Genomic DNA, 461373 nt, shown 5'->3' on the forward strand with positions numbered 1-461373 from the left:
CGGCTCCAATGGCGGTACCTTCACGCTGAACGCGGATGGTTCCTACAGCTTCGATCCGGGCTCGGCGTTCGATCGTCTGGGCGCAGGGCAAACGGATACTACCCAGATCGGCTACACAGTCAGCGATGGTCAGGGAGGCACGGCTACCTCGACGCTGACCGTCACAGTGACCGGCACCAACAATGCCCCGGTGGCAGTCGCTGATACCGGCAGCACGGGCGAGAATGACACCCTCAATGTCGCCGCCGCCCAGGGTGTCCTGGCCAACGACAGCGATGTCGACGGCGGCACGCTGAGTGTCAGCGCGGTCAATNNTGGGCACCGCCATCGCCGGCTCCAACGGCGGTACCTTCACGCTGAACGCGGATGGTTCCTACAGCTTCAATCCGGGAACGGCGTTCGATCACCTGGCCGCGGATCAGCAAGACACCACCCAAGTCAGCTACACCGTCAGCGATGGTCAGGGAGGCTCCGATACTGCCACCTTGACCGTGACAGTCACCGGTACCAACGATGCCCCGGTGGCACGGCCGGATGCTGCTGAGGTCACGGCCAAGCCGGACTTTGTCTATATCGCGACCGCAGAGGGTACGCTCGAAACCTGGAACTTGACCACGGGCAGCCAGACCAGCGTCGCGATCAGGGATGACGCCGGCAGTGCTATCCGCAATCTGGGGGATATTTCCAGCAGCGGCACGCCGGGTACGTTGTACGGTGTGGCTTTCACCGACTCGTCGAACGCTTCGACTCTCTACAGCATTCATGCCACGACGGGAGTGGCAACCGCGTTGGGATCCGTGTCAGGTCTCTCTCAGATCAACTCGCTGGCATCCATGCCGGATGGCAAGCTGGTTGCCGCCAGCGCTGTCACACCAGGGCTGTTCTCGATCGATCCGACAACGATGACCGCTACCAAGATTGCCGCGACCGGCTTCACCGCGGGCGGCGATCTTCAATATATCGGTAGTGACCACCTCTATGTCTCCGACTCGAGCGGACGGGTGCTCGAGGTGGCGCTGAACGCTGATGGCAGCATTCAGACCGATGTACAAGGCAATGCTTCCACGACCGTGGTGGCAAGCATGGGTAGCGATGTCTATGGGTTGGCACAGGGCGCCAGCGGTGACTTGCTGATCGTGACGACCGATGGTCGTGCCACTCCCATGAACGTGGAAACACATGCGCTCGGCACGCCGACCACACTCACGGCACTGAATGGCGGCACTATCTACGGCAGTGCCAGTGTCATCGATCCCGGTTCGACGTTGGCCAGCGGTAACGTTCTGGCCAACGACAGCGATCCGGAGAGCGATCCGCTGACGGTGACCAGCGTTGCCAATACGCAAGCGGGCACACAGTCCAGCGTTGCCAGTGGCGAGAGTGTGACCCTTCAGGGCGTCTATGGCACGCTCACGCTCGAGGCGGACGGTAGCTACAGTTATGCTCTGGATGCCAACCGTCAGGCGACCCGCGGGCTGCCTGAAGATGGCCGGAGCAGTGACGAGTTCACCTACACCATCAGCGATGGCCAGGGCGGTACCGACACATCCACCCTGACCGTGACGGTCATCGGCACCAACGATGCACCGGTCATCTCTGGGGTCGACACCGGCTCGGTGATTGAAGACACCAACGTCAACGCCGCGGGCAATCTGACGACCAAGGGCTCCTTGGCGGTCAGCGACGCTGACGATGGTCAGAGTGCCTTCGTGCCGGGCAATGCCAGTGCCGCCGCCGGCACACTGGGTACGCTTGCCATCACGGCCGGTGGCAACTGGAGTTACAGCGTTGCCAATAGCGCCGTGCAGTATCTGAAGGCCGGTGAGACCAAGGTCGAGAACTTCACCGTGACCACCCTCGATGGCACCGCGAAGACGATCTCGGTGACCATCGCGGGTACCAACGAGCTGCCTGAGGCAAGGGATGTCAGTGTCACCGGTACCGAAGATCCCTCCCCGCTGATTGCTGTCGACCTGTCCGGTACGGACGTGGATGGTTCGATCGCGAGCTTCCAGATCACATCGCTCGGGTCCAATGGCAAGTTCTACAGCGATGCAGCCGGCACTCAGCTGTTGACGACCGGAGCGACTCTCGCAGCCAGTGACAATGGGGCGACGGTCTACTTCAAGCCCGATGGCAACTGGTCGGGTACCACCTCGCTCAAGTACACGGCGACCGACGACCAGGGTGGCCAGGATTCGACGCCGGCGACGGCCACGATCAATGTCACGGCAGTGGCCGATGCGCCCTCGCTGACGCTGAGCGGCAACAGCGCCAACGGTAGCGGGTTGCTCAAGGAGACCTTTACCGGTCTACCCTTGGGCACCAGCGGCGACGGCGCCAATCCGGCGACACTACAGTCGACGATCGACGCGGCCGACACGCCGGCGACCAGTGGTAACACCACTGACGCCGCCAATGGCGATGTGCCCGTGGGAACCGCGACTCATATCTCCGGCCTGATGTATCTGGAGGCGGGCAAGACCTACACCTTCAGTGGAGTCGGCGATGACAGTATTCGTCTGCTGGTCGGCGGCAACGTGGTCGCCCAGGCGACCTGGGGGGAAACCAATGGCACTGGTGAGCCCAAGGGCGCTTACTCGGGCTCCTTCGTGCCAAGCGTGAACGGTTACTACACGCTCGATCTCTACCAGCACAATCAGAATGGTCCGGGGCACTACAGCCTCAATGTCGGTGTCGACGGCGGCGCGCCGGTACCGCTCAATACCACCAACTATGTGCTGATGCAGGATGTCAGCGCACTCGACGCCGCCAACGTCAACCACTCCGGGTTGCTCGGCAGCGATGGCCATGGCAACGGCTACTACCAGCTCTACGCCATGAACGAAGGCGATGAGGACTCGGTCATCCACCTGTCCAAGATCGCCGCGGCGTTGACCGATACCGACGGCTCGGAGACGCTTGGCGCTGTCACGCTGAGCGGGATTCCGGCAGGTGCCACCCTGAGCGATGGCAGCCATACCTTCGTCGGCAGCAGCGGCAGTGCCAGCGTGGATCTGAGCGGCTGGAACCTCGATACGCTGACGCTCAAGCCGGCGGCCAACTACAACGGCACGATCGATCTGACGGCTGCGGTCACCTCGACCGAGAAAAGCAACGATGACAGCGCCACGACCAGCGTGGCGATTCCGGTCACCGTGCATGCGATCAACGACGCCCCGGTAATCGTGGATCAAGGCTACAGTGCCACCGTTTCCGAAGAGGGCCTGCCGGGTGGTGTACCCGATACACAGGGCACCTCCGATACCACGGATTCCGCGACCGCCAGCGGTCGCGTGGTCGCCACCGATGTCGATGGCGACACGCTGACCTATACGCTGACGGCGCCCACCACGGCATTGACCTCGGGGGGCACCGCGATCACCTGGAGTGGCAGCGACAGCGGCACGCTCATCGGGTCGGCCGGCGGCAAGGAGGTGATTCGCGCCACCATCGATGCCAATGGCCAGTATCAGGTCACGCTGAAAGCCGGGGTCGACCATCCACAGAGCGGCGAAGATACCCTGAGCTTCGACCTCGGGGTCAAGGTCAGCGATGGCAGCCTGAGTGCCAATAGCCGTATCGGCGTCACCGTGGAAGACGACTCGCCGGTCGCAAAAACGATCCCGATTGACATCTCTCAGGGGGTAATCAACACCAACGTACTGCTGGTGGTGGATACCTCGTCCAGCATGAACGACAGGGTCGTGGTGGATGGCGTCGAGCAGACGCGGCTACAGGTTCTGCAGCAGTCGATTCGAGAGATGCTCGGTCGTTACGACGACATTGGCAACGTCAAGGTGGCGCTGGCGCCGTTCTCGGACCAGCTCGACAGCTCACCCAAGCAGTGGATGACGGTCGCCGATGCCCTCAAGGTGGTCGATGCGCTGCAGGCCAATGGCGGCACCAACTACGACTATGCGCTGAGCAATGCCCAGCATGCCTGGAACGGCAGTGGCAAGCTGACCGGTGATGTGCAGAACGTGTCGTACTTTTTCTCCGACGGTGCGCCGACGCTCTCCAGTCAGTACCCGACCAACTATACGCCGGTCGGCAATGATCACTACGTCTACAACGACGGCTCAACGACGGACGTTGGGCTCGGCGATGGTATCGATGCCAATGAAGAGGCGGCCTGGAAGGCGTTCCTGGGCAACAATTCCATCGACTCGCTGGCGCTGGGGATCGGCGGTGACGTCAGTCAGACCTATCTCAATCCCGTGGCCTACGATGGCCGCACCGGTGACGACACCAACGCGGTGATCATCCGAGACCTCAATGGGCTCGACGATGTCGTCGCGGGGACGGTGCAGATGCCGCTGCTGCAGGACGGGCTGCTGAGCGGTAGTGCGCACGGGCTGTCGCTGATGGGCGGGGATGGTGGCTTCGTCAAGAGCTTGGCGGTCGATGGTGTGATCTTCACCTTCGACAAGAGCAGCGGCGCCGTCACTGCCTCGTCGAGCGCTGCCACCTATACCTACGACAGCAGTTCGCACAAGCTTGGCGTCACCACGGAGCTGGGTGGCAAGCTGGTCATGGACATGGACGATGGCAGCTACCGCTACACAGCGAAGCTGGGCAGCTACGGTACCGACGCCATTCGCTATACCCTGAGCGATGCCGATGGCGACACCGCCAGCGGGGTGATGAACATCAACGTCAAGAACGGCGTGACCTCGGCGCAGGACGATCACATCATCACCAATATCCTGAGCCCGAGCCTGAGCATCGGCGCCGATGTGCTGCTCGCCAATGACGCCATCGCGGCGGGTACCACGGCGACCACCGACGGGTTGACGCTGACCACCGGCTGGAAGGATCGTGCATCCGATTTCACTGCGACCAGCGTACAGACCCAGGACAAGCGCAGCGTCGATGCTTTCTCACTGGATCGCAGTAGCTTCTCGACAGTGGGGCAGGCGGCCAACACCGCGGCAACCGTGGTGCGTGGGTACTTGGCGGGGGCTGGCCTGCTCGGCTTTGGCAGCAACGCCAACGATCTCATGACGTTGACCCTGCGCGCCGGTGAATCCCTGACCCTGGCGACCAATGTCGCCGGCAGTGTGGAACTGGCCTACAAGGGCTCGAATGACCATTACTTCACTGGGCTGGCCAATGGCGGCACTTTCACCAACACGAGCGGTGCCGACAAGAGCTATACCGTTGCGGTCATGAACGTGAAGGATAGTGGCTCCGGGGTGCTGGACGGTTATGGCGCGGAGACCTACGACCTGTCGATGAAGGTCGGTTATGCCAACGCCGCTGACATGACCACGACGCTGAGGACTGACTACACGCTCACCGATAGCGATGGCACTACCGACACGGCGGCGGTGACTGTCGACTACCATCGCGGGCAGACGCTGACCGGCACCGACGGCAACGACACGCTGATGGCCAACGACAGTGGCACGACGCTCCAGGGTGGCAAGGGTGACGATGTGCTGGTCGGCGGCAAGGGCAACGACACCCTCGTCGGTGGCGAAGGCAACGACGTTCTCATGGGGGGCGATGGCAACGACATCCTCACTGGTGGCGACGGCAATGACATCCTGCGCGGCGGCGAGGGCAACGACACCCTGAGCGGCGGTGCCGGGCGTGATACCTTGATCGGGGGTGCCGGCAACGACATCCTCGATGGCGGCCCGGGGGCCGATCGCCTCGAGGGAGGCAAGGGCAACGATATCCTCACTGGGGGCGACGGCAGCGATACCTTCGCCTGGATGCGTGGTGACCAGGGCTCTTCGAGTACCCCGGCGGTCGATCGCATCACCGACTTCAAGGGCGGTGACGGCGGTGACCGGATCGACCTCTCCGACATGCTCGACATCGGCAGTTCGAGTCTCTCCAACGCCGATCTTGCCTCATTGGCGGCGCAGCAACTGCACTTCGTCAAGGGCGAGGCCGGCGGTGCGCCGGGCAACGCCACCAGTGGCGGCTCGACGCTGGAGATCAAGACAGGTGGCCCGGAAGGGGCCGTGACCCAGAAGATCGTCTTCAGCAATGTCGACATGACCAGCCTGGGCGGCTCCGATACCGAGATCATCAAGACGCTGCTGGATCACGGCAACCTGAAGACGAACATGGACGGTTGAGGGGCGACAGCTTGAGACGCACCAGAATGAATAGCCACGACCATGGCATGGCAGGAGAGCACAGGTTTGGTTGATGAACCGACACCCCTTCGTCCCGATCCGCTAGGCGAGAAGGAGAGCGACCCGCTACTGGGGTCGCTCGTGTTCCTGTCGCGCCATCATGGCGTCCCGCGCTCGGGCGACGTGATCAGCGATGGATTGCCGCTGGACGAAGGGCGTCTGACGCTCGCCCTGGTGCCGCGCGCCGCACATCGTGCCGGGCTATCGGCCAAGCTCGTCAGCCAGCGTCCCGATCGGGTCGCCGACATCCTGCTGCCGTGTATCGTCGTGCTCCAGGGGCGCCGTGCTGCCGTGTTGCTCGAGCGCGATGCCGAGCGCCAGCAGGCGACGGTCTATCTCCCCGAGGCGGATGGCACCCAGGAGGTCGATATGGCCTCGCTGTGCGAACAGGCCACCGGGCAGATCATCTATGTGCGCCGCGAGCATCGCTTCGATGCGCGCGCGCCGGAGACGGTCAAGCTGGCCGACGGCCACTGGTTCTGGTCGACGCTCAAGCTCTCCACGCCGATCTATCGCGATGTCCTGATCGCGTCGCTGCTGGTCAATCTGTTCGCCCTGGCCGCGCCGCTGTTCACCATGAACGTCTATGACAAGGTGGTGCCCAACCTGGCCTTCGACACCCTCTGGGTGCTGGCGACCGGGATGGGCATCATCGTCGGTTTCGACCTGTTGATGCGCCAGGTACGCGCCTGGTTTCTGGACACCGCGGGCAAGAAGTCGGAAGTGCTGCTGTCTTCCAAGATATTTGCCAAGGTAATGAATCTGCGCATGGATGCCCGTCCGGTCTCCGTGGGGGCTTTCGTCAAGCACCTGCAGGAGTTCGACTCGGTGCGCGACTTCTTCACCTCGATGACCATGACGACCCTGGTGGACCTGCCATTCGCGCTGCTGTTCCTGCTGGTGGTATGGATCATCGGAGGCCCCCTGGTCCTGGTGCCGCTGGTCGCGCTGATCATTCTGATCGGCTACTCGATCGCCATTCAGTGGCCGCTGAAGCGCTCGATCGAGCTGGGCTCGCGCCTGGCCACCGAGAAGCACGCGCGGCTGGTCGAGAGCGTGGCCGGGCTGGAGAGCATCAAGCTCGCCAACGCCCAGGGCGAAACCCAGCGACGCTACGAGCGCGCCGTCGGCGAGATCGCCAAGTGGGGCGTCAAGAGTCGCAACCTCTCGACCTCGGTCTCGTCGTTGACCACCACGATCAACCAGCTCTCTACGGTGTGTCTGGTGGTGCTCGGGGTCTACTTGATCGGTGAAGGCAAGCTCTCGATGGGCGGTCTGATCGCTGGCGTCATGCTCACCGGGCGCGCGCTGCAGCCGCTGGCGCAGATGGCGCTGCTGATCACCCGTTTCGGTCAGACCCGCAGCGCCATGGCGGCGATCGACCAGATCATGCAGTTGCCCGACGAGGTCGAAGCGGACAAGAACTATGTCCATCGTGACCGCCTCAACATGCGGATCGAGTTCGATCATGTCGGCTTTCGCTACGGCGACGACTCCCCCGAGGTGCTCAGCGACGTCTCGTTCACCATCGAGCCGGGAGAGCGAGTCGCGATCATCGGCCGCATGGGCGCGGGCAAGAGTACCGTGCAGCGGCTGATGAGCGGCCTCTACCGCGCCTCCGAAGGCAGCGTGCGTATCGATGGTCTCGATATCAATCAGGTCCATCCGGCGGACATACGCCGGCATATCGGTTTCGCCGGTCAGGACAGCACGCTGTTCTTCGGCTCGATCCGCGACAACCTCATTCTCGGCCAGCCTTATGCCAGTGATGAAGCCATCCATCGCGCGGCTGACATCAGCGGGGTGTCCGATTTCACCCGGCGCGATCCGGACGGGCTCGACCGTCAGGTGGGTGAGGGCGGGCGGCTGCTGTCGAGCGGCCAGCGCCAGTCGGTGCTGCTGGCCCGGGCCATCCTCAGCAATCCGGCGCTGCTGCTGCTGGACGAGCCCGGCTCGTACATGGACAACCGCGCCGAAGCGCTGCTGCGGCGCACACTGCGGGAGCTACCGCGCAGCCAGACCCTGGTGCTGGTGACGCACAAGAGTGCGATGCTCGAGGTCGCCGAGCGCATCATCGTGCTCGACAGCGGCCGCGTGATCGCCGACGGGCCCAAGCCGACGGTGCTCAAGGCGCTCAACGAGGGACGTGTGCAGGCGCCATCCGAGGCGGCCTCGGCGCGGACGTCGGAGGCCAAGCATGGCGGGTAAGGTGCTCAAGTGGCCGCGGCCGACGGCCAAGGAGCTGGAGCTGGCCGACGACGCCAGCGCTGCGACCCTGCTGGCCACGCCCTGGCGTTCACGCATCCTGATCTGGGTGCTGCTGGCGTTCTTCGTCGCCTTCCTGGTGTGGGCGGGGCTCTCGAGTATCGAGGTGGTGACCCGCGGCATGGGGCAGGTAGTGCCCTCGTCGCGGCTGCAGACGATCCAGAACCTCGAGGGCGGCATCGTACGCGATATCTACGTGCAGGAAGGGGATCTCGTCGATGCCGGTCAGCCGCTGGCGCGCATCGACCCGACCCGGGCCAGCTCCGATCTCGCCGAGCGCGAGTCGACCCTGTCCGGGCTGCAGGCGACGGTGGCGCAGTATCAGGCCGAGATGGCGTCGGTGACGGTGAAGCCCAAGGCCGAAGACTGGCGCGATCAGGTTGCGGTGTCGACCCAACCGCTGCCGGTCAGCGACACCTTCCGGAAGACCAACCCGGACATCTACTCCGCCGCCGAGAATGCTTACAGCGCACGCCTCAGCAGTCTGCGCTCCCAGCTCGACCAGGCCTCGGCGCAGATCGAACAGCGTCAGCAGGAGTTGCAGGAGTTGCGCTCCAAGGCGCAGTCGCTCTCGCGCAGCTACCAGCTCTCGCGCCAGCAGCTCGGCATTACGGCACCACTGGTCAAGGAGGGCGTGGTGTCGCGGGTGGACCTGCTCAATCTGCAGCGCCAGGTCAACGACCAGCGTGGCGATCTGGAGTCTGCGCAGCTTTCCATTCCGGCCAAGCAGTCGGAGTTGCAGGAGGCGATCAGCAAGCGGCGCGACGTGGCGCAGCAGTTCCGCTCACGCAGTGCCGACGCCCTGAGCGAGGCGCGCGGCAAGCTGGACAGTCTGCAGCAGGGGCGCGCCAGCTTGCAGGATCGGGTCGACCGCACCCTGATCACCTCACCGGTGCGTGGCAAGGTGCAGTCGATCAACGTCAACACCATCGGCGGTGTGGTCGAGCCCGGCGCGAGCCTGATGCAGATCGTGCCGATCGAGGACAAGCTGTTGGTGGAGGCCAAGGTGGCACCGCGGGATATCGGCTTCATCCAGCCGGGGCAGCCGGCCACGGTCAAGCTCTCGGCCTACGACTTCACCATCTACGGTGGGCTCAAGGGCAAGGTGCTGCGGATCAGCCCGGACACCGAAGAGGACGACAAGGGCAACATCTACTACGTGGTCACCGTGCGTACCGACAGCAACCATCTCGGCAAGAACAGCGACGACCTACCGATCATTCCCGGCATGCAGGCCACGGTGGACATCATCACCGGCCGCCAGACCATCCTGCAGTATCTGCTCAAGCCGATTCTGCGGGCCCAGCAGAGCGCGATGCGTGAACGCTGAGGGGCCAGGAAGGGAACATTACAACGGAGAGACATGATTACCATGAGGCAATGGATCCTAGGCATCGGGGTGGCCGCGCTGGCGGGCAGCGTGCAGGCGCAGAGCCTGACTGAGGCCGTGACCCAAGCGGTCATGCAGTACCCCACCACGCGTACCGAGATGGCGCGTTACCAGCAGAATCTGGAGGACGCGCGGGCGCAGCGTGGGGCCTATCTGCCGTCGCTGAGTCTCGAGGGACGTGTCGGTTACGGTGCCAACGAGAGCGAGAGCAGTGGCGTCTCCCGCGATAGTGACGCGCACAGCTATCGGCGTGCGCAGCTGACGCTGTCGCAACTGATCTGGGATGGCAACACCACCGTCGAGCGGATTCGCCAGGCCGACGAAGAGAGCAACTACCAGCGCTGGCAGGTGGCGGCGGTGGCCAATCAGGTCGGGCTGACCACGATCCAGGCCTATCTTGATGTGCTGCGCAGCCAGCGGCTGGTGGAGCTGGCCCAGCGAAATGTCGATACGCACCAGCGCATCGCCGCCGATATCCGCCGCCGCTCCGAGCTGGGCGCGGGCACGGCCGCCGACACCATCCAGGTGGACGGCCGCATGTCTCAGGCGCAGGCGAGCCTGATCGCTGCCCGCAACAACCTCGACGATGCGACCTCGGCTTTCCTGCGCTACGTCGGTGAGACGCCGCGTAACCTGATGCTGCCGCCAGCGGTCGACATGAGCCGGGTACCGCAGTCCTTTGATGCCGCCATGGCCATGGCCACGGCGCAGAATCCACTGGTCGTCGCGGCCTCTCACTCGATCGCCGCCGCCCATCATGAAGTGGCCGCCAAACGCGGGGATTTCCTGCCCACCTTCCGCGCCGAGGCGAGCCGCCTGGCCAGCCGCGATTATGATTTCAAGGGCGACAGTGCCGACGACTGGAACGCCGATCTGGTGATGTCGTGGAATCTCTATCGCGGCGGTATCGACCTGGCCCAGTTGCACTCCCGGGAGGATGCCCTGCGCGCAGTGCGTTACGACAGCGACCGCTCGCTGCGCGAGGTTCGCGACGAGCTGCGACTGGCCTGGAACGCGCGCGACTACGTCTCCAGTCAGTTGCCATTTCTGAGCCGCTACGTCGAAGCCAGCCAGCAGACTCGGATCAACTACCGCAAGCAGTTCGATATCGGCCGGCGCACGCTGCTCGATCTGCTCGACAGCGAAACCGAACTCTACGACGCCGAGCGCTCCCAGGTAGATGCCGAATTCTCGCTGCGCCGCGCCAACTATCGGCTGCTCGCCGCCACGGGTCAGCTGCTCGATACGCTCCAGGTGGATGTCGGCCTGATCGCCGATGCCGGGGAAAGCTATCCGAGCACCACCCCGCCGGGGCCCCAGGGTTGAACAAGGAGAGGATGCTATGAGCCTGTTTCGGCGCTCGGTTGCCATCATGGTGGGGTTGCTGCTGCTGTTCTCGGCGGGCATTTTCGCCATCGAGGTCCGTCAGACCCGCGCCTCGCTGGCCGAGCGCCAGCAGGCCGATGTCGACAATATGGCCCAGGCGCTGAGTCTGTCGCTGGTACCGTTCGTCGAGATCGGTGACTGGACCAGTGCAGAAACCCTGATGCGCGCCGCCGCCGATGGCGGCGCGATGCGCCTGTTGCGACTGGAGGCGGTGGGGCGTGATCAGCCGCTGGTGATCTCCACCGATCGGGTCAGCAACACGCCGGCGTGGTTCCAGCGGGCGGTGTCGCTGCCCAACGCGGTCAGCGAGCGGGAGATCAGCGGCGGCTGGTCGGCGCTGGGCAGTATCCGGGTGGTCTCCGACAGCGCTGGCGCCTATGACCAGTTATGGTCGCTGGCGTTGAGCCTGCTCAGCTGGTTGGCGGTCGGCATGCTCGTGGTGGTGGTGCTCTGCGTGATCGGTGTCAAACGGCTGCTGGGTCCGCTCAACCGACTCTCGCGGCGCATCTCCGACATGCAGATCGACGGTTTCGACGAGCCGCTGCCGCCGAGCCGTGTCCATGAATTGCGGGGGATCACCGAGGCGGTCAATCGGCTCGGGGAGCGTCTCAATCAGCAGTTCGATCAGCAGGCCGATCAGGTCGTACGGCTACAGCGCATGACCGAGCAGGATGCGGTCTCGCAGCTCGGCAATCGCGCCTATCTGACCCGGGTTCTCGATGAGTGGCTGTCGGCCCCCGAGGGCGGTGCCCTGGTGATTCTGCGCATCGACCATCTCCAGGAGCTCTATCGGCGCGACGGTTTCGAGGCGCGCGACCAGGCGATCCGGGCGATCGGTCACGGTCTCAGGGGCGCGCAGCTGGGCGGGCGCGAGGTTCAGGCAGCGCGGCTCTCGGCCGAGGAGTTTGCGCTGGTGCTCCCCGACTGCGGTGACGATGTGCGCGAGCGTTGGCTGGCGGACACGCTCGACCGGGTGGACGATCTGGTCGATGCCAATCCGCTTTCCGAGACGCAGCAACACTATACGCGTGCCGGGGTGGTGTTGCGCGACGCGGGCATGAACCGCGAGGGTGTGCTGGCACGGGCCGACAGTGCCCTGCGCGATGCGATCGAGCTGGGCCAGCGCTGGGTGGTGGTGCGCCCGGAGAACACCCTCGCCGCGCGTGGGCGTCAAGAGTGGCGGCAGGTGATCGAGCGCGCGCTGGTGGAGCGCGACTTGAGCCTGGTGGCACAGCCGGTACTGCTGGCCGATGGCAGCGAGCTGCATCGGGAAGTGTTCGTGCGCCTCAACGAGGGCGACAAGCAGCACCCCGCTTACGTCTTCCTGCCGGTGCTCAATCATTTCCGCCTGGGCGCACGGCTCGACCGCAGCGTGCTCGACACCCTCGATGGCCTGGTCGGCAAGATCGCGGGGCGCCTGGCGGTCAACCTTACCGCGGATTCGCTGGCCGACCCCGAGGCGTATCGCGCCCTGGTCGCCTGGCTCGAAATGCACCCGCGGGTTGTTGCCATGCTCGATCTGGAGGTCAGTGAGGAGATCGCCCTGGAGCATCTCGACGTGGTACAGCAGCTGTTCCGCCTCGCCCACCGGCTGGGTGCCCGGTGCGGGGTCGACCGCTTCGCGCGCAACCTCCAGGCGATGGCCTATCTGTCGCGGCTGCGGCCCGACTACGTCAAGATCGACCAGGGATTCTTCGTGCGAGACGAGGTCGATACCGAGTTCCTGCGCAGTCTGTGCATGGCGGCGCATCAGGTGGAGTCGCGGGTCATCGTGACTCGTGTCGAATCCGACGAGCAGCGTCAGCGGGTCAGCGAGGTGGGGGCCGACGGCTATCAGGGATACCTGGCGCCGACCGCTCCGCTCGCACTGGACTGAGCCGTGGTCACAAGGTGGGCGGTTTGGCGCCATCGGCGCAGTGAGCGGCGAAGCCGGGGCATGGCGTGCGCGCCCCGCCGGTCCGGTAGCGTGGCCGCCTGGCTGGTTCTGGCGTGCCTGGTGGCGCTGCTCGGCGGCCAGACCGCGGTCGAGGCGTTGCCGCGACTGCCGCCGAAGTCGGAGGTCGTCAGGCTCTACGGCGCGGCGGGCTGGCAGCGGATCCAGCAGTGGCCGGTGCTGATCGATCGGCTGCAGGGGCGGTCGGTCGGTACCCAGCTCAAGGGCGTCAACGACTTCTTCAATCAGCTGCGTTTCCTCGATGACATCGACGTCTGGCACGTCAAGGACTACTGGGCCACGCCGTTCGAATTCCTGGGAGTCGGTGCCGGCGACTGCGAAGACTTCGCCATGGCCAAGTACCTGACGCTGCGCGAGCTGGGGGTGCCGGAAGACCAACTGCGGTTGCACTACGTCAAATATATTCCCTACGACCAGTTCCATATGGTCGTGACCTGGGCACCGACACCGACCACGCCGCCGGTGGTGCTCGACAATATCGACAAACGGATCGAGCCGGCGTCGCAGCGCAACGATCTGCTGCCGATCTACAGCTTCAACGGTAGTCATCTGTGGATCAGCAAACTCAACGGCAGCGGGCGCCAGGTCGGTGACGCCAGCCGCCTGAGCCTGTGGCAGAACTGGCAGCAGCGCCTGGAGCAGGGCACGCTGCGCGATCCGCGGCATTGACCCCCGCCTGGTGCTGGAGCCAACGCATGTTTTTAGGGAGAAAACGATGAACAAGGGAACGAATCGGTCTTGCTGGGCCAGCCTGGCGCTGGTCTCTGCCGGGGGCCTGCTGAGCGCCTGTGCCGCGCCGCAGGTCGGCCACGATGTCGTGGTCGAACGTCCGTCGGTGCAGGGGCCGGTGATGGTCAGTGCCGATCAGCTGTTCGATGCCGCGGATCATGATGGCAACGGCTATCTGACCCCGCTCGACGTCGAGCCGCTGGGGCTCGGCGGCAACTGGCATACACTGGATCTCAATGGTGATGGTCGCCTCTCACGCCAGGAGTTTCGGGCTCAATTCGCCACGCCACTCGTGCAGTCGGCGCTGACGCTGCCCAATGACTTGCGCACCACCCGGCCGGTGGTGGATGACAGTTACCGCCTGCCCCCGCAGCCGTCGTCCGAGCGTTATCAGCCCGCGTCGAGCGATGCGCCACCGCCGGCGACCATCAGCGTGCCGGACAATGCACCCATCGACTTGCCGGTGCTGATCGACAACGACTCGGCAGCGGGCGGTCTGGATGGCGCTGGCATGGATGATGGCGCTGGGATGGATGAGGGCGCTGGGATGGATGAGGGCGCCACCAGCGGCAGTGCCAACTGATCCCGAGCCGGGTCCGTTGGCCAGTGGCGTGCTATAGGGCTGTCGTAGACGGGCGGTCAGCGGCTACGCTATCGCAGGACGGCGACAAGATGCCGGTCAGCGATGGGACAAAAGATGTTCGAATGGATCAGGAGGCGGCTGCAACCCATGTCTGCGACGATAACACGCTCGGCAGAAGACCAGGCGGCGGTGGACGAGGCCGCGGCGCAACTGGCGCTCTACCACTTCCAGCGCTGCCCTTTCTGTGTGCGCGTGCGTCACCAGATCGAACGCCTGGGCGTGCCGATCGAGCTGCGCGATATTCAGCGCGACCCCGACCATCGACGCGACCTGATCGCCGGCGGCGGGCGCGGTATGGTGCCGTGTCTGCGCATCGTCCACGATGACGGCCAGGTCGAGTGGATGTACGAGTCAGCGGATATCAATCGTTACCTCGAGCAGCGTTTCGGTGGCTGAGAGGGTGCTTACAAAATGCCTGCGCTCGGCAATACTGCGTTGAAATCGACCTCAAAGTACTCATTTACCCCGTGTAAACTCCGTCTTTTCGGCCGATTTCGACTTGCCTTGCCTTAGCTCGCCGAATTTGTAAACACCCTCTGAGTGCGCAATCTGGCGGTGACGCGGCGCCTCGGCTTTCCGTAAAATGAGCGATCTTCATTCATCGTCTCAGGAGTGACCGCATGGCACAGGCCAGCGCCCGCCACATTCTCGTCGACAGCGAGCAGCAGTGTCTCGAGCTCAAGCAGCAGATCGAAGCCGGTAGCGACTTCGCGGAAGTCGCACGCCAGCACTCCAAGTGCCCCTCTGGCCGCCAGGGTGGTGAGCTGGGTACTTTCGGCCGTGGCCAGATGGTCAAGGAGTTCGATGAGGTCGTCTTCAACGGCGCCCTCAATGAAGTGCATGGCCCGGTGAAGACCCAGTTCGGCTATCACCTGCTGGAAGTCACCTCGCGCGGCTGATCACGGCGCGTTCCGCCGGGTGAGGTGCCTCTCCCGGCGGCGATGTGGCGGCGATGAGCGGCACAAAACGTTACGCGTATTTCCCCTTGATGACGGCCAGACCGGACTATCTTCAGAGAACGTGAGGCAGCGAGCGAGTCGCGGCCCGCGGGGTGAAAGGGAAGTCCCACGTCAGCGAGGTGAATGTCATGACACAGCGTTCGAAAGCCGACAAGGCGGAAGGTACCGTCGATAAGGTCGCCGGCAAGGTCAAGGAAGTGGCAGGCAAGGCCACCAAGGATCGCGAGCTGGAGGGCAAGGGCAAGGCCCAGCAGTCCAAGGGGCATCTCAAGTCCGCCAAGGGCGATCTCAAGGACGCCGCCAAACCGCGTCACTGATCCGCCCCAGCATCAGCACGGCCCCGACATCTGTCGGGGCCGTTGCGTTTCTGGAAGGTGTTCGTGAAAGGTCTATGTGACAGGCAGGCGTTGCGCCGGGTGCCCGCGCGTCAGAGACGGTTGTCGCTGTTGTAGATGGCCAGGTCCAGCTCCTTTTCGCTCTTGCCGACCAGCGTGGTGACCATCAGGTCGCCGGCCACGTTGACGCTGGTGCGCGCCATGTCGAGGATACGGTCGACCCCGGCGACCACGCCGATCGCTTCCAGCGGCAGGCCGATCTGGGCCAGCACGATGGAGAGCATGATCAGTCCCGCGCCGGGTACCCCGGCGGTACCGATCGAGGCCAGGGTGCCGGTGAGGATGATCATGCCGTAATCGGTCATCGATAGATCGACCCCCACCAACTGGGCGACGAACAGCGCCGCGACCCCCTGATAGATGGCGGTGCCGTCCATGTTGATGGTGGCGCCCACCGGCAGCACGAAGCTGGAGACCCCTTCGGAGACGCCGAGATTCTTCTGCGCGCAGCGGATCGAGACCGGCAGGGTGCCCGACGACGAGGCCGAGGAGAACGCCACCACCAGTGCATCGACGATCCCGCGCAGGTAGCGGCTCGGGTTGAGCCGGCCGAGCAGCGCGATCATGCCGCTGTAGACCACCAGCACGTGCACCACGCAGGCCAGATAGACCACACCGATCACCTTGGCCAGCGGCAGCAGCACGTCCAGCCCGTACTGCCCCGAGACATTGGCGATCAGGCCGAACACGCCGAACGGCGCGAACGCCATGACGATCGCGGTCAGCTTGTACATCGCTTCGGCGAAGCTCTCGAACACCCGCACCACTGGCTCGCCCTTGTCGCCGATCAGCATCAGCGAGATGCCCAGGCCGATGGCGAAGACGATGATCTGCAGGATGTTGCCTTCGATCATCGCCTGCAGCGGGTTCTTGGGTACCAGACCGACCAGGATATCGATCAGCGAGGGCGCTTCACCCGCCTGCGGTGCTGCGCTCATCGAGGCGTCGGCGCCGACACCGGGCTGGAACAGGGTCGCCGCGACCAGGCCGATGGCGATGGCGAAGGCGGTGGTGATCAGATAGAGGGCGATGGTGCGGGCACCCACGCGGCCCATCTTCTGCGGGTCGCGCATGCCGGTGATCCCCACCACCAGGGTGGAGAACACCAGCGGCACGATCAGCATCTTGATACCGTTGATGAAGATGTCGCCGAGGGGCTTGAACAGACTGGCGTCCTTGCCCATCAGGGCGCCGGCGAGGATACCCAGCAGCAGACCGGCGATGATCTTCTGCCATAGCGGAGTACGTCGCCACAGGTTGGGGCGAGACGGGGTCGTTGTCATTTACGTGTTCCTTGCGCAGGCCAGATTGTCGGAGGCAAAAGCGCGCATTCTACCCATCCCGCAGGCGTTTGCGATCCGACCATTCACAACCGGGATGAGGTATAACACGATTACGACCAAAGTCGCGTATGGCGCCCGCTGCCGCCACGCGGCGCCTGGCGGCAGCGGCGTCTTCACACCTCGCGGTAGAGCTCGCCGCCTTCCCGCTGGAATCGCTCCGCCTGCTGCTGCAAGCCGGCCTGCCGCTCGGCGGCTGATGCCTGGTCACCGAAGCGTTCGCGCACCTCCTGGGTGATCTTCATCGAGCAGAACTTGGGCCCGCACATGGAGCAGAAGTGCGCCACCTTGGCGGATGCCTTGGGCAGGGTCTCGTCGTGGAAGGCCCGCGCCGTGTCCGGGTCTAGGCCGAGATTGAACTGATCCTCCCAGCGGAACTCGAAGCGCGCCTTGGAGAGGGCGTTGTCGCGGCGCTGCGCGCCGGGATGACCCTTGGCCAGGTCGGCGGCGTGGGCGGCGATCTTGTAGGTGATGATGCCGGTCTTGACGTCATCCTTGTTGGGCAGGCCCAGGTGCTCCTTGGGGGTGACATAGCAGAGCATGGCGCAGCCGTACCAGCCGATCTGTGCCGCACCGATGCCGGAGGTGATGTGGTCGTAGCCCGGGGCGATATCGGTGGTCAGCGGGCCCAGGGTGTAGAACGGCGCCTCGTCGCAGCAGGCGAGCTGCTTGTCCATGTTCTCCTTGATCAGTTGCATCGGCACGTGGCCGGGGCCTTCGATCATCACCTGGACATCATGCTGCCAGGCGATCCGGGTGAGCTCGCCCAGGGTCTCCAGCTCGGCGAACTGGGCGGCGTCGTTGGCATCGGCGATCGACCCCGGACGCAGGCCATCGCCCAGCGAGAAGGCGACGTCGTACGCCTGCATGATCGCGCAGATCTCTTCGAAGTGGGTATAGAGAAAGCTCTCCTGATGGTGGTGCAGGCACCACTTGGCCATGATCGAACCGCCGCGGGAGACGATGCCGGTGACGCGCCTGGCGGTCAGCGGCACGTGGTGCAGGCGCACCCCGGCGTGAATGGTGAAGTAGTCCACGCCCTGTTCCGCCTGCTCGATCAGGGTGTCGCGGAAGATCTCCCAGGTCAGGTTCTCGGCCACGCCATCGACCTTCTCCAGCGCCTGGTAGATGGGCACGGTGCCGATCGGTACCGGCGAGTTGCGCAGGATCCACTCGCGGGTCTCGTGGATGTTCTGTCCGGTGGAGAGGTCCATGATGGTGTCCGCCCCCCAGCGGATGCCCCAGGTCATCTTGTCGACCTCCTCCTCGATCGACGAGGTCACCGCCGAGTTGCCCAGGTTGCCGTTGATCTTCACCAGGAAGTTTCGCCCGATGATCATCGGCTCGCTCTCCGGGTGGTTGATGTTGGCAGGGATGATGGCGCGCCCGGAGGCCACCTCCTGGCGTACGAACTCCGGGGTGATCTCCGCCGGCAGATGGGCGCCGAACGCCTCGCCGGGGTGCTGGTGATCCAGGCCGGGGTCGGCGGTCGTGCCCTGGCTTTCGCGCCGGCGCTGGTTCTCGCGAATGGCGATGAACTCCATCTCCGGGGTGACGATGCCGCGGCGAGCGTAGTGGAGCTGGGTCACGTTGGCACCCGGGCGGGCGCGGCGCGGGGTGCGTGCGAGCTGAAAACGCAGGGTCGAGAGTCGCGGATCCTCGGCGCGGCGTTTTCCGTAGGCGGAGCTGGGGCCGTCGAGCCACTCGGTATCGCCGCGCTCGTCGATCCAGGCACGGCGTACCTCCGGCAGCCCGCGACGAATATCGATCGGGATCTCCGGATCGGTATAGGGGCCGGAGGTATCGTAGACCGCGAGCGGGGCATTGGGCTCGAAGCCATCGCGGGTCGGCGTCGGTGACAGCGCGATCTCGCGCATCGGCACGCGAATGTCCGGGCGTGAGCCGGCGACGTAGATCTTGGTCGAGGCGGGCAGCGGGGCGATGGCGGCGCTGTCGACCCTGGCCGTATCCGAGAGGAACTGGGGAGATTTCATGTCGAGCGTGCTCCAGTGCATGACTCAAGTCAGGCCGGCGCACAGCGTAGGCGGGGGGAGGTTGGGTGGAGCGCGAGCACGGACCGAGGACACCGACCTCCGCTTGATCCCTACGCCGGTACTAGCCGGATCAGGTTCGTCGGGATCCGCCGTGGCGCAAGGCCCGGGAGGGCACTGCGCAGGACGATCTCAGCCGGTTCCACCGGCACCCCGTCAAGCGTCGATGCTGCCGCCCGGCGACTGGCCGGACGCAGACATCTCGGCCAGTCTGGGGTAGCGCAGAGGGTGGGTCAAGCTGGCGCGTTGGCCCGCGCCAGCCTGCCACCGGGCTGTGGCGCAGCCACGCCGGTGGTGAGCGGAAAGCTTAGCGGCAGGCCGCGCAGCGAGCGCATGGCCAGGTAGGCGAAACACTCGGCCTCGATTGCGTCCCCGCGCCAGCCGACGGTATCGGCAAGCTGCACCTCGGCACCGGTGCGGTGGGCGAGTTCGCGCATCAGCGTGGGGTTGCGGCGCCCGCCGCCGCACACCACGATCCGTTCGGGCCGTTGCGGCAGCAGGGATATCGCCCGGTCCACGGCAGCGGCGGTGAAGGCGGTCAGGGTGGCGGCGCCATCTTCCAGCGCCAGCCCCGCGGCCATCTCCGCCTGGAAGTCGAAGCGATCCAGTGATTTGGGGTAGGGCGCGGCGAGATAGGGGTGCTCGAGCAGCGCCTGAAGCCGCGGCTCATCCACCTGCCCGCGGGCGGCGATGAGACCGTCGCGATCCATCGCCGCGCCGGTATGCTGGCGCACCCAGTCATCGATCGGCGCGTTGGCGGGGCCGGTATCGAAGGCGATCAGACGCCCCTGGTCGGACGGCTCACCATCCCACCAGGAGAGATTGGCGACGCCGCCGAGGTTGAGCACCAGGCTGTCGGCACCGGCGCCCAGGCGCTCGAGCAGTGCCCGGTGATAGACCGCCGACAGCGGTGCCCCCTGGCCGCCACTCTCGACGTCCGCGCTGCGAAAGTCATAGACCACGTCGCTGCCCACCAGGCGCGCCATCAGCTCGCCATCGCCCAACTGGCGGGTGGCGCCACGGCGGCCGGCGACCGGGGGCCGGTGGAGTACGGTCTGACCGTGGAAACCGACCGCACCGAGCTGTTCGGGGCGGAAACCATGGCGGGCCAGGAAGTCGAGCACGGCAACGGATTGCGCTTCGGTCAGCGCGGCCTCGGCGCGGCGGAAGATCGCCGGCTCGGGGCCCTCGAAGTTCCATGCCCGGGCGGCCTCCAGGGCCTCGGCCAGCAGCGGGCGGATATCCTGGGCGTAGGGCACCAGCTCGTAGGGACCGAACTCATCGATGGTCTCGCCATCGCTGCGCAGCATGGCGATATCGATGTTGCCATCGAGCACGGTGCCGGTCATGAGACCGAGGCTCCAGCCGGATTCCATGTCGGCGTCTCCTGTGGGTATGAAGAGGGTCTGACCAGGGTGTGGCGATCACGTGACGTCTGGACGGCGTGGCGCCAGCGGGTCTGGCGCAGACTCTACCGGTTGCGGCCGGTGGCGCAAAGCACCGGGGAGGCGAGCGCCCTGGCTCAGTCGGCGATGGCCTCGCGCACGAGCTGAATGAAGTGCTGCGCCTGCGGCGTCAGAGGGTGGCGTGCATGGGTCAGCCATACCTCGGAGCGCGCATCGGCATCACTGATCGGACGGTAGCGCACGTTGTCGATGTGGATATGGCGAAACGACTCGGGCAGCAGCGAGACACCCAGCCCGCTGGCGACCAGGCTGATGATGGTATTGGGGCCGCCGACCTCCTGGACCAGACGCGGCGTCAGCCCGCGCTGGGCGAACAGCACGTTGAACTGATCGAGCAGACCGGTACCGGCGGCGGGCGAGAAGTAGACGAAGGGCTGGGTGGCCAGTTCGGCCAGACTCAGCGGGGTATCGCTCGCGCCCAGCTCGCTCTGGGCATTGACCACCGCCACCAGCGGTTCGCGGATCAGGGTGAAGGCGGAAAGCTCCGGTGGCAGCGTGGCTCGGCGCATGATGCCGATATCCAGATCACCCTCCAGCAGCGGTGTGATCTGGCGCTGGCTGTTGAGCTCGTGCATGCGCAGGTCGACATCGGGATAGCGCTGGCGATAGTGCATCAGCGTGCGTGGCAGCAGCGAGGTCAGCGGTACCGAGGTGGTGAAGCCGATACGCAGCTGGCCGCTCTCGCCGCGGCCGAGGCGAGAGACCAGGCGTGAGGCACGCTCGGCGCGGGCGAGCACCTCCCGCGCCTCGTCGAGGAACAGCGTGCCTGCGGCGGTCAGCGCCACGCGACGGTTGGTGCGCACCAGCAGTCGGCCGCCCAGTTCCTCCTCCAGCGCTTTGATCTGTTGACTCAGCGGCGGCTGGGAGATGCCCAGGCGGGCTGCGGCACGGCTGAAGTGCAGCTCCTCGGCCACCGCCACGAAGTAGCGCAGGGTTCGCAGTTCCATGGTGTCGTCCGTCGTAATGATATGCATAGCGTATCAAAAACTACGAATCATATATTCGAAATAAGGCCAAGGCCGGCTTATGCTGAGGCCTGCACCGGCGCGCGGCAGGAACCGCGCGGCCGCTTTCATCAGGAGTCTCGACTTGCCCCGCCACCGCACCACCGCGCCGCTGCGCGATGCCACTACCGATCTCACTAGCGATGCCACCCGTGACGCCAACCGTGACGCCAACCGGACACTGAACGACAGCGCCGAGCACCTTGAGGCGGAGTCGGCCGAGCGCGCCTTCATCGAGCGCGGCCGGCGCGGCTATCGACCCACCATGCTGGCGCTGTTCCTGGGCGCCTTCTCGACCTTCGTGCTGCTCTACTGTGTGCAGCCGATCATGCCCATTCTCTCCGAGGCCTTCGGTATCGACGCTGCCACCAGCAGTCTGTCGCTCTCGGTGGCCACCGGCATGCTGGCGATCGGCCTGCTGATCACCGGGCCGATCTCGGATGCGGTGGGGCGCAAGTCGATCATGTCGGTGGCGCTGCTGGCGGCCTCGACCTTCACGCTGCTGGCGGCGGTGATGCCGAGCTGGTCCGGGGTGCTGGTGATGCGGGCGCTGGCGGGGCTGTCGCTGTCGGGGCTCTGCGCGGTGGCGATGACCTATCTCAACGAGGAGATCCATCCACGCTATGTGGGGCTGTCGATGGGACTCTACATCAGCGGCAACAGCATCGGCGGGATGAGCGGACGCCTGATCAGCGGCGTGATGGTGGACTGGGTGCCGTGGCGCTGGACGCTGGCGATCATCGGCCTGGTCGCGCTGCTCGCCGCGCTTTTGTTCATGCGTTGGTTACCGCCGTCGCGGCACTTCACGCCGCGGCCGTTCAACGCCCGCAGCGTGCTCTCCGGCTTTACGGTGCACTTCAAGGACCGCGGGCTGCCGCTGCTGTTTCTCGAAGCCTTTCTGCTCATGGGCGGCTTCGTCACCCTCTACAACTACATCGCCTACCGCCTGCTGGCGGAGCCCTATCAGGTCAGCCAGGCGCTGGTCGGGCTACTCTCCATCGCCTATCTCTCGGGTACCTACAGCTCGGCCTGGGCGGGTTCGCTGGCCGACCGCCTGGGGCGTCAGCGCATCTTCTGGCTGTTCATCGTGATGATGCTGGTGGGGCTGGCGATCACCCTGTTCGAGCCGATCAGTCTGATTCTGGTCGGCATCCTGATCTTTACCTTCGGGTTCTTCGCTGCCCATTCGCTGGCCAGTGGCTGGGTCGGGCAGCGTGCCCGGCAGGCCAAGGGGCAGGCGTCATCGCTCTATCTCTTCAGCTACTACCTGGGTTCCAGCGTCGCCGGCACCCTGGGCGGCGCCTTCTGGTACTGGGGCGGCTGGCACGGCGTGGCGCTGTTCATCGGGGGACTGCTGCTCGTGGCGCTAATGATCGGTGTGTTCGCGCTGCGTCATCTGGAAGCGCCTAGCGCGACCGGGTGATATCCACGCCGAGCGCCGATCGATGACCGGCGCTCGGTTGTCTGGGTTGGTTGTCTGGATTAGATGCCTGGATTGGCTGTCTGGCTTGGGTGGTCACCGATGCGGAGCGCTCTCGGTGAAGCTCAGGCGCCGAAACTCACTCTTCGACGTTCATTTGGCGAACAGCTGGCTCATGTCCTTGAAGGCCTTGAACTCGAGCGCGTTGCCGCAGGGGTCGAGCAGGAACATGGTGGCCTGTTCGCCGACCTGCCCCTTGAAGCGCACATAGGGCTCGATCACGAACTCGGTACCGAAGCCCTTCAGACGCTCGGCCAGGGCTTCCCACTCCGGCCAGCTCAGCACGATGCCGAAGTGCGGCACCGGTACGTCGTGGCCGTCGACCGGGTTGGTGTGTGCCGCCTGCTGAGAAGGCGTCTGCGGATGCTCGTGGATCACCAACTGGTGGCCGTAGAAGTCGAAATCCACCCACTGCTCGCTGGAACGACCTTCGCTCAGGCCGAAGGTCTCGCCGTAGAACTTGCGCGCGGCGGGCAGGTCGTGAACCGGAATGGCGAGGTGGAAGGGGGACAGTGCCATGGTGTGCGCTCCTCGTGTTGTGTGTCGCCACAGTTTGATGGCGAAAAAAATCGATGGAAAGCGGATAATATTGCAGTCTGATATCGATAATTTTGGATTCATGGCGACATCATGCTGCGCGAACTCAAGACCTTTCTGGCGGTCGTGCGCCACGGCACCTTTTCGGCCGCCGGCGGTGCGGTGGGGCTGACCCAGTCCGCGGTGAGCGCGCAGATCCGCAACCTGGAGGCGGACATCGGCGAGCCGTTGTTCGAACGTACCGGGCGCGCTGTGCGCCTCAACGCAGCAGGTCGGCGCCTGCTGCCACAGGCCGAAAGCATGCTCGAACTGGCCGCGCGCATTCGCGCTTCCAGCGGCGACGAGTTGAGCGGCGACTGGCATCTCGGCGCCATCGCCAGCGTCCAGAGCGGGCGTCTGCCGGCGATTCTCGCGACACTGGCAGCACGTGCCCCGGGGGTGATGACGCGGGTGGTGCCCGGGGTGTCGCTGGCGCTGCTCGATCAGGTCGACAAGGGCGATCTGGACATGGCGCTGATCGTCAACCCGCCGTTCGCCCTGCCGCGGGACCTTCACGCCTGCGTCATCGCCCGCGAACCCTTCGTGTTGATCGCCCCACTGACCAGTCAGGAGACGACCCTGGAGGACCTGCTGACGCGGCACCCTCTGGTGCTCTACGACCGCGGCTCGTTCGGCGGGCGTCAGGTGGTGCGTTTTCTCGAGCGTCAGGGGCTGCGCCCGGAGATCCGTCTCGAGCTCGACGAGATCGACGCCATCGCGCGCCTGGTGGCCTGTGGCCTGGGCGTGGCGCTGATTCCGCGCACCGGCATGTGGTGTTTGCAGTCGCCGCTGCCGGTGCGCGTGCTGCCGCTGGGCGAACGTGGCTTTCACCGCGAGCTGGTGATGGTGTCGCGCCTGCCGCCGGAGCAGTCCGCGCTGGTGGCGCTGATCGAAGAGGCACTGCTGGGGGAGGCCGCGCATGCGGTTGTCGACGACCCTATGCAATGATTGGGCTGAAATCATTCGCTTTTTTCGCGGCATGTGTGGCCTAGACTCCCTTCTAACATCAGTCAGGAGCCTCTCATGCCTACCACCACACCACGCGGCGTCATCGCTCAGCACCCGGCCATACGCGACGATATCGGCGATCTGACGACTCGGCGCCCACTGCCGGGGCCGCACCTGTCGCAGCTCGATCCCTTCCTGTTTCTCAATCATCACGGCCCGCAGGTCTATCCGGCCAACAATCGGGGCCTGCCGTTCGGCCCGCATCCGCATCGCGGCTTCGAGACGGTGACCTTCATCCTCGAAGGCTCGCTGGCCCACGCCGACAGCGCCGATCATCAGAGCGTGATCCACGCCGGCGGCGTGCAGTGGATGACCGCCGGCAGCGGCATCGTCCATGCCGAGATCTCCCCTCCCGAGTTCCTGCGTGACGGTGGGCCGCTGGAGATTCTGCAGCTGTGGATCAACCTGCCGGCTCATCTGAAGATGAGCGAGCCGCGTTATATCGGTCTGCAGCAAGCATCGATTCCGGCGATTGACCTGGCCGGTGGCGGGGAGCTCAACCTGATAGCCGGTGAGTTCGAGGGCCAACGCGGGCCTGTCGAGAGCCTGACCGATGTGTTCATGTCGACGCTGACGCTAACGGCAGGCGCTTCCCCTACGTTGCCGGTTCCGACAGGGCGACAGGTCTTTCTCTATCTGGTGGACGGCGAAGCCAGCGTCGGCGGCGAAGACGTCAAAGCGCAGCACCTGATCGAGCTGGAGACGCAGGGCGATCGCGTCGAGTTGACGGCAACCACCGGGGCGCGGCTGATTTTCGGCCATGCTGCGGTGATCGATGAGCCCGTCGTCTCCCATGGCCCGTTCGTGATGAACACCCGAGAGGAGATCGTGGCGGCCATCGATGACTACCAGGCCGGGCGCTTCGGCGGGCTGGCGTGATCGGCATGGCGGGCGACCCGCGGGCTGTCTAGGCTCGAAGAAGGGTAAGACCGAGGGTCGGCATCGCTTGCCGATCCTGCGTCAGGTTGCGGTCGAGTGCCGGGTTTCGGTCGCAGGCCAGCTTCAAGCGTCTATCGCGCTTCAATCCGTTTCAGGAGACAGCAATGAAAGTGGGTTTTGTGGGTCTAGGGGCCATGGGCCAGGGGATGGCAGCGCAACTGCTCAAGGCCGGCCACACGGTGACGGTGTGGAATCGCTCTCCCGCGCCGGTGGAGACGCTGGTGGCAGAGGGGGCCACGGCGGCCAAGTCGGCTCGGGCGCTGGCCGCCAAGTGCGACGTGCTGATCAGCATGCTGCCCGACGATCACAGCGTGCACGAGGTGCTGGTGGCATCCAAGGCGCTCGAGGCGCTGCCCAAGGACAGCGTGCACATCAACATGGCCACGGTCTCTCCGGGCCTGGCACGGGCACTGGGGGCGCTGCACGACGGTCTCGGCTCCCACTATGTCTCGGCACCGGTGCTGGGGCGTCCGGATGTGGCCGCCGCGGGCAAGCTCAACATCATCGTGTCCGGCGCACCGGCGGTGCAGGAGCGAGTGACGCCGGTACTGGAGGCACTGGGGCAGCGGCTGTGGCCGGTGGGCGATGCGCCAGAGCGCGCCTGCGTGGTCAAGATCGCGGCCAACTTCATGCTGGCCACGGCGATCGAGTCGATGGGCGAGGCCTCGGCGCTGACGCGTGCCTACGGTATCGATGCCGATACCTTTCTGGAGATCGTCACCAGCACGCTGTTCGCCGCGCCGGCTTATCAGGGCTACGGCAAGATGATTCGCGAGGCGCGCTACACCCCCGCGGGCATGAAGATGGCGTGGGGCTTCAAGGATGTGAGTCTGGCGCTGGCGGCGTCGCAGGAGCGCCAGGTGCCGTTACCGTTCGCCGGCGTGCTGCGTGACAGCCTGCTCGATGCCATGGCCCATGGTGACGCCGACAAGGACTGGGCGGCGCTGGCCGAGACCGCAGCGCGCCGCGGTAATCTGGACGCGCGCTAGGTACGGGCTGAAAAGCGCGGGGCTCGCCCATGCCCCCGGCGGAGCCCAGGCCAGGAACGACGCGTCAGTGCTTGCGATAGAGCCGAAAGCGGCGGTAGCCGGGCACGTTCTGCTCCTCCTCGGGGGTCTTCTTCCAGCGCTTGTATTCCCACTGATACTGCACCGGGTCGAGGCCGATGGCGGCCTCGACGCAGGCGTTGACGCCGGTCGCCGAGATCGTCTCGTCGCTGGCGTAGACGCGCTCGTCGGCGGCCAGAAAATGGATCGCGAACCCTCGCCCTCCCGGCAGCCTCCGCGCCACCCCGGTGACCACCCGCGCCTGGGTGCGGGCCACCAGCTTGGGCAGCAGGGTCGCGGTGTAGGCCTGGCGGCCGAAGAAGTCGGCGAAGACGCCACTGCCCCAGTTCGGCTCCTGGTCCGGCAGAATGCCGATCGCTTCAGCGCGTTTCAGCGCCTTGAGCAGGGCAGCCACGCCGCGCGGGTTGGTGGGTACCAGCTCGGCACCCATACGCTCGCGGCCGTGACGAATCACCGGGTCGAGATCGGCGATCTTGGGCGGTTCGTACATGGCGGTGAACGGGAAGTGGCTGGAGAGCCAGAAGTTGAGCACCTCCCAGTTACCGAAGTGGGGCGCCAGCACGATCACGCCGCGGTTCTCCGCCCGCGCGTCATCGAGCAGTTCGCGCCCGTGTACCTCGATGATCGCCTCATCGACGCGGCGTGGCGCGCCGATCCAGGCAAAGCCGAGTTCGAGCATGGTGGCCGCCGAGTGGTGCAGGCTCTGCCGTACGCGCTGGCGGCGATCGGCCTGGGTCGCGTCGGGGAAGGCGACCTCCAGGTTGCGCCGCGAGACGTGGCGCTCGCGCCGCGAAACGGCGTAAAGCACCCGGCTGGCGATGCCCGCCAGGCGCCACAGCGTGGCCAGGCGCCAGCCCGACAGCAGACGCCAGAGCCCATGAATGGCCGTGGCCTTGAACGATCTCTTCATCCGGATAGCAGTCGATCTTCTCGGCGAGTGTCGCCGTGCATTTTGCCTGTGGCATCGCCTGGGTTCTAGGGCCTGGAGAGAATACCCACGTGAGCCGCAACGCAAAAACCCCAGCCGGCGGCTGCCGGCTGGGTGGTCTGGGCGGGCTGTGTGAGCCGGGCTCAGTACTGGGTGACGTTGGCCACGTTGCCGACACCGTTCTGCATGGTCTGGGCGAAGTTCTGCCAGCCGCCGGACTGGGTGTGGTTGACGCGGTTGGAGAAGCCATCCTGGCTGACGTAGGAGTCGTGGCCGTAACCGGACTGCGACACGACTGCCTGGTTGAAGCCGCCATCCTGCAGGATATCGCTATCCAGCTGGTCGCCCTGCTGGTTCACGTTTGCCCGGTTCGCCCAGCCTTCCTGAAGGATGTAGCTGTCGTTGAGATCACCGTTCTGCATCACGTGAGCGCCGTTGTAGGCGTGCCCCCAGTGACCTTCCTGGCTGACGATCGAGTCATTGCGATAGCCAGCCTGGCTGACCTTGGCCAGGTTGCCGTCGTCCTGCTGGCTGATGACCGATTCGTTATCGGTGCCGCTCTGCTGACGCACGCGGGCCAGGTTGCCATCGTCCTGCTGGGTGACGCGCGACCACTGGTTACCGCTCTGCACGACGTTGGCGTTGTTGCTGTCGCCGGTCTGGTCGATGAACGACTCGGCGGCGTTGCTGGCATTGCCGTTGAAGCCGGCCATGGCGTCGATTGCGTCACGCGAGGACTGGAAGGTGCTGGACGGGTTGGTGTTGCCGCCCGGGCTCTGCTGCGTTGCGTCTGCCATCACGGCTGCGCTCATGGCCATGGCGATGGAAGCTGCGAGTACCGACATTTTAATTTTCATGATTTTCCCCTGGTTCTCTGAGTACTGCCTTGCGTTCCCCTGTACGACTGCCGAGGCAGCCATCAGTAGGTCACTATGGTGGCCGTTGCGCCGCTACCCGACCGGGACAGCTGGTCGACGGTGATGGCTCGGTGGCCTGTTCCCGACTGTTGAATATTCACGGCGCCGTTGGCGCCGCGCTGAGTGATCTTGGCGTCGTAGCCGCTGCCCCGCTGCAGCAGCTTGGCATCGAGCGAGTGCCCGGTCTGATCGATGGCGCCGTCGTTGAAGCCGCCGCGCTGGTCGATGAGCGCATCGTTGGCGTAGCCGGACTGGCGGATGCTGGCCATATTGGCCGCTTCTCGACGGGCATTCTGCTGCACGATGCGGGCGCGATTGTCGCTGCCGAATTGCACCACCGAGGCACGATTGGTACCGATCGAAGCGCTGGCGTCGCTACGCGATTCTTGCTGGAAGAGAATGTGTTTCTCGTAACGATCGCGGGACGAATCGCCGTCGACTTCACTCGCCTCGGATGCCAGCGAGATCGCCGGTGCTGCGGTCAGTATCAGCAAGGCAGAAGCGCTGAGAAGGGGGCGAATGATAGAGGCTGGAGAACGCATGGTGACACCCTCGGTCGACTTGCTTTCCCGTACGAATTGGCGTGAACCTGTAGGGGTAATATTGCCGCAAGTCGGCAAGCGATACATCGGGATGCGGAGGGATTCAGCGGTATGATAATCCTGATGCCAACGATGGCGGTGATTGGGGGCAATTTATGGTTAATGATAATAAAAAAGCCGCCAGGTGGCGGCTGTCAATGCTGTGTCATAAAAAAAGATAGCAGAAGGGAGGTTGAGGACTTTCATGATGCATTATAGGTGTCGATTTTCTTGGTGAGCCCTGTTGCTGACGCTTGGTGATGAGTCGCAGCAGATGCCTGTCCTGATTTACATCATAGGCACGCTCTCGTTCAGGTAGTCGGCGAGTACGGTCTTCTCCATTGGTACGCCGTCGGCGAGATTCCAGAGCCGGTCTTGCACGCCTTCGGCAATCAGATGGATGACCGCGGACTCGATCGCCGACATCACCGCCATCTGCACCGGTTCGTTGGTGGTCAATCCGGCCTCCGCCTCGAGCAGACGGCGGAAATCGATGAAGCGAAAGACGCCGGCGCGGATCTCCTTGGAGTAGATGGTCTTGGTGGTGGTGACATTGGCCAGCACCTCACCGCTGGAGATCTCCACCGCGCGCAGATTGATCGTCACCTGATCGACCTGATACTGCCCCGAAGCGCCGATGCCGAAGTACTCGGCGCCCAGCCCGCCGGTACGCACGTTGGATTCGTAGGCGATGATTCCGCCCTCCAGTAGCACCGAGGCGGAGCGTAGCGAGGGCAGGTTGTCCGGTTGGTTGAAGCGCTCCTGCTCGGCGCGGATGATGCGCCGCTCGGTCAGCAGGTTCTGCAGGCCGACCCGCTCCAGCGGCGTGAACCAGCCCGAATCGGCCAGCGCACCGGTCAGCATCGCGGCGGCGCCCTGGGTGACGGCGGTAGAGAAGGTGCTGGCGGGGGCTGGCCGGTACTGCCCGGTCTGATCGCGAAAATCGTAGACCGCGGCGAGAATCTTGCCGGAGGGGCGGGGTAGCGCCTTGAGATCCTGCCAGGTGGCCCCGCGGGGCGTCAGTGTGGGCGGTTTGCCCTCGAGACCGTCGACATTGGCGACCATACCGGCGCAGCCGGAGAGCATGGCGGCAGTCGCCACCGCAGCGATGAGCTTGTACATGTTGTGGTTCCCCTGCGTCGTGTCGCGATGGCTCAGAATCCGCCAGCCGACAGCCCGCCCACGTTGATATTGGTAATGTCCCCGGTGGCCTTGTCAGTGACCGTGATCACCAGTTGCCCACCTTCGTCGCTGACCACGACCCCGAAATCGTTGCTGTCATAGGAGCCGGTGCTGACGTCACCCGAGCTCACATCCGAGAGCAGCTGCGAGATCAGCCGGCTCTGCAGGCTCTGCACCAGACGGTCGGTGGGCGACAGGCTCCCGAAGTCGTCGAGGCTGGGGTCCTTGTGGGTATCCTGGGCCTGAGCCTTGCCGAGCAGATAGCTGCCGTTGAACGGGTCGCCGCCGAATGACGGGTTGATCGGGCGATAGATCAGCTCGCCGGCACTGCTCGTCGAGGTGACCGAGAGTGCGCCCAGCGCCAGGGCGAGAGAGAGCGGAACGAGGTTGCGCATGTCACAACTCCTCATCTGAGAGGTCGAGGCTGGGTTGGAGCGATTGCGCGATGCGACGGCGCAGTATCGCCTCCTGGACGACACGCACCGCGTCGTCGGCGTAGCGATCCGCTTCGCTGATCCGTGGCGAAAGCTGGGTGCTGAAATAGGTCTGATTACGCTCGGATATCCAGAGCTGGCTGCCCCAGCGCGGGTCCGGGCGCTCGGTGACGGTGAGTTCGGCGCTGGCGACGATCGGGTCGCGCATGGCCGCCTGGGAAAAGCTGCGGTAGAAGGTGCGACCCGCCATGGTCAGGGTGCGATCGATGATGATCCCGGAGAGCTCCGGGCGCTGCAGGTTGAACTGCTTGTCGAGCGCACGTTGCGGGTTCTTCTCATCGATGTTGACGGTGGGGGTATCGGGAGCCTTGGCGGCGTCCGGTTCGACCCCATCCTGGGCCATACCATCAGTGCTCAGCGCGAGCAGCACCAGCAGGCCCAGGAGACGAGCTCCGGGAGCGTGACGATAGGCGTTCATGGCGCCGGCTCAATGCTTGGTTCGCGGGCGTGACAGGTTGGGCAGCGCGCCCAGATGATCGCGCGCCCAGCACACCACCTGGACCCGGTTCTGTGCGCCGATCTTCTTGAAGATATTGTAGATGTGCGTCTTGACCGTGTGCTCGCTCAGAAACAGCTTCTCGGCGATCTGCGCGTTGGTGGCACCCAGTCCGACCAGCCCCACCACCTGGCGCTCGCGGTGGGTCAGATACCCCTCCATGCGGTAGGCATCCACGCTTTGGCGGCGCAGCTTGTCGATCAGCAGGCTCATCAGGTTGCGCGAGAGCCAGATCTGCCCCTGTAGAATCTGCTTCAGGCCCTTGGCCATCAGCTCCGGCGTATCCTGCTGGAAGAACACGCCACGGATATGTGACAGCGAGACGGCGTCCAGCGCATGGGTGTCGTTCTTGGCGTTGAAGGCGCAGATCTGCACCTCGCCGTCACCCTGGTCGGCCAGGCTCTCTTCCCACTTCTGGAACAGGATCGGATCGACCTGGCTCAGATCGATCAGGACGATGTCGAAGCTAGCGCCAGAGACCTTGTGCGGCTCCTGCGGGCCCGCCAGTCGATAGCTCATTCCGGTATGGGACGAGAGACTCATCGCGAGCAGGGTCGATTGCGCCGTCTCGCTGGTCACGATCAGCATCGAGGCTTCTGGGTTTGACATGATATTCCCCTGGCGTACGTCGCCTAGACGGTAAATATTCTGGTTATTGTACGAGGCTGACTTTTTGTGTTTCGAATTGTTGCACCGGCTTTCAGGAATATAAAGTTCTGCCGATTAGTATTTTTCTAGTACTTTTCGGTCTAAGTAAACTTTTTATCCTTGAGATACAGCCGCTTGAGATTTTCCTGAAGTAAATTAAGGCAACCGCACAGGGTCGACCTTGGTCGAAATTTGAGGTTTCCCTCCGTTAGCATTTCGTTACCAGTACAAATTAAGCGCCTAACTGTTTCAATGCGTATCAAGCTGGCGCGCCAGCGTGACTCGCTGGGGCGGGGTAGGAGGGGGTTCCGCCATGTCCAAGCCACGCCCCAAGCCATGTCCCGGACTAGAGCGGCGAGCTGAGCGGATGAGGCGGCAGCTGATCAGTCGATACGCGTGACACGCGAGCAATGGCCAAGCGCGGCGTCATCGTCGCGTGACCGTGATAGCCGCCGTGCTGGGGTGATGGAGGGCTTGGGGAAAGCAGGGGCGGGGTCGGGGGCGGTCGGCCTGACGCGGTTTTCCAGGCGGCCGGCTTCCGCCAGCGCGGGGATGCGCTGGCGGGCCGAGGGGCGCGACGGTCGTGCTGTCAGTCGATCAGCAGGTCGTCCGCGGCATGCCGGTCGGGGTGTTCGATACGCGGCTCGCGGCCGCCACGCAGGATCGAGTTGCCTTCGTAGAGCGTGCGCTGGTCGATTCCGGGTGGATCGAGCCAGTCGGACTCGTGCATCTGCCCGCTCTTGCCGTAGACGCACAGGGCGTTGGCATAGGTGACCTGGCGCACCACCTGCTCGTCGATACCGCTGGCGAGCGCCAGGCGAGCGGTCTTGGCGACCCCGAGACAGTCGGAGATCCCCCAGTCGCAGGCGCTGTCGACGATGATCCGATCGCCGCCGTAGTAGCGCAGCAGTTCGACCATGCGCGCATTTCCCATCTTGGTCGAGGGATAGATCGAGAAGCCGGCCCAGTAGCCTCGGTCCAGCGTCTCGCGTACGGTCTCTTCGTTGTTGTGGTCGATCACCACCCAACTGGGGTCCAGGCCCATCTCCTCGCACACATCCATGGAGCGCGAGGTACCGCGCTTCTTGTCACGATGCGGCGTATGCACCATCACCGGCAGTGCTAGTTCCTTGGCCAGGGCGAGCTGGGCGCGGAAATACTTCTCTTCCAGTGGCGTCTGCTCGTCGTAACCGATCTCGCCGATCGCCACCACGCCCTCCTTCATGGCAAAGCGCGGCAGCCACTCCATCACGCCCTCCGCCAGCGCTTCGTTGTTGGCCTCCTTCGAGTTCAATCCGATGGTGCAGTAGTGGCGGATGCCGAACTGTCCGGCGCGGAAGCGCTCCCAGCCCACCAGTGACGACAGGTAGTCGACATAGGTACCGACGAAGGTGCGCGGCTGGCCGACCCAGAATGCCGGTTCGATCAGGGCGACCACGCCGGCGGCGGCCATCGCTTCGTAATCGTCGGTGGTGCGCGAGATCATGTGCGCATGCGGGTCGATATACATCGTTCAGATTGCCTCGTAGTGGTGGAAGTTGCCCCAGCCGACCCGGCCGGTATCGATGAGGGCGGCGGTCTCGGGGGCGGAGGCCAGCAGATGACGGGCCGATGGCGTATCGGTCTGGGAGAGCGCCAGCCCCGCGGCCAGCCGCTCGGCCGGTGATCCTGCCATGGCGCGCTGCAGCGCGGCGTAGGCGCCGAGTGCATCGACACAGGGGCCGACACAGCGCCACAGCTCGGGGGTGACCGCGCGACCGGCGGCCCAGCGCTCGTCGGCGTAGTCGAGCAGAATGCGCGCCAGCTCCGGGTTGTTGCGTTGGTCGATGCCGACGATCGGTGCCAGCCGGCTACCGATGAACAGCGCCTTGAGCACCATGTGGTTCCAGCGGTGAAGGTCGAAATGGTCGCGGGGATAGGGGTTGCCGTGGGCGATCGCTTCGAAGACGGCGCGTATGTTGGAGCGCAGCCCGGCCCCGACCTGAGCGCTCAAGGCGGCCGGCTCGGGGTAGAACGAGAGGCCACGATAGAGGGTGATCAGCTCACGGGCGTCGGCGGTGCGCACGAGATCTTCGAACAGCGCCGCGAACGGGCGCGGACCGTGAAATGTCAGCAGCCCGGCGATCCGCGCCGCGCCATCCAGGCTCCAGTCGAGCGGCGACCAGCCCGGCAGCAGGGCGTGCGCCGCCGTCAGGTCCTGGGGGGTCAACTCGAGATCCGCCTTGCCCAGGCGCCGTGGCACCTGTCCCAGGAAAAGGTGCAGCGTGCGCTCGTCGGCGCTCGTCTGCAGGTGGTCGAGCGCGGTGATAAACCAGGTCTCCTGCGCCGCAGCCTGGCGCACGACCCAGCGGCACAGCAGGGCAGTGGCCGAAAGCGATGACGCTGCCGTCGCTCGGCCGGGGAGGGTCTCGGTCATGGGCATCCTGTTGACTCTGGTTTGTGACTATGGCGTAGGTGAAGGCGGGCAGTCGTACATCGTTTCACGTCGATGTCGACAATCACTTTATCGATTGTCGCGGCGAGCCCCTACCTCAATTATCTGGCGAATTGGTGCCGAAAGGAGGCAGCCGCTGACCATGTTTTTTGGCTAATGATGTGAGTCGAGAGGGCCGTCTTGGCATGCCTTTCTTCATCCCGAAGACCCAATTTCGCTCGCCTAGGCGGTTGTCGATTGAGCCCGGGTCGATGGGCTGATATGCAGTCTCGATCGCGGCCTTGCCGAGCGCACTGACAGGTGAGTGAGCGCTCGCAGGCAGTATCGGCATATCGGGTGTTGCCGCCATCGACAGGCACGAATATCGGACCATGGCAGCGGTGGGGATGCCCTCGAGAGAGAGTGAAGATGCACAAGACACTGGTCATATTGGTCGTCGGTCTTAGCCCCCATCTGGTAGGCGAACACACGCCCCATCTGCAGCGCCTGGCGCGACGGGGCGGCCTGCGCCCGCTGGAGACGGTCACCCCGGCGGTCACTTGCAGCGTGCAGGCCACACTGCTCACGGGGCTGGCGCCGGCAGCGCATGGCGCGGTCGCCAACGGCTGGTATTTTCGCGATCTCGCCGAGGTCTGGCTGTGGCGGCAATCCAACCGTCTGGTGGCGGGGGAGAAGGTGTGGGAGGCGGGGCGGCGGCGCCATGCCGACTTCACCTGCGCCAAGCTGTTCTGGTGGTACAACATGTACGCTTTGGTGGACTGGAGCGCGACTCCGCGGCCGCGCTATCCCGCCGACGGGCGCAAGCTGCCGGATCACTACACCTATCCCCCCGAACTGCACGATGAGCTCGACGCCAAGTTGGGCACCTTTCCGCTGTTCTCCTTCTGGGGGCCGCTGGCCAACATCGACTCCAGCCGCTGGATCAGCGATGCGACCCGTCATGTGATGGCAACGCGCAACCCCACGCTGACGCTGACCTATCTGCCGCATCTCGACTACAACCTGCAGCGCCTCGGGCCGGATCTCGATCACCCCGATCTGCAGCGCGACCTGCGCCAGGTCGATGCCCTGTGCGGCGAGCTGATCGCAGAGGCCGAGCGCGATGGACGCCGCGTGATCGTGGTCTCCGAGTACGGTATTACCCCGGTGAAGGAAGCCGTCCACATCAATCGGGCCCTGCGCCAGGCCGGCTACCTCGCGGTGAGGCGCGAGGGCGAGCAGGAGCAGCTAGACCCCGGCGCCTCGCGCGCTTTTGCGGTCGCCGATCATCAGGTGGCTCACGTCTATGTGCGCGACCCGCAGGATCTGCCCCAGGTCAGGGCGCTGCTCGAAGGGCTGGAGGGTGTCGACGCGGTGTGGGGCGACAGCGAGAAGCGTCGGGAGGGGCTCGATCACCCTAATGCGGGCGAGCTGGTGGTGATCAGCCAGCCCGACCGCTGGTTCAGCTACTACTTCTGGCTCGACGAGGCGCGGGCGCCGGACTATGCACGCACCGTCGATATTCACCGCAAGCCGGGCTATGACCCGGTAGAGCTGTTCTTCGATCCGGCGCTGCGCGCGCCCAAGCTGGCGGCGGGCTGGCGGGTGTTCAAACGCAAGCTGGGAATGCGTCAGCTACTGGACGTGATCTCGTCGACGCAGACGACGCTGGTCAAGGGCTCCCACGGCCGGGTGACCGACGACCCAGGGATGGGGCCGCTGGTGATCTCCTCCGAGGCCGAGCTGCTGCCGGCGGGGGCGGTCAAGGCGAGCGAGTTCAAGGCGCTGATGCTGGCGCATGTGTTCGGCGCCGATGCCAGCCTTGCGGATGAGCGCGAGTCGGCGGCGACCACGACCTGAGCCCGGCGCCGTGCGCCGGTAGAGGAGATGGTCAGCGCTTCGGCCAGGGGCGGCTCGGGCCGGGCGCGGTGAGCCACCGCGCCCGGCTCAAGTGCCGGCGGAGAGTCGCTGCAACTGCAGTGTGGCGGCCCAGGCGCTCGCTGCGAGCAGGGCCAGCAGCGGATGACCCAGGGCGGCGATCAGCACCGCATCGAACAGTGAGATCGCGGCAATCAGGCCGACCACTGCTCGCGGTACGTCGCCGGGTGAGCGCCGGCGCAGCCAGGCGAGGCAACGCACCCCCCAGGCGAGATAGCCGAGCCAGAGCAAACCGGCCAGCAGCGTGGGGCCCGGCAGCAGCAGCACTGCCGCCAGCGTGAGCAGCAGCGGTACCGCCAGCACCCCCAGGGGCCATAGCGCGCCCAGACGATCGTAAGCCTCCTGCCGTGCCGCATAGGTCAGGCCGACGACATGGCAGGCCAGCCCCAGCGCCCCCAGCCATACCAGTGCGCCGAGCTGGCCCCCCAGCGCGAGCGCCGCGACCAGGTAGCAGAGCAGGCGACAGCTACCCATGACCAGCGGGCTCCAGCCCACGCCCTTGTGCCGCAGGTCGTAGAGCAGCACCGCCGCGGCCAGCGCCAGGCCCGCCTTGCCGGCCGCGGCGCCGGTGGTGAACAGCAGCAGCACGGCCGTGGCCAGCAGCGCCAGGCCAATCAGCGCGACCGGGGTGCGCCCGACCTCGCCACTGGGGATGGGGCGGCTGCTCCGCTCCCGGGCGTCAAGGGGGGCGTCGCAGGCGTCGTTGAGATACATGCCACCGAGATAGCACAGTGTCAGCGCCGTCAGCACCACCAGGCCGGCCTCGAACGATCCGCTCGCCCCGGCCAGCAGCGCGCCGGCCAGGGCATTGCTCCATACCGTGGGCAGGTTGGAGACGCGGCCCAGCCTCAGCCAGACGTCAGCGCGTCGGCGTCGATGGTGACGCCCAACTGCTGGCGAACCCACTCGAGCTCCTTCACCACCGCCACTTCCAGCCGCTGGCGGCGCACTGCTTCGGGTAGTACCTGCCACGTGTAGGTCTCCACTTCCAGGTGCGCCGAGATCGGCTGACGGCGATGCAGGGCCAGGATCTCGGCGAGAAAGTCACGGGTGGTCGAGAAGGGGGGAATGTCGGCGACGAAGATCGGCACGTGAAAGTGCACGCGCCACTCCTCGCCATCGGCCCGCTGAGGATCCGCGAGCGCCTCGGGGAGATCGCTGTAGCGAGACAGCCCCGTCGCGCTGCGCGCCACCACCTGGTGCAGATAGGTCGGTTCGCAGAAGGTCGTCAGCCCCTCGCGGGTGGCCGAGTCGAGCGCCCGCACGCGCAGTGCGGCACTCAACTGCAGCTTGTGGATGGGGATACCCGCGTCGCGCAGGGCCGCGACGCTGGCCGTGGGATCCTCGAACTCGACCGCCGCATGGCAGACGTCGTAGCACACTCCAAGGTGGCGCGGCAGCGCCGCCCGGGCCTGGGCCAGGGAGAGCCCGCTCAACTCGGCCAGGCGGGCGGCGGCGCTGTCGCAGAACAGAGAGTCACGGAAGAACGCCAGTGTCCCCTCGATGGTCTCGAGGAAGCAGCAGGGCTCCGGCTCCAGGGCGATGGCCACGCTGACGCCGGTACGCTTGAGCAACCCCACGCAGTGCGCCACGCACTTGAGCAGGTTGTCGGCCATGGCCGCCTCGGCGCCTGCGGCCAGCGGCCCATAGGTGCCGGGAACGGTGCTCAGGCTGAGGCTATCGCCGGGCTGGGCCAGCTCCGTCATCAGGTCGGCGAGCCAGCAGGTGTAGTCGAGCCGCGCCCGCTGTTTCCAGTCCGGCTGGTAGACCGCGGCCTTCACCGGCACCCCGTGGAAGGGGCCGAAGGGGAAGCCGTTCATGGTGACCAGACGGTAGTCATGGCGCGCCAGGATCGCCTTGAGCTCGGCGCGGGCGTCCGGTGCGCGAAGCTCCTCCAGCGCCTGGGCGGAGAGGCGCAGACCGAGCCCGAAGGAGACATCCGGCGCCAGCGTGCGGCGCACATAGGCCACCGGGCCCTCGAGTGCGCGGCGCACCTCATCCCAGGTCTGGGTCGGATGCACGTTGAGGCAGTAGGTCAACTGACCCAGGTCGTCAGGCAGCTGCATGGTGGGCGGCCTCCGTGTGTAGCCACTCGATCGCTGAGACGACCAGGGCGTGATCCATCGAATGGACGTCGACAGCGCGTCCGACCGCGGCCAGCAGGGTGACGGTCAACTCACCTCCCAGGTGCTCCTGGAACTCGCGCAGACCGGCGAGCAGGGCCGGCTGGCCGAGGGCGTCGAGCTCCAGCAGTTGCGGGTGATAGCGCGGCAGACCGAGGCGCTCGAGCAGCTGCATCACCCGTCGTTCGCCGCTCGCCGGGAGATGTCCGGCGAGCACGGAGTAGCGGGTGTCGAGGGCGATGCCGATCGCCACCGCCTCGCCGTGGCTGACGCCGTGATGGGTCAGCGCTTCCAGTTTGTGGGCCGACCAATGGCCGAAATCCAGCGGGCGTGACGAGCCCTGTTCGAAAGGGTCGCCAGCATGGCCGATCTGGTGCAGGTGCAGCTCGGCGCTGCGCTGGATCATGTAGGCCTCGGCGCGGGGATCGAAGGTCGCCAGCGCCTCGGCATTGGCCTCGAGCCAGTCGAAGAAGGCGGCGTCACGGATCAGGGCCACCTTGATCGCTTCGGCGATCCCGGCCAGGCGCTGGCGGCGCGGCAGCGTGGCCAGGAAGTCGAGATCGTTGAGTACCGCCCAGGGCGGGGCAAAGGTGCCGGTGAAGTTCTTGGTGCCGCGGAAGTTGACCGCATTCTTCACCCCGACGCCGCTGTCGTTCTGCGCCAGCACCGTGGTCGGCAGACGAATCAGGCGCACGCCGCGATGGGCCACGGCGGCGGCCAGGCCCACCGCGTCGAGTACGGCACCGCCGCCGATGGCGATGACATAGGCGTGGCGATCGACAGCGTGCTGGCGCAGCTCGTCCAGCCGGCTCTCCACCGTCGCCAGACTCGCCTTGATCGCTTCCCCCGCGGCCACCGTGATCGGTGGGGCGATCAGCGTCATGCGTGCGGCGTGGGCCTCGAAGTAGCGCGCCAGACGCCTGGCCAGATCCGGCCAGGCGGCGGCCACGCCGGCATCCACATAGACCAGGCAGCGGTGGCGCTGTTCCGGCTCCCGGCGTGCAACCACCTCCGCCAGGAGCGGATTGTCGGGGGAGAGCAGTTCGCGGGTGAAGGCCACCGGGTAGTCGTAGGTAACCTGGAAGTGCTGCCAGTGGATCACACTGGCCTCGACGCCGCGATCGGTGAAGCGTGAAGCGTCGCTCGGCGGCAGCGACGAGGCATCGATGGCGCTGCCGCCACCGGGAGAGAGGGAGACTGCGGGGCGGTTCATGGGGCGGTGCCTGCGTAGAGGGTCGACACGACATCGGCGGGCCGTCTAGTCCTCAAGGGCGGCCTCGCCGGGTTCGCGCCTAGCTTCCGCGCTCGACCCGAGGCGGGACAAGAATGGTTCTTCTGCTACGCAGGATGAGCCGCGCATGGTGCCACGGCATGAGAGGGCGCCAGCGAGCGCCCGCCGAGTCAGCCGCGCTTGGCCGGTGCGGTGGGCGAGGGCTCGACCTTGGACTCCTCGACATCATCGAGCCGGTCGGCGCGACGCAGCACCGGGAAGGCCCACATCCACAGCCCGACGATCCCCAGGGTACCGACAGCGCCGATCACCGCCGCCGGCACGGTGCCGAACCAGGCCGCGGTGACCCCGGATTCGAACTCGCCCAGCTCGTTGGAGGCGCCGATAAACAGCATGTTGACCGCATTGACCCGGCCGCGCATCTCGTCCGGGGTGGCCAGCTGCAGCAGCGTCAGGCGCACGTAGACGCTGATCATGTCTGCGGCGCCGGCGATCAGCAGGGCGCCGAACGAGAGCCAGAACCAGTGCGACAGTGCGAACACCAGGTTGGCCAGGCCGAACACCGCCACCGCCGCGAACATCGTCAGCCCCGCATGGCGGTTGATGGCGCGCACTCCCAGATAGAGCCCCATCAGCAGGGCGCCGATGGCGATGGCACTGCGCAGGGCGCCCAGCCCCTCGGGGCCGACGTGCAGGATCTCGTGGGCGTAGACCGGCAGCAGTGCCACGATGCCGCCGAACAGCACCGCGAACAGATCCAGCGAGATCACCCCGAGGATCACCGGCTTGCTGCGGATATAGCGGATGCCGGCGGTGAAGCGCTGCCAGGCGGTGTCATCCCGCGGCTGGCGTTCGGTGGCGTAGCGCACCGGCACCCCGAACAGGCCGAGCTGGGCGATCACGAAACACGCCAGCACCACGCTGTAGGTGAGCGCCGCGCCGAAGGTATAGAGCAGCCCGCCGAGCAGCGGGCCGCCGATCACCCCGATCTTCATGATCGAGGAGTTGAGTGCGATCGCCTTGCCCAACTGCGTCCGGGGCACGATCTGCGGCAGCAGGCTCTGCAGGGTGGGGCCGGTGAAGGCCCGCGCTGCGCCGAACAGCACCAGCACCGCGTAGAAGGGCAGCGCGCTCTCCGGGCGCTGCAGCGAGAGCGCGATCAGACAGGCGCTGCACACCCCCTGAGCCAGCCAGCTGAGCTGCAGGATGCGCTTGCGGTCGAAGCGGTCGACCACATCGCCCGCCGGCAGCAGCAGGACCACCATGGGCAGGAACTGGGCCAGGCCGACATAGCCCAGTGTCAGCGGGTCGCGGGTGATGTCGTAGACCTGCCACGCCACCACGATGGCCTGGATCTGCATCGCGAAAACCGCCGCCAGGCGCGAGACCAGAAAGGCGGCGAACCCGGGCTGACGGTAGACCGCGGCGTCCGTCTCCGGGTGGTCATCATCGGCAGTGGGGCGATCGATGCGTGACGGGTCGGCTGAGGATGAGGCGGGAGTGTCGGCGGTGGGCATGGTGTCCTTGGCGGTCGAGGCTAGGCACTGTCTGAAAAGTCCTGCGCTCGCCCATGCGGCGTTGACCATCGGCTCACTGAGCAACGTTCAGAACGTCCGCAGGACGGCCCGGAGGGTGAGCGGAGCGAGTAACCGGCGCATTGACACCCCGTAGACGGGAGCGTCAGCCCGGTCCGTTGTCGCCGATTTTGCCTTCGCTCGTCGACTTTTCAGACAGCACCGAGGAAGAGATCGATCTAGCTAGCGCGCTAACAGAGTAGTATACGCAGATTCTTCTCGACGTGCGCCGACGTTCGCTTGGTGAGGGGGGAGGATAATCCTGGCTAATGCCAGCGCCAACATGTCGGCGAGCTCCCGCCATACGTGGATTTTTCACCGCTATTCGGCTTTTTCGGCTGCCGGGTGCGGCGTATAGTGCGCTCGCCCGGGCAATGCCCGTAGGCGCGCTTTCCAAGGCTTTTTCTTCCTAGGCTTCTTCTGTCGCCGGTGGCGTACCCACGCCACCGGACCGGAACCGGTTGCGAGGTGGTTTGGTCGATGTCTCCGCAGTTGCTCTCCATGGCGCTGGCGCCGCTTCTGGGTCTGTTCATTCTGGGTATCGGCAACGGCTTTCTCGCCTCGCTGATCACCCTGCGCCTGGACGCCGCCGGCGAGTCGGTGACCACCATCGGCTGGGTGTCGGCGGCCTACTACATCGGCCTGGCGATCGGGGCGCTGTTCAACGACCGCCTGCTGCTGCGCATCGGTCATATTCGTGCCTACGCCTGCTTTGCGTCGCTGGTGGCGGTGACCGTGCTGCTGCAGGGGCTGTGGCTCAATGCGGGGCTGTGGTTCACCCTGCGCATGATCGGTGGCTGGGCCACCCTGGGCGTCTATCTGGTGATCGAGAGCTGGCTGCTGACGGCGGCGGATACCCGCGTGCGCGGGCGCCTCCTGGCGCTCTACATGATCTCGCTCTACGGCGCCGGGGTGATCGGCCAGCTGCTGCTCGGCGTGGCTGACAGCGCCGGTGCCAGTCAGCCGTTCATGATCATTGCCATCCTGGCGTCGCTGTCGGTGTTGCCGCTGGGCATGATCCCGCGGGTATCGCCGCTGATCGAGCACGCCGAGCCGCTCTCGCCGTGGCGTCTGATCACGGTCACGCCCACCGGCGTGATGGGGTGTTTCGGCTCGGGGCTGGCGATCTCGGCGATCTACAGCCTGCTGCCGCTCTATCTGCAGCGCAGCGGCCTCGATGTGCAGAAGATCGGCCAGATGATGGCAGTACTGATTCTCGGTGGCATGTTGCTGCAGTACCCCATCGGACGCTGGTCGGATCGCCACGACCGTCAGATCGTGCTGATCCTGATCGGTGTGGCGATGACCGCGCTGTGTCTGGGTATGCTGCTGCTGCCGTCGCTACCGTGGCTGCTGGCGGCGGCGCTGTTTCTGCTCGGGGGCGGGGTATTCGCACTCTACCCGGTGGCGGTGAGCCACGCCGCCGACCGCGCCCCGGCCGGCGCGCTGGTGCGCATGAGCCAGGGTCTGCTGCTGATCAACGCTCTCGGTGCCACCCTCAGCCCGCCGCTGATCACGCCGCTGATGACGCATGTCGGCGATGCCGGGCTGTTCGTCGCGCTGCTCGGTCTGGGGAGCTGTCTGGTCGTGTTCTTCGTGTGGCGGCGCAGCCGTCGCCCGGCGCCGGCGCCGGTGGCACCGTTCACCTCCAATCCGCCGCAATCGGTGGTGGGGGCCGAGCTTGCGGTGACCGCGGCGCTGGTGCAGGGGGCGACCGAACACGAGCAGCAGGAGGACCTGTCCCAGGTGGTGCCTGAGGTGGAGACCGCAGTACCTGAAGTGGAAACGGCGAGACCGGAGGCGGGATCGGCTGACGCGGAGACCGCAACGCGGCGCTGAGGACGCCAGCTCCGCATCCTGAGGGCTGAGCGAAAAATCAGCGCGCCGGGTCGACCCGCCCGCCGAGCGAGGCGTTTCGCCGGAACCAGCCGGCGATGCTGGTGCGTGGCAGGCGGGTCGGCAGCACCTCGTGGGGTATGCGGTCGGAGAGGAAACAGACGAAGGTGCCGGCGCGGGGGACCACCCGAGCGACTTCGCGCTCGCTGTCGTGCTCGTCGTAGAGCGCCATCTCGCCGCCGCCATCGCTGGGCCAGTCGGGATTGAGATAGAGCACGGTGGAGACGATTCGGTTGGCGCGTCCACGAAAGCTGTCGTAGTGCTTGCGATAGAAGGCGCCGGGCGGGTACTGGGCGAAGTGCGCCTCGAACTCGAACAGCCCCAGATAGAGGGCGATATTGATCTGCTGCTGCAGTTCTGCCATCAGCGCCAGATAGCGGCGCTGGGCGAGACTCTCGCGATCGAGCCAGTGAATGGCGTCACCGCGGATGTCGCGGCGCAGGGTGCGCTCGTCACCGCGGCCGATGGCGGCTTCCTGGAGCTGCTGACGCGCCTCGAGCCGGGTGAGTTCGGCGTGCAGGTCCTGGCACAGACCGACGTCCAGAAACGTCTCCCCGGCGTACCAGCCGCGCGCGACCAGAGCATCGATCAGCGGGGTCAGCTGCTGCTCGTCCCAGTAGGCGTGGTGAGTCTGGGTTTGGGACATCTCGGGGCCTCCGATGGCGGGTAACGCGTGGCTGGGAACCCGTGCCTGCGACAGCGCAACGGGAGATGGCTGCCGGGGCGGCGTGGGCCAGCGCTCAGCGGGTGGTGCGGCGCCCGCGCTGCGGATGATAGCGCAGCTCACCGCCCGCTGGCGGCTGTTCTAGCGAGACCGGGCTGGCGAAGCCCACCGTCAGCAGCTCCACCAGCATCATCGCCGAGAGTCCCCAGATGATGCGCCCATCGACCTCGTAGCTCGGCACGTACCACTCGCGGTCGTCGACCGGGATGACGTCGGTATGAGTGCGCCGGTCGTCGAGGAAATGCGCCAAGGGTACCTCGAAGATCGCCGCGATCTCGCCGGGTTCCGGGGTCAGCGTCAGATCCGGGGGGATGATGCCGACATACGGTGTGACCCGCAGGCCGTGCAGCGAGAGCAGGTCTCCTAGGCGGCCGACGATCTCCACCTCGGCCGGCGCCAGGGCGATCTCCTCCTGGCTCTCGCGCAGCGCCGTGGCCAGCAGGTCGCGATCCTCGGGCTCGCGCTTGCCGCCGGGAAAGGCGACCTGGCCGGCGTGGGAGGAGAGATGATCGGTACGCTGGGTGAACAGCAGCGTCGGCTCGCGGCGGTCCACCAGCGGCAGCAGTACGGCGGCCTGGGGGAAGGCCGCGTCGAGCTGGCGGGGGCGGTGCGCTTGCAGGCGCTCGCGAAGTGTCTCTAACATGCGGTGCTGATCCTACAGGGCCTGCTCCGGGTCAGCGCAGCGTCGAGTCGCGCTGAACGGGCATGGGCAGGGCTCGATGAATGCATTGCGAGGCGTCGATGAATTACTGCAGTCAGTGTGGCAACCCGGTGCGTTTCGCGATCCCCGAGGGGGACGATCGCCCGCGCTTTCAGTGCGACGCCTGCGGCACCATCCATTATCAGAATCCCCGCATCGTAGCCGGTACGCTGCCGGTCTCGGGCTCGCGGGTGCTGCTGTGTCGCCGCGCGATCGCCCCGCGTAAAGGTTTCTGGACCCTGCCGGCCGGTTTCATGGAGAACGGCGAGACGGTCGAGCAGGCCGCGCTGCGCGAGACCCGCGAGGAGGCGAGCGCGGTGGTCGATGCGCCCTCACTTTACACGCTGATCAGTCTGCCGCACATCGATCAGGTCTACATGATCTTCCGCGGCGAGCTCGACGGTGGCTACGCCGCCGGGCCCGAGAGCCTCGAGGTGGCGCTGTTCGAGGAGAGCGAGATTCCCTGGGGCGAACTCGCCTTTCCCACCATCGAGCGTACCCTGCGCCACTTCTTCAGCGATCGGGTGCACGGTCATTTCCCGCTGCACTCGGGCCAGATCGGCCTCGAGGAGCGCGAGCGTTTCTTCGGCTCGGCCTGACGCACCCTTCCACGCGTACGGCTTCAGCGGTGCTCTAGTCTCCCGGCCCACCTCAGTCTTCCGGCCCACCTCGCGCNNGCGCGAGGTGGGCCGCCTGGAGCGATGATGGCATAATGGCCGCCGCGCCGGCGACGCCCTTGGCGGGCTGTCGCCCTGCGTTCATGTCACCTTGGTCGAGCGGGAAGCGTTTGCGATGTGGAAATGGGTCATCCTGGTCTTGGTCGTCATGCTCGGACTGTTGCAGTACCGGCTCTGGTTCGGTGAAGGCGGGATTCGCGAGTTCAATGATATCCAGGCGCGTGCCGATGTCCTCGATGGCACGACCCAGACCCTGAAGGCGCGCAACGACCGTCTGGCGGCCGAGGTGGTCGACCTCAAGACCGGTCTCGACGCGATCGAGGAGCGTGCCCGCAGCGATATCGGCATGGTGCGCAAGGACGAGCAGTTCTTCTGGGTGCCCAACGTCGACGGCAGCCATGGCCCGGCCGCCGAGACGGGGGTGATCACGCCATGACGCTGTGGTTGATCGTTCCCGCCGCCGGTCGCGGCAGTCGCATGCAGGCCGACCGACCCAAGCAGTATCTGCCGCTACACGGACGCAGCGTGCTCGCGCGCACGCTGGCGCGGCTGCATCAGGCCTTCCCCGAGGCGGCACTGCGCCTGTGTCTCGATCCCGATGATGCCTACTTCGATCCAGATGACGTGCCCTTCAGCGAGTGGCAGCGTGTCGAGGGCGGCAGCGAGCGCGTCGACAGCGTGCGCCGCGCGCTCTCGACCCTCGCCGGCAAGGCCGCCGACGATGACTGGGTGCTGGTCCACGACGCCGCACGCCCGTGTGTACGGCGGGAGGATCTCGCCGCGCTCTCCCAAGCGCTGGAGCATGAAGCCATCGGGGCATTGCTCGCCGCACCGGTGGCGGACACCATGAAGCGCGCCGACGCCCGCGGCCGGGTCAGCCACACCGAGCCCCGCGATGGCCTGTGGCACGCGCTGACGCCCCAGGCGTTTCGCTACGACCTGCTGCGCCAGGCGCTGGATGCGGCTTTGGCCACCGGCACCGCGGTCACCGACGAGGCCTCGGCGATCGAGGCCATGGGGCTGTCGCCGCTGCTGGTGCCCGGCGGCCGCGACAATCTCAAGATCACGCGCCCGGAGGATCTGATCCTGGCGGCGCGCATTCTTTCGCTGCAGAGCGAGACCGACAGCGCATCACAGGGAGTCGAGGCATGACGCTCAGAATTGGCCACGGGTTCGACGTGCACCGCTTCGGCGAGGGCGATCATCTGATGATCGGCGGGGTACGCATTCCCTTCGACCACGGCTTTGTCGCCCACTCCGACGGCGACGTGCTGCTGCACGCGATCAGCGATGCACTGCTGGGTGCCTGCGCCCTGGGCGATATCGGCCACCATTTTCCCGATACCGATCCGGCCTGGGCGGGCGCCGACAGCCGCGAGCTGCTGCGCCAGGTGGTGGCACTGATCCGCGCGCGTGGCTACCGGGTGGGCAATCTCGATGCCACCATCCTCGCCCAGGCACCGAAGATGGCGCCCTGGATCGAGCCCATGCGCGCGGCGATCGCCGCCGACCTGGAGACCGCGGCGGATAGCGTCAACGTCAAGGCGACCACCACCGAGCGTCTGGGGTTCACCGGCCGCGGCGAGGGCATCGTGGCAGAAGCGGTGGTACTGCTGCTGGCTGCGTCGACGTGAGCCCTGCCGTGCCGGTCTGGCCGCCAGGCTGGGCCCATGTCGAGACGGCGCCGAGCGTCGAGGGCAGCTATCGTGACAGCGCCGAGGCGTTTCAGGTCGAGGAGGTGCTCGACTTCACGCCGGAAGGGGAGGGCGAGCATCTCTGGGTGTGGATCGAGAAGCGTGGCGTGACCACGCCCGATGCTGCCCGCAGCCTGGCCCGGCAGGCCCAGATCGCGGTGCGGGACGTCGGCTTCAGCGGGCTCAAGGATCGCGACGCGGTGACCCGGCAGTGGCTGTCGCTGGCGCTGCCGGGGCGCACCCTGGCTCCGGGTTGGGAGGCTCCGCTGGCCGAGCGCGGTATCCATGTGCTGCGTGCGGTGCGCCATCCGCGCAAGCTCAAGCGCGGCGTACATCGCGCCAACCGTTTCCGCCTGCGCGTGAGTGGGCCGGCGGCGAGTTCGGACGACGTGCGCCAGCGCTGGGAGCGGCTGGTCGCCCAGGGTGTGCCCAACTACTTTGGCCCCCAGCGCTTCGGCCCGGAAGGGCGCAATCTGCAGCGCGCCCTGGCGCTGTTCGCCCGCGGCTGGCGCAAGCGTGAGGACCCGCAGGGGCTGCTGCTCTCCACCGCGCGCAGCTATCTTTTCAATCAGGTGCTGGCGGCGCGGGTGGCCGACGGCAGCTGGTGCCGGCCGCTGGCCGGCGATGTGCTCAACCTGGAAGGCAGCGCCAGCCGCTTTCTGGCCGAGGCAGCCGAGCCCGAACTCGAGGCGCGTGCGGTGGCCGGCGATCTGCACCCCACCGGCCCGCTATGGGGGCAGGGCGAGCCGCACAGTCGTGGCGAGGTGGCCTTGCTCGAGCAGCGCGAGGCGGCGGCGTGCGCAGCGCTTCGCGATGGCCTGGCGGCGGCCGGCGCGCGGCATGAGCGGCGCGCGCTGCGGATACTGCCGGCGGCGGCGAGCTGGAGCGCGGCCGAGGCGGAGCGCGCGGCCTGGCTCGAGTTCAGCCTGCCGCGGGGGGCCTTTGCCACCGCCGTGCTGCGCGAGTTGATGCGTCATCCGACCCTCGTCTGAGGCGCTGCATGGCGAACCCGACGAGTCGAATCCGACAAGCCCGATCCGAGAGGAGTGAGCGAGATGCGTAGACTGTTGCTATCCAATGACGATGGCGTGCACGCGCCGGGGCTCAAGGCGCTCTATGAGGCACTCGGCGGGCATGCGCGGCTGCGCGTGGTGGCGCCGGATCGCGACCGCAGCGGCGCCAGCAACTCGCTGACGCTGACGCGACCGCTGGCGCTCGAAGCGCTCGACGGCGGCTTCTACAGCGTCGACGGCACCCCCGCGGACTGTGTCTATCTAGGGGTCAACGGCGTGTGGGAGGAGAAGCCCGATCTGGTCATCTCGGGGATCAACCACGGCGCCAACCTGGGCGACGACGTGCTCTACTCGGGCACCGTCGCTGCCGCCATGGAGGGGCGCAACCTGGGGATGCCGGCGATCGCCATTTCGCTCTGCGGCCAGCGCCACTTCGACACTGCGGGGCGCATCGCGGCGAGCCTGATCGGCGGCGCGGAGTCACTGTCACTGCCGCCGCGCAGCCTGCTCAACGTCAACGTGCCGGATCTGCCGTGGGAAGAGATCCGCGGCTTTCGCGTCACGCGCCTTGGCTATCGTGGACCGGCGTCCAACCCGATCCACATGAAGGATCCGCGCGGGCGTGATCGCTACTGGATCGCGGCGGTCTCGGAGAATGCCGACGACGGCCCCGATACCGATTTCGCCGCGATCGAGGGTGGCTTCGTCTCGATCACTCCGCTGCAGACCGATCTCACGCGTCACTCGACGCTGGACGATGTACAGGGCTGGCTGGATGGACTGTCACACGCCTGAAGAACTCAGCGGCGTGGGCATGACGTCGCAACGAACCCGCAATCGCATGGTCGAACGTCTGATGGCCGCCGGCATTCGTCAGCCGCGGGTGCTGGAGGCGCTGGCCGAGGCGCCGCGCCACCTGTTTCTCGACGAAGCGCTGGCCCACCGCGCCTACGAGGACACCTCGCTGCCGCTGGGGCTGGGGCAGACCCTGTCGCAGCCCTGGGTGGTGGCGCGGATGAGCGAACTGATCGTGCAGGCCGCACCCGAGCGGGTGCTCGAGATCGGTACCGGTTCGGGCTACCAGACGCTGATTCTGGCGCGGCTGGTGGCACGGGTGTGGAGCGTCGAGCGCATCGCTGCATTGCAGAATCGGGCGCGCCAGCGCCTGGCGCGGCTCGGCGCGGGCAATGTGCGTCTGCGCCATGCCGATGGCGGGCTGGGCTGGCCGCAGGCGGCGCCGTTCGATGCCATTCTACTCACCGCCTGCGCCAGCCAATTGCCGCAGGCGCTGCTCGAACAACTGAAGGATGGCGGCGTGCTGATCGCGCCGCTGGCGGATAGCGATGGGCGTCAATGGCTGACACGGGTACGCCGTCGCGGCCAGGCGTTCGATCATCAACGTCTCGAGGAGGTGCGTTTCGTGCCACTGCTGGAAGGAGTCATCCGTTGAAACGCAGCGTGACGACGGTCTTGAAAGGAATGGGGATGGGTGCCGCGGACGCGGTGCCCGGGGTGTCGGGTGGCACCATCGCGCTGATCGTGGGCATCTACGAAGAGCTGATCGAGACCATCCGGCGCTTCGGGCCGGGCGCCCTGGGCGTCTGGCGCGAGGGTGGTCTGGGCGCGCTGATCGGCTATCTCAACCTGCGCTTCCTGCTGCCGCTGGTGTTGGGTATCGGGATCAGTCTGGTGACCATTGCGCATCTGGTCACCTGGCTGATGGCACACCATGCGCTGCTGCTCAATGCCTTCTTCTTCGGCCTGGTGCTGGCCTCGGCCTGGGTGGTGATGCGCCAGGCCGGCGCCTGGCACTGGCGTTATCTACTGCCGCTGCTGATGGGGCTGGTGGTCGCCGTTTATCTGCCGCAGCTGCTGCCGGACATGAGCCAGGCGGGCAACTTCACGCTGTTCTGCGCCGGTGCGATCGCCATCAGCGCGATGCTGCTTCCCGGGGTCTCCGGCAGCTTCCTGCTGCTGGTGATGGGGCTCTACGGCACCGTGATGAGCGGGGTGAAGAGCTTCGATCTGGGGCTGATCGGTATCTTCGGTGCCGGCTGCCTGGTCGGGCTGCTGACCTTCTCGCGCCTGCTCTCCTGGTTGCTGCGCCACTATCACGGCATGACCATGATGACCATCGTCGGCTTCATTCTCGGCTCGCTGCCACAGCTGTGGCCGTGGCGCCAGATGATGAGCTATCGCCTTGCCGCCGACGGCCAGCAGGTCGCGCTGAGCTACCGCTACCTGATGCCCGCCGATTTCACCGCGGTGACCGGTGAGCCCTCGCAGTGGCTCGCGGCGTCGGCATTGATCGTGCTGGGTGTGGTGGTGGTAATGTGCTTGGGAGAGCGCAAACCTTCCGACCCGCACGCACCGTCAGGAAAAAAGGGATTTTCTTCATGAACAAGCGTCGCATCGCGCTACTTCTGGGACTGCTGCCGGCGGTTGCCGTCGGGGTCGTGGGCTGTACTACTTCGAGTGGACGCCCCCAGGTCCAGGATCTGTCGGTCAGCCGCAACAGCCAGCCGAGTTCCACCTATACCGTCAAGGCCGGCGATACCATCTACGGTATCGCCTGGCAGAACCGGGTCGACTTCCGCGATCTGGCCCAGATGAACGGCATCTCGCCCCCTTACCGACTGCAGCCCGGCCAGCAGTTACGGCTGAAGCCGAATGCCAGCGTCGATGCCAGCCAGGGCCAGAGTCTGGCCTCTTCCCAAGGCGCGGCCACCGCCACGCCTCTGGGCGGCAAGGCGCAGGCGAGTGCCGCTGGTGCCGGCGACAACCCCTCCTGGCTGCTGCCGGCGGGCGGTGGCGCTAGCGCTGGACAGCAGGCCGGGGCGAGCGGTTCGGCCTCGGCACCGGGCCCGGTGATCGACCAGCGCGCCGCCAGCGCCGGCCAAAGCGTTGCCGCCAATGCTGGCCAGAGCCGCGCGTCGCAGGGTGGTTCTGGCTCAGACTCTGGCTCCGCCGCGACGCCGGCGCGTCAGTCCGCGACGGGGTCGGCTGCGGCTGACACGGCTTCGTCATCTTCTTCTGCTTCCATGCAGCGGAAGGATACCCGCACAGCGGCCGGCAACGATGCCGGTACCGAGGTGGCGGGTGAGCCCAGCGGGGCGCCGGACCGTTCGGATCGGACCTACAAGCCGGTCGAGAATGTGGCCTGGCAGTGGCCCGCCGAGGGCCGTCTGGTCGGCCGTTTCGATGATGATTCCAGTATCACCCCCGGCATTGATATTGCCGGTCAAAAGGGGCAACCTGTTAAGGCAGCCGGGCCAGGGATTGTGGTGTATGCCGGCGATGGCGTGAGGGGATATGGCAATCTCATCATCCTCAAGCACAACGACCGCTTCTTGAGTGCCTACGCACATAACGACACGTTGCGCGTGAAAGAGAACGATGTCGTCAAGGCCGGAGAAACGATAGCCACCATGGGGCAGACGGATGCTGACCAGGTCGAGCTACATTTCGAGATTCGCGTCAACGGCCAGCCTCAAGACCCGCTTAAATACCTACCCAAACGCTGAACGGGCGTCAGCGCGACATATCGCTGCAACGGCCAACGTTGCCAAGCTGGAAGACTCTTCGGTCACCGCCGCCAGACTGACCGCCCCTTGCCGGGGCGCGGTCGGCGGCGGCGACGCACCGCCGGGCCGGCCGGCAGCAGCGTGGCCCGCTCGAGCAATAACGCAGTAAGCAGAAGTCGTAATCAAGGACGTAAAAGTAGAGCAAGGATTGCGCGGTCGCCTGGGGCGGCTAGACCCCATGGCGAAGGTACTCAGGAAGCCCAGATTGGGGGTAGTGACATGAGCATGCTTGAACGGGATATTCAGGATGTTGAGCTCGACGGTGCCGGCCAGCAGGCCGATACCGATGACACGGATGGCAAGGACGACGAAAGCGCGTTCGAGAAGGCGCTCAGTCGCGAGGAGAACAACTACCACCATAGTCTCGATGCGACCCAGATCTATCTCAATGAGATCGGGTTCTCGCCGCTGCTGACACCGGAAGAGGAAGTGCACTTCGGGCGCCTGGCGCAGAAGGGGGATCCGGCTGGTCGTCAGCGCATGATCGAGTCCAACCTGCGCCTGGTGGTGAAGATCGCCAGACGCTATCTCAACCGCGGACTGTCGCTGCTCGATCTGATCGAGGAGGGCAATCTCGGTCTGATCCGAGCGGTCGAGAAGTTCGATCCGGAGCGCGGTTTCCGCTTCTCGACCTACGCGACCTGGTGGATTCGCCAGACCATCGAGCGTGCGCTGATGAACCAGACGCGCACCATCCGTCTGCCCATCCACGTGGTCAAGGAGCTCAACATCTACCTGCGCGCCGCGCGCGAGCTGACGCAGAAACTCGACCACGAGGCCACTGCCGAGGAGATTGCGGAGTTCCTCGACAAGCCGGTGGCCACGGTCAAGAAGATGCTGGGGCTCAACGAGCGTGTCTCTTCGGTCGACTACCCGATGGGCGGCGAGAGCGACAAGCCGCTGATCGATACCCTGGCCGACGAGAACGAAGTGGGTCCGGAGTCCAATCTGGTCGATGACGACGTCAAGGCGCACGTCGATGAGTGGCTCGCCGAGCTCAGCGACAAGCAGCGCGAGGTCGTGGTGCGTCGCTTCGGGCTGCGCGGGCACGAAGCGGCGACCCTCGAAGAGGTCGGCGAGGAGATCGGGCTGACCCGCGAGCGAGTGCGTCAGATCCAGGTCGAGGCGCTGAAGAAACTGCGCCGGATGCTCGAGAAGCAGGGATTGTCGATGGACTCCATCTTCGAGTGATGCGCCGGCCGGGGAGAAACGCGCAAAAGCGCGTCATCTCCGGTCGAACGCTTGATCCCCATGCATACATGCGGCATTGTATGTAAACCTCGCGACGAGGCGCCGGCAGGATGACCGGCGCCTCGTCGTTCGTCAGAACGATTGCTGACGCCGGCGCGCCCGCGCCGTGCAGTGGCAACCGGCTCGCACCAGTCAATACCGGGTGTCTGGGCCGTCTTGGGGCGTGGTGCCGGGCCCAGTCGCCCGCCGCCGTTCCCTGATTCCCGCCAGCGCTCAACGATAGGAACCGTCTCGATGTCGCCCTCTGCTCCGTCGTCATCCCGTTTATCCCTGCGCCATGCGCTGCCGCTGCTGCTGGCCGCTTCGTTCGCACCGTCGGTACAGGCGGCCGATCTGCTCACCATCACCCAGGATGCCCTGGCCAACTCCTCGAGCCTGAACGCTTCGCGCTCCACCTTCCGCAGCACGGAAGCGGGGCAGGACGTGCAGCGGGGCGATCTGCTGCCGCAGATCAGCGCCACCGGCAGTCTCTACCGTAGCGACTCGCTCGAGAGCCAGCATGCCGCCGGCGGTGCGGGTGGTGGCGCGGCGGCGGGCGGCTCTACCTCGGGCCAGGACTACAACGGCAGCAGCCTCGGGGTCAACGTGACCCAGGTGCTGTTCGATGCCTCCAACTGGTACCAGTACCAGCAGAGCAAGAAGCAGGTGGGGCAGCAGGCGCTGCAGCTCGAGATCGACCAGCAGCAGCTGCTCTATGATGTCTCCAGTGCCTACTTCGAGATTCTGCGCGCCAAGGAGGTGCTCGACTCGCGCGAAGCACAGTCCAAGGCGATCGGGCGCCAGCTGGAGCAGGCCAAGGAGCAGTTCAACGTCGGCCTGGTGGCGATCACCGACGTCAATGAGGCCAAGGCTGCCTACGACTCGGCGCGTGCCCAGTTGATCTCCGCACGCAGCGACCTGCAGGTGAGCTTCGAGGCGCTGGAGCGCCTGACCGGCAAGCAGTACGACAGCATCGACGGCCTCGCCGACGATCTGCCCATCGCCTCGCCCAAGCCCGCTACCCGCGACGACTGGGTCAACCTGGCGATGACCAGCAGCCCGTCGATCCGCTACGCCGAGGCCGGGGTCGACGTCGCCAAGTCGAGCGTGGACATCGCCCGCGCCGGCCATCTGCCGACGCTGAACGCCTATGCCGATTACGCTTATTCGGACAACGACATCGATGCCCTGCGTGGGCACAACGAGAACGTCGAGGTGGGCGTGCAGGCGAAGCTGCCGATCTACTCCGGCGGCTCGACCAGCGCCTCGGTAAGACAGAACACCTACTCGCTGGAGTCGACCCAGTACGACTTCGAGGATCAGCGCCGCTACACCACCCAGCAGGTGCGCTCGTTGTTCACGCAGGTGGTGAACGACGTCGAGTCGGTCGATGCCCAGCGTGAAGCGATCGTATCCAGCCGCAGCGCACTGGAAGCCACCCGTGCCGGTTACGACGTGGGTACGCGCAATATCGTCGACGTACTCAACGCCGAGCAGTCGCTGTATGAGTCGATCTCCAACTACGCCGATGCGCGCTACACCTACGTCACCGATCTGCTCCAGCTGCGTCAGCAGGCCGGGGTGTTGAGCCTCGATGTGATCCGCGGTACCAACCAGTGGCTGCGCGACAGCAAGCGGGTTTCGCTCAAGCTGGCCGATACGCCGAGTACCGGCTCGCCGACCGACGATATCGGTGCCCGGCCGACACCGCCGGCGCCCTGATCGCAGCGATTACGCCGCCGACGCCGCTACTCGTTAGCGGCGTTTGTGTTTATGCCGCCGGCGTCCCGCGTTGGTGCCAAACGCGCTACCATGGCGGTTGCCGGCCGTACGCTGCCGGTGTCGTATCACCTTTTGGGAGAAGGACGAAGCCACCATGGCAAGACCCCTGCGCGCCGAGATCGATCTCGCGGCGCTCTGTCGCAACTATCGGGCGGCGAGCGCCCTGGCCCCACAGAGTCGGTCGATGGCGGTGCTCAAGGCGGATGCCTATGGTCACGGCGCGCTCGCCTGCGCCCGTGCGCTGACCGGGTTGGCGCCTGCCTTTGCGGTGGCGACGATCGAGGAGGCGGTGGCGCTGCGTGACGGTGGCATCGAGACCCCGATCCTGCTGCTCGAGGGCATCTTCGAAACGGCCGAGCTGGCCACGGTCGAGGCGCTCTCGCTGTGGCAGGTGGTGCACAGCGAGTGGCAGCTGGAAGCGGTGCTGGCCTATCGGCCGCGCCGGCCGCTACCGGTATGGCTCAAGTTCGATGCCGGCATGCATCGCCTGGGGTTCTCGGCGGACGAGCTTCGTCGCCACTGGGCGCGCCTGCGCCAGGCCCCTGAGCGGGTCACCGACCTGCATCTGATCAGCCACTTCTCCAGTGCCGATCTCGCCGACGACAGCGCCTTCCAGAACCAGCACGCCCAGGTCCGGGCCCTGGGCGAGGCGCTGGGTGCGCCGCTGTGTCTGGCCAACTCACCGGCCACGCTGCAGCATCCGCGGGCGCATGGTGCCTGGAACCGGCCGGGGGTCATGCTCTACGGCAGCAACCCGCTGGAGGGAGCACTGCCGGCGCAGGTGAACCTCGAGCCGGTGATGACGCTGCGCTCGCGCCTGATCGCCGTGCGTACCCTGGAGGCGGGCGAGGTGGTGGGCTATGGCGGGCGCTTTCGTACCCGCCGACGCAGCCGGATCGGCGTGGTCGCCGCCGGCTATGGCGACGGCTACGATCGCCACGCCCGCGATGGTACCCCGGTGCTGGTGAACGGCCAGCGCTGCCCCATCGCCGGGCGGGTGTCGATGGACATGCTCACCGTCGACATCACCGAGGTCGCCGCTGCCGACGTCGGCAGCGAGGTGGTGCTGTGGGGGCGAGGGCTCGATGTCGACGAGGTAGCTGGGCACTGCGATACCATCGCCTACACCCTGCTCACCGGGGTCCTGCCACGGGTGCCGCGCGTCTATCTGCCGGCGACAGCTGCGGCGCAGGCGAGCTGAGCGACGGCCTTCGGCCTGGGCGGCCAGCGCGCCGTCCGTTATCACTGTGAATCTGGAAGCGTTATGGCCAAGAAAGTCTATCCCGCCAATCATGCCCATCCCCGCTATTGGGGGACCTGGCTCGCCATCGCGCTGATGAAGGCGAGCGCCTTCCTGCCGTGGCGGCTCAAGCTGGCCGTGGGTCGTGGCATTGGTCTGTTGAGCTGGCGCCTGGCCAAGCGGCGCCGGCACATCACCGATACCAATCTGGCGCTCTGTTTCCCCGAGTGGGACAGCGACAAGCGCGAGGAGATGGTCAAGCGCACCTTCGTGGCCAATGGTATCGGCATCCTCGAGACTGCCACCGGCTGGTGTCGCAATCCCGAACACCTGCGCCAGCGCATCGCCTTCCGTGGCATCGAGCACATGGAACGGGCGCGCGCCCAGGGCAAGGGGGTACTGGTGATCGGTATCCACTTCTCGACCCTCGATCTGGGCGGGGCGCTGCACTCGCTGTTCTTTCCCGCGGACGTGGTCTATCGCCCCCATGACAACCCGGTATTCGAGAACTTCATGACTCGGGCGCGGCGAGATATCTTCGGCGCCGCGATCGATCGCCACGATCTGCGCGGCGTGGTGCGCCGGATCAAGTCGGGCCACGTGGTGTGGTACTCGCCGGACCAGGACTTCGGCCGTGATGCCAGTGTGTTCGCGCCCTTCTTCGGGGTCGAGGCGGCGACGCTCAAGCTCACCGCCAAGATTGCGCGCATGACCGGCGCCCCGGTGATGCCGTTCATGTTCCACCGCAATCCCGATGACCGCACCTACACCCTGGAGTACCTGCCGGCATTCGAGAACTTTCCCAGCGACGATGAAATCGCCGATGCGACTCTGGTCAACGCCTTCATCGAGCAGGCGATCCGGCGTCATCCGGAGCAGTACCTGTGGCTGCATCGACGTTTCAAGACGCGCCCACCGGGGGAACCCTCGGTCTACTAGGTGCGGTCTGAAAGGTCGACGAGCCCTTCGGGCCGTCCTGCGGACGTTCTGAACGTTGTTCAGGGAGCCGATGTTTAACGCCGCATGGGCGAGCGCACTACCTTTCAGGCGGTGCCTAGGAAGCTGGTTGCAAACCGATACCCCTCCCACCTTGACGAAAAGCGCTTCACCAACAAGGCTTAAGGCACCCTCAAGGATTGCGAGGGGCAGGGCGTCGCGGGGCATGCTGCCGCGCGGCACTTATCAGGCCAGCACAGGAAGTAAAGCCATGCTCAGTTATGCCGTGATTTTTCTCATCGTCGCCATCATTGCCGGCGTTCTCGGCTTCGGCGGGGTCGCCGGGATCGCGGCGACGATTGCCAAGGTGCTATTCGTCATTTTCCTGATTCTGTTCGTGGTGTCGCTGATTCGCGGCCGAGGCCGCTAGACGCCAACCCGACGACACGACACGCGCAGACGCAAACGCCCGCCNNGCGGGCGTTTGCGTTGCTGAGGGAGTGCGAATTCGCCCGCCCCGTTCGGGCGGGCGATGCGCGCATCAGGCGTCGATGCGCTTGTACTTCATGCGCTTGGGCGTATCGCTGCCGACCCGCTTCTGATGGTCGGCCTCGTAGTCGGTGTAGTTGCCCTCGAAGAACACCACGCTGGAGTCGCCCTCGTAGGCGAGGATGTGGGTGGCGATACGGTCGAGGAACCAACGGTCGTGGGAGATCACCAGGGCACAGCCGGGGAAGGCTAGCAATGCTTCCTCGAGGGCGCGCAGGGTCTCGATATCGAGATCGTTGGAGGGTTCGTCGAGCAGCAGCAGGTTGGCACCCTGCTTGAGCGTCTGCGCCAGCTGCAGGCGACCGCGCTCACCGCCGGAGAGCTCGCTTAGCCGCTTCTGCTGGTCGGTGCCCTTGAAGTTGAAGCGCCCCACGTAGGCCCGCGACGAGACTTCATAGCCGTTGATGCTGAGCATGTCATGCCCATCGGAGACGGCCTGCCACACGGTCTGGGTGTTGTCGAAGTGGTCGCGCAGCTGCTCGACATAGGCGATATCGACGGTCTCGCCCACCACCACCTCGCCGCTGTCCGGCTGCTCCTTGCCGGAGATCAACTTGAACAGGGTCGACTTGCCGGCACCGTTGCCGCCGACGATTCCCACGATCGCCCCCGCCGGGATCTGGAACGACAGGTTGTCGAACAGCAGCTTGTCGTCGAAGCGCTTGGCGACGTCGTGGAACTCGATGACCTTGTCGCCCAGGCGCGGACCGGGCGGAATGTAGATCTCGTTGGTCTCGTTGCGCTTCTGGTAGTCGCCGGACTGCAGTTCGTCGAAACGGTTGAGACGCGCCTTGCTCTTGGCCTGACGCCCTTTGGGGTTCTGCCGTACCCACTCCAGCTCCTGCTTGATCGCGCGCTGGCGACCCGCCTCGGCCTTGGCCTCCTGCTCGAGCCGCTTCTCCTTGGACTCGAGCCACTGGGAGTAGTTGCCCTCGAACGGGATGCCGTGGCCACGGTCGAGTTCGAGAATCCAGCCGGCGACGTTATCGAGGAAGTAGCGGTCGTGGGTGATCGCCACCACGGTACCGGGGTAGTCGTGGAGGAAGCGCTCCAGCCACGCCACCGATTCGGCGTCGAGGTGGTTGGTCGGCTCGTCGAGCAGCAGCATGTCCGGGCTCGACAGCAGCAGCCGGCACAGTGCCACGCGGCGGCGTTCCCCCCCGGAGAGATGACCTACGCGGGCATCCCAGGGCGGCAGACGCAGCGCCTCGGCGGCGACCTCGAGCTTGCGCTCGATGTTGTGCGCATCGGCGGCCTCGATGATGTTCTCCAGGCGTGCCTGCTCGGCGGCCAGGGCATCGAAGTCGGCATCCGGCTCGGCGTAGGCGGCGTAGACGCCCTCCAGCTTCTCCTGCGCAGCCTTGACCTCGCCCAGCGCCTCTTCGACCGTCTCGCGCACGCTCTTGGTGTCGTCGAGCTCGGGCTCCTGCGGCAGGTAGCCGATATTGATGCCCGGCATCGGCCGCGCTTCGCCGTTGTACTCGGTATCGACGCCGGCCATGATGCGCAGCAGCGTCGACTTGCCGGCGCCGTTGAGGCCGAGTACGCCGATCTTGGCACCGGGGAAGAAGGAGAGCGAGATATCCTTGAGGATCTCGCGTTTCGGGGGGACGACCTTGCCCACCCGGTTCATGGTGAAAACGTATTGCGCCATGGGAATCCGGTTCGGTTGAGTATCGCGGTCAATGAGATCGGGTCATGGTCGCTGGCAGCCCCGGGTCGGTGGGCATCGCGGGGTCACGCGCGTCTGGGTGCGCAACCGGCGGCACCGGCCTGCGGGGTGGCGACACGGACAGAGCAGGGTATATGACTAGCGGCGCGATTGCGACCGCTGGTCGATAACGCGAACGGACGCCTGGGCGCCCGTCGTTACGGCTCCGAGGATGAGTGATGCGCTCACTCTTCCTCTTCTTCGTCGTCGAAATCAGCGTACCAGTCGTCCTCGATCGCGCGTTTCAGGCGGCGCTCTTCCAGCAGCGCCTCGACCTGGCGGCGTGCCTTCAGGGTATCGGCCTTGCTGCTGCGGGGACGCTCGAATTGCTCGTCGTTGACGGCGTCGTAAAGCTCCTGATCCTCGGCGTAATCTTCACGGCTCATCGTTTGACCCTCCGATGTGACGGCATCTTGATGATGCTCGAGGGCTATATATCCCCGAATGCGCCGCAAGACAAGCCTTTGGCCGTTTGAAAAAACCTATCGCTGCAGTGGGTCAAGATAGTCGGCCGGGATCGCGCCGCAGGACCGCCTCGGCTCAGGCCGGATCGCGCTCGGCCTTGAGCGCTTCCAGCTCCTGCAGCGCCTCGACCAGCCCGGTCACGTCCTTCTGCACCCCCACGAAGTAGGTCAGCTGATCCTCCTCGTCGTAGACCGGCGTGATCGACAGCTCGTTCCAGAACTGGGAGCCGTCCTTGCGGTAGTTGCGCAGCACCTCGCGGCAAGGGCGGCCCTCGCGAAGCGCCGTGCGCACGCGGTCGATCGCGGGCTGGTCGCGATCGCCATTCTGCAGGAAACGGCAGTCGCGATAGAGAATCTCGTCGATGCTGTAGCCGGTGAGGCGCTCGAAGCCCTCGTTGACGTAGATCAGGATATTCTCGTCACCCTCCTGCTCGGCGACGACGATCCCATCGTCCGAGGCGTTGACGATGCGCTCGAGCAGGGCCGGGCTGATCATGGGGGGACGTTTGGGGTTACTGGCCATCCTTGTCTCCAGGCTGGACATGCGACGGTTTGTAGGGACGATACAAGCGGTCATGATGCCATGGCGCCGTTGGATTACAACGCTTTGACATCGGCCGACGCGGGCGCGTCACGGCGCTTCACGCCTCGACTTCGGCCAGCGCATGAGCGCTGCCGGCGGCGGCCAGTGCCAGCAGGGCAAGCAGCAGCAGCAGCGGGGCACTGCCGAGCCACTGGGCGAGCACCCCGAGCAGCAGGCCGACGATCAGCATCAGCACCCCGGTGAAGGTATTGGAGAAGGCGACGTAGAGCGCCCGGGTGTCACTGTCGGAGAGGTCCACCACATAGGTCTTGCGCCCCAGGCGAATACCCGCATGGGCGATCATCAGCAGCCCGTACACCACGGCATAGGGCCACACGCTGGTGCGTGCGGCCTCCGGCAGCAGCACGCAGGCGGCGCCGGCGACACAGCACAGCGCGGCGCCGATGGCAGCGTTGCGCATCACGCGCCGGCTGGAGCGATCGGCCAGGCGGCCCCAGATCGGCCCGCCGATCATGCCGGCGACCCCTGAGGTGAGTACCAGGATGCCCAGGCTGGCCAGGTCGGTGCCGCTGTTCTGCTGGCCCAGCAAGGCCAGGTAGGGCAGCGCCAGGGCGCTCGACAGCAGCAGGGCACGGGACAGGTTGAAATGCAGGAAGCGGCGGTCGCGGCGCAGCAGCGAGACCCCCTGCTTGACGCTGTCCCAGGCGTTGGCACCGCCTTCGGTGGCCCCGGGCGCCTCGCGGATCGCCGCCGCGCACAGGGCGTTGAGCGCCCAGCCCAGGGCGGCGGCGAACAGCAGCACTGCCAGCGCCCAGGTGCCGGGGCGGTCGCCCATCAGCATCAGCCCGATACCCACGAGCAGCGTCAGTGCGCCGGCAGCGCTGGCGCTCCAGCCCATCAGTGTGCCGCGACGCTGCTTGGCGATGGTCTTGCCCATCACATCCTTGGTCGCCACCGAGGAGAGCCCACGCCCCAGCGAGAGCCCGGTCAGTGCGATCAGCACCAGCGCGCCACCCCAGCTGCCGTGGCCGAACAGTGCCAGCAGTCCGAGCAGCACCGCGCCCACGGCCTGGGCCACGCCGCCGGCCACCCACACCCATTTGCGAATCTCGCGCAGGCGAATATAGCCCGCGATCAGCAGTTGCGGCAGCAGGGCTCCGGCCTCGCGGATCGGCACCAGCAGGCCGACCATCCACACCGGCGCGCCGATCGCTCCCATCAGCCAGGGCAGAATCAGGCGCGCGTTGGAGAGCTCGTCGGCGAGCTTGTTGCCCAGCGCTGCCACCAGGTGGCGGAAGAAGTTGCCCGGCTGTTCACGGCAGGCGGCATCGGAGATATCGCGACACATGCGGCTGTCGTCATCGCCGGTGACGCTTTCGAAGAGGCGGGTGAGGCTGTCGTTGTCGCCACCGCGAGTGCTTGAATCTCTTGCCGTCATGGAAAACGTCCTTGTTTCCGGTTGGGTGATAGGGTGGGGCCAGCTTGCCTGTCCAGGCGGCGGCTCGTTGGCCAGGTGACTTGAGTCCGGCGCGGCGATCCGCGCATCATGCGCGCCAGTGCAACCGCCGCCGAGGAGAGTCGCATGGCCCGCATCCGCATTCATTATTGTACCCAATGCCAGTGGCTGCTACGTGCCGGCTGGTACGCCCAGGAGCTGTTGCAGACCTTCGGCGAAGATCTCGAACAGGTGGCGCTGGCCCCCAGCCACGGCGGCCACTTCGAGGTGCTCTACGATGAGCAGACACTCTGGGAGCGCAAGCGCGACGGTGGCTTCCCTGAGATCAAGGAGCTCAAGCGCCGGGTTCGCGATCGGCTCGACCCGCAGCGCGATCTGGGACACACCGACCGCGCCAGCNNCTGGCGCGGTCGGCCTACCACCAGTGCTTGCGCTTGAGCAGCCACATCACACCACCACCGACCACGGCGGTGATCGCGACGAAGACCGCAAAGCCGTAGTGGCTGTTGGCGCCGGGGATACCGCCGACGTTGATCCCCAGCAGGCCAGTCAAAAAGCTCAGCGGCAGGAACACCGTGGTGACGATCGCCAGCATGTACATGCGCTGGTTGAGCCGCTCGTTGTGCTCGTTGAGCAGCTGCTCCTGCAGGATCAGCGCGCGCTCCTGCATGGCGTGGAAGTCCTCGACGTAGCGCGATAGCTGGTTGGCGCTTTCGCGTATCGAGACCCGGGTATCCTCATCGAAGCTGTCCGAGCCGTGGGCGATCTGTTCGAGGCAGTCGCGCTGCGGTCCCATGAAACGGCGCAGGGTGATCAGCGATCGGCGCAGTTGCGACAGGTCGTCGGGATCGACCTCGCTGTCGCTCAGTTGATCCTCTTCCAGCTTGCCCAGGCGGTCGTCGAGCTGGTGGGCCACGTCACCGACGTTGTCGACCAGGGTCTCCGTCAGCCAGGCGAGCAGGTCGGGCACCGACAGCGCGCCCTCGCCGCGATCGATGCGATCACGTACCTCGCTGACCGATTTCAGCGGACGCCGGCGCAGCGTGATCAGGCGGTTGGCGGAGATCCAGATGCGCAGCGAGATCAGATCCTCCGGGGCGGCGCCGGGGTTGAGGTTGATCCCGCGCAGCGTACTCACGGCACCGTAGCGGAACTTGGCGACCCGGGGGCGGGTGTCCTCCTCGAGCAGCGCCTCGATCGCCGCCTCGTCGAGCCCGGCGATCTCCTCGAGATAGGTGCCCACATCGGCATGGCGAAAGTCGAGATGCATCCACAGTGGCCGTTCCGGCGACTGCCAGGCCTCGCGCAGCTGCCGCACGCTGAGCAGCGAGCCGCCGCCGTTGCCGTTCAATTCATAGGCTGCGACCAGCGCCGTATCGCCTTCCATCTGCATCTTGTTGGCCTCTCGTTGGGGCGCCCGGTGCCTCCTCGGGCTTGGATCGCGTGTGACTGACAAGGTGTCGGCATGCTCGAAGCCACTGACTGACTGGCTAGGCTAGCACGCCGCTGGCGGCGCGCCAGGCGACAGACTGCGCTCAACGCTGGCTATCGGCGTCTTCCGTGAGCATCGGCTCGAGCTTGGTCCAGACATTGGCCAGGATGATCGGTTGGGCCTCGGCGGTGGGATGGATGCCATCCGCCTGCAGCATGTTGTCGAGATCGACGCCTTCGAGCAGGAATGGCACCAGCGGTAGCCCATATTCGTCGGCGAGCTGGGTGAAGACGTTGCGGAAGGCGTTGGTATAGGCGGGCCCGTAGTTGGGCGGCACCTCGATGCCCAGCAGCAGCACGCGGGCGCCCTCGGCCCGGCTGCGCTCGATCATCTTGGCCAGATTGACCTTCATCTGCTGGGGCGAGAGGCCGCGCAGGCCGTCGTTGCCGCCGAGTTCGATCAGGACGATATCCGGGCGATGCTGGGTGAGCAGATCGGGCAGCCGCGCCGCGCCGCCGGAGGTGGTCTCACCGGAGATACTGGCGTTGACGACCGGATAGCCCTTGCCCAACTTGCGTTCGAGCAGGTTGACCCAGCCTGCCTGCGGGTCGATGCCATAGGCCGCGCTGAGACTGTCGCCCATCACCAGCAGCGTATGCGCCTGCGCGGCGCCGGGCAGTAGTGTCAGCGCCATGGTCAGCGCCAGCAGTAGGCCCAGTGCGCGCTGCATGAGCGCGCGCAGCCACGCCCGTGTCGAACCGGGCATCCAGAAACCAGGCAACATGTCTCACTCCTTGGGAGAATCGGCGACAGCGGATTTTACCCGACCACGAGCTCGGCAAAACGACGATAAGCGGCCTCACGATCCGGGCGCCATGGCGCGGGCCAGGCGTCGAGCGGTGAGGGAGCGATCGAGATCGCCATGTTGCCGTTGCAACCACGACTCCGGCAAGCGTCACGATCACGATGGCACCAGGCATCACAACCCGGATGTCGGCAAGCGCTGTGAAGAGAGGGGCAAGGCATTCCAGGGTCGGCGGGTGCACCTGGCCGGCTCGGGGGAAGCGTGCCAGAGTGGAGGGCATCGGCGGCCACGCCGCGGCACGCCGTTACCGCCCAGCAGGACGCGCCACTACACAGGAAATCCCGTTCCATGTCCGACACCCGCGAGACGCACGCCGCCCCGGCATCCGCGACCCCGACGCTCGAGGCCCGCGGCCTCGGCAAGCAGGTCGCCAGTGGCGACCGCCAGTTGACCATCCTCGACCATCTCGACCTGTGCGTCATGCCCGGCGAGAGCGTGGCTATCCTGGGGAGTTCCGGGGCGGGTAAATCGACCCTGCTGGCGCTGCTGGCGGGTCTGGACACCCCCAGCCATGGTGAACTCGAGCTGTTCGGTACCGCACTGCCGGCGCTCGACGAGGATGGCCGCGCCGCCCTGCGTGCCGGTCGTGTGGGCTTCGTGTTCCAGAACTTCCAGCTTCTGCCCACCCTGACCGCGCTGGAGAACGTGATGCTGCCGCTGGAGCTGACCCCCGGCCGCGGGCTGGAGTCGCGGGCCCGCGACTGGCTGGGGCGGGTCGGGCTCGGCGAGCGTCTCCATCATCTGCCCAAGCAGCTCTCCGGTGGCGAGCAGCAGCGGGTCGCCGTGGCGCGCGCCTTCGTCACCCAGCCCGAGCTGGTATTCGCCGACGAGCCCACCGGGAATCTCGACCGCGATACCGGGAGTGCGATCATCGAGTCGCTGTTCGCGCTCAACCGCGAGGCCGGTACCACGCTGGTGCTGGTCACCCATGACCCCCATCTGGCGCGGCGCTGCCAGCGCTGCCTGCGTCTCGACGGCGGCCGTCTGGTGGCCCTCGAGCGTGACGAGGTCCTGGCATGAGCGCTGCCGGCTCGCTGCTGGGACTGTCGCTCAAGGGGCTTCGGCGCGATCTGCGTGCCGGCGATGTTCGCGCGCTGTTCGTCGCCCTGGTACTGGCCGTGGCCACCACGACCATGATCGGCTTCTTTCTCGACCGCCTGGATCGCGGCCTGACCCGCCAGGCCGGGCAACTGATGGGCGGCGACATCAAGCTCGAACAGAGCGACCCTTTCGCTGATGACCTGCGCACGACGCTGCGTGGGGCAGGGCTGACGCTCTCCGACCAGGTCGACACCGTCTCCATGGTCAGCCGCGGCGACGCCTTTCAACTGGCCAGTCTCAAGGTGGTCGACGCTGCCTATCCGCTCTACGGCAAGCTGCGCGTCGATCTCGGTGAGGGTATCGTCGAGCGCGCCGCGGGGCCGGCGCCGGGCAGCGTATGGATCGCGCCGCGACTCGCTCAGTTGCTCGGCGTGGCGATCGGCGAGCAGGTACAGGTGGGCCAGCGTGAGCTGACGGTGTCCGGGTTGATCGACCGCGAGCCGGATCAGTCGGCGGGGTTCGCCAGCCTCAGCCCGCGGCTGATGATGCGTCTGGCCGATCTCGATGCCACCGGGCTGGTCCGCCCGGGCTCGCGGATCGAGTACGAACTGCTGGCCAAGGGCCCGCCAGCGGCGGTGGCGGCGGTGGGCGATCTACTCACGCGGCTGCGTCAGCAGGGCGTGGAGATCGAGGACGTGCGTGACGATCGGCCACAGCTCGGCAGTGCCCTGACCCGGGCGCAGAAGTACCTGAGTCTTTCCGGGCTGGCGGCGGTGCTGCTCGCCGGGGTAGCGGTGGCCATGGCCACCCGACGCTATGTCGACCGCCATCTGGATACCGCCGCGCTGCTGCGCTGCTTCGGTGCCAGCCAGCGCCAGCTGGCGCAGCTGTTCGCCTGGCAGTTGACCTGGCTGGCGCTGGCGGCCTCGGTGGTCGGCGCGCTGCTGGGCCTGGCAGGCCAGGCGGTGCTGTTGGCACTGCTGGCGCGCTTTCTGCCGCTGACGCTGCCGGCCCCGGGCATGCTACCGCTGCTGCTGGGCGTGTTGACCGCACTGGCGGTGCTGGTGGGGTTCGCCGGGCCGACACTGCTGCGCCTGCAGCGGGTCAGTGCGCTCAAGGTGCTGCGCCGCGAGCTCGATCCGCTGCCCGCCTCGGCGTGGCTGGTGGTCGCGGTGGCCAGTCTGGTGTTCGGTGCGCTGCTATGGCTCTACTCCGGCGATCTCGGGCTCGCCGCGGCGCTGCTGGTGGGCGGGCTCCTCGCGCTGGTCGTGCTATGGGGGCTGGGCTGGCTGCTGCTGGCGCTGGTGCTGCGCCTGGCCGCTAACCTTGGCACGCGCGGGGGCGATCTCAGCCGCGCCCTGCGCCTGGGGGCGAGCCAGCTGGCGCGGCGGCGTCAGGCGAGCCTCGGCCAGTTGCTGGCGTTCGCTGTCACCTTCGCGGCAATGGCGATCATCACCCTGGTCCGCGGCGATCTGCTGAGCGCCTGGCAGACCCAGTTACCGGCAGATACGCCCAACTACTTCGCGATCAATATTCAGCCCGGCGAACGCGAGGGCTTCAGCGCCATCCTCGATCAGGTCGCCGATACCCGCAGCGCGCTCTACCCGATGGTTCGCGGGCGCCTGACTGCCATCGACGGCCGCCCCGCGCGCGAAGCGGTGCCCGAGGCGCATCGCGACGACAACGCGCTCAAGCGCGAGCTCAACTTGACCTGGCGCGCGGCGCTGCCCGAGAGCAATCGGTTGGTCGCTGGGCGCTGGTTCGACGCCGGCACCCCGGTGGCCGCAGGCAGCGTGCCGATCTCCGTCGAGCGCGGCCTCGCCGAACGGCTCGGCGTGGGGCTGGGCGACAGCCTGACCTTCACCATCGGCAGCGACAGTGTCACCGGCGAGGTCACCAGCCTGCGCGATCTCGACTGGGACAGCTTCCGTCCCAACTTCTTCGTGATCTTTCCGCCCGGCGTACTCGAACGCTACGGGCACAGCTACATCACCGCCTTCCACCTGGATGCCGCCGCCCACGGCGACGTGCTGGGGCGGCTGGTCGCGGCCTATCCCGGGGTCTCGCTGCTCAATGTGGATGCCATTCTCGCGCGGGTGCGCGAGCTGCTGGCCCAGGTCACCCGGGCGGTGGAACTGGTGCTGGGCTTCGTCCTGCTCGCCGGGATCAGCGTGCTCTATGCCGCGCTCACCGCCAGCCAGTCCCTGCGCGCACATGAGAGCGGCTTGTTGCGAGTGTTCGGCGCCGGACAGCGTCTTCTCTCGCGGGTTCAGGGGGTGGAGTTCGCGCTGCTCGGCTTCACCAGCGGGCTGATGGCGGCGCTGCTGGCCGAGGGCGCTGCACTGGGTGTCTACGCCGGCTGGCTCGATCTCGCCCCGCGGCTGCATCTATGGCTGTGGCTGGTGCTGCCGTTCGGCGGCGCGCTGATCATCGGCGTGATCGGCCATCTGCTGTCGCGCGGGGTACGCCGGCAGGCGCCGGTGCAGAGCCTGGGACTGCTGGGCGAGGGTTGAGCGCCAGAGAGACGGGGAGAGGCGTGCCGGCGGGCGCGCCGCGGCGAGATGCCGAGCGGCGTATGCTCGGCGCAGAGACGTCGTGCAGTGGATGCCCCCGGAGAAGTGGGGGCCTGTCGATACGAAATACGAGTGAGAGACCTGGGTGATAACCCTGAGCGATGACCTGATCGAGAGAGACGAGCGATGAGCAATGCACTGAGCGATGCAATGACCCATGCCGACTGGCAGCGTCTGGCCAGCGAGCTGAGGATCGAGACCCGCGCCTTCATCGACGATGCCTTCGTCGACGCGCAGAGCGGCGAGACCTTCGCCAGCATCAATCCGGCCACCGGCGACACCCTCGCCGAGGTCGCCAGCTGCGATGCCGCCGACGCCGAGAAAGCAGTGGCCCGGGCGCGGCGTGCCTTCGACGAGGGGGCGTGGTCGCGGCGCTCGCCCGGGGCGCGCAAGGCGGTGCTGCTGCGCTTCGCCGAGCTGATGCAGACGCACAAGCAGGAGCTGGCGCTGCTCGATACCCTCGACATGGGCAAGCCGATCGGCAGCTCTCTGGGGGACATGGGGGGCGCCATTGCCTGTCTGCGCCATCATGCCGAGTCGATCGACAAGCTCTACGGCGAAGTCGCCCCCACCGGCGACGATGCGCTGGGGCTGGTGCTGCGCGAGCCGCTCGGTGTCGTCGCCTCGATCGTGCCGTGGAACTTCCCGCTGATGATGACCGCGTGGAAGATCGCGCCGGCCTTGGCCGCCGGCAACAGCGTGATCCTCAAGCCCTCGGAGAAGTCGCCGCTCTCCGCGCTGCGTCTGGCGGCGCTGGCACGCGAGGCCGGACTGCCCGCCGGGGTCTTCCAGGTACTCCCCGGTTTCGGCCACACCGTGGGCAAGGCGCTGGCGCTGTCGATGGGGGTCGACTGTCTCGCCTTCACCGGCTCCACCGCGGTGGGCAAGCAGCTGATGCAGTACGCCGGTCAATCCAATCTCAAGCGCGTCTATCTCGAGTGCGGCGGCAAGAGCCCCAACCTGGTCTTCGCCGACTGCAAGGATCTCGACGCGGTGGCTCGCCACGCCGCCGAGGCGATCTTCCACAACCAGGGCGAGGTGTGCATTGCCGCCTCCCGGCTGCTGGTCGACAACCGCATCCGCGAGACCTTCGTCGACAAGCTGCTGGCGGCGGCCGAGCACATGCAGCCCGGCGACCCGCTCGATCCGGCGAGCTTCATGGGCGCCATGGTCGATCGCACCCAGTATCAGCGCGTGCTCGACTACATCCGCCGCGGCATCGACGAGGGGGCCACCCTGCGCAGCGGCGGGAGTGCGTCGGAGGGGCCGGGGCTGTTCATCCCGCCGACGATCTTCGACGGCGTCACGCCGAGCATGGCGATCGGCCGTGAGGAGATCTTCGGTCCGGTGCTGTCGGTCTTCGGCTTCGACACCGAGGAGGAGGCGGTCGCGCTGGCCAACGACAGCGACTACGGCCTGGCGGCGGGGGTCTGGAGCCAGGATATCGACCGCATCATGCGGGTCTCGCGGCGACTGCAGTCGGGGCAGGTCTACGTCAACAACTGGGCCGGCATGGACCAGACCGTTCCCTTCGGTGGCGTCAAGCAGTCGGGCAACGGCCGTGACAAGTCCCACCACTCGCTGGAGGAGTACTCCGACCTCAAGACCGTCTGGATCTCGTTGACCCCCTGAGGCGTGGTGCTGGTCGTGCGTTCCGCTGGCGGCGCAGCGCGTCGTCAGCGGCCACCCGCGATGTGCGACACGCGCTGGCACCAGGGCGGCGCCGGGCGCGCATGGTGTAGGCAAACTCCAGCGTGCCAGAGGGCCGTGCTTCACCTGGAGAAGACGGTAGGCCGACAGCGGATGTCGTATCCGGTGACGTTTTACCCAGGCTAAAGCCAAGGTGAGAAATTATGCGCGCGCGCATGACGGACTTTCATAGGAAAGGCCGCCGGCGCTGGGGTATCATCGCGCCACGTTTTCATGATCGGAGTCCGCCGAGCGCGGTTCCGATCGTCCCCTCCCCGAGCCGAGGATACCCGCCGATGTTCACACGAGACATGCAGATTGCCGGATTCGACGACGCCCTGTGGAAAGCGATGCAGCAGGAGGTCGCGCGTCAGGAAGCACACATCGAACTGATCGCTTCCGAGAACTACGCCAGCCCGCGCGTGATGCAGGCCCAGGGCGCGCAGCTGACCAACAAGTACGCGGAAGGCTATCCCGGCAAGCGTTACTACGGTGGCTGCGAGCATGTCGACGTGATCGAGCAGATGGCGATCGACTATGCCAAGGAGCTGTTCGGCGCCAGCTACGCCAACGTCCAGCCGCACTCCGGCTCCCAGGCCAACGGCGCCGTATTCCAGGCGCTGGTCAAGCCGGGCGACACCATTCTCGGCATGAGCCTCGACGCCGGCGGCCACCTCACCCATGGCGCCAAGCCGAGCTTCTCCGGCAAGCACTACAACGCCGTGCAGTACGGTATCGATGAGAGCGGCCGGATCGATTATGACGAAGTCGCCAAGCTGGCCAAGGAACATCAGCCGAAGATGATCATCGCCGGCTTCTCGGCCTACTCCCAGATCATCGACTGGGCCAAGTTCCGCGAGATCGCCGACAGCGTGGGTGCCTACCTGCTGGTCGACATGGCGCACGTCGCCGGCCTGGTCGCCGCTGGTGTCTACCCGAGCCCGCTGGCCCATGCCCACGTGGTCACCACCACCACGCACAAGACCCTGCGTGGCCCGCGCGGCGGCCTGATCCTCTCCGCCGAGAACGATGCCGAGATCGAGAAGAAGCTGCAGGCTGCGGTCTTCCCCGGTGGCCAGGGTGGCCCGCTGATGCACGTCATCGCGGCCAAGGCCGTCTGCTTCAAGGAGGCCATGGACCCCGAGTTCAAGAGCTACCAGCAGCAGGTGGTCAAGAACGCCCAGGCGATGGCCGGCGTGTTCATCGAGCGCGGCTATGAAGTCGTCTCCGGTGGCACCGAAGACCATCTGTTCCTCCTCTCGCTGGTCAAGCAGGGCCTGACCGGCAAGGACGCGGATGCGGCGCTGGGGCGTGCGCACATCACCGTCAACAAGAATGCCGTACCGAACGATCCGCAGAGTCCGTTCGTCACCTCTGGCCTGCGTATCGGTACCCCGGCGGTGACCACCCGAGGCTTCGGGGAGCGCGAGTGCAGCGATCTCGCCGGCTGGATCTGCGATATCCTCGACGCCATGCAGCAGGGCGACTCGAGCGAGGTCGAGAACGCGGTCAAGGGCCAGGTCGAAGCCGTCTGCGGCCGGTTGCCGGTCTATCGCTGAGCCCAAGCGATACGCTTTACGACGCCCCTCCTTCGAGGGGCGTTTTCGTTTGGCGGTCACTCGTCGACGGTGTCGCCCGCCGTCGTTTCAGTCGTCCCTTCCTACAACTTTGGTCTTGTTCATGACCATGGTCTAAGAGCATTATCCCGTGGCATGTCTGAGGCTATGTCGGACATAGTCTCCAATGAGTTGAACATCCATGCCGACAGACGCGCAAACCGCCGTAGCCGCCGCGGCTCGAGAGCCCCGTGCCGATATCGCCGACGCGCTGGCGGCGTCGATCTTCGGCGGTGAGTACGCCAGCGGCGAGATGATTCCGCGCGAGGTCGATCTCTGCGCACGCTTCGGGGTCAGCCGCAGCACCGTGCGCAGCGCGCTGCAGAAACTGGTGAATGCCGGTCTGGTCACGCGTATCTCGGGGCAGGGTACGCGGGTGCGTGAGCTGGCCGCCTGGCATCTGCTCGATCCTCAGGTGAGTGCCTGGATGGCGCGCTATGCGCGGCCCAACCCCGAACTGCAGCGTGAGGTCTTCGCCTTTCGCGTGGCGGTGGAGCCGTTCGTCGCCGGATTGGCAGCGACCCATGCGACCGCCGCCGATCTGCTGGCGATCGAAAGCGCCCATGCGGGCATGCTGGCCGCGCTGGAGGCGCCGGATCTGTGCTGGCAGGGGATGAGTCACGACGACTACGATGTCGCCTTCCACGAGGCGGTGTTCGCCGCGTCGCACAATCTCATCTGGGCGCAGATTTCGCACGTGCTCAAGCCCGCCATTGCCATGATCGTCGCCCGCTCCAATCACAGTGCCGACGAGCTCGACGACAGCATGGCACGCCACGCCCGCGTGCTGGAAGCGATCCGCCTGCGTCAGCCCGAAGAGGCCGTCGAGGCGGCGCGGGCGGTGCTCGAGCGAACCGGCCGCGATCTCGGCATGGAGGAGCTGGTGCAACATCCCCGCGTGATCGGCCTGCCGCAGGCGTCCTCTTGACGCTCGTGGGGCAGCCGCACACGTGTATCTGTGGTGCCGAGTGCCTCGGTGCCGCTGCAGTGACCGCCCATGGCGCAAGACTCCGTGCGCACAACTCTCATTACGCATGTGCATCTCATTGCGGATGCATATCTCATTACACAGACTTGGCGAATAGGTGAGCCGTGAAGATTACCCGTTTGAAGACCTGGCAGGTGCCGCCGCGCTGGCTGTTTCTCAAGATCGAGACCGACGAAGGCTGCTATGGCTGGGGTGAGCCGGTGGTCGAGGGGCGTGCCGCGACCGTCGAGGCGGCGGTCCACGAACTTGCCGACTACCTGGTCGGTCAGGACCCGCACCGTATCGAGCACCTGTGGAACACCCTGTACCGTGCCGGGTTCTACCGCGGCGGCCCGATCCTGATGAGCGCCATCGCCGGTATCGACCAGGCGCTGTGGGATCTGAAGGGGCGCGACCTCGGCGTGCCCGTGCATCAGCTGCTCGGCGGCAAGGTGCGCGATCGCATGCGCATGTACGCCTGGACCGGTGGTGACAAGCCGAGTGATGTCGGTGCCGGCGCCAAGGCGCTGGTCGAGAAGGGGTTCACCGCGTTCAAGATGAACGGCACCGCCGAGATGGCGATCGTCGATTCACATGCCAAGGTCGATGAGGCGGTGGCCCGGGTGGCCGAAGCGCGCGATGCCGTCGGCCCCGATGTGGGCATCGGCATCGACTTCCACGGGCGTGTCCATCGGCCCATGGCCAAGGCGCTGCTGCGCGAACTCGAGCCCTATCACCCGATGTTCGTCGAAGAGCCGGTGCTGCCCGAGCACCTGCCCAGCCTCAAGCATATCGCCGGCGGCCTGGGCTATCCGCTCGCCACCGGTGAACGCCTGCACACCCGCTATCAGTTCCGCGATCTGCTCGCCGAGGGCATGGTCGATATCGTGCAGCCGGATCTCTCCCACTGCGGCGGGATCAGTGAAGGCATGAAGATCGCCACCCTGGCCTCCTGCTTCGACGTCGCCCTGGCCCCGCACTGCCCGCTGGGGCCGCTGACCCTGGCGGCTTCACTGCATGTGGACGCGGTCAATCACAATGCGTTCATCCAGGAGCAGAGCATGGGCATTCACTATAACCAGGGCAACGATGTGCTCGACTACCTGGTGGACAAGTCCGCGCTATCGATTCACGACGGCTTCTGTGCGATCCCCGACGGCCCGGGGCTGGGGGTGGAGATCGACGAGACGTTCGTCGAGGAGCGCGCCAAGATCGGGCATCGCTGGCGCAATCCGGTGTGGACGCACGAGGATGGCTCCATCGCCGAGTGGTGACGGAGCGCCGTGTAGACGGCGCTCCCGGTCTTCCGTCTGCCCGGCAGGCGGTCCGCGGTGGATCGGCGTTTCGCCAGGGGTGTCAGCTGGTGGCGGCCCGGTTCTCCTTGCGCTCGACGTTGACCAGCGGATGGCGCTCGAGGTGGGGCAGGGCCAGGCCGTCCTCCGCGAACAGGTGCGCGCGGGTGGGGGCGAAGCCGAAACGCACGCTGTCGCGCACGCGATGGGAGACCTCGCCGTCGGTGACCAGAATCCACTCTTCGCCGAAGCACTGCACGTAGAGCGAGGTGACCCCGCCGAGACGCTCGATGACCACGATCTCGCCCGTCAGCGGGCCGTTGTCATCCAGAACCAGGTGTTCAGGGCGGATGCCCAGAGTGGCAATGTCGCCGGCCTGGCAGCCATTGCCGTCCACCGGTATACGTGATTCGCCACCGCCGGGCAGGCGCACCAGGACGCCCTGGGGGGCGACGTCGTGTACCTCGACGTCGGTGAAGTTCATCTTCGGCGAGCCGATGAAGCCGGCGACGAAGCGGTTGCGCGGATGATGATAGAGCGCCATCGGCGAGCCTACCTGCTCGACGATGCCGCCCTGCAGCACCACGATCTTGTCGGCCATGGTCATGGCCTCGATCTGATCGTGGGTGACGTAGATCATGGTGGCATCGAGCTCTTCATGCAGGCGCGCCAGCTCGATGCGCATCTGCACCCGCAGGGCGGCGTCGAGGTTCGACAGCGGCTCGTCGAACAGGAAGATGCTGGGGTTGCGCACGATCGCGCGGCCGATCGCCACGCGCTGACGCTGGCCGCCGGAGAGCGCCTTGGGCTTGCGCTCGAGCAGGTTCTCGAGCTGCAGGATGCGCGCCGCTTCGAGCACTTTCTGACGGCGTTGCTCCTTGTCCACGCCGGCCAGGCGCAGGCTGAAGCCCATGTTGTCCTCGACGGTCATGTGCGGGTAGAGCGCATAGCTCTGGAACACCATCGCCAGGCCGCGTTCGGCCGGGCCGACCTCGTTCATGCGCTGGCCGTCGATCAAAATGTCGCCGCTGGAGACGCTCTCCAGCCCGGCGATCATGCGCAACAGGGTCGACTTGCCGCAGCCCGAGGGGCCGACGAAGACCACGAACTCGCGATCCTTGACCTCCAGGTCGACGCCCTTGATGACCTGCGTGCCGGCGAAGTCCTTGACGATGTCGTTGAGTTGTAGCGTTGCCATGGTGGTTTCCTGATGGCCATGGGCGCCGTCACGAGTGACGGCTACCAGAGGGTGTAGCCGCCATCCACCACGACGATGGAGCCGGTCATGAAGCTCGAGGCGTTGCTGGCCATGTAGACGATGGTGGGGCCGAGCTCTGCCGGTGTGGCAGCACGCTGCATGGGCGCATCGTCGATCCAGCGCGGCTTGAAGCGTGGGTCGTCGACTGGCGCCATCGCGGTCTTGACGTAACCGGGGGCCAGCGCGTTGACGCGGATGCCGTAGGGCGCCCACTCGGCGGCCAACGACTTGGTCAATTGGTGCACGGCGGCCTTGGAGGCGTTGTAGGCGGGCTGCATCTGCGGGCGATTGACGATCATCGCCGAGATCGAGCCGATGTTGATGATCACGCCACCGCGCGACTGCATTCTCCGGCCGGCGGCCTGGGCGCAGTACCACAGGCCGTGGACATTGATATCGAAGATATCGCGCCAGCGCTCGGGGGTGACCTCCAGCGCCGGGGCATGCTGGCAGGCGCCGGCGTTGTTGAGGAAGATATCGACCGGGCCGAGGCCGGCTTCCACCTCGTCGAGCAGCGCATCCGCCGCCTCGGGTTGGGTAATGTCGACCTCCACGGCCATGGCATGGTGGCCGGCATCGGTCAGCGCCCTGACCACTTCCAGGCTGCGCTCATGTCCACGGGCGGCGATGGCGACCTTCGCGCCGGCCTCGGCCAGCGCCTGGGCGAACGCCTCGCCGAGCCCGCCGTTGCCGCCGGTGACCACGGCGACCTTGCCGCTCAGATCGAACTGCGACATCACATTCATGCGTCTCTCCCTGTGGGGTGTCGGAGTGGCTGGGACTTCTGCCGTCGCGGCCCCTTGGATGGTGCTCATTTGACGGCGCCCAGGGTCAGCCCCTTGACCAGCCAGCGCTTGACCAGCAGCCCGGCGATCGCCATCGGGCAGACCACGATGGTGCCGATCGCCAGCAGCTTGCCCCAGTCGATGCCGGTCTGGGTCAGCAACTGCGCCGCGGCGATGGGGATGGTCTGGGTGCCGGGGCCGGAGAAGGTCTGGGCGAAGGCGTAGTCGTTCCAGGCGAAGATGAAACAGAGGATGGCGGTGGTCACCAGCCCCGGGGTCATCAGTGGCAGCACCACGAGTCGAAATGCCTGGAACTTGGTGGCGCCGTCGATCATCGCCGCCTCTTCGAGATCGGGCGGCAGGTCGTCGAAGAACGCGGTCATCAGCCAGATGGCGAAGGGCAGATTGAAGCTCAGATAAGCGACGATCAGGCCGATGTGGGTGTCCAGCAGGTAGAGATAACGAAACAGCAGATACAGCGGCACGATGACGGCGGCGATCGGCGCCATGCGCGTGCTGATGATCCAGAACGCCAGGTGCTGCTTGCCCTTGATCCGGATCCGCGACAGCCCGAAGCCGGCCATGCAGCCGAGGACCACGGCGATCAACGTCGAGGTTCCGGCGATCAGCAGGCTGTTCGTCAGATAGGGCCAGAGGCTGTTGCCACCGCTGAACAGCGTGGCGTAGTGCTCGAGGGTCGGGGTGAACAACAGCCGTGGCGTATTGGCGGTGATGATGCTGTTGGGCTTGAACGAAGAGAGCACCATCCACAGGATCGGGACCAGCGTCCACAGCAGCAGTAGCGTCAGCAGGGCGATCTTCAAGGTGAAGGGGAGCCAGCGCTTGGCGGGGGTCATGAGGCATTCTCCCGGCGTTTGAGCAGCTTCGTGAACGCATTGGCGACCAGAATCGAGAACACCAGCATGGTAATGCCGACGGCGGCGGCGTAGCCCAGGTCGAAGAAGCGGAAAGCAATGTCGTAGAGCCTGATGGGAATGATCTTGGTGGAGTCCGCAGGCCCGCCGTTGGTGGTGATGAAGATGATCGCGAAGAAGCGAATCGCATCCATGGCGCGGATCAGCAGGGCCACCAGCAGGATGTTGGAGATCGACGGCAGGATGATATAGAGCAGTTTCTGGCGATAATTGGCGCCGTCCATCTCGGCCGCTTCCAGGGTGTCTTCCGGTACCGAGGTGAGCCCGGCCAGCACGATCAGCGCCACCAGCGGCGTCCACTCCCACACATCCATCAGAATCACCGCGGCCATCGCCGAGCCGACGCTGCCGAGGATATTGCCGTCGAACAGGCCGGTTTCATTGAGTATCCAGGCATACAGGCCGTGGCTGGGGTCGAGCATGAAGCGTCCGAGCAGACCGACGATCACCGGGGCGATGAACATCGGAATCAGCAGCAGCGAGATGATGATGTTGCTGCCTCGCCTCAGGCTGTAGACCAGCAGCGCCATCACCGTGCCGATGAGCATCTCCAGGCCCACCGTGGCCAGGAAGTAGACCAGACTGATCAGCCAGCTGGCGCGGATGTCCGGGTCGGTGAACACCCGCTGCCAGTTGTCGAGGCCAGAAAACGTCATGCTCAGCCCGCCCATCAGGCTGACGTCGTTGAAGCTCATCCAGATGATCGAGAAGAACGGCACCAGCGTGATCAAGGCGAGCAGGACGAGCGCTGGCGACATCATCGCCAGCTCGAACCTCTGCCGCCGTGGTGCGGGCCTTGCGGTCACCAGCGCCATGCGTCACGCCCCCACGATGCGATCGATGCGTTGCTTGGCGCTCTGCATGGTTTCCTCGGGAGACATCTGCCCTGCGAGCATCTTGGAGAGCTCGGTGAAGATCACCGTGTCGACCTCGTTCCACTGGGGAATCTTGGGTCGCAGGCCGATGTGATCGTCTTGCCAGGCGATCAGCATGGTATCCGCGGTGAGCATGTTGGGCATGTCGGTGGGCGGTTTGCTGGCCGCCTTGACCTCGGGCATGTCGTAGACCGACTGACGTGTCGGCGTGCCGCCGCCGACCTTGCTCTTCAGCCCCATCAACTGGGTCTGCGGCGAGGTCGCCCAGACCAGGAACAGCCACGCTGCCTTCTGCTTCTCGGGCGAGGCGTTGGCGTTGATGCCGATCCCGGTGCCGCCCCACAGATTGGCACTGCGTGCGGGGCCCTTGGGCAGCGGGGCATAGCCGATCTTGCCCTTGAGATCCGAGCTCTCCAACGAGCCGGCGAACTCGTGCCACTCCGGCATCATCGCGAACTCGCCGTTCTGGAAGGCGTTGGCAACGCCGGTCCAGTCCCAGCTGGTGCTGCCGGGGTGGGCGACCTTCAACAGCTTCTGGTAGAAGCGCGCTGCTTCGAGCGAGGCATCGCTGGTCAACTGGCAGGCGCCGGGCGAGTCGGTGCCGTAAAGGCCGATCTGCTGGCCGTTGGCGAAGTAGCTACCGCCGTAGGCGAACAGCACGTTGGAGAAGTCGCACATCAGCGAATCGTACTGCTGAGCCTGGTGACCGGTGCCGTACTTGACCTCGCTGGCGTTGCCGTCACTGAACCACGCGGCGATCTGATAGTACTGTTCCCAGGTGGTGTCGTCCGTGGGCATCGGGTCGAAGCCGAGATCCTGCTGCATCTGGTCGCGGTACTTCTCGAACAGATCGCGGCGGTAGATCCAGATCATCGTCGGGCAATCGTAGGGCAGGGCGTACAGGGACTCGTCGTTCTCGAAACGGCCGGCGGCGGTCAGCTGCGAGGGAATGAAGTCCTCGATGCCCTTGGGGACGACCGGTTGCTGGCCATCCTTGATGAACGTATTGAGATCCACCAGACCACGATGATAGGGCGCCAGCACCTGATAGGGGTCGGCATAGATCACATCGTAGGCGCTGCGTCCGGCGCCGAAGTCCAGCGCGACCTTCTGTACCAGCGCTCCCAGCTGCATCTCGGTGATGTTGACGGTGATTCCGGTGAGCGCCTTGAAGGCGTCCAGGTTGGCGGCGATCGCCGTCGTCGGCGGGGTGTTCTCGGAGATGAACTGGATGGTGGTGCCGCTGGCCTGTTTCCAGGCTTCATCGCTGGCCATCCCCTGGGCAAGGGCCGTGCGCAGCGCGCCGGCGCCCATCAGCGACAGGCCGGCGAGCCCGCCCATTCCCTTCAATATGTCGCGACGCTTGAACTGGGTCATTGTTGTTTGCCTCTGGTGGATTGCGTGCTGGTATTAGGTGTCATTCAGGTATCGAGCGTGATCTGCAGCTTGACGTCCTGGGGTCGAGCGCTGGCGGCGCGTTCGAAGGCTTCGATGCTCTGCTCGAAATCGAAGGTCTCGCTGATCAGCGGCTTGAGATCGACCTTGCCCGAGGCGATCAGGTCGATCGCCCGGTCATAGACATTGGCGTAGCGGAATACCGTCTCGATGCGCAGCTCCTTGGCCTGGGCCGAGACGATATCGAAGGTGACCGGCTCCACCGGCATGCCGACCAGCACGATCGTGCCGGCGGGTCGGGCACAGGCCAGCACGTCGTCATAGACCCGGGGGCTGCCACTGGCTTCGAACACCACGTCGGCGCCCCAGTCCTGGCCGCAGCGCTCGGCGACCGCGTCACGCAGCGACTCGCGTGAGACGTTGACGGGGGTAATGCCGGCGTAGCGCCCGGCGATCGCCAGCTTCTCCTCGACCAGATCGGAGACCAGTACCTCGCTGGCCCCGCCCGCCAGTGCCGCCAGCGCGACCATCAGGCCGATCGGCCCGGCGCCGGTGACGACGCAGACGTCCCCCGGCTGCATGCGCGCCTTGATCACTGCCTGCATGCCGATGGCGAACGGCTCGATCATCGCCCCTTCCGCGAAGGAGACCGCGTCGGGCAGGGCGAAGGTGAAGGCTGCCGGATGAATGACCTCCGGGGTCAGGCAGCCGTGCACCGGCGGGGTGGCCCAGAAGCGTACGCTGGGGTCGACGTTGTAGATGCCCAGCTTGGAGGCGCGCGAGGTGGGATCGGGAATGCCGGGTTCCATGCATACCCGTTCACCGACCTGAAGATGGTGGACGTTACTACCGACCGCGGTGACCACTCCGGATGCCTCATGGCCGAGCACCATGGGCGCATCCACCACGAACGGGCCGATACGGCCATGGGTATAGTAGTGGACGTCGCTGCCGCAGATGCCCACGGTATGTATCTGTACGCGTACGTCATCGGGGCCGAGCTGATCCGGCAGTTCGATCTCACGCAGCGACAGCTCGCGTTTTTTCTCCAGCACCAGGGCTCTGGCTTTCATGGCGCGCTTCTCAGGTCGTAGGGAAAACGGGCGAGAACCGACCTTCTATCGGCCCGGTTCGACTCGCCACCGGCTTGGCAGTGACGCTACGCGTTAGGCGGGAAAAGCGGCTAGGCTGTAATTTTCGAGGGGCTGATACTTTTTTGCAGGGCTTGCTGTGGTATCTTCTATTTTATTGTTTTTAAAGGATTTGAAGGGCTGATTCGGTGAGTGGGCGGTCGCTGTTGAACGGGCGATCGTGACCAAAGTATAAAAGTCTGCCGCTCCCATTCCTTTCAGGATAGGCAGGGGGCGACAGAGGCGCCGCTAGCGGCCCATGGGGCGGGCGCCTATCGCCAGTCGAGCGATATGACCGGCTGTCTGCTGTGGGTCATTCATCGATGGACGTCATGCACCGTATTGGCTGACCGAGGCACTGATACCGATGATCGCTGCGCCGCTCAATGATGCTCCGCTGGGTGCCCCTGTCTTCGAAAGCATCAGCCAGGATCCGAAATTCAGCTTCTATTGGCACTGCCACGACTTCCCCGCGCCGCTCGCACGCTGGAATTATCATCCCGAATACGAACTGCATCTCATCCGCTATTCGCAGGGGCACTGTTTCGTCGGCGACTATATCGGTCGCTTCGCGCCGGGCAATCTGGTGCTGGTCGGGCCCAATATTCCGCATGCCTGGTTCAGCGACCCCGATGAAGCCCGGCCGCTGATCGAAGGGCGCGACGTCGTGCTGCAGTTCAAGGGCGAGTGGCTTGAGCACATGATGGTGCTCTGTCCCGAGCTCAATTGCCTGTCGCCGCTGATCGAGGACTCGGCACGGGGCGTGGAGTTCAGCGGTGAGGAAGCGGCCCGCTGCAGTGAATTGCTGATCAAGATGGGGGAGCAGGACAATGCCGGCAGGCTGCTCAGCATGCTGGCGATTCTGCGCAGCCTGTCGCAGAGCGATTATCGGACACTCTCCGGGCGTGGCTATGGCCCCGGGGCCAGCAGTGTCTCCTCGGCGCAGGTCGACGCCGTCCTGCGCTACATCCACGATCACTTCCACGAAGCGCTGCGCATGTCGACGCTGGCCGCCCGGCATGGCATGTCTCCCTCGGGCTTTTCGCGCTTCTTCAAGCAGGCGACGGGGGATACCTTCGTGGCCTTTCTACGGCGAATCCGCATCGGCCATGCCTGCCGACTCCTGCTCGAAGGCAGGCACTCCATCGCCGATATCTGCTTTCAGGTCGGCTACAACAACCTCTCCAATTTCAATCGACACTTTCGTGAACAAAAGGGGATGACCCCCAGCCAGTACCAGCATGAGGCCATGGGCTCGGTGTCGAAGCGCGCCAGACGAATCGCGTGATGGCGCCTGGCGCTGCCGTCTCCACTGGAGGTGGTCGGCTGGTGTCGGATCTTGGGGCGCGCGGACGTCGGGCATGGCCGACCAAAGTATGAAGGCGCCGCGGGGGGGATTGCTGAATCCTATGTACGACATACTAACTGGTATTGTCCTACACGACGCGCTATGCACCGTGTAGGACAATGCCGGCGTGATAACCGGGCGGCAACGAGGAGAGAGAGATGAAAGAGACACGCAAGTTCGCGCTCGAGACGGCGCTGCGCGAGCGCCCGCTGGTGGCGATCCTGCGCGGTATCACGCCGGAAGAGGTCGACGGCGTCTTCGATGCGCTGGTCGCGGCGGGTTTCAAGCTGATCGAGATTCCGCTCAATTCGCCCCGCGCCTGGGAGAGTATCGCGGCCATCAGCAAACGCTGTCCGGCGGATGTGGTGATCGGTGCCGGGACGGTACTGGACCCGGCGGATGCCGAGCGCCTCGCCGGCCTGGACGCGCCACTGCTGATTACCCCCAACAGCGATCCCGAGGTGATCCGTGCCGGGGTCGCTCATGGTCTGGCGCCGATGATCGGCTGCATGACGCCGACCGAGGCACTGGCCGCGGCCAAGGCGGGCGCGACGGCGCTCAAGCTGTTCCCGGCGGCGCGTCTGGGCACTGCCTACTTCAAGGATATCCGCGCCATTCTGCCCAAAGGGCTGCCGGTACTGGCGGTCGGTGGGATCGAGCAGAGCAACATGGCCGAGTGGCATGCCCATGGGGTGGCCGGGTTCGGCTTCGGCAGCAATCTCTACAAGCCCGGGCGCCGTGCCGCGGAGGTGGGCGAGATCGCGCGGGCGCTGGTCGCCGAGTGGCAGCGGCTGCGCGAGGTGGCGCATCAGGCCGAGCAGCTCGAGCGCGAGGCCGACGCATGAGCCAGCGGCTGATCGTCGTCGACTGGGGGACCAGCAACTTCCGCGCCTTTCTGGTCGACGCCGCCAGCGGTCGCACGCTCGATACGCGGCGTTCGAGCTCCGGCCTGCGTGCACTGGCGCGGGAGGAGTTTCCGCACTACTGCGCCGCACAGGTGAGTGACTGGCGCGCCGGCGAGGTGGGCGAGCCGGTGCCGATCTATCTCGCCGGCATGGTCGGTTCGCAGCGTGGTTGGTTCGAGGCACCGCAGCTGGAGCTGCCGGTGACTGCCGCCGATCTCGCCGATCGTGTGGTCGCGGCGCCTGGCCTCGACAACACCTGGATCGTGCCGGGGGTGAAGCAGGTCACGCCGACGCATGTCGACGTCATGCGGGGAGAGGAGGTGCAGGCGTTCGGCGCCCTGGCGCTGGCTGGTGTCGACAACGCCGACTGCTGTCTGCCGGGCACCCACAGCAAGTGGGCGCGCCTCGAACAGGGGCGTCTGACCGACTTCACCACACTGATGACCGGCGAGCTCTACCATGCAGTGCGTTTCCATACTCTCCCGGGGGAACCTGCCCGCGACGACGCGGCGTTCGATGCTGCCGCGTTCGAGCTGGGTCTCTCCCGCGCCGGCCACGCCGGCGGTGTGCTGCACGCCCTGTTCGAAGGGCGCAGCCGGCATCTCTATGCCGGCCTGTCCGCAGCCCAGGTGGGCAGCTTTCTCTCCGGGGTGCTGATCGGCGAGGAGGTGCACGCCATGCGCGTGGCCCGGCCGGGTCTCGAGCGGGTCCTGCTGGTCGGCGCCGAGAGCCTGCGTCAGAGCTATACCCTGGCGCTGGCGCAGGCGGGGCTGACGGTCGAGGCGATCGACAGTGACGCCGCCACCATTGCCGGTGTACTCGCCATTGCGGCGCGGCACGCGCGGCGCCGAGCCTGATTCGCACCATCGCGGTGCATTGTCCTGAGATGCGGGGCGCGAAAGTGCCCCATTCTGCGTCACCGCAGCCCGGATGGTGCCGTGCCGCTGGTGTTGGCACGATCCGTGCTACCTTCAAGCGGTAGGGTCACCGAGGTTGACCGATCGTGAACGCGGATAGGGGGATGCGATGAGTGACGCGACTGGCGGGCCGCAGCGGCCCCCCCTGCTGGTTTTCACCGATCTCGATGGATCGCTGCTCGATCATCACAGTTACGACTGGCAGCCCGCCGCGCCCTGGCTCGAACGCCTGGCGGCGGCCGGGGTGCCGGTGATTCCCACCACCAGCAAGACCCGCGCAGAGCTGCTGGCACTGCGCCGGGAGCTGGCACTCGAACATACCCCCTTCATCGCCGAGAACGGCGCCGTCATCGGCCTGCCGCCGGCCTGGCAACATGCACGCCTGGATCGCGATCCGGCCTCGCCGAAGGGGCTGGTGGTGAAGACCCCGAGCCTGGATGTCGATTTCATCCGCAGGCGCCTGGACGTGGTGCGCGAGCGCCTGGGGCTGCGGTTCCGGCGCATGGGCGAGATGACGGTCGAGGAGGTGCGCGAACTGACCGCGCTCAGCGCCGAAGGCGCACGCCAGGCGATGGCGCGCGAAGGCAGTGAGCCGCTGGTGTGGGAAGACGATGACACCCAACTGCAACGGCTGCGTGAGACGCTCCACAGCGACGGTCTGCAGCTCACCCGCGGCGGTCGCTTCTGGCATGTGATGGGGGCGGTCGACAAGGGGCATGCGGTGCGCTGGTTGTTGGCGCGCTTCGAGGCGCTGCGTGGCCACCGCCCGCCGACACTGGGGCTCGGCGACGGGCCCAACGATCTGACGCTGCTCGCCGCCACCGACATGGCGGTGATCATCAGGGCGGATCACGGCCAGCCAATGTCGCTGACCCATGCGCGGCTCTATCGCACCCAGGCGCCGGGCCCGCAGGGTTGGGCCGAAGGGCTCGCCCACTGGTGGGAGCGGCAGGCGCCAGCGTGAACTGCCGAGAACGCTCGGTCGCCCCTGCGCGTAGGCCGACACCGGTTCGGCGTGCCCCGAGATTGGCTTCTCGAGCGTCTCCGGCGACCGGTTCGACGGGTCTATTTCAGCGCTTTCATAATAACGAGGACGTGGCATGAGCGATTTCTACCAGAACGGTATCATCACCAACTTCCACAACCTCACCCGACGTTCGGTAGAGGCGCTGGAGAACGACCTCAAGGGCTTCTCGCGCCAGCGCCCGATGGGGTTGATCCTGCCGTCGCTCTACTCGGAGCTGGAGGGGCCGGCGCTGTCGCATATCGTCGATGAGCTGTGTCAGGTTCCCTATCTCAGCGAGATCGTGATCGGGCTCGACCGCGCCGATCGCGAGCAGTTTCTCAAGGCGCGGGAGTTCTTTGCCCGCCTGCCGCAGCATCACCGCATCCTGTGGAACGACGGCCCGCGACTGCGGGCGCTGCACCAGGAGCTGGCGGCGGAGGGGTTGGCACCGCTGGAGCCGGGCAAGGGCTGCAACGTCTGGTACTGCTCGGGCTATGTGCGCGCCTCCGGCAAGGCGGAGGCGGTGGCGCTGCACGACTGCGATATCGTCACCTACGATCGCGGGCTGCTGGCGCGGCTGATCTATCCGGTGGCCAATCCGCGCTTTCACTACGAATTCTGCAAGGGCTACTACTCGCGGATTGCTGCCGGCAAACTGAACGGCCGGGTCTCGCGGCTGATGGTCACGCCGTTGATCCGTGCCTTCAAGATGATCTACGGCCCGCTGCCCTATCTCGACTACCTCGACAGCTACCGTTACCCGCTCTCCGGTGAGTTCTCGATGCGTGCCGACGTGCTCGACGGGATCCGCATCCCCAGCGACTGGGGCCTGGAGATCGGGGTGCTGTCGGAGGTGCATCGCAACTTCTCGACCAAGCGGTTGTGTCAGGTGGATATCGCCGACGCCTATGACCACAAGCATCAGCCGATCTCCGAGGCGGACCCGAGCGGCGGGCTCAACCGCATGAGCATGGACATCGCCAAGGCGATGTACCGCAAGCTGGCGACCCTGGGCGTGGAGATGAGCGTCGAGAGCTTCCGTACCGTCAAGGCCACCTATTACCGCACCGCGCTGGATCTGATCGAGGCCTATGATCATGACGCAGCGATGAACGGGCTCAAGCTCGACCGCCACAGCGAGGAGGCGGCGGTGGAGCTGTTCGCCGACAACATCATGCAGGCCGGCGCGGCGTTTTTCGAATCCCCCCGCGACAAGCCGTTCATTCCCAGCTGGAACCGGGTCCAGGCGGCGATCCCCGACCTCCAGGACCGGCTCTTCGAAGCCGTCGAGCGTGACAATGCCGGCGACGTGTGAATAACACGACGTCTGAGAGCGGCGGGAGTGGACGCTGGCGGGGGATGCGCGATCCGTCGTGCATGGCAGGCCGCGGCAGGCTCAACCGTTGGCGGCGGTCGGCGGGATGTCGGCTTGACGATGTCGACTGCGCTTGGCCTGCAGCAGCGCCAGGTCGGCACGGCGAAAGGCCAGGGTGAGGGTGTCGTCCGCCCTCAGCTCGGCGATACCGATGGTCGCCGAGAGCGGGTGCTGGGTGCCCGGCACCCTCAGGCCTGCTATGTGATGTTTCAACCTGGCACTCGTCTCGCGCGCGGTGTCGAGATCGCTGTTCACCAGCAGCAGAAACTCGTCGCCGCCGAAGCGCCCGAACAGTTGGTGCGGTGCCAACCTGCCCATCACGGCATGGCATAACAGCATCAGGGTCTGATCGCCGACGTCGTGGCCGTGGTCGTCGTTGATCCGCTTGAAGTGATCCATGTCCAGCACCAGCAGCGCCAGTGGCCGGCCGCTACGCCGGGCTTCGGCATGCATCTGCTCTGCCTTGTCGAAGAAGGCGCGCCGGGTGAAGACGCCGGTGAGTGGATCGCGCGCTGCCAATTCGCTGAGCTGGCGGTTGCGCGCCGCCAGCGCCGGGACGGCAAAGCCGAAATAGCCGCTGGTGGCGATCACGCAGATCGCGAACTGATAGGTCATCGACTGCTCGACCAGACTCAGCTCGGCCACCCACAGTGCGGTCGTCAGAGCGAACAAGGCCAGGCTCAGTGCGCTGCGAAAGGCGCTCTCCGTATACACGATCCACATCAGCGGGATGATCAGAAAGAACACCGCGAAGGCGACGTCGGGGCCGTGCGTCTTGGCATCGACGAGGGTCACGCCGCTGAGCAGGAGCAGGCACAGCAGCAGCTTGCCGATGAAGGTCGCACTCGGACGACGGGGCAACTGGAAATCGAGCCCACCGAGCCAGGCCGAGATGGCGACGTAGCGCCAGCTCAGTACGGCCAGGAACAGCGGTGCGAGAACGATGACGCCCGCCATGTCGCCGATCCACCAGGGAAGCCAGATCGAATCCAGTTCGGTCCAGTCCAGCAGGCCTGTCATCTCCAGCGAGAGGATGCCGGTGAGGGTGGCGGCCAGCGCCGAGAGACAGGCGGTCACGAGAAACAGCGGCACCAGGGTTGGGGTGGTGATCTCGGCCTGCCGATGGAGCGCGCTTCTGAGTGCCCAGGCGCCGAGGCCATAGGCGCTGCAGTGAGCGAGACCGAAGGCCAGGCCTGCCGTCAGCAGCTCTTGCGTGCTCTGGTGCATGACGTAGAGCTGGTCGACCCAGAAGGTGGCCAGCAGACAACTGACGAGCAGGCTGGGTAGCGCACGCCAGCCAAGTACGATCAAGGCGGCGAAGCTCAGGCCGGCCGGCGGAAACCAGAGGCTGGCATGCGGGGCATACTCCATCAGCGCCGAGAGCCGCCACAGGGCAAGCCACGCCAGCACCAGCAGGAGGTGGCGGAGCCCCTGGCGGACGATGCGGGAAACGAGTCGCCAGCATCTTGGCGTTGCGTTCGACAGTAACCGCATGCGTCACCTTACCTTGGCGCTCTGCCGATTCGTGGCGGCTGGACCGTTACACTATATCCATTGTGTTAATGAAAGTTAAATAAGGTAAGGCCATAAGGCCGATAGTCAGGGCGCTCAAGGGTTCTGTCACGATCTCCCCAGAGCGCTGGCGACGTCGCTCGGTTACGCGTAGGGTGGAGTCGAGCACCGGCGCAAAGCCACAGAGACCGGTGACAATAACGCCAACAATGACCCTACGCAGGGCCACGTCCTATCCCCGAGAGGAGATTCGCCGTGCCTGATGCATCTTTCGACCCGCACGCGCTGACACCTGCGCAAGAGGTCTCGCCAGAGGTCGCGTCACCCACGCCCACCGGCCGTCGCGGCGTACCGTCGCCAGACAGGGGGGCGATGTGCTCTCCGGCAGCGAGTGTGCTCGATGTCGGACACACCGCGCCGTTCGCGCTGGCAGCACCCGATGACCGCATCAGCGTCTATGCGTCCTGGGCCGAGATTCCTTGGCATGGCGCGCGGGCGCCGTGCTCGCCGCGCTTCGACACCTCGGCGCCGGGATACCTGCAGCGGCGCGAATCTGTCTCCGGTGCGCTACTCTGGCAGCTCGATGTTCCCGACTGGGCGCGTGCGCGTATCATCACCACGCCGGCCGTGGGCGTGGCTGCTTATACCGACCGACCTCTCCCAGCGTCTTCTTCCCACTGCGGGGAGATGACGCCTGCCAGTGGTCTGCTCGCCTTCGATCTGCATAGCGGTGCGCCGCTGTGGCATCAGCGCTATGCCGGCGGTGGTCTGCCGTTTCCGCTGCTGCACGCCGGCGAGGTCTATGTCGGTGGCGGCGATCGCGCCATCCACGCCCTGTCGCTGCACGATGGCCACCAGACCGGATGCATCGGCATGGGGGCGCCGGTGGATCTGGCCACGGCGCTGCTCGACGATCAAGGGCGGCTGTTCCTGGGTGACACCGAACCGGCCCGGCTCTTGCGTATCGACCCCCTGACGCGCGCGGTGCTGTGGATGGCCGAGCTGCCCGAGGCCGTCGCCGCCAGCCCTGGGGCGCCTCCGGCGGTGGAGGCGGAGCGCGTGGCGATGACCCTGGCGGTGCGCGATATCGGTGCGACGCGGGTCACGCTGTGCCTGTTCGGCTTCGATGCGGCGAGCGGCGAGCGCGTCTGGGAGGTGACGCTGGGCGAGCATGACGCGACCCATCCTCCCGCGCTGGCGGCGCCGCTGGCGGACAGCGAACGCTTCTACGTCATCAGCGCGCGTGGCGAGCTGGTAGTGATCGATGCGCTGGAGGGCCGCGAACGCCAGCGCCTGGCGCTGGGTGACCCTGCACTGGCGGCAGCCAGCCTCGAGCGTATCGGCGATCACCTGGTGATCACGGCGCCGGGCGGTAACGTTCAGGTGGTGCCGCTGGCACTGCTCGCGCGAGGGCCTTGGATGAGTCGGACTCAATGGCGTAGCCAGCCATAGCAGGCGATGCCCAGCAGGGTCATCGCGAAGGAGCCGAGCACGTGCACCAGGGTGCCGGTGATGGCCCACAGCCAGCGTCCGCCTTGAATGGCGGTGACCATCTCGGCGGAGAAGGTAGAGAAGGTGGTCAGTGCGCCGAGCAGGCCTGTGACTGCAAACAGTTTCCACTCGACGCTGAGCGACGAGTCCTGGAAGAAGCTCAGGGCCATGCCGATCAGCCACGCCCCCAGCAGGTTGGCGATCAGCGTGCCCGGGGGAATGTGCAGGAAGTAGCCATTGTAGTGCGCGCCCAGCCACCAGCGCAGATTGGCGCCAATGGCGGCGCCCAGACTGATGGCGGCGATCGAAATCCACATGTGTTGCGCTCCTCGTCGATCTCGGCAGACGAAAAGTATCCTGCGGGCGGTAGGCGCGGGAGCGTGAAGCCTGCGCAGGACACACCTCGGGTGCGTTGGCAGGCATCATCAGCGGACTGCGGTTCGCGGCCGGGGCGGCGGATCCCATGCCGCGGGAGGAATGCCATCTCCCGGGGGCTACTCTAGCCAGCCGTGACAGCCGCGGCAAGTCACGGCTGGACCAGCCACAGGCTACGGTAGGGTCGCAGGATCTCGCGCTCTTCGGGGTGCGGATTCCAGCGTTTGCCATCCTTCAGCACGTCGTACCACTCGCCGCTCGCCAGCGCCTCGATCTCCAGCGGCTGACGCTTGTCGCTGATGTTGTAGATCGCCAGCAGCCGGCGGCCGCTGGCAAGCGGGCCGCGCTCGATGGCAAACAGTCCTGGCCCGGTGTCGAGCACGCGCTGCGGCGCCTCGGGGTGGAAGCAGGGCTCGCTGGCGCGGATATTGAGCCGGCGCTTGAGCGAGGTGAAGGCTTCGCGGGTGGGCGTGCTGCGGCTGTCGATCAGCTCGTCGAGCTCCTCCTTGACCCAGTGATGGCGGTTGATCGAGCGCAGCCGACCGCTGCGCTCGACGCCCTCGTGATCATTGAGCGTCGCGGTCAGCGAGTGCAGATAGACCCCTGGGATGCCCTGCAGCGCGAGCATCAGGTTCTGGCTGCACAGAAAGCGCTCGACCTGCCACGCATCGGGACCGCGGCGGGTGCCCTTCATGGCGTCGAAGTAAGTGATGTTGATCTCGTAGGGCGAGTCGCTGCCATCGGCGTTGGTCTTCATGCTGACGTAGCCGCCGAAGCGGTGCATCAGTTCGAGCAGAAGCGAGACCTCATGGGGCGGCAGCAGCCCCTCCAGCGCGCGCACCCCGATGCCGTCGTGGCTGGCGGTGAAGTTGAAGTAGGTGCAGCCGGCGGGCAGCGGCGGCAGCGAGCGTGCCCAGTCCGCCAGCGCGCTGGCATCGCCGCTGGTCAGGGTATGCAGCAGCAGCGGCGGCAGCGTGAACTGATAGATCATGTGGGCTTCGTCGGGCGTCGCCGTGTCGCTGGCGGGAGCGTCGTCGCTCTCGGCGGCCGATGCGTCAGCCGGCATGCTCTCCAGGCCGAAGTAGCTCATGTTCTCGGCGTGGGGCACGTTGGTTTCGGTGATCAGCAGCGTGCCCGGTGCCACGTAATCGAGGATCGCCCGCAGCAGGCGGACGATGGCGTGGGTCTGCGGCAGATGGATACAGCGGGTGCCGACCTCTTTCCACAGATAGGCGATGGCATCGAGACGGATGATCCGCGCTCCCTGCTGGACATAGAACAGCAGGATGCCGACGAACTCGAGCAGTACGTCCGGGTTGGCGAAGTTGAGGTCGATCTGGTCCTCGGAGAAGGTCGCCCACAGGTGGCGCGTGCCGCGTCGGGTCGAGACCGGCACCAGCAGCGGCGAACTGCGCGGGCGAGTGACCTGGGAGAGATCGGTCTGCGGGTCCATCTCGATGAAGTAGTCGCGCCCGGGCTGGGTACCCGCCAGATAGTCGGTGAACCACAGCGAGTCGCGTGAGACATGGTTGATCACCAGATCCACCATCAGATCGCTGCGTGAGGACAGGCGTCGGATGTCCTGCCACTCGCCCAGTTTGGGGTCGACCTCGCGGTAGTGGATCACCGCGAACCCATCATCGCTGCTCCAGGGGAAGAAAGGCAGGATGTGCAGGCCGCTGAAAACGCCGTTGAGACGGGTGGCGAGAAAGTCGTCGAGCACTTCCAGCGGCGGACGCTCACCGTCGATCAGGCTGTCACCGTAAGTGATCAGGATCTGGTCGCGTTCGCTCCAGGTTGGACGCGGCTGGTGGTCGAGTGCACCGTCGTGGTGCGCCAGCAGGGTGGTCAGGCGCCGCAGGACCTCGTCCCGACGCGGTCCGTAGACCTCCTCGAGCCTGGCGCCGGCGCGGGCGAGAAAGGCGTCTTCGGACAGGGCAGGGTAGTTGGCGGCGCGACTGGGCATGGGCGGTTCCTGACGTGACGGCGAAACGGGTCCTTGACGTTATCCTTGCAGAACTCGGGCCAACAGGGAAAGAAACATGAAAATCACCGTGTTTCCGGTATCTTGTGCAAACCGTTACACTGCGCGGATAAGCCGATGACGGATGCCAGCCGCGCCCGGCACGTCTGCCATCACCGATGGATAGTCTACAGTCGATAGTCAAAGTCGCGGACAGGCCCCGGCGCTGTCCGCGCCGACGAGTGAACCACCGATGCATTGTCCTTTTTGCGGTACCCACGATACCAAGGTGACCGACTCGCGCCTGGTCGCCGAGGGGGATCAGGTGCGTCGGCGTCGCCAGTGTGCCGCCTGCGGTGAGCGCTTCACCACCTACGAGACCGCTGAGCTGGTGATGCCCCGTGTGATCAAGGCGGACGGCTCGCGCGAGAGTTTCGACGAGCAGAAGATGCGCGCCGGCATGTCGCTGGCACTGGAGAAGCGCCCGGTCAGCGTCGAGTCGTTCGAGGCGGCGGTGGAGCGTATCCGCCAGCGTCTGCGCGCGCGCGGTGACCGTGAGGTGGAAGCGCGGGAGGTCGGCGAGGAGGTGATGGAGATGCTCAAGCGGCTCGATCACGTGGCCTATATCCGTTTCGCCTCGGTCTATCGCCGCTTTCAGGATCTCGATGAGTTCCGCGCCGAGATCGACCGCCTGGCCCAGGAGCCGAAGTCGCCGAGCGACGCCAAGCGCTGATCGATCCTCCCCGACCACCCTGGCCGGCAGCGGCTGCCGGCCTCGCTACTTCCGCGAGAAATGCCGATGTCCGATGCCCCCTCTGTCACGCCCTCCGATCTCGAGCCAGCCGATCCCGCCGAGGCGGCGGATATCGCCTGGATGAGTCGTGCTCTGCGCCTGGCGCGGCGCGGCCACTACACCTGTGACCCCAATCCGCGGGTCGGCTGCGTGATCGTCAACGCTGGCAAGAGGGTGGGCGAGGGTTTTCATCGCCGCGCCGGTGAGGCCCACGCCGAGATCAATGCCCTCGCCGAGGCCGGTGAGGCCGCCCGTGGTGCCACGGCTTACGTCACCCTGGAACCCTGCTCGCACACCGGGCGCACCGGCCCCTGCAGCCAGGCGCTGATCGCGGCCGGGGTGGCGCGGGTGGTGGCGGCGATGGAGGACCCCAACCCGGCGGTCTCCGGGCGCGGCTTCGCCCAGCTGCGCGAGGCCGGCATCGCGGTGGAGGTGGGTCTGCTCGAACCGTCGGCGCAGGCACTCAACCCGGGGTTCGTGCGGCGCATGCAGCAGGGGCTGCCGCGGGTCACGCTGAAGATGGCAATGAGCCTGGATGGGCGTACCGCCATGGCCAGCGGCGAGTCGCAGTGGATCACCGGACCCGCGGCGCGGCGCCAGGTCCAGCGTCTGCGCGCCGGTGCCAGTGCGATTCTCACCGGGGTCGAGTCGATCATTTTCGACGATGCCCGGCTCACCTTGCGTGCCGATCAGCTCGAGCTCGACGAGGCTGACGAGATCGTGCGCCGCCAGCCGCTGCGGGTGGTGCTCGACAGCCATCTGCGCCTGCCGCTGGCGGCGGCTTGCCTGAGCCAGCCGGGGCGCACCCTGGTGCTCACCGTCGCCGGCGCTGAAGACGCCCGGAGTGAACGTCTCGAAGCCGCCGGGGCGGAAGTGGTGACGCTACCTGCCGACCGCGCCGGGCGGGTCGACGTCGAGGCGGCGCTGCGCCATCTGGCGACCCGGGAAGCGTGCAACGAGGTGCTGGTGGAAACCGGCGCCACCCTGGCCGGCGCGCTGCTCGATGCCGGCTGGATCGATCGTCTCGAGCTGTTCGTGGCGCCGACGCTGCTGGGCAGTGGCGCGCGCCCGCTGTTCGCGCTGCCCGGGATCGACAGCATGCAGCAGCAGCGTCGGCTCGAGATCGACGAGATCCGTGCCGTGGGCGACGACTGGTGGATCCGGGCGCGGCCGCGGGCACGCGACTGAGCCCTGGCGTCGCCTCTCGGCGACGGCGTTGCGACGCGACGACAGTAGCGTCGGCGCCGCCCGACAGGTAGTCTGTGCCGTCATCGAACCCAAGCGCGCGGCGCGCACGATCAAGGTGATGGCGATAGAGCTATGACGACAGGGGAATCGGGCCGGCTGGCCAGCATCGAGGCGCTCGTCGAAGACATTCGGCAGGGCAAGATGGTCATCCTGATGGATGACGAGGATCGCGAGAACGAAGGCGATATCATCATGGCCGCCGAGTGCGTCGAGGCGAGCCACATCAATTTCATGGCGCGCCACGCGCGTGGCCTGATCTGTCAGCCGATGACCCGGGAGCGCTGTCAGCAGCTCAAGCTGCCGTTGATGGTCGACGCCAACGGCTCCGGCTACGGCACCAAGTTCACGCTCTCGATCGAGGCCGCCAGTGGCGTCTCCACCGGTATCTCCGCCGCTGACCGCGCGCTCACCGTGCGGGCCGCCGCGGCGCGTGATGCGCGTCCCGAGGACCTGGTCCAGCCGGGCCATATCTTTCCGCTGATGGCCGAGCCGGGCGGCGTGCTGCGGCGTGCCGGCCATACCGAGGCGGCCTGTGACCTGGCGGCAATGGCCGGCTTCGAGCCCACCGGGGTGATCTGCGAGATCATGAACGACGACGGCAGCATGTCGCGGCGCCCCGAGCTCGAGCGCTTCGCCGCCGAGCATGACATCAAGATCGGCACCATCGCCGATCTGATCCACTACCGCATGCTCAACGAGCGTACGGTGGATGCCGTCGAACGTCAGAGTGTCACCACCGCCTTTGGCGAGATGGCACTGCACGTCTTCCACGACCGGATTCAGCACACCCACCATCTGGCCCTGGTCAAGGGCGAGCCCGAGACATCGCGGCCGACCACGGTGCGGGTACATGCCGGCGACACCCTGGGTGACCTGCTGGCGCTGTGCAAGGGCGACGGGCACTGGACCGCCTATACCGCGCTGGAAGCGGTCAGCCAGGCCGAGGCCGGGGTCTTCGTGCTGCTCGACGATGCCAGCCCGCGTGGCGATCTCAAGACCCAGCTCGATGTGCTGCTGGGGCACCGCCCGGCGCCGCGCTCCAGCGCCGCCGATGGCAGCGGCAATTTCCTGTCGATCGGCACCGGCGCGCAGATCCTGCGTCAGCTCGGCGTCGGCAAGATGCGCCTGCTGAGCTCGCCTTGGCGCTTCTCGGCGCTCTCCGGGTTCGACCTCGAGGTGGTCGAGCTGGTCAGCGGTGACGCCTGAATCCATGGCGTGCATGGCGACACTGGCCGTGCTGCCCCGGCGGATGACGTCCGGGGCGATGCCGCCGCCGCGCATGTCGCCCGCTGGCGTCGAGCCATGCCCGCGTCGGCCGGGACATGGTAAGATGGCCGGCTTCGCGCGCCGAGCGCCTCGTTCTGGCGCCGGCCACTCACTCTTTTTTAGCGTACGCCTGAGGGGATTCCCCGATCCGCTCCAGGCGCAGTGACTCCGGAACCCGACAATGCAACCGATCGCGCAACTGGAAGGTCAGTTCACCGATGTCGATGGGCGCTACGCCATCGTCGTCGGCCGTTTCAATCATCATGTCGTCGACAGTCTCGTCGAAGGGGCGGTCGACAGCCTGATGCGTCACGGCGTGAGTGAAGAGAACATCGAGCTGATCCATGTGCCCGGCGCGTGGGAACTGCCGCTGGCGGTCAAGCGTGTGCTCACGGTGTCGCGCCCGGATGCGGTGATTGCCCTTGGGGCGGTGATCCGCGGTGGCACGCCGCACTTCGAATATGTCGCCGGCAACTGCAACTCGTCGCTCTCTGCGCTGCAGCTGGCCCACGACACGCCCATCGCCAACGGCGTCCTGACGGTCAACTCGATCGATCAGGCGATCGAGCGCGCCGGCACCAAGGCCGGCAACAAGGGCACCGAGGCGGCGATGGCGGCGATGGAGATGGTCTCGCTGCTCAAGCGTCTGGGAGGTGAGGCATGAGCGCGCCGTCGCGTCAGCCGAGCAAGGCCCAGGAGTCGCGCCGTGCGGCTCGCGAGCTGGCCGTGCAGGGGCTCTACCAGTGGCAGATGACCGGCAAGTCGATCAGCGCGGTGGAAGCCGAATTTCGCGCCCAGATCGCCGACGAGGATCTCGAGGATCACGAGAACTGGCACAAGGTGATGGAGATCGCTGACGCCGCCCTGTTCCATGACCTGCTGCACAACGCCGCCGACCACCAGCGCGAGCTCGATGCCGCCATCGCACCGCTGCTCGACCGTCGGCTGGAAGATCTCGACCGCATCGAGCTGGCGATCCTGCGGCTGGGCGCCTACGAACTGTCGCGGCGCCCGGAGGTACCCTATCGCGTGGTGATCAACGAAGGGGTAGAGCTGGCCAAGATCTTTGGCGCCACCGATGGCCACAAGTACGTCAACGGCATCCTCGACAAGCTGGCCTCGCGCCTGCGGGGTGCCGAGGTCGCTGCTCGCCGCCGTTGACATGAGCCGCGCTGCGTTGAGCGAATTCGCGTTGATCGCCCGCTATCTGGCGCGCCCCGCCAGCGGCCGGGCGGATATCGTCGTCGATAACGGTGACGACTGCGCGGTGATCGCCCCGACCTCTGGCCATCAGCTGGCGATCAGCGTCGATACTTCGGTGGTGGACGTGCATTTTCCCGCCGCTGCGCCGCCGGCGGCGATCGGTCACCGCGCGCTGGCAGTGGCGCTGAGTGACCTGGCGGCGATGGGCGCGCGGGCACGCTGGTGCACCCTGGCGCTGACCCTGCCGGAGATCGATCCCGACTGGCTCGCTGGCCTAGGCGAGGGCTTTCACGCCCTTGCCGAGCGCTGCGGCTGTGCGCTGATCGGCGGTGACGTGACCCGCGGTAGCCTGAGCCTCAGCGTGACCGTCCATGGCGAGCTGCCTACGGGCAGCGCGCTGACCCGCGCTGGCGCACAGGTCGGCGACTGGATCGCGGTGACCGGCTATCCGGGGCGGGCGGCCGAGGGGCTGGCCCGCTGGCAGCAGGGCGAGCGCGATCTGGCGCACCCGCTGCTCGATGCCTACCTGCGGCCGCAGCCACGGCTGGCGGCCGGCGAGGCGCTGCGTGGGCTGGCCAGTGCGGCCATCGACGTCTCCGACGGGCTGCTGGCGGATCTCGGCCATCTGCTGCGTGCCTCCGGCGTAGGTGCGCAGCTCGATCTGGAGGCGCTGCCGTTGGCGACACCGCTACGTGCCACCCTGGACAGCGACCAGGTCCAGCGCCGCGTGCTCGCCGGCGGTGACGACTACGAGCTGCTGGTGACACTGCCGCCGGCAGCGCTGGCGACAGCGCAGCAGCAGCTCGCCGCGCTGCATCTACCGCTGACGCCGATCGGCCGCATCGTCGCCGGCGAGGGCGTCGGTGGACTGCCCGAGGCGTTTGTCGGGCTTGGCGGCTGGGATCATTTCGCGGAGAGACGCGCATGAACCGGGCCCCCAAGAGCGTCTGGCGTCGCCCCACCCACTTCCTGGCCTTCGGGCTCGGCAGTGGCGCCGTTCCCTTCGCACCGGGCACCTTCGGGACCCTGGCGGCGATCCCGTTCTACTGGCTGCTCTCGGGGCTGCCGCTGGGGCTTTACCTGGGGGTGATGGGGATCACCACGCTGCTCGGCATCTGGCTGTGTGGCAAGACCTCGCGGGATCTCGGCGTGCACGATCACTCCGGTATCGTGTGGGATGAGTTCGTCGGCTACTGGCTGACCATGGCCGCAGTACCGTTCTCATGGGAATCGGCGCTCTGGGGGTTCGTGGTGTTTCGGGTGTTCGACATCATCAAGCCGTGGCCGATTCGCTGGGTCGACCGCCGCGTGGCCGGGGGAATCGGCATCATGTTCGACGACATCCTGGCCGCGGTCTATGCCTGGAGCGTGATGCACCTTTGGTTCTGGTTGCACTGAAAGCGCGGCGTGCTGGATGTCGAACACAGCCTGGGTCGGCGCCGCCGAGTCGATACTGACAGCGACCTCCTCAACAGCTGACAGACTGCAATAAATGAGCGGCGCCCCGGGTTGCGTGCAAGGCCTGAGAAGGTGCCGCCGAGTCGGGATCTACAGCGACTCCCTCAATCAACTCTGACAAGGAGCGCGGAATGCGCAAGTGGATCGGCGTGGGTGCCGCTATCGTGATCGTCGTGGGCGGGGGCTATCTCGGCGCCCAGGCCTACTCCAGCCATCGCTTCGAGCAGGAGATGTCGCAGCTCGTGGCGCGCCTGGACGCCAGTCCGCAGTGGCAGGTCGAGCGCAAAGATGTGGATAGTGGCTGGTTCCATTCCAGTGGCCGCGTAGAGGCACGCTACCTCGACGACGAGATCGAGCCGCTGGTGGTCGAGGCGCCCTACCAGGCCGACCACGGGCTGTTCGAGACCAGCTTCTCCGGCGAGGGGCAGGTGCATATCGGCGATGACCGCACGCTGTTCGGCGATCTGCTCGAGAGCGAAGGGCCGCTGACCTGGAATGGCCGCTTCCTGACCCGTGAGCAGCGCATGGAGGTCGCCGTCGCACTGCCCGGCTTCTCCCAGCAGTGGACAGTGCCGGCCGGTGAGATTGGCGGCGAGTTCCGCCCGGCGCGGCCGATGCAGGTCGACTTTAGCGGTCTGACGCTCAATCTTGAGCAGCACGGGGATCGGGTCACCCTGAATGGCCAGGCGCCGCGGCTGCAGCTGCAGGATGACCAGGCCAACATGCTGCTGGAGAACGTGGCCATCGAGGGCGCCTTCCAGGGCGACCGCCAGGCCTTCGATCAGTCGCTCGCGGTCACCCTGCCCACCGTCACCGTCGTTTCGCCGGATGGCGCCAAGCTGGTGTCGCACGACTCGCGCTACGCCCTCAAGGCCAAGCTCGACGCCAAAGAGATGACGATGCATCTCGAAACCCGGCTCGGCGACGCGACGATGGATGATCAACAGCTCGGCAGTGGTGAGCTGGCGATGACCCTGGATCATATCGATGGCGATGCCTATCGCGCCCTGGCGGCGGCGCTCGAAGCGCACACCAGCGAGATCCAGGCGGCCGCGGCCTCCGACGATCAGGCGGCGATGGCGCAGTCGCTGGCACCGCTCGAGCCACAGGTGGCAGCGATCCTGGCCGGTTCACCGCGCTGGGCCGTGGACAAGCTGGCGTTGAAGAGCCCGCTGATGGGCATCGACATGCAGGGCAGTGGTGAGCTCAAGTTCGACGGTGATGGGATGGATGACTGGAATCTCGATGCCATGGACTCCGAGGTGCTCGGTCGCGAAGTTCTCGAACGCCTCGTCGGTCACTTCGAACTCAAGGGCGCGCCACCGATCCTGCTGATGTCGCTGGGTCTGCCGATGAGCGGTGGTCCGCTGCGCGTCGCACTCGAGGATGGCGTGATGACCCTCAATGACCAGAGTGTGCCGCTGGTACCGGGCGCCACACCCGCTCAGCCGTAAGCGCCTGGCGCCCCGATCCGGGGGCGCGGCGTCGATACCCCTGCGAAGGCCGAGCCGCGTGCTCGGCCTTCGTGTTTCCGCCGCTGACGCTGGGGCAGCAGGGCGCCGGCCGTCTCCCTGGCGGCGGGCGTCTCGCCTCTATCGACTACCGAACAGGAGCGGCGTGGGCGGGGTGTCCACTTGAACTCGCGTGCCGCTGCCCACATCCCACAGATATCGGGCCGCTTTGGCCATGGACGGATACAGGATGAACGATGAGCGAACACGATTGGAACGCCGATAGCCACATCGACGTGGGCGGCGACGCGACCCAGGGCGACGAGACGCCGCAGCAGGGGCCGTCGGCCAGCGGTGCCGTGGTGCCGTCGGGCGACTACCTGCCGGAGCGCATCTACCTGCTGCCGATTCACAACCGCCCGTTCTTTCCGGCTCAGGTGCAGCCGCTGATCATCCAGCGTCAGCGTTGGGAGGAGACCATGCAGCGGGTCGCCAACACCCCGCATCACATGGTCGGTGTCGCCTTCATCGGCGATGTCAGCATGGAGGAGCTGAGCCCCGGTAGCTTCCCTGAGATCGGTACCGCGGTGAAGGTGCACCGTACCCAGAGCGAAGAGCATCAGATCCAGTTCATCGCCCAGGGCATGCGGCGTTTCCGGATCCATCGCTGGCTCTCCAAGACCCCGCCCTATCTGGTCGAGGTCTCCTATCCGCGGGAGCCGGTCGATGCCGAGGCCGAAGAGGCGCGTGCCTATGCCATGTCGCTGATCAATGGCATCAAGGAGCTGCTGCCGATCAATCCGCTCTACGGTGAGGAGCTGAAGAGCTATCTCAATCGCTTCAGTCCCCACGAGCCGGGCCCGCTGACCGACTTCGCCGCGGCGATCACCTCGGCCAAGGGGCGTGAACTGCAGCAGGTGCTGGAAACGCTGCCGATCATGGATCGCATGCAGCGGGTGCTGCCGCTGTTGCGCAAGGAGATCGAGGTCGCTCAGCTGCAGAATCAGATCAGCGAGCAGGTCAACTCGCAGATGCAGGAGCGCCAGCGCGAGTTCTTCCTGCGTGAGCAGCTCAAGGTGATCCAGAAAGAGCTGGGCATCTCCAAGGATGACCGCGAAAGCGACGTCGACACCTTCCGCGGGCGTCTGGAGCACCTGCAGGTACCGGAGCGGGTGCAGACGCGCATCGACGATGAGCTCGACAAGCTCTCGATGCTCGAGACCGGCTCGCCGGAGTATGGCACCACGCGTAACTACCTCGACTGGCTCACCTCGCTGCCCTGGGGAATCACCTCCGAGGATCAGCTCGACCTCAAGCGCGCCCGTGAGGTGCTCGACCGCGACCACGACGGTCTGGCCGACGTCAAGGAGCGCATCATCGAGTTCCTCGCCGAGGGCTCGTTCAAGGGGGACGTAGGGGGCTCGATCGTGCTGCTGGTCGGCCCGCCGGGGGTCGGCAAGACCTCGGTCGGGCGCTCCATCGCGGAAGCCTTGGGGCGTGAGTTCTACCGCTTCTCGGTCGGCGGCATGCGCGACGAGGCGGAGATCAAGGGCCACCGGCGCACCTATATCGGCGCCATGCCCGGCAAACTGGCCCAGGCGCTCAAGGAGGTCGAGGTCGAGAATCCGGTGATCATGCTCGACGAGATCGACAAGATGGGGCAGTCGTTCCAGGGTGATCCGGCATCGGCGCTGCTGGAGGTGCTCGACCCCGAGCAGAACGTCGACTTCCTCGATCACTATCTCGACGTGCGCCTGGATCTCTCCAAGGTGCTGTTCGTGTGTACCGCCAACCAGCTCGATACCATCCCCGGGCCGCTGCTCGACCGCATGGAGCAGATTCGCCTCTCCGGCTATATCGCCGAGGAGAAGGTGGCGATCGCCAAGCACCATCTGTGGCCGAAACTGTTGAAGCGCGATCGTATTCCCAAGAAGCGCATCAATCTGACCGACGCCGCGCTCAAGCAGGTGATCGAAGGCTATGCCCGGGAAGCCGGGGTGCGCCAGCTGGAGAAGCAGCTCCACCGCATCGTGCGCAAGGCCGCGGTCAAGCTGCTGGAGCAGGATCAGGAGACGGTCAAGGTCTCGGTCAACAACCTCGAGGAGTTCCTCGGCGCACCGCTGTTCCGCAAGGAGAAGGTGCTCAAGGGCGTGGGGGTGGTCACGGGCCTGGCGTGGACCGCCATGGGCGGCGCCACGTTGCCCATCGAGGCGACCAAGGTGCATGCGCTGACGCGCGGCTTCAAGCTCACCGGCAAGCTCGGTGAGGTGATGCAGGAGTCGGCCAATATCGCCTACAGCTACACCCTGGGGCATCTGGGCGAGTACGGCGCCGATGCCGACTTCTTCAACGAGGCCTTCATCCATGTCCACGTGCCCGAGGGGGCCACGCCCAAGGATGGCCCCTCGGCCGGCGTGACCATGACCACGGCACTGATGTCGTTGGCGAAGAATCAGAGCATCGACCGGCCGCTGGCGATGACCGGCGAGCTGACCCTGACCGGCCAGGTGCTGCCGGTGGGCGGTATCCGCGAGAAGGTGATCGCCGCACGGCGCAGCGAGATCTTCGAGCTGATCCTGCCGGAGGCCAACCAGCGCGATTACGACGAGCTACCTGACTACCTCAAGGCAGGCATGACGGTGCATTTCGCCAAGGTCTATCAGGATGTCGCCAAGGTGGTGTTCGGGCGCTGACAAGCGCCCGCACTGCTAGACTCTGAATGACCGTGACACTTGAGGAACGACCATGACCCATCTCTCTCGCCGCTATCGCTACGCCACCCAGGTCGTCTGGGCCATGCTGGCCATGGCGCTGCTGAGCGCGTGCAGCTATCACCCGGCGCGAATCGAGCCGAAGCCGGCGGTGATCATCGGCGATGGCGATCATGGCCACGGCAACGGCAATTTCTGCCCGCCGGGTCAGGCCAAGAAGGGCAACTGCTGACCCGAGCACCGGTCTCTTGGCAGGTGTGCGGCGGCGCCTTGGCGCCGCCGCTTTTCGTGGATCGATGAGCCGCGTCCCGCGTTTCCGACTCATCCTCCTCCGCTCCTGCTCGTCATCCCCCGTCTTTAATCATCATCCCCATAGTACTGCACGCCGAGCTGGATCAGCTCTCGGCCCTGAGCCTTGCGATGCAGGTTGGTGTCGCGCAGCGAATAGACGCAGCCGCAGTACTCCTGCTGATAGAAGCGCTCGCGCTTGCTGATCTCGATCATGCGCTGCGAGCCGCCTTTCTTGCGCCAGTTGTAGTCCCAGTAGGCCATGCCCTTGTACGGGGCGGCGGCGCGATGGCCGCAGTCGTTGATCTGCGCCATGTTCTTCCAGCGTGAGATGCCCAGGGAGCTGGAGATGAGCGAATAGCCGTGCTCATGGGCATAGAGCGCGGTGCGCTCGAAACGCATGTCGAAGCACATGGTGCAGCGAATGCCGCGCTCCGGTTCGTACTCCATGCCCTTGGCGCGGGCGAACCAGTTGTCGGTGTCGTAGTCGGCGTCGATGAAGGCGATGCCGTTCTCCTCGGCAAAGCGGATGTTCTCCTCCTTGCGCAGCAGATACTCCTTCTTGGGATGGATATTGGGGTTGTAGAAGAAGATCGCGTAGTCGATGCCGGAGGCCTGCAGCGCCTCCATCACCTCGCCGGAGCAGGGCGCGCAGCAGGAGTGGAGCAGCAGCTTGTCGTGGCCTGAAGGCAGCGTCAGCGTGTCGCGTTGGTCGAGGGTGGACATGGTGAAACCGGGTCGTAGAGAGAGGGGAGTCGTCAGATCGAGATGGTGAGTCGCCGCCGGGGCCGCGTCAATGTCGACCCGCGTTAATGCTGCGCCGCCCGCCGGGCGGCGCGAGGGGACAGCCGCGCGTCAGGAAAGCGCTGAATAAATCGCCGAACGAGATGAAGGGCAAGGCGCACGGAACGCAGAAAGCGAGACATAACGTGGGGTTAGGCGAGCTTTCGAGTACCGCGCAACGTGGCCATTCGCTCGTGCAGGCATTTATGCAGTGGTTCCTCAGTCGCGGTCGATGGTCAGGCCGCCCCAGGACTGGCACACCGGCATCAGTTCCAGGCGGTTGATGTTGAGATGCGCCGGCAGGGTCGCGGCGTGGAAGACCTGTTCGGCCACATCCTCCGGCTGGATCGGCTCGACCCCGCCGTAGAGGTTGTCATGGGCGTTCTGGTCGCCCTTCATGCGGACCAGGGTGAATTCGGTTTCGGCCATGCCCGGGGCGATGTCGGTGACGCGCACGCCGGTGCCCTTGAGATCGCAGCGCAGGTTGTAGGAGAACTGGTTGACGAAGGCCTTGGAAGCGCCATAGACGTGGCTGCCGGGGTAGGGCCACAGGGCCGCGGTGGAGCTGATGTTGATGATCGCGGCGCCGCGGCCGACTTCGATCAGTGTCGGCAGCAACAGCCGCGTGACATTGACCAGGCCGGTGATGTTGGTGTCGATGACCGTCTGCCAGTCATCCAGATTGGCTTCCTGGGCGGGGCCGGCACCCAGTGCCAGACCGGCGTTGTTGACCAGTACCTTGACCGCCTTGAACGGCTCGGGCAGGGCGTCGATCACCTGGGCGACTGCGTCACGCTCGCGCACGTCGAGGGTGGCGATATGCACCGGCACCTTGTCGGCCAGGTGCTGCTCCACCTCCTCGAGCCGCTCGCGACGGCGGCCGGTGAGCACCAGTGCCCAGCCGGCCTCGGCGAAGCGCTCGGCGCAGGCGCGGCCGAAGCCGGAGGTGGCACCGGTGATGAAAGCGACGGGGGGTTGGCTCATGTTGACTCCTTGAACGGTCGACTTATCGACAATGAGTCGGCGGCGCGGCGGCCGACGCTGGATAGCACCTCAAAATAGCACCTCAAGATAGCGGGACGCTTGGGCCGGGGAAAGGGGTAGCGGCGTTGTCGGTGATCGCCGACAGGTCGTTGGGCTTTGTGTAAAACCCGGTGATTCCCGGTCGCTATATACGCGCTGCTTTGCAGTTTGATTACACTTTGAGGGTGCGCTGGGGCACAATCCCTGCCGCCGTGCACGCACGCCGACCGACGCCCCCGGCAAGAGTCCTCTAGAGACTCGTCCGTTCATCGCTGACTCCGACCTCTACCCGATCATCTCCGGCGCTCGCTTGGATCACCGTGTCGCATTTCGCTCCCTTTCCGACGAAGGGGACATTCATCGGCCTGCTACCCGGTCACTGGGGAGGAGGAATTCATGCATGCACTCAAGAAGCGCCGTTACCACGGTCTCGAATGGTTGCGCTTTCTCATGGCGTTGTGGATGGTCGCTTACCATTTCGGCGGCATCTACAGCGACATGCCCGACCTGCTGCGCAGTGTCATCGGCATGGGCTTTTTCGCTACCAGTACCTTTTTCATGCTATCGGGTTTTCTGCTCGCCCATGTCGCGCTGGATGACACTGGGGGCATGAAGATGGGCGGGCCGGCCTTCGTCGCGCGGCGGCTGTGCAACCTCTATCCGATTCATGTCATCACGCTGCTGCTGGCACTGGGGCTGCTGCTGTTCCAGTACCCGATCCGGCCCGAGGGCGTGCACGTCTACTTCAATTCGCACCCCTATCTGCCGCTCAGCGACGAGGCCCGGGCGGCCTTCGCCGGGCGCATCTCCTGGTCCAGCGCGCTCGGCCACATCGCGCTTCAACTGACCCTGCTGCAGGCCTGGGAGCCGCGCTTTCTGTGGCTCAACGGGGCCTCGTGGTCGATCTCCGCGCTGCTCTTCTTCTACGCCTGCTTTCCACTGCTGGCCCCGCGCCTGATGCGCCTGCAGCGCTGGGGGCTGGCGCTATTGGTAGTCTGGGGGCTGTATGCCGCCGGCCCGCTGGTAGCGACCCTGAGTGGTGCCTTCGACTATGTCACTGTCGGCATGCTGCACCGCAACCCGCTGTTCCGGCTGCCGGAGTTCCTGACCGGCATCCTGCTCTATCGTGCCCTGCAGACGGCCGGACTGGCCGAGCTGCTGCGCCGCTTGCGCTATCCATTGCTGGCGCTGGGGCTGTGTGGGGTGCCGGTGGGGGTGTGGCTGCTCAAGCTCGATGGCCTGCATCTCTACTATCTGACCCATAACGGCCTGCTGTTGCCGTTTCAGGCACTGGTGCTGCTCAGCGCCACGGCCTTCGCCTCGCCCGCCAGCGCGGCGAACCGTGCCCGGCTACAGCACCTGGGCGAGGCGGCGCTGTGCATCTTCGCCCTGCACACGCCGCTGATCGGTCCCTTTGCCCGTGCCACGCGCTGGCTGCTGCTGCGTTGGCACGAGGGCTGGGTCGCGGCGAGTGGCAACGCGGCGCTGAAGTTCGCCATCCCGCTGTGGACGATGGCCATTCATCTGACACTGATCGTGGTGCTGGCACTGATCATGCAGCGCTATGTGGTCAAGCCGCTGCGCGGGTGGCTGGAGCGGCGGCTGCCGGCGGCGTGGCAGCCACAGCCGCGCCCCGGCGCTGGCGATCAGCCGACCGCACTGCGCCAAGTTGCGCTATCCTAGCCGTTTTCGGGTCGATTGGCGTCTGCCTTCCGGGGCGCTTCTGGTCCCGCGAATCCATCGTCAAGGAACGCCGCATGAAGGGAAGCATACGTGTAGGTCTGGTCGGCTACGGGATGGCCAGCAAGCGGTTCCATGCGCCGCTGATCGCCGCCCAGGAGGGGCTGTCGCTGGTCGCCATCGCCAGTCGCGACAGCGCGAAAGTCCGGGTCGACTGGCCCGACGTGCCGGTCGAGTCGTCACCCGAGGCGCTGTTTGCGCGTGACGACATCGACCTGGTGGTGATTCCCACCCCCAATGCCACGCACTACCCGCTGGTCAGTCAGGCGCTCGCCGCCGGCAAGCACGTGGTGGTCGACAAGCCGTTTACGGTCAGCGTGGACGAGGCGGAGAAGCTCTGCCTGCAGGCGATCGAGGCCAAGCGACTGCTCTCGGTGTTTCATAACCGCCGCTGGGACGGTGACTTCCTGACCGTGCGCAACCTGATCGATAGCCAGGCGCTGGGCCGGGTGGTGCACTTCGAGTCGCATTTCGACCGCTACCGTCCGGAGATCCCCACGCGCTGGCGCGAGTCGCCGGGGCCAGGGGCCGGGTTGTGGTTCGATCTCGGTTCGCATCTGCTGGATCAGGCGCTGGTGCTGTTCGGCCGGCCGCAGTCGATCTGGCTGGATCTCGCCGAGCAGCGCGATGGGGCCCAGGTCGATGACTATTTCCACGCCGTGCTGCGTTACGACCAGCGCCGCGTGGTGCTGCACGCCGGGGCGCTGGTGGCGGCGGCGGGGGCACGCTTCACCGTGCACGGCAGCCGCGCCAGCTATATCAAGCATGGCCTCGATCCGCAGGAGGACATGCTTAAGCGCGGCGACCGCCTGCCGACGCCCCACTGGGGCGAGGATTGGCGCCACGGCATGCTCACCATCGGCCAGGTGCGCGAGGGCGGGCAGCCGGAGCTGCATGAGGTGCCGACGCTGCCGGGCGACTATCTCGCCTATTACACCGGGGTGCGCGACGCCATTCTCGGCCGCGCGCCGCTGCCGGTGACGGCGGAAGCGGCGCTCGAGGTGATGCGGCTGCTCGAGGCCGGAGTGGAGAGCGCCCGCAGCGGTCAGGCGGTCGCCATCGGCGGCGCCTGAGTCACGCGTAGGCAGTGATCTAAGCTTAGAGCGCCTTTCACAACCGCTAGACGACATGGGCTTATCCGGCGGCAGGGCGTCGCGAGGGCGCTGTGAACCCTTCCCTGGGCGCTACCTTTGCCATCCCTGGCAAAGGACCCTCGCTTTGCCCTGCCTCTGGCGCCCATCGTCAGATGGTTTGTAAAAATGGGCTCTTAGGTAATGACGCCGATCTGCCACGGCACGAACTCCTGCTGCCCATAGCCGTGGCGTTCGCTCTGGCTGGGGTCGCCGGAGGCGAGGGTGAGCAGCCGCTGGAAGATCTGCTCGCCCAGGGTGTCGAGATCGGTCTCGCCATCCACCAGGGTGCCGCAGTTGATGTCCATGTCGTCACGCTGGCGCTGCCACAGGGCGCTGTTGGTGGCCAGCTTCAATGAGGGGACCGGGGCGCAGCCGAAGGCGCTGCCGCGGCCGGTGGTGAAGGCGATCAGGTTGCAGCCGGAGGCGACCTGGCCGGTCACCGAGACCGGATCGAAGCCGGGGGAGTCCATGAAGGCCAGTCCCCGTTCGCGCATCGGTTCGGCGTACTCCAGCACCTCGACCAGCGGTACCGTGCCGGCCTTGGCCACCGCCCCCAGCGACTTCTCGAGAATCGTGGTCAGTCCGCCCGCCTTGTTGCCGGCGGAGGGGTTGTTGTCCAGCGAGGCGCCGCGTACCCGGCAGTAGGCTTCCCACCAGTGAATGCGCGCGATCAGCTTGTCGGCCACCGCCGGGCTGACCGCGCGGCGTGTGAGCAGGTGCTCGGCGCCGTAGATCTCGGGGGTCTCCGCGAGCACCGCGCTGCCGCCGTGGGCGACCAGGCGATCCACCGCCGCGCCCAGGGCCGGATTGGCAGTGATGCCGGAGTAGCCGTCGGAGCCGCCGCACTGTAGCGCCACGCGCAGGTGCTCGGCGCCGCAGGGCACGCGCTCGACTTGGTTGGCCTCGGCGAGCAGCCCCTCGATATGGCGGATGCCCTCGGCAATGGCGCGGGTGGTGCCACCGATCTGCTGGATGGTGTAGGGGTAGAGGCGTGGGCCCGGCTGCAACCCCTGGGACTCGATCAGCGCCTCGATCTGGTTGGTCTCGCAGCCGAGCCCGATCACCAGCACGGCGGCGAAATTGACGTGGCGGGCGTAGCCGGCGAGGGTCCGCTGCAGCATGGCCAGCGCTTCACCGTCGGCGGCCACCGCGCAGCCGACCCCGTGGGTCAGCGCGACGACGCCGTCGACGTTGGGGTAGGGCGCCATCGCCTCGGGGTGGACATCGCGGCGGAAGTGGTCGGCGATCGCGTGGGCCACGGTGGCCGAGCAGTTGACCGAGGTCAGAATGCCGATGTAGTTGCGCGTAGCCACCCGCCCGTCGGGGCGCGGGATACCCATGAAGGTCGCCGGTTCGGCAACCGGCACTACCGGCACCACTTCGCTGCCGATGGCGTAGTCCTTCGCCGGGGTGTCTCCGGCGTTCGGGTCCTGAGCCCCGCCCTCCAGGTTGCCGATACTCAGATTGTGCACGTGAACGTGGTCGCCGGCGGCGATATCGGCGCTGGCGATGCCGATGATCTGGCCGTAGCGGCGTAGGCTCTCGCCGGCGGCGATAGGCCGCAGGGCGATCTTGTGCGCGGCGGGCACGGCAGTGCTCAGCACCACGCCCGGGCTCACCTCGGTGCCGGCCGGCAGGGGCTGGCGGGCGATGACGACATCGTCACGTTCGTGCAGGCGGATGACCGACGCCGGCGCGTCGGTGGCTTGCGCAATCAGGGCCACGGTCTTCTCCTCGTTATCGTGCCACTTTCGTCTATTCGACCTATGGCAAAAAAGCCTGTCTGATCAGGGAATTGCAATGTCACGGCCTCAGGCGAACCCTATCGCCGGCCGGCATTGAGCGCTACTGAGAGTTGCTGATCGTGGGATAATCGGTACGCATTGGGCCAAAGTCTTAGGCTTTGGTACGAGAACTGCCTGTGCTCGCCGACTTTGCGTAGACACCCTGGCGTGCTGCGCGGGGGCGGATGCCTATCAGGCATGGCGGCGCGGTCCTTTAGCCGGCGAGCGCGCGGCCGGCGCGGATCCACAACGCAAGGGGAACCCATGACGCCCACCCTGGACGAGCTGATGTCGCGCCTGCGCCTGCGCCAGCTGCGGCTACTGATGGCACTGGACGAGTGCGGATCGATACACAAGGCGGCGGAGCGGGTGGCGATCTCCCAGCCGGGCGCCACCCGCGCGCTCAGCGAGATCGAGGCGACGCTCGGCACCACGCTCTTCGTGCGCAGCGCGCGCGGACTGGAGGCGACCGACATGGGCCGCTGCCTGGTGCGTTATGCCCGGTTGATCCAGACCGACGTCGCCCATCTGCGCGAGGAGATGATCGGCATTCAGCAGGGCTATGGCGGGCATCTGGCGGTGGGCGGCACCATGGGCGCGATCGCTACCCTGGTCGATGCGATTGCGCGGGTGCGCGCCGAGCAGCCGTCGCTGTCACTGGAGATCGTCGAGGACACCAGCGAGGGGCTTTTGCGTCTGCTCGATCAGGGGCGGCTGGACGTGGCGCTGTGCCGCTCCCACTTCGGCCGCCAGCCGGCGGACTACCATCGTCAGGGGAGCTTTCCCGAGCCGCTGTGGGTGGTGGCCAACCCGCGTCATGCGCTGGCCAGCGAGGTGCAGCCCGACTTTGCCCATCTGGCCGCGCAGCCCTGGATCGTCTATCCGGTGAGCATGCCACGCCTGCTCGAGCAGGAGTTCGTGGCGGCGGGGCTGGCGCAGCCGGTCAAGTCGCTCGAGATCTCCTCGACCTACGCCATCCTGGCGATGCTCGAACGCGACGACGGCGTGCTGGCGCTGCTGCCGGAGCGGATCGCCCGCGACCCGGTGGCGCGGGGCGCGATCTCACGCATCGACTATCAGGTGCTGACCCAGAACCCGCCCTTCGAACTGCTGTGGCGGCGCGATCGGGCGCTGTCGCCGGCTGCCAGTCGCTTTATCGCCTGCTATCGGGCCTGCGCGGAAGAGGGCGCAAGGGAGAGCGCGGAAGAGGGCGCAAGGGAGAGCGCGGAAGAGGGCGCAAGGGAGAGCTCGGCAAGGGGCGCCATGAAGGGCGCGGTGGAGTGAGTGGTCGCGTGTTCGGTGGCCTGAACGGCATGGCCGCGGCCTCGCAGAGCAAGCCACCCGGCCATTGACGGGTGGCTTTCTGCGTCCAGGGGCGGTGTCACACGGAAGGCGCGAGGAGGGCGGTCACCCCGGTCTCTGGCTGACTTACCACCAGCTCTCGCTATCGCGCTCGCTGCGCAGCTTGTCACGGGCGATGAATAGCGCGGCGATGGCCCGTGCTTCATGAAAATCCTCGCGCGCCAGCAGGCTCGAGATATCCTCGATGGGAAACGCCTCCACCGCCAGGGGTTCCGGCTCGTCGCCGGCCAGGCGCTTGGGGTAGAGGTCACTGGCCAGCATCACCTGCATGCGGTGATCCATGTAGTTGGGCGCCAGCGACAGTTCGATCAGCGGCTCGATGCGCCTGGCACCCATGCCGCACTCCTCCATCAGCTCGCGATTGGCGGCGGTCACGATGTCCTCGCCCGGGTCGACCAGCCCCTTGGGCAAGGTGAGCGCATAGTCGTCGAAACCGGCGGCATACTCGTGGATCAGCAGGACGTGATCCGGGTCCGGCATGGCGATGATCATGACCGCGCCACGCCCCTTGCCCTTGAGCCGTTCGAAGGTGCGCTCGGCGCCGTTGGAGAAGCGTAGATCGAGCGATTCGATCGCGAACAGCTGGCTGCTGGCCACCTCTCGGCGCGCCAGTATGCTGGGCTTGGCGGGGGGAGTCGGCGGAAAGTCGGTGGGCGCCATGCGGCCTCCAGGTCAAAGGGCAGGTACTCAGCGTACAATAATCAGGGCGGCACGCCTTGGAAACCCGTTCTCGGCGCGTGCCGATAGCGCCAGGTACCAGGGTTGAAGCGGTGCCTGCCTGACCCCACCTAGAGTCGATCGAGGAGAGAGACCAATGACGTCAACGGTTCGAATCGACAAGTGGCTGTGGGCGGCGCGCTTCTTCAAGACGCGTCAGCTGGCGAAGAAGGCGATCGAGGGCGGCAAGATTCGCTACGACGGCCAGCGGGTCAAGACCAGCAAGCAGGTCGAACTCGGCGCGCGGCTCGAGGTCCCGCAGGGCTGGGACACCCTCGAGGTGACGGTGGAGGCGCTGTCGGATCAGCGTCGCGGTGCCCCCGAAGCGCGACTGCTCTACCGCGAGACCGAGGCCAGCGTGGCTCGTCGCGAGCGCGAGGCCCAGCAGCGCAAGCTGGCCAACCAGGCCATGCAGCCCCCCATCAAGCGCCCCGACAAGCGCGAGCGGCGCAATATCCAGCGCTTCCAGCGCCAGCGTACCGAGGAGTGAGACAGGTCAGCGGACGGTTTCCTGTGGCCGCCGCTTCCTGATGCCTTGGCCTTTCTTCCCCGGTTGTCGGCCTGCGTGGGTGCGCCTGTGATGGCCGCCACGCGATGCCGGCAGCCTGTTCCGATTTCCGTTCTGGCGGGACCCGTCGCGGTCCCCGGCAAGAGATTTCAGCGATGAGTGATCAGATTCAGCGGTTTTTATTCGACGACACCAATGTGCGTGGCGAGATCGTCCAGCTGCAGGCGGCCTACGGCGAGGTGTTGGCCCGTCATGACTACCCGGCGGCGATTTCGCGCCAGATGGGCGAGCTGCTCAGCGCGGTGGCGCTGCTGACCGAGACGGTCAAGCTCGATGGCACTGTCAGTCTCGAGGTGCGCGGGCGCCAGGGCGTCGAGGTGCTGATGGCGGAGTCCAACCCGGGTGGCGAGCTGCGCGGTATCGCTCGCTTCGATGAAGCGCGGGACTTCGACCCCGCCGCCAGCCTGCGCGAGCTGGTCGGCGAGGGGCAGATCGTGATCACCCTCGACCCCAAGGAGGGGCAGCGCTATCAGGGGATCGTCGCGCTCGAGCACGCCGATCTGGCGGGCTGTCTCGAGGCTTACTTCAGCCAGTCCGAGCAGCTTGCCACGCGGCTGTGGCTGAGCGCCGACGGCTCGCGCAGCGCGGGTCTGCTGCTGCAGCAACTGCCCGATGATCATTCGAACAAGGACCCGGATGCCTGGGATCGGGTGGTACACCTGGCTTCGACCATCACCGCCGACGAGCTGCTGGGTCTCGGGCGCCAGGAAGTGCTCTACCGGCTGTTCCACGAGGAGACCACCCGGGTCTTCACGCCCAAGGCGCTGGCGTTCGGCTGCACCTGCTCGCGCGAGCGGGTGGCCAATGCCCTGCACACGCTGGGTGCCGATGAGCTGCGCGAGATCCTCGAGCAGGAGCGCGCGGTCGAGACCCAGTGCCATTTTTGTCATACCCGTTACCACTTCAGCGCCGCCGACGTCGAGGCGATCATCGAGTCACCCCAGGCGCCACCGCCCACCGTGCACTGATCCGCGACTCAAAGCCTGCGATCAAAGGCGAATTGACGTGCGCCCGGGGCGATTTGCGCCCCGGGCGCTTTTTGCCATAATGGCGCTCCTTTTTGCGCCCGCCGAGCGTTGAAGTCGCCGATCTCCGTGACCAGCGTCGTTAACGTAGCGTGGTGAAGCGTGACTCCAGGTCCGGCATGCCGGGGCAGAGTCACGATCCACTGCTGTCGCGGGCTTCTTGCCGTGAAACGTGACGACGAAGGCCTCAGAGCCCAGGACTGGATAATGACCACCTCTCAAGCCCCCCGCCAGGCAGCCCAGGACGCAACCTCCCCCCAGGCACATGTCGACCTCTCCGTGGCCGCGCTGGTCGAATCTGCCCTGGTGCGCGGCGAGGGGGTGCTGGCCGCCAACGGCGCCCTGGTCGTGGAGACCGGCGCGCGCACGGGGCGTTCGACCCTTGATCGCTTCATCGTCGACGAGCCCTCGACCTCGTCGATGATCGAGTGGGGGGCGGTCAACCGTCCGATCGGGGGTGAGGTGTTCGACGCCCTGTGGGGGCGGGTCGACGCGTATCTGGCCGCGCGCGAGCGTTTCGTCTCGTCGCTGCATGTCGGCGCCGATCCGCAGCACTACCTGCCGGTACGCGTGGTGACCGAACTGGCGTGGCAATCTCTCTACTGCCGCAACCTGTTCGTGCGCCCCGAGAGCGACGTGGCCGAGACCCACGCGGCGGACAAGCCGGAGTGGACGCTGATGAGTGCCCCCGGCTTCGTCTGCGAACCGGGCCGTGACGGCACCCGCTCCGAAGCCACGGTGATGATCAACTTTGCCCAGCGCAAGGTGCTGGTGGCGGGCATGCGCTATGCTGGCGAGATGAAGAAGGCGATGTTCTCGGTCCAGAACTTCCTGCTGCCGGCACAGGACGTGCTGCCGATGCACTGCAGCGCCAACGTCGGTGAAGATGGCGAGACCACGCTGTTCTTCGGACTCTCCGGCACCGGCAAGACGACCCTCTCCGCCGACCCCGAGCGCTATCTGATCGGTGACGACGAGCACGGCTGGGGCGAGGGCACGGTGTTCAACTTCGAAGGTGGCTGCTACGCCAAGACCATCGATCTGTCGCGTCAGAACGAGCCGATCATCTGGGATGCGATCCGTTTCGGCAGTGTGCTCGAGAACGTCAAGCTGGATGCGGCGCGGGTCCCCGATTACGCCGATGTCAGCCTGACCCAGAACGGGCGTGCCGCCTATCCGCTGGAGTTCGTTGACAAGCGGGTGCTGGCCAACCGCGCCGGCGAGCCCAGCGCCATCGTCTTCCTGACCTGCGACATGAGCGGCGTGCTGCCGCCGGTGTCGCTGCTCTCCAAGGAAGCCGCTGCCTACCACTTCCTCTCCGGCTACACGGCCAAGGTCGGTTCCACCGAGATGGGCTCCACCAGCCAGCTCGAAGCGACCTTCTCCACCTGCTTCGGCGCGCCGTTCTTCCCGCGCCCGGCGCATGAGTACGCCGAACTGCTGATCAAGCGCATCGAGGCCTTCGGCTCGCACGTCTATCTGGTCAACACCGGTTGGAGCGGCGGTGCCTACGGTCAGGGCGGCAGTCGCTTCAGCATTCCCACCACCCGGGCGGTGATCGGGGCGATCCAGAGCGGTGCACTGCGCGATGTCGAGACGCGCCACATCGAGGGTCTCAACCTCGAGGTACCGGTGGCGGTGGCCGGCGTCGACGCCAAGCTGCTCGATCCCCGCGAGGCGTGGTCCGATACGGCGGCCTACCAGGCCCAGATGAATGCGCTGATCGACAAGTTCACCCGCAACTTCGACAAGTTCGATGGCGTCGATCCGATGATCGTGGCGGCCGGGCCGCAAGCCCTGTGAGACTTCGCCGGCCGCGCCCGCGGTCGGCTGTCGACGTATAGAAGGGGATGGCCATGGCCATCCCCTTCGCATTGCTGGCCATTCCCTGGCGCGGGTGGCCATCTCCGGGGCGCCGGAGGCTGGCGCGCATCGGTCCGTGCACGGCGGCGCGCAGTAGGAGCCGCCGGCGGCTGTGTGCTACCTTGGCGCGATCTTTTCAGCCGTGATGTGATTCATGTCCAAGATGCAAACTGCAATCGTCTCCGCCATCGCCGAAGAACTCGGTGTCCGACCGCAGCAGGTCGCCGCCGCCGTCGAACTGCTCGACGGCGGCGCCACGGTGCCGTTCGTGGCGCGCTATCGCAAGGAGGCCACCGGCGGACTCGACGATGGCCAGCTGCGCACCCTGGAGGAGCGGCTGCGTTATCTGCGCGAGATGGAAGATCGCCGTAGCGCCATCGTTCAGGCGATCGAGGAGCAGGGGCAGATGACCCCCGAGCTGCACGGCGAGCTGATGGCGGCGACCACCAAGCAGCGTCTGGAAGATCTCTATCTGCCGTATCGCAAGAAGCGCCGTACCAAGGCGCAGATCGCCCGCGAGGCAGGGCTCGAACCGCTGGCGGAGCGTCTGCTGGCCGAGCCCTGCCTGACTCCGGAAGCCGAGGCGGCAGCCTATGTCGATAGCGCCACCGGCGAGACGCGCGGCATCGAGGATGCCAAGGCGGCGCTCGACGGCGCCAAGCAGATCCTGATGGAGCGCTTCAGCGAGGAGGCCGAGCTGGTCGGCCGCCTGCGCGAGCGGCTGTGGGAGGAGGGGCAGCTGCGTGCGCGGGTGGTCAAGGGCAAGGAGCAGGAGGGGGCCAAGTTCTCCGACTACTTCGAGCACGATGAAGGGCTGGCCAAGACGCCGTCGCACCGCGCGCTGGCCATGTTCCGCGGGCGCAACGAGGGCGTGCTGGCGCTGTCGCTGGTGATGCCGGGGGAGGACGAGGCGCCGATCCATCCGGCAGAGGTGGCGATCGCTCGTCAGGTGGGTATCGATCTAGGGGCCGAACTGCCGGCCTCGCGCTGGCTGCGGGAGGTGGTGCGCTGGACCTGGCGGGTCAAGCTCTACACCCATCTCGAGACCGAGCTGATGGGGCGTCTGCGTGAGGGCGCCGAGCAGGAGGCGATCGAGGTGTTCGCCGGCAATCTCAAGGATCTGCTGCTGGCCTCACCGGCTGGCCCCAAGGCGACGCTGGCCCTCGATCCGGGCTTGCGCACCGGCTGCAAGGTGGCGGTGGTGGATGCCACCGGGCGGTTTCTCGAGCACGCGGTGGTCTATCCGCATGCGCCGCAGAAACAGTGGGATGCGGCGCTGGCGACCCTCGCCCAGCTGGTCGAACGTCACGACGTGGCGCTGGTGGCGATCGGTAACGGCACCGCCAGCCGCGAGACCGACAAGCTGGCGGCCGAGCTGGTCAAGCGCGTGGCGCCGCGGCCGCTGGCCAAGGTCATGGTCAGCGAGGCCGGGGCCTCGGTCTACTCCGCGTCGGAGTTGGCGTCCAAGGAGTTTCCGGCGCTGGACGTCTCGATCCGCGGCGCGGTGTCGATCGCGCGCCGGCTGCAGGACCCGCTGGCGGAGCTGGTCAAGATCGACCCCAAGTCGATCGGGGTCGGCCAGTACCAGCACGATGTCTCTCAACTGCGGCTATCGCGCAGCCTGGAGGCGGTGGTCGAGGATTGCGTCAACGCCGTCGGCGTGGATCTCAACATGGCCTCCAGCGCGCTGCTGTCTCGGGTCTCCGGCCTGAGCCCGATGCTCGCCGAGAACATCGTCGCGCGGCGTGACCGCGAGGGCCCGTTCCGCAGCCGGCGCGAGCTGCTCGAGGTCGAGCGCCTGGGGCCCAAGACCTTCGAGCAGTGCGCCGGCTTCCTGCGCATCATGGGCGGCGACAATCCGCTGGATGCCAGCGCGGTGCACCCGGAGGCGTACCCGCTGGTGGCGCGCATTGCCGAACGCAACGGGCGCCAGCTCGCCGGGCTGGTCGGCGACAGCCAGTATCTCAAATCGCTCAAGCCCGCTGACTATGTCGACGACCACTTCGGCGTGCCGACGGTGATCGACATCCTCAAGGAGCTCGACAAGCCGGGGCGTGACCCGCGTCCCGAGTTCAAGGCGGCCAGCTTCCGTGAGGGGGTGGAGAAGCTCTCCGACCTCGAGCCGGGCATGCTGCTGGAGGGCGTGGTCACCAATGTCACCCACTTCGGCGCCTTCGTCGATGTCGGCGTACACCAGGATGGCCTGGTGCATATATCGGCGCTGGCCGAGAAGTTCGTCGAGGATCCGCGCCAGGTGGTCAAGGCCGGCGATATCGTCAAGGTCAAGGTGATGGAAGTGGACCTGCCGCGTCAGCGGATCGGGCTGTCGATGCGCCTCGGCGACGAGCCCGGCGCCAAGCGCGAACGACAGCCTGGCGGCGGGCGCGGCGAGCAGCGCCAGCGCGGCAATCCGCAGCGCAGCGGCCGGGGTAGCGGTCAGGGGCAGGGTCAGAACCCGAGTATGGGCGCGCTGGGCGAGGCGCTGCTGAAAGCGCAGAAGCGTCGCTGACGAAGTCGTTGGCATAGGATTAGGCGAGCTTCGGGCGCTGCGCAACGCAGCCATGCGCGCGCGCAGACCGTTATGCAGTGTTTCGTTAGCCTTGAAAGCGCTATCGCCGACTCCATAATGGGGTTTTGCTCGCGACGTATCGCTGCCGGCGGCCTTTGATGGCCGCCGGCAGCGGTGCACGGACAACGGGAGAGGCGTCTCTCCCCATCGGATGAAGGTGTTGCGCGTGTCTGATCAACTCGCCACGAACGTCGACCGGCTGATGACGCCGGCACGCAAAGGATTGCTTGGTCGTCTGCGGCGAGGCATCGAGAAAGAGGGGCTGCGGGTCGATGGCGAAGGCCGTATCGTGCCCACGCCGCACCCCTACGCGCTGGGCTCCAAGCTGACCCATCCGCATATCACCACCGACTATTCGGAAGCGCTGCTCGAGTACATCACCCCGGTCTACTGCCGGCCGGCGGATGCGCTGGCGTTTCTCGGCGACCTGCTGCGCTTCAGCTATCGCCACCTGGGCGAGGAGTGGGTCTGGCCGGCGAGCATGCCGTCGCGCCTGGCGGGCAACGAGAGCATTCCGATCGCCGACTACGGCACCTCCAACGTCGGCACCATGAAGCACGTCTATCGCAAGGGGCTGGATCTGCGCTACGGCCGCATCATGCAGTCGATCGCCGGGATCCACTACAACGTCTCGCTGCCGGAGGACATCTGGCCGCTGCTGCAGTCACTGGAGGGGCGCGAGGCGGAGTCGCCCAAGGGGTATCGCTCGGCGCGCTACTTCGACCTGATCCGCAACTTCCGCCGCAACAGCTGGCTGCTGCTCTATCTGTTCGGCGCCTCGCCGGCGCTGGACCGCAGTTTCCTCGGCGCCGCCGGACTGGATGGGCGCTGCGACAAGCTGAAGCCCTGGCAGGGGGACGGCGAGACGCTCTACGCACCCTATGCCACCAGCCTGCGCATGTCCGATCTGGGTTACCAGAACAAGGTGCAGTCGCAGCTCAAGATCTGCTTCAACTCGCTCTCCAACTATGTCGGTACGCTGCGCCACGCGATCTCAACCGAGTGGCCGGACTACCAGCGAATGGGGGTCGAGGAGGGCGGTGAGTGGCACCAGCTGAGCGCCAGCATCCTGCAGATCGAGAACGAGTACTACAGCGATATTCGCCCCAAGCGGGTGGCGCGTCACGACGAGACGCCGACCCAGGCGCTGGAAGCGCGCGGGGTGGAGTACATCGAGGTGCGCTGTCTCGATCTCAACCCCTTCCTGCCGCTGGGCATCGACGAGCCGCAGATGCGCTTCATCGATACCTTCCTGCTCTGGTGTCTGCTCTCCGAGAGCCCGTGGATCCCCGATGAGGAGTGCGACCGGCTCGACGACAATCGTCGCCTGGTGGTCGAACGCGGCCGCGACCCGGCGCTGCGACTGCAGGTAGGTGAGCGCCAGGTAGCGCTGGCCGAGCGGGGTCACGAGATCATCGCCGGGATGCGTCAGGTCGCAACGCTGCTCGATGCCATCGAAGGGTCGGACCTGCACCTGGCCGCGGTCGATTCGCTGGCGACCCGGCTCGACGACCCCGAGTCGACCCCCTCGGCGCGTATGCTGCGCGAACTGCAGGCACACGGCGGTGAGTGGGCCGACTTCATGACCGATCTGGCACGGCGTCAGGCCGAAGCGTGGCGCACGACGCCGATGGACGCAGCAAGGGCATCGCTGTTCGACGAGCTGGTAGAGACCTCCCATCAGCAGCAGCACGACATCGAAGCCGAGGACCAGGTCTCGTTCGCCCAGTTCATCGCCGATTATTTCGCCCGCGCACGGGAACCGCGCCCGGCGGCGTGAGTCCATAAGGCCTGGCGCGCGCGTCGGGTGGCGTCGAGCGCGAGCAGGATGGATAAAGGACATCGAGACTATGCAGATCAAGCAGTGGGCGGCGCAGGCGAGCGTGCGCCAGTGGTGTGGACTGGGCCTGGCGATGTGCTGCCTGATGATGGCGGTGGCGCTCTACCTGCAGTATGGCGTGGGCCTGGAGCCCTGCCCGCTGTGCATCTTTCAGCGCGTGGCGGTGATCATTGCCGGCTGTGTCTTTTTGGTGGGGCTCCTGCACAATCCGCGGCGCCGCGGCGGGCTCGTCTACGGCGTGCTGGCGCTGCTCGCGGCGGCTGGCGGCATCATCGTCGCCGGACGCCACGTATGGCTGCAGACGCTACCTCCGGATAGTGTGCCGAGCTGTGGACCTGGCTTAGACTACATGCTCGGCGCGCTGCCGCTGTGGGACGTGATGTCCCGCGTGCTCTCCGGTTCCGGCGAGTGTGCCGTGGTGGAAGGGTCGCTGTGGGGCGTGACCCTGCCGCAGTGGACCTTGCTGGGCTTTGCGATCATGGCGCTGGTACCGCTGGCACTGATCGTCACCCGGCTTCGGGGCAGCGCGGCGGCGCAACCGGCGGCCGCGGCCTGAGCGTAGATTGCCACGGCCAGACGCGCCGATCATGCCAGGCGCTGATAGGGCCAACGGATATTCGTGAGACACCGCACCAGGAGAGAACACATGCTGGAGCACTGCAAGACGGCACAGGAGCGCTGGGGTGGGGTCCATTCGCTGATCGATCGCTGGCTGGAGCAGCGCTACGACATGCTGGTGACCCTGGTCGACCTGCGTGAGGTGTGCGAGAGCGACCTCGACGCGGTCACCAAGGCGCGCATCGATGCCTTCAGCGAGGCGCTGATGGACTACATCAGCGCCGGCCACTTCGAGATCTACCCGCAGCTGCGCGAGGAGGCACGAGCCTTCGACGACCGCGAGGCGCTGGCGCTGGCCGATGACCTGCTGGAACGGGTCGAGAGTTCGACCCAACTGGTTCTCGATTTCGACAACGATTACGCCACCCCCGCGCGCTGCCAGCACCATACCGCACGCCTGCCGGCGTGGCTGGAGCGTCTGGGGTCGGGGCTGGTGGAGCGTTTCGGCCTCGAGGATCAGCTGATCAGCCGGGTCCACGCGGTGCACGCGCCGGCCGCCGACAAGACAGGCCCACGCCAGGCGCACCCCGTCTCCTCCTGAGTCGCGCCACCGCCCTCGCAGCCTGCCACACGCCCGCGGCGTGTGGCGCCCCCGCTCGCGGGTCTCTGCCGGTGACGGGTTTTCACGGCCGTTTCTCTCCTCCGGCTCTCACCCCTCCGGCCCTCCCCCCCGGCGCACCGGCATCTCCTGCCGGCCCATGCTCTCCGATCCCATACCGCTGACCAAAGCACGGACCGTGGTGCCGATGTGCGCCGGTTCGACGGTCTCAGCCGCGCAGCGTGATCACCCGCCAGCCATGCTCTTCGGCGAGGCGACGCAGGGCGTCGTCGGGGTCGACCGCGACCGGATTGGGGACCTTCTCGAGCAGAAAGCGATCATTGATCGAGTCGCTGTAGAACCAGGCATCATCCAGGGTCAGCGCGGGTTGGCTCTCCAGCCACTGTTCGAGCCGGGTCACCTTGCCCTCACGATAGCTGGGGACGCCGGCCACGCGGCCGGTGTAACGCTTGCCGTCGCGTTCGGGTTCGATCGCGATCAGGTCGTCGACGCCCAGGCGCTGGGCGATGGGGCCGGTGATGAAGCGGTTGGTGGCGGTGATGATCAGCAGATGGTCGCCGCGTTGCCGGTGCCAGGCGAGCAGCTCCTCGGCCTGCGGCAGTACATGGGGTTCGATCTTGCAGGCCATGAACTGCTGGTGCCAGGCGTTGAGCTGCTCCTCGCTGTGCCGGGTCAGCGGTTCGAGCGCCATCGCCAGGTAGGCCATGATATCGAGCTGGCCCGCTTGATAGTCCCGCAGGTACTGATCATTGGCCTGGCGGTAGGCGTCGCCGTCGACCGCGCCCTGTTCGATGAGGAACTCTCCCCAGGCGTGGTCGCTGTCGCAGCTGATCAAGGTGTTGTCGAGATCGAAAATGGCCAGACTCAAGGTTGGCTCCCGGTAAGTCGCGATGGTATGGCGATGGAATGGCGGTCGGGTCGCGATGGCGACGCCGGGCAGTATCGCAAACTCCTCCGCGCTTGCCCATGCCGGGGCCGGGCGCCGGGGCACCGCTGGCGGTCGGTACCAGGACGGTGGCCAGGGCTTTTGCCCGGTAAGCTTATTGATGCGCTTTCTCGCTTTGTGGAAGAATGGTTTCAACGACAATTGAGTTAAGGTGAACTCCGTGATAGACGCCGATGGCTTTCGGCCGAACGTTGGCATCATCATTGCCAACTGTGACGGCCAACTGCTCTGGGCGCGTCGGGCGGGTCAGGAAGCGTGGCAATTTCCGCAAGGCGGTATCAAGGCCCATGAGTCACCGCAACAGGCACTCTTCCGTGAGCTGGAGGAGGAGATTGGGTTGAAGTCCCATGATGTCGATGTGGTGGCCTGTACGCGAGGATGGCTACGTTACCGACTTCCACGGCGCATGGTGCGAACGCACTCGAAACCGCTGTGCATCGGCCAGAAGCAGAAGTGGTTTCTGCTGAAGATCCGCTGCCATGACAGCCGAGTCTGCGTCGACAGCACGCCCAAACCGGAATTCGACGGCTGGCGCTGGGTCAGTTACTGGTATCCTCTGGGGCAGGTTGTCTCGTTCAAGCGCGAGGTCTACCGCCGTGCCCTGCGCGAACTGGCCCCGGACTTTCATCGTCTGGCGCTGGAGGAGGTGACCTGAAAGGTGAGGTGACCCAAACGGAGGTGACCTGAAAGGGTAACCCGCACCGGCGGGTCAGCCCGCGCGAACACCATGGCGGCCCGGCGCTAGCGGGCCGTCCCGATGCCACCACGAGGATCGCCTCGCAGACAAGAAAAAGGCCCATGCTCGATACCCTTCGCCGCATCGTTCAGGAAGTCAACGGCGCCCGCAGCCTGGATGCCGCGCTCGCCACCATGGTGCGGCGCATCCGCAAGGCGATGCGTACTGACGTCTGCTCGGTCTATCTGTTCGATCGTGAGCGCGAGCGGCTGGTGCTGATGGATACCATCGGCCTGCGCACCCAGGCGGTGGGCGTGGTGGCGTTGGGCTTGGGCGAGGGCCTGGTGGGGCTGGTGGGGCAGCGCGAAGAGCCGCTCAATCTCGAGGATGCCCCGGCGCACCCGCACTTTCGCTACTTCGCCGAGACCGGCGAGGAGCGCTTCTCCAGTTTCCTCGGGGTGCCGATCATCCACCAGCGCCGCATGCTCGGCGTGCTGGTGGTGCAGCAGCAGGAGAAACGTCGCTTCGACGAGGGTGACGAGGCCTTCCTGGTGACCATGGCGGCGCAGCTCGCCGGCGTGCTGGCGCATGCCCTGGTGTCCGGCGCGCTCAATCGCCGCGCCGAGCCCGACGGCCAGGCGATGTTCTCCGGGGCACCGGGCTCGCCCGGCATGGCGATCGGCGAGATCGTGGTGATCGCCCCGCCGGCCGATCTCGACAGCGTCCCCGACCTGATTCCCACCGACCCCGAGGCCGAAGTCGCCCATCTGCAGGCGGCGATCGCCCATGTACGCGAGGAGATTCGCGAAGCCGGGGCGCGTCTGGCCAGCCGCATTTCGGCCCAGGAGCTGGCGCTGTTCGATGTCTATCAGCAGATGCTGGGCGACGCGGCGCTGGGTAACGAGGTCGAGAAGCGCATCCGCGAGGGGCAGTGGGCCCCGGGGGCGCTGGCCGACGTGGTCCGGCGCCATACCCAGTATCTGGAGCGGGTCGATGACGGCTACCTGCGCGAGCGCGCCGCCGATATCCGCGATCTGGGCCGGCGGGTGCTCGCGCATCTGCAGGAGGGCAGCGAGCGGACCGCTTCCACCTACCCCGAGAACACCATACTGGTCGGCGACGAGATCAGCGCCGCGACCCTGGGCGAGGTGCCCAAGGATCGCCTGGCGGCGCTGGTCTCGGTGCGCGGTTCGAGCAACTCCCACGTGGCGATCCTGGCACGGGCGATGGGCATCCCCACGGTACTGGGGATGGTCGATCTGCCGCTGCCGCGGATCAACGGCGCCAAGGCGATTCTCGACGGCCACCGCGGACGGCTCTTCGTGCGCCCGGATCCGCAGCTGGCGCAGCGCTACGCGCGGCTGATCAAGGAGGAGCGGGCGCTCGCCGAAGTGCTCGAGCACGAGCAGCACCTGCCCAGTCAGACTCCGGACGGCCACGCCATGCCGCTGATGGTCAATACCGGGCTCGCGGTGGATGCGGTGGCACAGCTCAAGTCGCGGGTCAGCGGGGTGGGGCTCTACCGCACCGAAGTGCCGTTCATGATGAACGAGCGCTTCCCCAGCGAGCAGGAGCAGACCCGTCTCTATCACGAGCAGTTGTCGAGCTTCGCGCCGCTGCCGGTGGTGATGCGCACCCTCGATATCGGCGGCGACAAGGATCTGCCCTATTTCCCGATCAACGAGGCCAACCCCTTCCTCGGCTGGCGCGGTATCCGGGTGACGCTGGATCACCCGGAAGTGCTGATGGTGCAGCTACGCGCCATGCTGATGGCCTCGCGCGGGCTCGACAATCTGCGCATCCTGCTGCCGATGATCACCAGCGTCGATGAGGTGGACACGGCACTGCGCCTGCTGTCGCGGGCGCGTCAGGAGCTGGCCGAGGATGGGATCGAGGTGGCCTCGCCCAAGGTCGGGGCAATGATCGAGGTGCCGGCAACGCTCTATCAGCTCCCGGCTCTGGCCGAGCGGGTCGACTTCTTCTCCATCGGCAGCAACGATCTGACCCAGTATCTGCTGGCGGTGGACCGCAACAATGCGCGTGTCGCCAGTCTCTACGACGCCTGCCATCCGGCGGTGCTCAATGCGCTGTCGCGGCTCGCCACGGAGAGTCAGGCCCTCGAGGTGCCGGCTTCGGTGTGCGGCGAGCTGGCGGGGGACCCCGCCGGGGCGCTGCTGCTGATGGGCATGGGCTTCGACGCGCTATCGATGAATGCGCCGAGCCTGCCGCGGGTGCGGGCGGCCATCCGTCGGGTCAGTCTCGACGATGCCAAGGCGCTGGTGCAGGAGACGCTGGGCCTGCCGACCACCGCGGCGGTGCGTGCGCATTTGCGTCAGCGGCTGTCGGACTGGCAGATCGCGCACCTGCTACCGCCCCAGGACTGAGCTCTGGCGCTAAGCCGACGTCGACTCGTTCACGCGCTCTCCCCGCGGCACTCCCATGGCAGCGTAGCTACGCTCCGAAATCGTGATAGCGCCATGCGCCGCCGCGCTCACCAGCGTGGTAGCACGGGTACCGTACGCTTCCCCAACGATGAAGATCGGCGACAGTCGGCGTTCGGTCGCCAAGCCGACGCCGGTGTCGGGCAGCTCGGTATCGGTGGCGGGGCGTTTGTCATTCATGGCCTGCCACATCGAGGCTTGCCAGTCGCTGCCGTCGAGTGCCTGCCGCAGTGCCTTCCGCGCCCGCACCAGCTTGGGCCAGGGGGTGTTCAGCGCGGCGTTGGAGAGCCCATGGAGGCCGGGTGCGACCTCGTCGAGGGTGGTCGCGTCGCGGCCATGGTGGATTACCCAGAGCCGCTCGCCCTGACACAGCAGCAGATTGAAGCCGGCATAGCGCTGGGCGCCGGCGCTGGCCAGCGCCTGGAGCCAGCGTTGCGGCTCGATCGCCTGCAGGGCGGCGGTCACCAGATGTCCGCGGCTGGGCGCGTTCTCGGGTGTCGCCATGTGGCCATCGCGGACATTGGTCAGGGCGGCGAAGCGCCCACCGGGGGCGGCGGCCAGCCAGGTGCCGCCGCCCTCGAGATCGCGGCCACCGAGCAGCGGTGCATCCTGCCAGTGATGCAGGGCGGCGCTGGGGCGGGCGTGGAACTCGTCGCGGTTGGCGGCGAGACGCAGCGGCTGGTCGCTATCCGGCTGCCAGTCGAAGACGATCAGACACATGGTGAGGCTCCTGCAGGGTGAGTGGTGGCAGGCGGCAGCCCCGATAGCGGCAGCCATGACAGCGGCAGGCTGGCAGCGTACCATGAGAGGGTGCTTACAAAATGTCTGCGCTCGACAATACGGCGTTGAAATCGACCTCAAAATGCTCATTTACCCCCTGTAAACTCCGCTTTTTCGGCCGATTTCGCCTTGTCTTGCCTTCGCTCGCCGAATTTGTAAACACCCTCTGAGCAGGCTATTCACTTCCCGCCCCTGGATTTCATACCCAAGGATCACCCGCATGTTTCGAGACCCGGCGCTGGTAGCGCTTCCCGGCGAGATCACCTCTTCGCTGTCTGGCCGCGGGGTGGCGCGATGCTGACCGCGGTGGTCATCTATCTGCTGGTGGGCGCCATCGCCGGGCTGCTGGCGGGCATCTTCGGTATCGGTGGCGGCATCGTGATGGTGCCGGCGCTGGTCTTCACCTTTCTGGCCCAGCAGGTCGACCCGGCGGTGACCGCCCACCTGGCGGTGGGGACCTCGCTGGCGACCATCGTCGTTACCGGCGCCTCCTCGGCCTGGGGGCACTGGCGCCGGGGTAGCGTGCGCCGCGACTGGCTGCGACTGATGATCCCGGGGCTTCTGGTCGGCGGTATCCTCGGTGTGCTGCTGGCCTCGGCGCTGCCCGGGGCGGCGCTGACGCGGCTGTTTGGCGTCTTTGCCCTGATCATGGCGCTGAAGATGCTGCTGTCGCGTCCGCCGGCCACCCAGGGGCGTCAGCCCCAGCGCTGGCCGATGGCGGCGGCGGGGGCGGTGATCGGTGGCGTCTCGACGCTGTTCGGGGTCGGCGGCGGCGTGATGTCGGTGCCGTGGCTGTCGCGCTTCACCCAGCGCATGACCGAGGCGGTCGGCACCTCCGCCGCCATTGGTCTGCCGATCGCGCTGATCGGTACGGTGACCAATGTCGTGGTGGGCTGGGGCGAGGCCGGGCTGCCGAGCGGCGCGACCGGTTTCGTGATGTGGCCGGCGTTTCTCGGCCTGATGGTGACCAGCGTGCCGATGGCTCGAGTGGGGGTGAAAGTCGCCCATGCATTGCCTGCCAAGGTGCTGCGACGTATCTTTGCCCTCCTGCTGATCGTGGTCGGGTTCAAGCTGATGCTGGGCTGACCGACGATCTCGACCCCCGCTGCCGAAGGAGCGCGCATGCTGGCCTATCCCGATATCGATCCCATCGCCGTCTCGCTGGGGCCTCTCAAGGTGCACTGGTACGGACTGATGTACGTCGTTGGCTTCGTCGGCGCCTGGTGGCTGGGGCGTTTGCGTGCCGCGCGATTAGGACTCAAGCCCGATGATATCGGCGACATGCTGTTCTACGGTGCGCTGGGCGTGGTGCTGGGCGGGCGCCTGGGTTATGCGCTGTTCTACGGGCTCGACCGCCTGATCGAGAATCCACTATGGCTGTTCCAGATCTGGGACGGCGGCATGAGCTTCCATGGCGGTCTGATCGGGGTGCTGATCGCGTCGCTGCTGTTCGCCCGCAAGCACGGGCTGGCCTTCTTCCAGCTCACCGATTTCGTCGCGCCGCTGGTGCCGATCGGACTGGGGGCGGGGCGTATCGGCAACTTCATCAATCACGAGCTGCCCGGCCGTGTCACCGATGTACCCTGGGCCATGGTGTTCCCCGGAATGGGTGGGCAGGGGCGGCATCCGTCATCGCTATATCAGTTCTTCCTTGAGGGTGTGGTACTGTTCACCATTCTCTGGCTGGTATCGCTGACCCCACGCCGGCGCGGTTTCGTTTCCGGGCTCTTCCTGGTCTGTTACGGCTGCTTCCGCTTTCTGTCCGAGTTCTTCCGTCAGCCGGACCCGCAGCTCGGCTTCATCGCCTTCGGCTGGTTGACCATGGGGCAGCTGTTGTCGCTGCCGATGATCCTGGCCGGCGTGGCGCTGGTGGTATGGTCTCGCCGCAATGCGGTCGACGATGCCCGCGCCGACTCCGCGGCCGGTTGAGCGCGCAAGGTAGCGATGCCGGCCTGGTGAAGCGCTCGACGCGCTGGAGACATGTGATTTCAAGCGCCGCCTGGACTGCTTCATCGGTCTGCGGCGCTGCTAGCTAGTGAAGGAGTGCCAGCCCAATGCGGCCTTATCTCGATCTGATGCAACGGGTGCTGGATAGCGGCATCGAGAAAGCCGACCGCACCGGTGTCGGTACGCTGAGCGTCTTCGGTCATCAGATGCGCTTCGATCTGAGCCAGGGGTTTCCGCTGGTGACGACCAAGAAGCTGCATCTGCGCTCGATCATCCACGAGCTCTTGTGGTTTCTGCGTGGCGACACCAATATCGCCTATCTGCATCAGCACAACGTCACCATCTGGGACGAGTGGGCGGATGCCAATGGCGATCTGGGGCCAGTCTACGGCTACCAGTGGCGTAGCTGGCCGGCGCCTGACGGTGAATCGATCGACCAGATCGCCAAGGTGGTGGCGCAGATCCGCCACCACCCCGACTCCCGTCGGCATATCGTCTCAGCATGGAATCCGGCGCTGGTCGATGATATGGCGCTGCCGCCGTGTCATGCGCTGTTCCAGTTCTATGTCGCCGAGGGGCGGCTGTCGTGCCAGCTCTATCAGCGCAGCGCCGATATCTTCCTCGGCGTGCCCTTCAATATCGCCAGTTACGCGCTGCTCACGCACATGGTGGCGCAGGTCTGCGGCCTCGAGCCGGGGGAGTTCGTGCACACCCTGGGCGATGCGCATCTCTATCTCAATCATCTCGATCAGGCCCGGCTGCAGTTGAGCCGCGAGCCGCTGCCGCTGCCGAGACTCAGGCTCAACCCCGAGATCGATGACCTGTTCGCATTCCGGTTCGACGATATCGCGATCGAAGACTACCACTCCCACCCGGCGATCAAGGCGCCCATCGCCGTATGAGTGATTCGACCCCCAGCAGCGCCTCGCACGTCGAACTCGATACCCCGGTGGCGATGATCGCGGCACTATCGCAGAATCGCGTCATTGGCGTGGACAACCAGCTGCCCTGGTACCTGCCCGAGGATCTCAAGCACTTCAAGGCGCTGACGCTGGGCAAGCCGCTGGTCATGGGGCGCAAGACCTTCGAATCGATCGGGCGGCCGCTGCCGGGTCGGTTGAATATCGTGATCACGCGCTCGCCGAGCTATCGACACGAGGGGGTTCGAGTCTGCCACGATCTGGCTGCGGCGCTGGCGCTCGCCGACCAGCAGGCGTTGATCGATGGCGCCGACGAGATCATGGTGATGGGCGGGGGCGAGATCTACGCCCAGGCGCTGCCGCTGGCATCGCACCTCTATCTCACCGAGGTCGCGGTCACACTGAACGGCGACGCGCACTTTCCGACGCTCGAGGACGGCCAGTGGCAGGAGATCGAGCGTGTGGCCGGGGCTGCCAAGCCGGGTCAACCGGATTATGCTTTTGTCCACTACCGCCGGGCGGGAAGCTCTGGCTGAGTTTGAACGACCTGCGTGCCCGACACGCGGGTCGCCGCACAAGCGAGGGAGGAGTCAGGCCGTGTTGACGGAACGAACACAGGCGCTGCTGGCGGAGATCGAGCGCAAGATCGATGCCAGCCAGGCAGCGCTGGAGGCCGAGCGGGAACGCAGCAGGACGCTCGCATCGGAAAATCGCGCGCTCAAGGAGCGCCTGCTGGCACTGGCCGAACTCGACCCCATGATCAGTGGCGGACATGTGCACCCCGAAGACCCCGATGGCGGTAGCCGGGTGCGCGGGCTGGGCAGCCTGGCCTTCCGGCGCTCACGGGCCCGGGAAGAGGGGGGCGAGGAGGCGTCGCGGCGCAGCCCTTCGCCGCTGCAGCGCCTCACTTCGACGCCATCGGTGTCACCCGAGCTGCCTGCTGAGCAGGAGGCCCCGGCTGCGCCGGAGATGGCTGCGGCACCGCAGGCGCCGGCGTCTCACGCCACGCCCCCCTCGGAGCCCGCTGCGGCGAGCGCTTCGCCATCCTCCCCGACGCCACCGTCGCAGGCGAGTGATGACGCCGCTGCAGTTTCGGATGGTGCAGGTGGCGCCGAGCCGGCAGACGGCGGTGCAGCCCAGAACACGCTGGCGTTCGGCGCCGAACATGAGGCGCCTTCGCCCCACGCGCTGCTGGCCCAGTGGTACAAGCGCTACCCCCAGGCCTTCTTCAAGGGGCATACTCGGCCGCTGAAGACCGGGATCCATCTCGATCTCTGCGCTTGCGAGCCCTGGCCCGAGAAGCTGGTGCGGCGGGCGCTGGCCTGCTATGTGCACCTGCCGCGCTATCTGAAGTCGGTGCGCGAGGGCGCGCGTCGGGTCGATCTGCAGGGGGCGGACAGCGACGTGGTCAGCGCTGAAGAGGCCAAGCACGCCAAGCGCCAGCTGGAGGCGTTGCAAAAGAAACAGCAGGTGAAGGAGACGCGCCAGCGGGCCGACAAGCTCGATCGCAAGATCGGCGAACTGCTGGCCAAGCATGGCCGCCGTGATGCCTGATTCTGGGCACCGCTCTGGCCCCAGTCACGGCATCGACGCTGCGTGGCGTGGCGTCGCACCTTTCTTCGCTCGATAGCACTTTCGTCGTATTTTGCCAGGCCGATTCGGACGCTATGGTGCGCCCGGCATGATGTGTCAGTCGCCAGGCGTCGCGCCTATGTCATTGAAATGACATCGGTCGGCGCTAGCGTAATGACGTCTCTCAGCCGTCGATGATGACGCAAAGCATGAGCGCCGGAGGCTCCACGGAAGGTGCGGCGAGCAACGAAAACAGTGTTTTTTTCTTGTTGCGTTCGCTACACGTCCAGTATATGGTTTCTCGGCGAGCATTGGACAATAACAAGGCTTCAGAGTTCCGCAGCCGTCATTCGTTCGCGTGACGAGGCTGGTTGAAGGGTACCGAAGCCGACTGCATCTGCAGACACGATCGAACAGTAAGCTAGTTAAGGAACCTATCGCGATGAAAAAGACGCTCTTAGCGACTGCTATTGCTGGTGCCCTGGGCGCCTCCGCTGCGGCTCAGGCGGCGACTGTCTACAACCAGGACGGCACGCAGCTCGACATCTACGGCAACATCCAGATCGCCTACAAGTCCATCGAGACTGGTAGCTACGACAGCGCAGGCCGTATCACTGGCTCCGATTCCCAGGACGAGCTGTTCGACAACGGCTCCACCGTCGGCTTCTCCGGCCAGCACGTCATCAACCCGGGCCTGACCGGCTACTTCAAGGCCGAGTTCGAGCACAAAGCCGACGAAGAGAAGATCGGCAACGGTCTCGGCAACGGCGACCAGGCTTACCTGGGTCTGAAGGGCAACTTCGGTGACGCACGCCTGGGTTCCTGGGATCCGCTGATCGACGACTGGGTCCAGGATCCGATCTCCAACAACGAGTACTTCGACAACACCGACTCGACTCGTGACCTGGGTGGCCTCTACGGCTACGCTTCTTCCAAGCGTATCGATCGTGAAGGCGACAAGTTCCAGTACATGTCTCCGGTCTGGGCTGGCCTGCAGTTCGCCATCGGTACCCAGTACAAGGGTGATGCCGATTGGAATGGCAGCGACGCTGACTTCGACGTCGCTGGCTACGAACATCGTGGCGGTTCCAACGCTTCGTTCTTCGGTGGTCTGAAGTACGCTGTGGGCGCGTTCTCCGTCGCTGCTGTCTACGACGACCTGAACAACTACAAGCTGCAGAACACCACGACTGGCGACTACTCCGAAGCCAAGGCTTACGGTGTGACCGCTCAGTACACCATCGACACTCTGCGTCTGGCAGCCAAGGTCGAAGATACCGACATGAAGGTTGACGGCGAAAGCGGCGATATCATGCGCTACGCCGTCGGCGCGCGCTACGGCTACGCCCTGTCCGACAACTTCGCTGGTGACCTCTACGGTTCCTACCAGTACGTTGACGCTGACAAGAACGTTGCTATCGCCACCAACCGTGGTGCTGTCGACAGCGCTGGCAACTACGCTGGCGACGACAACTTCAACGAATTCATCCTCGGCGCGACCTACAACATCTCGCCGGCGATGTACACCTTCGTTGAAGGCGCCCTGTACGACCGTACCCACGACGTGGGCAACGGCGTCGCTGTGGGTGCTGTCTACAGCTTCTAAGCGATACCCGACTCGGGCGGCCACGGCCGCCCGTTCGAACGAAGCCGGCCCTTGGGCCGGCTTTTTCATATCTATCTGTTAGATAATTCGCATCTCCTCCCCGCTGGACTGCTTCGCCGGTGTGATCGATCTCTACACCGCGACCTGCCAAATGCCACACCGCTGCCGTTGCTCCATTGGGGGCGTTATTCACCTATCATCCGGGACTTTCCCTGCGTTGAGGCAGGCTTTTCCTGGATTGCCATGGGCATTTTCGACGGCTGACGCGGACTGGATTCGACGCCTTTCCTGGTGTCTTCTTGCGTCGCCTTTTCACGACCTTTCTCACCGCATGGCGACTACCCTCACCAGGCTAGCGGTTGCGCGTCAGAGGTAGTCGATGCTGCGCCATTACCGTGAAGAGTGCATATCGCAACCTGGTGCAGCGGCAGGGGAGCTGCCTCCGCCGCGGCCGCCAATGAGCGGGGCTCGGTGCTGGCCTGAATGGGGAAGCATCCTTGAGGACATGAGTGGGTGCTGGGGTATTCAAGGCGTAGCCAAACGAGCGCGTGAGCGGAAGGCGTGCCGGTCCGGCTCACTGCCGGGTGAGGCGGACCAGACGATGGCGCAGCTCCGGATCGAACAGGGTGCGGCTGCGCTTCTGGGCGCGCATCAGGGCGTCGTCGTAGTGCAGTCGCTCCTCCTCTACACGCAGCCATCCCTGCGCTTCCAGGGTTTCCAGCAGCGCCGAGAAGAGCCGCTTGTCGAAGAACTCCGGCGCGTTGAGACCCGCCAGTAGCGTCAGCCGCTCGGCCAGCAGGCGGCTGTGCTCCTCCAGCGTCTCGCGGGTCAGCTCACCGCTCGGGTAGCGCAGCAGCGAAGCCAGCAGCAGGTAAGTGCGTTCGAGTGTCGGCTGCACTGGCTGGCCGAGCAGACGCAGCTGCTCGCTGGCTTCCAGGTGACCGGGCTGGCGGCGCCACTCGTTGTCACTCTGCTTGAGCAGCCCTTCGGCGCTCAGGGCGTCGAGGGTGGCCGCCAGGTGTTGACGATGATCCGCCACTTCGCGGGCATTGAGCTCGCGAGCGATCAGCGGCCACGCCGGCGCCAGCAGGGTATCCAGCTCGTCGAGGCAGAACGCCACGTTGTTGCGGAAAGCGAAGGCCACCAGCCCGAAGTGGGTGAACAGGTGCAGCACGTTGTTGCGGTACCAGGTGAGCAGCGTGGCCTGTTCGGGGCTGGCGCTGATCAGCTCGCCCAGCGCCTGGGGGCGGCGCTGGATGAAGCCGAGCGCGACCACCTGATCGATCCAGGCGGCGGCGTCACCCGCCGGCAGGCGGCAGTGCGCGCTGCCGGGTGCGCGCTGTTGCAGCCGCACCAGCAGCGCCACCTGATGCGCCAGCAGGTCGGATTCGATGGTGTGGTGCGGCGTCGCCAGCAGGGCCATCGCCACCAGCGAGACGGCGTTGACGGTGGCGCCATCGTTGATGCGTTCGGCCAGCGTGCGACCCAGTTGGGGCACTGCGCGCTTGAGCCACTCGGGGCGCGGCTGGTCGCGCTCCGCGCGCCAGGCGGGGGCGAGGCCATCGAGGAAATCGGTCAGTGACAGCGGCTCGCCGACGTTGACCGCGACCCGGCCGTGCGGCTGGCGCAGATGTCGCAGCACATGTATCAGATCCAGCGGCGACTCCTTCTTCTTGCTGCCGCCGCGCAGCTCGCGCAGATAGGCGTTGCTCTCGAGCACCTTCTCGTAGCCGATGTAGACCGGTACGAAGGCGACGTCGCGGGTGGCGTCGCGCACGAACGAGCGCAGCGTCATCGCCAGCATGCCGGGGCGCGGGTCGAGCATGCGGCCGGTACGGGAGCGCCCGCCTTCGATGAAGTACTCGACCGGCTGGCCGCGGGCGATCAGGCGGTGCAGATATTCGTTGAATACCGCGGCGTAGAGCCGGTTGTCCTTGAAGCTGCGACGCATGAAGAAGGCACCACCACGGCGCAGCAGCGGACCGATCAGCGGCATGTCGAGATTGCGTCCGGCGGCGATGTGCGGTGGCATCAGCCCCTCCCGGTAGAGCACGTAGGAGAGCAGCAGATAGTCGACATGGCTGCGATGGCAGGGCACGTAGATCAGGGTGCGCTCGCCGGCGATCGCCTTGACCGCCTCCAGGCCATGCACATCGACGCCGTCGTAGAGCCGGTTCCACAGCCGTTTGAGCAGTTCGTAGAGAAAGCGCAGCACCGGGTAGGACATGTTTGACGCGATCTCGCGCGCATAGCGCTCGGCGCGCTTGCGCTCCTTGAGCGCGTTGCTGCGGTTGGCAGAGGCCGCCTCGTCGATTGCCTGGCGGACCGCCGGGCTGCCCACCACGCCCCGCACCAGGGTGCGGCGGTGGGAGATGTCGGGGCCCAGCACCCGGGCGCGCACGCGGCGAAAGTGGACCCGTAGCACGCGGGCGAGGGTGCGCTGGGTCAGCCGGGTGTGCGAATCGTCGAGCAGCGGGCGCAGGCGAATCGGCTCGCCCAGGTGGGCTTCCAGATGACGACCGTTGACGATCAGCGACAACAGCCGCCGCAGGCGACCGCTCCAGGCCCAGTCGTCGGCGGCGAGCATCTTCCAGAAGCCGAAGTCCTTGCCCGGGGCGCGGCTCCAGAACACGCTCACCGGCACCAGCTGCACGTCCAGTTCTGGGTCCTGTTCGAGTGCTGCCAGCAGCGGCCCCAGCGGCTCGGCGCCCTGGGTCTTCACGCCGCGCCAGGTGCGCCGCAGACGCGGCAGCGGCAAACAGCTCGGCAGCGTCAGCTCGCCCAGCGCGACCCGGCGGCCGGCGTCGGGCAGGCCCAGCTTGCGGGTCAATTGGGCCACCGCAAGCTCGTCGCTGAGCGACGGGTGCGGAAGAACGTAGAGCGTGATCGGCTCGGGGTCTAGTTCCACCGGGTCGGGTTCGACCAGCCGGAAGCCGAGCCAGCGGCGCACGATGCCACCACTCAGGCGATGCCACATTCGACCTGCGCCGCTGACTGACCGCATGCGTGAAGACCTCGCAAATTCATCAGTATAGCGATATCCGCCGGTGGCGACGATGGTGCGCGGGACGGCGTCGGCCGCGCGCTGAGTGCCGTTGGATAGCGCGCTCTTTTCTGGCGCGGCAAAACGTGCGTCAATCGGGGCCGATGCAACCGGCGGGAGATGCCATGCGCGCGACATGGAAGGGCGGCAATCGCTTCGAGCTACTCCCGGAGGGCAAGCGCTTCTGGCCAGCCATGCGGGCGGCGATCGAAGGCGCTCGAGAGCAGCTGTGGATCGAACTCTATCTGATGGAATCCGGGGCGCTGGCCGAGCGCTTCGTGCACACGCTGGAGGCGGCGGTGGCACGCGGCGTGGCGGTGCGGATGATGCTCGATGGCGTCGGCAGCATGGGGCTTGCGCGGCGTGATCGCCAGCGCCTACGCGCCGCCGGGGTCGAGCTGCGCTTCTTCAACCCGCTCTCGGTGACCCGTCTGGGGGGCAACCTGATGCGCGACCACCGCAAGCTGGTGGTGGTCGACGGCGAGGTGGCATTCACCGGTGGCTTCGGCATCGTCGACGAATTCGTCGACGCCTGGTACGAGGTGGCGGTGCGGGTCGAAGGGCCGGTGGTCCATGACTGGATGAGGCTGTTCGCGCAGGTGTGGGATTCGCCGCTGACCCGTGGCGGACGCTCGCGGGCACGGCTCTCGCCGCGGTTGCCGCCGGCGCCGGCGAGCGCGGAGGAGGGCGCCCGCGGGCGGGTGATCTCCGGGCGTGGCCACCGCTATCAGGCGATCCGCCTGTCGCTCCACGGGCGTATCTCCACCGCGCGCCAGCGGTTGTGGCTGTGCACACCCTATTTCGTGCCCACCCTGAGTCTGCGCCGGCAGCTGGCCCAGGCTGCGCGACGTGGCATCGACGTGCGTCTGCTGCTCGCCGGCGGGCATCACGACCATCCGGGCATCCGCTATGCCGGGCAGCGCTTCTACGGGCGACTGCTCAAGGCCGGGGTGCAGATCTACGAGTTCCAGCCCAACTTCATCCACGCCAAGTTCTGCGTCGCCGACGACTGGGTCTCGCTGGGCTCGTGCAACTTCGACCACTGGAGCCTGCAGTGGAATCTCGAGGCCAACCAGGAGATCGAGGACAGCGCCTTCGCCGCCGAGGTCGCCCAGCTGTTCATGCGCAACTTCGCCGCCAGCCAGCGGATCGACGCCGCCTCCTGGCGCCGCCGCCCCTGGTGGCAGCGGGTGCGCGAATGGGCATTCGGCACCGTCAACGCCTGGATGACGCGGCTCAAGTAAAGGAAGCGCGCCTCAGCGCTTGCCGCCACGCTGCCGGGCGCTCCCCTTGCGCGCGCCGCCGCGGGACTTGCCTTCGTGCTTGCCGCCCGACTTGCCCGGGCCGCGCTTGGGTGCCTCCGGCGGTACGCGAAAATGCAGGTAGAGGTCGAGGGTCAACTCCGGCAGCTGCGTGGCCAGGGCGCTGAACTGTGCCTCGTCGGCGACCATCTCGGCCATCTCCGGCTCCTCCTCGAACAGTCCCGACAGCGCCATGAAGGGCAGCAGCAGGGCGGCGACGTGGGATTCGTCCTGGGCGAACCAGGTCGTTTCATCGAGAAACACGGCCTGCATGAAGCCGGCGCACCAGTCCTCGATGGCGGCGGCCATCTCGCCGTCGTCGTCGAGGTCGGTGTCGAACGGCAGTTCCAGCCACTCGCCGCGTTCGAGAATGTCGCCGGCCTGGCGTGTCAGGGTCTCCATCAGCGTGATCACTTCGTCGCGCGCCGCCAGCTCGGCGAACGCCGGTGCCGTCTCGAACAGCTCCGCCAGCCACTGCGTCTGGGGCGGCGACTGCGGCGCCACGGCCAGTGCCACCAGGAAGCCGTGGGCGCTGATCACGTCGGGGGCCTCCTCGCCCAGTTGCTCGGGAGCGAGAAGCTCGTCGAGTCTTGCCAGGCCGGTATCGTCCAGCGGCGGATGGCTGTCGATGGCGTCATCGTGGTCGGCTGACATGGGAGCTCCTGGACTGAAGTGAAGAATCGCGGTGCGGGTGCGCTGGACGCTTCCCGCCGTTGGTTGCATTCTACCATCGGCGTCCCGCTCATCGCCTGCCCGCAGCGATCGGCCCTGGCGCCCGCCGTCATCGATACTCAGCCATGCCACGCGACCGCCTCATGACTTCGCTCTCACCCACACCGTGTACGCCCGCACTCGCCCCCGCCGACCCTCACGCTCTGGCGCGGCTCGACCGCGGCGCCCTGCAGCAGGCGCTGGTCGCGCGTGCCGAGGCCGCCTGGGAGCTGGCCCGGGAGGTCCACCCTGGTTTGCCGCGTCCGCGGATCTGGTTCGATCTGCGCGGCCGCAGCGCCGGGCAGGCGCACTATCAGCGCGGTGGGCTGCGCTTCAACGCCACCCTGCTCGACGAGAACCGGGTCGCCTTCATGGAGGAGATCGTGCCCCACGAGATGGCCCACTGGCTGGTGTTCCATCTCGACGAGGGGCGCCGTGCCCGCCCTCATGGGCACGAGTGGCAGCGGGTGATGCGCGGTCTCTACGGGCTGGTGCCGACCGTCACCCACCGTTTCGACGTGGCCCGGGCCAGCCCCATGCCCTATCTCTATCGCTGCCACTGCGTGCAGCCCCACCGTTTCAGCGCGCGGCGTCATGCCGGCGCCCAGCGCGGCACCCGTTATCGTTGCCGGCGCTGCCGTGGTGAGCTGGACTATGCTGGGTACGACGCCGGTGACGCGGTCGGGCTGGGTGGGGCGCAGGCGAGCAGTGGCCCCGGAGATTGACTGACCGCCGCTGGCTCCGACTTTCCCGCTGATCTAGGTTGAGGTCAGACGAAGGTCTAATAGGGGGTGACCAGCGCCAGCGTTATATGCTGGCGGTCTTCGTCGCCGGTCCGCTATCACATTGAGCTGATTGAGCTTTCACCGTTACAGCGAGGGCCGAGCGCGCCGCCGGAAGTCGGCGCTTCGACCGTTGAATCCGAGGAAATGGGGAGATCGCCATGAGCGAGCAGCAGCGGGTCTATCCTGTCGACCAAGCGTTGGCAGACAAGGCCTGGATCGATCGCGAGCGCTACGAAACACTCTATCGCCAGTCGGTCGAAGACCCTGAGGGATTCTGGCGTGAGCAGGCTCGGACGCTGGCCTGGAGCCGCGAGCCGACACGCATCAAGAATACCTCCTTCGCCTCGGACAACGTCGATATTCGCTGGTTCGAGGATGGCGAACTCAACGTCGCCTACAACTGTCTCGACCGCCATCTGGAAACGCGCGGCGATCAGACCGCGATCATCTGGGAAGGCGACGACCCCGCCGACCACAAGGTGATCACCTATCGCCAGCTGCATGCACGGGTATCGCAGCTGGCCAACGCGCTGAAAGCGATGGGCGTGGGCAAGGGCGACACCGTCACCCTCTATATGCCGATGGTGCCGGAGGCGGCGATGGCGATGCTCGCCTGTGCGCGCATCGGCGCGGTGCACTCGGTGGTGTTCGGCGGCTTCTCGCCGGATGCCCTGGCCGGGCGTATCGTCGACTCCCAGTCACGCCTCGTGATCACCGCCGACGAGTCGGTGCGTGGTGGCAAGCAGGTGCCGCTGAAGGACAACGTCGACGCGGCGCTGACCCGCGACGGCACCGATGTGGTCGAGCATGTGCTGGTGGTCAAGCGCACCGGTGGCGAGATCGCCTGGCACGAAGGTCGCGACCAGTGGTTCCACGAGCGAGTCGATGAGCAGTCCGAGGAGTGCCCGGCGGAGACCATGAACGCCGAGGACCCGCTGTTCATCCTCTACACCTCCGGCTCCACCGGCACGCCGAAAGGGCTCAAGCACACCTCCGGCGGTTATCTGCTCTACGCCGCCCTGACCCACCGCGCCGTCTTCGATTATCACGATGGCGAAGTCTACTGGTGCGCCGCAGATGTGGGCTGGATCACCGGCCACAGCTATATCGTCTACGGGCCGCTGGCCAACGGTGCCGCCACGCTGATGTTCGAAGGCGTGCCGACCTATCCCAGCCATGGGCGGATCGGCCAGATCGTCGACAAGCACGAGGTCTCGATCCTCTATACCTCGCCCACTGCGATCCGCTCGCTGATGGCCCACGGTGAGCGCATCATGGACGACAGCCGGCGCGAGACACTGCGCGTGCTGGGTACCGTCGGCGAGCCGATCAATCCCGAGGCGTGGGACTGGTTCTACCGTGTGATAGGTAACTCGCGCTGCCCGATCGTCGACACCTGGTGGCAGACCGAGACCGGCGGGCACATGATCACGCCGCTGCCGGGCGCCACCGATCTCAAGCCGGGCTGCGCGACCAAGCCGTTCTTCGGCGTGCAGCCGGCGCTGCTCGACAACGACGGCCATCGCCTCGAAGGGGCGACCGACGGCAACCTGGTGATTCTGGACTCCTGGCCGGGTCAGGCGCGCTCGATCTGGAACAATCACGAGCGCTTCGTGCAGACCTATTTCTCCACTTACGAGGGCGTCTACTTCACCGGCGATGGCTGCCGCCGCGATGCCGATGGCGACTACTGGATCACCGGGCGTATCGATGATGTGCTCAACGTTTCCGGCCACCGCATGGGCACGGCGGAGATCGAGTCTTCGCTGGTGGCCCATCCGGACGTGGCCGAGGCCGCGGTGGTGGGCTACCCCCACGACATCAAGGGGCAGGGGATCTACGTCTACGTCACGCTCAACGACGACGTCGACGCCAGCGATGAACTCAAGCAGACGCTCAAGCAGTGGGTGCGCAAGGATATCGGGCCGATCGCCACCCCGGATGTCATCCAGTGGGCGCCGGGGTTACCCAAGACGCGTTCGGGCAAGATCATGCGCCGTATCCTGCGCAAGATCGCGGCCAATGAGTGCGATGGTCTCGGCGATACCTCGACCCTGGCCGATCCCAGCGTGGTCGAGGATCTGATCGAGCACCGCCATATTAAGTCTTGATCAGGTGTGGATGCCGGACTTCCTCGGGAAGTCCGGTTTTCATCTATATGAGTGAATGAGTGGTTCGTGGTGCTGTCGATACCCACGCTTTTAATAGGGTCGTCGCGAATAAAGACGGAGTCTCGGCGTTATCCTGGGTTAAGTCGCTAGTGCGGGAGAAGCCCCTTCTTTATCGCTGAGATAGCGGCTTTTTTACGCCGGGGTTTCAGCCTGGAGGAGCGCCCCGAGGCAACGTCAGGTGACGGTTTTTTTTCGCCTCGATTTGAGGCTTGGGAATCGACGATTGCATGGGGTAACATGCCATTAATCCAAAGTTGAACCACTTTGTCCGTTGACGAGCCACTACGCCCCGAACTCGCTCGACGTTTCGACAGTCCCGGAGGAGATTCAATGGCTTTTGCCCAGAAATTCATCGTTGCCGATGACCACCCACTCTTCCGGGCGGCGCTCAATCAGGCGCTGCGCCAGGTATCACCGCAGGCGGAAATCGTCGAGGCGGATACCATGGAAGCGACCACCGAGGTGGTGACGCGTCACCCGGATGCCGACCTCATCCTGCTCGATCTGCACATGCCGGGGGCTCACGGTTTTTCCGGGCTCATTCAGTTGCGCGGACAGATGCCGGATATCCCGGTCACCGTGGTCTCGGGTAGCGAGGAGCTCGATGTGGTGCGTCGCGCCATCGACTACGGCGCCTCGGGTTTCATTCCCAAGTCGGCCTCGCTCGACGCCATCGCTGAGGCGATCGGTGAAGTGCTCAAGGGAGAAGTGTGGCTGCCCGCCGAGATGGCCGACGCCATGGGCGAGGGCAACGAGGAGGATGCCCGCTTCGCCGAGGCGATCGCCTCGCTCACCCCGCAGCAGTTCCGCGTGCTCAATATGCTCACCGAAGGGTTGCTCAACAAGCAGATCGCCTACGAGCTGAACGTCTCCGAAGCCACCATCAAGGCTCACGTCACCGCCATTCTGCGCAAGCTCGGTGTGCACTCCCGCACCCAGGCGGTGATTGCGGCGCAGAAGCTCGAGATCGACCCGCCCAAGGTGGTCGACAACTGATCACCGTACAACTAGGTCACGGTACGACGAAGCCACGGTACGACTAAGCCACGGTACGACTAAGCCACGGTACGACTAAGCCACGGTACAACCGAGCCAAGACACGGGCCACGGCCCAACCGAATACCGGCGACGCCCGCACGTCGCGCCCTCATCAGGCGTGTCGTGCGGGCGTCTTGCGTAGGGGCGCTCTTCTCTAGGTCCCCTCAGCCCTGTCGCGGGGTGGGCGCCAGGCTTCGTACGACAAGTCGACGAGCGTCGGCAGTTCCCGGGCAAAGCCTAAGGCGTCGTCGGGGTCTCTGCATCGCGGCCGCGCTCGGCCTCCTCCACCAGCCAGTCGTGGATCGCGCGAACGCGGCGATCGTCGAGGGCGCCCTGTTGATAGACCAGGCCGTAGCGCTTGCCGGTGGTGACCGAACCGGCGAAGGGGGCGATCAGGCGGCCGCTCTCCAGCTCGTCGCCGATCAGCGTGCGCCGGGCGATCGCCACGCCCATCCCGGAGATCGCCGCCTCCACCGTGAGCTGGTTACGGTTGAAGGTGTAGCCGCGGCGAACATTGACGTGCTCGCCGCCGATCGCCGCCAGGTAGTGCTCCCACTCGGCGTAGTCGTGGCTGCCGCGCCAGGCGGTGACATCGTGCAGCAGCGGGTAGTAGCCCAGCGCCTCGGGGTGGGTCAGCGGCGGGCGCCGGCGCAGCAGCTGCGGCGAGCAGACTGCGAAGATGCGCTCGTCGATCAGCGGCGAGGTCTGCAGTCCGGGATAGTGGCCGTCGTTGAGATCGATCGCCAGGTCGAACCCGCCGTCGAGCAGCGACAGATTGCTGTCCTCGGCGCTCAGGTGCAGCTCGATGTCGGGGAACCGCGCCTGCAGCCGCGGTAGCCGCGGCATCAGCCACTTGGCCAGGAACGAGGGCAGACAGCGTAGGCGCAGCACGCCGCTCATCACCCCGCCGCGCAAACGATCGATCTCCAGCCCCACCGCATCGTAGGCCTGCGATACCACCCCGGCCAGGCGCTCTCCCTCCTCGGTGAGCGCCAGCTGCCGCGGCAGGCGTCGAAACAGCCGGAACCCCAGGCGCTCCTCCAACTGCTTGATCTGCTGGCTGACCGCACCGGTGGTCACGTGCAGCTCCTCCGCCGCCCGGGTGAAGGAGAGATGCCTGGCGCTGACGGCGAAGACCTTCAGCCAGGCATGTGTCTGAGCATTGAGAGACTGGGCCATGATTTAGCCTGACTAAAACCCTGGGCAGATATATTCGATTGAGACCGGTGTAACCGGCGAGCACACTGAAGTCAAACTACATCAAGCATCGGTTCTCGTGACGACGCTTTCTGACTCCAGTGCGACACCTCCAGGGGGGACGACCATGACCTTCAGCGTGTTTGACCTGTTCAAGATCGGCATCGGGCCCTCCAGCTCGCACACCGTGGGGCCGATGCAGGCCGCGCATACTTTCGTCACTACGCTGCGCGAGCAGGCGCTGCTGCAGCCGGTCAAGCAGGTGAAGGTCACCCTCTATGGCTCGCTCAGTGCCACCGGCAAGGGCCACAACACCGACAGCGCGGTGCTCGGCGGGCTGATGGGTGAGCAGCCGGTGAGCGTCGATCCCGACGAGCTGGCGCTCAAGCTCGCTGCCGTCGAGCGCGATCATCAGCTGTCGCTGGCCGGTGTGCACAGTATCGACTTCGATCCCGCCCGCGACGTCGAGTGGTGCGACGAGATCCTCGAGTATCACACCAATGCGCTGCGCCTGGTGGCCAGCGATCGCCGCGGCGCGACGATCTACGCCAACACCTACTACTCGGTCGGCGGCGGCTTCGTGGTCGACGAGGAGCAGGCCGAGCATGGCGAGAGTGCCACCCGCGGCGTGCGTCTGCCGTTCCCGTTCCGCAATGCCGTGGAGCTGCTCGAGATCTGCCGACGCGAGGAACTCTCGATCAGCGACGTGATGCTCGCCAACGAGAGCGCCTGGCGCGGTGAGGCCGAGACCCGCGCCGGCCTGTGGCGCATCTGGGAGGCGATGAAGGCCTGCGTCGACAGCGGTCTGGACCAGCAGGGCGTGCTGCCGGGGGGGCTCAACGTGCGGCGGCGCGCGCCCAATCTGCATCGGCGCCTGATGGCCCTCGACGACGACAAGGGGCTGATCGCCAGCACCTTCTCGGCCATGGATTGGGTCAACCTCTTCGCGCTGGCGGTCAACGAGGAGAACGCCGCCGGGCGGCGCATGGTCACCGCCCCCACCAATGGCGCCGCGGGTATCGTCCCGGCAGTACTGCACTACTACATGAAGTTCCAGCCCGGCGCGTGCGAGAAGGACGTGGTGCGCTTTCTGCTGGCGGCCGCCGCGATCGGCATCCTGTGCAAGACCAATGCCTCGATCTCCGGTGCCGAAGTGGGTTGTCAGGGAGAGGTGGGGTCGGCCTGCGCGATGGCCGCGGCGGGGCTGGCCGAGTTGCTCGGAGGTAGTCCGGCGCAGGTCGAGAACGCCGCCGAGATCGGCCTCGAGCACAACCTGGGGCTGACCTGCGATCCGATCGCCGGGCTGGTCCAGGTGCCCTGCATCGAGCGCAATGCGATCGCCTCGGTCAAGGCGATCAACGCCGCCCAGATGGCGCTGCGCGGCGACGGCGAACACTTCGTCTCGCTGGACAAGGTGATCCGCACCATGCGCGACACCGGGCGCGACATGCAGGACAAGTACAAGGAGACCTCGCGCGGCGGACTGGCGGTCAATACCATCGAGTGCTGAGCGCCGGGTCGACGCCGCGGCCGGGTCGTCAGCGGCGGCGCCCCGTGCTGCGTGAAAGATCCCGATATCAACGGTGATAAGGACATTGAGCTAGAGCTGTGCCACTATCAAATCCCTGAATCCAGGAGTCCCTGCAGCGAGGGCATCGGTGCGGCCACAGGCCGTGCATGAGGCTTCTCGGGGCAGTCTGGTGCGCGTCGCGTGATCCGTGATGATGGCGCTCTGTCGTCTCGTTAGACTCTGTCGTCTCGATAGACAAGGCGTGCACCACGTTGCGGGTTAGATCACAAGGCCAAGGGAAATGAGCAAAGACAGCTGCATCATTCGTCACTTCAAGCACTACGGTGAAATTTCCAAGAACGACGAGGCGCTGCTGGCGGATCTGGAGAAGAGCCCGAGCGAGGTAAAGGGCGACCAGATCCTGTGGCAGGAGGGCGACAGCGCCCGCGAGTTCTGCACGCTCAGCCGCGGCTGGGCCTACTCCTTCCGTCACATGGAGGATGGTTCGCGTCAGATTCTCGAGATCTACCTGCCCGGCGACATCATCGGCCTGCGCGAATTCGCCTTCAAGGATCGCCTCACCGGCGTGGCCATGCTCGAGGATGGCGTCATCTGTCACTTTCCGCATCGCCGCCTGATCAACGTTTTCCGTGAATCCCTCACTCTCTCGGCGATCTTCTTCGCCATCTCCTCGCATCAGCAGGCGCTGCTCACCGAGCGGCTGGTCAACCTGGCCCGGCGCAGTGCGCGCCAGCGCCTGGCGCATCTGATCTATGAGATGTTCGTGCGCCTGGAGCGTACCAAGGCGCGGGACGGTAACAGTATCCGCCTGCCGCTATCGCAGCAGCATCTCGGCGATGCCCTGGGGCTCTCGTCGGTTCATGTCAGCCGCACCCTGACCACCTTCCGCGAGGAGGGGCTGGTACTGCGCTCGCGTCAGCGCATCGAACTGCCCGACCCGGCCGCGCTGGCGCGCGAGGCGGAGTTCGGCGACGCCTACCTCAACGACGGCATCGATCACTTCTTCACCCATTGAGCTCGGCCGTGAGCCGTCACCCGCCGTGCAGGCGGCGGGCTACGGCCATCACCTCGCTGTCACTGGCGTCTCGTCCCGCTCGATGCGGCTGCCGGCCGCCCAGCCGGCGATGGTCGCCGGTAGCCGCGCGACCAGGAAGTCGACCAGCAGACGGATCTTCGACGACAGCTGGCGATGGCGTGGGTAGACCGCCCACACCGCGGTGTCGGTGAACTGGTAGCGGTCGAGGACCGAAATCAGCTCGCCGCGCCCCAGCGCCTGCTCGACGTAGTAGTCCGGCAGTTGAGCCAGGCCGATGCCGCGGCGTGCCGCGTCCAGCAGCGCCGGCCCCGAGTTGCCGCGCCAGTTGCCGGAGACGCGGATCTCGCGCTGCTGGCCGTCGACCTGGAACAGCCAGCTATCGCGGGAGCCGCTCAGGCAGTTGTGGTGGCCCAGCTCCGACAGGCTGTGCGGGGGCGAGACGCGCTGGAAGTAGGCCGGCGAGCCGACCACGTACTCGCGGCGTTCGCACAGGCGCCGCGCCAGCAGGCTGGAGTCCTTGAGCACCCCCATGCGAATGGCGATGTCGAAGCCCTCGTCGATCAGCGCCACGGCACGGTTGGTGAAGTGGAGCTGGACGTCGAGCTGGGGGTGGCGGCAGTGGAACTCGTTGACCAGCGGCGCGATGTAGCGCTCGCCGAAGGTGGTGGCGCAGCTGATCGCCAGGCGCCCCTGGGGCAGCGGCTGCAGCGCGTTGAGCGCATCCTCGGCTTCGCGGAAGCCATCGAGCAGGGAACGACAGTGCTCGTAGTAGACCGCGCCGCCGTCGGTCAGGCGGATCTGCCGCGTGGTGCGGTAGAGCAGCGGCGCGCCGAGACTCTGCTCCAGTTGGCTGACCAGCCGGCTGACATGCGAACTGGAGACCTTCAGCGACTCCGCGGCACGGGTGAAGGTGCCCAGTCTGACCACGGCCACGAACGCCTCGATTCCTTCCCAGCGCGACATGACGTCTCCTCGATTGTTGCTGTGCAGCAATGATTATGTGTCTTTGTCCCGGTTTATTGCCAGCCAGCGAGCGCCTAGACTGGGTTCAAAGCAGAAATGCTGGGTTCACATCAAAGACGATCGCCAGACCTCGCCCCGGTGAGGTGAGCGAATCGACATCCTAAAAGGAGACCAGAAGATGAAATCGCGTGCTGCCGTAGCCTGGGAAGCGGGCAAACCCCTCTCCCTCGAAGAGATCGACGTCCAGGGCCCCAAGGCGGGTGAAGTGCTGGTGCGCATGGTCGCTACCAGTGTCTGCCACACCGACGCCTACACGTTGTCGGGCAAGGATCCGGAAGGGCTGTTCCCCTCGGTGCTGGGGCATGAGGGCGCCGGTATCGTCGAAGAGGTGGGCGAGGGCGTGACCGGGCTGGTGCCGGGGGATCACGTCATCCCGCTCTATACCGCCGAGTGCGGCAAGTGCAAGTTCTGCCTCTCGGGCAAGACCAACCTGTGCAGCTCGGTACGTGCCACCCAGGGCAAAGGCCTGATGCCCGACGGCACCTCGCGCTTCTCGCTGGATGGCAAGCCGATCCACCACTACATGGGCTGCTCGACCTTCTCCGAATACACCGTGCTGCCCGAGGTATCGCTGGCCAAGGTCTCCAAGGAGGCCCCGCTGGACAAGATCTGTCTGCTCGGCTGCGGTGTCACCACCGGTATCGGCGCGGTGCTCAATACCGCCAAGGTGGAGCCGGGCGCCACGGTGGCGGTATTCGGTCTGGGGGCGATCGGCCTGGCGGTGATCCAGGGTGCGCAGATGGCCAAGGCGTCGCGCATCATCGCCATCGACGTCAACCCGGACAAGTTCGAGCTGGCACGCCAGTTCGGCGCCACCGAGTTCGTCAACCCGAAGGATTACAACGATCCGATCCAGCAGGTGATCGTCGATCTGACCGACGGTGGCGTCGACTACTCCTTCGAGTGCATCGGCAACGTCAACGTGATGCGCTCGGCGCTGGAGTGCTGCCACAAGGGCTGGGGCGAGTCGATCATCATCGGCGTCGCCGGTGCCGGCGAGGAGATCTCGACGCGTCCGTTCCAGCTGGTGACCGGCCGGGTCTGGAAGGGCTCCGCCTTCGGTGGCGTCAAGGGCCGCAGCGAGCTGCCGGGCTATGTCCAGCGCTACATGGATGGCGAGATCAAGATCGACGAGTTCGTCACCCACAACATGGCCTTCGATAAGATCAACGAGGCGTTCGAGCTGCTGCACGCGGGCGAGAGCATCCGCACCGTGCTGCACTATTGATACGCGCCCGAAGCCGCGCGAAACGCGTTTGATACGCGCCCGGGACTGCCCGGGGGATGCGCGCCCGAAGCCGCGCGAAACGCGTCCGGGACTGCCCGGGTGATACGCGCCCGAAGCCGCGCGAAAGGCGTTCGATACGCGCCTGAAACCGCGCTAAGCGCGTCCGGACTCGCGTGAAGCACATTTGAGACGTGCCCAACCCACCGGCGGTGATACCGCCGGTGTTGCAAGGAGAAAACCATGTCGATGAGCGAGCAGTTGGAGCTGGTCTCCGCCACCAAGAGCTTCGGTGGCTGGGTCAAGCGCTACAAGCACTACTCGCGGGCGCTGGATTGCGACATGATCTTCGCGATCTATCTCCCGCCGCAGGCCGAGGAGGATCGGGTGCCGCTGATGTGGTGGCTCTCCGGGCTCACCTGCAACGACGAGAACTTCATGCAGAAGGCCGGCGCCCAGCGCCTCGCCGCCGAACTCGGCATGGCCATCGTCTGTCCGGACACCAGCCCGCGTGGGCTCGATCTGCCCGGCGAGCACGACAGCTACGACTTCGGTTCCGGTGCCGGGTTCTATCTCAACGCCAAGCGTGAGCCGTGGTCGCGCCACTACCGCATGTACGACTACGTAACCGAGGAGTTGCCGTCGGTGGTACGGCTGCACTTCCCGGTCAATGGCCGTGAGTCGATCAGTGGCCACTCCATGGGCGGGCACGGGGCGCTGGTGCTGGCACTGCGCCAGCCGGGGCGCTACGCCGCGGTGTCGGCGTTCGCACCGATCGTCAACCCGAGTCAGGTGCCCTGGGGCCAGAAGGCGTTCGAGCACTATCTCGGCGAGGACGTCGGCCTGCGCACCCAGTACGATGCCTGCGAACTGGTGGCCAAGGGGTCGTCGCGCCAGCCGCTGTTCATCGACCAGGGCGAAGCCGACAACTTCCTCGACGAGCAGCTCAAGCCGGAGCGCCTGGAAGCGGTGTGCGAAGCGCACGACCACCCGCTGACCCTGCGTCGCCATCCCGGCTACGACCACAGCTACTTCTTCATCGCCAGCTTCATCGACGATCACCTGCGCTACCACGCCGAGCGGCTCCACGCCAAGCGTTGAGCGGGTTCGTCGAGTCCTCTCTCGCCGACCCCTCATCCGCCGACTCTTCTGTCGCGCGATAGCGGCCCCTCCCGGGGCCGTTTCTCTGTGTGGCGACCTCTTGTGTCTGCCATCCGTGGTTGCGCCGGCGCCGACCGATCGCGTGGGGCGCCCGCCCTCATCGGCCCGCGCCGATGCTTTCGACAAAGCGCGCCCACTGGCCTTTGCTGACGACGATGGTGCCGGGAATCAGTCCGATAGCGTGGCAGGTGTCGGCCGCTGCCAGGCCGGCGAAGGCGGCTGCCGGAGCAGCGGTCAGCACGACGCTCAGGCGCGACGTGCTGCCGTGGGGGCTGGCCGTTCGGTATTGGCGATGGTCTCGCCGAAGGGGCCCATGTTGACTGCCGCGGCGGGCCTGTCGGTGTGGTTCTCCAGCGGCAGCAACGGCAGCACGGATTCACCGAAGCGCCAGGCTTCTTCCAGATGCGGGTAGCCGGAGAGAATGAAGGTGTCGATACCCAGCGCCTGGTATTCGCGCATGCGTGCCGCCACCGTCTCCGGGCTACCGACCAGGGCGGTACCGGCGCCACCGCGTACCAGACCGACACCGGCCCACAGATTGGGGCTGATCTCGAGCTGGCTGCGATCGCCACCGTGCAACTGCGACATGCGCGACTGGCCCACCGAATCCATGCGCGAGAACACCTTCTGGGCGGCGGCGATGGTGTCATCGTCGAGGTGGGAGATCAGCTTGTCGGCGGCGCGCCATGCCTCTTCATCGGTCTCTCTGACGATGACGTGCAGACGAATGCCGAAAGTCACCTCACGGCCGACCTGGGCCGCCGCCGCGCGCACGCTGGCGATCTTCTCCGCCACCTGGGCTGGTGGCTCGCCCCAGGTCAGATACTTGTCGACGGTTCTGGCGGCGACGTCGATCGCCGGCTGGGACGAACCGCCGAAGTAGAGCGGCGGGCCATGGGGCGTCACCGGCGGGAAGATCAGCTTGCCGGCCTCGAGGTGCAGATGTTTGCCGTCGTGGTCGACGGTCTCGCCGCCCAGCAAGCGCCGGTAGACATCGAGAAACTCACGGGTCACCTCGTAACGCTCGCCGTGGTCAAGGAAGAGGCCATCACCACGGTTCTCGACCGGATCGCCACCGGTCACCACATTGATCAGCAGACGGCCACCGGAAATACGGTCCAGGGTCGCGGTCATGCGTGCGGCGACGGCGGGCGACTGCAGCCCAGGCCGGACCGCGACCAGAAAGCGCAGCCGCTGGGTCAGGGGGGCGAGCGCCGAAGCCACCACCCAGGCATCCTCGCAGCTGCGGCCGGTGGGCAGCAGTACACCGTAGTAGCCGAGCTGATCGACGGACTGGGCGATCTGGCGCAGGTACTGGATATCGACGTTGCGTCCACCCTCTGAGGTGCCGAGATAGTGGCCGTCGCCGTGAGTGGGCAGAAACCACAGCACCTTGAGGCGCGCGGCATCGCTGGGGGGCAGTGTCGTCATATGGGTCTCTCCATGAGCCTGGGGTGAGGTAAGGAAAAGCGGTACCACTCCGCCATCGGGTGAGATAGGGCCGAACTCGAGTGGCAGGAACCGGGTCTCCAGCGCGCAACGATGTCTCGATGCCATCTGTCATGTCTCTCGGATTCGGGCCAACAGCCGGTGGAGTATGGGGAAGAAATTAACAGGGGTGAGCATTGTCGAATAAATAAGAAATAGAGAAATGGGTATGAAGAATTCCCGGGTTGGCCAGTCAATAACCCAGAGAGATCATCGGTTTTTTTATCGGGTTTTCCGAAAAATGGGCGCCAAGTGATACTGCCGGCTAGCCGGCAGTGACGCCACGCTGCCGAACTCGTCTGGGGCGTTTGACAGAAGTGATCCGCGCTATCCGAAGGGGGAGGAGTGGCTGGCATCGGCGACGCTTTCGCGCCCCACGTAGTGCTGACGCCAGTGGGCGGCTGGGTGGCTTTCGCGAATTCGCCCACCGCTATCCCCCAACAGTTTCTCGCGCAGTGTCCCGGGGGCGTACTCGCGCTGCACCCGCCCGCGCTTGCGCAGTTCGGGTACCACGAAGTCGATGAAATCGGTGGTCGATGCTGGCGTGACGGCGTAGGCCAGATTGAAGCCATCCACGCCGCCTTCATCGACCCAGCGTTCGAGTTGATCCGCAATGGTCTCGGGGCCGCCCACCAGCACGGGGCCCAGTCCGCCGATCGCGCGTTTTTGAATCACGTCTCGCACGGTCCAGGTATCGCCGTCGGCGGCGAGGGATTCCAGCGTCGTGCGCAGGCTGTCGTTTGCTACCGCGGTCAATGGCGTATCCGGGTCCAGCGAGGAGAAGTCGAGCCCGGTCCAGCCGCCGTAGAGCGCCAGCGTCCCCTCGGCGCTGGCGTAGCTGAGATACTCTGCGTACTTTTGCTGGGCGGCCTCATCCGTGGGGCCGGTGATGATGGTCAACAGCGCAAAGATCTTCACACTGTCAGGTTCGCGACCGTTGGCCGCCACTTCGCTGCGGATCTTGTCCGTCAGCGCCCCGGCGGTCTCGACGCTGGTGGCGAGAATGAACATGGCTTCAGCGTGACGGGTCGCGAACTGGCGACCTCTTGCACTAGCGCCCGCCTGGAAGATGACCGGCGTGCGCTGCGGCGAGGGTTCGCACAGATGAAACCCCGGCACGCGGAAGTACTGACCTTCGTGCTGGATCGGGTGCACCTTGCCAGCATCGGTAAAGACACCCTGAGTACGGTCGCGCAGCACCGCTCCCTCCTCCCAACTGCCCTCCCAGAGCTTGTAGGTGACCTCCATGTACTCTTCGGCAAGAGCGTAGCGATCGTCGTGGGCAATCTGACGGTCGAGACCGATATTGCGTGCGGCGCTATCCAGGTAGCTCGACACCACGTTCCAGGCGACACGGCCTTGGGTCAGATGGTCCAGCGTCGACAGCCGGCGGGCCAGCAGAAAGGGGTGCTCGAACGTCACGGCGGCGGTGATGCCGAAGCCGAGATGGCTGGTCACCGCCGCCATGGCCGAGATGGCCCCGAACGGATCGTTGACCGGCACCTGTGCGGCGTCCTGCAGGGCGGCTTCCGCCGAGCCGCGATAGACATCATAGACCCCGACCACATCGGCAATGAACAGGGTGTCGAAGCAGCCACGCTCCAGTTCCACGGCCAGATTCGTCCAGTACTCCAGGTCGTTGTACCGGGCAGCCTGGCTAGCAGGGTGACGCCAGGTACCGGCGGCCTGATGGCCGACACAGCTCATGTCGAAGGCGTTCAGGATGATGCGTTTTTTCGCGCTGGAGGGGGTGTCGCTCATCGTCTTGTCTCCGGTGGGATCCATAGGCCGCTGTCGGCGGCGTGTCGGGGGCGCTGCGACAGGCGAGGAGCCTGGTCTGCTGCATCGCTTCGAGCCTCTCCCTGAGCGCTAGGCCAGGGCGAGCCGGGCTAGGTCTCTGGTACGGGACTTGGCCACGGGCGCGAGCGATTCGATGAGTTCATCGATGACCTCGTCCAGGCGTTCTCGCACGCTCTCGCCGAGTCGGTAGCGACCGTCCGCTGTCTTCTCGATATGCAGCGGTGAGGCGTAGACACCGGCGAGCTGATGGCGGGCACCCAGCGACGACAGCACCGGCTTGAGCGCGTAGTCGAGCATCAGCAGGTGGTGGTCGCTGCCGCCGGTGGCAAGCGCCAGCACCGTCTTGTGGGTCAGCGCATGCTGAGGCAGCAGATCGAGCATCAGCTTGAGCCCGCCGCTGAAGGAGGCTTGATAGACCGGGGTGGCAATGACCACGGCGTCGGCAGCCGCCACCGCGTCACGCAGCGCCACCACGCCGGGATCGTCCCAGCGCCCCTGCACGAGCGCGGCGGGATCGAAGTCGTCCAGCGCGAAGGACGAGAGTTGCCCGTGGGTCGCGCCGATTCGTTGCTTGACGTAATTGAGCATGCAGCGAGAGCGAGAGGTGGCGCTCGGGCTGCCGGCAAGTGTGACGATAGGCATGAATGTCCCTCCGAAGAGTTGTTCGCAGTGACGTCGAGCCTAGCAAGGCAACTTTGGCCCGATAAGTGAGAAATTCTGCAGAGGTTATCGCGATAAAGATGTCTTGAGAGTGGCCCGTATGAGCGTCGAATCTGCAGGGAAAAAGGGCGGTAAAAGCACAAGCGAAAAGAGGGTGTCAAGCGTCTTGACAATAGGTTTCAGGTCGCTGGAGTCGCGTTTATGAGCCTCGCCTCGCACGCTTGATGACACCAATGCAGGTATTGAATATCGATGCAGGCTGTCTCGCCGATACCAGTGTCGTAAGGGCGCGCGAGGGCATTCTGGCTCGTCGTCTTCTGAAGGATCAGAAAGCGCGGCCACGGCGGAGAGATCGAGAGCGCTCGATAGCAGGTACCGACATCGGCAGAAGTGATNNATCACTTCTGCCGATTCACCATCAGCGCGTCCCCAAGGCCCGCTGAATGGTGGCTTCATCCAGCGCGTCACTGCAGAGATGCAGAAATTCATAGACGAAGGCGTGCAGGAAGTGGCCTCGGCGCAGCGCCAGATAGGTGGTGTTGCGCGGGAACAGCGTGTCTCCCGGCAGCAGGGTCAGGCCGCGATCGCGCTCGGCGTTGTAAGCCAGTGAAGCGATCACGCCGATGCCCAGGCCGAGTTCGACATAGGTCTTGATCACATCGGCGTCGAGTGCCGTCAGCACCACGTTGGGTACCAGGCCAGCGGCCTGGAACGCCTGATCGATACGCGTCCGGCCGGTGAAGCCTTCGTGGTAGGTGACGATGGGGTAGTCGGCGATATCCTCGAGCCGCAGATCGTCCACCTGCGCCAGCGGATGCCCTTCTGGAATGACGATGCTGTGATGCCAGTGATGGAAGGGGAAGCGTACGAACGAGGAGCCCTCGTCGTTGACGCCCTCGGTGGCGATACCGATATCCACGCTACCACTCTTGAGCAGCGAGACGATCTCCGACGGGCTGCACTGGTGGAGCTCCAGACTCACCTTGGGGAAGCGCTCCTTGAAGCTGGCGACCACCGGCGGGAGCGCGTAGCGGGCCTGGGTGTGCGTCGTGGCGATGGCCAGCCGCCCCTGATCCTGATTGGCCAGCTGCTGTGCCGAGCGTTTCAAGTTCTCGGCATCGAGCAGAATACGCTCGATGATGTCGAGCAGGGTGCCGCCAGCGGTGGTCAGGCCCAGAATGCGCTTGCCGCGTCGCTCGAAAAGTTCCACACCGAGCTCATCCTCGAGATCGCGGATGTGCTTGCTGGCGCCGGACTGGGAGGTGAAGAGCGCGTTCGAGGCTTCGGTCAGGTTGAAGCGCTGGCGCACGGTCTCGCGCACGATGCGTAACTGTTGCAGATTCATCACGGACTCGGCTGGATTTGTATGTCGAGGAATATAAATTCCTTTCGGGCGCGCGAAAAATAGCGATTACTCATACCTATATCGAATGAAGGGTAATTCCTATATGTGTTTTTGGTATATGTGTTCTGGGTATATTCGAGCCTTGCCGTCGGTCGCCCGCGGGTCCGCTGGGCGGTGAATATCGCGGAGGCCATGGCGTCTTGAGGCTGGCCCCGGAGCGTGTACGAAAACCGCCTGCGCTCGCCGACTTTACGTACCAACCCCGGCGCACCTTTCGACACGCCGTTCAGACCTCTGGCTCTTTCAGCAACGGCGTATCTGTTCCGACTTTTTGGGCGTGGATTTTTGATGTCCTGATTTCTAGAAATCAATATCGATGATTGTTGTTTGTTGGCTGTGTGCTGACGTCATATAACCGTTCTCACCCGATAACCGGTGGGGCGTGACATGAGCGAAATACCCTTCGAGGTGGTGTCCGTTCTCCATCGACTTTCTGCGGGCGATATGAAAGGGACCGATACGCCAGGACATCGACGACAACGCCATGTAAGGACACGGATATGAGTCAACTATCAACGGGCGCCAGCCAACAGACACTGATTGCCACTTTTCGACCGGTCTTCGAACGTATCGCGGCCGGCGCTGTGGCGCGAGAACGGGATCGAGCGCTGCCGCATGAGCCCATCACATGGTTGAAGGAAGCCGGATTTGGCGCGCTACGAACTCCCCGTGACAAGGGCGGCTGGGGCGTGTCGTTGCCGCAGCTGTTCGGATTGCTCAGCGAACTGGCAGAGGCTGACGCCAATCTGCCACAGGCGTTACGGGGGCATTTTGCCTTCGTGGAGGATCGTCTCAACCAGCCCGATAGTGCCGAGCGCGACCGCTGGTTTGGACGCTTTGTCGAAGGCGACCTGGTGGGCAATGGCTGGACGGAAATCGGGCCGGTGGCGCTCGGTGATGTGAACACCCGGGTAACCCCTTTGGAGAGGGGCTGGTCGTTGAGCGGAGAGAAGTTCTACAGCACCGGCACGCTGTTTGCCGACTGGATCGATGTCTTCGCCCGCCGCAATGACACCCAGGGCGATGTCATTGCGCTGGTCAGCACCCACCAGCCCTCGGTACAGCGCGAAGATGACTGGGATGGTTTTGGCCAGCGTCTGACCGGCAGCGGTACCACGCGTTTCAACGAGGCCTTTGTCGAGCAGGCGCATCTATTCGACTTCGCCGACCGTTTCCGCTATCAGACCGCGTTTTATCAGCATGTACTGCTGGCTTCCCTGGCGGGCATTGGCCGTGCGGTCGCGCGTGATGCGACCCAGGGCGTGAGGGCTCGCTCGCGCATGTACAGCCACGGCAATGCCTCGGTGTCGCGTCAGGATGCACAGGTACTGCAGGTGGTCGGCGAGATCAGCAGTCTGGCCTTTGCCGTGGAGGCCACGCTGCTGCGGGCGACCCACTCCCTGCAGGAGGCCTATGAGGCCCACACCAGTGACGACGAGACCCTGCTGACCGAGCGCAATGTCCTCGCGGAGGCCGAGGCCGGGCAGGCACAGGTCATTGCCAGCGAGCTTGTGCCGCGGGCGGCCACCTTGCTGTTCAATGCGCTGGGCGCGTCGGATACGCGGCTGTCCAAGGCGCTCGATCGCCACTGGCGTAACGCACGCACGCTGGCCTCTCACAATCCGGTCATTTACAAGGCGCGCGATGTGGGCAACTGGCGGGTCAATGGCGTGCCGCCCACCGGTGTCTGGCAGATCGGCAACGCCAGAGAGCCAGAGCGTCACGGCGCCAGGGCGTAGCCAGGGCGTCACGATGCCAGGCAATCCGGTGGCATCCCGAATCGGGCCCGGCCGGGGGCGCCGCCTCTGGCGTCCACGGCCGGGGCGTTCTGGGGGGCGGTGACAGGGATACTTGGGCGAAGACCGGTGGTCGATGAAGCGCGGTCTTATGCCCTGTCAGGCGCTGGCTGCCAGGGCCTGCCGTCTGTCGTCGGGCCAGTCCGCTTGCCCCTCTCCGAGGGTGTCTTCGTCGCTGTCGAGGCTGTGGCTGTGGCTGTGGGTGTCGAGGCGGCGGCCGGCGTGGAACAGCGCCAGTTCACCCTTGCCGAAGCGCTGCCACCGATGTCCTTCGGTGACGGGGTGGGTGGCGACGATGACGAAGCGTTCGTCGGTGCAGTGCAGGCTCCCGGTGTCCACCTGTTCGTCGCAGTCGATCAGGCGGACCCGCGGGGTGCCCGGTTCGTGCGCCGTCCAGTGCAGATCGGTGGTGGCGTGGGCGAACATCAGATCGTCGACGGTCAGGATGAAATTGAAGGTACCGTGACGGGCGATATCGGCTGCGATGTCCTGAAGTGCATCGTACAGGGCCGGAAGCGGCGGAAAGGCGTCGCCGAAGCGCTCGACGAGTCGCGTGAGTATCGACGCGAACGCCATTTCACTGTCGGTCGTGCCGAAGGTACGAAAGCGTGGCGCGATCGCCGGGGCGAACGTCTTCAGGTCACCGTTGTGGGCAAAGAAGACATGCCGCCCCCACAGCGTGCGGGTGAAGGGGTGGCTATTGGCATCCTCCACCGCGCCGATCGTCGCCTTGCGGATATGTGCCATGAGGTTCCGCGAGCGTGTGCTGCCGCCGGCCAGCATATGGGCGTGCTGGCAGCGAAAGGCGCTCGAGGCGTACACCTTGAGGTGCGGCTGGCCATTCTCGGCGCGATAGGCAATGCCCCAGCCGTCCTTGTGGTCGCTGGTGCCGCCACCGCGGCAGAAAAATCCCCGCAGCAGATAGTTGGGCGCGATGGGGCGGAGACTGTTGACACCGAATATCTGACACATTGGAGACGGCCCTCATGATCACTCCCAGATGTTGGACCATGGCGGCGTCGACGTTAACCAATAAAATCGACTATCCATATGAACGCTGGTGTTCCTCGTCGGCGGCATCGAGTTTCCCTGTCGAAAAAGCCCGGCGGCGGCGTGAAAGCGAGACGTCGCGAGTCGTCATGCCCAGGGTACTCGGTCGGGTCGTCGTCGGATGAGGCCCGTAGGCGTGCTGAAGATGAGAGGGAAGTCATCGCCTCTGCCGCCGCTGATTTACTCATCCCAAAAACTGATTTGTCTTCCCTCTCGACGGCTGTAATCGTACGCCCACTCCTCTTCACTTCCCGTGCCAAGGACCCGCGGGCGTCGATCGATTCCGTCGTGTCGAATCATGCGCTCTCGGGACAAGGTTTCCACCTCATGCCAGGGATCTCTTCCGATATGTCAGATAGCACTGCTTCCCTTGTCGATGCCATGAGCGGCCACGAGACGCCTCACGATGACGCTCGCCACTGGCTGGCGGTGGCCGATGCAGTCGCCAGCACGCTCGCGACAACGGCGGTCGCACGAGACCGCGAGGGAGGGCATGCGGCCAGCGAGCGTGAGCTGCTGCGCGAGCATGGATTGCTGCAGCTCTCCGTGCCGGCCTGGGCGGGCGGCGTGGGGGCTCCCTGGTCGCTGATCTATCGCGTCGTGCGGCGAATCGCGCAGGCCGACTCGGCCTTGGCGCATCTTCTCGCCTTCCATCACCTTCAAGTAGGCTCGGTGATCCTCTACGGGTCCGAGGCGCAACGCGCGAAGCTGCTCGTGGGTACTGCGCAGAAGAACTGGTTCTGGGGTAACACACTCAATCCGCTCGACAAGCGCACGCGGGCCCTGGACCGAGAGCGCGGGGGCTGGGTCTTCACCGGGGACAAGGGCTTCTGTTCGGGCGCGTTGGGGTCGGACTATCTGCTCGCGTCCGCCTGGCACGAGGCCAGTCGGAGTCTGGTGGTGGCGGCCATTCCGACCCAGCGCCGCGGCATTACCGTGCACGACGACTGGGATGCCATGGGCCAGCGTCAGACGGACAGTGGCACGGTGACCTTCGACTCGGTCGTGGTCGAGCCGGAGGAGGTGTTGATCGAGCCCGGCGCCCCCGGGACGCCGGTGGTGCCATTCCGCACTTGCCTGGCTCAACTGGTGCTGGTCAATCTTTACCTCGGTATCGCCGAGGGCGCGTTCGAGGAGGCGCGTCGCTACACCCGGGACGAGGCCAGGCCCTGGTTGGCCTCCGGCGTGGAACGGGCCGGCGATGACCCGTTCCTTCAGCGCCATGCCGGTGAGCTGTGGGTGAAGCTGCGCGGGGCGCAGGTGCTCGCGGATATCGCCGGCGATGTCGTCCAGCGCCACTTCGCGCAGGGCAGCGAGATCACCGCCGCAGCGCGCGGCGAGACCGCGATCGCCGTTGCCGAAGCCAAGGTCGCCGCACACCAGGCGGTACTGGAGATCACTAACCGGCTATTCGACATGACCGGCGCCAGGGGCACCCAGCGGCGCTTCGGTTACGACCGTTTCTGGCGCAACGCGCGCACGCACACCCTGCATGATCCGGTCGATTACAAGATCCGCGATCTCGGTCGCTGGGCACTATACCGACAGTTTCCGGAGCCGACCGCCTATTCATGACGTGTCGTGCCAACTTTTTGTCTCATCGTGTGAAGTTCTCGGCTTGCAGGGGCGCAGAGTAAGGGGGTCTCTGGCAACCCTCTCGGACCCACCATGAATGACCATCGATCGCTACGTCTGTTTTCCCTGCTGCCCTTGGCGCTGCTCACCGCCGGCCCGGCCCACGCCGATCTCGACCAGGTGCGTTTCGGCGTCTCGCCCTGGCCCGGGGTCACGGTCAAGACCGAAATCGCCGCTCAGCTGCTCGACGCCATGGGCTACCACACCGAGCAGAAGGAGCTGGCGGTGGGGGTCATCCTCAACGGGCTGGCCAATGGCCAACTGGATGCCTACCTGGGCAACTGGTATCCGGTGCAGCAGGAGATGACCGAACCGCTGCTCGATTCGGGGCGCCTGGCCCACGCCGCGGCCAATATCAGCAACGCGACCTCGGGGCTGGTGGTGCCCTCATACGTCCATGAGGCGGGGGTCGACAGCGTGGCCGATCTCAACCGCTACCGTGACCGCTTCGATGGCAAGATCCAGGGTATCGAAGCGGGTACCGGCATCAACGATGCCATTCTGAAGGCGATCGCCGAGAACAAGGCCGGCCTCGGCGACTGGCAGCTGCAGGAGAGCTCCACCGCGGCGATGCTGGCCTATGCCGGGCAGAAGATCGCCGATCATGAGTGGGTGACGTTCGTCGGCTGGGAGCCGCACTGGATGAACGTCAACTACGACCTCTACTACCTGAAGGATGCCGACGACAGCGGTGTCGCCGATATCGTCAGCACGGTCTGGACCCTGGTGCCGGGCGACCTGAAGCAGCAGGACGCCAATCTCTATCGCTTCTTCTCCCAGTACCGGGTCGATATCGCCGACCAGAACGACTGGGTCTACCAGTACAGCCACGAGGAGCGCCCCGCAGACGAGGTGGCCAGCGAGTGGATTCACGGTCATGAGGCGACCGTGGCCAAGTGGCTCGAAGGTGTCACCGCCAAGAACGGCAAGCCGGCGATCGACGCGGTCAAGGCTGAGTTCGCGAACTGAGTCGCGTTCGCGAACGGGTATGCGCGTTCAGGCGATGCGCCTGACCAGCGCTTGGCAGAACGCCTGCCAGGACTCCCGCATCGCCGGCAGCTCGGCGTGGCCGTGCAGCGCCGAGTGCACCATCTGCGGTGCGCAGCGATAGCCCACATCGGCGCCGGCGTGGCGCCACGCCTCGACCGCCGCCTCCAGCGGCCGGGTGAGCGGGTCGCGCGCCACCGCCAGCACCTCGATGGCGGGTGTCGGCGGGCGTTCGCCGGGGATGGCCGGCACGTCGTCGGCCACGCTCTGCCACAACGCCAGAATATCTGCCCGTGACAGCAGCGGGGCGTCGTCGCCCAGCGTCTCCGGCGTGGGCACGCCCACCACCGGATAGATCAGCCCCAACGGCCCCTGCCAGCCGTGATGGGCAACATCGATCGCCAGGCGCCCACCGGCGCTGTCGCCGACCACCGCCAGGGGCGTGCAGGCGGTGACCACCGCGGCACACTCTTCGAGCGCCGCCGCGTAGCTGGCCTCGGGCACGCGGCGGTAATCCACGCTCACCACCTCACGGCCGAGGCGCGCGGCCAGGTCGGCGGTGATGCCGTGGTGGCTCTCCACCGAACCCAGGTTCCAGCCGCCCCCGTGGAGATAGACGACGCAGCCGCTCTCCGCCCCCTGTGGCCTGAAGCGGCGCACCGCCACCCCCGCGATGTGCGCGTCCTCGAACCGCAGGCCCGCCGGATCGGGCGGACGATGTTGGCGATGCAGACGCTCATAAGCCTCGCGGCGTTCGCTCAGCGGTGCGTCGGGATCGGCATCCAGGCGCTCGAGACGGCGGATGAAGGCGTCGATCGGCATGCGGCTACTCCTCTTGGCGGATGCGGCTCCACGATAAAGCGCCGCCGCCCCCCTGTGCCAGCCACACGTTGTTATACTGTGCGCCCCTGACCGACGTGAGCCCCAGGCATGCAGACAGGCTGGCCCCGCAAGCTGTTGCGCTACTTCTTCATCGCCATTGCCGCTTTCGTCGGCCTATCGGTGTTCCTCGTGCTGGTGTTCCGTTTCGTGCCGGTGTTCGGCTCGATGGTGATGGTCGAGCGCAAGGTGGGGGCCTGGCTGCACGGCGACAATCTCGAGATCCATCAGCAGTGGACCCCGTGGTCGCGGCTCTCCGACAACGCCAAGCTGGCGGTGATGGCGGGAGAGGATCAACGCTTCCCGGAGCATTGGGGCTTCGATACCGACCAGATTCGCCGCGCGCTCACCTCGTGGTCGGATGGCGGCGACCTGCGCGGTGCCAGCACCATCAGCCAGCAGACCGCGCGCAACCTGTTCCTTTGGACCGGGCGCAGCTGGGTGCGCAAGGGGCTGGAGGCGTGGTTCACGCTGCTGCTCGAGGCGCTGTGGCCCAAGCAGCGCATTCTCGAGGTCTATCTCAATATCGCCGAGTGGGATACCGGGGTGTTCGGCCTGCAAGCCGCCGCCGAGCACTATTTCGGCACCTCTGCCGCCAATCTGAATGTCACCCAGGCCAGCCGGCTGGCGGCGATCCTGCCCAACCCGCGCGGCTGGAGCGCCTCGCGGCCCTCGCCCTATGTGCTCAAGCGCTCGGCCTGGATCCAGCGTCAGATGCGCCAGCTCGGGGGCACCGCCTTCCTGCAGCGGATCGAGTGAGCGCCGCCGACACCGCGATGATTCGTCTGTCTTTCACCCCCGCCAGGGCCGCCACCAAGAGGGGATTGGAGCGGATGGCCGGGGATGTCATGATCGGCAGCGCCGGCCCGTCACCAAGGTGACGCGTGGCAACTGTCATGTCAGATTGCGTTCGGGCCAGGCCTGGCCCGGCAGAGTGGCGCGCCGGCGTCGGGCGCGCTGCGTATCGTCCACGCATCACGTCAGCGGGAGAGTTTCACGCCATGGATACCATTCGTCTCGCCATCGTCGGCTACGGCAAGATCGCCCGCGATCAGCATCACCCTGCCATCGATGCCAACCCTGCCTATCGGCTGAGCGCGGTCGCCAGCCGCAATGCCGCCGTGCCCGGGGTGGCGCATTTCGAGACCCTGGAAGCGCTGCTCAAGGAGGGGCCGACAGTCGACGCCGTCGCCCTGTGCACCCCGGCCGGCGTGCGCACCGCCCAGGCCCGGCTGGCGATGTCCCACGGCAAGCACGTGATGCTCGAGAAGCCGCCCGGGGCGACCCTGGCCGAGATCGAGACGCTGCGCGAGGATGCCGCGCGTAGCGGCGTCACCCTGTTCGCCAGCTGGCACTCGCGCCATGCCCACTGCGTCGCCCCGGCGCGGCGCTGGTTGTCGACGCGCAAGATCCAGCGGGTCGATATCGTCTGGAAAGAGGATGTGCGCGAGTGGCATCCCGGCCAGGCGTGGATCTGGCAGCCGGGCGGCATGGGCGTGTTCGACCCCGGTATCAATGCGCTGTCGATCGCCACCGCCATTCTGCCGCGGCCTTTTCATCTGATCGATGCCCAGTTGCAGGTACCGGGCAACTGCCAGACCCCGATTGCGGCCTCGCTCGATTTCGTCGACGGGCTCAAGGTGCCGATTCACGCCGAGTTCGACTTCCGTCAGGTCGGCACGCCACCGATCTGGGAGATCCATGTCGAGACCGATGACGGTCGCCTCACCCTCGAGGCCGGCGGCAGCCGCATGCGGGTCGACGGCGAGCTGAGGGAAGAGGGCCCGGACGCCGAGTACGCCGGACTCTACGAGCGCTTCGCCGGGCTGATCGGCCGCGGCCAGTCGGATGTCGATGTCAGTCCCTTCCGTCACGTTGCCGATGCCCTGATGCTGGGGTATCGCCATCCGGTCGACGATTTCACCGAGTAGCTCACCCGGCTGGGCGGAGACAGCCTGCCGCGGGACGCAAGACGATAACGCCCCCTGCGACCAGGCCGCAGGGGGCGTTTTGCTTTTTGCTAGTGAGTGGCTTTCTGAGAGGGTGTTTACAAAATCGACGAGCGAAGGCGAGACAAGGCGAAATCGGCCGAAAAGACGGAGTTTACGGGGTGTAAATGAGTACTTTGAGGTCGATTTCAACGCCGTATCGTCGAGCGCAGGCATTTTGTAAACACCCTCTGAGGCCGGCAAGGCGCTCAGCGATTCATTGCCTGGGGCAGATAGAGCACGATCTCCGGGAACAGCCGCAGCAGCAGAATCGCCAGCAGCATCAGCAGGAAGAACGGCAGCGTTGCCTTGGCGATGGTGAAGATGTTCTTGCCGGTCAGCCCCTGGATCACGAACAGGTTGAAGCCCACCGGCGGCGTGATCTGCGAGATCTCCACCACGATCACCAGATAGATGCCGAACCAGATCGGGTCGATGCCGGCGGCATTGATCAGCGGCATGATGATCGCGGTCACCAGCAGGATCAGCGAGATCCCGTCGAGGAAGCAGCCCAGCACCAGCAGGAACAGCGTCAGCACCACCAGCAGCAGGTTGGGCGAGAGCCCCATGTCGGCGATGGCGGTGGCCAGCTGCGTGGGCAACTGGGTGAAGCTCATCGCCGAGGAGAGGAAGGAGGCGCCGGCGATGATGAAAGCGATCATGCACGAGGTGCGCAGCCCGGCGAACATCGATTCGAGGAAGATATGCCGGTCGAAGTGGCCGTTGAGCCGTGCTATCAGCATCGACAGCACCACGCCCACCGCCGCAGCCTCGGTGGGCGAGGCGACACCGCCGTAGATGCTGCCGAGAATCCCGCCGATCAGTGCCAGCAGCGGCAGCAGGCGCCAGCTGTTGCGCAGCTTTTCGCCCAGCGGCATCGATGGCTCGGCGTGGCCGGCGCCACCGCGGCGCCCGGCACTGAGCGACCACACCACCAGATAGAGCATGAACAGCGCCAGCAGCAGTAGCCCCGGGCCGATGCCGGCCATGAACAGCCGCGAGATCGACTGCTCGGTGACCACTCCGTAGACGATCATCATGATCGAGGGCGGGATCAGCAGGCCCAGCGTCGAGGCGCTGGCGAGCGTGCCTAGCGCCAGGGTCTCGCTGTAGCCGCGGCGCTCAAGCTCCGGCAGGGTCATCTTGCCGACCGTGGCGCAGGTGGCGGCGGAAGAGCCGCACACCGCGGCGAACAGGCCGCTGCCGATGATATTGGCATGCAAGAGCCGGCCCGGCAGCCGGTTGAGCCAGGGCGACAGCGCGCGGAACATGTTATCGGCGAGCCCCGAGCGGAACAGGATCTCGCCCATCCACACGAACATCGGCAGCGCGGTCAGGTCCCAGCCGTAGCTGGCGCCCCAGAAGTCCGAGGCGAGAATCGGCCCGACCTCGAAGCTGGAGAAGCCGGTGAGGGCCAGCCAGCCGGTACCGAGCAGGGCGAAGGCGATCCAGACGCCGCCGCCGAGCAGCAGCGCCAGGGTGAACAGGGTGGCGAGGCTGAGCGTCAGCATGCGAGGCCCTCGAAGTCAGCGAACGGAAAGGTGGCGGTAAGGCTGCGCGGCATCGCGTGTCACTCCCCGCCGTGGGCGTCGTCGCCCGGCGCCACGTAGGCAGACGGGGCGGTCACGGCCTGGCGCAGTGTCGCCAGCAGCGCTTCGGCCAGCGCCAGACAGAGCAGCGCGATGCCGCTCACCAGCACGCTCTGCGGGATCCACAGCGGGATCGCCATCAGCCCCGAGGAGACGTCGCCGTAGTCGAGACTCTCCCGCACCAGGCCGATCAGCTGCCACACCAGCAGGACGCTCAGCGCCAGCGAGATGGCCAGGCAGGCTGCCTCGAACCACACCCTCAGAGCCGGCGGCAGGCGCCCGATCAGCAGGGTGACGCGGATGTGTGCATGGTGGGTGAAGGTATAGGCCAGGCTCAGGAAGGTCGCGCCGACCAGCAGGTAGGCGGCGATCTCGGAGACGCCGCTGATCTCCAGGCCCAGACGGCTGGCGCCGACGGCCTTGAGCAGGGCATCCAGGCAGCGCAGTAGCACCTGCAGGGTGACCAGGGCACAGATCGACAGCATGCAGGCGGCGGCGCCCCAGGCGCCGAGGCGGTAGAGGGGGTCGAGTCGGAACGTCATCGCGCTAGCTCACGGAGTGGCGGTAGGGAACGAGGGCCCAACGGCGGATGGGCCCGGCAAGGACCGCCGCGCGGGCGGTCCTGTGGGAGGCTTACTGGGACTGCTGGGCCTGGCGCTCGCGATAGCGTGTCACCAACTCCTTGGCCTGGTCGCCGGCGCGGGCCTGCCAATCCTCGAACAGCTGCTGACCGGCGGCCTTGAGCTGCTGCTGTAGCTCGGCGCTGGGCTGGCTGATGGTGATGCCGTGGGTCTCCAGCGCCTTGGCGCTCTTGGCGGCATCCGCCTTGCTCATCTGCCACCCGCGCTGCTCCGCCTTGGCGGCGGCGTCGAGCACGGCCTGGCGGGTGTCCGCGTCGAGGCGGTCGAAGGCGCGCTTGTTGACGAACACGATGTTCTTGGGCAGCCACAGCTTGGCGTCGTTGTAGTTCGAGACATAGTCCCACGCCGACATCGAGTTACCGGTGGAGACCGAGGTGATCATCGCATCGACACGGCCGGTGCTGAAGGCGGTGGGGATGTCCGCCTCTTCGGTCTGGGTGGGAATGCCGCCGAGGTTCTCGACGAAGCGCTGGGTGTTGATGTTGGGCGCACGCACGCGCAGGCCCTGGAACTGCGAGGCGTCGGTCAGGGTGAAATCGGTATAGATCCCCTGGGCCGGCCACGGCACCGCGTAGAGCGGCATCAGCCCCTCCTTGGCGAACAGCTCGGTGATGATCGGCTTGGACGCCTGCCACAGATCGAAGGCGTCCTGGTAGCTGGTGGCCAGGCCGGGCAGGGTATCGACTTCGTAGATCGGCGACTCGTTGGAGAGAATGGAGAGGAACACCTCGCCCGCCTGCACTGTACCGCGGCGCACCGACGGCTTGATCTCGGCATGACTGATCAGCGAGCCGCCACTGTGGACATTGATGGTCAGCTTGCCGTCGGTGGCCGCGGCGACATCCTCGGCGAACGCCTTGGTGTTCTGGGTGTGGAAGCTGGCATCGCCGTACGGCGTGGCGAGGTTCCACTGCTCGGCGAAGGCCGGCGTGGAGAGGCTCAGGGCGCCGGCGGCGGCCAGCATGCAGAGGGAAAAGACGCGATTGGGCATGAGACGGTCCTGATTATTATTGAATGAACGACATCTGAATCATTCTTCAAGCAGGCCGCCGATGGCGTCAAATCGTTAATTCTTATCCGCAGTATCGGTCCAGACTTTCACCCCTGGCAGTGGCGTCTCTGGCTGCTCGGCGTCCGCCCGGAAGTAGTCGGCGGCGCAGTCCTGGGCCAGCTGCGACACCCGGCGACAGAAGCTCGGATAGTTGCTGGTGCGCCAGGTCGCGTCGTAGTACATCGCCGGCAGCGGGCTCGGCAGCGCCAGCCGCAGCAGCTCGCCGCGGGCGCAGGCATCGGCCACGGTGGCCACCGGCAGCGACCCGATGCCGACACCGTCGACACTCATGCGCACGATGGTCATCAGCGTGGTCGAGCAGTGGATCTTGGGGTCCTCGAGGCCCTGCTCGGCGAGATAGGTCACCAGTTCGCCATAGGGGCGGGCGAGCTTGCTGAACGAGACGAAGGGGAAGCGCGCCAGCGCCGCGTTGCCGCCGCCCTCCAGCGCCGCGCGGTGCTGCGGGGCGACGAACAGGCCCATCTCGTAGGTCGCCAGCGGCAGCTGCTCCACCGCCAGGTTGGGCGCCACGCCATCCATGGCGAAGATCATGTCGAGGTCGTTGTCGGCCAGGCGCTGCTGCAGGAACGGCGAGATATCCACGGTCAGTTCGATGGTCAGCTGCGGGTGGCGCTCCGCCAGGCGGTTCAGGAAAGTGTTGAACCAGCTGTGGGCGATGGTCTCGATCACCCCCAGACGCAGCGTGCCGGAGAAATCCTCCTGATTCTGGAACAGGCGCAACGCCTCCTCGCGGCTCTCCAGCAGGCGCTCGGCGTGGGCGTAGAACTCGCGTCCGCGCAGGGTCGGCTGTACCGGCCGTGCCGAACGATCGAGCAGCGACTCGCCCACCGTCGCCTCCAGTCGCGTGATGCGGTCGGAGATGGAGGGTTGGGTCAGGTGCAGGCGCGTGGCGACCTTGCGAAAGGAGCCCAGTCTGACCACCCAGACGAAGGCTTCCAGCTCCTTGAAATCGAACATGCAGGGCCCTCGAGCAGACGGAAAAGGTGATCGATTCTTGGACGGCGGGGCGCAGGCGTCAACCGAGAGGGGCATCGGCGCGTCAACCATCCGATAGGTCCGGGGCATGAAAGGTTGCGCCGATACTGCGCATCGCGAAAAACGATTGGACCCTGACGTGAGCGCTTTCTTACAGTGCCATCAGGCAGCACTACCAAGCGTGATAACGCAAAGTCATCACAGCAAGCCATAACGACAAGCCATAACAACAAGTCACGACAGCGAGTCATGACGACAGCCAAGAGGTGATTCGATGCGCGTCCCCCTGCTCAACTGCGACATGGGCGAGAGCTTCGGCAACTGGCCCCTGGGGCTCGACGAACAGGCGATGCCCTACGTCGACTGTGCCAATATCGCCTGCGGCTTCCACGCCTCCGATCCTGACGTCATGCGCCGCACGGTGGCGCTGGCGATCGCCCATGACGTGCGCATCGGCGCGCATCCCGGCTATCCCGATCTGGTCGGTTTCGGCCGCCGCTCGCTGGCCTGCTCGGCGGCGGAGGTGGAGAACCTGATGCTCTACCAGATCGGTGCCCTGGAGGGCATGTGTCGGGCCGAGGGCGGGCGGGTCAGCTACGTCAAGCCACACGGCGCGCTCTACAACGACATGGCCCGCGACCCCGAGCTGTTGCGCGCGGCGATGGGCGCCATCGTGCGCTACGACCGCGAGCTGCCGCTGCTGGTGATGTCCACCGCGGACCCCGCGCCGGCGCGGGCGCTGGCGGAAGAGCTGGGCGTGACGCTGTGGTTCGAGACCTTCGCCGACCGCGCCTACGACGCCGATGGCCATCTGGTCTCGCGGCGCCAGCCCGGCGCTGTCCACCATGCGCGCGAGACGATCGTCGCCCAGGCGGTGACCCTGGCCCGGGGCGAGGCACTCACGGCCAGCGATGGCAGCGCCTTGACGCTGGCCGCGGATACCCTCTGCGTGCATGGCGACAACGCCGAGTCGGTGGCGGCGGTCAAGGCGATCCGCGAGGCGTTCCAGGCGCTGGAGGAAGCATGAGCCCGGCGCCCACGCCGCGGCTCGAGACCGTCGCCATGGATGCGCTGATGGTGCGCCTGTTCTCGCGCATCGACGAAGCCAACATGCCCTGGACCCTGGCCGCCGACAGCGCCCTGCGCGAGCGTTTCGGCGCCGCGCTGATCGATCTGGTGCCCTCCTATACCACGCTGCTGATCCACTACGACGTCACCCGGCTGACCCACGCCGAGGCGCGCGCGCTGGCCCTGGCGGCCCTCGACGGCCTGGAGCCGGCGGCGGCGAGCACAGCACGCGAGCACGTGATTCCGGTGTGGTACGACCCGAGCGTCGGCCCCGAGCTGGAGACCATCGCCGCGCGCCTCGAGATCTCCCCGCAGGAGGTGATTCGCCGCCACTGCGCGCGGGACTACTGCGCCTTCGCCCTGGGCTTCGCCCCCGGCTACGCCTTCATGGGGCTGGTCGAAGAGACGCTGGCCACGCCGCGGCTCGAGACACCGCGCCAGCGCGTGCCGGCGGGCAGCGTCGGTATCGCCGAGCGCCAGACCGCGATCTATCCGATGCGCTCGCCGGGGGGCTGGAACATCCTCGGGCGTACCGCGGTCAAGCTGTTCGACCGTGACCGCGAGGAGATCAGCCTGTTCCGGCCCGGGGATCGGGTGCGGTTCGAAGCGATCGATCGCGCCACCTTCATCGATCAGGGCGGTGACGTCACCCCGATGGAGGAGCGCTGATGGCCGGGTCGAACAATACAGCCGGTCTGCAGGCGAGCGCACAGCAGACGGCCGAGCAGCAGACAGGAGCGCACATGGCGCAGGAGACAGCGGGTGGCGCGCTGGTGGTGATCCAGGCCGGGCCCCAGGCGCTGGTGCAGGATCAGGGGCGCTTCGGCGTGCGCCATCTGGGGGTGACCCAGGGCGGTGCGCTCGACTGGGTATCGCTGGGCTGGGCCAACTGGCTGCTCGGCAATGCGCCCACCGCGGCGGGGCTGGAGGTCGCGGTGGGCGGACTGACGCTGGAGGCACAGTCGCGGTTGACGCTGGCGCTGGCCGGCGCGGATCTGAGCGCGCGGCTCGACGACACGCCGATCGCGCCCTACACCCACTTCGTCATCGAGGCCGGCCAGCAGCTGGTGTTCGAGCGCCCGCGGCACGGGCTGCGCGCCTACCTGGCGCTGCCCGGCGGAATCGCCGCCACGCCGGTGATGGGCAGCCTCGCCAGCGTGATGCGTGAGCAGCTGGGGGGCCTCGATGGCCAGGGCCGAGCGCTGGCCAAGGGGGACCGTCTGGTCGCCCGCCACGCCGAGTGCCGGACGCGCCGGCTCGACACGCCGCCGGACCCGGTCGCGGCCGGTGCGCCGCTGGCGCTGGTCACCGGCGCCCAGATCGCGCATTTCGACGGCAGCAGCCTGTTCGACGCCTTCAATCAGGCGTGGCAGGTCGACAGTCGTGCCGACCGCATGGGCGTGAGGCTCACCGGGCCGGTGCTGCGCTGCCGACTGGGCGGCATGATCTCCGAGGGGATCCCCCTGGGCGCGGTTCAGGTACCACCGGATGGCCAACCGATCGTACTGCTCAACGACCGCCAGACGGTGGGCGGCTACCCCCGGCTGGGGGCGCTGTCGCCACTGGCGTGTGCTCGGCTGGCGCAGTGCCAGCCGGGGGATAGCGTGCGCTTCGCGGCGGTCACCCCGCAGCGGGCCCGGCGTGACTATCTGGCCCAGCTCGCCCGTTGGCAGTGACCCCGAGCGGGCAGTGATGCCGACAGAGCGGCGGCGCCCCGGCACTGGCCGGGGCGCCGCAGGTAGAGGTCAACTGCCTGCGCGACGCATCGGCATGCGGTCGATGGTGTCATAGATCTGCTGCAGATCGACGTCGCCCTCAAGCTCCACTTTCTTGCCGCCATCCTTGCCCACCAGGATGGTGGTCACCCCCCGGCTCGGGTCGACCCCGAGTGCGTTGATCAGTGCGCGGGTCTCGTAGGGGGTCATCGCCACACCGTGGCGTGTCCCCTGGTCCCCCTCCACCGTATAGAGCAGCATCTCGCGCTCGTCGAACTGTGCCTGGGTCGCCGCCAACTGGCGGCGCAGGTCGCGGTAGGCTGGGGCCTGGGCGTCGGGCGTGACCACGATCAGGGGCCGGAACTGCCAGCGATCGGTGATCAGCGGGTTGGCCGGGTCGGCGCCTTGTGTGGTCTGTGCCTGGGCGCTGCCAATGCCCATGGCAGCGCTCAGCGCGAGGGTGGCGATCCACCGGGTTTTCATGGCTGTCTCTCCCTGGGTTGGGTCAGGCGTGTTGAGATCTCTCATCGCGGCTCGCCTGGGAAATCTCGACAGGCCCAAGGTGGGGTGGCGCGAATCATCAACCTGGACCATGAGTGTGTAGAGCCCTGGCGCGTGAGGACTATCCGACGATGGTGTGTCGGGATACAGCCTAGCGTGTCTCCATCACGGCGGGGAGAGTCCCGCATCGTTGCAGGCTTGCAAATAAATTTGCAAAAAAGGAAATCAAGGGTTAGCGTCACTTCATTACAGGGAGGACGGTCATGACCGCCACCGCCGGTTTCGAGATGCCACCCACCTCCATCGCCGCGCTGCAGGCGCTGGCAATTGCCGCACGTCGCGGCGAGGCGCAGGCGCCCAAGCTCACGCCGGGCGCGCTCAAGCTGCTGGAGCAGCTGCTGGGCGCCCCCGAGCCGGCCGCGACCCTGAGCATCTCAGGGCTGGCCGAGCGCAACGGGGTCAACGCCTCCAGCCTGACCCGCCTGGCCCACGCCCTGGAGCTGAGTGGCTTCAAGGCGCTGCAGGCGCTGTTCCGCGCCGATGCTGCCAGCGGCGCTTTCTACTCCACCCGCGCCGAGCGCCTGCTCGATCTGAGCCACAGCGCCGCGAGCGAGGCCCGGGGCCCGCAGCAACAGCAGCTGTGGGATGAAGAGTCGATCAACCTGGCCCGGACGCTGGAGCACTTGAGCGAAAAGAGCCTGGCGCAGGCGGTGCAGGCACTGATCGAGGCACGGCGCATCCATGTGGTCGGGCAGCGTGCCTGCTTCGCCGGAGCCCACTATCTCGCCTACTACCTCGGCTATCTGCGCGGTGACGTACGTCTGGTCGACTCCCTCGGCGGCACCAATCTGGAGCTGGCGCGGGAGCTCGGCGAAGGGGACCTGGTGGTGGGTATTGCCTACCGTCCCGAGACCCGGGTCAGCGTGGATTACTGCCAGCAGGCGCAGGAGCAGGGGGCGCGGCTGCTGGCGCTGACCAATCACCCTGCGTCACGTCTGGCCGAGATGGCCTGGCTGACGCTGGTGGCCCAGGCCCAGGGGCCGTTCTTCTTCAACCCCATGGGCAGTCTGTTCGTCACCCTGGAGACGCTGCTGGCGTGCATGGCCCATGAGATGGGCGCCGACGCGGTAGCCTCGATCCGGCGTCGCGAAGCCATGATCGCGCGCTGGCAGGTGGAGTGAGCGTGCGCCGCGATCTCGCGCCACCCCATCACGTGCCCCCCTTCAATCCATAGGAGCCATCTGCACATGACCGCCTCTACCGGGCTCGCTGCCGACTGCCTGGCCGCCGCCTACCGGCAAGATGCCAACGCCACCCCGGCATCGGATACGCTGCTGATCAACGAGCAGTCCCGCCTGCGCGAGTCGCAGGGGCAGCGCATCGTCAAGTTCGGCTTCGGCCAGTCGCCGTTCCCGGTGTGCGGAGCGGCGGTGGAGGCGCTCTCCATCCACGCCGCCAGCAAGGCTTATCTACCGGTGCAGGGGTTGGCGGCGCTGCGTGAGCAGGTGGCAGCGTTCCACCGTGAGCTGGACGCCACCGAGTGGGTGGCGGAGCGGGTGCTGATCGGCCCCGGCAGCAAGCTGCTGCTGTTTGCCCTGATCAAGGCGCTGCCGGCGGCAGAGATCCTGATTCCGGCGCCGGCCTGGGTCTCCTATGCGCCCCAGGCACGCCTGGCGGGGCAGCCCGCGGTCAAGCTGGAAGCGAGCTTCGCCTCGCGCTGGCAGATCTCGCCGCAGCAGCTCGACGAACACTGCCGCGCCGGCGGTCCGCGCCTCCGGCTGTTGATTCTCAACGCGCCGGGCAATCCCACCGGGCTGTCGCCGGACGCCGACCATCAGGCGGCGCTGGCCGAGGTGGCGCGACGCCATGGCATCATCGTGCTGGCCGACGAGATCTATGCGCCGCTGCATCACCAGGGCGCCCACCGGGCGTTCGCCCGCGACTATCCCGAGGCCACGGTGACCACCAGCGGTCTCTCCAAGTGGTGTGGTGCCGGTGGTTGGCGTCTCGGCGTGATGCAGGTACCGCCGGCGCTGGGCGAGGAGCTGATGGCGCGGCTACTGGGCATCGCCTCCGAAACCTGGTCGAGCGTGGCCAGCCCGGTACAGGAGGCGGCCTGCGTCGCCTACCGCCACACGCCGCAGCTCGCCGCTTATCTGCAGCGTCAGCGCGCCTGGCTTTCATTGATCGGGCAGTGGTGCAGCGCCGAGCTCAATGCGGCGGGCATTCGCACCCACGCTCCGGACGGCGGCTTCTATCTATTCCCCGACTTCGAGGCGCAGCGTGACAGGCTCGCGGCACGCGGCATTCATACCAGTGCCGAGCTCACTGCCCGCCTGCTCGAGGAGACCGGTGTGGCGCTGCTGCCGGGATCGGCCTTCGGCTGTGCGCCTGAGCAGTTGAGCGCCAGGCTGGCCTATGTCGACTTCGACGGCGAACAGCTGCTGGGGCAGGACCCGGCGCGACTCGAGGCGCCGCTGGAGGTGGCGGCCCTGGCGCGGGTCCGCGACGGTATCCACGCGCTCGTCGAGTGGCTATCCTGAGAGGGGTGGGCGCTGCCACCGGCATGACCGAGGCTGCTGGCTGATGAATTCAGCGTTTTCTCGGACTGCCGGAGAGGGTGTTTACAAATTCGGCGAGCGAAGGCAAGGCAAAATCGGTCGAAAAACGGACCGGGCTCGCGTACGCGGCCGATGTTAACGCCGTATTGCCGAGCGCAGATATCTTGTACACACCCTCGGAGGGCACGAGACACATTTCATTGCCGAGAGAAACACTTTCTACGGGAACTCTTGGCCATGTGAGGCATCCCACTTAGGCACATGCAGAAAATCGATATCTGGAGGATTGAATGCAACGGATCACTGCGTTTCTCGCGGCAGCCATGATGACCACCGGGCTGGCCAGCGCGCCGGTCATGGCTCAGGATACCGCCGACAGCGCCGCCAAGACCCAGGCGCCGGCGAAAAACTTCTCCGACGCGCAGCTGCAGCACTTCGCTGACGCCTCGCAGCAGATCGCCTCGATCTCGCAGGACTACACCGAGCAGCTGCAAAATGCCTCCGACGAGGGCGAACAGCAGAAGATTCGCCAGCAGGCCAACGACGAGATGGTCCAGGCCGTGAAGGACAACGAGATGAGCGTCGAGCAGTTCAACGCCATCGGTCAAGCCATTCAGCAGGATCCGCAGCTGATGCAACGCGTGCAGGGCATGGTGCAGAAGAAGCAGTAAGCGACTGCTGCCAGCGCCTTCAGCGCCCCGCCCCGGCTCGTCCGGGGCGGGGCGCTCTGTTTTGGGGCCTGATAGGTCTAGGCTGTTGCCAGCCAGGAGTGGCAGGGCACCAAGATAGTGCCGGGAGCGATGCTGGACGCCGAAGGGGGCCGAAGTCTGGCGGGCAACCTGCGTCAAGGAGGGCAGGGCACAAAAAAACCGCCGATCGCAGGATCGGCGGTCTGGTTTTCGGCAACCCATGATGTCATTTCATGGGCTGCGGCGACGGCTCAGTTGTTGCCGTCGATGGCGTTGCTGGCATCACGCAGCAGATTGGAGGTGGCCTCCTTGGTGCTCTGCCAGGCGCTGGAGGCGCCCTGTTTGGTCTGCTCCCAAGCCTGTGCGGCGTTGGTCTTGGCCTGCTGCCACCAATCGTTGGTGTACTCGGGCTGCTGCTTCAGGGCGCTCTTGTCGATATCCAGCACCACGCGATACTCGATGTCGTCGAGGTTGTCGGCGTGGACCGTCTCGACGGTGAAGTCGCCTTTCTGGACCACGAACTCACGATCACCCATGTCGAGCACGCCGCCAGCTTCGATCACCAGCGCCTGAACGCCCATGTCTTCGCCCAGCAGGATGTCTTCGACATCGCCGATATCATCTTTGGGCGCGCTCTTCAGATAGACGTCGGCGTCCATCAGCTCCCCGGCGGAGTAGAGTCCCTGCAGGTCCTGCTTGGCGGTATCCTGGGCCAGGGCGGCCTGGGACATGCCAGCGGAACCGGCGACCAGCGCGGCGGCACCCAGAGTCTGCTTCCATGACAGTTTTTGCATCTTCGTCTCCTTGCCTGAAGGCTCCATTGACGAACCAATATCCTTTGCAACCTGCGGTAATACTTTGAAAAACCGTCAGATTACGTGTCTGTAATATAGTCGTTGACTGGGGCTTTGCAAGGCGCCTGCGCGCTTAGCTCGGCAATAGGAATGCCAGCTCCAGCGGCAGATAGACGAACGCCAGCAGCGTCGAGCAGAACACCAGACTGGCGACGTACTCCGGCTCGCGCCGGGCACGCTGGGCGAACAGATAGTTGTAGACCGCCACCGGCATGCTCATCTGCAGGGCCAGGGCGCTGGCGGCGAGGGGCGGCAGGCCGAGCAGGGCGGCGACGCCGAAGGAGAGCCCCAGGGCGATGGGCACCCGGCAAAGGGTGAAGAGCAGACCCGAGGAGAGGCTGCGCGCCTGGATGCTGGCCAGCGACACCCCCAGGGTGATCAGCATCAGCGGAATGGTCAGCCCGGAGAGCAGATGCACGGTGTTGCCGAGCCAGGCCGGCAACGGTGTGCCGCTTAACAGGAAGAGCAGGGAGAGGGCGATGCTGTAGAGCGTGGGGTTTTTCAGCAGAGCCTTCCACGGGTTGCCCCGCGACGCCATCATCATGCCGAAGGTGAACTGGATCAGGGCGTTGGCGACCCAGGCGGTCATGGCGAAGGTGAAACCGGCGTGGCCGAAGGCGTAGAGCGATACCGGCAGACCCATGTTGCCGGTATTGGGGTACATCATCGGTGACAGGATCACCCGCCACGACTTGTTCAGCAGCCGCGCCACGCCCAGGCTGGCCAGCGCCAGGCCGGCGAGCACCAGCAAGGTCGCCAGCAGGGTCATGCCGAAGTCGCCCGGATCGACATCGGCATTGGCGAGCGAGGCGAGCACCAGCGCCGGTGTGCCGACATTGAACACCAGCTTGGTCACGAACTCGGTGGGGTAGCTGTAGCCGAGCCGAATCCAGCCGAAGCCGATGCTCGCGCCGGCCAGCACCGGCGCCATCACGGCGAAGAGTTGAGCGAGCATGCGGGTGTTTCCCCATCAGCGGTGACAGTGCGAGCCAGGTGGAGCCGATCACGCTCCAGGCGCGCCATTGTCGTCAATCCCGCGGCGGCGTCAATTCGCGGCGTCTGGCCGGCGCGGCGGCGGTCACTTCTTCGTCACCTCGAGCACGATGCGCCCATGGTGGTTGGCGCAGGTCTCCAGATAGCGGTGCGCTTCGATCACCTCGCTGAAGTCGAAGCAGTGATCGATCTGCGGGCGCAGCTCGCCGCTGAGGGTCATGCGCTCGACGTCGGCAATCGCGCGCGCCAGCGCCGGACGATTCTGGGGGATATCCAGCTCCGGCTTGCCGCTGAAGTTGGAGAGGCTGTGAACATGGAACTGGATGTTCTTGCGAAAGGCCGCCTGTGCCGGGAACGAGGTCTCGTTGCCGCCGAGCAGGCCATAGAGGATCAGCCGCCCGCGCGGCGCCATGACCTCGCCCAGCAGGTTGAACTGGGGACCGCCGAGGGCATCCAGCGCGACATCGACGCCCTGGCCGTCGGTGAGCTTGGTCACTTTCTTGACCAGATCCTGGGTCTCGGTATGTATCACCGCGTCGGCACCCAGGGTCTTCAAATAGTCGATGGCGCCTTCGTGGGGTGTCGCTGCGATCACCCGGGCGCCCAGAGCGTGGGCCACCTGCACCGCGTAGGGGCCGCCGATATGGCAGGCGCCGGTGATCAGTACGGTCTCGCCGGGCTGCAGCGCGGCGATCTCGCAAAAGCCGAGCCAACTGACCAGCGACGGCAGATAGTGCACGCTCGCCTCGATTGCCGAGAGCTGGGGCGGATAGGCGATCAGCGCCTCCACCGGGAGCACCGTGTGCTCGGCGTAGGTGGCGTAGCGGTTGGGGTCGAAGGCGGGGATCGAGGCGACCCGGTCGCCGGGGCGGAACGCCTCGACGCCGGGCCCGACGGCGACCACCCGCCCGGCCATCTCGCTGCCCAGGCCCGCGGGCAGGGTGGCCCGGGTCGGCCCCATGTTGCGCCGCCACAGTACATCGTGCCAATTGACCCCGATGGCCTCGGTGGCGATCGCGACTTCCCCGGCAGCGGGTTCCTGCGCTGGGGACTCGATGATGTCGAGGACTTCGGCACCGCCGAATCGTTGAAATTGTATCGTGCGTGACATGGCACACCTCGGACGTTCCGAATCTGTTATCCGACTCTATCGATGATGATCGCGACACACTATGCTCGATCATCGATACTGGCTATAACGCGTATCGATAACCGCGATGGGACGCCGGTCGCCGCTGCCGGTACCCTCGGCTCGGCGGCCGGGTTCGGCGTGGAGTGCGCGACCGACCCGCCTGCGTGCGGTGAGGCACGCCAGGGGCAGGCGACGGTGTGGTAGAGCGGCGGTGTAGTAGGGCGGCGGTGTAGTAGGGCGATTTTGTGGTAAGGCGAGGGAGTGGGTGATGAATCGAAGCGACCTGCGTGGCGTCGACTTCAAACTGCTGGTGGTCTTCGAGACGCTGATGCAGGAGCGCAGCGTCTCCCGGGCGGCGGAGCGGCTGTTCCTGGGGCAGCCGGCGACCAGCGCCGCCCTTGGACGGCTGCGCGACGTGTTCGGCGATCCGCTGCTGGTGCGCACCGGGCGCCAGATGGTGCCCACGGCGCGGGCGCTGGAGATCTACGATCAGCTGCAGCCGGCGCTGGATGCGATCTCCAGCGTGCTCAGCCGCACCAGCAGCTTCGACCCCAGTACCAGCGAGGCGGTGTTCCGCGTCGGCTTCAGCGACGATATCGAGTTCGCCCTGCTGCCGGCGCTGCTCAAGCGCCTGCGTACCGAGGCGCCGGGCATCGTGCTGGTGGTGCGCCGGGCCGACTTCCACCTCATGCCGCAGCTGCTCAACACCGGCGAGATCACCGTCGCCGCCGGCTACGCCCGCGACCTGCCCGCCAACGCCAAGCAGAAGACCCTGCGCCACTCACGGGCCAAGGTGCTGCGTGCCGACGGCCGCCCCGGCGCGCTGACCCTGGACGACTACTGCGAACGTCCCCATGTGCTGGTGTCGTTCGACGGCGACCTGCACGGCTACGTCGATGACCTGCTCGCCGCCAACGGGCGCCGGCGTCGGATCGTGCTCGCCGTACCGCAGTTCAACAGCCTCGCCTCGCTGCTGCAGGAGACCGACATGCTGGCCACGGTACCGGATTACGCCGCCGACGTGCTCGCCGCCCAGGGCGGGTTGCGGGTCGACGAGCTGCCGCTGGAACGCCAGCCCTCGGCGCTGAGCATGGTGTGGCAGAGCGTCTACGACAACGATCCCGCCGAGCGCTGGCTGCGTTCGCGGATTCAGATGATGTTCGCCGACGACGAGGCGTGACGCGGAGCGCGGCTTGACTTCGTGAGTGAAGATCAGAATCATTCGCGCTTGCGCCGGGTGCGCCCGCCGCTCCGACTCCGCCCTCACGCCGCCGCCGCCGCATGCCGGCTGATCCGCTGGCGGAGCCATTTCCGCCACCGACAGGATCGGCATGGAACTACTGCGCGTCGTCTTTCGTCACTACCGCTGGCCGTTCGTCGGTGTGATGCTCCTCAGCCTTCTCAGCGCGGTGCTGGGGATCGGCGTGATCGCCTTCATCAACCATGCGCTGATCGCCACCGAGGGGAGTGTCGGCGACAGCCGCGTGCTGACCACCCTGGTGCCGTTCATCGGCCTGGTGGCGCTGCTGCTGGCGGTGACCCTGGGCTCGCAGCTGGCGCTCACCACGCTGGGCCATCACTTCGTCTACCGCCTGCGCGAGCGGCTGATCAAACGCATCCTCGACACCGACATCGAACGCCTGGAGCAGCTCGGCAGCGCCCATCTGCTGGCCAGCCTGTCGAGCGATATCCGCAATGTCACCATCGCCTTCGTGCGGCTGCCGGAGCTGGTCCAGGGGGTGATCATCACCCTGGCCTCGGTGGCCTATCTGCTGTGGCTGTCGCCGCCGCTGCTGATGGTCACCGCGGTGTGGATCGCCTTCACCATGCTGGTGGGGTGGTGGCTGGTATCGCGGGTCTATCACCATATTCATATCACCCGCACCACCGACGATCGCCTCTATCGCGACTACGAGACGGTGATCCACGGCCGCAAGGAGCTCTCGCTCAACCGGGACCGCGCGCGGCATCTGCTGGAGGAGGTGTATGACGCCCATGCCCGCACCTACCGTGACCACATCATCCGCGCCGACACCTTCCATCTGAGTGCCGGCAACTGGACCAATATCATGATGCTCGGTGCCATCGGCGTGGTGTTCTTCCTCGCCAACGGCCTGGGCTGGTCCAATACCGCGGTCGCTGCCACCTTCTCGCTGACGCTGCTGTTCCTGCGCTCGCCGCTGATCCAGGCGGTGGGGGCAACGCCGACCCTGATCACCGCCCAGGTCTCGTTCGACAAGCTGCGCGAGCTGGAGCTGGCGCCTTATCGCGCCTCCTTCGACCTGGTCGAGGATCACGGCGAGTGGCAGACGCTGTCACTGCGCGGGGTCACCTATCGCTACCCCGGGCGCGCGGGGCGCGAGGGCTTTGCGGTGGGGCCGCTCGATCTCGCGCTCACCCGTGGCGAGCAGGTCTATCTGATCGGCGGCAACGGCAGCGGCAAGTCGACCCTGGCCAAGCTGCTGACCGGGCTCTACCGGCCGCACTCCGGCGAGATCCAGGTCGACGGCGTGGCGGTCACCGAGGCCGAGTGGCCGCGCTATCGTCAGCGCTTCGCCGCGGTCTATACCGACTTCCATCAGTTCGATCGGCTGATGGGGCCGCGCGGCGGTGCGGCCGATCCGGCGCTGCTCGACAACTGGCTGGAGACGCTGCAGCTGGCGCGCAAGCTCGAGCTGGACGCCGGCCAGGTGCTGGATACCGAGCTCTCCCAGGGGCAGCGCAAGCGTCTGGCACTGCTGATGGCGCTGGTCGAGCAGCGCCAGATCTTGCTGCTCGACGAGTGGGCGGCGGACCAGGACCCCCAGTTCCGCCGGGTCTTCTACCGCGAGCTGATGCCGCGCTTCCGCGAACTCGGCATCACCGTGTTCGCCATCAGCCATGACGACCACTACTTCGCCCACGCTGACCGCCTGCTGGAGATGCGCGACGGCCAGCTGTTCGAACTCACCGGCGAGGCGCGCGACCTCGCCAGCCGCGATGCGGTGGCGCGGATCGATACCGCCTCTCCTTGAGCGCACCCTGTGCGTGCAACGCCCCGGGAAGCGCTGAATAAATTGCCGAACGAGATGAAGGGCAAGGCGCACGGAACGCAGAAGGCGAGACATAACAGGGGGTTAGGCGAGTCTTCGAGTACCGCGCAACGTAGTCATTCGCTCGTGCAGGCATTTATGCAGTGGTTCCCTAGCGGCGTGCTGGCGGCAGCGTCTTGCCCTTGCGCTCGCCGACGCTCGCCTCCTGTGCCAGGCGCCGCCCACCGTGGCGGGCGCGGGCCTCGAGTTCGGGGATCAGGTCGCCTTCGCTGAGATGACGCCAGAAGCGTTGCGGCATGTGCTGGGTCATGACCCGATGATTGAGCCGCGCCGGATTGAAGGTGCTGACGAAGTAGGTGCGCCAGAGCGCGTGCTCGCTATCCTCGCCGGCGGTCTGGGCCGCCCGGGCCCTGGCCGCCCAGGCTGGCGGGCAGGGTGTGCGGTAATCCAGCTGTTCGCCGTTCCAGGCCACGCCGCCCCGCGGGGTGGCGATCAGGAAGGGGTTGCTGCCCAGGCGGTCGGCGAAGTGCTCGGCACCCAGCTCGAGCACATCGTGGGCCGGCTCGAACCAGGCGATGAAACTGGCTTTCGACTCTTCCACGCTCTGGTAATCCTCCCTGGCATGGAACTCTTCCCCGCCAGAGGCTCTCTTCGCGCCCCGCGCATCCGCCTCGTCTCCATCCGTGTCGTCGCGATAAAAGCGCAGGAAGGCGTGCATATGGTGCGCCTCGCGCTTGACCGCATGGTGGCGCTGGTGCAGCACGCGGCCATCGACGTCGGCGGCGTGGATGGCCGCGCGCTCGCCCTGATGCAGGCGCCACATCACCCGGTAGAGCAGCGCCCAGCGGCCCTGTTCGCCCTCACCGCAACGATAGCGGGAGGCGCGTTCGAGCAGGGCCAGGTCCTCACGGGCGATGCGCACCGGGGGCGGCGGCACGCTCGGCTCGGGCAGCCTGATAGCGCCGGCCTCGGCGCTGGCGAAGAGATCCTCCTGGACCTCGCGGGCATCCTCCCATATCACCGCCGCCGGCGGCACGCCGGCCTGCAGCAGGCGCCGGGCGGCGTCGCGCCACTGGCCGAAGTCCGCGGCGGGCACGACCCAGGGCGTGGACGAGGCAAGCGTCATCGCGGGCTCACCACAGTGCCATCTGCGCCGGCTGCGGCGCGGTCAGCTGCTGGCGCAGGCGGGCGCTGTCGCGCTGGCCGTCGGCGGGGCGGTAGTCTTGGGTCACCACGAAGGGGCGCAGGATCTCTATCCGGCAGCGCAGCGCGATCAGATCCTGAAAGCGGATTCGCCGGTGGCGGCGCAGCTCGACCAGCCGCTGCACGCTCCTCAGGCCGATCCCCGGCACACGGGCGATCAGCGCCGGCTCGGCGCGGTTGAGATCGAGCGGGAAGGTGTCGCGATGGGTCAGCGCCCAGGCCAGCTTGGGGTCGATGTCGAGTGCCAGATTGCCCGGCTTGCCGAGCAGCTCCGCGGCGGCGAAGCCGTAGCCGCGGATCAGGAAGTCGGCCTGGTAGAGCCGATGCTCGCGCAGCAGCGGCGGGGCAGCCTGGGGCAGCCCGGCGGGGCGTTCGGGGATCGGGCTGAAGGCCGAGTAGTAGACGCGCTTGAGCCGGAAGCGCTGATAGAGCTGTTCGGCGGACTGCAGGATGGTGCGGTCATCGGTGGTATCGGCGCCGACGATCATCTGCGTGCTCTGGCCTCCCGGGGCGTAGCGTGGCGCCATGCGCTTGGGGTTGTCGCTGCGCGGCGGGTGCTTGGCCTCCTGCGTGGCCGCGTCGTTGGCGGCATCGATGCCCTGGCGGATCTGGCCCATCGCCGAGTGGATGGTGCCCAGCTGCTTCTCCGGCGCCAGGGTCTTGAGGCTCGTCAGCGTCGGCAGTTCGATATTGGCGCTGAGACGGTCGGCGTAGCGCCCGGCCTCCTCCAATAGCCTGGGGTCGGCCTCGGGAATCGCCTTGAGATGGATATAGCCGCGGAACTGGTGGGTCTCGCGCAGCAGCCTGGCCACCTGGATCAGCTGCTCCATGGTGTAGTCGCTGGAGCGGATGATGCCCGAGCTCAGGAACAGCCCGCTGATGGTATTGCGGCGGTAGAACGAGAGCGTGAGCCGCACCACCTCTTCCGGCGTGAAGCGGGCGCGCGGGATATTGCTCGAACGGCGATTGATGCAGTACTGGCAGTCGTAGAGACAGAAGTTGGTCAGCAGCACCTTTAGTAGCGAGACGCAGCGGCCATCCGGAGTGAAGCTGTGACAGATGCCCATGCCGCTGGAGGCACCCAGCCCGGCCTTGCCGCGGGAGCTGCGATTGGGCGCGCCGCTGCTGGCGCAGGAGGCGTCGTACTTGGCGGCATCGGCCAGGATGGAGAGTTTGTCGATCAGCTCCATGGCGCACCTCGAGCAGGGAGAGACGGCAGCTCCGGCCCCTGGCCGACCCTGGCAGGGCGGTCCGGGCCGAAAGCGCGTGGCTCGAGGTACTGTACTCAAAAACAGTGGTTTTGCATACAGTATTCGGGTGGGCGTCGACGCCCGATCAGTTCGGTGTCTCGCCGGCGGCCAGCAGCGCCTGACAGCGATCACGAATCTCGCCGTAGGGGTAGGCCTCGAAGCGTGCGAACCCCGGTAGCTGGCGCGCCTTGAGCGGGGTGAACAGCGGCATCGCCAGCCCGCACAGAAAGTGCGCCAGGCGCTGGGGCCCGGGCGGCTCGCCAAGGGTATCGCGGTGGCGGGCGATGAACGGTGCCAGCGCCTGCTGCAGCGTCTGTACATCGGGTTCGGGCAGTGGCGGGGCCGGCGGCAGGCTGGCGACCTGGCCGTGGCATACCGAGCAATTGCCGCAGCCGGACGAGCCCGCCGGTGGGGCCTCGCCGAAGTAGGCGGCAAGGCGCCAGGTCAGGCAGGTGGTGGACTCGAACAGGTCGAGCATGGCGTGCAGCCGTGCGATCTCGCTCGCCTCCCGCGCCTGGTACTCGGCCAGCAGGGTGTCGCTCAGGCCGTCGATGTCGAACTCGGGCGTCAGCACCTCGTAGACATCGGTCATGCGCTTGGCTTCCAGCACCACCCAGCCCTTCTCCTGGAAGTACTCCAGCGCTGTGATCACCCGCCCCCGGGAGGCGTCGAGCCCGGCGGCCGCCCCGGCCTGATAGAGGCGCTCGAAATCCACCGTGCCCCAGGTGCGTGCCATCGGCACGTTGTCGACGATCAGCTGCACGAAGTCGGCGCGCTCGCCTTCGAAGCGTGCCACCAGCGTCTCTGCAGGCTCGACGTAGCGCAGCCGGTACTCGGCCAGATAGGCGTAGCGCGGCGCGATGACGCCGTGCATCTCCAGGCGCACCAGCAGCGTCTTCAGCGGCAGCAAGCGCACATTGCTGTCGCGCGAGAGGGTGTTGAGCAGCACCGGCCACTGGCGCTCCGGCCGGGCTCCGGCGGTGGCGATCTCATCGAGCACGTGACGAATGCCGGCGCGCTCCGGGGTATCGCCATAGACGAAGTTCTCCAGCACCCGCAGGCCGTCGCGGCCGGCCAGGGTGAGGCAGCGCGAAGGCTTGCCATCGCGCCCGGCGCGGCCGATCTCCTGACTGTAGTTCTCGATCGACTTGGGCAGGTCGTAGTGGACCACGTTGCGGATATCGCCCTTGTCGATGCCCATGCCGAAGGCGATGGTGGCTACGATGCAGGCGAGCTCGCCGTGCATGAAGCCCTGCTGGATGGCGTCGCGGGTCTCGCTGTCGAGTCCGGCATGGTAGGCCCGCGCGGCGATGCCTCGGGCGCTGAGATCGCGGGCGACCTGCTCGGCGCTGTGCTGCAGGGTGACATAGACGATGGTGGGCGCGGCCGCACCCGGCTGCTGCTGTGGGGCCAGCCAGGCGGCCAGGGCCTCCAGGCGCTCGGCGGCCGGCACCGGCTGCACCAGCAGTTCGAGATTGGGGCGATGGAAGCCGGTGGTGATCACGTCCTCGGCGGCGATGGCGAACTTGTCGCGCATATCGTCGATCACCGCCGGGGTCGCGGTGGCGGTGAGCAGCAGCGCCTGGGGAATGTCGAACTCGCGCTGGTAGTCGGGCAGCTTGAGGTAGTCCGGGCGGAAGTTGTGGCCCCACTCGGAGATGCAGTGGGCCTCGTCGATCACCAGTAGCGAGATCGCGATCTGGCGCAGGAAGTGGCGGAAGCGCTCGTTCTTGAGCCGCTCCACCGAGACCATCAGGATCTTGAGCTCGTTGCGCCGCGCCCGCTCCATGATCTCGCGCACGGTGTCGCGGTCCTGGGTGGAGTCGATACTGGCGGCGGCCACGCCGTGGCGCTGGAGAAAGCCGAGCTGGTCCTGCATCAGCGCCAGCAGCGGCGAGACCACCAGGGTGAGATGGGGCAGGTGCAGCGCGGGGAGCTGATAGCACAGCGACTTGCCGGCGCCGGTGGCGAAGATCGCCGCGGTCGAACGGCCGCCGATGACGCGTTCGATCACCGCGCCCTGGCCGCCGCGGAAATCGTCGAAACCGAAGACGCGCTGCAGGGTCTGACGGGCGGTCTCTTGGGTCATGTCGGACTCCCTGGGTTGGCCGGTGCAGCGCGGCCGGGCCCGGCGCTGCGGGGGCGCAGTATCGCATGCCCGGATGACGCTTGCAGGTCGCTGCCGAGTCGGCGGGGCGAACGGCCGGCGCGATGGAAAGCGCCGGCGCGCCCGCTGAGCTATCGAGTCGGGATATCGCGCCGTGGCCAGGGGGCGCTGGTGGCGTCGGCCGCGGTGGCCGGCTCATCCGGCGGTTCGGTCTGGTTCGGGGTCAGGGTCGCGTTGGCGTGGCGCGAGGAGCGGTAGCTGACGCCGTGACGCGCCCGCGGCGGCTCGTTGCCGGCATGCAGTGCGGTGACCCGTTCGATGATCGCGCGGTCGCCCAGGGTCATGCGGTCGAGCATGCGCAGATGCTGCAGCCAGTTGGGTACCAGGAACACCTCCTGCCACAGGTCGCGGTCGACGATATCGCGGTAGAGCGACCAGCGCTTGGCGCCGTTGCGCAGGCGCAGCTTGCGCAACGGCCGCACCGCACGGGCGAAGTCGCGTAGATGCTCGGCGTCGATACGGTACTCGATGGTGACCATGACCGAGCCGCGGGCCGGGTCGAACTCGAAGTCCGGGCGCTCGGTGTGCACCTCCGGCGCCTCGATCAGGCCGCTGGCGTCGAGGTCCGGCAGCCGCGAAGGCAGGAACAGCAGCGCCGAGAGCAGCAGCAGTGCGCCGGCCAGCAGCAGTGCCATATGCACCCCGACTCCCTCGGTCAGCTGGCCCCACAGCAGCGAGCCCAGGGTCAGCCCGGCGTAGAGCGCGGTCTGGTAGAGCGCCAGCGCGCGCGCCTTGACCCAGTCCGGCACCAGCACCTGCACCGCCGAGTTGTAGGAAGCGACCGCAGCGATCCAGCAGCCCCCGCCGATCACCAGCGCCGGGAACAGCAGCCACAGCCTGTCGACCCCGCCGAGCATCAGCATCACGCCGCCCAGCAGCATGGCGGCGACGCTGATCAGGCGACTGCTGCCGAACCGCTGACGCGCCCGGTTGACCAGGGTGCTGCCGGCGATCGCGCCGATCCCCAGCCCGCCCAGCATGTAGCCGTAGAGCGAGGCGCTGCCACTGGGGTGCTGATGCGCCAGCAGCGGCAGCAGCGCCCAGATGGCGCTGGCTGAGATGCCGAAGATGAAGGCACGCAGCATCACCAGCCGGGTGACGCTGGAGTACTGCACGAAGTGCATGGCCGCCTTGACCCCCTCCCACAGCCGCTCCGGCGGCAGCGACTTGGGCAGCACCGCGCGTTTCCAGCGCCACAGCGCGGCGAGCAGGCCGCAGAAGCAGAGCACGTTGAGCAGGAAGATCCACGCCGGCCCCACCGCTGCCAGCAGCAGACCGCCGATGGCCGGGCCGATGGCACGGGCGGCGTTGTAGTTGACGCTGTTGAGCAGTACCGCGCTGGAGACCAGATTGCGCGGCACCTGCTCGTTGACCGCCGCCTGCCACGCCGGGGTGGTGATCGCCGCACCGATCGACACGCACAGGATCGAGGCGAGCAGCAGGGTCGGCGAGAGCAGGCCGAGAAAGGCGATCAGGGTGATGAAGGCGCCGCCCAGCAGCTCGATGGTCAACCCGAACAGCATCACCTTGCGGCGGTCGTAGTTGTCCGCGATCACCCCGGTGACGATCGACATCAGCACCAGCGGCAGCGCCGCTGCCACCTGGATCATCGCCACCAGCAGCGCGCCGCCGGCGCTGGAGGTGACCACCCAGGCCGCCGCCACCGACTGCGCCCACACCCCCAGGTTGGCGAACAGGTTGGCGATCCAGATCATGCGGAAGGCGGGGACGCCGAGCGGCGCGAAGGTGCTCACGTCCGCCGGGCGCGGCGGCGTCTGATCGGGTTCGAGGGTCAGATCGCTTTGACGGGAAACGGGTTGCAGCATGGCGGGCTCGCTGTCGGCAGGCGAATCGGAAAGCCAGGGTTCAGTGGCTAAACATTAGCATCCTGTGTAGCTCCCCCCGCGTCCAGCGCGATCTTCGCCTGCGTGCGTCAATGACGGGAGGCGCTGTCGCATCGGGCGTCGATGATAAGGTGTGGGCTGACACGGCAGATCTCGGCGTCCGTCAGGGAGTTCTCTCGACCATGATCAACACCTTCGCGGTGTCTCACTATCGCAGCCTGAGGCAGATCGTCTCGCCGCTCACTGAACTCAACGTGGTCACCGGCCCCAACGGCAGCGGCAAGTCCAATCTCTACAAGTCGCTGCGGCTGCTGGCCGACACCGCGCGGGGCAACCTGATCGCCTCGCTTGCCCAGGAGGGCGGGCTCGACCACACCTTCTGGGCCGGACCGGACACCCTGACCCGCGGCATGCGCGAAGGCAGCGTCCCCATCCAGGGTGGTCCGCGCCGACGCAGCCCGCGGCTGCGGCTGGGCTTCGTGGGCGAGACCTTCGGCTACGCCATTTCGCTGGGCATGCCGTCGCCGCAGGGGTTCGCCAGCTACCAGGAGCCCTCCCTGTTCCAGCTCGATCCCGAGATCAAGCGGGAGTGCATCTGGGCGGGTGAGGTCTATCGGCCCAGCAACTGTCTGGTCGATCGCCAAGGGTCGACGGTCAAGGTACGCCAAGGGCGTCAGTGGCGGGTGTACGACGCCCATCTCGATCCGCGTGACAGCATCCTGAGCGAAATCAGCGACCCGGTCGCCGTGCCCGAGGTACACGCCGTGCGCCAGGCGGTTCGTGGCTGGCGCTTCTACGACCAGTTCCGCAGCGATGCACACGCCCCCGTTCGCACGCCGCAGATCGGCACCCGCACCCCGGTACTGGATCATGACGGTCATGGGTTGGTGGCCGCACTGCGCACCATCCACGAGATCGGCGACCGGCAGGCACTGCATGCGGCGATCGAGGATGCCTTCCCCGGGGCCAGGCTCGGCGTCGAGGCCGATGGTGGCAATCGCTTCCTGCTGCGGTTCCAGCAGGAGGGCCTGCTGCGACCGCTGAACCAGGCGGAGCTGTCGGATGGCACGCTGCGCTATCTGCTGCTGGTGGCGGCGCTGCTGACGCCCCGGCCGCCATCGCTGATGGTACTGAACGAGCCGGAGACCAGCCTGCATCCCGATCTGCTGCCCGCCCTGGGGCGGCTGATCGTGCGTGCCTCCCGCGAGACGCAGGTGTGGGTGGTCTCCCACGCCCCGCGCCTGGTCGCGGCGCTGGAGCGCGATGCCCAGTGCAACGCCATCGCCCTGGAGAAGACGCTGGGGGAGAGCGTGATCGTCGATCAGGGCATGCTCGACGCACCGCCATGGCAGTGGGCGGATTGAGGCCCAGGGCCTGGCGGTGCGCCTGGCCGGAGGCGACGGATCAGATCGCCTGCGCCCAGCGCTGCTCGACCACGTCGCTATGGGCCGCCAGCGGATGCCAGGCCACAGGGCCGTCGCTGTCGGCGAGGTCGAACACTTCCCGCCCGGCGACATGGTTGAGGATGGTCGCCGAGCGCCACGCCATCAGCGACAGCTGCGGCTCGGCGATGCCGTGGCTGTGGCGCCCGGCGTTGACCGCATAGAGCCGGTGGGCGGCGGGGCCATCCCAGGCCACCTCGAAGTGGGGGCCGAGTACCAGCTCGCCATGGGCATCACGTGGCAGACGCTCGGCCAGCGGCGCCAGGCACGCCGGTAGCTGCGAGGAGAAGCCGGTGGCGAAGATCACCACATCGGCGTCGAAGCGCTCGCGCTCGCCGCCCAGGCCGTGCTCGGTGGTCAGGCTCAGCCCGGTGCCCTGGCGCTTCAGCGCCACCGCGCTGCGGTGCGGCAGCAGGCGCGCCCAGCGCGGCTCGCCGAGCACGTCGAAGCGGTGATAGAGCTCGCGGTAGAGGGTCTGCAGGGCGGCGGGCGTGATGCCATCGCTGGCCAGCTTCTGGGCCGCCACCTCGCGCTCGCGCACCGCCCGCGACAGGCCGTGGAAGGCGCTGGTGTAGCCGGGGGTGAAGTACTCGTTGGTGAACGCGGTCTCGTCGAGCGGCTCGAAGTTGCGCCGCCGCGAGATCCAGTCGAGCGAGCGCGGCTGGCCCCAGTGTCCACGCAGGGCATTCAGGAACACATCGGCGCCGCTCTGGCCGCCGCCCACCACCACCACGCGCAGGCCGGAGAAGTCGCGCCGGGCATGGGCGATCTCGGCCGCGTGCAGGCAGTGTGGGCCGCGCAGTGCGGTGGCGAACTCAGGCATCCACGGCGCCTTGCCGGTGCCCAGGCAGAGGTGGCGGGCGCGGTAGTCGCCGCTGTCGGTGCGCAGGCGGAAGCCGTGGGCGTCGAGCTCGATCTCGCGCACCCCCTGGCCCAGTGCCACGCTCTCCAGGCGCTCGCCGACCCAGCGCAGGTAGTCGGAGAACTCGGCGCGGCTGACGCTGCCCAGCTCGGCATTGAGGAAGCGATAGAAGCGCCGGTGGCTGACCAGATAGTTGAGGAAGGAGTGGCGGCTGTCCGGCGCTACCGCAGTGACCAGATCCTTGAGGAAGCCGGTCTGCAGATGGGTATCGGGCAGCATCAGGCCGGGGTGCCAGGAGAGCGCCTGGCGCCGCTCGAAGAAGCGGGTGGCGAGTTGCGGCAGGCGCGAGTCCGCCAGCGCGGCGATGCTCAGGTTGAATGGACCAGCGCCCACGCCGGCCAGATCGAGAGTAGAGCGTTCAGACATCGGACACCTCCGGTGATGTGATGACCTCGGCGCGTGACGCGGCTTGGCGCACGCCGTGCAGAGGGTTGGCCACATGCAGATCCATCTCCGCCAGCATGCGCTCGCTGGCATTGTCGGTGGCGTGCAGGAACTTGGCACGATTGAGCGTCAGGCGCAGGATGCGCGGCGCGAACAGATCGAAGCGGGCGAAACGCTCGGCCAGCGCCGGGTGGCGTTCCCGGTAGGCGGCGAGGACGTCGCCGCAGAGCTGGTAGAAGCGCGTCTCATCCACCCCGCAGGCGGCGGCCAGCGGCGCGATGAAGCGCAGCGTGGTGACGAAGTGGCCGGTCTGCAGATCGTGGATCAGCTTCTCCGGCGGCAGCCGCACGGTGACCGCGGTGAGGTTCTCCGGCAGGTCGCTGGCCTCGGGGAAGTCCTCGTCGACCAGGCGCAGATCGCCCTGGAAATCCTTGAGCGCCAGGCGCTGGGGCCAGCCGTCACGCAGGATCAGGGTGAGATTCTGGCCGTGGGCGATCAGCGAGACGCCGTAGCGGCACATCAGGTGCCACATCGGCACCACGGTGACCTCGAACAGCCGTGTGAGCCAGCGCTCCGCGGCGGCCGGCGACTCGACCCCGGCCGCGGCCAGATAGGCGGCGAGCCAGGGCCGGCCCTGCTCGTCGCACTGCATCAGTTCGGCCATCAGCAGCGCCTGCTCGCTCGCCCCCAGGCGCGGCGCCAGTGCCTCGCGCCAGATCACCCCGAACAGCTCGGCGTAGCGGTAGGGGGCCTGGGCCAGGCGTGCGTACTGGGCGTGGGGCAGCACCGCGCCAGCGGGTTCGGCGAGGATCTCCAGCCCCGCGCGGGCGAACTCCGGGTCCTCCTCGGCGCGGCGCTTGAGCCACGCCGAGGCCGCCGGGCCGGCGAGCAGATAGCGCCCGGGAATGCCGCGATAGCAGGAGGTGTTCATGATCGTCAGCGGCAGCTTGATGTCGTGGCTGGCGCGCCGGCTGACGTTGGTCAGGGTGCGCAGCGACTGCTGCGGCGCGTAGCGGTCGCCGAACTCGCCCAGATAGTGCAGCCGGCCGTGGGCGATGTCGCCGGCGTGCAGCGGCGCCAGCCAGCGCTGCCACTGCCACGGGTGCACCGGCATCAGACGGTAGTCGGCGGGGGCGTCGACGCGCTCGGCCAGCGCCTGGTGCAGCCGCCCCAGCTCGATCTCGCAGAGCGCCGAGCGCAACAGTTCCGGGGTGTCGATGGCGCTGCCGCCGCACTCCAGCGCCTGGGCGGCGACCGCCACCCAGCCCAGCTGGAAGCTCTGGCCATGCTCCGGGGCGTAGCGCGCCAGCGCCTCCAGCCCCCAGCCGCGGCGCCCCTTGTTGAACAGGAACTTGGGATGGCCGTCGAGCAGCCGCTGGCGCTGCGGCTCGGGCAGCCGAATGGCGGCATCGGCGCTGAGACCGCGGCGCGCCTCGCGCAGCTGGCAGTCGGCGCGCAGGGTGGCGAACAGATCCTCCAGGTGCTCGGCGACCTGGCTATCCTGCATGCCCAACGGCGTGGCCAGCGCGAGCAGGAAGTCGGCCGCCTCCAGGCTCGCCCCGGGGGGCGGGCTCAGGCTCTCGGGGTCGACCTGAGGCTGGCCCCAGAGATTGGTTCGCGCGCTGAAGTGCCAGCTGCCGTGCTCGTCGAGGGCGAGGCGGTAGCCGCTGGCATCGTCGCCCTGCGGCTCGAGAATGCGCTCGTAGCTCAGCTCGCCGATCATCTTGGCGATCAGCGCACGGTTGGCCGCGCCCCAGTGGGGTGCCAGGCAGGTATCCAGCGCGGCCATCCCCGGCGTTGTGTGCATCGCAGCCTCTCTCCCCATCACAGAATCTCCCCGAAGAAGCGCTCGCGCTGGCCCATCACCAGGCTCGAGCGTTTGTGCGGGAAGTCGAAGTCGCGCAGACGCTCGAGCCCGAGGCGCCCCAGGTGGCGGAAGAGCCGGCGATTGTCGTGGCGCGGTTCCAGCACCAGCCGGGTGGTGCGCGGCTCGGAGAGGTAGGCGTAGTGGCTGAGCCCACCGAGCCAGGCATCGACGAACTGCGGCCCGCGCACGTCCTCCTCACCCACCAGCAGATGAATGCCGCGATCGAAGGGCGCCCAGGGGTAGTAGGGGGCGAGGCGATCCTCGGCGGCCCAGTAGAGCTCGAAGTAGCCGAACGCACGGCCATCGAACTCGCCGATCAGCGGCAGCGTGTGCGGATCGGCCAGGCGCTGATCGATGAACTCGGCCAGCTCCGCCTCGGGCCACGCCTGCTCCCAGAACTCGGCCACCCGCGGCAGGTGCATCCAGCGCACGAAGCGTTCGAGGTCGCGCTCGCGCTCGATCACCCGCAGGCCGAAGGTCTGGCCCAACTGCGGCATGTCTCGCCGGTAGACGTCGCCGCTCGGTTTGGTCGGGCGCCGGGGATGGCCCAGCTCGGCCTCGAAGGGCGTCTCCGCCGGGGTGGTCGGGGCGTGGCCCAGCCAGTGCCAAGGCTGCTGATAGAAGACCGGGCGCAGCACCCGGGGGCCGCCCAGGGTGGCGATGAGCGTCGGCCAGTCCGGGTGGCCCTGCCAGTCCGCGTCTTCGAGCACCAGTAGCGCCAGCGTCGGGTGACGGGCGAAGGCGGCGTCGAGGGTGGCGATCAGTGCCCCTGGTGCGCTGTTGTCGCCGCCGCGATTCAGGCGCGCGGCGCGGTCGGCGAGAAACGTGAGCGAGGGGGCGCCAGCGCTCGTCCGTTCAGGGCTCGTCTCGGCATTATCCGTATGGCCGAGCGGGGTATCGAGGGTGCCTTCCAGGGTGGCGTTCATGCGAGAGCTCCGGTGAGTCGGGTGGCGTTCGGCGTCGCGGCCAGCGGCGCCAGAGAGTCGGCGAGGGGCTGGGTCAGCGGATTGCGCAGCGGCAGGTAGAGGCGGGCAGGGTTGCCCAGGGTCGCCTCGTTGACGCCGCTCAGGTAACAGAAGAAGTTGCCCTTGACCTCCAGTTCGGGGGCATTCAAGGCGTGCTCCAGGCAGTCGAGATCGCCGTCGAGGCGCTCGCGCAGACCTTCGAGATGGGCGCGCAGGTCGGCCAGCAGCAGCGCTTCCTCGGCCAGGCCGTCGGCGGCCAGGGCGCTGGTGACGGCGAAGGTGGAGTTGATCAGCAGGTAGTAGAGGAAGTAGCGCCGCAGGGTGTCGCGGGACCAATGATTCTCCGGCGCCTCGGCCAGCTGCGGATGGCGGGCGAGGAAGTGATCGCTCACACCGCTGCCCTGGCAGTCGCGGTAGTCCATGCCCACCGGCCAGCCCTGGTCGAGGTGCAGCACGATGTTCTGCTGATGCGCCAGCAGCACGATGCCCTCTTCCACCACCAGCCCGAACAGCGGTGTGAGCACGCGCTCGCAGTAGGCGGCGAACCAGCCACGGGCAGCCTCTGCCAGCGGCTGACCACGCTGGGCGGCGGCCGCGCGGACCCGGGCGGCGAGCAGCGATTCGCCCTCCGCCGCCAGCGGCTGCTGGGTCAGGGTGGCGAGCACCACCGCCTCGGCCCCGGGCTCGCGCTGCAGCGGGTTCTCGCGCAGCAGCACCAGGCTGGCGGCATCCACCTGGCCCTCGACGTCGCGCCAGCCGAGCCAGGCCGGCTCCTGCATCACGTTGAAGCCGGGGAAGCGCTGGGCGATATCGAGATCGCGCATCCACTCATCCAGGCGCAGCCCGCGGGTGACCTCCTTGACGCTGAGCAGACGCAGCGAATTGGTCAGGCGCGCCGAGAGCGAGCCCTTGACCATCCAGGGCGCGCCGCTGGCGTAGAGCGAACGGTGTGACGAGGTGGGGTACCACTCGGCCTGGCTCTCGCCCAGCCAGACCAGCTCACCTGTGGCCTCGAGCGCCTGGACGCTGGGCTGCGCGCGCAGATGCCGGGCCTGCCACGGATGCATGGGCAGGGCGGCGAAGGCCTGCCCGGTGGCGCTTACCGGCAGCCGCGCGGCGAGCTCGGCGGGCAGTAGCTCGGCGGCCAGCTCGGCGGCGCCGCGCTCGCGGCTGGAGTCCTCGACCAGACGCTCGGGGGCGACTGCCCACCAGGCGAGACCGACCCGGGCGCGGTGCTCGGGGCAGTAGCGCTGCGCCTCCTGGGCGGTGAAGGGGGCGCGGGATTTGGGCGCAGGGTGGAAGGCGTGGCCAGCGAGCAGGCCCTGCTCGGCGGCGACGAAATCGAGCGGGCCCTGCTGCAGCCGGGTCAGATCGTCCCGGGCGTCGAGGCTCTCCTGGGTATTGGTGCGGCTCTCCAGGACCCGTTCGCGGAAGCGCGCCAGGGAGTCGGCATCGAGTTCGCCGACCAGTGCCGGCGTCGCCAGGACCCGATCCAGGGCGCTGGCGAAGTCGAGCGCCTGGGGCTCGCCCTGGTGGAGCGTTTCGCTCTGGGGCAGAGGCGCTTCATGGGGCACCCCATAGGACGTCTCATGGGCCACATAGGACGTCTCATGGGCCACATAGGACGTCTCATCTGGCACATGGTACGTCTCATCGGGCAAATAGTACGTCGGCCAGGCGAAGCGGCACTCGCCGCTGGCGCTGCGGTGGCGCAGGTGCAGATGCAGCTCACCGTCGCTCAGCGGCAGCACCGCGCGCTCGCCGGCTGGATCGCTGACCAGCCGCCAGTGGGGGCATTCGCGCAGCAGCGCATTGAAGAAACAGCTTGCGGCGAGATCGACGGATGCCGTCGAGGGGAGCGCGGTAGCAGGCATGGGGTGACTCCTAATTGATAATGCTAAGGCAAATAAAAATCATTAATATTAAAAGGGTGTGTCGATGGTGCCTCATCGCGTGATATTCCAGGGTTATGAGGTGAGTGGCGGTGAATTCATGTGAGTGGGGCCCCGGGTGAACGCGGCGGGGATCAGGAGTGGCCGCCGTGCCGGGCGATGGCGGCGCATTCGCCGGTTCGTCTGCGGCGGCGCGTCAGCGGTATCAGCAGCAGCAGCGCGGTGGCGGCGGCCAGTGCCAGGGTCAGCAATCGGCCGGGCTCGACCAGGCTCACGCAGAGGGCTGCCAGGCCGTAGCCCAGGGTATGCGCCATGCTCAGCAAGCCGGCGCTGGTGCCCTGGGCCTGATGGCGGGTGGCCGCTTCGGTATAGCCGGGGACGGCGAGGGCGGCGCCGGTACTCGCGAGCACGACCCCGAGGGCGAACAGCACTCCCAAGCCAAGGTCGAGGCCGGGGGCGAAGACCAAGGTCGCGGTGCCGGCGAGCAGGGCGTAGCCCAGTGCCAGCCCCATGGCGCCGAGCCCCAGCAGCGCCCGGCTCTCCAGGCGGCGTGCGCGGACCACTCCGAGCTGGGTGGCGAGTGCCCCCACCGCGCCCAGCGAGAGCAGCACACCCATCCAGTGGCCGGCGCGGGTGGCATCGATCGCCAGTGCCTGCTGCAGCGAGGCCGGCAGACCCAGCTGCATCAGCGAGACCGACATCGCCAGCAGCAGCGCCATGGCCAGATAGGCCAGGTTGCTGCGGGGTGGCAGCCGGCGCCCGAGGCCTGGCCGTGCCTGCGCAGCAGCGCCCGCGGCGCCATTCCGCGTGTCGCTATCGATGGCGCGGTGATCGAGTGCGTTCTTATCGATAGCGCCGTTGTCGATAGCGCGGTTGTCGAGAGCGTCGCCCTCGAGAGCACCCGTATCGCGGGTTGGCTGCGGCACCCCGGGCAGCAGCACCAGCGCCAGCAGCCCGGCTACCAGCATCAACGCGAAGGGCGCATAGACCGACAGGCTCAGGCTGGCGGCGGCGAGCAGCGGGCCGAGCAGGCGGCCGCTGCTGAGGCCGGCACTGACCGCGGCCAGTGCCGCCAGTCGCTCGCCGCCCGGATGCAGCGCCAGCGCCCACTGCTGGCAGGCCGGCACCATCCCCGATACCGTCAGGCCATAGAGCACCCGGGCCACGGCCAGCAGCACCAGCATCGTCATTGGCGCCACTAGCCCCGCCACCGAGGCCCACAGCGCGGCCGCGATCAGCGCGAAGCTGAGCAGATAGCCCAGCAGCGCCTGCACTACCACCGGCCGCGCGCCGCGGCGGTCGGCGACGCCGCCCCAGAAGGGGCTGCCGACGAGAAACAGCATCGACCCGAGCAGGATCAACCCCGCCCACTGCGACAGCGGCATCCCGAAGTGTGCCACCAGCACCGGCAGCATCACCAGCAGGCCGTTCTGACCCAGGCCCAGCAGGGCAGCGCAGGCGCTGAGGCGCCATAGGGGAGGTAGAGACATGCCGCGCTCGCTTAAAAATGAGAATAAGAATTATTATTATATTGGAGGTGGGTGTCAATGCGAGATACGCGTCGGTGTGTATGCAAAGTGTACGCTGGGGAAAGGCAGGCGAAGACGATGGGCGAAAGCGGCGGGCGAGAAAGGGAAGTGACGCCCACCAGGCAGGTGGGCGTCGGCTCGATGGGATACGAGCTCAGTACGGGAGCGGCTCAGTACTGGTGTGACCAGGTCAGGCTGTAGGTGCGGCCACGGCCCTGGAAGTCGTAGAGGTACTCAGGGCCGTAGTAGGGCGAGTAGAACATGGTCGCGCGCTGCCCCCACACCGTGGAGTACTGCTTGTCGGTGAGGTTCTCCACCCCCAGGCTGAGCTTGCCGAAGCCGGTCTGTTGGCTCAGCAGCAGGTCGAAGGTGGTGTAGCCGTCGATCTCGCGGTCGTTGTCGTCCTCGAGGTCGAAGGCGTGGTTGGCCTGCAGGCGTACCGAGCGCTCGAAGTCCGACCAACCGACGAAGGCGGTCGCCGAGGAGAGCGAGGCGTAGCGGGCATCGCGCTTCTTCCAGTCGCCGTCGGCGTCCTTCTGCTCGGAGCGCACCAGGTTCAAGGTGCTGCCGGCCTCGAAGCCGTTGTCGAAGTAACGGGTCACGGCGCCTTCCAGGCCGTAGTCGCGCTTCTTCTCGTCGACCACTTCGACGCTCAGATCCTCGGCGTTCTCCACTGCCTTGTCGGACCAGGCGTAGTAGACCGCCGCCTGGGTGGTCCAGCCGCCGCCCTGGTAGCGCCAGCCGAGTTCGACCTGGTCGGTCTTGATCGCGCTGAGCGGGTTGGCCGAGACGCTGACATCGGGGCTCTTGCCGTAGTACTTGGCCGGGTCGGGCAGCTCGAAGCCCTGGCTGTAACGCAACCAGTTCTGATGGCCGTTGCCATAGTCGTAGAGCGCGCTGGCGTTGACCAGGGTGGCATCGTAGTGGTTGCTGCCACCGGGGACGTTCTTGAAGTCATCGACGTCGACGTTCATGCGCTGCTGGCGGGCACCCGCCGAGAGCTTGAGCCCGCGGGTCGCCTGCCAGTCGGCCTGGGCGAAGGCGGCCACGGTGTCGACCCGGTAGCTGGGGTAGCGATCCTCGGAGCGCGCCTCGCGCTGGGTCAGCGCGCCGCTGGCGTTGGTGACGTCACGGTCGAAGAAGATCTGGTCGGCATCGAACTTCTCGCGGCTCAGGTCGACCCCATAGGTGAGACCGACGCTATCGCTCAGCTGGGCGTCGAACAGCCCCTTGATGCCGCTCAGCTTGGTGTTCTGCTGCGAGGCGCGGAACTCGTAGTAGTCCGGGTTGCGCCAGTTCGGTGAGGGGTAGGGGAAGGCGTTGAACTTGGCCTCCTCCTCGCGATGGAACGCCTGCAGATAGAAGTCCTGACCGAGCAGATCGCTGTGGTGATACTGCACGTTGATCATCTTGCGATCGGTGGCCGGATTGCGGTCCGAGCTGTAGCCGTCGCGGATCTCGGCGTCGTCGAGGTTGGGCGAGGCATCGTTCAGATGGGGGAAGTAGACCCCGCGGTGCCCCTCGTAGCCGGATCGGTAGAGTTGGGCGCCGATGCTCAGCGACTGCTCCTGGGTGAGCACGATGTTGAGGTTGCCCATCAGATCGATGCTGCGGTTGTCCTGCAGGTCGGTCTGGGTGATGTCGGTGAAGATCTCGTCGCCGCTGCCGTCGAAGTGGCGGCCGTTGTCGCGGTAGGCGACCCCCAGATAGCCCTGGACGTGCTCGTTGCCGCCGCTGACCGACTGATCGAGATGGTAGTCGAGGTCATCGTCGTCGTTGAGCCCGCTGGTCACGCCCGCCTGGGTGCGCAGGGTGGGTTCGCCCGCCTTGCCCTTGCGAGTGATGATATTGATGATGCCGCCGGTGGCGCCGCCGCCGTAGAGACTGTTGGCCCCGGAGATCACCTCGACGTGGTCGATGTTGAACGGGTCGATGGCGTCGAACTGGCGCGACAGCCCGCGGGAGCTGTTCATCGAGACGCCGTCGATCAGCACCTGCACGTTACGCCCGCGCATGTTCTGGCCATAGTTGGTGCGCCCCTGCGGAGCCAGATCGAGCCCCGGCACCAACTTGCCCAGGGCGGTCTTGAGATCCGCGCCGGTGTCCAGCTGCTGCTGCAGCTCTTCGTGCTCGACCACCCATACCGTTCCGGGGATCTGGCTGATCTGGGTCGGGGTTCGTGAACCCACCACCACCATGGTGTCGTTGGATTCCTGGGCCTGCAGCGGCAGTGCCGACGCGCCGGCGACGACCGCGAGGCCAAGCGTCATTGTCTTCTTCATGCTGTTCCCTTGCCGGTAACCAAACGTTATCGCTTGTGTCGATTCGAGCTCCGGATGCTAGCACTGATCTAAAATAAAATGATAGTGATTCGTATTTGTGATTTGGTGACGGGGTGCATCCCATGAAACCGCGGTGCGTCGAGAGGGTGAGATCGTGTGACGAGGGAGCGAATGAGGCCAGCGGGAAACCCCGAGGCGCTGTTTTTTCAGCCCCCAGGGGTATGGGAGGAAGAGCGCGGAGTTCGCGTTTTGTAACAGCGGCGGCCGACGCTGGCAGGGTATCGCCTCGCTATCGTTTCCCGGGGGCGAGCACGGCTGATCGCACTGCTCGGGCCGGGGTTGTCAGCCAGGCAGTGCTTCTTGCAGAGAGAGATTTTCAGATAGGGTTTTTCAGACAGGTTTTTTCAGAACTGCCTAGGGCAGCACCGCGATAGGACACTCATCCCCCGGATGCGGCATGACCCGCATCGGGATACCGTAGATCGCTTCCAGGGTGGCGTCGCACATCAGCGTGCCCGGCTCGCCCTCGGCGAGCAGCCGGCCGCTGTGCAGGGCGACCAGATGGTCGCAGTAGCGCGCCGCCATGTTGACGTCGTGGAGCACGATCACCACCCCCAGGCCCAGCTCGCGGCAGAGCTTGCGCACCAGCGCCAGTACCTCGACCTGATGGGCGATATCCAGCGCCGCTAGCGGTTCGTCGAGCAGCAGATAGCGGCTGCCCTGGGCCAGCAGCATGGCCAGCCAGACGCGCTGGCGCTCGCCGCCGGAGAGGGTGTCGACCAGGCGGTCGGCGAAGGCTTCGGTATGGGTCAGCGCGATGGCGCGTTCGATCTGCTGCTGGTCGTGGGCGTTGAGCCGGCCCAGCAGGCCGTGCCAGGGGTAGCGCCCGAAGCCGATCAGCTCGCGGCAGGTGAGGTTCTCCGCGCTGGGCAGGTGCTGGGGCAGATAGGCGACATGGCGGGCGAACTCACGCGGCTTCCAGTGGGTCAGCGGGCGGCCATCCAGGGCGATGTTTCCGCGGCTCACCGGCTGCTGCTGGGCGAGCAGCTTGAGCAGGGTCGACTTGCCGGAGCCGTTGTGGCCGATCAGACCGTAGATGCGCCCTTCGCCGAAGGTAAAATCGATCGGGGAGAGCAGCTCGCGGCCCGCGATTTCGAAGCTCGCAGCCTGGAGTTCGAACATGCCGGAACGACCTCGCAACGCAGGGGATGGGCGTGACAAGATGCAATCCTAATTCAAATACGAACGCTTATCAAAAAGATCGCGCGGCGGCTAGCGTCAGCCCGCTAGCGTCAGCCCGCTAGCGTCAGGTCATTAGCGTCAGATCATTCGCGTCAGGTTATTAGCGTCAGGTTATTAGCGTCAGGTCATGGGCGTCGGCCGAGAACCGGGAGAAAAGAGATGCGCTGGATCCTCAAGAGTGCGCTGATCGCGCTGCTGTTCGCTGCGGGGATCGTGCTGGTGGCCTCGCCCCAGGCGTTTGACCAGCGGCTGGTATCGCTGGAGGCGCAGCGGGCGCTGCCCGACCAGGCGAAGATGCTGGCCCAGGAGTCGCCGGCGCTCAACGCGGTGTTCCTGGCCATGGCCGACGACCCCACGCTATGGATGAGCGCGCGGCTGGCGATCCTGCACTACGGCGATGCGGCGCGGGATGTCCTGGTCGACTACGGCCTCGATCCGGCATTCCAGCAGGTGCTCGCCCTTTATGGCGCCGACAGCGTACTGCCGGTGATCTACTACCGTGAGCACGATATCGCCACGCTGCGCCTGCAGCACTGGCTGGGCGAGCGCTACCGTCAGGTGAGTCACCGTCTCACCCAGTGGTGGGGTGAAGAGGGCGCGGGGGACGATACCCAGGTGGATACCAGCCACCAGAACAGCGCGCGAGTCGAGGCCCAGGGCGCTATTCAGGACGACACCCAGAACGATACTCAGGACAGCACCCCGAGCGACGAGCCTGCCGAGCTGACGCCGCTGATGCGCGGCCGCCTGGCCATCGCGGCGCTGGCGGTGGAGGGCCACGATCTACTGCGCGAGTTCGTGATCGGGCCAGACGGCGAGGTGACGCGGGTACAGAGCGAGCGCCTGGTCAGCGATATCGGTGATCTATTCACCAGCGGTGTGCGCGACCTCGAGCGTCAGTGGCGCCGCGGCGAGTCGATCGATGCCGTCGACGTCGGCTGGGCCGGGGTCGATCTGCTGGTGATGGCCAGCGCAGTCAAGGTGCTGCGGGCGGGGCGTGCACTGCGCGCCGGTGCGGCGGTGGAGGGGCAGGGGGCACGCGCCGCCTCTCGTGGCGTGCTGGCCGGCGGGCGCTTCGCCACGCTCTCGCGGGGGGCCAAGGTCGCCGCGGTGGCCGGCAGCGCCTATCTGGTGGTGCGCCACCCGAGCCTGATCAGCGCAGCCGGCGCCAGTGCCGCCCGCTGGCTGGGCTGGCCGGTGTGGCTGGGCCAGTTCGGCGTGTGGCTGCTGGTGCTCTGGCCGCTGCTGATCGTGGTGCGCTTCGTCTACCGCTGGGTGCTGGCGCCGCTGCTGTGGCTGCTGGTGCCGCTGTTGAAGATGACCTCGCGCACCCCGCGCTGGATGGCGCGCACGGGCTCGTCGCGACATGCTGGAAACGACGCCGCGTCTGATATCTCTGTCTCTGATACCACTGTCTCCAATACCACCGTCTCTAATACCACTGCCCGCTGACCAGGAGAGCATCACCATGTACGAGGAGGCCCGCGAGCCACAGGAGACACTGGTCTACGCCCCGCCCAGTGTCGAGACCTACATGGCGCTGCGTGCCGCCGCGGGCATGCACAGTCGCAGCGCCGCTGGCGCCGCCCGGGGGCTGCCTAACAGCCTGTTCGCGGTACAGATCCAACGGGCAGGTGAGACCATCGCCATGGGGCGGGTGGTGGGGGGTGGCGGTTGTTTCTATCAGATAGTGGATATCGCCGTGCATCCCAGGCATCAGGGGCGAGGGCTGGGCAAGCGCATCATGGGTGAGATTCGCGCCTTCATTCTGCGCGAGGCGCCGGACAATGCCTTCGTTAGCCTGCTGGCGGACGGCGAGGCCCATCGGCTCTATGCCCAGTTCGACTTCGTGCCCACCGCGCCGTATGCCATCGGCATGGCGTGGTATCCCAAGCCCGCCCCGGCCTGAGTGCAGCCGGGGCGAGGACGGCGTCAGACAGCGCCTAGAACCGGTAAGAGAGCGTGGCGGTCACATGGCGCTCGGCGCCGAAGTAGCAGTAGGTGAGCGAGTTGCACGAGGCGACGTAGGACTTGTCGAGCAGGTTGCCGACATTGAGCCGGGCCTCCACGCCGCTAAGGCCGATCTCGCTCAGGTCGTAGCCCAGGGTGGCATCGACCAGGGTGTAGTCGGGCAGGGTCTCGCTGTTCTGGCGGTCGGCATAGAGACCGCCGTAGTAGCGTGCGCCGACCCCGGCATCCAGCCCTGCCAGGGCGCCGTGCGCCACGTCATAGTGGGCCCACAGGCTGGCCTGATGGCGCGGCGCGTAGATGGCGTAGTTGCCGCTCTCCCCGGGGACGTCGCTCTCCTTGTAGGTGATACCGGTGTAGGCGTAGCCGGCCTGGAGGTAGAAGGCCTCCGAGAGCCAGGTGCGCGCCTCCAGCTCGACCCCCTTGGACTGGATCTCGCCCACCGAACGGTAGTCGTCATCGGGCTGCTCCTTGGTGGCGACGTTCTCCTGATTGATGCGGAACAGCGCCACGCTGTACTGATTGCGGCTGCCCGGCGGCTGATACTTGAGCCCGGTCTCCCACTGGCGGCCCTCCATCGGCTCGAGCAGGTCGCCGTCCTTGCCGCTGAAGCTCGTCGGGGTGAAGGCGGTGTTGTAGCTCAGGTAGGGGGCGAGGCCGTTGTCGAACCGGTAGAGCAGCCCGGCGCGCCCGCTGAACTGGGTATCGTCGAGGGTGCTGTTGCGGCCGCCGGCCAGGTGGTTGTCGTTCTCGACATCGACCCAGTCGTAGCGCCCGCCGAGGGTAAGGCGCCAGCCCCCGAGCGCCATCTGATCCTGCAGGTAGATGCCGGTCTGGTCGAGGTGATGGGTCTCATCGGCGTAGACGTTGCGTGCGCTGGTCAAGCCGCCGTCGCGACGCGGCGCGAACGGGTCGATGGGGGAGAAGCCGGCGCTCGTGTAGGTGACATCGTTCTTGCGCTTCTGATAGTCGATCCCCACCAGCACGGTGTGATCGATGAAGCCGTCGCTCAGCTTGGCCTCGACCTGGTTGTCCAGCGTCCACGCCTGCAGCGATTCCCGCGCCCCGTAGTAGCCGCGGCGTAGCTGGTTGGTGTCACCGACCCAGCCGAGCTGGGCCACCTGATCCATGCGCACGTCGGCATCGAGATAGCTGAGTTTCTGACGCGCGACCACGGCATCGCTGAAGCGGTGCTCCAGGCGGTAGCCGAACAGGCGCTGGTAGCGCTCGAACTTGTCGAAGTCGTCCTGCCCGTCGAAGAAGTCGTTGTCGATGTGCCGGCCATGGCGCCGGCTGACGGCCCCTTCATAGGGCACCCCCGAGTGGTAGCCGCCCTCCGGGTCCTTCTGCAGATAGGCCATCACGGTGAGCGTGGTGTCGTCGGTGGCATCCCAGGTGAGCGAGGGCATGATGGCGTAGCGTTCGTCCTCCACCGGGCCGAACTGGGTGTCGGCCTTGCTGCCCAGGCCGACCAGACGGTAGGCGACGCGACGGCTCTCGCCCAGGGGCCCGGAGAGATCGAAGGCGGCGCTGCGCCGGTCATGATCGCCGCTGCTGAACTGGAGTTCGTGGCGCGGGGTGAACAGCGGCTGCTTGCTGGTGAGGGCGACCAGCCCGCCGGGGGAGGAGCGCCCGTAGAGCACCGACGCCGGCCCCTTGACGATCTCCACGCTCTCCAGGAACCAGGGATCGATCACCATCGAGCTGTAGCCGTTGGTGTCCCCCATCAGCTTGAGCCCATCCAGGTAGACGTTGCTCAGGCTGCCATCCGAGAAGCCGCGCATCACCAGATAGTCATAGCGGTTGGAGGCCCCCACCTGATTGGTGTAGACCCCCGGGGTGTACTCGGCCGCTTCGCGCACGCTGCGCACATGGCGGATATCCATCTGCTTGCGGTCGATGGTGGAGACACTCTGCGGGGTTTCGATGAAGGGCGTTTCTGTCTTGGTCGCCGCCGAGGGGGCGGTGACGGTGACGGTACCGAGATTGGCGTTATCGCTGGGGACTGGGCTCTGGGCGGCGGCACTCAGCGGCAGCAGCGAGGCGCCCAGCAGGCAGAAGGTGAAGGGAGAGCAGTTGCGCATGGCCGGTATGAGGTTCCCTGTGATCGGATGTGTGTGGATGTAATCGAGAATTATTCCCGATTAGGCCGATCCATTGCCTATGCCGAATGCCACAAAAGCTATGCGTGCTGCCAGGACGCCCATGTCGATGCTCGCGTTTTGTCTTTCACTGTTCGCGCCTCACCTCCCTGGGCGCCACGCCGTGGAACTGGCGAAAGGCGGTGGCGAAGTTGGTCGCATGGCGATAGCCGGCGCAGCGCGCTGCCTCCTGCACCGGCAGGCCCTCCCGCAGCAGGCGATGGGCCAGACGCAGACGGAACTCGCGCAGCTGCGCGAACAGTGAGCGGCCATAGCGGCAGCGATACTTGCGGCGCAGGGCGCTGGGGCTCATGCAGGCGAGCCGGGCGAGGGCATCGAGGGAGTGCGCCCGCCCAGGATGGCGTTCGAGCTCTGCGTGTACCCGGGCCAGCAGCGCCCGGTCCCGTGCGCTCAGCGCATCGGCCGGCTCGACGGCGCCGTGCTCGACGCTATAGCCGCCCCCGCTTTGCTGCAGCGCCTGGCCCAGCATCTGCAGTGCCAGCCCCTGGGTCATCAGCTCGGTGCCGGGGGCTCCCGCTGGCCACTGCAGCGACTCTTCGAGACTCCGCAGCAGCGCATCGGAGAGGGAAAGCCTGCGGCAACCGTGACCCAGCGCCAGGCGCTCGAGCCAGGGTGAAAGAGGGGGAGATGCATGAGGCGAGCGATAAGATGCCTGTGCCTGCGGCGCTTTCAACAGGGTGAGGTTGATCGCCCGCACCCGGGGCTGGGCCACATGGCGGGCACTCAGCGGCGATGGCAGAAGGGCGTCGGGCACGGTGTAGTCAGGCAGGGTGTCGTCAGGCACGTCGTAGTCGAGCAGGGCGCTCTGGCCGGCGAGCAGCCGGCAGCGCTCACCACCCATCGCCAGCTCGGCTTCACCTTCGAGCACGACGATGATCGAGAGATGCGCCGGCGCGCCGGGCAGTGCGTGGCTCTCGTAGGTCTGGGCAATGCCGATATCGGAGCTGACCCACTGGCAGCCGGGCCAGGGCTGGGCTTCAGCGATCCGCCCCTCGACGACGCAGCGCGAGCCGCCGGGGCGGCCGGTCTCGAAGTCGGGGAAGCGGTGGGCAATATGGTAGCGCCGCTCGAAGTGGGCGAAATCATCCACGCTCAGGGCGCGGAGGGGTGCCACGTCAGCGGCGGGCGGGGTATCCGGGGTAGCGGAAGCGGACATCAAAGAGACCTGGCAACGAGCAGCGATGCAGTGGCGGAAGTGGCGTCACAGCAGTGCCGTCAACGCCCTGACGAGTAAACGATAATACGTTTCATTCGCTACTCGCTGCCAGTCTCTTCTTTCTACCAGGCGATGATCGCGATCACCACCAGCGCAAACAGCGCCCACTTGATGGCGTAGTAGAGCGTCTTGTTGCGCTTCTTCAGCGCCTTGCCCTGACGGCGTACCGCGTAGAGATACTTGAAGGCGCGGTTGAGGCCGCCGGTGCGGTCGTTGTCATCGTTGGGCGAGCTGGCGGCGGCCATCAGCGTGCGCCCGACGAAGCGGTTGAGACGCCGCGCCCAGCCATACTTCATCGGCCGTTCGATATCGCAGAACAGAATCAGACGATCCTGGTCCGAGCCGTTCTCCGCCCGGTGCAGGTAGGTTTCGTCGAACATCACCGCTTCACCGTCGCGCCAGCTGTACTTCTGGCCGTCGACATCGATATAGCAGCGGTCATCGTTGGGCGTCACCAGACCCAGGTGGTAGCGCAGCGAGCCGGCGTAGGGGTCGCGGTGCAGGGTCAGGTGGCTGCCGGCGGGCAGTTCGGCGAACATCGCCGCCTTGACGTTGGGAATGCCGGCGAGCAGCTCGGTGGTACGCGGGCAGAGCTGGCGCGCGGAGGGGTGGCTCTCGCCGTACCACTTGAGATAGAAGCGCTTCCAGCCGCGGCGGAAGAAGGAGTTGAAGCCGGCGTCGTCGTAGCGCGAGGAGGCCTTGATATGGTCCTGCAGGGCCATCGCCTCGTCACGAATCTCCTGCCAGTTGCCGGTCAGACGCTCTAGCTCCGGATAGTTGCCGAGATCGTGGTAGGGCTGGTCCTTGTCGCGGCCGAAGAGTGTCATCAGCGCATTGATCGGCGCCATGAAGGTCGAGTGATCGGAGACCTGACGCAGCGGCCGATGGCGCACCCGCCCCCGGTAGTGGGTATAGAGCACGCTGGCGATGAACAGCAGGATGAGAATCCACTTGATCATGGAGAGTCCGTTTCCATAGGGAGAGTGTGAGGGATGGGTGCCGGGTGCGAGTGTCGGAAGAATCGCAGTGGCCCGTCAGGGAAAAAACCGTTTGTCTGCTCACGATTGTCGCGGAATCGTGACCAGGGTCAAGTGATAGCCATCCACCCGTGCTACCTGGCCGGTGAGTCTACGCCCCGCCGGCCACTGCGGTGCCAGCGTCTTGCCCAGCTCCAGCGTGACCGCACCGGCAGCGGGCTGCCACTCGACCAGACGGGCATGGGGAAAGTAGAAACGCTGGCGCACCAGCGGATAGAGCGCCTTGAACAGGCTCTCCTTGAGCGAGAACACCTGGGTCACGAAGGCCGCCTGCTGCGCTGGCGGCAGGCTTGTTAGCCACTCGCGCTCGCTCTCCACCAGAATCTGCGGCGCCAGGCGCAGCGCCCGGGCCGGGTCGAGCTCGCCCTCGGCATCCAGGCCGATACCGGCAAGGCGTGAGCGCTCCGCCACCACGCTCGCCGCCAGCCCCTGGCTATGGGTGATCGACCCCACGCAGCCCGCGGGCCACAGCGGCAAGCGTTCGCTATCCGTCTGCGGCGTGGTGGGGGTGCCGGTGAGCGCACCCAGCGCCTGCCGCGCACACAGGCGCCCGGCCAGATACTCGGCGCGGCGTTTGGTGGCCGCACTGGCCAGACGCTCGGGCAGGGCGACCTGCCATGGTGAGAGATCCGCCGCGCTCAGCGCATCGACAGCGAAGTGGAGCCGGGCACAGTGCACCCCCGCGAGGGGCTGCGGCCAGGGCCAGGCGGTGCTTTCACCTTGGCAACCCGGCGGCAGCGTCTCGGATGAAACGCCCGTGCTCACGGGCGCATCGGCGCCCATCCCCGGGCTCATACCGGCATGCCCAGCCATGGATCAGCGGTCGACCAGCAGGGCATCGAGTTTGACCGGCACCTCGTCACCGATCTGCTGATAGCCCAGCAGCGAGAGGATCGTGCGCACGGTGCCGTTCTTCATCAGCTGCTTGCCATCCAGCGATACCGGCTCGGCGTTGCGCACCCGGACCCGATTCTCGGCCTCGCGGGTGAAGCGCACCGGCAGGCGCTCCTGGCGCTGCTCGCCGTTGGCATCGGTACGCAGCTTGAGCACCTCGACGGTGGACTGCCCCACGCGCAGCGAGTTGATGCGCTCCGGCGGCAGTTGGGTCACCACCGTGACCAGGGTGGAATTGGTCAGCGACGACATCCACGGCGGCAACTGGCCCAGCCGATCCAGCAGATCGGTCTGGTTGAGCCGCACCGGCAGGCGCAGCGTGCCATCTGCGCTGATTTCGCCCTCCATGCGCTTGAGCGCGTGCTGGTGCGGGATCCGCTGGCCGCTGCTGGTGATCTCGGTCACCTCTGCGGTGACCTGGGAGTGGCTCGGGTCCAGCTGCCACGCCGCCTGTGCCACACTGCCGAACGCCGAGGCGGCACCCAGCAGTAAGACGCCGGCGACGCGGCGTAAAAGCGTATTCGATGACATGGTGTCCTCCCTGGACAGAGACGAGCGGGGCAATGTCTGGTCTGCGCCCCTGGCTTTGGGTATCATACGGCTCCCGCGTTTCAGGGCCTATAGCTCAGTTGGTTAGAGCAGGGGACTCATAATCCCTTGGTCGTAGGTTCAAGTCCTACTGGGCCCACCACAGTTTCCCGTCTTTCAGGTCTTCTCCAGACCGCTTCAGGGCATGAGAGCCTGCCTTCAAACTGCCTGTGCTCAAGCACTAGCTTCCCCAACTGATGCGTTTCGAACTCACGAGCCCGAGGGTTGTGCGATGCGGCCTGCGCAGGCGAATGGGTAGATCTCTTTGGCAACGGCCGGCCGGTTCGGTTCATTAGTGCTGTACGAAGACCGATAGCCCACCTGGCCGATGAGGCATGCGTCAGGACCAAGGGATTATGAGTCCCCTATGCTTAGAGATGGGCTTTGAGCCCCGCGCACGATTTTTACCCCTGCGTATATCGCGCAGGGCATCAGCGTGCATAATCGTTACATTCGAATGTGATGAACCATAGCCGAGCCATCGAGGGAAGGGGGCAGTACGGGGATATGCTGGTCTACAACGCCACCAAGCAGCAGTTCATCGATGATGTGCGCGCCAATGTCATTACCGACACTATCAATAACGAGGTGGCTCGCCGGCTAAACCGCAACTCGCCCCGTAATGAGATGCTGTCCTGGGAAAACTCGCTGCGCTTCATGATGAGCGCTTTGCTCGATGAAGGTATCCCGGCTTCGGCGGGTGTGGCGATCGAGTACAACATCCCGCTGACCAATCGACGTGTCGACTTCATTCTTACGGGTAAGAATCCCCAGCGGGCCGATACTGCTGTCATCATCGAGCTGAAACAGTGGGAGTCCGTCGAGGTGACGAAAAAGGATGCCATCGTCAAGACTCGCCTGGGCAAAGGAGTGCGTGAGACCAATCATCCCTCGTATCAGGCGTGGTCTTACGCAGACCTCATCAATGACTACAACGAGACGGTGCGGTCGGAGTCGATCCAACTGATGCCCTGCGCCTACCTGCACAACATGAAGCAGGGAGACGCCATCAATGATGCCTTCTACTCCCATCACACCGGTCGAGCGCCTGTATTCATCTCGCCGGATGCCCTGAAGCTCTCGGCATTTCTCAGCCAGCACATCAAATACGGCGATAGCGACAACATCATGTATCGCATCGAGCACGGGGTGATCAAGCCGAGCAAGAACCTTGCGGATGCCCTGGCCTCGATGATGGATGGTAACGCCGAGTTTCTGATGATCGACGAACAGAAACTGGTCTATGAAACAGCACTCGATCTCGCCCATCGGGTCGCCAAGGGCGGCAAGCAGTGCCTGATCGTCAAGGGCGGCCCGGGCACCGGCAAGTCGGTGGTCGCGATCAACCTGCTGGTGGAGCTGACGAAGCGTGAGATGATGACGCAATACGTCTCGCGCAATTCGGCTCCGCGCGAAGTGTTCAAGAAGCGGCTTACCGGCACGCGCAAGAAGACCCATATCGACAATCTGTTCAAGGGCTCGGGCAGCTACGTCAACGCCGAGCCGGATACCTTCCACGCGCTGATCGTCGACGAGGCACATCGCCTGAACGAAAAGTCCGGCATGTATCAGAACCTGGGCGAGAGCCAGATCAAGGAGATCATCGTCGCGTCACGGCTCTCGATCTTCTTCATCGACGAAGCGCAGCGTGTGACGTTGAAAGACGTGGGTACGGTCGAGGAGGTTCGGCGGCGGGCAGCGGAGTGCGGCGCCGAGGTCAGTGAGCTGGAGCTGGCCTCGCAGTTCCGCTGCAACGGCTCGGATGGCTATCTGGCCTGGCTCGATCATGCGCTGCAGATCCGTACCACGGCCAACACCGACCTGGAGGGCATCGACTACGACTTCCAGGTATTCGATGACCCGAGCGCCCTGCGCCGCGCGATTCTCGACAAGAACCGCAAGGCCAACAAGGCGCGCATGGTCGCCGGTTACTGCTGGCCGTGGGCGAGCAAGAAAGACAAGCACGCCATGGACATCGTCTTCCCCGAGTACGGCTTTGCGGCCCAGTGGAATCTCGATGACGACGGCATGCTATGGGCGATTGCCGATGCCTCTGTCGAGCAGGTTGGCTGTATCCACACCTGTCAGGGGCTCGAATTCGACTATGTTGGCGTCATCATCGGGAACGACTTCGTCATTCGCGACGGGCGGGTGGTGACGGACGCGGCCAAGCGCGCCAGCCAGGATCGCTCGGTGCACGGCTACAAGACGCTGCTCAAGCAGGAGCCGGAGCACGCCCGCAAGCTGGCGGATCAGATCATCAAGAACACCTACCGCACGCTCATGACGCGGGGCCAGAAGGGCTGCTATGTCTATGCCACGGACCCCGAAACCCGAGAATATTTCGCGGCCTTTGCACGCGACTCCGCCGGGCAAGGTGAGGATACCGCGCTGGAAGAAGCGCTGGATGGCTTGCACCTGCCTATCGTGACGCGCGAAGACGCCGAGCCGTTCGAGCGTCATGTGCCCGTCTATGACTTGAGCATTGCCGCCGGTCAGTTCAGCGAAATGCAGATCGCCGACGCCGAACACTGGATCGAGCTGCCGGAGCATCTACGCATGAGTCCCGACCTCTTCGTCAGTCGGGTGGTGGGGGAGTCGATGAACCGGCGTATACCCAATGGCGCCTGGTGCCTGTTCCGTGCCAATCCTGGCGGCACGCGGCAGGGCAAGGTCGTCGTGGTCCAGCATCGCTCAATCGAAGACCCGGATTACGGCGGTAGCTTCACGATCAAGCTCTATCAGAGCGAGAAGATCGAGGCGTACGGCGAGTACGTGAACCAGCGCATCGTGCTGAAGCCCCAGACCAACGCCTTCGGCTACAAGGATATCGTGCTCGAGGATGAGCTCGAGGACCTGAAGGTCATCGGTGAATTCCTCTCCGTGCTGTGAGCGAGTGGGCGGCCGGATGGTCGCCAATGCCGATACCGGCTGGATAGAGAGCGGTAGAGCAGGCATGCTCACCGCTATCCGATACCGCAGAACCAGGTGACGCTAGATGCCAGACCCGTTCAAGCAGCTCCGCGACGCCATGGACCAGTTCGCCACCGAGCGCGACTGGGACCAGTTCCACTCGCCCAAGAACCTGGCCATGGCGCTGACGGTGGAGGCAGCTGAACTGCAGGAGTGCTTCCAGTGGCTGAGCGAAGCGCAGTCCAGGGAGCTGGATGAGCAGCAACTGGCCGCCGTGCGTGACGAAATTGCCGATGTTCAGCTGTACCTGATCCGGCTGGCAGGCAAGCTGGACGTGGATATCGAAGCGGCATGCCGGGCGAAGATGGAGAAGAATGCGGAGAAATATCCCGCCGACCAAGTGAAGGGAAGCGCGAAAAAGTACACGCACTACCAGGATTAACGTGTGTGGCCGCTTTGCCCCCAGCAGCGGCCTTCTCGGCTAGCTTTGTCCCTCAAGCTACCTCCCGCTGAATTCAGCCTCTAGCAAGGCCGAAGACTCAGCTTTCGGTTTAAAATTTGCGCTAAAAGCGGTCTTTAATGGCGATTCTGTGCTTGAAAATAAACCAAGGTGGTTTATTCTTCACTCTGAAGACGGAATTTAAGGCCGCTTTTTCACGTGAAAATAAACCGGCTGCTGCACAAGATCCCGTATGGCGCCGTCGTGACGACCGCCTGGCTGGCGTCACACGGCGTCACCTCTGATCAGGCGCGTAAGCTGGCCGGCAGTGGCTGGCTGCAACGCGTGGGGCACGGCGCCTACTGCCAAGCGGGGGAGCCTCTTACCTGGGAGAGCGCTGTTTTCGCCTTGCAGGCGAGCGACGACACGGGCTTACCACCGCTTTGGCCGGGTGGCCAGACGGCCCTGGCACTGCATGGCTTTGCCCACTACCTGCCCATGGGGGAGCGCACAACGCATCTATATGGCAAGGAAGCCGTTCGGCTGCCCCGGTGGTTGAGTGATGCCGAGTGGGCAGGGCGGATGGTGCTCCACTCTGAAAAGGGCCTGCCGGTGCAGCTTCCCGGCAGCTTCACGGACTACGCGCCGGATGGCAGGGCCTTCAGCTTGCAGGTATCGACCCCCGAGCGAGCGGTCCTGGAGTGGATCGCCGTGACGCCGAATGCGCTGCTGTTCAGCAGTGAGCTGGTGGACACTTTCGGCGGGCTCAATACGCTGCGCCCGCGCCGGCTGCAGGCATTGCTGGAGGGGTGCCGTTCGGTGAGAACCAAGCGTGCCTTCCTGGTGCTGGCTCGCCACGCCGGGCATGCCTGGTACGGTCGTCTGGAACCACGCCGACTGGACCTCGGCAAAGGCAAGCGGCAGCTCTGCCAGGGCGGCAAGTTGGATAGGGAATATCACGTGACGGTGCCGGAGGCGTTCCTGCATGCCGATTGAAGCTCGCTACCATGAACAGGTCAGGCTGTTGGTCTCGCTGCTGCCTTTCCTCAATGACGAGCCGTGCTTCGCCCTGAAGGGCGGTACGGCCATCAACCTCTTCGTGCAGCCATTACCCCGTCTATCGGTCGACATCGACCTGGCCTACCTGCCGCTGGAGCCCCGTGACGAGGCGCTGCGACGCTGTCGCGATGCGCTGAAGCGACTGGCAGAGACTTTCAGCGCCCGACTGCCAGGCGTGCGAGCCGAGCTCCAGGATAATCGCCGAGACGAGCTGAGAATCCTGGTGCGCCGAGGGCGTAGCCAGGTGAAGGTGGAGGTATCGCCGGTACTGCGTGGCACTCTGCACCCGCCCCAGGAGCGCGACGTCGTTGAAGCCGTGGAGGACGAGTACGGCTTTGCGGCGGTGCAGGTGGTGTCACTGCCGGACCTGTATGGCGGCAAGATCTGCGCCGCGCTGGATCGCCAGCACCCCCGGGACCTTTTCGATGTGAAGCTGCTGCTGAACCAGGGCGGCCTGGATCGCAGTGTATTCGAAGGTTTCCTGGTCTATCTGCTGGGGCATCCCAGGCCCTTGAACGAAGTGATCAACCCACGGCTGAAACCGTTGGATGACGTCTACCGACAGGAGTTTGTCGGGATGGCCAGGGTTGACCTTCAGTTGCAGGAGCTGGAGAGCGTCCGTAATGAGCTGCTGTCGCGGCTGGGGCAGCTGATGACGGATGAAGACGTTCGCTTCCTTCTGTCCTTCAAGCAGGGGGCGCCTGACTGGACGCTGCTTCCGCTGCCGGGTGTCGATCGGCTGCCAGCCGTGCGCTGGAAGCTCGCCAACATTCATAACATGCATTCGGATAAGCACCGACAATCACTGGAGCTGTTGGTGCAGGCCTTGGGCAGACTTCGACAATGATGCGGCGTGCCCTGGCGGATTAACGGCCTAAGTAGACTTCTCCTTATATCCTTTAAACGCTAGGCTGTTACGTATAATTACGCCACGCGCAGGGGATGACATGGCGAACAGCAGGGAAGCTCAGTCCCAGTGGAACGTCACCAAGGTCATGTTTGCCGGCGGCTGGGAGTACGTCGGCTGGCTGGAATTGCCCCACTATCGCCTCATCAAGCTTGAGGAGGAACGCCTTCTCCTGGCAGTGGCTGGGGAGGACTACGGCCTTACTTCGGTCAACGATGCTCGCTCTGGCAAGCCCCGCGACCCCGAGAGGCAGCGCCTGGCCGAGATCATCAACCGGCTCAACGATCTTTACGGCCCCGAGGTCAGCGATGACGACAAGCTGCACTTCGCCAACGGCATAACCGACCGCATCGAGCGCAAAGAAGTGGTTAGGGCTCAGGTGCGCAATCACAGCGAAGACCAGGTGATGCACGTCCTATTCCCAAAGAAGGTCACTGACGCCGTGCTCGACGTCCTCAGCGAACATAAGAGGAAACAGGGCGGCAATTTGCGTTGTTGATACTCAAGTTGCTGGCGGGCAAGTCAGCGCGAAATGTGCAGGCAAACAAATGAGCTGTCGACTTACCGGTCAGAAAATGCGTGAAATAATGAGGGTCTGCCACCGATTTTATAAATTTTTCGACACCGCCGCGACGGCGAATGTGAAACATGAGGTCGTGAACTCCTATAATAAGCTGATGGATTTGATTTGCTGGAAAAAAGTAAATCTATTAAGTCAGTTGCAAATGACAACCATGAGGCAGGGATATGTCAAGCAGAGAAGATAGGGTTATAGAGAGGGAGCTTGGAAACGTTAAGCTGTGTTTTTCATCTAATAGAGATGATCTATTAGTTAAGAGCTTCGAGAAAGTTTCAGAAGCTGTCAAAGAGTCTTGGAGAACTTCTCTAAAAGTTACTCCTGTCGACGCGCTTGACCCCTGTTATGAAATTAAAAGCTTACGGCAGCCTCAGGTTTCAGCACTATATTCTATTTTGTCTCACTTGACTGGGCACGAAAGAAAAGATGTTACTGTTGTGATGCCGACAGGAACTGGAAAAACTGAAACAATGTTAGCTTCCATATGTGGGTTGCCGGTTGATAAAGCATTAGTAGTGGTGCCGACAGATAGCTTGCGCGAACAAACTTTCAATAAGTGTATCAGTTTGGGAAAGCTAAGGGAGTTAAATGCGATACATAAAGAAACTCTCAACCCAGTAGTTGCGTTAATCTCAGGAAGGCTTGAAAGTAATGAAGAGCTTAGTTTCCTTCTGTCCGCTAATGTGATTGTGACCACGCCGCATTCTCTTAACCTCTCAGGTCCACAGATCAAGAAAAAGCTTTTTCAAGCTTGTAGTCACTTATTTGTAGATGAAGCCCATCACGTTAAAGCTAAAATCTGGCGATCTGTGAAAGAGGCATTTTCTGGAAAAGATGTTGTTCAGTTTACAGCTACTCCGTTTAGGGAGGATAGGGAGAAAGTAGGGGGTAAGATAATTTACAACTACCCGATATCCCTGGCGCAAAAAAATGGTTATTTTAGAAACATTACTTTTAAGTCCGTGTATGAAGTCAGCGATATCATTGGTGATGAGAAAGTCGCTGAAACAGCAGTAGCTCAACTGCGAGAAGATTTGTCGAATGGCTACGATCACATCCTTATGGCAAGGTGTGAGACAAAGCAAAGAGCAAACGACGTGGGGGAGATTTACAAGGAAAATTACGGTGACTTAAATCCAGTAGTTATTTATAGCGGGATGGCTGGTCAGAAAAAAAAGTTGAAAGCAGTTGTTGAAAAAGAACACCGTGTTGTTGTTTGTGTTAACATGCTAGGGGAGGGCTTTGATTTGCCAGAGCTAAAAGTTTGCGCCTTGCATGATATACATAAAAGTCTGCCTATAACTCTGCAGTTTGCTGGGCGATTTGTGCGAGATCGTCCTGATTTAGGAAACCCTACCTTTGTAGCGAATATCTGTGACCAAAAGGTCGAAGATACTTTAAAGAGCCTGTATGAAGAAGACCCTGATTGGAATAGGTCTCTCCAAAGAATAAGCGAGGCAAGCATTAAGAGAGAGGTGGAATTCCAAGAGCTTATTGAGAATTCAGTGACAACAGGAAATGAAGTTCCGCTGGAAAATATAAAGCCTGCGCTAAGTGCAATTGTGTACAAGGTTGATTCTGCAAACCTTGATGTTGAAATATCTAAAGTGCCTTTGGAAAGAGGTGAGAAGCTAGTAGCTTCAATAAAGATATCAGATCCTAATATTCTGGTGTTAGTGACAAAGATAGATATTTCTACTAAATGGGCCCCGTTGTCTGAGCTGTCTCAAGTCGAGTGGCGTCTTGTTATAGCCTTCCATGATGAAAAGGAGGGACTCTTATTTATACATGATTCTTCTAAAACAGGAGCTAGATCTCGTTTGGTGAAATGTCTGGCAAAGAATCCAGACCTCCTGAAAGGTGATCATGTTTTCAAAAGTTTTGGTAACATCGAAAGGCTGGTTTTACAGAACGCTGGGCTTAACAAAGGTAGGCGTGGCCCTTTGCGCTATGTGATGTATACAGGTATAGATATCGAAACTGCAATCAATGACTTGGCGCAGGGTGGCTCTTACAAATCAAACTTATTTGGAAAAGGGTTTGAGAGCGGTTCGAAAGTTAGCATAGGCTGCTCTTATAAAGGTCGAGTGTGGTCTATGAGTAGCGCGCCAGTTATTGATTGGATAGATTGGTGTCGAGAAATAGGAAGTAAGCTAAATGATGATCTTATAGACCCCAATGCGATATTGGATAAGGTTATGAGGACAAGAGAGGTCAGCCATGTCCCTGACTTAGTTCCAATATGCCTGGATTGGCCTGACTATTTGTTCGAGTATGGATTCTCATCAGTAAGTCTAGAGGTGATGGGGAGATCCTATAACCTTGAGGATGCCTGTTTCTCAATTTTTGAGTTCCAGTCGGGCAAGATTGATTTTGATGTTTCTGTTGGTGGGTTTTCAGAAAAATACAGCTATACGATTTCTCAGAATGGGTATCAAGTTAAAAGGTTAAGCGGGGATTTTTTGTATTTAAATAATAAAGATGGAAAAAGGCTGTTGGAGGAGTTTTTTGATAATGAGGAATCACCTTCGGTATTCTTTGAGGACGGTTCTAAGCTATTTGAGAACTTGCATATTGTTCGTCCGGATAATTTCACAATTCCTCATTATAGAGTGGGTCTGTTGAAACAGTGGTCCTGGGGTGTCAACGTGAGGAGAGAATCCCAAGGAGAGGAAAAAAATAAAGATACTATTCAATATGCCGTAATTTCTAAAATTGTACAACAGCATGAAAGTTGGATTGTATTTGATGACGATGGAGCTAATGAGGTAGCAGACATAGTCTCATTTAGGAATGAAGGTGAAGTTTTGGTGATTGAGTTTTTTCATCTTAAGTATTCCCATGGTGCTTCCCCAGGGTCGCGCATTATTGATTTTTATGAAGTCTGTGGGCAGGTCGTTAAGTGCTGCAAATGGGTTGGCGAATTTGATAAGTTGATAGATCAGTTGAAGAAAAGGGAGCGTTCGCGTGTTAACGCTAGTAAATCTAGTCGGTTGGAAAAAGGAGAGTTTCGTGACTTTGAGTTGCTAAGACAACATGGTGGGCGCCTTAGGAAAGAATATAAGTTTTATGTTGTTCAGCCCGGTTTGGATACCAAGAATGTTAGTGCTGACGTTTTGTCACTCCTGGGTTCCATTGATCTGTATGTCAAAGAAACCACAGGGCACAACATGGTTGTCATAGGTAGTTAGTTACCGACTAGGTCCTATAAGAGAATAGAGTTTCAAGAAGCTCTTGGAGAAGGTGTCTCTTGGTTTTAATTCTTGTTCAAATGATTTCTAGACTATGGTGTAAGTTGAGGGTTGTGATAGAACTCCGAGTTTGGGTTAATGAAAAGCAACTTGCTGATACTCCCATGGGGCATTGCAGTGCCCCCCCCGCCCCTATTAGGGTGAGTTAGAGGGGAGAGCACTTCAGATGGCCATAAAGATTGGCTCCCCGCTTATTTGATACAAACCCCGGCGGGGGGCGTTTTTTGCTTAATCCCTGATTTCATGCTTGTGCCAACACCGTCACGGCGGAAATCAAACATATTCAATTTGAATGTATTGATAGTCACTTGGTCGTTGCCACTTGAATGCGCTATCAGGCGTTTGTGCCTTTCATTATAAGGAGCCATGGCATATGAACCACCAAATTCACCGCTGTTGACCAGAACGATGTATTGATACATGTGGTAGTGCAGTGCCTCTACCATTGAATCAAAGGTATTTACATCTCTGTTTAGCGCCGGGATCAATAGTGCATTAGATTTGTCTCGAAGATCGGCGCTTAATGAAATGTCGGTGGAGTCAAAGCAGATCGCAGAGGTCAGGACAAATCCGCGGTCATTAGAGAATTTTGGGTGAAGCAGCTCCAGCATCAGTTGGTACGGTCGCCATGGCTGGATGTTTATCTGCCTTTCTCCCTCCATCATATGATGTTTTCCTTGGAATCTTTGAATCTCGTTCTGGTTGCCGTTGTGCTTCCTGGGGACAATCCAGATTGCGCAGTTGTTTGGGCCTTTTACTCCAGGTTGATTAATAAAGCCAAGACCGGAAAGTACTATTGCATGAGTCTTGCGCGAAAGCTGGACAAGGATGTCTAGGTCATCATTGTGGACGGCCAGTTCTGGAAGCACTATCAGGTCAATATCCTGTTCGCGCTCTCCGTTCTTAGGCTTTTCAAGATGCTGGGCCTCGATATGCTTGGTTATTAGTGTTGCGACTCTTGCCACGTGTCGGCGGTGTTTGGTCCGATATACAGGATCATTCAATAAAATACCATGCTTAGAAAAATCATTCTGTTGGGGCATTTTGGCCTGAACCATGGCAACTTTCAGGCTGTTTTTAGTGTCTTTTGTGTTGTCCCAGTTAGGTGTGATCAACTCTGGGAGTCCTGGGATCTCGGATTGCTGGCAGTAGCTTTCTTTCAGTGTAGAAAGGCGTTTTTCCACGAGTTGTTTTACAGCTTCCACAGTGAGCGCATTCGGCCAGGAATAACCCTGATCATTCACACGAATGCCAGGCCATTTTAGCAACTTTGAAAGTAACGTCGTAAGCCAAGCCGAGAACTGTGCGGCCTCACCTACTAGAGCCTCAGGGGTAGTAAGTAGGCCGACTTGCCTTTTATATTGGGTTGATCTCAAGCCTCGGTAGCCTACGTTCGGGGTGATAGACTGACCAAATCCTGTTGGGTCATCAGAACCGGCTAGAACGGCTCTTATGCAGAGAGCTATGCGTTGCAGTATAAATGTATCGTCCAGCTCATCTTGCTCGCGGTGAAGGTGGTAGGCTAGCTGGCTAAGTGATGCATGAAATGCTAGTTCACTGATATTCAACTCGGCTTCAAAGGCTTTGAACTTAGGTGGATTCGAGTAGCTACCAAATTGAATCTTTGTCTGACCCAAGTCTATTACATCGTCAGGCTTAGCCTTCTGGAAATCGTTTTCTTTCCCCAGTAGAGCCTGCATTAACTTAAGTGCCATGATTTCATTGGCCAGAGGGTTGTCCGGCCGACTGATAAGCTTGTAGATAGCTATGTCATCCTTGATATCCTTGAGCGCCTTTGCCGATGGCTTGGTGTCGAGGTAGAGCTTGCTGTAGATCTTGTTCGTCTTGAGTTGGTTAAGCCAGCCGTACTTAAGGGGGCGAGCATGCAGTATGAGTGAACGACAGAATGCCATATCCTGGATTGCGATAAGCTCAGTTATCCCTACAGGGTCATTATGAACTTCAAGCAAAGAAGCCGTTGCTCTCAAAACAGGTTTCTGGTCGATTACCAGTTGCTTGGCAATAAGGATGCTGGCTGCAGTATCGCGAATACCGAAATTTTTAGGTAAGCTAATATTTCTGAAACCCTTGGTGAGCTTTAAGATGAAATCATAGAACGGATCAGTACTATTTTCTTCTAAGGTGGTATCAAGCCTTACTAGAAGAAGGAAACGTGCCTGGTCCACCAGGAAGTCGAATCTTTTTCGATGTTCACCTAAGCTAGGTTCAATCGTTTCTTGGGTGGCCGCATCAACTTCCACTTTTTTACTTGGTTTATCATTATCTATAGGGCGAGAAGCAATGTCGACAGCCAGATCTTGCAATACCTCGAAAAAATCATCAATATCTGCGTGAGCGGGAATGGCGTGTCTATCTTTGCGATGAATTACGGTAGCGGAGTGGCGGAAGATTTCAGCCATACAGTAATTTGCTATTTCCGCTTGTTTGGGACAACGGTCCTCCCAGAGATGATATTCATAGTCCTGAAGGTGCCGGAGCTGCTGCAGGACTGGTGTAAGAAGCTTGGTGCTCGGGAACAGCTCCAGCCCTTTTTTCAGCAGAAGAACTAGAGAGGGCTCATGGCTCCAGTTGGCGATGAAACGCCGCGCGAGCCGTTCTTGGAGATAGTCCCAGTCACCGGGTATGGGTTGACCGTTGTCATCAACTTCTCTGGCAGTAAAATGCCGGATATCGCTTAGTAGGCTCGTTACCTTATTAGCCGTGAATCGCTTCAGTGTATCTTCTCGTACATCGAAGATATCCTTCTCTACGGCTGCAAGGCGATTGAAGCGCCTAGAAGATTCGGTTTCAGATTGTTCATGGGTCTTGTTGTTTGACAGCAATAGCAATGATTCTAGTTGCCCGAGGTAGGTGTCTGCATCCTCAAGAGAGACTGGGCCACTGATGCTTGACTGGATGTCTTCCAGTGTTTTCGAAATGCCGACAGATTTCCCTCTGTAGATCTCTATCTTGGTTTTTTTTTCATTGAGCTTCAGGTTCAAATTAAGAGTGTCTAGCTCAGTTTCTATTTTTCTCTCTAACGCCTTCTTGATTGCTTTGAGATGGCTTTCCCCCTCGTTTTTCTCAGATTGTGATTTGCTTTCAAAATATTCTCGATTGGGGGCAATAACGACCAAGCGTATGTCATCGACATAACGACAATAATCGATAAGTTTGATGGGGGTGTCAGGCGGTTCCGCCAGATCAATGGTGTCACCAATAAGGCTACTCATGACACCATCAAATCCGAGCATGTAGATATTGGCAAGGAAGCCTGACGCGACTAGGCCTTGAGGTAGACCCTTCGGTGCCGTCTTGATATCAGGGGTTTGGCATACTTCAGGGAAACGCTGCTCGGCTTCCAGTGACCATTCCCACTGCTCAAATGCGGCCAGCACGTGGTCTCTGGTTGTGTGATTTGATGTTCCTGTTAATTTTTGCTCGTCAGACAGATCCCTGACTTGTTTGATGAGCTCTTTTCTGTCAACGCGGTCAAAGAATTGGCTCAGATCCAGCTCTACGAGATACACCTCTTCATCTCTCGATTTCTCTGGTAGCGCCTTGCTGGCGAAATAGTAAGGACGTTGCAAGAATCTGCGGTAGTCTCTGAAATATTTGCTGTATGTTGTGGTTGCACCGTAGCTGTGTTCGGCTTTGTCGTCTTCGTATCTGCAATAGAGTCGATTGCCGTAGCTGACAACTTCTTTATCGTGAACTTCGTCGTAAGAAGTCGTGGGATCGCCTTGGGTTGACTCCACGTCATTGGCTAGACACATCATCAGTAGAGTCATGATGGTCTGTTCGCGGATACCTACGTGCGCCAGTGGTCTCAGAGTGAGCTGTTTTTCATCTGCCGGCTTCCAGATAAGTTTGAACTCTGCAATTACTTTTTCTATGTCCCCTTTGGGCTCTATAAACCCCCATGGGCAGGCCTTGGGGGCCGGAACCAGCTCGAGAGGTTCAAACTTAAGTTTACCCTCAATATCGTGGGCCCACTCGGCACATCGATTTCGCAGATCGATGGATGAAACGTCCAGTTCAAAGTTATCTGCATACCAATTGGTGGTGCGGATATAGTCATGGGCCTTTTTCCAGGCCAATGCCAGAAGTAAGGGGTCGGTCAGGTATTTGTCATTCAGAAATAGCTGGTCATATTTTGAATTAAGTACTGGCATTTGTTTTTCCTTGATCGGCTACCTTGTCAACGAAATATTTCGGTGCCTCTTGGTTAGCCTTGGGCCTATCCTTTGATGTATTGATAGATGTGCAGCGTCTTTTCCAGGTATGGCTGACCTGGAACGCCACCACGCCTCGCACAGTCAGCTGCTCGACGACCAGCTCGCCTGAAATCATGATGATCCTTGCCACCCTCTGCGCAGCCGATGGTGTACCACACCGTCCACTTACTGTTGTTTTGCCGGTCCATAGGGCCCGTCATTGGATAGTGCCACACGTCAGGTGCGGTGTTTATGCACGAGAGGTGCCGAGGGGCCGTACTGAGGGCTCACGTGCGCGCCCCGATCTCCTGATCGGTACAGTACCGGTACACACTTAAGTTTTCTATGGTATGCTTAGATTTCGCTAACCTACTGATTCCAAAGAACTGTACCTTTCGCTAGATTTCGGTCACTTTCCCTTGGGTATCAGTAACTTATTGTTTTAAAAGCGAACTCATAATCCCTCGGCTCGTGGACTCTCTCTTGACCGAGCCCGGTATCGGATCGGTGATATAGCGCTTCCCGATACGGCTCTCTGTTACCCTTCCAGGCATTGCCCACACCTGTTCTTTGCGTGAGTGCACCTACCCAATGGCAGCCACGTGCCGCAAACAGTGACTCAGTTGATCGGCGCCGATCCAATTCGCTTTATCTATCCGAAAGCCCATACCACCCCCACCACCCCAACTTATGTGCCATTGGGAGACCGATATTGACTGGACTCCACCCCCAATTTCTGCAGCCGATAGGTGAGCTTGGCGCGAATGATGCCCAGGCCGTGGGCGGCTTGGTAGACGCTCAGACGGTAATAGGTGGCCTGGCGAATAGGTGGCTTCCCGAAAGCGGTCGGCCTGCACTGCTCATAAGAGAGCCCTGTTTACGGCGTTATCAGCGATGTGACGTGTGTCATAGACCACGGGCAGTGGGTGCCGAAGGGGTCAATAAGTCGGTCGCCTGGCCAGGCGCGCTTCCATGGCGTTGCACCTGGGGCTTGCCGTCTTCGCGGGGAGATCAGTCTTGTTCGTCGTCGTCATAATGGATGATGGAGAGCAACTGCAGGGGGACTTCATGCAGTTTCTCCGGCCCATGAGGGACTGCGGCATCGAAAGCCAGGCTGTCGCCTGGCCCCATGTCGTAGAACTGCTCTCCATGGCGATAGGTCAGGCGACCTTTCAACATATAGATGAACTCATGGCCTGCGTGGCTGAAGTTGGGAAAGACTTCACTGGCGTCATCCATGGTAATCAGAAAGGGCTCGTAGCGTTTCTTGGGGCCCTGGCGATAGCTCAGCAGCTGGTAGGTATGGCCTACCTCGGTGCCGGTGCGTACCACTTCCATGCCTTCGCCGGCCTTGACGAGCTGGGCGCCACGCCCGATCTGATCGTAATCGCTGAACAGCTTGGAAATCGGCAGGTCGATGGCGTTGCAGAGCCGACTGAGGGTGTCGAGGCTGGTCGAGACCTGGGCGTTTTCGACCTTGCTGATCATGCCCTGACTGAGACCGGCGATCCGTGCCACGTCAGAGATCTTGTACCCCTGGGAGAGGCGCTTCTGCTTCAAGGCCCGGGCGATGTGCTGTTCTAGACGCAGGCGCGTTTCGTTCTTGTCGGTGGTGACAGAGTCACTCATGGCAATGCTGGCCTTGTCGACGGCGTGAGAGCTACCAATTGTGCCAGAGTCCGGCTGGCCGTGGCACGTTCCGCCCCAGCCGGCGGCGTCGCCCGCCATCCAGCTCATCGCCCCTGGCCATGAACCGGGGGCGAGCCTCGCTCATGCAGCGGCCGGAGAGAGCAGCGCATCGAGGCCCAAGGGGCCGCCGTCAAACTCCTGCATGGCATCGAGCAGGGCCGGCCATAAATAGGCCGCCGAGGCACTATCCACCAGCAGGTGCAGACAGGGCAGCTCGCCCAGGGCATCGCGGATGACGATGGCATCGATTCGGGCCACCGAGGTCTGGGCGATATGCCCTGCCGGGAACGCCGCTGCATCGAGATCGACGCCGCATAGCTTGGCCATCACCCTGGCGGTACTGGCACCGGTGAGCACCAGCCAGGCATGGCTGTCCTGACGCGGTAACGAATAACAGCCGGGGGGCAGCGTTGCCCAATCTTGCGCGGTCATGGACACGCGCTGGCCAGCGTCCGTGAGGCTGCCCAGCAACAGATACTCGGTGGAGGAGAGTCGGGCCAGCCGGCTGCCGTCGTCCTGAATCCGGCAGCGATTGGGCTCATCGGGCAGGCGATAGCCGCGTTCTGCCAGTGCGGCGGCGGCCTGAGGGCCGCGCAGGCCGAAGCGCGGCAGCGCCGAGAGGTCAGCCAACCCGCAGTGGTCTAGACGGAAGCCTTCGTCGGTTGGGCCGGAGAAGCGTGCCGGGATCTCGGCATCGCCCAACTGCTTCCACTCGACGCGAGGGCGCTCGGCATGCAGGCCATTGAGCGGAGGGCGCGAGAGGCCAGTGGTCGCGTTTTGTGTGGTCATTTCAGAGCTCCTGGCGAGTATTGTCGGGGTCGAAGAAGGGCAGAGCGACCACCTCGGCGGTGATCTCCTGGCCGCCGTCGACGCGCAGGGTAATCTGGCTGCCGGGCGCGGCTTTCTCCGGCGCGGCATAGGCCAGGCCGATGACTGCGCCAAGCGTGGGCGAATATTCGCAGGAGGTGACGTTGCCGGTGATGGTCTCGCCTTCCAGCACCAGTTGTCCCTCCCGGGGCTTGGCGCTGGACGCCGGCAGCCGGAAACCGACCAGTCGGCGTTTCTGTGGTTGAGCGGCAAGAATGTCCACGGCACGGCGGCCGACGAAGAACGGCTTCTTGCGGTTGACTGCCCAGCCCAGCCCTATCTCTTCTGGATGGCTCATGCCGTCGGTGTCCTGACCGATGATCACGTGGCCCTTTTCCAGGCGCAGCAGGCGCTGAGCCTCGACGCCGAACGGCCGCAGGCCGAATGCGGCGCCGGCTTCCATCAGCCGGTCCCAGAGGGCCTCGCCGTAGCGCGAAGGCACATGGATCTCGTAGCCCAGCTCGCCGACAAAGCCGACCCGCAGCAGGCGTGCCGGAATGCCGGCAACATGGCCGGTACGCAGCTCCAGATAAGGAAAGGCCTCGGCCGAGAGGTCAACGTCGTCGCACAGCGTCTCCAGCACCTGGCGCGACAGCGGCCCGGCCAGGTTGATGGCGGCGAACGCCGAGGTGACGTTGGCGATATCCACGTCGAGTCGCCAGCGGGCGTTCCACTGCAGCATGCTGCGATGGACGTTGGTCACGCCGCTGGTGGTGGCGGTCACGTAAAAGTGATCCTCGGCCAGCCGGCACGACACGCCATCGTCGATCACCACGCCCTGCTCGCTGGTCATGACCGCGTAGCGAGTGCGGCCCACCGGCTGCTTGAGAAAGCCGAAGGTATAGAGCCGGTTGATGAACTCGGCGGCGTCCGGGCCGCGGATCTCGAGCCCGCCAAGCGTCGAGACGTCGATCATGCCGACCTTCTCGCGCACCTGGCGCGCCTCCTCCTGCATGCAACGCTCCCGCGCCAGGCTGCCGTCGGTGGCGGGGTAGTAGGCGGGCCGGCGCCAGTGGCCGGCCGGCATCATGTGCGCACCCAATGCCTCATGGCGGCGGTGCATCGGTGTCAGGCGGAAGGGATCGAAGCCGCGCCCGGCGAGGTGGCCGAGGGTCTCGGCGGTGAACGGTGGCCGGGCGGTGGTGACGCCGGTTTCGCTGACGCTGCGGTCGGTGGCCCGGGCGACCAGTCTGGCGGTGGGCAGCGCCGAATGGCGCCCCTGCGAGGGCCCCATGCCCACCGTCGAGAAGCGCTTGACCAGCTGCACGTCCCGGTAGCCATGGCGGGTGGCGTTGAGGATGTCCTCGATCTGCAGATCCTCGTCGAAGTCGACGAAGGCCTTGCCCTTGGGATGCGGAAAGATCGGCCAAGGATGATTGACCCGCCGCGGGGCGGGCGCGGAGCGCTGCGGCATCGGGACATCATGGCCCAGCGCGCGCAGCGCCTCGGTGGCGGCACGTACGCCATCCTCGCTGACGCGGTCGAGGTCGTGCAGCGCGTTGACCGAGCCTGCGATGTGCAGGTGGGCGGGCAGGCCGCTGATCGAGAATTCGGCGGCCTCGTCGTCGTAGCGCAGCCGGCCGCCAGCCTGGCACAGCAACTGGTAAACCGGCATGTAGCCGGCGGTCATGCAGAGCAGATCGCAGTCGATCCGCTGGCCCTGGTCGGCCACATCGCCGGTGCCGACGATGCGCCGTAGCTCGACGCCGGTCACCCGGTGCAGGGACTTGTCGTGCAGGGCCTCATAGACCGTCTGCTCGGCCCGCACGGGAATGCCCGCTGCGGCGAGTGCCTCGGCCAGGGCCGGGTTCTCGGGCGACGGGCGCATATCGGCCAGGGCGGCCACCTCGATGCCCTGCTCGTGGAGGTCGAGTGCCGCCAGGTAGCCGTCGTCGTTGCCGGTCAGTACCACCGCCCGCCGGCCCGGCTTGACCGCATAGTGACGCATCAGCCGCTGGGCGGCACTGGCCAGCATCACCCCCGGCAGGTCGTTGTTGCGGAAGATCGCCGGCTGATCGAAGCTGCCCGAGGCCACGATGCACTCTTTGGCACGCACCTTGAACATCCGGCGACCCTGGATCACCGGTAGGTAGTTATCGGTGAACCAGCCGTTACAGGTGGCGTCGCACATGACGCGGATGCTGGGGTGGCGCGCCACCACACTCACTAGCTCGTCGCGCAGGCGCTCGCCGCGTCTGCCATCGATATCGAAGCGGGCATAGGTCAATGAGCCGCCGAGTTGCGGCTGCTGTTCGACCAGCAGCACCCGGGCACCGCCTTCGGCGGCGGTGAGCGCAGCGCTCAGCCCCGCCGGGCCACTGCCCACCACCATGACATCGGTGAACAGGTAGGCCTTGTCGTGATAGCTGCCGCGAGCGTCGAGATCGAAGCGCCCGAGACCCGCCTTGCGGCGGATCAGCGGCTCCCAGCGCTTCCAGGCGCCCCTGGGCTTGTAGAAGGCGCGGTAGTAGAAGCCTACCGGCATGAAACGGGCGAACTTGCCGAGTCTCATGTCGCGGTCATGGTCGAGGCTGCCGCTGTAGTTCTGACCCGTGACCGACAGGCCGTCCTCGAGACGGCGCACGTCGGCCAGCACGTTGGGTTCGTCGGGCAACTGCACGAGGGTGTTGGCGTCCTGCCCGGCCAGGGTCAGCGCGCCCCGGGGGCGGTGGTACTTGAACGAGCGCGACAGTACCAGGCGCCCGTGGGCGGCCAGGGCGCTGGCGATGGAATCGCCGGCGAAGCCGCGATAGGTCTCGCCCTCGAAGGTGAAGTGCAGCGGGCGTTCGCGGTCGATCAGGCTGCCCATCGGGGCGGGGAGGCGTGACGCGACAGCGTCGGCGGCGTCATCCAGGGGTTCGTAACGGCTCATGAGGGGGTCTCCGCGTGGGCAAATTCGACGCGCTGGCGGAACAGTTCGCCTGGGTCGAAGGTGCGTAGCACTTCATCGGTCAGGGTGTGGCGCTCGGCCAGGAACCAGTAGCCGCTGGCGCTGTGAAACCACCATTCGGTGACCACCGCCGGCAGGTTGTCGTGATAGAAGACGTAGTCGGCCCACTCGCGGTCGCTGCAGGTGGCTGGGTCGGGCATCGTCTTCAACTCCCCGCCGTAGATGAATTCACTGATGTTGCGTGGCCCGTTGAGCGGGCAGTGGAGGATCTTCATGGTGTGATGTCCCGTTCGGTCTGCAGTGAAGCGTCAGTGGCTGGCCGCCGTGGCGCCCATCTCGTTGACCTGCTGGAAGTTGGCGAAACGCGCCAGATGGAACGGGCGGATCAGTTCCGGCACCTTGCCCCCGCCGGCGATCAGTTCCGCCATGGTCTGGCCGCAGATCGGCGTGGCCTTGAAGCCCCAGGTGCCCCAGCCGGCGTCGAGGTAATAGTTCTCGACGGGGCTCTCGCCCATGATCGGGCTGTAATCCGGGGTCATGTCAGTGATCCCGCCCCACTGACGCATCAGCCGGGCCTTGGCCAGGAAAGGAAACATCTCGACGGCGCTGGCGATCAGGCTCTCTTTCAGCTCCAGCGTCGAGCGGGTCGCATAGAGCGGGTAGGGATCAGAGCCGCCGCCGAAGACCACCTCGCCACGGCTGGTCTGCTGTACGTAGCAGTGCAGCGCCGATGAACTGACCAGCGGGTCGAGGAACGGTTTGACCGGCTGGGTGACCATGGCCTGCAGCGGGTAAGAAACGATTGGCAGGCGAAAGCCGGCCTTGGCGGCCAGCACCGAGCTGTGGCCGGCCACGGCCTGTACCGCGCAGCCGCAGCGCACCGTGCCGCGGTTGGTCTTGACGCCGGTGAGGCGCCCGCCTTCGATGATCAGGTCTTCGACCTCGGTCAACTGATGAATCTCCACGCCGCGCTTGGCCGCCTCCTTGGCGTAGCCCCAGGCCACGGCGTCATGGCGTGCGGTGGCGCCATCCCGGTGCCAGAGACCTTCGAGCACCGGCAGATGGCCCGGATCGAGGTTGAGCGTCGGCACCAGCTCGGCGATCTGCTGGCGGTCGATCATCTCCGTGCGCCCCCCGAAATGCTTGTTGACCTCGGCCCGCTGGCGGAAGGCGCGCACCGTGGCATCGGTGTGGGCCAGGGTGAGCTGGCCGCGTTCCGAATACATGATGTTGAAGTCGAACTCGTGGGAGAGGTTCTGGAACAGCTTCACCGACTCGGCATAGAAGCGGACCCCTTCAGAGGTCAGGTAGTTGGAGCGGATCACCGCAGTGTTGCGCGCGGTGTTGCCGCCGCCGAGGTAGGCCTTCTCCAGCACCGCGACTTTGGTGATGCCGTGGTACTTGGCCAGGTAGTAGGCAATGGCGAGGCCGTGTCCACCGCCACCGATGATCACCACGTCATAGCTGGCGGCGAGCGCCTTGGGCGGTGGCAGATCCTGTTCGGCGGGATAGTCGGACGACAGACCGTACTTCAGTAGGGCGAAAGGCATGGGGGACTCCCAGGAGATGGTCGCTCAGGCCGGTTCTGCGGCGGAGGCCTGGTGGCGCTGTAGCCGCGTGGCGGTGACGGTGTTCTGCATCAGGTAGGCAATGGTCATCGGCCCGACCCCGCCGGGCACCGGGGTGATGGCGGATGCCACCTGGCTCGCGGCGGCGAAGTCGACATCACCGACCAGGCGCGTACGGCGTTCGCCGCCGGTCTCGGACTCGATACGGTTGATGCCCACATCGATGACCACGGCGCCGGGCTTGAGCCAGTTGGCATCGACCATCCCGGGGCGCCCCACGGCGGCGACGATGATATCGGCCTGGCGGCACAGGGCGGCGGCGTCGCGGCTCTTCGAGTGCAGCAGCGACACCGTGCAGTCGGCATCGAGCAGCAGCGCGGCCATGGGTTTGCCGACGATGTTGGAGCGGCCGATCACCACCGCGTGCTTGCCGGCCAGCTCGCCGCAGGTCTCGCGCAGCAGCCGCAGGCAGCCGGTGGGCGTGCAGGGCGCCAAGGAGGGCAACCCCTGCCAGAGCCCACCGGCGTTCTGGCGATGAAAGCCGTCGACGTCCTTGGCCGGCAGAATGGCCTGGATCACCGATGCCTCGTCGATATTTGCCGGCAGCGGCAACTGCACCAGGATGCCGTTGACCTCGGGGTCGTCGTTGAGCCGGGCGATCAGCGCGAGCAGTTCCGCCTGGGGCAGGGTGTCATCGAAGCGGTACTCCAGCGAACGGATACCGACCGCTTCTGCCTTGCGGATCTTGTTGCGCACATAGACCTGGCTGGCGGGATCCTCCCCCACCAGTATCACGGCCAGGCCGGGGATGATGCCTTCGTCGGCGAGACGGGCGACGTCGTCGGCGACCTCGTCGAGCACGCGTTCGGCACAGGCCTTGCCATCGATGGATGTCGTCAGGGGCGTTTCGGTCGTTGTCGTACTCATCGGAAGATCACCGTCTTGTTCTGGTCGAGAAAGACACGATGCTCAAGGTGGTAGCGGACCGCCTGGGACAAGGCGACGGTCTCGGTATTGCGGCCGACCGCGACCAGGTCCTCGGGGCGATAGGTGTGATCGACCCGCTGCACCTCCTGCTCGATGATCGGGCCTTCGTCGAGGTCCGAGGTTACATAGTGGGCGGTGGCGCCGATCAGCTTGACCCCGCGTTCATGGGCCTGGTGATAGGGCTTGGCGCCCTTGAAGCCGGGCAGGAAGGAGTGGTGGATGTTGATCGCGCGGCCGGAGAGCTTCTGGCACAGGTCGTCGGAGAGGATCTGCATGTAACGAGCCAGCACCACCAACTCGGTGCCGGTTTCCTCGACGATCTCCATCAGCGCCTGTTCCTGGCGCGCCTTGGAGTCCTGCGTGACTGGCAGGTAGACGAAGCGGATGCCTTCACGCTCCGCCATCGGGCGCAGATCAAGGTGGTTGGAGACGATGGCGGTGATCTCCATGTCCAGCTCCCCCTTGCGCTGCCGGTACATCAGGTCGCCCAGACAGTGGTCGTACTTGCTGACCATCAGCAGCACGCGCATGGGTTTGGCATCGTGATAGATGGCCCACTCCATGTCGAAGTCTTCGGCGACGCCGGCGAAGTCGCCCTTGAGTGTCTCGATATCGCCCTTCACGCCGTCGTTGAAGCGAAACTTGGCGCGCAGGAAGAAGCGGCCTAGCGCCTCGTCGTCGTATTGGGCGAGCTCGCTGATATAGCACTGTCCCTCGGTGAGAAAGCAGGTCACGGCGGCGACGATGCCGGAAGTGGCGGGGCAGGAGATCTTGATGATGTAGCTGTCGTCTGTCGGGACCATGTGTTGCCTTCCTCTTGTCTTGGGCGGGACGTGGCCGGGGTGTCGGTATTGGCGCCCCGGCAGTGGATATCGGGCTCGGCCCTTGGCGATGCGCTCGGGTGTCTCGGTGATCTCGAAGGGCTCTCCGGGCCAGATGATGCGGTAATCTAGTTTTCCTGGAAAGAAAAAAAGATTCCCTTTAGTCAAGCAACAAGCTTGCCAGTTTCGTCGTGCCATATCGTTGGGTGTATACCGAGAACGCCCGTTAATCCCTGATAAACAAGTAGTTGCGGTTTTCATTCGGCCGATGAGGCACGTCTCCCTGGGCTGGAGGACGAGAGCGTGGGGCCTCGGCTTGAGCGATAAGGGTGCGTCAGGGGCGCTGCTTGCACCGTCGTGAGGCGATGGCGAGGTCAATGCAGGTGGCAGAGACAGGCGAGCGAGAGCAGAGACGACCGCCAGAACCCACGGCAGAAACTTTTTACTGCCTGTAAATCAGGTTCCTAGCGGCCCTCCCGTGAATTTTATCGGGCGCCGCAGCGGTTCTGGCATGCAAGGTGCTTTCTTAAAGAGAAACAAAATTTCTTGATGGGAATTGTGTGCGTGGCGTAGCCTGCATGGCGTCGGCAAAGTCCGATGGCGCAGGAGAGCGCCATGTCGTTCCCGGTACTCGCCACGCATGAAGGAGACCTGACATGACGCCTGAATCCGCCAAGCAACTGCTCGAGGAGCACGATGTCCGCTACCTGCTCGCTCAGTTCGTGGACATCCACGGCGCTGCCAAGACCAAGTCGGTGCCGGCCAACTGCCTGATGGATGTGGTCGAGAAGGGCGCCGGCTTCGCCGGTTTCGCGGTCAGTGGCCTGGGCATGGAGCCCCACGGACCTGACTTCATGGCCCGTGGCGATCTCGCGACCTTGTCGCTGGTGCCCTGGCAGCCGGGATACGCGCGATTGGTCTGCAACGGTCATGTCAACGATCAGCCCTACGAGTACGACAGCCGCGTGGTGCTGCTCAAGCAGCTGGAACGACTGGCAGAGAAGGGCTGGACGCTGAACACCGGGCTGGAGCCGGAGTTCTCGCTGTTCAAGCGTGGGCCGGAGGGTGAGCTGTTGGCGGTCGACGATAGCGATACCCTGGCCAAGCCCTGTTACGACTACAAGGGACTATCGCGTTCCCGCGAGTTCCTGGAACGCCTGGTGGAGGCGCTCCAGGCGGTCGATTTCGACGTCTACCAGATCGATCATGAGGACGCCAATGGCCAGTTCGAGATCAACTACACCTACAGCGATGCGCTGACCTCGGCGGACCGCTTCACCTTCGTGCGCATGGCGGCCGGCGAGATCGCCAACGATCTCGGCATGGTCTGCTCCTTCATGCCCAAGCCGCATGCCGATCGCCCAGGCAACGGCATGCACTTCCACCTCTCGATCAGCGATGGCGACGGACACAACGTCTTCGGTGACGACAGCGATCCCCAGGGGCTGGGCCTGTCGCGCACCGCCTACCACTTCCTGGCCGGGCTGCTGCATCACGCACCGGCGCTGTGTGCCTTTGCTGCGCCCACCGTCAACTCCTACAAGCGGCTGGTGAACGGCGGCTCCAACAGTGGCGCGACCTGGGCGCCGGTGTTCATCGCCTATGGCGACAACAACCGCTCGGCGATGGTCCGGGTGCCCTACGGCCGCCTGGAGTTCCGCCTGCCCGATGCCGGCTGCAACCCCTATCTGGTGCACGCCGCCTTGATCGCCGCCGGCCTGGACGGTATCGACCGCCAACTCGACCCCGGCAAGGCGCACAACATCAACCTGTATTCGCTGAGCGCCGAGCAGTGCCGGGAGGAAGGCATCGGCATCCTGCCCCAGTCGCTCAAGGAGGCCATAGACGCCCTGGCGGAGGACACCGTTCTGCGCGAGGTGATGGGGCCCGGCATCGTCGACGAGTTCATCTCCGTCAAGCGCGAGGAGTGGACCGCCTATAGCCGCCAGGTCTCGGCCTGGGAGATCGAGCGCTACGCCGAATTCTTCTGATCAACGATAGACCCGAACTCGCCGCGAACGGCGAGCGCAGAGAGGACAATGCTATGTGTGGAATCGTGGGGCTCTACCTCAAGAACCCGGCGTGGGAAAGCCGCCTGGGTGCGCTATTCGAGCCGATGCTGGTCGCCATGACCGAGCGCGGGCCGGACAGCGCCGGCTTTTCGATCTACGGCGACGAGTACGACGCCGGCATCAAGCTGACGCTGCAGAGCGATGACGCCGACTACGACTGGGCCAATCTGGCCGACCGGCTGGGCGCGGCTTTTGCTGGCGTCGACGACTGGTATCGCAACGCCAGCGTGGCCGTCTTCAAGCTGGCCGCCCCTGAGGCCGAGCTGCGCGCCTGGCTCGCCGAGCAGGCGCCCGGGGTCCGGGTGCTGAGCGCGGGCCAGAGCATCGAGATCCTCAAGGGCGTGGGACTGCCAGCGACCATCGCCGAGCGCTTCAACCTCAAGGGCATGAAGGGCAGCCACGCCATCGGGCACACCCGCATGGCCACCGAGAGTGCGGTGACGCTGCAGGGCAGCCATCCCTTCTCGACGGGGCTCGATCTGTGCCTGGTGCACAACGGTTCGCTCTCCAACCACAACCGTCTGCGCGACAAGCTCCGGCGGGAAGGAATCGTCTTCGAGACCGATAACGACTCCGAGGTGGCGGCGGGGTATCTGACCTGGCGGCTGGCCAAGGGAGACTCCCTGAGTCAGGCGCTCAAGGGGGCCCTGAAGGATCTGGATGGTTTCTTCACGTTCGCCATCGGCACCCGCGACGGCTTCGCCGTGGTCCGCGATCCGATCTCCTGCAAGCCGGCGGTGATCGCCGAGACCGAGGACTACGTGGCCATGGCATCGGAATACCGCGCCCTGGCCGGGCTGCCGGGCATCCAGCAGGCGCGGGTCTGGGAGCCCGAGCCGGCCACGATCTATGTCTGGGAACACGATGGCGCCAAGGTGGAGGCCGCATGATGATGAAGACCGTTGATCTTGCCGAACAGAGCCTGCGAGCGCTCAACCAGTCGCTGCACGATGGTGAGATGCTCAGCGACATCCGCGAGTGGCGGGTCACCAATACCGACGGCGCGCACAACATCGCCTGCGGGCTGAACGACGACATCAGTGTCGATATCGATGGCCATGCCGGCTACTACTGCGCCGGCATGAACCAGCGTGCCAGCGTCACGGTGCATGGCAACGTTGGGGTCGGCGTGGCGGAAAACATGATGTCCGGCACGGTGCGCGTCACCGGCGATGCTTCCCAGTCGGCCGGGGCCACGGCACATGGTGGCCTGCTGGTCATCGAGGGCAATGCCGCAGCGCGCTGCGGCATCTCCATGAAGGGGGTGGACATCGTGGTCAAGGGCAATACCGGCCCGATGAGCGCCTTCATGGGGCAGGCCGGGCGTTTGGTGGTGTGCGGCGATGCCGGCGATGCGCTGGGGGATTCGATCTACGAGGCGCGCCTCTACGTCAAGGGCCGGGTCGGCACGCTCGGCGCCGACTGTATCGAGAAGCCGATGCGCGCCGAGCATCAGGAGGAGCTGGCCGCGCTGCTCGAGCAGGCCGGTATCGACGAAGATCCCGCCGACTTCCGGCGCTACGGGTCGGCTCGCGAACTCTACCACTTCAAAGTCGACAACGCCTCGGCCTACTGATCAGGAGCCTGCCATGACCGATTACAGTTCCAACCCCACGCTGCGGGAGTCGGCCACCTACGGCCGAGACGTCATCCACGAGATCCAGCGCGCCGCCGAGACCGGGATCTACGATATTCGCGGCTGGGGCGCCAAGCGCAAGGTGCCGCATTTCGACGATCTGCTGTTCCTCGGCGCCAGCATGTCGCGCTACCCCCTCGAGGGCTATCGCGAGAAGTGCGACACCCGGGTCACGCTCGGCACCCGCCACGCCAAGAAACCGCTGGTCATCGAGACCCCGGTGACGATCGCCGGCATGAGCTTCGGGGCCCTGTCCGCCCAGGCCAAGGAGGCGCTGGGCCGCGGCGCCTCCGAGGTCGGTACCTCGACCACCACCGGCGACGGCGGCATGACCGCCGAGGAACGCGGTGAGTCGACCAAGCTGGTGTATCAGTACCTACCATCGCGCTACGGGATGAACCCGGACGACCTGCGCAAGGCGGATGCCATCGAGGTGGTGCTGGGCCAGGGCGCCAAGCCCGGCGGCGGCGGCATGCTGCTGGGCCAGAAAATCTCCGACCGCGTGGCGCAGATGCGCACCCTGCCCAAGGGCATCGACCAGCGTAGCGCCTGTCGCCACCCGGACTGGACCGGCCCCGATGACCTGGCGATCAAGATCGCCGAGCTACGCGAGATCACCGACTGGCAGGTGCCGATCTATATCAAGGTTGGCGCCACCCGCACCTACTACGACGTCAAGCTAGCGGTGAAGGCCGGGGCCGATGTGGTGGTGCTCGACGGCATGCAGGGCGGCACCGCGGCCACCCAGGAAGTGTTCATCGAGCACGTCGGCATTCCGACCATGGCGGCCATTCCCCAGGCGGCCCAGGCACTCCAGGAGATGGGCGTGCATCGCGAGGTGCAGTTGATCGTCTCGGGGGGGATTCGCAACGGCGCCGACGTGGCCAAGGCCATCGCCCTGGGGGCCGACGCGGTCGCCATCGGCACGGCGGCCCTGATCGCGCTGGGCGACAACCACCCGCGCTACGACGAGGAGTATCGCCAACTGGGCTCGGCTGCCGGCTTCTATGACGACTTCCAGGAGGGCAAGTGCCCGGCGGGCATCTCCACTCAGGACCCGGAACTGAGCCAGCGCCTCGATCCGGTGGCGGCCGGCAAGCGCCTGGCCAACTACCTGCGGGTGCTGACTCTGGAAGCCCAGACCCTCGCCCGGGCCTGCGGCAAGTCGCATCTTCATCATCTGGAGCCCGAGGATCTGGTGGCCCTCAACGTCGAAGCGGCGGCCATGGCGCGGGTGCCGCTGGCCGGCACCGACTGGGTCCCGGGGCAGCGTTTCTAGGCGACTCCGATATGCCTGCATGACCACCGTCAAGCACCGGGGGCAGAGATGCCTTCGGCGCTCAGGCGCACCGACCTTACCCCATCGATAGCGCTAGATAGTAACGCCCGATGACGCCCGCAAGAACGTCGTCGACCGGCTCGCCCGGTAACACCGCAAGCCGATCGCCGACTCTTGATACGAACAACGACAACGACGAGGCAACCACAATGGCAACTGCGACCCTGGAACTGGGCTATGCCCTGGATACCTTCTACTTCCTGATGTGCACGGCCCTGGTCATGTTCATGGCCTGTGGCTTTGCCATGCTCGAATCGGGCCTGGTAAGAGCCCGCAACACGGTCGAGATTCTGACCAAGAACGCCCTGCTGTACGCCATCGCCTGTTTGGTGTTCCTGGTGGTCGGCTACAACGTGATGTATCCGTCCGAGGCGATCAGCAGCGTCATTCCGGGCCTGCAGTTCATGCTCGGTGAGGATAATACGCTGGCGGACATCTCGGCTGGGGAGGGCGCGCCTTACTATTCCGGCATGGCCGACTTCATCTTCCAGGCGGTGTTCGCGGCGGCGACCATGTCGATCGTCTCCGGGGCGATCGCCGAGCGCATGAAGCTGTGGCCCTTCCTGGTCTTCGCCGTGGTCATGGTGGCGGTGATCTATCCGGTGGAAGGCTACTGGAAGTGGGGCGGCGGTTTCCTCGATGCCATGGGCTTCCAGGACTTCGCCGGCTCGGTGGTGGTGCACATGGCGGGCGCGGCGGCGGCGCTGGCAGCGGTGATCTTGGTTGGCCCGCGCAAGGGGCGTTACGGGCCGAAGGGCGAGGTGCGGGCCATTCCCGGTGCCAACCTGCCGATCGCCATGCTGGGCATGTTCATCCTCTGGATGGGCTGGTTCGGCTTCAACGGTGGCTCCATGCTCAAGATCGCCAGCCTCGACGACGCCAACGCGGTGGCGCGGATCTTCGTCAACACCAACTCCGCCGCGGCCGCCGGCATGGTCGTCGCGGCCCTGGTATCACGCGCCATGTTCGGCAAGACCGACATGACCATGATCATCAATGGTGCCCTTGCCGGGCTGGTCTCCATCACCGCCGAGCCGCTGCTGCCGTCGGCGGGGTTGGCGGTGCTGATCGGCGCCGTGGGTGGTGCTCTGGTGGTGATGTCGGTGGTGGGCCTGGATCGCTTGAAGCTCGATGACCCAGTGGGCGCCATCTCCGTGCACGGCACGGCGGGCATCTGGGGCATCCTGGCCGTGCTGTTCTCCAACCCCGAGGCGACACTCTTCGTGCAATTGATCGGCACCGTGGTGATCTTCGCCTGGATGTTCGGTGCCAGCTTCGCCGTGCTGTGGCTCATCCGGGCAGTAGTGGGGCTACGTGTCAGCGAGCAGGAAGAGCTGGAAGGCATGGACCTGCATGAATGCGGCATGCTGGCCTACCCGGAATTCGTTGCGGCGAGCGCCCAGGAGACCGGCACGTCTGGTCCGGGCAGGCGCTCTGCCGCCGCTGGGGGCGGCGTGATGGCCGAGCAAAAAGGCGCCTGAGCTGGCAGGGGCGCGGGTGGCGGGCAAGGTCTGCTACCTGCGTCTCTTGCTCATGAGTGGAGGAGGGCGCTATCGACGATCCGGTCCAACAAGTGACCCTCCGTTAGGCATGTTGCCATGCCTCACATGGCTTGAGGCTACCTACCCACAGGCTGCCACGCGCCGACCCCGGCGGCTTTGCTGATCAGCGCCAGGCCAATTCACCGCATCTCGTCGGCAGCACATCGCGTCCCCGCTCATGTGTCATTGGGGTACCGGTACCGACTGGGATCCAGCCCCAACTTCTGCAGCCGATAGGCGAGCTTGGCACGGGTGATGCCCAGGTCGCGGGCGGCCCGGGAGACGTTGCCTTCGGCATTGCCGAGTACGCGCTCGAGTCGCTGTATTTCCCGTTCTTTCTCGGCGTCTTCGGGGTGGCTCGCGGTAGGGGTTCCCGGGGAACGGGGTAGCGAGACAGCTTCGCGCTCGGCGGTCTCGAGATCTCCCGCGGCGTTGATTCTGAGCTTGGCGCCGGGGCTGGAGGAGAAGCCGGCGTCCTCGAACAGATGAAAGGCGTCGATCGGCCCGCCATCCAGGGCGTTGATCACCCCGCGCTCCACCAAGTTCTGCAGTTCGCGCACATTGCCGGGATAGTCGTAGGCGAGCAGGGCATCGGAGGCCTTGCGCGTCAGGCCGGTGATCGATTTTCGGTAGCGCTCGGCGTAGTGGCGCGAGAAGTGCTCGACCAGCAGCGGAATATCGTCGCGTCGCTCCCGCAGTGGCGGCAGCCGGATTGGGAAGACGTTGAGGCGGTAGTAGAGGTCCTCGCGGAAGCGCCCGGCCTGCACCTCCTGGAACAGATCCCTGTTGGCGGCGGCGACGATACGCACGTCGACCCGGATCGGCTGGCTACCGCCGACCCGTTCGATCTCGCCATCCTGTAGCGTGCGCAGCAGCTTGCCTTGGGCTTCCAGGCTCAGCGAGGGGATCTCGTCGAGAAAAAGAGTGCCGCCGTCGGCGCGTTCGAAGCGCCCAGGGCGGCTGCGCTCGGCGCCGGTGAAGGCGCCTTTCTCCACGCCGAACAGTTCGGCTTCGATCAGCGTATCGGGAATCGCCGCGCAGTTGAGCGCGACGAAGGGGCCTTCGGCCAGCAGGCTGCTGCGGTGCAGGGCGTTGGCGAAGAGGTCCTTGCCCACCCCCGATTCGCCGTTGAGCAGCACCGTGGCCGGCGTGGGGGCGACCCGCTCGATCTTCTGCAGGGCGATGCTGACAGCAGCCGAGACACCGACGATCTGCTGGGCGTTGCTTTCAGGGACGTTGTTTTCAGGGGCGTTGGCCCTGGTGGCGGCCCCCCGGGGCGCGGAAGAGGGCGCCGCGGGGGGCCGGCGTGTGGCCCGGCTCGATGTTGCGGCGGTCGACAGCCGCTGGCGGTCGAGCCGCAGCCAGTCGAGATCGTCGTTCGCTTCCATGCGCTCACTGGTCGTCTCCCCCACGATCCGGCAGTGCGCGGCGCCGCAGCCGGCGCACTCGAGCTCCCGGTAGATCACGCGCTTGCCGTAGAAGGCGCTGGCATAGCCGCTGGCGTAGCCGAGTTGCATCCAGCACACCGGTTCCGCGGAGAGCCCGTGCGCCTTGAGGTGCTCGGCGGCCTCGACGGAGTCGTGCCACAGGAACTCGGCATTGAAGGTGCCGTTGGGGATGTCATGGTCGCGGCGGATGGTCTCGACCTTCACCATGCCCATCACCGCGTGCAAGCGCTCACCCGCACTCAACACCCCGGCATCGTCGCTATCCGCCCAGTGCTTGCGCACGAAGGCGGCATCCGAGGCGCCGGCCGAGAAGCCGACGCGCATCAGCAGGTCGCGTGCCCCCGCAGGGCCCAGGGTTTCGATCAGCTCGCGCCGCAGGGCGCCGAAGGAGTGGGCGCCGAACAGCAACATGCGGCGGGTATCGAACCAGATCCGGCCGTCGTTGGGCGTAAATCGCAGGCTCTCTGTCAGGTCGTATAGCGTCGGCGGATCTCCGGCATGCAGCGTATCTTTTATAGATTTTTCTTGATCAGTTATTTCCGTTATTTCCGAGAGGCGCAGTTTTCGTGGCATGAATTTACCCTACCAAAGTCGCAGAAAATGGGCGTGATTTTCAATTTTCATCTGCCGTTTTTTATAAAAATGATGAGTTTTATCAATCTTAATAAAATGCGCGGCGCGTCTCTGTTATCCATTGGTCTTTTGAGTGGGGCGTTTTTTGCTTATCTTGCGGCGACTTAGACGGCGTACCTAGACATAGGTCTACGTCCGTACGTCGATGGCATGTGGCTTGCTCCGTGTTGATGGGGAGCAGACCGATTCCATCATGAGAGGAGAAAGACCATGTCCAATTCACCTGCCAGCACGGCTTATCGCATCGTCGAAGTGCCGGAACCGATGAAGGCGATGCAGGATCGCTTCGGGCGCGAGGGGAGCTATGTCGGGCTTTCGGAAGCCGAGAGCCCCTGGGTTCCCTTTGGCGATAACGCCGCAATTCGCCATCTCGCGTTCGATGTTCGCAACAACGTCTACTGCAATATCCTGTGGATCAAGGGCCCGGGCGTGATCGGTACGCACCGCCACCGTGGCATGGTCTGGGCAGTGGGCATGGAGGGGACTTTCCGCTATCTGGAGTACGACTGGGTCTGCGGCCCCGGCGAATTCATCACCGAAATGCCCGGCCAGGCGCATACCCTGGTGACTGACGAGCCGAACGGCATGAAGGCGCTGTTCTGGATGCAGGGGGCGAATGAGTTCTTCGATGAACAGGGCGAATGGGCAGAGACCCTGGACGTTTTCTGGTTCATCAATCACTACGTGACCTACTGCGAAGCCCACGGCATTCCCATCAACGAACAGCTGTTTCTGTGAGGGAATGCCCATGCGCTTTTTCGAACAGTTCAGCGTCGAGGGGCGTTCGGCGCTGGTTACAGGTGGCGCCTCGGGTCTGGGGCTGGCTTATGTCGAGGTGCTGGCGGAAAACGGTGCCAGCGTCACCCTGGCGGATATCGATATCGACGCCGCGGAGCGTGAAGCGGCGAGGCTAAGGGAGCAGGGTTTCACGGTGCAGGCACAGGCCCTCGATGTGGCCGATAGGGCGCAGAGCGCCGAGGTGTTCGAGGCTCATGTAAGGGGCTTCGACGGCCTGGATATCGTCTTCGCCAATGCGGGGGTCGACCCCGGCGCCGGGTTCTGGAACCCGGGTGGTTGGCGCAACGCAGAGGGGCAGGTCGATACCTTCGACCCCGAGCGCTGGGATCGCACGATCGCGATCAATCTGACCGGCACCTTCAATACCCTGCGCCTGGCGGCGACCTACATGAAGCCCCAGCGCCGCGGTGCCATCGTCGTCACCTCGTCGAATGCCGCCATCATCACCGAGCCGGTGGTGGGGCTGCCCTATATGCCGGCCAAGGCCGGTGTCTCCCATATGGTGCGCCAGCTGGCGCTGGAGCTCGCCGAGTTCGGCATTCGCGTCAATACCATCGCGCCGGGTGGCTTCGTCACCAATATCGGCGGCGGCTGGCTGAAGGATCCGGAGGTGCGCCGGAGCTGGGATGCCAAGGTGCCGCTGGGGCAACTGGCGGAACCCGAGCAGATCAAGGCGCTCGCCCTCTATCTGGCCTCGGATGCCTCCTCGTACATGACGGGGGCGCAACTGGTCATCGATGGCGGGACCTCACTGGGGAGGGTCGGCTGATGCGTGCTGCCGTCTTCAACGAATTGCATCGGCCGCTGGAGATCCGGGAGCTGCCCGACCCCACGCCGAGCCCTGACCAGGTGGTCGTCGAGGTGCAGCGCTGCGGCATCTGCGGCTCCGATCTGCACATGACCGAAGATGCCGTGTTCGGCCTCTGCCCTGGAGATGTGCTGGGCCACGAGTACGCCGGCGAGATCGTCGCCTGCGGCAACGAGGTGACGACATTGCGCCCGGGGCAACGGGTCTCGGTGATGCCGTTTCGCAGCTGCGGGCGCTGTCTCTCCTGCCTCTCCGGGGAGCCGGCCTGGTGTCAGCAGATGGTGCTCGAGGGTGGGGGGTATGGCGAGTATGCGGCCACTGCAGCGCGCCAGTGCATCCCGCTGCCCGAGGGCGTGAGCACGAGTGACGGGGCGATCGTCGAGCCGCTGGCGGTGGCGCTCCACGGGGTTCGCCTTTCCGAGATGCGCCCCGGTGATCGCGTGCTGATCATCGGCGCCGGCCCCATCGGCCTGGCGGTCGCGTTCTGGGCGCGCCGCTTCGGGGCAAAGCAGGTGGTGGTCCAGGATATCGCCCGTTATCAGGAGGCGCGGGCCGGTGAGATGGGCGCTACCGGCTTCGTCTGTGCGCCGGATGAGCCGGTGGCCGCGGCCACGCGCCAGCTTGGCGGTGAGGCGGATATCGTCTTCGAGTGTGCCGGCGTGCCCGGGCTGATTGCCCAGTCCATCGAACAGGTCAGGCCCCACGGCACCATTCTGCTTCTCGGCCTCTGCACCCGGCCGGATGCGTTCGTGCCCTTCGCCGCTCTGTCGAAGGAGATACGCCTGCAGACCGCTGCCTTCTTCTCCCGACGTGAATACGAAAGTGCCCTGGATGTGCTCGATGCCGGCGCGGTCGAACCGCGTCATCTGATCACCGAGACGGTGCCGCTCGCCAACGTGCCAACGGTATTCGAGGCCCTGAAAAGCCGTACTCGCCAATGCAAGGTGCTCATCAGCCATGAACAACAACAACGCTGACATCACAACTGACGTTTCACCCAAGGCGCGCCGCAGTTCCCGCTATCAGATCCTGCTGGTGGGCCTGCTGAGCTTGAACTTCGGTATCGTCTTCTTCGACAGGAATGCACTCAATTTTCTGATGCCGTTCGTCCAGCCCGATCTCGGGCTGTCGAATACCGAAATCGGCCTGACCGCTTCTGCGCTCTCGATCACCTGGGCCATTTCCGGCCTGATCTTCGGGGCGATATCCGATCGCAGCGGGCGGCGAAAGATCTTTCTCGTGATCGCCACGCTCATCTTCTCCCTCTGCTCCTTCCTGACCGGGCTCGCCACCTCCTTTCTGCTGCTGCTCGGTGCGCGGCTGCTCATGGGGATCGCCGAAGGGCCCATTCTGCCGATCTCGCAGACGGTGACAGCGATAGAAGTCTCTCCCAAGCGTCGCGGGGTGGCCATGGGGGTGATGCAGAACTTCGGCTCCAACCTGCTCGGCTCCTTCGCCGCGCCGGTGGTGCTGGTCGCCGTCGCCACCGCCTTCGGCTGGCGCGAGGCGTTCTTTCTCGCTGGCGTGCCCGGGCTGATCGCCGCCGGGCTGATCTGGTGGTTGATGCGCGAGCCCGGCACGGCATCGGTGCCGGCCACTGTGGCCGAACGGCCAGCGCCACGCCGGCCGAGTATCCGCGAGATGCTCGCCCACCGGAACATGCTGATCTGCTCGCTGATGGCGATCCTGCTGATCGGCTATCTGGTGGTCTGCTGGTCCTTCATGCCGATCTATCTCACCAGCGTACGCGGCTACTCGCCCCAGGAGATGGGCTGGCTGATGGGGGTGCTGGGGATATCGGCGGCAGTGGGGAGCTTCGTGGTCAGCGGGATTTCCGACCGGATCGGTCGCAAGCCGGTGATGATCATCACGCCGTTCATGGGGCTGATTCTGACCCTGGGCGCGATGTACTTCCAGGGCAGTGCCTACATCCTCGCCATTCTGTTCTTTTTCGGCTGGTCACTGAACGGCATCTTCCCGCTGTTCATGGCCATCGTCCCCTCCGAGACCGTAGATCCGCGCTATATCGCCACCGCACTCGGCTTCGTCTGCGGGGTGGGTGAAGTGCTCGGCGGCGGCATCCTGCCCACGGTGGCCGGGGCAGCGGCGGATCTCGCCGGGCATGCGGCGCCGCTCTGGCTGATGAGCGTTATCTGCGTCGTGGCCGGTTTCCTCGCCATGGGGCTCAAGGAGACGGCGCCGGTGGTGTTGGCCCGGCGGTCCCAGGCCGCGCTCGCCTAGGCATATCTGAAACCGAGGCCCTCTCTAAAACTTGACCCCTGTTCGACAAGTCCTGCGATCAACGCAACTCAATCGATGACAAGGATAATAATAATGTCCTCACCTTATGCACGTCTTCACGCCAATCACCAGCGCGGCCTCGAGGCTCGGCCCGCGTCGCTCTCCCGCATGATGACGCTGGCCAAGCCGATGCTCTCGGCAGCCGTGATCATGGCTTTCTCGTTCGATGCCTGGGCACAGCAATCGGAAGTCTCAGCGCGGCTCGACGATAATCAGAAGGCGCCGCGTTATACCCAGGGAAAACCCATCTTCAGCGATCTGGGCAGTGGGCTGGAGGCTGCCGGTATCACGCCGCATCTCTCGCTCTGGTCCCTGTGGGTCGGCAACCCTTCTACTGGACCCAGACAGGGTAGCCACGCCGTCACCAACAATATCTTTGCAGGGGCCGACTTCGACCTGCAGCGGATGCTGAATGTTCCCGATGCGACCTTCCATCTGGAATATACGTTCTTCCCTGGCAACCATAACGTCGGACAGCCGACGCCGCCTGCGTATGCCGGGGCGGCGGGGAGCTATTTTGGTGGAGCGCCGGCGCGCAACGATATTTCCAGCGGCTATCTGTCCGAATTCTCTTATGAGCAGAACTACTTTGGGGGGAGGTTGAAAGCCGTGCTGGGGCGTACCAATGCCCGGCGCTACTTCTTCGAAAACAACTGCTCCAGTGTCGTGGCGTGCAATGACCCCATCTGGGACTTTGCGACCGGCTCGCTGCCGCCACCCTATGCCTCCTGGGGCGCTTTCGGGCAGCTTCAGCTCGGCAACCACAAGAGTCTGAAACTGGGCGTCTTCGAATCCGACCCACAGCAGTACCTGGACAAGGGGCATGGCTTCGACTGGAACCCCTCGGATTCAGCGGGGGAGAGCATTCTTGCCGCGATAGGGCACGAGACGACCTTCTCGGATGAGGCGTATCCCGGCCGCTACGAGCTCATCGGTTTCTACAACACCAGTGATCAGTACGACCCGCGTAGCGGCGAGCGCGATGGCCGCGGCACCGCCGGTGCCATGTTCAAGTTCCGCCAGGCGTTCTGGCGTCCTGATGGTGGCCGGGGCGGCAGCGAAGATCCCCAGGCGCTGCTGGTGTTCGGTTCGCTAGAGGCGGCGCCCGGTGATAACCAACCCTACCAGGCGTTCATCGAGACCGGGCTCACCTACTTGAAGCCCTTTGATAGAGCCGCTGACATGGCCAACATCAAGGCCAGCTACGCGCGCCTGGGCAGTCGCCAGATCGAGGCGCAGCGCGAGGCCCGCGTGGCCAATGGCGGCACTGCCGAGCGGGGCTCCCGAGACGTGTTTCGACTCGAGACGAACTACCATCTCGGCCTGCCGGCTTACATGTTCCTGGAGCCCTCGGTGCAGTACATCATCAACCCCAGCAACTTCTTCAATCCGGCAGCCCCGCGTCTCAACGATGATGGAGTCGTGGTGGCGCTGCAGTTCGGCATCGATCTGGGCAAGGCCATGGGGCTGAGCGCAGCCGATTGAGCTGTGACAGTCACTGTCTCATCGGAAAACCCGCCAGGGGCGATGGTTGAAAAAAGAGCCAGCCATCAAGCGGCCGCTTGATGGCTGGCTCTGTTTCTGACTCATTGTGTCTTGGATCAGCTCTGGGCTTGTTCACCGTAGCAGCGTTCCAGCTCGGTGAACTGGTAAAAGTAACTGCCGGGTTGGATTGGCTGGCACTGGCTCGGGAACGGAATTTCTTCTTCGTTGTACAGCATTCTGACCAGCAGAGTGCCAGCCTTGTTCTGATACACGTCCCACTGGATATTGGCGCTATACGGAGACACCCAGTCGCCGCGCCATGGATTGTTTTCGTAGCTGTATAGCTGGCCTTTCGCAACGCCTTCAGTGCTGCCCTTCAGGCGCATTTGGGCGGCAAAGGGTATCACCGTTTCGGCATGCGCGAAGCGGATTTTTGCCGCTTTCTTGTTGGTGCCATCTTGAATGCCTTTGATCTCCTTGAAGAAGTCATCTTCCAGGACTTTTGCCATGCGATAGGTGATGTCTGTGCCCTTGAAGCTGGGGCCTTTCTCGTAGAAGTGTTTGCCATCGAGTACATAAGTGAACCATTGTGACTCGGCGGGGGTGACAAAATCGATGAACCGCCAAGGTTGCTTGCCCGCCTCATAAGAAAGCCCGGGCGCTGCCAAGTACAGATTGAATAGCTGTATCGCCGCGTCGACGTCGTTGTAAACGACGGGCTTTTTCTTGTTTTTCGGCAGGAAGGAGAGTTTTCCCGACGTTAGCTGCGCCACGAAGGCCGGCGTATAAATCCGCTCCAGCATCTGTTGTGCCATGTCATGCGTTTCAGGCAGGTTCATCAACTGCTGGATGGCTGCCCGCAGGTCTGGGTCCTTTTTTTTGTAATCCTGATAATACTGGTTGCTTTCCTGTTTGTGAAAGTAGAGCTGGGCTTTGTCGATGATGGGCGGGCTGGTCAAGTCGCCTATGGCGGGGTTTTCGTATTCCATGCCCGAGATAAAGGCGAGGCCGCTGTCTTTTGCCCGCTCCCTGCCTGAATATTCCATGTCAATGGGGCGGTTGTTGTGTACCGCATTGTCGAACAGGTGCTTGTCTCGTGCGACAAGGCGAGCGCCAATCATGGTTTGCTCTAGTTTGCCGCGCTCGGATAAATTGCCGTATCCCAGTTTTTGGTTGGCTGCCATAAAACGCTCTATTTCCGGCCCAAGACGTTCACCCAATGGGGTCAAGGCGTGTTGTGCCTTGGCGGCTTGCCAGATTTGCAGGCTGATGACGTCATATTTAGGGCTGGATAACGCTCGTGATCCATGGCGGGAAAGCAGTTCGGTATAAACGATATGATAGCCGCTGGGAATGGGCTGGTAATTGGCCGGCGAGGCATGCGGCTGATAGGTGGATTTGGTGCCATACGCGTACTGCTTGGATGAAGATTCCTGCCGCTGCTCCAGTGCACTGCAAACAGAAAATGGCAGAAGAGTCAGGAGTAGAAAAATTAGAGGTTTTTTCATCAGAAATTTCTCTTTTAGTCTCTTGCTGGTTGGATAATTGCATGGAAGGGCAATAAGTTCGCCAAGCCTAGGGTGGCCCAATTTCACTTTCATGACGCTGGGTAAGCACAGAGACGGATGTCAGCAAGAGACGAGACACGGCACCGTGGATGATTTACCACGAGGTAATAAAGAGACGGGCGCTACAGAGGCGTGAAGTTTGCGATCACGAAGACGATCCGCAAGATCGAGAGGTCCGATTGGGTGGGCATCTCCCCTAGAGCTCGCCTCTGACCGACCACAGTTCCGGGAAGAACCGTAGCGCCAGCGCTTTCTCGAGATAGGCCACACCCGAGGTGCCGCCGGTACCGCTGCGCTGGCCGATGATGCGCTCGACTGTCTTCATGTGACTGAAGCGCCACTTGTGGAAGTTGTATTCGGTGTCGATCAGCTTCTCGGCGAGTTCGTAGAGATCCCAGTAGCGCTCGGCGTGGCGATAGATGGTCGACCAGGCGGCCTCGACCTCGGGCGAGGGGGTATAGGGCGTCGACCAGTCACGCTGGAGCGTCGCCTCGGGTAGCTCGAAGCCGCGTCGTGCCAGCAGCTGCAGGCAGACGTCGTAGAGGCTGGGGGCGTCGAGCACCTCGTGTAGCCGCTGGTAATGGGCGGGGTGGCGGCGGTGCGCCTCGGCCAGGCGCGGGTGCTTGTTGCCGAGCAGAAACTCCAGCTCGCGGTACTGATAGGACTGAAAGCCCGAACTCTGGCCGAGGCTGTCGCGGAAGGCGAGATAGTCGGACGGTGTCATGGTGGCGAGCACCTCCCAGGCATTGATCATCTGCGCCTGGATCCGCGCGACCCGGGTGAGCATCTTGAACGCCGGACGCAGCTCGTCGGCGCTGATCGCCCGCGCCGCCGCGTGCGCCTCGTGCAGGCACTGCTTCAGCCACAGCTCCGAGACCTGATGTATGATCACGAACAGCATCTCGTCGTGTTGGTCGCTGATCGGGTTCTGGCAGGCGAGCAGCGGTGCCAGGTCCAGGTACTCGCCGTAGCTCATGGTCGGGTCCCAGTGCACCTGCTGCTCGTTACCCAGATCGACGGCGCTGCGTTCGCGCGGGGTCGAATTGTCGTCGTGCATGTTGGCTACCCTTGTTCGTGTGTTGTTGTCGGGTGTCGTCGTCAAATGTCGCTACCAGGCGTCGCTATCGAGCGTGGTTGCGTCGTGCAAACAGCCTGCTTCAGGCGGTCAGTGGGCGTCAGGCTGGCCTAGGTCCAGCGCCTTGTCGGCATACTCGAGGATGTCGAAATGGTCCAGGCCCGGCAGCAGAGTCACCGTCGCCGGCACGCCATCGCGTTCGGCCCGGGCCGCGAGCGCCTCGCCCTGATGATGAAACACCGGCGGGTCCTGCTCGCCGTGGACCAGATCCAGCGGTGGCAGGCCGGTCAGCGGCAGGCACAACGGGCTCAGGCGCTCGGCGCGGGCTTCGTCCAGGTCGAGAGGCTCAGCGATCGAGGTGCCGAGCAGCGGGCGCAGGTCGTAGACGCCGCTGATCAGCCATAGCGCCTCGATCGCCTTCGGGCACTCCGCCGCGAGGCAGCTCATCAGTGCGAGATGTGCGCCGGCGCTGTGACCGCCGAGACGCACTCGGCCGCTCAGGTTGAGCGCCTCTTGTTGCGCCAGCAGGTAGCGCACCCCGCGGGTGCTCTCTTCGATCAGCGTCTCCAGCGTGGCGGCGGGGGCCAGCGGGTAGTTCAGCGAGGCGAAGGCCCAGCCGCATGCCAGCCAGTCTGCTGCCATGAAGTCGGTGGCGGTGGCGTCCAGTGCCTTCCAGTAGCCGCCGTGAAGAAAGATCATCAGCGGCCAGGGGCCGTCGCCCTCCGGCAGATGTAGATGGAGCCAGGCGTATTCCGCGTCGCCATAGGCGAGACGTTGCGGCGGACGCGACTCGCGCAGCCTGCGCCCCAGCTCGGCCTGGTGGGCCAGGGTGCTTTCGGCATCTCGCGCCCAGCGTCTTGGCGAGTGGGCGTGCTCGCGGGCTTCGATACTCTGTCTGTCTGGCATCAGGTCACCTCCGTGCGGGTCTGGAAACGTGGGTTGCGGTACTCAGCGCTCTCCACCACCTCGCGGAACTGCTCGGCGGCGTGCCAGACATCGACATGGCTGAGATAGAGCGGGGTGAAGCCGAAGCGCATTAGCCCCGGTTCGCGGTAGTCGCCGATCACGCCGCGCGCGATCAGCGCCTGGACGATGGCATAGCCGTGCTCGCGCTGGATCAAACCGACCTGGCTGCCGCGCTGCGCCGGGGGCGGAGTGATGTCCTCGATACCATGTATCTCGAACAGGTCGGTGACGCAGGCACGGAAGAGGTCGGCCAGTGCCAGGCTCTTGGCTCTCAGTGCCGCTATGTCCACCTCCTGCCATAGCGTCAGTGAAGCTTCGAGCGGGGCATAGGCCAGCGCCGAATGGGTCCCGGTGCGAAAGCGCGTCATCCCCGCGGCGGGGGCGTAGTCGGCTTCGAAGGCGAAGGGCTGGGTATGGCCATGCCAACCAGATAGCGGCTGCCATGCCGCCCGCTGGCACTCCCCGCGGACGTAGAGAAAGCCGGGCGCCCCCGGACCGCCATTCAGATACTTGTAGGTACAGCCGACCGCGTAGCGGGCACCGCTGCCCTGGAGGTCGACCGCCAGGGCGCCCGCCGAGTGGGCCAGATCCCAGATCACCTCGGCGCCCTGGGCGTGGATGCGGCGGGTGGTATCGGCCATGTCGCGCAGCTGGCCGGTGCGATAGTTGACCTGGCTCAGCACCACCACCGCTACCTGAGTATCCAAGTGCGTCTCCAGCGGTGCCCCCTCGGGCAGGAGGCGATGTTCGAAACCGGCGCTACGGCAGAAGCCTTCGGCAATATAGCCATCGGCGGGGAAGTTGCCGCCTTCGCTGAGGATGACTGGCCGGGCGCGTCCCTGGCACTCGGTGATATAGCCGAGCAGCTTGAACAGGTTGAGGGTGATGCTGTCGCTGACCAGTACCTCACCCGCGCGGGCGCCGATCAGCGGCGCCAGCAGGTCACCGAGTCGCTCGGGGGCATCGAACCAGCCCTGGTTCCAGCCACCGACCAGGGCATCGCGCCACTGATCCCGGGTCGCATCGAGCGCGTCGCGGGCGGCCCGCGGCTGGGCCCCCAGCGAGTTGCCATCGAGATAGAGCATGCCGTCGGGCAGGGCGAAGTGGGCCTTGAAGGCAGCCAGCGTGTCCCGGCTGTCCAGGTCCCTGGCCTCGGTGAGCGTCGGGCGCATTGGCATCTCCAGTCATGTTGAAGAGAGTTCACGCGTAGCGTAAGCCGATCAGCCCGCTTCGGGGTTGTGTTCTCTTGCGTATTTTCGGCATAAAGTGCAAAAGACACTCTTTTTCAGAAGGTTTATGCAATATGGATGCGCTGGATGCCTTCGACCGTCGTCTGCTCCATGCCATGCAGCGTTCACCGCGTCAGACGCTGACCGAGCTGGCCGAGCGTGTGAGTCTCTCGCCCAGCCAGTGCTCGCGGCGGATTGCCCGGCTCGAGGCGAGCGGTGTCATCCAAGGTTATGCGCTGCGCCTGGCACCCGAGGCGCTGGGGCTCATGGTGACCGCTTTCATCGCCGTGTCGATGGAGAAGTCACGGCTGGGCACGCCGCGGGAGACGATCGCCTCGCTGTTGGCCTGTGACGAAGTGATCGACTGCCACTCGACCACCGGCAGTCACGATTTCATTCTCAAGGTGAAGGTGGCGGATCTCGCCGCGCTCTCACACTTTCTCTCCTCGGTGGTCAGTCCGATGCCGGGGATTCGCGACGTGTCCACCCAGGTGGCGCTGGAGTGCTTCAAGGAGGCCGGGCCGCTCAAGGTGCAGGGTTGAAGGCCGTGCACGGGGAGGCATTCACGGTCGCGCGGCCGTCGAGCCGGGCGTGATATTCGACAGGATGAGGGCGTAGGTCGCTGGGAAAGCATGAAAAAATCCCGGCCGACGCAGACCCGAAGGTCAGCACCCAAGCCGGGCAAAAGAGGGGCCTATTGCTACCCATCACGAATGAAGGGAAATAGGAGACACGTGACTTCATTGGCCAAGTCACAGGCTCAGGATGGCGTAGTTCTAAAATATTAGTAAGATCTGAATTGAAGTCTTTTGTAAGCTTCGGTGAGGCGCGTGTCAGACCAAAAAAGACCCGATAAGGGCGGACGGGGTTGCCCGTGCGACCAGTCGGGTCGAGGCGGTCGCAGGGAGCAACCCAAAGCGTGCGGCCGAAGGTCCCTCTCGGCCCTGTTGGGCGTCCTCGGGGTAAGGCTCCACACGGGAGATGCGCCGAGGTTGCCGCGTATCTCTAACAACGTGATGCCTTTATCGGCGGTGGGCGCGAGAAGTTAAGGTGTGTGATTTGCTTTTTCTCGAGGCGGCCGAGGGTCTCTCGCTGCAAACGGCGGACTGCGATAAAAGTTGTAGACGGCAAATCTTTGCATGAAAACGCTGCGAGCGGTTCATGACGCCCCACAGCGACCGCTCAGAGGGGGGCCAGGAAGCCTGCCGGGGGGGGGGCGGGCTCACAAAACCGCCGGGAGCGGTTTTTGACGTCGCGCAGCGACGGCGAGCACAAAAAAACGCCCGGTAGCAGGAGTTGCCTGCAGCCGGGCAGAAAGATCGCGAGATCGCGACCATGAACCTGGTGGGGCGACGGTCACGGCTATCGTCGAAATACTACAAAAGTGTAAGCCGTGTAATACCGTACCGCTTCTATCGCATCTTACTTAATAATAGAAATCGCAAAACGGAGGAAAGAACACTTAAACACCCGTTTATTGACGCAAGGCTAACAGTGTTTTCACGGAAAGAAAAAAAGAATATCGATGCTTGTTTGGGCGAGCGTGCCAAAAATCAGCGCCCGCCGGCTCGGCCGGAGCGTATCGATAGTCCCAACCGACAGGGATCAGCGTAGCTGGCTATCCTTGCTGCCGCGACGGTTGTAACCGGACTGGTGGGTGTGGCGCTTGTCGGCCTCGGCCTGGCATGCCACGCAGAGCCTGACACCCGGCACGGCTTCGCGCCGCGCCGGGGGGATCGGTTCTTCGCACTCTTCGCAGTGGGTCAGGCTCGGGCCTTGCCGTTCGAGCCGCCTGCGTACCTCATCGATGCCGTCGTTCACGGTACTGTCGATCTGGTCCTGTACCGCGCCGTCGTGTGCCCAGCCTCCGGCCATGGTGATACCTCCTCTCCGAACTCGCCGATCTCTTGCTCAACCGCCTTATGACAAGATGGTGGCGAATCGCCCCCGCGACAAGCCTTACGCGAGCCACGGGGGCGGTATCAGACCGGCTGGCCCTCTGCGGCGTGGGCGTGCTTGCGCGGTGGCTCGTGCACGCAGAGCACGCGGCAGGGGGCGAGATGGGTCACCTTGTGCGAGACGCTGCCCATCATCAGCCCCTGTAGCTGGCCGAGACCACGGCTGCCCATGACGATGGCGTCGACGCCCAGGCGCTCGGCCACGGTGACGATCACCCGGGTCGGGTAGCCCTGCTCGATCAGCAGGTCGAATTCGCCGTTGTAGCCGGGGAAGGAGGGCAGGGTATCGAGGGCGGCGTCCAGTACCGCACGGCCTTCGCGTTGCGCCGTCTCCACCGAGGCGGCCTTGAGCGCCGCCTCGACGCTGATCAGTTCCCCTTGGTGCATGGGCGGGAAAGGCTCACGTACATTGAGCAGGTGCAGCTTGCCCTGGACCGGTGCGGCCAGCTGGCAGGCGACGTTCAGCGCGATATGGGAGTCCGGCGATCCGTCGATGGGAATCAGCAGTGACTTGAACATGACGACCTCCTTGCAGGCCCGAACGGGTCGGGCGGGGTCAGATCTGGCGCCGGGGTTCGGCTGCCGTGGCCGCGGGTGCACCCGCTATGGCCACGATAGGCCACGCGGGGGCGCCCGCCCAGTGGGCGATTGTCGCACCCGTACGCGGAAACCCGACACCCGTGGCCGTGTCGATGAGAGATCGCCTGGCACTATCGTTGGTGGCGATGGCGCAGGGCTCAGCCACCACCGAGATGGCGGGCGGTGTCGACCTCGTCGAGCCAGCCCCGGGGGCCGACGCTATCGATCACCCGCAGATGCTCGCCGCTGCCGCGTGCGCTGAGCGGAGCATCGGTGGCCACCAGTACGCTGCCGGGCACCAGCAGCGGTAGCAGGTGCGCCTTGAAGGCGTCCGGCAGGCTGACCTGATTGACCACGCTGGCGGGTACGCGCTGGCCGGCGTGCTGCTCGGCGCCGGGTACACCGATCGCGATCCAGCTCGGCATCGCCGGCGTGCTGGCCGGGGTGGTCGAGGTCTGTGTCGCCGTCGGAGGCGCTTTGCTGGCCGATGCCCCGGTGGCGCCACCCTCGACGATATAGGCACGGGTGCCGCCATGCTCGTCGGGGCGGGCCAGCTCGACCCGGGAACGCCCGATCTCGATGCCGTTGCGGTAGACCACCAGCATCCGGTCGCTGCGGCTGAGGATCATCGAGATCGGCCCTTCGGTGGGAGGCGAGAGTGCCCACGCCCAGGGCTGCCCGTTGGCCAGCGGCGGGCTGTCGATATCGGCGCCGGTATGCGGGTCGATGGGGCTGGCGGGGCCGGGGTGGACCAGCGAGACCGGCGCCTCGCCGGCCTTGGCCACCACTACCGTCATGCCCAGATTGGAGGCGTCGAACAGGTGGCGGGCGAACTCGCTCGGCAGGTGCACGCAGCCGTGGGACTCCGGGTAGCCCGGCAGGCCGCCGGCGTGCAGCGCGATGCCATCCCAGGTCAGCCGCTGCTGAAAGGGCATCGGCGCGTCGTTGTAGAGGTTGGAGTGATGGTCACGATCTTTCTGCAGCACCGTGAACACGCCGGTGGGCGTGTCGTAGCCGGGGCGGCCGCTGCTGATCGTGCTCACGCCGATCAGCACGCCGTTACGATAGACGTAGGCGCGCTGCTCGGTGAGGCTCACCACCACCGCCATGGGGCCGCCACGTTCGTCGTCTCCGCCCCAGATCCAGGCGCCGGGGGGCAGGGCGTCCAGTGGTGTGTCCACCGGGCTCGACTGGCGCTCGCCCCAGAACGGCGCGGCCAGACTCGGCAGCGGCAGTGCGAGCAGGGCGACCAGCAGCCCCGCGGTGATCCTGCGCGGTAGCGCTGCGGCGCTCCGGTACCTTCCCATGTCGTGACTCCACACCTGTGATGGGTGACTCAGGTTTCGTTCTTCACTCTGATACGCCAGCGCACGCCCCGCAACTCGGGATTGGCGCCTCGCCGATCACCTGCCGGGCTCACTCGCTCGTTGCCGCTTTCGGCGCCGGCTCAGCGTGCCCCGATCAGGCGCTCGTGGCTTTCGGTGCGAGCCACCTGGGCCTGGCCGCAGCGTGTCAGGGCGGCATGCAGCAGCCAGTCGCGCTGGGGATAGTAGGCGAACACGAACTGGCCCTCCTTGAGTACGTCGATCACGCCGCCGGCGACCGCCGGGCGCAGCGCCGGACAGCCCCAGCTGCGGCCCAGGCGCCCCTGGGCGGCGTCGCGGGCCGGGTCCACGTAGCTGGCGCCATGCATCACGATCGCTCGGCTCATGGCGGCGTCGTTGAAGCCGGGCTCGAGCCCGTCCAGGCGCAGCGAGTAGCCGTTCTTGCCCTGATAGGTGTGGCGGGTGACGAAGAGCCCGAGGCTGGAGGCGTGGGAGCCATCGCGGTTGGAGAAGTGCTCTGGGATATCGCCGCCGGAGCCCTGGCCGTGGGCCACTACCTCGCGATAGAGCAGGCGCTGGCGGGGCAGATCGAACACCCAAAGACGCGGCTCGAGGGACGAGCGGCTATAGTCGATCACCGCCAGCCGGGTGGCGTCCTCGGCGACGCCATGATGCTGTGCGCACTGCATGGTGGCGAGCCCCAGCGCCAGCACCTCGGGGTCGGCATCCGGGGCCAGACGCGCGAGTGTGTCGGCCGAGAGCTGAGGCACGGTGGCGGCGCGGGCGAGCAGATCGGGAGCCGGCGCCGCGAGCGCGACGGGGGCGAGAGGCAGCAGCGCCAGCAGCAGCGCGGTCAGTGAGATTTTCATCGGCGGGAAGCGTGGGCGGTCGCGGAAAGCGCCAGCATGCGCGAGGAGTGCCAGGGAGACAAGCCGGCAGCGGCGTCCTCGGCGTGGGTGGCTACCACTAAAGTCTAGCTGCTTTCATTTCGTTACCTCCGTAGATTGAGCCCCGACCGGGCTGTGGCCGCATTGGGCCGCGCATGACTCCCGCCAGGCGCTCACGAGGCGTTCTTTCCGTACCAGGGGCCACTCATGATCACATTCATCGCATCGATCCTGCTCTTGATAGCGGGCTATTTCACCTATGGGAAATTCGTGGAGCGCGTCTTCGTCGCCGACCGCAAGCGGCGCACGCCGGCCTTCACGATGCGCGACAACATCGACTACGTGCCGATGAATACCACGCGCAACTCGCTGATCCAGCTGCTCAACATCGCCGGGGTGGGGCCGATCTTCGGGCCGATCCTGGGGGCGCTCTACGGGCCGGTCGCCTTCGTCTGGATCGTCATCGGCTGCATCTTCGCCGGTGCCGTTCACGACTATCTCACCGGGATGATCTCGATCCGTAACCACGGTGCGCACCTGCCGCAGCTGGCGGGCAAGTTTCTGGGCAAGGCGATGAAGCATGTGGTCAACGGCTTCGCCATCCTGCTGCTGCTGCTCGTAGGGACGGTCTTCGTCACCTCGCCGGCGGCGCTTTTGGCCAACATGACGCCGCTCTCGATCACCCTGATCACCATGGTGATCTTCGCCTACTATCTGCTGGCGACGCTGCTGCCGATCGACAAGATCATCGGCCGCATCTACCCCTACTTCGGCGCGCTGCTGCTGTTCAGCGCCCTGGGTATCGGCCTGGGCATGGTCTTCACCGGTGCGCCGATTCCGGAGCTGTCGTTCGAGAACATGCATCCGCAGCACGCGCCGATCTTCCCGCTGCTGTTCTTGACCATCTCCTGCGGTGCGCTCTCCGGCTTCCACGCCACCCAGACCCCGATCATCTCGCGTACCACCGAGAATGAAGGCAGCGGGCGCAAGATCTTCTACGGCATGATGATCACCGAAGGGGTCATCGCCATGATCTGGGCCGCCGCTGCGATGAGCCTGTTCCACGGCGACCATACCCTCTCCGACGTGCTCGCCGCCGGCGGCCCCGCGGCCGTGGTCAGCCAGGTCTCCACCACCATGCTCGGCGCCGTCGGTGGCACCCTGGCGGTGCTCGGGGTCATCGTGCTGCCGATCACCTCTGGTGATACCGCCTTCCGCAGCGCGCGCATGATCATTGCCGACTACCTCAAGATCGACCAGCGTCCGCTGGTGCGCCGTCTGCTGATCGCCGCGCCGCTGTTCGTGATCTCCTACGCGCTGACCCATATCGACTTCACCCTGCTGTGGCGCTACTTCTCCTGGGCCAACCAGACCACCGCGGTGATCGCGCTGTGGGTCGCCACCATGTACCTGGTGCTGTCGCGCAAGCCTTACCTGATCACCCTGATCCCGGCGCTGTTCATGACCATGGCCACCTTCACCTATCTGGCCTATGCGCCGATCGGTTTCGGCCTGACGCTGCAGGTGAGCTACGTGGTCGCAGCGATCGGCACGCTGATCTGTGTGGCGCTGTTCATGAAGCGCGTGCGCCGGCTGAGCGGCGGTATCTTCGCCGTCGACGAGCCGGAGACGCCACGCCGCCAGGCCAACGGCCGGATCGGCGAGCTGGCCACCGACTGAGCCCGCCCCTGCTGCCGAGGGGCTCGACAGAGACTCGGCCGCAGGGCGCTCAGGCGAGCGGTACCCACGCAAACGGGCCCGTGCCAATGGCACGGGCCCGTTTCTATGGGGTCATCCTGGTTTTGAGGTCACCCTGGTCTTGAGATCCCCCAGGATGAGAGCGCCGGCAGCGGGCCGCCGGCGCGCGTGCCTCAGGAGGCCTTGTAGAGCTTGTTCAGCGCGGCGTTGAGGGTCTGGCTCGGGCGCATGGCCTGGCTCGCCAGTTCGCGGCTGGGGTTGTAGTAGCCCTTGATGTCGACCGGACGCCCCTGGACTGCATTGAGCTCGTCGACGATGGTCTTCTCGCTCTCTTCCAGGGTCTTGGCGATCTCGGCGAACAGCGACTTCAGCTCGTCGTCTTCGCTCTGGGCCGCGAGCTGCTTGGCCCAGTAGAGCGCCAGGTAGAAGTGGCTGCCGCGGTTGTCGAGCTCGCCGACCTTGCGCTTGGGCGACTTGTCGGCGTCCAGGAACTCGCCGTTGGCCTTGTCCAGGGTCGCGGAGAGCACCTTGGCACGGGCGTTGTCGAAGGTATTGCCGAGATGCTCCAGCGACGCCGCCAGGGCCAGGAACTCGCCCAGCGAATCCCAGCGCAGGTGGTTCTCTTCGAGGAACTGCTGCACGTGCTTGGGTGCGGAACCACCGGCACCGGTCTCGAACAGGCCGCCGCCGTTCATCAGCGGTACCACCGAGAGCATCTTGGCGCTGGTGCCCAGCTCCATGATCGGGAACAGGTCGGTGAGGTAGTCGCGCAGCACGTTACCGGTGACGGAGATGGTGTCTTCGCCCTTGCGGATACGCTCGAGGGAGACTTTCATCGCCTCGACCGGGGCGAGGATACGGATATCCAGACCGCTGGTGTCGTGCTCCTTGAGGTAGGTCTCGACCTTCTCGATCAGGCGCGCGTCATGGGCACGGTTGGCGTCGAGCCAGAAGATCGCCGGGGTGTCGCTGGCACGTGCGCGGGTGACCGCGAGCTTGACCCAGTCCTTGATCGGCGCGTCCTTGGCCTGGCACATGCGCCAGATGTCGCCGGTTTCCACGTCGTGGCTGAACAGGGTGTGGCCGTGCTCGTCGGTGACCACCACGGTGCCGTCGGCCGGGATGTGGAAGGTCTTGTCGTGGGAGCCGTACTCCTCGGCCTTCTGCGCCATCAGACCCACGTTGGGCACGCTGCCCATGGTGGTCGGGTCGAAGGCGCCGTGCTGCTTGCAGTCCTCGATCACGGTCTGGTAGATGGTGGCGTAGCAGCGGTCCGGGATCACCGCCTTGGTGTCGTGCAGGGCGTCATCGGTGCCCCACATCTTGCCCGAATCGCGGATCATCGCCGGCATCGAGGCGTCGATGATCACGTCAGACGGCACGTGCAGGTTGGTGATGCCCTTGTGCGAGTTGACCATCGCCAGCGACGGACGCTCCTGGTAGAGCGCGTCGATGTCGGCCTTGATCGCGTCCTGCTGCTCGCTCGGCAGCTTCTCGATCGCGCTGTAGAGATCGCCGATGCCGCTGTTGGGGTTGAAGCCGGCCAGCTTGAGCGCGTCGGCGTGCTTCTCCAGCGCCTCCTTGTAGAACTCCTCGACCACGATTCCGAACATGATCGGGTCGGAGACCTTCATCATGGTCGCCTTGAGGTGCAGCGAGAAGAGCACGCCGCGCTTCTTGGCATCCTTGATCTCGCTGTCGATGAAGTTGCGCAGCTGGCGGCTGCTCATGACCGCGGCGTCGACCACTTCGTCGGCCTGGACCGCGAGGCCCTCCTTGAGCACCTGGCTACTGCCATCCTTCTGCTTGAGTTCGATCTTGAGCTTGCCGGCCTTCTCGATGATCGCCGACTGCTCGCTGCCGTAGAAGTCGCCGTCGCTCATGTGGGAGACGTGGGACTGCGAGTCACTGCTCCACTCACCCATGCGGTGGGGATACTTGCGTGCGTAGTTCTTGACCGACTTGGGCGCGCGACGATCGGAGTTGCCTTCGCGCAGCACCGGGTTGACCGCGCTGCCCTTGGCCTTGTCGTAGGCTGCCTTGATCGCTCTCTCTTCGTCGTTCTTGGGCTCTTCCGGGTAGTCCGGCAGCGGGTAGCCCTGGCTCTTCAGCTCCTTGATGGTGGCCTTGAGCTGCGGGCCGGAGGCGCTGATGTTGGGCAGCTTGATGATGTTGGCTTCCGGCGTCTTGGCCAGCTGACCCAGCTCGGCGAGGTCGTCGCTGACGCGCTGGCTGTCGTCGAGCAGGTCGGGGAACTGTGCCAGTACGCGGCCGGCGAGCGAGATGTCGCGGGTCTCGACGGTGATGCCGGCGGTGCCGGTGAAGGCTTCGATGATCGGCAGCAGAGAGTAGGTGGCCAGTGCCGGCGCTTCGTCGGTCAGGGTATAGATGATCTTCGGCGTATTGGACATGTCTGTTCGTTAACCTCTCTTTGGCGATTGCACGTTGGCGATGGCACGGGGTGTCGAGCGCGGGCGGGAGCGCCGGCTACGCTGCGATCCAGAGCCCGTCGAGGCACCCGGCATCGCGATACGGACGATGCCACGCGCGTAAAATCGGCGGCCTCGGCTGTCGATGCGCGCCCCGGGGTGATGAGCGTGGGGCCGTGCATGAGTTGTCGACAACCTGGCGGATCGGGGCAGAGTATACCAGTGCCCGATGAAGGACGCATTCACACGGGTGCGCCAGGGCGGCGGCTGCGAGGCACGCCTGGCGCGCCCTCGCAGCCCCTGGGCGGCCTGTGCGGCGCCTGGGCGATCTCCCGGTTTCACCTCAGCGCGGCAGGGTGACGATCTCGACCCAATTGGCCTTGGTGCCGGCCGGGGCGTCGCTGGCATGGCTGAGCTCGCCGCTGGCGGCATCCACCCGGTAGAGCGCGAGATGATCGCTGCGCTCGCCGGCGACCACCAGGAACTCGCCCTGGGGGTCGATCTCGAAACCGCGCGGCTGGGCCACCGTGGCCTGATTGGCGACGAAGGTCAGGCTGCCGGTCTCGGGGTCCGCGCGCAGGGTACTCAGGGTGCTGGTGGTGCGCTCCGAGAGATAGAGGTGGCGGCCATCGGGACTGATATGCAGGTCTGCGGCCCAGATCCGCGGGGTGTCGTCGCCGTCGGGAATCTCCTCGCGCGGCATGCCGCGGGTCAGTTCGCTCTCCGGCGGCAGGCCGGCACACACCGAGCGCCGGCTCAGGGTGCCGCTGTCGGCATCCAGGGCGAAGGTGGTGACGCTGGCATCGAACTCGCCGAGGACGTAGACGAAGCGCCCGCAGGGGGAGAACACGAAATGACGCGGGCCGACGTCGGGGTCGGTGGCGGCGGCGTCCGGGGTGTTGGCGCTCAGTTGGCCATCGAAGCGGAACTGCGCCAGGCGGTCGTCGCCGAGATTGGTGGCGAGGACATTGCGGTCATCCGGGGTGGCGAGGATGGCGTGGGCGTTGCTGCCGGTGGGGCAGGTCTGGGTGACGTCGCCGACCACGCCGTCGGCACCGATCGGGCTGACGCTGACCACACTGTCGCCGTAGGAGGCGGCGAGCAGATGGCGCCCCCTGCGGTCGGTCGAGATATACGCCATGCTGCCCTCGAGGCGGCCGCTGCCCAGCGGCGTGAGCGCGCCGTCGTCTTCGATCCGGTAGCTCAGCACGCGCAGCGGCTGGCTGCGGATGGCAGCGTACAGGAAGCGGCGATCCGGGCTCAGCGCCAGCGGCATCACGTTCTCCGCGGCCGGCGTGGTGGCGAGCGGCTCGAGCCGGCCATGCTCCCGGTGCAGGCGATAGCTGCCGATGGTGCCGTCGCCGGCGTTGGCCACATAGACGACGGTATCGAAATCGGATGACGACATGCGCGCTCCTCGAGTGGGCGAAAAGGGTTCTTGTTTTAGCATCGCACGTGCCTCGGCGTCGATTGGCGACTCGGCGGGGGCAGGGCGCTCACGCCCCTTCCCGCTTCAGGCGGCTGCGCAGCAGCTGGAGAATGGCACGCTCGTCGGGGCTGGTCAGCGCCTCGGCCTGTTCCAGCTCGGCGTCGACCAGCTGACGGAAGTGCGACAGCGTGCGTCCATCCAGATAGCTCTCCACTACCCGCGGGTCGATATAGCTCGCCTTGGCGATACTGGGGGTGTTGCCGAGCCGCTCGGCCACGCGCGCCACCGCCTCGCGCACGTTCTTCTCGCTGCTCTGGTCATCCTCGCCCAGGCCCAGCTCGTCGAGGGCCAGGGCGGCGATCGAGGTGCCCGCCCAGGTGCGGAAGTCCTTGGCGCTGAAGCGCTCGCCCATCACCTGGTGGATATAGTCGTTGAGATCGTGGCTGTCGACGCGGGTCTTGTGGCCGGCGTCGTCGAAGTACTTGAAGATCTCGTAGCCGGGAATATCGTCGAGCTCGGCGACGATTGCCGCCAGGCGCCCATCCTCGACCACCCGGTGCTGCTGCTGGCCGCTCTTGCCCTGATAGTCGAAGATCAGTTCGTCCCCCTCGATGGTGAGATGCCTGGAGCGCATGGTGGTGAGCCCGTAGGAGTCGTTCTCCTGACGGTAGCGCTCGCTGCCGGGACGAAAGTAGGCGCTGTCGATCAGGCGCACCATGCACGCCAGCACCTTGTCGCGGGGCATGCCGTCGAGGGTCAGGTGCTGCCCGGTGACCCGGCGCATGCGGGTCAGTCGGCTGGCGAACTCGACCATGCGGTCGAACTTCTCGAACTCGCGCTGCTCGCGCCAGGCGGCGTTGTAGATGTACTGCTTGCGCCCGGCGCTGTCGCGGCCGGTGGCATGGATGCGGTGGCGCTTGTCGAGAATCACCTCCACCTCTTGCCACGCCGGCGGGATGGCGAGTCCGGCGATCCATTCGCGCCAGCGCTTGTCCTTGAGGGTGGTGCCGTCGGGGGTGCGATAGGTGAATCCTTTGCCGCAGCGGTGGCGGGTGACGCGCCGCGGGGTCGAGCGGGACATGGCAAGCTCCTTTTGCCGGTGACGAGGGCGGAGGGTAGCGGGTGGCGCCGACTCCCTGTCGGCCACACCGCTGCGCTGATTACAGGATAGTCGGCGTCGGCGCGCTCGGTATCTGAAGGGATAGTGTCGGCATCGGCGGATGAGCCGGGCCGCGTGCCGTCGGGGCTGGGTAATCGCCGCCGTGTGGGGTAGTCTCGGACACGTCGCGGCCTGAGCGCCGTATTCGGTCAGGAGCTGAGTAGCGGTGCCAGAGGCTGTGTCCCAGACGCCCGGCGAGGGTGGCGAATTCCGTCTCGGGGTGATGATGCTCGCGACGCGATTTCCGCGCCCGCTCGGCGATATCGGCAATCCCGCCAGTTTCGCGTATCCGGTACGCCATGTGACCGTGGCCGCGGCCAGTGTGCCCGCCGTGGTCAGTGCACAGATCGCCGAGCCGGTGGTGGCCGCCTTCGTCAGCGTGGGCCAGCAGTTGATCGACGAGGGCGTCGACTGCCTGGCGACCTCCTGTGGGTTCGTCTGCGCCATTCACGATCGCCTGCAGGCGCGGCTGCCGGTGCCGCTGGTCTCCTCGGCGCTCAATCTGCTGCCGTGGCTGCACGCGCGATATGCCGCCGAGGGGCCGATCGGTATCCTCACCTTCGATGCCGATACCCTGAGCCAGGCCCACTTCGGCCGTTTCTGGCGCGAGGGCTGTGTCATCCACGGCCTGCAGCACAGCGCCCACTTCTATCCCACCATCCGCTATGACCGCCCGCAGTGGGACGCCGAGCAGGTGGCGCAGGAGGTGGTCGAGGCGGCGTTGGCGCTGCACCGGCGCCAGCCCGACATGACGGCGCTGCTGCTCGAGTGCACCAATCTGTCGCCCTACCGGCAGCGGCTGGCGGCGGCGCTCGAGCTGCCGGTCTACGACATCCACGACGCCATTACCCTGGCACGGCGGGGTGACGCGGCATGAGCCGTTCGCGCGCCTCGGCGCCAGCGCCCACTGTCTCGGGCCACGTCGACACCGCGCTGTGCGCCGAGGCCCTGCCTGGCACTACCGACTTCGCACCAGACTTCCCAACAATAAAAGGATGCTTTCGCCATGTGGCTGGTACTCATCCCGATGGCCCTTCTGTTCGCCATCATTCTGCTGCCGATCCCGCGTATCGGCGGCAATGTCATGCTGGGGCTGCTGGCCGCGGCGCTGGCCGCCGCGCTGCTCGGCGGCCTGGGGCCGATGGCAATGATCGCCGCTGCCATCAGCGGCATCGACAAGCTCTCCTGGGTCATCATGCTGTCGATCTTCGGCAGCCTCTACGCCGAGGCGCAGGTGCGCATCGGTGCCATGCAGACTGCCCTGGATGGCTTTCGCGCGCTGTTCGGACGCTCGACCACGGGCCTGGTGTGTGCGGTGATCCTGACCCTGGTGCTGAGCGGCTCGCTGCTGGGTGATGCCATCGCCGCGGCGACCGTGATCGGCTTGCTGGTGGTGCCGACGCTGGCCTCGCTCAAGCTGAGCGGTGAGCGCATCGCGGTGATCATCGTGATGGGGGCGGTGATCGGCTCCGGCATGCCGCCGATCTCGCAGTCGTTCTTTCTGGCGGCATCGCTGACCGGTATCGAGCCGGGCCAGATTCTGGGCTGGGCCTACGCCACCATGAGTGTCAGCGTGGTACTGGCGATGTTCGTCGGCGCCTGGCTGGCGCGGGGGCACACCTCGGCTGCGTTGCTGACGGCCCCCGAGCCGCTGCTGCGGGTGCTCGGGCAGCGCTGGCGCACGCTGATTCCGATGGCGGTGCTGCTGGTGATCGTGATCGCCGCCTCGCTCGGCTTCAACGTGTTCGAGCGCACCCCGGGGCTGGCCGAGCTGGTCGCCTGGCTCAAGGGCATTCCCATCGTCAAGGGGCTGGCGTTCCGGGTGGTGATGGCGGTGATCGTGGCCCTGGCGGTGAGTTTCGCCTTCCGCGCGGTGCGCCAGCAGGCCGGGGCGGTGGTCTCCTCGGGGCTGAAGAACGTCGCCAAGACGGTGCAGATCCAGCTCTGCGCCGGGGTCATGGTGGGGGTGTTCTACCAGGCCGGCCTGATCGACCTGGTGCAGCAGGCCACCGCCCACCTGGCAGCCCACTGGATGGCCGCCGCCGGTGGGTTGGCGACGATCGCCGTGGGCATGCTCACCGGCTCGCAGACCACCTCCCAGACCATGATCGTGAGCATGATGGCGCCGGCGCTGACCCATCTCGGCAATGATCCGACCCATGTGGCGGTGGGCGCGGCGCATCTGGCCATGGCCGGGCAGTCGATGCCGCCGGTGGGGCTGACCACCTTCGTGGTGACGGGGCTGGTGGGCGGTATCGTGGGGGTCAAGGTCGACCCGGTGAAGACCATGCTGATGGCGCTGCCGGTGACGATCTACTTCACCCTGGTCGGGTTCGCGTTCTGGTTCATGGGGTAGAGACGATGCGTAGGATGGGATGGGGGCGCCAGCGGACAGGCGGGATGAGGCGACGGAGCGAACGATGAACACACGCACAATCGCGGTGATCGGCGGCGGTATCGTCGGCCTCTGTACCGCGCTCTCGCTGCAGCAGCGTGGTTTCGCGGTGACCCTGGTCGCCCCCGAGACCTCGCGGGAGATGACCTCCTACGGCAACGCCGGCGTGATCACCCAGGCCTCGGTCATTCCGCTCAATATCCCCGGGCTACTCGGCAAGGTGCCGCGCTATCTGCTCAACCGCGACCCGGCGCTGCGCATTGCGCCAGCCTTTCTGCCGCGGGCCACCCCCTGGCTACTGCGCTTCATGCGGGGTTGCCAGGCGGAATCGGTGGCCAGCCGTACCGCCTCGCTGGCGCGCCTGATCCGGCCCGCGCTCGCGGCACACCGGCACTGGGCACGGGAGGCGGGCGCCGAGTCGCTGTTCCACGAAACCGGCTGGACCAAGCTCTACCGCCACCCGCAGGCGCGTGAACGGGTGAGCCTGGAGTGCCAGCTCTGGGACGCCAACGAGGTCGCCTACGAGCCTCTCACCGGGACGGCGCTGGATCAGGTCTTCGACGGCGCCTCGCGTCACTACACCCTGGGACTGCGCATTCCCGAGACCGCCTATGTGGATTCACCCGGGGCGCTGGTAGCGCGCTATCGCGACCTTTTCCTGGCCCGCGGCGGGCGCTGGCAGTGCGCCAGCGTGGCAGGCATCGAACCGGTGGCCGGGGGCTTTCGGCTGCAGGGCGGTGACACCCGCTACGCCCAGGTGGCCGTCTGTGCCGGGCCCTGGTCGCGGGAGCTGGTGGCACCCTTGGGCTATCGCCCGCCGCTGGCGTTCGAGCGCGGCTATCACCAGGAGTTCACCCTTGGCGCCGGCCAGGGGCTGGCGATGCCGTTCCACGACGTCGAGGGAGCCTTCGTGTGCACACCCATGAACGGTGGGGTGCGCGTGCTCACCGGGATCGAGTTCGACGCCCGCGACCGCAAGCCGACGCCGCGCCAGCTCCAGCGGGTGCTGCCGCGGGTCCGCCAGGTGCTGGCGCTGGGCGAGGCCCAGGGGGAGCCCTGGCTGGGCCGTCGCCCCTCGCTGCCGGACGGGCTGCCGATGATCGGTGCCGCGCCGCGCCACCCCGGTCTCTGGTTCGCCTTCGGCCACGGCCATATCGGGCTGTCGACGGGGGCGGTCAGCGGCGAGTGGCTGGCCGACGATATCCTGCGCGGCCGTGAGGATCCCCAGCGCGGTGCCTTCAGTCCGGCGCGCTTCGCCTAGCGCTCTCGGCTACGCTATGAGCTAACGGCGAGCGCGATAGGGCTGGCCGCAGGCCAAGCGGACAGCCGTGTCCGCAGAACGGCGATACCAGGGAGTGGCAGCGCATGATCGGGCGGTTTCAGTGGGTCTGGCGGCGGATGCACCGCTCGCTGTGGTATCGAGCATCCCTCTATTCGCTGGCCGGGGTGGTAACTGCGCTGATCGCCTGGGTGGCGACGCCGTGGCTGGCGCTGCCCGAGGTCTTCACCATCGGCGCCAGGGCGGTCGACAGCATCCTCGACATCATCGCCTCGAGCATGCTCGCGGTGACCACCTTCTCGCTCAGCGCCATGGTCACCGCCTACGGCTCGGCGACCAGCAACGTCAGCCCGCGGGCGACGCTGCTGCTGATCGAGGATCGGGTGACCCAGAACACCCTGGCCACCTTCATCGGCGCCTTTCTGTTCAGTCTGGTGGGGATCGTCGCGCTGGCCGCCGGGATCTACGACGCCGACGGGCGCACGTTGCTGTTCGCCGCCACCCTGGTGGTGATCGTGCTGGTGGTCTATCAACTGATCAAGTGGGCCGGCTACCTCACCCGTCTGGGGCGAGTGCGCGACACTATCGGCAAGGTCGAAAGCGCGGCCAGCGCCGCTCTCGGTGCACGCATCGAAAACCCCTATCTCGGTGGCGAAGCGATGCCCGCCGTGCTGCCCTCGGGGCTGAGTACGGTGCGGGCGGGGCAGGTGGGCTATGTGCAGCATATCGATACCGCGCATCTCGGTAGCCTGGTCGAGGACGCCGGGGAGGCGATCTATGTGCAGGTGCTGCCGGGCAGCTTCGTCGATCGCCACGCCGTGCTGGCCGCCAGCGCCAAACTCGACGAGGCGCGCATCGACGCGATCCAGGCCGCCTTCACCATCGGCCCGTTGCGCCACTTCGACCAGGACCCGCGCTTTGGCCTGATCGTGATGGCCGAGGTCGCTTCGCGCGCGCTCTCGCCGGGCATCAACGACCCCGGTACCGCGATCGATGCGATCGGCTGTGCGGTGCGGACGCTGACGCCCTGGGTCGAACACGCCACGGGTGGCATCGGCGAGCCCGAGTCGCCGGTCCGCCACGTGCATGTCGAGGCGCTGTCGACCCAGGATCTGTTCGATGACTTCTTCACCCCGGTGGCGCGGGATGGTGCCGGTAGCGTGGAGGTCTGCATCCGTCTGCAGAAGGCGCTGCGTGCGCTGGCGGTGGCGGGGGATGTGCGGATTCAGGCGCTGGCGCGGGAGCATATGCAGCTGCTGGTGGCGCGCTGCGAGCACGCCATGCCGCTGGAGGCGGACAGGGCCAGGGTGAAGGCGCTGCTCGACCCCGAGCCCGCCCGTTACACCTGATACTCGATATCCAGGGCCGCGAACCGGCGCCCGGTCTGCCCTTCGGGCGGGGGCGCCGGCCGCGGCCGTGGTGGTTCAGTTGAGGCCGAGCAGCCCACGCAGGGTCGACAGATCCTCCGCCAGCACGTTGACCGGGCCGGTCAGGGCGCGGCGGTCGGCGTCGCTGACCTTGTCGTAGGAGACGAAGCCCTTCTTGGGATCCTGGGGATCGACCCGGTAGTCGGCCAGGATCGCCTCGACGTCATCGAAGTTGCCCTGCACGCGCTTGACGAAGCCGGCGTCTTCCTCGGCGGCCAGCGGCTTGAACAGCTCGAAGATCTCCTTGGCGCCATCCACGTTGGCCTGGAAGTCCCACAGGTCGCTGCGGCTGTAGCGGTCCTCTTCACCGGAGACCTTGGTCGCCGCGACCTCCTCCATCAGCGCCGCGGCGCCACCCACCACGGTCGAGGGCGGGAAGGTGAGCCCTTGCACACGCTGGTCGAGATCGTCGACGTCTTGCATCAGCCCCTTGGCGTAGGGAGCGAGCCCTTGGGTGCTTTGGGCCTTGAAGAGGCCATACTCGAGGCGGTGGAAGCCGGTGAAGTCGGGGTCCTTGACGCCGTGCTCATAGTCGTCCTCACGCGCATCGATGCTGGCGTCGAGGTCGGCGAACATCTCGGCGATCGGCTCGATGCGCTCGTAGTAGACGCGGGTGGGGGCATACAGCGCCTGGGCCTTGTCCAGGTTGCCCTGTTCGATCGCCTGGGTGAACTCGCGGGTATGGGCGACCAACTGTTCCAGATTGTCGAGTACGTAGAGCTTGTACTCGGCGATCGGACCGACCAGCGCATCGGCGGGGACGGCGGCCTGGGCGGGGGCGTTGAGCGCCATCAGCGCCAGGGCGCTGACGCTGATCCAGCGGGAGAGCGGTTGCATGGTGAAGCTCCTTTCGATGATCCGTGGTGAGGATTGTCTGGACACTACCTGGGGCAGCGTCGGGTCGATGCCGTGTTGCTAGTCGTGTGGTCCTGGCCTGGGCCCGTCTTTGCGGGCCTTGTCCGCGAGGGCACGAGCCCCCTCAGGCGGTGGCTGCCATCAGCCCGCGCCCCAGGTAGTCCTGCTCATCCCGCGCGCCGGGCAGCACGAAGAAGTAGCCACCGCCGACCGGCTTGATGTACTCCTCCAGCGGTTCGCCATCCAGGCGCTTCTGCACCGTGATGAAGCCCTCCTGCAGATCCGCCTGGAAGCAGATGAACAGAAGCCCCATGTCGAGCTGGCCGTTGGGCTCGACCCCGTTGGAGTAGTTGAACGGGCGGCGCAGGATGCGGTTCTTCTCGGTCTCCGGGGTGCGCGGGTTGGCCAGGCGGATATGGGCATCGAGCGGGGTGATCTTGCCTTCTGGGTCGCTGGCGTAATCCGGCACGTCCTGCTCGACCCCGCCGGAGAGCGGCGCACCGCTCATCTTCTCGCGGCCGAAGATCGCCTCCTGTTCACCCAGCGGGGTGCGATCCCAGCGCTCCACGTAGTTGCGGATGATGCGCACCGCCATGTAGCTGCCGCCCACCGCCCAGTCGGGCTCGTCGCGCTGTGGGTCGACCCAGATCAGCTCGTCCATCAGCGCCTTGTCCTGGGCACTGGGGTTGGCGGTACCGTCGCGGAAGCCGAGGAAATTGCGCGCGCTACCGTCGATGTCTCCCGGTGAGGGCGGCAGCAGCGGCACGTTGCCCTCCTGTTTCCAGCGCACCAGCAGGCTTCCGGGGGTGTGCTTGATGATGTCGCGCAGCGCGTGATAGGCGGTATCGAGGGTGTTGGCGCAGATCTGCAGCGCCAGGTCGCCATGGCAGCGGGCGGCATCGAGGGCGTCGTTGGGAAACCCCTGCATGCGCTCGAGATGTCGGGGCCGCGCGGGGGCGAGGCCGAAGCGGTCGTCGAACAGCGAGGCGCCCAGCGCCACGGTCACGCTCAGGCCGTCGGGGGGGATACGCGGGCCGAGGATGCCGGAGTCGGGCGGCGGGAAGCGTGGGTCGCGCTGGGGGTAGGCGCCGCCCTGGGTCAGAAAGGCGATACGCGTGGTCAGCGTGCGCAGCAGTGTATCCAGCCCCTCGCGGTCGCGCGCCAGCACGTCGAAGGAGACCAGCATGCCGCTGGCTTGGCGCGGCGTGGTGATCCCCTGCTGATGCGGGCCATGGAAAGGGTAGGCGAGTTCGGGGTCCTGGGTCAGCGGGGCGCTGGTGACTTCTGCACTGCGCTGGGTGTGGCCGGCGGCGTCCGCCTTGGCCGGCTCGGCCAGCGCCTGGCCGGGGCAGAGGCCCGCGAGTCCCAGGCCCAGGCCGGTGGCCCCGGCGCCGCGGAGGAAGCCGCGGCGGTCCAGGCGGGTGTCGCTATGGGTAGAGAATCCAAACGGGCAGCGGGAAGATGGCTGATCACTCATGGCTGTTTGACCCTATACGGTAACGATTGACGATGAACTCATCCGCTCAGGGCGAGCGCGTGGTTGACGGCCGCCAGCGCCTTGGCCAGCGCCTCGCTGTTCGCGAGCAGACGCTGTGCGGTGGCGGCAGGCACCGCGCCGGCGTCGAGCAGCGCCTGGAGCGCATCGGGGGCCGCCGACTCGGCTGTCGACGTGGTGCCATCGGCCCCTGGCTGCGCGGCTTCGGCCAGAGACTGCTGCAGGGCGGACAGGGCCTGATCGAGCTGGCGCTGAAGTGCCGGGGCCTGACGCGCCAGTAGCGGGTCGATCAGCGTCACGATCTTGGCACTGCCCTCGGTGATACCGGCCAGGTCATTGAGCGCCAGTGGCGTCATCTCGCCGTCGGTGGCGCGGTCATGCCAGGTCTGCAGCGCGCGGGCGCTGCCGTTGGCCAGCTGCGCCGGCGGCACCGAAGCCTGGGCGAGGCGCCGGGAGAGGACATCGAGATCCGCCATCAGTTGCTTGGCCACCGGCGCCAGGCCGGCGGTGGAGCCAGCGCTGAACAATCCCTGAGCCAGCCGTGGGAAGCCGCCGAAATCCGGGTCCTTCTCGCGCCCGGCGTAATAGTCGGCGGGGGCGTTGAGGCGCTGGTCGAGATCGCCGAACAGGCCGATCGGCATCGCCAGGCGCTGGTCGATGCGGCGCGCCTGGAGATAGGCCGTGCGCGCCGCCGTCAGGTCGCCGGCGTTGATCGCCTGCGCGAGCGCCGCACTGGCGCGCTCGAGCTTGCGCATCTGCAGCGTGGTGTAGACGCGCAGCTCGGCCCGCGCGCCGACGAAGTCGTGCGCGGCCAGCGCCCGGGCCGGGGCGGCATTGCCGTTCGGCGTCACATGCAGCTCGCCGTGGGGGTTGCTCAGCAGACCGCAGGTCATGGCGTAGTCGCCCGGTGCCAGGTCGACACGCAGCGGCTGGCGCATCCCGGGGGCGATGTTCTCGCGCTCGGCCAGTACCATGACGCCGTCGATCACCTCCCACTCGATGGCACGGTCCGAGCGGTTGACGATGGTGAAGGTGCGCTCGCCGGCGGGTACCTCGACCCGTGACGGCTGGCAGCCCCTGGCGCCGATCTCGATCAGCGTGCCGTCATCGCTGCCGCTCTCGACGGCGCGCAGCGACAGCGCGAACACCCCGAAGGCGATCAGCATGAGTAGAAACGAGGCCACCAGGCCCAGGCGCATCAGGCGCGGCGAGGGAGCGTGGTGGGCGGTACTCGGGGTGGCGTGGGTCGAGTTCATCCCTGGCTCCCCGCGGTGGCTGCGGTGTGCGTCTCGCGCCGCGGGCGTAACAGCCACAGGGCGATCAGCAGATAGCCCAAGTAGGCGACGACCTCACTTAGAGTGGGCGCCGGCTGATAGCCGAAGATTCCGGCGAACAGCGAACCCAGCGGGGTGTCCAGCGGCAGCACGTTGCTGAGATCGAACACCACCTGCTGGGCGTGGTTCCACAGCCCCGCCTCGTGCAGCGCGCGCACCGAGCCGGCGAGCAGCCCGGCGGCGACCAGCAGGATGAAGACCCCGGTGGCGCGGAAGAAGTGGCCCAGCGGCAGGCGCAGGCTGCCGCGGTAGATCGCCAGGCCCGCAATCACCGCGACGGCGATACCCAGCAGCGCACCCAGCGGGGCGGCACTGCTCGTGCTCTGCTGAAACACCGCCAGGAGAAAGAAGATCGACTCCAATCCCTCTCGCGCCACCGCCAGGAAGACCATGCCGATCAGCGCCCAGGTGTGACTTCTGCCACTAAAGGCGTGATCGAGCGCCAAGGTCAGGTCGCGTTTCATGCCAGCGGCGGCGCGGCGCATCCACAGCACCATCCAGGTCAGCATGCCCACTGCGAGCAGCCCGACCACGGCTTCGAACAGCTCCTGCTGGCGCTGGGGGAATTCGGCGCTGGCGAACTGCAGGCCGGCACCCACCAGCAGGGCCAGGGCCACGGCCAGGAAGATGCCGGTCCAGACGGCAGGCATCCAGGCCTGGCGTTGGGTCTGATGCAGATAGGTGGCGATGATGCCGACGATCAGCGCGGCCTCGAGGCCTTCACGCAGCATGATGAGAAAAGGGATGAGCATGAGTCGAACCTGACGCGGGTGAAGAGGACGAATGATAAGAGAGAAACACTTCGTTGCGCGAATGATACTTGTTTTCAAATTCATGAGGTAACAGTTTGTTGCCGGTTGCGCAAGCGGACGCTGGCTGGCGGCGGGTAATATTGACGCGGAGAGCAGGGAGCGTGGCGTGATCGGGAGCCCGAGAGCGACCTCGACTGCGCTCATGGCGCAGAAAGTGTTCCAGAAGCGACACCTTTCGTCCTGTGGGCGGTTATGTTGTCGCAGACAGATAAAAAAGCATGCGTCGCGTTGTCACACGATTTAGAGTCGATTCAAGGCCGAAAAACGATCCAGGAAGTGCAAAGATACGGCCAGCTTCAGCATCTCCTCAGGGCTACCGCCGAGCCAGGCAGACGGTGCGATGCGCCTGAAGGAGCGACCGACGCCAGGGACGCGCGATAACAACAACCACCTGACATTGTGATGGAGTAACCTGACATGGCGATTTCTTCCGTTTCTCGTGAGCGGGACCTCGGCGTATCCGAGCCCCAGACCCTCGGCTTCCTGTTGCTGGACAACTTCACCCTGATCTCCCTGGCGTCGGCGATCGAACCCCTGCGCATGGCCAACCAGCTGGCCGGTCGCGAGCTCTACCGGTGGTACATCATCACCCTGGACGGCGCGCCGGTGCGTGCCAGTGATGGCATGCAGGTAACCCCCGATGCCAGCACCCAGGCGCCCTTGAACCTCGACTGGCTGGTGGTGTGCGGCGGTGTGGCGCCGCAGCGCGCGGTGTCGCCGGCGCTGCTGAACTGGCTGCAGAGCCGCGGGCGCACGCTGCGGCGTGTCGGCTCGGTGTGCACCGGCAGCTGGGCGCTGGCCCAGGCCGGTCTGCTGGATGGCTACGAGTCGAGCATCCACTGGGAGTGTCTGGCGGCGATGCAGGAGGCCTATCCGCGCACCGCCTGGAGCACGCGTCTGTTCTCGATCGACCGCGACCGCTTCACCGCCTCCGGCGGCACCGCGCCGCTGGACATGATGCTCAACCTGATCGGCCGCGATCACGGCCGCGAGCTGTCGGCGGCGATCTCGGAGATGTTCATCTGCGAGCGCGTGCGCGGCGAAGAGGACCAGCAGCGGGTGCCGCTCAAGCATGTCCTCGGGACCACCCAGCCCAAGCTGCTGGAGATCGTGGCGCTGATGGAGGCCAATATCGAGGAGCCGATCGAGCTCGACGAGCTGGCCAGCTATGTCGATGTCTCGCGGCGCCAGCTCGAGCGCCTGTTCCAGCGCCATCTGCACTGTTCGCCGTCGCGCTACTATCTCAAGCTGCGCCTGACGCGGGCACGCCAGCTGCTCAAGCAGACCCCGCTGCCGATCATCGAGATCGCCTCGGCCTGTGGCTTCGTCTCCACGCCGCACTTCTCCAAGTGCTACCGCGAGTACTTCGGTACGCCGCCGCGGGAGGATCGTGGCGAGTCGGTCAAGATCCGGCGTCTGGAGCCGATCCTGCGCCAGCCGACTGCGGAAGACGCACTGATGCAGTTCAGCAGCGCCAGCGTCGCCCTCAATCACGCTCGCGGCGAGCCCACCTACGCCAGCATCGCGCTGAGATAGCGCGGCCCGCTCCCGGCCGCTGCGACAGCGCTGGCGGCCGGGCGTGGAGGGCCGGGTCGGTACGCCTGCATGGCGCGCCGGCACCGGCCCTTCGCTTCTGCGCTTTTCCCACCTTCCCCGGACATTTTCATAGGCTGCGACAACCCGTCGCGGCTGGCGTCATCTCACGCCAGCCGGGGCCTGTGGCGTATTTGTTAGCCTAAGAATATTTAGGGTGCTCAACTTTATCGCGAATCGGCCGTTGTTGTTGGCAAGCCGTTTCCCGCAAAGGAGTCCCTGATGAATCCCTCGACGCTGATAGGCATCTTCGCCAGCGTACTGCTTCTGGTCTGCGTGCTGTTCTTCACGGCCGAATCCCCGGACAGTTTCATCAATCTGCCGGGGTTGGCGCTGGTCGTCACCGGGACCCTGGCGGCGACCTTCATCAGTTACCCGCTCAAGGAGGTCGTTCGCGTCGTGCGTCTGGTCGGCGTGGTGTTCAAGCGCGAGGACAGTTTCGTCCGCGACGATATCGACGAGCTGGTGGCGCTGTCGCGGCTCTGGACCAAAGGCGACGTCAGAGCGGTGGAGGGCGAGCTCGAATACGTGCGCAACCCATTCCTGCGTTCCGGGGTGCAGCTGCTCATCGCCAATACCAAGGAGGAGGAGATCTTCGACGTGCTGCAGTGGCGCATCACGCGGCTCAAGGCCCGGGAGCAGGCCGATGCGCAGATCTTTCGCACCATGGCGACCTACGCGCCGGCCTTCGGCATGATCGGTACGCTGGTGGGGCTGGTGAACATGCTGGGGGTGGTCGATGCGGGGAGTCTGGATATCATCGGGCCGCGCATGGCGGTGGCGCTGCTGACCACCTTCTACGGCATTCTGCTCGCCAACCTGGTGTTCAAGCCGATCGCCGTCAAGCTCGAACGGCGCACTGAAGAGCGCTTGATCACCATGCACATGGTGATGGAGGGGATCTCGCTGATGAGCAAGCGACGGCTGCCGTCGTTCATCGAAGAGACGCTGAACTCCTTCGTCGTCAACTACCGCGATGAGATCCGCGACCCCAACGTCAAGCCACGTCACGCTGCGGCGACGCCATCCGCCACCTCGGAGGAGTAGCCCCATGCACCAGCGAGAGATGCAGAACCTGCTGACGCCGCCGGTCGCGGCAGGCGCGGAGGACGAGGGCTGGCTGACGAGTTACCTGGATGTGCTCACGCTGCTGCTGACGCTGTTCGTGCTGCTGCTGTCGCTCATCCCCCGGGGGGAGTCGCAGGCCACCCAGGCCGGGGGCAAGAACACCGCGGCCAGTGTCTCGTCCCCGTCGGGCCTGAAGCCGCTCAACGACGGTCTCGACCCTCGGCTGGCGGGGATCAAGATACCGGGTGTACACGTGATGAAGGGGCAGCAGGGGATCACGCTGCGGATCGACGACGACCTGCTGTTCCCCAGCGGCAGGGCGACGCTGACCGCGGGAGGACGTGATGTGCTCGCCAGCCTGGTCGCTGATCTCGAGGCTTTCGAGGGCGAGATATCGGTGGAAGGACATACCGACGACGTGCCGATCTCGACGCCGCGCTTCCCCTCCAACTGGGATCTCTCCGCTGCGCGGGCGATCGCCGTGGTGCGCTATCTGGCCGCGAGGGGGATCGCGGATACCCGCCTGCGGGCGATCGGCTACGGTGCTACCCGTCCGACCGCTGACAATGCCACGGCGGCGGGCCGCGCCGCCAACCGCCGCGTCGATATCCTGTTGCACCGGCCGGTCGCCGGCTCGGCTGCGGCTAGATGAGCCCCGTTTCGTGGCGCAGGCGCGACTGAATCAGGTCGACGAAGGCGCGGGCGCGGGCGGTGATGCCGTGGCGATCAGGGTGAATGGCGATCACCTCCAGCGGCGCCGGGGCGAGATCGAGGTCGAGCGGCACCAGCTCGCCGGCATCGATCCAGGCCTGGCAGAAATGGCGCGGAATGATCGCAAAACCGATGCCCGCCCTGGCCCCCGCGATCAGCAGGGTGCTGCTGTCGACGCGATAGCGGGCAGGGACCTTGAGCGAGATCGGACGGCCCGAGTCGTCGATGAAGTGCCATGGGTTCGCTTCCAGGGCGGTCAGCGTCGACAGGCAGGGTAGTACGGAGAGCTCCCGCACCGAGCTGGGACGTCCATGCTCGGCGATCACGCGCGGTGCGGCGACCACGACGCTCTCCATCGTCACCAGTGAGCGCACCACCATGGCGCTGTCGGCGAGCCTGCCCCGGTGGTAGCTGATCGAGACATCGACCTCGCGTTTGACCGGATCCAGCGGTGCCATGCTGGTGATGCAGTCGAGATGGATGCCGGGATGCGCTGCCACGAATTCCGCCACGCAGTCGTTGAGCCAGCGCACCGCGAACTCGGAGGGGATCGCCACGGTCACCTTGCCGCTCAAGGTGTCGTCGCGGCCGTCCAGCTCATGCGAAAGCTCCTCCAGGGCGGCGATCAGATGATGCGCGCGCTCGTGCAGGCGGCGGCCATCCGGCGTCAGGCGCAGGTGACGTGTGTTACGCAGCACCAGCGGCTGGGCGAGTTCGCTCTCGAACTGGGCGAGCTGGCGCGCCACCGTCGATTTAGGCACGCCGAGCGCTTTCGAGGCGGCGAGTATCGAGCCCTGCTCGGCAACGCTGACGAAGATTCTGAGATGGTTGAGGTTCATGATCCTGAATTCGGGAAACTGTTTCCTGACGCCCCGCATTGAGCGCGGGGAAGCGGCGACCCTAAGGTACTCGCCATTCCCGGGGCCGGCGACAGCGCAGCAGCGCGTCACCGGCGGGTCGTCACAGGAGGCAGAGCAGCATGAACAGTATCGTCGATCGGGACCCCACCGAAACCGAAGAGTGGACGGATGCACTGACATCCCTGATTCGCGTCGGCGGTGAGGCGCGGGCGCGTTTCGTGATGGGCAAGCTTTTGGAGAACCCCGCGCTGGCCTTGCGCCGGGAAGCGCTCGAGACGCCGCACCGCAACACCATCGGTAGACGCGACCAGCCGGTCTATCCCGGTGATCTGGCGCTGGAGCGCAAGCTGCGTTCCGCCATTCGCTGGAACAGCGTGGCGATGGTGGTGCGGGCCAACGCCAAGGACAAGAGCCTCGGCGGGCACCTGGCAAGCTACATGTCCAGCGCCACGCTCTACGAGGTAGGGTTCAATCACTTCTTCCGCGCCCGCTCCGAGCGCTTCGCCGGCGATCTGGTCTACTTTCAGGGCCATATCGCGCCGGGTATCTATGCCCGCTCCTTTCTCGAAGGGCGCTTCGATCAAGCGCGACTCGACAACTTCCGCCAGGAGGTCTGCGGCAGCGGGCTCTCCTCCTATCCGCACCCTTATCTGATGCCGGACTACTGGCAGTTCTCCACCGTCTCGATGGGGCTGGGGCCGATCCAGGCAATTTATCAGGCGCGCCTGATGAAGTATCTCGATCAGCGCGAGCTGTCGCCGCTCGAACAGCGCAAGGTCTGGGCCTTTCTCGGTGACGGCGAGTGCGACGAGCCCGAAGCCATGGGCGCGCTCAACGTTGCCAGCCGTGAGCGCCTCGACAATCTGATCTTCGTGGTCAACTGCAATCTGCAGCGACTCGATGGCCCGGTGCGCGGCAACGGCAGTGTCATGCGCGAGCTGGAACGCGCGTTCAAGGGGGCCGGCTGGCGCGTGATCAAAGTGGTCTGGGGCAGCGGCTGGGATGCGCTGCTCGCAGCCGATCACGACGGCCTGCTCGGTCGGCGCATGGATGAGGCGGTGGATGGCGAGTATCAGAACTTCAAGGCGCAGGGTGGGGCCTACACCCGGGAGAAGTTCTTCGGCAAGTACGCCGAGCTCGCCGAGCGTGTCGCCTCGCTGTCGGATACCGACATCCATAACCTGACCCGCGGCGGACACGACCCCGAGAAGGTCTACGCCGCCTACCACGCCGCCGTGCGCAGCGATGACGGCCGTCCCACGGTGATCCTCGCCCATACCGTCAAGGGGTATGGCATGGGCAGCGAGCACGGCGAGGCCGACATGGAGGCGCACAACATCAAGACGATGAGCGGCGATGGGCTGCGTGCACTGCGCGAGCGCTTCGAACTGCCCATCGACGATGCGGCGCTCGACAGCGGGATACGCGACGGCACGGGCATGCCCTACTATCGGCCGGCGGCGGACAGCCCCGAAATGCGTTATCTGCACGCGCGCCGGACCGAACTCGGTGGCTATCTGCCCGCCCGCGAGGCGCGTGTCGAGGCGCTGAGCATTCCCGCGTTGGACGACCGCATCTTTGCCACCCAGACCTGCGGCAGCGGTGAGCGCAAGCTCTCCACGACCATGTCCTTCGTGCGTGTGCTGAGCGGTCTGGTGAAACACCGGTCGCTGGGTTCCCGGGTCGTGCCGATCATTCCCGACGAGGCGCGTACCTTCGGCATGGAGGGGCTCTTCCGGCAGCTCGGTATCTACGCCCCCGAAGGGCAGAAATACGAACCCGCCGATGCCGGGCAGATCATGTTCTACCGTGAGGATCGCAGCGGGCAGATCCTCGAGGAGGGGATCACCGAGGCCGGGGCGATGTCGTCCTGGATCGCCGCGGCCACGGCGTACGCCAACCACGGCACGCCGCTGATCCCGTTCTATGTCTACTACGCCATGTTCGGCTTCCAGCGCATCGGCGATCTGGCCTGGGCCGCCGGTGACATGCTCTGTCGCGGCTTCATGGTCGGTGGCACTGCAGGGCGTACCACGATCAACGGCGAAGGGTTGCAGCATCAGGATGGCCATAGTCATCTGTTCGCCTCCGTCATCCCCAACTGTCGCAGCTACGATCCCACCTATGCCCACGAGGTGGCGGTCATCGTGCGCCACGGGCTGGTGGAGATGGTCGAGCGCCAGCGGGATGTCTTCTTCTACCTGACGGTGATGAACGAGAACTACGTGCACCCCGCCATGCCGGCAGGCTGCGAGGAGGGGATCGTTCGCGGTCTCTATCTGCTCGACGAGGACGACGCCACCGCCGACGATCGCCCGCGGGCCCAGCTACTGGGCAGCGGTGCCATCCTGCGCGAGGTCGAGGCGGCGGCGTGGATGCTGCGCAACGAATACGGTGTCGCCGCGGATGTCTGGAGTGCGACGAGCTTCAACGAGCTACGCCGCGAGGCGCTGGCCTACGACCGCCGGCGATTTCTGGCCCCCGGCCAGGCGCTCGACAAGCCCTGGGTCACCCGTCAGTTGGCAGCACGCGCCGGACCGGTGATCGCCGCCAGCGATGCCATCCGTCTCTACGCCGACCAGATCCGTGCCTGGGTGCCGAGTGACTACCACGTGCTGGGGACCGACGGCTTCGGCCGCTCGGACACCCGCGAGGCGCTGCGCGACTTCTTCGAGGTCGATCGTCATCACGTCGTCGTGCTCACGCTCTCGGCGCTGGTCGAGCGGGACGAACTGGCCCCCGAGGTCGTCGTCGAGGCCATGTCCCGCTATGGCCTCGACACCGCGACTCCGAACCCCTGGGAGTGCTGAGGTGATGCGCAGTGATTTCGCCAGCGTTGGCAGCGCAGGTGCCCGCGCGGATCGTTGCGTGCATGCCTGTCCTGCCGTGCGCAAGCGTGCCCGGTTGCTCGGTCTCTCGCTCGCGGCGATCCGCGGCAGCGGGCGCAAGGGACGCATCACGCCGGCAGACGTGGAGCGCTACGCCGCCGCTGGGGCGCCGGACTCGAAGGCGCGCCCCGGTGACTGAGCACGGTAGGGCAGTGACGCCTTCGTTGGGGCAGCCGTTCAGCGTCTGCCGCTGGCCAGTCGACGTTCAACCGAGCATCGGTCTGACCAGGGTCATCACGCCGAAGGTGGCGACACCGACGATCACCGGCAGGCCCAGTGATCGGGTTCGCCGCCAGGTCAGCAGTGTGGCGGCGAGCCCGACGAGCGTGGCGATCCAGCCCGTGGCGTCAGGCACCCTCGGCACCAGCGATACCCCCAGCACGGCGGCGATCATCATCGGCCCGAGCACGCCGAGCCATGCCGGCATCGACTCCGTGCCCGCACGCTCGCGGGAGTGGCGCAGTCGGCGCTGCATCCAGAGCAGCGGCAGCAGCCGGATGAGGTAGGTGCCGAGGGCGCCGGCGAGCAGGGCGATCCAGAGTTCGACACTCATCGATGAGCTCCCGGCAGGCGCGGGGCCCGCAGTGTGAAGAAGCAGAGACCGCCGAGGGCTGCCGCCAGCGGGATACCGACGTTGGCCAGACCGCCCAGGGTGAAGGCCAGCGCTGCGGCGATGCAGACACACAGCGCCAGCGCCCAGCGCGGTGAGGTGAAACGCGGCACCACCAGCACCAGGAAGAGCGCGGGCAGGGCGAAGGGCATCACCTCGCCGAGCAGTGGCCACTGCGCCATCAGCCACTCCCCGGCGATGGCACCGAGCAGCGAGCCGGCGATCCAGCTCAGCCAGGCGAGCAGCGCCGCGCCGCAGAACCAGCCGACCCGCTGGCGCTCGGCGAGCTGAGGCAGGCGGGCGTGGGCCAGGGCGAAGACCTGATCGGTCAAGCCATGCATCAGCCAGGGCCACCAGCGGCTCGGCGGCAGCCACGGGGCGAGGTTGGGCGCATAGACGACGTGGCGCAGGTTGATCAGCAGGGTCATGGCCACTGCAAGCCACAGCGGCGCGCCGCCGGCCACCATGCCCACGAACACGAACTGCGAGGCGCCGGCATAGATCAGGGCCGAGATCGCCAGCGTCTCCAGGCTGCTGAAGCCGGCCTGGGTGGCGACCAGCCCGAATGAGACAGCGACCGGGATATAGCCACTCAGCAGTGGCAGCGAGTCGCGCACGCCCCCCAGCCAGGCAGGGGCGGTGGATGTGGCGAGGTCGTGATCAGACATGGGCGGCCGGCTCCGGGAGATAGACGATGGTGACCAGCAGCGCGGCACCGCTGTCGCCGCTGAGATAGGCGTGGGGACGGTCGCTGTCGAAGGTGTAGAGCTCGCCGACGTCGAGCTGGCGGCTCTCTTCCGGCGGCCCCACCGTCAGGCTGCCCTCGATCAGTTGCACCGTCTCGCGGGTGCCGGCGGTATGTGCCTCGGCTTCGCGCCGGTGGCGCGGGGCGAGGCGCATCAGGTAGGCATCCACCGGCACGCCGCTGCGGCTCTGCATGATCAGCTGCACGCTGGCGCCGGCATCGTCGACGGCGGCGGCGAGGGGGGCGACCAGGGTGCCGAAGGGCACGCCGAGCTGGCGCGCCAGCCGCCACAGGGTGTCGAGGGTGGGGTTGCCGTCGCCCTGTTCCAGCCGCGACAGGTTCGATTTGGCGACCTTGGCCTGGGCCGCCAGCTGCGATAGCGACAGCCCGTGGGACTGGCGCAGCGTCTGCAGATGCTGGCCGAGGATGTGGCGCGAGGCGGCGTCCATGGCGGCGGTCTCCTGAGGGTGTCGTGGTGAGGGACGTCGGATCGAGCGATGTGGCGGGCGGCGTGCCTGCAGCGAGTGTCGCGATCGGAATGGCGTCACACAGGGTTGTTCTATTTAAAGAACGTTCTACAAAAGGAACGCTCAGGCGTCAATAGCGCTGTGGCCGCGGGCTGGCGGCGCCGCGGCCGAGCATGGCAGCGGCGGGTATCCTCTGCGGATCGCGGAAGGGGCGGTGGGGTGGCGCGTCGGGGCGTCGTGGAGAGAACGTTCGGCGTGACGCAATCGGAACACTCGGATTCGCTTTCGGTCGGCGAGCGGGCAGGGCGCAGGGATATGCTGCGCGGAACAGTCGCTCTCGCCGCTTCATCATCGTGATGCCAAACCGGGAGCGCGCAACCGAGGAGGATTTCCGCATGTCGACGTCATCCGTGCACGACGATGCCATCATCATCGACGGTCTGATCATTGCCAAATGGGACCGCGCCCTGTTCGAGGACATGCGCAAGGGCGGCCTGACCGCGGCCAACTGCACGGTGTCGGTCTGGGAGGATTTCGAGTCCACCGTCGACAACATCGTCGCCGTCAACCAGCTGATGCGCGACAACGCCGAGCTGGTGCGCCCGGTGCACACCACCCGCGACATCGCCCGGGCCAAGGAGGAGGGCAAGACCGGCATCATCCTCGGTTTCCAGAACGCTTACGCCTTCGAAGACAAGCTGGGCTACATCGAGATCTTCAAGAAGCTCGGCGTGGGCATCACCCAGCTCTGCTACAACACCCAGAACCTGGTCGGTACCGGCTGCTACGAGCGCGACGGTGGCCTCTCCGGCTACGGCCGCGAGGTGATCGCGGAGATGAACCGGGTCGGCATGATGTGCGATCTCTCCCACGTCGGCTCGAAGACCTCGGAGGAGATCATCCTCGAGTCGAGCAAGCCGGTCTGCTACTCCCACTGCCTGCCCAGCGGTCTCAAGGAGCACCCGCGCAACAAGTCCGACGAGGAGCTCAAGTTCATCGCCGACCACGGCGGTTTCGTCGGGGTGACCATGTTCACGCCCTTCCTCAAGGCCGGCGTCAACGCCACCGTCGAGGATTACGTCGAAGCGATCGTCTACATCATGAACATCGTCGGCGAGGATGCCATCGGCATCGGTACCGACTTCACCCAAGGCCAGGACGAAGCCTTCTTCGAGTGGCTGACCCACGACAAGGGCTACGCCCGCCGTCTGACCCGCTTCGGTGAGATCATCAATCCCAAGGGCATCCGCACCATCGGCGAGTTCCCCAACCTGACCCAGGCGCTGCTGGACCACGGCCTGTCCGAGCCGGTGGTGCGCAAGATCATGGGGGAGAACTGGGTGCGGACGTTGCGCGACGTCTGGGGCGAGTGAGCCACCGAGCCTATTACGCTCGCGGGCGCGTTGTTGCGAATTGGGTCGCCATGCTCATGAACAAACACGTTCACTCCGCTGGCTCCCCAATCCGCGCCTACCGCCCGCTTCGCTCATGACGGCTCCGCAAGGCCCGCGGAGTCGGCTGGAGGCCCCAAGCCATCATTCTGCGCTTAGCCTGCGGCTGGAAGCGCCGCTCAAGAACAACTTCAGAGGTAATCGATATGACCCAGATGGCTCCCGAACTGCCGATCAACGTCGATAGCGACACCGGTGTCTGGACCACCGATGCGCTGCCGATGCTCTACGTGCCGCGTCACTTCTTCATCAACAACCATGTCGCCATCGAAGAGGCGCTGGGGGTCGAGGCCTACGCCAAGATTCTCTACGACGCCGGCTACAAGTCCGCCTGGCACTGGTGCGAGAAGGAAGCCGAGCTGCACGGTCTCGAGGGCGTGGCGGTCTTCGAGCACTACATGAAGCGGCTGTCGCAGCGCGGCTGGGGGCTGTTCATCACCGAAGCGATCGATCTCGACGCCGGCACGGCCAGGGTGCGCCTGGAGCACTCCTGCTTCGTCTATCAGCTGGGCAAGACCGGGAAGAAGGAAGAGTACATGTTCACCGGCTGGTTCGCCGGTGCCATGGACCAGATCCTCGAGGCCCGCGGCAGCAGCCTGCGGACCCGTGCCGAGCAGACCCAGAGCGGTGCCGAGGCGGGCTGCGAGGTCGGCTACTTCGACGTCACGCCGCGCTGACGGCGGCACCGATACGCCTCGCGATAGATACCAATAATTCAAGCAATTCCGTGTACTGAAGAACTCGTGGCGGCCGCACCTGACCCAGGGGCAGTGCGAGTTCGAGGAGATGACCGGCCATGGCCCATGAAGCGCTATTCAAGCCGATTCAGATCGGCAAGCTGACGATCCGCAACCGTGTGGTCAGTACCGCCCACGCCGAGGTCTATGCCACCGACGGTGGCATGACCACCGATCGCTACGTCAAGTATTACGAAGAGAAGTCGAAAGGTGGCTGTGGGCTCTGCATCTGCGGCGGCTCCTCGCCGGTCTCCATCGATAGCCCGCAGCAGTGGTGGAGCTCGGTCAACGTCTCCACCGACCGCATCATTCCGCATTTCCAGAATCTCGCCGATGCCGTGCACAAGCATGGCGGCAAGATCATGATCCAGATCACCCACATGGGTCGGCGTTCGCGCTGGGACGGCCACAACTGGTCGACCCTGGTGTCGCCCTCCGGGCTGCGTGAGCCGGTTCACCGCGCCACCTGCAAGACCATCGAGGAGGAGGAGATCTGGCGCATCATCAGTGACTTCGCCCAGGGCGCGCGGCGGGTCAAGGAGGGTGGGCTGGACGGCTGCGAGCTCTCCGCGGTGCACCAGCATTTGATCGATCAGTTCTGGAGCCCGCGGGTCAACAAGCGCACCGACCAGTGGGGCGGCAGCTTCGAGAACCGCATGCGCTTCGGCATGGAAGTGCTCAAGGCGGTGCGTGCCGAAGTCGGCGACGACTTCTGCGTCGGCATGCGTATCTGCGGCGACGAGTTCCATCCCGATGGTCTGTCGCATGACGACATGAAGCAGATCGCCGCCTACTACGATGCCACCGGCATGGTCGACTTCTTCGGCGTGATCGGCTCCGGCTGCGATACCCACGATACCCTGGCCAACGTCATCCCCAACATGTCCTACCCGCCGGAGCCGTTTCTGCATCTGGCTGCGGGCATCAAGGAGGTGGTTTCGGTCCCGGTCATCCACGCCCAGAACATCAAGGACCCGACCCAGGCCGAGCGCATTCTCGAGGGCGGCTACGTCGATCTGGTGGGGATGACCCGGGCTCATATCGCCGACCCCCACATCATCGCCAAGATCAAGGATGGCCAGACCGACCAGATCCGCCAGTGTGTGGGCGCCAACTACTGCATCGACCGCCAGTACCAGGGGCTCGACGTGCTCTGCATCCAGAACGCGGCGACCTCGCGCGAGTACATGGGCCTGCCGCACATCATCGAGAAGAGCAGCGGACCCAAGCGCCGCGTGGTGGTGGTCGGCGGCGGCCCCGGCGGCATGGAGGCAGCGCGGGTCAGCGCCGAGCGCGGCCACGACGTGACCCTGATCGAAGCCGAGCCCCAGCTCGGCGGCCAGATCACCCTCGCCGCACGCGCCCCGCAGCGCGACCAGATCGCCGGTATCACGCGCTGGTACGAGATGGAACTGGCCCGCCTCGGCGTCGATGTCCAGCTCGAGACCCGCGCCGACGATTCGGTGGTGCGCGACCTGCAGCCCGATCTGGTGGTGCTGGCCAACGGCGGCCATCCGTTCCTCGAACAGGTGCCGGAGTGGGGCTACTCGGACAATTCTGACGAGAGTCTGGTGGTCAGCAGCTGGGACATCCTCGGCGGCAAGGTCGAGCCGGGCAAGAACGTGCTGGTCTACGACACCATGTGCGAGTTCAGCGGCATGTCCACCGCCGACTATCTCGCCAGCAAGGGCGCCACGGTGGAGATCGTCACCGATGACACCAAACCCGGCGTGGCGATCGGCGGCACCACTTTCCCGACCTACTACCGCAGCCTCTATCAGCAGTCGGTGGTGATGACCGGCGACCTGGGGCTGCACAAGGTCTATCGCGAAGGTGACAAGCTGGTGGCGCTGTTCGAGAACGAGTACACCGGCGAGCACGAGGAGCGGGTGGTCGACCAGGTGGTGATCGAGAACGGGGTGCGCCCGGACGAGTCGCTCTACTACGCGCTCAAGTCGCGCTCGCGCAACCACGGACAGGTGGATCTGGAGGCGCTCTACGCGATCGCGCCCCAGCCGACCCTGGCCGAGAGCGGTGACTTCGCGCTGTTCCGGATCGGTGACTGTGTGGCGCAGCGGAATACGCATGCGGCGATCTACGATGCCTTGCGGCTGTGCATGCACTTTTAGTGCAAAGCGATTGCGCTCGCTCAGGCATTGTTGAAGCCCGGCTCGCCATGCTCATGGACAAACACGTCCACTCCGCTGGCTCGCCGTCCTTCGCCGCGCCTGAGCGTCGCTCATGACGCTTTCTCTAGCCTGGTGACAGGGCGGTACGCGCTTTTGCGACCGCCTCTCGCCAACCCGATCCGATACGCTTTCTTGGTCGGTGCGATTTCCGGAGAAGTCCGATGCTGCAGACGCTACTCCCCATTCTGATCTTTGCCGCGCTGGCGGTGGGTGCGGCGGGCGCGGTGCGCCGCATCCGGCTGTGGCGCCAGGGGCGGCGCACGCCGATGCGGTGGCATCGGCTCGTGCTGATGCCCAAGCGCTATCTCAATGACCTGCACCATGTGGTCGCCCGCGACAAGGCGATCGCGCATACCCACGTGGCCACCGCCGGGGGCTTCGTCGCCGCCATGGCGCTGGCGTTGGTGGTCCACGGCTTCGGCTGGCACAACCCGATTCTCGGCGGGCTGCTGCTGGCGGCGAGCCTGTGCATGTTCATCGGCGCCCTGGCGGTCAATCGGCGGCGCATCGATCCGCCGGCCAAGCTCTCCAAGGGCCCCTGGCAGCGGCTGTCGAAAAGCCTGCTCGCCTACTCGGTGGGGATGTTCCTGGTCAGCCTGCCGCTGGTGGGCGTGGCGCCGACCCTGCTGGGTGGCGGCGTGCTGGCCCTGATCCTGCTGGCCCTGGTCGCCTGGGGGCTGGCCGAGATGCTGATCGGCATGGGCTGGGGCGGGCCGATGAAGCACGCCTTCGCCGGCTCCTTCCATCTGGCCTTCCACCGCCGCCCCGAGCGGTTCGATGACCAGCACCGCGACGTGGCGCACGATGTCCATCGCGGCAGCCGCTCCACCGCGCTCTTCCCGCTCGATCTCACGGCGAAGACGCTCGGCGTGGAGAAGCCCGCCGATTTCCAATGGGAGCAGCTGCTGGGCTTCGACGCCTGCGTCCAGTGCGGACGCTGCCAGAGCGTCTGCCCGGCCTACGCCGCCGGCCAGCCGCTCAATCCCAAGAAGCTGATCCAGGACATGGTCGTGGGCATGGCCGGCGGCAGCGATGCCCGCTACGCCGGTTCCGGCTATCCCGGCATCGAGGTCGGCAAGCACCATGGCGGCCCCTCTGATGCCATCGTGCCGCAACTGGTGGAGGCGCAGACCCTGTGGGCGTGCACCACCTGCCGCGCCTGTGTCGAGGAGTGCCCGATGATGATCGAGCACGTCGATGCCATCGTCGACATGCGCCGCTTCATCACGCTGGAACGGGGCGAGACCCCGGAGAAGGGCGCCGCGGCGATCGACAACCTGATCGCCACCGACAACCCCGGCGGGCTCGACAACGCCTCGCGTCTGGACTGGGCGGCGGATCTCGATATTCCGCGCATCCAGCAGCGTCCGGAAGGGGTCGACGTCCTGCTGTGGTTGGGTGACGGCGCCTTCGACATGCGCAACCAGCGCACCCTGCGCGCCCTGGTCAAGATCCTGCGCGCTGGTGGTGTGGACTTCGCCGTGCTGGGTGACGAAGAGCGCGACAGCGGCGACGTCGCCCGGCGCCTGGGCGACGAGGCCACCTTCCAGCGCCTCGCCGAGCGCAATATCGCCACCCTGTCGCGCTATCGCTTCCAGCGCATCGTCACCGCCGACCCGCACAGCTTCCACGTGCTGGGGCGCGAGTACGGCGCCTTCGGCGGCGACTACGTGGTCAAGCACCACTCGACCTTCATCGCCGAGCTGTTCGACGCCGGCCGGCTCAGCGTCAAGGCCGCCGAGCCCGGCGAGACGGTGACCTATCACGACCCCTGCTATCTGGGCCGCTACAACGGGGAGTTCGCCGCGCCACGTCAGGTGCTCGCCGCGCTCGGCGTCGAGGTCGCCGAGATGGAGCGCTCCGGCTACCGCTCGCGCTGCTGTGGCGGCGGCGGCGGTGCCGCGCTCTCCGACGTGCCCGGCAAGGCGCGTATTCCCGACATGCGCATGGAGGATGTGCGTGAGACCGGGGCGACCACCGTCGCCGTGGCCTGCCCCCAGTGCACTGCGATGCTCGAGGGCGTGGTCGAGCCGCGGCCCCAGGTCAAGGATCTTGCCGAGCTGGTCGCCGCCGCGCTGGTGGAGCCGTCCGCGGCGCCGACTGCGCGTACCAGTACCGAAGCCCCTGAGGAGGTGCCGGCATGAGTGTCAGACGACTCGACCCGCACGCCGAACGCGCCCGGCGCAATCGGCTGCACCCGCGCCATCATGAGTTCGCACGTCCGGCGTGGCGCTGGACCAGCGGCGACGGGGTGACCCGGATCAATCCCCACGCCCTGGGGGCGATCGGCCCCAACGGCATCAAGCGCATCGACCGCAGCGGGGCCAGCGTCGAGGCTGCGGCGTCGGCTGGCCCCCAGGCCAGCGCCGAGCCGAGCCGGCGTCAGGTCCGCCTCGAGGCGCCGCAGGCGTATGTCGCGGTGGTGCCGGAGCTGCCGGAAGGGCGCCTGAGCGATCACGACCGCGACCTGTTCGGGCTGGCGCGCCAGCTGGCCGAAGCCCGCGGCGGTGCCGAGGCCGGGGTGGCTGTCGTCGCGATCACCTTCCAGACCGAGGTCGCCGGACTCGAGGAGGCCGGCGCCGACCGCCGGGTCGACCTCTCCTCCCGGGTCGAGGCCGACAGCTATGCGCCTGAGGCGCGTCTGGCGGCACTCGCGGCGATGGAAGCCGCGCTCGCCCCGGCGCACTGGATCTTTGCCGACGACTTCCCCGGCGGTGGCGATCTCGGCCGGCGCCTGGCCGCGCGGCTGGCGCTCGCTGGCGATGCCGCGGCGCGGGCGGCGACCCGGGTGTGGCAGTTCGCCGATGGCCAGACCCTCTCCCGGGCCGGTGACCGTCAGGACATCCAGCGCGAGGTGGCGCGTGTGCTGCTGGCGCTGCCGGAGTGCGCCGAGCCGGTCAGCGAGACCCTTCACGCGGCGACGCTGCTGGATCTCGATGCGCTGGATCATGAGCTGTCGGCCAGCGACGAGCGGGCGGCAGGTGTCGCCGATCTCGGCCGGGTCGCGGTGGATCCGCAGCAGATTCCGCTGGCCCAGGCGCCCTTCATTCTCTCCGCCGGCCGCGGCGTCAGCGACTGGGATGGCTACCACCACGCCGCCCGGGTGCTGGGTGCCAGCGAGGGCGCCTCGCGGGTGGCCGTCGATGACGGCTACATGCCGCGCTCGCGCCAGGTCGGGGCCACCGGCACCTTCGTCAGCGCGAGCTGCTATGTCGCGGTGGGCATCTCCGGCGCGGTGCAGCACCTGCAGGGCATCACCAAGTGTCAGCGCGTGGTCGCGATCAACAGCGACCCGAGCTGCGACATGGTCAAGCGCGCCGATTTCGCCATCATCGGCGATGGTGACGCGGTGCTGGCGGCGGTCTGCGCCCAACTGGGCCAACCCCAACCCGAGAGCGGCGACAGCCGGCACGAGGAGGTGCGACATGACGCAGCCTGAGCGCAGTCGCAACGCTGCCGGCGAGGCCAGGGTCGTGGCGCTGGTCTCCAGCGGTCGCCACCCGGTCTCCGGACGCGCCGGACGGGCGCGGGAGGACGCCCGCGCGGTGGAGATGGGGCTGGCGCTGGCGGGGGCTTCGCTGCATCTGGCCCACGCCGGCGATGCCGAGGATGCGGCGCTGCCGGAGTATCTGGGCATGTTCCACGGCCTGGACGGGGCCGGTGGGCCCGGTGAGCTCTCGCTGCTGCCGATGGCCGCCGGCGACGACGCCGTGCCGCTGCTGGCGACCTGGCTCGAGGCCTATGGCGCCAACTTGGTGCTGACCGGGCAGCGCGCCGAGTGCGGTGAGGGCTCGGGCCTGCTGCCCTATCTGCTGGCGGAGCGGCTGGGCTGGGCGGTGGCCACCGGGGTTGCCGCGATCGAGCACTGCGAGGGCGATCGCATCACCGTGCTGCAGGCGCTGCCCCAAGGGCAGCGGCGGCGGCTAGAAGTGCGCCTGCCGTGTCTGCTGTGTGTCGACGGTGTGGCACCGATGCCGCGCCAGAGCGCTTTCGGCCCCTCCCGACGCGGGCGGGTAGAGGCGGTGACGAATGTCACGGCCGAGCCCGATACGCTGCAGGCGGCGTGGCAGTGGCAGCCGGCGCGGGCGCGGCCCAAGCGCCTCAAGGTGGTCAAGTCCACCAACGCCCGCGACCGCTTCAAGGCGGCGGCGGCCAAGTCGGCGGCTTCCGGGGGGCAGGTGCTCACCGATCTCTCGTCGGACGAGGCAGCGCAGAAGCTGATCGACTATCTGCGCGCCGAAAAGGTGCTGCCGGCGGTACAGCCCGGGGAGGAGGGCCAGCCATCCGCCTGAATCCGGCCAGCCGCGGGTGTCGCCAGCGGCGCCTGCCTCAGTAGTCGAGCAGCTTCGGCATTCTCTCCGAGAGCGGCTGTCCGCCGAGCACGATGCGGCTCGGCGCCACCGGCTTGAAGGCGCCGTCGTGGAAGTAGGCGGCGTGGGTCCGGTCGAAGGTCACCAGCGGTTTCAGGTCGGTGCGCTTCGACTCCGGCAGCATCATCAGCGTCAGATTGTCGAGGATCAAATGGCTGCCGTCGTCCTGGCGGTAGCGCAGCACCGCGTGATAGGTCGGGGTGAGGGTGTCGTCGGCGGCGAGGAAATCCAGGCGTGACGTCGGCGTGCCCGCCTGGAGCAGGATCTGATACTTGGCGATGGCGAAGTCCTCGCAGTCGCCGTAGCCGTCGCTCACCAGGCGGTCGAAGCCCTTCCAGGTATCCACCTTCTCGACCTGCTGGCGGGCGGCATTGTTGACCACTCGATTGACGTAGACCAGCCGTTCTCTGCCTTGCAGACGCTTGGCCTTAGTGACGAACTGAGCGCGGGTGAGGGTCACCGCCGAGGCGCTGGGGTCGTCCCAGTAGGTGAAGCTGCCGGCGCTGGCCGCCGGGGCGATCGCGCTGCCCAACAGAAGCAGGAGCAGGGCGGGTAGTCGCCGGTGCAGCGGGGCCTTGGCGGCGGATGAGAGCATGCGGAGATTTCCGTGGCGGACGTCGACTGTCCCGGGAGCGACAGTCAGACGATACGCGTATCGACCCGTCGCGGTCGAGTGCAGTAAATAGTGCAATAAGCCATCAATGGTGCGGTAAATAGCGATCAGCGCGGCGGCGGCGAGCCGCTGGCCTGCTGCCGAAGGATGTCCGAGGTCGGCATGGCCTGAGTCCGATCAGATCCGAGGAGGTGTTGCATGATGATAGTCAATCTCGTCGACGGCGAGGATTTCCGCCAGCGGCTGGTCGCGCTGGGCGTACACGTGCCCGAGGCCGCCTGTCCGGAGACCTGTGCCCGGCTGGCCGCGGGCTGCTACCGGGCCGGACGCGTGCCCGAACTGCCGGCGGCGATCCGCGAGATGACCGAGCAGAGCGACATGCTGCTGCCGTCGGTCAAAGCCGCCATCGATCAGCACCTGCTGCCCGCCTTCGACGGGCACTGAAGAGACGGGCTCTTCTCTCCCCGCGGTGCCCGTGCCGGGCACCGCGGCCGCTCAAATCTTGCGCAAGCCCCACATAAAATACATCCCCCCGATCAGGGCCGCAATCAGCCCCGCCGGCAGCTGGTAGGGGAAGAACAGATTACGCCCCAGCCAGTCCGCCAGCACCATCACCACGATACCCAGCAGCCCGGCCCCGAGCAGCTGATGGCGGGCCCGATGCAGGCCCATCAGGCGCGCCATGTGCGGTGCCAGCAGGCCGATGAAGGAGAGCGGCCCCACCACCAGAGTGGCGGCGACGGTGAGCAGCGCCACCAGTGCCAGCAGCACCAGCCGGCTACGATCCACGTCCACCCCCAGCGCCCTGGCCGTGGGTGCGCCGAGTGGCAGTAGCGTCAGCCAGCGACTCAGCGGCAGGGTGATTGCGAACAGCGTCAGCGCCACCACGGCGATCACGCTCGCCGAGGTGAGACTGGCGTAGTAGGTCGAGCCACCCAGCCACGCCAGCAGCTCCTGGGCCCGCGGGTCGTTGCTCGAGAGCACGATGGCGCGCAGGGCGTCGAGCAGAGCGGTGATCGCGATCCCGGTCAGCAGCAGCCGCTCCGGCACGAAGCCGCTGCGCCGGTTGCACGCCACCAGCAGCAGCAGGGCGGCCACGGCGCCGGCAAAGCCGGTGACCCCACCGCTCAGCGGCGCGATCCCCAGCGGCAGCAGCATCAGCGCGATGACACCGATGGCTACCCCGGCGCTGATCCCCAGCACTTCCGGGCTCGCCATGGGGTTGCCGGTCATGCGCTGCAGCAGGGTGCCGGCGGCGGCCAGCAGCAGCCCGGCGGCGGCGGCGGTGACGACCCGTGGCAGGCGCCAGTCGATCACCAGGTCGAGCTGGTCCCAGCCCATCCAGGCCGGGTGGGCGCCCTGGGCATCGAGGCTGAAGCCGAAGCCCAGCGCCAACACCACGGCGACCACGGCCAGCAGGCCCAGCAGCCATAGCCTGCGGTGCGGGTCGGCGTGCTGCGGCAGGGTCAGTCCGGCGCTCGGCTGGGGGCGTGTGCCGGCCAGCTTGAGCCGGGGCAGCAGCCACAGCAGCAGGGGCGCACCGAGGGCCGCGGTCATCGCCCCGGTGGGCAGCAGCGAGGCGGTCAGCGGCGAGAGCTGCTGCACCACCAGATCGGTCAGCAGCAGCAGCAGGGCGCCGATCGCCATCGACCAGCCCAGCCGCTGGCCCAGAGTGCGGGCCCCGGCCAGGCGCGCGATGGCCGGCGCGGCGAGCCCGACGAAGCCGATCAGGCCTACCGCGCTGACCACGCAGGCGGTGATGAAGATGCCCAGCCCGAGTCCGGCGATGCGCAGGTTGCGCAGCGAGATCCCCAGGCTCTTGGCACCCTCCTCCTCGAGATCGAGCAGCGCCAGCGGACGCAGCAGGATGAACGCCAGCCCCAGCGCGATCAGCAGGCGCGCGAGCAGGAAGCGGGTGTCCTCCCAGTTGTTCTGGGACAGCGATCCCGAACCCCAGATGAACAGCCCGGCGAGGCTCTCCTGATGGAACAGCAGCAGCGCGCTGTTGAGGGCGCTGATGTAGAGGCTCACCACCATGCCGGAGAGCACTACCACCATCGGTGCCAACCGTCGGCGCCAGGAGAGCGACAGCACCACCAGAGTGGCCAGCAGACCGCCGCCCAGGGCGATCCACTCGCGTCCCGCCAGCAGCCAGCTCGGCCCCCACAGGGTGGCGATCACCAGCGCCAGTTGGGCGCCGCTGGCCACCCCCAGGGTGGCCGGCGAGGCGAGCGGGTTGCGCAGCACCTGCTGCATCAGGCAGCCGGCCAGCGCCAGTGCGGCACCGCTCAGCAGCGCCACGCACAGGCGTGGCAGGAAGGTGTAGTGGAGCACCACCTGGCGGATATCTACATCATCCGGGGCGACCGCCGCCTGCCACCAGTGGCCGGCGAGATCGCCGAACTGTGACGCCAGGGTGAGATAGCCAAGCACCGCGGCGAGCGCGGCCATGGCCGCGACCAGCCCCAGGGGCGAGCGACGCAGCAGGGCGCGGTGCGGGGGCGGGCGCTGAAGGGAGGGTTTGCTCATGGTTGCTCCGGCGCCGCGGGGTGCAGTGCCGCCACCAGTTCGTGGGTCAGGCGCGATAGCGACGACAGGCCGCCGAAGGTCCACACCGGCTCGATCTCGCTGACGCGGCCGGCACGCACCGCGGGCAGCAGTTGCCAGACCCGGTTGTCGGCGAGTTCGGCCGCGACGTTGCGCGGGTAGGGCTTGATCACCACGATGCGCGCCTCGGGGTGCTCGGCCAGGCGGGTGATCGGCACGCTGGCGAAGCCCCAGCCATTGGTCGGCCCCTGCCAGGCATTGATGAGCGGGGTGCGCTCGAACAGGGTGCCGACCATGCCGCCGGCGCCGAAGACGCGCACGTGCTGGGCATCGCTGAACTGCACCACGTAGACCGGCCGGGGGCTATCGGCGAGCGCGTTGGCCGCCGCCGCGAGCTGCGCTTCGGTGCGTGTGATCAACGCCTCGGCCGCCGCCTCCCGGCCCACCAGCTGGCCGATGTGGCGGGTCATGGCGCAGGTGCCGGCGAAGTAATCCTTGCCGGTATAGAAGTTGTCCACGATCTCCACCGGCATCAGCCGCGCAAGACGTGCGCTGTCGCGCACGAACAGGGCACTGGTCAGCAGCAGATCCGGCGGGCGCTGGGCCAGGAGTTCGAGATTGGGCTGATTGCGCAGGCCCATGTCGATCGTCTCTGTCGGTATCGCCGGAACTCTGACCCACTTGCGATAGTTGGCGATGTCCGCCACCGCATAGGGGACGATGCCGAGTGCGATCAGCGTCTCGGCGGAGGACCAGTTGGCGGCGGCGATCCGCGGCGCGGCGGCGGCCTGGGTGGATGCCGTCAGCAGCAGCCACACGCCCACCAGCAGCGCGATTCGGGTGACGACGGCTGGGCGTGAAGGGCGAGCTCGCGGCAACGTGACGGTTCCTGACAGCGGGGGTCGAGCGTGGGATGCCCGGCCTCGCGTGGTGGCATGGGCGGTTGACGGGCCGCCTGCCGGGGCTGGCGACCGCGAGTGATGGTAGATCGAATGACAATCGTTATCAATCGCCTTGCTGATAGCGCCAGTAAGTACTTATAAGAAGTATTCGCATTTTCATCCCTGGGAAAGCTGGCTAGAATGGGCCCGACGTGGTGCATACGTTCGATTCGGGCGCTCTGTGAGCGGCTCGTGCCAGGCGCCACATCCTTAAAACAATGGGTCTAGATCATGTCATCAGGGAACTCTTCTTCGGCGAGCCGGCTTCAGGCTCGTCTTGTGCTGACGATCGTTGCCATGGGGAGCACACCCTTGGCCGCGCCGGCCTGGGCGCAGAGCTCCGCCGGTGCAAACCAGTCCCTCGACACCGTGACCGTCACCAGTACGGTACCGACCTATGGCGACACGCCGCCGCCGGCTTTTGCCGGTGGCCAGATCGCCGCCGGCGGGCGTGTCGGCCTGCTGGGTGAAAAGGATGCCATGGACATCCCGTTCAGCGTCACCAGTTACACCAGCAAATTGATCGAGAATCAGCAGTCTCAGACCCTGGGCGATACGCTGCAAAACGACGCTTCTGTCAGCGTGGGGCAGGGTTATGGCATCTACGGTGAAGCGTTCAAGATTCGCGGCTTCAACCTGACCGGCGACGATGTGGCTTACGGTGGCCTCTACGGCGTGCTACCCCGCCAGCTCATCAACAGCGATATTGCCGAACGCATCGAGGTGTTCAAGGGAGCCAGTGCTTTCACCTCCGGTATTCCCATCGGTGGCAATGGCGGTATCGGTGGCACCGTCAACATCGAACCCAAGCACGCCGGTAATGAGCCGATGCTCAAGCTCTCCAGCGGCTATCGTTCCGACAGCTATGGAGAGGTGGGTGTCGATGCGAGCCGGCGCTTCGGTGACCAGAAACAGTGGGGCGCGCGGGTCAGTGCTGTCCGAGGTCGTGGCGATACCGCCATCGATGACGAGAGCCAGCGCGATACCTCGGTCGTCGTCGGCCTCGACTATCGTGGCGAGCGTGGACGCGTGCTGTTCGATGTCGGTCACCAGAAATCGACGCTGGAGGGAGCCCGGTCCAGCCTCTACACCGGGGCGGCGACAAAAGTGCCCTCGGTCCCGGATGCCTCCTCGAACTACACGCCTGCCTTCGGTGGCTCCGCGCTCGAGACCCATTTCGGCATGGTGCGGGGTGAGTATGATCTGAACGACGACTGGACCGCTTTTGCGGCGCTCGGCGGCAACCGCACGATCGAACATATCGTCTCGGCGAATCCGAGCCTGACCGATGACAACGGCAACGCCAGCGTCAACGATTTCGAGACCGCTAATCATATCGACAACTTCGCCAGTCAGGCGGGGATCCGTGGCTATGTGGTCACCGGGCCGGTGAGCCACGACGTGACGCTCGCCTACTCCAGTGCCTACCGCAAGTTCGATACCGACTGGAGTTCACTGGCGGCGGGCACGACCAATATCTACGACCCCCGGGATCTGTCACGGCCAGCAGGCGACCCTTCTTTTGTGGGTGGCAGCGTGACGCGCACCCGCTCTCAAGGTGTCACCCTGAGCGACACGCTGGGCTTCCTGAATGATCGCGTCTTGCTGACCCTGGGCGCCCGCTATCAGGAGCTGGAAGTCGACGAGCGCCCCAACGCGGGTGGCAATGATCGTTATGCCGACCGCCGAGTGACGCCCGCGGTGGGTGTCGTCTTCAAGGCGACGTCCAACGTGTCGCTCTACGCCAACTATGTCGAAGCGCTGCAGAATGGTGGCACCGTCAACGATACCAGCGCCTCGAACTATGGCCAGTACCTGGGTATCGCCCACGCCAAGCAGTATGAAGTGGGCAGCAAGTTCGATTATGGCAACATCGGCGGCGGTATCAGCCTGTTTCAGATCAAGCTACCGACGGCAGCCGTCGTCGATGGTGTTGGGGGGCTGGATAACGAGCAGCGCAACCGCGGTGTCGAGCTCAGCCTCTACGGTGAACCCCTGGAGGGCCTGCGTCTGTTCAGCAGCGCGACCTGGATCGATGCCGAGCTGACCAAGACCCAGGACGGCACCGAAGGCAACCATGCGACCGGCGTGCCCGAGTACCGTGTCGTCCTGGGCAGCGAATGGGATATCCCGCATGTCGATCGTCTCACCGCGACCGGGCGTGTCATTCATACCGGGACGCAGTATGCCGATGCCGGGAACGATCTCGAACTGGACCCGTGGACGCGGCTCGACCTGGGCGTGCGCTATACCACGCCGATCGGTGGTGCGAACTGGGTATGGCGTGCCGGTGTCGACAACGTCACCGACGAGGATTACTGGGCTGGTGCCTCCACGGCCTTTGCCGGTTACCTGATCCAGGGCGAACCGCGGACGTTGAAGCTGTCGGCAACGGTGGAGTTCTAGGCTCTGTACGAAAACCGCCTAGGCTCGGCGATGGTTCTTGCCAACCCGAGCTCGTGGATGTCATGACCATCAGCAAAAAAGGCGCCTCCCGAGGGAGGCGCCTTTTTCATGGGTCTGGCTTCATGAGTCTGGCGTCAGTGAATCACGCACTGAGCGCCACGGAGTTACTGAGATGCCACCTGCAGCGGGGCCGAGGCTTCCACGCCCAGGTTCTCTCGCATGGTTTCGCTGTACCAGTTGACGAAGTCGATGACGCCGAACTCGTAGGTCTGCGAGTAGGGGCCGGGCTGATAGGCCAGCGAGTTGATGCCGAGCTGGTTCTCTTCCGCCAGGCGGCGATCCTGATCGTTGGTGGCATCCCACACCTGGCGCAGGCGCGCCGGGTCGTAGTCGACGCCTTCCACGGCGTCCTTGTGCACCAGCCACTTGGTGGTGACCAGGGTCTCCTGCGGGCCCAGCGGCAGGACACGGAAGACCACCGCGTGGTCGCCCATGAAGTGGTTCCACGAGTTGGGCAGGTGCAGGATGCGCAGCGAGCCCATGTCGGGGTTGGGGATGTTCCCCATCAGCTTGTTGCAGCCGGGCTTGCCATCCATGGTCATCGAGACGATACCGTCGAGCAGCGGCGTGCGCGTCAGGCGGTTGCGCTTGCCGAAGCGCGCCAGCTGCCAGGGCACCTCGCAGGCGGTCCAGTCGGCCTGCTTGCGCGCGACCAGATCGCGGTACTCGCCGGTGGAGCGCGGGTCGTCGGTGTCATCGAACTCGATCAGCGAGTTGAGCAGCTCCGGGTGCGCACCGCTGCAGTGGTAGCACTCGCGATTGTTCTCGATCACCAGCTTCCAGTTGCAGCGCTCGACGATGTTGGACTCCACCGCGACCTTGACGTTGTCCATCTCGTAGGGCGAGAGGTAGTGCTCGAGCGAGACCAGGAAGTCGTCGATCGGCTCGGGGTTCTCGCTCAGGTTGATGAACACGAATCCGCCGGCGCTCTTCACCGCCACCGGCTTGAGGCCGAAGGCGCTCATGTCGAAGTCGTCGCCCATGTCGCTGCCGGCGAACAGCAGGCGGCCGTCGAGTTCGTAGGTCCACTGGTGGTAGGGGCAGACCAGCTTGGCCACCTTGCCCTTGTCCTTGAGACACAGGCGCGAGCCGCGGTGGCGACAGACATTGTGGAAGGCGTGAATCTTGTTCTCGGCACCGCGCAGCACGATGATCGAGTTGCTGCCCACTTCGAGCTTGAAGTAGTTGCCCTTGGCGGGAATCTCGCAGCTCATGCCGGCGAACAGCCACTGCTTCTCGAAGATCTCTTCCATATCGACCTGGAACAGCCGCGGGTCGTTGTAGAAGGGTTGGGGCAGTGAATAGGTCGGGTTACGCTGTTCCAGCATATCCGCCACGGCCTTGCGGGTCGCGCTGAGAGCGTCATCCAGGCTGTCGCGTGGAAGTGGTGACATGGTCGCATCCTCATCAAACAATATATTGTGGGTCTTTCCCGAGCCCATCGGCGGGATCGACCTGGGTGTGGCGGCGCGCGGCTAGGCAGTAGCGATTCGATCCGTTCGGCGGAGTGTCGCTCAGGCGATAGCTTGGAAGTTGTCCAGCCGCGACATTCGTCGATACCAGGGCGACCGCCGGCGTTTTCCCTCGGGCTCGGCGGAGCGGCCAAATCGACGAAAGAGTGCTCAGGGTGGGGGTGGCTGGCATGCCCATGTCGTTGACGGGAAAGTCGTACCTGGCCGGCGTGCTCAGAATCCGGCCATGAGGTAACCCACCGGAAGTGGGCGCTGTGGCCGCTTCCCCTGATCGAGTGCCATGACGATGCAATTTTTCAATCCGGTCACAACTCAGACCTGGACCAACGGCCGCCACCAGGTGCGCTGCGTCAAAGTCATCCAAGAGACTTGGAACGTCAAGACTTTCTGTTTCATGGCCGATCAGCCGGTAATGTTCTTCTTCAAGCCGGGGCAGTTCGTCACCCTGGAGCTGGAAATCGCGGGCAAGCCGGTGATGCGTTCCTACACCATCTCGAGTTCGCCCTCGATCCCCTACAGCTTCTCGATCACGGTCAAGCGCTTGCCGGGCGGGCAGGTCTCCAACTGGCTGCACGACAACCTCAGCGCCGGCGACGAGATGGTCGTGCACGGTCCGGTGGGCGACTTCAACGTCATCGATCACCCGGCGGAGAAGGTGCTGCTGCTCTCCGGCGGGGTCGGCATCACCCCGCTGATGTCGATGACGCGCTGGTTCTTCGACACCAATGCCGCGGTGGATCTGGAGTTCGTGCACTGCTCGCAGGCGCCCAACGACATCATCTACCACCGTGAGCTGGTGCACATGTTCTCGCGGCTGCCGGAGTTCCGCCTGCACATCGTGTGCGAGCGCAGCGACGAGCTGAGCCAGGCCTGGGCCGGTTTCCGTGGCTATCTGTCGCGCCAGATGCTGAGCCTGATGGCGCCGGACTATCTCGAACGCGAAATCTTCTGCTGCGGCCCGGCGCCGTTCATGCAGGCGGTGCGTCAGGTGCTGCTGGAAGATGGCTTCGACATGGCCCACTACCACCAGGAGTCCTTCGGCGCCACGCCGCTGGGTGTCCAGGAGGATGTCATCGAGCTGGCCGAGCAGGCCGAGGCGGCGGCGGAAGAGGTCGATGTCGCCGATCTGACCCCGGTGGAGTTCGCCAGCAGCGGCAAGAGCATTCGCATCAGCGACAACGAGACCATCCACGCCGCCGCTGCCAAGCTGGGGCTGCACATTCCCAAGGCGTGCGGTATGGGCATCTGCGGCACCTGCCGGGTGATGAAGCTCGAAGGCGAGGTGGAGATGGAGCACAACGGCGGGATCACCGAGGAGGACGAAGCCGAAGGTTACATTCTCTCCTGCTGCTCCAAGCCCAAGGGCAAGGTGGTGATCGACTACTGAGTGCCGCTCCTGCCCCGGCCACGCGGCCGGGTCAGGTCGCCTGCAGGCGCGAGTTCTGCTCGCGAGAACCGGGCACCGGCCTCGCCATGGCTGCGCGGCCGGTTCCGGACGCCGGCCCTCCCGGGCGGCGTCTCATGTCATGCCTGGGCTATGTCCGAAAAGCCGGCGGGCGAAGGCCGTTTTCGTGCAATGCCTAAGACCTTTGGACATGCCTCCCTGTCGTCGTTGCGTCACCCGGTGGCGCAACGAGACATCTCCCCCGGGGCAGGGGCTCTTACGCTGACTCTGGTCTGTCGTTCCGGATCCGCCCCGCCAGACGGGTGGACGCGAGGGCAGCCAGAGACCAGCCACAGGAGTTCACGTCATGTCTTCACCCGCCAATCGCGGCGTCGTCTATCGCGGCCCCGGTAAAGTCGCCGTCGAGAACATCGCGTTCCCGGAACTCGCACTGGGCAGCCGTCAGTGCCAGCACGGTGTCATCCTCAAGGTTCTGACCACCAATATCTGCGGCAGTGACCAGCACATGGTTCGCGGCCGTACCACTGCGCCGGAAGGGTTGGTGCTGGGTCACGAGATCACCGGCGAGGTGGTCGAGTGCGGGCGTGACGTCGAGTTCATCAAGGTCGGCGATGTCGTCTCGGTACCCTTCAACGTCGCCTGCGGGCGCTGCCGCAACTGCAAGCGCGGCGACACCCATATCTGTCTCAACGTCAACGGCGATCGTGCCGGCGGCGCCTACGGCTATGTCGACATGGGCGGCTGGGTCGGCGGGCAGGCCGAGTACGTGATGGTGCCCTACGCGGACTTCCAGCTGCTGGTGTTCCCGGACAAGGAGCAGGCGCTGGAGAAGATCCTCGATCTGACCATGCTCTCCGACATCTTCCCCACCGGCTTCCACGGCTGCGTCACTGCCGGCGTCAAGCCGGGCTCGACCGTCTATATCGCCGGCGCGGGTCCGGTGGGCCTGGCGGCGGCGGTCTCGGCACAGCTGTTGGGCGCGGCCTGCGTGATCGTCGGCGACATGAACGATCAGCGCCTCGAACAGGCGCGCAGCTTCGGCTGTGAGGGCCTCGATCTCAAGCAGGACGCCAGCATGTCCGATCTGATCGAGTCGGTGCTCGGTGTGCCGGAGGTGGATTGCGCGGTCGACGCGGTCGGCTTCGAAGCCAACTGCCATGGCCACAACCACGCCCATGAGCAGCCGGCGACGGTGCTCAACGCGACCATGGAGATCACCCAGGCCGGCGGTGCCGTGGGTATCCCGGGTCTCTACGTGACCGAGGACCCCGGCGCCGAGAGCGAAGATGCCAAGCACGGCAACATCTCGATGAAGTTCGGGCTGGGCTGGGCCAAGGCGATGTCGTTCCACACCGGGCAGACCCCGGCGATGCGCTATCAGCGTCAACTGATGCAGGCGATCCTGCATGAGCGGGTCCATATCGGCAAGGCGGTCAACGTCCAGACCATCTCCCTGGACGATGCGCCCAAGGGCTATGCGGCCTTCGATGGCGGGGCGGCCAAAAAGTTCGTGATCGACCCCCACGGGACCCTCGGCTGATCCCGACCCCGCCCGATACCCGGGTGTTTGTGTGACGTGCCGGAAGCGCCTGCGGGCGCTTCCGGCCGTTTTGCGTTTGGTTTTGGCCACCCGGGGCGGCAGAATCGGGGGACGACCGCCGTCCGCTGAAGAGAGCCGAGCATGACCGTACCCGACCCCGACCTGCCGCGCTGTGCCTGGGCGCAGACCCACCCGCTCAATGCCGCCTACCACGATGCCGAGTGGGGCGTCCCCGAGTACGATAGCCGCGCCCTCTGGGAGAAGCTGATCCTCGATGGCTTTCAGGCCGGTCTCTCCTGGCTCACCATCCTCAAGAAGCGTGACGCCTTCCGCGAGGCGTTCGAGGGGTTCGACCCCGAGCGCATCGCCCGCTACGACGAGGCCGATATCGAACGCCTGATGGGCAACGCCGGCATCGTCCGCTCGCGATCCAAGATCGAGGCGACCATCGGCAACGCGCGGGCGTATCTCGCCATGCGTGACAACGGCGAGGATTTCGCCGATTTCCTGTGGGGTATGGTCGGTGGTCGTCCGATCCAGGACTCTATCGGCAGCGACGGTTCGGTGCCCACCCAGACGCCGCTCTCTGTCGATATCTCCAAGGCGCTCAAAAAACGCGGCTTCAAGTTCGTCGGGCCGGTGATCGTCTACGCCTGGATGCAGGCCGTGGGGATGGTCAACGACCATGCCGAGGATTGCCATCGCCGCAAGCCGGTGGCCGCAATGGGCTGAACCACTGCGTAGATCGCTTTTTGACGTGATATCACCGACACGCCGCCCTTCAAGGCGGCGTTTCTGCTGCTTGCAGCCGCGCCGTAATCCATCCCCACGCACGCTTCTCGCCCCCCCGCTGTCGCAAATCACCAGGCCATGTCGCAAACGCACTCTAGCGTGACGTGGCAGAGCATCATGCCCCCCCGGGCGGGCGATACCATCGCGGAAAATCACCGCACGCCGACCGCGTGTCGCCAAGGCGACGAGCGACGTAGAGAGGGTCCCCATGCAACGTTATTCCGGTTTCAGCCTGGTCAAGCACGCGCTCAGTCATCACGAGAACTGGGAGCGCCACTGGCGTAACCCCACCCCCAAGAAGCGCTACGACGTGATCATCGTCGGCGGTGGCGGCCACGGTCTGGCGACGGCCTACTACCTCGCCAAGGAGTTCGGCGTCACCAATGTGGCGGTGATCGAGAAGGGCTGGCTGGGCGGCGGCAATACCGCGCGCAATACCACCATCGTGCGCTCCAACTATCTGTGGGACGAGGCGGCGCAGCTCTATAACCACTCCCTCGATCTGTGGAAGGGGCTGTCGCAGGATCTCAACTACAACGTGATGTTCTCTCAGCGCGGTGTGCTCAACCTGGCGCACACCCTGCAGGACATGCGTGACGTGCAGCGTCGGGTCAACGCCAACCGCCTCAACGGCATCGACAGCGAAGTGGTGACCCCCGAGCAGATCAAGGAGATCGAGCCGGCGCTGGACACCTCCAAGAACGCGCGTTATCCGATCATGGGCGCGTCGTGGCAGAAGAGTGCCGGGGTCGCGCGTCACGACGCGGTGGCCTGGGGCTTCGCCCGCGGCGCCGACGCCCTGGGTGTCGATCTGCTGCAGAACACCGAGGTGACCGGCTTCAAGATCCGCGATGGCCAGATCTACGGCGTGCATACCAACCGTGGTGATATCGAAGCGCATACCGTGGGCTGTGTGGCCGCGGGCAACTCCGGCGTGCTGGCCAAGATGGCCGGGATCAAGCTGCCGCTGGAGTCGCATCCGCTGCAGGCGCTGGTCTCCGAGCCGCTCAAGCCGATTCTCAACACCGTCACCATGTCCAACCACGTGCACGGCTATGTCAGCCAGTCCGACAAGGGCGATCTGGTGATCGGCGCGGGGATCGACGGCTATCTCGGTTACGGGCAGCGCGGCAGTTTCCCCACCATCGAGCACACCCTGCAGGCGATCGTCGAGATGTTCCCGATGTTCTCGCGGGTACGCATGAACCGGCAGTGGGGCGGCATCGTCGATACCTGCCCCGACGCCTGCCCGATCCTGTCCAAGACCCAGGTCAAGGGACTCTATTTCAACTGCGGCTGGGGCACCGGCGGCTTCAAGGCCACCCCCGGCTCCGGACACGTTTTCGCAGCCAGTTTGGCAAAAGGGGAAATGCACCCCATCGCGGCGCCGTTCTCCATCGACCGGTTCAATACCGGCGCCTTGATCGATGAACACGGCGCCGCTGGCGTGGCGCACTGAGGAGAGCACACCATGTTTCATATCTTCTGTCCCTACTGCCAGGAGTACCGCGAGGAAGAGGAGTTCCATCCCAGCGGTCAGGCACACCTCGTTCGTCCGGCCGACCCCGCCAGCGTGAGCGACGACGAGTGGGGGGACTACCTGTTCTTCCGTGACAACCCGCGCGGTATCCACCACGAGATGTGGGTGCACCGGCTGGGTTGTCGCAAGTTCTTCAACATCACCCGCGACACCACGAGCTACGAGATTCTCGAGACCTATCGCATGGGCGAGCAGCCGAGCATCACCGCCGCCAACGCCGAGGTGCGCCGCGAGCAGGGCGTGCAGACCGCCGACGGCGGCTGGCAGACCGTGGGCGCGCAGCCCGAGAACAGCCGGCTCAACGAGGAGACGCCGTCATGACCCAGTCCAATCGTCTCAATCAGGGCGGGCGCATCGACCGCTCGCGGCGGCTGTCGTTCACCTTCAACGGCCAGCAATACATGGGCTTCGCCGGGGATACTCTGGCCTCCGCGCTGCTGGCCAACGGGGTGGATGTCGTCAACCGCAGCTTCAAGTATTCGCGGCCGCGCGGGATCACCGCCGCCGGGCCGGAAGAGCCCAACGCCATCGTTCAGCTCGGCGCCACTGAAGCCGCCCAGGTGCCCAACGTGCGTGCTACCCAGCAGGCCCTGTATGACGGCCTGGTGGCGCGGGGTACCAACGGCTGGCCCAGCGTGCAGCGCGACGTGATGAGCTGGGTCGGCAAGCTGGGCGGTGGTTTCATGCCGCCAGGCTTCTACTACAAGACGTTCATGGCCCCGGCCTCGATGTGGATGACCTACGAGAAGTTCATCCGCAAGGGGGCCGGTCTCGGCCGCTCGCCCAGCGAAGCCGATCCGGACATCTACGACCACTTCAATCAGCACTGTGACGTGCTGGTGATCGGTTCCGGCCCGGCGGGGCTGACCGCCGCGCTCTCCGCCGCCCGTGCCGGTGCGCGGGTGATCCTGTGCGACGAGCAGGAAGAGATGGGTGGCTCGCTGCTCGATAGCCGCGAATCCATCGACGGCGCCCCGGCCAGCGCCTGGGCCGAACAGGCCGTGGCCGAACTCGCCGGCCTGGATAACGTCACGCTGCTGCCGCGGACCACCGCCAACGGCTATCACGACCACAACTTCGTCACCCTGCACGAGCGGCGTACCGAGCACCTCGCCGATACCGCCGCGGCTGCCGGGCGCGAGGGCGAAGTGCGTGCGCGTCTGCACCGGGTGCGTGCCGGCCGCGTGGTGCTGGCCAGCGGCAGCCACGAACGCCCGCTGGTCTATGCCAACAACGACGTACCCGGCAATCTGGTGGCCGGTGCCGTCTCCGTCTATATCCGCCGCTATGGGGTGGTGCCGGGGCAGCGGCTGGTGCTCTCCACCAACAACGACCACGCCTATCGTGCGGCGCTGGACTGGCAGGAGGCCGGCCGCGAGGTCGTCGCGGTGGTCGACTCGCGGGCCAAGCCGGACGGCGATCTGGCCAAGCAGGCCCGCGACGCCGGTATCCGTGTCATCACCGGCAGCGCCGTGATGGAAGCCACCGGCAACCAGCGCGTCAGTGGTGCCAAGGTGGTGGCGATCGACACCGAACGCTTCGTGGTGACCGGCAAGGTCGAGACGCTGGAGTGCGATACCATCGCCAGCTCCGGCGGTTACAGCCCGGTGGTGCACCTGGCGTCGCACACCGGCAAGCGCCCGCAATGGCGTGACGACCTGCTCGGTTTCGTGCCCGGTGAGGTCAAGGGGATGCATGTCGCCGGCGGTGCCCACGGCGTCTACGCCCTCGGCGAGGCTCTGGCCGACGGTGCCGGTGTCGGTGCCGAGGCGGCCCGCGCGGCGGGCTTCGAAGAGGCGGCGGCGATCGCCGTCCCCGACGTCGAGGTGCGCCACGAGTCGCCGACCAGCGCGCTCTATCAGGTGCCCCACGAGAAGCCGCCGCTACGCGCGCCCAAGCAGTTCGTCGATCTGCAGAACGATGTCACCGCGGCAGCAGTGGAGCTGGCGACCCGCGAGGGCTTCGAGTCGATCGAACACGTCAAGCGCTACACCGCGCTGGGTTTCGGTACCGACCAGGGCAAGCTCGGCAACATCAACGGCATGGCGATCGCGGCGCGCTGTCTCAATCGTTCGATTCCCGACGTGGGCACCACGGTCTTCCGTCCCAACTACACCCCGGTCAGCTTCGGCGCCATCGTCGGCCGCCACTGCCGCGATCTGTTCGATCCCGAGCGCTATACCGCGCTGCACCAGTGGCACGTGGAGAACGGCGCCGAGTTCGAGGATGTCGGCCAGTGGAAGCGCCCCTGGTATTTCCCGCGCCGGGTCAACGGCAAGCGGGAGACGATGCATGAAGCGGTGGCGCGCGAGTGCCTCGCGGTGCGCCGCGGCGTGGGCATTCTCGATGCCTCGACCCTGGGCAAGATCGATATCCAGGGGCCGGATGCGCGCGAGTTCCTGGGCCGGGTCTACACCAACAAGTGGGCCAAGCTGGCGCCGGGGCGGGTGCGTTACGGGCTGATGTGCAAAGACGACGGCATGCTGATGGACGACGGTACCACCAGCTGCCTGGGCGAAAACCACTTCCTGATGACCACCACCACCGGCGGCGCCGCCGGCGTGCTGGAGTGGCTGGAGCTGTGGCACCAGACCGAGTGGCCGGAGCTGCAGGTCTACTTCGGCTCGGTCACCGACCACTGGGCGACCATGACCGTGACCGGTCCGGACGCGCGCAAGCTGATGTCGGAAGTGACAGACATCGACCTCGACCGCGAGCAGTTCAAGTTCATGGACTGGAAAGAGGGCAAGGTCGCCGGCGTCCCGGCGCGGGTGTTCCGTATCTCCTTCACCGGCGAGCTGGCGTTCGAGATCAACGTCCAGGCCAACTACGCCATGCACGTGTGGAAGGCGCTCTTCGCCCACGGCGAGAAGTACGACCTCACGCCCTACGGCACCGAGACCATGCACGTGCTGCGTGCCGAGAAGGGGCTGATCATCGCCGGTCAGGACACCGACGGCTCGGTGACCCCGGAGGATCTGGGCATGCACTGGGCGGTGGGTTACGACAAACCGTTCTCGTGGATCGGCCAGCGCGCGCTGACGCGTCCGGACACCGCCCGCGAGGATCGCAAGCAGCTGGTGGGGCTCAAGCCCAAGGACCCCAAGGTGGTCCTCGAGGAGGGGGCGCAGATCGTGCTCGACCCCGAGCAGAAGATCCCCATGACCATGATGGGTCACGTCACCTCGAGCTACTACAGCCCGGTACTGGAGAGCGGCTTCGCGCTGGCAGTGCTCAAGGGCGGACGCAACCGGATGGGCGAGACCGTCTATCTGCCGATGTCCGATGGCAGTGTCCACCAGGCCGAAGTCGTGAGTACCGTCTTCATCGATCCCAAGGGAGAGCGCCAGAATGTCTGAAGCCCATTCCGAAGCCAGTGTCGGCAACGCTGCCACTTTCGACACGCATCCGGGCGCCGACGCCGGCGTCACCCCCGAGTCGCCGCTGCAGTGGAGCCGAGTGCAGGGGCACGTCACCGAGGAGGGGGGCGCCGCCGAGCAGATCCGAGTGGTCGAACGGCCATTCCTCGGCCATCTGGTGCTGCGCGGCGGGGCCATCACCCTCGACGAGGCGGTGCGCGCCGAACTCGGCGTGAGCCTGCCGGGCAAGCCGCTGGGGCTGGTGCTCGACGCCGAGGGCAGCCGTTCGGTGCAGTGGGTCTCGCCGGACGAGTGGCTGGTGATCGTGCCCGCCGGCGAGGAGTTCGAGCTGGAGAATCGGCTGCGTGCGCGGCTGGGGGATGCCCACTTCGCCATCGTCAATGTCGGCGGCGGCCAGACCCTACTGGAGCTCTCCGGTGAGAAGGCGCGTGAGCTGCTGATGAAGTCGGTGGTCTACGATGTGCACGAGCACGGGCTGCCGGTGGGCAAGGCGGTGGGTACCGTCTTCGCCAAGACCAGCGTGGTGCTGCGGCGTCCGACCGAGGCGCGTTTCGAGCTGGTGGTACGGCGCAGCTTCGCCGACTACTGCGTGCGCTGGCTGCGGGACGCCGGGCGCGAGTATGGGCTGCGCGTGGAATCCGCGTCGCCCTGATGATCGAAGGCCCCTGCCATGGCAGGGGCCGGGCCTGGCTGGAGCCACCATGCACTCTGAAAACAACAGCTGGATTCTGTCCGCCCAGTGCCCCAGCCGTCTGGGCACGGTGGACGTGGTGACCCGCTTCCTCAAGGAGCAGGGCTGCTACATCACCGAACTGCACTCCTTCGACGACTACCGCGGCGGGCAGTTCTTCATCCGCGCGGCCTTTCTGCCGGAGCAGGCGGATTTCAATGGCGACGGCTTCCGCGAGCAGTTCACGGCGCGGGCGTCGGCCTTCGACATGCACTTCGAGCTGACCCCGCCGGACTATCGTCTGCCGGTGGTGATCATGGTCTCCAAGACCGATCACTGCCTCAACGATCTGCTCTATCGCTACCGCACCGGGCAGCTGGCGATCGACGTGCGCGCCATCGTCTCCAACCATCCGGATCTGGAGCCGCTGGCGGCGTGGCACGGACTGCCCTATCACCATCTGCCGATCACCCCGGAGACCAAGGCGGAGCAGGAGGCCGAGGTGCGCCGGGTGGTCGAGGAGAGCGGGGCGGAGCTGGTGATCCTGGCGCGCTACATGCAGGTGCTGTCGCCCGAGCTGTGCCACCACTTCGCCGGCCGCGCGATCAATATCCACCACTCGCTGCTGCCCGGTTTCAAGGGGGCCAAGCCCTACCATCAGGCCTACGAGAAGGGCGTGAAGCTGGTCGGTGCCACCGCCCACTACATCAACGACGATCTCGACGAGGGGCCGATCATCGCCCAGGGTGTCGAGGCGGTCGACCATGCCCACTACCCCGAGGATCTGGTGGCGCGCGGCCGCGACATCGAGTGTCTGACCCTGGCGCGGGCGGTGCGCTATCACCTGCAGAAACGCGTCTTCCTGCACGCTGGACGCACGGTGGTGCTCTCCGGCTGATGCCGGCTCGGCGCAGGCACCCGGTGTCTACCGGAAAACTGCCGAAAGCCCGTGATCCCACGGGCTTTTTTCTTGCCTAGCCGTCAGCGGCGGGCCACAATGCGCGGGCACGGAAGGGGAGTATCCCGCCGCCGGCGCTGCGTGCGCCGCCGGTCGATGATGTCGTCAGCACGGGCCACATTGCCCCGGGGTCATCGGTTGTTCGGGCACCCAGCGGGTGCCGCGGCCAGCGGGAGAGACTTTCGGTGACGTTCACCGTCAACCGGAGGTTTCCTCATGCATGTCCCTCTGTGGGTCTGGCTGGCTACGATTGCCGGCATCGCTGCCCTGTTCGTCTTCGACTTCTATGCCCACGTGCGCAAGCCGCACGCGCCCAGCTTCCGCGAAGCGGCCTGGTGGTCGGTCTTCTTCGTTGTCCTCGCCATGCTCTTCGGCGGAGGGCTGTGGTGGGTCTGGGGGCCGCAGCACGGCGCCGAGTACTTCGCCGGCTTCATCACCGAGAAGAGCCTCTCGGTCGATAATCTGTTCGTCTTCCTGATCATCATGTCCAAGTTCGCGGTGCCGCCGGCCTATCAGCAGAAGGCGCTGCTGATCGGGATCGTGATCGCGTTGATCATGCGCGGGCTGTTCATTGCGGTGGGGGCGGCGGCGATCGCCGAGTTCAGCTGGGTGTTCTACCTGTTCGGGCTATTCCTGCTCTATACCGCCGTCCAACTGATGCGCGAGGGCGCCGGGGGCCACGACAGCAACGAGGAGTACGAGCCCAACGCCATCGTACGTTTCGTGCAGAAACGCCTGCCCGCCACCGACGAGTATGATCGCGATCGCCTGCTCACGTTGCGCAACGGCAAGCGTCTGGTGACACCGCTGTTCATGGTGGTGGTGGCCCTGGGCATGACCGACGTGCTGTTCGCGCTGGATTCGATCCCGGCGATCTACGGGCTGACCAAGGAGCCCTATATCGTCTTCACCACCAATGCCTTCGCGCTGCTCGGCCTGCTCCAGCTCTACTTCCTGATCGGCGGGCTGCTGTCACGGCTGGTCTATCTGGGCATCGGGCTGTCGCTGATCCTGGCGTTCATCGGGGTCAAGCTGATCATCGAGGCGATGCACACCAACAACCTGCCGTTCATCAACGACGGCCAGCCGCTGCACCTGGTGCCGGAGATCCCGATCTGGCTGTCGATGACGATCATCGTTGGCACCCTGGTGGTCACCACCGTCGCCAGCCTGATCAAGAGCCGTGGGCAGCAGCAGGCCGGCTGAGCGCCGGCGCCGCGGCATAGATCCGGTGCAGTAGCGCGCGGATCTGTGACATGGGGATGGCCTGTTCCGGCCCGGGCGGCAACGCACCGGGCCGGAAACCGTTGTGGAGAAAACCTTCGAGCAGCGCCGGGTCGCCGCTGATCACGTGCAGCGGCACGTCCTTGCCCGGGCTCGGGCCGATGATGCTCGGCGCGGCCTGGTGATCGCCGAGGATCAGCATCAGCGTGTGCTTGCCGACCTGGCGCTCGGCGAAGCCCGCCGCCGCCTGCAGGGCGTAGTCGATGGCCGGCGCATAGTGCGCGCGCATCGCCTCGGTGTTCTGCCATAGTGAGGCGTAGTCGTCGCCGGCACCGGCCCAGCGCGAGAACACCTCGCCGTCACCGACGCGGTTCCAGTCGACCAGCGTGATCACCGGCGACCAGGGAGCGTGGCTGGAGAGGGTGGCCAGTTCGGCGAAGGTGGCGCGCGACGTCGGCGTGGTGGCGTTCGTGGATGCCGCTGCGGCATCCAGATAGTCGCCCACGCGTTTCCAGGTGAACTGATCGGGCATGCTGGCCCAGCCCATCGGCGGCCCGCGGTAGCCGAGGCTGTCGGCGGTGTGGATCTCGTCGTAGCCGAGCTGGCGGCCTTCGGGCCAGTCGCGGATGATTCCCGGCATCACCGCCAGGGTGCGGTGGTCGCTGGCGGCGAAGTCGTCGACCAGGGTCGAGTGGTGGCGGTTGAGCATCAGCTCGAAGCGTAGCTGCGAGGTGATCGGCAGGCCGCTGAGCAGGGTGGCGTGGTTGAGCCAGGACTGTCCGCCCAGGGTCGAAGCGGTGACCCGGCCGGTGACCATCGACAGCCCTGCGGCGGCCAGCTCGGCCTGTACCTGGGCGAGACGTGGGCGGATCTCGTCGGCGAAGGGTTCGCGCTCGATGGCGGCGACCCCGTAGGACTCGATGAAGCCCAGTACCACGTCGGTCCCCGCCAGCCCCGGCAGTGCCCGCGCTCCCGGATCGCTCTGGAGCTCGCCGCCGAACGCCGCCAGGGCGTTACGTGTCTCCAGCGCCCGCTGCCACTCGAAGGTCACGAAACCCAGCGCCGGGCTGCCGATCGGCGTGGACTCGAGGCGGCCGGCGTGCTGCAGCGCCAGGCCGCCGGCACCGACTGCCAGCAGCACCACCCCCAGGCCGCGCGGCAGTGGAGGGCGATGGTTGGCCGCCAGCAGTGCCGTCAGCGCCCAGCCCACCGCGAACAGTGCCAGCCCCAGGCCGCAGGTCAGCGCCAGGGTCAGCGGCAGGCCCAGATTGGCGACCAGCAGCTCGATCAGAATCGGCAGCAGCGACACGTCGGTATAGAGATTGATCGAGCGCCCCTGCATCGCCTGCATCAGGCCGTCGCCGAGTGCGCCCAGGGCGATCGTCACGCCGATCAGCGCGACTGCGGCACAGGCCCAGCGGCGCAGACGTGACGGCGGCAGCAGCAGGAGCAGGCCGATCAGCAGCGGCGCCTCCAGCGCCAGCCAGTGGTGTGGGGGGAAGCCGGCCCAGGGTAGCTCGGGGGTGAGCAGCAGGGCATTGAGCAGCAGCCATGCCAGCAGCAGGCGCCAGCCGGCCTTGGCCCTGGCCGACTCGAAGGAGAGCGTCATGAGTCTTCCTGAATCCGGTGATCGTTGGGTTGCGGCCCGAGCATAGCACCGCCTATCGCCCGGGGGCTGCACAGGGGCCGGGCGATGCGCACCCGGTAAAGGCAATCGGCGCGGGCGCGGTGGCGGCAGCCACGTTAGACTGTCGATTTTACGCTATAGGGAGAGCTGCCATGCCATCCGCTCAGGAACTCATCGTCGAGCCGAGTCACGGCCGCGCCGCCGACGCCTGTGTCATTCTGCTCCACGGTCTCGGCGCCGATGGCCATGACTTCGAGCCGCTGGTGCCGGCGCTGGGCCTGGATGCGACGCTTTCGGTGCGTTTCGTGCTGCCCCATGCGCCGCAGTTGCCGGTCACCGTCAACGGCGGCATGAGCATGCCGGCCTGGTACGACATTCTCGAGATGAATCTGGGGCGGCGGGTCGATGTCGCCCAGCTGCGCGCCTCCGCCGAGCGGGTGCAGGGCCTGATCGAGGCGCAGATCGAGGCCGGCATCGACAGCCGGCGGATCATCGTCGCCGGTTTCTCCCAGGGCGGGGCGGTGGCCTACGAGGCGGCACTGTCATGCCCGCATCCGCTGGGTGGGCTGCTCGCGCTCTCGACCTACTTCGCCACCGCCGACAGCATCGCGCTGGCCGCGGAGAATCGTCAGCTGCCGATCGAGGTACACCATGGCAGCGCCGATCCGGTGGTGCCCGAAGCGCTGGGCCGCGAGGGCGCCGAGCGGGTCGAGGCGCTGGGCTATCCGGTGCACTATCGCACCTACGACATGGGCCATAGCCTGTGCCCCGAGCAGGCCGGCGACATCGCGGCCTGGCTCCAGGCGCGGCTGGGTTGAGCGGGTATCACGATGCACAGCATGGACGATATCGGCCGCGCCGCCGACGACCCGCGTCTATCGAGCCCGGCGGCGCAGCGTAATCGCGCCCCCATCGCCGCGATCCTGCGCCAGGTGCTGCCGGCCCGCGGCAGCGTGCTGGAGATCGCCAGCGGCAGCGGCGAGCACGCCGTCTACCTGGCCGAGGCGCTGCCCGGCCTGCGCTGGCAGCCCTCGGACCCGAGCCCGGAGGCGCTGCGCTCGATCGCGGCCTGGCGCGAGGTCGCCGCGCGCCCCAATCTGCTGGCGCCGCTGGCGCTCGATGTCACCGCCGAGTGGCCCAAGCTCGAGGAGCTGGTGGCCGTGTGCGCCTTCAACCTGCTGCACATCGCGCCCTGGGCGGCGGCGGAGTCACTGTTCGCCGCCGCCGGGCGCCAGCTACCGCCGGGTGGGCTGTTGGTGCTGTACGGGCCGTTCCGGCGCGCCGGAATGCCGCTGGCCGAGAGCAACTCGCGCTTCGACGAGGCGCTGCGTGCGCGTGATCCGCGCTGGGGTATTCGCGATCTGACGGCGCTGGAAGCGCTGGCCGCCGAGGCCGGGCTGGAGGCGCTGCAGGTGCATGAGATGCCGGCCAACAACCTCTGCCTGGTGTGGCGGCGGGTCGCCCAGGACTAGCCGCGACGGGGATGGCGGCTTCCGCTGCCCCCGATCGCTGCGACTCGACTACACTGAAGTTCATTCCCGACGGCCGACAAGGAGTAACGCCGTGTCAGACTTTTCCGTGGAATTCCGGATGCCCAAGGGCTGCCCCAACTGCGGCAACCACATGATGAAGGTCTCCCAGGCCAAGCAGCCCGACGATGGGGTCTTCTGCACCTCGTGCAATACCGAGGTGTGCGCCTGGGACCAGGCCGAGCGGATTCTCGACGAGACCCCGCGCAGCGAGTCCGAGCAGTTGATCGAGGATGTGATCAATAACAAGAAGCCCGATACCGACGACGAGTGACGCGTGATACGACGCTGACGTCAGAGAGCCCCGGCCGAGTGCCGGGGCTTCTTCGTTTGGGGTTCTCCAACTGGGGGCTGTCGCAGGCCTCCGAGAGGGGCGGGGCGAGGCCCCGCCGCCTGGCGTCACGACAGCGTCACAGCAGCTCTTCGGCCGCCAGCGCCAGGCGCGAACGCTCCACGCTCTTGAGCGTGATGTGTCCGGCATGGGGCCAGTTGCGGAAACGCTCGACCACGGCGGCCATGCCGCAGGTGCTGGCGGTGAGGTAGGGCGTGTCGATCTGGCCGACGTTGCCCAGGCAGACGATCTTGGTGTTGCGCCCGGCACGGGTGACCAGGGACTTGAGCTGTTTGGGGGTGAAGTTCTGGGCCTCGTCGATGATCAGGAAGGTATCGTTGAGGGTGCGCCCACGCATGAAGGTGGGCGAGCGGATCTGCACCCGCGAGCCGATCAACTGGCGGGTGGCGCCGTCGCTCCAGCTGGTCGAGCCCTCGCGCTCGTCACGCAGCAGGTTGTCCATGTTGTCGTGGAAGGCACCCATCCACGGTGACATCTTCTCCTCCTCGGTGCCGGGCAGAAAGCCGATGTCCTCACCCATGGGGATGGGCGCGCGGGTGAAGACGATACGTTCGAACTGCTTGGCGTCCAGCGTCTGCTGGAAGGCCGCGGCCAGGGCCATGAAGGTCTTGCCGGTCCCCGCGCTGCCGGCCAGGGTGATGAAGTCGATCTCCGGGTCCATCAGCAGATTGAGGGCGAAGTTCTGGCGGCTGTCGTGGGCATGCACGCCCCAGACGCCGTCGTGGTGGCGGTAGTTGGTGAGCAGTTGCAGGGTGGCGCGGCGCGGCGAGTGGCTGCGCACGATCGCCTCGAAGTCGGCGCCGTTGTCGCTGTCGGAGACCAGCATGCCGACATGCCAGTCGTCGGGAATCGCGCCTTCCAGGTGGTAGAGGGTGTGCCCCTCGGCGCGCTCGACCATCACGTCGACGTCCAGCGACTCCCACAGGCCGTGGCCGTCGCGGCCGGCGTCGGCATAGACCTTGGCGCCCTCGATCATGGCATCGAGATCGTCGAAAGCCTTGTCGCTGAGGTAGTCCTCCACCGGCACCTTGAGCGCGGCGGCCTTGACCCGCAGGTTGATGTCCTTGGTCACCAGGATGACGGAGGCGTCGGGACGGTCGCGGCACAGGCGGCAGGTTTCGGCGAGAATGCGATTGTCCGGAGAGTCCTCCAGGGTCTCCAGCGGCTCCAGGTCCTGATAGCAGAGGAAGCGCAGACGGCCGGCGGCTCCGCCGCTGACGCGGGGGATGGGAATGCCTTGCTGAATCTCCTCGGGCGTGACGTGGGCGGTGAGGTCGGAGAGAGTGCGGCTGATCTGGCGGGCGGTGCGAGCGATCTCGCGCATGCCGTTCTTGTGCTTGTCGAGCTCCTCGAGCACGGTCATGGGAATGACCACATCATGCTCTTCGAAATGGTAGAGGGCTGCGGGGTCGTGGATCAGGACATTGGTGTCCAGTACGTAGAGCCTGTTCGCTTTCTTGTCGATACGCACCATCGGCAAAAGCACTCCTGTGAGTTCAAGGCTTCTCGACCCTGACAGAGTGCCATGACAAGTCGATGTCGGGCAGGAGACTCCGTCAGTGCCACTGTCGTGTCGGACGCAAGAACGGTGTCGGCGTTACCTCCCTGACGTAACGGAGTCATTATCAGAATGAGCCCAAGCGACAGAAACTTCTACCCCCGGGAAACGGAAATTAGTGTCGCTCCCAGTGCAGGTCCGCTGCGTTGCGGTTCGCCTGACGCTTTTCATGCCGGGCAGGCAGCAAAAAGCCCCGCACGGGGCGGGGCTTTTTCGAGGTAGGGCTTGCTGGTGTCGGCCAGCGACGGATCAGATGTTGTCGTCGCCGCGCTTGGTCTTCTGCGGATCGACCTGGGCGATCGCCGGTTCGTCGCCGCTGCCCTGGTCGAGCTTGGCCAGCAGATTCTCCGACTGACGCTTGAAGGCGGCCAGCGCCTTGCCGGTCAGCTGCTGCGAGTCCGGCAGCTTCACGCGCATGGCGTCGACCTGACGGTTGTTGACCAGGATCTCGTAGTGCAGATGCGGCCCGGTGGTGCGGCCGGTGTTGCCGGAGAGGGCGATCTCCTGGCCCATCTTGACCCGGTCGCCGGGTTTCACCAGCGCCTTGCTCAGGTGCAGGTAGCGGGTGACATAGCCGTTGTCGTGACGGATCACGATGTACTTGCCGGCGAGCGGGTGGTTGACCACCTTCTCGACCCGGCCGTCGGCGGGGGCATCGATCGGGGTGCCGCTGCGCATGGCAAAGTCGGTGCCCTTGTGCGGGCTGATCCGGCCGGTGACCGGATGGTGCCGGCGCAGGTTGAACGGCGAGCTGATGCGGTAGTGACCCTGGAAGGGGTAGCGGTCGAAGGCGGGATCGAGGCCGTTGCCGTCCGGGGTATAGAAGTGGTCGTCGGCGCTGTTGCGGATCACGGTCAGATCCATGCGCTGGCCTTCGTACTTGGCGGCGAGGATCTTGGAGTCCAGCGACTGGCCGTCGATCATGTCGGATTCGACCAGCACCTGGAAGTGATCGCCGGCGCGGGCGTCACGGCGGAAATCGAGCTTCTTGGAGAGCACGTGGGTCAGTTCGGAGACCTCGGCGCTGGAGAGCCCGGTGGACTGCGCCGAGAGCGCGAAGGAGCCGCTGACGGTGCCGCTGAACATGCGCTGGGTGGCTTCGCCGGCTTTCTCGATCGGCGAGTAGGCGAACTCGGCGGTCTCGCTGTCGCGCTCGATCAGGTAGCCGTCGCGGGGGTTCTTCATCACCCGCAGGGCCAGCAGCTGGCCATTCTCATCGAGCTTGTAGTCGAAGGTACGGCCGACCCGCCAGCGGGTCAGCACCTTCTTGTCCGGCACGGCGCCGAGGATCTGGGTCACGTCGCTGTACTCCAGCCCCAGGGTGCGCTCGGCGGTCAGGGCGAAGGAGTCGCCCTTCTGGATGGTGTAGCTCTGCCACTCCGGCACGTAGTGCTCGTTAGAGGCGATCTCGCTGCCGAGATCGGGATCGCCGTTGGGGTCGAGCGCCCCATCGGAAGTCCAGTCCTCGTAGGAGGTGCCGCCGATGTCGTCGTCGCTGTCGCTGTTGGCCGCGTAATCCTGACCGCTGGCACCCAGCGCCAGGGCCGACTTGAGCGCCGTGGCGGCGAGCAATGGGGCGCCGGCCGTCGCCGGAGCACTGGCCGCGGGGATATCCTCGCTGGCCTGCGCCTGGGGGATCAGACCGACATCCATGACTTCCAGCGGCTTCAGCTGCGCCAGCGGAATATCGTCGGAAAGACGCTGGAGCGCCGAAGGGCCGTCTGCCTGATCATGATCGCCAGCCGAGGCGATGATCGACTGGGAAAGTGTGGCGGTCGAGGCGACGGAAATCGGTGTCTGCGCGTTGTCGGCGTGGTCGAAGACGCCGATGATCTTTTGCGTACCCAGCACGGTAACCATCGTGGCAACCGGAAGCAGCAACACTTTATGAGTGCGGGGTAGCGAATGGAAAATTCGCAGCATGAAGGTGAAGGCCCGAGTAAAAAAGGTGACAAACTAATATAAAGGCTCGGGAACCATACCCCATGGCGGTATTAATTGCCTAGTCTGTATTAATGTACAGCACCGTATCCCAGGCGCCATGGGGTGCGAAGAAGAGTGGCGCGGTGTCAAGAAGATGTTTTGCAGCCTAACCTTCCGGGCGCAGTTTCGGCCCGCTCTGACAGGCTTTTTGCACCAACATGGTGCGCGAAAAACGTCGCTATTTTGCGCCAATGGCGTCGCGTAAAACCCTTGTATCACTTTTCGATGACGTCGAAAAATAGCTGCCTGGCGGCGCGGGAAGGGGCTGCACGATGGTGCCAGATACGCGGGGCCGAGGCCAGAGTGCACGCACCGAATGGCAGCGTGTAACGGGTTTCTCGACGCCTTCGACGCGGTAAACTGAACGGGGCGCGGCGTTCCTGCCCGGGCCCATGAGAGCTGTTCAGCCGGAGACGAGCGCATGCCGAGAGTGACCTTGCTGCAGTGGCAGATGCTGGCGGCGGTGGCCGACCATGGGGGGTTCGCCAAGGCGGCAGAGGCGATCCACAAGAGCCCCTCGACGCTCAACCATGCGATTCACAAGATCGAGGAGCAGCTGGGGGTGCGCCTGTTCGAGCCCAAGGGGCGCCAGGTGGTGCTGACCGAGGCCGGCGAGATGCTGTTGCGCCGGGCGCGCCAGCTGATCGAGAACGCGGCGCTGCTCGAAGATGTCGCCGAGCGCCTCGCCGGCGGCCTCGAGGCGGAGATCACGCTGGCGGTGGATCAGATCTTTCCCGGCCACGCGCTGGCCGAGGCGCTGACTCAATTCTCGGCGGCCTATCCCCACGTGCGCGTGCAGCTGCACGAGACCGTGCTCAACGGTGCCGCCGAAATGCTGTACGAGTCGCGCGCCGACCTGATCATCTCGGGCTTCAGCCCGCAGGGCTTTCTGGGCCAGCCGCTGGTGGACATTCCGTTCATCGCCGTGGCCCACCCCGAGCATCCGTTGCACGGTCTGGGCCGGGCGCTCGATCTGCGTGATCTGGAAGGCCATCGCCAGCTGGTGGTGCGTGACTCCGCCATGCGTCACCGGCTGGACTCAGGCTGGCTGAAGGCCGAGCAGCGCTGGACGCTGTCGCACCTCTCTACCTCCATCGACATGCTCGAGCGTGGGCTGGGCTTTGCCTGGGTGCCGCAGACGCGTATCCAGGCAGCGCTCGACGCCGGCCGGCTGAAAGCCCTGCCGCTGCGGGTCGGCGGTATCCGCTACGCCTCGCTGCAGATCGTCCATCGCGATATCGATGGCGCCGGTCCGGCGACCCAGGCCTTGGCGCAGGCGCTGATCGAGGCAACCGTCACCAGCTGCCGTGATGCAGAGCCGCTGCTGCTGCAGGAGGGGGCGGAGGCGCGGCAGATCCCACTGGCCGACGAGCAGACCCAGTAAGGTTCGTCTGTGCCGAACGGTGGCAGCGAATTTATGCGCTCGATATTCGATCCCGGCACTCTATGCTGAAGACGAATCCCGCGCCTGGCGCGCCGGCAATATCAGAAAGAGGGAGAGACGCATGGGCCTGTTGGTCAACGGTGAATGGCAGGACAAGTGGTATGACACCCAGAGCCACGGTGGGGAGTTCGTGCGCGAATCCGCCAAGCTGCGCGACTGGGTCACGGCCGACGGTGAACCCGGGCCGGACGGGCAACCGGGCGTGCGCGCCGAGGCCGGGCGCTTTCATCTCTACGTCTCGCTGGCCTGCCCCTGGGCCCACCGGGCACTGATCATGCGCAAGCTCAAGGGGCTCGACACGCTGATCGGGGTCTCCCACACCAGCCCACTGATGCTCGATCAGGGCTGGTCGTATCACCGCGACGAGGGCGCCAGCGGCGATGCCATCAATGGGGTCGAGTATCATCACCAGCTCTATACCTTGACCGACCCGCGCTACACCGGACGAGTCACCGTGCCCGCGCTGTGGGACAAGCAGCAGGGCCGGATTCTCAACAACGAGTCGGCGGAGCTGGTACGCATGTTCGACTCGGCCTTCGATGGGCTCACCGGCAACCGGCTCGAGTTCTACCCCGAGGATCTGCGCGAGGTGATCGATGCGGTCAACGCCGATGTCTATGACAACGTCAACAACGGCGTCTACAAGACCGGCTTCGCCACCGAACAGTCGGTCTACGAGAAGCACTACGAGGCGTTGTTCGCCTGTCTCGACCGACTCGAGGCGCGTCTTGCCGAACAGCGCTACCTGGCCGGGGCCTGGCTGACCGAGGCGGATATCCGTCTGTTCACCACGCTGATTCGCTTCGACGCGGTCTACTTCGGTCACTTCAAGTGCAATCGCCGGCGGATCGAGGACTACCCGCAGCTCGCCAACTACCTGCGCGAGCTCTACCAGTGGCCGGGCATCGCCGAGACGGTCGACTTCGACCATATCAAGCGCCACTACTATTACAGCCACGACACCATCAACCCGACCCGCATCGTGCCGCGGGGGCCACAGCTGGATCTCGAGCGCCCCCATGACCGCGGACGGCTGGAGGGTCACGGTATCCGCGAGCGCGATTGATGCTTCGCCGACGTGTGATGCCGCGGGCAGGCGCCTGGGGCTTGCAGATTCAGATGTGATGTCTCAGGTATGGCGGCGCAGCCAGCGATCCAGCGCATTGGCAAACTCGCGCCGCTCGGCGTCGCCGTAGGCGTCAGGGCCCCGGGTCTGCTCGCCGCTGGCGCGCAGCGTCTCCAGGAAGTCGCGCATCTGCACCTTGGCGCGCACATTGTCGGCGCTCAGCCGCTCTCCGCGGGTGGTCATGACGTCGGCGCCGCGCTCGATCACCTCCTGGGCCAGCGGCAGGTCGCTGGTGATCACCAGGTCACCGGGGCTCAGCGAGGCTGCGATCAGGTCGTCGGCGGCATCGAAGCCGTGGGCTACGCTGCGTGGCTTGACCCAGGCCGAGGGTGGCAGCGGCAGGGCGTGGTTGGCGATCATCCAGGTGCGGGTATGGGTGCGCTCGGCTGCGCGCAGGATGATCTCGCGGGCCGCCCGCGGGCAGGCGTCGGCATCGATCCACAGGGTCACGGCGGGTGTCTCCGCCGCCGGCTCTTGGGGCACATCTCGGGACATCGGCGGTTCTCCTGGGGCCTGATGAGGGGGCTGATGATAGGCACTCGCGATTCTAGCCGTGATGGGCCGTGCACTCACCCTTCGGTGGTAAGCGGGAGCAAGGGGCGGAAAAGGAGCAAGGGCGAAAAAGAGGAGGCGGGAGACAGAGAGCGCTAGATGTAGGAAATTTACGATCGTGTTGGAGGTGAAGCTTCACCCATGGTATAGTTGCGCTTCCTCGCATGTGTTGACCCCACCATCCTGCCGATATGTCTGCAATCCACGCCATCGACCCGTGAGTCGATGCCACTACCGGACGTATCTCGTGTACGACGCACGGCGCAAGCCGATTTCTGCGTCCGGATGCAACGATGGCGCGCTTTCAGCGGTCGATGATTCTCACGACCGGGCGCAGCAAGGTCGCCACAGACGTCTCCGACCCGGCACTCGCGCCGACTCGGTGACAATGCCAGGTGCGACCGGTGTCGGTCGGGCCACAAGCCCGCGGCACCATGACATTTTTGCCGGTACCCCCACCGGCCACTCCAAGGTGTGAAATGACCTCGACTGTAGTTGCGACGCCTAGTTTTGGCGAACTGGCGCTATTGCCGGAAGTACTCTCTGCCCTCGATACCCTGGGCTATGAAACGCCATCCCCGATCCAGTCGCAGACCATTCCTGCGCTGCTCGATGGCCGTGACGTGCTGGGCCAGGCCCAGACCGGCACCGGCAAGACCGCTGCCTTTGCTCTGCCGCTGTTGAGCCGTATCGAGCTCGATCGGCGTGAACCCCAGGTGCTGGTACTGGCACCGACCCGCGAGCTGGCCCAGCAGGTGGCCGTCTCGTTCTCCAAGTATGGACAGAATCTGAAAGGTCTCGAGATCGCCACCCTGTGCGGCGGTCAGGAGTACCGTGAACAGTTGAGCGCGCTCAAGCGTGGCGCTCAAGTGGTGGTCGGCACCCCGGGCCGGATCATCGATCACCTGGATCGTGGCAGCCTCAAGCTGGAAGGGCTCTCCGCGCTGGTGCTCGACGAAGCCGACGAGATGCTGCGCATGGGCTTCATCGACGACGTCAAGCGCGTGGTCGCCGACGCCCCCAGCGACTCCCAGCGGGTGTTCTTCTCGGCCACCCTGCCGAGCGAGATCGAGCGCATCGTCAATCGCTATCTGGTCGATCCGGTCAAGGTGGCGATCGAGTCCAAGGTCAGCACCGGTGAGAACATCGAGCAGCGTGTGGTGCGGGTCGAAGGCCCGAGCAAGCTCGAAGCGCTGGCCCGTATCCTCGAGGTCGAGCCGGTCGACGCCGCGATCGTCTTCGTGCGTACCCGTGCCGCCTGCACCACGCTGGTCGAGCAGCTGACCGCCCGCGGCGTCAACGCCGCCGGCCTCTCCGGCGACCTCGACCAGAGCCTGCGCGAGCGCACCATCACCCGGCTCAAGCGGGCCAAGGTCGATGTGCTGGTGGCCACCGACGTGGCGGCGCGTGGTCTCGACGTGCCGCGTATCACCCACGTGGTCAACTACGACCTGCCGCAGGACTCGGAAGCCTACATCCACCGCATCGGGCGTACCGGCCGTGCCGGCCGTGACGGCGTGGCGATCACCTTCGCCGGCGGTCGCGAGACGCGCAAGGTGCGCTGGGTCGAGCAGGCCACCGGCCAGCCGATGACCGAGATGCCGCTGCCCGACGAGAGCGCCATCCGCGCCCATCGTGACGAGCGCTTCAGCGCGCGTCTGCTCGAGATGCTCGAAGCCGGCGCCGGCCAGCAGCGTGAGCTGATCGAGAAGCTGGTCGCAGAGGGTCATGACCCCGTCGATCTGGCCGCTGCCATGGCGACCCTGGCGCGTGCCGGTGAAGCCCCGATCGGACGTATCACCGCAGGTCCGGCACGCCGCGACAACCCGCGTGACGGCGGTCGTGATGCCGGCCGCGAGCGTGGCCCGCGTCGTCGCGACAGTGCCCCGCGTGAAGGCATGACCCGCTATCGTGTCTCGGTCGGCCACAAGGATGGCGTCAAGCCCGGCCAACTGGTCGGTGCGCTGGCCAACGAAGGCGGTATCGAAGGTGCCCGGATCGGTCGTATCGACATCCGCAACGCCTTCTCGGTGGTCGAGCTGCCCAGCGGCCTGCCCAGCACCATTCTGACCAAGATGGCGCGTGCTCGGGTCGCCGGCCGCTCGCTGGAGATCACCGAAGATCAGGGCGCGCCGGAGCGCGCACCGCGTCGCCGCAGCGACGGCGATGCGCCGATGCGCCGCTCGCGCGCCTGATCCCAGGCATCGCCGGCCCTACGCCGTCCCTGTTTTCAGGGGCGGCGTTTTTGTGTGCGTACCCCGCACCTTTGCGGGGGCGCCGCCGTCGCGGCCGCGATTCCGCCGGGAGCCGCTTGGGCCATGGTCGGACAGCCACCAATGATCATGGTGTGCAATAATCGTTTCGTTCGCTGAATCGAGACAGGTGTCGCGTCGGCGCCGCGCGCTGGCGCCACCGACGGCTAAGGAAAGGCATGGTCAAGACGCTCAAGGACCAGCTCTACCAGGCGCTGCTGCGCAGCATGGCCAGCGGTCATCTGGAGCCCGGCCTGGTATTGCTGGAGGGCAATATCGCCGAGATCTTCGGCATGAGCCGCTCACCGGTGCGCCAGACCCTGGCGCGGCTGCACGACGAGGGAGCGATCAGTCGCTTTGAGGGGCGCGGCTATGTGGTCGGCCGCGGGCCGAGCGAGGTGGTACGGCGCTCGCTCACCGCCGCCGACTTCCGCGCCGCCGGCGGGCGCGCCTCGGTCAAGCGTACCGAGTCGTGGCGCGCGCTGGCCGAACGGGTCGAGCACGATGTGGTGCTCGGTTCGATGAAGGGGCGGCTGGAGCTCAACGAGCTGGAGCTCTCGCGTACGCTCGACGTCAGTCGCAGCGTGACCCACCGCATTCTGCTGCAGTTGCAGTCGCTGGGCGTGGTGGCCAAGGTCAAGTATTCGAGCTGGAACGTGGTGCCGCTGGACAGCGACCGGCTGCATCAGCTCTACGAGGCACGCCGCCTGCTCGAACCCTTCATGATCGGCAAGGCGTGTGAGCGTATCGGGGCAGACGACATCGCGCGCTATCTGCAGCGGCTGGCCCAGGCCGAGCGGCGCTATCCGCATATCGACCCGGGGCGGCTGGATGCGCTGGAGCACGACCTGCACCACGACGCCCTGGTCCACGGCGCCAATGACGAACTGCTGTCGATGCTGCAGCGCACCCGGCCGATCCTGCTGATCAGCAAGCACCTGCTGGGTGGTGAGATCGCACTGCCGCCGGAGGATCCCTTCTTCGCTGCCCACCGCCAGGTGTTCGAAGCGCTGGCGGCGGGGCAGGCGGCCCGCGCGAGTCAGACGTTGAGTGACCACCTGGCCTGCTCCGAGTCGCTGGTGCAGGCGCGGCTGGTCAACTTCCAGCGCGATGGCGATATCCGCATCCCCGCTTATCTGCGCTGGCTCAGCCGCTGCTGAGCGGCCGGCCCCTAGGCCGGCTTGCCATTCACCGCCGGGCCGTCGACCGGCAGCGCATTGTGGCGGCGCAATTCGCGGATGATGCCACTGTGGTCGAGATCGCCATCGCCCTGTTCGAGCATGGCGCCGAACAGGGCATCGGCGCGCTGGCTCAGCGGTAGCGACAGCCCCAGTTCGGTGGCCACGGCCAGTGCGGTCTGGGTGTCCTTGTGCTGCCACTTGGCCGGGCCCCCGGGGACGAAGTCACCGGCCAGCATGCGCTCGCCGTGCTGCTGGAGAATGGTCGAGTCGGCGAAACCGCCAAGCAGTGCCTGGCGCACCTGGGCCGGATCGGCGCCACCGCGCTCGACCAGCAGCAGCGCCTCGGCCACCGTGGCCAGAGTGTTGGCGACGATCATCTGATTGGCCAGCTTGGCCAGTTCCCCGCAGCCGGCTGGGCCGACATGGGTGGGGCGGCCCAGATGGCTCAGCAGCTCGCGGCTGGTCTCGAAGGCGGCGGCCTCGCCGCCGACCATGATCGCCAGGGTGCCGTCGATGGCGCCGCGTTCACCGCCGGAGACCGGGGCGTCGAGATAGTCGATGCCGCGGGCTGCGGCCGCTTCGGCCTGGCCGCGGGCGGTGGCCACGGGGATCGAACTCATCACGATCAGTTGGCTGCCGGCGGGCATGGCGGCGATCACGCCATCCGCGCCCAGCAGCACCTCATCGCATATCGGCCCTGAGCTGAGCATCACGATCAGGGTGTCGACCGTGGCTGCCTCGGCCGGGGTGGCGGCGAGACGGATGCCGTGATCCGCCAGTGGCGTCAGCTTGTCTCGGCTGCGGTTCCAGGCGCTGACGGCGTAGCCGGCAGCGGCCAGGCGGCGGGCGATCGGAGCGCCCATGATGCCGGTGCCCAGAACACCGACGCGTCGTTGTGTGGTCATCTCGCCTTGTCCTCGCCTATCTGTCTCGTGCGGGGCGCACTGATGGCGCGCCCCGGGGATGCACTGGCACGTGGCTGCTGCGTTGCCCTCGCCGGTGTCATTCGCCGCTGGTCGGCAGGATACGCCCCGGCGAGAGCAGCTCGCGGGGATCGAGCAGATGCTTGATCCCGCGCATCAGGTCGTACTCCGGCCCCGGCAGGGTGTCCAGAAAGGCAGCCTGCTTGAGCCGCCCGATGCCGTGCTCGGCGCTGATGCTGCCGTCGAACGCCTCGACGATCTCGAACAGGCGCAGCTCCAGGTCGTGGAGCAGGGGCGGGCGCTCGGCTTCCGCCAGCGTCGCCGGCGGCAGGATGTTGAAGTGCAGGTTGCCGTCGCCGATATGGCCGTAGGCGATCACCGTCGCCTCCGGGCAGGCTTCGGCGATGGCGTGGCAGGCCTGGGCGTGGAACAGCGACAGCGACGAGATCGGCAGCGAGATATCGGTGCGCAGATGCTCGCCGGTCTGCCGCTGACCCTCCAGCATCGCCTCGCGGATCAGCCACAGCTGCTGGGCCTGGGCCTCGCTGGAGGCGAGTACGCCGTCGGCCAGCAATCCCGCCTCGGACCCCTGCTCGAACAGGGCCTCGATCATCGCATCGAGGTCGGCGGGGCCGCTCGCCGCGACCTCCATCAGCACGTAGGTGGGGTGGGCCGAGTCGAGCGGGTCGCGCAGCTCCGGTGCCGCCTGCATGGCCAGCTCCAGGCAGTGCCGCGGGATCAGCTCGAAGGCGGTGAGCAGATCGCAGCAGCAGCGTCGAGCCAGCGCATAGAGCGCCAGCACCGCATCGATGTCGGCGCAGGCGAGCAGCGCGGTGCGGGTGACCTGCGGCTTGGGGAAGAGCTTGAGCACCGCACCGGTGACGATGCCCAGGGTACCCTCGGCGCCGATGAACAGCTGCTTCAGGTCGTAGCCGGTGTTGTTCTTGTGCAGCGCGCGCATGTGGCTGAGGATGCGCCCGTCGGGCATCACCACTTCCAGGCCCAGCACCAGCTGGCGTGTCATGCCGTAGCGCAGCACGTTGATCCCGCCGGCATTGGTCGAGATATTGCCGCCGATCTGGCAGCTGCCCTGGGCGCCCAGCGCCAGCGGGAAGTAGCAGTCCGCCTCCTCCGCGACCTCCTTGAGCGTCTGCAGCACGCAGCCGGCGTCGACGCTCAGGCTGAAGTTCAGCGGGTCGAGCTCGCGCACCTGGTTCATGCGCTCCAGGCTGAGCACCAGCTCGGCGCGCTCTTCGTCCGGCATCGCCCCGCACACCAGCCCGCTGTGCCCGCCCTGGGGCACCAGCGGCACGTCGTGGCGGTGGCAGTAGGCGACGATATCGGCCACCTGGGCGGTGTTCTCCGGGCGTACCACGGCCAGCGGCATGCCGCCGCAGCGTCCGGTCCAGTCGGTGCGGTAGCGCGCCAGGTCATCTTCCTGGGTGAGCACGCCGCGCGCGCCCAGCAGTTTTTCGAGTTCGCCGATCAGGGCGTTGTCGTTACTCATCGTCATCTCACCTTGCTCAGCGGTACCACAGCACGATGCCGGGGAAGACCAGGAACAGCACCAGCAGGCCCAGCAGGGTGAAATAGAAGGGCAGCAGGCTCTTGACCAGGCTCTCCATCCCCACCTTGCCCACGCCGCAGCCGACATAGAGCACCGTGCCCACCGGCGGGGTGATCAGCCCGATACCGAGGACGAAGGACATCAGCACGCCGAAGTAGACCGGATCGATGCCCAGCTTGACCACCACCGGCGTCATCAGCGGTGCCAGGATCACCATGGCCGGGGTCAGATCCATGAAGAAGCCCACCACCAGCAGGAAGGCCGCGAGGATCAGCAGCAGCAGGAAGCGATTGTCGGTCAGCGCCGAGAGGGTCACCACCAGTTGTTGCGGAATCATGTTGGCGGTCAGCAGCCACGCCAGCACGCTGGCGAAGGCGAGCAGCAGCATCACCACGCCGGTCAGTTTGCCGGTGGTGATACAGAGCTGGAAGAAGCGCTTGAGGGTGAGGCTGCGGTAGATCACGAACGACACCACGAAGGCGTAGACCAGCGCGATTGCCGCGCTCTCGGTGGGCGTGAAGACCCCCGAGAGAATGCCGCCGACGATGATCACCGGCAGCAGCAGGGCGAGGGCGGCATCCTTCAGCGCGCTACCCAGCTCCGGCAGCGAGAAGGGCTGGCCGCGGCCGTTCTTGCGCGACTGCACGTAAGTGGTCACCGCCAGCCCCAGGGTGATCAGGATGCCGGGCACGATACCCGCCATGAACAGCGCCGAGATCGAGGTGTTGGTGACCACACCGAACAGGATCATCGGGATCGAGGGCGGAATGATGATCCCCACCACCGAGGCCGCGACCACGATCGCCGTGGCCAGCGGCCCGCTGTAGCGGTGGCGCTTCATCGGTTCGATCATCATGCTGCCGACGGCGGAGGCGTCGGCCACCGCCGAGCCGCTGATGCCGCCGAAGAACATCGAGGTCAGCACCGCGACCTGGCCCAGACCGCCGGCGACGAAGCCGACCAGGGCACTGGCCAGGCGCACCAGTCGGGTGGCGATACCGCCCTCGCTCATCACCTCGCCGACCAGGATGAACAGCGGGATCGCCAGCAGCGGGAAGGAGTCGAGCCCGTTGACCGCCTGCGCCACGATCGGCGACAGCGCATAGTCCGACTCGAAGAAGATGAACAGGGTGATCGCGGCGAGGCCGAACGAGATCGGCATGCCGATGACGATACAGATCGCCAGACCGACGAGAATGCTCCAGAGAATCATGGTGTTTTTCCTCGCAGCAGGGCGACGAGCGCAACGCTGTTGGCGATCAGGGTGAGGATCGCCATCACCGGCATGGCGCTGTAGAGGAAGGTCTGCGGAATGCCCAGCATCGGCGTGGCGCTGGTGTAGCCCGAGATCAGGTCGCGGAAGCCGAGCAGGATGCAGATGCAGACGATATAGATCACCGCGATGGCGAGCAGCGAGGCGGCGCGCTTGAGCGCGGTCGGTGCCTTGTCGCGGAAGAAGGTCACCGCGACGTGCTCGTTACCGAGACTGCCGACGCCGGCGCCCAGCAGGACCAGCCAGATGAACAGCACCCGGGACATCTCTTCGGCCCAGGTGTAGGAGTAGTTGAGCACGTAGCGGCCGAAGACGTTGGCGGTGACGCAGAAGACGACACCCAGCACGAGCAGGCCGACGGCGATCTCCAGGGTCAGCTTGAGCCACCCCAGCACGCCGCGTGCAGTGGACGAGGAAGCGGTCATCGCGCTCTCCGAGCAAGAGGGGGCGTGACGGCCAGGCCGGCACGCCCCCGACAATGAGGCGCGGCCGGCGCGTCGGGCGGCGGCCGCGGTGGGTGGGATTACTGGGCCGAGGAGGCGGCCTGGCGGATGCTGTCGATCAGGTCACCGCCGATCTTGTCGCGCCAGTCGGCGTAGACCGGCTCCAGCTTGTCCTGGAAGACCTTGACCTGGGCCGGCGTCAGCTCGGTGATCTGCATGCCTTCGTCGGCGAGCTCCTGCTTGATCTGGTCGTTCATGCTGCGGCTGACGTGGCGCTCGTAGTCGCCCATCTGCTTGGCGGCATCACGCAGCAGCTGCTGGTAGTCGGCCGGCAGGCGATTCCAGAAGCGCTCGGAGACCAGCGTGATGAAGGGCGTGTAGACGTGGTTGGTCTCGGTGGCGTACTGCTGCACCTCGTTGAACTTGGAGGATTTGATGGTGATCCAGGGGTTCTCCTGGCCATCGACCACGTGCTGCTCGAGAGCGGTGAACAGCTCGGCGAACGACATCGGTGTCGGGTTGGCACCCAGGGTGCGCCAGATATCCAGATGGATCGGGTTCTGCATGGTGCGGATCTTGAGACCCTCGAGATCCGCCGGCTTGGAGACCGGACGCTTGCTGTTGGTCAGCTGGCGGTAGCCGTTCTCCGACCAGCCGATCGCCACCAGGCCCTTGGTCGATGCTTCCTTCAGCATGCGCTGACCGATCTCGCCGTCGAGTACCTTGTCGGCGACTTCCGGCTTGGGAAACAGGAACGGCAGATCGAATACCGCGAACTGCGGGAACATGTTGACCATCGGTGAAGTCGAGGGCGAGGTCATCTCCAGGGTGCCGGCCTGCAGTGCACTCACCGACTGCAGGTCATCGCCCAGCTGGGCGCTGTGGAACATCTGCACCTGGATATGGCCGTCGCTGCGCTTTTCGACGATCTTCTTGAAGTACTCCAGACCACGGTACTGGGCGCTGGACTGGGTCAGGCCGATGTTGAACTTGAGGCTGTAGTCCTTGCCGTTGCCCTGGACGACATCGCCCTTGACCTCGGGCAGCGGCGGCATTTCGGTGGCGGCCACGGCTGACAGGCTGCCCAGGCCGAGCACGCCGGCGGTCAGCAGCGACACCAGCGAGCGGCGCAGCGGCAGGGTACGTGGGGAACGTGTGGTTGTTTTCATCTTCGGCTCCAGAGCGTGTGGGCTGATGGACTGGGGCAGGGCGGCGCCATCTTGTTGTGGCTTGTCGATGGCGTCCGCGCCCGCCGGGGGACGGCGCTAGGCTGACTGCCAGGCGCTGCCGTCGGGGTAGCGGTGGGCCGCGAGCGACGCCGCCTTCATGGTCACCCCGTAACCCGGGGCATCCGGTACCCGGTAGTGACCGCGATGGATCTGCACCGGGGCCTCGAAGTGTTCGTGCAGGTGGTCGACGTACTCGAGCAGACGACCCTCCAGCGAGCCGGAGACCGCGATGTAGTCGAACATCGAGATGTGCTGGGTGTACTCGCACAGGCCCACGCCGCCGCCGTGAGGGCAGACCGGGATGCCGTACTTGGCCGCCAGCAGCAGCACCACCAGCACTTCGTTGAGGCCGCCCAGGCGGGCGGCATCGAGCTGGCAGAAGTCGAGCGCTTCGGCCTGGAACAGCTGCTTGAACATCACCCGGTTATGGCAGTGCTCGCCGGTGGCGACACCGATCGGGGCCAGGCGGTGGCGGATCTCGGCGTGGCCGAGAATGTCGTCGGGGCTGGTCGGCTCCTCGATCCAGTGCGGATCGAACTCGGCCAGCCGGCGCATGTTGGCGACCGCCTCGTCGACGTCCCACATCTGGTTGGCATCCATCATCAGGGTGCACTCGGGGCCGATCTCCTCGCGCAGGATGCGAGCGCGGGTGCGATCCTCCTCGATGTCGCCACCCACCTTCTGCTTGAAGTGGCGCCAGCCTTCGTCCAGCGCCTCGCGGCAGAGCTTGCGCATCTTCTCTTCCGAGTAGCCCAGCCAGCCCGCCGAGGTGGTGTAGCCGGGGTAGCCGTGCTCGCGCAGCTGGGCCACACGCTCGGCCTTGGTCGGCGCCTGGCGACGCAGCAGGGCGATCGCCTCCTCCGGGGTCAGGGCATCGCTGACGAAGCGGAAGTCGAGGCACTGGACCAGCGCCTCCGGGGTCATGTCGGCGAGCAACTGCCACACCGGCTTGCCCTCGCGCTTGGCCCACAGATCCCACACCGCGTTGATCATCGCCGCGCAGGCCAGATGGATGACGCCTTTCTCCGGCCCCAGCCAGCGCAGCTGGCTGTCGCCGCTGGTCAGGTCGCGCCAGAAGGCGCCCATGTCGGCGGTGATCTCCTCGAGGGCACGGCCCTCCAGGCGCGAGGCCAGGGAGTTGACCGCTGCGACGCAGATCTCGTTGCCGCGACCGATGGTGAAGGTGAGTCCGTGACCGCTGATCCCGTCGTCCGCGTCGGTGTGCAGGATGACGTAGGTGGCCGAATAGTCCGGTGCCGCGTTCATCGCGTCCGAGCCGTCGAGCTCGCGCGAGGTGGGAAAGCGGATGTCCTGGGCTTCGACACGCTGAATGATCGTCATGGGGCGCGGATTTCCTTATGGCTTACGACACGAAATAGGTCGCGCTATTGTCGGGTGATTGCGCCAATTTTCAGCCATCAATCGATGGCCTAGGTGGCGATTTAGGACAGCCTAAAGGAGCGGTGAGGCCTCGAATAATCGTTTTTTTTGCAACTGCTATAACCCGGGGTTATTGTCTTTGACCAAAGAATAAAGGCAGGGATGAGCATGTCCCACGATAGTCGAATTCACATCAAGAGCTGGTTGCGTATCAAGCACCTGGTGCTGCTGGTAACTCTCGACGAAAGTCGTAGTCTTCACGCCACCGCGCGGCATATGAACATGAGCCAACCCGCCGCCAGCAAGATGCTCAAGGACATTGAAACCTTCTTCGGCATGGCGCTGTTCTTGCGCCAGCCCCGGCAGATGGCCTTGACCAGCGGCGGCCGCCTGCTGGTGCGCTATGCGCGCAGCATTCTCAACGACACCGACCGCCTGATCGACGACCTGATCTCGCTGCGCGAGGGCGGCCACGGCAAACTGGTGATCGGCAGCGTGCCGGGTGCGGCACCGGTGCTGCTGCCGCAGGCGATCATCCAGCTCAAGCACGAGCGTCCGCAGCTGGCGGTGAGCGTTCACGAGAACTCCAGCGACCGTCTCCTGGCCGATCTCGAGTACAAGCGGCTCGACGTGGTGCTGGGACGCTTCACCGAGCCCGCCCAGCACCATCTGTTCGACTTCCTGCCGCTGCAGGCCGAGCCGGTCTCGATCGTGGTACGTGCCGGCCACCCGCTGTGCCAGCACACCCCGACCCTGGCCGAGGTGGTGCGCTGGCCGTGGGTGATGCACCCCACCTCCAGCCCCATGCGCGGCCTCTTCGAAGTCGCCCTGGCGGAGGCCGAGGTGCGCTCGCCGCGCAATGTGATCGAGACCACGTCGACCCAGACCACGCTGCAGCTGGTCAGCGCCTCGGATGCCATTGCGCTGCTGCCCACCTCGGTGCTGCGCACGACCCTCTCGGCCGGGCGCTTCGCCGCGCTGCCGCTGACCATCGGCGAGCCGCTGGGCTACTACGGGGTGATGACGCGCAAGGGCGAGGAGCGTGCCGAGGTGGTGGATGCCTTCATCGCGCTGCTGATGACCCGTTCCGAGGTCTGAACGCTGCCATCATCCCCCCCCGTCGCCGGCAGGTCACCGGCGGCGGGGAGGGCGCGATGCCCGGGTGGGGCAGTGGCAGTTCGGGGCGGTAGGCGCGCTCAGCGCCGGGCGAGGTGGGCGATCAGGCTGCGGATGCCGAAGGTCCAGGGCGGCAACTGGTCGCTGCGCGCGACCACGTTGCTCAGCCGCCCCAGTCTGGGCGTGGCGATGTCGACCCGGTCGCCCAGGTGGTGGGTGAAGCCCTGGCCCACGCCGTCGCGATCCTGGATCGGCGAGAACATGGTGCCGAGGAAGAGCATGAAGCCGTCCGGATACTGGTGATGCGCGCCACGGGTCTGGCTCACCAGGTCGAGCGGGTCGCGGCTGATCTCGCGCATGTCGCTGTCGCCTTCGAGCACGAAACCATCGTCATGCCCCTCGATACGCAGCGAGACCTGCGCCTGGCGCACGTCGTCGATGCCGAAGTGGGCGTCGAACAGGCGGATGAACGGGCCGATGGCGCAGGAGGCGTTGTTGTCCTTGGCCTTGCCCAGCAGCAGTGCACTGCGCCCCTCGACATCGCGCAGGTTGACGTCGTTGCCCAGGCTGGCGCCGCGCACCTGACCCTGGGCGTCCACCGCGAGCACGATCTCCGGCTCCGGGTTGTTCCACTGCGAGGCGGGGTGCAGACCGACCCGGGCGCCGTGTCCCACCGCGGAGAGCGGCTGCGCCTTGGAGAAGACCTCGGCGTCGGGGCCGATGCCCACCTCCATGTATTGCGACCAGGCCCCCCGCGCCTGCAGCTCGCGCTTGAGTGTCATCGCCTCTTCCGAGCCGGGCTGGATGCGTGACAGATCGCTGCCGATCAGCGTCTGAATCTCACGGCGCAGCTCGGCGGCGCGGTTGAGATCGCCGCCGGCCTGCTCCTCGATCACCCGTTCCAGCAGGCTGACGGCGAAGGTCACGCCGCAGGCCTTGATCGCCTGGACGTCGCAGGGGGCGAGCAGATAGGGGGCCACCGGCTCGACCTCGGCGCTATTGGCCAGCACCGTCGCCAGCGGGGCGATCAGCGGGGCCTCGGCGTCGCGCACCAGGCCGGCGGCGTCGGGGTGTTCGAGCAGGTCGGCCATGGTGGCGACATGCGCGGAGAGATCGACCAGGCTATCGCCACGCACGGCGACGATGGCCGGGCCTCCGCGCTGCGGGTCGTCGCCCAGCCAGGCGCGCCCTACCAGCAGCGCGCGGTCGGCGTCCTCGGGCAGGCAGTCGAGTGACTCGGGCAGGCGGTCGGATCCTTGGGATTGCGTCATGGTTGAACCAGCTCTCGATGATCATGGGTGACTGAACGCCGGCACGCACAGGGCGCGAGCACGGCGCGGGCAAAGCGTCGTGTGGCGGCCGGCGGCTCAGCCGAACGCTGTGGTGCCGGCCAGCGATGAGCGTGCCACCGCCTGGCGCATCGCCGCCACCACGTCCTCGGGCAGCGGGATACCGTCGGCGAGATAGTCGCGCCGCCGCGCCAGGCCGGATTGACCGGGCAGGCGCACCGGGTGCTCGGCGTCGCGCGGGCGTGCCTCGCGGCAGCGTCGGGCGAGATGGTCGGTCTCGTCGAGGAACGCATCCGTACCGCCGAAGCGCGCCGGGTCGATCACCATCACCATCACCGAGGCGCCCCAGGTGGTGGGGCCATCCTTGCGCCCGAAGCCGGCCAGGGCCGAGGTCAGCGCCTCCACCATCAGCCCCAGGGCGAAGCCCTTGTGGCCGAAGGCCAGCTCGCCCAGCGGCAGAATGCTGCCGCCCGGCTCGGCGAAGTAGTCGGCGGGATCGTCGCTTACCTTGCCGTGTCCGGAGAGGATCGCCGGATGCGCCAGGCGCCCACCGGCGGCATGGGTCTTGCCCACGGTGCCGTTGGTGATGGTCGACATACTGACATCGATCAGCAGCGGCTGCTCGCGGCCGGGGATGCCGGCGGCCAGCGGGTTGGGGGTGTAGACCCGGTCGAGACCGCCGAACGGCGCCACCGAAGCCACCGCCGGGTCCGAACTCAGGATCAGCGGCACCAGATTGGCTTCCACCAGCGGCTGCAGGTAGGCCGCCAGGCAGGCGATATGGTGCGAGCGCTTGAGGCTGACCATGCCCAGGCCGAAGGTGGCCGCGGCCTCACGGCAGTGATCGAGGGCTCGCTGCACCAGGTAGGGGCCGAGCAGATAGTGGCCGTCGAACAGCGCCGCCACCGGCGTGTTCTCATGAATCTCCAGCACCCCGGGGTCGCCGCTGGCATTGCCGGCGGCGAGATCCTTGAGGTAGCCGTCGGCCAGCTTCACCCCGTGGGTGTGGTGGCCGAGCAGATCCCCCTCTACCAGTATCCTGGCGGTGGTCTCGGCGACCTCCTGCTGCGCCCCCGCCTCGCGGAACAGGGCGCTCAGGGTGGTGCGCAGGGTAGCGGCGTCATAGCGGGTCATGTCTTTTCTCCGGCGGAGGCGGGGCGGCGCAGGCGGCGGAACTGCTTGATCAGCGTCGGCAGCAGCCAGATCAGGATCACCAGCGCGCCGAGGGCGGCGCTGATCGGACGCTCGAAGAAGGCGAAAAGATTCCCCCCCGACTTGAGCATCGAACTCATGAAGCTGTTCTCCAGCGTGCCGCCCAGCACCAGCCCCAGAATCGCCGGCGCCATGGGGAAGTCGTTGCGCGCCAGCACGAAGGCGACCAGGCCGATGACCAGCATGATCCAGATATCGGTGACCGAGTTGTTGATGGCGAAGGCGCCGACGATGCAGAAGGTGAAGATCACCGGCATCAGCATCTTGCGCGGGGTCAGGATGAAGATCTTGGAGGCGCGAATCGCCAGATAGCCCAGCGGCAGCATCATCAGGTTGGCGACGAAGAACACCGTGAACAGGGCGTAGACCTGGCTGCCGCCGTTCATGAAGATGGTCGGCCCCGGGTTCATGCCCTTCATGTAGAGCACGCCGATGACGATGGCGGTGATGGTGTCGCCGGGGATGCCGAACACCAGTGCCGGCACCCAGGCGCCGCTGATACCGGAGTTGTTGGCCGAGCTGGCATCGACGATCCCTTCGATATGGCCGGTGCCATACTTCTCTTTCTCCTGGGAGCGACTCTTGCCCAGCGCATAGGCGATCCAGGCGGCGATATCGGCGCCTGCCCCCGGCAGCGCGCCGATCAGCGTGCCCAGCGCACTGCCGCGCAGCATGTTGCGCCAGTAGCGGCGCAGGGTGGCGGGGGCCTGGCGGAACACGCTGTCCTTGGCCATCGCCGGCACGCTGCGGGCCTCGTTACGCGAGCCGTAGAACAGCATGATCTCGTTGAGCGCGAACATGCCGATCATCACCGGGATGAAGTTGACCCCGGCCATCAGGTCGGGCACCCCGAAGGTGAAGCGCGGCGCGCCGCTCATCATGTCGAGGCCCACGGTGGAGAGCAGAAGGCCCACGGTGAGCGAGAGAAACGCCTTCAGCCGCGAGCCGATGGCGATGAAGATCGAGCAGCTCAGACCCAGCAGGGCCAGCCAGAAGTACTCGAAGGAGCTGAAGTTGAGCGCCACCTCGGCCAGCGAGGGCGACACGAACACCAGCACCAGGGTGCCGAACAGGCCGCCGAACACCGAGCACAGCAGGTTGGTGCCCAGGGTTTCGCGGGCCCGGCCCTGACGCGCCAGGCGGTACGACTCGCCGACATAGGCGGCGGAGGCGGGGGTGCCGGGAATGTTGAGATAGGTGCCGGGAATGTCACCGGCGAAGATCGCCATCGCCGAGGTCGCGACGATCGCCGCGATCGCCGGCGTGGCGTCCATGTAGAAGGTGATCGGCACCAGCAGGGCCACCGCCATGGTGGCGGTGAGGCCGGGAATGGCGCCGACGAAGAGCCCGAACACGGCCGCCGCGACGATCACCAGCAGCGTCTGGGCGTTGAACACCATGGCCAGGCCTTGCACAAAGGTTTCCATGAGCGATTACCCGATCCAGGCCAGACTTTGCGGGAGCAGGACGCCCTCCGGCAGTGGAATCAGCAGATAGCGCGAGAACAGCAGGGTGACGATGAGCGACACCACCAGGGCGACGCCCAGTGCCAGCCACCATTTCGCCCCGCGCATCAGCATCAGTAGCCACATCGAGAGCAGCATGCAGAGCCCGGCGCCGAGGGTCTCGGCCGCCAGGATGTAGAACACGATCAGGGCACAGGGCACCAAGGAGAGCGCCAGCCCGCGGTAGTCGTAGCGCGAGAGCCCCGGGTCCTCGGGCGCGTGCCGCCGGGCGGCGAGCACGCGGACCTGGCTCAGTGCCAGCAGCGCGCCGCCGATCAGCATCCCCCCGCCGATCAGCGAGGGGAACAGCGACGGCCCGTACTGCAGCGAGGGCATGGTGGGGTAGGTCTGGGCCACGGCGATCACCACGCCGCCGCCGATGGCAAAGGCCAGACCCAGGAGAAAGTCTCTCATCGTGCGACTCCCGCGGGCTGCGCCCTCACTTGGCCAGGCCGACCTGTTTCACGATCTCGCCGAAGCGCTGATCCTGCTCGGCCATGAACTTGCCGAAGTCATCGGCGCCGCGCCACTCGGTGCCGAAGCCCTGCTTGGCCATGAAGTTCTGGTAGGTGTCGCTCTGGTAGGCCGCCTCGACCGCCTTCTCCAGTGTCTCGACCACGGCCGGGTCCATGCCCTTGGGACCGGCGATACCACGCCACTCACCGATGGTGTAGTCGCTGCCGATCGCCTCCTTCAGCGTGGGCACGTCGGGGAAGCTCGCGAGCCGCTCCGGTGCCATGATCGCCAGGCTCTTGACCTTGCCCGCCTCGATCATCGCACGCCCCTCGGGCACCGAGCTGGGCACGATATCGATACTGCCCGCCGCCATCTCGGTCATCGCCGGTGCCGCACCCTGGCTGGGAATCCAGGTCACCCGGTCGGCGTCCATGCCCTGGTCGAGCAGCAGCCCGGCGAAGGCCAGATGCCACACGCCGCCCTGGCCGGTGCCGGAGGCGTTGTAGGTGCCCTTGGGCTCGTCCTTGACCTTGTCGAGCAGGGTCTTGACCGAATCGAAGGGGCCGTCGGCGGCGACCTGGATACCGGCGTAGTCGTAATTGATCTGGGCGATCGGGGTGTAGTCGGCATAGGTGAGCTGGGTCAGGCCCTGCCAGTGCATCATGTTGATCTCACCGGTGATCAGGCCGAGGGTGTAGCCGTCCGGCTTGGCCATGGCGATGGCGGTATGCCCGACCACGCCGCTACCGCCGGTGCGGTTGACCACATTGACGGTCTGGCCGAGCTCTTTCTCCAGCGCCGTGGCGATGGTGCGTGCGGTGGCATCGGTGCCGCCCCCCGCCGCCCAAGGCACGATCAGGGTGATCGGCTTTTCGGGATAGTCGGCCAGTGCCGGCAGCGGCAGAACCAGGGCGGCGCCGAGCAGGCCGAGGCAGAAGCGTTTCGCGGTCGTCGAGATCATGGCGGTGTCTCCGGAGTGACGTATCGTTTTGTTTATCGTTGTGTGGGGCGTCGTTGTGTCGATCGCCGTCTTGCTCAGGGAGTGGTTGTGGGCTTGGCCGCTTGACACGCAACGGGCCTTTAGCGGGTGAAGCACACGGCGCCTGCCGAGCCTTCCCTATCGGTGCCAAATGCGTCGGAACCGGCACTGATATCGGGTGAATGACGCTCTGTCCGGGCTCATCAAGTGTCGTGCTTTTCGTCCTCGACGCTATGACGAATGAACATTGAGTGCAATATTCGTGTTGGCTAGACATTGGTCGAGTGCACCTGCCGATGGGGCCAGAAGCTGTCACCATGGCCGCCGGTGAGTCCGTAAGAACATCCGCCGGGTTGGCTGCCTAGCCTAGCGTGATTCGCGGGTGGGGTATTTGCGCCGAAAGTCTATGTTGTACTTATTGTTAGTATGTTCAACATAGTCGGTATGAGTGCCTATCGCTGCACGTGCTGGGGCGGGGGTGCTGGGTCGCCTGGCCGTCGGCCGGTAGCGAGCCCGAATCCGCTTGGCTGTTTAACGAGCCCGAACCCGCTCGGCTGTCTAGCGAGCCCGAACCCGCTCGGCTGTCTAGCGAGCCCGAACCCGCTCGGCTGTCTAGCGAGCCCGAATCCGCTCGGTCGTTCATCGAGCCCAAGCAATGCCGAGGAGAGCAAAGACGATGCGCCTGATTCAATGTCGCCACGATGGACGACTGACGGTGGGCCTGGTGGTCGACGCCGGGAGCGTGCAGGTGGTGGCCGCGGAGGAGGGGGTCTACGGCCTGGCGCGGCAGGCGATTGCCGAAGGGCGCCCGCTGAGTGAGGTGGTCGAGGCGGCGCTGACCGAGACCCGGCTGGACTACGCCGCGCTGGTCGACAACGGCGAGCTGCTGCCGCCGCTGACCCACCCCGACCCGGCCCACTGGCTGGTGACCGGCACCGGACTGACTCACCTCGGCAGTGCCGATACACGCTCGGCCATGCACGCCGCGACCCTGGTCGATGAGAGCACCCTGACCGACTCCATGCGCATGTTCCGCATGGGCGTGGAGGCGGGCAAGCCGGCCGCCGGTGAGGTAGGGCCGCAGCCGGAGTGGTTCTACAAGGGCGACGGCGACTGCGTGGTGGCGCCCGAGGCGGCGCTGCGCTCGCCGAGCTTCGCCCAGGATGCCGGCGAGGAGCCGGAACTGGCCGGGCTCTACGTGATTGGCGACGACGGCACCCCATGGCGGGTCGGCTACGCCGTCGGTAACGAGTTCTCCGATCATGTCACCGAGCGCTTCAACTACCTGTGGCTCGCCCACTCCAAGCTGCGTGCCTGCAGCTATGGCCCGGAGCTGCTGGTGGGCGAACTGCCCGAGCACCTCGAGGGCACCAGCCGCATCGTGCGCGATGGCCAGACGCTGTGGGAAAAGCCCTTCCTGACCGGTGAGGCCAACATGGCCCACAGCCTGGCCAATCTGGAGCACCACCACTTCAAGTACCGCAACTTCCGCCGCCCGGGCGACGTCCACGTGCACTTTTTCGGCACCGCCACGCTGAGCTTCGCCGACCAGGTGAGGGTCGAACCGGGCGACCGCTACGAAATCGAGTTGCCGGCGCTGGGTCGGCCCCTGCGCAACACCCTGGAGCGCGATACGGAGTCGGACTATGCGGCGGCCAAGCCTCTATGAGCGCCGCCGCGCATCCCTGTGTCGCGATAGCCACCCTGGCATGTCGCCGTGCGCTGCGCGGCGACTCTCTGGAGCCCTGCGATGAGTGATTCCCCCAAGCGCCGTCGCGAGTCGCTGCGCTCGCGCTGGTGGTTCGACAACCCCGACCACGCCGGCACCACGGCGCTGTGTCTCGAGCGCTACATGAACTACGGCATCACCCTGGAGGAGCTGGCCACGGGCAAGCCGATCATCGGCATCGCCCAGTCCGGCTCCGACCTGACGCCGTGCAACCGCCACCATCTCGAGCTGGTCGAGCGCACCAAGGCGGGTATCCGCGCCGCCGGCGGGGTGCCGTTCGAGTTCCCGCTGCATCCGATCCACGAGAATGTGCGCCGGCCCACCGCGGCGCTGGACCGCAATCTCGCCTATCTCGGTCTGGTCGAGGTACTGCACGGCTATCCGCTGGATGGCGTGGTGCTCACCACCGGCTGCGACAAGACCACGCCGGCCTGCCTGATGGCCGCGGCCACCGCCGACCTGCCGGCGATCGTGCTCTCCGGGGGGCCGATGCTCAACGGCTGGCGCGGTGCCGAGCGGGTCGGCTCCGGCACCATCGTGTGGGAGCTGCGCAAGCGTCTCACCACCGGCGAGATCGACTATCCCACCTTCCTCGCCCGGATCGCCGACTCGGCGCCGTCGGTGGGGCACTGCAATACCATGGGCACCGCCTCGACCATGAACTCCATGGCCGAGGTGCTCGGCATGAGCCTGCCCGGTTCGGCGATGATTCCGGCGCCCTACAAGGAGCGCCCGATGGTGGCCTACGCCACCGGGGCGCGGATCGTCGACATGGTGTGGGAGGACCTGCGCCCCAGTCGTATCCTCACCCGCGAGGCGTTCGAGAACGCCATCGTGGTGTGCTCGGCGTTGGGCGGGTCGAGCAACGCCCCGGTCCATATCAACGCCATCGCTCGCCATGCCGGCATCGAGCTGACCAACGACGACTGGCAGCGGCTCGGCCACGACGTGCCGCTGCTGGCCAACGTGATGCCGGCCGGCGCCTATCTGGGTGAGGAGTTCTTCCGCGCCGGTGGCGTGCCGGCGGTGATCCACGAGCTGCTGGGCGCGGGGCGCGTCCACGGCGAGGTGCTGACGGTGAACGGCCACACCCTCGCCGACAACTGCCGAGGGCACGAGACCCAGGATAGCGACGTGATCCGGCGCTACGCCGATCCGCTGGTGGCGGCGGCGGGTTTCATCAACCTCAAGGGCAACCTGTTCGACTCGGCGCTGATGAAGACCAGTGTCATCTCCGATGACTTTCGCCGTCGCTTTCTCTCCGACCCGGACGATCCCGACGCCTTCGAGGGACGGGTGGCGGTATTCGACGGCTCCGAGGATTATCACGCGCGGATCGACGATCCGACGCTGGGCATCGACGAGAAGACGATTCTGGTGATGCGCGGCGCCGGCCCGGTGGGGCATCCGGGGGGGGCCGAGGTGGTCAACATGCAGCCGCCGGAAGCGCTGCTGGCGCGCGGGATCGAGTCGCTGCCGTGCCTGGGCGACGGGCGCCAGTCGGGCACCTCGGGGTCGCCCTCGATTCTCAACGCCTCGCCGGAAGCGGCGGTGGGCGGCGGCCTGGCGCTGCTCGAGAGCGGCGACCGGGTGCGCATCGATCTGCGCCGCGGCGAGGCCAATCTGCTGGTCGATGACGCCGAGCTGGCGCGGCGGCGGGCAAGCCTCGAGGCGCGCGGCGGCTATCCCTACCGCGATCATCAGACGCCGTGGCAGGAGATCCAGCGCGGCATGGTCGAGCCGCTCGACCGCGGCATGACGCTGGCTCCGGCCACCAAGTACCGCGCCATCGCCTGGGACCTGCCGCGGGATAACCACTGATCGCGACGCCAGGCCCTCGGCTCCCCGGGCCTGCGTCTTCTCCGGTTTACCTCACACCTGTCGATGGCGCCCGAGCTTGCCGCTCGGGCGCCTGTCTTCTGCTGTGTTCCAGGGGCCCTACGCAAAGCCGGCGAGTAGGTGGTAAAGCTTAGTGCCCGGGCGGCGGCGTCTCCCCCAGCAGCGTCTCCGGCAGCGTCAGTCCCAGCGCGTTGGCGGTGCCCTGAAGCACTGCCACCGAGGCGTGAAAAGCCTCGGCGGGGCGCCGGGTGCGGATGCTCTCCATCAGCACCCGGTGACGCTCCAGGCTCTCCTCGGGGTCGCTGGCACTGACGTTGGAGGTTTCCACCAGCAGATGGATCGACGGGCGCAATATGTGCGAGAGCTGGGTCCAGACGATGTTGTGGGTGGCCTTGAAGATGGCGACGTGGAAGGCCACGTCGCAGTCGCTGTGCAGGCGGGCGCGCTGACCGTCATCGTGGGGCTGGCGCAGATGCTGGCCCATGCCGTCGAAGGCTTCCTCGATCGCCACCAGGTCGCGGGCGGTGGCGCGCTTGGCGGCGGTCATCGCCACGTAGGGCTCGACATCGAAGCGAAAGGCGAGAATCTCGCGCTGGATACCGGGGTTGGGCGTGGCGAAACGCGTCATCCAGGCGGTGACCTGGGGATCGAGAATATTCCATTCGGAATAGGGGCGAACGCGGGAGCCGTAGCCGGAGATGCGCTCGATGATGCCGGCATCCACCAGTTGGCGCAGATCGCTGCGCACCGCCGAGCGATTGAGCGCGAAGCGCTCGCAGAGATCGATCTCCTTGGGCACGAATTCGCCGGGCTGGTAGCGTCCGGTGAAAATCTCGCGTACCAGCACGTCGGAGACGCTGATGCGCTTGGCGGCGGTGGGCGTTGTCTGGTCCGGCACGACAGAAAGACTCGACTCGCAGTGTCCGTGGAGAAATAGGTTCGACATATTTCGGCGTAAGGTCATCTTACCCGTCTGATCGACAGCGAAGCGACTGACAAAGGTCGACATACGGCCATGGTATTACCCGGTTTCGGGCGATTTGACTCATGCTATCCGGCGCGGACGCTGGCGCGCTGGCCAGCGTGCCGCATCGCCTGAGGTATCAGCGCAGCAGGTCGACGGCCAGGCGGGTGAGTGCCGCGGAGGCCTGCGCGATGTAGCGCTCGTCGGGTTGATAGTCTGAGTTGTGCAGGCGGTCGTCGCGCCCCGGTTGGCCCGCCCCCAGATAGATCTGAATCGACGGCATGCGCTCGGAGAAGTAGGAAAAATCCTCGGCACCGAAGTCCGTCCCCTGCGTGATCGACACCGGCGCGCCGAACTGCTCGGTCAGCGAGCGCGCGGCCTGGTCGACCAGACCGTCGTCGTTCTGCACCGCCGGGGCGCCACGCACGTACTCGATCTCGGCAGTTAACTGCAGGGCTTCGGCCCCATGCTGACAGATGCGGCGAAACGCGGCTTCGGCGCGGTCGCGGGTGGCTTCCGAACGGCAGCGGACGGTCCCTTCGAAGGTGCAGCTGTCCGGGATGATGTTCTGGCTCTCGCCACCCTGAATATGACCGATCGTGAGTACCGCGGATTGCGCCGGGTCCATGTTGCGCGAGATCACGGTCTGCAGCTGCGAGATCAGCGAGGCAGCGCCGACGATCGGGTCGATGGCGTGGTGGGGGCGGGCGGCGTGGCCGGATACGCCGTTCACCGTGACCCGGAACTCATCGCTGGAGGCGGTGCTCGCCCCGCGCAACAGCATGACGTGCCCGGTCGGCAGCTGGGGCTGATTGTGAAAGGCGATCGCCATCGCCGCGCCGTCGGCGGCGCCATCGGCGACCATCGCCTGGGCACCGCTCTCCTGGGTCTCCTCGGCGGGCTGGAAGATCAGGCGTATCGACCCCTTGAGGGTCGGTGCCAGCTCGCGTAGCGCGGTGGCCGCGCCAAGCAGCGCGGCGGTATGGGTGTCATGGCCGCAGGCGTGCATCTTGCCGGGCACGGTCGAGGCGAAGGGCAGCCCGGTCTGTTCAGCGATCGGCAGCGCATCCATGTCGGCGCGCAGGATCACACACGGGCCGGGCGCGCCCCCGGCGATCTCGGCGACCACGCCGGTGCGGCCGACGCCGGTCTGCACCGCCAGGCCCAGCGCCTCGAGCTCGCTGACCACCAGCGCCGCGGTGCGGTGGGTATCGAAGCCGGTTTCGGGGTGAGCGTGAATGTCTCGGCGGATCTCGATGAGCCGCGGCTCGACCGCGCCGATCAGGCGCTGAATCCGCGCGCCGATACCGTCGTGATCGATCGCGCCATGATCGGTGGTGTCATGCTCGACGGCGTCGGGGTGGGGGGTGGAGAGGGACATGTCGACGGGCTCCTGGGGCTGCGGTGAACGATTTTTTCCGGCTTCGACTTTTGTTATACAATCGAATAACAACAATCATGTGGTGCTTGTCGGCGCATGACAACCTGCGCGCCGACACGTGAGCATCGCAAGCCCCCTGCCACGAGGAGATTCCATGGCCCAGGCGCAACCGATCGTCGGCGTCTATCTCAGCGACTCGCTGGATCTCGATGCGCTCTACGGAGATGCCATTCGCGCTATCGCCGAGGATGTGATTCTACTGCATCCGGCTCAGGTCGAGCGTCCCGAGGCGGTACGTTTCGCGATCTGCTGGCTCCCGGCCGCTGACGCTTTCGAGCCCTATCCCCATCTGGCGCTGGCGATGTCCATCGGTGCCGGGGTCGATGCGCTGATGAATCACCCCGGGCTCGACCCCGCGGTGCGTATCGCTCGGGTCCGCGATCCCCACCAGGCGGACCTGATGGCGGGGTTCGCCGTCCACGAGATTCTTCACCACGAGCGTGAGTTCGAGACCCTGGCGCGCCAGGCGCATACCGCCAACTGGCACCCGCTGCCGATGCGCGCCCCGGCGTCGCGCTGTGTCGCTGTCCTCGGGCACGGGACCATGGGGCGTGCGGTGGTCCAGGCCGTCGCGGCGCTGGGCTTCACCGTGCGCGTGGCATGCTCGCGGCCGCCTGCGGCTCCGGTGGCCGGCGTCCACTACGAGACCGGCCCGACGGCGATCGACGCGGCCGCGAGTGGCGCCGATTACCTGATCAACGTGCTGCCGCTGACGGCGGACACCCATGATGTGCTCGATAGTGCGCTCTTCGAGCGCCTCGCCAAAGGCGCCTGGCTGATACAGATCGGGCGTGGCGAGCATCTGGTCGAGCGTGATCTGCTGGCGGCGCTGGCGGAGGGCACGCTGGCCGGCGCATCGCTCGATGTCTTCCGTGAAGAGCCGCTGCCCGCGGCGCACCCCTTCTGGTTGGACCCGCGGCTGCGCATCACGCCGCACATCGCCAGCGACTCGCTGCCGCAGGTGGTCTCCGAACAGGTGGTCGAGACGGCACGGGCGCTGCGTGACGGCGGCGACATGGCGCTGGTCGTCGACCGCGACCGCGGCTATTGACGCCAGCTCTCCCACCCCATTCATCACAGGGCTCTGCATGAACGCAACCGTCGACACCGTCGCGACCATGAGCGACGCCGAACGTCAGGCACGCATCGAGCTGGCGGCCTGCTATCGCCTGGCCGCCCACTACCGCATGACGGATCTGATCTACACCCACATCACTGCGCGCGTCCCCGGTGAGCCAGGGCACTTCCTGATCAACCCCTACGGCTGGCGCTGGGAGGAGATCACCGCCTCGTCACTGGTCAAGATCGATGTCGATGGCAACCGGGTCGACGACAGCCGCGCACGGGTCAATCCCGCCGGGTTCACAATTCACTCGGCGATCCATGCTGCCAGCCATGACGCCGCCTGGGTGATGCATACCCATACCCGCGCCGGTGTCGCCGTCTCCTCGCTCGAGGAGGGGCTGCTGCCGCTCAATCAGATTGCCCTGCAGTTCCATGGCCGCCTCTCCTATCACGACTACGAAGGCATCGCCCTGGATCTCGACGAACGTGAGCGCCTCGTCGCCAGCCTGGGCAGTAACCCCGCGCTGATACTGCGCAATCATGGCCTGCTGACCACCGGCGCGAGTGCCGCCGAGATGTTCAACAACATGTTCTATCTCGAACGTGCCTGTGACATTCAGGTGGCGACCCTGAGCATGGGGTGCACGCCGGCGCCGGTGCCGGAGGCGCTCGCGCGCCATGTGGCGGCACAGTACACCCGGACGATCCACGAGGAGGGCGATCTGGGGCTGGAGTGGGAGGCGCACCTGCGCACTCTGGAGGCGCTGGACCCCGGCTACAAGGCGTAGCGCCCGGCGCGCTGGAGGCGTACGCCTCGCCGACGCGCCTTAGGGAAGCGCTGAATCAATCGCCGAACGAGATGAAGGGCAAGGCGCACGGAACGCAGACTCGAAGCAACGCGTAGAGAACGCCCGTAGGGCGGCCCGGCAGGGCAAGTTGCCGAAGGCAACGCGTCACGCGAGACATCACAGGGGGTTAGGCGAGTCTTCGACCGGGCTGGCGCCCCAGTACCGCGCAACATAGTCATGCGCTGGGGACGCCGAGTCCGTGCAGGCATTTATACAGTGATTCCTTAGCGTTCGGTGGGGACGCGATTTTCCACCCAGCGCAGGGTCAGGATCAGCACGGCACTGAGGCAGAGATAGACGGCCACCAGAAACAGCAGCGGCTCGTAGGTGAGATAGGTCGCCTGGCGCACCTGGGTGATGACGGCGTAGAGATCGGTGACGGCGATCGTGGCGACCAGTGGCGTCGACTTGAGCTGCAGAATGATCTCGCCGGTCAGGGTCGGCAGCGCGCGATGGACCGCGCGCGGGAACCAGATACGACGAAATATCTGCCAGCGGGACATGCCGAACGCCTCGGCGGCTTCCAGCTCGCCGCGTGGGACGCCGGCGAAGGCGCCGCGCATCACCTCGCCCTCGTAGGCGGCGAAGGAGAGGGTCAGCGCGACGAAACCGTAGGGCCAGGCCTGGCGCAGATAGTCCCACGCCCAGCTGCCGCGAATCTCCGGGAACTGGGCGAAGACGGCACCGAGGCCGTAATAGAACAGCCACATCTGCAGCAGCAGCGGGGTGCCGCGAATGATGGTGCAGAAGCCCGTCGCCAGCCAGCGAAACGGCCAGGCGCCGCCGACCTGGACCAGCCCGAGCGGCAGCGCGATCAGAAAACCGAAGAAGACGCTCGAGACCAGCATCGCCAGGGTCATCATCAGCCCCTCGCCGAGCTTGGGCAGATAGCCTGGCAGCCACGCCCAATCCATCAGCCGAATGATGAGGACGAGCCCGACGAGGGCCACCAGCAGCATCACGATGCGATGTGGCTGTGCCAGCACCGCAGAGAGGCGAATCGGGCCGAGCGCCGGACGACGGCCGGGGGAGGAGAGGGTATCGAGTTCGGCCACGGGGTCTCCTCAGGCTTGACGGGCGGAGACCAGGCCCCGACGGGCCCGACGTTCCACACGCTTGAAAATGACGTTAGAGATCAGGGTGAGCGCCAGATAGAGCGCCCCCGCCGTCAGGAAGAACAGCAGATAGGCGCGGGTCGCCCCGGCCGCCTGGCGGGCGGCGAGGGTCAGCTCGCTGAAGCCGATCACGGCCAGCAGCGCGGTGTCCTTGGTCGCGATCATCCACAGATTGGCCATGCCCGGCAGTGCGTGGGGCAGCATCGCCGGCAGGGTGACCCGGCGCATCACCAGCGCCCCCGGCATGCCGAAAGCCCGCGCCGCCTCGATCTGGCCGAACGGCACGGCACGGATGGCGCCCCGGAACACCTCGGTGGCATAGGCGCCCTGGACCAGCCCGATGACCATGATGCCGGCGGTCAGACCGTCGATGTCGACGCGGCCGAAGCCGAGGGCAGCGGAGGCGCGACTGAGCAGGTCCGTGCCCACATAGTAGAAGAGCAGGATCAGCACCAGCTCCGGGACGGCCCGGATCACCATGGTGTAGACCTCGAGCAGATCGCGCACGACCTTGCCGCCGTAGAGTTTACCGGCGGCACCCAGGATGCCGATCACCACGCCGAGAAAGTAGCCGCCGGCGGCCAGCTGGAGCGAGTGCCAGAAACCGACCAGCAGCACGCGTCCCCACCCGGGGGGATCGTAGGCGAGCAGGCTGAAGTCGAACACGGTCGTCATGGGATGACACCTTTTTTGACCAGAGCGAGTTTTGACCAGAGCAAGTTTTGACCAGAGCGAGTTTGACCAGGGCTGGTTTGATCAGCGCCTAGCGCCGGGCCACCGTTGTCTTGGGGGAGACGGTGGCCCGGCAGCGGAGCGGCGACTCGGGCTGTGTCTGAAAAGTCGACGAGCGCAGGCCAGGCAAGAATCGGCGAAGTGCGGGGTTCATGCGATGTCAATGAGCCTGTGACTCGCTCCGCTCGCCCTTCGGGCGTTCTGAACGTTGTTCAGTGAGCCGATTTGTCATGCGGTATGGGCAAGCGCCGGACTTTTCAGGCATGGCCTAGTCGCCGTAGATGCTGAGATCGCCGAAGTAGGGCTTGGAGATCTTCTGATAGGTGCCGTCTGCGAGGATATCGGAGATCGCTGCGTTCACCCGCGACAGCAGTTCGGTGTCCTCTTTACGCAGGCCGACGCCGACACCACGGCCAAGCACGGCGGGATCGGCGGCGACGTTGCCACGGAATTCGCAGCACGCCTGACCGAGGTCGGAGTCGATGAACGGCTGCATCGCCAGGGTGTCGCCGACCACGGCGTCGATGCGCCCGGCACTCAGGTCCTGAAGCTCCTCGTCGAGCGTCTGGTAGACCTTGATGTCGGCGGCGCTGTGGGAGAAGTACTTGTAGGCGTAGCTCTCCTGGATCGAGCCGGACTGGACCCCGAGGTAGGCACCCTTGACCCCCTCCGGCGTGGGCTGCACGTCGCTACCCTTGGCGGCGAGGAGGCCAGTCGGGGTGTCGTAGTACTTCTGCGAGAAGGCGATCTGCTTGGCGCGCTCCGGGGTGATGCCCATCGAGCCGATGATCATGTCGATCTTGCCGGTCTTGAGCGCCGGGATGATGCCGCCCCAGGCCAGGGGCACGATCTCGCACGTGGCGTCGAGACGCTGGCACAGCGCATGGGTGAAGTCGATTTCCCAGCCGGACCACTCGCCGGAGGCATCGGGGCTGTAGAACGGGGGGTAGGGCTCGGCGGAAATGCCGACCCTGTAGTCGTCGTCGGCCGTGGCGGAAAGCGTGAACACGGTGAGCAGAGCAAAGGCGCTGCCGGCTAGGAGTCGTTTCATCGGGTCAGTCCCTCGTCGAAAGGCTTGTTTTCAAAGTGCGATTTTTTTCAAAGTGCGAAATGGTAACGGAAACGCAGGGCGGTGGCGCGCCGGGGCTGACATCGGGACTGGCGTCGGCGGGATAGGGCTTCGCCGAGAGGCCGATCCTGTCGTCCACGGCGGCAGCCGCAAGGGCAGCTTCCGCACCGGGCGTGAGCATGGCAGTGCCTGGGCACGTCGCGCGCGGGGAGAGGCCGCACGGCTGGCGTCGAAGTTGGATCGTGTCGTCACGCAACGGATCTTATGAACTGTTTTAGGTTTTCCGATTGCGGTGACTCGAAAATCTGTGCCGGACTTCCCTGCTCCTCGATGATGCCATCGCGCAGGAACACCACATGCGTGGCGACGTCGCGAGCAAACGCCATTTCATGCGTGACCAGCAGCATGGTGCGGTGCTCGGCAGCCAGGTCGCGGATCACGGACAGGACTTCGCCCACCAGCTCCGGGTCGAGCGCCGACGTCGGCTCATCGAACAGCATGGCCAGGGGGTCGACGGCCAGCACGCGGGCGATGGCCGCGCGCTGCTGCTGGCCGCCGGAGAGAAAACTGGGGTAGACGTCCAGTTTGTCACCCAGCCCGACCCGTTCGAGCAGTGTTCGGGCGCGCGCGATGGCGGCTTCCCGCGGCATCTTCAGGACATGGATGGGCACTTCGATGACGTTCCCGAGCACCGTGCGGTGCGGCCACAGGTTGAAGCTCTGGAAGACCATGCCGAGGTGGGCACGAATACGCTGGATCTGGCGGCGATCGACGGGTACCAGAGCGCCATCCTTGTCCGGTCGCAGCTGGTAGGGTTCGCCCTGGATGGCGATCTCGCCGGCGGAGGGCTTCTCGAGCAGATTGATGCAGCGCAGCAGGGTCGATTTGCCCGAGCCCGAGCCGCCGATGATGGCGACGATATCGCCCTGTCGCGCGGTCAAGGAGATGCCCTTGAGCACCTCGACGCCGCTGAACGACTTGCGCAGAGCGCGAATCTCGACCGCCGGCGCGGTGGCTGACGGCGCGGTGCCATCAGGTTGCGTGACATCGCCTGTCACAGCTTGTTGTTGCATAGGATTTCCCCTGTTTGCGGCCTGCCGGATCCTGGAAATGCCTGCGATTCAGGCGTCGGCGCGCGATAGGTGGGCTCTTGCAATCTCACTGTTGTTATACGACAGTATAACAACCATCCCAAGAAGCAAAGGCCGGATGCCACTGGCCCGCCGCGAGCCGGCCTGCATCAAGGCTGTATCGGCCGGAGCGCGCCTTCGGCGCAGGGTGGAAACCCACATCGTGTCACGGAGAGCCACGTCATCCATGAGCCGCAAGACGTTCCAGCGCCTGTCTCTCGACGAGCGACGTCGCAGCATGCTCGAGGCGACGCTGGAGTGCATCGCACAGCACGGCCTGGACGGTGCGACGGCACGACGGATAGCGGAAAGGGCCAACGTGACGGCAGGTCTCATCAGGCACTATTTCGGCTCGAAGGAGGACATGGTACTCGCTGCCTACGGCTATCTGGTAGGCCAGTTGACCATGCAGGCCGCCCAGGCCTCGGGACAGGACGCCACCCACCCCGAGCGGCGTCTGGCCCGGTTCATCATCGCCAATGTCACACCGCCCAATCTGTCGGACCGCAACGTATCGCTCTGGGCCACCTTCATTGGCCGGATCCGCGCGCTGCCGAGTTATGCCGACATCCATCGCGAGAGCTATCGTGACTTCCTCGATCTGCTCGAGACGATGATCCACGCGGTCATGGCGGCGAGACAGCGGCCCGTCTCCGCGGAAGCTTGCCAGGATCAGGCGGTGGCGCTCAACGGTCTCATCGACGGCCTCTGGCTGGAGGGCTCTCTCGATCATGGGCTCTACGCGGCCGATCGACTGCCCCGCATCGCACTGACCGCGGCCGCGGGTATCCTCTCGTTGCCGGCCGACGCGCTGTCGATCCATCTGGAGCCCCACGCCGACACCCCACCCGACAGGAACTGATTTTCATGCGTTATGCTGCGATTACCGACCGTCTTCGAGGGATCGGTGGTGACAAATGGAGACTTCACAACGAGTCGCGGCAGCGTATCGCTGCCGGTGAGGAGATCATCGAGCTGACTATCGGTGAGCCCGACATCACCACCGATCCTGCCCTCGTCGAGTGCTGTGTCGAGGCATTGCGCGCAGGGCGCACGCGCTACTCCAACGGCCGTGGGGAGCAGGGGCTCGTGGCGGCGCTGATCGATCACTATGCCCCCCGGCTGCCCGATATCGGCGAGGAGAACGTGCTCTGCTTTCCCGGTACGCAGACGGCGCTGTTTGCGGTGATCCTGGCCCTGGCGGGGGAGGGCGAAGGCGTGTTGACCGGCAACCCCTTCTACGCCACCTACGAGGGCGTGATTCGCGCCGCCGGGGCCTCGCTGCAGTCGGTCCCCCTGCATATCGAACATGGCTTCGTGATGCAGCCGCAAGACCTGCGGGCGGCGATCACGCCGGCGAGCCGGGTGCTGCTGCTCAATACCCCGCACAACCCGACCGGTGCGGTGCTGGATCGCGCGACGATCGAAGCGCTCGGCCAACTCTGTATCGAGCACGATCTGTGGATCGTGTGTGACGAGGTGTACGAGGCACTGATCTTCGAGGGCGAGTTCGTCTCGCCGCTGGAGATCGCCGCGTTGCGCGAGCGCACCGTGGCGGTCTCTTCGATCTCCAAGAGTCACGCCGCCACCGGGTTCCGCAGCGGCTGGTCGATCGGCCCGGTCGCGTTCTCCCGGCGTCTGCTGCCGCTGTCGGAAACCATGCTGTTCGGCAACCAGCCGTTCATCGCCGATATGACCGAAGCGGCGTTGCGCGGTGATTTCGACACCGCGGAACGCCTGCGCGAAGCCCTCGGCCGTCGCGCGCGTCGCGTCACCGCGGCGATTGCCGAATGGCCCCTGCTGTCCGCCAGCCTGCCGCAGGGGGGCATGTTCCTGATGATCGATGTCTCGCGTACCGGGCTCGATGGTGAAGCCTTTGCCGAGCAGTTGCTGGCACGGTACGGCGTCGCCGTGATGCCGGGCGCGTCCTTCGGGGAGAGCGCCACGGATCTGATTCGCGTGGCGCTCACGGTGCCCGATGAGGTGCTGATGGAGGCCGTCACGCGCATCGGGCGGCTATGCGAAGCGCTCGATCACGACGCCCGGATGCCGGGAGACAGGGTATGACAGGTTTTCCCATGACCCTCGACAACCCTGTCGAATGGCAGGCGCCGCTGCCGGCAGAGAGTGACGTGGTGGTGGTCGGTGCCGGGGTGATCGGCGTCACCTGCGCGCTGTTTCTCGCTCGGCGCGGTGTCGCCGTCACCCTGCTGGAGAAAGGCCGTGTCGCAGGTGAGCAGTCGTCGCGCAACTGGGGCTGGATCCGCCAGCAGGGGCGGGCACCGGAGGAGCTGCCGATCTCCCGCGAAGCGATCGCGCTCTGGCGCAGCCTGGCCGATGAGTGCGGCGAGGATATCGGGTTGGCGCCCGGAGGGGTGACCTACTTTGCCCGCACCGAGGCGGAGATGGCGTCGTTCCATCAATGGCTGGTACATGCCCGCGAGCACGGTCTGGATACGCGGCTCCTGGACGGCGCGCAGGCCGCCGCGCGGATCCCGGGCATGTCGAGGCCGGTGGTCGGCGCCATGGAAACCCCCTCCGACATGCGGGCGGAGCCGTGGAAGGCCGTGCCGGCGCTGGCGCGTCTGGCGGCGCGCGAAGGCGTGACCATCATCGAAAACTGCGCGGTGAGAGAGATCGATACGGCGGGGGGACGGGTCGCCGGGGTGGTGACCGAAGCCGGGCGGATTCGTGCCCCCGAGGTCGTGGTCGCCGGTGGCGCCTGGAGTTCGCTGCTGCTGCGCCAGAGCGGTATCGATATTCCCCAGCTGTCTGTGCGGGGCACGGTGATTGCCACCCAGCCGCTGGATGAGGTCTACGCCGGCGCGGCGACCGATGACAAGGTCGCTTTCCGCCGCCGTCAGGATGGCGGCTATACGCTGGCCGCCGCCGGTTTCCACGAGCTCTTCCTCGGGCCGGAGGCGTTTCGCCACGCGCGGTGCTACTGGCCGGCGCTCCGCGCCGACCCGTTCGGGACTCGGTTCAAGCTCAAGGCGCCGGCGGGGTTCCCCGATGCCTGGGGGCTGGCGCGACGCTGGTCCGCCGATCGCGAGACGCCCCTGGAGCGCATGCGCATGCTCGACCCGAAGCCCAATGCCCGTGTCGTGAGGGAGATGCCCCGGGCCTTCGGCGCGCTGTTTCCGGCACTGGGGGAGGTCCGGGTCAAGGCCGCCTGGGCCGGCATGATCGACGCCATGCCCGATGTCGTCCCGATCGTCGATCGCTGTGCGCCACTGCCGGGCCTGACCATCGGTACCGGCATGTCCGCGCATGGCTTCGGTATAGGCCCGGGGTTCGGCCGCGTGCTGGCCGACCTTGTGCTGGGCAGGGCGAGCGGACATGATCTGCATCGCTTTCGTTTCGCCCGGTTCAGCGATGGGTCGCCGATCGTGCCGGGCCCCGCGCTCTGACTTGGCGCTACGCTTTTTTCGTACTTCCTGATAGAGACTGCTCGACCATGCCCGCCCCACGCCCTGTATCGACACCCCGTCGTAACCCCGTCGCCCAGATCGTCGAACGGTTTCCCTTCATGATCGTCGACGGCGCCCTGGCCACCGAACTCGAACGCCACGGCTGCGATCTCAATGATCCCTTGTGGTCGGCGCGGGTCCTGCGCGATGCGCCAGAGGTCATCCGCCAGGTCCATCGCGCCTATTTCGAAGCCGGCGCGGACTGCGCGATCACCGCCAGCTACCAGGCGACGCGGGAGGGGTTCATGCGTGCCGGGCTCGAGGCCGGTGAGGCCGAAGCCTTGATCGAGCGGTCGGTGACGCTGGCGAAGGAGGCGCGCGATGCCTTCTGGACGCAACACGCCAGCGAACGGCGCCCGCGGCCGCTGGTGGCCGCCTCGGTCGGGCCTTACGGTGCCTATCTCGCCGATGGCAGCGAATACCGGGGCTATGCCGATCTCGATATCGACCGGGCGGGCCTGGCGGACTTCCATCGTGCGCGCCTGGAGAGGCTGCTCGCCGCCGAGCCGGATCTGCTCGCGGTGGAGACGCTGCCCGCGCTCGATGAGGCGCTGGCGATCGCGGATCTGCTCGCCACTGCCCCGGTTCCCGCCTGGGTCACCTTCTCGGCACGCGATGAGGGGCTCATCAGCGACGGCACGCCGATCGAGGCCTGCGGCGAGGCCCTGGACGGGCTGCCGGGCATCGCCGCCATCGGTATCAACTGCACGGCACTGGCCCATATCGAAAGTCTGGTCACGCGTCTGCGCCGCGTCACCCAGCTGCCGATCATCGTCTACCCCAACTCCGGCGAAGCCTATGATCCGGAGACCAAGAGCTGGCACGCCGGCTGCGCGCACGCACTGGCACCCCGTGATCTCGCCGACGGGCTGCCGCGCTGGCTGGCCGCCGGTGCCAGCGCCATCGGCGGCTGCTGCCGTACCGGGCCGGATGATATCGGGGCGTTGGCCCTGGCGCGCCAGGCACGGATGCCCGGCTAGAACACCCAGTTGGGCAGTGTCAGCGAGACCGCGGGGACGAAGGTGACCACCAGCAGCAGCGCCACCAGCAGCAGCCAGTAGGGCAGGATCGCGCGAATGAAGGCGCCGATCGAGACGCCGGTGATCGAGCAGGTGGTGAACATCACCGTCCCCAGCGGTGGCGTGATCGTGCCGATCGAGGCGTTGAGGATGAAGACGATGCCGAAGTGCACCGGGTCGATGCCGAACTGGGCCGCGACCGGTGCCAGCAGCGGCGACAGCACGATCAGGATGGCGTTGCCCTCGAGGAACATCCCCAGCACCAGCAGCAGCAGGTTGGCGATCAGCAGGAAGGCGACCGCACTGCCGACGCCCGAAGAGAGCATCAGCGCAATCTGCTGCGGAATCTGCTCCCAGGTGAGCACGCGGGCGAAGCCCGATGCCACGGCAATGATGAAGAGCACGTTGACCGAGGCCATCAGCGATTCGCGGGTGGCCACGGCGACGCTGCCCAGGCCCATCTCGCGGTAGACGAACAGCCCCACGATCAGCGCATAGAGCACCGCCATGGCGCCCGCCTCGGTGGGCGTGAACACGCCGATACGGATGCCCCCGATCACCACCACCGGCAGCAGCAGGGCGATGATCCCTGCACGGGTCACGCTGACCCACTCGTGGCGACTGATCCGCTCGCGGCGCGGCTTCTGGTAGCCGAGGCGGCGGCACTGGATCGATACCAGCACCATCATGGCGACCGCCATCAGCACGCCGGGGACGACGCCGGCCAGGAACAGCCGGCCGATCGAGACGTTGTTGACGTAGCCGTAGACGATCAGCGCGATGCCCGGCGGGATGGTCGAGGTGATCAGCGACGACGAAGCGGTGATCGCACTCGAGAACGCCTTGGGGTAGCCCGCCTTGGTCATGCTCGGCACCAGCAGCTTGGCGTTCATTGCCGCGTCGGCGATGTTGGAGCCGGAGAGCCCGCCCATGAAGGTGCTCAGCAGCACGTTGGCCTGGGCCAGCCCGCCGTGCAGGCGACGGGTCATCAGCTCGGCCAGCTTGAGCAGACGCTCGGTGATACCGGAGTGGTTCATGAACACCCCGGCCATGATGAAGAACGGAATCGCCAGCAGCGAGATCGACTCCAGCCCGCCGGCGAGGCGCTGGATCAGCATCACCATCGGCTGGTCGGCACCGATCAGAAAGTAGGTCAGGCTCGACGCGAACAGCGCGAAGGCCACCGGCGTGCCCAGGCAGAACAGGATGAAGAGCGCGACGAGCGCGATGCCAACGGCCATCGATATCACTCCTTGGTGTTCAAGACATCGGTGGTGTCGACGTCGGCGGTCGCGTCCGATGACGTCACGCCACGGTCATCGGTGATCAGGCGCACCAGCCCGTGGTAGAGCATCATGGCGGCGCTGATGGGGATGGCGACATGGATCCAGGTGTAGGGGATCTGCAGCATCGGGGTGCTGCGGAAACGCGAGAAGGGCAGCAGTTCCAGACCCCAGTAGAGCATCGCCAGGGCACACAGCATGACGATGCCGACATTGAAGATCCGGGTATTCCAGCGGCGCAGCCGGGGCGGCAGCTTGTCGCCCAGCAGGCCGATCAGGACGTGCTCGTTGCGGCGCACCAGGGCGCTGGCGCCGAGAAAGGTCGCCCACACCATCAGAAGCTGCAGTACCTCCTCGCTCCAGGCCAGCGGTGCGGCGAAGAGATAGCGCATGAAGACGTTGGCGATCGCCACCACGAACAGCCCGAACAGCGCCAGGCTGGCGATCACCTCATCGAGGCGCATCAGGCGGTCGAGGGCCTTGAAAAGCGTTTGCATGGTCAACTCCATGGCGCTCCCGCTCGATGTCGAGCGGGAGCGCTGTCATGCCGGGAAAGCGGCTCGATCAACCGTTGATGATCTGACTCACCCGTTGATACAGCCCCTCGCTCCACTGCGGGAACGCCTTGGGAATCTCCTCCTGGGCGCGCTTGCGGAACGGGGCGATATCCACTTCGTTGACCTGGACGCCGGCATCCTTGAGCTGCTGCAGCGACTTGTCGGTCTCCTTTTCGACCAGCGTGCGCAGGTGCTGGGCCATCTCCTGACCGGTCTCGGTGAGGATCTTCCGATCCTCCGGGCTCAGCTGTTCCCAGAACGCCTCGCCGGTGACGAAGGGGGCGACGGTATGCATGTGCGAGGTGAGGTTGAGGTTCTTGACCACTTCATAGAACTTGCCGCCGTAGAGTACCGGCAGCGGGTTCTCGACCCCGTCGACCAGGCCCTGGGCCAGCGCCGGATAGACATCGCCCAGCGACATCGGCGTGGGCACCGCGCCCATCGCCTTGATCGCGGCGACGTACATCGGCGAGTTCTGGACCCGGATCTTGACCCCCGAGAGGTCTTGCGGGGTCGCCACGGGGTCGCGGGAGAGCAGCTGGCGCACACCGTAGACGGTATTGGGGATCACGATGTGATAGCCGGCGGCTTCGACCTTCTTCTCCTGCTCGGCGAACCACTCGGAGTCGAACACCTTGAGCTTGCTGTCGAAGTCCTTGGCCAGATAGGGCGCATCGAGCACCGAGAGATCGGGCACCGAACTCATGAAGTTGGAGTAGGCGGTGATGGTGATCAGCGGCGAGCCGAAGCGCGCCTGCTCCATCACTTCGGTCTCGCCACCGAGCTGGCTGGCGGGAAACGCCTTGAGCTGAAGTTCGCCGTGACTCTCTTCGTTGACGCGTTCGGCCCAGGCCTTGACCGCGACGTCGACCGGCTCGCCCGACTGGTTGCCGTAGGCGACGCGGATCTCGGTGGCGGCCTGGGCTGGCCCGGTGAGCGCCAGGGCACTCAGGCCGGCGAGGGAGAGGGAAGCGGTGAAGCGGAACCAGCGCTGCATTGTCATGGGTGTTTCCTTTTGTCGTTGATCTGCTCGTTGTCGATCTTGTCGTGGTCGGTCAAGCGTGGTCGGTCATTCGTGGGCGGCGTCAGGGCCTCTAGTTCGCCCCGCCGAGGGCATCGATGAGCCCCGGGACGCGACGCCCCTGGCGCTCGGCCTGTTCCACCACCGGGCGCAGGCGGCGCTCCAGCTTGGTCGCGTGGTGCTGGGCGATATCCGCCAGGCGGTGGTCGAGAAAGGGGTTGGCGAAGCGCTCCAGGGTGACGTCGCGGTAGCGTTCGAGCGCAGCCAGCGGCAGTTCGGCGGCCAGCGTCGGCAGCACCTCGGCGTCGAGCAGCGCGCGTAAAGGCTCGCTCAGCTCGGGGCGCTGCATCGCCTCGCGCACCGTCGCCACCGGTTGCCCCAGACGCTGCCAGTGGTGGACCAGCACGCTGTGGGCGAGGTTGAGGATGTGCAGCTTGCGCAGCATCGCCGGGCGCAGGTCGTCGACGACCTCGACGTCGGCATGCACGCACGGCAGCGTCAGCCCCGGGCGGCGGGCGATCGCCCACAGCGCATAGGGTTCGGCGATGGCACCCAGCGGCTCCAGCGGTGCCGAGACGATGCGATCGACCAGGGTGTCGGCCCACACGCAGCGGGTCTCCAGCCAGGTGACAAAGGCGTCGGGGTGGCCGTCTTGCCGGGCCAGCCGGGTCACCCGTGCCAGCAGCTCGCTGGCGTTGTGCTCGATCAGCTCGCAGGGCAGGATCGTCAGCCCGTCGCGGCCGGCGTCGAAGCGTGCCCGCAACAGCTGGGTCAGCTTGCCGGGATAGCTGGCCGGCACCGGGGCGAGGCTCGAATCGGTGCCGACCTCGAAGCCGTTGTCGGCGGTGTTGGAGACGATGATCTCGGCGTGTTCGACGACGTGGCGGGTCAGCGCCTGCCACTGCTCGGCGGCGATGAGACAGGCATCGATGCTGTCGACGTGCTGCTCGCGGTCGATCTCCACGCCGTCGCGGCGGCCACGGATCTGCAGGGGATAGCGCCGCTGGGCGGCGAGCAGGCGCGCCTTGCGCTTGCCCTCTTCGCGCGGCGAGGACTGCACCACCAGCAGGCGGCGCGAGCTGGCCCCGCTGGCCAGCGACTCCGAGACCAGGGCATCGACGTGGGCGAGCAGAAAGCGCCCGGTACCGAACTGGACGATGCTGGCCTGACTGTCGAGGGCATCCGTGGACGGGTTCATGGCGAGACGACTCATAGCGACACCCCGCGCTTCCACGGAATGAAGTCGTGCTGGGAGAGACGCTGGGCCTGGGTCACATGGCGCCCGGAGGCGACCTCCAGGCACAGCGCCAGCAGCGCCTCGGCGAGCTCGTCGATATCGCGCTCGCCGCGCACGATGGGGCCGGCGTCGAAATCGATGATGTCCTGCATGCGCTGCGCCAGCGCGCTGTTGCTGGCGATCTTGAGCACCGGCGCCACCGGGTTGCCGGTGGGGGTGCCGAGCCCGGTGGTGAAGAGGATCAGGTTGGCGCCGGAACCGGCCAGGGCGGTGGTCGACTCGACGTCGTTGCCCGGCGTGCACAGCAGGCTCAGGCCCGGGCGACGGTGGGGCTCGGTGTAGTCGAGCACGTCGACCACCGGCGCATCGCCGCCTTTCTTGGCCGCACCGGCGGACTTCATCGCATCGGTGATCAGGCCGTCGCGGATATTGCCCGGCGAGGGATTCATCGAGAAGTCGGCGCCCACCGCCGCCGCGTGGCGCTGATAGGCGCTCATCAGCTCGGCGAAGCGTGCCGCCACCGTCTCGCTCACGCAGCGTGCGGTGAGCTCGTGCTCGACCCCGCACAGTTCGGGAAACTCGCTGAGCATGCCGCTGCCGCCCAGCGCCACCAGGCGGTCGACCACCGCGCCCACCAGCGGGTTGGCGGAGAGCCCGGAGAAGCCATCCGAGCCGCCACACTCCAGCCCCAGCACCAGCTTGTCGAGGGCGGCGGGCTGACGCGTGACCCGGTCGGCGCTGGCGAGGCCGTCGAAGATGGAGGTCAGGGCGTCGCGGATCAGGCGCTCCTCGCTGGGCGAGGACTGCTGGTCGAAGTAGTCGACACGCTTGAGCCCCTGCGGGTCGCGCGCGGCGACCGCCGCCTTGAGCATGCGGATCTGCGCCTTCTGGCAGCCCAGGCTGAGCACCGTCGCCCCGGCCACGTTGGGATGGCAGACATAGCCGGCGAGCAGCTGGCACAGCGCCTCGGCGTCGTCGTCGGTGCCGCCGCAGCCGAGGCTGTGGGTGAGAAAACGCACGCCGTCGACATTGGGAAAGCGCCGCGACGGTGTCCCCTCGTCGGGCGCATCCGCGGTGGCTTCGATGCCGTCGAGCAGGCCCCGGGCCATACGCTTGTAGTCACGATAGGGGTCGTCACCCAGGGCGTCGGCGACGCACTGGCGCAGTACCTCGATATTGCGGTTCTCGCAGAACACCAACGGTATCACCAGCCACACATTGGCGGTGCCGACGCTGCCATCCGGGCGATGGAAGCCGTCGAAGGTCGCCTGGGCGAAGCGCGAAACATCGGGCGGCGTCCAGTCGCGTGACCCCGGGCGGGCGTCGCCACCGGCGGTGGCGTGGGCCAGGTTGTCGGTGGTGATCGCGCCGCCGCGGGGGATCACCCGGGTGGCGCGGCCCACGGTGACCCCGTACATGGTGACCTCATCGCCAGGTGCGAGGTCGCTGAGCGCAAACTTGTGCTTGGCGCGCACGCTGTCGGCCAGGGGGAAGCGCAGGTTCGCTACTGCCACTTCGCGCCCGGCGGGCAGGTCGGTCAGCGCCACGGCGACGTTGTCGCGGGGGTGGATGCGCAGGCTCAGACGCGTCGGCGCGTCGCTGGCGATGGTCGCCGGATTCATGCCTCGGTCTCCGCGTCGTCTTCGAGGGTCACCATGGCCTTGATCACGCCGCTGCCGGGCGCGCACCACTGGGGCATCAACGTCGGCAGCGACTCGAGCCGGCCGCGGTGGGTGATCAACGGGGCGGTCTGCAGCCGGCCTTCGGCCATCAGCTGGGTCACGTGCTCGAAATCCTCGCGCGTGGCGTTGCGGCTGCCGAGCAGGGTGAGTTCCTTCTTGTGGAAATCCGGGTCGCTGAAGCTGATCTCTGCCTTGACCACGCTGACCAGCACGTAGCGCCCGCCGTGGCCGGCGAAGTCGAAGCCCCGATTCATCGCCTTGGGGTTGCCGGTGGCGTCGAACACCACGTCGGCCAGGGCGCCGGCGTTGAGCGCCTCGATCCTGGCCACCACGTCGTCGTCGGCGTGCCATACCGCATCGGCGCCCAGCGTCTCGCGGCACAGCGCCAGGCGTTCGCGGTTGGTGTCGACCATCGCCACCCGCGCGCCGCAGCTCTTGGCCACCTGCAGCACGCCGATACCGATCGGCCCGGCGCCGACCACCACCACCAGTTCGTCGGCGGCGACCTGGGCACGGCGCACGGCGTGGGCGCCGATGGCCTGGCACTCGACCAGCGCCAGCGCCTCGGGCGAGAGCGTCGGCACCGCCACCAGGTGGGTGACGGGCACATTGAGCGTCTGCGCCATGCCGCCGTCGCGGTGCACGCCGATCACCTCGAGCGCCTGGCAGCAGTTGGTGCGGCCCTGGCGGCAGGCGCGACACTCGCCGCAGTGCAGATAGGGGATGACGTAGACCGCCTGGCCGACCAGCGCCGGGTCGACGTCGTCGGCCACCGCGACCACTTCCCCGGCCAGCTCGTGGCCGAGCACGCGGGGGTACTCGAAGTAGGGCTGATTGCCGCCGAAGGCGTGGATATCGGTACCGCAGATACCGATACGGCGGATGGCGACACGCGCTTCGCCCGGCGCCAGCGGTGGCGTCGGGCGCTCGACCAGCGCCATCTCGCCGGGGCGCGAACAGACGACGACTTGCATGCGGATTCTCCTCACAAATAAGGGATATCGGCCTAAAGGTCAGGCCAATTGGCGCGCGGGCCGCCTTCCAGACTCAGGGAAGACGGCGCGGCGTTGCGGGGCGCTCAGCTCTCGATACAGCGCTGGCGCTGTTCGCCCAGCCCTTCGATGCCCAGGCGCATGGTCTGGCCCGGCTTGAGGAAGACCTTCGGATTTTGCCCCATGCCCACGCCCGGGGGGGTACCGGTGGAGATCACGTCGCCCGGCTGCAGGCTCATGAAGCGGCTCAGGTAAGCGACCAGATGCGGGATCTGGAACACCATGGTGCGGGTCGAGCCATCCTGGTAGCGCTGGCCGTCGACCTCCAGCCACAGATTCAGATCGTGGGGATCGGCGATCTCGTCGCGGGTCACCAGCCAGGGGCCGAGCGGGCCGAAGGTATCGCAGCCCTTGCCCTTGTCCCAGGTGCCGCTGCGCTCGAGCTGGAACTCGCGCTCGGAGACGTCGTTGATCACGCAGAAGCCGGCGACATGATTCATGGCGTCGGCTTCGTCGATGTAGCGCCCGCCGGTGCCGATCACTACGCCGAGCTCGACCTCCCAGTCGGTCTTGGTCGAATCGCGGGGGATCTCGACGTCGTCGTTGGGGCCGCAGATGGCGCTGGTCCACTTGTTGAACACCACCGGCTCGGCGGGCACCTCGGCGCCGGTCTCGGCGGCGTGATCCGAATAGTTGAGGCCGATGCAGATGAACTTGCCCACCCGGCCGACGCAGGGGCCGAGACGAGTGTCGGCGGCGACCTCGGGCAGGCGGCTCAGGTCGAGCTCGGCGAGTCGCGCCAGACCGGCGGCGGATAGCACTTCACCCGCGATGTCATCGATCTCGCCGGTGAGATCGCGCACGCGACCGTCGGCGTCGACGATCCCCGGCTTTTCCTGCCCCTTGGGGCCGTGGCGTAGCAGTTTCATGCCGTTTCCTTCTGTCTATGCATGGGTGCGTTCATCATCACTCTCTTTTAGTGCCGAGCGCAGGTCGTGCCAGGATGAACCCAGGGTTTGTACGAAAAGTCAGCGAGCGAAGGCCAGACCGGGACGCGTAGCCCAGGCAAGAATCGACGCAAACGGACCGGGCGGGCGCTCCCGCCGATTGTCGACGCCGTATTGCCGCGCACGGGTAGTTGTCGTGCAACGCCTAGTTGGACCAGCCGCCATCGATCATCTGCACCGTCCCGGTGATGAAACCGGCCTCGTCACTGGCCAGCCAGGTGGCCAGCGCGGCGATCTCCTCCACCCGGCCCAGCCGGCCCATGGGCTGACGCGCGACGAATTCGGCGAACACCTCGTCGGCGCTGCGCCCCTGCTGGCGTGCCTGTTCGGCGACCCGTTCGCGCAGCGAGGGCGAGTCCACGGTGCCCGGGCAGATGGCGTTGCAGCGGATGCCGCGGGTCATGAAGTCGGCGGCGATCGACTTGGTCAGCCCGATCACCGCGGCCTTGGTGGTGCCGTAGGCGAAGCGATTGGCGACCCCTTTGGTGCTGGAGGCGAGGGAGGCCATATTGATGATGCTGCCGCCGCCGTTCTCCAGCATCGCTGGCAGGGCGGCGCGCAGGGTGTAGAACATCGAGTCGACGTTGAGTCGCTGGGCCTGTGCCCACTGGGCCTCGTCGCACTCGAGGATCGAGCCGGCGGGCACCGTGCCGGCGCAGTTGAAGACGATATCCAGGGCGCCCAGCGACGCGATCAGGCGGTTCACCGCGGCGGCGTCGGTGACATCCAGCGCGTGGCACTCGGCGGCCTCCAGCCCGTCGAGCTTGGCCGCGTCGATATCGGTGGCGATCACCCGCGCGCCCTCGGCCAGGAAGCGCTCGACGGTGGCGCGGCCGATGCCCTGGCCGGCAGCAGTGATCAGAGCGGTCTTGTGGGCGAGGCGCATGGCGGGGCTCCTGAGCGTTGTCGAAGTTGGCTGACTGTTGTCGCACGGTGGCCTTTCGCTTCTAATGTCTAAAGGCCTGACCATTGGGCCGAGTATTATCCTATGCGTGGCGGCACCGCAAACCGCCAAACGTCTAATAGGCAGCGCCAGCGCCCGGGATTGCGTGCCAGTTTTCGACCAATGTCTAACAAGGACGCCGTTCCCGGGCGGCGGCCTGCCACAGGAGATCCCGCGATGCCGATTCAGACCATTCGCGCCCAGCGGCTCTATCGCCAGATCGCCGATCAGCTGCTGGCGTTGATCCGCCAGGGCGAGTTCCCGCCGGGCTCGCTGCTGCCGCCGGAGCGTGATCTGGCGCAGCAGCTCGGGGTCAGCCGCGCCTCGGTGCGTGAGGCGCTGATCGCGCTGGAGGTAGTGGGGCAGGTCGAGGTGCGGGTCGGCCACGGCGTGCTGGTACTGGAGCGTGCGGCGCCGGTGGAGACGTCGGTGATGCACGTCGCGCTTCGCCAGGAGCCGTGGGCGATCGATCCCGAGTTCGAAAGCGAGATCGAGCTCGACCTGGATCAGGAGATTCCGCCTTTCGCGCTGCTCGAGGCGCGCCGCTTCATCGAGCCGGAAACCGCGGCGCTGGCGGCGCTCAATGCCAGCGACGCCGATCTCGAGGCGATCCGCGAGGCCTACCAGCGCAACGTCGAGGACAACCGCCACGGCGGCAACAACATGGTCGGCGACCGCCTGATGCATATCCGCATCGCCGAGGCCTCGGGCAACGCCGCCTATGCCATGCTGCTCAAGCATCTGCTCGGCCATCAGTACGGGGTGATGTTCCGGCGGCTGCAGGCGCTGTTCATGTCCACCGACATGCCGCGCCGCTCGCAGCAGGACCACAGCCATATCCTCGCTGCCATCGAGGCGCGGGATGCCGAGGCCGCGCGGGCGGCGATGGCGGCGCATCTCGATCACGTGCTCGGGGTGTTCTTCGATAGCTGAGCCGGGTGCCGTTGCCGCCGACGATTCGATCGTATCGATGCTCGGGGGCGAAAAAAGCCAGTGTCGACATGCCCGCAGGCCGACTAGCCTTGCAGGAGTATTCACCGGGACACGCATCCCGATCTGCCGGCCGTATGCGCCGGCGCTACCCCCGCTGCAAGGAGCGTGCAATGAGCAAGGTACTGGTGCTTTATTACTCGAGCTACGGTCATGTCGAGACGCTGGCCAAGGCGATCGCCGAGGGCGCCAGCGGTGTCGGCGGCACCCAGGTGGACGTGCGCCGGGTGTCCGAGCTGGTCCCCGAGGAGGTGGCCGAGCAGTCGGGTTACAAGACCGATCAGGATGCACCGGTGATCGAGAGCCCCGACGCCCTGGCCGACTACGACGCGATCATCGTCGGTACGCCGACCCGGTTCGGCAACATGGCCTCGCAGATGCGCAACTTCTGGGACATGACCGGTGGCCTGTGGGCCCAGGGCAAGCTGGTCGGCAAGGTCGGCAGCGCCTTCGTCTCCACCGCGAGCCAGCACGGCGGCCAGGAGACCACCTTGACCTCGATCCATACCACGCTGCTGCATCACGGCATGGTGATTGCTGGCGTGCCCTACAGCTGCGCCGGGCTCACCAACATGAGCGAGATCACCGGTGGCACGCCCTATGGTGCCTCCACCCTGGCGGGGGCCGACGGCAGCCGCACACCCAGCGAGAACGAGCTGGAGATCGCCCGCTTCCAGGGCAAGCACGTGGCCGAGCTGGCGGCCAAGCTCGCCGGCTGAGGCCGGTCGGCCAAGGCCCTTTTCCCCCGGGCCGACCAACGAGAGCCGCTGATCTCATCGAGGTCAGCGGCTTTTTCCTGGGCGATAGTCGAACTCGTGAAAATCCGCCGCGAGGCCGGCCCCGGAGAGATCCTGGGCGCAGAGGCCGATGAAGGTGCCGGTGAAGCGGATGTAGTCCGGGTCGTCGTCGCAGAGATGGGAGATGTCGAGTGGCTCGCCGATCGGTTGCCAATCGATAGCATCGGCGTGTCGATCCGGATCGCTCTGCGCATCGCCCGGCGCATGGAAGAAACGCAGCTTTTCGCGCGCCAGGCGCGCCATCAGGCGCACGTCACCCGCCATCAGAGGGACATCGACGGTCAGCGGCTCGTCGTAGACGCCGTGGCGCGAGACGACGATACCGAGACAACGGCCCAGCGTCTCCTCCCGGGTCACCCTGAGATAGACATAATCCTTGGTGTCGTAATAGAGGATCAGCCCCGCCATCTGCTGGAAATGCTCGGGGTCGAAGGAGAGGCGTGTCTCCACCTCCACGTCGAGATGGGTCAGGCGCCTGGCCAGCAGGCTCTGTCGGTGGGTCGACTGCATCGACTCGCCGCCCTTGAGTCGCAGACAGCCCGGGCGCTCGCTCAGCGACAGCCAGGTGTCGTCGAACGGCCGGCGCAGACTCTGCCAGTAGCGGTAGAGGCTCGGGCTCTCGAAGGTATCGTGATCCGGCTCGGCGAGGGGGGGCTGCCAGTGCAGCTCCGGGCCGGCCACCCGGTGGCTGGGGTAGGGGCCGCCAGCGATGCGAAGCCAGTCATCCTCGGTCCAGACGCAGCGCTGCAGGGCGGTTTCGCGCCCCAGCATGCAGCGCCCGGCGACGACCGGGCGGGCACAGAGGTGGGCGCAGTACCACTCGCCTCCGGGGGTCTCCACCAGACTGCCATGGCCGGCCTTCTGCAACTGATCGCGCGCATCCGGGTTCGAGGTGAGCACCGGGTTGGTCGGGTCGACCTCGTAAGGACCGGTCAACTCACGTGAGCGAGCCACCGTCATGGCATGACCGTAGCCGGTACCGCCCTCGGCGGTGACCAGGTAGTAGTAGCCGTTTCGCCGATAGAGGTGCGGGGCCTCGGTGACGCCCAAGGACGTCCCCCGAAAGATATTGTGCACGGGCCCGGTGAGCTGTTGGCGTTCGATGTCGTAGCGCTGCAAGGCGATACCGGCGAAGGCGTTCCGACCCTTGCGGAAATCCCAGATCATGTTGAGCAGCCAACTGCTGCCGTCATCGTCGTGGAACAGCGAAGGGTCGAAGCCGCTACTGTTGAGAGGAGTCGGTTCCGACCAGGGTCCTTCGATCCGCTCGGCGCTGACCAGGTAGTTGTGGGTGTCCTTGAACGCGCCACGGCGACTCTTGACGTCGGTGTAGATCAGATGGAAGCGGCCATGTGCGTAGCTCAGGCACGGCGCCCATACGCCGCCGGAATCGATATCGCCGATCATGTCCAGCTGCGAGCGCCGGTCGAGGGGCGAGGGCAACTGGCGCCACTGGGCCAGATCCCGGGAGTGATAGAGGGCGACGCCGGGAAACCATTCGAAGGTCGAGGTGGCGATGTAGTAGTCGTCGTCGACCCGGAGTATCGACGGGTCCGGATGAAAGCCGGGCAGGATGGGGTTGGCAATGAGGGACATGCGATCTCCTGTCGCGACGGGGTTCAGCGTTTGGCGGCGAGATCGGCGACGATGGCCGGATAGCGCTTGTCGAGGTCGTAGAACAGCATCAGCACGATCATCAGCGCGCAGAGACCCATCGGCAGATAGACGAACAGCGCCTGGATCGCGAACAGTGCGGTGTCGCTCTGCTCGCCGCCACCGCCGACATAGCCGCCGAAGGCCAGTATCCATCCCAGCAGCGCCGTGCCCAGCCCGCTGCCGATCTTGATGCCCATGCTGCCGCCGCTGTAGACCATGCCTTCGTTACGAATCCCGGTCTTCCACTCTCCGTACTCGATGGTGTCGCCGAGCAGCGCGAACATGCTGCCGTTGATCGGTGCCTTGCCGAGTCCGCGGATGATGGTACCGGCGACGATCAGGTAGACGTTGCCGAGGTCGATCAGCATGACGCCGTAGCCGACCAGGGTGATCAGCTCGCCGACGATGATCGCGTTGCGCTTGCCGTAGCGCTTGGTGATCGGCGCCACGAAGGCCATGCCTGCCAGGATGAAGACGATGTAGGCGGTCGTGATGACGCCTACCAGCCAGGTATCGTCGAGCAGGTACTGGGCGTAGTAGACGACCGCCCCGGAGTTGAGTGCGTTGAAGATATAGGTGATCAGGATGAACAGCGTGGCCAGCGCCCAGTAGCGATTCTTGCCGAGGGTGCGCAGGCTCTGCTTCAGGGGAACCGGTGCCTGGCGCCGGCGCGCTTCTGCCGGCTGGACGCGTTCGTGGGTGCTCTTGAAGGTGAACAGGAAAAGCCCCGTACCGATGGCGCCGAAGATCGCGAAGGTGACGATCCATCCCGCCTGGCCGCCGCCGAACAGCGTGGCGACCGGCAGCGTCAGGTTGCTCACCAGCAGCACGCCGATCAGCGCCAGGCTCATGCGGAAGACGTTGAGCAGCGAGCGCTGATACTGGTCCTGGGTGATCAGCGAGTTGAGCGTGCCATAGGGTACGTTGAGGCCGGTATAGACCAGGCATACCAGGTTATAGGTCACCGCGATGTAGACCGTCTGCCAGAACGGCGAGACATCGGGTACCGCGAACAGCAGCACCGCCGAGATCGCGAATGGCACCGCCAGCCACAGCAACCAAGGCCTGGCCTTGCCGTGTCGCGAGGTGGTCTTGTCGATCACGTAGCCCATGGCGATGTCCGAGACACCGTCGAACACGCGCGAAAACAGCATGATAGAGCCGATGATACCGGCGGCGACGCCGATCACGTCGGTGTAGTAGTAGACGATGAAGATGCTCATCGCCTGCCAGATGAAATTGCTGGCCAGATCCCCGCAGCCGTAGCCGATCCGCTCCATCAGCGGTACGGCGGCAGCGGGATCGTGGGCTGACCCTGGGGTTGTCTCAGTGTTGCCTGTCTCTGGGGGGCTTGTCTCTGTAGGGCTTGTCGTCAGCGTGCTTGTCTCGCGCGTCATTATCACCTCGCTGCCTGTGAGGGTCGCCGCGGCCGCTGCTCGTGGCAGGACCGCGACGACCACCGCCTATCCGCGAATTGCCGCCTTACTCGTAGACCATCTCTTCGAGTTCCAGGCCCTTGGTCTCGCGGACGAAACGCGCCACGAAGAAGATCGAGATCAGCGCGCACAGGGCGTAGAAGCCGTAGGCGCCGGTCAGCCCGATCGAGGCGAGCATGATCGGGAAGGTCATGGTGATGGCGAAGTTGGCCACCCACTGGAACAGCCCGGCGATCGCCAGCCCCGAACCGCGCACCTGGTTGGGGAACATCTCGCCGAGCATGACCCACATCACCGGGCCCCAGGAGACGTTGAAGCAGAAGACGTAGACGTTGGCGGCGATCAGCGCGAGCACACCGTTGCCGCTGGAGAGTGCCAGGCTGCCATTGACCATGTCGGCGGTGGAGAAGGCGTAGACCAGCAGCGCCAGGGTCAGTGTCATCCCCAGCGACCCGGCCCACAGCAGCGGCTTGCGTCCGATCCGGTCGATCAGGCCGATGGTGACCAGACAGGCGGCGATACTCACCGCGCCGCTGATCACGTTGATCATCAGGGCATCATTCTCGGAGAAACCTACCGCCTGCCACAGCACGGCACCGTAGTAGAACACCACGTTGATACCCACCAACTGCTGGAACACCGCCAGCCCGATGCCCACCCACACCAGCTTGAGCAGCTTGCCGGTGGCGGGATTGATCAGGTCCGACAGGCGCGGCTGATGGCGGCTGGAGAGCGACTGGCGAATCTCGCCCAGACGGCGCTCGGTGGTGGCGGCGTCGTAGACCAGCCGCAGCACCCGTTCGGCCTTGGCCTCCTGGCCGGCGCTGACCAGAAAGCGCGGGCTCTCGGGGATGAACAGCAGGGCCACGAAGAAAATGCCGGCGGGCACCAGCTCCATCCAGAACATGCAGCGCCACGCCTCGAAGCCGAACCACAGCGGCTCGGTCGAGCCGCCGGCGACGTTGGCCAGGACGTAGTTGTTGAGAAACGAGAAGAACAGCCCACCGATGATCGCCACCTGCTGGATGGTCGCCAGCCGGCCGCGCAGATGCGAGGGGGCGATCTCGCTGATATAGGCCGGTGACATCACGCTGGCGGCGCCCACCGCCAGGCCGCCCAGCACCCGGTAGACGACGAACTCGAGCGAGCCCCCGGCGATACCCGAGCCCCAGGCGCTGATCAGGAACAGCACCGCGGCGACGATCAGCAGCGTGCGCCGGCCGAAGCGATCGGCCAGGCGCCCGGCGAAGAACGCCCCCACGGCGCAGCCGAGCAGCATCGAGGCGACGTTGAAGCCGGTGCCCACGCTCTCGGAGTGGAACGCCTGCTGGAGGCCGTCGACGGTGCCGTTGATGACCCCGCTGTCGAACCCGAACAGGAAGCCGCCGATGGCGGCGACGCAGCAGATCAGCATGACCACGAAAGGGTGTTGCGAAGCGCTGGATATTGGCATTGTCAAGCTCCGTTGGCGTGTGTCCAGGCGTATCACTCGTTATGGATACGGGCGTGAGTCACGGGGTGAGCCTGGGCCGCTCACAGCCAGCCGGCATCGACCCAGTAGTTGTGGGCGGTACAGGCGGCGGCATCGTCGGAGGCCAGGAACAGCACCATCGCTGCGATGTGCTCGGGATGGATGCGCAGCTTGAGCTTCTGCTCGGCGACGATCTGGGCTTCATCCTCGGGGGTGTACCAGCGCGACTGGCGTGGGGTCTTGACGTTGCCGGGGATGACGCAGTTGACGCGGATACCGTCGCTGCCCAGATCGCTCGCCAGCGCCCGGGTCAGCCCCTCGATACCGGCCTTGGCCGTTTCGTAGAGCAGCATGCCGGGCTGGCCCAGGTGCCAGCTGATCGAGCCGAGGTTGACGATCGCCCCCTGGCCCTGACGGCGCATGGCCGGTGCCACCGCCCGTGCCGCCAGCACCAGATGGCGCAGATTGACGTTCATGCGCTCGTCCCAGTACTCGGGAGTGACGTCCTCCAGCCGGTGGCGGTCGTCGTTGGCGGCGTTGTTGACCAGCACGTCCACCGCGCCGATCGCCTCCAGGGTGGCGGCCAGGGCCGCCGGGTCGGTGAGATCGCAGCGGTGGTAGTGCACCGTGTCGCCCAGCTCGGCGGCCAGGGTCTCGGCTTCGTCCAGGATGTCGAGAAAGTGCACCTCGGCGCGCTGGGCGGCAAAGGCGCGCACCAGCCCTTCGCCGATGCCGGACCCGCCGCCGGTGATGACGACGCGCTTGCCTTGGAGGCTGGGGTAGATCGCTGAGGGCATGGCACGCTCGCTGTTCGTGAAGAGTTAGTAAATAGTATTAACTAATGGCGCGTCTCAGCATGCGCCGGGTGCGGGACGCTGGCCATTGGCCATTGGTGGTAAGGGCAAGAGTGGCGGTGGGTGCGGCTGTCGTTGGCTCTGACGCTTTCGTTGGCTCTGATATAGTCCCAGCATTACCTTCCGCGCCGAGCCGTCCATGCCCAATCACTTCACGCCCCATGCCGCCGGTGATCTCAACTACCTGAAGAGCCTCAATCGCAGCACGATCCTGAGCACGGTCCGCCGCTATCCGGGGCTGTCGCGGGCCGATATCGCCCTGCGCACCGGGCTGACCAAGGCCACCGTGGGCAGCGTGGTCAACGCGCTCAGCGACAGCGGCTGGCTGCGCGAGGGCGAGCTGCACGCCCGCGGCGGCGGGCGTCCGGGGCGCTCGCTCTACCTGGATGGCGAGCACCATGTGATGCTCGGCGCCGAAGTGGGGGTGAAGGGGCTGCGCGTGGTGGCGTGCAATCTCCAGGGCGAGCTGCTCGCCAGCCAGCGTCTGGATGATTCGCCCACCACGCCGGCACAGACCGCGGCGGTGCTGGCGCGGCTGATCGAGGCGCTGCGCGGCGATCCGGCGATCGCGACGCGGCCCTGTCTGGGGCTCGGAGTGGCGCTGCCGGGGCCGGTGGCGCCGCAGGCGCCGATCCTGCGTCTGGCGCCCAACCTGGGCTGGGTCGACGTCGACTTCCTGGCGCTGTTACGCGCCGAGCTCGACTGGCCGGCGGGGGTGTGGCTGCTCGACAACGAAGCCAATGCGGCTGCCTTCGGCGAGTTCTACTTCATCGAGGGCGCGCCGCCGGAGTCGATCGCCTATCTCAGTGCCGGCAGCGGTATCGGCTGCGGCGTGGTCAGTGGCGAACATTTCCCGGTGATTCCGCGGGGGCACCAGGGGCTGGTGGGGGAGATTGGCCACACCGTGCTGGTGGCGGAGGGGGCGCGCTGCCACTGCGGCAATCACGGCTGTGCCGAAACCCTGGTCAGTGGCTGGATGCTGCGCGAGTCTCTCGGCGTGGAGGCCGATGCCAGCCTGAGCGCATCGCTGCTGGCGCGTCTCGACGAGCCCGAGGTCCGTGCGGCGCTGGCGCGGGCCGGGCGTGCGCTGGGGCTCTTGATGCTCAACCTGCATCACACCCTCAACCCCTCGATGCTGATCCTCGGTGGCTCGCTGATGCGCCTCGGCGAGCCGCTGGTGGCACCGGCGCTGGCCTACTTCGATGCCCACCAGAACGACCTGCTGCGCCAGACCCAGCGGGTGCCGGTGAAGGTGGTCGAGGACAGCACCTTCACCGCCGCCCGCGGCGCCGCCGCCCAGGTCATGGCCCGGGCGGCGATCGAGGTCTGAGCCGCGCTCAGTTGCGCTGCAGGCGCACCTCGCTGGAGCCGTTGCCCTTGGGCTCGACCCGGATCTGGAGCGGGATTCGCTCGTGCATCTCCTGCACGTGGGAGATCACACCGACGCGTCGGCCCTGGGCCTGCAGGCCATCGAGGGCATCCATCGCCAGCGCCAGCGACGCCGGGTCGAGGCTACCGAAGCCCTCGTCGATGAACAGCGACTCGATCGCCAACTGGTGCGAGGCCATCGAGGCCAGCCCCAGCGCCAGGGCCAGCGACACCAGGAAGGTCTCGCCGCCGGAGAGCGAGTGCACCGAGCGCCGCTCGTCGGCCATGTCGTCATCGATCACCAGAATGCCCAGCTCGCTGCCGCCCCGTTCCAGGCGGTAGCGCGGCGTCAGCGCGCGCAGGTGCTGGTTGGCGTGGGTCAACAGGTGGTCGAGGTTGTAGGCCTGGGCGATGCGCCGGAAGCGCTTGCCGTCGGCGCTGCCGATCAGGCCGTTGATCCGCTCCCAGCGCTGCAACTCCTGCGCCGCCGCTTCGCGCTGGCGCGCCCCCTCCTGCTGTACCTGGCGCCGGCGGTCGTCCTCGGCGAGCTGCTGCTGGGCGGTGTCGCGGCGTTGCTGCTGGGCCTGCCATTCGCTCTCCAGCGCCTGCAGGCGCTCGCGCTGGGCAGCGTGGCGCGCGCTCAGCGCATCTTCGTGCTCGGTATCGAGCAGCCGCGCCTCGGGGGTCTCTGGCAGTAGCAGACGGCGCTGCTCGATCAGGGCGCGGCGGCGCTCCTCGACGGCGACCCGGGCTGCGTCGCGCTCGCGCTCGCGCCGCTCGCAGGTCTCGCGCAGCTGTCGATGTGCGGTCTCGGTGTAGCCCAGCAGGGTCTCCAGCCGCGCCTCGTCGAGCTCGGGCTGGGTGTGCCGCCATGCCTGCCAGGCGCGCTCGAGCTCGGCGTGGGTGGCCTGCTCCTCCTGCTGGCGCTGGGTCAGATCGGCGATCTGCTGGGTCAGCCGTGCGTGGGTCTGCTCCAGCGTCTGCCACTGCGCCTGGCGCGCTTCCCACCGCTGCTGCGTCTGCTGGCGCTGCGCCTCCAGCGCGGCCTGCCAGGCCTGGGCCGAGGCGTGCTCGCCCAGCGCCGCGCCGAGTGTCTGGTGTGTGCGTGTCAGCGCCTGCTCCAGCTCCGGCAGTGCGGCGGCGAGCGTCTCCAGGCGCGTCCGGTCGAGGGCCTGGCGTGTCTCCAGCTTGCCCAGCGCCAGGGTCAGGCTCTGACGCTGACGTTCGAGCGGGTCCAGGGTGCGTTCGATGGTGTCGAGCCGCTGCAGCCGCTCGCTGGCCTCCTGGCGTTCATCCCGGGCCTGCCCGCGCTGGCTTTGCAGCCACTCGCCAGGGTGCTCGGCGTCGCTCAGCTCGGCGCGCAGCGGGTGGTCGGCCAGGGCACTGGCGGCGGCATCGCGGGCCGGCACCAGCGCTTGCTGGCGCTGCTCGGCAGCCAGCAGCGTCTGGCGGCAGCTGCGCCACTCGACGCTCAGCTCTTGATGCTGTTCGCGGGCGGCCGCCACGCGCTGGGCCTCCTGCTCGAGCTGCTGTCGCTCCTGGGCTTCGATGCTGGCGACCAGCGCCTCCCCCGGATGCGCCGGCGGCGCGTCGCGGTAGGGGTGATCGGTGGCGCCACACACCGGGCACGGTGTCTCTTCACGCAGCTGCTGGCGTAGCCGCGCGACCTCGTCGCTGCGCGCAGCGCGGGCGCTCTCGATCTGTTCGCCGATCTGGGCCTGGCGCTGCTCGGCTGCGGTGAGATCGCGCTTGGCCTGCTGGCCCGCCTGTTCGAGTTGGGTCAGCCGTTCGCGGCTCTCTGCGAGCTGTTGCTGCAGCGTCGCCTGCTCATGATCCAGACGCTCGCGTTCGCGCCACGCCTGGGTCAGAGTGTCCAGGGCGTCTAGCCGTGTCTGGACGCTGTCACGGCTGTGGTTGAGGGCGGCACGCAGGTCAGCCGCGGCGGTCTCCGTCGTCGCTGTCTCCAGCAGCGCAGCGAGGTGCTGCTGCTGGGCCTCGATCTGCTGCGCCTGGGTGGCCAGGCGCTGCTGTAGCTGCGTCTGCTGCTGTGCGCTCTCGGCCGCGGCGGCATTGAGTTGCGCTTGCTCCGCGCGCTGCTGATCGCACTGCTGCTGGAGCCGATCACGCTCGCTCTCCAGCTGGCGCGCCTGCTCCAGCTCGGGCTGAGCGTCGCGCTGCGCGGCGGCGGCGCGTTCGCGGGCGGTGCTGGCGGCTTCCAGCTCGGGTGTCAGGGCCTGGCGTTCGCCGTCGCAGCGGTCGAGTGCGGCGCGGGCTTCGGCCAGCTGCTGCCCACGCCGGGCCAGGGTCTCTGCCAGGCTGCGTCGCTGCTGGGCACGCTCGCGCCAGGGGGCAATGGCGTCGAGCTGGGCGAGGGTGTGGCGCTCCTCCTGGGCGGCGGCGATCGCTGCCTCGGCCGCCTGCAGGGCGCTCTCGGCCTGCTGCCAGTCGGCGCTCAGCCGGGCCTGGCGTTCGAGCTCGGTGCCCTCGCCACGCAGCTGCTCGCGCCGGGTCTGCAGCGCTGCCAGCGCCTGCTGCTGTGATGCGGCCTCGCGCTCCAGGTCGGCGCGGGCCTCGGTGTCCGCCGGCAGGGCGTCGGCGAGGCGCGCTTCGATCGCCTCCAGCGCGCCTCTGGCCGTGCGCGTGCGCTGGAAGGCGGCGCGCGAGATGGCGGAGTAGTGCTGGGTATCGGTGAGCCGCTCCAGCAGCTCGCTGCGGGCGTTGTCGTCGGCCTTGAGAAAGGCGGCGAACTCGCTCTGGGCGAGCAGCACGGCACGGGTGAACTGGTCGAAATTGAGTCCCAGCCGCTCCGGCAGCAGGCGGTCGAATTCGCGCTTCTGTGCCGTCAGCAGCTGGTTGGCGTCGAGATCGGTGAGCGACTGCTCGACCTTCTGCAGGCTGCCGTCGAGCTTGTCGCGGGCCCGACGCACGCTCCAGCGGGCGCGGTAGCGGCGGCCGTCGCGGCCGACGAAATCGACCTCGGCGAAGCCGCTGGCGCAGCCGCGGCGCAGCAGGGTACGGGCATCGGCGGTGGTCAGGGTGTCGCGGCCCACGTCGGCGATCTGGGAGTCGCGAACCGGCGCCTGGCGCAGTCGCGGCGTGCTGCCATAGAGCGCCAGGCAGAGCGCATCGAGCAGGGTGCTCTTGCCGGCGCCGGTGGGGCCGGTGATGGCGAACAGCCCCTGGTCGGCGAGCGGGGCGGTGGTGAAGTCGAGCTCGTGGCGTCCTGCCAGCGAGGCCAGGTTCTCCAGCCGGATGGCGAGTATCTTCATGTGTCTGGCTCCGCGTCCTGTACCTCCTGTACCAGGGTGGCGAAATCCCGCGCCACCGCTTCCGGCGGTGTCTCGCCATACTCGGCCTGCCAGCGGCGGGCGAAGATCTCCTGGGGGGTGAGGCTGTCGAGATCGACCGCGATGCTGTTCGCGGTGTCGCCCCCGGCGTTGGGGTAGTGGCTGTGGATGCGCAGCAGCCGCAGCGGCTTGTCGGCGATCGCCGCCTCGATCCGGGCGCGCAAATCGGGCTGCGGCGTCTCGAGCGCCACGCGCACCTCCAGCCACGGCCAGCGCTCCCGCGGCAGCGCCTCCCCGGTGCTGGATTCGGGCTGCCACGCCATCAGCTCGGCCTCGACCGCCTCGACGCTGCCCGGACCGATGCGCTCCAGCGCCACGTGGCGAGGTATCGGCAGGCTCTCGACGGTGTCGAGTTCGGCCCCGTTCAGGCTCACTTCGAGCACCTGATGGCGGTAGTGGCTCTCGCTGAAGTCCAGCGGCAGCGGCGAACCGCTGTAGCGGATGCGCGGCTCGCCCACCTGCTGTGGCCGATGGAGATGACCCAGAGCTACATAGGCGATCGAGGGCGGAAAGAGCGCGGCGGAGATCGCCTCCTCACCGCCGATCACGATCGGCCGTTCGCTCGCCTCGGAGACGGCGGCGCCCTGCAGATGGGCGTGGCTCATCGCCACCAGCGCCTGGCCCGGTTCGCGGCGAGCCTCGGCGGCTGCGACCAGCTCGCGGTGCACGCGGGCGATGCCGTCGCGGTAGTCGTCGACATCGCCGCCGGTGACCTCCGCCGGACGCAGAAAGGGCAAGGCCAGGCACCAGGCGCGAATCTCCCCCGTGGCGTCGGGCAGCGGCACCAGCAGGTGCTCGCTGTCGAGCCTGCCATCCTCGAGCCAGTGCACCCGCCCCAGGGCATGGGTCTTGAGACGCTTCATCAGCGGCGCCGGCAGTTCGATGCGCGAACCGCTGTCGTGGTTGCCGGCGATCATCACGATCTCCAGCGTCGGCAGGGCGGCGTGGGCGGCGACGATGAAGTCGTAGAGCAGCTCCTGGGCCCGCAGCGAGGGATTGACCACATCGAAGATGTCACCGGCGATCAGCAGCGCATCGGGCTGACGCTCGGCGAGCGTCGCCAGCAACCAGTCGAGAAAGGCACTCTGTTCGACATGGCGCTCCTGGCCATGGAAGGACTGGCCCAGATGCCAGTCGGCGGTGTGGAAGAGTTTCACGATGCGGCGCCTTGTGACGTCTGAGAGGGTGAAGCGGCAAGCGCGATGCCAAGTGTAACGCGACGACCGCCTCGGAGAAGATCGGCGGAGGAAAAGAACGACCATGGGCGGATCGAAGGCGCGGCGCATTGGAGAGACGCGTGCGCCGTGACTAGGCTTCTGGACGTCGACAGCACGGGAGAGCACCACCGCCATGGCACTACATGACTGGAACCTGACGCCGGAGGCGGCGATCGCCCTGCAGAAGCGGCTGGCACCGAGCGTCAGGCGCGAGGATACGCTGGGCGAGGTGGGCCTGATCGCCGGCATGGATATCGGCTTCGAGGATGGCGGGGAGACCACCCGCGCGGCGCTGGTGCTGCTCGAGTGGCCGTCGCTTGCGCTGGTGGAACAGGTGGTGCATCGCGAGCCGACGCGCATGCCCTATGTGCCGGGGCTGCTGTCGTTTCGCGAGATACCGGCGGCGCTGGGGGCCTTCGAGCAGCTCTCTCGGCGCCCGGATCTGATCATGGTCGACGGCCAGGGCATCGCCCATCCGCGTCGTCTGGGCATCGCCTCGCACCTGGGGCTGTGGCTCGATCTGCCGACCATCGGTGTGGGCAAGAGCCGGCTGTGCGGCCAGTTCGGCGAGGTGCCGTCGGCCAAGGGGGAGTGGACGCCGCTGACCGACCGGCGGCGCGAAGAGGACCCGAGCGATGTCAGTGTCGACGCCCACGGCCGGGTCACCATCGGCGCGGTGCTGCGCTCGCGGGAGGGGGTGAAGCCGCTGTTCGTGTCGCCGGGGCACCGGCTCTCCCTGCCCACCGCGGTCGACTGGGTGGTGCGCTGCCTGGGCCGGACCAAGCTGCCGGAGCCGACCCGGCTGGCGGATCGGCTGGCATCGAGGAAGGGCGAGGTGGCGGTCAGCGGGCAGCTGTCGCTGTAGCCGCGCTGCCTAGCTCTCCGGTATTGCCGAGTGCAGACCGTTTTCGTCCATAGCCTAAACGATATCCAGCGATACCGGCTCCCGGGGTGCCGGGAAGGCGTCATCGAGCCGGGTGAGATCGTCAGCGTCGAGGGCGATGTTCAAGGCGGCGGCATTGGCATCCACGTGGGCCAGGGTCGATGCCTTGGGGATGGCGACCACCGGCCTTGGTCTCTCGTGCTGGTGGCAGGCGGGGCGAATGCTCCAGGCCAGCAGGATCTGGGCGGCGCTGGCGCCATGCTTGTCGGCGATCTCGTTGACCACGGTAGCGGAGAGCAGCTTGGCACGCAGTCGACCGCCCTGGGCGAGGGGGCAGTAAGCCATCACCGGCATATGGTGATCCTGCATCCAGGGCATGACATCGACCTCGATCCCGCGGGAACCGAGGTGGTAGAGCACCTGGTTGGTCGCGCAATCGGCGGCGGCCGGCAGGGCTTCCATGGCCCTGAGGCTGCCGGCATCGAAGTTGGAAACGCCAAAGCGGCGGATCTTGCCCTGATCGCGCAGCCGCTCGAACGCCTCGAAGGTCTCTTCCAGGGGGATGCTGCCGGGCCAGTGCAGCAGATAGAGATCGAGGGTCTCGATCCCCAGCCGCTCGAGGCTGCCTTCGCAGGCGGCGATGGCGCTGTCGCGACCGGCGTTCCAGGGGTAGACCTTGGAGACCACGAAGGCGTCGTCGCGACGACCGCGTAGCGCCTCGCCGACGACCTCCTCGGCACCGCCGTCACCATACATCTCGGCCGTATCGATCAGCGTCAGGCCAAGGTCCAGGCCGTGCTGCAACGCCGCCACCTCCTGCTGGCGCGGCACCCGATTCTCGCCCATATACCAGGTGCCCTGGCCGATGGCCGGCAAGGCCAGCGACGGGGCGCTTCGGGACTCGGGCAATTCGATCCGTGGTATCTGCCGGGGCATGGAATACTCCCTGTCGGTTGAGGCGTTACTGTTATGCTGGTCGCCACTCGCGGGTTTCGCAAACCCCTTCGTCGGTCTTCGTGTCACCTTGTTTGACGCCTGTATTCCTTGCGTTGGTTTTGGGTGAACCGCGGCCCGGTGCGGGTCAACGTATCGCAGTCATCGTCTACCGGTTTCAGGAGACTCCTCATCGAACCCTCTTCGCTCCATCAGACCCGGGCCTGGGTCGAATCCTTCGTCGTGGCACACGATATCTGTCCCTTTGCCGGCCGCGAGATGCGTCGGGATGCCATTCGCTACGCCGTGGCCGAGGCCAGTGACCTGGAGGGGCTGCTGCACGAACTGATCGCCGAGTGCCGGCATCTCGATGCGAACGCGGCGATCGCCACCACGCTGCTGATCGCGCCCGCGGGCATGGAGGATTTCGACGACTATCTGGACTGGCTCGAGCTGGCCGAGCGGCTGCTGGAAGATCAGGGCTATGTCGGCATCTATCAGCTGGCCAGTTTCCACCCGGACTATGTGTTCGAGGGGGTCGAGGCGACCGATCCTGCCAACGCCACCAACCGTTCCCCCTGGCCGATGCTGCACCTCCTGCGGGAGGCCGAGCTCGAGCGGGCGATCGCGCACCATGCCGACCCCGAAGGCATTCCCGAGCGCAACATGGCGCGGCTGCGCGAACCCGGCTCGGCGGCGCTGGCGGCCGGGCTGGCGGTACGGGAGGCCGAGTGACGCAAGCCCCACGCCTGCGGCGGCGACGCATGTCGATGGCTGCAATGCCGTGTCGGGACTACTCTGGGGAGGGATCTGGGGCGGAGGCGCCGACTGTCCGGGCCTCCCGTCTTCAGCCGTTGTCAGTGGGCCCCTGCGGGGCCTTCCAAGGAGCGATACCATGCAGACCGTTACCCGTGGCGGTGAACCCGTCGAGGTGAGTGGCCGTTTTCTCGAGAAGGGCGACAAGGCGCCGCCGTTCACGCTGACCGATGCCGAGCTCAAGGATGTCCAGCTCGATGACTACGCCGGCAAGCGCAAGGTGCTCAACATCATCCCCAGCATCGACACCCAGACCTGTGCGATGTCGGCGCGCAAGTTCAACGAGCGTGCCAGCCAGCTCGACAATACCGTGGTGCTGGTGGTGTCGGCGGACCTGCCGTTCGCCCAGGTGCGCTTCTGCGGGGCGGAAGGGCTCGACGATGTCAGTACGCTCTCCTGCTTCCGCCATCCCGAATTCCGCCAGCTCTATGGTGTCTCGCTGGACAGCGGTCCCATGGCCGGGCTGTGCGCGCGGGCGGTGGTAGTGATCGACGAAGAGGATCGGGTGATCCACGCCGAGCTGGTCAGCGAGATCAAGCAGGAGCCGGATTACGACGCGGCGATCGGCGCGCTCGACGCCTAGGTGGACAGGAAAGATCCTAAGTTCGATGAGAGTTGAAGGCATGGTCTACACTGATCCGCGAGCCATCCCCAAGGATGGATGCGGACGACGACCGCAGCCTTCACACGACCCATGGAGACGATGATGACGATCAAGAAATCCGGTTCCGCCGAATGGAAAGGCAGCCTCAAGAAGGGCAAGGGCGTGGTGTCCACCCAGAGCGGTGCGCTCAAGGAGAACCCCTACGGGTTCAATACCCGCTTCGAGGGTCAGCCCGGCACCAACCCGGAGGAGCTGGTCGCCTCCGCGCATGCCAGCTGCTTCTCGATGGCGCTGTCGATGATGCTGGGCGAGGAGGGTATCGAGCCCGAGAGCATCAAGACCGAGGCCACCGTGATCATGGAGCAGGATGACAGCGGTTTCACCATCACCGCGGTCGAGCTCAAGACCGTGGCCAAGATCCCCGGTGCCGATCAGGCGACCTTCGACAGCGCCGCGCAGAAGGCCAAGGAGGGCTGCCCGATCTCCAAGCTGCTCAACGCCAAGATCTCGCTGGACGCCAAGCTCGAGAGCTGAGGCGCCTGGCGCTGACCACCGCGAGCCGGCCCCAGGGCCGGCTCGCTGCGTTTTGGGCGGCGTTCAGGGCCATGACGGCGTGTTGGGACTCTGTTAACGTACTCTGCCCCGCGCGTCTTGCCTGACATCCGCTGCCGGCTTCACGGCGCCCGGGCGGGAACAGGGACACACCCGACTTCGACGCCCCACGACACAAGACAACAGCCATGGCAACTCTTCCCCAATACGACGCGGCCCCGTCGCGCCCCCTGTCTCGCGGAGACATCAAGGTCCTGTCGCTGTCCGCCCTCGGCGGCGCGCTGGAGTTCTACGACTTTATCATCTTCGTCTACTTCGCCACGGTCATCGGGGCGCTGTTCTTCCCGCCGGAGATGCCCGAGTGGCTGCGCATGGTGCAGACCTACGGCATCTTCGCCGCCGGCTATCTGGCGCGGCCGCTGGGCGGCATCATCATGGCGCACTTCGGCGACCTGCTGGGGCGCAAGCGGATGTTCACGCTGTCGATCTTCCTGATGTCGGTGCCGACCCTGCTGATCGGCTGCCTGCCCACCTATGAGACGATCGGCTACGCCGCACCGCTGCTGCTGGTGCTGATGCGCATCCTGCAGGGCGCGGCGGTGGGCGGCGAGGTGCCCGGGGCCTGGGTCTTCGTCACCGAGCACGTCTCGCGCAAGGACGTCGGTCTGGCCTGTGGCACCCTGGCCTCGGGGCTGGTCGCCGGTATCCTGATCGGCTCGATCATCTCGGCCTTCTTCAAGTCCTACTACAGCGCCGAAGAGATCAGCGCCTACGGTTGGCGGGTGCCCTTCCTGATCGGCGGGGTCTTCGGCTTCATCGCGGTCTACCTGCGCCGCTACCTGGAAGAGACCCCGGTGTTCGCCGAGATGCGCGCCAAGAAGGCGCTCTCCCAGGGGCTACCGGTCAAGCGGGTGCTCTCCAGCCATCTCGACAGCGTGGTGCTGTCGATGGGCGTGACCTGGATCCTGACCGGCGCCGTGGTGGTGGTGCTGCTGCTCACCCCGAGCCTGCTCAAGAGCCTCTACGCCATCGATGCCTCCTATGCCAACGTCTGGGCCATCGTCTGCACCGTGTTCGGCAGCATCGCCGCCGGCTGGTGCGCCGACCGCCTGGGCAGCGGCGTGACCCTGATCCTGTGGAGCCTGCTGCTGGGTGGCGCCTATTGGGTGATGATGCACACGGTGCCAGAGGACCCCAGCCAGCTGCTGTGGAGCTACTGCCTGGCCGGGTTCGGCGTGGGTATCGTCGGCGTGGTACCGACCATCGCGGTGAAGTCGTTCCCGGCAGTGGTGCGCTTCTCGGGGCTGTCGTTCTCCTACAATGTCGCCTATGCCATCTTCGGCGGCTTCACCCCGGTGGTGGTGTCGACCCTGATGATTTCGCATCCGGCGGCGCCGGCCTACTACATCGCCGCGCTGGCGCTGCTCGGCGTGCTGATCGGGCTGTTCCTGCTGTGGGCGCCGGGCGGCCGTCGGCTGGCGGTGATGCCGTCGTGAGATCTCCGCGCCCCGCCACACGGGGCGCGTCACCCGGAGCAGGGCGATGCCCGCGACCCTCGAACAGCGCATTCTGACCCTCTCCATCGCCGCCACCCTGGTGGTCTCTGCCCTGGGCGTGGCACTGGGCCTGATCTCGGGCTCGGAGGCGATCCTGTTCGACGGCGTCTTCTCCTCGATCGATGCGGCGATGTCGATGCTGGCGCTGGCGGTGACGCGGCTGGTGATGCGCGAATCGACCCGCCGTTTCCAGCTCGGCTACTGGCATCTGGAACCGATGGCCGCGGCCTTCAACGGCGCGGTACTGGTGCTGCTCTGCTTCTACGCCTTCCTCAACGCCCTCGGCACCTGGCTCAAGGGCGGTAGCGAGCCGCAGCTTGGGCTGGCACTGGGCTACGCCGTGGCGGTGAGCCTGATCTGTTTCACCCTGTTCTTCTGTGAGCGCCAGCTCAACCGCCGTGCGCGCTCGGAGTTCGTGCGCATCGATCTGCAGAACTGGCTGATGGCGGGGCTCATCACCAGCGCGCTGCTGATCGCCTTCCTGCTCGCCTGGGCGATGGAGGGCACCCGCTACGCCGGCTGGATCCCCTATGTCGACACCACCCTGGTGATGCTGTTGACCCTGGTGTTCGTGCCGATCCCGCTGCGGATCGTCTACCGCGCCATGCGCGAGGTGCTGATGGTGGCGCCGTCGCGGCTCGACAGCGAGGTGCGGGCGGCGATGGCACCGGTCATGCGCCGCGAAGGGCTGCTGGCCTTCGACAGCTACGTGGCCAAGAGCGGTCGCGTGTACACCATCGAGGTGCATATCCTGACCACCCCCGAGTTCGCCCGCGACGGCGGGATCGCCGTGTGCGACGAGATTCGCGCCGAGATCGCCGCCGGGCTTAGCATGCCCGCCGAGCAGCGCTGGTTCACCGTTGCCTTCACTGCGGATCAGCGCTGGCTGTAGCGGCCTCCCGCGGGCTGCCGGCCGCCTGCACCAGTGCGCGGATCAGGCGCTGCTGGGAGCGGCTGAAGAGCATCATCTCCGGGTGCCACTGAACCCCGATCAGGAACGCATGGTGTTCGCTCTCGATCGCCTGGACCAGTTCGTTGCGATCCCGCGCCACCACCTTGAGACCCTCGCCGGGGCGATCCACCGCCTGGTGGTGGAGGCTGTTCACCTGGCAGTAGCGGCGGTTGAGAATCTCGGCCAGACGGCTGTAGGGATCGATCTCCACGCGCTTGCGTGGCAGCACCGTGCGCCGATTGCGGATATGTCGGTAGGTGGACTGGATATCGCCGATCAGGCTGCCGCCGAGATGGATGTTGATCATCTGTGCGCCGCGGCAGATGCCCAGGATCGGCAGCCCGCGCGGCAGGCAGGTGGCGAGCAGGTCGAGTTCGAGCTCGTCGCGGGCGGGGTCGATGCGCACGTCGAGCTGCATCTCGCCGCCGTAGCGCTGGGCGCCGATATCATCGCCACCGCCGATGATCAGGCCATCCAGTTCGCGCTGCAGCGGGCGGGCCGGTGATACCCGCAGCGGCAGCCCGCCGGCGCGCCACACCGAGATCCAGTCGCACCACCACGCCATGCGGCTCTTCTGGTCCGAGGTGGTGATGCCGATCAGCGGCCGCCGGCCGCGCTTCTCACCGGCCATCAGGAGCGCATCCAGCGCTGCAGCGAGTCGAGCCAGCGGCTCAGCGTCGGCTGCGCCAGGTGCTCGCGGTAGGCCGCGCAGCGCTCGGCCAGGCGCGCCGGGTCGGCGGCCAGGCGCTCGACCTCGACCCAGCGGTTCCACTCCAGGCTGGCGCCCCAGTCGGGATCGGAGAGCGAGGCGTTGGGCAGCCGGTAGTGGTAGGTCGGACGCGGCTTGACCAGCCCCTCCTGCAGCAGCGGGCTGGGGTGGTCCGGGGCCAGCCAGGCAAACAGCGGCAGCAGGTCGAGCTCACGGTTGCGGGTGGGGTTGGCCTCCAGGTAGTCGTCGATCAGCTGCGGCAGCGTCGGCTGGTAGTCCGGGTCGAGCACGAGGCTTGCGTAGGTCTCGGAGAAGGGCCGGGTGTGCGGCAGCATGTCCCGGGTAAGGTCGACCACGATCTGGTCGCGCAGCCACTCGGCCAGGATCAGATAGGCGCGCAGGTGGGCAAGTACGCTCTCCACCTCCGGCGCCGGAATCTCCGGATTGAGGTGCAGCCCGAAGGCGTAGATCAGGCTGGCATCGGTGCCCTCGGCGCCATGGCTACGCAGGGCGTCGAACAGTGCATCGAGCTCGGCCAGGGCGTGCCATGGCAGCGGCGGGCAGACGATCTCGGTGGGCACCAGCCCGGCGACCATGTCGCCCAGCCATTCGCGGGTACGTGAGTGCAGGCTGGCACGCAGGTGCTCGCCGATGCCCGGCGGCTGGCCGTTGTCCGACTGCGCGCGCGCCAGCAGTGCGGCATCCGGATGCACGTACTGACTGTCGAGCTCGATATGGAAGGTGCCCCAGGGCGTGTCGGCGACCCGCAGGCGATGGGCGCTGTCGTGCTTGAGCGTGCCGCCGAAGGTCGCCTCGACCAGACGCGCGGCGGCCAGCGGGGCGATGCCGGCAAACTCGATCTCCACCCCGACGCAGCGGGCACGGCCATCACGGTTGTCGGGTTGCGGGGGCGTTGTCAGGGGCACATCGGACTCCTTGCCGGTACGCGGTGGCGCGGCCACGGGTGAGTGATCGTGGCGATGATTCGACGGCATCAGAGCAGCTCGTTCATTCAGAGCCTAGCAGGCCTGAGAGTGGATGACAGTCGCCTTGTCAGGATCCGGCAGACCTTGGCGGATGATCGGCGCCGCGGGCAGGGGCGCAGGGCGCGTCATCAGCCCCAGTGGCTGAGTACCACGCCGCCCAGAATCAGCCCACCGGCCACCAGGCGTTCGCGTCGCAGCGGCTCCTTGAGCCAGATCACGCCGATGGCGATGGCGAACAGCACACTGGTTTCGCGCAGCGCCGCGACCAGGGCGATCGGTGCCTGGGTCATCGCCCAGATGGTGATGCCGTAGGCGCTCAGCGAGAGCGCGCCGCCGATCAGCCCGACCCGCCAGTACCCGATCAGGGTCGGTAGCACGCCCGGCCCGCGCATCAGCACCAGCGTCAGCAGCATGCCCAGGCCATCGAGCAGGAACAGCCACACCACGTAGCCGGCGGCGCTGCCGTTGACCCGTGCGCCGCTGCCGTCGGTGAGGGTGTAGCCGGCGATGAACACCGAGGTGATCAGGGCATTGGCCAGGGCCGTGCGTGACAGACGGTGTTGGGCACTGCCGCGAAACGCCATGCTGAAGATACCCAGGACCAGCAGTGCGATGCCGGCGTAGCCGAAGGCGGTGGGCGAGTCGCTGAGGGCGAAGGCCCCAACCAGGGTTACCAGCAGCGGCGCGCAGCCGCGGGCGATGGGGTAGACCTGACCCAGGTCACCGCTGCGATAGGCGCGGGCGAGGAACACGTTGTAGCCGATGTGCAGGAAGGCGGAAGCGACCAGCCACGGCCAGGCAGCGGCGCTGGGCAGCGGCACGAAGGCGACGCAGGCCAGGGAGATCAGGGCGCAGGCGACCTGGATCAGCGACAGGCTGAGCAGACGATCGAGGCCCACCTTGACCAGGGCGTTCCAACTGGCGTGCATCAGGGCGCCGGCGAGCACAGCGAGGAGAATGGGTGTGGTCACGACGTGTCCTGGTGCCGGTTTTCGATTCCGGTTCTGCGCTTGCGGTTTTGCGACAAGAGCGCCGCCGTCGTGGCGCGGCCCTGTCATCGGGTTGTCATAGTCTGCCCCAGCCCGGTCGCGGCGTCGATCCCGTGTGCTGGGCGCGCCGTGCCGGGGTAGGATAGGCAGCCTGTCGACCCGGTCGAATCTCTGTTCTTTGGGAGCGTGAATGTTCAGCGTCCTGCACGCCAACCACCTCGAGGATCTGCGCGATTTGTCACTGGCGCTGATGCAGCGCCAGCGTCTGGCGCCGCTCACCCCCGAGACCTTTCTGGTGCAGTCCAACGGCATGGCGCAGTGGCTGCGGCTGTCGCTGGCGGAGGCCGATGGCATCGCTGCCTCGGTGGACTTCCCGCTGCCGTCGAGCTTCGTCTGGCGTGCCTACCGCGCGGTGCTGGAGCGCGAGGGCGCGCCGATTCCGCAGCACTCACCGTTCGACAAGCGTCCGTTGGCGTGGCGCATCCTGCGCCTGCTGGAGCACCGGATCGCGGCGGAGCCTGAGGTATTCGCGCCGTTGGCGCACTATTTGTCCGCTGACGCGGGAGCCGCAGGCGCTTTGTCCGCTGACGCGGGGTCCGCCGCAGGCGCTTTGTCCGCTGACGCGGGGTCCGCCGCGGGCGCTTTGTCCACTGACGCGGGGTCCGCCGCAGGCGATTTTTCCACTGACACCGGGGCCGAGCCGGCATCGGACAGCGCCGGCGCGCCGGGGTCCGCCGCCGAGCAGGCCGAGCGCAAGCGCTGGCAGCTCGCGGTGCGCCTGGCGGATCTGTTCGACCAGTATCTCAACTATCGGCCGGACTGGCTGGCGGCGTGGGAGCAGGGCGAGACGGCACCGACGGATCTGCCCGCCGACCAGCGCTGGCAGCCGGCGCTGTGGCGGGCGCTGCTGGAGGATGCCGACCCGGCCGAGCGCGAATTCCATCGCGCGCGGCTGCACGGGCGCTTCGTGCGCGCCGCGCGGGCCCTCGACGCCTGCCCGCCGGGGCTGCCGCCGCGGCTGTTCGTGTTCGGCATCTCGGCGCTGCCGGCGCAGCTCCTGGAGGCGCTGCACGCACTCTCCGGCGTCATCGATGTCTTTCTGATGATCACCAACCCCTGTCGTCACTACTGGGGCGATATCGTCTCCGACCGTGAGGCGATCAAGCGTGCCGGGCGCCTCTCCGCCGCTGCCCAGACCCGCCAGCAGGAGCGCCACCCGGAGGCGCCGTGGCTGTGTGAACTCGATGAAGAGGCGCTGCATCTGCAGGCCAACCCGCTGCTCGCGGCCTGGGGCGCTCAGGGCCGGGACTTCATCGTCGGGCTCTACGAATTCGAGAGCCAGGATGGCGGCTTCGACGTCGAGACCGATCTGTTCCAGGACCCGGCCTCGACTGGGGCGCCCTCACTGCTCGCGCAGATCCAACAGGACGTGCTCGATCTGCGCCATCCCGGCGAGCTGGCGCGGGAGCAGGGCCACAAGCGCACCATCGCGGCCGACGACGCCTCGTTGTCTTTCTACCGCGTGCACTCTCCGCTGCGCGAGGTCGAGGTGCTGCACGACCGCCTGCTCGCTGCGTTCGACGAGGCGAGTGCGGCGGGGGCGCCGCTGCGCCCCCGCGACATCCTGGTGATGGTGCCGGAGATCGATATCTACGCCCCCTATATCGAGGCGGTGTTCGGCCAGTACGCGGCGGACGATCCGCGCCACGTGCCGTTCACCATCGCCGATCAGGTGGCCAGTGAAACCCATCCGCTGATGGTGCTGGTGCTCGCGCTGCTGGAGCTGCCGGAGCGGCGGCTCGGGGTGAGCGAGTTGCTCGATGCCCTCGACGTGCCGGCGCTGCGGGCGCGCTTTGGCATCGACGAGGGCGAGCTGCCGCGGCTGCGCCAGTGGCTGGCGGAGAGCGGCGTGCGCTGGGGGCTTTCTGCCAGCCACCGCCGCGCGCTGGGCTTTCCTGCGCTGCACGAGAACAGCTGGGCGTTCGGCCTCGAGCGCATGCTGTTGGGGTATTCAACCGGCCCGCTGCCGCCGGAAGCAACCGGCCCGCTGCCGCCGGAAGCAACCGGCCCACTGCCGCCGGAGTCGACCCGGGCGAATGCGACAGAGTCAGCGGCGTGGCAGTTCGACGCCATCGTGCCCTATGACGAGGTCGGCGGGCTGGAGGCGGATCTCGCCGGACGCCTGGCGGAGCTGGTGGCGGCGCTCGAGGCGCAGCGCGCCGAACTCTGTGCGCCGGGGACGCCGGCCGAGTGGCGGGTGCGCCTGGGGGCGCTGCTGGCGCGGATGTTCCAGCCCGCCGGGCTCGACGAGCACGACGTCCTGGCGCGGGTCGATCAGGCCCTGGGGCGCTGGCAGGCGAGCTGTGAGCTGGCGGCCTTCTCCCAGCCGATCGGGCTCGGCGTGGTGCGCGACGCGCTCAAGGCGGAACTCGACGAAGGTGGCCTGGCGCAGCGTTTCCTCGCCGGCAAGGTCAACTTCGCCACCCTGATGCCGATGCGCGCGATCCCGTTCCGCCATATCTATCTGCTGGGGATGAGCGACGGCGCCTATCCGCGCACCCGCCAGCCGCAGGATTTCGATCTGATGGCAGGGCGTGCGCGCCCCGGTGACCGTTCGCGGCGCGACGACGACCGCTATCTGCTGCTCGAGGCGCTGCTCTCCGCCCGCGACCGGCTGACCCTCTCCTGGGTCGGCTTCGACCAGCGCGACAACACCCCGCGGCCGCCCTCGGTGCTGATCGGCGAGCTGCTCGACATGCTCGAGCAGGGCTGGCAGCCGGCCGGTAATGACGTCGAGGGCGACGATCCCGAGCGACGCCTGGCCGAACGCCTGATCGAGACCCATCCGCTGCAGCCGTTCTCACGCCGCTACTTCCTGGCCGATGACCCACGCTTCACCTATGACGCCAGCTGGGCGCCGCTGCATGGCGCGGCGGCGAACGAGAGCGCGGCGGGGCAAGAAGAGACAGGGCTACCGGAGACGGCGCGGCGCCAGGCCGAGGCGAGCCACCCCGGTGACGCTGGCACGTCTCCCCAGCCCCCGGCGGAGGCGCTCGGGCTGAACGACCTGCAGCGTCTGCTGCGACGCCCATGGAGCGTCTATCTCGGGCGGCTCGGGGTGCGCTTCCAGAGCGCCGAGGTACCCGACGAGGATAGCGAACCGTTCACGCTGGATGCGCTCGAGGACCACACCCTGAGGCGTGAGCTGCTCGATGCCGGCCGCCGCGGCGAGCCGCTGGTGCAGGTGGCCGAGCGCCTGCGCCTCGCCGGACGCTTGCCGGCGGCGGGGTTCGGCCAGGCGCTGATCGAACCGCCGCTCAAGCGCCTGAGCGCGCAGCTGGCCAGCTGGCGCGGGCTGACCGCGACGTTCACCGCCGGTGCGCCGACACGCTTGCACTTCGTCGCACCGGCGGCGGGCACGACCCCGGCACTGGCGCTGGAGGCGCGCCTCGATGAGCTCTACCTGGGCGACGAGGGGGCCGAGCTGGTCACCCTGGAGACCAGCCACTTCGGTCACTTTCGTCCCGAGGGCGAGGGGCCATGGAAGAAACTGGGCAAGCCGCACCGGCTCCACGCCGGCTATCTGCGCTGGCTGCTGGCCAACGCCGCGGGAGAACACGCTACCGCCTGGAGCGCGCTGTTCGAGGATCGGGTGCTGCGCTTCCCGCCGCTGGAGCGGGCGTTGGCGCGCGAGACGCTGGCCGCCTGGCTGGCGTGCTGGTGGCGTGCCTGGTGCGCGCCGCTACCGGCTGCCGGCGAGCTGGCCAGGACACTATGGGGCCAGTGTGGCAGCGACACCCTGGCGGCGCTGGCCGCCGGTGAGCCGCCGGAGGCGGCCCTGCGCGACACCCTGGCGGCCCAGTTCGAGGCCGGCAACTTCCAGGTCGAGGCGCTGATTCGGCGCGAAGGGGCGCTGGGGCAGCTATGGCCCGATTTCGACAGCTTCGCCGCCGCCGGCGGTGTGGGCGAGAGTGTCCGCCACTATCAGCCGCTGCTCGACGCCATGCGCCGTGCGACGCAGCGTGTTCACGCCACGGGAGAGCGTTCATGAGCGAGAGCGTCGTCGCCCTCGAACTCGACAGCCTGCCGCTGACCGGGCGCCATCTGATCGAGGCCAGCGCCGGCACCGGCAAGACCTTCACCCTGGCCGCGCTCTACGTGCGCCTGGTGCTCGGCCCGTTGCCCGGGAGTGAGACGCTCGACTTCCCGCGTCCGCTGACCCCGCCGGAGATTCTGGTGGTGACCTTCACCGAAGCGGCCACGGCGGAGCTGCGCGAGCGTATCCGGGCGCGGCTCAAGCAGGCCCGCGAGTGGCTCCTGGCGAGCCCTGATGCGCGCCGCGACCGCGTGCTCGCGACCCTGCTGGCGCCACTGGTGGCGGCGGGCGAGACGGCCTGTCGTAGCGGTGCCCGGCGCCTCGATCAGGCCGCGCGGCTGATGGACGAGGCGGCGATCTTCACCATCCACGGCTTCTGCCAGCGCATGCTCACGCGCCACGCCTTCGACGCTGGCGCGCGCTTCTCCGCCGAGCTTTTGCAGGAGGGTCGCCCGCTGCTGACCCAGGTGGTCGAGGACTACTGGCGGCGCGAGTTCTACCCGCTCGACGCGCGCTGGCAGCGCCAGATTCGCGCCCACTGGAGTGGGCCGGAGGCACTGGCCGCGGCACTGGCGCCGCTGCTCAAGGATGGCCAGCCGCAGCCGCTGTGGGTCGGCGGCGAGGCGGTGGACGCGCCGCAGACGCTGGCGACGCTGTTCGCCGGCGCCGAACAGACACTGAGCGCGCGCGAGACGATCGAAGCGGCGCTGCGCGCGAGCTGGGACGAAACGGCGATCCGCGAGGTGTTGGCCCAGGCGTTCGAGGCCGGGGCGCTCAACAAGCGCAGCTACAAGGTCGAGGAGCTGGACACACGCCTGGCGGCTTACGCTGCCTGGCTTGCCCGCGGCGAGTTCGAGGCGGCGGAGGAGATCAGCGACAGCAGCGGGCGCTTCTGGCTGGGGCAGGCCAAGCTCGAAGGCGCCACCCGCAAGGGCGCCACGCCACCGGCGCACCCCTTCTTCGCTGCGCTCGACCGCCTGGCCGAGCACGGGCGGCCGTTCGATGCCATTGCCGCCCGCGTGCTGGTGCACGCCCGCGACCGTGTGGCCCAGGCCTTCGCACAGGAGAAGCGGCGCCAGGGCGTGTGGGAGTTCGCCGATCTGCTCAACGATCTGGATGTGGCGCTGACCCCCGCGGCCCAGGCCGGTGACGAGGCCGCCGCATTACGCCTGGCGGCGCGGATCCGGCACGAGCTGCCGGTGGCGCTGATCGACGAGTTCCAGGACACCGACCCGGTGCAGTACCGGATCTTCTCGCGTCTCTACCGTGCGCCGCAGAGCGACCCGGCGACCACGGCGCTGCTGATGATCGGTGACCCCAAGCAGGCGATCTACGCCTTCCGCGGCGCCGACATTCACACTTATCTGCGCGCCCGGCGGGCCACCCCGAGCCGCTTCACCCTGCTGCGCAACTTCCGCTCCACCGAGGCCATGGTGGCGGCGACCAATGCGCTCTTCACCGGCCATCCGGAGCCCTTCGGCAGTGCCGAGATCCCCTTCGTCGCGGTGGATGCCGGCGCCAAGTCGACGCATCTGGTGACCCAGGAGGGCGCCCCGGTGGCGGCACTCGGCGCCTGGTGGCCGGATAGCGAGCGCTACGCCCAGGGTGACTATCAGGCGCGTATGGCGACGGCGACCCGGGCCGAGGTGCAGCGGCTGCTGGAGGGCGCGTGGCGCTTTACCGGGGAGCACGGCGAGCGCACGCTCAAGCCCGCCGACATCGCGATTCTGGTGCGCAACGGCCCCGAGGCGCTCAAGGTGCGCCGGGCGCTGGCCGAGGGCGGCATTCGCAGCGTCTATCTCAGCGAGCGCTCCAGCGTGTTCGACACCCCGCAGGCGTTCGAGCTGTTGCAGCTGTTCGAAGCGGTGGCGCAGCCGCGTCAGGATGCCCGGCTCAAGGCCGCACTCGCCTCGCGGCTGCTCAACGACAGCCCCACGGCGCTGGAGGCGCTGCTCGCCGACGAGCTGGCCTGGGAGCGCGAGGTCGAGCGCTTCGGCGACTATCACCGGCTGTGGCAGCGGCGCGGCGTGCTGCCGATGCTGCGCGCGGTGATGCGCGACTTCCGCATCGCCGAGCGTCTGGCCGCACGCGCCGACGGCGAGCGCGCCCTGACCGACCTGCTGCATCTGGGGGAGCTGGCCCAGGCCGCGCAGCAGCGACTCGACGGCGAGCAGGCGCTGCTGCGCTGGTGGCATCGGGCGCTGCAGGCGGGTGAGACGAGTCTCGACAGCCAGGCCCTGAGCCAGCGCCTGGAGAGCGACGAAGATCTGGTGCAGGTGATCACCGTGCACAAGTCCAAGGGGCTGGAGTACCCCATCGTGCTGCTGCCGTTCGTCTGCTCCCACCGCCCGGCGGAGCCCGACCGCCAGACGCAGCTGCTGGCGCTGCGTCCGCCCGACGGCGAGGGCAGTGTGATGGTCGCCAGCCCCGACGAGGCGCAGCGGCGCGACGCCGATCTGGCGCGACTCGACGAGGATGTGCGGCTGCTCTACGTGGCGCTGACCCGGGCGATCTTCGCCTGCCGTCTGGGCGTGGCCCAGGTGGGGCGCGGACGCAGCCGCGGCGGCTGTCTCCACGAGACTGCGCTGGGGCGGCTGCTCGGCAGCCAGGCCGAGGATGACGGCGAGGCGCTGCTGGCACGCCTGCAGGCCGCGCAGCGCGCCGGTTGGCTCGAACTCTCCGCGCCGCCGGAGCCGCCGTCCTGGCGCCTGCGCCAGGCCCAGGCGGAGAGCGCCACCAAGCCGGCGCGGCGCTTCCAGGGGGCGATCGACGACGACTGGTGGATCGCCTCTTACACCGCGTTGATCGCCGACGCTCGGCTTGGCGATGGCGAGGATCTGCCGGCGACTCTGGACGTCGAGGTGAGCCAGGAGCGCGATCCGGTGCCACGGCCGCGGATTCGCTCGCTGATCGACTTTCCGCGCGGGCCACGGCCGGGCACCTTTCTGCACGGCCTGCTCGAACGTCTCGATTTCGATCGTCTCGCGACTCCGGCCTATGCCCAGGAGGTACGCCGCGAGGTAGCGCGTGGCCTGGCACTGGGCGGCTACGAGGCGGACTGGGGCGAGCTGCTCAGTGACTGGCTCACCCAGCGCCTGTGCCAGCCGCTGCTGCGCAGCGCTGCGGGTGAGGTGCGGCTGACCACACTCTCGGCGTGGCGCACCGAACTCGAGTTCTGGCTGCCGGCGACGGCGGCCTGGAGTGCGCCCCTCGACCGCCTGGTGAGCCGACTGGAGCCGCTGCCCGGGCAGCGCCCGCGGCTGGCGCCGCGCAAGCTCAACGGCATGCTCAAGGGCTATATCGACCTGGTGTTCGAGGCCCACGGGCGCTGGTACGTGCTCGACTGGAAATCCAACCACCTGGGCGATGACCCCGCCGACTATCTGGGCGAGCGGCTGGCGGCGGCGATGGTCGCGCACCGCTACGACCTGCAGTACGTGCTCTACGTGCTGGCGCTGCACCGGCTGCTCGCGGCACGCCTCGAGGATTACGACTACGCCCGCCACATGGGCGGCGCCTGCTATGTGTTCCTGCGCGGGCTGGCGTCGGAGGCTGTCGACACGGCCCCCGAATCCGCGCCGGGGGGGGGCCATGAGACGCCTATCGAGACGGCGCCCGATCCTGCGCCCGGCGTCTTCTTCCGCCGCCCGTCTCAGGCGCTGATCGAGGCGCTGGACGCCTGGCTCGATGGCGATCAGGGGCCGGCCAACGCACTGCTGGCCTCGGCCGAGGAGGTCGAGACATGAGTTCGCAAGATCACGACATGCCGCCGCAACCCCGCGCGAGCGATCAGTTCTCCCTCGATCTGGCGGCGCCGGCGCCACCGGTGCTGCAGCGGGAGGGGCTGTTCGCGGCCCTGGCGCTGTGGGTCGAGCTGGGCTGGCTGCGTCAGCTCGACCGCCACTTCGCGCGCTTTCTCGCGGCCCACGACGCTGATTCAGCCACCGGTGGCGATCCGCTGGTGTGGCTGGCGGGGGCACTGGTGAGCCACCAGGCGGGGCGCGGCCATGTCTGCCTCTCGCTGGCACGGACACTGGCAGCGCCACACTCGGCGCTGTCGCTGCCGCCGCTGGATGGCGGCGAGCCGCCGGCCACCCCGGTGACGCTGCCGGAGCAGCTGCTGGCCGGGCTCGATCTCGCCGGCTGGCGTGAGCGGCTGGCGGCCTCACCGCTAGTCGCCAGCGCCGAGGTCGCCGCCGCCAGCGCCACGCCGCTGGTGCTGGAGGGAGATCAGCTCTATCTGCGCCGCTACTGGCAGGCGGAGTGCGGGGTGGCGGCACGGTTGCGCCAGCGGTTGGGCGGCAGTCTGCCGGTGAGCGATGCCATGGCCGCGCCGCTGGCGGCGCTCTTCGCCGGCCATGCCCAGGCGGCGGATGCCCCCGACTGGCAGCGGATCGCCTGTGCGCTGGCGCTGCGCCAGCGGCTGACGATCATCTCCGGCGGCCCGGGCACCGGCAAGACCACCACCGTGACACGGCTGCTGGCGCTACTGCAGCAGCAGGCGCTGGCCACCGGGGCAGCACTGCGGATCCGGCTCGCTGCACCCACCGGCAAGGCCGCCGCGCGGCTGTCGGAGTCGATCGCCGGCGCGGTCGCCAAGCTGCCGGTGGCGGAGGGCGTGCGCGCGGCGATACCGCAGGAGGCGCAGACCCTGCACCGCCTGCTCGGGGCGCGGCCGGACACGCGGCATTTCCGCCACGATGCCGAGACGCCCCTGAGTCTCGACCTGCTGGTGGTCGACGAGGCCTCGATGGTCGATCTGGAGATGATGGCCGCGCTGCTGGCGGCGCTACCGCCCCAGGCGCGGCTGATTCTGCTCGGCGACAAGGATCAGCTCGCCTCGGTGGAAGCGGGCTCGGTGCTCGGCGATCTCTGCGTCGGTGCCGGGGTGGACCGGGAGGTCGGCTACACCGAGGCGACCCGCGCCTATCTGGCCCGGGTGGGTGGCGAGTCGCTGCCGCCAGCGGCGATCGCCAACCCGTTGGCGGATCATGTGGCGATGCTGCGCCGGAGCTTCCGCTTTCACGCCGATAGCGGTATCGGTGCGCTGGCCCGTGCCGCCAATGCCGGCGATGGCGACGCCTTTCTGCGCTGCCTGGGCGGGGAGTACGCCGATATCGAGCGTATCGGCAGCGAGGGCGCGGCCTTCGAGCGTCGGGTGGTGGAGGGCTATCGTGCACTGTTTGCGGCCCTCGCCCGCGGCGCGCCCGCCGCCGAGCTGCTGGCACTGCAGGGGCGCTTTCAGGTGCTGTGTGCACTGCGCCGAGGGGAGTGGGGTGTCGAGGGGCTCAACGCGCGCATCGCCCAGATTCTGCGGCAGCAGGGGTTCATCACGCGCACCGATGGCTGGTATGCCGGGCGCCCGGTGATGGTGACCCACAACGATCCGCAGCTGGGGCTCTACAACGGCGATCTGGGGCTGACCCTGGCCGATGCCGACGGGCGCCTGCGGGTCTGCTTCGTGCAGGGCGATGGGGTTCGCCAGGTGCTGCCCTCGCGCCTGGATGCCGCCGCCACCGCCTTCGCCATGACCGTGCACAAGTCCCAGGGGTCGGAGTTCGAGCATGTACTGTTCGTGCTCCCGGCGCGGGCCAACCCGATCGTCACCCGCGAGCTGATCTACACTGGCATCACCCGGGCGCGCTCGCGTCTGAGCCTGGCACTGGCGGGTGGGCCGGGGCAGAGCCGTACGCTGCGCGAGGCGATCGCCCGGCGCGTGGTCCGCGAAAGTGCGATCGCCGAGCGCCTGCTGCGCCACGCCCCCGCGCACCACGGTGACGAGGGCACGCCCGAGATGCTGCGACCCTGAATCATCGACTCTGAATCACCCCAGAAGGAACCGGGCATGAACGACGCGCAACGCGTTCTCCATTGGCAGGATCTGACCGGCCCGGAGCTGGCCGCACGGGTCGAAGCGCACACGGTGGCGGTACTGCCGCTGGCGGCGATCGAGCAGCACGGGGCGCATCTGCCGCTCTCCACCGATCTGGATATCGGCCTGGGCCTGCTGGCGGCCGCGACAGCTGAGCTTGAAAACCACGGGCTGGACAGCCCGGGCACGGTGGTGGTGCTGCCGCCGCTGGCGCTGGGGGCGAGTCTCGAACATACCGCCTTCTGCGGCACCCTGAGCCTGATGCCGGAGGCCGCGATCGGGGTGATCGAGGCACTGGGCGAGGCGGTGAGCCGGGCCGGTATCCGCCGTCTGGTGCTGTTCAACAGCCACGGTGGCAACAAGGCGGTGATCGATCTGGCCGCGCTCAAGCTGCGTGCTGCCCATGGCATGCTGGTGGTCAAGGCCAACTACTTTCGCTTTGCGCCGCCGGCCGAGGCGTTGCCCGCCGCCGAGCTGCGTCATGGTCTCCACGGTGGGGCGCTGGAGACCGCGATGATGCTGCATCTGGCACCCGGGAAGGTGCGCCGCGAGGCACTGACCAACGCGGTCTCCGAGGCCCAGCGCCAGGCCGATGCCGGCGCCCGGCTCGGCCCCGAGGGCGACGCCGGCTACGCCTGGATGGCCCAGGATCTCCACCCCAGCGGGGTCACCGGTGATGCGACGCTGGCCGATGCCGCCACTGGAAGCCGGCTGGTGGCCCACTTCGCGGCACGGCTGGCGGAGGTGATCGAGGCCGCCGCCGAGTTCGATCTCTCGACGTTGCGCTAGGTGTCGTAACGCTCGGCAGGTGGGGCTGCGCGTGGTTCAGGACGCTGGCAGAGGGCGGAGCCGATGTCCGGCTCCGCCGCAGCGCGATGGCGTGGGGGGCGTGAAGCGAGGTGTTACTTGGTCACCGGGCGCTTGAACGGCGCCACTCGGGTCTCGCTCTCCTGGCCCAGCACCTCCTCCAGCCAGTGGCCGGCGCGCTTGGCCTTGGCATCGAGATAGCGCTGATTCTGTCGGGTCAGCTTGCCGTAGACGCCGCGCCGATTGACCACTTCGATGCCGCCCTGGGCCATGGCGTTGAGCTTCTCCGGATTGTTGGTGAGCAGCTCGATGCGCTGGATCTGGAGCTGTTCGAGCATCTCCAGGGCAACGCCGTAGGTGCGCTCGTCCTCGCCGAAGCCGAGCACCTGATCGGCATCCACGGTGTCGAGCCCGCCATCCTGCAGGGTGTAGGCGCGTAGCTTGTTGGCCAGGCCGATGCCGCGCCCCTCCTGGGCCAGATAGAGCAGCACGCCACCACCGCGCTCGTCGATCGCGCGCACGCTTTCGCGCAGCTGCTCCCCGCAGTCGCAGCGCAGGCTGCCGAACAGGTCGCCGGTGAGACAGGCCGAGTGCAGGCGTACCGGCACGGCGTCGTTCCAGGCTTGAGTGTCACCGATCAGAATGGCGATGTGCTCGCGCATGCCGTCGGCCTCGCGGAACATCACGAAGCGGCTCTCCTCGGCGTGGGAGAGGGGGATCTGTGCCTCGCTGGTGCGCTTGAGAAAGTGCGAGCGGTGCTCGGCGTAGGCATCGATCTGCTCGGCGGGCAGCGCCAGCACCGAGCCCTCGGCGACCAGCGCCTCGACCTGGGCGCGGCGTTCGACGGTGATCTCGGCCACCACCGCTGCAGGGATCAACAGGCCGATGCGCATCATCTCCAGCGCCGCCCGAGCGCCGGGTGAGGCAGGGGCCGGGCGGCTGTCGGCGGGCAGGCGCCCGTCCTCGGCACTGGCCCAGGCAATCACCTCCTCGGCGGTATCGGCGGCGTCGATCGGCAGTAGCGCCGCGGCAGCGTCGTTGTCGATACCCAGCCGTGCCAGGCGGTGGCGGGTCAGGGCCAGCGCCGGCTGGCTGCCGCTCAGCGCCTGCAGGGCAGCCAGCGCCTCGTCGTCACAGCCTTCCAGCGGATGCACCATGACATCGCTGCCGTCGGCCCTGACCAGTACCGGCAGGCCGCGTCTCAGGTCGAAAATCGCTCGTTCTACCTGTCGCATCTCATCTCTCCTTACGCATCATCCATGATTCAAGCCGGGTCTGTGGCATTACCGCCGGGCGTCGGCGCCCGCGGTAGGGTTTGCTAACCTTGAACGCGTGATCTCCGTGTCGCGCAGTGACGCCGGTGGCGTCCTTACCCCCCAGTCTGGCCGAGGAGTGCCCATGACCACCAGTTTCGAGAGCGCTGCGAACATCGATACGCCGCTCGCCTGGCGTTGGATTCGCGATATTGCCGCGGCGACGCGGCGGCAGCGCTTCGATGGCCGGATCGAACGAGACGGTGTGCGCCTCGAGGTCGATGCGGGTGGTGGCTGGCGCAGCGACGCTCGGGTGGACGCCGAGGCGGCGCAGCTGCTGTCGATCTGGCTGCCGTGGTGCGTCGCCGATCTCAGCCACGGTCCGCAGCTCATCGCTCAGCTCGGCCAGAGTCTGGATGGGCGCATCGCCACGGTGACCGGGGCCTCTCACTATGTCACCGGTCAGGCCAGCCTGGTCCATCTGCACCGCACCCGGGCGCTGGTGGATGCCGTGGTGGTGGGTGCCGGCACGGTGGAGGCCGATGACCCTCAACTGACGGTGCGCCATGTCGAGGGCGACAACCCGCTGCGCGTGGTGCTCGACCCGCGCGCCCGGGTCTGCGCGACGCGGGGTGTGTTCACCCGGGATCTGGCGCCGACCTGGCATCTGGTGGCCGCGGCGCGCGCCGAGCAGGCCGCTGCGGATAGGGCCCGCCAGGGCGCGAGCCATGTCTCGGTCAAGCCGTTGCAGGTCGATGCCGCGGGGGTTGATCCGGCCGACGTGGTGGCGCTGCTGGCCGAGGGCGGCTGCCGGCGCATTCTGGTCGAGGGCGGTGGGCTGACCATCTCGCGCTTCCTCGAGGCCGGTCAACTCGATCGGCTGCACAGCGTGGTGGCGCCGATGATCATCGGCTCCGGCCGGCCGGCGCTGACGCTGCCCGAGATCGAGACGCTGGATCGGGCGCTGCGTCCGGCTTGTCGCCACTTCACGCTGGGCGAGGACATGCTGTTCGATGTCGATCTGCGTCGTGGCGCGGCGACCTGAGGCCGGATGTGCCGGCCGGCTGCTGGCTTCTGAGGGCATCAGCCGATCTCCCTGTTGCCGGCGACGGCGGTCCGCGTGGCGGCCCCGGGGCGGCGTCGCTCGGCCCAGTGGTCACGAGCGAGCACCAGGGCGCCGGGCAGGCTGCCGAGCAGAATCAGCAGGCCGTAGGTGATCGATAGCGTTACCCCTTCCTGGGCCGGCAGCCCGGCCAGCGGCCAGATCAGCGCGGCGGCGCCTTCGCGTAATCCCCAACCGGCCACGCTCAGCGGGATCGCCATCGCCAGCAGCAGCGGTGGGATCAGCGGCAGCAGCACGCCGAGCGAGCGTGGCAGCTCGAGGGCCCGGGCGGCGCAGAGGAATACGGCCACATAGGTGGCGACCACCAGCAGCGAACTCAGCAGTTGGCGCGGCCAGACGCGTGAACCCAGCAGCGCCTGGCGCAGATCCTGCCCCAGGCTTGCGAGGGCTCGGCTCAGGGCCGGGTGCCGGAGGCCGATCACCGCGACCAGTCCCAGCAGCGCGGCTGCGGCGATCGCCCATGGCCAGCCCGACTGCGCCGCGCTCAGGCTGGTGACGATGGCGTCGCGCAGTGGCGCTGCCGCCGCCAGGGTGATCAGGGCGACCAGCACCAGCGCGATCTGTCCCGAGGCGCGCTCGATGATCACCGCGCGAATCGCCGCGCCGCGCTGCCCCGCATCGGCCCGGCTGCCGTGGCGCCAGGCGCGGGTGGCATCGCCCATCACGCCGCCGGGCAGGATCTGATTGAGAAAGGTCGCCAGATAGTACTCGCGCAGGGCGCGGGGCCAGGGTAGGGCGATACCCACGTAGCGCGCGGTGAGACGCCAGCGCCAGGCGGAGATCACCACCTGGGGCAGGCTCAGGGCGATGCCCGCAGCGACCCATAGCGGCGACAGTGTGCCGAGGCGCGCCAGGATCTCGCCGGTGTTCAACTGCCAGGCGAGCGTGGCCAGCAGCGCCAGGGTGATACCCAGGCGCAGCAGAGCGGCGTGCCGGCGTCTCACGCCGGCCGATCCTGAGACGGTGCGACAGACGTTTCGAACGATGTGTCGAACGACATGCCCGGGGTCGACTCCGGTGGCAGGGCGAGCAGATCGCGATGGCCCAGGGTCAGCATCAGCCGGCCCGCGTCGAGTGCCGACAGGCGTGTCCGGTACCAGTTTTCGATGCGCGTGGCTTGCGCCGGTGCCTGCTCCAGCAGTGCCGTCCGCCAGCCCGCCATCAGGGCGTCGATCAGCGGCCAGGTCTCCCGGCCCAGGCGCCACGCCGAGGGCGCTTCGCGCAGATGATAGCCGTGGCGCAGGAACGCCTGCTTGAGATAGCTGGGGGCGAGGGTGCCGAGCGCTTCACCGACGCCCTTGTCGCGCTGCTGATGGGCGGCGAGGGTATCGAACACGAAGCGATCGTCGTTGTCTTCCAGGGTCATGCCGGCGCTGTCCTGGAAGTGGATCTCGCCATCTACACTGAGCGTGAACAGCACGGCACAGCCGAACTCGCGGCAGCGTGCGGCGAGGGCGTCGATCCACTCGGCAGAGACCAGATCGAACAGCGCCGAGGCCGTGATCAGGTCGGCGCCGTCCAGCGCGTCATCCAGCGCCTGTGCCAGCGTGGCCTCCTGAGTCGTCAGCTGGATCGGCTCCCCCGCGGCGCTGACGAGTTCATCGCAGCGGCTTCGTGCATGTTCCAGCAGGCTGGCGTCGTGGTCGACCAGCAGCCAGTGCTGGGGCGTGCGCAGGCGCGGTGCCAGATAGCGCAGGTTGGAGCCGCTGCCGCAGCCGAGATCGACCAGCGTGGCCGTGGAGTTGGCGCGCTGCGCCAGCCAGTGGTCGGCGGCGTGGGTCAACTGGGCGTCGCGGGCGCGGTGGTCGGCCGGCTCGCGCAGCGTCAGCCAGGCATCGCTGAAGTGCGCATCGGCGGTGAATGGTGTTGGTGTGCTCATGTGGTCTCCCGTGTCAGGGCTGCGGCGAAGGCGCGCGCGGCGCTGTCCCAGTCGCCCAGGGTGTCACGCAGCGCCCGCGCCCCGTCGCGGTAGCGCTGGTACTGCTCGGGGTCGCTCAGCAGCTTGGTCAGGGCCTCGCCCAGCGCCCGGCTGTCGCCCGGCGGCACCTTGATGCCGGCTTGCTCCGGCAAGGTGTGGGCCAGCGCCCCGCCTGTGGTGGTGACCACCGGCAGGCCGTGGGCCAGTGCTTCGGTGATGACCATGCCGTAGCCCTCGTAGTGCGAGGGCAGCACGAACAGCGTGGCGTCGCGGTAGTGCTCGCCCAGCGCCGCGCTGGGTTGGGCGCCGAGCAGTCGAATTCGCCCCTCCAAACCGTGGCGGGCGATCGCCGCTCGCACCTGTGCGGCATAGTCCGGGGCGCGGTCGAGATCGCCGATCAGGTCGCACTGCCAGGGCAGATGCGTCAGCTCGGCGAGGGCCTCGACCAGGACATCCTGGCCCTTGCGTGGCGTCAGCGTGGCCACGCACAGCAGGCGCGGCTGGGTGAGATCGCCGTGGGCCAGCTCGCCCCGGATCACGCCGGGTTCGATCACCGCGATCTTGTTCGCGGGGACGTCGAAGTCGGCGAGCCGTCGTGCGGTGTAGACGCTGGTGACGATCACCCGCTCGACCGCGGCCAGGCCGCGGGTCTCACTGATGCGAAAGCGCTGGCGTTCGGGCTCGCCGAGGCCGGTCTCGTCACACAGCGGATGATGGAGCAGGGCGGTGATCGACAGGCGTGAGGCGTGGCGCTCGACGATGGCCGGTAGCCCGCCCATGGCGAGACCGTCGATCACCACCCGGCTGCCATCGACCAGCGCGGTCAAGGCACTGTCCAGCGCATGTGAGGCGACCGCGTCGGGTTCGGGGAAGCGCCCCTCCAGGCCGACCACGGTGACCGCCCAGCCCTGACTGCGCAGCGCCTCGACGATACGCGCGTCGTAGAGGTAGCCGCCGGTGAGCTGCTGCGGGTCACCGGCGACGATCAGCGTGAGATCGCTCATAGGCCGCCTTCATAGCTGGCCCAGGCGATGTGCGACTCGTGCAGGGTGACCGCGAGCGCGGTGAGGTGGCGGCCGCCTTCGCCCAGCTCGCCGTCGCGGATCGACTGGGCCAGGCGGTCGAACACCACCTTGGCCATGAACTCGGTGGTGGTGTTGCGACCCTTGAACTCGTCGACGTCATCGAGATTGCTGAGTGTGAACTCGGCCAGAATCCGCTTGAGGGTGTCGCTGGCGAGCCCGATGTCGACCACCAGGTCGTCGTGATCCAGCTTCGGGCGCTTGAAGGTGACGTCGACCACGTAGGTGGCGCCGTGCAGCTTCTGCGCCGGGCCGAAGGTCTCGCTGTTGAAGCTGTGGGCGATCATCATGTGATCGCGGACGGTCAGGCTGAACATTCCTTGTCTCCTTGGGCCGGGGCGGCGTTGCGATACGCGGCCGGCGGCGGTGTGATGGCGTTCTGGAGAGCGCTTTGCGCGGCGCTCAGGCGTAGCGGATGCGTTCGCACAGGGTGGCGTCGTCGCCCTGGCTGAGCCGTGCCAGGGTCTGTGGCAGATCGCGGAAGTGGCTCTCGCCGCTGATCAGCACGTCCAGGCACTCATCGTTGAGCAGCGAGAGCGCCAGTGACAGGCGGCGCTTGTGGTCCCAGCGCGCACGGTGACTGGGCGAGACGCTGCCCACCTGGCTCGAACGCAGCGTCAGGCGGCGGGCGTGGAAGGCTTCTCCCAGCGGTAGATTTACTTCGCGACTGCCGTACCAGCTGAGCTCGACCACGCTCGCCTCGAAGCCGGCGACCTTGAGCGCGGTCTGCAATCCGGCGCCCGAGGCGCTGGCGTGGATCACCAGGTCGCGCTCGTCGGCGGCGTTGTCCGGGGTGACGAACTCGACGCCCAGCGCGCTGCCCAGGAAGCGCTTGCGCTCGTCGATGTCGATCAGCTGTACCTGGGCGCCGGGCAGCTTGGCGCAGAGCCAGGCGACCAGGGCGCCGACCACGCCGGCACCGACCACGCTGATGCGGTCGCCCGCGGCGGGCGCGGCATCCCACATGGCGTTGAGCGCGGTCTCCATGTTGGCGCCCAGCACCGCCCGCTCCGGCGGCACGTCCTCGGGCAGGCGTACCACGTCACTGGCGGCGACACGGTAGTGGGTCTGATGCGGATAGAGACAGTAGACATGGCGCCCGTGCCAGTCGTGGGCGCCCTGCTCGACTATGCCGACATTGGAGTAGCCGTACTTCACCGGCCCGGGAAAGTCGCCGCTCTGAAAGGGGGCGCGCATGCGCGAATATTCGCTCGGCGGCACCTGGCCATTGAACACGAGGGTCTCGCTGCCCCGGCTGATCGCGCTGTAGCAGGTGCGCACCATCAGTTCGCCATCTTCGTTCAGGTCGGCCTGGCTGATCTCGCCGCTGCCGTCGCCGAGCGACCAGAAGGCGTGTGCGTAGGGCATCGTCATAAAGCGTCTCTCTGTAGCCGGCTGTCGCCGCGGCCAGGTCGGGGCGCTGTACTCGCCTGGCCCGGCATTCTGTTCAATAATTTCTACTGTTTGTCAGCTCTGTCCAGCGTCATCCGGCGCAGGCACTGGCCGCGCGCGATCTGGCTGGTGAGATCAGGCCACGATCCCGGGTGCGCGGTGCGAATGGGCCACTCTGACGCGACACCATGCACAGGAGTATGGCAGAGCGTGGCAGTTTGTCAGTTATACAATGGCTATACATGATTTTTGATCGGTATCGGTTTTGGCGGAAGGCGGTGCCTGACCTGCGCTGCACCATCGCCGCTGGGGTATCATCGCGGGCCGCATGGCGTGGACCAGTGGCGGGGTAACGCTGACGCATCCAGACTTGTACGGCCGACGTATGGATCGAGAGTGGCAGGGAAGACGAGAAGAAGAAGGAGATGCATCATGGCGGACGGACCGGGACGTACGAGTACGCTGCGCCGGCGGGGTTGTTGGGGGTGGGTCGATCTGGGCGCCGGTCTGGCGCTGGTGGCACTGCTGGTGGAGTGGGTGCACTGGGCGTTTTCCGCCCCGGGCGGGCTGCGGCTGACCGCCGGTGGGGTCTACGTCGCCATCGCCACGGCGGTGCTGTGGGCGTGGCCAGCGGCGCGCCAGGGGATCGGCTGGGCCAATCGCATCACCCTGCTGCGCGCGGTGTTCATCGCGCTGGTTGCCGGGCTGATCGCCTATCCTGCCTTCATTCAGCGGCACGCCGAGGGGATCGCCGCACTGGCCCTGCTGGCGCTGCTGCTCGACGGCATCGACGGCTGGGTGGCGCGCCACACGCACTCGGCGACGCGCTTCGGGGCGCGCTTCGACATGGAGCTCGACGCCTTCTTCATCGTGGTGCTGTGCGCGGCGCTGGTGGCGCTGGACAAGGTGGGCAGCTGGGTGCTGGTCATCGGCCTGGCCCGCTACGCCTTCGTCGGTGCGGGTCTCTACTGGCCCTGGCTGCACCGCGAACTGCCGGTGAGCTATCTGCGCAAGACGATCTGCGTGTGGCAGGTGGCGACGCTCCTGGTTTGCCTGCTGCCGCTGGTGACATCTTCCTGGGCGGTGGCGCTGACGGCGCTGGCGGCGGCGCTGCTGGTGCTCTCCTTTGGCCGTGATCTGGTGTGGTTGTGGCGGCGGCGGCGGGCGCCGCTGCGAGATAGCGTGTTTTAATCCACCAGTGTTTTTCTTTTGATCCACCAGTGTTCTTCGGTCGCCCTGGCGATACTCGTCTCGCCGGGCGTCTCGCTTCAGGATCACGCTCGATCACGACGGACTCTCGTGACCGGCCTTCGGGGCGGCTCAGGCAAGTTTCCCTCAGGTAAGGATGGTTATGGTGCAGGCAGCATTCACGCTCGGCGGCGAGCTTATCGAACCCGGTACCCGGCGGCAGGTGGATCTGCCGGCCGCCAAACTCTATACCCATGCGCCTCTGCACATCCCGGTGGAGATCGTTCACGGCCGGCAGCCCGGGCCGATTCTGCTGGTGTGCGGAGCGATCCATGGCGATGAACTCAACGGCGTCGAAATCGTGCGCCGGCTGCTCAAACTGCCGGCACTATCGCGTCTGCGCGGGACGCTGATCGCGGTCCCCGTGGTCAATGTCTTCGGTTTCGTGCAGCAGTCGCGCTATCTGCCCGATCGCCGCGATCTCAACCGCTGTTTCCCGGGTAGCGAGAGTGGCTCACTGGGCTCAAGGATCGCGGCGCTGCTGCGCGAAGAGCTGGTCGACCGCGCCACCCATATCATCGATCTGCACACCGGGGCGATCCATCGTACCAACCTGCCGCAGATTCGTTCCCAACTGCGTCGCAATGCAGAGACCCAGGCCATGGCCGAGGCCTTCGGCGTGCCGGTGATACTCAATGCCGAGCTGCGTGAGGGGAGCCTGCGCGAGTACGCCCAGAACCGCGGCGTGCCAGTGCTGACCTACGAAGCGGGGGAGGCGCTGCGTTTCGATGAGTGGGCGATCGCCCCTGGCGTGCGCGGTATTCGGCGGGTGATGCGGCTGATCGGCATGCTGCCGGCCGATGGGCGGCGGCGCACGCCGCCGGCGGCCGAGGTCGCCAACGGCTCGAGCTGGGCGCGGGCACCGATCGACGGCATCCTGCGCCCGCGGGCGCGGCTGGGGGCGCGGGTCGCCAAGGGGGAAGTGCTCGGGGTGGTCGCCGATCCTTTCGGCCATGACGAAGCACAGGTGGTGGCGAGCGCGGACGGTATCGTCATAGGCATGAGCAATCTACCGCTGGCCAACGAGGGCGAAGCACTTTTCCACGTGGCGCGTTACGAGGAGATCGACGAAGTCGAGAGTGCGGTGGAGAGCTTCCAGTCGCGCTTCGATACCCCCGGCGCCTGAGCGTGGCTCAGGCGCTTTCGGCCAGACGGCCCTCGTCGACCAGACCCAGGGCGTCGTCGTAGACCGCGATGCCGGCGCCGTCGCGATGGGCGTGCTCGGAGAGGTGGCGGCGGAAGCGCCGCCCGCCAGGGCAGCCCTGGAACAGCCCCAGCAGATGGCGCGTGACGTGGTTGAGTCGCGCCCCCTCGGCCAGGCGTTCGATGATGTAGGGGCGGAAGGCGCGCGCCGCCGCGTGACGGCTGGCGGCTGGCCCGGGGCTCTGATAGAGCGCCTGGTCGACCGCCGCCAGCAGCCACGGATTCTGGTACGCCTCGCGGCCGATCATCACGCTGTCGACCCCCTCGGCGAGGTGAGCATGGCAGCTCTCCAGGCTCTTGATGCCGCCGTTGATCCCGATGTGCAGCTCCGGATGCTGCGCCTTGAGACGATGCACCCGGGCATAGTTGAGCGGCGGGACATCGCGGTTCTCCTTGGGCGAGAGACCCTGGAGCCAGGCCTTGCGGGCGTGGATCACGAAGGTCTCGCAGCCCGCCGCCGCCACCTGCTCGACGAAGCGCTCCAGATCGGCATCCTCGTCCTGCTCGTCGATGCCGATACGACACTTCACCGTCACCGGAATCGAGACCACTGCGCGCATGGCGGCCACAGCGCGCGCCACCTTATCGGGGTGGCCCATCAGACAGGCGCCGATCAGGTTGTTCTGCACCCGATCGCTGGGGCAGCCGACATTGAGATTAACCTCATCGTAGCCCCAGTCCTGGGCAATCTCGGCACACGCCGCCAGCTCGCCGGGATCGCTGCCGCCGAGCTGTAGCGCCAGCGGATGCTCGCACTCGCTGTAACCCAGAAAGCGCTCGCGCGGCGAACCGTGGAGCAGCGCCCCGGTAGTGACCATCTCGGTGTAGAGCAGCGTGCGCCGGGTCAGGCAGCGCGCGAAGGCGCGATAGTCGCGCGTGGTCCAATCCATCATGGGCGCCACAGAAAAACGACGAGCTTGGTCTGCTGGGCTTTGAGTCGGCATATCAGTCACTTGCGTTACGCACTGCTGTTTAAATATACACTATCTGATGCCATGGAATTCCGCCGATAACTGGGCTCACTGTACCGTATTGGTACCCGGTGCCCTTGATCTCCCTTCGAGCGAGCGAGGTGGTACACCATGGCGTCATTTCAGCGGCGTGGCACGCCATTGTACGGAAGACGGGCCACCCTTCACAGAGCAAGACTTTCTCGACCAAGGTGCTCCCCCAGCATGGCCTGAGCAGGCAAAGGGGCACTCCGGAATTGGCCAGCCGGAGTGCGCCGACGCAGGAGGCGTGTTTTCAGCATGACCTCGGCAGTATCGAGCAACGCGAGCGGATGGGGTGACTTGTAGGCTGGAGGTGGTTGATCGATGGGGCCGATGCTCCATGGCCTCACTACCGACATTCACCCACGACATGCCGATTCGCGCGGCACGATGACCAGGGAGTTCATCATGAGCGACATCATCTGGCCCGAGGGTTTCGTCCCCGGGTTCACCGACAATTTCTGTTCCAATGAAGTCATCGTCGAGGGGGTGTCCGCGGCGGACATCTGGCCGCTGCTGGTGATGCCATCGCGGTGGCCCACGTACTACAGCAACGCGGCCGATGTGAAGATCTACGAGGATGCGGGCCCGGCGCTGGATGCGGGCGTGCGATTCTTCTTCACGACTTTCGGGTTTCCCATCGAGGGGCGCTGCCTCGAGTGTGTGCCGCCGATCCCGGGGCAGCCGGCCAGAATTGCTTGGCATGGCTGGAGTGGTGAGGAGGGTGCCTCGGACCGTATGGATGTCCACCATGCCTGGCTGATCGAGGATCTCTCGGCGAATCGCGTCAGAATTCTCACCCAAGAGACCCAGAATGGGGAGCCGGCGAAGGACTTGGCGCGCCAGGTTCCCAATCCGATGATCAATGGGCATCAGGAGTGGCTGGATGGGCTGGTGGCGACCGCGAGTGCGGCCACCCAGCGATGAGGGTCGGCTGGCACGGCGGCGTGTCCGTGCCCGGCAACTGGCCGGCTGATCGGTCTTCAGCTATACCTCTGAAAGACGCCTCCGCGGCTGCGGAGGCGTCTGTTGGTTCTTTAGCCGATATCGGCTTGCCCTAGGCCGAATGCTTCATGCCTGCTCTGGTTCGTTCCTTTTCTCCAGCCGCTGCCCCGCCGGGTTGACTTTGGGGGTTCAGCAGAAGAAAAGTGGCATCGAGGCACTGCCCGCATGCTGCCGGTGTGTCGACCAGGGCATGACTGCGGCTAACGTGTGGTCCAGCTTGAGACGGCGTTTGAGCGTCCGGTTCTCTGCCATCAGCGCCGACAGTCGGGCCTCGGCAGTGTCTTGTCTGTCGAGTGCTTCACCGAGCAGGGCGTTGGAGGCCGAGAGGCGTGTCTCCAGTATCCGCTTGGTGCGTTGATGTGCCAGCCGCTCTTCGGCGAGTGTGGCCTGCAGCGCCTCGAGCTCGGTCAGGTATTCTTCTGTGTTCATGTTGTACTCCCCCGCGTCCTTGGGTGGCTCGCTGATTTTCTAAGTATACCTCGGATTATACCGCGAGTATTGCCGTTTGTGAGGAGAGTTGACAAAGGTTCACGTTTTGGCGCCTGCACCTGGACGATGAAAGCTGGAGGGGTAAAGGCTAGAGGGAAAAGGTTAGAGAGTCGGTCACCCGGACGGGTGAGGTGCCGTGCGTCCTGCGACAAGGGTTGGACTATGCGGTCAAGAGGCCGTGCTTCGGGAAGGGGGTGGGCAGACTGGGGATTATGGTGCCCGGAGCCGGGATCGAACCGGCACGGTGTTGCCACCGAGGGATTTTAAGTCCCTTGCGTCTACCAATTTCGCCATCCGGGCCGACGACGTAGGGAGATACAGGAGGTCAACAAACCGAAGGGGTCTGAAGCTCGGGAAGTGGAGGCTGGAGTCGGAATCGAACCGGCGTACACGGAGTTGCAGTCCGCTGCATAACCACTCTGCCATCCAGCCTTACAGATTCGGAAGTGATTCATCTGTTCCGAAAAATCGAGTCATGGCACGGGAAAGGAGATCGATCGGACCGGCGTTCCGGCTCACGACCCTCGATCCTCGATCCTGCTGACAACTCTACGAGTTATGGAGCGGGAAAGGAGATTCGAACTCCCGACCCTCGCCTTGGCAAGGCGATGCTCTACCACTGAGCTATTCCCGCTCAACTCGCCGACGTATTATAAGGATAAGTCCGTAACTGTCAAACGCTTATGGATTTTTTGTTCACATCGAGCGCGTCAGCTCGGGCCAGGCCGCACGCAGATACTGCATCATCGACCACAGTGTGAGCACGGCGGCGGCGTAGAGCAGTACCACGCCGAGGGCGGCGATATGGGTACCGGGGGGGAAGCCGAGCAGCAGCACCAGCGCGATCATCTGCAGTGTGGTCTTGGACTTGCCGATCCAGGAGACCGCCACGCGCTTGCGCTGGCCGATCTCGGCCATCCACTCGCGCAGCGCCGAGATGACGATCTCGCGACCGATGATGACCAGGGCCGGCAGCGTCAGCCAGAAGACTTCGTAGCGCTCGATCAACAGGGCCAGGGCGACGCCGACCATCACCTTGTCGGCGACCGGATCGAGGAAGGCGCCGAACGGTGTGCTCTGGTCCCAGCGCCGGGCCAGGTAGCCATCCAGCCAGTCGGTGATCGCAGCCAGCCCGAACAGGCCGGCAGTCACCGGCAGGCTCCAGCTGTAGGGCAGGTAGAACAGCACCACCAGCAGCGGTATGAACACGATTCTTGCCAGAGTGAGCATGTTGGGGATGTTCATCGAGCCGCTAGCATCCTTGCTTGAGGTAAAGGTGGGGGCAGTTTACGCCGCTCGGCAACGCTCATCCATGTAGAGCCTGGTGAATGGTCGTCGCCATCTGTTCATTGATCCCCGGCACGCGTGCCAGATCGTCGCGGGTGGCCTTGCGGACGCCCTGCAGACCGCCGAAGAAGCGTAGCAGCTCGCGGCGGCGTTTGGGCCCGACACCGGGAATGTCCTGCAGCGACGAGGTGCGGCGCTGCTTGTCACGGCGTTGGCGGTGCCCGGTGATGGCGAAGCGGTGGGCTTCGTCACGGATATGCTGGAGCAGGTGCAGCGCCGGCGAGCTGGTGTCGAGATCGAGAGTGCGGTCGACAGTCTCGATGAACAGGGTCTCCAGCCCGGCCTTGCGGGTGGTGCCCTTGGCCACCCCGATCAGGCTGACGCCGATGACGTCGAGCTCGGCGATCACTTCCCGCGCCATGTTGAGCTGGCCCTTGCCACCGTCGACGATCAGGATGTCCGGCAGCTTGCCTTCGCCTTTCTGCAGTCGCTTGAAGCGCCGGGTGAGCGCCTGGCGCATGGCGGCGTAGTCGTCGCCCGCGGCCACACCCTCGATGTTGAAGCGGCGATAGTCCGACTTGACCGGGCCGTCCCCGTCGAACACCACGCAGGAGGCGACCGTGGCCTCGCCATGGCTGTGACTGATATCGAAGCACTCCAGCCGGGCCGGCGGGCTATCCAGCGACAGCGCCTCGCGCAGTGACTCGAAGCGCCGGCTGAGCTGGCTGCGGTTGGCCAACTGCGTCGCCAGATGCTGCTCGGCGTTGGTCAGCGCCAGGCGCTGCCACTGGGCACGATGGCCGCGGACATGGGCGGTGACGCGTACGCGGCGTCCGGCGCGCTCGCTCAGGGCACTCTGCACCAGCTCGCTGTCGGTCAGCGCATGGGAGGTGATGACCTCCTGCGGAATCTCTTTCGACTGCCCCAGATAGAACTGGCTGACGAACTCGCTCATGAGATCTTCGGTGCCCAGGTCGAGACCGTTCTGGGGCTGGTGATGGCGCGCGCCGAGCATGCGGCCCTGGCGGATCGCCAGCACACTGATGCAGAGCCCGCCCGGCTGCTGGGCCAGGGCGAAGACATCGGCATCGCCGTCGGCATTGTCGACGAACTGCTTCTGCTGCAGCCGCCGCAGCTGCTGGATCTGATCGCGCAGCCGCGCGGCCTCCTCGAAATCCAGGCTCTGGCTCGCCTGCTCCATGGCGTCGGTCAACTGCTGAGTGACCTGCTCGCTGCGCCCCTCGAGACACATCACCGCGTGTTCGATGTCGCGCTGGTAGTCCGCCTGGCTGATGAAGTCGACGCAGGGCGCGCTGCAGCGCTTGATCTGATACTGCAGGCAGGGGCGCTGGCGATGGGCGAAGACGCTGTCCTCGCAGTTGCGAATGCGGAAGATCTTCTGCATCAGCGACAGGCTCTCGCGCACGGCGGTTGCGCTGGGGTAGGGGCCCAGATAGCGTCCGTCGGCTCGCTTCTGGCGGGCGCGCTTGAACTCCAGTGCCGGATAGGGGTGGCGGTCGGTGACGAAGACGTAGGGGTAGGATTTGTCGTCGCGCAGCAGGATGTTGTAGGGCGGCCGCAGCTCCTTGATCAGCGTCTGCTCGAGCAGTAGCGCTTCCGTCTCGCTGCGGGTGATGGTCACCTGAACGTCCTGGATGCGTGCCACCAGCGCCTGGGTCTTGGTGTTCAGCGCACCGCGGAAGTAGCTGGCCAGGCGCGCCTTGAGACGCTTCGCCTTGCCGACGTAGAGCACGTTGGCCTGGGCGTCGAGCATGCGGTACACGCCGGGCGACTCGGAGACGGATTTGAGAAAGTGCTTGGCATCGAAGGGTGCCGGGGAATCGCTGGGGCTATCACTCATGCCGGGAGTATATCAAAAACCCGCCGGGGCGCCGCGACCCGGGCCGCGGTGCATCAATGCGTGTCGAAGCCGTCGACCAGGCCGTGCTTGAGGCCCAGGTGGGTGAGTTCGACGTCGGATTGCACCTTGAGCTTGTCGAAGATGCGGTAGCGGTAGGTATTGACCGTCTTGGAGCTGAGCCCGAGCTGCTGGGAGATCAGGCTGACGCGCTGGCAGTTGATGATCATCAGTGCGATCTGCAGCTCGCGGTGGGAGAGCTGATCGAACGGATTGCCTTCGCCTTCGCGACGAGCCAGCACCACGCGCTGGGCGATATCGGGACTGATGAAACGCTCGCCTGCAGCGACCCGTCTGACCGCTTCGATCATCTGGTCGAGCGGCGTGCCCTTGCTGATGAATCCGGCCACGCCGGCATCGATCAGACGCTGTGCAGTGGTCTCCTCGACCTGGCCGGTCAGCACCACGATGCTCACCTGGGGCTGTTCGCGGAGGAGTTTGAGAATCGCCTCGAGCCCGCCCATGCCGGGCATGCGAATATCCATCAGCGCGATGTCGGGTAGCCGGGTACGGCAGGCGCTCAGCGCTGCTTCGCCGCTATCGACCTCGGCGACGATCTCGATGTCGGACTCTTCGTCCAGTACGCGGGCGATACTGGTGCGAACCAGATGATGATCATCGGCTAGCAATACCTTGATCAAGATGACTCCTGCCCTCTGCCCTCACGTGTCGGCCGGATCAGCGACCGCATGGGTGCTGCCGGTGTATCCGCAGCGGTCGCGTCGTCGACCCCTGGTCGATCGCGCCCCCGCGCCTGTTGCGCCCGCATGTTAACAGACCCGATTCGCCGAGTTGACAAGAATCTTGCCACCGGCAAATCCCGCGGGGAGCACAACGGCGGGGTGCTGTCGGGGCCTGGTGGTGAAAGCGCACGACGGAAAGTGGTTTATGGAAAGCCAGCCGGTGAAGGGGGAGTATCAGAAGGCAGTAGGGAAGGAGTATCAGAAGGCAGGAGAGGAAGAAGAGGTGCCGACGCCGGCGTCTTGGCCCACTCTGGAAGGGGAGCGGCATGAGCACTGGCCGATTTGGTGTGGAATCGACAAAAGTCGTTGACAGCCTTCGCATTCATCCGTAAATTACGCCGCGTTCCTTGGCGAACACGGTATGGGGCCTTAGCTCAGCTGGGAGAGCGCAACACTGGCAGTGTTGAGGTCAGCGGTTCGATCCCGCTAGGCTCCACCAATCTTTATCTTGGAAAAAGCCGCTTGGCGCACTTTGCGCCGGCGGCTTTTTTCATGCCGAAAATCGTCGAACCCGGACCGGATCGCATGACGGCGCGAGGCCGTTGGCGTTGCTGATGCGCGCTGTCCGCCTCGCCTGGCCAGGCGCTCACGATCAGCGACCAAGGTCGCATGGCGTAGGCGAACTGTTTGTACAAGTATTCTTAGGGTGTACAGCTTTTATGTGGCGTGTATAGCTTTTGTGCCGCATGCACACTAGGGATTTAGCGGGCATCTTGCCAGGGAGGCGGCATGCGATACGCGGAACTTGTACAACTTCTTGGTGAAGGTCGTGTGGCCGAGCTGCAGGTGGAGTCGCTCGATCCGCAGACATTCTCCTATCGTGTGGTCATGGAGGGGTCTGCCGAGGTACTCGAAGAGGAGAATGGGCAGCCCGTGCGCCTGAGTTCGCTGGGGCATGCGCGGCAGTACCTGCCGCGGGTGGGTGGTGCCGAGGTGCCGCTGTTTCTGGTGACGCAGCCGCCTGGCAGCACGATCGTCGGCTCGCAGATCTACGCCACGTCGCACAAGACGCGGCTGGATGCGAGCTGAAGCGAGCCCGAATGGGGGAGGTCAGTGCTGGCGCTGGTTGAGCTTCTCCGCCAATTTGCGTGCGGCCTCCTGACCCGCGTGATGGCTGATGATACCGGGGGCGCCATCGCCTTCCCGGGTGGGCGCGGTGTCCACCACGATCCACTCAGCACCGTCGCCATCGTTGGAGGGGGTTAGGGGTCTGGCCACAAAACGTGTCATTGCGTGCTACTCCGTGCTGTTCGGCGAGGCACTGCACCCATTGGGGCCGCCTCACCCGCAGCCTAGTCGATAATGGGGCGGTGGAGATACCCCGACCATCGGTAGTCAATTCGGGTTACGCAGGTGTGACGCAAGGCCGCTAAACTTGACATGATGTCACCGAAAAATGAGGAGTCGATCATGTGTGCAGAGACTACCAAGTGCCCGAGCTGTGGCCACGACCAGACCGACGCGCCGGCCCATGCCGAGGGTGTCGAGCGGTGCCCGCAGTGCGATGCCAAGCGCGACGCACATTCGCCCACGGCGCAGGAACTGCTGGAGCGTGAAGAGGCCTACGTCAGCCATGCCATCGACGAGACGATCGAGCGTGAGCTCTCCAGTCGCCACGACGAGCACGGGAAATCCGAGCGGTGACCCCGAGTCGTCGTGACCTGTTCGGCCGCGGATCAGCGGCCATGGCTCCTGGGTCTGCCCTGGGGGCCGACAGGCCGGCTCAGTGCAATTTCGATGGCGCGCTCGCGGGCGATGCCCCGGGCCATCAAGGTTCTGACGCGCGTCTTGAGGGTGCTCAGCGGAATACCCGATTGGCGCGACAGGGCGTTCAGGCTATCGGCGCGCAGCACTCTCTGCTCGCGTCGCTTCATTAGGGGAGTCTCCTTTCCCCGATCGGTCAATTTCATGCAGCTCTCCACGATCGTTGGCACTATCCACGCGATCGCTCGTGACAAGCGTTATGACGGTCGATGACGAGATACCTTCCATGAACCCGCAGACCCTACACTAAGTTTGATGAGGCTGTCGCCTTCACTGCGCGTCACTCATGGCCACGAATGTCACTGGCGGGCCGTGCTATTCGATCCTGGGATGCCCGCGGCCACAATGCTCTGCGGCGGTGGTGTCGCAGCCCCTGATCGGCACTCTCCGTGCGATCGGTGGCGGCAGTCGAGGGGGAACCGGGCAAGAGGGTGAACGGTGGCGAGTGTGAGACGAGAGAATAGATGCCGATGACCGAGCGTATCTTCGATGTTGCGATTTGTCCCCGGGCCGGCGATGCGCTTTGGGAGGCTTTTGTACCGGCGCTGCCGGGGCTTCGTGTGGTGGGTGACAGTGACCTCGACGCCGGGGCGCGGCTCGCCGAGGCGATCGTGCCGCATCTGGCCGCACGCCTGAAACAGGGCCTGGCGATTCCCGAACAGCCCCGCGCCGGGTGTTACCTGCAGGCTCATGGTCTGGTGCTGTGGCAATTTCTGTGCGTGCGTCTGGGGCCGCTCAAGGCGGGGCAGGCGGCCGTCGAAGTGATCTTTCCCGACATCGAGACGCTGTTCGATGTCGATGTCATCGAGGGTGACGAGTGGCTGCTCGATGTTTGAGCCCGGCCCGCTTGACAGCCCCCGCCGCCAAACGCAGACTGACGCCATGATGAATATGACGACGTACAGACCGACCCAGTGGTGGTGGCGCCTTTGATCCAAGGGCGGCCCGCCGACGTCTGTACGAGATGCCGCCCCACGGGGCGGCATTTTTTCGTCTGAGAGATGGCTCCGTGAGGCTGGCAGAGACCCGGACCGACCCCGGTTCGGTTGGGCAAGGAACCACAGCCATGACTCGATCACGTATGAATATCAGGAGCTTATTGCCGTGCCAGTCCTCATGATCGATAACTACGATAGCTTCACCTTCAATATCGTCCAGTACCTGGGCGAACTGGGGGCCGATGTCGTCACCCTGCGCAACGACGAGATCGACCTGGCCGGGCTCGAACGCCATGCGCCTTCGCACCTGGTCGTCTCGCCCGGTCCCTGTACGCCCAACGAGGCGGGGATTTCGATGGCTGCCATTCGCCACTTCGCCGGACGCATCCCGATTCTCGGCGTCTGCCTGGGGCACCAGGCGATCGGTCAGGTCTACGGCGGCCACGTGATCCGGGCGCCTCAGGTGATGCACGGCAAGACATCGCGTATCCGTCATGCTGGCCTGGGCGTGTTCGCCGGTCTCGAGGACCCGCTGGAGGTGACGCGCTACCACTCCCTGGTGGTGGATGCCGCGACCCTGCCCGAATGCCTGGAAGTGACCGCCTACACTGACGAGAGCGACGTCACCCCGGGGCTGATCATGGGGCTCAGGCACCGCACCCTGGACATCGAGGGTGTGCAGTTCCACCCCGAATCGATCCTCTCGCGCCAGGGCCACGAGCTGCTGGACAATTTCCTCAAGCGCCAGACCGCGTCGCAACCGCGGGGAGAGACACATGCAAATGCGTGAGGCGATCGGTGCGCTGCTGCGCCACGACAACCTGAGCTACGATGACACCCACGCGATCATGCAGACGATCATGACCGGGGAAGCCACCGATGCCCAGATCGCCGGTTTTCTGATTGCGTTGGCGATGAAGGGCGAGACCGCCGAGGAGATCACCGCGGCGGCGCAGGTGATGCGCGAGCTGATGCAGCCGGTGGCGCTCGAGTGTGACAACGTGGTCGATATCGTTGGTACCGGGGGCGACGGTGCCAACCTGTTCAACGTCTCCACGGCATCCAGCTTCGTCGTCGCCGCCGCCGGCGGTCACGTGGCCAAGCACGGCAACCGCGGTGTCTCGTCGTCGGCGGGCAGCGCCGATCTGTTCGACGTCGCTGGCATCTATCTCGACCTGGATGCCGCCACCATTGCACGCTGTATCGAACAGGTCGGCGTCGGCTTCATGTTCGCACCGCGCCACCACCAGGCGATGCGCCACGCCATCGGCCCGCGTCGCGAGATGGGCGTGCGCACGGTGTTCAATATCCTGGGGCCGCTGACCAACCCCGCCAGCGCGCCCAACCAGCTGCTCGGCGTCTATGCGCCGCATCTGGTGCCGCTGGTGGCGGAGTCGCTGCGCAAGCTCGGCAGCCGCCACGTGCTGGTGGTGCACGCCGAGGATGGTCTCGACGAGATCTCGCTGGCGGCCCCGACCCGGGTGGCGGAGCTGCGCGATGGCGAGATTCGTGAGTACACGCTGACCCCTGAGTCGCTGGGTATCGAGCGGCAGGCGCTGGCACCATTGAAGGTGGTAACCGCCGAGGATAGCCTCAAACTGGTCAAGGAGGCGCTGGTCGGCAAGGGGGCGGCCGGGGATATCGTGGCGTTGAATGCCGGCGCTGCGCTGTACGCGTCTGGCGTCTCCGATTCGCTGCAGGAGGGGGTGCTGATGGCGCAGGATGCCCAGGCCTCCAAGCTGCCGCTGGAGAAGCTCAAGGAGCTGGCTGACTTTACGCGGGTCTTTGCCGACTGACTGCGTTCTACCTCGACATCCATTCACTCCGATATCCATTCATCCCGACACCGAGAGCCCCGCGCATGAGTGAAGCACAGGACAAGGCGTTGCCGACCATTCTGGCCAAGATTCTGGCGCGCAAGCGCGAGGAGATCAGCGAGCGTCGTCCGCGCACCAGCGAGCAGGCGTGGTTGCAGCGCGCCCAGGCGCAGAGCGCGCCGCGGGGCTTCGTCGCCGCCCTCGAGCGCTGCATCGAGGGCGGCGACCCTGCGGTGATCGCCGAGATCAAGAAGGCGTCGCCCTCCAAGGGCGTGATCCGTGAGGACTTTCGCCCCGCGGAGATCGCCGCCGACTACGCCGCTGCTGGCGCCAGCTGTCTTTCGGTGCTCACCGACGCCGACTACTTTCAGGGCGATGAGGCCTATCTGGTCGCTGCGCGCGAGGCCTGCGAGCTGCCGGTGATCCGCAAGGATTTCATCATCGACGGCTACCAGATCGCCGAGGCGCGCGGCATCGGTGCCGACTGCATCCTGCTGATCGTGGCGGCGCTGGATGACGTCCAGCTCAAGGATCTCTATCGCCAGGCGCGGGAACTGGGCATGGATGTGCTGGTCGAGGTCCACGATATCTTCGAGCTGGAGCGCGCGCTGGCGCTCGATCTGCCGCTGGTGGGCATCAACAACCGTGACCTGCACACCTTCGCCACCTCGCTGGATACCACCTTCGACCTGCTCAAGCGGATACCGGCGGGCGTGACCGTGGTCACCGAGTCGGGCATCCATACCCGTGACGATGTCGAACGCATGCGTGAGTACGACGTCAATGCTTTCCTGGTCGGTGAGGCGTTCATGCGCGAAGCCGAGCCGGGCAGCGCGCTGCGCCGTCTGTTCTTCTGAGCCAGCTCTGCCCGCGTAGCGCAACCGGCCCAGCCCTGATCACGAACACCGCCTCCGAGGCGGTGTTCGTCGTTCAGGGGGCAGGGAAGTGCGGCTGTCGGCGCCGGCTCAGAACTCCGGCGAGTCGGGAAAGATCAGGCTGATCAGGGTGTCTCCCGCCTTGGGCATCAGCGGTTTGCCCGCGGTCGCGGTGCGAATGCGGCCGTTGGCGGAGAGGGTGAACAGGGTCAGCAGGCGGTCCTGATGGATGCGCCGATAGTCCTCGATGTCGAAGTTCTCGCTGATCTTGGCCTGGCGCAATACCGCGCCCTGGCCGATCAGGCTCGACAGCCGGGTGAAGCTGGTATTGCCGTCGAACAGCAGCGGCAGGTGGGCGAGTGCCTGCTGGTGGTGACGCTTGGCGCTGCGGCTGGACTCCACCGCCAGGCGGAACACCTTGCCGTGCCCCAGGATGTGCTCGAAGTGCAGCGCGGCGAGGTTGTTCAGCTCGCGGTAGGGCGACAGCGGCAACAGATGGCCGATGCCGGTGAGCTCGAGATGCTGCGCGGCGTGCTCCGACAGCGGATTGCCGTAGTAGGTGGGCAGGTTGGCCATGCGCGCTTCCTGCACCGCATCCCAGTTGTGGTCACACAGGCGCACCACGAAGCCGGCATCCTGCAGCACCTGGCCGAAGGCGCGCGCAACCGGATTGGCGCCGATGAGCAGAAAGCCCGACGGCGTCGGTTCGCTGACCCGCAGCAGGCGCGCCAGCGGGCGCGAGAAGAGACTTTGCACCACCACCGTACTGATGATCACCAGGAAGGTGACCGGCACCAGCAGCTCGGCCCCCGGCACCTCCAGTGCCTCCAGGCGGATGGCGAACAGCGAGGCCACCGCGGCGGCGACGATGCCGCGCGGCGAGAGCCACGCCAGCAGCGCCTTCTCGCGCCAGTTGAGCGAGCTGCCCAGGGTGCATAGCCACACTGCCAGCGGCCGCGCGATCCACACCAGAATGGCGAGGAAGGCCCAGGCTTCCCATGAGAGCAGGCCCAGCTGTGCCAGGCTCAGGCGCGCCGCGAGCAGGATGAACAGCCCCGAGATCAGCAGGATCGACAGCGTCTCCTTGAACTCCAGGATCGGCTGCGTCGGCACCCCGCGCATGTTGGCCATCCACACGCCCATCACCGTCACCGTGAGCAGCCCCGACTCGTGGAACAGCAGGTTGGAAAGGGTGAACAGGGCGAGCATGATCATCAGCGTGCCGAAGCTGTGCAGGCGCTGGGGCAGCCAGTGGTGGCGCAGCACGCTGCCCCACAGGAAGCCCCCGGCGATACCCAGGCCGAAGCCGATCACTGCGGTCTGGGCGAAGCTGATCAGGGTATGGGTGGCGGCGCCGTTGGAGATCCCCAGCGCCACGAATTCGTAGACCAGCACCGCGCCGATGGCGCCGATCGGATCGATCAGGATGCCCTCCCAGCGCAGGATCTGGCTGACATGCTCGCGCGCGCGCAGGGTGTGCAGCAGCGGCAGCACCACGGTGGGGCCGGTGACCACCAGCAGCGCGCCGAGCACGCTGGCCATCTCCCACGACAGCCCCAGCACCAGGTGCGCGGCGGCGATGCCGATCAGCGCGGTGATCAGCGCGCCCCAGGTGACCAGCCGGCTGACCGTGCGGCCATGACCACGCAGTTCGCGGAAGTCGAGCGTCAGGCTGCCCTCGAACAGGATCACTGCCACCGCCAGCGAGACCAGCGGAAACAAGAGATCGCCCAGGATGGCGTCCGGCTCCAGCCAGCCGGTGATGGGGCCGACGAGCACGCCGGCGAGCAGCAGCGGCAGGATGGCCGGCAGGCGCAACTGCCATGCCAGCCACTGACAGATCAGTGCCAGCAGACCGATGCCGGTCAGGGCAAGGGCAGCGTTTTCCATGGCCAGGCTCTCCGGGGCGATTCCAGTGGCGATTCGAAAGGCGCGCAGACTAGCGGCGCCGGCGCGCCGATGCAATGCCTGCGACACCGCTGTGTGCGGGTCGCAGAGCATAGGTCATTTGGCGCCGTTGCGCGCGGTGCGCCCGGGCGCGGCTCAGGTCGTCTCGTCGCGGCGGCGGGCGACCTGCAGCAGTGCCTGGAGTGGGTGCAGCAACTGGCGATCCGAGAGACGCTTGGCCTGGCTGCGGCAGGAGTAGCCGGTGGCCAGTAGCGGGCCGGCGTCGGTGTCTTCCACCGGCGCGCGCCAGGAGAGGTCGTAGATCGCCTCCGAGGTGGCGCGATTGCGCGCCTCGTGGCCATAGGTGCCGGACATGCCGCAGCAGCCGCTGGCCACGTTCTCGAGGGCCAGCCCGAAGTGGGCGAAGAGCTGCTGCCACGCCTTGGGGCTACCCGGGGCGTTGGTCTTCTCGGTGCAGTGCGAGAGCAGCCGGTAGCCAGGATCGGCGGCGTCGGCCGTGCGCCCCTCCCAGCGCGCCGGCAGCAGCGCTGGGCCGCGGGCAAGCAGCCACTCCTGCAGCAACAGCACCTCGGGCACCGCTGCCGGGCCCAGCAGTTTCACGTACTCCTGGCGGTAGGTCAGGGTCATCGCCGGGTCGATACCGACCAGCGGCACGCCGAACGCGGCCAGGGTCTCGAGTCGTGCTGCCTGCTTGGCCGCCACCCGCTGGAAGCGGCCGATGAAGCCCTGTACGTGCAGCGGCTTGCCGTTGGGCTGGAAAGGGGCGACGAAGACGCGCAGGCCGAGCCGCGTGAGCAGCTCGATGATATCGAGCACCAGCCGCGACTCGAAGTGACTGGTGAAGGCGTCCTGCACCAGCACCACGCTGCGCGCACGCTCCTCCGGCATCAGCTGGGCCAGGCTGGTGGGCGTGGCCTCGACCACGCCCCAGGCGCGCAGCACCTTCTTGAGATGGGTGCGCGAGAGTCGCGGGCTGTCGACCATGCCCAGCGTCCTGGCCAGCAGGCGGTCGATCAGCCGATTGTCGAGCAGCGCGTTGTAGAGCGGTGCCACCCGAGGCAGATGGGGCACCACGAATTCGAGACCGCCGATCACGTAGTCGCGCAGCGGCCGTCCATAGCGGCTGTGGTAGTTCTCCAGAAAGCGCGCGCGGAAATCGGGTACGTCGACCTTGATCGGGCACTGGCCGGCGCACGACTTGCAAGCGAGGCAGCCGGCCATGGCGTCATACACCTGGTGCGAGAAATCCGTCTCGCCACGGCGCCGAGCCAGCGCCCGACCGAGCTTGCCGGGCTGGTCGCGCAGCCACGCCAGGGTGCCTTCCTGGCGGGTACGCCGGGAGAGCGCGACTACGTCGACTCCGGCATTGCCCTGGCGCCTGAGCCACTCGCGCATCAGGCTGGCGCGCCCCTTGGGCGAGTGCACGCGGTCGCGGGTCGCCTTCCACGACGGGCACATGGCGTCTGCGGGGTCGTAGTTGTAACAGGCGCCATTGCCGTTGCAGTAGACCGCGCTGGCGTTCTCCTGCCACACGCGCTCGTCGATCTGGCGGTCCTGTTCGCCGCGGGTGGGCACGCCATCCACCGTCAGCAGATAGGGATCGACCTCGATCACCGTCTGCTGCCTGATGACGCCGTCCCCGCTGCCTTCGTCTGCCAGGGTGGTGGTCGGGATCGCGTTGTCGACGTCTTCGGGCCGGATGACAGACGGGCTCGCGTTTCCGGCGTCTTCGGGCCGGATGCCAGACGGGCTTGCGTTTCCGGCGTCTTCGGGCCGGATGCCAGACGGATTTGCGTTTCCGGCGTCTTCGGGCCGGGTAGACAGCGGCGTAGCGATCTTGCCCGGGTTGAACTGGTTGTACGGATCGAAGGCGGCCTTGATCCGTTGCAGCGCCGGATAGAGCTCACCGAAGAAGCGTGGCGAGTACTCCGAGCGCACGCCCTTGCCGTGCTCGCCCCAGAGCAGGCCACCATAGCGTTGGGTCAGCGCGGTCACGGCGTCGGAGAGTTCGCGGATCAGGCGTGCCTGGGCCGGGTCCTTCATGTCGATCGCCGGACGCACGTGGAGCACGCCGGCGTCGACGTGACCGAACATGCCGTAGTCGAGGCCGTGGGCGTCGAGCAGGGCGCGGAACTCGGCGATATAGTCGGCGAGTCGCTCCGGTGGCACCGCGGTGTCCTCGACGAAGGGAATCGGGCGGCGCTCACCCTTGGCGTTACCGAGCAGGCCCACCGCCCGCTTGCGCATGGCATAGACCCGGGCGATCTGGGCCCGGCCCTCGGCCAGGGTATAGCCGAGGCGCTCGACGCTGGTATCCGCGCCAAGATGATCGATGAAGGCCTGCACGCGCTCGGCCAGGCGCTCGGGGTCGTCGTCATTGAACTCGACCAGGTTGATGCCTCGGATCGGCGTGCCCTGGGCGTCGGCGGGGAAGAACTCGGCCACGCTGTCCCAGACGAAGTCGTCCATCGCCAGCATCAGTACCTTGTCGTCGACCGTCTCGATCGAGGTCGGCCGGAGTGGCTGCGGCTGATCGGGCAGCGCGACGTTCATCAGTGCCTTGGCGTCGCGCAGGGCGTCCATGAAGCCGGCGTAGCGCACGTTGACCAGGGTCGAGTGCGCGGGCAAAGGCAGCACGTTGAGGGTCGCCTCGTTGAGCAGGGCGAGCGAGCCCTCGGCGCCGCACAGCAGGCTGTTGAGATCGCAGCGCCCCTCGGCGTCGATCAGGTGGGCGAGGTCGTAACCGGTGAGGCAGCGGTTGAGCGGCGGGAACTTGGCCGCGATCAGCTCGGCCTGCTCGCTGGCCACCGCCTGGGCTTCGCGGTGGACGCGACCGACCATGTCTTCGCGGGCGCAGGCGGCGGCGAGCGCCTCTCCCCCCAGCGGCTGGCTGTGCAGACGCTCGCCGCCATGCAGCACGGCGTCGAGCTCGAGCACGTGGTCGCGGGTCTTGCCGTACTCGCAGCTGCCCTGGCCGCTGGCATCGGTGGAGATCATGCCGCCGATGGTGGCGCGGTTGGAGGTCGAGAGCTCCGGGGCGAAGAACAGCCCGTGGGGCTTGAGTGCGGCGTTGAGCTGATCCTTGACCACCCCGGCCTGGACGCGCACACGGCGTCGTTCGACGTCGATCTCGAGAATCTGGTTCATGTGGCGGGAGAGATCCACCACCAGGCCGTCGGTCAGCGACTGGCCGTTGGTGCCGGTACCGCCACCGCGGGGGGCCAGTACGATACTGCGGTGCTCGTCGCGGGCGATCAGCCGTGCGATGCGCTCGAGATCCTCGGCGTCACGCGGGTAGAGCACCGCCTGCGGCAGGCGCTGGTAGATCGAGTTGTCAGTGGCCAGCACGGTGCGGTCGGCCAGGTCCGGCGCGATCTCGCCGCGGAAGCCGGCTTGCTGCAGGTCATCGAGGAAGCGGCGGTAGTGCGCGTTCAGGGCCGACTCGTCGCCGGTCGGATCAAGGCGTTCGATCATCATGGTCATCAAGCTGTCACGGCGGCCGGCGGGCGGCGCGCTCTGGTCGGGGACTTGCGCCGCGGCGGGCGTGAGTCGCATCAATGCCCGGGCGACCCGGCCTCGCGGCGGCGCTGGCCGGCGGCGGCGAGGAGTCATGGTGCCGGTCGGGGCTTTTCCTTACAATAAACGATCGCTCAGGCGAGGCGGGTGGCTCTGGAGCCACGCGTGTCGTGCTGACCCTCGAAGACGTCAATCAACGGAACGCCACCATGCTCGATCCCAAGCTGTTGCGGAGTGATCCGCAGTTCGTCGCTCAACGTCTGGCCCTGCGCGGCTTCACGCTCGATACCGCGTCGCTCGAGTCGCTCGAGTCCCGGCGCCGCGAACTGCAGACCGCGACCGAGCAGCTGCAGAACGAGCGCAACGTGCGCTCCAAGGCGATCGGCAAGGCCAAGGCGGCGGGCGAGGACATCCAGCCGCTGCTCGACGAGGTCGGCCAGCTCGGCGATGAACTCGACCGCGCCAAGGTGCAGCTGGCCGAGGTACAGAGCGAGTGGGATACGCTGGTCGCGGGGCTGCCCAACCTGCCGCACGCTAGCGTACCCGAAGGCGCCGACGAAGACGACAATGTCGAACTGCATCGCTGGGGCGCGCCGCGCGCCTTCGATTTTGAGGTGCGCGATCACGTCGATCTGGGCGCGCGTTTCGGCTATCTCGACTTCGAGCTGGCGACCAAGCTGACCGGGTCGCGGTTCGCCGTGATGCGTGGTCCGATCGCTCGCCTGCACCGGGCGCTTGCGCAGTTCATGCTCGACAAGCAGACCCTCGAGCACGGCTACGAAGAGTGCTACGTGCCCTACATGGTCAACGCCGACTCGCTGATGGGCACCGGACAGCTGCCCAAGTTCGGTGAGGATCTGTTCCGCCTCGAGGAGAGCGGCTATCACCTGATCCCGACGGCCGAGGTACCGCTGACCAACTTCGTGCGTGACGAGATTCTCGACCACACCCAACTGCCGCTCAAGCTCACCGCCCATACCCCTTGCTTCCGCAGCGAAGCGGGCGCCTATGGCCGGGATACCCGCGGCATGATCCGTCAGCACCAGTTCGACAAGGTCGAGATGGTCCAGGTGGTCGACCCCGAGACCAGCTACGACGCGCTGGAGACCATGCGCGGCCACGCCGAGGCGATTCTGCAGGCGCTGGCGCTGCCCTATCGGGTGGTCACCCTGTGCGCCGGCGACATGGGCTTTGGCGCGACCAAGACCTACGACCTCGAGGTGTGGCTGCCGAGCCAGGAGACCTACCGTGAGATCTCCTCGGTCTCCAACTGCGAGGACTTCCAGGCCCGGCGCATGCAGGCGCGCTTCCGTCATCCGCAGCAGAAGAAGCCGCAGCTGGTGCACACCCTCAACGGCTCGGGGCTGGCGGTGGGTCGCTGCCTGTTGGCGGTGATGGAGAACTACCAGAACGCCGACGGCAGCATCGATGTGCCCGAGGTGCTTCGTCCCTACCTCGGCGGCATCGCACAGATCAACGCTGAGTGATGGCGCTGTAACGCCGGTGATCGCTCGCCCCGGCAGGTCCGGGGCGGCCTTCAGGTCCATGGAACTGTAGGTTCGATAGGGCGGCGCCGGCGGTCGGCGACTGGCCGTCGTCTTTCACCCGGGGCATCGGCGATAACGCGGCAAGTTGGTTATAACGCTACAAGAAAGCGTTCCTTCGGGATCCTTCGAGGCACCCCTAGAATTTGGCTATAAGCATTGGGGTCAAATGGTGTATCCGGTTCTAAGGCGCTGCGGCGCCGGCTGAAACGGAGCAGCGCCGACCCCGGCCATCCTGGCCCGGCTCCACTCGACCCGACGGTGATTCGTGACGCCCTCTCTGACGCTCCAGCTAGACCCTTCGCAACTGATGCTGCGCCTGATCGGCGGCGGCAGCGAGGCGCTTGCGCTCGCCCGCCAGGTGGCGGGCAGTGGCGTGGGCCTGACGCTGCACGCGGCTGAGCCGATGCCGGCGTTGGGCGCGCTGTGTGCGCAGCAGGGCTGGCCACACGCAGTGCAGGTGCCGGCGCCGGCGGCAGGGGAGCTGTGGCTGATCGCCTCGGGGGAGCACGAGCAGGACCGCCAGTTGGCGGAGGTCGCACGGGCGGCGGGGGCCCTGGTCCATGTGCGTGGCTGGCCGGCGCTATCCAGTGCGCGTCTGCCGCCGCGCATCGATGTCGACGCCGTCGCCGAGCGCGAGGCGGACTCACCCTGGCGCCGCGGTCGAGTGGCGCTGGTGGGAGCCGGCCCGGGTGATCCGGAGCTGTTGACCCTGCGTGCGCTCAAGCGCCTGCAGAGCGCCAGCGTGATCGTCCACGATCGCCTGGTCAGCCAGGAGATTCTGGCGCTGGCCAACCCCGAGGCGCGACGCTTCTACGTGGGCAAGGCGCGCTCGCGGCACAGCGTGCCCCAGGAGGGGATCAATCAGGCGTTGGTCGAGTGGGCGCGGGCGGGGCACGAGGTGGTGCGTCTCAAGGGCGGCGATCCGTTCATCTTCGGCCGCGGCGGCGAGGAGCTCGAGACGTTGGCCGAGGCCGGAGTCGACTTCGAGGTGGTGCCCGGCATCACGGCGGCCTCGGGCTGTGCCGCCTACGCCGGCATTCCGCTGACCCACCGCGACCACGCCCAGTCGGTGCGCTTCGTCACCGGGCATCTCAAGAACGGCAGTTGCGACCTCGATTGGCCGGCGCTGGCCCGCGGTGACCAGACGCTGGTGTTCTATATGGGCCTCGGCGCCCTCGACCTGATCCGCCGCCAGCTGATCGCCCACGGTCTCGATGCTCAGACGCCACTGGCGCTGGTCGAGCAGGGCACCACCGCCAGCCAGCGCGTGCATCTGGGCACCCTCGAGACCCTGCCGGCAAGCCTCGCCGACGCTACCCCACGGCCGCCGACGCTGATCGTGATCGGCAGCGTGGTCGCGCTAGCCTCGCGCCTCGCCTGGTTCCAGCCTGCGGCCAGCGGCGCCCTGGGCTGGGTCGAGGGCAAGCACCCCACGCCGCTCTCACGGGCGGATAGCGCCTGACGCATCGGCGTGATCCGCGCGGGGCGTCGGCCACTGCGCGTTGACGCCACTGCCCGGCGCTTCGAGAATGCAGAGAATCGACGTTGCTGGGCCGGGAGGCCGTCATGAATATCGAGCAGTTGGACATCCGCGGCCATCTGGCACAATTCGCGCCCTTCGATCATCTTTCGGATGATCTGCTCGATCGCATCGCCGGGTCGATCGAGATTCGCTACTTCCAGGCCGGCAGCGAGCTGCTCTCCAAGGATCAGCCGATCGACTCGCTGTGGTATATCCGCAGCGGCGCGGTGGAGATGTACCAGCGCAGCGGGCGGCTGTTCAATCGTCTGGGCGAGGGCGACATCTTCGGCTACTCGGATCTGCTCCATCAGCGCCGGGTGCGTTATCCGGTGCAGGCGATCGAGGACACCCTGATCTACTTCGTGCCGGCGGAGATATTCGACGAGATCTGCGACGTGGATGACGACTTCTCCGAGTTCGTCGATACCGGTGGGCGGCTCAAGGTCACGGTCCAGCAGCAGCGCGACGACAGCGGGCTCATGACCACCCGGGTACGCAAGCTGATCACGCGCCAGCCGCAGATGGTGGAAGCCGATACCACGCTGCAGGCGGCGGCCCAGCGCATGCGTGACGAGAACACCACCTGTGTGCTGGTGGTGGATCTCACCGAATCGCAATCTCCCTACACCTTCGTCGGTCGCGATGGCCGCCACTGGAAGCTCAACGGCATCCTCACCGACCGCGATTTCTGTACCCGCGTGCTGGCCGAGGGCAAGTCGCCGCAGACTCCGGTGGGCGAGGTGATGTCGTCGCGGCCGATCGTGATCCAGTCCGACGAGTCGGTCTACGAGGCGATGCTGTGCATGCTGCGCAATCAGGTGCATCACCTCCCGGTGCTGCACCGCCGTCAGCCCATGGGCATTCTGCACCTCTCCGACATCGTGCGCCACGAGACCCACAGCAGCCTGTTCCTGGTCAACAATATCTTCGTCCAGAACACCCCGACCCAGCTCTCCCGGCTCTCCACCGAGGTGCGCAACGGCTTCGTGCGGATGGTCGCCGACGGTGCCAACTCGGAGATGATCAGCCGCGCCCTGGCGACCATCGGACGCGGTTTCACCCAGCGTCTGCTGGAGCTCGCCGAGGCTGAGCTGGGGCCGCCGCCGGTGCCCTATTGCTTCATGGTGCTGGGGTCGATGGCGCGGGAAGAGCCGACCATCAATGCCGACCAGGACAATGCCCTGGTACTCGACGACGCCTACGACCCCGAGCAGCACGGCGACTATTTCGAAGCGCTGGCCACGTTCGTCTGCGACGGTCTCGCCGGCTGCGGCTACGCCTACTGCAAGGGGGATGTCATGGCCACCAACCCGCGCTGGCGTCAGCCGTTGGCGGTGTGGAAGCGCTATTTCGAGAAGTGGATGCGGGAGCCCAACCCGGAGCGCCTGCTGCACAGCTCGATCTTCTTCGATCTGGCACCGGTGCACGGTGAAGCGCCGATGGTCGAGGCGCTGCAGGATCTGATCGCCGAGCAGGCGCCGCGCAGCGAGCTGTTCCTCGCCGCGCTGGCGCGTAACGCCAAGAACCGCACGCCGCCGCTGGGTTTCTTCCGCAAGTTCGTGATGGAACAGGATGGTGAGCATCGCAAGTCGATCAACTTGAAGCGTCGCGGCACCGCGCCGCTGACCGACCTGGTGCGGGTACATGCGCTGGCCTGTGGCTCCAAGTCCCAGAACACCTTCGCCCGCCTCGACGACATCGCCGCGACCAAGCTGGTGGGGCAGGGGGTCGCCGAGCGCCTGCGTTACGCCTTCGAATTCCTGTCGATGGTGCGCATTCGGCATCAGGCCGAGGCGATCGAGCACGGCCAGGAGCCGGACAACAGCGTCGATCCCGAGCACGTGGGCAGTCGTGAACGCCACCACCTCAAGGACGCCTTCGAGGCGATCAGCCACGCCCAGAAGTTTCTCTCCTTCCGCTATACCCTGCCCGGCAAGGGCTCCTCGCGGAGTCAGGGTGCCGAGCGCGGCGAGACCGCATCGTGAGGCGGGGGGCGAAGGTGCGCCGCCGCCAGCGCGAAGAGTGGCCGCGCTACCTCGCGGCGCGTGCCGCGGAGGCCAAGGATGCGCGCCTGGCGGACTTTTTCGCCGGCGGTGGACTGGATCCCGAGATGCCGATCGGCGAGGCACCGCTGGTGGCCATGGACTTCGAGACCACCGGGCTCGATGCCGGGCGTCACGATATCGTCAGTGTCGGCGTGGTGCCATTCACGCTGGCGCGTATCCGGCCCGCCGAGGGGCGCTACTGGGTGCTGTCTCCGCGGCGGCGGCTGAGCGACGAGTCGGTGACCTTCCACCATATCACCCACGCCGAAGTGGAGAATGCGCCGGACTTCTCCACCATCATCGACGAGCTGCTGGCGTCTCTGCACGGGCGGCTGGTGGTGGTGCACTATCGTCAGCTCGAGCGCACCTTCCTCGACGCTGCGATCCGTGAACGTCTCGGTGAGGGGCTGCTGTTTCCGATGCTCGATACCATGTCGCTGGAGGCGCGTATCCATCGTCAGTCTTGGTGGGCGCGACTGCGCCGCTGGGCGGGGCGTCCGGTGGCTTCGATCCGCCTGCACGAGAGCCGTCAGCGCTACAACCTGCCGGCGTATACCGGACACCATGCGCTGATCGATTCGCTGGCCACGGCGGAGTTGCTGCAGGCGCAGATTCTCCATCACTACAGCTGGGAGACGCCGGTCGGCGCGCTCTGGCGGTGAAACGGAGGGATGAGACAGGTGGGCTGAGACGGGCGGGCTGAGACGGAAGGTTCTTGCACGGCTCTGACATGGCAGCGAGAACCAGAACGACAACGAGCGGCCCGTGGGCCGCTCGTTGCGTTTACGGCACTGGCTTCAGGTGCGCGGTTCGGAGCGCAGACCCTGAATGATGGCGTAGCACGCCGCCAGCAATACAATGGTGAAGGGCAGCCCGGTCGTGATCACCGCCGCTTGCAGTGCGGTCAGACCGCCGCCCAGCAGCAGCGCAATGGCGATGGCGCCTTCGATCAGTGCCCAGAACACACGCTGTGGCTTGGGCGCGTCGACCTTGCCGCCGGCGGTGATCGAGTCGATCACCAGTGACCCGGAGTCGGAGGAGGTGATGAAGAACACCATCACCAGCACGATACCGAGGAACGAGGTGATCGCGGTCAGCGGCAGCTGCCCCAGCATGGTGAAGAGCTGCAGCGGCAAGGCGGCGTCCTTGACGCCCTGGAAGCCGTCGCTGACCAGCTGGTGGATAGCGGTATCGCCGAAGGCGGTCATCCAGATCACCGAGACCACGGTGGGCACCAGCAGGACCGCGATCAGGAATTCGCGCACGGTGCGGCCGCGGCTGACGCGGGCGATGAACATACCGACGAACGGCGACCAGGAGATCCACCAGGCCCAGTAGAAGGCGGTCCAGCCATGGACGAAGTTGGTGTCTTCGCGGCCGAACGGGTTGGACAGTGCCGGCAGGTACTTCAGGTAGGAGACGATGTTCTCGACGAAGCCGGTGGCGAGCAGCAGGGTCGGACCGACGAAGATCACGAAGATCAGCAGAATGAAGGCCAGCGCCATGTTGACCTGCGACAGCCGCTGTACGCCCTTGTCCACGCCCAGCATGACCGAGCCCAGCGCCACCAGGGTAATGCCGATGATCAGCAGGACCATGGTCACGTTGCTGTCAGGCACGCCGAACAGGTAGTTGAGGCCCGCGGCCGCCTGGGAGGCGCCCAGACCCAACGAGGTGGCCAGACCGAACAGGGTGGCGAAGACCGCCAGAATGTCGATGATATGGCCGGGCCAGCCCCAGATGCGCTCACCCAGGATCGGGTAGAAGATCGAGCGCATGGTCAGCGGCAGCCCCTTGTTGAAGGAGAACAGCGCCAGCGACAGCGCGACCACTGCGTAGATGCCCCAGGGGTGCAGGCCCCAGTGGAAGATCGTCGCGGCCATGGCCAGTGACTGGGAAGCGGCGTCATTGCCCGCGGCCCCACCCAGCGGTGCCCAGGAGTCGCCGGACAGCGAGGTGCCGAAGTGGGTGATCGGTTCGGAAACGCCGTAGAACATCAGGCCGATGCCCATGCCTGCGGCGAACAGCATCGCGAACCAGCCGGCATAGCTGAAGTCGGGCTTGGCATGCATGCCGCCGATGCGCACCTTGCCCAGCGGGGTGAAGATCAGCCCCACAGAGACCAGCACGAAGATATTGGCGGCCAACAGGAACAGCCAGCTCAGGTGGTCGGTGAGAAAGCTCCTTGCCCCGTTGAAGATCGGCCCCATCTCCTCTGGCAGGGCCAGGGTGATGATGACGAAGAACAGGATCAGCAGTGACGAGATCGAGAAGACCTTGCCGTGCAGATCGACGTCGAAGCCTAATTTGTTGGTCCTGATGTTGTCCTGACCGATCACGTAGTCGGTATCGATCAGGTTGGAGGGTCCCTCGGGGGCCGGTACGCCTTCCTGCGGCGCGGCCGGCTGGTTGTTAGGATCTTCTTGAGCCACTAGCCGTCTCCCTAATGATTACCACATGACGGACCAGGCCACGCCTTCAGGGCGTGGCGAGATCGCGTCCCGTTATTGACTTGCTGGCGGTCGCGGCGATGCGCCATTGCGCCTCTAGTCTGGCGTATCGTCACGAACGCGCAAGTTTTGTAATTATCCTGAATCAAGTGGCCGCTTCCAACCGTCCCCGGCGCGCGCGCCACGTACCTGCCCGCGACGTCCGGCCGCGCAGCGTCTATACCAAGGTCGCACGGCGCCTGGAACAAGGCGGCGATGGCACGGACAGGAGGGCGACGCAGGGCCTGGGCAAGCGTGCTAGACCAAGGTCAGAGTGCACCTCGGAGCGTACTCGACGTATATTGAAACGAACGTTTGAAACTGGCTGTATTCGACATTCGCCGCAGGAGAGGTCATGGCACACTATCGAGCCCCGCTGAACGATCTGCGTTTCGTGCGCGAAGAGGTCTTCGCCGCCGAGCGTGAATGGGCGGCGATGCCGGCCACCGCCGAGCTCAACGCCGAGCTTGCCGATGCGGTGATGGAGGAAGCCGGCAGGCTGGTCACCGCCGAACTGCTGCCGCTGAACGCCAGCGGCGACGCCGAGGGGTGCCAGTTCGATGGCGCCCGGGTGACCACGCCGCAGGGGTTTCGCGCCGCCTTCGCCGAGTTCGCCGAGGGGGGCTGGTGCGGTCTCGGCGGGGACCCGGCACTGGGCGGCCAGGGCCTGCCCAAGCTGCTCACGCTGGCCTTCGACGAGATGCTCTACGCCAGCAACTCGAGCTTCGCGCTCTATCTGGCGCTCAACAACGGCGCCGCACTGCTGCTCGACCAGTACGCCGACGAGGCGACCCGAGCGCGCTATCTGCCGCGACTCTACGCCGGCGAGTGGCTGGGCACGATGTGCCTGACCGAGCCCCACTGCGGCACCGACCTGGGGCTGATCAAGACCCGTGCCACGCCCAACGATGACGGCAGTTACGCCATCACTGGCAGCAAGATCTGGATCACCGGCGGCGAGCACGACCTCACCGACAATATCGTTCACCTGGTGCTGGCCAAGTTGCCCGACGCACCGCCGGGTGCCAAGGGCATCTCGCTGTTCCTGGTGCCCAAGCGCCGGGTCGATGCCGAGGGGCAGGCCGGCGAGGCCAACGGCGTGGTGTGCGGCGGTCTCGAGCACAAGATGGGCATCAAGGCCAGTGCCACCTGCGTGATGCATTTCGAGGCGGCGCGGGGCGAGCTGATCGGCGAGCCGCACCAGGGATTGGCGGCGATGTTCACGATGATGAACTACGAGCGGCTGTCGATCGGCATGCAGGGGTTGGGCCTGGGCGAGATCGCCTACCAGAGCGCGATCGATTTCGCCCGCGAGCGTCTGCAGAGCCGCGCCCCCGGCGGTGCGGCGGCGCCGGACAAGCCCGCCGACCCGATCCTGGTACACCCCGACGTGCGCCGCATGGCGCTGGACGTGCGCGCCTGGAACGAAGGCGGGCGGCTGTTCGCGGCCTTTGTCGCCCGTGAGCTCGACCGCGCCCGCTACCATCCGGATGCCGAGACCCGTGCCCATGCCGAGGAGATGGTGGCGCTGCTGACCCCGGTGGCCAAGGCGTTTCTGACCGATCGTGGCTTCGAGGCCACGGTCGAGGCGCAGCAGCTCTATGGCGGTAGCGGCTACTGCGTCGAGTGGGGCGCCGAGCAGTTCGTGCGCGATGCGCGTATTGCCATGATCTACGAAGGCACCAACGGCATCCAGGCGATGGATCTGGTGGGCCGCAAGCTGGTGCGTAACGAGGGGGCGTATGTCGAGCGCCTGCTGGCGCGTCTGCGCGCGGACCTGGAGGATGGCGGCGGCACCGACCCGCGCCTGCGGCCCTTCCATGCGGCTGCCGAGGCCGCTGCGGCGCGGCTGGAACGAGCGACCCGCCAGCTGCTCGAGCGCGCCCGCCAGGACCCGGCCGAGGCCGGTGCGGCGGCCCACGACTACCTGCAGCTGACCGGGCTCAGCGTCTACGCCTGGATGTGGTGGAAGGCGGCTCGCGCCGCGGTGCGTGGGCTCGACCAGGGCGGCGCCCTGGGTGAGGCCGACTATCGCGACAAGCTGATCGTGGGGCAGCACTTCCTCGACCGCTTGTTGCCGCGCAGTGAGGCCCACGTGCGCCAGCTCGAGGCGGGGGCGGCGGGATTGATGGCCCTGGGAGAGATGCGTTTTTGACGAACAGGCGCGCTGGCGTCGATGAGTATCGATCGGTGGTTTGCACGCTTTTGGGGCGCTCGTGATACGAGCGCCTTTTTTTGTATCCATTCTGGTGCATGTGTCTCGGTGTCGGGCGGCGCTGCCAACGTCTTGACCTGACTCATGAATCTAATACCGAGACGAACTCCAGGCGCCTAGGTAAGCGCCTCGGGGCGCGCCCTGAGCGGTCATGACGCGCGCTGACGGTGCGCGATGCGCGACTTTTTTGTATACAAGGGTGGCGGCGCAGGAAAAAAGGGCACGGAAAATGCATGAGAGCCAGGGCGGGGTGCGCCGGCGGCGCCGGGCACCCATCCAGGGATTCTTCAGGAGCGTCTCATGACAACAACAGCCCTACGCAAACTGATCGCAACCTCCGCCCTCGCCACCACGCTGGCAGGTCTCTCTGCGCCGGTGCTGGCCGCCGACGATGGCCCGATCCGCGTCGGTATCCTCCACTCCCTCTCCGGGACTATGGCGATCAGCGAATCGACGCTGAAAGACGAGATGCTGACGCTGATCGACCAGCAGAACAAGGCGGGCGGTCTGCTGGGGCGCCAGCTGGAGCCGGTGGTGATGGACCCGGCCTCGGACTGGTCGCTCTACGCCGAACAGGCGCGCACCCTGCTTACCGGTGACAAGCGAGTCGACGTCATTTTCGGCAACTGGACCTCGGCCTCGCGCAAGGCGGTGCTGCCGGTGGTCGAGGAGCTCAACGGTCTGCTGTTCTATCCGGTGCAGTACGAGGGCGAGGAGTCCTCCGAGAACATCTTCTATACCGGCGCCGCGCCCAACCAGCAGGCGATCCCCGCGGTCGACTACCTGATGGGACAGGGCGTCGAGCGCTGGGCGCTGCTGGGCACCGACTACGTCTATCCGCGCACCACCAACAAGATCCTCGAGGCGTACCTCAAGGAGAACGGCGTGGCGGACGACGATATCATGGTCAACTACACGCCGTTCGGCTTCAGCGACTGGCAGTCGATCGTCTCCCGGGTCAAGGACTTCGGCAGCCAGGGCAAGAAGACCGCGGTGGTCTCGACCATCAACGGCGATGCCAACGTGCCGTTCTACAACGAACTCGCCAACCAGGGGATCAAGGCTTCGGACATCCCGGTGGTGGCGTTCTCGGTCGGCGAGCAGGAGCTGACCGGTATCGACACTGCGCCGCTGGTCGGTCATCTGGCGGCCTGGAACTACTTCATGAGCGTCGACAGCGACGCCAACTACGACTTCATCGATGCCTGGGTCGCCTACACCGGCAATAAGGACGCGGTGGTCAACGACCCCATGGAAGCTCACTACATCGGCTTCAACATGTGGCTCAAGGCGGTCGAGGAGGCCGGCACCACCGATGTCGACGCGGTCAAGGACGCGATCATCGGCGTGACCGTGCCCAATCTCTCCGGCGGTGCGGCGACGATGATGCCCAACCACCACATCACCAAGCCGGTGATGATCGGCGAGATCCAGGATGACGGTCAGTTCAGCGTGGTATGGCAGACCCCGACCACGGTGGCCGGTGACGCCTGGTCCGACTATCTGCCGGCGTCGAAGAACCTGATCAGCGACTGGCGTGCGCCGCTGCGCTGCGGAAAGCTCGATGTCGAGCGCATGGTCTGCGAAGACGGCGCAGGGACGAACTGATCGGGGGGCGGTGCCCGGCCGCGGCCATGCCGCGGCGCCCGCCGCCCGCGCACGTGCCCGCGCCGCCGTTCGGATGGCGCGGGGCTAACGGCAACGCAGCATGAGCGTTCCACCATGATGATGAATTCCCTCGGCGGGGACCGCCAGCGCGGTCGCAGGCTTTGCCACTCGCTGCTGCTCGGCCTGCTGCTGCTGTGCGCGGCGCTGGCCACCACGGCGTCGGCGGCGGTCAACGAGACACAGGCCAGAGCGCTGTTGCAGGCGCTCGATACGCGCAGTTTTCAGGCCAAGGGCGAGGCCGCCCAGGCGATCGCCGACAGCCAGGCGACCCAGAAGACGCGCTGGTTGCAGGCGCTGCTCGATGGCCGCCTGGGCAAGGAGCGCCGCGGTGAGCAGTTCTATATCGTCACCGACGACAGCGGCCGCGAGTGGCCGCTGATCGACGCGATCACCTTTGCCGATGCCGGCAGCGGCTCCCGGCGTACGGTGGATATCTTCAAGATCAACAACGCGCTGCGCACCCAGCTCCAGGGCATGATCGCCTCGCTCTCGCTGGCCGAGGGTGACGAGCGTGCACGTCTGGCGGCGGCGGACCGCTTGATCGGTGAGGTGAGCGCCGACAATGTCGAGAGCGTGCGCGCCAGCCGCGAGCAGGAAGAGAGCCAAGCCGTGCGTGCGCGTCTGGGGGTGGCGCTCGCGCTGTATGCCGCGCAGCAGGGCGACGCCGGGGCCCTCGATACTCTCGCCGGCAATCTCGACACGCGAGTACGCAACAGCCTGACGACGCTGGCGGCGGGTGACGGCGAGCTCGCCGCACAGGCGCAGCGGGTGCTCGACGGCATCGAGCGCAAACGCGCCTGGTACGACCGCGCACAGACGCTGTTCTTCGGCTTGAGCGCGGGCTCGATCCTGGTGCTGGCGGCGATCGGTCTGGCGATCACCTTCGGCGTCATGGGGGTGATCAACATGGCCCACGGCGAGCTGATCATGATCGGTGCCTACACCACCTGGCTGATCCAGCAGGCGCTGCCGGGGCAGCCGGGGCTGGCGCTGCTGCTGGCGATCCCCGGCGGCTTCCTGGTCGCCGGCGCGTTCGGCGTGCTGATCGAGCGTACGGTGATTCGCTTTCTCAAGGGGCGGCCGCTGGAGACGCTGCTGGCGACCTTCGGCCTGAGCCTGATCCTGCAGCAGCTGGTGCGCACGCTGTTCTCGCCGCTCAACCGGCGGGTGGCGTCGCCGGATTGGCTGCAGGGCGCCTGGCAGATCAACGATGCGCTGTCGCTGACCCTGAATCGCCTCGGTGTGCTTGGCTTCTGCCTGCTGGTGTTTGCCGCGCTGTGGGCGCTGATGCGCTACACCCGGCTCGGCCTGGAGGTGCGCGCAGTGACCCAGAACCGCGCCATGGCGCGGGCGATGGGCGTGCGTGCGGCGCGGGTCGACATGCTGACCTTCGGGCTCGGGGCCGGGGTCGCGGGGCTTGCCGGGGTGGCGCTGTCGCAGCTCACCAACGTGGGGCCGAACCTGGGCCAGGGCTATATCGTCGACTCCTTCCTGGTGGTGGTGTTCGGCGGTGTCGGCAATCTGTGGGGCACCCTGGTCGCCGGGATGTCGCTGGGGGTGATCAACCAGGTGCTGCAGCCCTGGGTCGGTGCGGTGCTGGCCAAGATCATCGTACTGGTCGGAGTGATCCTGTTCATCCAGAAACGCCCGCAGGGGATCTTTGCGCCCAAAGGACGCGTCTCATGAGTCACTCATCCCTCGACCCGAACCGGGATCGCTCGCGGCAGGCATTTCTCTCCCGCGCCACGCTGATCACCTCGGCGCTGCTGATCGGCGGCATGCTGCTGGTGCTGGTGCTGCATGCGCTGCCCGCAAGCAACCCGCTGTATGTGAGCAGCGCCACGGTGGCGCTGCTGGGCAAGTACTTCACCTACATGCTGCTGGCGCTGGCGGTGGATCTGATCTGGGGCTACCTGGGCATCCTCAGCCTCGGCCACGGCGCCTTCTTCGCCCTCGGCGGCTACGCCATGGGGCTCTATCTCAATGCCCAGGGCGCGTCCCTGTCCGGCTGGCAGGGGCTGATGGCGAGCTTCCCGCTGGCGGCACTGGCGGTGGTGCTGGCGCCGGGGATCCTGGCACTGTCGTTCGGCTGGCTGGCTTTCCGCTCGCGGGTGACCGGGGTCTACTTCTCGATCATCACCCAGGCGATGACCTTTGCCCTGATGCTGGCGTTCAACCGCAATGAGATGGGGATGGGCGGCAGCACCGGGCTGACGCGCTTCAGCGAGCTGCTCGGCTTCCGTCTGGCCGCTGACGGCATGACCGTGGCGCTGTTCGTGGCTTCCGGCAGCGCCGTGCTGCTGGCGTTCTGGTTGTGCCGGGCGATCGTGGTCTCGCGGCTGGGGCGGGTCGCGGTGGCGACCCGTGACGCCGAGGCGCGGGTGCGCTTTCTCGGCTATCGGGTCGAGCACGTCAAGCTTTCGCTGTTCGTGGTCTCGGCGATGATCGCGGGGATCGCCGGCGCGCTCTACGTGCCCCAGGTGGGCATCATCAATCCCAGCACCTTCGCCCCGCTGTTCTCGATCGAGGTGGTGGTGTGGGTGGCGCTGGGCGGGCGGGCCACGCTGTTCGGCGCGCTGCTCGGTGCGCTGGTGGTCAACTATCTGAAGACCGTGCTGACCGGTGCGATGCCGGATGCCTGGCTGTTCCTGCTCGGCGGGCTGTTCGTGGTGGTGACCATGGCGCTGCCCCGGGGGATCGCCGGGGTGCTGGCATGGCGAGGCCGGCAGGAGGGAGCGACATGAATCAGAGCGCACGCACTCGGGTGCAGCAGCTACGCGAGCTGTCGCGCCCCGACCGGGTGTTCGACTTCATGCTGCCGGCGCAGTCGCCGGTGGACGTTCGTCACGGGCCGATTCTCTACATGGAGGATGTCAGCGTCAGCTTCGACGGTTTTCGTGCCATCAATCGACTCGATCTCACCATCGACGACGGTGAGCTGCGCTGCATCATCGGCCCCAACGGGGCCGGCAAGACCACCATGATGGATATCATCACCGGCAAGACGCGCCCGGACAGCGGCCAGGTGTGGTTCGGCAGCCGGCACAATCTGCTGACCCTGGACGAGCCGCGGATCGCCAATCTCGGCATCGGGCGCAAGTTCCAGAAGCCGACGGTGTTCGAGGCGCTCGACGTGAGCGAGAATCTGGAACTGGCCATGGCCGGTGATCGCCGTGTGTGGAAGACCCTGCTGGCGCGGCTCGATGGCGCCGGGCAGGCGCGCATCGACGAGGTGCTGGAGACCATCGGCCTGACCGCCGAGCGGCACCGGCTCGCCGGCGTGCTCTCCCACGGTCAGAAGCAGTGGCTGGAGATCGGCATGCTGCTGATGCAGCGCCCGCGCCTGCTGCTGGTGGACGAACCGGTAGCCGGCATGACCGAGCCGGAGATGCAGCGCACCGCCGAGCTGCTGACGCGGCTGGCGGGGCAGCAGTCGGTGGTGGTGGTCGAGCATGACATGGGGTTCGTACGCGAGATCGCGCGCAAGGTCACGGTGCTGCACCAGGGCAGCGTGCTGGCCGAGGGTAGCCTGGATCAGGTGGCCAGCGACCCGCGGGTGGTGGAGGTCTATCTGGGCGGTGACGAGGAGGCGAGCGGATGCTGAGCGTGGACAACCTCGATCAGTACTACGGCGAGAGCCATATCCTGCGGGGCCTGTCGCTGACGGTGCCGGCCGGGCGCTGCACCTGTGTGATGGGGCGCAACGGGGTCGGCAAGACCACGCTCTTGAAGACCATCATTGGGGAGGTGAGCGCCCGTGGCGGCACTATTCACTTCGATGGTGAGCCGCTGCTGCCCAGGCGTGCCGAGGCGCGTGCCGGTCTGGGGATCGGCTATGTGCCCCAGGGGCGGCAGATCTTCCCCACCCTCACGGTGGAAGAGAATCTGCGCATCGGCCTGCCGGCGCGGCGTGACCGCCAGCGACGCATTCCCGAGCGCATCTTTGAGCTGTTCCCGGTCCTGCGTGAGATGCGCTATCGTCGCGGAGGCGACCTCTCCGGCGGCCAGCAGCAGCAGCTGGCGATCGGGCGGGCGCTGGTGCTCGACCCGCGCCTGCTGATCCTCGACGAGCCGGGGGAGGGCATCCAGCCCAATATCGTCGCCCAGATCGGCGAGGTGATCCGGCGGCTCAACCGCGAGGCCGGGCTGACCGTGCTGCTGGTCGAGCAGAAACTGCCGTTCGCGCGCCGCTACGCCGACGGCTTCATGATCATGGATCGGGGCCAGGCCGTGGCCAGCGGTGACATCTCCGATCTCGACGACGACCTGATTCGGCGACATCTCACGGTATGAGCGCAGACCCCGCACCGCAACGCCATCCGAGCCCCCCGGACTCCGGCCACCGCTTCGACGCCGGGCGCCGTTGGGAGGCGCGGCTGGCGCTCGCCTTCGACCGGCGCGAGACTTCGCACGGCGGGCGCACCCGGTTGACCCGGGCGCACCATCGCGGGCCACTGCGGGTGCAGCGGCCGTTCTACCCCGAGCCGCTGCACCCGGCGCTGGTCGAGCCCTGCCACGTCTATCTGCTGCACCCGCCGGGCGGGCTGGTCAGTGGTGATGCGCTGGCGCTGGAGATCGCGGTCGAGGCCGACGCCCATGCGCTGTTGACCACGCCGGCGGCGACCAAGCTCTACCGCGCCGACAGCCAGGGCGTGACCTGGCAGCAGAGCAATCACTTGCAGGTCGCCGCCGGCGGGCTGCTCGAGTGGCTGCCCCAGGAGACCATCGCCTTCGACGGTTCGCGCGGGGTGCAGAGCACCACGGTCGCGCTCAGCGGCGACGCCCGCTGCCTGGGCTGGGAGGTGATGGCGCTGGGACGTCCGGAGGGCGCACTGCCGTTCGTCAGCGGCGCCATCGAACAGCGCTTCCGCCTGACCCGCGACGGCCGTCCGCTGTGGCTCGAGCGTCAGCCGCTCGATCCGCATCACGCACGCTTCCGGGGGCGCTGGGGGCAGGGCGGGGCGAGCGTCCAGGCGACCCTGTGGGCGGCCGGGCTGGCGTCCCCCGAGGCAGCGGTGGCGGCGCTGCGCGAGGCGCTGCCGGCGGCCCCGCAGTGGGCCGTCACCCAGCGTCTCGGCGTACTGCTGCTGCGCTATCTGGGCGACTCGCGCAACCAGGCCTGGGACTACTGCCAGGCTGCCTGGCAGACGCTGCGGCCGCTGCTGGCCGAGCGCGAGGCGTGCGAGCCGCGCATCTGGCGCACCTGATACGGCTGGCGCACCCGACACTGCCGCCGATGAGGAAACGCTGAATAAATCGACGAGCGAGATGAAGCGCAAGGCGCATGGAACACAGAACACGAGACATAACATGGGGTTAGGCGAGTGTTCGAGTACCACGCAACGCAGCGATTCGCTAGCGCAGGCATTTATGCAGCGTTTCCATAACGATCAAGGGCGCCCGGCGCCCGCAAGCCCTGGAGACGAGGCGATGGAACTGACACCCCGAGACAAAGACAAGCTGCTGCTGTTCTCCGCCGCACAGCTGGCCGAGCGCCGCCGTGCGCGCGGGCTCAAGCTCAACTACCCGGAAGCGGTGGCGCTGATCAGCTTCGAGATTCTCGAAGGCGCCCGCGACGGGCGTAGCGTGGCCGAGCTGATGGGCTACGGTCGCGAGATTCTGACCCGCGACGACGTGATGGAGGGGGTCGCCGAGATGATCCCCGAAGTGCAGGTCGAGGCGACCTTTCCCGACGGCACCAAGCTGGTGACCGTGCATTCACCCATCGTGTGAGACGGTGGTTACAGATTCGACGAGCGAAGGCCAGACCGGGGCGCGTAGCTAAGGCGAAAGCGGGCGAAAAAAGGACCGGGCTGGCGCACCAGTTTACTTGGGTAAATGAGTATTTTGACGGGGGCGCCGAGCTCGGGCTCGCGTACGAGGTCGATTTCAACGCCGTATTGCCGAGCGCAGGCATTTTGTTAGCACTTTCTGAGGGGCGACCATGATTCCCGGTGAATACCAGTTGCAAGAGGGCGAGATCGAGCTCAACGCGGGGCTGGACTCGATCACCCTGACGGTGGGCAACACCGGCGACCGTCCGATCCAGGTCGGTTCGCACTACCACTTCGCCGAGACCAATCCGGCGCTCGAGTTCGACCGTGGCGCCGCGCGGGGCTATCGGCTCGACGTACCGGCGGGCTCGGCGATCCGCTTCGAGCCCGGGCAGCGCCGGGCGGTGACGCTGGTGCCGTTCGCCGGCCGACGGCATGTCTACGGCTTCCGCGGCGAGGTCATGGGCGCACTCTCTAGCGCGCCCGATGCCGCGCGAACCGACGCGCCCGAAGACGCGCGAACTAACGCGCCCGAAGACGCGCGAACTAACGCGCCCGAAGACGCGCGAACCGAAGATGCGCGAACCGACGTGCCCGAAGACACGCGGAGCTCACGCGACCGAGATGGCCAAGATCAGGAGGCGAACTGATGGTGAAGATTTCACGTCAGGCCTATGCCGATATGTATGGCCCCACCGTGGGCGACCGGGTGCGGCTCGCCGATACCGAGCTGTGGATCGAGGTGGAGCAGGACCATACCCACTACGGCGACGAGGTGAAGTTCGGCGGCGGCAAGGTGATCCGAGATGGCATGGGCCAGAGCCAGCGCTGCGATGAGGCGGTGATGGACACCGTGATCACCAATGCGCTGATCCTCGACTGGTGGGGGATCGTCAAGGCTGATGTCGGTCTCAAGGCGGGGCGTATCGCCGCCATCGGCAAGGCCGGCAACCCTGACGTGCAGCCGGCGGTGACCATCGTCATCGGCCCGGGCACCGAGGTGATCGCCGGCGAGGGCAAGATCCTCACCGCCGGGGCGATCGACGCCCATATCCACTTCATCTGCCCGCAGCAGGTGGAGGAGGCGCTGATGAGCGGGGTCACCACCATGCTCGGCGGTGGTACCGGGCCCGCCACCGGCTCCAACGCCACCACCTGTACCCCGGGGGAGTGGCACCTGGGCAAGATGCTCCAGGCGATCGACACCCTGCCGATGAACATCGGCCTGCTCGGCAAGGGCAACGCCAGCCAGCCCGAGGCGCTCGAAGCGCAGATCGTGGCCGGGGCGATCGGGCTCAAGCTGCACGAGGATTGGGGCACCACGCCGGCTTCCATCGACAACTGCCTGAGCGTGGCCGAGCGCTACGACGTTCAGGTGGCGATCCATACCGACACCCTCAACGAGTCGGGCTTCGTCGAGGACACCCTGGCCGCGTTCAAGGAGCGTGGGATCCACACCTATCACACCGAGGGCGCCGGGGGGGGCCACGCGCCGGACATCATCACCGCCTGCGCCAAGGATTACGTGCTGCCGTCGTCGACCAATCCGACGCGACCCTACACCGTGAACACCGTCGACGAGCATCTCGACATGCTGATGGTGTGCCACCACCTCGACCCCAACATCCCCGAGGACGTGGCCTTCGCCGATTCGCGCATCCGCCGCGAGACCATCGCCGCCGAGGACATCCTCCACGACCTCGGCGTGATCTCGATGATCGCCTCCGACTCCCAGGCCATGGGCCGGGTCGGCGAAGTGGTCTGCCGCACCTGGCAGACCGCGCACAAGATGAAGACACAGCGCGGTCTGCTGGCGGAGGATGTCGAGCGCGGCTGCGACAACTTCCGTGCCCGGCGCTATATCGCCAAGTACACCATCAACCCGGCGCTCACCCACGGCCTGGCCCATGAGGTGGGGTCGGTGGAAGTCGGCAAGCTGGCCGACCTGGTGCTGTGGGATCCGGCCTTTTTCGGCGTCAAGCCGGCGCTGATCCTCAAGGGCGGGATGATCGCGGCGGCGCCCATGGGTGATCCCAACGCCTCGATTCCGACCCCGCAGCCGGTGCACTACCGGCCGATGTTCGGTGCCTTCGGTCGCGCCGTCAGTGCCACCCGGGTCAGTTTCGTCAGCCAGGCAGCGCTGGCGGCAGGCGTGGGCGAACGCCTGGATCTGGCGAGCCGCCTGGTCGCGGTTCAGGACGTGCGCGGGGTGCGCAAGCGCGACATGAAACTCAACGACGCCTGCCCGCAGCTCGAGGTCGACCCGCAGACCTACGAGGTGCGCGCCGATGGCGAACTGCTCACCTGCGAGCCCGCGGCCACTCTGCCGCTGGCCCAGCGCTACCATTTGTTCTGATGCGGACGAGAAGGACGACACGATGTTGAAGTTGATCGAGCGCCTGGACGCGGCCTGTGACATTGTCGCCGACGACAGCGTCACGCTCCCCTTCGAGCTGCGCTGCCGCGGGCGCCTCAAGGCCACCAGCGATGCCGGGCGCGAGCTGGGGCTGTTTCTCGACCGCGGGCCGGTGCTGCGCCACGGTGCGCTGCTGCGCGCCGAAAGCGGTGAGGTGATCGCGGTGCGCGCCGCCGACGAGCCGGTGGTCACGGCCCGGGTCGAGGGCACGCTGGCGCTGGCCAGGCTCTGCTACCACCTGGGCAACCGCCATGTGCAGCTGGCGCTGGGTGCCGAGGAGGAGTGCGGCTGGGTGCGCTTTCCTCCCGACCATGTGCTGGAGGCGCTGGCGACCCGCCTGGGGGCGACCCTGGAGCGCCACCGCGCGCCCTTCGATCCGGAGTCCGGGGCCTATGCCGAAGGCCACGCGCATGGCCATGGTCACAGCCACGGCCACACGCATGGTGCTGATCATGGGCACCGTCATGAGCATAGCCACGCGCCCGATCAGAGTGCCCCCGGTCGCGCCCTGGTCTACGACTTCGTGCCGCGCGGCCGCGGGCGCGAGCACTGAGCGTGGCGCCGGCATCGACACGCTCACCCTTGGCGCTGCTGGGTCTGATGCAGCTGGTGAGTCCGGCACTGCCGATCGGCGCCTTCGCCTGGTCGCAGGGGTTGGAGAGCGCCTTCGAACTCGGCTGGGTGAAGGACGAAGCGACGCTCGGTGCCTGGCTCGACGGGGTGCTCGAGGATGGCCTGACCCGCTGCGAACTGCCGCTGCTCGAACGCCTGTGGCAAGCCTGGGAGAGCGGGGATCGCGAGGCGCTGGCGGCCTGGAACGACTGGCTGCTGGCCAATCGTGAGACCCACGAGCTGGCCGAAGAGGATCTGCGCCTGGGGCAGTCGCTGGCGCGCCTGCTCGGCGATCTGGAGCTGCTGCCGGAAGATGGCTGGCTGCCGCCGACGCCCACCTACGTCACGCTGTTCGCCTGGGCGGCGCAGCGGCGCGGCATCGCGCTGGCGGATGCCCAGCTGGGATTCGCCTGGGCCTGGCTCGAGAACCAGCTGGCGGCGGCGTGCAAGGCGTTGCCGCTGGGGCAGACCGCGGCCCAGCGACTGGTGGAGCGGCTGCGCCCGGTGCTGGCGGCGGCGGTGACGCGGGCCGCCGAGCTCGATGACGACGCCCTGGGTCCGGCGCTGCCGGGGCTGGCCCTGGCCAGTGCGCTGCACGAGACGCAGTACTCGCGACTGTTTCGCAGCTGATGTCGGCATCGGGATGAGCCTTCCGGGGCTTACCCGGTGTCATACCGAGGTTTCATCCGGAATGTGCGGTTTCATCCGGAATAGGTACGCCGCGCCGTGGCGGGATGGGGCGGCGCGAAGACGAAAGGAGAGAGGGATATGCAACACTGTCTGCGAGTTGGCGTCGGGGGCCCGGTCGGGTCCGGCAAGACCGCACTGCTCAAGCAGCTCTGCCTGGCACTGCGCGAGCACTACGATATCGCGGTGGTCACCAACGACATTTATACCCGCGAGGACGCAGACTTCCTGCTGCGCCATGACGCCCTCGACGCCGACCGCATCATCGGTGTCGAGACCGGCGGCTGCCCGCATACCGCGATCCGCGAAGACGCCTCGATGAACCTGGCGGCGATCGACGATCTCCATGCGCGGCATCCGACGCTGGAGCTGGTGCTGGTGGAGTCGGGGGGCGACAACCTCGCCGCCACCTTCAGCCCCGAACTCTCCGATCTGACCCTCTATGTGATCGATGTCTCCGCCGGCGACAAGATACCGCGCAAGGGCGGGCCGGGGATCACCAAGTCGGATCTGCTGATCATCAACAAGATCGATATCGCCGAGCGCGTGCACGCATCGCTCGAGGTCATGGAGCGTGACGCCAAGATGATGCGCGGCCCGCGCCCCTTCGTGTTCGCCAATCTCTACGACGGCGTCGGCGTCGAGACCATCGTGCGCTTCATTCTCGACCGCGGCATGCTGCCGGAGCGCCGCGGTGAGGCGCAGCGGGCGCGGCCCGACCAGGCGCTGCTGTGCGCCGAGTGAATCGGCCCTGTTCACGCTGATGTCGACGCCTTCACACCCAAGCCACTACCCATCACCCACCATCCACAAGGAGTGACCCATGCAAGCTCAACCCTCTCGTCGCGCGGCGCGCTATCTGGCCTGGCTCGGTGCCCCGCTGGCACTGCTGTTGGCCTCGGTGGCCTATGCCCATCCGGGGCATCTGCCGCATACCCACGGTGGCAGCTTCCTGGCCGGGCTGATGCACCCGCTGACCGGTCTCGATCATCTGCTGGCGATGCTGGCGATCGGGCTGTGGAGCTGCCGTCAGGCGCCCACGCTGCGCCGGGCGATGCCTGCATTGATCGCCCTGGGCATGGTGTGTGGTGCCGGTCTGGCCTGGGCCGGGGTGCCGCTGCTGGGCGTGGAGTTCGGCATCGCCTCCAGCGTGCTGCTGGCGGGTGTGCTGTTGGCGACGCTGGTCAAGCTGCCCAGCGCGGTGGGTGGCACGCTGGTGTTCGCGTTCATCCTGCTGCACGGCCATGCCCACGGCAGCGAGCTGGCCCCCGGCGCCTCGGCGCTGCTCTATGCGCTGGGCTTCGTGGTCACCAGCGTGGCGATCACCCTGGTCGGGCGCCATGCCGGTGCCTGGCTGGCCCAGCGTGACAGCCGCTGGCTGCGCGGTATCGGTGCCGCCATCGCTGCGGCCGGCGGGGCGCTGATGCTGAGCTGAGGGTGCCGGCGCGGTATCTCTCTCGGCCTCCCTTTCGGCATCGGCTGCGTATCTTGGCTCCCTGCTGGGCTGCATCGCCCAGCAGGCAGCTCGGTGCCGTGACGGCGGTCGCGGCGCCGGCGCGCTGTGTCGATCCTTCCAGGCCGCATCCGCGGCCTTTGTCATGCTGGCGTGTTCAGGTCAGCGGGGATGACGCACGCGGCGATAGCCCGCATTGATGAAGCAGTAGCCGCCGTAGGCGATCAGCCCGCAGGCGACACCGCCCAGCAGGAAGTCGCCGTAGGGCTGGTGGGCCAGCAGGTCGAGGGCGCCGCCCAGCCCCTGGGTCTGGCTGGGCGAGAGCTGCCAGGCAGCCAGACCGAGCAGGCCGCCGATCAGGATGAAGGTCACCCCACGGGCGGCCAGCCCGAGTCTGGCAATCCCCTCGAGCAGCGGCAGCGGCGGGTTGGGGCGCTGGTCGAGATGCCAGTTCTTGCGGTAGGCGCGGCGCCAGGCGCGCACGAGCTGATGCACGCCGACTGCGACGAAGCCCAACCCCACCGCCAGCAGCAGCCAGCGCCCGCCGGGGACGCCCAGCAGCCACTCGGTGCGGCGGCGGTTATCCTCCTGCGAAGAGCTCGCCACGCTGTGCATCAGCAGGGTCGCGCACTGCCACGCCAGGGTGGCGTAGAGCCCGGCGCTGAGGGCGAATCCCAGCCGCTGCAGCCAGCCTTTCCAGTCGTTACCCTTGTGCTCGGTGTCCCAGATCGCCTGCCCCAGGCGCCAGGCCACGTAGGCGACCAGACCCAGGCCGAGCAGCACCAGCAGCACGCTGCCGAAGGGCCATAGCGCGATCTTGCGGATCACCTCGCTGGTGCCGCTCTCGCTGCCGCCCAGGCCGATGGTGGTGAGCAGGGCGAGCCAGCCCACCGCGATATAGATCAGGCCCTTGGCGGTATAGCCGGCGGACGCGCTGAAGCGCAGCCCGTCACGGAGTCGAGAGCGTCGTTGCGGCATGGAGGTCCTTGAACGCGAATGATCCCTGCAGCCTAGCAGTTCGCCGGATTAGGCGCCGATTCATCGCACCGGGCGCGCTACGCTCGCGTCCTCTTCATCACCGTGCCGGCCATCGACAGGGCCCTGCCGCGCTCCCCGGTGCGATACGTTATCCTGTCGCTGGCCGCCGCATGGGGCCGTGAAAACTCGTGAAACACTGTGGGAACATCGATGAAGCATTTCGTGGTACGCCCGCGCTCGGCGGCGGGCTGGGGTCTGTTGCTGCTGTTCCTGGGCCTGATCATGATGGGCCTGTGGCCGGTGGTGGCCGGGGTCAATCGGGCGCGGCTGGCGTTCGGGCTGCCGTGGCTGGCGCTATGGGCCTATGCGATCGTGGCCGGCTGCTGGATCGCCATGCTGCTGGGCAACCGCTGGCTGGCGCGGAGGGCGCGCGGGGATGACTAGCCTGTCGACGAGCAGTCTGGCCCCGCTGTGGATCACCCTGAGCTATGTCGCGGTGGCGCTGGTGATCGGCCTGGGCGCGCGCCGCGGTCGCGTCATGGACAGCCTGGAGGAGTGGGGCGTCGCCGGACGCAGCATGGGGACGGTGACCCTCTATCTGCTGATCGCCGCCGGCAGCATCAGCGCCTACACCTTCATGGGCGCGCCCGGTTGGGCCTACAGCAAGGGCGTTGCGGTCTTCTACGTGGTGATCTATCTCTCCTATCTGGCGCTGGTGGCCTGGTATTGCGGTCCGCGGGTGTGGGAGTTCGGCCGGCGCTTCGGCCACGTCACCCAGGGGGCGGCCATCGCCGACCGTTATCAGAGTCCGCTGCTGGGTGGCCTGGCGGCGCTGGTGATGTCGATCGGCTCGCTGGCCTATGCGGTGCTGCAGACCATGGGCTCGGCCTACATCCTGGCGGTGATGAGCGGCGGGCGCATTCCGGTCTGGGCAGGGGTGATTCTGATCCTGGCGGCGATGGCGCTCTATCTCTACGTCAGTGGGCAGCACGCCATCGGTCTGACCAACGCCTTTCAGGGTGTGCTGATGCTGGTGGTGGCGTGGAGCGTGGGGCTGTGGTCGGCCCATACCGCCAGCGGCGAGCTGGGCTTCGGCGCCATCTTCGCGCGTCTGCAGGCGGAGCGTCCCGACTTCCTGACCTTGCCGGGGGCGGGCGGTGACATGAGCTTCGCCTTCTGGACCACCTCGATCATCGTCTCGATGCTGTCGTTCATGCCACCGGTATGGAGTCAGTGGATGAGCGCCCGCTCGGCCGACACCATCCGGCGCAGCGCGACCTGGCTGCCGACCTACTACATCGTGGTGCTGCCGATGGTGGTGGTGGGCTTCATCGGCATCCTCGCGCTGCCGCAGCTCGAACGCGCCGATACCGTGGCCTTGAGCTACGCCCTCGGCCACCTTCCGGTCTGGCTGGTGGGGCTGCTGGGGGCGGGCACCCTGGCCGCGGCGATGTCCTCATGCGAGCCGTTTCTGCACTCGGTGGCCATGGCTTATGCGCGCGATATCGCCCAGCCGCTGTGGCGGCTGGGCGATAGCGCCACGGCGCGACTGGCTCGGCGGCTGCTGGTCCCGATCATGGCGCTGATCGTCGCCCCGGTGGCGATCAGTGAGCCGAGCAACCTGGTGATGATCCTGCTGGTGGGGCTCGGCTTCGCCACCCAGGTGCTGCCAGCCTTCATCGGCATGTTCGTGTGGACCCGGGCCTCCACCGCCGGGGTGATCGCCGGTATCGTCGCCGGTTTCTGCGTGACCCTCGCTTTCACCCTGATCTGGCGCAACCCCCTCGGCGTGCATGCCGGCTTCTGGGGGCTGCTGGTCAACCTGCCATTGTTCGTGGGCGTGTCGCTGCTCACCCGGCCGGTGCGCGATGACGTGGTCGAGCGCTTCTTCGCCATCAGCGCCCCGGGTCGCTCCCGCGCCTGACTGGCGCGGGTGGTGTCAGGCCGGATTGGCGGCGAGAATCTTCTTCAGGAAGCGCTGGGTGCGTTCATCGCGTGGCTGGCTGAAGAGTGTCGCCGGCGGTGCCTGTTCGATGATTCGGCCCTCGTCCATGAACACCACGCGGTCGGCGACGTCGCGGGCGAACTGCATCTCGTGGGTCACCACGATCATGGTCTGGTGCTCCGCCGCGAGCTGTTTCATCAGTCCCAGTACCTCCTCGACCCACTGCGGGTCGAGGGCGGAGGTCGGCTCGTCGAACAGGATCACCTCGGCGTTGGCCGCCATCGCTCGGCCGATACCGACACGCTGCTGCTGCCCCCCGGAGAGCGAGGCCGGATAGGCATCGGCCTTGTCGGCCAGGCCGATGCGCTCGAGGATCTTGCGCGCCCGGGCATGCGCCTCGCGCTTGGAGAGGCGGTCGACCACGATCATGCCTTCGGCGATGTTCTCCAGTGCGGTCTTGTTGGCGAACAGCGCATAGTTCTGGAACACGAAGGCGGTGCGCCGGCGCAGGGCGAGAATCTGCGCCTGGGTGGCGCGGGTGACATCGACCTGGAGATCGCCCACGGTGAGCTGGCCGGCATCGGGGCGCTCGAGGAAGTTGATGCAGCGCAGCAGGGTCGACTTGCCGGTACCGGAAGGGCCGACCACGACGATGATCTCCCCCCGCGAGAGCTGGAGGTCTATGGCGTCGAAGACCACCTGGTCGCCGAACTGCTTGCGCAAACCCTTGAGTTCGATCATCGCTGATAGGCCCGATTGAGTCGTTGTTCCAGCCATTTCTGTACCCACGACAGGGCTTCCACCACGACCCAGTAGATCACGGCGACGACCAGAAAGGCTTCGAAGTAGAGGAAGCTGCTGGCGGCTTCCTTCTGGGTCGCCCCCATCAGCTCGGTGACGCCCAGCGTGAAGGCGAGCGAGGTCGACTTGATCATGTCGATGAAGTAGTTCATCAGCGTCGGCGTGGCGACGCGGGTCGCCTGGGGCAGCACGATACGCCGCATCAACTGGCCCTGGGTCATGCCTACCGAGAGCGCGGCCTCGGTCTGGCTACGGTCGATCCCGACGATGGCGGCGCGGATCGACTCCGCCATGTAGGCCGAGAAGTGCAGGGTCAGGCCGAGAATGGTGGCGGTGATGCCGTTGATCGAGACCAGGAAGGTGAGCACCTGGGGCAGACCGTAATAGAACAGAAACAACTGCACCAGCAGCGGCGTGCCGCGGAAGAACGAGATGAACAGCATGGCGAAGGCGTTGAGCCCGGGCAACTCGGTCACCCGGATTACCGCCAGCAGCGAGGCCAGGACCAGGGCGCACAGCATGCCCGCGGCGGCCATGCCCAGGGTCAACGGTAGATAGCTCAGAAGGATGGGCACCAGGCCCAGCATATAGTCGACATTGAGTGCATGCATGGAGGTCACTACGCCGCGCAGCGCGGCCGTGGATAACAGAAAGGCCCATGAAGCCGGCGAGCGTCATGGGCCGTGTCGCCCCGGCGCAGCCCTGCGTGTAGGACGCAGGGCACGACTCGAGGGCGGCGTGGGATCAGAATATCAGGGTTGGGTGATATCGGTACCGAACCACTTCTCGGAGATCGCTCTCAGCTTGCCGCTGTCGCGCAGCTTGGCCAGTGCGGCGTTGACGCGATCGCGCAGGGCAGCGCCGGCCTCGTCGTCACGGAACGGGTAGGCGTTCTGGATCTGCGAGAAGGGCTGACCGGCGAGCTCGAGCGGCAACGGCTTGTCCTTGATCACCTGGGTCGCGCTGACACGATCCATGACGAAGGCGTCGGCACGGCCGAGGGCGACGTCCTGCTCGATGTTGGAGTCGTAGGTCTTGATGTCGATCTGGTCGGCGTAGGGCAGCTCCTCGAGCAGTGCCTCGTAGTTGGAGCCGAGGTTGACCGCAACGGTCTTGCCCTTCAGATCTTCGACACCGTGGATGGCGTCGTTGCCCTTGCGCACCACGACCTGGGCGCCGTCATAGACGTAGGGCGTGCTGAACAGGTACTTCTTCTCGCGCTCGGGAGTGATGGTGATCTGGTTGGCGATGGTGTCGATACGCCCGGAGTCGAGCATCCCGGCAAGCCCGGAGAAGCTGGCGGTGACGAAATCGATGTCGTCGCCGGTCTCTTCGCCGATGGCGTTCATCAGGTCGACCTCGAAGCCCTTGAGCACGTCATGGTCGACGAAGGTGAACGGATAGTAGCCGCCGGACATACCGACGCGCAGGGTGTCGGCATGCGCCATGCCGCTCAGTGAGGCCAGTCCCAGGCTCAGCGCCAGGGCGCCGCCGCGGAGCATGCGGCCAGCCATAGAGTATGAGTATCGAGCCATGCGGGGAATCTCCTCGTCGATAGGGCCGGCGCGGGATATGGCCGCGCTGCCGTGAGTGGACGTAGCATAGCGCAAAATTTTTTCCCGGAATAAGAGAAAAATTTTATATGCCATTTTGTTTGGGGCTATGGCCTCGTCGCCGTCGCTGGGCTCGCCGATGAGCCCTATAGGTTGGAATATTTTGTACGAGCCTTTGTTGTTTGTAATGTATTGATCTAACATCGGCTCGATTCTCTTCGTGAAGGCTGCCGCAGGGACGTGACCAATGGACTTGCGCGATGCGCTGGTTAGCGGCATGGCCAGGGAACGGGCCGATAGGCTCAGGTACCGTTGAGAGTCGAGAGCGAGTCGCGTTCTGGGCGCTATCGGCGTTGCTCTCGCAGCCCCGGCAGACGGGCTGGAGCGTATCCTGCTTTCGGGGAGTCGATGTCCTTCCATCGTCTCCTTTCCTGTTTATTCTGCACCTGCCATCGGCCTGCCGGTGGTGCCTGGCATCGGTCATGTTGGGCGGGTGCTTGACCTAGAGAAAGGTTTTGTATAACTTTGCATTCGTTGGTCGATTCACCGGCTTCAAGGATGAAGTCTAGGGACGATAGGTGAATCTTGGCTACGATCATGGAAGATCGTATGGCTACATGACACCAGGAAAGTGATCTTGTGGCTTGATTGCACAGCACCGCACGCCGGCAGGGGGCAGGATGACCCTCCTCAGGACAGGAAGTCCCCGGCGCAGGCGGACCTATAAAGGCGGGCCTCCGGGCTCGCCTTTCGTATTTTTGGCGCGACCCCTCTTCTTCCTGCGTACTTCTCGCCCCTGTCTCTTTGATTGACTGGGCCGCTGCATGTCTTGTCGAGAGGCCCGCGGGCGTCTACCCCGCGACAGCGCTCTGGCAATACCGCTGGGTTCGCGTGAGGCTGTTCGACGGTCACGACGCAGGTCCATCCGTTGCCACGGCACGCCAGCGCCTCACCTTGCCGCCGGAGAGGTAAGGTAAGGGCAGGCGTGGCTTGCACGACCTCGCGGGGCGGGCAAAAGGCGCAATTTGCGCTATGCTGTTGGAACACCCCCGCCGAAGGCGCGGCGTGTCTGTCAACCAAAGAGACAAGGGACTTGCCATGAAAAAAGGTATTGCAGTCGTAACCGCCACCGCTCTCATGCTGCTCGGCGGCGCAGGTATGGTGTATGCCGACAGCGCCGCGATGAAGCAAGCTGAGCAGGCCAATCAGGAGCCGCTCAGCAAGGGTGACGGCGTGACTGAGTCGCAGCAGGACATGATGAGCGGCGAAAGCGAGCAAAAAGGCATGGATGAGAGCGGTCACAGCGCGTCGACCGACGACTCCATCGATGCCATGCAAGAAGAGACCGACGGCAAGACCGATATCAAGGATGCCGAAGATCTCGACTCGATCAACGCTCAGGGTCAGAGCGACGCTGCAGCAGCGGCACAGAAGTCCCAGTGACAGGCGAGCAGCGTCTCCCAAAAGCGCCCTACGGGGCGCTTTTTTGTGGCCTGACGCCGCCACGCCAAGAGTGTTTGGATACATACGGATACAATTACTTTGCCACTTCTTCACCTGTATCAAATTATCTGATCCCTGAGGGGTCCACAGTGTGCGTGTTGTCAGGGAGGCGACATCAGGAAGCGAGGCCGCAGGATGCGGCCGGCACAGGGAGGTTTGGCAGGACGCCATGGCATTCGGCAGGAAGCCGTCACCGATTGGGGGGTTCGTACGCGGACCCTCTATTTTTGTGTCGCCAATGATGCCATCTCTGCGCTGCCTACCCCGTTCTTGTGCTGCCCATGGCTAGCCGCGCTCGGCACCGGGCTCCGCATGGCGCCGTGTAGCGAATTGACTTTGGTGCGCTCGTCCGTAAAATGAGCGCGCTCTTCATCCGGCGGATGTGGTGGAATTGGTAGACACGCTAGATTTAGGTTCTAGTGCCGCAAGGCGTGGGAGTTCGAGTCTCCCCATCCGCACCAGCTTGATTCACAAGGCTTTTCGGCCTTCGATGCCCTCCTCGGTTGAGTGATCTGATTTTCCGAGTGACCCGATTGTGGCGCACTCTCCATGTGGTCCACTGCTTTGCGGGCTCTGAAACGCTCATCCGTCTACCGTGGTTCCCAGGAAGAGGCCGGTGCGCGATCTACCCCAACCTCCTCCCCGGCGCGTTAAGCTAAGACTCGTAGGCGACACGATGTAGCCGTATCACCACGTTCTCGATGAACGATTTGCAGCGGGTCGCATAGTGCGGATGGATCTGTCGTATATGCCCTTCAGGGTCGCGGTCGCCTTCGTAGGTGATCTGATTGCGTCGCTGTATCAGCACGTTCAATTTCTGCTTGATATCGGCGGGGGTGCAGGCGGGCCCCGGCCAGATGGCGGCGATCGACTCGATGATATCGGCGTGCCCCAGCAGGCGATAGGCGGCGATCAACTCATCCGGTGACTTGAACGAGAGCGACGTGCGGCCGCTGGGCTGGGAGGGGTCGACCCAGTGTCGCGTGCCGTGGCGCCTGTCGCTGGTGAGTTGGTGGGGCATGCACAGGCGGGGACACATGGGATGGGTCGGCTGCTCGAGCACGTTCTTCATCGGCACGTAGAGCGACACGCAGGCGCGGTAATCACCCAGCTTGTCGGTGACGACTTCGTTGACGTAGGCGTCCATGGCCGCCAGCGAGAAGGCCACCGCCGAGCGCGGTAACCAGAGCAGGTCACTGTGTGCCTCGTCCAGGCGTCCGCGAGGCAGAATGCCGCGCGCGCTGCACAGCTCTCTGTACATGTTCACAAGCTTGTCGACGGCCGACATCCGGCTCTGAAAACGCTCGTAGAGTGACATGTTCTTCGTATAGCCCCCAGGAATGATGGACGGTGATATGGGATCGGTGATCCGCAATGATCCCGCCATTGTCGCTTTCTGATGGGCGTGCAATCGGCGCGATCCTCCTTTGCGTTGTGATGATTATCAATGAATTTTTCTTTGCTGATCAAAGCTAATATTTACTTTAGATAATTCTTAATTATTTGGGTTTTATTCTGCATTTGGCAATCGTCGCTGTTATATTTTTTTGGGGTTTTTGGTGCGTATACCCTGACATTTGAACTGTAAAAAACCCTTTTTTTTAAGCGGTTATGGGTTTTTCATCTTGCCTGGTAAAGAAAATCATGGGTGAGGGTTGATCGGGTTTTTGGGGTGTGATTTCTGGGTATTTTTTAATTAGACTTATTTTATATGATGGTTGTGTAGGCATGCTTTTATCAGGGCAATGTCGCGCTAGAAGCGGTGCCTTGTCCTCTGCACGCAAAAGGAAGAGTCTTTCGGCGTCTGATCGAAGTTCCTATCTCGAAGGGCAGTCAATGATGGCGCCAGGGTGTCAATGAAGTTGGGCGACTGCGGGGTAGAGCGAGGATGTTCGAGCCCATGCTGGGCTGGGGAGTGGGGCCCGGCAATCTGCGCCTGACGAGGTTGTCCGGGGCGGGGTCGCAGGTGCGCCGGCTACGCCTCGAGGCACGATGAGACCGCTCAGGCCGTCGCCCACGACGGGAAAGCCTCGCTACAGATGAATGCGCTTTTCTGCCTTGATCTCATCGCCCTGTGGCCATCTTGCGCAGGGGATGCCAAAGCGATTCTCCGCTTCGGAGCGCAACAGGTCGATGCGTCGAATCAGCGCGCGACGATTGCTGCAGATACCTATGGGAAGGGTGCGCACGAAGGCGCCACGATCATGATTCACCCTGACGCTGACATGGGGCGGTGCCTCTTTGAAAGAGGTGCGCACGCGGTACGGCTTCAATCCGGCTTCCAGCAGCTGCGCGGCTTCCTGTCTGGTCAGTGTCATCGCGAACGCCTCCTGGAGTCAGGTGCGGGGACAAGGGCGAAGGGAGGGCGCCCTTGTCCCCGCGGCCGTGACAAGTCCCACTCGCCGGGATGTCGGCGGATCGATCTCAGTGTAGCCGAGGTTGGCAAGGGCGGAACGACGGCGCTCAAGCCGCCGTGCTGACCGCCGATCTCTTGGGAGGGAAAGCGTCAGCGTACTGGAGTGTCGAACGCCAGGAGAGGGCAGGGAAGAGGGAAGAGGGAAGAGAGAGGAGTAATAGAGAGAGGCAAGAGAGAGAGGCAAGAGAGAGGCAAGAGAGGAGTCAGAGAAGCATGTTCAGGCGTCACACGCTGTGCCGGGCGATCGCCGCCGGCAATCTGCGCTGGCTGCTCGAGCGCGGGTTACGCCGAGCGTTGCCCGGTTACTGTGCATTCTGCTATGCCCGCCTCTCGGGCGATCTCCCCTGGTGCGATGATTGCGACGCTGAGCTGCCCCGGAATGGCGTGGCCTGCCGTCGCTGCGCCGAGCCCATGGCGACGCTGGGCGGTGGAGACGTCTGCGGGCGCTGCCTGAGGCGCCCGCCGGCATTCGATGCGGCCTGGGTGCCGCTGCGCTACGAAGAGCCGTTGGTGAGACTGGTGCAGCGCTTCAAGTTCTCCGCCGATCCACGCGCCGGAACGCTGCTGGTGGAACTGCTGATTCACGCTTTGGGTGATACCGCGCCGTGTGGCGAACGACTGATCGGCGTTCCCGGCTCCTGGGCACGCACCCGCGAGCGGGGTTTCGATCCGGTCGCCTGGTTGGGGGACGCGCTTGCCGAGCGCTGGCAACTGCCGCGGCTGGCGGCGCTACGCCAGCGTGACTCGTCGAGCCAGCGCGGGCTCGACCGCGCCGCGCGCCGGCGTAACGTCAAGGACGCCTTCGGAATCGAGGGGCCGCTGCCCGAGTCGGTGCTGCTGCTGGATGACGTCATGACCACCGGCGCCACACTGGACGCGCTGGCCCTGGCCTGCCGCCGTGCCGGTGCCCGCCACATCGGGGTGGTGGCGCTGGCACGTACGCCGCCGGACCGAATCTGATAGCATGCGCCGCCATAGCCTTCGTCTGTCGAGGTAAGCCATGAGTGCCGCATCGCCGCATCCGTTCGAGACCCTGACCCCCCAGCGTGTGGTCGAGGCGGTCGAGTCCCAGGGCTTTTGGTTGCCGGGCGAGCCGTTTGCGCTCAACAGCTACGAGAATCGGGTCTATGCCTTGAGCGACGACGAGCGCCAGCGCTGGGTCGCCAAGTTCTACCGCCCCGAGCGCTTGAGCACGGCGCAGATTCTCGAAGAGCACGCCTTTCTGGGCGAGCTCGCCGCCGCCGAGGTCGCGATCGGGGCGCCGTGGCAGAACGCCCAGGGGGAGACGCTGTTCGAGGCGGAGGGCTTCCGCTTTGCGCTGTTCGCCCATGTGCCGGGGCAGGCGCCGGAGCTCGACAATCCCGCCCATCTCTTCGCCCTGGGCCAGTTGATCGGGCAGGTGCATGCCATCGGCCGGCGTCACACTTTCCAGCATCGGCCGGTTTTCGAGCCGCGGCGGCTGGTCGAGGAGAGCCGTGAGCGCGTGCTCGCCGCACCCTGGATGAGCGCGCGACAGCAGAGTGCCTACACCAGCGTGACCGACGCCCTGCTGACGCTGCTCGCCGAGCATGCCTGGCCGCACCAGGCCCTGCAGCGCGTTCACGGTGACTGCCATCTGGGCAACATGCTCGGCCGCGACGACCACTTTGCCCTGGTCGACTTCGATGACTGTGCCATGGCGCCGGCGGTGCAGGATCTGTGGATGCTGCTCACCGCGCAGTCGCCGGAGGAGTGGCAGATGCAGCTCTCCGAGGTGATCGAGGGCTACGAGGAGTCGCTCGACTTCGATCGGCGCCAGCTCGAGTGGATCGAAGCGCTGCGCACGCTGCGCCTGGTACGCCATAGCGCCTGGCTGGCCAACCGCTGGCAGGATCCGGCGTTCCCGCGTGCTTTCCCCTACGTGGCCGACAGTGGCTACTGGGATCAGCACATCCGCACCCTGGAGCAGCAGCGGGTAGCGCTGGACTCGCCACGCTGGCTGGCCTGAGGGCGGCGGGCGCGGACATGGCCGGCGCGCGCTGGCGATAGAGCGCAGAGGCGAGTTTCGCTAGAATCCCCTTTCATCATGCGTCGGCTTTCGTGGCCTGCGTTTTCCTCTTTCCATCAGCGCGGCGCCCGTGTGCGGTAGTTGGCGCCAGTGCCCGCAAGCGACAGGATCAAGGCAGCATCATGACAGAGCAATTGGCAGGCCATTTTCGCGGTATTCTCGAGCACCTGGGGGAGGACCCCCAGCGCGAGGGGCTGCGCAACACGCCGCAGCGGGCCGCCAAAGCGATGCAGTTTCTGACCCAGGGTTACCATCAGTCTCTGGAAGAACTGGTCAACGGCGCCGTGTTCGCCTCCGACACCGACGAAATGGTGCTGGTCAAGGACATCGAGATGTACTCGATGTGCGAGCACCACGTATTGCCGTTCATCGGCAAGTGCCATATCGCCTACCTGCCCCAGGGCCGGGTGCTGGGGCTGTCCAAGTTCGCGCGCATCGTCGACATGTATGCGCGGCGGCTGCAGATCCAGGAGAACCTCACCCGCGAGATCGCTGAAGCGGTGATGCAGGTGACCGGTGCCCGCGGCGTCGGCGTGGTGGTCGAGGCCCAGCACATGTGCATGATGATGCGCGGGGTCGAGAAGCAGAACTCGTGCATGAAGACTTCGGTGATGCTCGGCAGCTTCCGCAAGAACCAGACCACGCGTCAGGAGTTCCTGATGCTGGTCAACGGCCGCTGACCCAGGAGCGCGACGCATGGATGGCCAGCTGCACGCCTTCGATGACGACACCCAGCGCGGCGAGATCGTGGCCGAGGATGGCCAGCGCTACACTTTCGAGTTCGGTCAGTGGCGCGGACGCGGCCTGCCCGCGGCGGGCCTGGCGGTGCGCTTCGATGTGGCCGACGGGCGCGCGGTGCGCGTGTTCAATCGGCCCGAAGCGCAAAAGCCCGCGCGGAGTACCCGTGATGCCAGCGGCAAGGTGCAGCGCAAGCAGCTATCGCACTGGGCGCTGGCGGCTTTCGTGGTGGCGTGTGCCGGCGTCGGTGCCGGACGCTATGCACCGGTGGTCGAGGTGGTCGCGCTGATTCTCGCCTGGCTGGGGCTGCGCCACGTCCACCGCGCGCCGCAGCGCTTCAACGGCCAGGCGGTGGCGGCGCTCGCCCTGGTGATCGCGGTCGGCGTGACGCTCTGGTCCCAGGGGGTCGTATGAGCGCCTGATGCGGTTTTGGTGCATCGGCGTCTTGAGCCGCAGCCCCCTAAGACCGATTGTCACTGGCGCCAGCGCACCGAAAGCGCCATCCTTTTCCCCGACACGTTGCCCGTTTCAGACGCGTCGCCCCGAGTAGCGGCGACGCCCCGGCAACCACCGTCGGCTGCGCGGGTTCGGCGCGGCCGGCGGCAGGCACATCAAGGAAGGAGTGACTCATGCAATCCGTCAAAGAGAGCGCGCTGTTCAGGCCCTACGCCTATATCGACGGCCACTGGGTGGCCGCCGACAGCGGTGAACAGATCGACGTCGACAACCCCGCCAATGGCGAGATTCTGGGGCGTATGCCACGGCTCGGCCGCGCCGAGACCGAGCGCGCGATCGAGGCCGCCGAAGCGGCGCTGCCGGGCTGGCGCCAGCACACGGCGCTGGAGCGCGCCGACATCCTGATGAAGTGGTACGAGCTGATGCTCGAGCACAAGGACGAGCTGGCCGCGATCATGACCGCCGAGCAGGGCAAGCCGGTCAAGGAAGCGGCAGGGGAGATCGTCTATGCTGCGAGCTTCATGCGCTGGTTCGCCGAAGAGGCGCGGCGCATTTACGGCGATACCATTCCGGCAGCCAGCAGCCAGCAGCGTATCGTGGTGACCAAGCAGCCGGTGGGGGTGGTCGGGGCGATCACGCCGTGGAACTTCCCCTCCTCGATGATCACGCGCAAGGCCGCAGCGGCGCTCGCCGCCGGCTGCACCATCGTGATCAAGCCGGCCAGTCAGACGCCGTTCTCCGCCACCGCGCTGGCAGCGCTGGCCGAGCAGGCAGGGGTGCCGCGGGGTGTCTTCAACGTGGTGCCGGGCAAGGCCAGCGAGATCGCCAAGGCGATGACCGAGTCGCCGGTGGTGCGCAAGGTCACCTTCACCGGCTCCACCGAGGTCGGCAGTTCGCTGATGGCGGGTGCCGCCCAGCACATCCAGAAGATCTCGCTGGAGCTCGGCGGCAACGCCCCCTTCCTGGTGTTCGAGGATGCCGACCTGGATGCCGCAGTCGAAGGCGCCATCGCCTCCAAGTTCCGCAATGCCGGACAGACCTGCGTCTGCACCAACCGCTTCCTGGTCCAGTCGAGCGTGATCAACGCCTTCAGCGAGAAGCTCGCGGCGGCGATGAACAGCGAACTGAAGGTCGGCGACGGTTTCCAGGATGGCGTCAATATCGGGCCGCTGATCGATGAGGATGCGGTGGCCAAGGTGAGCGAGCACGTCAAGGATGCCACCGACAAGGGGGCCCAGCTGCTGCTCGGTGGCCACGAGCACTCCCTTGGCGGGCGCTTCTTCTCGCCCACCCTGATCAGCCACGCCACCCCGGAGATGAAGGTGGCGAGCGAGGAGACATTCGGCCCGCTGGCGGCGGTGTTCCCGTTCGAGACCGAGGAGGAGGCCGTGCGGCTGGCCAACGACACCCAGTTCGGTCTGGCCTCGTACTTCTACTCGCGGGATCTGGGGCGCGTCTGGCGGGTGGCGGAAGCGCTCGAGTACGGCATGGTCGGCATCAACACCGGGCTGATCTCCAACGCCAGCGCGCCCTTCGGCGGCGTCAAGGCGTCCGGGCTGGGGCGCGAGGGCTCCAAGTACGGCCTCGACGAGTATCTCGAGGTCAAGTATCTGTGCATCGACCTGGGCCAGGCTTGAGGCCCTGGGGCGGCGGCTGAGCTGCCACTGCCGCCCCGCATCGAAAAAGCCCACGACANNTGTCGTGGGCTTTTTTTGCGCTACCTGGGGGCGCGGCGGCGCTCAGTGGCGGAAGTGGCGCATTCCCGTGAACACCATCGCGATGTCGGCTTCGTTGGCGGCGGCGATCACTTCGTCGTCACGCATCGAACCGCCGGGCTGGATGACCGCGGTGATGCCGGCTGCGGCGGCGTTGTCGAGGCCGTCGCGGAAGGGGAAGAAGGCATCGGAAGCCATCACCGAGCCGGCCACCTGAAGGCCGGCGTGCTCGGCCTTGATGCCGGCGATGCGGGCCGAGTTGATGCGGCTCATCTGGCCGGCGCCGACCCCCACGGTCTGACGGTCGCGGGCGTAGACGATGGCGTTGGACTTGACGAACTTGGCCACCTTCCAGGCGAACACCAGGTCATGCAGTTCGCGCTCGCTGGGCGCGCGGCGGGTCACCACCTTGAGCTCGTCGGCGGTGATCATGCCGGTGTCCCGGCTCTGCACCAGCAGACCGCCGTTGACGCGCTTGTAATCCCAGCCCTCGCCGCTGCGTGCCGGCAGCTCGCCGCACTCCAGCAGGCGCACGTTGGCCTTGCTGGCGACCGCTTCACGCGCCGCGGTGGAGATCGTCGGGGCGATGATCACCTCGACGAACTGGCGCGCGACGATCGCCGCGGCGGTCTCGCCGTCCAGCTCGCGGTTGAAGGCGATGATGCCGCCGAAGGCCGACTCGCTGTCGGTGGCGAAGGCCAATTCGTAGGCTTTGAGGATACCGCCCTCGGCTTCGGGCACCACCGACACGCCGCACGGGTTGGCGTGCTTGACGATCACGCAGGCGGGCTTGGTGAACGATTTCACGCACTCCAGCGCGGCGTCGGTGTCGGCGACGTTGTTGAACGACAGCGCCTTGCCCTGGAGCTGGTTGGCGGTGGCGATGCTGGCCTCCGGCTCGACCTGGCCCCGTTCAACATAGAAGGCCGCCTTCTGGTGCGGGTTCTCGCCGTAGCGCATGCCCTGCTTCTTGCTGAACTGCAGTGACAGCGTGCGCGGGAAGTCGGGCTCACCGCTGCCCACTCGCTGGCCGAAGTAGTTGGCGATGGCGGCGTCGTAGGCGGCGGTATGCTCGAATGCCTTGATCGCCAGATCGAAGCGGGTCGCCTGGCTCACTGCCCCGTCATGACTGGCCATGTCCTTGAGCACCCGGCCGTAGTCGTCGGCATCTACCACGATGGTGGTGTGGGCATGGTTCTTGGCGCAGGCGCGGACCATGGTCGGGCCGCCGATGTCGATGTTCTCGACCGCGTCGGCGAGGCTGCAGTCGGGGTTGGCGACGGTGCGCTCGAATGGGTAGAGATTGACCACCACCAGGTCGATCGGCGCGATGTCGTGCTCGGCCATCACCGCATCGTCCTCGCCGCGACGGCCGAGGATGCCGCCGTGGATCTTGGGATGCAGCGTCTTGACGCGACCGTCCATGATCTCGGGGAAACCGGTGTGTGCGGAGACCTCGGTCACCGCGACATCGTTCTCCTGGAGCAGGCGGTAGGTGCCGCCGGTGGACAGCAGCTCGACGCCACGGCCGACGAGCTCACGAGCGAAGTCGACGATACCGGTCTTGTCGGAGACGCTGAGCAGGGCGCGGCTGACGGGGCGGGAGGAGGATGCGGAGTTTTGAGACATGCCAATCCACTCTTGTCGGTCGATCGAACGCGCGCTGGAGGAGCTGAGAGTCCGAGCGGCGGGCGTTCGGTGGTGCCCCGCATGGGCGAGGCGAGGGGGAGAATCAGATCAGGTCGTACTGCTTGAGCTTCTTGCGCAGGGTGCCTCGATTGAGGCCCAGCAGCTCGGCGGCGCGGGTCTGGTTGCCTTCGACATGGCGCATCACGACGTCGAGCAGCGGCGCCTCCACCTCGGCCAGCACCATGGTGTAGAGATGCGACACCGATTCGCCCTCGAGATGGGTGAAGTAGCGCTCCATCACCTGCTCGACGCACTCACGCAGGGTGACTTGAGAGCTCTGCTCGGCCATATGAAGGGATTCGACCTCCAGCGGCGAATTGCCGTCGAGGTCCAGAGGCTGCCGACTGTTCATGCTGCGTGAATTCCGTTGTCGATCGCGGTGTCGCCACGAAAGAGTTCATGAAGAAAAGCGAACTGCTCCGCGCTCTGCTCGAGCCGGTTGAAACGCGCGCGGTGCTCACGCCGGGGGTCGCGGGAAGCGAGGTACCAGCCGATATGCTTGCGCGCCACGCGCACCCCGAGATAGTCGCCGTAGTGGGCGTGCAGTGCCGTCAGATGTCGGCGCATGGTGTCCTCGATCTCCTCGAGGCTGGGCGCCGGGTGCTCGCGACCGGTGCGCAGGTAGTGCTCGATCTCGCGAAACAGCCACGGGTTACCCTGGGCGCCACGGCCGATCATCACCGCATCGGCGCCGGTATGGGCGAGCACCTCGGCGGCCCTTTGCGGCGTGGTGATATCGCCGTTGGCGAACACCGGGATCGATACCTGCTGCTTGATCGCGGCAATGGTGTCGTACTCGGCGCTGCCGCTGTAACGCTGCTCGCGGGTCCGCCCGTGGACTGCCAGGGCGGCGATGCCGGCGTTCTCGGCGAGGCGCGCGACGCGTAGCGCATTCCGGGTCTGCTCGCACCAGCCGGTGCGGATCTTGAGGGTCACCGGAATCTCGACCGCGGCGACCACCGCGGTGAGAATGTCGTCGACCAGGCGCTCGTCACGCAGCAGGGCCGAACCGGCGGCCTTGTTGCACACCTTCTTCGCCGGGCAACCCATGTTGATATCGATGATCTCGGCCCCGGCGGCGGCGTTCATGCGCGCGGCCTCGGCCAGCATCTGCGGATCGCCACCGGCGATCTGGACCGAACGCGGGCCGGGTTCGCCACGGTGGATCAGGCGTTGACGCGACTTGCGGGTGTGCCAGAGCCGGCTGTCCGAGGTCACCATCTCCGACACCACCAGGCCCGCGCCGAGCTCGCGACAGAGCTGGCGGAAGGGGCGATCGGTGACGCCGGCCATGGGCGCCAGGATGACCCGGTTGGGCAGTGTGTGGCAGCCGATGCGGGGCAACTCACGCTCGGGCTGCGCGGACACGGCTTCACGCATCGTTACAGAGGCTCGGGGAAAACGGGAAGCTATGATACCGGGCGCCCCGGCTTTGTTGAAGCGCTGTTTGGCCGCACCCCCGGGGAGAAACGGCTTGCAAACGCCCCGGACAGGGGCAGCCACGCGGGCGGCGGTGCCTGGGCACCGCCACTGCGGCTCAGGCGGAGGGGCGCTCGCCGCTCAGCAGCACCCAGCCCTCTTTCTCCTGCGGTGGCGCCATGCGCAGGCCCTGGTCGCGGTAGGCGTCGAGCACGCTCTCTGCCTGGGCGGCAAGGATGCCGGAGAGCGCCAGGCGCCCGCCGGGCGCGACGCGGCCAGCGATCTCGGCGGCGAGCTCGATCAGCGGGCCGGCGAGGATATTGGCTACGACGACCTCGAAACGGCCCTGGCCGAGACGCTCCGGATACTCCAGCAGCAGGCGGCTGTCATCGAGCTGATTGCGCTCGGCGTTGTCGCGGCTGGCCTGCAGCGCCTGGGGGTCGAGATCCACGCCGACCGCGGTATCCGCCCCCAGCTTGAGGGCGGCGATGGCGAGAATGCCCGAGCCGCAGCCGTAATCGAGCACCTGCACGGCGTTTAAGGGCTGGGCGTCGAGCCAGCCGAGACACAGCGCGGTGGTGGGGTGGGTCCCGGTGCCGAAGGCGAGGCCCGGGTCGAGCAGCAGATTGACCGCCTGGGGGTCGGGGGCGGCGTGCCAGCTGGGCACGATCCACAGCCGCTCGCCCATGCGCAGCGGCTCGAAGCCGTCCATCCACTCACGCTCCCAGTCACGGTCGGCGAGCAGTTCGTACTCGATCTGTGGCGCGGGGTCTTCCGGCGTCTGTTCGGCCCAGGCCCGCTGGACCCGCTCGATCATCGCCTCGACCCCCTCGAGATCGTCGTAGAGGCCGGTCAGGATCGTCTCCTGCCACAGCGGTGTGGTGCCGCTGTCGGGCTCGAAGACCGGGTCGTCGTGGGCATCCTGCAGGGTGATCGCGCTGGCGCCCTCGGCAAGCAGCAGCTCCTCGAGCCACTCGGCCTGTTCGGGGGCGATATGGGCCTTGAGTTGTAGCCACGCCATGGCGGCACTCCTTGGTCTCGTCGGTGGGGGCGAACGCAGACGGGGCGGTCATCTCGAGGGCTGTCGACAGATCCCCAGAGCATGACCGCCCCGTCTGGACGCGCTGCGAATCAGCTCAGGCCGAGCTTCTTCTCGAGGTAGTGGATGTTGACCCCACCTTTCTGGAAGGCGCTGTCACGCACCAGATCCTTCTGCAGGTCGGTGTTGGTCTTGATCCCCTCCACCAGCAGCTCGTCGAGCGCATTGCGCATGCGCACCAGGGCGATCTCGCGATCCGCTCCCCAGGTGATCAGCTTGCCGATCAGCGAGTCGTAGTGGGGCGGCACGGTGTAGCCGGTGTAGATGTGCGAGTCCATGCGCACGCCCAGGCCACCCGGTGGGTGGTAGAGATTGATCTTGCCGGGCGAGGGCATGAAGGTGCGCGAATCCTCGGCGTTGATGCGGCACTCGAAGGCGTGACCGTTGAGCTGGACCTCCTCCTGGCGGATCGACAGGGGCAGGCCGCTGGCGATGCGCAGCTGCTCCTTGACGATATCCACCCCGGTGACCATCTCGGTGACCGGATGCTCCACCTGGACGCGGGTGTTCATCTCGATGAAGAAGAACTGGCCATTCTCGTAGAGGAACTCGAAAGTCCCTGCGCCGCGGTAGTTGATCTCGATACAGGCGTCGGTACACGCCTTGAGCACCTGGGCGCGCGCTTCGGGGTCGAGGTGCGGCGCGGGGGCCTCCTCCAGCACCTTCTGGTGGCGCCGCTGCAGCGAGCAGTCGCGATCATAAAGGTGGATAGCGTTGCCCTGGCCGTCGGCGATCACCTGGACTTCCACGTGACGCGGATTCTCCAGGAACTTCTCCATGTAGACGGTGCCGTCACCGAACGCCGCGGCCGCCTCGGCCCGGGTCACGCTGACCGCCTTGGCCACTTCGTCGTCGTTGCGCACCACGCGCATGCCGCGGCCACCGCCGCCGGCCGCGGCCTTGATGATCACCGGGTAGCCGATGCGCGCGGCGATCCGGCGGATCTCCTCGCCATCCTCCGGCAGCGGGCCGTCGGAGCCGGGCACCGTGGGCACGCCGGCCTCCTTCATGGCGTTGATCGCGCTGACCTTGTCGCCCATCAGGCGAATGGTCTCGGCGCGCGGACCGACGAACACGAAGCCCGAGCGCTCGACCTGCTCGGCAAAGTTGGCGTTCTCGGAGAGGAAGCCGTAACCGGGGTGGATCGCCGTCGAGTCGGTGACTTCGGCGGCACTGATCAGTGCCGGGATATTGAGATAGGACTGCGCGGACGACGCCGGGCCGATACAGACCGCTTCGTCCGCCAGCCGCACGTGCATCAGGTCGCGGTCGGCCTTGGAGTGGACCGCCACGGTCTTGATCCCCAGCTCCTTGCACGCGCGCAGGACGCGCAGCGCAATCTCGCCTCGGTTGGCGATGAGTACCTTGTCCAACATGATGGTTTCGCCCGTGTCGCCTTAGTTGATGATGATCATCGGCTGGTCGAACTCGACCGGCTCGCCATCCTCGACCAGGATTGCCTCGACCACGCCGTCTTTGTCGGCTTCGATCTGGTTCATCATTTTCATCGCTTCGACGATGCACACGGTATCGCCTTTCTTGACGCTCTGCCCGGTTTCCACGAACGCCTTGGCGCCCGGTGCCGGCGAGCGGTAGAAGGTGCCGACCATCGGCGAGGTGACCGCGTGGCCCAGCGGCTGGACCGGTGCCGGCTCGGCCGGGTCGGCGGCCGGAGCGCTCGGCTCGGGCGCATGCTGCGGTGCGTAGTGCATCGACTGGGGCATCATCATCGGCTGCTGAGCGGCACCGAAACCGTGGGGGTGACGGCTGATACGCACCGACTCTTCCCCTTCCTGGATCTCGATTTCGCTGATGTTGGACTCTTCGAGCAGTTCGATGAGTTTCTTGACTTTGCGGATATCCATGGCGATGTCTTGGCTCCGTGATAATGAAAGAAGTGGTGATGATGGCCTGGGGTGGCTAGCGGAAAACCACCCGGAAACCGGCGTGCCCGCGCCAACGCATGGCGTTCAGTCGCGCGCCAGTTGAGCCATGGCCGCGTCCAGCGCCAGGCTGTAGCTGTCGGCGCCGAAACCGGCAATGACGCCGCGCGCGACGTCGGTGAAGTAGGAGTGGGCGCGGAACGGCTCGCGCGCGTGCACGTTCGACAGGTGCAGCTCGATGAACGGAATGGCGACGCCGGTGAGGGCATCGCGCAGCGCCACGCTGGTATGCGTGAAGGCGGCCGGATTGAGCAGGATGAAGTCGATCCGCTCCTCGCGGGCACGGTGAACACGTTCGACCAGCTCGTGCTCGGCGTTGGACTGCAGCCACTCGAGCTGGTGACCGGCGGACAGCGCGCGCTGGGTCAGCGTCACGCGGATATCGTCGAGGGTCGTGGTCCCGTAGACCTCGGGCTCGCGGGTACCCAGCAGGTTGAGATTGGGGCCGTTGAGAACCAGTAGTCTAGCCATGCCTGTCCTTGCGCTGTTAACCCTGTCGTACTTCGCTGAGATGACGTCACTTTCATGCAAGATGGCAGCACGAGAGACTCATTTACGCTGCTGCAGGAGTTTGCCGAAAAAAGCTTAGGGTGTCTAGCCTGAGACGCGAACGACGTTCGCTAACCGCCCGTCGGGGGCGTGTTCCGCGGGCTATATCCGCGGGCTATATCCGGGAGCTTGGGCTCGCACCCCGGCGGGCTTCTCAGGGTTTGCACGACAAGTCGGTGAGCGCCGGCAATGTTCGTATAAAGCCTAGCCGCGCTCTGCCGGCGGGGTGATGGCATCGAGATGTGCCGCCAGTGTAGTGGCATCGACCTCACCCTGGATGCGCGCGGCGCGCCTTTCGCCGCTGTTGTCGAAAAACAGCAGTGCCGGCGGACCGAAGAGCCCGTAGTGCGAGAGCAGAGCCCGGCTAGCCGTACTATCGGCGCTGACGTCGGCGCGGATCAGCGTGAAAGCGGCCAGGCGCTGGGCCACCGCGGGCGCGGGGAATACCTCGTGCTCCATCACCTGACAGGCGATGCACCAGTCGGCACTGACATCGAGCATCACCGGGCGGCCGTCGCCTCGGGCCTTGTCCAGCGCCGCCTGTAGCTGGGCGTTGTCGGTGACGGTGGTGAACCGGGGGGCCGGGGCACTCGTCGCGGTGCCATTCGAGATGCTGGGCGCGAGCGGACGCAGTGGGTCGCTGCCGCCCTGGGCGGCGCCCCATGCCAGCGCCACGCCCCACACCAGCAGCAGCCAGCCCACCGCCTGACGCAGCCGCGGCCAGCCCGGCGGTGTGCGCAGATCGAGGGCGCCCAGGGCCAGCGCACAGGCGAGTGCCAGCAGTGCCCACAGCAGCAGGGTCAGCGGCCCGGGCAGTAGGCGCGCCAGCAGCCAGATGGCCAGCCCCAGCAGGAGCACCCCGAAGAGCGCCTTGACCCCATTCATCCAGGCGCCTGCCCGCGGCAGCAGTTGGGCGCCGAAGGTGCCGACGACCACCAGCGGCAGACCCATGCCCAGCCCCAGCGCGAGCAGGGCCAGGGCACCGCCGAGGCTATCGCCGGTGGTGGAGATGAACACCAGCGCGCCGGCCAGTGGCGCCGAGACGCAGGGCGAGACCACCAGCACCGAGAGTGCGCCGGCGGCGGCCAGGCCCAGTGGGCCACTGCGCTGCAGGCGCTGCTGCCAGGCATCCGCACGCTGACGCAGGCGGCTCGGCAGGCGCAGCTCGAAGGCGCCGAACAGGGCGGCGGCAAAGGCGGCGAAGAGCAGGGCCAGCGGAATCAGTACCCATGCCGACTGCAGCCGCGCCTGCAGGTTGAGCGAGGCGCCGAACAGGCCCATCAGGGTGCCGAGCAGAGTAAAGGTAGCGGCCATGCCTGCCACGTAACTGAGCGAGAGCCCCAGGGCGCGCCGCCGCGAGGCGTTCTGGCCAACGATGATGGCGGTCAGGATGGGCAGCATTGGCAACACGCAGGGAGTGAAGGTCAAGCCCACGCCGGCGAGAAAGAAGAGCGCCAGGGTACCCAGCCCCAGACCCTGTCCGAGCAGCGCCTGGAACCGACCATCGGCGCTGAGCGGTACCGCGCTGCCGGCAGGCTCTCCAGGGGGCGCGCCAGGGGACGCATCGGGGCGGGGCGCTGCGGCGTGCTCGGCAGACTGGCCCAACGGCACGCTGTCACTGCTCAGCGTCTGAGCGGTTAGCGGATCGGCCTGGGGTAGAGGATCGGCCTGCGGTAGCGGATCGGCCTGGGGTAGCGGATCGGATAGAGGCAACGAATCGGCCTGGGAGGGTGACTCGAATAGCGGGTTGGCGTCGGCGCGGTGATTGCCGTCGGAGGCCAGGGGTGACGCCTGGGCATCGTCGCTGGCATCGGTGAACGCCGCTGGGGCGCCCCCGGCGCGGGCTGTGAGGCGCCAGTGCGCCGGCGGATAGCACAGGCCGGCATCGGCGCAGCCCTGGAAACTCAGTGTCAGCGCCAACGACGTGTCACCCCGCCGGGTGGCGGTCTCGGGTAGCGGAGCGCTCAGTACCACGGCATCGCGGAAGATATGCACGGGTCCCAGATAGGGATCCTGCTTGAACGTCCCGGGGGGTATCTTCAGCGGTGTCAGCGCCTCACCGTTGGCGTCCGTCAGGGCGAAGCGCTGGCGATAGAGGTAGTGGCCGGGGCGGGCACGCACGCCGACATAGACGCGTTCGGCGTCATGCCAGGCGTAGGCGTGGAAGGCCTCGGTCACCGGCAGGAACTCGGCCGGCTCGGCGCTGGCGAAGGGCGACGTGTCGCGAGGCGAGGAGAACGGGCTCTGGGCCAGCGCCAGTGGCGTCAGCAGGCAGAGCGCGAGGATGAGCAAGCAGCGCGAGAGAAACGACATCCGTGACACGGGATCCTGAGCGGGTGGACGGGGCTGGGTGCGGTGAACTGGCAGGCCGCTGCCGTTTGGAGCGCGCCACGCGGCAAAAGTGCCCCACGGTGGCGCCCGCGGGCCCCTGGCAGCTTGCCTCCGGCATGCAGCGAAAGGCGAGCTGCGCGCCGCGGGTTGCATGATAGGATAAGTGACAAACCTCTCCCACTGCCCTCAACTTCGTCAAGACAAGGATCGTCCATGGCTCTGTTCCGCAAGAAGGCGCCACTGTCGCGCACCGAGGTCCTCGAAACCCCGCAGTATGGCTGGATCTGGAAACCGCTGGTGGCGCTGGTGGCGATCTACCTGCTGATCTGCATCGTGCTGGGCATCTGGTGGAGCTGGACGCCGTCGCCGGTGGATCCGCGCCAGGCGGTGGCGATGCAGCGCGGCGCGCCGCAGAGCGGTGGCGAGAGCCAGGCGCCAGCGGCGATCAAACCCGGCGAGGCGCTGCTGGCGACCAACATCGAACTGCTCGATACCCTGCTCGACAAGCCCGGCGGCTATCTGCGCAATGACGTCATGCCGCCGGGCCTGTGGCTCGACAACATGCCCAGTTGGGAGGCGGGTGTGACCCAGCAGGTGCAGGATTCGGTCGCCTCGCTCGGCAGCGCGCTGGAGGTTGGCCAGGCGCCGCTCAAGACCGCCGACGAAGCGCTCGCCGGCGATCTCGACAGCTGGCGCTGGCCCGAGTCGGAGACGCTGTTGCGCGCGGCGCGCAACAATCTCGGGGAGGCCTTCTCGGCGCTCGAGAACACCGGTGCCGGCACCCCGGGCCAGGAGGCGGCGGCCCCGGCGCCCAGCGCGCCGGGCGCCGACGCACTCAGCGCCTGGCTGGCCCAGGTGCAGAGCCGGCTCGAAACCCAGACGCAGGCGCTGGCGGCCGCCGTCGGGCGCTCGCCGGGGGGCGGTCAGGCGGTCGAGAGCACCCCGTGGTTCCGTATCGACAACGTCTTCTTCAAGACCCGCGGCACCACCTGGGCACTGCTGCAGCTGATGCAGGCGGCGCGCATCGACTATGCCGAGGTGATCGAGAAGGCGGGGCAGGGCGAGGCCTTCGATCAGTTGATCGCCGAACTCAAGGCGTCCCAGGCTCAGGTGTGGAGCCCGGTGATCCTCAACGGTTCGGGCTTCGGCTTCTTCGCCAACCACTCGCTGATGATGGCCAACTATACCGTGCGGGCGACGCAGTTGATCGGCAAGATCCGCAGCGCGCTGTAAGTGGCGCGGGCGCATCGCCGCGGCGTTGCCGGATACGCCCCATCAAAACCACAAGCGCCGCCCCAAGAGGGCGGCGCTTGTGATTGGGCAGGTCGCGATCGCGGTGCCCGGAGAGGCGCGACTTACTCGCTGGCGTAAGCGGCGACGGCCTTCTCGATCGCCTTGCGCGCGGCATCGGCACCGTCCCAGGAGTCGATCTTGACCCATTTGCCCTTCTCGAGATCCTTGTAGTTCTCGAAGAAGTGGGCGATCTGCTGGCGCAGCAGCTCGGGCAGGTCGGTCACTTCGTGGACATCGTCGTAGAGCGCGGTGAGTTTCTGGTGCGGCACGCAGACCAGCTTGGCATCTTCACCGGCTTCATCCGACATGTTGAGCACGCCGACCGGACGCGCACGGATCACGCTGCCGGGCTGCACCGGGTAGGGCGTGACCACCAGGGCGTCGAGCGGGTCGCCGTCGTCGGCCAGGGTGTGGGGAATGAAACCGTAGTTGGCCGGGTAGAACATCGGCGTGGCCATGAAGCGATCCACCACCAGGGCATCCATGTCCTTGTCGATTTCGTACTTGATCGGCGCGTGGTTGGCGGGAATCTCGATCGCCACGTACACGTCGTTGGGGAGATCCTTTCCGGCGGGAATCTTGTCGAAACTCATCATCGAGTCCTTGCGGTTTGCAGGTTGAACACCAGCGGGCGAAAATCCCACGGATTATACGAATAGGCTAGGCCGATTACCAATCCGTGCCCGGCATCCGCGCGTCGGGAAACGGCCGCCGCCGGCACATACCACCCGTGGGGAGAAGATCGTTGTCGAATAGCTCGCTGTCGCTGACCTACGGTCAGGCCTTCGTGGCGCCGGATCAGCACCGCCACCGCAGCTCGATGTCGGTGCAGATTCCCCAGGGCGAGGCGCTGC

At 66.2% G+C, this 461373-nt stretch carries 384 protein-coding genes, 6 tRNA genes, 2 pseudogenes and 2 riboswitches (1 of these 394 only partly in view); of the genes and pseudogenes, 211 read left to right on the top strand and 181 right to left on the bottom strand.

What is annotated here, in order from left to right:
• The 11 genes and pseudogenes from DOM66_RS20090 to DOM66_RS09510 form a co-directional block, all read left to right on the top strand.
• Window positions 1-262, top strand: a pseudogene (locus DOM66_RS20090) (Ig-like domain-containing protein); the annotation flags it as partial.
• A 34-nt stretch (window positions 263-296) separates the two neighbouring features.
• Window positions 297-6095, top strand: coding sequence for a VCBS domain-containing protein (locus DOM66_RS19890; RefSeq protein WP_110689979.1), 5799 nt, complete (start codon window positions 297-299; stop codon window positions 6093-6095).
• A 66-nt stretch (window positions 6096-6161) separates the two neighbouring features.
• Window positions 6162-8363 (top strand): type I secretion system permease/ATPase, encoded by a 2202-nt coding sequence (locus tag DOM66_RS09470; protein WP_232825297.1) that lies wholly within the window; start codon window positions 6162-6164, stop codon window positions 8361-8363.
• The gene (locus DOM66_RS09475; protein WP_110678111.1) at window positions 8353-9750 is read left to right on the top strand and encodes an HlyD family type I secretion periplasmic adaptor subunit; all 1398 of its coding nucleotides are present in this window, start codon (window positions 8353-8355) and stop codon (window positions 9748-9750) included. Before DOM66_RS09470 ends, DOM66_RS09475 begins: the two co-directional genes overlap by 11 nt.
• 42 nt (window positions 9751-9792) lie before the next feature.
• Complete coding sequence (locus DOM66_RS09480) at window positions 9793-11136, top strand: TolC family outer membrane protein (protein WP_157958893.1); 1344 nt, start codon at window positions 9793-9795, stop codon at window positions 11134-11136.
• A gap of 16 nt (window positions 11137-11152) precedes the next feature.
• Window positions 11153-13072, top strand: a complete 1920-nt coding sequence (locus DOM66_RS09485) for an EAL domain-containing protein (RefSeq protein ID WP_188115163.1) — start codon at window positions 11153-11155, stop codon at window positions 13070-13072.
• Window positions 13073-13132: 60 nt separating this feature from the next.
• Window positions 13133-13819 carry a transglutaminase-like cysteine peptidase gene (locus DOM66_RS09490; protein WP_188115164.1) on the top strand — a complete coding sequence of 229 codons (687 nt, stop codon included), beginning with the start codon at window positions 13133-13135 and terminating at the stop codon, window positions 13817-13819.
• A 46-nt stretch (window positions 13820-13865) separates the two neighbouring features.
• Window positions 13866-14462, top strand: coding sequence for an EF-hand domain-containing protein (locus DOM66_RS09495; RefSeq protein ID WP_110689980.1), 597 nt, complete (start codon window positions 13866-13868; stop codon window positions 14460-14462).
• A 147-nt stretch (window positions 14463-14609) separates the two neighbouring features.
• Entirely contained in the window at window positions 14610-14918 is a 309-nt protein-coding gene (locus DOM66_RS09500; protein ID WP_232825298.1) for a glutaredoxin family protein, read from the top strand.
• Between the two features lie 224 nt (window positions 14919-15142).
• On the top strand, window positions 15143-15421 hold the full coding sequence (locus DOM66_RS09505; protein WP_035475297.1) for a peptidylprolyl isomerase: 279 nt from the start codon (window positions 15143-15145) through the stop codon (window positions 15419-15421).
• Between the two features lie 188 nt (window positions 15422-15609).
• Window positions 15610-15798 (top strand): CsbD family protein, encoded by a 189-nt coding sequence (locus tag DOM66_RS09510; RefSeq protein ID WP_106418413.1) that lies wholly within the window; start codon window positions 15610-15612, stop codon window positions 15796-15798.
• Between the two features lie 110 nt (window positions 15799-15908).
• Here the strand turns inward: DOM66_RS09510 and DOM66_RS09515 are convergent, their stop codons facing one another.
• The 4 genes from DOM66_RS09515 to DOM66_RS09530 form a co-directional block, all read right to left on the bottom strand.
• Entirely contained in the window at window positions 15909-17159 is a 1251-nt protein-coding gene (locus DOM66_RS09515; RefSeq protein ID WP_110678122.1) for a dicarboxylate/amino acid:cation symporter, read from the bottom strand.
• Window positions 17160-17332: 173 nt separating this feature from the next.
• Entirely contained in the window at window positions 17333-19210 is a 1878-nt protein-coding gene (gene thiC, locus DOM66_RS09520; RefSeq protein WP_188115165.1) for a phosphomethylpyrimidine synthase ThiC, read from the bottom strand.
• Between the two features lie 90 nt (window positions 19211-19300).
• Window positions 19301-19433: riboswitch (TPP riboswitch) on the bottom strand.
• Between the two features lie 67 nt (window positions 19434-19500).
• Window positions 19501-20643 carry an anhydro-N-acetylmuramic acid kinase gene (locus DOM66_RS09525; protein ID WP_110689983.1) on the bottom strand — a complete coding sequence of 381 codons (1143 nt, stop codon included), beginning with the start codon at window positions 20641-20643 and terminating at the stop codon, window positions 19501-19503.
• A 146-nt stretch (window positions 20644-20789) separates the two neighbouring features.
• Window positions 20790-21680, bottom strand: a complete 891-nt coding sequence (locus tag DOM66_RS09530; protein WP_110689984.1) for a LysR family transcriptional regulator — start codon at window positions 21678-21680, stop codon at window positions 20790-20792.
• Window positions 21681-21822: 142 nt separating this feature from the next.
• On the opposite strand from DOM66_RS09530, the gene DOM66_RS09535 reads away from it, so the two are divergent.
• A complete protein-coding gene (locus tag DOM66_RS09535) occupies window positions 21823-23160 on the top strand; it encodes an MFS transporter (protein WP_245392405.1) in 1338 nt (445 codons plus the stop codon).
• Between the two features lie 150 nt (window positions 23161-23310).
• Here the strand turns inward: DOM66_RS09535 and DOM66_RS09540 are convergent, their stop codons facing one another.
• Window positions 23311-23736 (bottom strand): VOC family protein, encoded by a 426-nt coding sequence (locus tag DOM66_RS09540; protein WP_110678130.1) that lies wholly within the window; start codon window positions 23734-23736, stop codon window positions 23311-23313.
• 111 nt (window positions 23737-23847) lie between these two features.
• Between DOM66_RS09540 and DOM66_RS09545 the strand changes: the two genes are divergently transcribed.
• The 3 genes from DOM66_RS09545 (at window position 23848) to DOM66_RS09555 (ending at window position 26729) form a co-directional block, all read left to right on the top strand.
• Window positions 23848-24741, top strand: coding sequence for a LysR family transcriptional regulator (locus DOM66_RS09545; protein WP_110689986.1), 894 nt, complete (start codon window positions 23848-23850; stop codon window positions 24739-24741).
• 75 nt (window positions 24742-24816) lie between these two features.
• The gene (locus DOM66_RS09550) at window positions 24817-25680 is read left to right on the top strand and encodes a pirin family protein (RefSeq protein WP_110689987.1); all 864 of its coding nucleotides are present in this window, start codon (window positions 24817-24819) and stop codon (window positions 25678-25680) included.
• A gap of 86 nt (window positions 25681-25766) precedes the next feature.
• Window positions 25767-26729, top strand: a complete 963-nt coding sequence (locus tag DOM66_RS09555; protein WP_280951260.1) for an NAD(P)-dependent oxidoreductase — start codon at window positions 25767-25769, stop codon at window positions 26727-26729.
• Window positions 26730-26793: 64 nt separating this feature from the next.
• On the opposite strand, the gene DOM66_RS09560 is transcribed toward DOM66_RS09555, so the two are convergent.
• The 9 genes from DOM66_RS09560 to DOM66_RS09600 form a co-directional block, all read right to left on the bottom strand.
• Complete coding sequence (locus tag DOM66_RS09560) at window positions 26794-27723, bottom strand: lysophospholipid acyltransferase family protein (RefSeq protein WP_342588198.1); 930 nt, start codon at window positions 27721-27723, stop codon at window positions 26794-26796.
• A 155-nt stretch (window positions 27724-27878) separates the two neighbouring features.
• The gene (locus DOM66_RS09565) at window positions 27879-28592 is read right to left on the bottom strand and encodes a hypothetical protein (RefSeq protein WP_188115166.1); all 714 of its coding nucleotides are present in this window, start codon (window positions 28590-28592) and stop codon (window positions 27879-27881) included.
• A 62-nt stretch (window positions 28593-28654) separates the two neighbouring features.
• Window positions 28655-29194: a hypothetical protein gene (locus DOM66_RS09570; RefSeq protein ID WP_157959027.1), complete on the bottom strand. Its 540-nt coding sequence runs from the start codon at window positions 29192-29194 to the stop codon at window positions 28655-28657.
• 327 nt (window positions 29195-29521) lie between these two features.
• Entirely contained in the window at window positions 29522-30355 is an 834-nt protein-coding gene (locus tag DOM66_RS09575; protein WP_110678144.1) for a CsgG/HfaB family protein, read from the bottom strand.
• Between the two features lie 32 nt (window positions 30356-30387).
• Window positions 30388-30810, bottom strand: coding sequence for a curli assembly protein CsgF (locus DOM66_RS09580; RefSeq protein WP_110678146.1), 423 nt, complete (start codon window positions 30808-30810; stop codon window positions 30388-30390).
• A gap of 1 nt (window position 30811) precedes the next feature.
• On the bottom strand, window positions 30812-31327 hold the full coding sequence (locus DOM66_RS09585; RefSeq protein ID WP_110689990.1) for a CsgE family curli-type amyloid fiber assembly protein: 516 nt from the start codon (window positions 31325-31327) through the stop codon (window positions 30812-30814).
• A gap of 9 nt (window positions 31328-31336) precedes the next feature.
• Window positions 31337-32014, bottom strand: a complete 678-nt coding sequence (locus tag DOM66_RS09590) for a LuxR C-terminal-related transcriptional regulator (protein ID WP_110678150.1) — start codon at window positions 32012-32014, stop codon at window positions 31337-31339.
• 628 nt (window positions 32015-32642) lie between these two features.
• Window positions 32643-33563 (bottom strand): TatD family hydrolase, encoded by a 921-nt coding sequence (locus tag DOM66_RS09595; RefSeq protein WP_110689991.1) that lies wholly within the window; start codon window positions 33561-33563, stop codon window positions 32643-32645.
• A 3-nt stretch (window positions 33564-33566) separates the two neighbouring features.
• Window positions 33567-34469, bottom strand: a complete 903-nt coding sequence (locus DOM66_RS09600; protein WP_110689992.1) for an EboA domain-containing protein — start codon at window positions 34467-34469, stop codon at window positions 33567-33569.
• 426 nt (window positions 34470-34895) lie between these two features.
• On the opposite strand from DOM66_RS09600, the gene DOM66_RS09605 reads away from it, so the two are divergent.
• Entirely contained in the window at window positions 34896-36326 is a 1431-nt protein-coding gene (locus tag DOM66_RS09605) for an alkaline phosphatase family protein (RefSeq protein ID WP_110689993.1), read from the top strand.
• Between the two features lie 87 nt (window positions 36327-36413).
• On the opposite strand, the gene DOM66_RS09610 is transcribed toward DOM66_RS09605, so the two are convergent.
• The 4 genes from DOM66_RS09610 to DOM66_RS09625 form a co-directional block, all read right to left on the bottom strand.
• The gene (locus DOM66_RS09610) at window positions 36414-37310 is read right to left on the bottom strand and encodes a UbiA family prenyltransferase (RefSeq protein WP_223161946.1); all 897 of its coding nucleotides are present in this window, start codon (window positions 37308-37310) and stop codon (window positions 36414-36416) included.
• The gene (gene eboE, locus DOM66_RS09615; protein WP_110689994.1) at window positions 37253-38470 is read right to left on the bottom strand and encodes a metabolite traffic protein EboE; all 1218 of its coding nucleotides are present in this window, start codon (window positions 38468-38470) and stop codon (window positions 37253-37255) included. Before eboE ends, DOM66_RS09610 begins: the two co-directional genes overlap by 58 nt.
• Complete coding sequence (locus DOM66_RS09620) at window positions 38457-39740, bottom strand: 3-dehydroquinate synthase (RefSeq protein WP_110678160.1); 1284 nt, start codon at window positions 39738-39740, stop codon at window positions 38457-38459. Before DOM66_RS09620 ends, eboE begins: the two co-directional genes overlap by 14 nt.
• Before the next feature lie 188 nt (window positions 39741-39928).
• Window positions 39929-41275, bottom strand: coding sequence for an MFS transporter (locus DOM66_RS09625; RefSeq protein WP_110689995.1), 1347 nt, complete (start codon window positions 41273-41275; stop codon window positions 39929-39931).
• A gap of 537 nt (window positions 41276-41812) precedes the next feature.
• Here DOM66_RS09625 and DOM66_RS09630 point away from each other — a divergent pair.
• On the top strand, window positions 41813-43171 hold the full coding sequence (locus DOM66_RS09630) for an MFS transporter (RefSeq protein ID WP_110689996.1): 1359 nt from the start codon (window positions 41813-41815) through the stop codon (window positions 43169-43171).
• A 37-nt stretch (window positions 43172-43208) separates the two neighbouring features.
• Here DOM66_RS09630 and DOM66_RS09635 read toward each other — a convergent pair whose 3' ends face one another.
• Both DOM66_RS09635 and DOM66_RS09640 read right to left on the bottom strand, forming a co-directional pair.
• The gene (locus DOM66_RS09635; protein ID WP_110678166.1) at window positions 43209-43874 is read right to left on the bottom strand and encodes a 2OG-Fe(II) oxygenase; all 666 of its coding nucleotides are present in this window, start codon (window positions 43872-43874) and stop codon (window positions 43209-43211) included.
• A 94-nt stretch (window positions 43875-43968) separates the two neighbouring features.
• A complete protein-coding gene (locus DOM66_RS09640; RefSeq protein WP_110678168.1) occupies window positions 43969-44595 on the bottom strand; it encodes a CoA pyrophosphatase in 627 nt (208 codons plus the stop codon).
• A gap of 98 nt (window positions 44596-44693) precedes the next feature.
• Here DOM66_RS09640 and DOM66_RS09645 point away from each other — a divergent pair, with 98 nt between their 5' ends.
• The 14 genes from DOM66_RS09645 (at window position 44694) to DOM66_RS09710 (ending at window position 57238) form a co-directional block, all read left to right on the top strand.
• On the top strand, window positions 44694-45251 hold the full coding sequence (locus tag DOM66_RS09645; RefSeq protein ID WP_110678170.1) for an NUDIX hydrolase: 558 nt from the start codon (window positions 44694-44696) through the stop codon (window positions 45249-45251).
• Between the two features lie 193 nt (window positions 45252-45444).
• On the top strand, window positions 45445-45765 hold the full coding sequence (gene ftsB / locus DOM66_RS09650; protein ID WP_110678172.1) for a cell division protein FtsB: 321 nt from the start codon (window positions 45445-45447) through the stop codon (window positions 45763-45765).
• Window positions 45762-46481 carry a 2-C-methyl-D-erythritol 4-phosphate cytidylyltransferase gene (ispD, locus tag DOM66_RS09655; protein ID WP_110678174.1) on the top strand — a complete coding sequence of 240 codons (720 nt, stop codon included), beginning with the start codon at window positions 45762-45764 and terminating at the stop codon, window positions 46479-46481. The genes ftsB and ispD overlap by 4 nt, the downstream gene beginning before the upstream one ends.
• A complete protein-coding gene (gene ispF / locus DOM66_RS09660; RefSeq protein ID WP_110689997.1) occupies window positions 46478-46963 on the top strand; it encodes a 2-C-methyl-D-erythritol 2,4-cyclodiphosphate synthase in 486 nt (161 codons plus the stop codon). Before ispD ends, ispF begins: the two co-directional genes overlap by 4 nt.
• Window positions 46964-46971: 8 nt before the next feature.
• The gene (gene truD / locus DOM66_RS09665) at window positions 46972-48015 is read left to right on the top strand and encodes a tRNA pseudouridine(13) synthase TruD (RefSeq protein WP_110689998.1); all 1044 of its coding nucleotides are present in this window, start codon (window positions 46972-46974) and stop codon (window positions 48013-48015) included.
• 63 nt (window positions 48016-48078) lie between these two features.
• The gene (surE, locus tag DOM66_RS09670; protein ID WP_110678180.1) at window positions 48079-48831 is read left to right on the top strand and encodes a 5'/3'-nucleotidase SurE; all 753 of its coding nucleotides are present in this window, start codon (window positions 48079-48081) and stop codon (window positions 48829-48831) included.
• A 19-nt stretch (window positions 48832-48850) separates the two neighbouring features.
• Complete coding sequence (locus DOM66_RS09675; protein WP_232825300.1) at window positions 48851-49486, top strand: protein-L-isoaspartate(D-aspartate) O-methyltransferase; 636 nt, start codon at window positions 48851-48853, stop codon at window positions 49484-49486.
• 35 nt (window positions 49487-49521) lie between these two features.
• Window positions 49522-50436 (top strand): DUF368 domain-containing protein, encoded by a 915-nt coding sequence (locus DOM66_RS09680; RefSeq protein ID WP_245392406.1) that lies wholly within the window; start codon window positions 49522-49524, stop codon window positions 50434-50436.
• Window positions 50433-51560 (top strand): peptidoglycan DD-metalloendopeptidase family protein, encoded by a 1128-nt coding sequence (locus DOM66_RS09685; RefSeq protein WP_110690000.1) that lies wholly within the window; start codon window positions 50433-50435, stop codon window positions 51558-51560. Before DOM66_RS09680 ends, DOM66_RS09685 begins: the two co-directional genes overlap by 4 nt.
• Before the next feature lie 279 nt (window positions 51561-51839).
• Entirely contained in the window at window positions 51840-52811 is a 972-nt protein-coding gene (gene rpoS / locus DOM66_RS09690) for an RNA polymerase sigma factor RpoS (protein ID WP_110678188.1), read from the top strand.
• 294 nt (window positions 52812-53105) lie between these two features.
• On the top strand, window positions 53106-54572 hold the full coding sequence (locus DOM66_RS09695; protein ID WP_110678190.1) for a TolC family outer membrane protein: 1467 nt from the start codon (window positions 53106-53108) through the stop codon (window positions 54570-54572).
• Between the two features lie 154 nt (window positions 54573-54726).
• The gene (gene alr / locus DOM66_RS09700; RefSeq protein ID WP_110690001.1) at window positions 54727-55833 is read left to right on the top strand and encodes an alanine racemase; all 1107 of its coding nucleotides are present in this window, start codon (window positions 54727-54729) and stop codon (window positions 55831-55833) included.
• Window positions 55834-55896: 63 nt separating this feature from the next.
• Window positions 55897-56811: an LpxL/LpxP family Kdo(2)-lipid IV(A) lauroyl/palmitoleoyl acyltransferase gene (gene lpxL, locus DOM66_RS09705; RefSeq protein ID WP_110690002.1), complete on the top strand. Its 915-nt coding sequence runs from the start codon at window positions 55897-55899 to the stop codon at window positions 56809-56811.
• 223 nt (window positions 56812-57034) lie between these two features.
• The gene (locus DOM66_RS09710; protein WP_425602451.1) at window positions 57035-57238 is read left to right on the top strand and encodes a DUF1328 domain-containing protein; all 204 of its coding nucleotides are present in this window, start codon (window positions 57035-57037) and stop codon (window positions 57236-57238) included.
• Window positions 57239-57349: 111 nt separating this feature from the next.
• Here DOM66_RS09710 and ettA read toward each other — a convergent pair whose 3' ends face one another.
• The 4 genes from ettA to DOM66_RS09730 form a co-directional block, all read right to left on the bottom strand.
• Window positions 57350-59011 (bottom strand): energy-dependent translational throttle protein EttA, encoded by a 1662-nt coding sequence (gene ettA, locus DOM66_RS09715; protein WP_110678196.1) that lies wholly within the window; start codon window positions 59009-59011, stop codon window positions 57350-57352.
• Window positions 59012-59253: 242 nt separating this feature from the next.
• On the bottom strand, window positions 59254-59454 hold the full coding sequence (locus DOM66_RS09720; RefSeq protein ID WP_106418386.1) for a PA3496 family putative envelope integrity protein: 201 nt from the start codon (window positions 59452-59454) through the stop codon (window positions 59254-59256).
• A gap of 154 nt (window positions 59455-59608) precedes the next feature.
• Window positions 59609-60055: a PAS domain-containing protein gene (locus DOM66_RS09725; protein ID WP_232825302.1), complete on the bottom strand. Its 447-nt coding sequence runs from the start codon at window positions 60053-60055 to the stop codon at window positions 59609-59611.
• Between the two features lie 118 nt (window positions 60056-60173).
• A complete protein-coding gene (locus DOM66_RS09730) occupies window positions 60174-61514 on the bottom strand; it encodes an MFS transporter (RefSeq protein WP_110678199.1) in 1341 nt (446 codons plus the stop codon).
• 144 nt (window positions 61515-61658) lie between these two features.
• Between DOM66_RS09730 and DOM66_RS09735 the strand changes: the two genes are divergently transcribed.
• Entirely contained in the window at window positions 61659-61970 is a 312-nt protein-coding gene (locus tag DOM66_RS09735) for a SelT/SelW/SelH family protein (protein ID WP_110678201.1), read from the top strand.
• Here DOM66_RS09735 and DOM66_RS09740 read toward each other — a convergent pair.
• Together DOM66_RS09740 and DOM66_RS09745 are read right to left on the bottom strand one after the other, a co-directional pair.
• Window positions 61948-62925: a zinc transporter ZntB gene (locus tag DOM66_RS09740; protein ID WP_110678203.1), complete on the bottom strand. Its 978-nt coding sequence runs from the start codon at window positions 62923-62925 to the stop codon at window positions 61948-61950. The two genes, DOM66_RS09735 and DOM66_RS09740, sit on opposite strands and share 23 nt — an antisense overlap.
• Window positions 62926-63067: 142 nt before the next feature.
• Window positions 63068-63748 (bottom strand): arylesterase, encoded by a 681-nt coding sequence (locus tag DOM66_RS09745; RefSeq protein WP_110678205.1) that lies wholly within the window; start codon window positions 63746-63748, stop codon window positions 63068-63070.
• A 369-nt stretch (window positions 63749-64117) separates the two neighbouring features.
• Here DOM66_RS09745 and DOM66_RS09750 point away from each other — a divergent pair, with 369 nt between their 5' ends.
• The 6 genes from DOM66_RS09750 to dgoD all read left to right on the top strand — a co-directional run bounded on the left by DOM66_RS09750 (window position 64118) and on the right by dgoD (window position 72989).
• Window positions 64118-64849, top strand: coding sequence for an ABC transporter ATP-binding protein (locus tag DOM66_RS09750; protein WP_110678207.1), 732 nt, complete (start codon window positions 64118-64120; stop codon window positions 64847-64849).
• Window positions 64846-67383, top strand: a complete 2538-nt coding sequence (locus DOM66_RS09755; protein ID WP_110690003.1) for an ABC transporter permease — start codon at window positions 64846-64848, stop codon at window positions 67381-67383. Before DOM66_RS09750 ends, DOM66_RS09755 begins: the two co-directional genes overlap by 4 nt.
• A gap of 186 nt (window positions 67384-67569) precedes the next feature.
• Window positions 67570-69075, top strand: coding sequence for an aldehyde dehydrogenase (locus tag DOM66_RS09760; protein WP_110690004.1), 1506 nt, complete (start codon window positions 67570-67572; stop codon window positions 69073-69075).
• Window positions 69076-69428: 353 nt separating this feature from the next.
• Window positions 69429-70691 (top strand): serine hydroxymethyltransferase, encoded by a 1263-nt coding sequence (gene glyA / locus DOM66_RS09765; RefSeq protein ID WP_110678213.1) that lies wholly within the window; start codon window positions 69429-69431, stop codon window positions 70689-70691.
• A 199-nt stretch (window positions 70692-70890) separates the two neighbouring features.
• Window positions 70891-71676, top strand: coding sequence for a FadR/GntR family transcriptional regulator (locus tag DOM66_RS09770; protein ID WP_110690005.1), 786 nt, complete (start codon window positions 70891-70893; stop codon window positions 71674-71676).
• A 164-nt stretch (window positions 71677-71840) separates the two neighbouring features.
• Window positions 71841-72989, top strand: coding sequence for a galactonate dehydratase (dgoD, locus tag DOM66_RS09775; RefSeq protein ID WP_110690006.1), 1149 nt, complete (start codon window positions 71841-71843; stop codon window positions 72987-72989).
• 82 nt (window positions 72990-73071) lie between these two features.
• On the opposite strand, the gene DOM66_RS09780 is transcribed toward dgoD, so the two are convergent.
• The 6 genes from DOM66_RS09780 to DOM66_RS09805 all read right to left on the bottom strand — a co-directional run bounded on the left by DOM66_RS09780 (window position 73072) and on the right by DOM66_RS09805 (window position 79328).
• Complete coding sequence (locus DOM66_RS09780; RefSeq protein WP_110690007.1) at window positions 73072-74205, bottom strand: ABC transporter ATP-binding protein; 1134 nt, start codon at window positions 74203-74205, stop codon at window positions 73072-73074.
• A gap of 41 nt (window positions 74206-74246) precedes the next feature.
• Window positions 74247-75011, bottom strand: coding sequence for an SDR family oxidoreductase (locus DOM66_RS09785; RefSeq protein WP_110678220.1), 765 nt, complete (start codon window positions 75009-75011; stop codon window positions 74247-74249).
• Between the two features lie 65 nt (window positions 75012-75076).
• Window positions 75077-75907, bottom strand: a complete 831-nt coding sequence (locus tag DOM66_RS09790) for a carbohydrate ABC transporter permease (protein WP_035475213.1) — start codon at window positions 75905-75907, stop codon at window positions 75077-75079.
• Complete coding sequence (locus tag DOM66_RS09795) at window positions 75904-76743, bottom strand: carbohydrate ABC transporter permease (protein ID WP_232825303.1); 840 nt, start codon at window positions 76741-76743, stop codon at window positions 75904-75906. Before DOM66_RS09795 ends, DOM66_RS09790 begins: the two co-directional genes overlap by 4 nt.
• A gap of 60 nt (window positions 76744-76803) precedes the next feature.
• Window positions 76804-78237 carry an ABC transporter substrate-binding protein gene (locus tag DOM66_RS09800; RefSeq protein WP_110690008.1) on the bottom strand — a complete coding sequence of 478 codons (1434 nt, stop codon included), beginning with the start codon at window positions 78235-78237 and terminating at the stop codon, window positions 76804-76806.
• A gap of 44 nt (window positions 78238-78281) precedes the next feature.
• Window positions 78282-79328 carry an NAD(P)-dependent alcohol dehydrogenase gene (locus DOM66_RS09805; RefSeq protein ID WP_110678226.1) on the bottom strand — a complete coding sequence of 349 codons (1047 nt, stop codon included), beginning with the start codon at window positions 79326-79328 and terminating at the stop codon, window positions 78282-78284.
• A 424-nt stretch (window positions 79329-79752) separates the two neighbouring features.
• On the opposite strand from DOM66_RS09805, the gene DOM66_RS09810 reads away from it, so the two are divergent.
• The 5 genes from DOM66_RS09810 (at window position 79753) to DOM66_RS09830 (ending at window position 84876) form a co-directional block, all read left to right on the top strand.
• Window positions 79753-80673, top strand: coding sequence for a helix-turn-helix domain-containing protein (locus tag DOM66_RS09810; protein WP_110690009.1), 921 nt, complete (start codon window positions 79753-79755; stop codon window positions 80671-80673).
• Window positions 80674-80891: 218 nt separating this feature from the next.
• Window positions 80892-81578: a 2-dehydro-3-deoxy-6-phosphogalactonate aldolase gene (locus tag DOM66_RS09815; RefSeq protein WP_110678229.1), complete on the top strand. Its 687-nt coding sequence runs from the start codon at window positions 80892-80894 to the stop codon at window positions 81576-81578.
• Window positions 81575-82495, top strand: coding sequence for a 2-dehydro-3-deoxygalactonokinase (locus DOM66_RS09820; RefSeq protein WP_110690010.1), 921 nt, complete (start codon window positions 81575-81577; stop codon window positions 82493-82495). The genes DOM66_RS09815 and DOM66_RS09820 overlap by 4 nt, the downstream gene beginning before the upstream one ends.
• 169 nt (window positions 82496-82664) lie before the next feature.
• A complete protein-coding gene (locus DOM66_RS09825) occupies window positions 82665-83519 on the top strand; it encodes an HAD-IIB family hydrolase (RefSeq protein ID WP_110690011.1) in 855 nt (284 codons plus the stop codon).
• 136 nt (window positions 83520-83655) lie between these two features.
• Window positions 83656-84876 carry a glycosyltransferase family protein gene (locus DOM66_RS09830; protein WP_110678234.1) on the top strand — a complete coding sequence of 407 codons (1221 nt, stop codon included), beginning with the start codon at window positions 83656-83658 and terminating at the stop codon, window positions 84874-84876.
• An 81-nt stretch (window positions 84877-84957) separates the two neighbouring features.
• Here DOM66_RS09830 and DOM66_RS09835 read toward each other — a convergent pair whose 3' ends face one another.
• Window positions 84958-86430, bottom strand: a complete 1473-nt coding sequence (locus DOM66_RS09835) for a GGDEF domain-containing protein (RefSeq protein ID WP_110690012.1) — start codon at window positions 86428-86430, stop codon at window positions 84958-84960.
• 273 nt (window positions 86431-86703) lie between these two features.
• On the opposite strand from DOM66_RS09835, the gene DOM66_RS09840 reads away from it, so the two are divergent.
• The gene (locus tag DOM66_RS09840; RefSeq protein ID WP_157959028.1) at window positions 86704-87900 is read left to right on the top strand and encodes an outer membrane protein assembly factor BamB family protein; all 1197 of its coding nucleotides are present in this window, start codon (window positions 86704-86706) and stop codon (window positions 87898-87900) included.
• Here the strand turns inward: DOM66_RS09840 and crcB are convergent.
• Window positions 87879-88256, bottom strand: coding sequence for a fluoride efflux transporter CrcB (crcB, locus tag DOM66_RS09845; RefSeq protein WP_110678240.1), 378 nt, complete (start codon window positions 88254-88256; stop codon window positions 87879-87881). The two genes, DOM66_RS09840 and crcB, sit on opposite strands and share 22 nt — an antisense overlap.
• Before the next feature lie 92 nt (window positions 88257-88348).
• A riboswitch (Fluoride riboswitch) is annotated at window positions 88349-88436 on the bottom strand.
• A 29-nt stretch (window positions 88437-88465) separates the two neighbouring features.
• On the bottom strand, window positions 88466-90280 hold the full coding sequence (locus DOM66_RS09850; RefSeq protein ID WP_110690014.1) for a sugar phosphorylase: 1815 nt from the start codon (window positions 90278-90280) through the stop codon (window positions 88466-88468).
• 250 nt (window positions 90281-90530) lie between these two features.
• Between DOM66_RS09850 and nrdR the strand changes: the two genes are divergently transcribed.
• The 10 genes from nrdR (at window position 90531) to DOM66_RS09900 (ending at window position 100639) form a co-directional block, all read left to right on the top strand.
• Window positions 90531-91010, top strand: coding sequence for a transcriptional regulator NrdR (gene nrdR / locus DOM66_RS09855; protein ID WP_110678244.1), 480 nt, complete (start codon window positions 90531-90533; stop codon window positions 91008-91010).
• A gap of 141 nt (window positions 91011-91151) precedes the next feature.
• Window positions 91152-92258 (top strand): bifunctional diaminohydroxyphosphoribosylaminopyrimidine deaminase/5-amino-6-(5-phosphoribosylamino)uracil reductase RibD, encoded by a 1107-nt coding sequence (gene ribD, locus DOM66_RS09860; protein WP_245392423.1) that lies wholly within the window; start codon window positions 91152-91154, stop codon window positions 92256-92258.
• Between the two features lie 132 nt (window positions 92259-92390).
• Window positions 92391-93524: a bifunctional 3,4-dihydroxy-2-butanone-4-phosphate synthase/GTP cyclohydrolase II gene (gene ribBA, locus DOM66_RS09865; protein WP_110678248.1), complete on the top strand. Its 1134-nt coding sequence runs from the start codon at window positions 92391-92393 to the stop codon at window positions 93522-93524.
• 241 nt (window positions 93525-93765) lie between these two features.
• On the top strand, window positions 93766-94248 hold the full coding sequence (gene ribH, locus DOM66_RS09870) for a 6,7-dimethyl-8-ribityllumazine synthase (protein WP_035475199.1): 483 nt from the start codon (window positions 93766-93768) through the stop codon (window positions 94246-94248).
• The gene (gene nusB / locus DOM66_RS09875; protein ID WP_110678250.1) at window positions 94245-94745 is read left to right on the top strand and encodes a transcription antitermination factor NusB; all 501 of its coding nucleotides are present in this window, start codon (window positions 94245-94247) and stop codon (window positions 94743-94745) included. Before ribH ends, nusB begins: the two co-directional genes overlap by 4 nt.
• A gap of 1 nt (window position 94746) precedes the next feature.
• Window positions 94747-95715, top strand: a complete 969-nt coding sequence (gene thiL / locus DOM66_RS09880) for a thiamine-phosphate kinase (RefSeq protein WP_110690016.1) — start codon at window positions 94747-94749, stop codon at window positions 95713-95715.
• Window positions 95712-96185 carry a phosphatidylglycerophosphatase A family protein gene (locus tag DOM66_RS09885; protein ID WP_110678254.1) on the top strand — a complete coding sequence of 158 codons (474 nt, stop codon included), beginning with the start codon at window positions 95712-95714 and terminating at the stop codon, window positions 96183-96185. The genes thiL and DOM66_RS09885 overlap by 4 nt, the downstream gene beginning before the upstream one ends.
• A gap of 191 nt (window positions 96186-96376) precedes the next feature.
• Complete coding sequence (locus tag DOM66_RS09890; RefSeq protein ID WP_110678256.1) at window positions 96377-97699, top strand: DUF945 family protein; 1323 nt, start codon at window positions 96377-96379, stop codon at window positions 97697-97699.
• A 254-nt stretch (window positions 97700-97953) separates the two neighbouring features.
• Window positions 97954-100389 carry an endopeptidase La gene (gene lon / locus DOM66_RS09895; RefSeq protein WP_110690017.1) on the top strand — a complete coding sequence of 812 codons (2436 nt, stop codon included), beginning with the start codon at window positions 97954-97956 and terminating at the stop codon, window positions 100387-100389.
• A 52-nt stretch (window positions 100390-100441) separates the two neighbouring features.
• On the top strand, window positions 100442-100639 hold the full coding sequence (locus tag DOM66_RS09900; RefSeq protein ID WP_110690018.1) for a hypothetical protein: 198 nt from the start codon (window positions 100442-100444) through the stop codon (window positions 100637-100639).
• Window positions 100640-100764: 125 nt separating this feature from the next.
• On the opposite strand, the gene DOM66_RS09905 is transcribed toward DOM66_RS09900, so the two are convergent.
• Both DOM66_RS09905 and DOM66_RS09910 read right to left on the bottom strand, forming a co-directional pair.
• Window positions 100765-101421 carry an epoxyqueuosine reductase QueH gene (locus tag DOM66_RS09905; protein ID WP_110690019.1) on the bottom strand — a complete coding sequence of 219 codons (657 nt, stop codon included), beginning with the start codon at window positions 101419-101421 and terminating at the stop codon, window positions 100765-100767.
• Window positions 101422-101697: 276 nt separating this feature from the next.
• A complete protein-coding gene (locus tag DOM66_RS09910; protein ID WP_110690020.1) occupies window positions 101698-102462 on the bottom strand; it encodes an SDR family NAD(P)-dependent oxidoreductase in 765 nt (254 codons plus the stop codon).
• Between the two features lie 435 nt (window positions 102463-102897).
• Here DOM66_RS09910 and DOM66_RS09915 point away from each other — a divergent pair, with 435 nt between their 5' ends.
• Together DOM66_RS09915 and DOM66_RS09920 are read left to right on the top strand one after the other, a co-directional pair.
• Window positions 102898-104184, top strand: coding sequence for an acyltransferase family protein (locus tag DOM66_RS09915; protein WP_110690021.1), 1287 nt, complete (start codon window positions 102898-102900; stop codon window positions 104182-104184).
• Between the two features lie 74 nt (window positions 104185-104258).
• Window positions 104259-105314, top strand: coding sequence for an oxidoreductase (locus tag DOM66_RS09920; protein ID WP_110690022.1), 1056 nt, complete (start codon window positions 104259-104261; stop codon window positions 105312-105314).
• Between the two features lie 194 nt (window positions 105315-105508).
• On the opposite strand, the gene DOM66_RS09925 is transcribed toward DOM66_RS09920, so the two are convergent.
• Window positions 105509-107098, bottom strand: coding sequence for a UxaA family hydrolase (locus DOM66_RS09925; protein ID WP_110678268.1), 1590 nt, complete (start codon window positions 107096-107098; stop codon window positions 105509-105511).
• A 324-nt stretch (window positions 107099-107422) separates the two neighbouring features.
• Here DOM66_RS09925 and DOM66_RS09930 point away from each other — a divergent pair, with 324 nt between their 5' ends.
• The gene (locus tag DOM66_RS09930; protein ID WP_110690023.1) at window positions 107423-108442 is read left to right on the top strand and encodes a LysR family transcriptional regulator; all 1020 of its coding nucleotides are present in this window, start codon (window positions 107423-107425) and stop codon (window positions 108440-108442) included.
• 144 nt (window positions 108443-108586) lie between these two features.
• Here DOM66_RS09930 and nudE read toward each other — a convergent pair whose 3' ends face one another.
• Window positions 108587-109180 (bottom strand): ADP compounds hydrolase NudE, encoded by a 594-nt coding sequence (gene nudE / locus DOM66_RS09935; RefSeq protein ID WP_110678272.1) that lies wholly within the window; start codon window positions 109178-109180, stop codon window positions 108587-108589.
• Window positions 109181-109334: 154 nt separating this feature from the next.
• Here nudE and DOM66_RS09940 point away from each other — a divergent pair, with 154 nt between their 5' ends.
• The 7 genes from DOM66_RS09940 (at window position 109335) to rsd (ending at window position 118261) form a co-directional block, all read left to right on the top strand.
• Window positions 109335-109727, top strand: coding sequence for an RNA-binding S4 domain-containing protein (locus DOM66_RS09940; RefSeq protein WP_110690024.1), 393 nt, complete (start codon window positions 109335-109337; stop codon window positions 109725-109727).
• Between the two features lie 173 nt (window positions 109728-109900).
• Window positions 109901-110773 (top strand): Hsp33 family molecular chaperone HslO, encoded by an 873-nt coding sequence (gene hslO / locus DOM66_RS09945; RefSeq protein ID WP_110690025.1) that lies wholly within the window; start codon window positions 109901-109903, stop codon window positions 110771-110773.
• Window positions 110774-111037: 264 nt separating this feature from the next.
• The gene (locus DOM66_RS09950; RefSeq protein ID WP_110690026.1) at window positions 111038-112633 is read left to right on the top strand and encodes a phosphoenolpyruvate carboxykinase; all 1596 of its coding nucleotides are present in this window, start codon (window positions 111038-111040) and stop codon (window positions 112631-112633) included.
• Between the two features lie 214 nt (window positions 112634-112847).
• The gene (locus DOM66_RS09955) at window positions 112848-115202 is read left to right on the top strand and encodes a Tex family protein (RefSeq protein ID WP_188115167.1); all 2355 of its coding nucleotides are present in this window, start codon (window positions 112848-112850) and stop codon (window positions 115200-115202) included.
• Between the two features lie 211 nt (window positions 115203-115413).
• Window positions 115414-117042 carry a glutamate--cysteine ligase gene (gene gshA / locus DOM66_RS09960; RefSeq protein WP_110678280.1) on the top strand — a complete coding sequence of 543 codons (1629 nt, stop codon included), beginning with the start codon at window positions 115414-115416 and terminating at the stop codon, window positions 117040-117042.
• A gap of 70 nt (window positions 117043-117112) precedes the next feature.
• A complete protein-coding gene (locus tag DOM66_RS09965; protein ID WP_110678282.1) occupies window positions 117113-117658 on the top strand; it encodes a disulfide bond formation protein B in 546 nt (181 codons plus the stop codon).
• 90 nt (window positions 117659-117748) lie between these two features.
• The gene (rsd, locus tag DOM66_RS09970) at window positions 117749-118261 is read left to right on the top strand and encodes a sigma D regulator (RefSeq protein ID WP_110678284.1); all 513 of its coding nucleotides are present in this window, start codon (window positions 117749-117751) and stop codon (window positions 118259-118261) included.
• A gap of 226 nt (window positions 118262-118487) precedes the next feature.
• Here rsd and DOM66_RS09975 read toward each other — a convergent pair whose 3' ends face one another.
• On the bottom strand, window positions 118488-119147 hold the full coding sequence (locus DOM66_RS09975; RefSeq protein ID WP_110690027.1) for a histidinol-phosphatase: 660 nt from the start codon (window positions 119145-119147) through the stop codon (window positions 118488-118490).
• A 238-nt stretch (window positions 119148-119385) separates the two neighbouring features.
• Here DOM66_RS09975 and DOM66_RS09980 point away from each other — a divergent pair, with 238 nt between their 5' ends.
• Window positions 119386-119880, top strand: a complete 495-nt coding sequence (locus DOM66_RS09980; RefSeq protein ID WP_110678415.1) for an RNA pyrophosphohydrolase — start codon at window positions 119386-119388, stop codon at window positions 119878-119880.
• A gap of 143 nt (window positions 119881-120023) precedes the next feature.
• Window positions 120024-122285 carry a phosphoenolpyruvate--protein phosphotransferase gene (gene ptsP, locus DOM66_RS09985; RefSeq protein WP_110678287.1) on the top strand — a complete coding sequence of 754 codons (2262 nt, stop codon included), beginning with the start codon at window positions 120024-120026 and terminating at the stop codon, window positions 122283-122285.
• 9 nt (window positions 122286-122294) lie between these two features.
• Here the strand turns inward: ptsP and DOM66_RS09990 are convergent, their stop codons facing one another.
• Window positions 122295-123062, bottom strand: coding sequence for an NRDE family protein (locus tag DOM66_RS09990; RefSeq protein WP_110690028.1), 768 nt, complete (start codon window positions 123060-123062; stop codon window positions 122295-122297).
• Window positions 123063-123416: 354 nt separating this feature from the next.
• On the opposite strand from DOM66_RS09990, the gene DOM66_RS10000 reads away from it, so the two are divergent.
• From DOM66_RS10000 to DOM66_RS10025, 6 genes are all read left to right on the top strand, one after another.
• Entirely contained in the window at window positions 123417-124208 is a 792-nt protein-coding gene (locus tag DOM66_RS10000; RefSeq protein ID WP_110678290.1) for a sulfite exporter TauE/SafE family protein, read from the top strand.
• Between the two features lie 36 nt (window positions 124209-124244).
• Window positions 124245-125051, top strand: coding sequence for a prolipoprotein diacylglyceryl transferase (gene lgt / locus DOM66_RS10005; protein WP_110678292.1), 807 nt, complete (start codon window positions 124245-124247; stop codon window positions 125049-125051).
• Between the two features lie 125 nt (window positions 125052-125176).
• On the top strand, window positions 125177-125971 hold the full coding sequence (locus tag DOM66_RS10010; RefSeq protein WP_110690029.1) for a thymidylate synthase: 795 nt from the start codon (window positions 125177-125179) through the stop codon (window positions 125969-125971).
• Between the two features lie 53 nt (window positions 125972-126024).
• Window positions 126025-126525 (top strand): dihydrofolate reductase, encoded by a 501-nt coding sequence (locus DOM66_RS10015; RefSeq protein WP_407071984.1) that lies wholly within the window; start codon window positions 126025-126027, stop codon window positions 126523-126525.
• Window positions 126526-126586: 61 nt separating this feature from the next.
• Window positions 126587-127543, top strand: a complete 957-nt coding sequence (locus DOM66_RS19895) for a ProQ/FINO family protein (protein ID WP_245392408.1) — start codon at window positions 126587-126589, stop codon at window positions 127541-127543.
• Window positions 127544-128003: 460 nt separating this feature from the next.
• Window positions 128004-129167, top strand: a complete 1164-nt coding sequence (locus DOM66_RS10025; RefSeq protein ID WP_110690031.1) for a porin — start codon at window positions 128004-128006, stop codon at window positions 129165-129167.
• Window positions 129168-129741: 574 nt separating this feature from the next.
• On the opposite strand, the gene plsB is transcribed toward DOM66_RS10025, so the two are convergent.
• Window positions 129742-132144, bottom strand: coding sequence for a glycerol-3-phosphate 1-O-acyltransferase PlsB (plsB, locus tag DOM66_RS10030; protein ID WP_188115168.1), 2403 nt, complete (start codon window positions 132142-132144; stop codon window positions 129742-129744).
• Between the two features lie 191 nt (window positions 132145-132335).
• Between plsB and DOM66_RS10035 the strand changes: the two genes are divergently transcribed.
• Window positions 132336-133454 carry a phospholipase D-like domain-containing protein gene (locus DOM66_RS10035; protein ID WP_110678302.1) on the top strand — a complete coding sequence of 373 codons (1119 nt, stop codon included), beginning with the start codon at window positions 132336-132338 and terminating at the stop codon, window positions 133452-133454.
• A 12-nt stretch (window positions 133455-133466) separates the two neighbouring features.
• Here the strand turns inward: DOM66_RS10035 and DOM66_RS10040 are convergent, their stop codons facing one another.
• The gene (locus tag DOM66_RS10040) at window positions 133467-134165 is read right to left on the bottom strand and encodes a YecA/YgfB family protein (RefSeq protein ID WP_110678304.1); all 699 of its coding nucleotides are present in this window, start codon (window positions 134163-134165) and stop codon (window positions 133467-133469) included.
• A gap of 161 nt (window positions 134166-134326) precedes the next feature.
• Here DOM66_RS10040 and DOM66_RS10045 point away from each other — a divergent pair, with 161 nt between their 5' ends.
• The 3 genes from DOM66_RS10045 to DOM66_RS10055 all read left to right on the top strand — a co-directional run bounded on the left by DOM66_RS10045 (window position 134327) and on the right by DOM66_RS10055 (window position 138174).
• A complete protein-coding gene (locus DOM66_RS10045) occupies window positions 134327-134947 on the top strand; it encodes a SprT family zinc-dependent metalloprotease (RefSeq protein ID WP_110690290.1) in 621 nt (206 codons plus the stop codon).
• Window positions 134948-135165: 218 nt separating this feature from the next.
• Window positions 135166-137118: an acetate--CoA ligase gene (acs, locus tag DOM66_RS10050; protein WP_110678306.1), complete on the top strand. Its 1953-nt coding sequence runs from the start codon at window positions 135166-135168 to the stop codon at window positions 137116-137118.
• A 390-nt stretch (window positions 137119-137508) separates the two neighbouring features.
• Window positions 137509-138174: a response regulator gene (locus tag DOM66_RS10055; RefSeq protein ID WP_106418338.1), complete on the top strand. Its 666-nt coding sequence runs from the start codon at window positions 137509-137511 to the stop codon at window positions 138172-138174.
• A 279-nt stretch (window positions 138175-138453) separates the two neighbouring features.
• On the opposite strand, the gene DOM66_RS10060 is transcribed toward DOM66_RS10055, so the two are convergent.
• Window positions 138454-139395 (bottom strand): LysR substrate-binding domain-containing protein, encoded by a 942-nt coding sequence (locus DOM66_RS10060; RefSeq protein WP_110678308.1) that lies wholly within the window; start codon window positions 139393-139395, stop codon window positions 138454-138456.
• A 145-nt stretch (window positions 139396-139540) separates the two neighbouring features.
• Here DOM66_RS10060 and DOM66_RS10065 point away from each other — a divergent pair, with 145 nt between their 5' ends.
• Complete coding sequence (locus DOM66_RS10065; protein ID WP_110690033.1) at window positions 139541-140923, top strand: L-serine ammonia-lyase; 1383 nt, start codon at window positions 139541-139543, stop codon at window positions 140921-140923.
• 301 nt (window positions 140924-141224) lie between these two features.
• Window positions 141225-141959, top strand: a complete 735-nt coding sequence (locus DOM66_RS10070) for a Crp/Fnr family transcriptional regulator (RefSeq protein ID WP_110678313.1) — start codon at window positions 141225-141227, stop codon at window positions 141957-141959.
• Between the two features lie 48 nt (window positions 141960-142007).
• On the opposite strand, the gene DOM66_RS10075 is transcribed toward DOM66_RS10070, so the two are convergent.
• Window positions 142008-142943, bottom strand: coding sequence for a LysR substrate-binding domain-containing protein (locus tag DOM66_RS10075; protein WP_110690034.1), 936 nt, complete (start codon window positions 142941-142943; stop codon window positions 142008-142010).
• 178 nt (window positions 142944-143121) lie between these two features.
• Here DOM66_RS10075 and DOM66_RS10080 point away from each other — a divergent pair, with 178 nt between their 5' ends.
• Both DOM66_RS10080 and fghA read left to right on the top strand, forming a co-directional pair.
• The gene (locus DOM66_RS10080; protein WP_110690035.1) at window positions 143122-144231 is read left to right on the top strand and encodes an S-(hydroxymethyl)glutathione dehydrogenase/class III alcohol dehydrogenase; all 1110 of its coding nucleotides are present in this window, start codon (window positions 143122-143124) and stop codon (window positions 144229-144231) included.
• 240 nt (window positions 144232-144471) lie between these two features.
• Complete coding sequence (gene fghA, locus DOM66_RS10085) at window positions 144472-145329, top strand: S-formylglutathione hydrolase (RefSeq protein ID WP_110690036.1); 858 nt, start codon at window positions 144472-144474, stop codon at window positions 145327-145329.
• 157 nt (window positions 145330-145486) lie between these two features.
• Here fghA and DOM66_RS19560 read toward each other — a convergent pair whose 3' ends face one another.
• The 5 genes from DOM66_RS19560 to DOM66_RS10105 all read right to left on the bottom strand — a co-directional run bounded on the left by DOM66_RS19560 (window position 145487) and on the right by DOM66_RS10105 (window position 150682).
• On the bottom strand, window positions 145487-145630 hold the full coding sequence (locus DOM66_RS19560; protein WP_157959029.1) for a hypothetical protein: 144 nt from the start codon (window positions 145628-145630) through the stop codon (window positions 145487-145489).
• Window positions 145631-145635: 5 nt separating this feature from the next.
• Complete coding sequence (gene ssuD, locus DOM66_RS10090) at window positions 145636-146820, bottom strand: FMNH2-dependent alkanesulfonate monooxygenase (RefSeq protein WP_110690037.1); 1185 nt, start codon at window positions 146818-146820, stop codon at window positions 145636-145638.
• Between the two features lie 384 nt (window positions 146821-147204).
• The gene (locus tag DOM66_RS10095) at window positions 147205-148638 is read right to left on the bottom strand and encodes an LLM class flavin-dependent oxidoreductase (protein ID WP_110690038.1); all 1434 of its coding nucleotides are present in this window, start codon (window positions 148636-148638) and stop codon (window positions 147205-147207) included.
• 108 nt (window positions 148639-148746) lie between these two features.
• A complete protein-coding gene (gene ssuE, locus DOM66_RS10100; RefSeq protein WP_110678327.1) occupies window positions 148747-149319 on the bottom strand; it encodes an NADPH-dependent FMN reductase in 573 nt (190 codons plus the stop codon).
• Window positions 149320-149755: 436 nt separating this feature from the next.
• Window positions 149756-150682: a CysB family HTH-type transcriptional regulator gene (locus DOM66_RS10105; RefSeq protein WP_110690039.1), complete on the bottom strand. Its 927-nt coding sequence runs from the start codon at window positions 150680-150682 to the stop codon at window positions 149756-149758.
• Between the two features lie 560 nt (window positions 150683-151242).
• Here DOM66_RS10105 and DOM66_RS10110 point away from each other — a divergent pair.
• Window positions 151243-152481, top strand: a complete 1239-nt coding sequence (locus DOM66_RS10110) for an acyl-CoA dehydrogenase family protein (protein WP_110690040.1) — start codon at window positions 151243-151245, stop codon at window positions 152479-152481.
• 156 nt (window positions 152482-152637) lie between these two features.
• Here DOM66_RS10110 and DOM66_RS10115 read toward each other — a convergent pair whose 3' ends face one another.
• Window positions 152638-153510, bottom strand: coding sequence for a class II glutamine amidotransferase (locus tag DOM66_RS10115; protein WP_110690041.1), 873 nt, complete (start codon window positions 153508-153510; stop codon window positions 152638-152640).
• A 426-nt stretch (window positions 153511-153936) separates the two neighbouring features.
• On the opposite strand from DOM66_RS10115, the gene DOM66_RS10120 reads away from it, so the two are divergent.
• Both DOM66_RS10120 and DOM66_RS10125 read left to right on the top strand, forming a co-directional pair.
• A complete protein-coding gene (locus DOM66_RS10120; protein ID WP_223161949.1) occupies window positions 153937-155163 on the top strand; it encodes an acyl-CoA dehydrogenase family protein in 1227 nt (408 codons plus the stop codon).
• A gap of 93 nt (window positions 155164-155256) precedes the next feature.
• The gene (locus DOM66_RS10125) at window positions 155257-156192 is read left to right on the top strand and encodes an ABC transporter substrate-binding protein (RefSeq protein WP_110678337.1); all 936 of its coding nucleotides are present in this window, start codon (window positions 155257-155259) and stop codon (window positions 156190-156192) included.
• 27 nt (window positions 156193-156219) lie between these two features.
• On the opposite strand, the gene DOM66_RS10130 is transcribed toward DOM66_RS10125, so the two are convergent.
• Window positions 156220-157032 (bottom strand): alpha/beta hydrolase fold domain-containing protein, encoded by an 813-nt coding sequence (locus DOM66_RS10130; RefSeq protein WP_110690043.1) that lies wholly within the window; start codon window positions 157030-157032, stop codon window positions 156220-156222.
• Between the two features lie 108 nt (window positions 157033-157140).
• On the opposite strand from DOM66_RS10130, the gene mtgA reads away from it, so the two are divergent.
• Both mtgA and DOM66_RS10140 read left to right on the top strand, forming a co-directional pair.
• Window positions 157141-157848, top strand: a complete 708-nt coding sequence (gene mtgA / locus DOM66_RS10135; RefSeq protein WP_110678341.1) for a monofunctional biosynthetic peptidoglycan transglycosylase — start codon at window positions 157141-157143, stop codon at window positions 157846-157848.
• A gap of 242 nt (window positions 157849-158090) precedes the next feature.
• Window positions 158091-159020: a Gfo/Idh/MocA family protein gene (locus DOM66_RS10140; RefSeq protein WP_110678343.1), complete on the top strand. Its 930-nt coding sequence runs from the start codon at window positions 158091-158093 to the stop codon at window positions 159018-159020.
• A gap of 266 nt (window positions 159021-159286) precedes the next feature.
• Here the strand turns inward: DOM66_RS10140 and DOM66_RS10145 are convergent, their stop codons facing one another.
• The 4 genes from DOM66_RS10145 to DOM66_RS10160 form a co-directional block, all read right to left on the bottom strand.
• Window positions 159287-160588 carry a TRAP transporter large permease gene (locus tag DOM66_RS10145; RefSeq protein ID WP_110678345.1) on the bottom strand — a complete coding sequence of 434 codons (1302 nt, stop codon included), beginning with the start codon at window positions 160586-160588 and terminating at the stop codon, window positions 159287-159289.
• A 59-nt stretch (window positions 160589-160647) separates the two neighbouring features.
• Window positions 160648-161208: a TRAP transporter small permease gene (locus DOM66_RS10150; RefSeq protein WP_110678347.1), complete on the bottom strand. Its 561-nt coding sequence runs from the start codon at window positions 161206-161208 to the stop codon at window positions 160648-160650.
• Between the two features lie 91 nt (window positions 161209-161299).
• Window positions 161300-162298 carry a TRAP transporter substrate-binding protein gene (locus DOM66_RS10155; RefSeq protein ID WP_110690044.1) on the bottom strand — a complete coding sequence of 333 codons (999 nt, stop codon included), beginning with the start codon at window positions 162296-162298 and terminating at the stop codon, window positions 161300-161302.
• Window positions 162299-162373: 75 nt separating this feature from the next.
• Window positions 162374-163336 (bottom strand): LysR family transcriptional regulator, encoded by a 963-nt coding sequence (locus DOM66_RS10160; RefSeq protein WP_110690045.1) that lies wholly within the window; start codon window positions 163334-163336, stop codon window positions 162374-162376.
• Window positions 163337-163628: 292 nt separating this feature from the next.
• Between DOM66_RS10160 and DOM66_RS10165 the strand changes: the two genes are divergently transcribed.
• The 3 genes from DOM66_RS10165 to DOM66_RS10175 all read left to right on the top strand — a co-directional run bounded on the left by DOM66_RS10165 (window position 163629) and on the right by DOM66_RS10175 (window position 166098).
• Window positions 163629-164381, top strand: coding sequence for a 5-oxoprolinase subunit PxpA (locus tag DOM66_RS10165; RefSeq protein ID WP_110678353.1), 753 nt, complete (start codon window positions 163629-163631; stop codon window positions 164379-164381).
• A complete protein-coding gene (pxpB, locus tag DOM66_RS10170) occupies window positions 164378-165091 on the top strand; it encodes a 5-oxoprolinase subunit PxpB (RefSeq protein WP_110690046.1) in 714 nt (237 codons plus the stop codon). The genes DOM66_RS10165 and pxpB overlap by 4 nt, the downstream gene beginning before the upstream one ends.
• A 74-nt stretch (window positions 165092-165165) precedes the next feature.
• Window positions 165166-166098: a 5-oxoprolinase subunit C family protein gene (locus DOM66_RS10175; RefSeq protein ID WP_110690292.1), complete on the top strand. Its 933-nt coding sequence runs from the start codon at window positions 165166-165168 to the stop codon at window positions 166096-166098.
• Window positions 166099-166167: 69 nt separating this feature from the next.
• Here the strand turns inward: DOM66_RS10175 and DOM66_RS10180 are convergent, their stop codons facing one another.
• Window positions 166168-166620, bottom strand: a complete 453-nt coding sequence (locus DOM66_RS10180) for a DUF4174 domain-containing protein (RefSeq protein ID WP_110690047.1) — start codon at window positions 166618-166620, stop codon at window positions 166168-166170.
• Window positions 166621-166901: 281 nt separating this feature from the next.
• Here DOM66_RS10180 and DOM66_RS10185 point away from each other — a divergent pair, with 281 nt between their 5' ends.
• The 3 genes from DOM66_RS10185 to DOM66_RS10195 all read left to right on the top strand — a co-directional run bounded on the left by DOM66_RS10185 (window position 166902) and on the right by DOM66_RS10195 (window position 169870).
• Window positions 166902-167819, top strand: a complete 918-nt coding sequence (locus DOM66_RS10185) for a MurR/RpiR family transcriptional regulator (RefSeq protein WP_110690048.1) — start codon at window positions 166902-166904, stop codon at window positions 167817-167819.
• Between the two features lie 66 nt (window positions 167820-167885).
• Complete coding sequence (locus DOM66_RS10190; protein ID WP_110690049.1) at window positions 167886-169181, top strand: pyridoxal phosphate-dependent aminotransferase; 1296 nt, start codon at window positions 167886-167888, stop codon at window positions 169179-169181.
• 308 nt (window positions 169182-169489) lie between these two features.
• On the top strand, window positions 169490-169870 hold the full coding sequence (locus DOM66_RS10195) for a DUF4168 domain-containing protein (RefSeq protein WP_106418321.1): 381 nt from the start codon (window positions 169490-169492) through the stop codon (window positions 169868-169870).
• Between the two features lie 269 nt (window positions 169871-170139).
• Here the strand turns inward: DOM66_RS10195 and DOM66_RS10200 are convergent, their stop codons facing one another.
• The 3 genes from DOM66_RS10200 to DOM66_RS10210 form a co-directional block, all read right to left on the bottom strand.
• Entirely contained in the window at window positions 170140-170682 is a 543-nt protein-coding gene (locus DOM66_RS10200; RefSeq protein ID WP_110678361.1) for a PRC-barrel domain containing protein, read from the bottom strand.
• A gap of 133 nt (window positions 170683-170815) precedes the next feature.
• Window positions 170816-171697 (bottom strand): AEC family transporter, encoded by an 882-nt coding sequence (locus DOM66_RS10205; RefSeq protein ID WP_110690050.1) that lies wholly within the window; start codon window positions 171695-171697, stop codon window positions 170816-170818.
• Between the two features lie 123 nt (window positions 171698-171820).
• Window positions 171821-172846, bottom strand: a complete 1026-nt coding sequence (locus tag DOM66_RS10210) for a zinc-dependent alcohol dehydrogenase family protein (protein ID WP_110678365.1) — start codon at window positions 172844-172846, stop codon at window positions 171821-171823.
• A 289-nt stretch (window positions 172847-173135) separates the two neighbouring features.
• Here DOM66_RS10210 and DOM66_RS10215 point away from each other — a divergent pair, with 289 nt between their 5' ends.
• Both DOM66_RS10215 and DOM66_RS10220 read left to right on the top strand, forming a co-directional pair.
• On the top strand, window positions 173136-174047 hold the full coding sequence (locus DOM66_RS10215; RefSeq protein ID WP_110678367.1) for a LysR family transcriptional regulator: 912 nt from the start codon (window positions 173136-173138) through the stop codon (window positions 174045-174047).
• 151 nt (window positions 174048-174198) lie between these two features.
• Window positions 174199-175881 carry a multidrug ABC transporter permease/ATP-binding protein gene (locus tag DOM66_RS10220; RefSeq protein ID WP_110690051.1) on the top strand — a complete coding sequence of 561 codons (1683 nt, stop codon included), beginning with the start codon at window positions 174199-174201 and terminating at the stop codon, window positions 175879-175881.
• A gap of 169 nt (window positions 175882-176050) precedes the next feature.
• Here the strand turns inward: DOM66_RS10220 and DOM66_RS10225 are convergent, their stop codons facing one another.
• From DOM66_RS10225 to DOM66_RS10240, 4 genes are all read right to left on the bottom strand, one after another.
• Window positions 176051-177025, bottom strand: a complete 975-nt coding sequence (locus DOM66_RS10225; RefSeq protein ID WP_110678371.1) for a TIGR03915 family putative DNA repair protein — start codon at window positions 177023-177025, stop codon at window positions 176051-176053.
• Between the two features lie 7 nt (window positions 177026-177032).
• Window positions 177033-178292, bottom strand: a complete 1260-nt coding sequence (locus DOM66_RS10230) for a putative DNA modification/repair radical SAM protein (RefSeq protein WP_110690052.1) — start codon at window positions 178290-178292, stop codon at window positions 177033-177035.
• Window positions 178293-178437: 145 nt separating this feature from the next.
• On the bottom strand, window positions 178438-180441 hold the full coding sequence (locus tag DOM66_RS10235; RefSeq protein ID WP_110690053.1) for a RecQ family ATP-dependent DNA helicase: 2004 nt from the start codon (window positions 180439-180441) through the stop codon (window positions 178438-178440).
• A gap of 149 nt (window positions 180442-180590) precedes the next feature.
• On the bottom strand, window positions 180591-182345 hold the full coding sequence (locus DOM66_RS10240) for an MFS transporter (protein WP_110690054.1): 1755 nt from the start codon (window positions 182343-182345) through the stop codon (window positions 180591-180593).
• Window positions 182346-182545: 200 nt separating this feature from the next.
• Here DOM66_RS10240 and DOM66_RS10245 point away from each other — a divergent pair, with 200 nt between their 5' ends.
• Window positions 182546-183727: an AAA family ATPase gene (locus tag DOM66_RS10245; protein WP_110690055.1), complete on the top strand. Its 1182-nt coding sequence runs from the start codon at window positions 182546-182548 to the stop codon at window positions 183725-183727.
• Between the two features lie 40 nt (window positions 183728-183767).
• Here DOM66_RS10245 and DOM66_RS10250 read toward each other — a convergent pair whose 3' ends face one another.
• The 7 genes from DOM66_RS10250 to DOM66_RS10280 form a co-directional block, all read right to left on the bottom strand.
• The gene (locus DOM66_RS10250; RefSeq protein ID WP_110690056.1) at window positions 183768-185093 is read right to left on the bottom strand and encodes a lysine N(6)-hydroxylase/L-ornithine N(5)-oxygenase family protein; all 1326 of its coding nucleotides are present in this window, start codon (window positions 185091-185093) and stop codon (window positions 183768-183770) included.
• Complete coding sequence (locus DOM66_RS10255; RefSeq protein ID WP_223161951.1) at window positions 185086-186918, bottom strand: IucA/IucC family protein; 1833 nt, start codon at window positions 186916-186918, stop codon at window positions 185086-185088. The genes DOM66_RS10250 and DOM66_RS10255 overlap by 8 nt, the downstream gene beginning before the upstream one ends.
• 17 nt (window positions 186919-186935) lie before the next feature.
• Window positions 186936-187904 carry a GNAT family N-acetyltransferase gene (locus tag DOM66_RS10260; protein WP_110690058.1) on the bottom strand — a complete coding sequence of 323 codons (969 nt, stop codon included), beginning with the start codon at window positions 187902-187904 and terminating at the stop codon, window positions 186936-186938.
• Window positions 187901-189817 carry an IucA/IucC family protein gene (locus tag DOM66_RS10265; RefSeq protein WP_110690059.1) on the bottom strand — a complete coding sequence of 639 codons (1917 nt, stop codon included), beginning with the start codon at window positions 189815-189817 and terminating at the stop codon, window positions 187901-187903. The genes DOM66_RS10260 and DOM66_RS10265 overlap by 4 nt, the downstream gene beginning before the upstream one ends.
• Before the next feature lie 152 nt (window positions 189818-189969).
• Window positions 189970-191325, bottom strand: a complete 1356-nt coding sequence (locus tag DOM66_RS10270) for an MFS transporter (protein WP_110690060.1) — start codon at window positions 191323-191325, stop codon at window positions 189970-189972.
• Between the two features lie 209 nt (window positions 191326-191534).
• On the bottom strand, window positions 191535-193646 hold the full coding sequence (locus DOM66_RS10275) for a TonB-dependent receptor (RefSeq protein ID WP_110678391.1): 2112 nt from the start codon (window positions 193644-193646) through the stop codon (window positions 191535-191537).
• A 414-nt stretch (window positions 193647-194060) separates the two neighbouring features.
• Window positions 194061-194828: an ATP-binding cassette domain-containing protein gene (locus tag DOM66_RS10280; protein WP_110690061.1), complete on the bottom strand. Its 768-nt coding sequence runs from the start codon at window positions 194826-194828 to the stop codon at window positions 194061-194063.
• A 219-nt stretch (window positions 194829-195047) separates the two neighbouring features.
• Between DOM66_RS10280 and DOM66_RS10285 the strand changes: the two genes are divergently transcribed.
• Together DOM66_RS10285 and DOM66_RS10290 are read left to right on the top strand one after the other, a co-directional pair.
• Window positions 195048-196340, top strand: coding sequence for a hypothetical protein (locus DOM66_RS10285; protein WP_188115169.1), 1293 nt, complete (start codon window positions 195048-195050; stop codon window positions 196338-196340).
• A 16-nt stretch (window positions 196341-196356) separates the two neighbouring features.
• Window positions 196357-196797: a GNAT family N-acetyltransferase gene (locus DOM66_RS10290; RefSeq protein ID WP_110690062.1), complete on the top strand. Its 441-nt coding sequence runs from the start codon at window positions 196357-196359 to the stop codon at window positions 196795-196797.
• A 34-nt stretch (window positions 196798-196831) separates the two neighbouring features.
• On the opposite strand, the gene DOM66_RS10295 is transcribed toward DOM66_RS10290, so the two are convergent.
• From DOM66_RS10295 to DOM66_RS10315, 5 genes are all read right to left on the bottom strand, one after another.
• The gene (locus DOM66_RS10295) at window positions 196832-198940 is read right to left on the bottom strand and encodes a TonB-dependent siderophore receptor (protein WP_110690063.1); all 2109 of its coding nucleotides are present in this window, start codon (window positions 198938-198940) and stop codon (window positions 196832-196834) included.
• A gap of 145 nt (window positions 198941-199085) precedes the next feature.
• Window positions 199086-200174, bottom strand: a complete 1089-nt coding sequence (locus DOM66_RS10300; RefSeq protein WP_110690064.1) for a helix-turn-helix domain-containing protein — start codon at window positions 200172-200174, stop codon at window positions 199086-199088.
• Window positions 200175-200296: 122 nt separating this feature from the next.
• Window positions 200297-201193, bottom strand: a complete 897-nt coding sequence (gene lpxO / locus DOM66_RS10305) for a lipid A hydroxylase LpxO (RefSeq protein WP_110678400.1) — start codon at window positions 201191-201193, stop codon at window positions 200297-200299.
• Between the two features lie 99 nt (window positions 201194-201292).
• Window positions 201293-202036 (bottom strand): 4'-phosphopantetheinyl transferase family protein, encoded by a 744-nt coding sequence (locus DOM66_RS10310; RefSeq protein ID WP_188115170.1) that lies wholly within the window; start codon window positions 202034-202036, stop codon window positions 201293-201295.
• A 51-nt stretch (window positions 202037-202087) separates the two neighbouring features.
• Window positions 202088-202696, bottom strand: coding sequence for a hypothetical protein (locus DOM66_RS10315; RefSeq protein ID WP_245392409.1), 609 nt, complete (start codon window positions 202694-202696; stop codon window positions 202088-202090).
• A gap of 83 nt (window positions 202697-202779) precedes the next feature.
• On the opposite strand from DOM66_RS10315, the gene DOM66_RS10320 reads away from it, so the two are divergent.
• From DOM66_RS10320 to DOM66_RS10350, 7 genes are all read left to right on the top strand, one after another.
• Window positions 202780-202856: transfer RNA gene (locus DOM66_RS10320), tRNA-Ile, on the top strand.
• A gap of 359 nt (window positions 202857-203215) precedes the next feature.
• Window positions 203216-205645: a DNA/RNA helicase domain-containing protein gene (locus DOM66_RS10325; protein ID WP_245392410.1), complete on the top strand. Its 2430-nt coding sequence runs from the start codon at window positions 203216-203218 to the stop codon at window positions 205643-205645.
• Between the two features lie 106 nt (window positions 205646-205751).
• On the top strand, window positions 205752-206108 hold the full coding sequence (locus DOM66_RS10330; protein WP_110690067.1) for a nucleotide pyrophosphohydrolase: 357 nt from the start codon (window positions 205752-205754) through the stop codon (window positions 206106-206108).
• A gap of 216 nt (window positions 206109-206324) precedes the next feature.
• Complete coding sequence (locus DOM66_RS10335; RefSeq protein ID WP_110690068.1) at window positions 206325-207101, top strand: type IV toxin-antitoxin system AbiEi family antitoxin domain-containing protein; 777 nt, start codon at window positions 206325-206327, stop codon at window positions 207099-207101.
• Window positions 207091-208011 (top strand): nucleotidyl transferase AbiEii/AbiGii toxin family protein, encoded by a 921-nt coding sequence (locus DOM66_RS10340; RefSeq protein WP_110690069.1) that lies wholly within the window; start codon window positions 207091-207093, stop codon window positions 208009-208011. The genes DOM66_RS10335 and DOM66_RS10340 overlap by 11 nt, the downstream gene beginning before the upstream one ends.
• Window positions 208012-208111: 100 nt before the next feature.
• On the top strand, window positions 208112-208570 hold the full coding sequence (locus DOM66_RS10345) for a hypothetical protein (RefSeq protein ID WP_110690070.1): 459 nt from the start codon (window positions 208112-208114) through the stop codon (window positions 208568-208570).
• Between the two features lie 248 nt (window positions 208571-208818).
• Window positions 208819-211839: a DEAD/DEAH box helicase gene (locus tag DOM66_RS10350; RefSeq protein WP_110690071.1), complete on the top strand. Its 3021-nt coding sequence runs from the start codon at window positions 208819-208821 to the stop codon at window positions 211837-211839.
• A gap of 251 nt (window positions 211840-212090) precedes the next feature.
• Here DOM66_RS10350 and DOM66_RS10355 read toward each other — a convergent pair whose 3' ends face one another.
• The 8 genes from DOM66_RS10355 to purU (DOM66_RS10390) form a co-directional block, all read right to left on the bottom strand.
• The gene (locus DOM66_RS10355; RefSeq protein WP_110690072.1) at window positions 212091-216074 is read right to left on the bottom strand and encodes an RNA-directed DNA polymerase; all 3984 of its coding nucleotides are present in this window, start codon (window positions 216072-216074) and stop codon (window positions 212091-212093) included.
• Between the two features lie 1053 nt (window positions 216075-217127).
• Window positions 217128-217844 carry a helix-turn-helix domain-containing protein gene (locus DOM66_RS10360; RefSeq protein ID WP_342588194.1) on the bottom strand — a complete coding sequence of 239 codons (717 nt, stop codon included), beginning with the start codon at window positions 217842-217844 and terminating at the stop codon, window positions 217128-217130.
• A gap of 42 nt (window positions 217845-217886) precedes the next feature.
• Window positions 217887-218594, bottom strand: coding sequence for a sarcosine oxidase (locus DOM66_RS10365; protein WP_110690073.1), 708 nt, complete (start codon window positions 218592-218594; stop codon window positions 217887-217889).
• A 1-nt stretch (window position 218595) separates the two neighbouring features.
• Window positions 218596-221544, bottom strand: a complete 2949-nt coding sequence (locus tag DOM66_RS20000) for a 2Fe-2S iron-sulfur cluster-binding protein (protein ID WP_280951261.1) — start codon at window positions 221542-221544, stop codon at window positions 218596-218598.
• On the bottom strand, window positions 221541-221837 hold the full coding sequence (locus DOM66_RS10375) for a sarcosine oxidase subunit delta (protein WP_110675380.1): 297 nt from the start codon (window positions 221835-221837) through the stop codon (window positions 221541-221543). The genes DOM66_RS20000 and DOM66_RS10375 overlap by 4 nt, the downstream gene beginning before the upstream one ends.
• Before the next feature lie 33 nt (window positions 221838-221870).
• Entirely contained in the window at window positions 221871-223112 is a 1242-nt protein-coding gene (locus DOM66_RS10380) for an FAD-dependent oxidoreductase (protein WP_110675381.1), read from the bottom strand.
• Window positions 223113-223136: 24 nt separating this feature from the next.
• Window positions 223137-224057, bottom strand: a complete 921-nt coding sequence (gene folD / locus DOM66_RS10385) for a bifunctional methylenetetrahydrofolate dehydrogenase/methenyltetrahydrofolate cyclohydrolase FolD (RefSeq protein ID WP_110690074.1) — start codon at window positions 224055-224057, stop codon at window positions 223137-223139.
• Entirely contained in the window at window positions 224054-224920 is an 867-nt protein-coding gene (purU, locus tag DOM66_RS10390; protein WP_110690075.1) for a formyltetrahydrofolate deformylase, read from the bottom strand. Before purU (DOM66_RS10390) ends, folD begins: the two co-directional genes overlap by 4 nt.
• Before the next feature lie 674 nt (window positions 224921-225594).
• Here purU (DOM66_RS10390) and glnT point away from each other — a divergent pair.
• The 5 genes from glnT (at window position 225595) to DOM66_RS10415 (ending at window position 231466) form a co-directional block, all read left to right on the top strand.
• Entirely contained in the window at window positions 225595-226929 is a 1335-nt protein-coding gene (gene glnT / locus DOM66_RS10395) for a type III glutamate--ammonia ligase (RefSeq protein ID WP_110690076.1), read from the top strand.
• 53 nt (window positions 226930-226982) lie between these two features.
• Window positions 226983-227900: a class II glutamine amidotransferase gene (locus tag DOM66_RS10400; protein ID WP_110690077.1), complete on the top strand. Its 918-nt coding sequence runs from the start codon at window positions 226983-226985 to the stop codon at window positions 227898-227900.
• Entirely contained in the window at window positions 227900-228586 is a 687-nt protein-coding gene (locus DOM66_RS10405; RefSeq protein ID WP_245392411.1) for a GltB/FmdC/FwdC-like GXGXG domain-containing protein, read from the top strand. Before DOM66_RS10400 ends, DOM66_RS10405 begins: the two co-directional genes overlap by 1 nt.
• Before the next feature lie 13 nt (window positions 228587-228599).
• Complete coding sequence (locus DOM66_RS10410; RefSeq protein WP_110690078.1) at window positions 228600-229925, top strand: FMN-binding glutamate synthase family protein; 1326 nt, start codon at window positions 228600-228602, stop codon at window positions 229923-229925.
• A gap of 209 nt (window positions 229926-230134) precedes the next feature.
• Complete coding sequence (locus DOM66_RS10415) at window positions 230135-231466, top strand: ammonium transporter (RefSeq protein ID WP_110690079.1); 1332 nt, start codon at window positions 230135-230137, stop codon at window positions 231464-231466.
• A gap of 236 nt (window positions 231467-231702) precedes the next feature.
• On the opposite strand, the gene DOM66_RS10420 is transcribed toward DOM66_RS10415, so the two are convergent.
• Window positions 231703-233547 carry a sigma-54-dependent Fis family transcriptional regulator gene (locus DOM66_RS10420; RefSeq protein WP_110690080.1) on the bottom strand — a complete coding sequence of 615 codons (1845 nt, stop codon included), beginning with the start codon at window positions 233545-233547 and terminating at the stop codon, window positions 231703-231705.
• Here DOM66_RS10420 and DOM66_RS19745 point away from each other — a divergent pair.
• The 6 genes from DOM66_RS19745 to DOM66_RS10445 all read left to right on the top strand — a co-directional run bounded on the left by DOM66_RS19745 (window position 233473) and on the right by DOM66_RS10445 (window position 238999).
• Window positions 233473-233715: a hypothetical protein gene (locus DOM66_RS19745; RefSeq protein ID WP_188115183.1), complete on the top strand. Its 243-nt coding sequence runs from the start codon at window positions 233473-233475 to the stop codon at window positions 233713-233715. The two genes, DOM66_RS10420 and DOM66_RS19745, sit on opposite strands and share 75 nt — an antisense overlap.
• 102 nt (window positions 233716-233817) lie before the next feature.
• Complete coding sequence (locus tag DOM66_RS10425) at window positions 233818-234345, top strand: 2,4'-dihydroxyacetophenone dioxygenase family protein (protein WP_110690081.1); 528 nt, start codon at window positions 233818-233820, stop codon at window positions 234343-234345.
• Window positions 234346-234355: 10 nt separating this feature from the next.
• A complete protein-coding gene (locus DOM66_RS10430) occupies window positions 234356-235174 on the top strand; it encodes an SDR family NAD(P)-dependent oxidoreductase (protein WP_110690082.1) in 819 nt (272 codons plus the stop codon).
• The gene (locus tag DOM66_RS10435; RefSeq protein ID WP_110675391.1) at window positions 235174-236190 is read left to right on the top strand and encodes an alcohol dehydrogenase catalytic domain-containing protein; all 1017 of its coding nucleotides are present in this window, start codon (window positions 235174-235176) and stop codon (window positions 236188-236190) included. The genes DOM66_RS10430 and DOM66_RS10435 overlap by 1 nt, the downstream gene beginning before the upstream one ends.
• The gene (locus DOM66_RS10440; protein WP_110690083.1) at window positions 236171-237454 is read left to right on the top strand and encodes an MFS transporter; all 1284 of its coding nucleotides are present in this window, start codon (window positions 236171-236173) and stop codon (window positions 237452-237454) included. Before DOM66_RS10435 ends, DOM66_RS10440 begins: the two co-directional genes overlap by 20 nt.
• 93 nt (window positions 237455-237547) lie before the next feature.
• A complete protein-coding gene (locus tag DOM66_RS10445; RefSeq protein WP_157959030.1) occupies window positions 237548-238999 on the top strand; it encodes a carbohydrate porin in 1452 nt (483 codons plus the stop codon).
• Window positions 239000-239115: 116 nt separating this feature from the next.
• Here DOM66_RS10445 and DOM66_RS10450 read toward each other — a convergent pair whose 3' ends face one another.
• The 4 genes from DOM66_RS10450 to kynU form a co-directional block, all read right to left on the bottom strand.
• Window positions 239116-240507, bottom strand: a complete 1392-nt coding sequence (locus DOM66_RS10450; protein ID WP_110690085.1) for a histidine-type phosphatase — start codon at window positions 240505-240507, stop codon at window positions 239116-239118.
• Window positions 240508-240763: 256 nt separating this feature from the next.
• The gene (gene kynA / locus DOM66_RS10455) at window positions 240764-241624 is read right to left on the bottom strand and encodes a tryptophan 2,3-dioxygenase (RefSeq protein WP_110690086.1); all 861 of its coding nucleotides are present in this window, start codon (window positions 241622-241624) and stop codon (window positions 240764-240766) included.
• Between the two features lie 108 nt (window positions 241625-241732).
• The gene (locus DOM66_RS10460) at window positions 241733-242548 is read right to left on the bottom strand and encodes an alpha/beta hydrolase (protein ID WP_110690087.1); all 816 of its coding nucleotides are present in this window, start codon (window positions 242546-242548) and stop codon (window positions 241733-241735) included.
• Window positions 242548-243780: a kynureninase gene (gene kynU / locus DOM66_RS10465; RefSeq protein WP_110690088.1), complete on the bottom strand. Its 1233-nt coding sequence runs from the start codon at window positions 243778-243780 to the stop codon at window positions 242548-242550. The genes DOM66_RS10460 and kynU overlap by 1 nt, the downstream gene beginning before the upstream one ends.
• 131 nt (window positions 243781-243911) lie before the next feature.
• On the opposite strand from kynU, the gene DOM66_RS10470 reads away from it, so the two are divergent.
• Window positions 243912-244379 (top strand): Lrp/AsnC family transcriptional regulator, encoded by a 468-nt coding sequence (locus tag DOM66_RS10470; RefSeq protein ID WP_110675398.1) that lies wholly within the window; start codon window positions 243912-243914, stop codon window positions 244377-244379.
• A 1063-nt stretch (window positions 244380-245442) separates the two neighbouring features.
• On the opposite strand, the gene DOM66_RS10475 is transcribed toward DOM66_RS10470, so the two are convergent.
• From DOM66_RS10475 to DOM66_RS10490, 4 genes are all read right to left on the bottom strand, one after another.
• Window positions 245443-245712 (bottom strand): DksA/TraR family C4-type zinc finger protein, encoded by a 270-nt coding sequence (locus tag DOM66_RS10475; protein WP_110675399.1) that lies wholly within the window; start codon window positions 245710-245712, stop codon window positions 245443-245445.
• Window positions 245713-245819: 107 nt separating this feature from the next.
• On the bottom strand, window positions 245820-246314 hold the full coding sequence (locus tag DOM66_RS10480; protein ID WP_110675400.1) for a universal stress protein: 495 nt from the start codon (window positions 246312-246314) through the stop codon (window positions 245820-245822).
• A 218-nt stretch (window positions 246315-246532) separates the two neighbouring features.
• Entirely contained in the window at window positions 246533-247681 is a 1149-nt protein-coding gene (locus DOM66_RS10485) for a L,D-transpeptidase (RefSeq protein ID WP_110690089.1), read from the bottom strand.
• Window positions 247682-247821: 140 nt separating this feature from the next.
• The gene (locus tag DOM66_RS10490; RefSeq protein WP_110690090.1) at window positions 247822-248568 is read right to left on the bottom strand and encodes a murein L,D-transpeptidase catalytic domain family protein; all 747 of its coding nucleotides are present in this window, start codon (window positions 248566-248568) and stop codon (window positions 247822-247824) included.
• A 225-nt stretch (window positions 248569-248793) separates the two neighbouring features.
• Here DOM66_RS10490 and DOM66_RS10495 point away from each other — a divergent pair, with 225 nt between their 5' ends.
• A complete protein-coding gene (locus tag DOM66_RS10495) occupies window positions 248794-250266 on the top strand; it encodes a carbon starvation CstA family protein (protein WP_110675403.1) in 1473 nt (490 codons plus the stop codon).
• Window positions 250267-250457: 191 nt separating this feature from the next.
• Here DOM66_RS10495 and DOM66_RS10500 read toward each other — a convergent pair whose 3' ends face one another.
• The 3 genes from DOM66_RS10500 to DOM66_RS10510 form a co-directional block, all read right to left on the bottom strand.
• Window positions 250458-252695 carry an NADP-dependent isocitrate dehydrogenase gene (locus DOM66_RS10500; protein WP_110675404.1) on the bottom strand — a complete coding sequence of 746 codons (2238 nt, stop codon included), beginning with the start codon at window positions 252693-252695 and terminating at the stop codon, window positions 250458-250460.
• Between the two features lie 361 nt (window positions 252696-253056).
• Window positions 253057-254121 carry a lactonase family protein gene (locus DOM66_RS10505; protein WP_157959031.1) on the bottom strand — a complete coding sequence of 355 codons (1065 nt, stop codon included), beginning with the start codon at window positions 254119-254121 and terminating at the stop codon, window positions 253057-253059.
• 88 nt (window positions 254122-254209) lie between these two features.
• Window positions 254210-255223 (bottom strand): DNA topoisomerase IB, encoded by a 1014-nt coding sequence (locus DOM66_RS10510; RefSeq protein WP_110675406.1) that lies wholly within the window; start codon window positions 255221-255223, stop codon window positions 254210-254212.
• 244 nt (window positions 255224-255467) lie between these two features.
• On the opposite strand from DOM66_RS10510, the gene DOM66_RS10515 reads away from it, so the two are divergent.
• The 4 genes from DOM66_RS10515 to DOM66_RS10530 all read left to right on the top strand — a co-directional run bounded on the left by DOM66_RS10515 (window position 255468) and on the right by DOM66_RS10530 (window position 260324).
• A complete protein-coding gene (locus DOM66_RS10515) occupies window positions 255468-256178 on the top strand; it encodes an aspartate/glutamate racemase family protein (RefSeq protein ID WP_188115171.1) in 711 nt (236 codons plus the stop codon).
• 129 nt (window positions 256179-256307) lie between these two features.
• Complete coding sequence (locus tag DOM66_RS10520) at window positions 256308-257657, top strand: TRAP transporter large permease subunit (protein WP_110690093.1); 1350 nt, start codon at window positions 256308-256310, stop codon at window positions 257655-257657.
• A gap of 64 nt (window positions 257658-257721) precedes the next feature.
• The gene (locus tag DOM66_RS10525; RefSeq protein ID WP_157959032.1) at window positions 257722-258957 is read left to right on the top strand and encodes an NAD(P)/FAD-dependent oxidoreductase; all 1236 of its coding nucleotides are present in this window, start codon (window positions 257722-257724) and stop codon (window positions 258955-258957) included.
• Window positions 258958-259061: 104 nt separating this feature from the next.
• A complete protein-coding gene (locus DOM66_RS10530) occupies window positions 259062-260324 on the top strand; it encodes a DUF2254 domain-containing protein (RefSeq protein WP_110675410.1) in 1263 nt (420 codons plus the stop codon).
• Window positions 260325-260399: 75 nt separating this feature from the next.
• On the opposite strand, the gene efeO (DOM66_RS10535) is transcribed toward DOM66_RS10530, so the two are convergent.
• The 4 genes from efeO (DOM66_RS10535) to efeU form a co-directional block, all read right to left on the bottom strand.
• A complete protein-coding gene (efeO, locus tag DOM66_RS10535; RefSeq protein ID WP_110690095.1) occupies window positions 260400-261239 on the bottom strand; it encodes an iron uptake system protein EfeO in 840 nt (279 codons plus the stop codon).
• A 142-nt stretch (window positions 261240-261381) separates the two neighbouring features.
• A complete protein-coding gene (gene efeB, locus DOM66_RS10540; protein ID WP_110690096.1) occupies window positions 261382-262734 on the bottom strand; it encodes an iron uptake transporter deferrochelatase/peroxidase subunit in 1353 nt (450 codons plus the stop codon).
• A 38-nt stretch (window positions 262735-262772) separates the two neighbouring features.
• Window positions 262773-264008 (bottom strand): iron uptake system protein EfeO, encoded by a 1236-nt coding sequence (gene efeO, locus DOM66_RS10545; protein ID WP_110690097.1) that lies wholly within the window; start codon window positions 264006-264008, stop codon window positions 262773-262775.
• The gene (gene efeU, locus DOM66_RS10550; RefSeq protein ID WP_110690098.1) at window positions 264005-264838 is read right to left on the bottom strand and encodes an iron uptake transporter permease EfeU; all 834 of its coding nucleotides are present in this window, start codon (window positions 264836-264838) and stop codon (window positions 264005-264007) included. The genes efeO (DOM66_RS10545) and efeU overlap by 4 nt, the downstream gene beginning before the upstream one ends.
• Window positions 264839-265315: 477 nt before the next feature.
• Here efeU and gbdR point away from each other — a divergent pair, with 477 nt between their 5' ends.
• From gbdR to DOM66_RS20005, 3 genes are all read left to right on the top strand, one after another.
• On the top strand, window positions 265316-266434 hold the full coding sequence (gene gbdR, locus DOM66_RS10555; protein ID WP_110675415.1) for a choline metabolism transcriptional regulator GbdR: 1119 nt from the start codon (window positions 265316-265318) through the stop codon (window positions 266432-266434).
• A 279-nt stretch (window positions 266435-266713) separates the two neighbouring features.
• Window positions 266714-267538, top strand: a complete 825-nt coding sequence (locus DOM66_RS10560; RefSeq protein ID WP_110675416.1) for a motility protein A — start codon at window positions 266714-266716, stop codon at window positions 267536-267538.
• A gap of 4 nt (window positions 267539-267542) precedes the next feature.
• On the top strand, window positions 267543-268211 hold the full coding sequence (locus tag DOM66_RS20005) for an OmpA/MotB family protein (protein ID WP_110690099.1): 669 nt from the start codon (window positions 267543-267545) through the stop codon (window positions 268209-268211).
• Here the strand turns inward: DOM66_RS20005 and DOM66_RS19565 are convergent.
• On the bottom strand, window positions 268204-269109 hold the full coding sequence (locus DOM66_RS19565; RefSeq protein ID WP_188115172.1) for a LysR family transcriptional regulator: 906 nt from the start codon (window positions 269107-269109) through the stop codon (window positions 268204-268206). The genes DOM66_RS20005 and DOM66_RS19565 overlap by 8 nt on opposite strands.
• A gap of 140 nt (window positions 269110-269249) precedes the next feature.
• On the opposite strand from DOM66_RS19565, the gene aceE reads away from it, so the two are divergent.
• Together aceE and DOM66_RS10585 are read left to right on the top strand one after the other, a co-directional pair.
• Window positions 269250-271940 carry a pyruvate dehydrogenase (acetyl-transferring), homodimeric type gene (aceE, locus tag DOM66_RS10580; protein WP_110690101.1) on the top strand — a complete coding sequence of 897 codons (2691 nt, stop codon included), beginning with the start codon at window positions 269250-269252 and terminating at the stop codon, window positions 271938-271940.
• Window positions 271941-271944: 4 nt separating this feature from the next.
• Window positions 271945-272157, top strand: a complete 213-nt coding sequence (locus tag DOM66_RS10585) for an E3 binding domain-containing protein (protein ID WP_245392426.1) — start codon at window positions 271945-271947, stop codon at window positions 272155-272157.
• Window positions 272158-272223: 66 nt separating this feature from the next.
• Here the strand turns inward: DOM66_RS10585 and DOM66_RS10590 are convergent, their stop codons facing one another.
• The 3 genes from DOM66_RS10590 to DOM66_RS10600 are packed head-to-tail and all read right to left on the bottom strand — an operon-like array spanning window position 272224 to window position 273822.
• Complete coding sequence (locus DOM66_RS10590; RefSeq protein WP_106418273.1) at window positions 272224-272571, bottom strand: AzlD domain-containing protein; 348 nt, start codon at window positions 272569-272571, stop codon at window positions 272224-272226.
• Window positions 272568-273296 (bottom strand): AzlC family ABC transporter permease, encoded by a 729-nt coding sequence (locus tag DOM66_RS10595; protein ID WP_110690103.1) that lies wholly within the window; start codon window positions 273294-273296, stop codon window positions 272568-272570. The genes DOM66_RS10590 and DOM66_RS10595 overlap by 4 nt, the downstream gene beginning before the upstream one ends.
• On the bottom strand, window positions 273289-273822 hold the full coding sequence (locus DOM66_RS10600; protein WP_110675420.1) for a helix-turn-helix domain-containing protein: 534 nt from the start codon (window positions 273820-273822) through the stop codon (window positions 273289-273291). Before DOM66_RS10600 ends, DOM66_RS10595 begins: the two co-directional genes overlap by 8 nt.
• 413 nt (window positions 273823-274235) lie before the next feature.
• On the opposite strand from DOM66_RS10600, the gene DOM66_RS10605 reads away from it, so the two are divergent.
• The 6 genes from DOM66_RS10605 to DOM66_RS10630 all read left to right on the top strand — a co-directional run bounded on the left by DOM66_RS10605 (window position 274236) and on the right by DOM66_RS10630 (window position 282509).
• Window positions 274236-275213 (top strand): dipeptidase, encoded by a 978-nt coding sequence (locus DOM66_RS10605; RefSeq protein WP_110675421.1) that lies wholly within the window; start codon window positions 274236-274238, stop codon window positions 275211-275213.
• A gap of 224 nt (window positions 275214-275437) precedes the next feature.
• Window positions 275438-275968, top strand: a complete 531-nt coding sequence (locus tag DOM66_RS10610; protein ID WP_110675422.1) for a DUF5943 domain-containing protein — start codon at window positions 275438-275440, stop codon at window positions 275966-275968.
• A gap of 119 nt (window positions 275969-276087) precedes the next feature.
• Window positions 276088-278157 (top strand): dimethylglycine demethylation protein DgcA, encoded by a 2070-nt coding sequence (gene dgcA, locus DOM66_RS10615; protein WP_110675423.1) that lies wholly within the window; start codon window positions 276088-276090, stop codon window positions 278155-278157.
• Window positions 278158-278378: 221 nt separating this feature from the next.
• The gene (locus DOM66_RS10620) at window positions 278379-280361 is read left to right on the top strand and encodes a (Fe-S)-binding protein (protein WP_110690104.1); all 1983 of its coding nucleotides are present in this window, start codon (window positions 278379-278381) and stop codon (window positions 280359-280361) included.
• Window positions 280358-281656 carry an FAD-binding protein gene (locus DOM66_RS10625; protein WP_110690105.1) on the top strand — a complete coding sequence of 433 codons (1299 nt, stop codon included), beginning with the start codon at window positions 280358-280360 and terminating at the stop codon, window positions 281654-281656. The genes DOM66_RS10620 and DOM66_RS10625 overlap by 4 nt, the downstream gene beginning before the upstream one ends.
• Complete coding sequence (locus tag DOM66_RS10630; protein WP_110675426.1) at window positions 281643-282509, top strand: adenine nucleotide alpha hydrolase family protein; 867 nt, start codon at window positions 281643-281645, stop codon at window positions 282507-282509. The genes DOM66_RS10625 and DOM66_RS10630 overlap by 14 nt, the downstream gene beginning before the upstream one ends.
• A gap of 37 nt (window positions 282510-282546) precedes the next feature.
• Here the strand turns inward: DOM66_RS10630 and DOM66_RS10635 are convergent, their stop codons facing one another.
• Window positions 282547-283182, bottom strand: coding sequence for a transglutaminase-like cysteine peptidase (locus DOM66_RS10635; protein ID WP_110690106.1), 636 nt, complete (start codon window positions 283180-283182; stop codon window positions 282547-282549).
• 216 nt (window positions 283183-283398) lie between these two features.
• Between DOM66_RS10635 and DOM66_RS10640 the strand changes: the two genes are divergently transcribed.
• Window positions 283399-283644, top strand: coding sequence for a hypothetical protein (locus DOM66_RS10640; protein WP_110675428.1), 246 nt, complete (start codon window positions 283399-283401; stop codon window positions 283642-283644).
• A gap of 51 nt (window positions 283645-283695) precedes the next feature.
• On the opposite strand, the gene fhuB is transcribed toward DOM66_RS10640, so the two are convergent.
• Window positions 283696-285729: a Fe(3+)-hydroxamate ABC transporter permease FhuB gene (gene fhuB / locus DOM66_RS10645; protein ID WP_245392412.1), complete on the bottom strand. Its 2034-nt coding sequence runs from the start codon at window positions 285727-285729 to the stop codon at window positions 283696-283698.
• The gene (locus tag DOM66_RS10650; RefSeq protein ID WP_157959034.1) at window positions 285726-286625 is read right to left on the bottom strand and encodes an ABC transporter substrate-binding protein; all 900 of its coding nucleotides are present in this window, start codon (window positions 286623-286625) and stop codon (window positions 285726-285728) included. Before DOM66_RS10650 ends, fhuB begins: the two co-directional genes overlap by 4 nt.
• A gap of 360 nt (window positions 286626-286985) precedes the next feature.
• Here DOM66_RS10650 and DOM66_RS10655 point away from each other — a divergent pair, with 360 nt between their 5' ends.
• On the top strand, window positions 286986-289094 hold the full coding sequence (locus tag DOM66_RS10655; protein WP_157959035.1) for a TonB-dependent receptor: 2109 nt from the start codon (window positions 286986-286988) through the stop codon (window positions 289092-289094).
• Between the two features lie 164 nt (window positions 289095-289258).
• Here DOM66_RS10655 and DOM66_RS10660 read toward each other — a convergent pair whose 3' ends face one another.
• Entirely contained in the window at window positions 289259-290548 is a 1290-nt protein-coding gene (locus tag DOM66_RS10660; protein ID WP_110675431.1) for an aromatic ring-hydroxylating oxygenase subunit alpha, read from the bottom strand.
• 358 nt (window positions 290549-290906) lie between these two features.
• Here DOM66_RS10660 and DOM66_RS10665 point away from each other — a divergent pair, with 358 nt between their 5' ends.
• The 9 genes from DOM66_RS10665 (at window position 290907) to DOM66_RS10705 (ending at window position 302117) form a co-directional block, all read left to right on the top strand.
• A complete protein-coding gene (locus DOM66_RS10665; protein ID WP_110675432.1) occupies window positions 290907-292013 on the top strand; it encodes a hybrid-cluster NAD(P)-dependent oxidoreductase in 1107 nt (368 codons plus the stop codon).
• A gap of 364 nt (window positions 292014-292377) precedes the next feature.
• The gene (gene fdhA / locus DOM66_RS10670) at window positions 292378-293571 is read left to right on the top strand and encodes a formaldehyde dehydrogenase, glutathione-independent (RefSeq protein ID WP_035471891.1); all 1194 of its coding nucleotides are present in this window, start codon (window positions 292378-292380) and stop codon (window positions 293569-293571) included.
• Window positions 293572-293712: 141 nt separating this feature from the next.
• Window positions 293713-294303 (top strand): DNA-3-methyladenine glycosylase I, encoded by a 591-nt coding sequence (locus DOM66_RS10675; protein WP_110675433.1) that lies wholly within the window; start codon window positions 293713-293715, stop codon window positions 294301-294303.
• A gap of 268 nt (window positions 294304-294571) precedes the next feature.
• On the top strand, window positions 294572-295822 hold the full coding sequence (locus DOM66_RS10680) for a sarcosine oxidase subunit beta family protein (protein WP_110675434.1): 1251 nt from the start codon (window positions 294572-294574) through the stop codon (window positions 295820-295822).
• A gap of 12 nt (window positions 295823-295834) precedes the next feature.
• Complete coding sequence (locus DOM66_RS10685) at window positions 295835-296224, top strand: sarcosine oxidase subunit delta (protein WP_110690109.1); 390 nt, start codon at window positions 295835-295837, stop codon at window positions 296222-296224.
• Window positions 296221-299262: a sarcosine oxidase subunit alpha family protein gene (locus DOM66_RS10690; protein ID WP_110690110.1), complete on the top strand. Its 3042-nt coding sequence runs from the start codon at window positions 296221-296223 to the stop codon at window positions 299260-299262. Before DOM66_RS10685 ends, DOM66_RS10690 begins: the two co-directional genes overlap by 4 nt.
• Window positions 299255-299935, top strand: coding sequence for a sarcosine oxidase subunit gamma (locus DOM66_RS10695; RefSeq protein ID WP_110690111.1), 681 nt, complete (start codon window positions 299255-299257; stop codon window positions 299933-299935). The genes DOM66_RS10690 and DOM66_RS10695 overlap by 8 nt, the downstream gene beginning before the upstream one ends.
• A gap of 49 nt (window positions 299936-299984) precedes the next feature.
• Window positions 299985-300851: a formyltetrahydrofolate deformylase gene (gene purU, locus DOM66_RS10700; protein ID WP_110675438.1), complete on the top strand. Its 867-nt coding sequence runs from the start codon at window positions 299985-299987 to the stop codon at window positions 300849-300851.
• A 276-nt stretch (window positions 300852-301127) separates the two neighbouring features.
• Complete coding sequence (locus DOM66_RS10705; RefSeq protein ID WP_110690112.1) at window positions 301128-302117, top strand: TerC family protein; 990 nt, start codon at window positions 301128-301130, stop codon at window positions 302115-302117.
• On the opposite strand, the gene DOM66_RS10710 is transcribed toward DOM66_RS10705, so the two are convergent.
• Window positions 302086-303744 (bottom strand): alkaline phosphatase family protein, encoded by a 1659-nt coding sequence (locus tag DOM66_RS10710; protein ID WP_110690113.1) that lies wholly within the window; start codon window positions 303742-303744, stop codon window positions 302086-302088. The genes DOM66_RS10705 and DOM66_RS10710 overlap by 32 nt on opposite strands.
• Before the next feature lie 170 nt (window positions 303745-303914).
• Here DOM66_RS10710 and DOM66_RS10715 point away from each other — a divergent pair, with 170 nt between their 5' ends.
• The 3 genes from DOM66_RS10715 to DOM66_RS10725 all read left to right on the top strand — a co-directional run bounded on the left by DOM66_RS10715 (window position 303915) and on the right by DOM66_RS10725 (window position 305565).
• Window positions 303915-304580: an alpha/beta hydrolase gene (locus tag DOM66_RS10715; RefSeq protein WP_110675441.1), complete on the top strand. Its 666-nt coding sequence runs from the start codon at window positions 303915-303917 to the stop codon at window positions 304578-304580.
• A gap of 21 nt (window positions 304581-304601) precedes the next feature.
• Window positions 304602-305234, top strand: a complete 633-nt coding sequence (locus DOM66_RS10720) for a DUF938 domain-containing protein (RefSeq protein WP_110690114.1) — start codon at window positions 304602-304604, stop codon at window positions 305232-305234.
• A 91-nt stretch (window positions 305235-305325) separates the two neighbouring features.
• Entirely contained in the window at window positions 305326-305565 is a 240-nt protein-coding gene (locus DOM66_RS10725) for a hypothetical protein (RefSeq protein ID WP_110690115.1), read from the top strand.
• A gap of 136 nt (window positions 305566-305701) precedes the next feature.
• Here DOM66_RS10725 and DOM66_RS10730 read toward each other — a convergent pair whose 3' ends face one another.
• Entirely contained in the window at window positions 305702-307117 is a 1416-nt protein-coding gene (locus DOM66_RS10730) for a PhoH family protein (RefSeq protein WP_110675443.1), read from the bottom strand.
• A gap of 333 nt (window positions 307118-307450) precedes the next feature.
• The gene (locus DOM66_RS10735) at window positions 307451-309061 is read right to left on the bottom strand and encodes a peptidoglycan DD-metalloendopeptidase family protein (protein ID WP_342588195.1); all 1611 of its coding nucleotides are present in this window, start codon (window positions 309059-309061) and stop codon (window positions 307451-307453) included.
• Window positions 309062-309605: 544 nt separating this feature from the next.
• Here DOM66_RS10735 and DOM66_RS10740 point away from each other — a divergent pair.
• Together DOM66_RS10740 and DOM66_RS10745 are read left to right on the top strand one after the other, a co-directional pair.
• Window positions 309606-310568 (top strand): LysR family transcriptional regulator, encoded by a 963-nt coding sequence (locus DOM66_RS10740; RefSeq protein ID WP_110690117.1) that lies wholly within the window; start codon window positions 309606-309608, stop codon window positions 310566-310568.
• Window positions 310569-310689: 121 nt separating this feature from the next.
• A complete protein-coding gene (locus DOM66_RS10745) occupies window positions 310690-311694 on the top strand; it encodes a glutathione S-transferase family protein (protein WP_110675446.1) in 1005 nt (334 codons plus the stop codon).
• Window positions 311695-311757: 63 nt separating this feature from the next.
• Here the strand turns inward: DOM66_RS10745 and DOM66_RS10750 are convergent, their stop codons facing one another.
• Window positions 311758-312249, bottom strand: coding sequence for a YaiI/YqxD family protein (locus tag DOM66_RS10750; protein WP_110690118.1), 492 nt, complete (start codon window positions 312247-312249; stop codon window positions 311758-311760).
• Between the two features lie 536 nt (window positions 312250-312785).
• Between DOM66_RS10750 and DOM66_RS10755 the strand changes: the two genes are divergently transcribed.
• The gene (locus DOM66_RS10755) at window positions 312786-314501 is read left to right on the top strand and encodes a DEAD/DEAH box helicase (protein WP_110675448.1); all 1716 of its coding nucleotides are present in this window, start codon (window positions 312786-312788) and stop codon (window positions 314499-314501) included.
• A gap of 236 nt (window positions 314502-314737) precedes the next feature.
• Window positions 314738-315718: a GntR family transcriptional regulator gene (locus DOM66_RS10760; protein WP_110675449.1), complete on the top strand. Its 981-nt coding sequence runs from the start codon at window positions 314738-314740 to the stop codon at window positions 315716-315718.
• 11 nt (window positions 315719-315729) lie between these two features.
• Here DOM66_RS10760 and DOM66_RS10765 read toward each other — a convergent pair whose 3' ends face one another.
• The 6 genes from DOM66_RS10765 to DOM66_RS10790 all read right to left on the bottom strand — a co-directional run bounded on the left by DOM66_RS10765 (window position 315730) and on the right by DOM66_RS10790 (window position 322515).
• Window positions 315730-316803 (bottom strand): NAD(P)-dependent oxidoreductase, encoded by a 1074-nt coding sequence (locus DOM66_RS10765; RefSeq protein WP_342588199.1) that lies wholly within the window; start codon window positions 316801-316803, stop codon window positions 315730-315732.
• A complete protein-coding gene (locus DOM66_RS10770; RefSeq protein ID WP_110675451.1) occupies window positions 316742-318169 on the bottom strand; it encodes an FAD-binding oxidoreductase in 1428 nt (475 codons plus the stop codon). The genes DOM66_RS10765 and DOM66_RS10770 overlap by 62 nt, the downstream gene beginning before the upstream one ends.
• A 16-nt stretch (window positions 318170-318185) precedes the next feature.
• Window positions 318186-319442, bottom strand: a complete 1257-nt coding sequence (locus tag DOM66_RS10775; RefSeq protein WP_110675452.1) for a TRAP transporter large permease — start codon at window positions 319440-319442, stop codon at window positions 318186-318188.
• Window positions 319439-319927 carry a TRAP transporter small permease gene (locus DOM66_RS10780; protein ID WP_110675453.1) on the bottom strand — a complete coding sequence of 163 codons (489 nt, stop codon included), beginning with the start codon at window positions 319925-319927 and terminating at the stop codon, window positions 319439-319441. Before DOM66_RS10780 ends, DOM66_RS10775 begins: the two co-directional genes overlap by 4 nt.
• A 98-nt stretch (window positions 319928-320025) precedes the next feature.
• Entirely contained in the window at window positions 320026-321114 is a 1089-nt protein-coding gene (locus DOM66_RS10785; RefSeq protein WP_110690120.1) for a TRAP transporter substrate-binding protein, read from the bottom strand.
• 96 nt (window positions 321115-321210) lie between these two features.
• Window positions 321211-322515 (bottom strand): enolase C-terminal domain-like protein, encoded by a 1305-nt coding sequence (locus DOM66_RS10790; RefSeq protein WP_110675455.1) that lies wholly within the window; start codon window positions 322513-322515, stop codon window positions 321211-321213.
• Window positions 322516-322722: 207 nt separating this feature from the next.
• On the opposite strand from DOM66_RS10790, the gene DOM66_RS10795 reads away from it, so the two are divergent.
• Window positions 322723-323652 carry a LysR substrate-binding domain-containing protein gene (locus DOM66_RS10795; RefSeq protein WP_188115173.1) on the top strand — a complete coding sequence of 310 codons (930 nt, stop codon included), beginning with the start codon at window positions 322723-322725 and terminating at the stop codon, window positions 323650-323652.
• Window positions 323653-323750: 98 nt separating this feature from the next.
• Here DOM66_RS10795 and DOM66_RS10800 read toward each other — a convergent pair whose 3' ends face one another.
• The 5 genes from DOM66_RS10800 to DOM66_RS10820 all read right to left on the bottom strand — a co-directional run bounded on the left by DOM66_RS10800 (window position 323751) and on the right by DOM66_RS10820 (window position 329093).
• Window positions 323751-324941, bottom strand: a complete 1191-nt coding sequence (locus DOM66_RS10800) for a fumarylacetoacetate hydrolase family protein (protein ID WP_110675457.1) — start codon at window positions 324939-324941, stop codon at window positions 323751-323753.
• Window positions 324942-325037: 96 nt separating this feature from the next.
• A complete protein-coding gene (locus tag DOM66_RS10805; protein ID WP_110675458.1) occupies window positions 325038-326093 on the bottom strand; it encodes an Ldh family oxidoreductase in 1056 nt (351 codons plus the stop codon).
• Window positions 326090-327598 carry a tripartite tricarboxylate transporter permease gene (locus DOM66_RS10810; RefSeq protein WP_110690121.1) on the bottom strand — a complete coding sequence of 503 codons (1509 nt, stop codon included), beginning with the start codon at window positions 327596-327598 and terminating at the stop codon, window positions 326090-326092. The genes DOM66_RS10805 and DOM66_RS10810 overlap by 4 nt, the downstream gene beginning before the upstream one ends.
• 6 nt (window positions 327599-327604) lie before the next feature.
• The gene (locus tag DOM66_RS10815) at window positions 327605-328090 is read right to left on the bottom strand and encodes a tripartite tricarboxylate transporter TctB family protein (protein WP_110690122.1); all 486 of its coding nucleotides are present in this window, start codon (window positions 328088-328090) and stop codon (window positions 327605-327607) included.
• 25 nt (window positions 328091-328115) lie between these two features.
• Complete coding sequence (locus tag DOM66_RS10820) at window positions 328116-329093, bottom strand: tripartite tricarboxylate transporter substrate binding protein (protein WP_110675461.1); 978 nt, start codon at window positions 329091-329093, stop codon at window positions 328116-328118.
• A gap of 694 nt (window positions 329094-329787) precedes the next feature.
• Here DOM66_RS10820 and araD1 point away from each other — a divergent pair.
• Window positions 329788-330780, top strand: coding sequence for an AraD1 family protein (gene araD1 / locus DOM66_RS10825; RefSeq protein WP_110690123.1), 993 nt, complete (start codon window positions 329788-329790; stop codon window positions 330778-330780).
• 81 nt (window positions 330781-330861) lie between these two features.
• Window positions 330862-332661 carry an IlvD/Edd family dehydratase gene (locus DOM66_RS10830; RefSeq protein WP_110690124.1) on the top strand — a complete coding sequence of 600 codons (1800 nt, stop codon included), beginning with the start codon at window positions 330862-330864 and terminating at the stop codon, window positions 332659-332661.
• Window positions 332662-332809: 148 nt separating this feature from the next.
• Here DOM66_RS10830 and DOM66_RS10835 read toward each other — a convergent pair whose 3' ends face one another.
• Together DOM66_RS10835 and DOM66_RS10840 are read right to left on the bottom strand one after the other, a co-directional pair.
• Complete coding sequence (locus DOM66_RS10835; RefSeq protein WP_245392413.1) at window positions 332810-333577, bottom strand: FadR/GntR family transcriptional regulator; 768 nt, start codon at window positions 333575-333577, stop codon at window positions 332810-332812.
• Between the two features lie 205 nt (window positions 333578-333782).
• Window positions 333783-335024: a M20 metallopeptidase family protein gene (locus tag DOM66_RS10840; protein WP_110690126.1), complete on the bottom strand. Its 1242-nt coding sequence runs from the start codon at window positions 335022-335024 to the stop codon at window positions 333783-333785.
• A 154-nt stretch (window positions 335025-335178) separates the two neighbouring features.
• On the opposite strand from DOM66_RS10840, the gene DOM66_RS10845 reads away from it, so the two are divergent.
• Together DOM66_RS10845 and DOM66_RS10850 are read left to right on the top strand one after the other, a co-directional pair.
• Entirely contained in the window at window positions 335179-336135 is a 957-nt protein-coding gene (locus DOM66_RS10845) for an NAD(P)-dependent oxidoreductase (protein ID WP_110690127.1), read from the top strand.
• 37 nt (window positions 336136-336172) lie between these two features.
• Window positions 336173-336937: a class II aldolase/adducin family protein gene (locus DOM66_RS10850; RefSeq protein ID WP_110675466.1), complete on the top strand. Its 765-nt coding sequence runs from the start codon at window positions 336173-336175 to the stop codon at window positions 336935-336937.
• Window positions 336938-337221: 284 nt separating this feature from the next.
• On the opposite strand, the gene DOM66_RS10855 is transcribed toward DOM66_RS10850, so the two are convergent.
• The 4 genes from DOM66_RS10855 to DOM66_RS10870 form a co-directional block, all read right to left on the bottom strand.
• On the bottom strand, window positions 337222-338052 hold the full coding sequence (locus DOM66_RS10855; protein WP_232825200.1) for an ABC transporter permease: 831 nt from the start codon (window positions 338050-338052) through the stop codon (window positions 337222-337224).
• Between the two features lie 9 nt (window positions 338053-338061).
• Entirely contained in the window at window positions 338062-338787 is a 726-nt protein-coding gene (locus tag DOM66_RS10860) for an ABC transporter permease (RefSeq protein WP_110675467.1), read from the bottom strand.
• A 325-nt stretch (window positions 338788-339112) separates the two neighbouring features.
• A complete protein-coding gene (locus DOM66_RS10865) occupies window positions 339113-339895 on the bottom strand; it encodes a transporter substrate-binding domain-containing protein (protein WP_110675468.1) in 783 nt (260 codons plus the stop codon).
• 266 nt (window positions 339896-340161) lie between these two features.
• Window positions 340162-340986: an ABC transporter ATP-binding protein gene (locus DOM66_RS10870; protein ID WP_110690128.1), complete on the bottom strand. Its 825-nt coding sequence runs from the start codon at window positions 340984-340986 to the stop codon at window positions 340162-340164.
• Window positions 340987-341122: 136 nt separating this feature from the next.
• On the opposite strand from DOM66_RS10870, the gene DOM66_RS10880 reads away from it, so the two are divergent.
• Genes DOM66_RS10880 through mmuM form a run of 4 tightly spaced genes read left to right on the top strand, consistent with a single transcriptional unit; the run spans window position 341123 to window position 345493 of the window.
• Entirely contained in the window at window positions 341123-341905 is a 783-nt protein-coding gene (locus DOM66_RS10880; RefSeq protein WP_245392414.1) for a TetR family transcriptional regulator C-terminal domain-containing protein, read from the top strand.
• 5 nt (window positions 341906-341910) lie between these two features.
• Window positions 341911-343110, top strand: a complete 1200-nt coding sequence (locus DOM66_RS10885; protein ID WP_110690130.1) for a pyridoxal phosphate-dependent aminotransferase — start codon at window positions 341911-341913, stop codon at window positions 343108-343110.
• On the top strand, window positions 343107-344453 hold the full coding sequence (locus DOM66_RS10890; protein WP_110690131.1) for an NAD(P)/FAD-dependent oxidoreductase: 1347 nt from the start codon (window positions 343107-343109) through the stop codon (window positions 344451-344453). The genes DOM66_RS10885 and DOM66_RS10890 overlap by 4 nt, the downstream gene beginning before the upstream one ends.
• 47 nt (window positions 344454-344500) lie before the next feature.
• Window positions 344501-345493, top strand: a complete 993-nt coding sequence (gene mmuM, locus DOM66_RS10895; protein ID WP_110690132.1) for a homocysteine S-methyltransferase — start codon at window positions 344501-344503, stop codon at window positions 345491-345493.
• On the opposite strand, the gene DOM66_RS10900 is transcribed toward mmuM, so the two are convergent.
• From DOM66_RS10900 to DOM66_RS10935, 8 genes are all read right to left on the bottom strand, one after another.
• Entirely contained in the window at window positions 345490-346773 is a 1284-nt protein-coding gene (locus DOM66_RS10900; protein ID WP_110675474.1) for a TRAP transporter large permease, read from the bottom strand. The two genes, mmuM and DOM66_RS10900, sit on opposite strands and share 4 nt — an antisense overlap.
• A gap of 5 nt (window positions 346774-346778) precedes the next feature.
• Entirely contained in the window at window positions 346779-347312 is a 534-nt protein-coding gene (locus DOM66_RS10905; protein ID WP_110690133.1) for a TRAP transporter small permease, read from the bottom strand.
• A gap of 67 nt (window positions 347313-347379) precedes the next feature.
• Entirely contained in the window at window positions 347380-348375 is a 996-nt protein-coding gene (locus DOM66_RS10910) for a C4-dicarboxylate TRAP transporter substrate-binding protein (RefSeq protein ID WP_110690134.1), read from the bottom strand.
• Between the two features lie 91 nt (window positions 348376-348466).
• Complete coding sequence (locus DOM66_RS10915; RefSeq protein WP_110675477.1) at window positions 348467-349591, bottom strand: mannitol dehydrogenase family protein; 1125 nt, start codon at window positions 349589-349591, stop codon at window positions 348467-348469.
• Window positions 349592-349602: 11 nt separating this feature from the next.
• Complete coding sequence (locus DOM66_RS10920; protein WP_110690135.1) at window positions 349603-351252, bottom strand: UxaA family hydrolase; 1650 nt, start codon at window positions 351250-351252, stop codon at window positions 349603-349605.
• Window positions 351249-352286, bottom strand: a complete 1038-nt coding sequence (locus tag DOM66_RS10925; RefSeq protein WP_110690136.1) for a zinc-binding alcohol dehydrogenase family protein — start codon at window positions 352284-352286, stop codon at window positions 351249-351251. The genes DOM66_RS10920 and DOM66_RS10925 overlap by 4 nt, the downstream gene beginning before the upstream one ends.
• 104 nt (window positions 352287-352390) lie before the next feature.
• Window positions 352391-353233, bottom strand: coding sequence for a fumarylacetoacetate hydrolase family protein (locus DOM66_RS10930; protein WP_110675480.1), 843 nt, complete (start codon window positions 353231-353233; stop codon window positions 352391-352393).
• A gap of 223 nt (window positions 353234-353456) precedes the next feature.
• Window positions 353457-354197 (bottom strand): SDR family oxidoreductase, encoded by a 741-nt coding sequence (locus tag DOM66_RS10935; RefSeq protein WP_110690137.1) that lies wholly within the window; start codon window positions 354195-354197, stop codon window positions 353457-353459.
• A 234-nt stretch (window positions 354198-354431) separates the two neighbouring features.
• Here DOM66_RS10935 and DOM66_RS10940 point away from each other — a divergent pair, with 234 nt between their 5' ends.
• Entirely contained in the window at window positions 354432-355187 is a 756-nt protein-coding gene (locus tag DOM66_RS10940) for a FadR/GntR family transcriptional regulator (protein ID WP_110675482.1), read from the top strand.
• A 170-nt stretch (window positions 355188-355357) separates the two neighbouring features.
• Window positions 355358-355963 carry an NAD(P)H:quinone oxidoreductase gene (wrbA, locus tag DOM66_RS10945; RefSeq protein ID WP_110675483.1) on the top strand — a complete coding sequence of 202 codons (606 nt, stop codon included), beginning with the start codon at window positions 355358-355360 and terminating at the stop codon, window positions 355961-355963.
• A 63-nt stretch (window positions 355964-356026) separates the two neighbouring features.
• Here the strand turns inward: wrbA and DOM66_RS10950 are convergent, their stop codons facing one another.
• The 4 genes from DOM66_RS10950 to DOM66_RS10965 all read right to left on the bottom strand — a co-directional run bounded on the left by DOM66_RS10950 (window position 356027) and on the right by DOM66_RS10965 (window position 361401).
• Window positions 356027-357637 (bottom strand): glycoside hydrolase family 43 protein, encoded by a 1611-nt coding sequence (locus DOM66_RS10950; protein ID WP_110690138.1) that lies wholly within the window; start codon window positions 357635-357637, stop codon window positions 356027-356029.
• A gap of 23 nt (window positions 357638-357660) precedes the next feature.
• Window positions 357661-358977 (bottom strand): MFS transporter, encoded by a 1317-nt coding sequence (locus DOM66_RS10955; RefSeq protein ID WP_110675485.1) that lies wholly within the window; start codon window positions 358975-358977, stop codon window positions 357661-357663.
• 202 nt (window positions 358978-359179) lie between these two features.
• Window positions 359180-360586 carry a sugar porter family MFS transporter gene (locus DOM66_RS10960; protein WP_110690139.1) on the bottom strand — a complete coding sequence of 469 codons (1407 nt, stop codon included), beginning with the start codon at window positions 360584-360586 and terminating at the stop codon, window positions 359180-359182.
• Window positions 360587-360666: 80 nt separating this feature from the next.
• Window positions 360667-361401: an SDR family NAD(P)-dependent oxidoreductase gene (locus DOM66_RS10965; RefSeq protein WP_110690140.1), complete on the bottom strand. Its 735-nt coding sequence runs from the start codon at window positions 361399-361401 to the stop codon at window positions 360667-360669.
• 196 nt (window positions 361402-361597) lie between these two features.
• Here DOM66_RS10965 and DOM66_RS10970 point away from each other — a divergent pair, with 196 nt between their 5' ends.
• Window positions 361598-362788, top strand: a complete 1191-nt coding sequence (locus DOM66_RS10970; protein WP_110675488.1) for an ROK family transcriptional regulator — start codon at window positions 361598-361600, stop codon at window positions 362786-362788.
• A gap of 7 nt (window positions 362789-362795) precedes the next feature.
• On the opposite strand, the gene DOM66_RS10975 is transcribed toward DOM66_RS10970, so the two are convergent.
• Entirely contained in the window at window positions 362796-366095 is a 3300-nt protein-coding gene (locus tag DOM66_RS10975; protein ID WP_110690141.1) for an AAA family ATPase, read from the bottom strand.
• Window positions 366092-367330 (bottom strand): exonuclease SbcCD subunit D C-terminal domain-containing protein, encoded by a 1239-nt coding sequence (locus DOM66_RS10980; RefSeq protein ID WP_110690142.1) that lies wholly within the window; start codon window positions 367328-367330, stop codon window positions 366092-366094. The genes DOM66_RS10975 and DOM66_RS10980 overlap by 4 nt, the downstream gene beginning before the upstream one ends.
• A gap of 193 nt (window positions 367331-367523) precedes the next feature.
• Between DOM66_RS10980 and nfi the strand changes: the two genes are divergently transcribed.
• Complete coding sequence (nfi, locus tag DOM66_RS10985; RefSeq protein WP_106418225.1) at window positions 367524-368255, top strand: deoxyribonuclease V; 732 nt, start codon at window positions 367524-367526, stop codon at window positions 368253-368255.
• A 54-nt stretch (window positions 368256-368309) separates the two neighbouring features.
• Here the strand turns inward: nfi and DOM66_RS10990 are convergent, their stop codons facing one another.
• Window positions 368310-369209 carry an aldo/keto reductase gene (locus tag DOM66_RS10990; RefSeq protein ID WP_110690143.1) on the bottom strand — a complete coding sequence of 300 codons (900 nt, stop codon included), beginning with the start codon at window positions 369207-369209 and terminating at the stop codon, window positions 368310-368312.
• Window positions 369210-369347: 138 nt separating this feature from the next.
• Here DOM66_RS10990 and DOM66_RS10995 point away from each other — a divergent pair, with 138 nt between their 5' ends.
• From DOM66_RS10995 to DOM66_RS11015, 5 genes are all read left to right on the top strand, one after another.
• Window positions 369348-369941, top strand: a complete 594-nt coding sequence (locus DOM66_RS10995; protein ID WP_342588196.1) for a DUF1415 domain-containing protein — start codon at window positions 369348-369350, stop codon at window positions 369939-369941.
• 160 nt (window positions 369942-370101) lie between these two features.
• Window positions 370102-370605 carry a thiol peroxidase gene (tpx, locus tag DOM66_RS11000; protein ID WP_110690144.1) on the top strand — a complete coding sequence of 168 codons (504 nt, stop codon included), beginning with the start codon at window positions 370102-370104 and terminating at the stop codon, window positions 370603-370605.
• A 123-nt stretch (window positions 370606-370728) separates the two neighbouring features.
• Window positions 370729-371160, top strand: coding sequence for an OsmC family protein (locus DOM66_RS11005; protein WP_110675494.1), 432 nt, complete (start codon window positions 370729-370731; stop codon window positions 371158-371160).
• A gap of 206 nt (window positions 371161-371366) precedes the next feature.
• Window positions 371367-372674, top strand: a complete 1308-nt coding sequence (locus DOM66_RS11010; RefSeq protein WP_110690145.1) for an MFS transporter — start codon at window positions 371367-371369, stop codon at window positions 372672-372674.
• A gap of 46 nt (window positions 372675-372720) precedes the next feature.
• Window positions 372721-373626: a cation diffusion facilitator family transporter gene (locus tag DOM66_RS11015; protein WP_110690146.1), complete on the top strand. Its 906-nt coding sequence runs from the start codon at window positions 372721-372723 to the stop codon at window positions 373624-373626.
• On the opposite strand, the gene DOM66_RS11020 is transcribed toward DOM66_RS11015, so the two are convergent.
• The 3 genes from DOM66_RS11020 to DOM66_RS11030 form a co-directional block, all read right to left on the bottom strand.
• The gene (locus tag DOM66_RS11020) at window positions 373601-374317 is read right to left on the bottom strand and encodes a gamma-glutamyl-gamma-aminobutyrate hydrolase family protein (protein ID WP_110675497.1); all 717 of its coding nucleotides are present in this window, start codon (window positions 374315-374317) and stop codon (window positions 373601-373603) included. The two genes, DOM66_RS11015 and DOM66_RS11020, sit on opposite strands and share 26 nt — an antisense overlap.
• The gene (locus tag DOM66_RS11025) at window positions 374317-375321 is read right to left on the bottom strand and encodes an amidoligase family protein (RefSeq protein ID WP_407071985.1); all 1005 of its coding nucleotides are present in this window, start codon (window positions 375319-375321) and stop codon (window positions 374317-374319) included. Before DOM66_RS11025 ends, DOM66_RS11020 begins: the two co-directional genes overlap by 1 nt.
• 188 nt (window positions 375322-375509) lie before the next feature.
• On the bottom strand, window positions 375510-376352 hold the full coding sequence (locus DOM66_RS11030; protein ID WP_110675499.1) for an EamA family transporter: 843 nt from the start codon (window positions 376350-376352) through the stop codon (window positions 375510-375512).
• 208 nt (window positions 376353-376560) lie between these two features.
• Between DOM66_RS11030 and DOM66_RS19570 the strand changes: the two genes are divergently transcribed.
• Genes DOM66_RS19570 through DOM66_RS11050 form a run of 4 tightly spaced genes read left to right on the top strand, consistent with a single transcriptional unit; the run spans window position 376561 to window position 387127 of the window.
• Window positions 376561-380421, top strand: a complete 3861-nt coding sequence (locus DOM66_RS19570) for an exodeoxyribonuclease V subunit gamma (protein WP_157959036.1) — start codon at window positions 376561-376563, stop codon at window positions 380419-380421.
• Window positions 380418-384212, top strand: coding sequence for an exodeoxyribonuclease V subunit beta (recB, locus tag DOM66_RS11040; RefSeq protein WP_157959037.1), 3795 nt, complete (start codon window positions 380418-380420; stop codon window positions 384210-384212). Before DOM66_RS19570 ends, recB begins: the two co-directional genes overlap by 4 nt.
• Complete coding sequence (gene recD, locus DOM66_RS11045) at window positions 384209-386275, top strand: exodeoxyribonuclease V subunit alpha (RefSeq protein WP_245392415.1); 2067 nt, start codon at window positions 384209-384211, stop codon at window positions 386273-386275. Before recB ends, recD begins: the two co-directional genes overlap by 4 nt.
• A gap of 36 nt (window positions 386276-386311) precedes the next feature.
• Window positions 386312-387127, top strand: a complete 816-nt coding sequence (locus DOM66_RS11050) for a creatininase family protein (RefSeq protein ID WP_110690149.1) — start codon at window positions 386312-386314, stop codon at window positions 387125-387127.
• 113 nt (window positions 387128-387240) lie between these two features.
• Here DOM66_RS11050 and ribA read toward each other — a convergent pair whose 3' ends face one another.
• Window positions 387241-388380 (bottom strand): GTP cyclohydrolase II RibA, encoded by a 1140-nt coding sequence (ribA, locus tag DOM66_RS11055; RefSeq protein WP_110675503.1) that lies wholly within the window; start codon window positions 388378-388380, stop codon window positions 387241-387243.
• A gap of 163 nt (window positions 388381-388543) precedes the next feature.
• On the opposite strand from ribA, the gene DOM66_RS11060 reads away from it, so the two are divergent.
• Window positions 388544-389443, top strand: a complete 900-nt coding sequence (locus DOM66_RS11060) for a RibD family protein (protein WP_110690150.1) — start codon at window positions 388544-388546, stop codon at window positions 389441-389443.
• Between the two features lie 38 nt (window positions 389444-389481).
• Here DOM66_RS11060 and DOM66_RS11065 read toward each other — a convergent pair whose 3' ends face one another.
• The 5 genes from DOM66_RS11065 to DOM66_RS11085 form a co-directional block, all read right to left on the bottom strand.
• Window positions 389482-390465 carry a lysylphosphatidylglycerol synthase transmembrane domain-containing protein gene (locus DOM66_RS11065; RefSeq protein ID WP_157959038.1) on the bottom strand — a complete coding sequence of 328 codons (984 nt, stop codon included), beginning with the start codon at window positions 390463-390465 and terminating at the stop codon, window positions 389482-389484.
• Window positions 390462-391400 carry a class I SAM-dependent methyltransferase gene (locus DOM66_RS11070; protein WP_110690152.1) on the bottom strand — a complete coding sequence of 313 codons (939 nt, stop codon included), beginning with the start codon at window positions 391398-391400 and terminating at the stop codon, window positions 390462-390464. The genes DOM66_RS11065 and DOM66_RS11070 overlap by 4 nt, the downstream gene beginning before the upstream one ends.
• Window positions 391397-392443: a glycosyltransferase family 4 protein gene (locus DOM66_RS11075; RefSeq protein ID WP_110690153.1), complete on the bottom strand. Its 1047-nt coding sequence runs from the start codon at window positions 392441-392443 to the stop codon at window positions 391397-391399. The genes DOM66_RS11070 and DOM66_RS11075 overlap by 4 nt, the downstream gene beginning before the upstream one ends.
• Complete coding sequence (locus tag DOM66_RS11080) at window positions 392440-392838, bottom strand: 6-pyruvoyl trahydropterin synthase family protein (protein WP_110690154.1); 399 nt, start codon at window positions 392836-392838, stop codon at window positions 392440-392442. The genes DOM66_RS11075 and DOM66_RS11080 overlap by 4 nt, the downstream gene beginning before the upstream one ends.
• 85 nt (window positions 392839-392923) lie before the next feature.
• A complete protein-coding gene (locus DOM66_RS11085) occupies window positions 392924-393895 on the bottom strand; it encodes a zinc-dependent alcohol dehydrogenase (protein ID WP_223161956.1) in 972 nt (323 codons plus the stop codon).
• 450 nt (window positions 393896-394345) lie between these two features.
• On the opposite strand from DOM66_RS11085, the gene DOM66_RS11090 reads away from it, so the two are divergent.
• Window positions 394346-395104: a CDP-alcohol phosphatidyltransferase family protein gene (locus DOM66_RS11090; protein ID WP_110690155.1), complete on the top strand. Its 759-nt coding sequence runs from the start codon at window positions 394346-394348 to the stop codon at window positions 395102-395104.
• Between the two features lie 160 nt (window positions 395105-395264).
• Complete coding sequence (locus tag DOM66_RS11095; RefSeq protein WP_110675510.1) at window positions 395265-396287, top strand: succinylglutamate desuccinylase/aspartoacylase family protein; 1023 nt, start codon at window positions 395265-395267, stop codon at window positions 396285-396287.
• A 7-nt stretch (window positions 396288-396294) separates the two neighbouring features.
• Here the strand turns inward: DOM66_RS11095 and dusA are convergent, their stop codons facing one another.
• The gene (dusA, locus tag DOM66_RS11100; RefSeq protein ID WP_110675511.1) at window positions 396295-397308 is read right to left on the bottom strand and encodes a tRNA dihydrouridine(20/20a) synthase DusA; all 1014 of its coding nucleotides are present in this window, start codon (window positions 397306-397308) and stop codon (window positions 396295-396297) included.
• 456 nt (window positions 397309-397764) lie between these two features.
• Here dusA and DOM66_RS11105 point away from each other — a divergent pair, with 456 nt between their 5' ends.
• A complete protein-coding gene (locus tag DOM66_RS11105) occupies window positions 397765-398283 on the top strand; it encodes an SRPBCC family protein (protein ID WP_110675512.1) in 519 nt (172 codons plus the stop codon).
• A gap of 207 nt (window positions 398284-398490) precedes the next feature.
• Here the strand turns inward: DOM66_RS11105 and DOM66_RS11110 are convergent, their stop codons facing one another.
• From DOM66_RS11110 to DOM66_RS11140, 7 genes are all read right to left on the bottom strand, one after another.
• Window positions 398491-398790, bottom strand: coding sequence for a hypothetical protein (locus tag DOM66_RS11110; RefSeq protein WP_110690156.1), 300 nt, complete (start codon window positions 398788-398790; stop codon window positions 398491-398493).
• Between the two features lie 273 nt (window positions 398791-399063).
• Window positions 399064-399150: transfer RNA gene (locus DOM66_RS11115), tRNA-Leu, on the bottom strand.
• A gap of 58 nt (window positions 399151-399208) precedes the next feature.
• Window positions 399209-399282: transfer RNA gene (locus DOM66_RS11120), tRNA-Cys, on the bottom strand.
• A gap of 127 nt (window positions 399283-399409) precedes the next feature.
• Window positions 399410-399484: transfer RNA gene (locus DOM66_RS11125), tRNA-Gly, on the bottom strand.
• Window positions 399485-399546: 62 nt separating this feature from the next.
• Window positions 399547-400095 carry a CDP-diacylglycerol--glycerol-3-phosphate 3-phosphatidyltransferase gene (gene pgsA, locus DOM66_RS11130; RefSeq protein WP_110690157.1) on the bottom strand — a complete coding sequence of 183 codons (549 nt, stop codon included), beginning with the start codon at window positions 400093-400095 and terminating at the stop codon, window positions 399547-399549.
• 61 nt (window positions 400096-400156) lie between these two features.
• Window positions 400157-401998 carry an excinuclease ABC subunit UvrC gene (gene uvrC, locus DOM66_RS11135; RefSeq protein ID WP_110690158.1) on the bottom strand — a complete coding sequence of 614 codons (1842 nt, stop codon included), beginning with the start codon at window positions 401996-401998 and terminating at the stop codon, window positions 400157-400159.
• Window positions 401999-402051: 53 nt separating this feature from the next.
• Window positions 402052-402696: a response regulator gene (locus DOM66_RS11140; RefSeq protein ID WP_110675516.1), complete on the bottom strand. Its 645-nt coding sequence runs from the start codon at window positions 402694-402696 to the stop codon at window positions 402052-402054.
• A gap of 465 nt (window positions 402697-403161) precedes the next feature.
• Between DOM66_RS11140 and DOM66_RS11145 the strand changes: the two genes are divergently transcribed.
• Together DOM66_RS11145 and DOM66_RS11150 are read left to right on the top strand one after the other, a co-directional pair.
• Window positions 403162-403237 (top strand) — tRNA-Ala (locus DOM66_RS11145).
• 290 nt (window positions 403238-403527) lie between these two features.
• A complete protein-coding gene (locus tag DOM66_RS11150; RefSeq protein WP_157959039.1) occupies window positions 403528-403827 on the top strand; it encodes a DUF6482 family protein in 300 nt (99 codons plus the stop codon).
• Window positions 403828-403848: 21 nt separating this feature from the next.
• Here DOM66_RS11150 and DOM66_RS11155 read toward each other — a convergent pair whose 3' ends face one another.
• Window positions 403849-404016 (bottom strand): hypothetical protein, encoded by a 168-nt coding sequence (locus DOM66_RS11155; protein WP_157958838.1) that lies wholly within the window; start codon window positions 404014-404016, stop codon window positions 403849-403851.
• 192 nt (window positions 404017-404208) lie between these two features.
• Here DOM66_RS11155 and DOM66_RS11160 point away from each other — a divergent pair, with 192 nt between their 5' ends.
• Window positions 404209-404442, top strand: coding sequence for a hypothetical protein (locus tag DOM66_RS11160; RefSeq protein ID WP_110675519.1), 234 nt, complete (start codon window positions 404209-404211; stop codon window positions 404440-404442).
• A gap of 32 nt (window positions 404443-404474) precedes the next feature.
• Here DOM66_RS11160 and DOM66_RS11165 read toward each other — a convergent pair whose 3' ends face one another.
• Window positions 404475-404672, bottom strand: coding sequence for a hypothetical protein (locus DOM66_RS11165; protein ID WP_110690160.1), 198 nt, complete (start codon window positions 404670-404672; stop codon window positions 404475-404477).
• Window positions 404673-405026: 354 nt separating this feature from the next.
• Between DOM66_RS11165 and DOM66_RS11170 the strand changes: the two genes are divergently transcribed.
• The 4 genes from DOM66_RS11170 (at window position 405027) to trpC (ending at window position 408174) form a co-directional block, all read left to right on the top strand.
• Complete coding sequence (locus DOM66_RS11170; RefSeq protein ID WP_110690161.1) at window positions 405027-405398, top strand: type II toxin-antitoxin system HicB family antitoxin; 372 nt, start codon at window positions 405027-405029, stop codon at window positions 405396-405398.
• 280 nt (window positions 405399-405678) lie between these two features.
• Window positions 405679-406290: an anthranilate synthase component II gene (locus DOM66_RS11175; RefSeq protein ID WP_188115181.1), complete on the top strand. Its 612-nt coding sequence runs from the start codon at window positions 405679-405681 to the stop codon at window positions 406288-406290.
• Window positions 406277-407296 (top strand): anthranilate phosphoribosyltransferase, encoded by a 1020-nt coding sequence (trpD, locus tag DOM66_RS11180; RefSeq protein ID WP_110690163.1) that lies wholly within the window; start codon window positions 406277-406279, stop codon window positions 407294-407296. The genes DOM66_RS11175 and trpD overlap by 14 nt, the downstream gene beginning before the upstream one ends.
• Before the next feature lie 65 nt (window positions 407297-407361).
• Window positions 407362-408174: an indole-3-glycerol phosphate synthase TrpC gene (trpC, locus tag DOM66_RS11185; RefSeq protein ID WP_110675524.1), complete on the top strand. Its 813-nt coding sequence runs from the start codon at window positions 407362-407364 to the stop codon at window positions 408172-408174.
• Window positions 408175-408282: 108 nt separating this feature from the next.
• On the opposite strand, the gene DOM66_RS11190 is transcribed toward trpC, so the two are convergent.
• Window positions 408283-410082 carry a cation:proton antiporter gene (locus tag DOM66_RS11190; protein WP_110690164.1) on the bottom strand — a complete coding sequence of 600 codons (1800 nt, stop codon included), beginning with the start codon at window positions 410080-410082 and terminating at the stop codon, window positions 408283-408285.
• Window positions 410083-410235: 153 nt separating this feature from the next.
• Entirely contained in the window at window positions 410236-413574 is a 3339-nt protein-coding gene (locus DOM66_RS11195; RefSeq protein ID WP_110690312.1) for an FAD-binding and (Fe-S)-binding domain-containing protein, read from the bottom strand.
• A 251-nt stretch (window positions 413575-413825) separates the two neighbouring features.
• On the opposite strand from DOM66_RS11195, the gene serS reads away from it, so the two are divergent.
• The 4 genes from serS (at window position 413826) to DOM66_RS11215 (ending at window position 419392) form a co-directional block, all read left to right on the top strand.
• Window positions 413826-415103 (top strand): serine--tRNA ligase, encoded by a 1278-nt coding sequence (gene serS, locus DOM66_RS11200; RefSeq protein ID WP_110690314.1) that lies wholly within the window; start codon window positions 413826-413828, stop codon window positions 415101-415103.
• 667 nt (window positions 415104-415770) lie between these two features.
• Window positions 415771-416625 (top strand): uroporphyrinogen-III C-methyltransferase, encoded by an 855-nt coding sequence (gene cobA / locus DOM66_RS11205; RefSeq protein ID WP_232825215.1) that lies wholly within the window; start codon window positions 415771-415773, stop codon window positions 416623-416625.
• A 104-nt stretch (window positions 416626-416729) separates the two neighbouring features.
• The gene (locus DOM66_RS11210) at window positions 416730-418670 is read left to right on the top strand and encodes a putative nucleotidyltransferase substrate binding domain-containing protein (protein WP_110675526.1); all 1941 of its coding nucleotides are present in this window, start codon (window positions 416730-416732) and stop codon (window positions 418668-418670) included.
• On the top strand, window positions 418667-419392 hold the full coding sequence (locus DOM66_RS11215) for a 3'-5' exonuclease (RefSeq protein ID WP_110675527.1): 726 nt from the start codon (window positions 418667-418669) through the stop codon (window positions 419390-419392). Before DOM66_RS11210 ends, DOM66_RS11215 begins: the two co-directional genes overlap by 4 nt.
• 135 nt (window positions 419393-419527) lie before the next feature.
• Here the strand turns inward: DOM66_RS11215 and DOM66_RS11220 are convergent, their stop codons facing one another.
• Window positions 419528-421162, bottom strand: coding sequence for a BCCT family transporter (locus DOM66_RS11220; protein ID WP_110675528.1), 1635 nt, complete (start codon window positions 421160-421162; stop codon window positions 419528-419530).
• Window positions 421163-421574: 412 nt separating this feature from the next.
• On the opposite strand from DOM66_RS11220, the gene DOM66_RS11225 reads away from it, so the two are divergent.
• The 14 genes and pseudogenes from DOM66_RS11225 to DOM66_RS11290 all read left to right on the top strand — a co-directional run bounded on the left by DOM66_RS11225 (window position 421575) and on the right by DOM66_RS11290 (window position 436026).
• On the top strand, window positions 421575-423374 hold the full coding sequence (locus DOM66_RS11225) for an acyl-CoA dehydrogenase C-terminal domain-containing protein (RefSeq protein ID WP_110690165.1): 1800 nt from the start codon (window positions 421575-421577) through the stop codon (window positions 423372-423374).
• Between the two features lie 360 nt (window positions 423375-423734).
• Window positions 423735-425042, top strand: coding sequence for an urea ABC transporter substrate-binding protein (gene urtA, locus DOM66_RS11230; RefSeq protein WP_110690166.1), 1308 nt, complete (start codon window positions 423735-423737; stop codon window positions 425040-425042).
• Window positions 425043-425159: 117 nt separating this feature from the next.
• Complete coding sequence (urtB, locus tag DOM66_RS11235) at window positions 425160-426788, top strand: urea ABC transporter permease subunit UrtB (RefSeq protein ID WP_407071986.1); 1629 nt, start codon at window positions 425160-425162, stop codon at window positions 426786-426788.
• Entirely contained in the window at window positions 426785-427846 is a 1062-nt protein-coding gene (gene urtC / locus DOM66_RS11240) for an urea ABC transporter permease subunit UrtC (RefSeq protein ID WP_110690167.1), read from the top strand. Before urtB ends, urtC begins: the two co-directional genes overlap by 4 nt.
• Window positions 427843-428706, top strand: a complete 864-nt coding sequence (gene urtD / locus DOM66_RS11245; protein ID WP_407071983.1) for an urea ABC transporter ATP-binding protein UrtD — start codon at window positions 427843-427845, stop codon at window positions 428704-428706. The genes urtC and urtD overlap by 4 nt, the downstream gene beginning before the upstream one ends.
• On the top strand, window positions 428700-429395 hold the full coding sequence (gene urtE, locus DOM66_RS11250; RefSeq protein WP_110690168.1) for an urea ABC transporter ATP-binding subunit UrtE: 696 nt from the start codon (window positions 428700-428702) through the stop codon (window positions 429393-429395). Before urtD ends, urtE begins: the two co-directional genes overlap by 7 nt.
• Entirely contained in the window at window positions 429392-430309 is a 918-nt protein-coding gene (locus DOM66_RS11255; RefSeq protein WP_110690169.1) for an urease accessory protein UreD, read from the top strand. Before urtE ends, DOM66_RS11255 begins: the two co-directional genes overlap by 4 nt.
• A gap of 223 nt (window positions 430310-430532) precedes the next feature.
• On the top strand, window positions 430533-430835 hold the full coding sequence (locus tag DOM66_RS11260; protein ID WP_035469373.1) for an urease subunit gamma: 303 nt from the start codon (window positions 430533-430535) through the stop codon (window positions 430833-430835).
• Between the two features lie 211 nt (window positions 430836-431046).
• Window positions 431047-431349 (top strand): annotated as a pseudogene (locus DOM66_RS19925) (urease subunit beta); the annotation flags it as partial.
• Window positions 431350-431525: 176 nt separating this feature from the next.
• Complete coding sequence (ureC, locus tag DOM66_RS11270) at window positions 431526-433232, top strand: urease subunit alpha (RefSeq protein WP_188115174.1); 1707 nt, start codon at window positions 431526-431528, stop codon at window positions 433230-433232.
• A 22-nt stretch (window positions 433233-433254) separates the two neighbouring features.
• Complete coding sequence (ureE, locus tag DOM66_RS11275; RefSeq protein ID WP_110690171.1) at window positions 433255-433845, top strand: urease accessory protein UreE; 591 nt, start codon at window positions 433255-433257, stop codon at window positions 433843-433845.
• Between the two features lie 47 nt (window positions 433846-433892).
• Entirely contained in the window at window positions 433893-434534 is a 642-nt protein-coding gene (locus DOM66_RS11280; RefSeq protein WP_110690320.1) for an urease accessory protein UreF, read from the top strand.
• A 138-nt stretch (window positions 434535-434672) separates the two neighbouring features.
• A complete protein-coding gene (gene ureG / locus DOM66_RS11285) occupies window positions 434673-435335 on the top strand; it encodes an urease accessory protein UreG (RefSeq protein WP_110675536.1) in 663 nt (220 codons plus the stop codon).
• Window positions 435336-435414: 79 nt separating this feature from the next.
• Window positions 435415-436026, top strand: coding sequence for a HupE/UreJ family protein (locus tag DOM66_RS11290; protein WP_110675537.1), 612 nt, complete (start codon window positions 435415-435417; stop codon window positions 436024-436026).
• A gap of 180 nt (window positions 436027-436206) precedes the next feature.
• On the opposite strand, the gene DOM66_RS11295 is transcribed toward DOM66_RS11290, so the two are convergent.
• The gene (locus DOM66_RS11295) at window positions 436207-437022 is read right to left on the bottom strand and encodes a DUF1206 domain-containing protein (RefSeq protein WP_110690172.1); all 816 of its coding nucleotides are present in this window, start codon (window positions 437020-437022) and stop codon (window positions 436207-436209) included.
• 210 nt (window positions 437023-437232) lie between these two features.
• On the opposite strand from DOM66_RS11295, the gene DOM66_RS11300 reads away from it, so the two are divergent.
• Window positions 437233-437466 (top strand): hypothetical protein, encoded by a 234-nt coding sequence (locus DOM66_RS11300; RefSeq protein WP_110675539.1) that lies wholly within the window; start codon window positions 437233-437235, stop codon window positions 437464-437466.
• The gene (locus tag DOM66_RS11305) at window positions 437459-438946 is read left to right on the top strand and encodes a sodium:solute symporter family protein (protein ID WP_110690173.1); all 1488 of its coding nucleotides are present in this window, start codon (window positions 437459-437461) and stop codon (window positions 438944-438946) included. The genes DOM66_RS11300 and DOM66_RS11305 overlap by 8 nt, the downstream gene beginning before the upstream one ends.
• Before the next feature lie 15 nt (window positions 438947-438961).
• Here the strand turns inward: DOM66_RS11305 and DOM66_RS11310 are convergent, their stop codons facing one another.
• The 3 genes from DOM66_RS11310 to DOM66_RS11320 all read right to left on the bottom strand — a co-directional run bounded on the left by DOM66_RS11310 (window position 438962) and on the right by DOM66_RS11320 (window position 441270).
• Window positions 438962-439708 (bottom strand): amino acid ABC transporter ATP-binding protein, encoded by a 747-nt coding sequence (locus DOM66_RS11310; protein WP_110675541.1) that lies wholly within the window; start codon window positions 439706-439708, stop codon window positions 438962-438964.
• Complete coding sequence (locus tag DOM66_RS11315; protein ID WP_106418165.1) at window positions 439705-440379, bottom strand: amino acid ABC transporter permease; 675 nt, start codon at window positions 440377-440379, stop codon at window positions 439705-439707. Before DOM66_RS11315 ends, DOM66_RS11310 begins: the two co-directional genes overlap by 4 nt.
• 141 nt (window positions 440380-440520) lie before the next feature.
• Window positions 440521-441270 carry an amino acid ABC transporter substrate-binding protein gene (locus DOM66_RS11320; RefSeq protein ID WP_110690322.1) on the bottom strand — a complete coding sequence of 250 codons (750 nt, stop codon included), beginning with the start codon at window positions 441268-441270 and terminating at the stop codon, window positions 440521-440523.
• 1149 nt (window positions 441271-442419) lie between these two features.
• Here DOM66_RS11320 and DOM66_RS11325 point away from each other — a divergent pair.
• Entirely contained in the window at window positions 442420-442764 is a 345-nt protein-coding gene (locus tag DOM66_RS11325; RefSeq protein WP_157958839.1) for a hypothetical protein, read from the top strand.
• Window positions 442765-443200: 436 nt separating this feature from the next.
• Window positions 443201-443285 (top strand) — tRNA-Leu (locus DOM66_RS11330).
• 194 nt (window positions 443286-443479) lie between these two features.
• Here the strand turns inward: DOM66_RS11330 and DOM66_RS11335 are convergent.
• Window positions 443480-444091 carry a hypothetical protein gene (locus DOM66_RS11335; protein WP_188115175.1) on the bottom strand — a complete coding sequence of 204 codons (612 nt, stop codon included), beginning with the start codon at window positions 444089-444091 and terminating at the stop codon, window positions 443480-443482.
• A 766-nt stretch (window positions 444092-444857) separates the two neighbouring features.
• Entirely contained in the window at window positions 444858-445142 is a 285-nt protein-coding gene (locus tag DOM66_RS11340; RefSeq protein WP_110675546.1) for a hypothetical protein, read from the bottom strand.
• 311 nt (window positions 445143-445453) lie between these two features.
• Here DOM66_RS11340 and DOM66_RS11345 point away from each other — a divergent pair, with 311 nt between their 5' ends.
• The 5 genes from DOM66_RS11345 (at window position 445454) to DOM66_RS11365 (ending at window position 450118) form a co-directional block, all read left to right on the top strand.
• Complete coding sequence (locus tag DOM66_RS11345) at window positions 445454-446200, top strand: ComF family protein (RefSeq protein ID WP_188115176.1); 747 nt, start codon at window positions 445454-445456, stop codon at window positions 446198-446200.
• Between the two features lie 40 nt (window positions 446201-446240).
• Window positions 446241-447227 carry a serine/threonine protein kinase gene (locus DOM66_RS11350; RefSeq protein WP_110690174.1) on the top strand — a complete coding sequence of 329 codons (987 nt, stop codon included), beginning with the start codon at window positions 446241-446243 and terminating at the stop codon, window positions 447225-447227.
• A 182-nt stretch (window positions 447228-447409) separates the two neighbouring features.
• Complete coding sequence (gene folE / locus DOM66_RS11355) at window positions 447410-447967, top strand: GTP cyclohydrolase I FolE (protein ID WP_106418160.1); 558 nt, start codon at window positions 447410-447412, stop codon at window positions 447965-447967.
• A 16-nt stretch (window positions 447968-447983) separates the two neighbouring features.
• Entirely contained in the window at window positions 447984-448439 is a 456-nt protein-coding gene (locus DOM66_RS19575) for a hypothetical protein (RefSeq protein WP_157959040.1), read from the top strand.
• Between the two features lie 215 nt (window positions 448440-448654).
• On the top strand, window positions 448655-450118 hold the full coding sequence (locus tag DOM66_RS11365) for an NAD-dependent succinate-semialdehyde dehydrogenase (protein WP_110675549.1): 1464 nt from the start codon (window positions 448655-448657) through the stop codon (window positions 450116-450118).
• Window positions 450119-450220: 102 nt separating this feature from the next.
• Here the strand turns inward: DOM66_RS11365 and purH are convergent, their stop codons facing one another.
• The 8 genes from purH to dsbD form a co-directional block, all read right to left on the bottom strand.
• Window positions 450221-451825, bottom strand: coding sequence for a bifunctional phosphoribosylaminoimidazolecarboxamide formyltransferase/IMP cyclohydrolase (gene purH / locus DOM66_RS11370; RefSeq protein ID WP_110690176.1), 1605 nt, complete (start codon window positions 451823-451825; stop codon window positions 450221-450223).
• Between the two features lie 103 nt (window positions 451826-451928).
• Window positions 451929-452237, bottom strand: coding sequence for a DNA-binding transcriptional regulator Fis (gene fis, locus DOM66_RS11375; protein ID WP_110675551.1), 309 nt, complete (start codon window positions 452235-452237; stop codon window positions 451929-451931).
• Entirely contained in the window at window positions 452234-453265 is a 1032-nt protein-coding gene (gene dusB, locus DOM66_RS11380; RefSeq protein WP_110690177.1) for a tRNA dihydrouridine synthase DusB, read from the bottom strand. The genes fis and dusB overlap by 4 nt, the downstream gene beginning before the upstream one ends.
• 157 nt (window positions 453266-453422) lie before the next feature.
• The gene (gene prmA, locus DOM66_RS11385) at window positions 453423-454325 is read right to left on the bottom strand and encodes a 50S ribosomal protein L11 methyltransferase (protein WP_110690178.1); all 903 of its coding nucleotides are present in this window, start codon (window positions 454323-454325) and stop codon (window positions 453423-453425) included.
• A 110-nt stretch (window positions 454326-454435) separates the two neighbouring features.
• Complete coding sequence (accC, locus tag DOM66_RS11390; protein ID WP_110675554.1) at window positions 454436-455779, bottom strand: acetyl-CoA carboxylase biotin carboxylase subunit; 1344 nt, start codon at window positions 455777-455779, stop codon at window positions 454436-454438.
• Window positions 455780-455800: 21 nt separating this feature from the next.
• Window positions 455801-456268 carry an acetyl-CoA carboxylase biotin carboxyl carrier protein gene (gene accB / locus DOM66_RS11395; RefSeq protein WP_110675555.1) on the bottom strand — a complete coding sequence of 156 codons (468 nt, stop codon included), beginning with the start codon at window positions 456266-456268 and terminating at the stop codon, window positions 455801-455803.
• Between the two features lie 105 nt (window positions 456269-456373).
• On the bottom strand, window positions 456374-456817 hold the full coding sequence (gene aroQ / locus DOM66_RS11400; protein WP_110690179.1) for a type II 3-dehydroquinate dehydratase: 444 nt from the start codon (window positions 456815-456817) through the stop codon (window positions 456374-456376).
• Between the two features lie 282 nt (window positions 456818-457099).
• A complete protein-coding gene (gene dsbD / locus DOM66_RS11405) occupies window positions 457100-459208 on the bottom strand; it encodes a protein-disulfide reductase DsbD (protein ID WP_245392417.1) in 2109 nt (702 codons plus the stop codon).
• A 231-nt stretch (window positions 459209-459439) separates the two neighbouring features.
• Between dsbD and DOM66_RS11410 the strand changes: the two genes are divergently transcribed.
• Entirely contained in the window at window positions 459440-460459 is a 1020-nt protein-coding gene (locus DOM66_RS11410; protein ID WP_110690180.1) for a DUF2333 family protein, read from the top strand.
• Window positions 460460-460581: 122 nt separating this feature from the next.
• Here DOM66_RS11410 and ppa read toward each other — a convergent pair whose 3' ends face one another.
• Window positions 460582-461112 carry an inorganic diphosphatase gene (ppa, locus tag DOM66_RS11415; protein WP_035469412.1) on the bottom strand — a complete coding sequence of 177 codons (531 nt, stop codon included), beginning with the start codon at window positions 461110-461112 and terminating at the stop codon, window positions 460582-460584.
• A 152-nt stretch (window positions 461113-461264) separates the two neighbouring features.
• Between ppa and DOM66_RS11420 the strand changes: the two genes are divergently transcribed.
• Window positions 461265-461373 carry the beginning of a bifunctional protein-serine/threonine kinase/phosphatase gene (locus DOM66_RS11420; RefSeq protein ID WP_110690181.1) on the top strand. It continues 1610 nt past the right edge of the window, so the window shows 109 of its 1719 coding nt (coding positions 1-109); it begins with the start codon at window positions 461265-461267; its stop codon lies off the right edge, out of view.

The organism is Salinicola endophyticus (assembly GCF_003206575.1).
Lineage (GTDB): Bacteria > Pseudomonadota > Gammaproteobacteria > Pseudomonadales > Halomonadaceae > Salinicola > Salinicola endophyticus.

Excerpts from the sequence above, each read along its gene's own strand:
- DOM66_RS09730 (WP_110678199.1), bottom strand. The coding sequence starts at position 61,514 with ATGACGGCAAGAGATTCAAGCACTCGCGGTGGCGACAACGACAGCCTC.
- DOM66_RS09830 (WP_110678234.1), top strand. The coding sequence starts at position 83,656 with ATGAGCGATTTCTACCAGAACGGTATCATCACCAACTTCCACAACCTC.
- uvrC (WP_110690158.1), bottom strand. The coding sequence starts at position 401,998 with ATGAGTGATAGCCCCAGCGATTCCCCGGCACCCTTCGATGCCAAGCAC.
- DOM66_RS10035 (WP_110678302.1), top strand. The coding sequence starts at position 132,336 with ATGCGCGCGACATGGAAGGGCGGCAATCGCTTCGAGCTACTCCCGGAG.
- DOM66_RS09505 (WP_035475297.1), top strand. The coding sequence starts at position 15,143 with ATGGCACAGGCCAGCGCCCGCCACATTCTCGTCGACAGCGAGCAGCAG.
- rsd (WP_110678284.1), top strand. The coding sequence starts at position 117,749 with ATGCTGGAGCACTGCAAGACGGCACAGGAGCGCTGGGGTGGGGTCCAT.
- kynU (WP_110690088.1), bottom strand. The coding sequence starts at position 243,780 with ATGCGCCCGACGCTCACCGAGGCCAGGGACCTGGACAGCCGGGACACG.
- DOM66_RS10770 (WP_110675451.1), bottom strand. The coding sequence starts at position 318,169 with ATGAGTAACGACAACGCCCTGATCGGCGAACTCGAAAAACTGCTGGGC.
- purU (WP_110675438.1), top strand. The coding sequence starts at position 299,985 with ATGCACTCTGAAAACAACAGCTGGATTCTGTCCGCCCAGTGCCCCAGC.
- purU (WP_110690075.1), bottom strand. The coding sequence starts at position 224,920 with ATGGTCCCGACAGACGACAGCTACATCATCAAGATCTCCTGCCCCGCC.
- DOM66_RS09965 (WP_110678282.1), top strand. The coding sequence starts at position 117,113 with ATGCAGATCAAGCAGTGGGCGGCGCAGGCGAGCGTGCGCCAGTGGTGT.
- DOM66_RS09545 (WP_110689986.1), top strand. The coding sequence starts at position 23,848 with ATGCTGCGCGAACTCAAGACCTTTCTGGCGGTCGTGCGCCACGGCACC.
- DOM66_RS10250 (WP_110690056.1), bottom strand. The coding sequence starts at position 185,093 with ATGTCTGAACGCTCTACTCTCGATCTGGCCGGCGTGGGCGCTGGTCCA.
- DOM66_RS10710 (WP_110690113.1), bottom strand. The coding sequence starts at position 303,744 with ATGACGCTCTCCTTCGAGTCGGCCAGGGCCAAGGCCGGCTGGCGCCTG.
- dusB (WP_110690177.1), bottom strand. The coding sequence starts at position 453,265 with ATGCGTGAAGCCGTGTCCGCGCAGCCCGAGCGTGAGTTGCCCCGCATC.
- fdhA (WP_035471891.1), top strand. The coding sequence starts at position 292,378 with ATGTCTTCACCCGCCAATCGCGGCGTCGTCTATCGCGGCCCCGGTAAA.
- DOM66_RS10505 (WP_157959031.1), bottom strand. The coding sequence starts at position 254,121 with ATGTCGTCATCCGATTTCGATACCGTCGTCTATGTGGCCAACGCCGGC.
- dusA (WP_110675511.1), bottom strand. The coding sequence starts at position 397,308 with ATGCCGACTCAAAGCCCAGCAGACCAAGCTCGTCGTTTTTCTGTGGCG.
- lpxO (WP_110678400.1), bottom strand. The coding sequence starts at position 201,193 with ATGATCAAGTGGATTCTCATCCTGCTGTTCATCGCCAGCGTGCTCTAT.
- DOM66_RS09835 (WP_110690012.1), bottom strand. The coding sequence starts at position 86,430 with ATGCGGTTACTGTCGAACGCAACGCCAAGATGCTGGCGACTCGTTTCC.
- DOM66_RS11080 (WP_110690154.1), bottom strand. The coding sequence starts at position 392,838 with ATGTTCAGCCTGACCGTCCGCGATCACATGATGATCGCCCACAGCTTC.
- DOM66_RS10105 (WP_110690039.1), bottom strand. The coding sequence starts at position 150,682 with ATGAATCTGCAACAGTTACGCATCGTGCGCGAGACCGTGCGCCAGCGC.
- DOM66_RS09510 (WP_106418413.1), top strand. The coding sequence starts at position 15,610 with ATGACACAGCGTTCGAAAGCCGACAAGGCGGAAGGTACCGTCGATAAG.
- DOM66_RS09525 (WP_110689983.1), bottom strand. The coding sequence starts at position 20,643 with ATGGAATCCGGCTGGAGCCTCGGTCTCATGACCGGCACCGTGCTCGAT.
- DOM66_RS19570 (WP_157959036.1), top strand. The coding sequence starts at position 376,561 with ATGTTCAGCGTCCTGCACGCCAACCACCTCGAGGATCTGCGCGATTTG.
- efeO (WP_110690095.1), bottom strand. The coding sequence starts at position 261,239 with ATGCAACCGCTCTCCCGCTGGATCAGCGTCAGCGCCCTGGCGCTGATG.
- DOM66_RS09905 (WP_110690019.1), bottom strand. The coding sequence starts at position 101,421 with ATGTCCACCCTCGACCAACGCGACACGCTGACGCTGCCTTCAGGCCAC.
- nrdR (WP_110678244.1), top strand. The coding sequence starts at position 90,531 with ATGCATTGTCCTTTTTGCGGTACCCACGATACCAAGGTGACCGACTCG.
- DOM66_RS10905 (WP_110690133.1), bottom strand. The coding sequence starts at position 347,312 with ATGCAAACGCTTTTCAAGGCCCTCGACCGCCTGATGCGCCTCGATGAG.
- DOM66_RS10095 (WP_110690038.1), bottom strand. The coding sequence starts at position 148,638 with ATGAGCGACACCCCCTCCAGCGCGAAAAAACGCATCATCCTGAACGCC.
- DOM66_RS10125 (WP_110678337.1), top strand. The coding sequence starts at position 155,257 with ATGAATGACCATCGATCGCTACGTCTGTTTTCCCTGCTGCCCTTGGCG.
- DOM66_RS10165 (WP_110678353.1), top strand. The coding sequence starts at position 163,629 with ATGCGCGTCCCCCTGCTCAACTGCGACATGGGCGAGAGCTTCGGCAAC.
- DOM66_RS09530 (WP_110689984.1), bottom strand. The coding sequence starts at position 21,680 with ATGGAACTGCGAACCCTGCGCTACTTCGTGGCGGTGGCCGAGGAGCTG.
- serS (WP_110690314.1), top strand. The coding sequence starts at position 413,826 with ATGCTCGATCCCAAGCTGTTGCGGAGTGATCCGCAGTTCGTCGCTCAA.
- DOM66_RS10290 (WP_110690062.1), top strand. The coding sequence starts at position 196,357 with ATGTACGAGGAGGCCCGCGAGCCACAGGAGACACTGGTCTACGCCCCG.
- trpD (WP_110690163.1), top strand. The coding sequence starts at position 406,277 with ATGCAAATGCGTGAGGCGATCGGTGCGCTGCTGCGCCACGACAACCTG.
- DOM66_RS09480 (WP_157958893.1), top strand. The coding sequence starts at position 9,793 with ATGAGGCAATGGATCCTAGGCATCGGGGTGGCCGCGCTGGCGGGCAGC.
- DOM66_RS10660 (WP_110675431.1), bottom strand. The coding sequence starts at position 290,548 with ATGTCACCACTTCCACGCGACAGCCTGGATGACGCTCTCAGCGCGACC.
- DOM66_RS10120 (WP_223161949.1), top strand. The coding sequence starts at position 153,937 with ATGTCAGATAGCACTGCTTCCCTTGTCGATGCCATGAGCGGCCACGAG.
- trpC (WP_110675524.1), top strand. The coding sequence starts at position 407,362 with ATGAGTGAAGCACAGGACAAGGCGTTGCCGACCATTCTGGCCAAGATT.
- DOM66_RS11070 (WP_110690152.1), bottom strand. The coding sequence starts at position 391,400 with ATGAGCACACCAACACCATTCACCGCCGATGCGCACTTCAGCGATGCC.
- DOM66_RS10560 (WP_110675416.1), top strand. The coding sequence starts at position 266,714 with ATGAATCCCTCGACGCTGATAGGCATCTTCGCCAGCGTACTGCTTCTG.
- DOM66_RS10130 (WP_110690043.1), bottom strand. The coding sequence starts at position 157,032 with ATGCCGATCGACGCCTTCATCCGCCGTCTCGAGCGCCTGGATGCCGAT.
- DOM66_RS10275 (WP_110678391.1), bottom strand. The coding sequence starts at position 193,646 with ATGAAGAAGACAATGACGCTTGGCCTCGCGGTCGTCGCCGGCGCGTCG.
- glyA (WP_110678213.1), top strand. The coding sequence starts at position 69,429 with ATGTTCACACGAGACATGCAGATTGCCGGATTCGACGACGCCCTGTGG.
- folE (WP_106418160.1), top strand. The coding sequence starts at position 447,410 with ATGACAGAGCAATTGGCAGGCCATTTTCGCGGTATTCTCGAGCACCTG.
- DOM66_RS10045 (WP_110690290.1), top strand. The coding sequence starts at position 134,327 with ATGACTTCGCTCTCACCCACACCGTGTACGCCCGCACTCGCCCCCGCC.
- DOM66_RS11325 (WP_157958839.1), top strand. The coding sequence starts at position 442,420 with ATGAAAAAAGGTATTGCAGTCGTAACCGCCACCGCTCTCATGCTGCTC.
- DOM66_RS10380 (WP_110675381.1), bottom strand. The coding sequence starts at position 223,112 with ATGCCTTTCGCCCTACTGAAGTACGGTCTGTCGTCCGACTATCCCGCC.
- ispF (WP_110689997.1), top strand. The coding sequence starts at position 46,478 with ATGACGCTCAGAATTGGCCACGGGTTCGACGTGCACCGCTTCGGCGAG.
- efeB (WP_110690096.1), bottom strand. The coding sequence starts at position 262,734 with ATGAGTGATCAGCCATCTTCCCGCTGCCCGTTTGGATTCTCTACCCAT.
- DOM66_RS10150 (WP_110678347.1), bottom strand. The coding sequence starts at position 161,208 with ATGACGTTCCGACTCGACCCCCTCTACCGCCTCGGCGCCTGGGGCGCC.
- DOM66_RS10690 (WP_110690110.1), top strand. The coding sequence starts at position 296,221 with ATGACCCAGTCCAATCGTCTCAATCAGGGCGGGCGCATCGACCGCTCG.
- DOM66_RS09515 (WP_110678122.1), bottom strand. The coding sequence starts at position 17,159 with ATGACAACGACCCCGTCTCGCCCCAACCTGTGGCGACGTACTCCGCTA.
- DOM66_RS10015 (WP_407071984.1), top strand. The coding sequence starts at position 126,025 with ATGATCGCGGCACTATCGCAGAATCGCGTCATTGGCGTGGACAACCAG.
- DOM66_RS09500 (WP_232825298.1), top strand. The coding sequence starts at position 14,610 with ATGTCTGCGACGATAACACGCTCGGCAGAAGACCAGGCGGCGGTGGAC.
- DOM66_RS10655 (WP_157959035.1), top strand. The coding sequence starts at position 286,986 with ATGGGGAGCACACCCTTGGCCGCGCCGGCCTGGGCGCAGAGCTCCGCC.
- DOM66_RS10900 (WP_110675474.1), bottom strand. The coding sequence starts at position 346,773 with ATGGCCGTTGGCATCGCGCTCGTCGCGCTCTTCATCCTGTTCTGCCTG.
- DOM66_RS10865 (WP_110675468.1), bottom strand. The coding sequence starts at position 339,895 with ATGAAACGACTCCTAGCCGGCAGCGCCTTTGCTCTGCTCACCGTGTTC.
- DOM66_RS11090 (WP_110690155.1), top strand. The coding sequence starts at position 394,346 with ATGGCGGACGGACCGGGACGTACGAGTACGCTGCGCCGGCGGGGTTGT.
- DOM66_RS09695 (WP_110678190.1), top strand. The coding sequence starts at position 53,106 with ATGTCGCCCTCTGCTCCGTCGTCATCCCGTTTATCCCTGCGCCATGCG.
- DOM66_RS10630 (WP_110675426.1), top strand. The coding sequence starts at position 281,643 with ATGACGCAGCCTGAGCGCAGTCGCAACGCTGCCGGCGAGGCCAGGGTC.
- DOM66_RS10680 (WP_110675434.1), top strand. The coding sequence starts at position 294,572 with ATGCAACGTTATTCCGGTTTCAGCCTGGTCAAGCACGCGCTCAGTCAT.
- DOM66_RS10220 (WP_110690051.1), top strand. The coding sequence starts at position 174,199 with ATGGAACTACTGCGCGTCGTCTTTCGTCACTACCGCTGGCCGTTCGTC.
- DOM66_RS10720 (WP_110690114.1), top strand. The coding sequence starts at position 304,602 with ATGGACGATATCGGCCGCGCCGCCGACGACCCGCGTCTATCGAGCCCG.
- DOM66_RS10265 (WP_110690059.1), bottom strand. The coding sequence starts at position 189,817 with ATGCCTGCTACCGCGCTCCCCTCGACGGCATCCGTCGATCTCGCCGCA.
- DOM66_RS11280 (WP_110690320.1), top strand. The coding sequence starts at position 433,893 with ATGCAGCTGGTGAGTCCGGCACTGCCGATCGGCGCCTTCGCCTGGTCG.
- DOM66_RS09785 (WP_110678220.1), bottom strand. The coding sequence starts at position 75,011 with ATGAATGTGATGTCGCAGTTCGATCTGAGCGGCAAGGTCGCCGTGGTC.
- DOM66_RS10430 (WP_110690082.1), top strand. The coding sequence starts at position 234,356 with ATGCGCTTTTTCGAACAGTTCAGCGTCGAGGGGCGTTCGGCGCTGGTT.
- DOM66_RS09640 (WP_110678168.1), bottom strand. The coding sequence starts at position 44,595 with ATGTTAGAGACACTTCGCGAGCGCCTGCAAGCGCACCGCCCCCGCCAG.
- ftsB (WP_110678172.1), top strand. The coding sequence starts at position 45,445 with ATGTGGAAATGGGTCATCCTGGTCTTGGTCGTCATGCTCGGACTGTTG.
- accC (WP_110675554.1), bottom strand. The coding sequence starts at position 455,779 with ATGTTGGACAAGGTACTCATCGCCAACCGAGGCGAGATTGCGCTGCGC.
- DOM66_RS10775 (WP_110675452.1), bottom strand. The coding sequence starts at position 319,442 with ATGATTCTCTGGAGCATTCTCGTCGGTCTGGCGATCTGTATCGTCATC.
- araD1 (WP_110690123.1), top strand. The coding sequence starts at position 329,788 with ATGCGCCTGATTCAATGTCGCCACGATGGACGACTGACGGTGGGCCTG.
- DOM66_RS10800 (WP_110675457.1), bottom strand. The coding sequence starts at position 324,941 with ATGACGCAATCCCAAGGATCCGACCGCCTGCCCGAGTCACTCGACTGC.
- DOM66_RS10495 (WP_110675403.1), top strand. The coding sequence starts at position 248,794 with ATGATCACATTCATCGCATCGATCCTGCTCTTGATAGCGGGCTATTTC.
- DOM66_RS10340 (WP_110690069.1), top strand. The coding sequence starts at position 207,091 with ATGCCGATTGAAGCTCGCTACCATGAACAGGTCAGGCTGTTGGTCTCG.
- DOM66_RS09745 (WP_110678205.1), bottom strand. The coding sequence starts at position 63,748 with ATGTTGCCTGGTTTCTGGATGCCCGGTTCGACACGGGCGTGGCTGCGC.
- aceE (WP_110690101.1), top strand. The coding sequence starts at position 269,250 with ATGAACAGTATCGTCGATCGGGACCCCACCGAAACCGAAGAGTGGACG.
- surE (WP_110678180.1), top strand. The coding sequence starts at position 48,079 with ATGCGTAGACTGTTGCTATCCAATGACGATGGCGTGCACGCGCCGGGG.
- DOM66_RS10975 (WP_110690141.1), bottom strand. The coding sequence starts at position 366,095 with ATGAAGATACTCGCCATCCGGCTGGAGAACCTGGCCTCGCTGGCAGGA.
- DOM66_RS10510 (WP_110675406.1), bottom strand. The coding sequence starts at position 255,223 with ATGTCCCGCTCGACCCCGCGGCGCGTCACCCGCCACCGCTGCGGCAAA.
- DOM66_RS10480 (WP_110675400.1), bottom strand. The coding sequence starts at position 246,314 with ATGTTCAAGTCACTGCTGATTCCCATCGACGGATCGCCGGACTCCCAT.
- aroQ (WP_110690179.1), bottom strand. The coding sequence starts at position 456,817 with ATGGCTAGACTACTGGTTCTCAACGGCCCCAATCTCAACCTGCTGGGT.
- DOM66_RS10960 (WP_110690139.1), bottom strand. The coding sequence starts at position 360,586 with ATGCCAATATCCAGCGCTTCGCAACACCCTTTCGTGGTCATGCTGATC.
- DOM66_RS10525 (WP_157959032.1), top strand. The coding sequence starts at position 257,722 with ATGAACACACGCACAATCGCGGTGATCGGCGGCGGTATCGTCGGCCTC.
- DOM66_RS09495 (WP_110689980.1), top strand. The coding sequence starts at position 13,866 with ATGAACAAGGGAACGAATCGGTCTTGCTGGGCCAGCCTGGCGCTGGTC.
- DOM66_RS10110 (WP_110690040.1), top strand. The coding sequence starts at position 151,243 with ATGAGTCAACTATCAACGGGCGCCAGCCAACAGACACTGATTGCCACT.
- DOM66_RS11365 (WP_110675549.1), top strand. The coding sequence starts at position 448,655 with ATGCAATCCGTCAAAGAGAGCGCGCTGTTCAGGCCCTACGCCTATATC.
- DOM66_RS10195 (WP_106418321.1), top strand. The coding sequence starts at position 169,490 with ATGCAACGGATCACTGCGTTTCTCGCGGCAGCCATGATGACCACCGGG.
- DOM66_RS10585 (WP_245392426.1), top strand. The coding sequence starts at position 271,945 with ATGCGCAGTGATTTCGCCAGCGTTGGCAGCGCAGGTGCCCGCGCGGAT.
- DOM66_RS11290 (WP_110675537.1), top strand. The coding sequence starts at position 435,415 with ATGCAAGCTCAACCCTCTCGTCGCGCGGCGCGCTATCTGGCCTGGCTC.
- hslO (WP_110690025.1), top strand. The coding sequence starts at position 109,901 with ATGAGTGATCAGATTCAGCGGTTTTTATTCGACGACACCAATGTGCGT.
- DOM66_RS11165 (WP_110690160.1), bottom strand. The coding sequence starts at position 404,672 with ATGAAGCGACGCGAGCAGAGAGTGCTGCGCGCCGATAGCCTGAACGCC.
- DOM66_RS09900 (WP_110690018.1), top strand. The coding sequence starts at position 100,442 with ATGACCCATCTCTCTCGCCGCTATCGCTACGCCACCCAGGTCGTCTGG.
- DOM66_RS10420 (WP_110690080.1), bottom strand. The coding sequence starts at position 233,547 with ATGCCACGAAAACTGCGCCTCTCGGAAATAACGGAAATAACTGATCAA.
- DOM66_RS11020 (WP_110675497.1), bottom strand. The coding sequence starts at position 374,317 with ATGGCCGGTGAGAAGCGCGGCCGGCGGCCGCTGATCGGCATCACCACC.
- DOM66_RS10695 (WP_110690111.1), top strand. The coding sequence starts at position 299,255 with ATGTCTGAAGCCCATTCCGAAGCCAGTGTCGGCAACGCTGCCACTTTC.
- DOM66_RS11050 (WP_110690149.1), top strand. The coding sequence starts at position 386,312 with ATGAACGACGCGCAACGCGTTCTCCATTGGCAGGATCTGACCGGCCCG.
- DOM66_RS09795 (WP_232825303.1), bottom strand. The coding sequence starts at position 76,743 with ATGTCGCCAGCGCTCGTCCTGCTCGCCTTGATCACGCTGGTGCCGTTC.
- DOM66_RS11060 (WP_110690150.1), top strand. The coding sequence starts at position 388,544 with ATGACCACCAGTTTCGAGAGCGCTGCGAACATCGATACGCCGCTCGCC.
- DOM66_RS10215 (WP_110678367.1), top strand. The coding sequence starts at position 173,136 with ATGAATCGAAGCGACCTGCGTGGCGTCGACTTCAAACTGCTGGTGGTC.
- DOM66_RS10410 (WP_110690078.1), top strand. The coding sequence starts at position 228,600 with ATGACCGATTACAGTTCCAACCCCACGCTGCGGGAGTCGGCCACCTAC.
- DOM66_RS10160 (WP_110690045.1), bottom strand. The coding sequence starts at position 163,336 with ATGTTCGATTTCAAGGAGCTGGAAGCCTTCGTCTGGGTGGTCAGACTG.
- DOM66_RS10315 (WP_245392409.1), bottom strand. The coding sequence starts at position 202,696 with ATGTCATCGAATACGCTTTTACGCCGCGTCGCCGGCGTCTTACTGCTG.
- DOM66_RS10065 (WP_110690033.1), top strand. The coding sequence starts at position 139,541 with ATGACCTTCAGCGTGTTTGACCTGTTCAAGATCGGCATCGGGCCCTCC.
- DOM66_RS10200 (WP_110678361.1), bottom strand. The coding sequence starts at position 170,682 with ATGCAAAAACTGTCATGGAAGCAGACTCTGGGTGCCGCCGCGCTGGTC.
- DOM66_RS09890 (WP_110678256.1), top strand. The coding sequence starts at position 96,377 with ATGCGCAAGTGGATCGGCGTGGGTGCCGCTATCGTGATCGTCGTGGGC.
- DOM66_RS10785 (WP_110690120.1), bottom strand. The coding sequence starts at position 321,114 with ATGAAAACAACCACACGTTCCCCACGTACCCTGCCGCTGCGCCGCTCG.
- DOM66_RS10600 (WP_110675420.1), bottom strand. The coding sequence starts at position 273,822 with ATGGACGCCGCCTCGCGCCACATCCTCGGCCAGCATCTGCAGACGCTG.
- DOM66_RS10955 (WP_110675485.1), bottom strand. The coding sequence starts at position 358,977 with ATGGAGCGGATCGGCTACGGCTGCGGGGATCTGGCCAGCAATTTCATC.
- DOM66_RS09565 (WP_188115166.1), bottom strand. The coding sequence starts at position 28,592 with ATGAAAATTAAAATGTCGGTACTCGCAGCTTCCATCGCCATGGCCATG.
- DOM66_RS11295 (WP_110690172.1), bottom strand. The coding sequence starts at position 437,022 with ATGCCGCAACGACGCTCTCGACTCCGTGACGGGCTGCGCTTCAGCGCG.
- DOM66_RS10500 (WP_110675404.1), bottom strand. The coding sequence starts at position 252,695 with ATGTCCAATACGCCGAAGATCATCTATACCCTGACCGACGAAGCGCCG.
- DOM66_RS10950 (WP_110690138.1), bottom strand. The coding sequence starts at position 357,637 with ATGTCCCTCATTGCCAACCCCATCCTGCCCGGCTTTCATCCGGACCCG.
- DOM66_RS10295 (WP_110690063.1), bottom strand. The coding sequence starts at position 198,940 with ATGCGCAACTGCTCTCCCTTCACCTTCTGCCTGCTGGGCGCCTCGCTG.
- DOM66_RS10610 (WP_110675422.1), top strand. The coding sequence starts at position 275,438 with ATGACCCAGATGGCTCCCGAACTGCCGATCAACGTCGATAGCGACACC.
- mtgA (WP_110678341.1), top strand. The coding sequence starts at position 157,141 with ATGCAGACAGGCTGGCCCCGCAAGCTGTTGCGCTACTTCTTCATCGCC.
- DOM66_RS10055 (WP_106418338.1), top strand. The coding sequence starts at position 137,509 with ATGGCTTTTGCCCAGAAATTCATCGTTGCCGATGACCACCCACTCTTC.
- ureE (WP_110690171.1), top strand. The coding sequence starts at position 433,255 with ATGTTGAAGTTGATCGAGCGCCTGGACGCGGCCTGTGACATTGTCGCC.
- DOM66_RS09490 (WP_188115164.1), top strand. The coding sequence starts at position 13,133 with ATGGCGTGCGCGCCCCGCCGGTCCGGTAGCGTGGCCGCCTGGCTGGTT.
- glnT (WP_110690076.1), top strand. The coding sequence starts at position 225,595 with ATGACGCCTGAATCCGCCAAGCAACTGCTCGAGGAGCACGATGTCCGC.
- DOM66_RS09630 (WP_110689996.1), top strand. The coding sequence starts at position 41,813 with ATGTCTCCGCAGTTGCTCTCCATGGCGCTGGCGCCGCTTCTGGGTCTG.
- DOM66_RS10470 (WP_110675398.1), top strand. The coding sequence starts at position 243,912 with ATGGATGCGCTGGATGCCTTCGACCGTCGTCTGCTCCATGCCATGCAG.
- urtC (WP_110690167.1), top strand. The coding sequence starts at position 426,785 with ATGAGTCACTCATCCCTCGACCCGAACCGGGATCGCTCGCGGCAGGCA.
- DOM66_RS10225 (WP_110678371.1), bottom strand. The coding sequence starts at position 177,025 with ATGACGCTTGCCTCGTCCACGCCCTGGGTCGTGCCCGCCGCGGACTTC.
- DOM66_RS11005 (WP_110675494.1), top strand. The coding sequence starts at position 370,729 with ATGACGATCAAGAAATCCGGTTCCGCCGAATGGAAAGGCAGCCTCAAG.
- DOM66_RS20005 (WP_110690099.1), top strand. The coding sequence starts at position 267,543 with ATGCACCAGCGAGAGATGCAGAACCTGCTGACGCCGCCGGTCGCGGCA.
- DOM66_RS10965 (WP_110690140.1), bottom strand. The coding sequence starts at position 361,401 with ATGCCCTCAGCGATCTACCCCAGCCTCCAAGGCAAGCGCGTCGTCATC.
- DOM66_RS10935 (WP_110690137.1), bottom strand. The coding sequence starts at position 354,197 with ATGCGCCTCGCCCACAAGACCGCTCTGATCACTGCTGCCGGCCAGGGC.
- DOM66_RS10365 (WP_110690073.1), bottom strand. The coding sequence starts at position 218,594 with ATGACCACACAAAACGCGACCACTGGCCTCTCGCGCCCTCCGCTCAAT.
- DOM66_RS11410 (WP_110690180.1), top strand. The coding sequence starts at position 459,440 with ATGGCTCTGTTCCGCAAGAAGGCGCCACTGTCGCGCACCGAGGTCCTC.
- DOM66_RS10155 (WP_110690044.1), bottom strand. The coding sequence starts at position 162,298 with ATGCCCAATCGCGTCTTTTCCCTCTGCATGCTGGCCGCCGCCGGCGCC.
- tpx (WP_110690144.1), top strand. The coding sequence starts at position 370,102 with ATGCAGACCGTTACCCGTGGCGGTGAACCCGTCGAGGTGAGTGGCCGT.
- purH (WP_110690176.1), bottom strand. The coding sequence starts at position 451,825 with ATGTCTCAAAACTCCGCATCCTCCTCCCGCCCCGTCAGCCGCGCCCTG.
- DOM66_RS10280 (WP_110690061.1), bottom strand. The coding sequence starts at position 194,828 with ATGTTCGAACTCCAGGCTGCGAGCTTCGAAATCGCGGGCCGCGAGCTG.
- DOM66_RS10445 (WP_157959030.1), top strand. The coding sequence starts at position 237,548 with ATGTCCTCACCTTATGCACGTCTTCACGCCAATCACCAGCGCGGCCTC.
- DOM66_RS10485 (WP_110690089.1), bottom strand. The coding sequence starts at position 247,681 with ATGGGAAGGTACCGGAGCGCCGCAGCGCTACCGCGCAGGATCACCGCG.
- DOM66_RS10665 (WP_110675432.1), top strand. The coding sequence starts at position 290,907 with ATGACGATGCAATTTTTCAATCCGGTCACAACTCAGACCTGGACCAAC.
- folD (WP_110690074.1), bottom strand. The coding sequence starts at position 224,057 with ATGAGTACGACAACGACCGAAACGCCCCTGACGACATCCATCGATGGC.
- DOM66_RS11345 (WP_188115176.1), top strand. The coding sequence starts at position 445,454 with ATGTTCAGGCGTCACACGCTGTGCCGGGCGATCGCCGCCGGCAATCTG.
- DOM66_RS11310 (WP_110675541.1), bottom strand. The coding sequence starts at position 439,708 with ATGATCGAACTCAAGGGTTTGCGCAAGCAGTTCGGCGACCAGGTGGTC.
- accB (WP_110675555.1), bottom strand. The coding sequence starts at position 456,268 with ATGGATATCCGCAAAGTCAAGAAACTCATCGAACTGCTCGAAGAGTCC.
- DOM66_RS10075 (WP_110690034.1), bottom strand. The coding sequence starts at position 142,943 with ATGTCGCGCTGGGAAGGAATCGAGGCGTTCGTGGCCGTGGTCAGACTG.
- DOM66_RS10990 (WP_110690143.1), bottom strand. The coding sequence starts at position 369,209 with ATGCCCCGGCAGATACCACGGATCGAATTGCCCGAGTCCCGAAGCGCC.
- DOM66_RS09635 (WP_110678166.1), bottom strand. The coding sequence starts at position 43,874 with ATGTCCCAAACCCAGACTCACCACGCCTACTGGGACGAGCAGCAGCTG.
- DOM66_RS09680 (WP_245392406.1), top strand. The coding sequence starts at position 49,522 with ATGGGTGCCGCGGACGCGGTGCCCGGGGTGTCGGGTGGCACCATCGCG.
- DOM66_RS10715 (WP_110675441.1), top strand. The coding sequence starts at position 303,915 with ATGCCATCCGCTCAGGAACTCATCGTCGAGCCGAGTCACGGCCGCGCC.
- DOM66_RS09930 (WP_110690023.1), top strand. The coding sequence starts at position 107,423 with ATGACGCCCACCCTGGACGAGCTGATGTCGCGCCTGCGCCTGCGCCAG.
- DOM66_RS10970 (WP_110675488.1), top strand. The coding sequence starts at position 361,598 with ATGCCCAATCACTTCACGCCCCATGCCGCCGGTGATCTCAACTACCTG.
- nusB (WP_110678250.1), top strand. The coding sequence starts at position 94,245 with ATGAGCGCGCCGTCGCGTCAGCCGAGCAAGGCCCAGGAGTCGCGCCGT.
- mmuM (WP_110690132.1), top strand. The coding sequence starts at position 344,501 with ATGCCCGCCCCACGCCCTGTATCGACACCCCGTCGTAACCCCGTCGCC.
- ureC (WP_188115174.1), top strand. The coding sequence starts at position 431,526 with ATGGTGAAGATTTCACGTCAGGCCTATGCCGATATGTATGGCCCCACC.
- DOM66_RS11075 (WP_110690153.1), bottom strand. The coding sequence starts at position 392,443 with ATGAGCGATCTCACGCTGATCGTCGCCGGTGACCCGCAGCAGCTCACC.
- DOM66_RS10830 (WP_110690124.1), top strand. The coding sequence starts at position 330,862 with ATGAGTGATTCCCCCAAGCGCCGTCGCGAGTCGCTGCGCTCGCGCTGG.
- DOM66_RS09740 (WP_110678203.1), bottom strand. The coding sequence starts at position 62,925 with ATGCAGATGGAAGGCGATACGGCGCTGGTCGCAGCCTATGAATTGAAC.
- DOM66_RS19575 (WP_157959040.1), top strand. The coding sequence starts at position 447,984 with ATGGATGGCCAGCTGCACGCCTTCGATGACGACACCCAGCGCGGCGAG.
- DOM66_RS10625 (WP_110690105.1), top strand. The coding sequence starts at position 280,358 with ATGAGTGTCAGACGACTCGACCCGCACGCCGAACGCGCCCGGCGCAAT.
- DOM66_RS11210 (WP_110675526.1), top strand. The coding sequence starts at position 416,730 with ATGAATATCGAGCAGTTGGACATCCGCGGCCATCTGGCACAATTCGCG.
- DOM66_RS09605 (WP_110689993.1), top strand. The coding sequence starts at position 34,896 with ATGCACAAGACACTGGTCATATTGGTCGTCGGTCTTAGCCCCCATCTG.
- nfi (WP_106418225.1), top strand. The coding sequence starts at position 367,524 with ATGGCACTACATGACTGGAACCTGACGCCGGAGGCGGCGATCGCCCTG.
- DOM66_RS10140 (WP_110678343.1), top strand. The coding sequence starts at position 158,091 with ATGGATACCATTCGTCTCGCCATCGTCGGCTACGGCAAGATCGCCCGC.
- DOM66_RS10270 (WP_110690060.1), bottom strand. The coding sequence starts at position 191,325 with ATGTCTCTACCTCCCCTATGGCGCCTCAGCGCCTGCGCTGCCCTGCTG.
- dsbD (WP_245392417.1), bottom strand. The coding sequence starts at position 459,208 with ATGTCGTTTCTCTCGCGCTGCTTGCTCATCCTCGCGCTCTGCCTGCTG.
- DOM66_RS09950 (WP_110690026.1), top strand. The coding sequence starts at position 111,038 with ATGACCACCTCTCAAGCCCCCCGCCAGGCAGCCCAGGACGCAACCTCC.
- DOM66_RS10185 (WP_110690048.1), top strand. The coding sequence starts at position 166,902 with ATGACCGCCACCGCCGGTTTCGAGATGCCACCCACCTCCATCGCCGCG.
- alr (WP_110690001.1), top strand. The coding sequence starts at position 54,727 with ATGGCAAGACCCCTGCGCGCCGAGATCGATCTCGCGGCGCTCTGTCGC.
- DOM66_RS10115 (WP_110690041.1), bottom strand. The coding sequence starts at position 153,510 with ATGTGTCAGATATTCGGTGTCAACAGTCTCCGCCCCATCGCGCCCAAC.
- DOM66_RS10490 (WP_110690090.1), bottom strand. The coding sequence starts at position 248,568 with ATGAAAATCTCACTGACCGCGCTGCTGCTGGCGCTGCTGCCTCTCGCC.
- DOM66_RS10760 (WP_110675449.1), top strand. The coding sequence starts at position 314,738 with ATGGTCAAGACGCTCAAGGACCAGCTCTACCAGGCGCTGCTGCGCAGC.
- DOM66_RS09570 (WP_157959027.1), bottom strand. The coding sequence starts at position 29,194 with ATGCGTTCTCCAGCCTCTATCATTCGCCCCCTTCTCAGCGCTTCTGCC.
- DOM66_RS10405 (WP_245392411.1), top strand. The coding sequence starts at position 227,900 with ATGATGAAGACCGTTGATCTTGCCGAACAGAGCCTGCGAGCGCTCAAC.
- DOM66_RS09915 (WP_110690021.1), top strand. The coding sequence starts at position 102,898 with ATGCATGCACTCAAGAAGCGCCGTTACCACGGTCTCGAATGGTTGCGC.
- DOM66_RS10635 (WP_110690106.1), bottom strand. The coding sequence starts at position 283,182 with ATGCTCTCATCCGCCGCCAAGGCCCCGCTGCACCGGCGACTACCCGCC.
- DOM66_RS11320 (WP_110690322.1), bottom strand. The coding sequence starts at position 441,270 with ATGCTCCGCGGCGGCGCCCTGGCGCTGAGCCTGGGACTGGCCTCACTG.
- DOM66_RS11225 (WP_110690165.1), top strand. The coding sequence starts at position 421,575 with ATGGCACACTATCGAGCCCCGCTGAACGATCTGCGTTTCGTGCGCGAA.
- DOM66_RS10235 (WP_110690053.1), bottom strand. The coding sequence starts at position 180,441 with ATGACCCAAGAGACCGCCCGTCAGACCCTGCAGCGCGTCTTCGGTTTC.
- DOM66_RS10330 (WP_110690067.1), top strand. The coding sequence starts at position 205,752 with ATGCCAGACCCGTTCAAGCAGCTCCGCGACGCCATGGACCAGTTCGCC.
- ureG (WP_110675536.1), top strand. The coding sequence starts at position 434,673 with ATGCAACACTGTCTGCGAGTTGGCGTCGGGGGCCCGGTCGGGTCCGGC.
- efeO (WP_110690097.1), bottom strand. The coding sequence starts at position 264,008 with ATGAACTCGACCCACGCCACCCCGAGTACCGCCCACCACGCTCCCTCG.
- DOM66_RS09910 (WP_110690020.1), bottom strand. The coding sequence starts at position 102,462 with ATGAGCCAACCCCCCGTCGCTTTCATCACCGGTGCCACCTCCGGCTTC.
- DOM66_RS09720 (WP_106418386.1), bottom strand. The coding sequence starts at position 59,454 with ATGAGCCGTGAAGATTACGCCGAGGATCAGGAGCTTTACGACGCCGTC.
- DOM66_RS11175 (WP_188115181.1), top strand. The coding sequence starts at position 405,679 with ATGATCGATAACTACGATAGCTTCACCTTCAATATCGTCCAGTACCTG.
- DOM66_RS10845 (WP_110690127.1), top strand. The coding sequence starts at position 335,179 with ATGGCCCAGGCGCAACCGATCGTCGGCGTCTATCTCAGCGACTCGCTG.
- DOM66_RS09990 (WP_110690028.1), bottom strand. The coding sequence starts at position 123,062 with ATGTGTCTGATCGTCTTCGACTGGCAGCCGGATAGCGACCAGCCGCTG.
- ptsP (WP_110678287.1), top strand. The coding sequence starts at position 120,024 with ATGCTCGATACCCTTCGCCGCATCGTTCAGGAAGTCAACGGCGCCCGC.
- DOM66_RS10010 (WP_110690029.1), top strand. The coding sequence starts at position 125,177 with ATGCGGCCTTATCTCGATCTGATGCAACGGGTGCTGGATAGCGGCATC.
- DOM66_RS09810 (WP_110690009.1), top strand. The coding sequence starts at position 79,753 with ATGATCGCTGCGCCGCTCAATGATGCTCCGCTGGGTGCCCCTGTCTTC.
- DOM66_RS10375 (WP_110675380.1), bottom strand. The coding sequence starts at position 221,837 with ATGAAGATCCTCCACTGCCCGCTCAACGGGCCACGCAACATCAGTGAA.
- fghA (WP_110690036.1), top strand. The coding sequence starts at position 144,472 with ATGTCGATGAGCGAGCAGTTGGAGCTGGTCTCCGCCACCAAGAGCTTC.
- DOM66_RS10860 (WP_110675467.1), bottom strand. The coding sequence starts at position 338,787 with ATGACGACCGTGTTCGACTTCAGCCTGCTCGCCTACGATCCCCCCGGG.
- DOM66_RS09685 (WP_110690000.1), top strand. The coding sequence starts at position 50,433 with ATGAACAAGCGTCGCATCGCGCTACTTCTGGGACTGCTGCCGGCGGTT.
- urtE (WP_110690168.1), top strand. The coding sequence starts at position 428,700 with ATGCTGAGCGTGGACAACCTCGATCAGTACTACGGCGAGAGCCATATC.
- DOM66_RS10450 (WP_110690085.1), bottom strand. The coding sequence starts at position 240,507 with ATGAAAAAACCTCTAATTTTTCTACTCCTGACTCTTCTGCCATTTTCT.
- DOM66_RS10930 (WP_110675480.1), bottom strand. The coding sequence starts at position 353,233 with ATGAAACTGCTACGCCACGGCCCCAAGGGGCAGGAAAAGCCGGGGATC.
- DOM66_RS09585 (WP_110689990.1), bottom strand. The coding sequence starts at position 31,327 with ATGAACGCCTATCGTCACGCTCCCGGAGCTCGTCTCCTGGGCCTGCTG.
- fis (WP_110675551.1), bottom strand. The coding sequence starts at position 452,237 with ATGAACAGTCGGCAGCCTCTGGACCTCGACGGCAATTCGCCGCTGGAG.
- lpxL (WP_110690002.1), top strand. The coding sequence starts at position 55,897 with ATGGCCAAGAAAGTCTATCCCGCCAATCATGCCCATCCCCGCTATTGG.
- DOM66_RS10815 (WP_110690122.1), bottom strand. The coding sequence starts at position 328,090 with ATGAGAGACTTTCTCCTGGGTCTGGCCTTTGCCATCGGCGGCGGCGTG.
- DOM66_RS10325 (WP_245392410.1), top strand. The coding sequence starts at position 203,216 with ATGAACCATAGCCGAGCCATCGAGGGAAGGGGGCAGTACGGGGATATG.
- DOM66_RS11170 (WP_110690161.1), top strand. The coding sequence starts at position 405,027 with ATGCCGATGACCGAGCGTATCTTCGATGTTGCGATTTGTCCCCGGGCC.
- DOM66_RS11195 (WP_110690312.1), bottom strand. The coding sequence starts at position 413,574 with ATGATCGAACGCCTTGATCCGACCGGCGACGAGTCGGCCCTGAACGCG.
- DOM66_RS10205 (WP_110690050.1), bottom strand. The coding sequence starts at position 171,697 with ATGCTCGCTCAACTCTTCGCCGTGATGGCGCCGGTGCTGGCCGGCGCG.
- DOM66_RS10920 (WP_110690135.1), bottom strand. The coding sequence starts at position 351,252 with ATGAATCCGGCGACCATCGCCAGCGACGCGCCGACGCGTCTGAGCCTG.
- DOM66_RS10400 (WP_110690077.1), top strand. The coding sequence starts at position 226,983 with ATGTGTGGAATCGTGGGGCTCTACCTCAAGAACCCGGCGTGGGAAAGC.
- DOM66_RS10245 (WP_110690055.1), top strand. The coding sequence starts at position 182,546 with ATGATCAACACCTTCGCGGTGTCTCACTATCGCAGCCTGAGGCAGATC.
- DOM66_RS10285 (WP_188115169.1), top strand. The coding sequence starts at position 195,048 with ATGCGCTGGATCCTCAAGAGTGCGCTGATCGCGCTGCTGTTCGCTGCG.
- DOM66_RS09575 (WP_110678144.1), bottom strand. The coding sequence starts at position 30,355 with ATGTACAAGCTCATCGCTGCGGTGGCGACTGCCGCCATGCTCTCCGGC.
- ettA (WP_110678196.1), bottom strand. The coding sequence starts at position 59,011 with ATGGCGCAATACGTTTTCACCATGAACCGGGTGGGCAAGGTCGTCCCC.
- DOM66_RS10350 (WP_110690071.1), top strand. The coding sequence starts at position 208,819 with ATGTCAAGCAGAGAAGATAGGGTTATAGAGAGGGAGCTTGGAAACGTT.
- DOM66_RS11095 (WP_110675510.1), top strand. The coding sequence starts at position 395,265 with ATGGTGCAGGCAGCATTCACGCTCGGCGGCGAGCTTATCGAACCCGGT.
- DOM66_RS11300 (WP_110675539.1), top strand. The coding sequence starts at position 437,233 with ATGAAGCATTTCGTGGTACGCCCGCGCTCGGCGGCGGGCTGGGGTCTG.
- DOM66_RS10940 (WP_110675482.1), top strand. The coding sequence starts at position 354,432 with ATGCCGATTCAGACCATTCGCGCCCAGCGGCTCTATCGCCAGATCGCC.
- acs (WP_110678306.1), top strand. The coding sequence starts at position 135,166 with ATGAGCGAGCAGCAGCGGGTCTATCCTGTCGACCAAGCGTTGGCAGAC.
- DOM66_RS09550 (WP_110689987.1), top strand. The coding sequence starts at position 24,817 with ATGCCTACCACCACACCACGCGGCGTCATCGCTCAGCACCCGGCCATA.
- nudE (WP_110678272.1), bottom strand. The coding sequence starts at position 109,180 with ATGGCGCCCACCGACTTTCCGCCGACTCCCCCCGCCAAGCCCAGCATA.
- DOM66_RS10230 (WP_110690052.1), bottom strand. The coding sequence starts at position 178,292 with ATGGAGCTGATCGACAAACTCTCCATCCTGGCCGATGCCGCCAAGTAC.
- DOM66_RS11085 (WP_223161956.1), bottom strand. The coding sequence starts at position 393,895 with ATGACGATGCCCTACGCACACGCCTTCTGGTCGCTCGGCGACGGCAGC.
- DOM66_RS10890 (WP_110690131.1), top strand. The coding sequence starts at position 343,107 with ATGACAGGTTTTCCCATGACCCTCGACAACCCTGTCGAATGGCAGGCG.
- DOM66_RS11350 (WP_110690174.1), top strand. The coding sequence starts at position 446,241 with ATGAGTGCCGCATCGCCGCATCCGTTCGAGACCCTGACCCCCCAGCGT.
- DOM66_RS09760 (WP_110690004.1), top strand. The coding sequence starts at position 67,570 with ATGAGCAATGCACTGAGCGATGCAATGACCCATGCCGACTGGCAGCGT.
- DOM66_RS10925 (WP_110690136.1), bottom strand. The coding sequence starts at position 352,286 with ATGCAAGTCGTCGTCTGTTCGCGCCCCGGCGAGATGGCGCTGGTCGAG.
- efeU (WP_110690098.1), bottom strand. The coding sequence starts at position 264,838 with ATGCTCATCCCTTTTCTCATCATGCTGCGTGAAGGCCTCGAGGCCGCG.
- DOM66_RS10755 (WP_110675448.1), top strand. The coding sequence starts at position 312,786 with ATGACCTCGACTGTAGTTGCGACGCCTAGTTTTGGCGAACTGGCGCTA.
- DOM66_RS10640 (WP_110675428.1), top strand. The coding sequence starts at position 283,399 with ATGATGATAGTCAATCTCGTCGACGGCGAGGATTTCCGCCAGCGGCTG.
- DOM66_RS10210 (WP_110678365.1), bottom strand. The coding sequence starts at position 172,846 with ATGTCACGCACGATACAATTTCAACGATTCGGCGGTGCCGAAGTCCTC.
- urtB (WP_407071986.1), top strand. The coding sequence starts at position 425,160 with ATGATGAATTCCCTCGGCGGGGACCGCCAGCGCGGTCGCAGGCTTTGC.
- ispD (WP_110678174.1), top strand. The coding sequence starts at position 45,762 with ATGACGCTGTGGTTGATCGTTCCCGCCGCCGGTCGCGGCAGTCGCATG.
- DOM66_RS11105 (WP_110675512.1), top strand. The coding sequence starts at position 397,765 with ATGAGCGACATCATCTGGCCCGAGGGTTTCGTCCCCGGGTTCACCGAC.
- DOM66_RS11160 (WP_110675519.1), top strand. The coding sequence starts at position 404,209 with ATGTGTGCAGAGACTACCAAGTGCCCGAGCTGTGGCCACGACCAGACC.
- DOM66_RS10440 (WP_110690083.1), top strand. The coding sequence starts at position 236,171 with ATGAACAACAACAACGCTGACATCACAACTGACGTTTCACCCAAGGCG.
- DOM66_RS10915 (WP_110675477.1), bottom strand. The coding sequence starts at position 349,591 with ATGAACCCGTCCACGGATGCCCTCGACAGTCAGGCCAGCATCGTCCAG.
- urtD (WP_407071983.1), top strand. The coding sequence starts at position 427,843 with ATGAATCAGAGCGCACGCACTCGGGTGCAGCAGCTACGCGAGCTGTCG.
- ribH (WP_035475199.1), top strand. The coding sequence starts at position 93,766 with ATGCAACCGATCGCGCAACTGGAAGGTCAGTTCACCGATGTCGATGGG.
- DOM66_RS11305 (WP_110690173.1), top strand. The coding sequence starts at position 437,459 with ATGACTAGCCTGTCGACGAGCAGTCTGGCCCCGCTGTGGATCACCCTG.
- DOM66_RS09885 (WP_110678254.1), top strand. The coding sequence starts at position 95,712 with ATGAACCGGGCCCCCAAGAGCGTCTGGCGTCGCCCCACCCACTTCCTG.
- DOM66_RS09755 (WP_110690003.1), top strand. The coding sequence starts at position 64,846 with ATGAGCGCTGCCGGCTCGCTGCTGGGACTGTCGCTCAAGGGGCTTCGG.
- DOM66_RS09675 (WP_232825300.1), top strand. The coding sequence starts at position 48,851 with ATGACGTCGCAACGAACCCGCAATCGCATGGTCGAACGTCTGATGGCC.
- DOM66_RS09790 (WP_035475213.1), bottom strand. The coding sequence starts at position 75,907 with ATGACCCCCGCCAAGCGCTGGCTCCCCTTCACCTTGAAGATCGCCCTG.
- DOM66_RS10685 (WP_110690109.1), top strand. The coding sequence starts at position 295,835 with ATGTTTCATATCTTCTGTCCCTACTGCCAGGAGTACCGCGAGGAAGAG.
- DOM66_RS11315 (WP_106418165.1), bottom strand. The coding sequence starts at position 440,379 with ATGCATGCACTCAATGTCGACTATATGCTGGGCCTGGTGCCCATCCTT.
- DOM66_RS10805 (WP_110675458.1), bottom strand. The coding sequence starts at position 326,093 with ATGACCCGCTATGACGCCGCTACCCTGCGCACCACCCTGAGCGCCCTG.
- DOM66_RS10705 (WP_110690112.1), top strand. The coding sequence starts at position 301,128 with ATGCATGTCCCTCTGTGGGTCTGGCTGGCTACGATTGCCGGCATCGCT.
- DOM66_RS09620 (WP_110678160.1), bottom strand. The coding sequence starts at position 39,740 with ATGAACCGCCCCGCAGTCTCCCTCTCTCCCGGTGGCGGCAGCGCCATC.
- DOM66_RS10415 (WP_110690079.1), top strand. The coding sequence starts at position 230,135 with ATGGCAACTGCGACCCTGGAACTGGGCTATGCCCTGGATACCTTCTAC.
- DOM66_RS09955 (WP_188115167.1), top strand. The coding sequence starts at position 112,848 with ATGTCCAAGATGCAAACTGCAATCGTCTCCGCCATCGCCGAAGAACTC.
- DOM66_RS09645 (WP_110678170.1), top strand. The coding sequence starts at position 44,694 with ATGAATTACTGCAGTCAGTGTGGCAACCCGGTGCGTTTCGCGATCCCC.
- DOM66_RS09600 (WP_110689992.1), bottom strand. The coding sequence starts at position 34,469 with ATGACCGAGACCCTCCCCGGCCGAGCGACGGCAGCGTCATCGCTTTCG.
- ssuE (WP_110678327.1), bottom strand. The coding sequence starts at position 149,319 with ATGCCTATCGTCACACTTGCCGGCAGCCCGAGCGCCACCTCTCGCTCT.
- DOM66_RS11340 (WP_110675546.1), bottom strand. The coding sequence starts at position 445,142 with ATGACACTGACCAGACAGGAAGCCGCGCAGCTGCTGGAAGCCGGATTG.
- DOM66_RS10145 (WP_110678345.1), bottom strand. The coding sequence starts at position 160,588 with ATGCTGACGCTCAGCCTCGCCACCCTGTTCACCCTGGCGCTGCTGCTC.
- DOM66_RS10675 (WP_110675433.1), top strand. The coding sequence starts at position 293,713 with ATGACCGTACCCGACCCCGACCTGCCGCGCTGTGCCTGGGCGCAGACC.
- plsB (WP_188115168.1), bottom strand. The coding sequence starts at position 132,144 with ATGTGGCATCGCCTGAGTGGTGGCATCGTGCGCCGCTGGCTCGGCTTC.
- DOM66_RS10885 (WP_110690130.1), top strand. The coding sequence starts at position 341,911 with ATGCGTTATGCTGCGATTACCGACCGTCTTCGAGGGATCGGTGGTGAC.
- gbdR (WP_110675415.1), top strand. The coding sequence starts at position 265,316 with ATGGCGATTTCTTCCGTTTCTCGTGAGCGGGACCTCGGCGTATCCGAG.
- DOM66_RS10425 (WP_110690081.1), top strand. The coding sequence starts at position 233,818 with ATGTCCAATTCACCTGCCAGCACGGCTTATCGCATCGTCGAAGTGCCG.
- DOM66_RS10435 (WP_110675391.1), top strand. The coding sequence starts at position 235,174 with ATGCGTGCTGCCGTCTTCAACGAATTGCATCGGCCGCTGGAGATCCGG.
- DOM66_RS10910 (WP_110690134.1), bottom strand. The coding sequence starts at position 348,375 with ATGACAATGCAGCGCTGGTTCCGCTTCACCGCTTCCCTCTCCCTCGCC.
- DOM66_RS09475 (WP_110678111.1), top strand. The coding sequence starts at position 8,353 with ATGGCGGGTAAGGTGCTCAAGTGGCCGCGGCCGACGGCCAAGGAGCTG.
- DOM66_RS09850 (WP_110690014.1), bottom strand. The coding sequence starts at position 90,280 with ATGCCCAGTCGCGCCGCCAACTACCCTGCCCTGTCCGAAGACGCCTTT.
- ssuD (WP_110690037.1), bottom strand. The coding sequence starts at position 146,820 with ATGACGACACTGCCCCCCAGCGATGCCGCGCGCCTCAAGGTGCTGTGG.
- DOM66_RS10190 (WP_110690049.1), top strand. The coding sequence starts at position 167,886 with ATGACCGCCTCTACCGGGCTCGCTGCCGACTGCCTGGCCGCCGCCTAC.
- DOM66_RS10300 (WP_110690064.1), bottom strand. The coding sequence starts at position 200,174 with ATGTCCGCTTCCGCTACCCCGGATACCCCGCCCGCCGCTGACGTGGCA.
- thiL (WP_110690016.1), top strand. The coding sequence starts at position 94,747 with ATGAGCCGCGCTGCGTTGAGCGAATTCGCGTTGATCGCCCGCTATCTG.
- eboE (WP_110689994.1), bottom strand. The coding sequence starts at position 38,470 with ATGCAGCTGCCTGACGACCTGGGTCAGTTGACCTACTGCCTCAACGTG.
- pxpB (WP_110690046.1), top strand. The coding sequence starts at position 164,378 with ATGAGCCCGGCGCCCACGCCGCGGCTCGAGACCGTCGCCATGGATGCG.
- DOM66_RS09940 (WP_110690024.1), top strand. The coding sequence starts at position 109,335 with ATGACGTCAACGGTTCGAATCGACAAGTGGCTGTGGGCGGCGCGCTTC.
- DOM66_RS10590 (WP_106418273.1), bottom strand. The coding sequence starts at position 272,571 with ATGAGTGTCGAACTCTGGATCGCCCTGCTCGCCGGCGCCCTCGGCACC.
- DOM66_RS09540 (WP_110678130.1), bottom strand. The coding sequence starts at position 23,736 with ATGGCACTGTCCCCCTTCCACCTCGCCATTCCGGTTCACGACCTGCCC.
- recD (WP_245392415.1), top strand. The coding sequence starts at position 384,209 with ATGAGTTCGCAAGATCACGACATGCCGCCGCAACCCCGCGCGAGCGAT.
- DOM66_RS11010 (WP_110690145.1), top strand. The coding sequence starts at position 371,367 with ATGGCAACTCTTCCCCAATACGACGCGGCCCCGTCGCGCCCCCTGTCT.
- DOM66_RS10070 (WP_110678313.1), top strand. The coding sequence starts at position 141,225 with ATGAGCAAAGACAGCTGCATCATTCGTCACTTCAAGCACTACGGTGAA.
- DOM66_RS10255 (WP_223161951.1), bottom strand. The coding sequence starts at position 186,918 with ATGCACACAACGCCGGGGATGGCCGCGCTGGATACCTGCCTGGCACCC.
- wrbA (WP_110675483.1), top strand. The coding sequence starts at position 355,358 with ATGAGCAAGGTACTGGTGCTTTATTACTCGAGCTACGGTCATGTCGAG.
- DOM66_RS10345 (WP_110690070.1), top strand. The coding sequence starts at position 208,112 with ATGGCGAACAGCAGGGAAGCTCAGTCCCAGTGGAACGTCACCAAGGTC.
- DOM66_RS10595 (WP_110690103.1), bottom strand. The coding sequence starts at position 273,296 with ATGTCTGATCACGACCTCGCCACATCCACCGCCCCTGCCTGGCTGGGG.
- DOM66_RS09595 (WP_110689991.1), bottom strand. The coding sequence starts at position 33,563 with ATGTATATCGACCCGCATGCGCACATGATCTCGCGCACCACCGACGAT.
- DOM66_RS10000 (WP_110678290.1), top strand. The coding sequence starts at position 123,417 with ATGCTGACCGCGGTGGTCATCTATCTGCTGGTGGGCGCCATCGCCGGG.
- DOM66_RS09800 (WP_110690008.1), bottom strand. The coding sequence starts at position 78,237 with ATGACCCAGTTCAAGCGTCGCGACATATTGAAGGGAATGGGCGGGCTC.
- DOM66_RS09485 (WP_188115163.1), top strand. The coding sequence starts at position 11,153 with ATGAGCCTGTTTCGGCGCTCGGTTGCCATCATGGTGGGGTTGCTGCTG.
- DOM66_RS10850 (WP_110675466.1), top strand. The coding sequence starts at position 336,173 with ATGAACGCAACCGTCGACACCGTCGCGACCATGAGCGACGCCGAACGT.
- DOM66_RS10040 (WP_110678304.1), bottom strand. The coding sequence starts at position 134,165 with ATGTCAGCCGACCACGATGACGCCATCGACAGCCATCCGCCGCTGGAC.
- DOM66_RS09750 (WP_110678207.1), top strand. The coding sequence starts at position 64,118 with ATGTCCGACACCCGCGAGACGCACGCCGCCCCGGCATCCGCGACCCCG.
- DOM66_RS09920 (WP_110690022.1), top strand. The coding sequence starts at position 104,259 with ATGAAGGGAAGCATACGTGTAGGTCTGGTCGGCTACGGGATGGCCAGC.
- fhuB (WP_245392412.1), bottom strand. The coding sequence starts at position 285,729 with ATGAGCAAACCCTCCCTTCAGCGCCCGCCCCCGCACCGCGCCCTGCTG.
- DOM66_RS10735 (WP_342588195.1), bottom strand. The coding sequence starts at position 309,061 with ATGGTTACCGTGCTGGGTACGCAAAAGATCATCGGCGTCTTCGACCAC.
- DOM66_RS10240 (WP_110690054.1), bottom strand. The coding sequence starts at position 182,345 with ATGCTGCAACCCGTTTCCCGTCAAAGCGATCTGACCCTCGAACCCGAT.
- DOM66_RS09625 (WP_110689995.1), bottom strand. The coding sequence starts at position 41,275 with ATGCCCACCGCCGACACTCCCGCCTCATCCTCAGCCGACCCGTCACGC.
- DOM66_RS10730 (WP_110675443.1), bottom strand. The coding sequence starts at position 307,117 with ATGGTGCGTATCGACAAGAAAGCGAACAGGCTCTACGTACTGGACACC.
- DOM66_RS10745 (WP_110675446.1), top strand. The coding sequence starts at position 310,690 with ATGGGCCTGTTGGTCAACGGTGAATGGCAGGACAAGTGGTATGACACC.
- ribA (WP_110675503.1), bottom strand. The coding sequence starts at position 388,380 with ATGCGACAGGTAGAACGAGCGATTTTCGACCTGAGACGCGGCCTGCCG.
- DOM66_RS10790 (WP_110675455.1), bottom strand. The coding sequence starts at position 322,515 with ATGACGATCATTCAGCGTGTCGAAGCCCAGGACATCCGCTTTCCCACC.
- DOM66_RS09780 (WP_110690007.1), bottom strand. The coding sequence starts at position 74,205 with ATGGCAACGCTACAACTCAACGACATCGTCAAGGACTTCGCCGGCACG.
- urtA (WP_110690166.1), top strand. The coding sequence starts at position 423,735 with ATGACAACAACAGCCCTACGCAAACTGATCGCAACCTCCGCCCTCGCC.
- DOM66_RS09815 (WP_110678229.1), top strand. The coding sequence starts at position 80,892 with ATGAAAGAGACACGCAAGTTCGCGCTCGAGACGGCGCTGCGCGAGCGC.
- DOM66_RS09590 (WP_110678150.1), bottom strand. The coding sequence starts at position 32,014 with ATGTCAAACCCAGAAGCCTCGATGCTGATCGTGACCAGCGAGACGGCG.
- DOM66_RS10530 (WP_110675410.1), top strand. The coding sequence starts at position 259,062 with ATGATCGGGCGGTTTCAGTGGGTCTGGCGGCGGATGCACCGCTCGCTG.
- DOM66_RS10780 (WP_110675453.1), bottom strand. The coding sequence starts at position 319,927 with ATGACCGCTTCCTCGTCCACTGCACGCGGCGTGCTGGGGTGGCTCAAG.
- lgt (WP_110678292.1), top strand. The coding sequence starts at position 124,245 with ATGCTGGCCTATCCCGATATCGATCCCATCGCCGTCTCGCTGGGGCCT.
- lon (WP_110690017.1), top strand. The coding sequence starts at position 97,954 with ATGAGCGAACACGATTGGAACGCCGATAGCCACATCGACGTGGGCGGC.
- DOM66_RS10460 (WP_110690087.1), bottom strand. The coding sequence starts at position 242,548 with ATGCCAGACAGACAGAGTATCGAAGCCCGCGAGCACGCCCACTCGCCA.
- gshA (WP_110678280.1), top strand. The coding sequence starts at position 115,414 with ATGAAGGTGTTGCGCGTGTCTGATCAACTCGCCACGAACGTCGACCGG.
- DOM66_RS11260 (WP_035469373.1), top strand. The coding sequence starts at position 430,533 with ATGGAACTGACACCCCGAGACAAAGACAAGCTGCTGCTGTTCTCCGCC.
- DOM66_RS10260 (WP_110690058.1), bottom strand. The coding sequence starts at position 187,904 with ATGAACGCCACCCTGGAAGGCACCCTCGATACCCCGCTCGGCCATACG.
- DOM66_RS11255 (WP_110690169.1), top strand. The coding sequence starts at position 429,392 with ATGAGCGCAGACCCCGCACCGCAACGCCATCCGAGCCCCCCGGACTCC.
- DOM66_RS19565 (WP_188115172.1), bottom strand. The coding sequence starts at position 269,109 with ATGAACCTCAACCATCTCAGAATCTTCGTCAGCGTTGCCGAGCAGGGC.
- pgsA (WP_110690157.1), bottom strand. The coding sequence starts at position 400,095 with ATGAACATCCCCAACATGCTCACTCTGGCAAGAATCGTGTTCATACCG.
- DOM66_RS11110 (WP_110690156.1), bottom strand. The coding sequence starts at position 398,790 with ATGAACACAGAAGAATACCTGACCGAGCTCGAGGCGCTGCAGGCCACA.
- DOM66_RS10360 (WP_342588194.1), bottom strand. The coding sequence starts at position 217,844 with ATGGCGGGCGACGCCGCCGGCTGGGGCGGAACGTGCCACGGCCAGCCG.
- DOM66_RS10080 (WP_110690035.1), top strand. The coding sequence starts at position 143,122 with ATGAAATCGCGTGCTGCCGTAGCCTGGGAAGCGGGCAAACCCCTCTCC.
- ribBA (WP_110678248.1), top strand. The coding sequence starts at position 92,391 with ATGACGACAGGGGAATCGGGCCGGCTGGCCAGCATCGAGGCGCTCGTC.
- DOM66_RS10795 (WP_188115173.1), top strand. The coding sequence starts at position 322,723 with ATGTCCCACGATAGTCGAATTCACATCAAGAGCTGGTTGCGTATCAAG.
- DOM66_RS09770 (WP_110690005.1), top strand. The coding sequence starts at position 70,891 with ATGCCGACAGACGCGCAAACCGCCGTAGCCGCCGCGGCTCGAGAGCCC.
- DOM66_RS10355 (WP_110690072.1), bottom strand. The coding sequence starts at position 216,074 with ATGCCAGTACTTAATTCAAAATATGACCAGCTATTTCTGAATGACAAA.
- DOM66_RS10740 (WP_110690117.1), top strand. The coding sequence starts at position 309,606 with ATGCCGAGAGTGACCTTGCTGCAGTGGCAGATGCTGGCGGCGGTGGCC.
- DOM66_RS10060 (WP_110678308.1), bottom strand. The coding sequence starts at position 139,395 with ATGGCCCAGTCTCTCAATGCTCAGACACATGCCTGGCTGAAGGTCTTC.
- ribD (WP_245392423.1), top strand. The coding sequence starts at position 91,152 with ATGAGTCGTGCTCTGCGCCTGGCGCGGCGCGGCCACTACACCTGTGAC.
- crcB (WP_110678240.1), bottom strand. The coding sequence starts at position 88,256 with ATGTGGATTTCGATCGCCGCCATCAGTCTGGGCGCCGCCATTGGCGCC.
- DOM66_RS10620 (WP_110690104.1), top strand. The coding sequence starts at position 278,379 with ATGCTGCAGACGCTACTCCCCATTCTGATCTTTGCCGCGCTGGCGGTG.
- DOM66_RS09825 (WP_110690011.1), top strand. The coding sequence starts at position 82,665 with ATGAGTGACGCGACTGGCGGGCCGCAGCGGCCCCCCCTGCTGGTTTTC.
- DOM66_RS09820 (WP_110690010.1), top strand. The coding sequence starts at position 81,575 with ATGAGCCAGCGGCTGATCGTCGTCGACTGGGGGACCAGCAACTTCCGC.
- DOM66_RS10175 (WP_110690292.1), top strand. The coding sequence starts at position 165,166 with ATGGCGCAGGAGACAGCGGGTGGCGCGCTGGTGGTGATCCAGGCCGGG.
- DOM66_RS10475 (WP_110675399.1), bottom strand. The coding sequence starts at position 245,712 with ATGGCCGGAGGCTGGGCACACGACGGCGCGGTACAGGACCAGATCGAC.
- dgcA (WP_110675423.1), top strand. The coding sequence starts at position 276,088 with ATGGCCCATGAAGCGCTATTCAAGCCGATTCAGATCGGCAAGCTGACG.
- DOM66_RS11015 (WP_110690146.1), top strand. The coding sequence starts at position 372,721 with ATGCCCGCGACCCTCGAACAGCGCATTCTGACCCTCTCCATCGCCGCC.
- DOM66_RS11150 (WP_157959039.1), top strand. The coding sequence starts at position 403,528 with ATGCGATACGCGGAACTTGTACAACTTCTTGGTGAAGGTCGTGTGGCC.
- DOM66_RS11190 (WP_110690164.1), bottom strand. The coding sequence starts at position 410,082 with ATGGAAAACGCTGCCCTTGCCCTGACCGGCATCGGTCTGCTGGCACTG.
- DOM66_RS19745 (WP_188115183.1), top strand. The coding sequence starts at position 233,473 with ATGCAGCGTATCTTTTATAGATTTTTCTTGATCAGTTATTTCCGTTAT.
- DOM66_RS10025 (WP_110690031.1), top strand. The coding sequence starts at position 128,004 with ATGAAAAAGACGCTCTTAGCGACTGCTATTGCTGGTGCCCTGGGCGCC.
- DOM66_RS09725 (WP_232825302.1), bottom strand. The coding sequence starts at position 60,055 with ATGGCCAGTAACCCCAAACGTCCCCCCATGATCAGCCCGGCCCTGCTC.
- DOM66_RS10605 (WP_110675421.1), top strand. The coding sequence starts at position 274,236 with ATGTCGACGTCATCCGTGCACGACGATGCCATCATCATCGACGGTCTG.
- DOM66_RS10870 (WP_110690128.1), bottom strand. The coding sequence starts at position 340,986 with ATGCAACAACAAGCTGTGACAGGCGATGTCACGCAACCTGATGGCACC.
- DOM66_RS09805 (WP_110678226.1), bottom strand. The coding sequence starts at position 79,328 with ATGAAAGCCAGAGCCCTGGTGCTGGAGAAAAAACGCGAGCTGTCGCTG.
- DOM66_RS10180 (WP_110690047.1), bottom strand. The coding sequence starts at position 166,620 with ATGAAAACCCGGTGGATCGCCACCCTCGCGCTGAGCGCTGCCATGGGC.
- DOM66_RS10820 (WP_110675461.1), bottom strand. The coding sequence starts at position 329,093 with ATGATCTCGACGACCGCGAAACGCTTCTGCCTCGGCCTGCTCGGCGCC.
- DOM66_RS10810 (WP_110690121.1), bottom strand. The coding sequence starts at position 327,598 with ATGGAAACCTTTGTGCAAGGCCTGGCCATGGTGTTCAACGCCCAGACG.
- DOM66_RS10520 (WP_110690093.1), top strand. The coding sequence starts at position 256,308 with ATGTGGCTGGTACTCATCCCGATGGCCCTTCTGTTCGCCATCATTCTG.
- rpoS (WP_110678188.1), top strand. The coding sequence starts at position 51,840 with ATGAGCATGCTTGAACGGGATATTCAGGATGTTGAGCTCGACGGTGCC.
- DOM66_RS10880 (WP_245392414.1), top strand. The coding sequence starts at position 341,123 with ATGCCACTGGCCCGCCGCGAGCCGGCCTGCATCAAGGCTGTATCGGCC.
- DOM66_RS10840 (WP_110690126.1), bottom strand. The coding sequence starts at position 335,024 with ATGTCCCTCTCCACCCCCCACCCCGACGCCGTCGAGCATGACACCACC.
- DOM66_RS09580 (WP_110678146.1), bottom strand. The coding sequence starts at position 30,810 with ATGCGCAACCTCGTTCCGCTCTCTCTCGCCCTGGCGCTGGGCGCACTC.
- DOM66_RS10750 (WP_110690118.1), bottom strand. The coding sequence starts at position 312,249 with ATGTCCCGAGATGTGCCCCAAGAGCCGGCGGCGGAGACACCCGCCGTG.
- kynA (WP_110690086.1), bottom strand. The coding sequence starts at position 241,624 with ATGCACGACGACAATTCGACCCCGCGCGAACGCAGCGCCGTCGATCTG.
- DOM66_RS09710 (WP_425602451.1), top strand. The coding sequence starts at position 57,035 with ATGCTGCCGCGCGGCACTTATCAGGCCAGCACAGGAAGTAAAGCCATG.
- recB (WP_157959037.1), top strand. The coding sequence starts at position 380,418 with ATGAGCGAGAGCGTCGTCGCCCTCGAACTCGACAGCCTGCCGCTGACC.
- ppa (WP_035469412.1), bottom strand. The coding sequence starts at position 461,112 with ATGAGTTTCGACAAGATTCCCGCCGGAAAGGATCTCCCCAACGACGTG.
- DOM66_RS20000 (WP_280951261.1), bottom strand. The coding sequence starts at position 221,544 with ATGAGCCGTTACGAACCCCTGGATGACGCCGCCGACGCTGTCGCGTCA.
- prmA (WP_110690178.1), bottom strand. The coding sequence starts at position 454,325 with ATGGCGTGGCTACAACTCAAGGCCCATATCGCCCCCGAACAGGCCGAG.
- thiC (WP_188115165.1), bottom strand. The coding sequence starts at position 19,210 with ATGAAATCTCCCCAGTTCCTCTCGGATACGGCCAGGGTCGACAGCGCC.